The organism is Bordetella flabilis (assembly GCF_001676725.1).
GTDB lineage: Bacteria > Pseudomonadota > Gammaproteobacteria > Burkholderiales > Burkholderiaceae_B > Bordetella_C > Bordetella_C flabilis.
In genome coordinates this window covers 5124196-5578921 of sequence record NZ_CP016172.1, presented here as the reverse complement: position 1 = coordinate 5578921, position 454726 = coordinate 5124196, and the positions used below count along the sequence as shown (strand labels likewise).

The window sequence follows — 454726 nt, the reverse complement described above, 5'->3', positions numbered from 1 at the left end:
ATTTCAATGGGGTTCTCGTGGTTTCTCGCGTCACTTGGCGTCTATCTGCGTGACGTGTCCCAAATCATGGGGCTGGTGACCACCATACTGATGTTCATGTCGCCGATTTTCTATCCAAGCACCGCGTTGCCCGAGCGGTTCCGTTCAGTGTTTCTACTTAACCCCTTGACGCCGGCGGTGGAGCAGGCGCGAGAAGTTCTTATCTTCGGCAGATTGCCTGATTGGACGGTGCTTGGGGTGTATTTGATCGTAGGAATTGTAGTTATGTGTCTAGGTTTCGCGTGGTTCCAGAAGACGCGCAGGGGATTCGCTGATGTCGTTTGAAATAGCGATCAAAGTAGACAATTTGAGCAAGTGCTATCAAATCTACGATAAGCCGCGCGATAGGCTCATGCAGATGTTGGCTCGGGGTCGCAAGCGTTACTTTCGCGAATTCTGGGCACTCAGAGATGTGTCGTTCGAAATTCGTCGTGGGCAGACTGTTGGCATAATCGGGCGTAACGGCAGTGGCAAGTCGACCTTGCTACAGATGATTTGCGGCACCCTGGCCCAGAGCAGTGGCTCAATCGTCGTTAACGGCAGGGTTGCCGCTCTGCTCGAATTGGGGTCTGGATTCAATCCCGAATTCACGGGCTCCGAAAATGTCTATATGAACGCTGCTCTGCTCGGTCTGACCCGTGAGCAGATCGACGCGCGATATGACAGGATTGTAGAGTTTGCCGATATCGGGCAGTTTATCGATCAACCCGTCAAGACATACTCCAGTGGCATGATCGTCCGGTTGGCCTTCGCCGTCATTGCACACGTAGACGCCGATATTCTCGTAATCGACGAGGCCCTCGCAGTCGGAGATGCGTTCTTCGTGCAGAAATGCATGCGCTTCCTGCGGACTTTCATGGAGAAAGGCACAGTGCTATTCGTGAGCCACGATACCGGCGCAGTGTTGAACCTGTGCCAGCATGCCGTATGGTTAGGTGCCGGCGAAATGCGCGCGCAAGGGGAGCCCAAGGACGTGGCGGCTGCCTATCTCAAGGATCTGTACGAATCTCTTCAAGGCGGCGATGCCGCTGTGGATGACAGTTCAAGTCCGAAAGCCCCGTCAGGGCCGGCGGCCCGCCGTGACATGCGGGAGGATTTTATCAACGCCTCGCCTTACCGAAACGACATCGAACTGTTTGAGTTCCGACCAGAGTCGGACCAGTTTGGCAAACGCGGCGCGCTTATTGAGGGTGTACGGTTGCTGGATAGCGCAAGTCGGCCGCTTGCGTGGGCGGTGGGCGGCGAAGAGGTCATCCTCTCGATAAGCTGCAAGGCCATGCAGATGCTAGCAGGCGTCATCGTAGGCTTTCAAGTAAAGGACCGCCTCGGTCAAGTGGTTTTCGCTGACAACACCTACTTGACGTACGCGAAGGAGCCTCGCGTTTACGAAGCTGGGGAAGTCTTTGATGCGGCATTTCACTTTGCCATGCCATTGCTACCGACGGGAGACTACGTCATCGGCGCGGCCATCGCAGAGGGCACTCAGGCGGACCACGTGCAACATCATTGGCTGCACGATGCGTTGGCGTTTCGCGTGCACGCATCTCGCATATGTTTCGGTATATTCGGCGTTCCGATGAGTCGGATCAGTATCGAGAGCAGACAATGACGATTAAGTGCACGGTATGCGGCTCAACTGAGCTCGGCTATCAAGATGTTCTGTGGGATCGCTTGGTTCGAGACTGGCAGCTTGCGCCCGAAGAGGAGGCATACCTCAATCGCCAGCAGGGCCTGCACTGCATTGCGTGTGGGAACAACCTGCGTTCCATGGCATTAGCGGACGCTATAACGGATGCCTATGGCTACCAAGGCACGCTGGCAGCGTTTGTCCTGACGCCCGTCGCCAACCGGCTACGCGTGCTAGAGATCAACGAGGCCGGCAACCTCACGCCGATTTTGTCCCAGATGGAACAGCATCAGTTGGTCTCATATCCAGCCGTCGATATCCAGGACTTGCCCTTTTCGGAAGAAGCGTTTGACATCGTGCTTCACTCGGATACGCTGGAGCACGTACCCAACCCCATTGCGGGATTGGCCGAATGTCGCCGGGTTCTGGCGCCGGGTGGCCGCTGTATTTTCACCGTGCCGGTGGTGGTCGGACGGATGTCCCGGTCCCGTGAGGGGCTGAACCTCAGCTTTCACGGGTCCGAGCAGGAAAACCGCGAGGGCCTGGCGGTTCGCACCGAATTCGGCGCGGACGTCTGGGCGTACGTGCTGCGGGCCGGCTTTCGGTCGGTGAAAATTCACGCGCTGGAGTATCCCGCAGGTACAGCCCTCGAGGCAATTCGATAATCCAATGCTCGGAAAGGTTCAATGACAGAGAACAAGGCGCAAGAGTTGCAGTTCACCGGGGAGAGGTACCTGCCTGAGGTGCCCGGTCAACTCGAGCTCGAACATTTTCATCGCTACATCTTGGCGAGCAAGTTTGTAGTTGGCAAGCGGGTGCTAGACATCGCGAGCGGCGAAGGGTATGGCAGCAGCGTAATGGCCGATGTCGCGGGTAGCGTAGTCGGCGTCGATATTTCTCAGGAGGCGGTCGATCACGCGCGGACGCGCTACGTCAAGACAAACCTGCTATTTTGTCAGGGAGACGCGGCGGCGATCCCTGTGGACAGCGCCAGTGTAGATGTGGTTGTGAGTTTCGAGACCATCGAGCACCACGATCAGCACCAGGAAATGATGGCCGAGATTAGGCGCGTCCTGGTACCCGGCGGCCTGCTGATTATCTCCAGCCCCAACAAACTCAACTACACGGACATACCGAAGTACGAAAATCCCTTCCATGTTAAGGAGTTGTACAAAGAGGAGTTTCACGCGCTTCTCGCCACGAGTTTCCGCCATGTTGAGATGCTAGGGCAGCGCGTCGTTTACGGGTCACTGATTGTAGGTGAACGCTCCATCACCCATGGTTTCTCCAATTATCTAAAGCGGAAGTGCGTCGAGCATTCGCACGAGCTTAATGCACCGGTATATGACGTGGCGTTCGCTTCTGACGCGCCGCTGCCTCAAGTCGAGCTGACATTCTACGAGCAGATGCACGGGGAGCAGTTCGCTGCTGATTATCTAACGCATGAGTTGATGAAGCACCACTACACGGCCGTGGCCCTGGATAAGATGCGCCAGGATCTGGAGGCGCAGATTTCGGTCCTGCAGCCACGCGGTCAACGGTGTGAGGAAGAAATCGCGAGCCTCCGTGAGCAAGTAAAGCAGGGTCAGGCGCAAATCACTGCGCTGCACCAGCAGGCGAAGCAGCGCGAAGTACGCATCACCGGCATGACCGAGCTCGTCAACCGCCGTGAAGTGGAGATCCATGATCTAGAGCGCCAGATTTGGGACTGGAACCGCAACGTCGCCGAACTACTGAAGGTGCATGACGAAGCCAAGCGACAAGTCGAGCAGTTGGAAGGGGCACTGAATGCCCTCCAAACTTCGACGACGTGGCGAATGCTCGGTTGGTTGCGCTGGTTGACTCGACAGCGCCATCGCGCGCGCCAAGCCCTAGCCTTGCTCCCAGGCGCGATCCGCCGGGCCGGTGGTATCGCTCCGTTAGCAAGGATCGTGTTGCGGTCGTGGTCAAGGGGGGGGCTCTCGGAAGTGAGAGCGGCCGCCAGCCGCCATGCCGATTTGGAAGCATCCGGTGCTTCGACAACTGCTGCAGGTGAGACGCCAGCCGCCAGTGTCGCCCCGTCCGGGCCGGAAATTCTGTTCATTTCTCATGAAGCATCCCGAACTGGGGCACCCATTTTCCTCTTGGACCTGATCCGCATCGTCAAGCAGGCGATGGGAGTGCGTTGCACTATCGTCCTGTGTGCTGGCGGCGAGCTAGAAGCCGATTTCCGCGAACTCGGCGACGTGTATGTGTTGCCAGCCCGCCATTTCGTCGATCCGACGACTTTGGCTGCTTTGAAGCAACGCGACATTCGACTGATCTACGCCAATACAATTACCAATGGCGCGGTGCAACAGCAGCTTAAGACGTTAAGCAAGCCGACAATTTGCCATGTCCACGAACTAGCCTATTCAATCGAGCGGCATTTTGGACTGGAGAATCTCCAGCGCGTGGTCGATGCTACTGACCTGTTCTTGGCTGGTTCTGACGTTGTCCGCAGGTATCTCGTTGATCACGGTAACGTGTTGCCGGAGCGAGTCCAGATCGGCTATCCCTTTATTGATACGGCGAGTAACCGGGCGCGGGCAGCGCAATCTGTGCCACCACTCGAGTTGCCCGATGATGCGGTTGTAGTCGTAGCATGTGGCACGATCTGTTGGCGTAAGGGCACGGACCTGTTTCTACAGGTCGCTCAGCGGGTGCTTCATGCTTGCAAGCGGCCCGTCGAATTCGTGTGGATCGGCGGCCCGCTCAAGAGCAGCGAATATGCCAATTTGCGCTACGATGCCGAGCAGCTTGGTGTCAGTGAGCACTTGCATTTCCCCGGGGCGGTGCAAGATCACATACCGTACTTGGCGCAAGGAGATATCTTCGTACTTCCGTCGCGAGAGGATCCATTTCCACTGGTCGTGCTGGACGCCGCCTCACTAGGTTCACCGATTGTCTGCTTCGATCGGGCGGGCGGCGCACCCGAACTAGTGGAAAAAGATGCGGGCAATGTGGTCGAGTACATGGACGTGGACGCCATGGCCGCAGCCGTTTCCACACTGGTCGACGATGATGAGCTGCGGGCCAGGCTGGGAGAGCGGGCGAAACAGAAGGTCAACATCCGGCACGATAAAGGTGTCGTGGGAGTACAGACGATCGAAGTGATCAAGGCTTATATGGAGAAAGTGGCGGTGCATCATGAATGATAAAGTTCGGGTGCCACGTGTCAGCGTAATCGTACCGAATTACAATTACGAAAGATTTCTAGGTGAGCGATTGCGCACTATCCTCGCTCAGACCTATCAGGATTTCGAGCTAATTTTTCTAGATGACGCCTCCCCTGACGGCAGCGTGGAATACGTGCGACGTGAGTTCGGCAATCGCATCGATCGCATCGAAGTAAACGCCAGGAACTCCGGCAATCCTTTCGTGCAGTGGAATCGCGGCGTCAATATGGCCCGCGGTGAGCTCATCTGGATTGCCGAGGCGGACGACTACTGTGCACCTAATTTCTTAGAACGAATGATCGCTGCGATTGAACAATCGCGACGGATTGGCTTGGCGTATTGCATGACCGTGCCGGTGGACACCGAGAGTCGAATACTCAACCAAAACTTTCACCTCGCATACCTGGGGGATATTGGTCCGGAACATTGGCACCAAGACTTCGTCTCCAACGGCCAGGAGGAAATTCACCGCTATCTGTCACAGAAGAACACGATCACGAATGTGAGTGGAGTGTTATTTCGGCGCGAAGCATATTTGCAGTCTGGAGGCGCATTTGAGAAACTCAGAATGTGTGGGGATTGGTTGACCTACCTGCAGGTTTTGCAGAACTGGGACGTGGCGTTCGTGAGCGAACCCTTGAACTTCCACCGGCAGCATCCGAGCAAGCATACGCACAACTCTGTGCTGAACCTGTCCTACTTCCGTGAGTTTCTGTACGTCCAACGCTACGTCTCCGACGCCGCGTCATTGACACTAGCGGAACGTACGCGCGCATTCCGCCGTATCATTGGTGAATGGGACCGCCTGACGGTGGGACATAACGGACGTATCACATTACCTCGCACGTTCCGACTGGCATGGATGATTGCGGCCACGTACCATCGACCGCGCCAGTTGTTGGTCAATCTAAAGCATCTCATTAAGAATGCAAAAAAATCAGTGACTGCGAAATGGGCTCATTAAACATATGCCTTATCAGTCGGGAATATCCACCGGATACGGCATTTGGTGGCATCGCGACATTTTCTGTGGACACGGCGCAAATGCTGCGTCGTCACGGCCATCGTGTCACGGTGTTCAGCCAGAGCTTGGGCACCACTCACGTTGCAGACCACCTCGGTGTGCCCGTCTATAAAATTAAGGTGCCCCGGCCCTTCGAAACCTACAAGCGGTTACCGATATTTATTCCGTCATTTAATTTCATGCTGTACCGGCACATCAGCCGCCTGCATCGCGAGACGCCCTTCGATATCGTAGACGCGCCGGATCATTTGGCGGAGGGCCTCTTTTCGTCGCTGTTTTCAAAGGTGCCGCTGGTTACGCGGTTACATACGCCGTATGCTTTGATCGTGGCAATGGGTCTGAATAACTATCGGCGTGACATGGCGTTTCATGCGATCTATGGGATGGAAAAGGTTCAGCTACGCCGTTCGCAAGTTCTGTATGCGCCCTGCCGGGACCTGCTCAACCGTTGCGAGGCGCTGTTCGGCCTCAGAAATCTGCCGGTGCGGATTTTTGGTTATCCACTCGATTTGCAAATGTTCGCGCCGAAGCCCCCCACGGAGGCGCGGCGTCCGACACGAATTCTATTCCTGGGGCGTCTCGAGCAGCGCAAGGGGATCCAAACAATCGTGGAGGCCTTTCCCAAGCTTCTGGAGCGGTGCGGCGATGCTGAGTTGACGCTTGTCGGTCGTGATACACCGAATATCGACGGGTGGAGCTCTGCGAAAGAATATATGCTGGATGCGTTCCAACGCGCGGGCTGCGCACAACGAGTGCGCTTTGAGGATTACGTGCCGCTGGAGCAATTGCCAGAATTTTTCCACCGACACGATATAGTATGGGTGCCTTCAATGTATGACAATTTCCCCATCATCGCGTTGGAAGCAATGGCATGTGGAAAAGCCGTAGTTGTGTCGGATTCAGGTGGCCTCCCGGAAATGGTAACCCACGGTGAAACCGGTCTGGTGTTTCCGGCGGGCGATCCCGGCGCGCTGGCTAGCAGAACCATGGATCTGTTCGATTCGCCGGAGTTGTGGCGGCGGCTTGGCACGAACGCCCGTCGCTACGTGGAAGAGAATTGCTCAGAGGACGCGATTTATTCCAAAACCATGGACATGTATCACGAAGCGATGGTGCGTGCCGGCCGGCGCAGCGCCGTATAGGGGTTCGAGATGAAATACGTCATTTTCGGCGGAGGGGGCTTCATTGGCTCCACTGTTGCAGACCGCCTACTGGTGGACGGCCATAGCCTACGCATTTTCGAGCGGCCCCGCGTCGCGCCTTACCGTAAGTTCACGGGGGTTGAGCGTGTGGAGTGGCTCGGAGGCGATATGCAAAGCACGCACGATTTACGCGAGGCGATCGACGGCACTGACGCGGTTGTGCACCTTGTGTCGACAACTCTGCCGAAGGTCTCGAACGACGATCCGATTTACGATGTGACCACAAATGTGGTAGCCACTCTACAGATGCTGAACGTCATGTTGGAAACTGGCGTCAGGCGCATAGTTTTCATATCGTCTGGTGGCACAGTCTACGGTATTCCGCAGCAGATTCCCATAACCGAAAGCCATCCCACGGAGCCTGAGGTATCGTACGGGATTACCAAGTTGACCATCGAGAAATACCTTTATTTATATTCTCGACTGCATGGCATTCGCCCCACGATTCTACGAGTCGCGAATCCGTATGGTGAGCGGCAGCGTGTTGAAACTGCGCAGGGAGCTGTAGCCGCTTTCATTCGCCGTGCTCTGGCCGGTGACCCAATCGAAATTTGGGGTGATGGATCGGTGGTGCGCGACTATCTGCACGTCTCCGATGTGGCCGATGCATTCGCGGCGGCCCTGGCTTATCAGGGGGACAGGCTAGTTTTCAATGTAAGTTCAGGAATCGGAACCAGCTTGGTGCAGCTCGTGGGCAGCATCGAGACTGTTTTGGGCCGCCCCCTACGTGTAAACCATACTCCTGGCCGCGAATTTGATGTGCCGGTGAGCATTCTCTCCAATGCTCTTGCGCAATCCGAGTTAGGGTGGAAGCCCAGAGTGGCGCTAGAGGATGGTTTGCGCCGTACGATCCGATGGATCATGGCGTCATCGCGCGATCAAGATACATAGTCCTGTAGCGTACTCAGGGTGACCTGCCTCGCCGTTCGCCTAAAATCATGGCTAGCGAAACCACAGGCATACATGTCATGTGTGGGATGTGGTGGCATGGTGCGTGTGGGCTGCCATAGTTCTAAAAGCTCGCCACTTAGGCTCTAGAATAGCGAAGCCTAACTTTCTTACACTCCTGTCACTTGCAAATTCTTATCGTTCGTACCTCATCCCTCGGGGATCTTGTACATATGCTGCCGGCTATGTCGGATATCGCCCGCTATGTGCCCGATGCTCATATTGATTGGGTGGCGGAGGAGGCTTTTGCCGAAATTCCATCTTGGCATCCTGCTGTGGAAAACGTCATAACGGTGGCGCACCGGCGTTGGCGCAAAGCTTGGTGGTCGGGAGCGGTGAAAGCGGAGCGCCAGGCACTGCGCGAGGGCCTGCGCAACAAGCGTTACGACGTAGTTTTGGACATGCAGGCGTTGCTGAAATCGGCGTGGTTGGTGCGGCAGGCCAAAGGGATCCGCCATGGGCTGGACTGGAGATCTGCGCGCGAACCCTTGTCGTCGCTTTTCTACGATGTGCGCCACAGAGTCGAGTTCTGGCAGCCGGCGGTTGTACGCCAGCGTGCATTGGCAGCGTTGACGTTTGGGTATACGCCAATGGGACCTCCGAACTTTGGCCTACAACATTTTGCCCGCCAGGCGCAGGCAGCCCTGCAGAGGGGAGTGGCGAACGGGCTCGGTTCCCCTTATGCCGTGATCATGCCCAGCGCCAGCCGGCCCGATAAGCTTTGGCCCGAAGACGACTGGCGCGCTGTTTTCTCGCATTTGCGCGATGCGGGGTACAAGCTCCGGCTACTTGCCGGAAACGAAGAAGAGACGCAGCGGGCCGACAAATTGATCGCGGGCAGGGATGGTGCCGAAGTGGTTCCTCGCATGAGCCTTACCTCGATTGCCCAGGTATTGGCCGGAGCGCGTTTGATGGTGGGACTGGACAGCGGACTGACGCACTTGTCCGCCGCGCTCGGTCGTCCCACCGTAGGCATATATCGGGCGTCGACCCCGGTCCGTACCCCCCTAGTCGGGGATTCTTTTACGGCCAGTCTTGGCGACCGGGGTTCGCCGCCTTCGCGAGACGTTGTGCTGGCCGCTATCCAACAAGCCTTGGCTACATAGTGGTTTGCCGCGCGTTCGTTCGAGAAGCCCATGTCTAGAGTCGTGTATACCGCGCTTCTGCGGCTGTTTGCCCCAGTGATTTGGCTTTGGATGAGGGTGCGCGCGGGCAGGTACGTGGTTGACTGGCAGATCCTCCGAATGTCCCGGTTTGGGATATATCAAGCTGTGGCTTCAAAGTCGAGAACGGTCGGACCAGTATGGATTCATGCCGTCAGCCTTGGGGAAACGCGAGCCGCACAGCCGCTGATTCAAGCCTTGCTCGACGAGGGGCTACCCGTTTTACTGACCCATACGACTCCTACGGGCCGCGCGGAAGGGGGGCGTTTGTTTGGCACGGCGATGGCCAGCGGGCAATTGCGTCAAACTTGGTTGCCCTATGATTTTCCCGGTTCTGTGCGCCGCTTCCTTAAGCACTATGTACCCCGCTGCGGGATTTTGATTGAGCGTGAAGTCTGGCCCAACCTCATACATGAAGCGCATCGTGCGGGTGTGCCCATGGCGTTGGTCAGCGCCCGGCTATCTGACCAGGGGTTCCGCCGTTCCCGTTGGGCGAGGCGGGCGCTACACGGGGCATATGGGGCTCTGCACTTGGTGCTCGCCCAAACCGAGGCCGATGCCGACCGTTTGCGCCAGCTCGGCGCATTGGAACCGCATGTGATGGGAAACCTAAAGTTCGATATCGCCTTGCCTTCGAACCAGATGGACGCCGGGCGTCAATGGAAGCAATCCTTGGTGCGCCCCACCATTGCCGTTGCCAGCACGCGGGATGGTGAAGAGGAAATGTTCGCTACGGCCATCCTCAACGCCGACCAGAGTGTACCTGCTCGCGTGTTGCACATGCTAATACCCCGACACCCGCAACGTTTCGGCAATGTGGCGACCATTTTGCAGCAGCACGGTCTCACCTTCGTGAGGCGCTCGGCCGGAGCGGAAATGCTGTTGCCAGAAATGCCCGTGCTGCTGGGCGATACGCTGGGCGAGATGGCGTTTTACTATGCGGCTGCTGACGTCGCCATTATCGGCGGCGGATTCGCTCCTTTAGGGGGGCAGAATTTGATTGAAGCTTGTGCCGCAGGCACACCCGTGATCGTGGGGCCTCACATGCACAATTTTGTGCAGGCAACGCAAGATGCCATAGCGGCGGGGGCCGCAATTCAGGTGAAAGATGCGGCGCAGGCCCTGCACACGAGCTATGACCTACTGCGCGACGCTCATCGGCTCGGGACCATGCGAGAAGCAGCGTTGGCCTGGACTGCCGCCCATACGGGAGCGACCGCGCGGATTCTACAAGCCTTGAGGCCATTGCTAAGGCATAGCACAGAAAGGCCAGAAGTCCCAAGATGTAGGCTATAGCATAGTGCCTGCACGCACTGGCCCGGTGACTCCGGTCCAGCCAGCGGGGAAAGGCCGACAGCGCGGCGCCGTCATGGTCGTTCTCACACGGTGCCTGCATACGCTGGCCTCGTGGCACGCTTGTACATCCCGATATGGGAGCAGCGGCTATAGCTTGCGAAACTCAACAAGAACCCCCTCTGAGTATCCGACTTCGTGGTAGTGCGAATTGTCGTCCTGAGGCTTGGTTCTGAGCGGCCCTCCTTCTCGGCTAATTTCACCAAGCTTCCGATGGGGAAAATCCTTACCTAGCGTGTCCGTCAATGCGAGATCCACCCGGATCTTCGAAAGATCCGGGTCCGCATACCGCAGCGAGAAATCATGGAAGGCAACACCCGCTGGACGTGTCTTCATCGACAGCAGAGCCTTGATGTCGGCGACCACGCCATCGTAATAATGGTCGCCGTCAATCAACGCAAAGGATGGACGAATATCACGGCCTTCACCATTAACAAAAGTAGTAAAATCGCATAGGTGGAAGGATACGTTCGATGTGTCGCTAGTGGCCTCGATCGCCTCTCCCGCTATCTGCATATACCCGGGGTCGATATCGATGACGTGAACATGCTGACCTAATTGCTTGCCAAGCCAGGCAAACTGAGCGGTCAAGCCGCCCCGAAAGCAGCCTACCTCGATGAGGCAATCTCCCTGGGTCGCATACGCGCTAATGTAGTCCAAAAGATCGTCTTGAAACTTCTGCGTGGTATGGGAATGGTTTCCCATTTCATTCAATGTCTTGCGGACGGTATTTATCGATCCCATATGCGTACACTCTCCTGTAACGGATAAAGAGACGACTGCACGGACAGTATGCCCCCTATCGTTCTATTTGCAAAGAAAGCATGGGGTTGGACCGCGCCGAGCAGTGACGCCTCTCAGTGCGGCCACGGTGTAGTTGTATTACCTCCCGCCGTGCAGGGCGGGCGATGTGAGCGTCTATGCTGCGCCGAAATACACAAGGACTGCTGTACAGTATGCAAGCCAGCGCCTATCCATTCTTCCCGCTGATGTGGCTCCGACATGATGCCGATCTCCGGCATACCGACCGACAAAGCGCCAGTTTGGCGATGCGGCGGTGCTTATTAATATGCAAGCCTCGATCCTTCACTAATCTCCGCAGGAGCTCGGGCTATTACCGACCCTTTCTAGGAGGCGATACCGGACTAACGGGACTGCCTAGTGACCGGGCCGTAGGCGATCTCTTCATCTGAGCCGGAATCCAGACTCTAGACTCTGCTCTACATGTCCGCAAGCGCAGGCAAACTTATGCTGTTTCATTCAGTTCGGCCCTCGGCCGGTCTTACCTCCCCACCACCACCTTATCCGCATTCAACTGCTGCTGCACCCGCATGGGATCACGCCCTTCATCCTCCGGCGTCGGTCCCAGCCATCCCTGGCCGATCCCATAGACAACAACGTTCGCGAGCACGATCAGAACAAAAAGAATCCGCATTATGGCGAGTCCGGTTCCAGGCTGGCAGCCAGATACGCCAGCCCATTCAATACAGGATTTTCGATCACGGTGATCGCCGGCGGCAAGCGGCCCGAAACGGCGGCCGCGTCGGCCAGCAAACGCTCCGTCTCCAGAGCAACCTCATCCCACGCCCCCCCGGCAGCATAGACCCGCGGTGCCTCCCCAAACCGCCGTGCACCCGCCAGCCATTGCCGCACGACCGCGCCCGCCTGCGCCGCAGCAACGCCCGATGAAATCGCCTGGTGCGTATCCGTCGGGAAATCCTGCGGCGTGCCATGCGCCAGCGGCAGGTTGGCGGTGCCGGACGCCAGCGATTGCCGCATCAGCGCGGGCCCTGGCAGGATCAGCCCGCCTTCGAAGACTCCCTCGCCGCTGACGGTATCCAGCGTGGTGGCGGTGCCGAAGCAGGCCAGGAGAAAGGCCGATGCGCCAGGCGCTTGGGCGGCGGGCTGCAAGCCGGATCCGCCACTGTTGCCTGCGCCTGCTTTCGCGAGCCCGCCCTTTACCTGCGCCAGTACCCCCACCATCGACACCCAGCGGTCCGCGCCGAGCTGCTCGGGACGCGTATACCGCGACGTCAATCCATAGGCGTGGGCCTGCGCCACGACCCAGCGCACGGCGCACCCGTAGGTCGCCAGCACGTCCTCGATGGCCGAGCCGCGCGCGGGGCCGGCGACATTGGCCCCAAGCGCCGCCCGGGGCGGGGTGGGCAGGGCGGCGAGCCAGTCGCGCAATGCCTGGATGTCGTCGCTGGCGATGGCATGCGCCGTCATGCGGGGCGATGCTGCGCATAACGCCGGCCCGTCCAACGCGAAGCCGGTTTCCGCCCCCGCATCTTCCAGCAATCCCAGCTTCAGCCGCGTGTTGCCCGAATCGATCAGCAGGATGCTCATGTCGCGCGCACCGAGATTTCGCCGACGGAGACGGGGATATCGCCGGCGTCGGTGCGTATGAGCAGGCGGCCATGCGCGTCCGCTCCCGCGGCGATGCCGTGGTGCAGGACGGCCCCGCGATCCAGGACCCGGATGTGGCGTCCGGCCAAGGCGTCGAGCCGACGGAAGCGTTCGACGAAAGCTTCGAACCCGTTCCGCGCCACCTCGTCGAGTGCGGCCTGCCAGGCCAGCGCTACGGCGTGGACGATGTCGCTCATCGGCGCCAGGCAGCGCGTGGCGGTCCAGTCGGCGATGTCGCGGCCGAGCTCCGACGACAACCTGTCGGCGTCGCACAGGTTCATGCCCATGCCGATCACCACGGTATGGCTGGCGGGCCGGGCTGCGAGGTTGCGCGTGGTTTCGACCAGGATGCCCGCAAGCTTGGCATCGCCCCATTGGACGTCGTTGGGCCATTTGACGCGCAGCCCATCGCCGCCGAGGCCCGCGACCGCGCGCAGCGCCTCGCACGCGGCCAGGCCGGCCAGCGGCGACAGGACGGGCAGGCTGGCGGCGGCGAGCGGCGTGTCGAAGGCGCAGGAGAACATCAATGCGGCGCCCGGGCGGTTCTGCCAGGCGCGGCCGGCGCGGCCGCGGCCGGTCTGCTGGAGGTGGGCGCCCAGCAGCCACGGTTTGGCGCCGGCCTTGGCGCTATCGGCGCCATTGCTTCGCGCGCGCGCCCGCGCCAGCAAGTCGGCATTGGTTGAGCCGGTCTGCTCCACCCAGTCGACCTGGCCGAAAGGGTAGGGAAAGGCGCCGGCCAGCCGTTCGCGCAGCGCGGTGGCCATGGAATCCGGGGCGGGGAGCTGGGGCAAGTCTGGCATGAGGGGACAACGATCGCGGAATGCCCCACCGGCGGGTCAGCGCGGGACGGAAGGCGGATGTACGGATTGTAGGTCAGCCTCCTCGAACCCACGCGCGGGGGCCGCAGGACCGGCGCCGGGCTCCAATGCCCCGTCTTCCGGCCCAAGCCGCGTATCATTACCCTGTTCGCGCCTGGAGGGCCGGCGCCAGACCGGTCCCGTCTTATCGCCTATGGTTCATACCATCCCGAAACCGCCACCCGCCGCCGCGCCGCCCTTTCGGCTGGCCGGCGGCGTTTGCTATGTAGGCGGCGACTGGAGCGTGCATGCGCTGGCGCGCCCCGGCGAAGTGCAGGCCCGTTGCGCCGCGCTGGCGCAGGGGGCGGCGGACATGCGATGGGACCTGACCGGCATCGTGCGGCTGGATACGGTGGGCGCCAATCTGATCTGGCATGCCTGGGGGGACGCGCTGCCCCCGCGCGTGCGGCTGACGGCCGGATTGCAGGAGGTATTCGACGCCCTGGCCGCCCATCCGCACGAGACGGTGGCGCCGCCGCCTCCGCCGCCCGAGCGCTGGGGCCCGGTGGTGGCGGTGGGCAACGCCATCCTGGATGCCGCCCGGCATGGCCTGGCGCTGATGATCATGCTGGGCCAACTGGTGCTGGACCTGGGGAATCTGCTGCGGCGGCCCGGGCGCGGCCCCTGGAGGGAGATTTCCGCGCAGATCTACCGGGCCGGCGCGCAGGCCCTGGGGATCACCGCGCTGGTGGGGTTCCTGATCGGCGTGGTGCTGTCCTATCTGTCGTCGCAGCAGTTGCAGGCCTACGGCGCCGACCGGTTCATCGTACGGCTGCTGGGCGTTTCCGTGGTGCGCGAGCTGGGCCCGGTGCTGGCGGCGATCCTGGTCGCGGGACGTTCCGGGTCCGCTTTCACGGCGCAGATCGGCGTCATGCGCGTGACGCAGGAGCTGGATGCGATGCTGGTGATGGGGATCTCCCACAGCGAGCGCCTGATCATGCCGCGCGTGATCGCGCTGGCGGTGGCCATGCCTTTGCTGGTGGTGTGGACCGACGCGATGGCCCTGATCGGCGGCATGCTGGCGGCGCGCGCGCAACTGGGTGTGCCGCTGGGCTGGTTCCTCGATTCCTTGCCGAATGCGATCAGCCTGGCCAACTACGGCATCGGCCTGGCCAAGGGCGCGACCTTCGGCGTGGTGATCGCCCTGATCGCCTGCCACTTCGGCCTGACCATCGAGCCGAATACCGAAAGCCTGGGACGGCGCACGACGACGTCCGTGGTGACATCGATTACGGGGGTGATCCTGGTGGATGCGCTGTACGCCGTGCTGCTGAGTGGAGTGGCCCTATGAAGGACGACGTCAGCGCCCAGCAGCACCTGTTCGCCGGCAACGCCTTGACGGTGGCGCCGATCATTTCCGTGTCGGGCCTGAAGACCGCGTTTGGCGATCATGTCGTGCACGAAGACCTGAACCTGACCGTTTATCCCGGGGAAATCCTGTCCCTGGTGGGCGGATCGGGGTCGGGCAAGACGACGCTGCTGCGCCAGATCATGGGCCTGGAAACGCCGGCGGCCGGCTTCGTGCAGGTACTAGGCATGCCCCTGACGGAAATGTCGTCGTCCGAATGCCGCCAACTGGCGCGGCGCTGGGGCGTGCTCTTCCAGGCCGGCGCGCTGTTCTCGGCGCTGTCGGTGTTCGACAATGTCGCCTTGCCATTGCGCGAGTTGCGCACCATTCCGGAAACGCTGGTGCAGGATGTCGTGATGTGCCGCCTGGACATGGTGGGCATGAGCGCGGACGACGCGCACAAGCGGCCCGCGGACCTGTCGGGTGGAATGGTCAAGCGGGTGGCGCTGGCCCGGGCGCTGTCGCTGGATCCGGAGCTGTTGTTCCTGGATGAGCCCACCGCGGGCCTCGATCCGCAGCGTTCCGACGAGTTCGTGGACCTGGTGCGCAACCTGCACCGGCAGTTGCATTTCACGGTCGTCATGGTGACGCACGACCTGGATACGCTGCTGGCGCTGTCTTCGCGCGTGGCGGTGCTGGCCGATAAGCGCGTGATCGCTTGCGATACGGTGCCGGAGATCCTCAAGGTCGACCATCCCTTCATCCACACCTTCTTCCTGGGCGAGCGCGGACGGCGCGCGCTGGGCCAACTGGCGCCAGAGGAGCTGACTTATGGAAAGCCGTAGCCACGCCTTGCTGGCGGGCGCGTTCACGCTGCTGCTGCTGGCGGCCGTTATCCTGATCGCGGTCGTTATCAACCGTGATCGCGCCACCCTGACGCCTTATGAGATCGTGTCCACCACGGCGGTCAGCGGCTTGTCGGCGCAATCGACGGTGCGTTACCAGGGGGTGCCGGTGGGCAAGGTGCAGGCGCTCAGCTTCGACCCGCAGGTGCCTGGGCTGGTGCGCATCCGCATCGGCGTGGCGCCCACCACGCCGATCACGCAATCGACCTGGGCCGAACTGGGCGTGCAGGGCGTGACGGGCCTGGCCAATATCGATCTGCGCGACGACGGCAAGTCGCGGGTGCGGCTTGCCCGCCAGGGCGACACCCTGCCGGTCATCCCCTTGCGGCCGGGGCTGTTCGAGCGCTTCTCGCAGGGCGGCGGCGCCATCCTGGGCAACCTGGAGCAGATTTCGGCGCAGTTGGCCAAGCTGCTGGACGACGGCAATATGCAGGCGTTGGGCGCCGCGCTGCACAACGCGGCCGAAGTGTCGGCATCCCTGAAGGACGTAACGGCGCAGCTGCGGCCGGTGGCCGCGAAGATCGGCCCGCTGGTCGATAGCCTGAACGATACGTCGCGGCAGGCCCAGGGCGCGGCGCGCGATATCGGCGCATTGGCGCAGCAGGCCCGCATCGCGGTGGCGCGCCTGGACGCGCCGGACGGGCCGCTGGCGGTCGCCACGCGCAGCCTCAGGGATATTTCTTATGCGGCCGCGCGCCTGTCCAATGAAACCCTGCCGGCCATCACCAGCATGGCCAACCAGGTCAATGCCACCGCGCGCGGCGTGTCGTCGACGGTACGCCGTGTCGGGGACACGCCGCAATCCATCCTGTTTGGCGCGCCGCCGCCGCGGCCGGGACCCGGCGAGGCCGGCTTCGAAGGATTCGGGAGAGCACGATGAACAAACGTCCGGACGGATATGCCCGCGCGCGGCTTGCGCTGGCGCTTCTGCCCATGGTGGTCGGCCTGGCGGGATGCGGCATCAACCGCGGCACGGCGCAGACGCAGCTGTTCGACCTGGGGCCGGCGCCCGCGATGACGGCGGCCGCGGCGCCGGCGCGCGAACCGGTGTCGGTCAGCTTTTCGGCGGCGCAGATGCTGATGGACACGGGCGTCATCTGGCGCGTGGGGGACAGCGCCAGCCCCAACTCCTACGCCAGCTATCGTTGGGCGGCCCCGCCGCTGCAACTGGTGCAGCAGCGCGTGGTCGACCGGCTGGCCGCCGGCGGCCCGGTGGTCCTGGACGGCGTGGACCCCAGCGCGCCCGTGCTGCAGGTCTCGCTGACGCGCTTCGAGCAGGTGTATGCCCCGGACGGCCGCAGCAGCACCGGGCAGGTGGCCATGCAGGCGGTGCTGGTACGGAATCGCCACGTGGTGGATTCGGTACGGCTGGCGCGCAGCGCGCCGGCGCCGACGCAGGACGCCCAGGGCGGCGTGCTGGCGCTGCGCGACGCGACCGACGCGGCGGCGAACGACCTGGCCACATGGCTGGCGCGGCACGTGCCGGCGGCGGCCGCCGGGCGCGCGGCCGGTTTAACATTGCGCTCTTCGCCCTGACGAGTCCTGTCCATGTCCGCCCGTACCGAAACCATCGAGTTCAATGGCCTTGCCGGCCGGATCGACTGTGCGGTGGACTGGCCCGCCGACACGCCGCGTGGCTGGGCCTTGATCCTGCACCCGCACCCGCTGCACGAGGGCACGCGCGACAACAAGGTCGTCACGACCATGGCACGCGCCTGCGTGCAGGAGGGGCTGGTGGCCTTGCGCCCGGACTTCCGCGGCGTGCGCGCCTCCGAAGGCAGCTTCGACAAGGCGGTCGGCGAAACGGCCGACATGAAGGAACTGGTCGGGCAGTGGCTGCAGCGCCAGCCGGAGCTGGCCGGTTCGCCGTGGGTGCTGGCCGGGTTCTCTTTCGGTACCGCCGTCGCGGCGCAGCTGGAAGCCACGCTGGCTGAAGGCGATATGCCACGGCCCGCGGCGCTGATACTGGCCGGCGCGGCGGTGTGGCGTTTCAAGTTCCGCGAGCTGACGCTGCCCGACGATACCCTGATCGTGCATGGCGAGCAGGACGAGGTGGTGCCCTTGCAGGAGCTGCTGGACTGGGCACGCGAGCCCGCCGTACCGGTCGTGGTCATTCCGGGCGCGTCGCATTTCTTCCATGGCAAGCTGCTGTTGCTGAAGCAGCTGGTGCTCGCCAGGCTGGCGCGGGCCTTGGCCTGACGCCCGGGGCAGACGATGAAGGACGATATGGTCCCCACGTCTCCCGCGTTTTTCAATCCCTTCCCGAAGTACCTGCAGGTCCGGCACATGCTCGAGCGGCGCCTGTACGGCCAATGCGAGATCGGCGACAAGCTGCCGACCGAGCAGGCGCTGTGCGAGGAGTTCGGCGTGTCGCGCGAGACCGTGCGCGAAGCCTTGCGCGGCCTGGAAGAAGCCGGTGTGATCCGCCGTTATCGCGCCAAGGGCACCTTCTTCGTCAATCGGCCGCACCCGCCCGCGCCACCGCGGATGACCGACATGGTGGAGGATACCTGCACCAGCATCAGGTCCTACGCGGAAATACTGAGCGCCGGCCCTGCCCGGCCGCCGCACGAAGTGTTGGACGATCTTGGCGAGGCCTGCGATATCCATTTGATCGAACGCCTGTACCACCTGGACGACCGCCCGCTGGCCCTGCATCACTGCTATCTGCCGAGTGCCATCGCCGAAAACATCCTGCGCTTTGATCTGGCGGGGATCCGGCTGGTGGAGGCCATCGAGGTGCGGCTGGGCCTGCCCTGTACGGAGGAAAGGCAGTACATCGAAGCCATGGTCGCCGATACGCGGCTGGCCCGCCTGCTCGATATCCCGGTCGGGGCGCCGGTGCTGAAGATCGTGCGCACGTATCGGCTCGGGGAACAGGACGCGGATGAAAAAGCGGCATTGCGCGCCCTGTTCCATTCCTATTACCGCGCGGATCGCTATACCTATGCCGTGCAGTTCAAGTCGGGCCGGTGAGCGTAGCCGGGCCGGGGTGCGCGGCCGTCCAGGATTTCGAGATCGCGGCCGTACATGGCATACGTGCGGGCATCCGCTATTCCTCGCCTGATAACGCCGGGCGTGCATCACTGGATCTCAGGGCAGGGCGGGTATGCCGACGATGTCGGTGTCCGGTGCGGGCGGTGTGCGTAGTCCCGCCAGGAACTCTTCGAACGCGCTGACCGGCATCGGACGCTTGAGCAGGTAGCCCTGCATCTGGTCACAGGCGAGCGCGATGAGCGTATCCCGTTGCGTCGCGGTTTCGACGCCTTCGGCCACCACTTCCATATTGAGCGTATGCGCCATGGCGACGATGGCGGCCACGATGGCGCGGCCTTCATCGCCGTGCGTGTCCAGGCCATGCGTGAAGAACCTGTCGATCTTCAATTGCTGTACGCGGAACTGTTGCAGGTACGCCAGGCTGGAGTAGCCGGTGCCGAAGTCGTCGATGGCCACGCCAAAGCCTTGCTGGCGGAAGCTGCGGATCACGCGCGAGCTGAGCTCCGCGTCGCGCATGGCGACCGATTCGGTGATCTCGAACATGAGCCGGGCTGGCGTCACGCCTTCTTCGCGCGCGATCACCATCATCTGTTCGACCACGCCGGGATGCGCCAGTTGCTGCGGCGACAGGTTGATGGACACCTTCAATGCCGGAAAACCGCGCGCTTCCCAGCGTTTCATGTGCCGGCATACGGTGCGCGTGACCCAGAACCCGATATCGATGATCTGGCCGGAGCGTTCGGCCACGGGAATGAATTCTGCCGGTGTGACCGCGCCCAGCCTGGGATGATTCCAGCGCAGCAGCGCTTCCGCGCCCGTCAGCCGGCGTCCACCGTTGGAAAATTCCGCCTGGAAGTCCAGGCTCAGCTGCTCCTGCAGCAACGCTTCGTTCAGCCCTTGCTGGATCATCAGGGCCCGCTTGTAGCATTCCCCCATGTGCGGCTCGTAGAAGTGATAGCCGTTGCGGCCGCGTTCCTTTGCACCGTACATCGCGATGTCCGCGTGCTTCACCAGGGTCTCGACGTCGTTGCCGTCGTGGGGAAACATCGCGATGCCGATGCTCGCCGTCAACCGCAGCGTCGTATCGTGGAATATCAGATCGCCCTGCATGGCGTCGTTGATGGCCCTGGCGACGCGCACGGCGCCTTCGCGGCTGTGCGTCCCCTCGACCAGCACCACGAATTCGTCGCCGCCCAGGCGCGCCACGGTGTCCTCGCCGCGCACGCAGCCGCGCAGCCGCATTGCGAACGCTTGCAGCATGCCGTCGCCAATGCTGTGCCCGAGCGAATCGTTGACGTGCTTGAAGCCGTCCAGGTCCATGAACAGCACTGCAAGCTCGTTGCCGGTATGACGGGCGCGAGTGATCGCCATCTCGACGTCGCGCAGCAGCGCCGCCCGGTTCGGCAGTTCCGTCAGCACGTCGGTGTTCGCCAGCCGGGCCAGGGCCGAATTCACCTTGCGCAGCGAGCCGTTGAGCGAACGCCGCGAGGCGTCGAAGCGGCTCTCCAGCGCGGAGAGCCCCAGCGCGGCGCAGAGCAGCCCCAGGGTGGCCGCCGCGATGGCGACGGCCAGCCAGCCGCTGTGCACGCCGCCGACGTGCGTGTGCGGGGCCATGCCGTCGAAGCTCGCCGCCGCCATGCCGGCATAGTGGGTGCCCACGATGGCCAGCGACATCAGCAGGGCGCCGACCAGGCGCTTGCGGGCCAAGGGCAGCGCGCTGTGCGAAGCCTGGGCGCGCAGCCGGCGCGCCACCCACAGGGCTGCGGCTGAGGCCACGTAGGAGATGAACACGGAAACGAGCAGCATGTCCGTCCGGTAGCTGAGCGTGGACGCAAAGTCCGCGCTGGCCATCCCGAGGTAGTGCATGCCGCATAGCGCGGCCGCCATCACGGCGCTGCTGAGCAGTACGGTGCGTGTACCGCGCCGCCGGCGCGTCGCGGCCAGCAAGGCCGCATAGGACGCGACGATGGCCAGCACCAGCGTAAGCAGGGTAAGGCCGTAGCTGTATTCGGCATGGGCGGTAATGGAGAACGCCAGCATGCCGACGAAGTGCATGGCCCACACGCCGGCGCCCATGACACAGGCGCCGCCGATCAGCCATATCCGCCGCGCCGTGTGCGAGGATGCCAGCGTGACCCGACTGACGAGGTGCAGCGCGGTGTAGGAAGCCAGGACTGCGACGAGTAGGGACAGCAGGACGGTCCCGAGGTGGTAAGTGCCGCTCATTGGGTCGACTGCAGGGTGGGCTGCATGGCCCGGGGGCGGGCCGGCTCGTGGCTGGTGCTTCGGATAGTAACAATAATGTATTTCCACTCATACAAATGAAGCGGACTGCGCTGTCTCGCCCGCGCGACACTTTGATCGCCGGACCATGGGAGTCCGTCGTTGTTGGTAGCGTCTCGTGCGAAAAGTTGCATTACGTTGCATACTGGGGGGACCACGTGCCCGTTTTCGGGCGGAGCTTGCAACTCGGCTGCCTATAATTGACGGCTTCGCGTTCCTTCCCGATTCCCTTCCCGATTTGCCGATGACGAATTTGCGTTTGCCCCGCTTTATCTCCCTTGGTGTTGGCCGCCGCGTGTTGGCCGGTACGTTGATCGCAACGCTTACCGTGGGAGCACCGGCGGCGTGGGCGCAGACCGCGGCAAAACCCGCGGCGCCGGCCAAACCGGGCGCCGCCGCGCCGGCGACCACGCCGGCCAATGCGCCCGCGGCGACCGCCTCCGGCGCCTCGACATCGCAAATCTCGACGACCGACGCCAACGGGATTTCCCCGGTGGTGGCCGTGTCGTCCATTCCGGCGCCCACCATCGCCGCGCGCGCGTGGATCTCGGTGGACGTGAACAGCGGCCAGGTACTGGCCGCGTCCAACCCGGACCAGAAGGTCGAACCGGCTTCGCTGACCAAGATCATGACGGCCTACGTCGTCTTCGACGCGCTGGACGAAAAGCGCCTGACCTTGGACCAGCAGGTGACGGTGTCGGAGCATGCGTGGCGCACCGGCGGCTCGCGCATGTTCATCGAGCCGCGCAAGCCGGTCACCGTGGACGAGCTCCTGCAGGGCGTGATCGTGCAGTCGGGCAATGACGCGTCCGTCGCCCTGGCCGAAGCCGTGGGCGGCAGCGAAACCTCTTTCGCGGCCCTCATGAACGAGGAGGCCGCGCGCCTGGGCATGACGGGGTCGCACTTCATGAACGCGACGGGGCTGCCCGATCCGCAGCACACCACGACGGTGCGTGATCTCGCGACCATCGCGACGCACCTCATTACGGATCACCCGAACTACTTCCACTACTACAAGCAGCGCAGTTTCAGCTACAACAAGATCACGCAGCCCAACCGCAACCGCCTGCTGTGGGCCGATCCCTCCGTGGACGGCATGAAGACGGGCCATACCGACTCGGCCGGCTACTGCCTGGTGGCGACGGCCTTGCGGGGTGACCGCCGCGTGCTGACCGTGCTGGTCGGCACCGACAGCGAATCCACGCGTGCCGAGGAAAGCCTCAAGCTGCTGAACTGGAGCTTCCAGAACTTCGACACCGTGAAGCTGTTCGACACGGCGCAGCCCGGCCTGGACGCGCGCGTCTGGGAAGGCAAGACCGAAACGGCCAAGCTGGGTCCGCCCGCGCCGGTATGGATCTCCGTGCCGCGCGGCAAGGCGGGCGATGTCAAGCCGGTGGCCGAGCGCACCGATCCGCTGGTCGCTCCGCTGGAAAAAGGCCAGCGCGTCGGCACCCTGCGGCTCACGCTGGACGGCAAGACGCTGCGCGTCGAACCCCTGGTCGTCAAGGAGCCCGTCGAACGCGCCGGCTTCTTCGGCCGCATGGTCGACATCGTGAAACGCTGGATGCAATAGCGGTAGTGCGATGGCAGGCGACGGCGGCCCTTGCGTGGAACGGTCGTCGCCACCCACCTACACAGCAGGGCGGACCAATGTCCGCCCTTATTTACATGCATGAGGAGTGCACATGATTCCTGGCGTGCCCGGCGATAGCCTGGCGTATCTGAACGGCGAATTCCTGCGTCTGCAGGACGCGAAGATCTCGGTCCTGGACCGTGGTTTCGTCTTCGGCGATGGCATCTACGAGGTGGTGCCGGTCTACGAGGGCCGGCCGTTTCGCATGGACGAACACCTCTCCCGGCTGGAGCGCAGCATGGCTGCCATCCGCATCGCCGCGCCGTTCGACCGCGCCGGCTGGCTGGAGCTCGTGCAGGGGCTGATCGACCGTTCGCTCACTCCCTCCTGCGTGGTCTACCTGCAGGTCACGCGCGGCGTGGCCAAGCGCGACCACGGATTTCCCGCGGATCCCGGCGCGCCGACGGTTTTTGGCATGACCTCGCCTTTCGTGCGGCCCACCGCCGGGCAGCGCGAGACCGGCGTGGCGTTGATCTCCATCCCCGATGAACGCTGGCTGCATTGCGATATCAAGTCCGTGTCCCTGCTGGGCAATGTGCTGGCCAAGCAGCGCGCCGCCGACGCCGGCGTGGACGAGGTGGTGCAGTTCCGCGATGGCATGCTGACCGAAGGCGCGACCTGCAATATCTGGGTGGCGGCCGGCGGCAAGCTGCTGGCGCCCCCGAAGAATCATCTGGTGCTGGAAGGCATCCGCTATGGCCTGATGGCGGAACTGGCGGAGGAAGCCGGCATCCCGTTCGAGATGCGCCCCGTCTCGCGCGCCGAGGTCGAAGCCGCGGATGAGCTGATGGTGTCGTCGGCCACGCGCGAGGTGCTGCCGGTGCGTATGCTGGATGGCAAGCCGGTGGGCGCGGGCAGGCCCGGTCCCGTTTATTCGGCCTTGCGGCAGGGTTATGATGCCCGTATCGCCGCGCTACTTGGGAAAACGCCCGGCACCTCCATGTAGCAATCATGAACACGATCCCGCCCGAGCAATCCCTGATCGAGTATCCCAGTGACTTCCCCATCAAGGTGATGGGGCGGCAGCACCCGCAATTCGCCCAGACGCTGACCGAAGTGGTGTTGCAGTTCGATCCGGACTTCGACCCCGCCACGGTCGAGATGCGACCCAGCAAGGGCGGCAACTACATCGGGTTGACCTTCGTCGTGCGCGCCACGTCGCGTGAGCAATTGGACGCGCTGTATCGCGCGCTTCATGGGCACCCGATGGTCTCGGTCGTGCTCTAGCGTGAACAGGCCGTAACGCATCATGATCAAGTGGCTGGACCGGCCAGCCGACTACGCCTCGGTGTGGCAAGCCATGCAGGCCTACACCGACGCACGCACGCCCGCCACGCCGGACCAGATCTGGCTGTGCGAGCACGGCCCCGTCTACACCCTCGGGCAGGCGGGGCGGCCCGAGCATGTATTGAATGCGCGCGATATTCCCGTGGTGCGCACCGACCGGGGCGGCCAGGTGACGTATCACGGCCCCGGCCAGGTGGTCGCCTATGCGCTGGTCGACCTGCGGCGCGCCGGGATGTACGTGAAGGAGTATGTTGCTTTCCTGGAAGACGCGGTCATCGATACGCTGGCCGGCTACGGCATCGCCGGTTGCCGCAAGCCGGGCGCGCCGGGCGTGTACGTGGCGGCTCGCGACGGGCAACTGGCGAAGATCGCCGCGCTGGGCATCAAGATCCGTTCCGGCTGCGCATATCATGGCGTCGCGCTGAATGTCGACATGGACCTGTCGCCGTTCTCCGGCATCAACCCTTGCGGCTATGAGAACCTGCAGACCGTGGATATGTCCGGCTGCGGCGCACGCGTGGGCCTGGAAGAAGCGGGCGAGCAGCTGGCTGCGCGTATTGCCCGCATGGCGCGGCACGGCTGAAGTCCCGCGGGGCATCCCGCATATCGGGGCGGCAGGTTGCCATGTCCGCTCGTAGCGCGCTTGGAAATCCTGCTGCAGAACGTCCATAGCGCCGTGTCTCCTTGCCGTTGCTGTCCGCTGCCACGGCTGCATACGCCGGCGCGCACATCCAGCGCCGTGCTCAGGTTGGTTTGGAGTGATAATGCGAAGCATTGTCACTGCCGGCGGGGCCGTCCTCCCGGCTTATCGCATCCGCCACCATGTCCGTCCAGACCCGCATCGACATCGCCGCGACGACGCCGGCGCAACTGGCCGCCCTCATGGCGGGCCCCCCGGAAGGCTACGCGCCGTGGATCCAGGCCGCCGCCGAGCAGGGCCTTGCGGAAGCGCAGGCCATCCTGGGCCAGATGCTGCTGGACGGTGTCGGCGTGCCGCGCGATCCGGCTGCGGGGTTCGCGTGGTTCAAGCGCGCCGCGCAAGCGGACCACCTGATGTCCATCAACATGGTCGGCCGCTGCTACGAGAACGGCTGGGGCATCGGGCGCGACGAGGTCGTGGCGGCCTATTGGTTCCGGCTGGCGGCCGAGCGCGGCCTGGACTGGGGCATGTACAACCATGCCCATATGCTGCGTGACGGCCGGGGCGGCGTCGCCCAGGACCGGGCCGCCGCGCTCGCCTGGTACCGACGCGCCGCGGACATGGGCCATGCCAAGTCGATCGGGGTGGTGGGCCGTTTCCTGGAAGCCGGGGATGTCGTCCCGCAGGACCTGGACGGTGCCATGGACTGCTATCGCCGCAGCGCGGAAGGCGGTGATTTCCGCGGCATGTTCCACTATGGCCGCATGCTGCTGGCCGCCGGCCAGCATGAGGCGGCGATCCCATGGCTGCGGCGCGTGCCGGAAACCGCCACGCCGGCCTTCCTGGCCGAGGCGGCCGCGATGCTGCGGTCCGGGCCCGCGCCGGAGCTGGCTGCGCTGTACGCACCCTGACGCTCGGGTGCGCACCGGCGTAGGCCGGTGGCCACGTCGTGCCGCCCGCACTCCGCATCGCCCACGCGCATCCCGCATCCGCCATCACCGCGTCGTGGGCGTCCCGCCACTCCCAGGGGGCTTCCTTGAGCCCAGGGACTGCCGAGCCGTGCGGAGTATCATAGGGTTTTTCCCCAAGGCGGCGCCCTGGCGCGCCGCGCGTAGCCGACTCATGTCCACGCCTGCCGATCATTCTTCCGCCGTGCCCGCCGGGGCCGACGCTTCCCTTGCTCCCGCCCTGCCGCCCGTCCACGGAAGTGACGTCCAGGCGCCGGCCAAGCCGTATGACCCCACGGCGAAGCAGAAATCCCAGGCCAAGACGGCGCGCATCCCGATCAAGGTGGTCCAGGCCGAACGCCTGAAGAAGCCGGAATGGATACGTGTGCGTGCCGCCACGCCCGGGTCGCGCTTCCACGACATCAAGCGGATCCTGCGCGAGCACAACCTGCACACGGTGTGCGAGGAAGCCTCGTGCCCGAACATCGGCGAGTGCTTCGGCAAGGGCACCGCCACCTTCATGATCATGGGCGACAAGTGCACGCGCCGCTGTCCGTTCTGCGATGTCGGCCATGGCCGCCCCGATCCCCTGGATCCCGACGAGCCGCGCAACCTCGCGCGCACCATCGCCGCGCTGAAGCTTTCCTATGTGGTGATCACGTCGGTCGATCGCGATGACCTTCGCGACGGCGGGGCCGCGCATTTCGTGGACTGTATCCGCCAGGTGCGCGAGCTGTCGCCTTCGACCCGCATCGAAGTGCTGGTCCCGGACTTCCGGGGACGGCTGGATCGCGCGCTGGAAATCCTGAACGCCGGGCCGCCGGATGTCATGAACCACAACCTGGAAACCGTGCCGCGCCTGTACAAGCAGGCCCGCCCGGGTTCCGACTATGCCCACTCGCTGAGGCTGCTGCAGGAATTCAAGCGCCTGCACCCCGACGTGCCGACCAAATCCGGCCTGATGTTGGGACTAGGCGAGACCGACGAGGAAATCCTGCAGGTGATGCGCGACATGCGCGCGCACGACGTCGATATGCTGACCATCGGCCAGTACCTGCAGCCCTCGGAACACCACCTGCCGGTACTGCGCTACGTCCATCCCGATACCTTCGCGATGTTCGAACGCGAAGCCTATGAGATGGGCTTCACGCATGCGGCGGTCGGTGCGATGGTGCGCTCTTCCTATCATGCCGATGAACAGGCGCACGCAGCCGGCGTGAACTGAGCGAACCACCTGCCGCCATGGGGCCTGCATCGCCAGTCGGCCAGGCCCTGTTCATTGCGTCGCTTTCCTTTCTTGCCGGTATGACCGATGCGATCGGCCTGCTGTCGGCGGGCAGCTTCGTGTCCTTCATGAGCGGCAACACGACCAACCTGGGCGTGGCGCTGTCGGCGCTGGATGGTCGGCACGCGGCCTGGCTGGGGGCGGTACTGGCCCTGTTCGTGTTGGGCGGTGCCATCGGCGAGATCGTCCACCAGCGCGCCGCGCGGCCGCCCGATGGCGGCCGCCTCGTGCGACGGCCATACCAATGCGCCGTCCGCAAGCCGGCTACTTCTTCTCGGCTTTCTGCTCCGCGCCGACCTTCTGTTGCATGGCCTTGGCCATTTCCAGGTGGTGCTGCAGCGTGGGCAGCGTCTTGGCGGCGAAGGCCTTGATGTCCGGGTCCTTGGCATCCTTGGCCGCCTTCTCGAACATCTTCACGGTATCTTCGTGCGCGGACACGCCGATGCGGCTCGCATACATCTTGTCGAAGGTTTCGCCGCTCACGACGCTCAGGGCCTTGAGCTCGGTCCGCTGCATCAGCGAAGGTTCCGTCGGCGGCGTGTAACCCTTCTGCTTGGCGAGCGCGGTCAATTCCTCGTTGGCCTTGGTGTGATCCTGGATCATCTGCTCGGCGAACTGCTTGACGTCGGCACTGGTGGCCTTGGTCTGGGCCAGCTTGCTGCCCTCGATTTCAGCCCAGCCGCCCTGCGCGGCGTTTTCCACGAAATCCTTGTCATCGCCCTGCAGCGTGGTCTTTTGCGCGCTTTCTTTCTGCATGGCGGGACTGTTCGGCGCCGGCTGCGCCCAGGCACCGGCACACAAGGCCAGGGCGCCAGCTGCCAGCATCCCGCGGGTGATTAAGCGTAGGGTCATCGGAATCTCCTTGAAGTTGCGCCATATGGCTCAGCTTGACCGCAAGTTCCGGACCCGATTTCCCGCTACGGCGGGGGCGCGGCGGGATTGCGCCAGTACACGTCCTCGGTGCCCAGGGAACGGTTGGCGATGCGCGCCATGACGAAGAGCAGGTCGGAGAGCCGGTTCAGGTACTGCAACACCGGCGGATTGACAGGGTCGCTGCGTTGCAGCGCCACGACGGCGCGCTCGGCGCGGCGGCATACCGTGCGGGCCACATGCAGCAGGGCCGCTGGCCGCGATCCGCCGGGCAGGATGAATTCGCGCAAAGGCGGCAGCGTGGCGTTGTAGTGGCGGAGGCGGGCGTCGAGGCCGGCGACATGGGTTTCGCCGAGCTTGGCGTAGCCGGGAATGCAGAGCTCCGCGCCCATGTCGAACAGGTGATGCTGCACATTGCGCAGGTCGGCGGCCAGCTCCGCGTCCAGTTGCGGCTCGGCCAGCACCACGCCCAGCGAGCTGTTCAGCTCATCGACATCGCCCAGGGCGGTGATGCGTGCGCTGTCCTTGGCCACGCGGGTGCCGTCGCCGAGTCCGGTGCTGCCATCGTCGCCGGCACGCGTGGCAATGACCGAGAGGCGGTTAGCCATGCGATGCCAGCCCGTGGCGGGCGTTGTCCGCCGCCTTGCTCATCTTTTCCAATGCCGTCCCCGTCATGCGCACGATGCGCCATTCCGGCAGCACCTGCGCTCCCAGGCTTTCGTAGAAGTCGATAGCCGGCTGATTCCAGTCCAGCACCGTCCACTCGAAGCGGCCGCAGCCGCGTTCGACCGCAATGGCGGCCAGGCGTTGCAGCAGGGCCTTGCCTATGCCTTGGCCGCGCATGTCGGCACGCACGTAAACGTCCTCCAGATACAGGCCGCGCCGGCACAGGAACGTCGAGTAGTTGTGGAACCATACGGCGTAGGCCAGCAGCCCGGGCGCCTCCGCGCCGTCCGGGGCCGCGACGCGTTCCGCGACCAGGCACTCGGCCGCCGGTGTGCGGCCGAACAGCGATGCGCGCAGGCTGTCTTCGGTGGCCGCGAAAATGGCCGTGAGCTTTTCATACTCGGCCAGTTGGCGCATCAGGTCGAGAATGCCTGGCACATCTTCCGGCCGGGCGGCGCGGATGGCGTAGGAAGTAGAGGCGGACAAGATCGTTTTCCGTGGACGAGGTGGCGCTATGCTAGTTGCAGGCCGCACAGGCCGCAAGGAGCAGCGATGACAGGGGATATAGAGAAAGCCGCGCCGGGCCCGGGGTCGCGCGCGGGGGAGTCAGGACACCGCAGGCGCCGCGCCGTGGTGCGTGCTCTGCTGGCCGGCGGGATGGCCGTCCTCACTGCGGCGGTCGCGGCGCAGGCGCAGGCGACCGCCACGGGGGAAGTGCGCCGTGTCGACGCACAGGCGGGCACGGTCGCCTTGCGCCACGGCGAGATCAAGGCGCTGGGCTTGCCCGCGATGACCCTGGTCTATCACGCCGCGCCACCCTTGCTGCGCGACATCAAACCCGGCGAGAAGGTACGGTTCACCGCCACCCGGCAGGACGGCCGGTACGTGGTGACGGCGATCGACCGGTCGCTGTTGCCATAGCGCAGGGTTTCGCATTGCGACAACTGCCAGCCCAGCCCAGCCCAGCCCAGCCCAGCCCAGCGCAGCGCCAGCGGTTGGCGGTCAGGGCCGGGCGCCGACCCATCGGCCTGCAATGCAGCGCCGGAAGGCAGGACGACCGTGCCGGCCCCACACAGCGTGGACCCACAGCGCGAACCGCACCACGCGGACCCACAACGCGGGCTCCACAACGGAGCCTCGCAATGTGGCCGCGATAGGGCAGTCGACAACGCAGCCCACGCTCCGCGCTACAACACGTAGCGCGCCAGGTCCTGGCTGCCGGCCGTTTCCGCCAGCTTGTCGTCGACATAGGCGGCATCGATGCGCACGACTCCGCCGGAGCTGGCGGTCGCGTCGAAGGACAAGTCCTCCAGCAGCTTTTCCATGACCGTGTACAAGCGCCGCGCGCCGATGTTCTCGGTCTTCTCGTTGACGCTGAAGGCCAGTTCCGCCAGTCGCTGGATGCCGTCGTCCGTGAATTCGAGCACCACGTCTTCCGTGCCCATCAGCGCCGTGTACTGCTTGGTCAGCGAAGCGTCCGTATCCGACAGGATGCGCACGAAGTCGGCGGCCGAGAGCGAGTCGAGTTCGACGCGTATGGGGAAGCGCCCCTGCAGTTCCGGGATCAGGTCGGAGGGCTTGGCCAGGTGGAAGGCGCCCGACGCAATGAACAGGATATGGTCGGTGCGGACCATGCCATAGCGGGTGTTGACCGTCGTGCCCTCGACCAGCGGCAACAGGTCGCGCTGCACGCCCTGGCGCGAGACCTCGGCGCCCCCGGCTTCCTGGCGCGCGGCGATCTTGTCGATCTCGTCCAGGAAAACGATGCCGTTCTGCTCGACATTGGCCACCGCGGCGCTGCGCAGGTCGTCCTCGTTGATGCGCTTGCCGGCTTCTTCCTCGACCAGCAGCTTGAAGGCTTCCTTCACCTTGAGCTTGCGCGTCTTCTTCTTGTCGCGGTTCAGGCCGGCGAACATGCCGCGCAGTTGCTCGGTCATTTCCTCCATGCCGGGCGGCCCCATGATGTCCATCTGCGGCGCCGGTTGCGCGATCTCGACTTCGATCTCGAGGTCGTCGATCTTGCCTTCGCGCAGGCGCTTGCGGAAGGTCTGCCGGGCGCTGCTTTCGTCGTTGCGTTCCGGCTCGCCGCTGGCCGAGCGCGGCGGGGGCACCAGCGCGTCCAGGATGCGGTCCTCGGCGGCGTCCTCGGCCTGCGAGCGCACCCGGCGCATCTGCAGTTCGCGCGTCTGCTTGATCGAAAACTCGGTCAGGTCGCGGATGATGGTGTCGACGTCGCGGCCGACGTAGCCGACCTCGGTGAACTTGGTGGCCTCGATCTTGATGAACGGCGCGTTGACCAGCTTGGCCAGGCGGCGGGCGATTTCGGTCTTGCCCACGCCGGTCGGGCCGATCATGAGGATGTTCTTGGGATGGATCTCGTTGCGCAGGGGTTCCGGCACCTGCTGCCGGCGCCAGCGATTGCGCAGCGCCACGGCCACGGCGCGCTTCGCGCGGTTCTGGCCGACGATGTATTTGTCGAGTTCGGAGACGATCTCTCCGGGGGTCATGGTGGATGCGGACATGCTGGGTTCCTCGGACGCGCGGACGGTGCTGGCGATAGTTGGTGGAAGCAGGCCGCCCGGCGGCGGCCCGGCGCCTTACTCGGCCAGTGTCTCGATGAGGTGGTTCTGGTTGGTGTAGATGCACAGGTCGCCGGCGATCTCCAGCGACTTCTTCACGATGGCTTCCGGCGGCAGGTCGGTGTGGTCGAGCAGTGCGCGGGCGGCGGCTTGCGCATAGGCGCCGCCGGAGCCGATGGCGGCCAGCCCGTGTTCCGGTTCGAGTACGTCGCCGTTGCCGGTGAGGACCAGCGTGTGTTCGCTGTCGGCGACGATCAGCATGGCTTCCAGGCGGCGCAGCACGCGGTCGGTGCGCCAATCGCGGGTCAGTTCCACGGCGGCGCGCATGAGGTTGCCCTGGTGCTTTTCCAGCTTGGCTTCGAAGCGTTCCTGCAAGGTGAAGGCGTCGGCCGTCGCCCCGGCAAAGCCGGCCAGAATCTTGTCGTGGTACAGGCGGCGGATCTTGCGCGCCGATCCCTTGATGACGATGTTGCCGAGCGTGACCTGGCCATCGCCCCCCAGCGCCACGCGGTTGCCGCGCCGTACGCTGACGATGGTAGTGCCGTGATATTGGTCCATGATTCCTTTCCTGTGAAATCCTCAGATGGGGACGGTCCGACAGGGATTCAAGACGCGCGAATTCGCGGAAACGCGAAGTGCAAGGCGTCGTGCAGGGCGTGGGTCAGCGTACCAAGCCGTTTTGAAAAGAAAAAGGGCCGGACCCTTGCGGGGCCGGCCCTGCCTTGCATCGATGCGTTCAGTCGCCGTACAGCTTCTGGCGCATTTCGCGGCGTTCCTGGGCTTCCAGCGACAGGGTCGCCGTCGGCCGTGCCAGCAGGCGCGGAATGCCGATGGGTTCACCGGTTTCCTCGCACCAGCCGTACTCGCCGCTGTCGATGCGGGCGATGGACTGCTGCACCTTCTTCAGCAGCTTGCGCTCGCGGTCGCGCGTGCGCAGTTCCAGCGCGTGTTCTTCCTCGATCGTCGCGCGATCGGCCGGGTCGGGAACGAATTGCGTTTCGCGCAGGTGTTCCGTGGTCTCGCCGGCGTTGTTCAGGATGTCCTGCTCCAGCTGCTTCAGCCGCTCCTTGAAGAATGCCAGTTGGCGTTCGTTCATGTAGTCGGATTCGGGCATGGCCAGCAACTCTTGTTCGCTGGGCAGATCAACCGGCGTCTCGTTTGTCGACTTGCTTGATTTTTTCGTTGCTGCCTTGGTAGCCATGAAAGTACTCCACACTATGAATCGGATCTGGCGAAACGCGTCCTGGAAGTCAGGATGCGCCCGCCAGGCACTGCTCCAGTCCCCGGGTAAAAATCTCCTGGGGCAGCTTGCGGCCGATGAAGACCATTTTCGTCGACGGCTTTTCGCTGGCCGTCCACGGTTTGCCTGGTTCGGCGCCCATCATCATGTGCACGCCCTGAAAGAGCATGCGCCGGTTTACACCCTTCATATAGAGGATGCCCTTGTAACGCAGCAGATCGGGGCCGTAAACCTGCACCATGCCGCCCAGGAATTCTTCCAGTCGTGCGGGATCGAACGGCTTGTTGGAGCGGAACACGAACGCGCCGATTTCGTCGTTGTGGTGCGCATGGTGGTGATGATGGGCGTGGCCGCATCCCGGGCCGCATTCGCCTTCGTGATCGTGATCGTGATCATGGTCGTGGCCGTGATCATGATCGTGCGCCGCGTCCGGGTGCTCGGCGGCGAGGAATTCCGGATCGATATCCAGGATCGAGTTCAGGTTGAAGCCGCTGATATCGATAATGGACTTCAGGTCGACTTCGCCGAAGTTCACCGGCGTGATGGGCGCACGCGGATTGATACGTACGATGCGCGCGCGCAGGGCCTCGTAGTCCGCTTCGTTCACCAGGTCCCGCTTGGAGATCAGGATGCGGTCCGCGAAGCCGATCTGCTTCTGCGATTCTTCCTGAGCGTCCAGGGTAGCCATGCCGTGCTTTGCGTCGACCACCGTGACGACGGCGTCCAGCCGGTAGTACTCGGCGATGTCGTCGTCCATGAAGAAGGTCTGGCACACCGGCCCCGGATTGGCCATGCCCGTGGTTTCCAGGATGACGCGCTCGAACTTCAAGGCGCCGGACTGGCGCTTGGCCTTCAATTCGCTGAGCGTGCGCATGAGGTCGCCGCGCACGGTGCAGCACACGCACCCATTGCTCAGTTCGACGATCTCTTCCTCGCTGTCCTGGACCAGCAGATCGTTGTCGATGCTTTCAGGTCCAAACTCGTTTTCGATGACCGCCACGCGGCGGCCATGGTATTCCGTGAGGATACGTTTGAGCAGTGTGGTCTTGCCCGCACCGAGAAAGCCGGTGAGGATCGTGACGGGGACCATTTCGTCCAGACTGCGCAAGTTATTCATAATGGTTGCCGAATCAATGCCGCGGCAAGACGCCCTGGCAAAGGTGCCGAAGCGTTGCGCGTAGCGCGGTGGGCAAGGGGCTGCGCGGCGTTGGCCGCAGGGCAGCATTCCCGCCCGGACGCAGGATTACAGCACAGTCGGCGACAGCGGGCAAACCCCGTACCTACCCTGGTTTAAAGGGATGATTGCTGCCAAATGGGGGCAGATGCCGCTTTTTCAATGGTGCAAGCTGAAATGAGGCGCGCGGCGTCGGCGCCACCCGGCAAAAGGATGGTCGCCGGTCTAATGCGTATGGTCGGCGCGGCCATGCGCGGCATGGTCATGGCCGGTGTCCACCCGCTTCTGCTGGCACGCGGGACACAACGCGCGGATCTCGGTTTCGTGGGAGTTCAATGCGAAACCGGTACGCGCCACGCGTTCGGCGAGCTGGCGGCTCATGCCCGGGTCGTTGACTTCTGCCACCGCGCCGCAGCCGGTGCAGACCACCAGCAGGTCATGCGGCGCGCCGCCGGCGTCGTGGCAGGCGATCCAGGCATTGACGGCATCCAGCCGATGGACCAGTCCCTCGTCCATCAGGAATTCGAGCGCCCGGTATACCGTCGGCGGCGCGGCGCCAGGATGGATGGCGCGCATGGATTCCAGCAGATCGTAGGCTTTCACGCTGCGGCCGTGCCGCAGCAGCAGTTCCAGCACCTTGCGCCGGATAGGAGTAAGCCGGCTGCCGCGCTGGGCGCAGAGCGCTTCGGCGACGTCCAATTGGGCGCCGATGCTGTCGGGGCTGGGCGATCGTGTGGAAGTGGGCATAACGGTAAGGAGTCGGGACGTGCCATGGCGGCGCGCGCGGCTGTCGCCAGCAGACGTAGAGAATACCCGACGGCTGCGGCGGCCGTCGCAGAGCCATTCTCCCCGGCCGATTTTGTTATGATATAACAATACTATTACGCGTGCCGTATGCCAGCGGCCTGTGTGGCGGCATGCCGGACGAGCTTCCCACGACGGTGTTTCCCGCTGTATTACCGCTGTACCTCATGACTTCCGAGCCCACCTCAGCCAAGACGGCGCCCATGGCGGCCGCCCCCGCGTCGGCGCCAGCTCCGGCAAGCGCCGACGCGCGCTCCAGCCGCGCCGCCCTGCATCGCCGCCATGGACATGGATCCTGGTTGCTGGCGTCTGCGGCGCAACGCATGGGTGCGGCCGCGCTGGTCAGCGCAGCGCTGTGGGCAATGACCGCATGGGCCATGGGATGGTGGTGAATCGTCGGCGTGCGCCGACGCGCATCGCCTTGGACAAGGTCTCGTTCGGTTGGCACGGCCGCCGCGCCGTCAATGCCGTGAGCGGCGTCTTCGCGCCGGGTTCGATGACCGCCATCGTCGGCCCCAACGGCGCGGGCAAGTCCACCCTGATCAAGGGCGTGATGGGCGTGTTGCGGCCCATGTCCGGCACGGTATTGCTGGGAGACCGTGGCCGCGACGACCTGGCATGGCTGCCGCAGGCCACGGACCTCGACCGCAGTTTCCCGATCACGGTCTACGAACTGGTGGCCATGGGCGCCTGGCGCAGGATCGGCGCCTGGCGCCGCTTCGGCGCGTCGGAACGCGAACGCGTGCAGCAAGCGCTGGCCGCGGTCGGCATGGCCGGCGCCGGCGATCTTATCGCCGGCACGCTGTCCGGCGGCCAGTTGCAGCGCGCCCTGTTCGCCCGCCTGCTGCTGCAGGACGCCGGCGTGCTGCTGCTGGACGAACCTTTCACCGCCGTCGATGCCCACACCACCGAGGACCTGATGGGCCTGCTTGTCCAATGCCATGCGCAGGGTTGCACCGTGATCGCGGTACTGCACGACCTGGACCTGGTGCGCGCGCATTTTCCGCAGACGCTGCTGCTGTCCGGCGAAGTGGTCGCCTGGGGCGAAACGGGCACCGTGCTGACCGAGACCAATCTGCGCGCGGCGCGCGCCCTGCGTGACCGGGAACTGGTGTGAGGCCGCAATCGTGAGTACCGCCCTGATGGACTGGGCCATTTCGCCCTTCCTGGACTACGGTTTCATGCGGCGCGCCCTGGCCGGCGCTTGCGCGCTGTCCTTCGGCGCGGCGCCGCTGGGCGTCTTCCTGGTGCTGCGCCGCATGAGCCTGATGGGCGACGCGATGTCGCACGCCATCCTGCCCGGTGTCGCGGCCGGCTTCCTGCTGTCCGGACTGTCGCTTACCGCGATGCTGCTCGGCGGCATCATCACCGGCCTGGCGGTCGCGCTGCTCGCGGGCCTGGTGTCGCGGCTGACGCCGCTACGCGAGGATGCCAGCTTCGCCGCCTTCTACCTGATATCGCTGGGCCTCGGTGTGCTGCTGGTGTCTTTGCGCGGGTCAAACATGGACCTGCTGCATGTGTTGTTCGGTACGGTGCTGGGCCTGGACGACGACGCGCTACTGCTTGTGACGGCCTGCGCCACCATCACGCTGTTTTCCCTGGCGGCGTTGTATCGCCTGCTGGTGGCCGAGTGCCTGGATCCGGGCTTTCTGCGCGCCGTCGGCGGCGGCGGTTCGCTTGTACATATGGCTTTCCTGATGCTGGTGGTGTTCAACCTGGTGTCGGGTTTCCAGGTGCTGGGCACTTTGATGGTAGTCGGCATCATGATGCTGCCGGCCGCGTCCGCACGCTTCTGGGTCAGGACCGCCGCGGGCCAGATTCCCCTGGCGGCGCTGTTGGGCGCGGCGGCCTCGCTCGCGGGGCTGCTGGTCTCGTATCACTACAACGTGCCCGCGTCGCCCGCCATCATCCTGTGCGCGGGCGTCGCGTATCTGGTTTCGGTGGCGTGCGGCCCGCAGGGCGGCCTGCTGGGTTTTTCGCGGCGCGCGCGGCGGGCGTCGCATTGAGAAGGACTGGAGATACAGGTATGGCGATCGCAGCCGGCGGGCGGATGGGGCGCAAGGAGCCGAGTGGACAGGACCCGCATGACGGGGCCGGGCTGGGGAACGACCGGCCCAATACCAGCACCACGCACAACGGGCGCGGCGGAGAGGGCCGGCGCAAGGGGCGCCGTGGGCTGCTGCTGGCATGCCTGGCCGCTTGGATGCTGGGATCCGTGGGCGGGGCGCACGCGGCGGATGCACCGCCCGCGCCTTTGCATGTGGTGGCCAGCTTCTCGATCCTGGGCGATATGGTGCGGCAGATCGGCGGGCCCGACGTCAAGGTCGATACGCTGGTGGGACCGGACGGCGATGCGCACGAATACGAGCCCACGCCAGCCGATGCCCGCGCGCTGAGCGCGGCGCAGATGCTGGTGGTCAACGGCCTGAACTTCGAGACCTGGATGGCCAGGCTGCTGAAGACCGCGAATTTCAAGGGAGTCACCGTGGTGGCGTCCGAAGGCGTGCAGACGCGTCGTTTCGACGACGACGATATCGCCGGCCATGACCATGCGCACGGCCAGGACGCCGGCAAGGACGATCCCAAGGACAGTCATCACGACCACGGCGACGATCACGACCACGGCCACGATGGCCACAGGCACGGCGGCCCGGCGACAGGAAGTGCCGCCGTCGACATACGCGTGGATCCGCATGCGTGGCAAAGTCTGGCCAACGGCGCGCGGTACGCGCGCAATATCGGCGCCGCGCTGGCCAAGGCCGACCCGGCCCACGCCGAAGCCTACCAGCGTCGTACCGATGCCTATGTCGCCAGGATCGAGGCGCTGGACCAGCGCGTCAGGCAGGCGTTCGCGGCCTTGCCGGCGGAACGCCGCCGCGTCGTGACGTCGCACGACGCCTTCGGGTATTTCGGCCAGGCCTATGGCATCACTTTCATTTCCACCATGGGCATCTCGACCGAGGCCGAACCCTCCGCCCGCGATGTCGCCCGCATCGTCGACGAGGTCAAGCGCGAGAAAGTCCCCGCCGTGTTCCTGGAGAACGTCAGCAACCCCAGGCTGGGCCAGCAGATCGCGCGCGAAACCGGCGCGAAGCTGGGCGGCACGCTGTATTCCGATGCCCTGGCCAAGCCCGGCCTGTCGGCCTCGACCTACCTGGGCATGTTCGAATGGAATCTGGCGGAGTTCATGGCGGCCCTGAAGCCCTGAGCCTCCGGCGCCGGTTCTAACGCAGCAATCCGCGCCGGGCCAGGTTCGCGTAGAGCTTGCGCACGCCGTAGGTCCAGGGCGGGATTTCCGTGCACTTGTGCACGGTATTGACCAGCTTGCCGAGCGTGGGCGATGCAATGGTGACGCGGTCGCCCGCGCGATGGGTGAAGCCGCTGCCCGGCGTGCCGCGGTCCTGGATGGGCGAGAACATGGTGCCCAGGAACAGCACGAGGCCATCCGGATATTGATGGTGACGGCCGTAGGTCTGCGCGACCAGGTCCAGCGGATCGCGGCTGATTTCGCTCATATTGCTGATGCCGTTCAGCACGAAACCGTCATCCTGACCTTCGATCAGCAGCGCCACGCGGTCATTGCGCACGGTGTCGATGGTGTAGTCGCCATCGAACAGGCGGATGAACGGGCCGATGGCGCAGGATCCGTTGTTATCCTTGGCCTTGCCAAGCAACAGCGCGCTGCGCCCTTCGATATCGCGCAGGTTCACATCGTTGCCCAAGGTCGCGCCCACCGTTTCGCCCCGGCTGTTCACCGCCAGCACGATTTCCGGTTCCGGGTTGTTCCATTCGGAAGCGGGCAACAGGCCCACCTGCGCGCCGAAGCCGACCGCCGACATGGGTTGGGATTTGGAGAAGACCTCGGCGTCGGTACCGATGCCGACCTCCATGTATTGCGACCATGCGCCGCGGCTGATCAGCGTTTCCTTCAGGCGCAGCGCGCCTTCGGATCCCGGCCGGATGCTGCGCAGGTCCGTGCCCAGGGTCTCTTGCAGCGTGGCGCGCATCGTCTGCGCCGCCGCGGCGTCACCGCCCGTGCGTTCCTCGATCAGGCGTTCCAGCAGGCTGACCGCGAAGGTTACGCCGCAGGCCTTGATGGCCTGGACGTCGCAGGGCGCGAGCAGCGTCATCGCAACGGGGGTTCCGGCCGGGCCGGCCTCGGCGTTGAGGCTGGCTTGCAGCAAAGGTCCGACGGATCCCAGCAATTCGCCGGGCGCGGTGCGCGCGATAGCGGCCGGGTCCGGGTGGTCGAGCAGATCGGCCATGGTCGGAACGGTGGCCGTGATGTCGAAGACCTGGCCGTCGCGCACCGCCACGATGCTCGGGCCGTCGACCGGCGCCGGCCGCCACACGCGGCCGACCAGCGTCGCACGCGCCGCATCCTGCGGCAGATAGTCGGCGCCTGCGCCATCATCGTTCTGTTTCAAGGTATCGCTGCTCATGTTTGTCTCCGGGCATGATGTGGCGGCAGCTTAGCGGTGGGTCTCGATACTGTCCATGATGTTGCCATGGTGTCTAATAGGTTGGACTGGCGGCGCCGCGCGCTGGCGGCCCGGATGCCTCTGCGGATGGCGGCGGGGCGGAAGCATCGAGGCCGAACAAGCCTACGGACCAACAGACCGGCGAACCGGCGGGCTGGGGGCCAGCGGATCAACCCCACCACGGCATGGACAGGAAGAACATGGCACAGCGGGCGAGCAGGGCGAATGTGGCGGCGGTTGGCAGCGGCATGCCTTCGACGGACGCGGCTTATGACGTGCCGGCCCTGCGCCGCGCCGGCGACGTGCTGGACCTGCTCGCGACCCGGGCGGGGCCGGTACCGGCCGGCGACCTGATGCAGCTAACCGGCATTTCGAAGAGCACGCTGTATCTGCTGCTCGATACGCTGGAGCGCCGCAAATGGGTGGAGCGGCGCAGCGACGGCTACGTCGTCGGTGTGCGGCTGTTCGAGATCGGGGCCGCCTATCTGCGGCACGATCGCTTGCAGGAAGCCTTCAGGGCCGAGGCCGCCCCGTTCGTGGCACAGCACAACGAGGTCGCGCAACTGGCCATCCTGGAGGGCGCGCAGGTGGTCTACGTGGCGCGCGAGGACGCCATGCGCCCCGTGCGCCTGGTGTCGGACCTGGGCACGCGCCTGTCCGCGCACAGTTGCGCGCTGGGCAAGGCGCTGCTGGCCAGCCTGGACGATGCCGCCGTTACCGCGCTGCTGCCAGCGCTACTGCCCGCACAGACACCGCGCACGGTGACCCGCTTGCCGCAATTGCTCAAGCAACTGGCTGAAGTTCGTCGCAGCGGGCTGGCCCGGGATGTGGAGGAAGTCTCCGCCGGCCTGCATTGCTTCGCCGCCTATGTCGGCATGACGGCCCTGGGCCGGCGTGTCGCGGTCAGTACCTCGGTCCCGGTGGACCGTCTGACCCGTCAACGCGAACGAGAGCTGACAGTGGCAGTGGTGGAATTGGCGCAGAAGCTGGCCCGGCGCATCGTGCCGCGTCACTGACGCAAGAAGAAGGTGGCGTGCCGGTGCGTCGCGCGCGGCTCAGGACTTGCGCCCCGCGCGGGGATGCGCCTGGTCGTAGACCTTGGCCAGATGTTGGAAATCCAGCCGGGTGTAGACCTGGGTGGTGGAGATATTCGCGTGTCCCAGCATTTCCTGCACGGCACGCAGGTCCTGGGCGGATTGCAGCACATGGCTGGCGAAACTGTGGCGCAGCACGTGCGGATGGACGTGCACGGGCAGGCCGGCGGCGCGCGCCAGCCTGGCGAGCTGGGTTTGCACCACACGCGGCGAAATACGGTGGCCGCGCGCGCCCAGGAAGAGGGCGGCCGCGTCGGCCGGCGAAGCGCTCGGCCCCAGCAGGGTCGCGCGTACCGCCAGCCACGCCTGCAGCGCCTTCAGCGCGGCCGCGCCGACCGGAACGGTGCGCCGCTTGCCGCCCTTGCCCAGCACGACGACTTCGTGTTCGTCCAGGTTCAGCCAACTGTTGGAGGTATGGTCCGCACCGTGCTCGTAGCGGCAATCCAGGCTGGTCAGCTCGGACAGGCGCAGCCCGCTGGAATAGAGCAGTTCGGCCATGGCCTGGTCGCGCAGCGCCACGGCGTCGTGGCCGCCGCCGGCCGCTGGGCGGTCCAGCAGTGCCTGGGCCTGTTCCACCGATAAGGCCTTGGGCAGGCCCCGTGGCGCCTTGGGCGGCCGTACGCCGGCTACGGGGTTGCCGGGCAGGCCGGCCAGCGGCGCCCACCATTGGAAAAAACCGCGCCAGGCCGCGAGCGAGCGCGCGAGGCTGCGGGGACCCAGGTCGCGCGCATGCAGCCGGGCGACGAATTGCCGGATATGGCCGTTGGCCAGGCGTTCCAGCGGCGTGTCCGCCGCCAGTTCGACCAGGTAGCGCAGGTCGCGCCCATAGCCGGCCAGCGTGTGGGGCGAATAGCGGCGTTGCGCGGCCAGGTGCTGCAGCCACGCTTGCATGGGGGCGGGCAGCGGGGCATCCATGCGGATGGCCGCCTCAGTCCAGGCGGCGCAGCGCCGCCGAGGCGAGCTGGGCGACGGTGTCCAGGAAGGTCGTCGCCATGTCCGGGGCGAAGCGCTCGGGATCGTCGGAGCCCAGGACCAGCAGCCCTACGGTAGGCGCTTCGGCGCCGGGGCGCAGGGGAATCAAGGCCAGGGACTTGGGCTTGGCGCTCAGCCAACTGGCGGCCTCGAATTCTGTATCGGTGCCGCAGTACGGCGTCTTCAGGCTGTCGGCGAAGGTGCGCACGTCGTCGGAAACGGCGGCGCCGTAGCCGTCGGCGGGCAGCCTGGGCAGCCGCCACAGGCGCAGGCCGACCTCGTTCAGGTCGAATTCGCGAGCCAGCCCCAGCGCGATCTCGCCCGGGATGCGTTCGACGTCCGTTTCAGCCAGCAGCCGGGCGCACCATTGCGCCAGGCGCCTGCTGATGCCTTCGTTGGCGTTGGCGTTGTGCACCAGCTCGTTCAGCCGCCATTCCAGTTCGCGATTGCGTTCGCGCAGCGTCAGGATCTGCCGTTCGCCCAGCGAGATGGCGCCCGATCCGTGCGGGTGCGGCACGCGCATGTCGACGAAAACGTCGGCGTGCGCCGTGAAGAACTCGGGATTGTCCCGCAGGAAATCGGCAACCTGCTGCGGGCTGAGAGCGGTATCGGTCATGGGTGGGGTGCGGTCCGCTTAACGGTTCAAGGCCATGGAAAAGACCAGCGCGTCGATGTCGACCGAGCCGGTGTAGACGGAAGTCGCCGGGCCGGTCATGCGCAGCTTGCGGCCGTCCCAGTCCACGGTCAGCACGCCCCCGCGCGCATGCACGCGTACCGGCGTGTCCAGCAGGCCGCCCCGGATGCCGGCGGCCACCGCCGCGCACGCGCCCGTGCCGCAGGCCAGGGTTTCGCCCGCGCCGCGTTCGTAGACGCGCAGGCGGATCGTGTGGCGGTCGACGATCTGCATGAAGCCCGCGTTCACGCGGCGTGGAAAGCGCGGATGCGATTCGACCGCCGGCCCGACCAGTTGCACCGGCGCGCGGTCGACATCGTCCACCCGTTGCACCGCATGGGGATTGGAAATGGCGACGATGGATATTTCCACCTCGTCGGGCAGCGCGGCGGAGGTATCGCCTTCGCGCGGCAGTGGCAGCGTGTAGAGCGTGTCCTGGCCCTGCAGGCGCGTGGCCAGGCCGCGCGCGTCGAAGGGCAGGGCGTCGGGTTCGAAACGCGTGTTGCCCATATCGACGGTGACTTGTTCGTCCGCGCCTTCGTCCAGTTCCAGGATGCCCGTGGCGATCTGCGCGCGCAGCGGATTGCGCGTGGACAACCCGGTGTCGTGCACGAAGCGCACGAAGCAGCGCGCGCCGTTGCCGCAGTGTTCGACTTCGCTGCCGTCATTGTTGAAAATGCGGTAGCGGAAATCGGCGTCCGCCGATGTGGCGGGCTCGACCAGCAGGATCTGGTCGGCGCCGATGCCGAAATGGCGATCGCCCAAGGCGCGGGCGCGCTCGGGCGTCATGTCGATGGACTGCCGCACGCCGTCGAGGACGACGAAGTCGTTGCCGGCGCCATGCATTTTGGTGAAATTCCAGATCATCGCGCCATTATCGCCGAATACCGGCGCGCCATCTCAGTAGAACTTCTTTTCCCCGTTGGGCCGTGTCTTGAAGCGGCGGTGGACCCAGTAGTATTGGCTGGGGCAGCGGCGCACCCACTGTTCAAGTTCGCGGTTCAGCCGCGCGGTGGCTTCTTCCAGCGTGTCCTCGCCGGGGAAGTCCTTCAGCGCCGGCAGGACTTCGACGTGGTAGCGGCCGGTGTCGGGATCCCAGAATTCGATGACGGGAATGACGGGTGTGTGCCACCGGCGGGCGATCTGGGCGGTGGCCGGGATGGTGGCCGCGGCGACCCCGAAGAACGGGACGAAGACCGCGCCCTCGCGGCCGAAGTCCATATCCGGCAGGTAGTACACGGGGCGCGCCTCGCGCAGGTGGCGGATAAGCCCGCGCACCCCCTCGCGGCGGCTTACCAGCTGCACCTCGTTGAACCGCGTGCGGCCGGCCCGCACGATGGCGTCGATGTCGGGGTCTTTCTGCGGCGTGTACATGGTTGCGCCGGTGGGCGATTCCATCGTCAGGCGCGTGGCCGCGACGTCCAGGCCGATGAAATGCGGCGCCAGCAGGATCAACGGCTGCTTCTCGCGGCCCAGGCGCAGGAATTCTTCGTGGCCGGACACGGTCACCATGTCGCGGATCGCCTCCGGCGTGCCGTACCAAAGCACGCCGCGGTCGATCAGCGACTGGCACAGCGCGCGGAAATGCTGGCGCAGCCAGCGTTCGCGGGTGGCCTCGCTTTCTTCCGGAAAACACAGGCGCAGATTCACCCGCACGATGCGCTGGCGCCGGCGCGCGAACAACAGCGTGAGCCAGGTCAGGCCCGCGCCCAGGCGCAGGCGCGTGGCGGGCCGTACACGGCCGAACCAGGAGAACAAGGCCACCAGCGCGCGATGCTTGATGCGGCTCATGGGCGGGCGTCTCCTTGAGCGCCCGCGCCGCCGGCGCGGGTCGTGCCTGGGGCCGGCGGCGCGCCGCGCGGCGTCTTGTACCGGTTGTAGCTCCACAAATATTGTTCGGGGAAGCGGCGGATCAGCGTCTCCATGGCGGCATTGAACAGCGCAGCCTGCGCTTCGGGGTTCTCCGGCAGCGGTTCGGGCACGCGGACATAGTGGATACGCCAGCCGCGCCCGCCGGGCAGCCGTTCGCCGGCGGTGAGGATGACCGGTACGCCGGTTTGCAAGGCCAGCTTGCCCGGCAGGGTCACCGTATACGCCATGCGGCCGAAGAAGGGCGCCCACACCCCCTCGCCCTTGCCCGGCGCCTGGTCGGGCAGCATGCCGACGGATTCGCCGCGCCGCAGGGCCCGCACGAATTCGCGCACGCCCTGCGTCGTGGCCGGCACGGCGCGCATGGCCGATGTATTGCGGGCGGCGTCGAGCAGCGGCGCCAGGGCATGCTGGCGCGGCGGGCGGAACATTACCGTCATGGGCATTTGCCGGGCCAGGTAGCGGGCGGTGATTTCGAAGCAGCCCAGGTGCGGCGTCATGAACAGGACGCCGCGCTTCTCCGCGCGGGCCGCCGCCACGACATGGTCGTCATCGGACTGCACGCGCGCCAGGCAGCGGTCGCCCTGGAACCAGACCTTGGGCATTTCGAAGATCATGGCGCCGGCCTGGGCGGCCGCGGTACGCGAGAAACGTTCGTCGCCATACCCGGCCTGGGCCGCATTGGCGCGCAGCCGGCGGCGGTATTTGCCGGGCCAGAGATAAGCCAGCACCCCGAAGAAACGGCCCATTCCGTGCAGCACGGACAACGGCAGGCGGGCCAACAGGCGGAACAGGGCGACAAGCAGCATGCTCGGGAACGAGGATAAAGCCGCCATTTTCGCTTAAAATGGCCGCGGTCGCCGAGTTAACCGACAACTTGCGGGGCGACGCGCGGGGCAAGGGAAGGTTTTTCACTCCATGCCATCGTGCAAAATCCGCTAAAGCGTCGCGCCGTGGTCAATATCCTTGCCGATTGCGATCTTAGGTGCTACGCACCTTCGTCAATCCGGCCGTCGGGCGCAACGCGTTCCGCCGGCCTTGCAAGGAAAGCAAACCGTGGCAAACAACGATTTTCTCTTCACCTCCGAATCCGTATCGGAAGGTCATCCGGACAAGGTCGCCGACCAGATTTCCGACGCTGTCCTGGACGCCATCTTCACCCAGGACCCCAACGCCCGTGTCGCCGCCGAAACGCTGTGCAATACCGGCCTTGTGGTGCTGGCCGGCGAAATCACGACCACGGCCAATGTCGATTACATCCAGGTCGCGCGCGACACGATCCGCCGCATCGGCTACGACAATACCGAATACGGCATCGACTACAAGGGCTGCGCGGTGCTGGTCGCCTACGACAAGCAGTCGCCCGATATCGCCCAGGGCGTGGACCGCAGTTCCGATGACTACCTGAACCAGGGCGCCGGCGACCAGGGCCTGATGTTCGGCTATGCCTGCGACGAGACCCCGGACCTGATGCCCGCGCCGATCTGGTACGCGCACCGCCTGGTGCAGCGCCAGAGCGAACTGCGCAAGGACGGCCGCCTGCCCTGGCTGCGTCCCGATGCCAAATCCCAGGTCACGTTCCGCTATGTCGAGGGCCGCCCGGCCGAAGTCGACACCGTCGTGCTGTCGACCCAGCATGCGCCCGAGGTCTCGCAGGAGACCATCCGTGAAGCGGTCATCGAGGACATCATCAAGCCCAGCTTTCCGGCCGGCCTGATCACGCCCAAGACCCGCTTCCTGGTCAATCCGACGGGCCGGTTCGTCATCGGCGGCCCGCAGGGCGATTGCGGCCTGACCGGGCGCAAGATCATCGTCGACACCTATGGCGGCGCGTGCCCCCATGGCGGTGGCGCGTTCTCGGGCAAGGATCCGTCCAAGGTCGACCGTTCCGCGGCGTACGCGGCCCGCTATGTGGCCAAGAACATCGTGGCCGCCGGCCTGGCGCGCCAGTGCGAGGTGCAGGTCAGCTATGCCATCGGCGTGGCGGAACCCATCAACATTACGGTGTACACGGAAGGTACGGGTGTCGTCCCCGACGAGCAACTGGCCAAGCTGGTGCGCGAGCATTTCGACCTGCGCCCCAAGGGCATCGTCAACATGCTGGACCTGCTGCGTCCGATCTACTCCAAGACGGCCGCCTATGGCCACTTCGGCCGTTCCGAGCCGGAGTTCAGCTGGGAAGCGACCGACAAGGCCGCGGCCCTGAAGAAGGCGGTCTGAAGCCCGGGTCGTTGATTTGCCGCCCTCCGGTTGCGGCCGGAGGGCGGCAGCGGGTTCCCCCGGTTCCGCCGGGCTCCTGCGGTGTGCACCGCTCCCCGCAATCCTCTGCTTATTCGAATTCCCCGAATCGCGGATTCCCCGAATTCCGCCGGCGTACACCCAGGCCGCCGGTCGCTCTATGCGGAATCGGGCGGCACCGAGGTGCAGGCGGCCGAGGCCGTGCTGCGCCGGCGCCGACGCGCCACCGTCGCTGCGCACGAGGCGTTTGCGCCTGTTCATCTCATCCTTGGCCGACCTGTTAAGCTTCGCCCAACTTTGCGGCGGCGTACGTACGTCATGGTAGAGCTTGCGCCGGGCCGCAGCCGGATCCCATCGTCTCTTCTTGGAGCAATACGTGAGCGAATCGAGCAGCCTGTCGGCCGTCGTGCGAGATACCCAGCAGGCGATCCTGCAGGAATGGATTGCGCTGCAGCTGGAGGGGTCCAACAACAAAGGGTTGATCAAGGAATCCGAACTGCGCGCCCAATGCGCCAATTTCCTGGGCGTGCTGGCGGCAGCGGTGCAGGAAAGCACGGATGCCAGGCTGCAGGGCGCTGGCTGGGACGAGGTCCGCAGCTTCCTGGCCGCGCTTTCGCGCAGCCGCGCCATGCAGGGATTTTCGCCGGCCGATACGGCGCTCTTCGTTTTTTCGCTCAAGCAGCCGCTGCTGACCAGCCTGCGCAAGGAATTCGGCGATGACGGCACGCGGTTGGCGGACGAGTTCTGGCGTGCCACGTTGATCCTGGACAACCTGGGCCTGTACACGGTCGAAGCGTTCCAGAAGGGAAGGGAACAGGTCATCCAGCGCCAGCAGCAGGAGTTGCTGGAGCTCTCCACGCCCGTCGTGCAGATATGGGACGACATTCTTGCCCTGCCGCTGATCGGCACGCTGGACAGCGAGCGCACGCAGACGGTGATGGAAAGCCTGCTGGAAGGCATCGTCGAGCACGAGGCCACCATCGCCATCATCGACATCACCGGCGTGCCCACCGTGGATACGCTGGTGGCCCAGCATCTGCTCAAGACCGTCGCGGCCGCCCGGCTGATGGGCGCGGAATGCATCATCAGCGGCATCCGGCCCCAGATCGCGCAGACCATCGTCCACCTGGGCGTGGAGCTGGGCGACGTGGTAACCAAATCCACGCTGTCCGAGGCGCTGCGGCTGGCCCTGCAGAAGACCGGGCAGCAGCTTACGCGCGTGGCGAGGGACAGGACCTAGTCCATGGAACGTATCCCGATACTGAAGCTGCAGAACTACCTGCTGGTGACCATACAGGTCGAGCTGCATGACCAGTTGGCGATCACCCTGCAGGACGACCTGACCCAGACCTTGTCGCGCACGCACGCCCGTGGCGTGCTCATCGACATTTCCGCGCTTGAGATTGTGGACTCCTTCATCGGCCGCACCTTGGCGCACATCGCCTCCATGGCGCGTGTCATGGACGCGAATACGGTGATCGTGGGCATGCGGCCTGCGGTGGCCATTACGCTGATCGAACTCGGCATGTCCTTGACGGGCATCCGGACCGCGCTGAACGTCGACAAGGGCATGGAGTTGCTGCGCCGGGCCGACGGCTCCGACCCGGAAAGCTCGTGACGGTCGAGATCCGTCAAGCCGCATTCGAACTTCGCACGCAGGAGCAGCTCAGCCTGGCGCGCCGGACGGTGCAGGACTGGGCGACCGCGCTCGGTTTCGGCACGCTGGAACGCACCAAGCTGGTTACGGCCGCCAGCGAAATCGGGCGCAACACGCTGGTCCATGGAAAAGGCGGCCGGATGACGATAAGTGAAGTCGCGGACGACAACGGACGGCCCGGCCTGCGCCTGCTGTTCGAGGATGAGGGCCCGGGTATCGGCGATCTGGGCCAGGCCCTGACCGACGGCTTCTCCACCGCCAAGAGCCTGGGCCTGGGGCTGGGCGGGGCCAAGCGCCTGGTCAGCGAATTCGATGTGCAGTCTGAAGTCGGTAGGGGCACCAAGGTGTGCATGACCCAATGGAAACGCCGGTAAGCGTCACCGAATCGAGCCAGGTCGCGGAGGCCCGCCGGCATGCCGTCAGGGTGGCGCAAGCCAGCGATCTGTCGGAAACGCTGCAGGGCAAGGCCGCGCTGGTCGTGACCGAAGCCGCCACCAACCTGGTGAAATACGGTCGTGGCGGCTATGTGCTGGTACGTCCCTATGCCGAACCGCTGGCGCATGGCCTGGAGATCCTGGTACTGGACCAGGGGCCGGGCATCGCCCGCATCGAGGAAAGCCTGGACGACGGTTTTTCCACCGGTGGCACCCTGGGCTACGGCCTGGGCGCGATCGCGCGGCTTTCTTCCCAATTCGAAATCTACACGGCTGCAGGAGCGGGCACCGCCATCATGGCGCGCCTGGACGATGAGCGGCGCCCCGCGGAACCGGTGCGCCGCAAGCCGCCGCTGGCGGTGGGGGGCGTAACCACGCCCAAGTCCGGTCAGGAGGCGTGCGGTGACGCCTGGTCGTGCCGCTGGGCCGACGGCACGTTCTGGGTCGCGTCGGTGGACGGCCTCGGCCACGGGCCGCAAGCGGCCACGGCGGCGGCCGAGGCGGTCCGTGTTTTCCATGCCGTTGATGGCGGTGGCTCGCCCTATGATGTCCTGCGCGACGCCCACAAGGCGCTCAAGGCCACGCGCGGCGCCGTCATGGCGGTCGCCGCCATCCGTCCAGCCCTGGGCACCATGGATTTCGCCGGTGTCGGCAATATCTCCGCGGTGCTGATTCAGGAACATGAGCAACGCCGACTGTCGTCCATGGACGGCACCCTGGGCTATAGTGTGCGCGCCATCCGTGAGCAGTCCTATTCCTGGACGCCGTCATCCATGCTGGTGCTGGCCAGCGATGGCCTGTCCACACGCTGGAACCTGGGGGAGCAGGTCGCCTTGCGGGCGCGGCATCCCTCCCTCGTCGCCGCCGTGTTGCACCGGGATTACGCACGCGGCATGGATGATGCCTCTGTCGTCGTCATAAAAGGCCTGGCACCGTGATCCATCGCATTCTTTCGACGCGCATCGCGAGCGACCAGGGGCTGGTGGCCGTCCGCGATCGGACGCGCCAGGTGGGCGATGTATTCGGCCTGGATGACCTGCAGCGCACACGTTTGATCACCGCAGTGTCCGAACTCGCGCGCAATGCGGTCGACTACGCCGGGGGCGGCCGTATCGACTTTGCTTTCCTTTCTGCCCGCCCGGATGAGCCCCAGGCCATCATCGTGACCATCGCCGACAAGGGGCCCGGCATCGCGCACCTGCCGGCCATACTGGCCGGCACCCACCGCATCGACGGCAAGGCCATGCTGGGCATTTCGGGCGCACGGCGGCTGGTCGACGGCTTCCGGATCGCGTCCTCGCCAGAGGAGGGAACAAGCGTCACCCTGGAGATGCGGCTGGGGCCTTCGGTGCCGCTGATCGACGCCGAGGAACTCGCGCTGAGGGTCGAAAAGCTGGCGCAGCGCAAGCTGCAGACGCCGGTGGAGGAACTGGAGCAGCAGAATCGGGAAATGCTCCTGACGCTGGAACAACTTCAACTGCGCCAGGCCGAGCTCGAACGCGCCGATGAGCGCAAGGACGAGTTCCTGGCCATGCTCGCGCACGAACTGCGCAACCCGCTGTCGGCCATCGGGACCGCGCTGGAGCTGATGAAACGCAAGCGCGACGCCGGCGCGACGGATGTGCAGCGCCTGACAGGCCTGCTTTCGCGGCAGACCGAGCAACTGGCCCGCCTGGTGAACGATCTGCTCGATATGTCGCGCGTCACGCGCGGCAAGATCGAGCTGAACCGGGAACCCATCCTGCTCGCCGACCTGATAGACCAGGCGCTGGAAATGACCCAGGGCGCCATATCCGCCAAGGCCCATCGCGTCGATTACCAGCGACCGGCGGACGATGTGTGGATCAAGGCCGATCGCGTGCGCTTCCGCCAGATCCTGAGCAATCTGCTGCACAATGCCGTCCGCTATACGCCGGAGCGCGGCATGCTGCGTATCGTCACGCGCAGCGACGATGACTTCGTCCAGGTGGCGGTGCATGACAATGGCATCGGCATATCCGCCGATATGCTGCCGAGGGTGTTCGACCTGTTCGCGCAGGCCGATACCGGCCTCGGGCGCAATGACGCCGGCCTGGGTATAGGCCTGACCCTGGTTCAGCGGCTGGTTACCGCGCATGGCGGCACCGTTACCGCCGCCAGCGAGGGCCTTGGGCAAGGCAGCACGTTCACCGTGATGGTTCCGCGGCTGCCGCGGGACGTCGTGCCGGCGTCCACGCCGACGAGCGTCTATGAGCCCCGCCAGGGCGCCCTGCGCGTGCTGCTGATCGACGATAACGTCGACGCCGTTCACGGGCTCAGTCAGCTGCTGGCGGACGGCGGCCATACGGTGGCCACGGCCCTCACGGGCGAAGAGGGCATCGCGACCGCGACGGCCTTCCAGCCGCACGCGGTCATCATCGACATCGGCCTGCCCGATGTCGATGGCTTCGAGGTGGCGGTAACCCTGCGCAGCAACGCCGCGACCGCGAACAGCATGCTGATCGCCCTGTCGGGCTATACCGCCAGCACCATGGTGGAGCGGGGTGTCCAGGCCGGCTTCGACCACTACCTGACCAAGCCCGTGGACCTGGCGCGCCTGGAATCGTTGCTGGGCGACATCGCGCCCTAGCTGGGCGGGCGGCCGCGATCAGCGGTGCTATCCTGTCCGAATGTCAGATGCAGCCCGCGACCTTCCCCCACCGCCCGATACGGAGACCGACCGCGTCTTCACCGCCACCGATTCGCCGTGCGTGGCGGTGTGCTCCACGCTGTTCGACGAAGTGTGCCGCGGGTGCGGCCGCACCGCCGCCGAAGTGTCGAACTGGGTGTTCATGAGCGACGCGGAAAAGCAGGTTGTCTGGCACCGGATCCGCGCCCAGGGCTATCCGCGCCGCAAAGGCTGACCGCGTCCCGCTGTCGCGACCCTGTCATATGGCAAGGGCCAAATATGGGCTTTCCTGACCTGTTCGGAAAAGCCCATGCTCATCGCGCTTGTTACGGATGCCTGGCATCCGCAAGTCAATGGCGTCGTCCGTACCTGGACCACCATGCGCCAGATCCTATCCGGTTGGGGCCACGAATTGATCGTAATCAGCCCGGAAGGCAGCCGCACCGTGCCGGCGCCCTCGGAGCCGGATCTGCGCTTGTGCATCCAGCCCGCCCGGCAACTGCGGCGCCTGCTGGGCGATGTGGTTCCGGATGCGCTGCATATCGCCACGGAAGGGCCCTTGGGCCTGGCCGCGCGCCGTATGGCGCTGCGGCGCGGCTGGCGTTTCACCACGTCCTTCCACACCATGTTCCCCGACTACCTGCAGGCCCGGATGGGCATTCCGGCGTATCTGCCCTGGCGCTATATGCAGTGGTTTCACCGGCCCTCGCAGCGTGTGCTGGTGCCGACGCCGACGGTGCGCGATACGGTGGCGCGCCATGGCCTGAAGAACCTCCAGGTGTGGTCGCGCGGCGTCGATGCCACCCGTTTCGCCCCTGGCCCGCGCGACGCATTCGGGGACCTGCCGCGCCCGATCTTCCTGAGCGTGGGCCGCGTGGCGCGCGAAAAGAACCTGGATGCCTTCCTGTCGCTGGATCTGCCGGGCAGCAAGGTGGTGGTGGGGAGCGGTCCGGATGAGCAGCGCCTGCGCCGCAAGTTCCCCAACGCCTTGTACACCGGCATGCAGTCGGATTACGCACTGCCGAAGTACTACGCGTCGGCGGATGCCTTCGTGTTCCCCAGCCTTACGGATACCTTCGGGCTGGTCATGCTGGAAGCCATGGCCTGCGGCACCCCGGTGGCGGCGTTTCGCACGGACGCGCCGATGGCCGTCATCGAAGACGGGGCTACCGGCTTCCTGCGCGACGATCTGGGCCAGGCCTGCCTGGAGGCGTTGACGCTGGACCGCGACGTCGTGCGGCAGCACGCCCTGACGCGCACCTGGGACGCGATCGCCAGCGATCTGTTGAGTGCGCTGGTTCCGCTGACGGCGGCGACCCGGTACAATATCGCCCACGCCTGAGGAGCGTTGCGACGGGTCGCGCGATAGCGCCGCCCGCCAGGCTCAGGCCTCTGGTTCGGCTGCCGCGCAAGGCGCGGCGGCATGCAACGGCGCTCACCTTTGTCGCATACGCGGTAGAGGCGAGCGCGCCAATCAATTGGTGGAATTCCGGTCGACACAGCTTGGCCAGAATGTTGCGCACGTTTCGGACCGCGGTGTGGCGCCGTCCGTCTATACGTGGAGCCAACATGAACACCGTTTCCGATAAATCCGTCACCGACTACGTCGTCGCCGATATCGGCCTGGCCGGCTGGGGACGCCGCGAGATCGCCATCGCGGAAACCGAAATGCCCGGCCTGATGGCCACGCGCGAAGAATTTGCCGCCGCGCAGCCGCTCAAGGGCGCGCGCATCGCGGGCAGCCTGCACATGACCATCCAGACGGCCGTCCTGATCGAGACGCTCAAGGCCCTGGGCGCCGACGTGCGCTGGGCCTCGTGCAACATCTTCTCGACGCAGGACCACGCCGCGGCCGCCATCGCCGCCAGCGGCACGCCGGTCTTCGCCGTCAAGGGCGAAACGCTGGCCGAGTACTGGGACTACACCCACAAGATCTTCGAATGGCCCAATGGCCAGCACGCCAACATGATCCTCGACGACGGCGGCGATGCCACGCTGCTGCTGCACCTGGGCGCCAAGGCCGAGACCGACCCGTCCGTGCTGTCCAAGCCGGGCAGCGAGGAAGAACGCGTGCTGTTCGCCGCCATCAAGGCCACGCTGGCGCGCGACCCCAAGTGGTATTCGACCCGCCTGCCGCAGATCCAGGGCGTGACGGAAGAAACCACCACCGGCGTGCACCGCCTGTACCAGATGTCGCAGCGTGGCGAGCTGGCCTTTGCCGCCATCAACGTCAATGACTCGGTCACCAAGTCCAAGTTCGACAACCTGTACGGCTGCCGCGAATCGCTGGTCGACGGCATCAAGCGCGCCACGGACGTGATGGTCGCGGGCAAGATCGCGGTCGTCGCCGGCTATGGCGACGTGGGCAAGGGATGCGCGCAGGCCCTGCAGGCCCTGCGCGCCCAGGTTTGGGTTACCGAGATCGACCCGATCTGCGCCTTGCAGGCCGCGATGGAAGGCTACAAGGTCGTGACCATGGAGGAAGCGGCGGACAAGGCCGACATCTTCGTCACCGCCACGGGCAACTACAACGTCATCACGCGCGACCACATGGATCGCATGAAGGACCAGGCCATCGTCTGCAACATCGGCCACTTCGATAACGAAATCGATGTCGCGTCGCTGGAAAACTGCCAGTGGGAAGAGATCAAGCCCCAGGTCGATCACGTGATCTTCCCGGACGGCAAGCGCATCATCCTGCTGGCCAAGGGCCGCCTGGTGAACCTGGGCTGCGCCACCGGCCACCCGTCCTTCGTGATGTCGTCATCGTTCACCAACCAGACCATCGCGCAGATCGAGCTGTTCACGCGCAACGAGGCCTACGAGAAGGGCCAGGTCTACGTGTTGCCCAAGCAACTGGACGAGAAAGTCGCCCGCCTGCACCTGAAGAAGCTGGGCGCCAACCTGACCTCGCTGCGCGCGGACCAGGCGGCCTACATCGGCGTGTCGGTGGACGGACCGTACAAGAGCAATCACTACCGTTATTGATAGGCCTGACGCACAATAGAAGCCATGGCAATCCCCGCGCCGGCCCCGGCGTGGGGATGCGTTTTTCACAACCCTGACAGCCCGGGAGCTGCAACATGACCTTGATACTCGTCTGGATTCTGAATGCGGTGGCCTTGCTCGTGGTGGCGTACCTGTTGCCCGGCATCACCGTGGCGAGTTTCGGGTCGGCCTTGATCGCCGCCCTGGTGCTGGGCCTGTTGAACATGCTGGTCAAGCCGGTGCTCGTGCTGTTGACGCTGCCGATCACCATCGTCACGCTGGGCCTGTTCCTGCTTATCCTCAACGCCCTGTTGTTCTGGTTCACCGGCTCCATCCTGAAAGGCTTCCAGGTCAACGGGTTCTGGTGGGCGGTGATCGGCGCCATCCTGTTCAGCATTATCTCCGGCCTGCTGTCCACCCTGCTCGTGTCATGACCGAATCCAATACGCCGGCATACAGCCTGGAGTTTTTTCCCCCGCGCGATATCGCCGCGCAGGAGCGCCTGCTGCGTGCGGCCAAGCAGATGCTGGCGATGCACCCGCGTTATGTCAGCGTGACCTTCGGCGCCGGTGGCTCGACCCGCGAGGGCACGGCCGGCACGGTGCGCATGCTGCGCAACCTGGGTGTGGACGCCGCACCGCATTTGTCCTGCGTGGGCGCCACGCGGGAAGACCTGCGCGGAATCCTCGCCAGCTATCGCGAAGAAGGCGTGCGGCAACTGGTCGCGCTGCGCGGCGACCTGCCTTCGGGCATGGGCGGCGACGCGGGCGAACTGAAGTACGCCCGCGACCTGGTGTCGTTCATCCGGCAGGAGACCGGCGACTGCTTCCATATCGAAGTCGCGGCCTACCCGGAAATGCATCCGCAGGCGGAAAACCCCTCGGCCGACCTGGACCACTTCATCGAGAAAGTGCGGGCGGGCGCCGACAGCGCGATCACGCAGTATTTCTTCAACCCCGACGCCTATTTCGACTTCGTCGACCGCGTGCGCGCGAAGGGGGTGTCGGTGCCCATTGTGCCCGGCATCATGCCTATCACCAATCACACGCAACTGGCGCGGTTTTCGCAGATGTGCGGCGCCGAGATTCCGCGCTGGATCCGCCTGCGGCTGGCCGAACTGGGCGACGACAAGGCGTCCATCCGCGCGTTCGGCATCGATGTCGTGACGACCCTGTGCCGCAAGCTGCTGGACCAGGGCGCACCGGGCCTGCACTTCTACACGCTAAACAGCGCCGAGGCGCCGATGGCGATCTGGAAGAACCTGGTCGCATAGCCACGCGGGCGGCGGCATGCCGGTTTTGTAAAACTCCGGCGCGGCGCGGAATGCGCCGCGCCGCCCGGTTGTTATGAGACTTGCCCCTGCGGGAAACCTGTACGGGGGCTGGCGCGTGGGGCGCCAGCGTCTCGAACTTCTTCCGGTAGCAGATGAAAAAACGAACCAGGATACGCGCCGCGAGCGCCGTGCTCGCATTGATCGCGCTTGTCGCCATGGGCGCGGGTACGGCGTGGTTGATACTGAGGTCGAACAGCGACGCGCTGTGGCGCATCGTGAGCGAGAGCTGCGTGCCGGCGGCGCAAGCCGGGCTGGGCGACGGGCTGTGCGCGCGGGTGGACCTGCAAGACGGGTATGTCCTGTTGAAGGATCGCGTGGGGATTGCGCAGTACCTGCTGATTCCGACCGCGCGCATCACCGGCATCGAGAGCCCGGTGCTGTGGGAGGGCGACGGTCCGAACTACTGGCAGGAAGCATGGGCGTCACGGACTTTCGTCGACGCCACGCTGGGGGTGGCGCTGGGGCGGGAGGATATCGGCCTGGTCGTCAATTCGCGCTATGGGCGTACACAGGACCAGCTGCATATCCATATCGATTGCATGCGGCCGGATGTGGTGGCGGCGCTGCGGACCCAGCGCGCGGCGCTGGGTCCTTCATGGGCCGAGCTGCCTGAGCGGCTGGGCAGGCATCGCTACCGTGCGCGACTGGTCGACGACGAGACCATGGCTCACAACGATCCATTCCGGTTGCTGCAAGCCGATGTGGCGGCGCGCGATGCATCGATGGGGGCGCAGACGCTGCTGGTGACAGGCACGCAGCTGGACGATGGGCGGGCGGGGTTCATTTTGCTGTCGAACCAGGCCGGGCTCGGCGATCTGGGGTCGGCGGAATCGCTGCTCGATCATGAATGCGCGGTGGCGGGTCTCGGGGCGGTCGCGGACCGCTAGGGGTTTGTCTCTGACTGCTGGGATTGCTGGCGTGGGTTGATGTTCTTGTTCCGTCCGGCGGGGTGGTCGCCTGCCGTGTCCGGCACGGTCGACCGGTCCGGCGCGCAGGCGCCGGACACCACTTCGCACGCTCGTCCCGCGGCCGCTGCGCACTGGTGTTCTGGTGCAAACCCGTGCGGCACGCGTCCCTTCGCGCCAGCTCGTTCGGTCTCTACGTGCCGGCCCCGGCAGGCGACCACCCCGCCGGACTGCGGCATGTTTCTTCCACGGCCGCCGCCATCGTCGGGGTTCTTGCCGCTACGCTGGGCGGTGTGCGCAGATGGAAGATCTTCCCATGCCCGGAAATGCGCCGCCCCCTGTGGTCGGCGCATTTCCATACGCGTCTCGGTTTGCGGCGGGTGTCGTCGTGCGGCGATCGAATCCCGAGCCGCCCACGCAAGCTCCCCGCCGGGCGCCGCCCCTCGCTACGCCTGCTGCGGCGGCTCCGGCCCTTCCGCCAGGGCCTGTACGGGTGCGATATCCGTGGGCTCCGCGCTGCCGGGCAGCACGCGCACGGGCTGGTGCAGGCGACCGGGCGGCACCAGGGTGTCGGGCGAGCAGGGATTGGTCCACACCGGGTCGTCGATTTCCGCGAACACCTGGCGCAGGCGTTCGCCCCAGCTGGTGCGGATCATGCGGAAATAGGCGTTGTTTTCGTCGATGTTGGCGAAACGGGTGACGCGCAGGGAATTCGCCTCGTACACCAGCAAGTCCAGCGGCAGGCCCACGGAGATATTCGACCGCAAGGTCGAATCCATGGAGATCAGCGCGCATTTGGCGGCTTCGTCCAGCGACGTCGCGGGGTCCAGCACCCGGTCCAGTATGGGCTTGCCGTACTTCGCTTCGCCGATCTGGAAATACGGGCACTCCTCGTGCGCCTCGATGAAGTTGCCCGCGGAATAAACCTGGAACAGCCGGCAGCGCTCGCGGCCGATCTGGCCGCCGAAGATCAGCGTGACGTTGAATTCCACACCTTGCTCGTGCAGCGCTTCGGCGTCGCGCCGATGCACTTGCCGGATGGCGTCGCCCACCATCTGCGTGGCCGCGAACATATTGGTCGCGTTCCAGATCGAGCGCGGGTCGGTGCTGTCGTGCATGGACAGCATGTTCACCACTGACTGGCTGATCGCCAGGTTGCCGGAAGTCAGCAGCACCATGACGCGTTCGCCGGGGCGTTCGAACACGCTCAGTTTGCGGAACACGCCGATCTGGTCCACGCCCGCGTTCGTGCGTGAATCGGCCAGGAAAACCAGTCCCGCATGCAGGCGGGCCGCGACACAGTAAGTCATGGATAGACGAACGAAGGCAATCCGCGCATTGTAGTAAAGGCGCCGGAAAAGACCAGCGTGGCGTCGGGCCGGCGCAACGCCTCGTTTCCGGCGCCGGGGCCCGGATACCGCCTGCCCGGGGCCATGCCGCCCGCCCGCGCTATGCCGCTTGCACCTGCACGGTAACCGTCATGGTCTCGTCCCCGCCGCCGGTGCGCACCCCCCGCACGGGCGCGGCCGAATCATAGTCGCGCGCCACCGCCAGCCGGCAATGGCAGTCGGAGGCGAACTGCCGGTTGGTGATATCGACGCTGCACCACCCCAGGTCCGGCAGCCAGACGTCGGCCCAGGCGTGGCTGGCCGCATGATCGGCGGTGGTGTACAGGTAGCCGCTGACGTAGCGGGCGGGTACGCCCATCCCGCGCACGCAGGCCAGGAACAGGTGGGCGTGGTCCTGGCATACCCCGTGGCCCAGGGCCAGTACCTGGCCCGCGGCCGTCGTGACGTCGGTGGTGCCCGGCTCGTAGGCCACGCGCTCGCTGATCGCCTGCGCCAGGGCCAGCGCGTCGTCCGGCGTGTGCAAGCCGCGCGGCATGACGTGGCGGCAGAAGGCCGCGATGGCCTCGTCGGGCAGCGTGAGCGGCGTCGGCACGCAATAGGCGTGCACCGGCAGCCTGCTTTCCTCGCCGGCGATGATGCCATTGGGCGAATAGTCCACTTCCACCTGCCCGCTGACGCGCAGTTCGATCTCGTGGTGCGGACGGTTCAGCGTCAGCGTGTGCGTGACATTGCCGTAGGCATCCACCTGGCCGGCCAGCTCCCCGGGTGCTTCGATGTGCCAGCGCAACGCGCGCTGGTGGTCTTCCACGCGTGGGGTCAGGCGCAGCATCTGGATGCTGTAGCTCACCGGCGCCGTGTACCGGTAGTGGGTGACATGCTTGATGACGTGTTTCATGGGGATATTCCGTCGCGTCCTTGTGTCGCCCGTGGCCTATGCGGACAGCGGCAGGAGGAAGTCCTGGCTGATGCGATTGCCCAGGTCGTTGATGCGGTCCAGGAACTGTTCCAGGAAGCCGTGCAGTCCGCCGGTCATGATGTCCTCGACGTTGCCATAGCGCAGCTCCGCCCACAGCCTGCCGGCGCGGCGCTCCGTCTCGGCTGAGCGCCCGTTGGACACGTGTTCGAGGTTTTGCGACACGGCCCGTACCGAGCTGAGCAGCGAGCGCGGCATGTCGGGACGCAGGATCAGCAGTTCGGCGACGCGGTCCGGCGTGATGACGTCCCGGTAAACCTTGCGATAGACCTCCAGGCCCGACACCGAACCGAGGATGGCGGCCCAGCGGTAGAACTCGGTTTGCGGCGATATGCCGCCCGATATGTCGCCCGCTTCATCGCCACGCTCGGCTTCGTTCAGGTCGTCGTACTCATGGAATTTCACGTCCAGCATGCGCGCCGTGTTGTCGGCGCGCTCCAGATGCATGCCCAGGCGCATGAAATGCAGCGCCTCGTCTTCCAGCATGGTGCCCAGCGTGACGCCGCGCGCGACGTGCGAGCGGAACTTGACCCATTCGAAAAACTCGCTCGGATTGCGTTCCGGCAGCTCCAGGTGCAGGTGGCGCAGCAGCTCCAGCCAGGTGGTGTTGTACGTTTCCCAGACCTCGGTCGTCAGGCTGCCGCGAACGGCGCGGGCGTTCTCGCGCGCGGCGCGCAGGCAGGCGTAGATGGACGACGGGTTGTCCGCATCGCGCACCATGAAGCGCAGCACATCGCGCGAGGCGCCTTCCGGATAGCGCCGGTCGAACAAGGGTTGCAATTCCGATATGCGCATCACGGCGCGCCACGAACGCTCGCGCGTGGCGGCATCCTGGGGCAGCAGCGACATCTGCAGGTTCACATCCAGCATGCGGGCGGTGTTCTCGGCCCGCTCTACGTGACGGCACATCCAGAACAGGTTGTCCGCGGTACGACTGAGCATGGTCATTCCTCCAGCACCCAGGTGTCCTTCGTGCCGCCGCCCTGGCTGCTGTTGACGACCAGCGACCCTTCGGTCAGCGCCACGCGGCACAGGCCGCCGGGGACGGTGCGCATATCCTTGCCGCACACGACATAGGGCCGCAGGTCGACGTGGCGCGGCGCCACGCCCGTCTCGACATAAGTGGGCACGGTGGACAGGGCCAGCGTCGGTTGTGCGATATACGCAGCCGGACGCGCCCGCACCTGTTCCTTGAAGGCGTCCACCTGCGCGCGCGTGCAGGCCGGGCCCACCAGCATGCCGTAGCCGCCGGCGCCATGCACTTCCTTCACCACCAGTTCGTGCATATTGGCCAGCACATACGACAGTTCGTCCGGCCGCGCGCAGCGCCAGGTCGGCACGTTCTGCAGAATGGGCTCCTCGCCCAGGTAGAAGCGGATCATGTCGGGCACGTACAGGTACGTCGACTTGTCGTCCGCGACGCCGGTGCCGATGGCGTTCGCCAGCGTAATGCGGCCGGCGCGGTAGACCGACAGCAGTCCCGGCACGCCCAGCGCCGAATCGCCGCGGAACGACAACGGATCGAGGAAATCGTCGTCCACGCGCCGATAGATCACATCCACGCGCCGCGGCCCGCGCGTGGTCCGCATGAATACCGTGTTGTGGTCGACGAACAGATCCTGCCCTTCCACCAGCTCGACACCCATCTGCTGCGCCAGGAAGGCATGCTCGAAATAGGCCGAGTTGTACATGCCGGGCGTCAACACCACCACCGTTGGATCGTCGATGCTGCGCGGCGCGACTTCGCGCAGGTTGTCCAGCAGCAGGTCAGGGTAGTGCGCCACCGGCGCCACTTTCAGTCGACTGAAAGCGTCCGGCAGCAGGCGCATCGACATCTTGCGGTTTTCCAGCATGTAGGACACGCCGGAGGGCACGCGCAGATTGTCCTCCAGCACATAGAACTCCCCGGCGCCGGCGCGCACGACGTCGATGCCCGCGATATGGCAATAGATGTTCTCCGCCACGTCGATGTCCTGCATCTCCGGCCGGTATTGCGAGTTCAGGAAAACCTGTTCGGCCGGCACTATCCCGGCCCGCACGATGTCATGCCCGTGATAGATGTCATGCAGGAACATATTCAGCGCGCGCACGCGCTGCTTCAGGCCAGCGTCCAGCAGCCGCCATTCCTGTGCCGGAATCACGCGCGGAATCAGGTCGAAGGGGATCAGCCGTTCCGTGCCGGCCTTGTCGCCCACCACGGAAAACGTGATCCCCACGCGGCGGAAATTCAGGTCCGCCTCCAGCCGCCGCGCCGCCATGCCTTCTTCGGTCTGTTCGGCGAGCCACTGCTGGAGCGCTTGGTAATGCGGACGCACCCGCCCCGCGCTATCGTGCATTTCGTCGTAGGCGGCGATGCGGCCGGACGGTTGGTCCATCTTTGTGCTCCTCCGGTAGGGGCCGGTGCTTGCCGGGGCCCCACGGGCCTATGTCGCGCCCGCAATTCATCAAGAAGCAACAGCTATGCCAAGTATGGAACAGCTGGACGATGGAATCGCCCGGACGGTGCCCAGCCATGCACCGGGCTTGCGCCGCCGCGTCCGCGACCCACCATGGTGCGCACCATTCGATGCGCACCGCACCACGATTGTGCGCCGCCGCCGCGCGGCACGATAGACCGATCGAATATGCGCCCGGCCGGACGGTTTCCGTTTTTCTTTCGCCTTGAGCTAGGGCGCCTTGGGCACCCAGCCCTCCGGCGTCAGCACGGCGTCCAGCCTTACATCGTGCGGCGCGGGAATATGGGTACCGTCCAGCCGCCCGCAAGACCATGCGATGCCGATCGTCGTGACGGCGTGTCCGCCATTCTTCAGGGCTGCGAGCGTACGATCGTAATAGCCCCCGCCGTAGCCCACGCGGTCGGCCGTTTCCGTGTATCCCAAGGTCGGCACCAGGATGAGCCCGGGCGTCACCGCCTCTTCCGTCGCTGGCTCCTGGATGCCATACGCCCCCTCGCGCATCGGCGCCCCCGGCATCCACGGACGGAACTCGAGCGGTTGCTGCGGGCCGCGCACGGCCGGCAGCGCCACTGTAATGCCCGCTTCCGCCCACTGCCGCAGCAGGGGCCGCAGGTCCGGCTCCTCCGGCAGTGGCCAATACGCCGCGATCACCGACAGCACCGGCCGGCCCGCGCGCTGTTGTGCGTCACGCGCCATCCCGACCCACGTGAACAGGCGGCCACGCATGAGCAACCCCCCGCGTTGCCGCTGGTCCTCGTTCAACGCCGCCCGGGCCTGCCGCAATCGCGCGCGCAGCGGTACTGCGTTATCCTTCAGCGTATTTTTCGTTGTCATGTGGTCCAAGTCGTAAGGGGGAACTGATGCGTAGGGGGGAATCGGGACGTTATCAGAAATTGCCCGGCACGGACGGATCGCGCCTGCTGTGGCGTTGCGTGCCCGTGCTCGCCCTGTTGACGTCGGCCTGCGCACCCGTCGACGCGCAGCAGCGCGCGGCGCAGACACAGGATCCGCCGGCCGCCAGCGCCACGGTTTCGCAACCCGCCGGCGCGCCCGCCCCGGCCGCCGCCATCGCGGCTGATCCGCCGGAATTCCGCCCGCCGGACGAACCGGCCATCCCTGTCTCCCAGCCGCCGTCCATCGCCCGGCAAGCCGTGCTGAGCGCCCGCCAGGCCATGATGCGCAAGCAGTGGTCGGCCCTGGCGGTCACCGTCCCGCAGGCCCAGGACGACGTCCTGGGGATGTATCCCGAATACTGGCTGCTGCGCTACCAGGTCTGGAATTCCCCGCGCGCGCAGTGGCCCGTGGCGCAGATGCAGCGTTTCATCGAGCACAATAGCGACGCCTACCTGGCGGACAAGCTGCGTGCCGACTGGCTGCTCTCGGCCGCGCGGTCCGGCGATTCCGATACGGTCCTGCGGCTGGCGCCCGTCAAGAACGGCAATGCGCAGACCGACTGCGCGGTGCTCGAGGCGCGCCACCTGTCCGGCAGGAAGGTCACTGCCGCCGAAGCCAAGCGCGCCTTCGCACCGGGCGCCTGGTGCTGGTCGCTGTACGACCAGCTCGTCGCCGACCACGTGCTGGGCTGGAAGGATCTGCAGCCCGAATTGCGCGACGCCATCGAAGACAACAAGCTGACCGATGCGCGCAGGTATGCCGGCTATCTGTTCGCGCCCGCGCAACAGAAGGCCTTCGATAGCCTGATCCAGGACCCCATGAAATGGCTGGTCAGGCAGCCGCGTCCGCCCCGCACGCAGGCCGAAACCGAGTTGGCCACCATCGCCCTGGCACGCCTGGCGCGCAAGGACCTGGATGTGGGCGACGCCTATGTGCGGCGCGAATGGGCCGGCAGCCTGCCGCGGCAGGATATGGCCTGGGTCCGCGCGCAATTCGCGCTCGTTGCCGTCCTGAATCTGGACCCGCGCGCGCACGACTGGTACGTGGAAGCGGGCCACATCCGCCTGACGCAGTACAACGAGGAATGGAAAGTCCGCGCCGCGCTGCGGCAGGCGCGCATCGACTGGAAATGGGTGATCGCGTCCATCGACGCCATGTCCGCCGAGGCGCGCGAAGAGCCGGCCTGGATCTACTGGCGCGCGCGCGGGTTCGCCGCCTCCGGCCAGCACGAGCGGGCGCAGCACGAGTATGAGCGCATCGCCGGCAAGTTCAACTTCTACGGTCAGTTGGCGGCCGAGGAACTGGGACGCCCGATCACGCTGCCGCCGCGCGCCACGCCGGTGACCGCCCAGGAACTGGCGCGGGCGCGCGCCAACACGGGCCTGCAGCGCGCGATCGCCTTGTTCCGCCTGGGCTGGCGTGGCGACGCGGTGCCGGAATGGAATTTCGCGCTGCGCGGCATGGACGACCGCCAGTTGCTGGCCGCGGCCGAAATGGCGCGCCGGGAGAATATCTACGACCGGGTGGTGAACACCTCCGATCGCACCGAAAAGCAATTCGACTTCACCCAGCGCTATATCGCGCCCTTCGAGGGCCGCGTCACCGCCAAGGCGAACCAGATCGCCCTGGATCCCGCCTGGGTCTACGGCCTGATCCGCCAGGAATCCCGTTTCATCATGGACGCGCGTTCCTCGGTCGGCGCGTCGGGCCTGATGCAACTTATGCCCGCCACGGCCAAATGGGTCGCGGGCAAGATCGGGCTGTCCAACTTCACGCCGGCGCAGGTCAACGATTTCGATACCAATACCCTGCTGGGCACGTCCTATCTCAGCATGGTCCTGCAGGACCTGGGCGGATCGCAGGTGCTGGCCAGCGCGGGCTACAACGCCGGACCGCGCCGGCCCGTCCGCTGGCGCGCGGCCTTGACCCATCCCGTGGAAGGCGCCATCTTCGCCGAGACCATTCCTTTCACGGAAACACGGATCTACGTCAAGAACGTGATGGCCAACGCCACCTACTACGCCGCGCTGTTCTCCGGGCAGCCGCAATCCCTCAAGCAGCGGCTGGGCCGGATCTCGCCCGAGCCCGCGGAGCGCGTGGACTTGCCGTGAGCGATCCGGCCATACAGGGCTTGCGAGCCTATATCGTGGGCGGCGCCGTGCGCGACGAGCTGCTCGGCCTGCCCGCGGGCGACCGCGACTGGGTCGTCGTGGGCGCCACGCCGGAACTGATGTCCAGCCGCGGCTTTCTGCCCGTGGGCGGGGATTTCCCCGTGTTCCTGCATCCGCAGACGCGGGAGGAGTACGCGCTGGCGCGCACCGAGCGGAAATCGGGCCGGGGCTACAAGGGCTTTACCTTCCACACCGGCAGCGATGTCAGCCTGGAAGACGACCTGAAGCGGCGCGACCTGACCATCAACGCCATTGCCCGCGACACCGACGGTACGCTCATCGATCCCCTGGGCGGCGTGCGAGACCTGCGCGCGCGCGTGCTGCGCCACGCCGGCGAGGCCTTCGTGGAGGACCCCGTACGCATCCTGCGCCTGGCGCGCTTCGCCGCCCGTTTTGCGGACTTCACCGTCGCGCCGGAAACGCTGGCGCTGTGCCGCGCGATGGTGGCCGACGGCGAGGTCGACGCGCTGGTCCCCGAGCGCGTGTGGAAGGAGCTGTCGCGCGGCCTCATGGCCGACACGCCGTCGCGCATGCTGCAGGTGCTCGCGCAGGCCGACGCGTTGCCGCGCATTTTGCCGGGCCTGGTCGCGGATCCGGACATCGCCGTGGACCTGGATCGCGGCGCGCGCGCGGCCCTGTCCTTGCCTTGCCGCTATGCGCTGATGTGCCGCAAGACGCCGCAGCGCGACGAACTCTCCGCACGCCTGCGCGTGCCTGCCGACTGCGCCGACTATGCGCGCCTGCTGCCCTCGATGCTGGATGCCCTGGCGCGGCTGGATCGGGCATCCGGCGGTGCCGACCGGGCGGCTGAGCGGTTGGCGCTGATGGAGCGCTGCGACGCCATGCGCAAGCCCGAGCGTTTCATGGACTTGCTGGCCGCTGCCCGGGTACGGCGTGCGCTGGACCTGGCGTCGTGGCAGGCTGCGGTGCGGGCGGTACGCGGGATAGACGCCGGGGCCATTGCGCGGCAATGCCAGGGCAAGCCGGAGCGCATCAAGCAGGCACTGCGGGAGGCGCGGCTGGCGGTCCTGCAGGAAGGCGAGGCTTCTTTCGGTCGAGACAGCCGCTAGCGCGAACAGGCGCCTAGAGCATGCCGCGCCGGTCGCCGCGCGTGAAACCCAGCAGCGGCGTGTCCAGTTCGCGGCCCACCGCCAGCACCTTGAACAATTCCCCCATTTCGGCTTCCGACAACAGCTTCTGCACCGGCGCGGCGGTACGGGCGTACCGCGCCACGTCGGTCGGATCCAGCGTCCCCATGCGCGCCATCAAGCCGGCATTCATCAGGAAGCGCGCCTGCGACGTGTAACCCAGGACATCCAGGCCGCCTTCGAGCGCGGCGTCCGCCATGGCGGTGAAGTCGACATGCGCGGTGATGTCCTGCAAACCCGGCGCCAGGAAGGGATCGGCGTGCGCGTGATGCCGCAGGTGGCACATCAGCGTGCCGTGGGCGCGCTGCGGGTGGTAATACTCGTGCCGCGGAAAGCCGTAATCGATCAGCAGGGCCGCGCCGCGTCGCAACCATTGCCCCATGCCGCGCACCCAGGCCTCGGCTTGCAGATTTACCTCGGACACATAGCCGGGCAGGGGCGGCATGCGCGCGCCCATGGCGCGCGACAAGGGCGCGGACGCCGCTCTGTCGGCCCACGAAAAGCCCGCATTCGCGTCCGCCACCACGCCGCGTTCCAGCAGGGTGCCGTCGTCGTCCCAGCGGAACAACTGCACGGGCATGGCGTCCAGCACCTCGTTGGCCAGCACGCAGCCCTCGAAGGCCGCCGGCAGCGCGTCCAGCCACGTCACCCGCCCTTCCAGCGGTGCCAGGCGTTGGCGCTGCCGCTGGCGCAGGTCGGCCGACACTTCGACGATGTAATACCGTGCCTCCAGGCCCTCGTCGTCCAGGGCGGCCATGACCTGTTCGGCCAGCGCACCGGTTCCCGCGCCGAATTCCAGGATGTCGCGCGTGCTGGTCTGCCGCAGCACCTGGGCGGCCTGTGCCGCCAGCGTTTGGCCGAACAGCGGCGTCAGCTCCGGGGCGGTGACGAAGTCCCCCTCGGGCGCTTCGAGCGCCGCGCCGCTGCTTTCCGCCAGCTTGGCGCTGCCCGCGGCGTAGTAGCCCAGGCCCGGCGCGTACAGCGCCTCTGCCATCCATTGATCGAAGGACAGCCAGCCGCCGGCCTGCGCGATGGCGCCGCGCAGGTATGCGGCCATGCGCCCGGCGTGCTCGCGGGCCGCGCTATCGAGGGAGGGAAAAGGCTCAGGCATGAAGCGGACGGGTGGAAGGGCGGACCGATATTGTTTCAGGAAATCGGTCCGCATGCCGGTTGGCTCGGCGCTCGCGCGGAGCGCGCCGCCGCAGCGCCTACCTTTGGATCGAATGCTTCTTTATGGAAAACGTGGTCCCGAATGCACTGCGAGCCGGTTGAACCGGCTCGCTACCTCAAGAGGCGCCGGCGCTTGCGCCCGGCGTGTGCACGAACGCCTTAGTCGCGGCGGCCCTCGTAGGCGGGCTTGAAGCTCTTGCCCGCGCCACTCATGCGCTTGTCGAAAGCCGGCTTGCCGGCCGGACGGGCATGGCCTTCGGACGGGCGGGCCGACGTACGGTCGGTACGCGCGCCGCCTTCGCGAGCCGCTTTTTCGGCCCGGATCGCACCTTCTGTGCGGCCGGGACGGAAGCCGCCCTCGGGGCGGTGCGGACGGTCGCCGTGACGGAAACCGCCTTCCGGACGCGGTGCGCGGTCCGCCGGGCGGAAGCTGCCTTCGGTACGCGCCGGACGGTCGCCGGTGAACTCGCGCTGCTGGGCGGCAGCGCCGTCGCGCAAGCGGTCCTCGAACGGACGTGCGCCGAACGCGGGGCGCGCATCGCGGCTATACGGCCGCTTGGCGCCGTAGCCCGGCTTGCCACCGAATCCGGGCTTGGCGCCGTAGCCCGGCTTGCTGCCGCGCTCGAAAGCGGGACGCGCCGTGCGCTTGGGTTCCAGTCCGGCGATGACTTGCGGCGTCAGCGTCTGGCCGATGAAATGCTCGATGCGGCGCACCTTGTGGCGTTCCGCGTGCGTGGCCAGCGTGAAGGCCAGGCCGTCACGCCCCGCGCGGCCGGTGCGGCCGATGCGGTGCACGTAGTCCTCGGCCTGCATCGGCAGGTCGAAGTTCACAGCATGGCTGATGCCCTGCACGTCGATACCGCGCGCCGCCACGTCGGTGGCCACCAGCACGCGCAGTTGGCCGCGTTGCAGCAGGCCCAGGGTGCGGGTGCGCTGGCGCTGGTTCATGTCGCCATGCAGCGCCGCCGCCGAGAAGCCCTGGTCGGTCAGGCGGTCGGCCAGGTCGTCCGCGCCGCGCTTGGTCGACGTGAAGACGATGGCCTGGTCCAGCTTCGCGTCGCGCAGCACGTGGTCGAGCAGCTGCATCTTGTGCGCGGCGTCGTCGGCGTACAGCAGGCTTTGCGTGATGTTCGCGTGTTGCTGCTTCTGGCCGGCGATCTCGATGCGCTGCGGATCACGCATCATCTTGGCGGCCAGCTTGGCCACCGTGCCGTCCAAAGTGGCGGAAAACAGCAGCGTCTGGCGTTCGGCGGGCAGGCGCCCGACGATGGTCTCGATGTCTTCGATGAAGCCCATGTCCAGCATGCGGTCGGCTTCGTCTAGCACCAGCGTGTGCACGGTGTTCAGTTTGACGCGGCCCGATTGCAGGTGGTCGATGAGGCGGCCGGGCGTGGCGACGACCACGTCGACGCGGCGCGAAAGCGCCTTCAACTGCGCACCATAGGGCATGCCGCCGACGACGGTCGCCGTGCGCAGGTCACGCAGGTTCTTGCCGTACAGGCGCGTGGCGTCGTTGACCTGCAGGGCCAGTTCGCGCGTCGGCGTAAGCACCAGCACCTGCACGCCGGTACCCTTGTTGGCCGGCATCTGGGCGATGCGGTTCAGCGCGGGCAGCATGAAGGCGGCCGTCTTGCCGCTGCCGGTCTGGGACGAGACCATCAGGTCCTGTCCGGCCAGGGCTTGCGGAATGGCGGCGGCTTGTACGGAGGTGGGGGTGCTGAAACCCGCTTCTTGGATGGCGGACAACAGCGTGGGCGTAAGACCCAGGGATTCGAAAGACATGACTTGCCCTTGCCGCGAAAAACGGCACGTGTGCGAGGTCGGGCCAAAAATGGAAGGGGCCGGATCCAGGCGATGGTTGATGGAGCATCGACGCCGACCGGATCAACCATGCGCGTGTCGCATCCCCGAAGGCGGGATGCTGGCGAAAGGAAAGGGGTCAGGAAGCGATGAAGACCGACATGGGCCGGGGCTTTGTTTTACCCGGCTGCGGCTGCGACAACACCGTGACTTACTTGGAGGCCGCCAGGGAACTGGCGGCGGACTAGCAATGCGGAAAATGCCGATCTTTTTTGTGCAGCGCGCAAATCATAACCTGAATTCGCCCTGTTGCGCCAGCTTTTTATCGGGCAAACCCCAATCGACAACGTTTTGCCCATGCGCAAGCAGCCAGTCGTTGGCCTGTCGGAAATGGCCGCAGCCCAGGAAGGGCACGGGCGGCCGGGACGCGGACAGCGGCGAAGGATGGTTGGCCATCAGCACGAGCGTCGTGTCGTTGTCCGGCAACAGGGTGCGTTTCGATTGCGCGTGGGCGCCCCACAACATGAAGACCTTGGGCTGGGGCTGGCGCGCGGCCAGTCCGATCAAGGCGTCGGTGACGACTTCCCATCCGCGCCGCGCGTGCGACGCCGGCTGGCCGTCCTCCACCGTAAGAGACGTATTCAGCAGCAGCACGCCCTGGCGCACCCAGGGGGTCAGGTCATTGCCGGCGGGGACGCCGAGCTCGGGGTACTCGGCGGCGATCTCCTTGAAGATATTGCGCAGGCTGGGCGGACGCTTGCAGTCGTCCGGCACCGAGAATGCCAGGCCCTGGGCCTGGCCCGGGCCATGGTAAGGGTCCTGGCCCAGGATGACGACGCGTACGTCCTGGGGCGCCAGCATCTCGAGCGCGCGGAAGGGCGCGTGGGGATAGACCGTGACGCCGGCACCGACCCGCTGGTCGACGTGGGCGCAGATGTCGGCCAGCGCGCGCGCGCAGGAAGGTTCGCGCAGGGCCGCCGACCAGGCTGGCGGCAGGCGGTTCGCGAGTTCGGCAAGCGGGGTGGACAGGCAATTGTTCGCGGGAAGCGCAAGAGGCATGGTTGACGGCATGGTGAATGGGACAGGCCTGCGCAAGACGGGGCGCACTGGCGGAGGGGCGGATCGGTGGCGCACCGTTTCAATGGCACGCCGCTTCAGTAGCACATCCCTTCAATAGCACACCACTTCGACCGCGCCGCCGGGGCGTCGGCGGTCGGCGAAATATTGCATCATGTCGCACTGGCTGATGTTGTCCGCCAGCTTGCGCACCGCGAGCAGGTTGGTGTCGGTGTAGTTGCAGCCGATCCAGTAGCCTGCCTCGCCCGGCTGGAAGTGCCAGGACGACGCATAGCCGCGGGTGGAGCGCTTCTCGGTGTCCGGCGCCAGTGCCACCATGTTGGCCGGCTCGCCGGAAAAGAAGGTAATGGCCTGCAAGCGGTGGTCGGGCTCGCGCCGCGGATCCGGCATGACGGTCCAGCCGCTGGGGGTGTCGGTCGGCACCTGCCTGATCTGCAGGCTGCTGGGGCAGGGCGTGGTCACCGGGCGCGCGGCCAGGCAGGCCGGCGCGGCGAATGCCAGGCCGATGGCGGCGACCAGCCGCAGGGAATACATGGCCGATGGTCGAGTATGCATAGCGATTGCGCGGTCAGGAGTTCAATGGCGCGGCATGGCATTCATGGCGTCGAGCAACTGGTTGCGGTAGCGTTGCATCACGCCCTGGATGCGTGCCATGCGGGGCGCCCAGTCCGGCGGTTCCTGGCCCGGCGCGATGCGTGCCGGCGCCCATACCGCGTCGGGAAAATGCCGGTCGCCGCGCCAGCGGGGAATAACGTGCCAGTGCAGGTGGGGGACCATGTTGCCGAGCGAGGCAACGTTGATCTTGTCGGGGTGCAGGACTTCCCGTTGCACTTCCTCGATGCGCCAGACCGCCTCCATCATCAGTTCGCGGCCGTGGCGCGACAGGCTGGTCATTTCCGGCATATGGGAATTCCAGATCACACGGGTATAGCCCGGGTAATCGGGGTCTTCCACCTCGACCACGCGCAGGTGGGTGCCTTGCCAGAGCACGGCGCCGCCAGGCTGCTGGCAGAGCGGGCAATCGGGAAGCAGAGTCGTCATGGCGTTCGACAGCGGGATGCCGCCCGGCGCGGCGCTGAGATCATCGAGGACCATGATAGTAGGCCTATTTGGGGGTTCTTCGTAAGGGGCGATGGCCCAGGCGGGCGGCCGGGCCGGGGCCGCCGCGCGCCGGTGATATGCTTTTCCGGTTCCTTGGAGACCCTTCATGACGCAAGACGCAAGCGCCACCGGCGCGCCCCGGTTGACGTCGCTGTCGCACGGCGGCGGCTGCGGCTGCAAGATCGCCCCCGGCGTGCTGGCCGACCTGCTGGCGCGCTTCACGCCCGCGCAAGCCTTTCCCGGCCTGATGGTGGGCACCGAGACCGCGGACGACGCGGCGGTGTACCGGCTGAACGACGAACAGGCGCTGATCGCGACGACGGACTTCTTCATGCCCATCGTCGACGACCCCTACGATTTCGGCCGCATCGCGGCGACCAATGCGCTGTCGGATGTGTATGCGATGGGCGGGACACCGATCATGGCGCTGGCTATCGTCGGCATGCCGATCAATGTATTGCCGCGCGAAGTCATCGCGGAGATCCTGCGGGGCGGGCAGGATGTGTGCGCCCAGGCCGGCATTCCGGTGGCGGGCGGCCACACCATCGATTCCGTCGAACCTATCTACGGGCTGGCGGCCATGGGCCTGGTCCATCCGGACCGCGTCAAGCGCAACGCCGACGCGCGCGCGGGCGACGTCCTGATCCTGAGCAAGCCGCTGGGCGTGGGCATCCTGTCGGCCGCATTGAAGAAAGGCCAGCTGGATGCCGCCGGCTACGCGGCCATGATCGACAGCACGACGCGGCTGAATACCCCGGGGCCGGCGCTGGCGGCGCTGCCCGGCGTGCACGCCATCACTGACGTGACGGGCTTCGGCCTGCTGGGCCACGCCCTGGAAATGAGCCGCGGCGCGAAATTGCGCGCACGGCTGCGCTGGTCCGCGCTGCCCTGGCTGCCCCAGGTGCAGGCGCTGGCGCAGGCCGGCATGATCACAGGGGCTTCGGGCCGTAACTGGGCCTCTTATGGCGCAGCGGTGGCGCTGGGCGCGGCGGTGGATGAGGTCGCGCGGGCCATGCTGACCGATCCGCAGACCTCCGGCGGCCTGCTGGTGGCTTGCGATCGCGAGACGGCCGACGCCGCCTTGCAGGTTCTGGCCGTCCAGGGATTCACGCAGGCCGCCATCGTCGGCGAAATGTCGGCCGGGGAACCGGGCGTGGAAGTAGGCTGAGCGGGTCGAACGTCGGCCGGAAAGTCGTTGGAGCAGGCGGACCGGACCTGGCGAGCGTCGACCGGGCAGCCCGCGGTCGAAGCGGTCCGAGCCGGCCCGTGCAACGCGCGCGACGCCGGCAAACCAGAAGTCCGACTATGGGAGAAGACATGGCGCAAGTTCAGGGAAACCAAGCGCGGCAACCGGCGGCGCCGCACGGCGTGGGCGGTGATGCCGGCGGTCCGGCGATGGAGTTGTGGTTCGATTTCGCCAGCCCTTACAGCTTTCTGGCGATCGAGCGTATCGAGGCGATCGCCGCCGCGCAGGGCGTGACGGTGACCTACCGGCCTTTCTTGCTGGGGCCCATATTCCAGGCCCGCGGCTGGAGCGATTCGCCCTTTCGCCTGTTCCCCGACAAGGGCGAATACATGATGCGCGAGGTGGCGCGCCTGGCTGACAAGTACGGCATCCGCTATCGCCGGCCGACCGCATTCCCCCGCATGGGCGTGCTGCCCTCGCGCGTGGCGCTGATCGGCCTGGATGCGGACTGGGGCAAGGCGTTCTGCCTGGAAATGTTCCGCGCCAACTTCGTCGATGACCTGGAGATCCAGCAGGAGGAGGTCGTACGCGACCGCCTGCGCGCCCTGGGCGTGGAGCCCGAGCCGGTCCTCGCGCAAGCCAGGACCGATGCGGTCAAGCAGGCCTTGCGCGCGCAGGTCGAGCGGGCACAGTCCCTCGGCATATTCGGCGCTCCCATGATGTTCGCCGGTACCGAAATGTTCTGGGGCAACGACCGCGTCGAAGATGCCGTGCAATGGGCGGCGCGGGCGGCCGCCGATAGCCGCTAGCTGCCGGCACGGCGCCGCGCCGACGGCGCGGCCGCCGTTCGCGATGGCGCCGCGCGCGGCGGCCTGGGGCGACGTTCCAGCATCAGGGCGTGCAGGCGCTGGGCGGCAGGTGGCAGGGTCAAGCCGCGGCGCGTCACCAGGTAGATCCGGCGGACCAGTCCCGGTATCTTCAAGGGCCGGCTGACCAGGTTCGGCCTTTCGAATTCGTATAGCGTCAAGGCCGGCACCACCGTGATGCCGATTCCCGCCGCGATCATGCCGGTCACGGTGGCCAGTTGTTCGACCTCCATCACCGTCTTCATCGGGTAAGGATGGAAGGCGCGTTCCAGTTGCAAGCGCACGCTGTGCGAGCGCGCCAGATGGATGAAGGGGGCGGCCGACAGGTCGGGCAGCCCGACTTCGCGCTGCCGCGCCAGTGGATGATCGGCGCGGCACACCAGGTGGAAGCGGTCGTCGCACAGCAGGCGGGCGTCCAGGTCCTGCGCGGGCACGCCTGACGAGGCCAGCGCCAGGTCGGCCTTGCCGGCGCGCACGCGTTCCAGGCACGGAGCGGACAGGACATCGGCCAGCTCCAGTTCGATGCCCGGATGCCGCCCGCGGAATTCGGCGAAGACGCCGGGCAGCCATCCCGATGCAATGGAGGGCAGGGCGGCAATGGAAACACGTCCCTTGTCCAGCATGGCGTGCCCGCGGAAGTCGTCGATCATGCCGTCGAAGTCGTCCAGCACGCGGCGCGCGGATGCTTCCAGCAACCGGCCCTGCGGCGTCAACTCCACATTGCGGGTATCGCGATCGAACAGCCGGTGGCCCAGGGCATCCTCGATGGTGCGGATCAATGCGCTGAACGCGGACTGCGAAAGATGGCACTGGCGCGCGGCCCGGGTGAAGCTGCGCTGCTCCACAAGGCACAGGAAAGCGCGCAGGTTCCGCGTCGAGAGATTTATCTCTTTCATCGCTTAATCGATCCAAATTTTCGGCTTCTCCGATTCTAGTCGCCACGGTAAATTTCCGGCAGCCGCACAAGAACTCGTACCGGCGCGAAGGAGACAACCATGACCACGATCACCCGCCGCAGTGTCCTGCGCGCGATGGCGGCAAGCCCGCTGCTTGCCCTGGGCGTGCCGCGCCTGGCCCGCGCCGGCGCCGAGTTTTCATACAAGTACGCCCATAACCTGCCGATGACGCATCCGCTGCACAAGCGTGCGCAGGAAGCGGTGGACCGTATCCGCAGGGAATCGAACGGGCGGCTGGAGGTGACGATATTTCCCAACAACCAGCTGGGCGGGGACACCGACATGCTGTCGCAGGTACGCAGCGGCGGCATCGAACTGTTCACGCCGTCGGCCCTGGTCATCGCCACGGTGGTGCCGGTGGCGGCCATCAATGCGGTGGGCTTCGCGTTCTCCGACTACGGCCAGGTGTGGAAAGCCATGGACGGCCCGCTGGGTACGCATGTGCGGGAGAAGATCGCCAAGGCCAATCTGTACGCGTTCGAGAAGATGTGGGACAACGGTTTCCGCCAGATCACCACCAGCAGCAAACCCATCGACCAGGCGCTTGACCTGGACGGCACCAAGATCCGCGTGCCGGTGAGCCCGCTGTCGATCTCCATGTTCAAGGCCTTGTCGGCCGCGCCCGCCAGCCTGCAGTTCAGCGAAGTCTATTCAGCCTTGCAGACGCGTATCGTCGATGCGCAGGAAAACCCCTTGCCGATTATCCAGGCGGCCAAGCTGTACGAAGTGCAGAAGTATTGCTCGCTCACCAACCACATCTGGGACGGCTACTGGTTCATCGCCAACGGGCGCGCCTTCCGGCGCCTGCCGCCGGAACTGCAGCGACTGTTCGAAACCGCGTTCAACGATGCCGGCATGCTGCAGCGCGAGGACCTGAAGCAGATGAACCAGTCGATCCAGACCGACCTGGAATCCAAGGGCCTGAAGTTCAACCGCCCTGCCGCCGCGACGTTCCAGGCGCAATTGCGGCAGGCCGGCTTCTATGAGGAATGGCGCGGCAAGTTCGGCGACCAGGCCTGGGGCCTGCTCGAAGAAACCGTCGGCAAGCTGGCGTAGGCCAGCCGCGCTTCCTTCCGACTCGCCCGCCCCCACCGGCCCGCTCACCCTCAAGGCGCGGGCGGCCGGCCCAGACACCCAGCGACAGGATTCTTCCCATGCAAGCGGCCGGTTTCCTCTCCGCGCAAGCCCCGGCGACGCCCGCCAGTGCGGCGGCGCGCTTCTTCGGTGCCATGGAGCGCGGCCTGGGCCTGGCGGTGGATATCCCCGCCGCCCTGCTGGTGCTCGCGGAAATCGCCGTCCTGCTGGCGGGCGTGATCGCGCGCTACGTCTTCCATGCGCCGCTGGTGTGGGGGGACGAGCTGGCGTCCATTCTGTTCCTGTGGCTTTCCATGTTGGGCGCCGTCGTGGCGCTGCGGCGTGGCGAGCACATGCGCATGACGGCGCTGCTGTCGCGCGCCACCCCGGCCACGCGCGCGCTGCTGGACCTGGTCGCCATCGCCGCGTCCCTGTGTTTCATGCTGATGGTGCTGCCCCATGCCTGGGAGTACGCCGCCGAAGAAGCCATCGTCACCACGCCGGCGCTGGAGATCTCCAACGCCTGGCGCGCCGCGGCCTTGCCGACCGGCTTCGGGCTGATGATCCTGTTCGCCCTGCTGCGGCTGCTACGCGCGGGATCGTGGCGGCAGGTGGCGACGGCGCTGGCCGTGGTGGCCGCCATCGTGGGCTTGTTCATGCTGGCGCAGCCGCTGCTCGCCACGCTGGGCAAGGCGAACCTGGTGGTCTTCTTCGTCGGCGTGGTGGCCGCCAATGTGTTCCTGGGCGTGCCCATCGCGTTTTCGTTCGCGCTGGCGACCTTCGGCTACCTGGCGCTGACGACCCACACGCCCTTGATGGTCGTGGTGGGACGCATGGATGAGGGCATGTCGCACCTGATCCTGCTGGCCGTGCCGATGTTCATCCTGCTGGGTCTGCTGATCGAGATGACGGGCATGGCGCGCGCCATGATCGGCTTCCTCGCCAGCCTGCTTGGCCATGTCCGGGGCGGCCTGTCCTATGTATTGATCGGCGCGATGTACCTGGTGTCGGGGATTTCGGGATCCAAGGTCGCCGATATGGCGGCTGTCGCGCCGGCGCTGTTTCCGGAAATGAAGCAACGGGGCGCGCGCCCCGGCAACCTGGCGGCGCTGCTGTCCTGCACCGGGGCGCAGACGGAAACCATTCCCCCCAGCATCGTGCTGATCACCATCGGCTCCGTGACCGGCGTATCGATCGCGGCGCTTTTCACGGGCGGCATGCTGCCCGGCGTGGCGCTGGGGCTGGCATTGGCCGTCATCGTCTGGCGCCGCAGCCGTGGCGAAGACCTGTCCGGCGTACGGCGCGCCACGGGCCGCGAGATCGCGCGACTGCTGATGGTGGCCGTGCCGGCGCTGCTGCTGCCCTTCCTGATCCGCGCGGCCGTGGTGGAGGGCGTGGCCACCGCCACCGAGGTCTCGACCATCGGCATCGCGTATTCGGTGCTGGCCGGCCTGCTGGTGTATCGCCGTTTCGACTGGCGCCGCGTGCCGTCGATGCTGGTCGATACGGCCGCGCTGGCGGGCGCCATCATCTTCATCGTGGGGGCGGCCACCGCCATGGCCTGGGGCCTGACGCAATCCGGCTTTTCGCAGGACCTGGCCGAGTTCATGCGCCGCATGCCCGGCGGCACGACAGGGTTTTTGCTGGTGTCCATCGTGGCCTTCGTCATCCTGGGCAGCGTACTGGAGGGCATCCCGGCCATTGTCCTGTTCGGCCCCTTGCTGTTTCCCATCGCGCGCGCGGTCGGGGTGAACGAGGTGCACTACGCCATGGTGGTGATTCTCTCCATGGGCCTGGGCCTGTTCGCGCCGCCTTTCGGCGTGGGTTACTACGGCGCCTGCGCCATCGGCAAGGTCAGTCCGGACGAGGCCATGCCGCATATGTGGGCCTACCTGGGCGCGCTGGCCGTGGGCGTGCTCGTGGTGGCATTCGTTCCGTGGATCTCCACGGGCTTTCTCTGATCGAGGTGGATACATGAGTCGTTGGTTCGGCGAGGTGCGGCAGGCGGGATACGTCGTGCACGACATCCAGAAGGAGATGCGTCACTGGAGCGAGACGCTGGGCATCGGCCCGTGGTTTTACGCGGAGCGCGTCCCGGTCAGGAACTTCATGTACCGGGGACAGCCGTCGCCGATCGAGGTGTCGGTGGCGCTGGCCAATTCCGGTCCCTTGCAGATCGAGCTGATCCAGCAGCGCAATGACGCGCCCTCCATGTACAAGGCCTTCCTGGACGCGGGCCGGACGGGGTTGCAGCACCTGGCGTACTGGACCGAAACCTTCGACGACGACGTGCGGCGCCTGGCCGGGCAGGGGCTCAAGGTCGGCATGAGCGGCGAGGTGGGCGAGCGCGGCCGCTATGTCTATTACGAAACCGAAACCCACCCCGGCACGGTCATCGAGCTGTCGGAAATCGCCGGTCCCAAGGGACGCCTGTTCCGCCTGATCCGCGAAGCGTCGGTCGGCTGGGATGGCCGCGACCCGGTGCGTCCCTTCCCCGATCTTTCCACGCTTTAGGCGCAATGCCACTTTCCATCGAAGGACTCGCATCACCATGACCGACACCCCGCGGCGCGATTTCCGGGCAACCTATCTGATCGAGACCCCGCTGGCGCTAGATCAGGCCGCCGAGGTGCTGGCAGGCGAGCAGTCCAGCGGCACCTTCGTCCGCGTGGCCGGCGAGACCGACGACCTGCGCCGCCGCGCGCGGGCCGTGGTGCAATCCATCCGCCAGACCGGCGTGGCCGACACGCCCAGCCTGCCCAATGCCTTCCTGGAAAGACGGGGGATCCAGGGCCCCTACAAGCAGGCGCTCATTACCGTGTCGTTCCCGGTCGATAACGTCGGGCCCAACCTGCCGACGCTGGCGGCCACGGTCGGCGGCAATATCTACGACCTGGGCGAGATGACGGGCGTAAAGCTGCTGTCGCTGGACCTGCCCCCGGAGTACGTGCGCCTGTTCGACGCCCCGCGCCATGGGGTACGCGGAACGCGCGCATTGACCGGCCGGCCGGCTGGCCCGATCCTGGGCACCATCATCAAGCCGAACGTCGGCATGTCGCCGGAGCAGACCGCACAGACCGTGGCAGGCCTGTGCGAAGCCGGCGTGGACTTCATCAAGGACGACGAGGTCATGGCCAACCCGCCGCATTCCCCCTTGGCCAAACGGGTTGAGGCCGTCATGCGGGTCATCAACAATCATGCGGAACGCACCGGCCGCAAGGTGATGTACGCATTCAATATCTCGGACGACCTGGATGCCATGCGCGCGCACGCGGCTCGCGTGGAGGCGGCTGGCGGCACCTGCGTCATGGCCAGCCTGAACTGGTGCGGCTTCAGCGCGATCCAGGCCTTGCGCCGGTCCACGCCCCTTGCCCTGCATGGGCATCGCAACGGCATGGCCATGATGTCGCGCCATCCCGCGCTGGGCATCGCCTTTCCGGCCTACCAGGCCCTGTGGCGCCTGGCAGGGGTCGACCAGCTGCACGTCAATGGCCTGGCCGGGAAGTTCTATGAAAGCGATGACAGCGTCATCGAGTCCGCGCGCGCCTGCCTGGCCGCCATGGCCGGGGACGACGCGGTGATGCCGGTGTTTTCCTCCGGCCAGTGGGCGGGCACGGTGCCGCCCACTTTCGCGGGGCTGGGCAGCGACGACCTGATCTTCCTGTCTGGCGGCGGCATCCTTGGACACCCGGATGGCGCGGCGGCGGGCGTGCAAAGCATACGCGATGCGTGGGACGCCGCCACCGCCGGCGTGCCACTGTCCGAGTTTGCGCGCGCCCGGCCTGCCCTGGCCCAGGCGTTGGCATTCTACGGCTGACCGCGGTCGCCGGCGCGAGTGCTGCGGCACAGCGCTTTCACGGCGCAGGGACCGCGGGCGGGGCATGAACAGGCATTCACTTCGACATGGCCCCGCACACTGACGACAATGGCTGGGGCGCACAATGACGGGAATGAATGCGGGCATGCACGGCGGAATACGATTGGCCTACTACGGTGACGATTTCACCGGTTCAACCGATACCCTCGCCGCGGTGGTGGCCGCAGGCTGGCGCGCCGTCCTGTTCCTGGACGTCCCCGAGCCGCAGGACCTGGCCGCTTTCGGCCCGCTCGACTGCATCGGTGTGGCCGGCACGGCACGCGCCATGTCGCCCGCCGAAATGGATGCCGACCTGCCGCGCATCTTCCGTGGCCTGGCAGCGACGGGCGCGCAGGTGCTGCACTACAAGACATGTTCGACTTTCGACAGCGCGCCCCACATCGGCAGCATCGGCCATGCGATCGGCCTGGCGCGGCGGACGCTGGGCCCGCGTCCGGCGTTCATCGTCGGTGGCCAACCCAATCTGGGCCGCTATTGCGTGTTCGCCAATCTGTACGCCCGTGCCGGGCAGGGCGGGCCGCTGTATCGCATCGACCGCCATCCCACCATGCGCCAGCATCCCGTCACACCCATGGACGAAGCGGATTTGCGCGTCCATCTGGAACGCCAGGGCCTGGCCGGTGTGGCGTCCTTCGATGCCGAGATGCTGGAAGAGGACGGCGTGGCCCAGGCGCGGCGGCTGGCGGCCTTGTGCGCGGACGGCGCCGGCACGGTGTTGTTCGATGTGGTCCGCCCGGCCCATCTGGCGCGTATCGGCGCGCTGCTGTGGGGTTTCCAGCGCAGCGGTCGCCAGCCTTTGCTGGCCGTCGGTCCGACCGGCGCGACCCAGGCGCTGCTGGCCGCCGCGCAACTGCCGCCTGCACCCATGACGGATGGCGAGCCTCCTCGGTCGAGCGGTCCGGCAGAGGCACCGGCCGGTCCCCCGATATCCGGGCAGGGCATGTCCACGGCGCGCGCGCCGCGCGCCGTATCGCAGACCTTCGTCATCGCGGGCAGCCGTTCTCCGGTGACGGCGGCGCAGATCGGCGCGGCCGAACATGCGGGCTTCGCCTCGATTGCGCTTGATCCGATGGCCATGGCGGGCAACGACACCGTCTACGGCGATGCGCTGGCGCGTCGCATCGTGGGGCTGCTGCGCGAGGGCCGCAGCGTGGTCGCCCACAGCACGCTGGCCGACGACAGCGCCGCGCACCGGCCGGGTTTCACCCGCGCGCTGGCCACGTCCTGCGGCCGCCTGATGGCGGAAATCCTGGCCCGGCATCCCCTTGAGCGCGTCGGCCTGGCCGGCGGCGATACCTCCAGCCTGGCCGTCCAGTCCTGGGGCGCGCGTGCCTTGACGCTGGCTTTCGTCGCGAGCCCGGGCGTGGCGGTATGCCGGGTCCACGCGCCCGGCCACGCCGCGAACGGCGTGGAACTCATGCTCAAGGGCGGCCAGATGGGGCCGCCCGACCTGTTCGCCCGGCTGCTGAATAGCGCTTGACCGGAGCGGCCGCGCACGCGTGCCCGATGGCGCTTGTTCCCGACGGCGCGGGTACGGGATGGCGCGTGTGCCGATGACGTGGACGCTGAGGGGCCGCGCTTGCGCCGCGGGCCGCCCCCCGCCTAGCCGGGCAGGACGATAGAAACCGGTTCGTTCCGCGCGCAGGCATCCAGCGCGGCGCCGATACGCACGATGCCCTGGCGGATCTCCGCACCGTTCATGGTGGCGAAGGACAAACGCATCGCCTGCATGTCCGCCTGCCCCGGATCGGCATAGAAGGCCTTGCCCGGCACATAGACCACTTCATGCTCGATGGCGTAGGGCAGCAGCCGCGTGCTGTCGATATCGCCATTCAACCGCACCCAGCAGAACATGCCGCCCTGCGGCTTGCTGAACGACACGCGATCGCCCAGTTCCTCTGCCAGCGCGGCGGCCAGCGCTTCGCAGCGTGCCGCATAGGCATCACGGATGCGCGGGACATGCGAGTGATAGTGGCCGTCCTGCACGTATTGCGCCACGATCTCCTGCACCCAGGCCGACGAGGCCATGTCATCGGCGGCCTTGGCGCTGACGCAGCGGCGCCGGATCTCGGCGGGTGCGATCATCCAGCCGATGCGCAAGGCCGGCGCCATGGTCTTGGACATGCTGGAGATGTACACCACCCAGTTGCGTGCTTCCCCTTCGGCCAGGGCCGCGAGCGGCGGAACGGCTACGCCTTCGAAGCGCAGTTCGCCGTAGGGATCGTCCTCCACCAGCAGGAAACGGTGCCGGACGGCAAGTTCCAGCAGGCGCAGCCGGCGGGCACGGCTGAGCGTTGCGCCACAGGGATTCGAAAACGTCGCCACCACGCTCACCAGCTTGGGCTTGACCCGTTCCACCAGTTGCGCCAGCGCGTCGACGTCGACGCCGTCCGGGCCGGACCGCACGGGGTGGATGTCCGCGCCGGTATAGTGCAAGGCCTGGCGCGAGTTGGGGAAGCCCGGGCTCTCGATGATGGCGGCGTCACCCGGCTGCAGCATGACCCGGCCGAGCAGCGCCAGCGACTGCTGCGACCCGCCGGTCACCGCCAGTTCGGTGTCCGGATCGCAACGCACACCGCGTTCGGCGGATAGCCGTGCCAGTTGGGCCCGCAGCGCCGGCTGGCCCTCGATGTTGGAGTATTGCAGGCAGCTCGCGAGCCGCGTGGCGACCTTGCCCGACGCGGCGGTCAGACCGGCGACGTCGAACAGCTCCTGCGCGGGATAGCCGCCGGCCATGCTGATGGTGCCGGGGCGGTTGGCGTAGGGAGCAAGCGAGCGGATGGGGGAGGGGGCCGGAATCTGAAACGGTGCCGCGAACGCGTAGCCGGGCACGGAGAGGGACGACATGATGGACGCCTGATCCAGGAACGAAATGCCGCCGCGCAAGGCGGGCCGGGAATGCGCAGAGATTCTAAACTAGGCCGTTTCCTTATTTATCGAGTCTGACCATGTCCGCCCCCGATACCGTCGCCCAGCGCCTGGCCGACCTGCAGTCCCGCATCGCGGCCGCCTGCCGCCGCGCCGGCCGCGATCCCGCCGAGGTCGCCTTGCTGCCTGTCAGCAAGACCTTCGGCGTGGATCTGATCCGCGCCGTCGCCGGGCTGGGCTTGCGGCGTTTCGGCGAAAGCAAGATGCAGGAAGTACGCGACAAGGCCGGCCCGCTGGCCGACTGCGGCATCGAGTGGGTGGTGATCGGGCATTTGCAGACCAACAAGGCCAAGGACGCCGCGCGCCTGGCCGCGGAGGTGCAGTCCCTGGATCGGCTGGACCTGGCCGAGGCCCTGGATCGGCGCCTGCGGCAGGAAGGCCGCACGCTGGACGTGCTGGTGCAGGTCAAGACTTCCGACGAGCCCGGCAAGTACGGCCTGGATCCCGCCGCGCTGCCGGAATTCGTGCGCACGGTGGCGCGCGACTATCCCAGCCTGAGGGTGCGCGGCCTGATGACGCTGGCGGTCAACTCGGACGACGACGAAGCGGTGCGGGCCTGCTTCCGCACGCTGCGGCAGTGGCGCGACCGCCTGCGCGATGAAGCCATCCCCGGTATCGACCTGCCGCGTCTTTCCATGGGCATGAGCGGCGACTTCGAACTGGCCATCGAAGAAGGCGCCACCGAGGTACGTATCGGCAGCGCGCTGTTCGGCGCGCGCGATTACGGCACAGTGGCGGGCGTGGCGCCGGCGGCATAATGATGTGCCGGGCGTGGGCGGCGATTGCGGCCGACCTTCACGCCCCACCCCTAGGAAGGCATCCGCTTCGGACGACGGATGAATCGAGGAGACAGACAATGCATGCAAGCATACGGCGCGTGGCGGCCATCGCCGCGCTATGTGTCGCCCCCTTCGCGACGGCCCAGGACTGGCCGACCCAGCCCATACGGTGGATCGTGCCTTACCCGGCCGGCGGTGGATCGGACGTCGTGGCGCGCACGGTGGCCAGCACGTTGGAGAAGTCGCTGGGCCAGACCATCGTGGTGGAAAACCGCCCCGGCGCCGCGACCATCATCGGCGCCACGGCCGTGGCGCAGGCGACGCCCAACGGCGATATGGTGGGGACGGCCGACTCCGGCACCTTGGCGTACAACCCGTCGCTGTACGCCAAGCTTTCCTACGATCCGGACAAGTTCACCTACATAGGCGGCCTGGCCAAGCTGCCGCTGTTGCTCGCCGTCAACGTGAACTCGCCCTACAAAACGGTGGCGGACGTACTGGCGGCGGCCCGCGCCACGCCGGGCAAGCTCACGGCCGCGTCCGCCGGTTCCGGTTCGCCGCATCATCTGGCCCTGGAACTGTTCAAGCAGCGCACCGGCGTGGACCTGCTGCACGTGCCCTACAAGGGCGCCGCACCCGCCATCCAGGACCTGCTGGGGGGCCAGGTCGACATGATGTTCATCGATCTGGCGGCCGGCCTGCCGAACGTCAAGGCGGGCAAGCTGCGCGTCCTGGGCGCGGCCACGCCGCAACGGCTGCCGGTGCTGCCCGACGTGCCCACCATGGCCGAACAGGGCGTCGGCGACTTCACCGCCTATGCCTGGCAAGGGGTGGTGGGGCCGGCGGGGCTGCCGGACGCGGTGGTGAAGAAGTTCAGCGCCGACCTGCAGAAGACGCTGTCGCTGCCCGAGGTCGCCGGCAAGCTGCAGGACATGGGCGTGATACCCATGCCCATGTCGCCGGCCGAATTCAAGGCCTACGCGGAGCAGGAGCGGCGGATGTGGGCCGGGGTGATCCGCAAGGCGAATATCCGGCTGGAGTGAGCGGCGCGGCCGGCGCGGGGGGTGGGGCTGCTCCGGTCGCCTGGAACGGCCGGTTCGAGGGGGAGGCGCCGCATCAGGCGTCGAACCCGCCGCGGGCCGGGCGCCGGCCGATACAAGCTCAGTGGGCCATGTGGCCGCTCATGCCATGCGGCTTGTAGGTCAGCGGCTTGACCTTGAAGACCACCGGAACGTCGCCCGCCTGCCGGAAGGTGAGCGTGGCCGGGATTTCCGTGCCTTCCTTGAAGGCTTGCTTGAGCTTCACGAACATGACGTGATAACCGCCGGGGGCGAACTTCACTTCCCCGCCGGGCGGTATGGTCAGCGGCGCGTCCACCTTGCGCATCGTCGACATGCCGTTGGCGTCGCGGGTCTCGTGGATTTCCACGGTCTGCGCGACGTCCGACTTCACGGCGAGCAGCTCATCGGCGGCCTTGCCATGGTTCTCTATTTCCATATAGCCGCCGCCGTTGGGCTGGCCCGGCGCGGTGGCGCGCACCCACAGGTCTTCGATCTCGATGTCGCCTTTCTTGTAGTCGTCCGCCCAGGCGCTGCCGTGAACGGCCAGGACCAGGGCGGCGATCGCCAATCGGGGAAAAGTCATGCAAAGTCTCCAGTGAAATGCGCAGCCATGTCGCGCGGTCCACCGGTGCAGGGCACCGGCGCGGGCGGACTGCTGGGTGGGTAGTTTACCCAGGGGCGTTCCGCGGAGCCCAGGCGCCGTCGCCGCCGCCGGAATGCGCGCCGGGAAAGCCATACAGGCGCGCCGGGTTGTGAACCAGCACGCGATGCAGCGTGGCTTCATCGTCCAGCCAGCTCGCCAGGGCGTCCACCAGGGCGCCGTCTTCCGGCATGTCGTGGTAACGGATGGGATGCGGCCAGTTCGAGCCCCACAGCAGGCGGTCGCCATGCTCGCGCGCCAGTACGCGCACATAGGGCGCCAGGTCGGCATAGGGCGCGGCCTGGCGCGAACAGCGGTAGCCGGTAAGTTTCACCCAGGCCCGGCCCGTATCCAACGCGCGGCGCAGCGTATCGAAGGCGAGGCCATCCGGGCCCGCCGCCGGGTCGATCTGGCCGAGGTGGTCGATCACGACATCCACGGGCAGCGTCCGTATGCGCGGCAGGCAGGCGCGCAACGCTTCGGGTTCGACGAATAGCTGGATGTGCCAACCCAGGTCGCCCACGCGCCGCGCCGCGTCGTCCAGCCGGCTTTGGAAATCCTTGTCGCCGGTGATTGCATTGAAGCGGACGCCACGCACGCCCACGCCGTCCATGTCCTTCAGTGCTGCCGGGACCCGCGTGACGCCCCGCTGCTTGCCCGGGGAGCCGCCTGCATCGGTGCCCAGCACGGCGATGCCCCTGGCGCGCGTTGTGCCCATGGCCACCAAGGCGTCCAGCATGCAGCGATTGTCCGCGCCATAGACGCTGGGCTGCACGATTACCGCGCGCGTCATGCCCAGGGTCGCCGCCATGCCGAGATACGCGGCCAGCGGGGCGGCCGGCGGCGTATAGCTGCGTCCGTCCGCGAGGGGATAGCGGGCGTAGGGGCCGAACACATGGAAATGCGCGTCGCAGGCGCCGTGCGGTATCCGCACGAGGGGCGCACGGGTATCCGCGCGCGGGCCGGGGCAATCGGCGCCGGGGTCCATTGCGGCGGTGGTGCTGTTCAAGAGCCGGCCTCGCGGGCACGCGCGGCCAGGTGCGCGGCCAGCGCCAGCAGTTCCTGGTCGCGCCACGACTGGCGGGCTTCGATGCCGGTCAGCGGCAGTTCGGTTCGCCGCGCCAGGGCGACCCGTTCCACCAATGCCGGGCTCCATGGCCGCGGCATCATCTGCTGTTGCAGGGCTTCGTACAGCCCGCCATAGCGCGCGCAGAAATCGGCGATGCCGCCGGGGGCATTCAGATCCACCGTTTCGATCGGACCCATGAAGGCCCAGCGCAGGCCCAGTCCGTGCTTGATGACGTTATCCAGATCGCGCACCGACACGACCTCTTCGTCGATGAGGCGAAAGGCTTCCGCGAGCAGGGCGCCCTGCAGCCGGTTGAGGATAAAGCCATCCTTCTCGTGCGTCATGCGCGCGGGCTTGCGCCCCGCCGCGTGCATGATGTCCATCGTACGGTCGACGGCTTGCGCCGACGTCCACGGCGCGGGACAAACCTCGACCAGGGGCAGCAGGTAGGGAGGGTTGGGCGGATGGGCGACCAGGCAGCGCGCGCGGCCCGGCAGGTCCGCGGTGAAGGCGCTGGGCGGCATGCCGCTGGTGGAACTGGCGATGACGGCGTGCGCGGGCGCCAGCGCGTCCAGTTCACGAAACAGCGCGATGCGACGCTCCAGGTTCTCCGGCCCGTTCTCCTGCACATGGACCGCGCCCGCCACGCAAGCCCGCAGGTCGGGGTGGCAGGTAATGCGCGACATCACGATGTCCGGCGCCTCGGGCGCCAGCCCGCCGGCATGCAGCACGCGGAGCTTGTCCCGCACGAAGACCAAGGCCTGTGCCAAGGCCTGCGCGTCGGGATCCCACAGGGACACCGGATGTCCGGCGCTCGCGAAGACAATGGCCCAGCCGCGGCCTATCATGCCGGCGCCCACGATGGCGACCGGGGCGCGCGTGGGCACGGCCGTACCGATAGGGTCCGCCTGCGTGGCGGCGTTTACGTCCATGTCCGCCTGCGCCTTGGCCTGTTCGCCGCCAGCCTGCTTCATCGCGCCTCTCCTGACTACCGGTTGATGGAGCGTGTCGACCCACGCTATTGCAAGGGCTCGTGCGCCGTTTCCCGCAGCCGGCTCACGCCTATGACGGAGATGACGGCCGCCAGGATCATGAAGTACGAAATCGATATCGGCTGCCCCGTCGCGGCGATCAGCCACGAAGCGATGAAAGGCGCGAAACCGCCGAAGATGACCGACTGCAGGTTATAGGCGATGGTCAATCCGGTCAGCCGGCGCGCCGTGGGGAACATTTCCACCAGTGCCGCCGCCATGCCGCCCAGGAAGACCCCGCAGAGCGCCGCCAGCGCGGCCTGCGTCGCCACGATCACCGGCATGGCCGGGCCCGACAGCAGCAGCCCTATCGCCGGATAGGACAGCAGGGCGAACAGCACGCTGGTCGCCATCATGCAGCGCTTGCGGCCGATGGTGTCGGACAACCGTCCGGCCAGCACGCAGAAGGTGCCCATCATCAGCGTGGCGAACGCCGTGGACCATAGCGAAGCGCTGCTGGACATGCCCAGGTACTTCTGCGCGAACGTGGGGAAATAGCCGAGGATCAGGTACACGATCACGCTCTGCACAGCGGGAAACGCAAAGGCCGTGACGATGGCCCGGCCTATCGGCGCGCGTGGCCGGTGGCCGGCGCTCGCCGCCGCCGCTTTGGCGCGGGTGAAGACCGGCGTTTCGTGGACCTGGCGCCGCACATACCAGCCTATCGGCCCCACCACCGCGCCGATCAGGAACGGAATACGCCAACCCCAGTCGTGCATGACGTCGTTGCCCAGCGCGGTCGTCAACCCGCCGGTCACCCCGGCGCCCAGCAGCAGGCCCACGCACACCGCGCAGGGATGCAGGCTGCCGTACAGTCCACGCCGGTTGGCCGGGGCCCACTCCACCAGGAAGGACGCGGCGCCGCCCCATTCGCCGCCCGCCGAAATGCCTTGCAGCAGCCGCGCGACCACCAGCAGGATGGGTGCGGCCAGGCCGATGGTCTCGTAGGTGGGCAGGACGCCGATCAGGCCGGTGGAGGCGGCGATCATGCCGAAGGTCAGCATCAACGCCGGCTTGCGGCCGTAGCGGTCGCCGAACATGCCGATCAGGATGCCGCCGAAGGGGCGGGCGAAAAAGCCTACGCCGAACACGGCGAAGGTCGAGAGCAGCGCGGTGGTCTCGTTGCCCGTCTGGAAAAACTTCGCGCCCAGGATGGCGGCCAGGTAGGCATATACCGTGAAGTCGTACCACTCCAGGATATTGCCGATGGCACCGCTGACCACCGCCTTGGTCATGTCGCGGCGCGGCAGATCGGCCGCGGGCACCGGCATCGCCGGCGCCAGGGTTTCCGTATTCATCGTCTTGTCTCCTTGGGCGCATGCGCCCGATGGTCGCGCTTTGCGCGCTGTTATGGCTTCGGCTTCCAGCTGTCGTAACGCGCCTGGTTCTCCGCATTCGGCGGATACAGGCCGGGTAGCGCGGCGCCTTGCTCGACTTCGCGCATGATCCAGTTCTCCAGGCGTTCCTGCGCCGGCGCGGCGCTGATGACGTCTTCGAGGCAGGCGTCGGGAATCAGCACCGCGCCGTCATCGTCGGCGACGATCATGTCGCCCGGGAAGACCGCCACGCCGCCGCAGCCGATGGGTTCCTGCCAATTCACGAAGGTCAGGCTGGCCACCGCGGGTGGCGCGGCGGTGCCTTGCGCCCACACCGACAGGCCGCTGGCGCGCACGCCCGCGATGTCGCGCACGGCGCCGTCGGTGACCAGCGCCTTGATGCCGCGGCGCGCCATGCGGGCGCAAAGGATATCGCCGAAGATGCCGGCGTCCGTCGTTCCCATCGCGTCCACGACCACGATGCTGCCCGGCGTCATGGCCTCCACGGCCGCGCGTGTCGAGCGCGGCGACGACCACGAGGCCGGGGTGGCAAGGTCCTCGCGCGCCGGCACGAAGCGCAGGGTGAAGGCGCGTCCCACCTGGCGCGGCTGGTTCGCGTCCAGCGGGCGCGTTCCGCGCAGCCACACGTTGCGCAATCCCTTCTTGAGCAGGATTGTCGTGATGGTGGCCGTGGATACGGCCGCAAGGATGTCGATAATGCGGGCGTCGTCTGTCATGGGCGTGGCCATCCGGCATGAAGGCGCGGCCGAAGCCGCGGGGTGAACCAGGTGCCGCGGTCGAAACCGCGGGTCAACGTGCGCGGCGCGGGGCCGCGCCATCGTCTCTCGCGGCCGGCAGTTCAGGTGTCCGGCCCCTGCTGCCGCAGGAAATCGAAGTCGCAGCCCGCCTCCGCCTGCAAGGTGGCTTGCGCGTACAGCCTGTCGTAGCCGCGGGTCGGCAGGGCCGTGCGCGCCGGTAGGGCCGCGCGCCGGGCGGCCAGTTCGCTTTCGTCCACCAGCAGGTCGAGGCGCCGGTCACGTACCGACAGCCGTATGCGGTCGCCGTCGCGCACCTGCCCCAGCGGACCGCCTATCGCGGCCTCGGGCGAAACGTGCAGCACCACCGTGCCGAAGGCCGTGCCGCTCATGCGCGCATCCGAGATGCGGACCATGTCCTTGACGCCTGCGCGCGCCAGCTTGGCCGGCACGGGCAGGTAGCCGGCTTCGGGCATGCCGGACTGGCTGGTCGGTCCGGCGTTCTGCAGCACCAGGAAGTCGTCCGCCGTGACGTCCAGCGCGGGATCGTCGATGCGGGCCGCCAGGTCGTCGAGCGAGCGGAACACCACCGCCCGCCCTTCGCGCTCGAACAGGCGCGGATCGGCCGCCGACCGCTTGATGATGGCGCCCTTGGGCGCCAGCGAGCCGAACAGGGCGGCCAGGCCGCCTTGTGGCTGGTAGGGCTGCTCACGGCTGCGGATCACGGCGCGGTCGACCCAGGGGGCATTGGCGGCAAGCCGCTCTCCGAGCGTCTGGCCGGTGACCGTCATGCAGTCCAGGTGCAGCAAGGGCTTGAGCTCGCGCAGTACCGCGCCCACGCCGCCCGCGGCATACAGATCCGACATGTAGTGCTGGCCGGTGGGCTTCAGGTCCACCAGTACCGGTGTCGTATCGGACAGCGTGTTCAGGCGCTCCAGCGACACCGGGACACCCACGCGGCCGGCGATGGCGGTCAGATGGATCAGCGCATTGGTCGACCCGCCCAGCGCCAGCAGCACGCGCAGCGCGTTCTCCACCGATGCGGCGGTGATGACCTGGCTGGGCCGGATGGGCTGGCGCGCCAGCGCCACGGCCTGCCGGCCGGTGGCTTCGGCTGCCCTGAGCCGGTCCGCATGCACGGCGGGTATCGCCGCGGTGCCGGGCAGCGACATGCCCAGGGTTTCAGTGATGGCGGCCATGGTGCTCGCGGTGCCCATCACGCCACAGGTGCCGGCGGTCGTGGCCAGCTTGGTCTGTATTTCCTCGATCTGGTCCGTGCTGATTTCGTTGGCGCGGTATTTGCCCCAGAAGCGCCGGCAATCCGTGCAGGCGCCCAGGCGTTCGCCCTGGAACGGCATGGGCAGCATGGGCCCCGGTACCAATTGCACGGCAGGAAGGTCGGCGGACGCCGCGCCCATCAGCTGTGCCGGCACGGTCTTGTCGCAACCGCCCAGCAGCACGACCGCGTCCATGGGTTGCGCGCGGATCATCTCCTCCACGTCCATGGACATCAGATTGCGGAACTTCATGCTGGTGGGGCTGACGAACGCCTCGCCCAGCGAAATGGTGGGAAAGTCCAGCGGCAGGCCGCCCGCCGCCAGCACCCCGCGCTTGACCGCCTCCACCAGTTCCGGAAAGGTGCGATGGCAGGGATTGAAACCGCTGGCGGACTGTGCGATGCCGACGACCGGCCTGGCCATCATCTCGTTCGAATATCCCATGGCGGCCGTAAACGTGCGGCGCAGGTACAGCGAGAAATCGGTGTCGCCGTAGTTGGTCAGGCCCTTGGCCAGGCCGTGCTTGGGCGTGTTCGACAAAACAATCTCCTGGTGACGAGGAAGGCCGGTGTCGGGCGGCCGCCGGACCTATTGCACCTTGGCGCCGGAAGTCTTCACCGCCTGGCCCCAGCGCGCCAGTTCGCGGGCGAGGTGGTCGGCGAAGGCGCCTGGCGTGCCGCCGGCCGGGTCCGAGCCCTGCTGGGCCAGTTTGGCGCGCAGGTCGGGGTCGGCCAGCGCCTGGTTGGCGGCGGCGTTCAGCTTCTGCACGACGGTGTCCGGCGTTCCCTTGGGCGCCACGATGCCGTACCACGCCGTGACCACGAAGTCCGGATAGCCGGCTTCCACGGCGGTCGGCACGTCGGGCAGCACGGGAGACCGGTGCGCCGAAGTCACCGCCAGCGCGCGCAGCTTGCCGGCCAGCACCAGCGGCGATACGAGCGGGACGCCTTCCACCACCATCTGCAGTTGCCCGGCGACCAGGTCGCTGATGGCCGGCGTGCCGCCGCGGTAGGGCACGTGCAGCATGCTGACCCCCGTCTGCATCATCAGCAGTTCCATGGTCAGGTGGGCGATGCTGCCGGAACCGCCGGTGCCGAAGCTCAGCTTTCCAGGATCGCGCCGCGCCATGTCGATGAACTCCTTCAGCGTCCGCGCGGGCACGCTGGGATGTACGACCAGCGCCAGCGGGGCGGTGGATACCAATGCCACCGGCGCGAAGTCGCGCAGCGTGTCGTAGGCGGCGTTGGGATACAACGAAGGATTGATGGCCAGGGACCCGGTGTTTCCCATCAGGATGGTGTAGCCATCCGGAGCGGCCTTGGCGACGAATTCCGTGGCGATATTGCCTGCCGCGCCCGAGCGGTTTTCCACCACGATGGACTGGCCCAGCACCTTGGTCATGCCGGCCGCCAGCAGCCGGGCGGTGATGTCCACCCCGCCGCCGGGAGGGAACCCGACGATCATGCGTATGGGGCGATCCGGATAGCCCTGCGCCGTGGCGGCCGCGCCGCAGCACAGCGCGGTCGCGGCCAGGACGGCGCGCAGCAGGCGTCGCGCGAGTAGGGGGGCCATGATGTTGTCTCCTGGAGTGGGCACCGGCGCCCTGGTTCTATTTTGAGAAACCGGTTTCTCGGCACTATAAGGAGACTTGCTTCGGGCGTCAACAAAACGCGCTCGCTTCTACAATACCGGCTCCTCATATCCGGGAACCCGCATGGCCGAACACTCGCCGGGCGCGTCCGCATGAATGCCGCAAAGAAAGATTCCGCGCCCCGTCTTGGCGTTTCCCAGGACAAGGTCAGGCAGCCGCGGCCCAGCGGTAACGCGGTGACGGTGCGCGACGTCGCCAGGATGGCCGGCGTCTCCGTGGCCACGGTGTCGCGCGTCTTGAACGGCAACGAAAAAGTGGCTGAGGATCTGCGCGATCAAGTCCGCCGCGTGGCCGATCGCCTGGGATACACACCCCACGCCGCGGCCCGTGCGCTGGCGTCACAGCGTGCCACGGCCATCGGCGCCATCGTGCCGACGCTCGAGGACGCGACCTTCGCGGTCGGTGTCGCGACCCTGCAGCGCCGGGCGACCGAAGCTGGCTATACGCTGCTGCTGGCCAGTTCCAACTACGACCAGCAGGAAGAGCTGCGCCAGGTGCGCGCGCTGGCCGCGCACGGAATCGCCGGCCTGATGCTGGTGGGCGCACAGCACGCCGCCGAGACGTACCAGATACTGGATGCCAAGCGCATTCCTTATGTGAACACCTGGGTGCTCGACGAACGGCATCCCAGCGTGGGCTTCGACAACCGGGAAATTGGCCGCACCATCGCCAATTACCTGCTCGACCTGGGCCATACGGTCTTCGGCGTGATCGCCCAGCGATCGCCGGAAAGCGACCGTGCGGCGGGACGCCTGGCCGGTATCCGCGACGCCCTGGCCGCGCGCGGCCTGCCCGCTCCGCGCCAGCAGCTGATCCAGCGCTCGCACAAGATCATCGACGGACAGATCGCACTGCGCATGTTGATGACCGAAGGGCCGCGGCCCACCGCCGTGCTGTGCGGCACGGATATGCTGGCCTTCGGAGCCCTGGTCGAAGCGCGCAGCCTGGGCATCGAGGTGCCCCGCCAATTGTCCATCACCGGTATCAACGACGTGGACTTCGCCTCCCACCTGCACCCGCCGCTGACCACCGTCAGGTTGTCCGTGGAAGAAATCGGTGAACGCGCGGCGGACTTCCTGCTGGCCAGTGCGCAGGGCAAGCCGGCCGCCAGGCAGGCGCCCGTGCCGTTCAGCCTGATCGTGCGCGGCACCACCGCGCCACCAGCCGGCATGGCGGGCGCGAGTCCATCCAGACCCGGCCGGCGGGGGGAAAAGAAGGGGTCGTCACGCTGAACCGGCATGGAGCCGGATCGGCCATGTGGCCCGTGGCGGGCGCCGACCAAGCGCGCGTCCCTCACGACCGCGCTGTTGTCGTACGGTACGCCGATGCTGCTGGCCGGCGAGGCGGCCCGGCTCCGGACGGCCGGGAGGGTCAGGCACGGCCACGATCGCGGGCGCCGGCCGGCTCGGCCACTGCACGCCGGCGCACCAGTCCGCGCGCCGCCGCGAGCACGGCGTCGGTCAGGGCCGACATGGTGTCCGAGTTGACGCGCCAGTGTTGCCAGAAGAGCGGCGTGTCCTCGAAGGCCCGCGCACGCAGCAGGACCAGGCGGCCGGCCTCCAGGTCATCCTGCACGAGCGCCAGCGGGTTCATCGTCCAGCCCAGGCCCGCCAGGGAGGCACGTACGAAGGCGCGCGCCGAAGGCAGCCACCAGACCGGCGGCTGCCACGCCGCACCGCGCAGGATGCGGCGGGCAAAGCGGCCCTGCAGGGCGTCCTTCCGGTTGTAGACCAGCACGGGCGCGTGGGCCAGGGCCTGCGCGCTGACACCCTCCTTGAAATGCCTGCGATGGAATTCCGGGCTGCATGTCGCGGCGTAGCGCATGCTGCCCAAGGCATGGATGCGGCAGCCCTGTACGGGCTCGGCCAGCGTGGTCACGGCGCCCAGGACGGCTCCGCTGCGCAGCAGTTCCGCCGTGTGGTCCTGGTCCTCGGCGCGCAGGTCCAGCGTGGCCTGTGTGCGCGCGGCGAACTGCAGCGCGGCATCCATGAACCAGGTTTCCAGGCTGTCGTGGTTGACGGCGACCGGCAGCGTCGCCTGCGGGGCCTCCTCGGCCACGCCGAGCCGGTTCAGTGCGTCGTGTTCCAGCAGGGCCGCCTGTTCGGCCAGCTGCACCAGGACCTGGCCGTCGCGCGTCGCCGCGACCGGCGTGGTCCGTTGCACCAGCAGCCGTCCAACGCGGTCTTCCAGGGCCTTGATACGCTGGGACACCGCCGACGGCGTGACATGCAGGACGGCCGCTGCACGTTCGAAGCTGCCCTCGCGCACCACGGCGGCCAGGGCGCGCAACTGCGCATGGTCGAGGTTCATTGGTTCATTAGCGCCGCTAAATATGGATTAGGAACATTAGCTGTTCTTTATAGCCTCGGCAAGCCAGAATCGTCCTCATCATGGACACGGTTCCCTTCTCCCTCCTCGCGCCCTGGGCCTCCGGCCTGGCGACGGGCCTGGGCCTGTTCGCCGCGGTCGGAGCGCAAAGCGCCTTCATCCTGCGCCAGGGCCTGCAGCGCGTGCACATCGGCAGCGTCATGGTGGTCTGCGCCATCATCGATGCGATCTGCATATTCGGCAGCGTGCTGGCATGGCGTTCACTGGCCGGCCAGGTGTCGTGGGCGATGCCGGCATTGGCAGCTTGCGGTGCCGCTTTCCTGGGCGCCTATGCCGTGCGGGCCGCGTATCGCGCATGGTCGGCGGCCAGCGCACTGGCGCCCGCCGGCGGGGCCGCCACGCGGCGCGGCGCCATGCTGGCCGCGTTGGGCTTTACCGTCATCAATCCGCACTTCTGGCTGGACATCGTCCTGATCGGCTCACTGGCCCAGGCATTCGGCCACGACGCAGTGGCGTACGCGGCAGGCGTCACGACGGCCAGCGTCCTGTGGCTGCTGACCCTGGGCGGCGGCGCGCGCCTGCTCGGGCCGTTGTTCCGCGATCCGCGCGCCTGGCGTGTGCTCGATGGCGGCATTGCGCTGGTAATGGCCTTGCTGGCCTGGCGGCTACTGCTGCGCGCGCTGTGACGGCAGGCCAGGGAACGTGCCCGTGCCCCGCGGGATGCGAGCCGCCGGCGCGCGAAGCCGCGTTGCACCTCTGGTGTGGAATGACGCGCCGGCGTCGATGCGCGTGGGGTCCGAATAGCGGCGCTTTCGTGCCGGCCGCAAGGCTAGAATAATGGGTCCGCCATGTGGCCACGCCATATGCTCTGCCGCTGTTTACCCTTGCCGTCCTTGCCACTTTCGTCCCACCCTCCAGCCCATGATTGCCAGCGCGGCGCCACCAACGGCTCCGTCGCGTCGCGTTCGCCCTGGCCCCTTCCGGCCGTCCAGGTCAGCGTGATCATGCCCGTGCACAATTCCGCCTCCTTCCTTCCGGATACGCTGGCCGCGCTGCTCGCCGAACGCGACGTCGCGCTGGAGGTGATTGCCGTCAACGATGGTTCCAGCGACGACAGCCTGTCTATGCTCGAGGAACTCGCCCGCAACGACGCACGGCTCGTCGTCATCGACCAGCCCAACCAGGGGCCGTCGGTCGCACGCAATACCGGACTGCGGGTGGCGCGGGGCGAATGGATCGCCTTCGCCGATGCGGACGATTGGATATCGCCCGGTACCTTGCGCAATTGGCTGCGCCGCGCCACGACCCATCGGCTCGATGTGCTGATCGGCAATGGGTACCGGTTCACGGATCATCCCGGTCAGCCCACCAAGGGTCCCTTGCTGCGACGGCAACCCTGGGATGCCGTCATGTCCGGGCCGGACTGGATCGTGCGCTGTTCCGACCACGAGGAATGGCCGCATTACGTGTGGCTGCAATTCATCCGCCGCTCCCTGATCCAGCGGCATGGGCTGCGCTTCGCGCCGAAGCTGCTGCACGAGGACATTCTGTGGACCTTGCAGATCGCCTTGGCGGCCCGCCGCGTCGGCTTCGACCGGCATCCCGCGTACGGCTATCGCTCCAATCCGGCTTCCGTCGTCAATTCGCCATCGCAGGCGGCACTGGGCCGGCGCGCGCATAGCTACGTTGACATCATGAAAGCGCTCGTCGACGTTGCGCTGGCGACCAAGGGCAATGCCGCCTTGCACCGGGCCTTGCTGCGCCATGCGCATGTGGAGTTTCGCTACTTCGATAAACTACTGCGCGACCGGATCACGCAGCCGCGGTTGCGTCGCGAACTGGCGCATCGCCTGCACCAGGCCGGCCTGTGGCGGCATTTGTCGCGGGGCGCGCGGCGGGTGGGGCACTATCGGCGCCTTGCCCACTGCTACCTGGCCACCGCCTTGATGCGGCGCCAGCGGCCGATGAAATAACCGTCGCGGCAGTACAAGCCGCCGCTCACCGAACCGGGTCAGTCAACCGTGATGCCCACGCGCTGTATCACGGCCTGGTTGCGCGCCAGCTCCTGTGCCACAAAAGGCTGGATATCAGGCTGCGCCATGCGGATAGGCTGTATGCCCTGGTGCCGCATGGCACGCTGCATTTCCGGGTCGCCCAGCGCGGTTTCGATTTCCCCGCGCCGGGCGGCGATGTCCGCCGCGCTCAAGCCGCCGGGACCGGCGATCGCCAGCCATACTTCCGCGTCGTATTTGGGCAGCCCGCTTTCGTGCAAGGTCGGCACCTGCGGCGCCATGTCGCTGCGCTTGGGGGTGGTGACCGCCAGGCCTTTCAGTTTGCCCGCGGCGACCAGCGGCGCGACGGCCTGGGCCGCGACGAAGGCAATGTCTATGGAGCCTCCCAGCAAATCGTTGATGACTTGTGAGGACCCCTTGTAGGGAATGGGGTTGGTGGTCATGCCGGCCTGTTCCTTGAAGATCTCGCTGGCCATGTGGTAGGCCGTACCGGTCACGACCCCCTCGCCCAGGGGCTTGGGCAGCGACTTCGACAATTGCGCCAGTTCGGCCGGCGTATCGGCGCTGACGCGATTGTTGGCGACCAGCATGGCGGGCACGCTGCCTATCATGGCGATGGGCGTGAAGTCCGCGATGGGGTCATACGGCAAATGCTTGTACAGCCACGGGTTGATCGTGTGATTGGAGCTGATGACGCCCAGGGTCAGGCCATCCTTGGGGGCACGGGCGATCTGGCGCGTGCCTATCGTGGTGCCCGCGCCCGCGAAGTTTTCCACGACGACGGCGCGTCCGCTGGCTTTCCCCCAGGGCAGGGCCATGGCGCGCGCCAGGGCGTCGGAGGCGGATCCCGGTGGTGTAGGCACGATGAGCCGGATGGGACTGGACGAATCCGCCGCCTGGGCATTCACGGCGGCAAGCGCGACGACCATGCCCAAGGCGATCGAGCGCCTTACGTGTGCGAGTAGCATTGCTTTTACCCCTTGCCTGTCATGGAGCCGCCCATAGGCTCCGTCCGGCAATTGTTTGCCGGACCGGCTTTTCCGGACAAGGCATTGATATTGCGGACGACCGCAATGCGACTAATACGGTCAGGCGGGCGGGACGGCAGGCGGCGGCGCCTGCGCAATGGAGATTCCAGCGCTTTCGAATAGCGCATCGCGCTGCTGCATGAAGCGGCCTGCTTCGTCGCGCAGCCATTCCAGGATGGTGGGCGTCGCAGGGTGGCTCGGGCTGCCGATGAAGCGGTAGGCGCCGCGCAAGCGCACCCGGTGGCGAAAAGGAACGACCAGGCGTCCTTGCAGCAGATAGCCGAGTACCAGCGCGAGCCGTCCCATGGCGATGCCCTGTCCGCCCAGGGCGGCCTGCATGGCGAGCAGCGAGTGATTGAACTGGGTGCCCTGGCGCAGCGCGGGGGCGGGCAGGTCCGTGCCCACCGCGGCAAGCCAGTCCGCCCATTCCTCGGTCGGCTCGGTTCCTTCCCAGGGATCCGCGGCGTGCAGCAGATGGCTGCCCGCCAGGTCGGCGGGCTCGCGCAGCGCGGGATGCGCTTCGACGAAGGCGGGCGTGGCCACCGGGACCAGCCATTCATCGAACAGGATGACTGCGTGCGGATCCTGGCTCTCCGGGGGACCGAAGCGCACGGCTGCGGCAATGTTGTCGTGGGCCATGCGCGCGGGATCGACGCGATCGGACTCGCCAACGATGCGCAGCGCCAGGTGGGGATAGGCGCGATAGAAGGTGCCCAGGCGCAGCGTCAGCCAGAACATCGCGAACGAGGGGGAGCAGCTCACATTGACCGGCTCGCCCATGCGCGCGGCGTGCAGGCGGTGAACGGCGGTTTCCAGGCCTCTGAACGATTCCCGCGTGGCCGCGAATAGTTGATCGCCTTCCGGCGTAAGCGTCAGGCCCGATTGCGTGCGCAGCAGCAGGACATGGCCGAGCCTGTCCTCCAGCTTCTTCACCTGCTGGCTGACCGCGCCCTGGGATACGTGCAGCTCCTGGGCGGCCCTGGTGAAGCTGCCGCATCGCGCGGCGGCGTCGAAGCAGCGCAGCCATGCCAGTTCCGAGGGCGAAAGCGGAGGAGGGTTGGCGGGGCTCATTAGTTTCATTGAGGAATGCCGAACTATAAATGGATTGTGTGCGCGGCTGCGCGAGTCAAGAATCCGTCAACGGAGCCGATTGGGGAATCGAAATGCGCGTACTCGTAGCAGGATTCAAGCACGAAACCAATACCTTCGCCTTCAACCGCGCGGACTGGGCGGCTTTCGAGCGCGGCGAGATGTTTCCCAAGCCCACGCACGGCGCCGCCATGCTGGAGATGTTGTCCCGCGTGGACGTGTCGGCGACGGGATTCATGCGGCAGGCGCAAGCGCGCGGCTGGACGCTGGTGCCCAGCCTGTGGTGCGGCGCCGTGCCGTCCTCGTACATTACCGACGATGCATTCGAGCGGATATGCGCGACCATCCTCGCGGACGTGCGGCGCCTGGACTACGACGCGATCTACCTGGAACTGCATGGCGCGGCGCTGACCGAATCGTGCGACGACGCGGAAGGCGAACTGCTGGCACGCATCCGCCATGTGGTCGGCTCGTCGGTGCCCATCGTGGCAAGCCTGGACCTGCACGCGAACGTGACGCAAGCCATGCTGGCACTGGCCGACGGCATGGTCGCCTTCCGTACCTATCCGCACATCGATTACGTGAAGACGGGCGAGCGCGCCGCTGAACTGCTGGAACGCATCGTGGCCAAGGGCGGCAGGGAAGCTTCCACTGCCCGGCGCCTGCCATTCCTGATTTCCATCAATTCCCAAGGCACGGGTTCCCAGCCGGCGCAAGGCTGCTACGCCTTGCTGGAAGACATCGATGCGCGCTTCGGCACCGTATCCAGCTTCTGCATGGGATTCCCGGCTTCCGATTTCAAGGAATGCGGGCCGGTGCTGTGGTCCCATGGCGAACGCGCCGCAGAGGCCATGGAGACGCTGTATGGCCATGTGGCCGAGCCGACCCAATGGCGCCTGACCGCCCAGCGCGCTGGCCAGGCCGTGGCGGCCGCAATGGCGCGCGCCGCCGTCAGCACGCGCGCGGTGGTGATCGCCGATACGCAGGACAATCCCGGCATTGGCGGAACCAGTTCGACCACCGGCGTGCTGCGCGCCTTGATGGATGCCGGCGCCGGCCTTGCGTTTCCGGGTCGCGTCGCGTTGGGCGTTCTCTATGATCCGCGCGCAGCAACGCTGGCCCACACGGCTGGCATCGGGAGCGAGATCGAGTGCGCCCTTGGCGAATCCGTGCAGACCCCCGCCGGCCCGAGTGAACCTCCGGTCTGCGGGACGTACCGCGTCCTTGCGCTGTCGGACGGCGTTGCGACATTCAAAGGCCCCAAGATGACAGGCTTTCGCACCCAGCTCGGTCCCAGCGCCTGCCTGGAAATCGATGGGGTGCGTATCGTGGTGTCCAGCGGCAGGATAGGCGCGCAGGACCGCGAGCTGTTCCGCATGGTCGGCGTCGAACCCGAAGCGATGAAGGTCATCGTCGTGAAAAGCTCGCACCATTTCCGCGCCGATTTCGACGCGGTGGTGGAGAAGCCGGAGACCGATATCCTGTTCGCGCTGGCCCCCGGCCTGTTGCTGGTCGATCCGGCCGAGCTTCCGTGGAAGAAGCTTTCTCCCCATACCCGGCTGCGTCCGTGACCAATAGTATGGCCACGGCCCGGGCGGTGCGCGATGTCGACAGGCACGTTGCACCAGCACCTCGCGTGTCGAAGGACTTTTCAGAGAGCTGCGTGGGGCCGGCATATCGTTCCGCGAGCATTTCATTCAGCATCGATTCAGTATTCATTCAGCGTGCATTCAGCTCGCGTCGATTCAGTATTCAATCGGCTCGCGCGCACTCCCATCGCGGTGACGTCGATGCGGAACATCGATTGTCGACAAGCCCGACAGGCAATCTTCATCGTGGCGGCCGCAATGGCAATGCGATGTTTGATCCTGCGTCGATGCATTGAACTTACAGCAAGCTTGCAGCGCGCGGGCAATCCCTAATGCGCGCGGCATTGAGCCTGTCGCGCACTCTCACTATGATTGATCGCCGGAGCAGTGCGGGTCCTCGATACCCGCATGCGAACTCCGGTGGCGTGGCCCTACAGCGCCTTGCCACATACAAGAAGATCAAGGAGACACCATGGGTTCCGCTGAAGCGGAATACGACATCCCGCAAGACGCCTCGTGCGCCGCGGCTGCCGTATACGCAGGACGAACCGGTGTCGCGATCTACGCCATCCCCATCCTCGCCCCGCCCCTACACCCGTCGCCGCGTGCTTGCGCGGCGGCCGCCTCGCGCCGACCAGGACGCTGTGCCGTGCCCTGATCGCCCGCCGCACCGGTTTTTCCAACGCAGTGAACATACAACGGAGACAACGATGCAATATCGTTCAAAGCTGCTGGCAGGAGCCCTCGCATTCGCCCTCGCCGGCGCCGCCCATGCCGCCGATCCCATCAAGATCGGCGTGTCGGGTCCCTTTACCGGAGGATCCTCGTCCATGGGCGTCAGCATGCGCGACGGCGTGCGACTGGCGGCCGAAGAGATCAACAAGAACGGCGGCGTGCTGGGCCGCCAATTGGTGCTGATCGAACGCGACGACGAAGCCAAGAACGAACGCGGTGTGCAGATCGCGCAGGAGATGATCAACAAGGAGCAGGTGGCCGCCACGGTGGGATTCATCAACACCGGCGTGGCGCTCGCCTCGCAGCGTTTCTACCAGGACGCCAAGATCCCGGTCTTCAACAATGTCGCCACGGGCAGCGTGATCACGGAGCAGTTCAAGGCTCCGGAGTATCCCGACAACTATGTCTTTCGCAACTCCGCGAAGGACAACATCCAGGCGCCCATGATCGTCGAGGAAGCCGTGGTGCGCGACGGCTACAAGAAGGTGGCGATCCTGGCCGACTCCACCAACTATGGCCAGCTGGGCCGCGAGGATCTCGAAAAGGCGCTGGCCGCCAAGGGCATCAAGGCGGTCGCGGTGGAGAAGTTCAACATCAAGGACGTGGACATGACGGCGCAACTGCTGAAGTCCAAGGAGGCGGGCGCGGAGGCGATACTTACCTACGGTATCGGACCTGAGCTGGCGCAGATCGCCAACGGCATGGCCAAGCTGGGATGGAAGAAGCCCATCATCGGCAGCTGGACGCTATCGATGGCCAACTACATTGACAACGCCGGCCCCAACGGTAGCGGCGCCCGCATGCCGCAGACCTTTATCCAGGAGCCGAATACGCCCAAGCGCAAGGCCTTCATCGATGCCTACCTGGCCAAGTTCAAGCCCAAGAACAACCGCATCGATTCGCCGGTGTCCGCTGCCCAGGGCTATGACTCCATCTACCTGCTCGCCGCCGCGATGAAGCAGGCCAACTCCACCGACGGTCCCAAGGTGCGGGCCGCGCTGGAGAACCTGCAGGCGCCGGTGGAGGGCGTGGTCATGACCTACGACCATCCGTTCACCCACGACGACCACGATGCCATCACGCCCAATCTCGTGGTAATCGGGGAAGTGAAGGACGGTCGCGTGGTGTACGCGTACCCGGACGACGCCAAGGCCACCGCGCAACCGCGCAAGAAGGCGGCCGCGGCACAGGTGGCCGCCGCGCCCGCGACCAAGTAGCAAACAGGCGCGGGCCGAGGCGAGGCCAAGGCTGCCACGGCGGCCGAGGCGCGCATCGCCGGCCTGCGCGCCATCGTTGTCATCGTCGGATCCATCCCTCCCGTCGAACCGGGAGGGTGCCTCTACACGCGGAAGTCCCATGATTCTTCTACAGCTGGTCTATAGCGGCATCGCGCTGGGCATGATCTATGCCGTGATCGCGTTCGGCTACCAACTTACCTTCGCCACGTCGGGTACGCTGAATTTCGGCCAGGGCGAGGCCTTGATGCTGGGCGCGCTGGTTGGCCTGACCCTTGTGGGGCTGGGCGTCAACTACTGGGTCATGCTGCCCATCGTGTGCGCCTTCGGTTTCCTGCAGGGCGCGGTCGTCGAGCGCGTCGGTGTACGGCCGGCGATCAAGACGCGATCCGAGTTCGGCTGGATCATGGCGACGATCGCGCTCGGCATCATCTTCCGCAATGTTGCTGAAAACGTCTGGGGTCGGGACGATCTGCCTTTTCCGTCGCCGCTGCCTGTCTCGCCACTGCATATCGCCGGCGCCAACGTGCTGCCCATGGAGCTGCTGGTGGTGTTCGGTGCGCTGGCGATGATGATGCTGGTCGAACTGTTCAACCGCCGGTCCATCTACGGCAAGGCCTTTGTCGCCACGTCGAACGATCGCGATGCGGCGGGACTCATGGGCATCAATACCAATCTCGTCATTACGTTTTCGTACGCACTGTCCTCGCTGACGGCCGCTTTCGCCGGCGTACTGATCGCCCCACTGACGCTGACCGGCGCGACCATGGGCGCGGTCCTGGGCCTGAAGGCATTTGCCGTCGCCATCATCGGCGGCCTGTCCAGCGGCACGGGCGTTATCGTCGGCGGCCTGATCCTGGGCATCGCCGAGACCACGACCGGCTTCTACCTGTCCACCGGCTACAAGGACGTGCCGGGCCTGGTGTTGCTGTTGCTGGTTCTTGCCATCAAACCCGCCGGCCTGTTCGGCAAAAGCGCGATCAAGAAGGTCTGACGATGAAACCCATGACCCTGACCGCCTCTTTGCTGGGCATTGTCGTCCTGGTCGGACTGCCCCTGGCGGTGACGAACCCGTATTACCTGCACCTGGTCGAGACCATCATGATCTACGCCATCCTGCTGTTCGGGCTGGACATCGTGGTCGGCTACACCGGCCAGGTCTCCCTGGGCCATGCCGGACTGTTCGGTATCGGCTCCTATGTCGCCGGAGTGCTGTACTTCCACCTGCACATGCCCATCGTCGTGGTGTTGCCCGCCGCCATCCTCATCGCCGCCGGCTTCGGCGCGGTGCTGGCGCTACCCGCCTTGCGCGTGACCGGGCCCTACCTCGCCATGGTGACGCTGGCCTTCGGCACCATCATCCAGATCCTGATCAACGAGATGACTTTCCTGACCGAAGGGCCGCTCGGCATCCGCATACCCAAACCGTCCTTCAACGGCCATGTACTGAGCAAGCAGGAGTATTTCTGGCTGGTCGGCGCGCTGCTGGTGTTGTCCCTGATCGTGGCGCACCGCATCGTCAAGTCCCATATCGGCCGCACCTTCGAAGCCCTGCGCGACAGCCCTATCGCCGCGGATTGCATGGGGGTGTCGGTGTATCGCTACAAGGTGGTGGCGTTCGTCATCAGCGCCGGCTTCGCCGGCCTGGCGGGCGCGCTGTATTCCTATTCCGAGCAGTACATCTCGCCGAACACCTACAACTTCGAACTGACCATACTTTTCCTCCTGGCCATCATCATGGGCGGGCGCAAGACCCGCGTCGGTGCGTTGCTGGGCGCGGCCATCGTTGTGCTGTTGCCCAAGATGCTCGATGACATCGGCACGTTCCGCGGCATCGCCCTGGTGCTTGCGGTGCTGATGATCGTGGGCGCGGCGGTGGCCATTGCGCGCGGGCGCACCACGGCGGGCCGCGTGGCGATACCCGTGGCTGGCACGGTGCTGCTCGCGGCCTTCGCCTTCTGGCTGGATGCCTTGACGGACTGGCGCCTGACCATCTTCGGCGTGATGATCCTGTTCGTGGTGTACTACCTGCCCGATGGCATCGTGGGCTTCGTGCGCGGCCTGTTCTTTTCGACGCGCCGCGCGGCGCTGGCCGTCAGTGAGGATCTGGCTCATCGCATCGAAGCCGTGCCGCAAGCGGCGCCCGGCGCCGATTCCGAGGTGCTGCTGCACGCGCGCGATGTGGTGATGCAGTTCGGCGGCCTGAAGGCGCTGAACCAGGTCGAGCTGCGCGTGCGCCGCGGTACCATCCACGGCCTGATCGGGCCCAATGGATCGGGCAAGAGCACCATGATGAACGTGCTCACCGGCATTTATGTGCCGACCGCTGGCTCGGTCGAGTTCGCGGGCAAGTCCCTGGCCGGCCTGACGCCGTCGGAGATCGCTGCCGCCGGTATCGCCCGTACCTTCCAGAACGTGGCGCTGTTCGGCGAGATGACGGCGCTGGAGAACGTGCTGGTGGGCCTGCATCACAGTTTCCGCACCGGCCTGGCCAATATCGCGCTGCGCACGGCGCACTGGCGTCGCGAGGAAACCGGCGCCCGGGCGCGCGCGCTGGCGCTGCTGGATTTCGTGGGACTGGCCGCGCTGGCCGATGAAGAGGCACGCAATCTGCCCTACGGCAAGCAGCGCCTGCTGGAGATCGCCCGCGCGCTGGCGTTGGACCCGCAGCTGCTGCTGCTCGACGAACCCGCCGCCGGCCTGACGGCGCCGGATATCGCGGAACTGCTCGAGATCATTCGCAAGGTGCGGGACCATGGCATCACGCTGATCCTGATCGAGCACCACATGGACGTGGTGATGGGCGTGTGCGACACCGTGTCGGTGCTGGACTTCGGGCAGAAAATCTCGGAAGGGCAGCCCGCCGAGGTCCAGGCCGATGTGCGCGTGGTCGAGGCGTATCTCGGCGGCACGGTCGCAGCGTAAGGGGAGAGCGGCATGTTATCCATCAAGAATCTGCAGGCGGGCTACGGCAAGGTCAAGGTGCTGCACGGCATCAGCATGGAGGTCCCGCAAGCCAGGGTGGTGACCCTGATCGGTTCCAACGGGGCGGGCAAGACAACGACGATGCGGGCGCTTTCGGGCATGATCAAACCCAGCGCGGGCGAGATATCGCTGGCGGGACGGCGCATCGACGGGCTGGAGTCATTCCGCATCGCGCGGCTGGGCCTGGCGCATTCACCGGAAGGCCGCCGGGTATTCCCGACGCTGTCGGTCACGGACAATCTTTTGCTGGGGGCGTTTCCACGGCTGACGGGCAGCCGGCCGCGCGGCGATGTGCAGGCCGACCTGGAGCGTGCGATGGACCTGTTTCCCCGCCTGAAGGAACGGCGCCAGCAACTGGCCGGCACGCTGTCGGGCGGCGAGCAGCAGATGCTGGCCATGGCCCGCGCCGTCATGCTGAATCCGCAACTGGTGCTGCTGGACGAACCTTCGATGGGGCTGGCGCCCATCCTGGTGGAAGAAGTGTTCCGCATCATCGCGCGGCTGAAGGAGCAGGGCGTCACGATGCTGCTGGTCGAACAGTTCGCGGCGGCGGCGTTGAAGGTCGCCGACTATGCGTACGTACTGGAGAACGGGCGGATCTCGGTGCATGGAACGCCGGACAAGCTGAAGGACGATCCGGCTGTAGTTGCGGCTTATCTGGGGAGTGCGCATTGAGGGCTGGGGGAGTGAGGGGGTGGTTTGGGAACTGTCGGGAGTTATGTGGCGTGCGTTGGTGTTCGTGGGCCGTCCGGCGGGGTGGTCGCCTGCCCGGGCCGGCACGGTCGACCGGTCCGGCGCCCGGGCGCCGGACACCGCTACGCACGCTCGTCCCGCGGCCGCTGGGCGGTGGTGTTTTGGTTCAGACCCGTGCGGCACGCGTCCCTTCGCGCCAGCTCGCTCGGTCTCTACGTGCCGGCCCGGGCAGGCGACCACCCCCCCGTACTCCAGCGTCTTGAATTGACCGCCGCTGCGACCGACTGGGTTCTTGCCCTACGCTCACCAGCCTTGGGGGGTGGAAGAGATTAATGCGCCCGCCGAAGCGCGGCCCGCGGGGGCCGCGCTTCGGCATACATACTGCGGCCTGCGGCCAGTGCGAGCTGTGGCGGATGTTGGTCGTGCGGCGATTCGGGCGGCTCTAGGTGCCGGGTCGGGCAGGTGACTACCCGCTGGAAGCGCGGAGCCTTGGGGTTCGCACTTCGGCATACGGAGTGCGAGCTGCGGCGGAGGCTGGTCGTGCGGCGATTCGGGCGGGGCTACGTGCTCGATCGGCAGGTGACTACCCGTCGGAAGCGCGGAGCCCCGGGGTCCGCACTTCGGCATACGGAGTGCGCGCTGCGGCAGATGCTGATCATGCGACGATTCCGGCGCCTGGGCGCACCGGCAGACTGTCGAGCCCGCCAGAATTTGTGTGTGCAGCCCCTACGATCCCCGTACTGCTTCCGACCTTGCAAGTCCTGCATCCCCGTCGCGAACGCACGTCGCGTAAGCACATCGCGCCCCCCGCGGGCCGCGATGGGTGGGCAATGCCCGATCCTCCATCAGCCGAGCCGACATCGAAGCAGCACCCCACCCATCCATTCCCGACGCAATCCCCCGACAACGCCATCACCCGTCGCAAGCCCACACCGCGTAAGCCAAAGCACGGCCCGCAGGGGGCCGTGCTTTGGCGGGCACCGCAAACTCTTCCACCCCCACTGCTGGCGACCGAAGCTGCAAGAACACAACCCGTCACAGCGGCCGTCAATTCAAGACGCCAGAGTCCGGCGGGGTAGTCGCCTGCCCGGGCCGGCACGTAGAGACCGAGCGAGCTGGCGCGAAGGGACGCGTGCCGCACGGGTTTGCACAAAAACACCACCGCGCAGCGGCCGCGGGACGAGCGTGCGTAGCGGCGTCCGGCGCCCGGGCGCCGGACCGGTCGACCGTGCCGGACCGGGCAGGCGACTACCCCGCCGGACGCCTCAAGAACCTCACTCCCCAAGACACACCAACCCCTCCACCCCTAATACCGCTTCAACCCCTCCAGATCCAGCACCCGAACCCCCCGGTATTCCACCTTCAACAACCCCGCCCGCTCCAGCGTGCACAACGCCCGGTTCGCCCGTTGTCGCGACACCCGCGCCAGGTAGCCGACCTCCTCCTGGGTGATGCTTAGGCGCCGCCCCATGCCCGGATACAGCAAAGGGTTGAACAACTCCGCAAGACAGCGCGCCACCCGCGCGTCCGCGTCCAGCAGCCTGTCGTTTTCGGCCTTGCCGATGAACTGCGCCACGCGCTCGTTCAACTGGTGCAGCAGATAGCGGTTGAACGGAATACTGCTGTCCAGCAGCGACTCGAACGTCGCCGCCGGCAAGCGGGCGATGACCGAGTCGCGCAACGCCACCACGTCGTACTTGCGTGCCTCGTGTTTCAGCAGCGAGCCCTCGCCGAACCAGCCGCCCGCCGGCACGCCGGTCAACGAGGCCAGCTTGCCCTCGGCGTTGCCGACGGACACCTTCACCAGCCCGGCCAGCACGCCGATCCAGGCTTGCGCCATTTCGCCCCTGCGCTCGATGATTGTGCCGGCCGGCACCTGCTGCACCGTCAGGTCCTTTTCGACGCGGTCCTGCTCCGCCGGCGTGAGCAGGCGGAACCACGCCGCGGCCAGTTGCAGCGAGTCGGAGACATGCATCGGGATATACCCTTAATCGTCTGGAATTGTCGCGAATGCGACAGTTGCACCTGATGCAAGCTTATACCTTAACCGCACGCTACACCGCAGCCCGAAACCTACAACGACAGGTCCACGCCCTCTACATCGCAGCTCCGCGCCTCGTGCGCGGCATGCGTCCAGGGCCGTGGCACCGACAGGAGACAACGTGGCGCAATCCCAGCCCGCATCCCGGCCGGGGCCCGAGGCGGATACCTTTCCCGCCTTGCTGCTTCTGCATGCCCGCGTCCGTGGCGCGCGTCCCGCCATACGGGAAAAAGACCTCGGCATTTGGCAGACACTTACCTGGGCCCAGGTCGCCGCGCTCGCCGGCCACGTCGCGCATGGCCTGGCGGCGCTCGGTGTGCAGGCGGGACAGCATGTGGCGGTCATCGGCGAAAACCGGCCGCGGCTGTACATCGCCATGATGGCCGTCCAGGCGCTTGGCGCCATTCCCGTACCGCTTTACCAGGATGCCGTTGCCCAGGAGATGGCCTTCGTGCTGAGCGACGCCGAGGTCGAGGTGGTCGTCGTCGAGGACCAGGAACAGGTCGACAAGATGCTGGAAGTGCGCGAGCAGTGCCCGGCCTTGCGTCACGTCGTCTATGACGATCCGCGCGGCCTGCGGCATTACAGCGATCCCTTGCTGATGTCCTTCGATACGCTGCTGCAGAGCGGCGCCGAGCGCGCGCGCCTGGACCCGGAATTCTTCGAGCGCACCGCGCGCAGCGTGCGCCCCGAGCAGACCGCGGCCATGTTCTACACCTCCGGCACCACCGGCAGGCCCAAGGGAGTGGTGCTGACGCATGCGGCGCTGATCGACCGCGCGCGCGCCGTCCAGGCCATGGAAGGCTTGACCGACCACGAGGACGTGCTGGCCTACCTGCCGCCGGCCTGGATCGGACAGAACATGTTCTCGTATACGCAGTTGCTGGTCACCGGCTTCACCGTGAACCATCCGGAATCGCCCGCCACCGTGGCCATCGACATGCGCGATATCGGCCCGACGTATTATTTTGCGCCGCCGCGTATCCTGGAGGACCTTCTGACCCATGTGCTGATCCGCATGGAGGACGCGGGGCGCATCAAGCGCCGGATGTTCCAGGCCTGCATGGCGCTGGCGCGGCGCGTCGGCGTGCGCATCCTGGATGGACAGCCGGTCAGCCTGGTCGACCGCCTGCTGTATGGACTGGGCAACCTGCTGGTCTATGGACCGCTGCGCAATGCCCTGGGCATGAGCCGCGTGCGCGTCGCCTACACCGCCGGCGAGGCGATCGGTCCCGACCTGTTCGCGTTTTACCGCTCCATCGGCATCAACCTGAAGCAGTTGTACGGCTCCACGGAGACCTCCGTCTTCGTCTGCGTGCAACCCGACGGGCAGGTGCGCGCCGATACGGTCGGCCCCCCGGTGCAGGGCGTGCGCATCCGCGTCGCCGACAACGGCGAAATCCTGGTCCAGAGCCCCGGCCTGTTCAAGGAGTACTACCGCAACCCGGAAGCGACCCAGGCGGCGCGCGATGCCGAAGGCTGGTTCCATACCGGCGACGCGGGCTACCTCGACACGGATGGGCAGCTCAAGATCATCGATCGCGCCAAGGACGTCGGCAAGCTGGCCGATGGCAGCCTGTTCGCTCCCAAGTACATCGAGAACAAGCTGAAGTTCTTTCCCTATATCAAGGAAGCCGTTGCCTTCGGGGCAGGCCGGGACGCGGTATGCGTTTTCATCAACATCGACCTGGAGGCTGTCGGCAACTGGGCCGAACGCCGGGGCCTGCCTTATGCCGGCTATACCGATCTGGCCGGCAAGCAGGAGGTGCAGGACCTCATCGCCGGTTGCGTCGAGCAAGCCAATGCCGAGCTGGCGCGCGACGCGCGCCTGGCCGCGTCGCAGGTACGCCGCTTCCTGATCCTGCACAAGGAGCTGGATCCCGACGACGACGAGTTGACGCGCACGCGCAAGGTGCGCCGCGCCTACATCGCGCAGAAGTATGCGCTGCTGGTGGACGCGCTGTTCGAAGGGCGTGCATCGCAGTACATCGAGACCGAAGTCAAGTTCGAGGACGGGCGCACCGGTCGCATTGCGGCCGAGCTCGCGATACGCGACGTGCGCAGCTATCCGGCGCTGGCCGGCGAGGCAGCGTGATATGAGCCACGCCGCCGCCATGCCCGCTCATTCCCTGGCCGCCGAGGCCGCCACCTCGGGCGCCGCGTCCGTCGCCAGCGGCAATCGGGACCGCGCGCGCCGCATAGGCGGCGTGATCCTGGACATGCAGAACATCTCGCTGCGTTTCGGTGGCGTCAAGGCCCTGACCGACATCTCTTTCGACGTGCGCGAACACGAGGTGCGCGCCATCATCGGTCCCAACGGCGCGGGCAAGAGCTCGATGCTCAACGTGATCAACGGCGTGTATACGCCGCAGCAGGGCGCCATCGTCTTCCAGGGCCAGCGCTATACGCGCATGACGCCGCGCCGCGCCGCCGAAATGGGCGTCGCGCGCACCTTCCAGAACCTGGCGCTGTTCAAGGGCATGAGCGTGCTGGACAACATTATGACGGGCCGCAACCTGCGCATGAAGTGCGGCCTGCTGGCGCAGGCGCTGCGCATCGGCCCGGCCGCGCGCGAAGAGATCCGGCATCGCGAGTTCGTCGAGAACATCATCGATTTCCTGGAGATCCAGGCCTACCGGAAGGTTCCGGTCGGGCGCCTGCCCTATGGCCTGCAGAAGCGGGTGGACCTGGGTCGGGCGCTGGCCATGGAGCCGCGCATGTTGCTGCTCGACGAGCCCATGGCGGGCATGAACATCGAGGAAAAGCAGGACATGTGCCGCTTCATCCTGGACGTCAACGAGGAGTTCGGCACCACCATCGTGCTGATCGAGCACGACATGGGCGTGGTGATGGATATTTCCGATCGGGTGGTGGTGCTGGACTACGGCCGCAAGATCGGCGACGGGGAGCCGGAACAGGTGCGCGCCAACGAGGATGTGGTGCGCGCCTATCTGGGCGTCTCGCACTAGGGCCTAGGAGAACAGCGGTGGGATTTTTCCTGGAGACACTGTTTGGCGGGCTGATGAGCGGCATGTTGTACGCGCTGATCGGCCTGGGCTTCGTGCTGATCTTCAAGGCCTCGGGCGTATTCAATTTCGCGCAGGGCGCCATGGTTCTGGTGGCGGCGCTTTCGATGGCGCGGTTCTCGGAGTGGATACCCGGCTGGCTGGGCTTCGACAACGCGTTGCTGGCCAACGTGCTGGCCTTCATCGTCAGCGCCGCCCTGATGTACGGCCTGGCCGTCGCCGTGGAACGCCTGGTCCTGCGGCGCCTGGTGAACCAGGAAGCCACGACGCTGCTGATGGCGACGCTGGGCATCAGCTACTTCCTCGATGGCGCCGGCCAGATCGCCTTCGGCAGTTCGGTGTATTCCATCAATGTCGGCATGCCCAAGGAACCCGCATTCATCCTGGAGCGCTTCTTCGAAGGCGGCGTGCTGCTCAACCTGGAGGACCTGACCGCCGCGGTGGTTGCCGCGTTGCTCGTCGCGGTACTGGCCCTGTTCTTCCAGTACACCGGCACGGGACGCGCGTTGCGCGCCGTGGCCGACGATCACCAGGCGGCGCAGTCCATCGGCATTCCGCTCAACCGCATCTGGGTCGTGGTGTGGGCGGTCGCCGGGCTGGTCGCGCTGGTCGCCGGCGTGATCTGGGGCTCGAAGTTCGGCGTGCAGTTCACCTTGTCGACGGCGGCCCTGCGCGCCTTGCCCGTCGTGATCCTGGGCGGTCTCACCTCGATCCCCGGCGCCATCCTGGGCGGATTGATCATCGGCGTGGGGGAAAAGCTGTCCGAGGTCTATCTGGGATCCCTGGTCGGCGGCGGTATCGAGATCTGGTTCGCCTACGTGCTGGCCCTGGTCTTCCTGCTGTTCCGGCCCCAGGGCCTGTTCGGCGAAAAAATCATCGATCGCGTCTAGGGCAAAGGAAGCGACCATGTTCTATCGCGAAAACGGCCAGTTCAAGACCAGCTACCTGGCCGACCAGCAGATATTCCCCATCCGCCAGGACCGCGTCTTCGTCGCCCTGTTGCTGGCCGTGGCCTTCGTCGTGGTGCCGCTGCTGGCGGGGGACTATTTCCTGCGCGCCATCTTCATTCCCTTCCTGATCCTGTCGCTGGCCGCGGTGGGTTTGAATGTCCTGGTGGGTTATTGCGGACAGATCTCGCTGGGTACCGGCGCCTTCATGGCGGTGGGCGCCTATGCCGCGTGGAACTTCGGCGTGCGCACGCCCGAGATGCCGCTGCTGCTGCAGATCCTGCTGGGCGGCCTGTGTGCGACGGCGGTCGGGGTGGTGTTCGGCATTCCCAGCCTGCGCATCCGCGGACTTTATCTGGCCGTGGCGACGCTCGCGGCGCAGTTCTTCGTGGACTGGGCCTTCCTGCGCATTCCCTACTTCACCAACTACTCTTCGTCCGGCAGCGTGTCGGTGCCGCCGCTGGAGGTGTTCGGGATGCCGCTGCAGACTTCGACGCAGCGCTATCTTTTCGTGCTGAGCGTGGTCGCGGTCTTCACCTTGCTCGCCAAGAACCTGGTACGCGGGGCGATAGGGCGGGAATGGATGGCCATCCGCGACATGGACGTGGCCGCATCGGTCATCGGCATCCGCCCCATGTACGCCAAGCTGACCGCCTTCGCCGTCAGCTCTTTCATCGTGGGCGTGGCCGGCGCGTTGTGGGGATTCATCCACCTGGGCGCGTGGGAGCCGCTGGCATTCGACCTCGGGCGCTCCTTCCAACTGCTGTTCATGGTCATCATCGGCGGGCTCGGCTCCATCCTGGGCAGTTTCTTCGGCGCCGCCTTCATCGTGCTGCTGCCCGTGCTGCTGGCCAATATCCCGGGCATGCTGGGCTTGCCCCTGGCCGTGGACACCGCTTCGCACATCGAGCACATGGTGTTCGGCTCGCTGATCGTGTTTTTCCTGATCGCCGAGCCGCATGGCCTGGCCCGCCTGTGGAGCATCGGCAAGGAAAAGCTGCGCATATGGCCCTTTCCGCATTGAACGCGCTGTCCCAGATACGACCCCGCGCGCCGGCGTGCTGCACCGCCGTCCACGGATATCCGGCACCAGACCGGACCAACCCGGTGTCCCGCACACCATCCAGGAGGTAGATGATGAAGCGTTTGAATATGCGATTCGCGGCGGCCCTGACGGCCGCGGGGGCGCTGCTGGGCACCGCCAGCCTGCCGGCGTGGGCCGACGAACAATTCGTGCCGCTGCTGGTGTACCGCACCGGTTCATTCGCTCCGTTGGGCATTCCATGGGCGGACGGCAAGCTGGACTACCTGAAGCTGGTCAACGCGCGCGACGGCGGCGTGAACGGCGTGAAAATCACCTACGAAGAATGCGAGACGGCCTACGCCACGGACCGCGGGGTGGAATGCTATGAGCGCCTGAAGACGCACGGACCCACGGGCGCGTCGGGCTTCGATACCCAGTCCACGGGCATCACCTTCGCGGTCAGCGACAAGGCGCCGCTGGACAAGGTGCCGGTCGAGACCGTGGGCTACGGTTTGTCGCAGGCGGTCGACGGCTCGGTCTTCCAGTGGAACTTTCCCCTGCTGGGCACGTACTGGACGGCGGCAGACGTCATGATCCAGGACATCGCCAAGAAAGTGGGCGGCGCGGACAAGCTGAAGGGCAAGAGGATCGCCCTGGTCTACCACGATTCGCCGTATGGCAAGGAGCCGATTCCCCTGCTGCAGGCGCGCGCCAAGAAGAATGGCTTCGAACTGCTGCTCTACCCGGTCACCGCGCCCGGGGTGGAACAGAAGTCCACCTGGCTGCAGATCCGCCAGAACCGCCCCGACTACGTGCTGCTGTGGAGCGCGGGCATCATGACGCCCACGGCCATCCGCGAAGCGCAGGCCAGCGGCTACGCGCGCGACAAGATCTACGGGATCTGGTGGGCCGGCTCCGAAGGCGACGTCAAGGACCTGGGCGCCGTGGCCAAGGGCTACAACGCCATCACCATTCACAACAGCGGCGAACCGGGCAAGGTCTCGCAGGACCTGAAGAAGTTCGTCTACGACAAGGGCGAGGGCAGCGACAAGACCGGCAACTCGGTCGGCACGATCGCGCACATGCGCGGCATGATGATTTCCATGCTGCAGGTCGAGGCCATCCGCACCGCCCAGGAGAAATTCGGCAAGGGCAAGTCCATGACGCCGGAGCAGGTGCGCTGGGGCTTCGAAAACCTGGACCTCTCGCAGGCGCGGCTGGAGCAGCTGGGCTTCGGTGAAATCATGCGACCGGTCAAGACCTCGTGCGCCAACCACATGGGAGCGGACTGGGCGCGCATCGTGCAATGGGACGGCGCCAAGTTCAAGGTGGTTTCCGACTGGTACCAATCGGACAAGACCATCGTCGACCCGCTGGTCAAGGAGGCCGCCGCCAAGTACGCCAAGGAAAAGAACATCACTCCGGTCAAGTGCGAAGGCTAGCCGTCCATCATGAGCGCCATGCCGCATGTTCCAACGCCCGCGCCGTCCGGCATCCTGCTGGACGTCAACGGCATCGAGGTCATCTACAACCACGTCATCCTGGTGCTCAAGGGCGTATCCCTGCAGGTCCCCGAAGGGCGCATCGTCGCCCTGCTGGGCGCCAACGGGGCGGGCAAGACCACGACCCTGCGCGCCGTGTCCAATCTGCTGCAGGGCGAACGGGGCGAAGTGACCAAGGGCAGCATCCGCTATCGCGACGAGCGGGTAGACCGGCTGTCGCCCACCGACCTGGTGCGGCGCGGCGTGGTGCAGGTGATGGAAGGCCGCCACTGCTTCGCGCATTTGACCGTGGAGGAAAACCTGCTGACCGGCGCCTACACGCGCCGGCTCGGCCGCGCCGATACGGAAGCCGCGCTGGAACGCGTCTATCGGTACTTCCCGCGGCTCAAGCAGCGGCGCGGCAGCCAGGCGGGGTACACGTCGGGCGGGGAACAGCAGATGACGGCCATCGGCCGTGCCCTGATGGCCAGTCCCACCATGATCCTGCTCGACGAGCCGTCCATGGGCCTGGCCCCGCAGGTCGTCGATGAAATCTTCCAGATCGTGCAGGATCTGAACCGCAAGGAGGGGGTCAGCTTTCTGCTGGCCGAGCAGAATACCAATATCGCGCTGCGCTATGCCGACTACGGCTACATCCTGGAAAACGGCCGCGTGGTCATGGACGGCGACGCCGCGGCGCTGGCCAGCAACGAGGATGTGAAGGAGTTCTACCTGGGCCTGGCCAGCGGGACGCGCCGCAGCTTCCGCGATAGCAAGTTCTACCGTCGGCGCAAGCGCTGGCTGGCCTAGTGGAGAAACGCCGCCATGCTTGATGCTCCGTATTTCGACGCCCTGGAAACCCGCCCGCCCGAGGCGCGCGAAGCCGCCCTCATGGCGGCCCTGCCGCAGGCGATCGCGCACGCCATGGCGCGCGCGCCGGCCCTGGCCGCGCAGCTCGCCGGCGTCGATCCGGGCGGCGTCGCGTCGCGCCAGGCGCTGGCCACGCTGCCGGTATTGCGCAAGTCGGAACTGCTGCAGCGGCAGCAGGCGTGCCGGGAGGCCGGGCTGGCGGACGGCGCCGCCCGCGCGATGGGCGGATACTCGGCGCTGGGCTGGGGCCAGGCCTTGCGCGTCTTTGCCTCGCCCGGGCCGATCTACGAGCCCGAAAGCGCCCGGCCGGACTATTGGCGATTCGCGCGGGCGCTGTACGCCGCCGGCGTTCGCGCCGACGAGCTTGTCTACAACTGTTTTTCCTATCACTTCACGCCTGCAGGCTCGATGCTGGAGACCGCCGCGCATGCGATCGGCTGCACCGTATTCCCGGGCGGTACCGGCCAGACGGAACAGCAGGTGCGCGCCATGCAGGATCTGGCGCCCAGCGCCTATACCGGCACGCCCAGCTTCCTGAAGATCATCCTGGAGAAAGCCGACGAACTGGGTATCGCGCTGCCCACGCTGCGCCGCGCCCTGGTGTCGGGCGAAGCATTTCCGCCGAGCCTGCGCGATTGGCTGGCGGCGCGCGGGGTGGAAGGCTACCAGGCCTACGGCAGCGCGGATCTGGGCCTGATCGCCTACGAGACGCCCGCACGCGACGGGCTGGTGCTGGGCGAGGAGATCATCGTCGAAATCGTACGCCCGGGGACCGGCGATCCGGTCGAAGAGGGCGAAGTCGGCGAAGTCGTCGTGACCACCCTGAATCCGGACTATCCCTTGGTCCGTTTCGGTACCGGCGACCTGTCGGCGGTGATGCCGGGCCTGTCCAGCTGCGGCCGCACCAATACCCGCATCCGCGGCTGGCTGGGCCGCGCCGACCAGGCGACCAAGGTGCGCGGGCTCTTCGTGCATCCCACCCAGGTGGCGGCGGTGCTGCGCCGCCATCCGGAGGCGGTGCGGGCCCGCCTGGTGGTTGGCGGTTCCGTGGGCGAGGACACCATGATCCTGCATGTGGAAGTCACCAACTCGCCGCCCGGCCTGGCCGAAGCCATCGCGCAGTCCGTGCGGGACGTGGCCAAGCTGCGCGCCGACGTGCGGCTGTGTGGCCCGGGCGTGCTCCCCAACGACGGCAAGGTCATCGACGACACGCGCTCGTACGCCTGATGGGGGCATGCCGCCACGCGCAGACAGCATGACGCGCACACTCAAGGGACCGATCCTTGCGGCCATGCCCACGGCGCTGCGCTTCAGTTAAGCTTGCAGCCCGGCGGCGCGTATCGCCCGCACGCATCGATCTCGAGGAAGGAAACACCCATGCGCATCGGCTCCCCATCGCACCTGATCAAGGCATTCCTCGGCACCGCGCTCGTCGCGGCCGCCGCGCACACGGCCCATGCGGGCACCCTGGATATCGTGCGCCAGCGCGGCAGCGTCATGTGCGGCACGACCACCGGGTTTGCCGGATTTTCTGCGCCCGACAACAAGGGCGAATGGCGCGGACTGGATGTGGACCTGTGCCGCGCCGTCGCCGCGGCGGTGCTGGGCGACGCCCGCAAAGTGAAGATCGTGCCCCTGGACGCCCAGCAGCGCTTCACGGCGCTGCAATCCGGAGAAATCGATCTGCTGGCGCGCAATACCACCGTCACGCAGCAGCGCGATACCGCCCTGGGCATTATCCACGCCGGTATCAATTTCTACGACGGCCAGGGCTTCATGGTGCCCAAGTCGCTGAACGTAAAGAGCGCCAAGGAGTTGGACGGCGCCTCGGTCTGTCTGCAGGCCGGCACGTCGAACGAGAACACGCTGGCGGACTGGGCGCGCGCGAACAACGTCAAGTACAAGCCGGTGGTCATCGAGCAGTTCAATGAAGTCGTCAATGCCTTCGCCGCCGGCCGCTGCGATGTGTTCAGTACGGATGCGTCCGGCCTGGCCTCGATCCGCATTTCCAAGCTGCACAATCCGGACGACTACATGGTGCTGCCCGAAATCATCTCCAAGGAGCCGCTCGGCCCCTTTGTGCGCAAGGGCGACGATAACTGGCTGAACATCGTGTCGTGGTCCTTGTCCGCCATGGTGGAAGCGGAGGAATACGGCATCACATCGGCGAACGTCGACGAGCTCAAGGCCAATAGCCAGAATCCCGGTATCAAGCGCATCCTGGGCGTGACGGCCGGCGCCGGCCAGAACATGGGCTTGCAGGAAGACTGGGCCTACAACATCGTCAAGCAGGTAGGCAATTACGGCGAAAGCTTCGAACGCAATGTCGGGCAGGGCAGCCCGCTGAAATTGCAGCGCGGCCTGAACGCGCAGTGGAACAAGGGCGGCCTGATGTACGCCTTGCCCATACGCTGAGCGAAGATACCGCGTGCGGCCGCGGCATGCAGGCGTGCCGCGCCCTAGCCGCCCGCCGCGGGCGGCGCGCCGTGGCGATAGGTGGCCGCGATACGCATGAAGGCTTTTTCCAGCTCGCGGGTGCCGCCCTGGAAGACCTGGGCGCGGCCGGTCCGGCTGATGACGATCAGCCGCTTCGAGAACATCAAGGGTACGAAGCGCGCGCTGCGGATGTCCTGCCAGGCGATCTCGCGCCGCGTCAGCCAGCTCTGGCGCAGGCCCCCGGTGTCTATCGTGGTGATGGACGTTTGCATGAACCAGGCGATCACCGCCAGCCCGAGGAAGCACACCAGGACGACCGCCAGCATGGCCGGATGCATGTTGTCCGTCGACAGCTGGATCAGCGTGGTGACGATTTCCCAGCCCAGCGCGGCCAGGAGTATCCAGGCCAGGATTTTTACCCAGTCCGGCCAGGCCTGGCCGCTCAAGGGAAGTGGCCCGATTTCCTGAAGCAGGGCGGCCAGCTGCAGGCTGGAAGGCGGCGCGTCGGGGTGGTTCATGGCGGTGCGCGTCGACGGTTCGGGCGATGGGGGATGGGATGGACAGCGGCGGCGGCTAGGCCGCCCGCTTCGCGGCGACGGCGTTGCCGGCGCGGCTGGATGACTTGCGGTTCAGCTGCGCCGACATCCATTGCCCGATATCGACCACCGCATCGAAATCGATGCCGGTCTCGATGTCCAGGCCGCGCAACAGATACAGCACGTCCTCCGTCGCCACGTTGCCGGTGGCGCCCTTGGCGTACGGACAGCCGCCCAGGCCCGCTACAGAGGCGTGGAAGATCGAAATGCCGGTTTCCAGCGCGGCCAGGATGTTGGCCAATGACTGGCCGTAGGTATCGTGAAAGTGCCCCGATACCTTGGTGGGGTCGACCACCGCCGTCACCGCGCCCATGACATCGCGCACCCGCTTGGGGGTGCCCACGCCTATCGTATCCGCGACGTCGATCTCGTCGCAGCCCAGCGCCAGATAGCGTTGCGCCACGTCCACCACGGCGTGCACCGGCACGTCGCCCTGGTAGGGGCAGCCCAGCGCGCAACTGATCGACCCGCGCAGGCGCAGGCCCGCATCCTTGGCCGCCGCGGCCACGGGTTCGAAGCGCGCGATCGATTCGGCGATCGAGCAATTGATGTTCTTCTGCGAGAACGCCTCGCTGGCCGCGCCGAAGATGACGACTTCGTCGGCGCCCGCCGCGCGGGCCGCTTCGAAGCCCTTCAGGTTGGGCGTCAACACCGAATACACAAGGCCCGGCCGGCGCGCGATGCCGGCCATCAGTTCGGCGGCGTCCGCCATCTGGGGTACCCATTTGGGCGAGACGAAGGAGGTGGCCTCGATGTTGGGAAAGCCCGCGGCGGCGAGGCGGTTCACCAGTTCGATCTTGACGTCGGTCGGGACGAATTCCTTTTCGTTCTGCAGGCCGTCGCGCGGAGAGACTTCGACGATTTTGACGCGGGTGGGCAAAGACATAATGGATTCCTGGGGCGATACAGGGATATAGGCGGATATTAGTCCTTGCCGGGCTGCCGCGCTCCCGCCAAACGCTGGAAGCGGCCACCATCCACCCGTGCGACCACGCCGGCCAGTTCCAGTTCCAGCAGGCGGGCGTTCAGGGCGGGGCTGTCCAGGCCGGTGCGGGCCAGCAGTACGTCCGGATGGACCGGATCGTAGCCGAGGGCGGCCAGTACGGGATCGCCCGTCGGGTCCATCCTGGCGGGATCGGCGAGGTCTTCGGGACGATGGGCGTCGCGGCCGTCGGGTTCGCGCCGGTCCGCCTGCGCGCCGGGGTCATCGGCGCCATGGCTATCGGGCGTGCCGGGACGGCCCGCAAAGGCGTTGTCCGGGAGCACGCCCAGTTCGTCCGTAATATCGCGCGCCGTTTCGACCAGCTTGGCGCCCTGCCGTATCAAGGCATGGCAGCCGCGCGACAGCGGCGAATGTATGGAGCCGGGAATCGCGAAGACCTCGCGGCCGTTTTCCGCCGCGAGGCGGGCGGTGATGAGCGAGCCGCTCTGGCGCGCGGCTTCGACCACCAGGACGCCGCGGGACAGCCCGGCGACCAGCCGGTTGCGCCTGGGAAAATGGCCGGGGCGGGCAGGGGTACCCAGCGGCAGCTCCGAGACCAGGGCGCCATGGGCGGCGATGCGTTCGGCCAGCGCGCCGTGCCGGGGCGGATAGACCACGTCGATGCCCGTGCCCATGACGGCCACCGTACCGGCGCCGCGCGGGCCCGCATCCAGCGCTCCTTCGTGCGCGGCGGCATCGATGCCTTGCGCCAGTCCGCTGACCACGCGCCAGCCTTGTCCGGCAAGGTAGCGCGCAAAGGCGCGCGCGGTCTCCATGCCCCCGGCCGTGGCGCTGCGCGCCCCGACCACGGCCAGTGCCGCGCCCGTCAGGAAGGCCGGATCGCCGCGCACGTAGAGCAGCAGCGGCGGGTCCGCCGTATCGAGCAGCGCGGACGGATAAGCGGGGTCGGCCAGCGTGACGATATGCCGTCCGTCCAGGCTTGCCCATTCCAGGGTCCGGTCGATCGACTCCGCCATGTCGGGCGGCGCGGCGGCGCCCAGTTGCCGCGCCAGTTCCGGCGGTACGTGGCGGGCGAGCGCGCTGGCCCGCATGGCATAGATGGCGTCCGGCATGCCGGCGGCGCGCAACAGGGCGATGGCGCCGACCAGGCCCAGGCCGGGTTCCAGGGAAAGCCGTAGCCAGGCGGCCAACTCATCAGTGGGGAGGTGCAAAGGCATGGGCGGCAGTGTCGCATGCGCGGTGCGTCCACGGCCGCCGGAGGTGACCACCGCGCGACAGCGCAGCCCATCGCCCGGTTAGCGGAAAACTATTAGAAATCAGGCGCTTGATGAATTATCATGATGGCTGTCCCAATCTTGCACCGTTTCCTCCCGTGGCTGACGCACTGGCCGCGGGATACGTCGTTTTCCATGGCTTTGCTCAATATCCTTCGCTATCCCAACCCGCGTTTGCACATCAAGGCCAAACCGGTGGCGGAAGTGGACGACCGTATACGCCAATTGGTGCGCGACATGGCCGAAACCATGTATGACGCCCCCGGCGTCGGGCTGGCCGCCACCCAGGTCGACGTCCATGAGCGCGTCGTGGTCATCGACGTGTCCGAGGAAGGCAACCAGCTGCTGACGCTCATCAATCCGGAAATCACCTGGAAGAGCGAGGAAAGGCAGACCTACGAGGAAGGTTGCCTGTCCGTGCCCGAAATCTACGACGAGGTCGAACGCGCGGCCCGCATCCGCTTCAAGGCCCTGGACGCGCAGGGGCAGCCGTACGAGCGCGACGCCGAAGGCCTTTTGGCCGTCTGCGTCCAGCACGAGCTGGATCACCTGGACGGCAAGGTGTTCGTCGAATACCTGTCCCCGCTCAAGCAGAACCGCATCAAGACGAAGCTGCGCAAGGCCGAACGCGACGCCGTGCGGGCTTGACCATGCGGGTCGTCTTCGCTGGCACGCCCGAATTCGCCCGTACCGCGCTGCGCGCCATCCTGGCCGCCGGCCATACCGTGCCGCTGGTGCTCACGCAGCCGGACCGGCCCGCCGGGCGCGGGCTCAAGCTCACCCCCAGCCCGGTCAAGCAGACGGCGCTGGAAGCCGGCATCCCCGTGGCCCAACCCCGCAGCCTGCGGCTGGACGGACGTTATCCGGACGAAGCGGCGGACGCACGCCAGGCCCTGGCGGCGGCGGCGCCGGATGTCATGGTCGTGGCGGCCTACGGGCTGATCCTGCCGCAATGGGTGCTGGACCTGCCCGCGCACGGCTGCCTGAACATCCATGCCAGCCTGCTGCCGCGGTGGCGCGGCGCCGCCCCCATCCAGCGCGCCATCGAGGCCGGCGATCCCAAAACCGGCATCACCATCATGCAGATGGACGCGGGCCTGGACACCGGCGACATGTTGCTCGTGCGCGAGGTGCCCATCGGTGCGGCGCAGACGGCGGGCGAGTTGCATGACGTCCTGGCGGACACCGGCGCGGCGGCCATCGTGCAAGCCCTGCAGGCCCTGGGCTCGGCGGGCCTGAATGCCGTCCCCCAGCCCGAAGAAGGCGTCACCTACGCCGCCAAGCTGGACAAGGCCGAAGCCGCGCTGGACTTTTCGCTGAGCGCGGACGTGCTGGCGCGCCGCGTCAGGGCCTTCAATCCGGTTCCGGGCGCCACGCTGCGCCTGCCCGGCCTGGATGATCCCGTGAAAGTCTGGCGCGCCGAGGCGCTGCCGGGCGCCTCCGCCGCGCCCCCGGGGACCGTGCTGCGGGCCACGCCGGACGGTATAGACGTGGCCGCGGCCGAAGGTATCCTGCGCCTGCTGGAATTGCAGAAGGCGGGCGGCAAGCGCCAGCCCGCGGATATATTCGTGCGGAGTTGGCAGGCGCCCGCCTGAGGCCGCTCGCCGGGGTCAGTACAGGGTCTTGCCGACGCGCTCCGGCAATTCCCGGTCGTACGCTTCGCCGTCGAAGCGATCCCCGATCAGGTCGCGCAGGATGCGCCCCGTGCTGGGCAAGGCGCTGCGCGGCAACTGCGCGGCCGGATCCCAGAGCCGGGACCGCACCACCGCGCGGGAACACTGGAAGAACACCGTGTCCACGTGCACCACCAGTACCGACCGCGGTGGCTTGCCGTCCACCGCCAGCCGTTCCAGCAAGGCGGGGTCGATGCTGATATCGGCCCGGCCATTGACCCGCAGGGTTTCGCCGATGCCCGGCACCAGGAACAGCAGCGCCACGCGCGGGTCGGCGATGATATTGCGCAAGCTGTCGACGCGGTTGTTGCCCCGCCGGTCCGGTATAAGCAGCGTCTTGTCATCGTGGACCTCAACGAAGCCCGGCGCATCGCCACGCGGCGAAACATCCAGCCCGTCCGGCCCGCTGGTGGCCAGGGCGACGAAAGGCGCTGCCCGGATGAAGGCACAGTAATTGGCATGCAGCGAGGCGGTTTCCTTCAGCAAGGAGGCCTCGCCGGGTTCCCCGTAGCGCGCGGTCAATGCCTCCACGCTGGTTATACGGTGTGCGTCGTCGATCTTCATGGGGCGCCGGTTCACAGGTCTATGCGTACGCTGCGTTTTCCGATTCAACGCTCGGTGGTCGCGCACGCGGGCGCCGGTATCGTAGCGCACTCGCGTGACATGCAGCACCGCCGCACGCCACGCGCGGATGTCTGTTGACGCAGCCCAGGGCCGACGCGCTCATGTCGATAGGATTTTTCCAGGCTGTTTTCAGATCGCTATCCCGCCGGGAGGGGCGGGCGCCGATGGCGGCGTCCACACGCGCCTGGCTACCATCGGGCTGTCTATGGCCAGTGGCGGACGTGCCCGGACCTGCAAGCCCGGGTCAGCCCGGCTCCGCGGCACACCGCCATGGCTGCTTGGAAGGAGCGGTTCATGCCAACGATGACCTTGGACGCTGTCCCGGCGCCCACCTACGCGGCGCCTCCGATGTGCGCGCAATGCAATGCGGGGCATTTCAGCGCGCGGCCGGGGCCGGGCAAGCGCGTGCTCAAACTCTTCAAATCGGCGCGGCCGATAGCGGCCATCCGTAGCGGGCTGTCGCTGTTGCGCGCGCGGTGCACGGCCAAGTCCCGGATCAAGGCCATGCGCATGTGGTCCGAGCGCATGATCCATGACGCATCGCCCGGCCACGCCGCGCTGGGGGCCGCCGGCAACGGCGGCGATGGGGCCTACGCGGCGGCGCGCAGGCAAAGCCTGTTTGCGCTCGCCACCGCGGGGCTCTCCCGGGAGATCCGGCCGGATGTTTTCCACGCGCTGGTGCAGCGCTACTGCCGCAAGGCCGATACCACCCATTTATACGCCCTGCATGCCGCCCTGCGGCATGGTGGGGCGGGGTTGCATTGTCCGCATGAGGACCCGTGGGCCAGCGATGCGGTCGGGATGGCGAAACATGTGTTCTCCACGGCGGTTGCCGCGGAACTGCTCCAAAGGTCCGCGCGCTTCGCCAGCGGGCAAAGCGTCGCCGGCAGTGGCGCCGCCGTGGACGGCGAAGGTCCCACACGCCGGGTACGCGGCATCAGCAGGGGCAGCGACGACAGTAACGGCAGTGACGACAGCAACGGCTTCTGCGAAGGACGTTCCGGCAGCAGAAGCCTCGGCGGGAGGAGCTTCAGCGGCGGCAGCCTGCGCAGCTTCGACGGTTTGCGCGATGCCGACAGTTTCCGCAGCATCGAAAGTTTCGACACCTTCGCGAGCGTCGAAAGCTCGGACAGCTTTGCAAGTATCGCAAGCATCGAGAGCATCGGCAGCCTCGCCAGCCTGGCGACTGCCGCGAGTTCCGTGGCATCGACGGGCACGGACAGACCGGGGTCCGACGCGGGGGACGATGGCATGGATAACCTGCAGGCCGCGCTCGCCAAGGCGTTCGTCCGTTTCACGGTGGGGGTGCAGGGGGCGGGGGACGCCGGGACAGCGACGATATGGCTGCGAGCGGCGGTGGAGGGGCTTTCCGACGCGCAATTGCGCGCGCTCGGCGCGGTCCGTGCCTCTCTTGCCCATGCCCAGGACAGCGCGCGCGACCTGGCCTCGGAAAGCGGCGACATCATGCCGCCGAACCATCTTGACCGCTTCATCGACGAGCTTCATCTGCAGGTGACGGCGTGCGCGAAATCACGACTCGATGGAATGGCGCGGAATGTCCGTCACGGCGTCGCGGTCTGGCGCAACGAGGGGCTGTCCCCGCGCGGCGCGGCCCACTGGGCCAGGGAGCGCCTGAGCGAGGGCCTGCACGCCCGGCGGTATGAAACCATCGCCGCGGACTTCGCGCACGATCGGCTGCTGCCGGAATTGCTGGCCCGGTCGCTGGCCGCTCAGGCGTGGCCCGACGTGGAAGCCTTCGTGTTCGATCTCGATGCGGCGACGTTGGCACAGATCGAGACCGGCCTCGGGTATCTGGCGCGATCCGATGAAGGCCGGGCATTGCTGGCCCGGCATCCGGACTTCGAGCATGCCGTACATCAGGAATGCCGGCGACGGCCGCCGTCCCTGCCGGCGGTCCTCGATGTCAGGCGCCAGGCGCTACGGGCATCGGTGATGGCGGGCGATCGGTACGGTGCGGCCCAGGCCCTGCGCGACTTGGCGTTGCAGGCCAGGCAATCGCTGGGTGAGGGGTCGACCTTGCAGGACGTGCTGCCGCTGGAGGCCTTGCACGCCTTGCGTGAAACCGTGGGGCAGGCCGTGGCCACGCTGTTCCGTGACCCGTCCAATCCGTCGGGTCCCTTGGACGCCGTTTCGCTGTCCCGGTTGTCCAATGAAGAGATCGAAATGCTGCGCCATGCGGAAGACCTGGCCCCCCTCGATCTCGCCGTATCGTCCACGGCGCTTGGCACGGTCTGGAAGGAACGAAGCCAGCCGCACCGCCAGCTTGCCGTCGCGCATGCCAAGGCGCTTCTCGATGAACTCGCGCGGCCGGGCGACGATTCGCGCGATGCCATGCGCCGGCTCTACGACTGTGCCCAAGCCGCCTCGCGCGCATGGCACATGCAGGTCCAGATCCAGGCCGCCGGCCTGGACGATTGGGCAGACATCGCAGAGGCCATCATGGCCGACGCCATCCGGCAGATGGACGAAGAGGGCGGCGACAGACTGCGTGGCGAACTGGCCCATGCGGCGGGCCGCATGGACTGGAGCGCCGATGCCTTGTCGTCGATTGCATTGTCCGTCAACGAACAGTTCGAGGACGAAGACCTGGCTCCGGAACGGAATCCCGCCTACAGGACCGGTTCATTCATGCGCGCGGCGGCGTTCCTCGGGACTGCCCTCGCCATGCAGCTGGACGAACGTCGCGCACAAGGGCCGGCGCCCGCGTCGACTGCCGGCGTCGCGGCGGACCGCGGGCCCACGCCAGCATGGAAGGCGTCGTTCCCTCACGCGGTCGCCGAGCTGTTCGGCGTGGTGTGCGACAGCGATTGCCAGGAAGGCCGGATGGCCATGGATCCCGAACAGTACACGGTATTCGAGCAATGCCTTACCGAGCCGATACCGATCAAACGCATCGTTCCCGTGACGATTGATGTCGGGACCGACCCCGGCGCGGGGCAACGCGTCGTCGGCGTGGACACGCAGTTCATGCGCGATGCCATCCAGCGCACCAGTGCCTGGTTTTCGGTCAGCGGCGTGGACCATGGGGGCCACCCGGTCCCGTACAGTACGTCGGATTCAGCGCCGTCGGAGGATACCCATGTCGCCGGCATCAAGCGCGGTTTGCTGGCGCTCCATCGCCTCGCGGGTCCGGACACCGCACAGTTGTCGAACTACATGACGCAGATCCCGGGCGCGGGGTTCCTGGCAGCCCTGATGGTCTGCGCCCATCGATCGCCGATCAAGCTGGCCGACGGCCGTGTGGTGATGCCCGGGGGCGGCGGAGAAACGCATGTGGACATCACGCGGCACGCCGATGGGTCGTACCGGCTGGCCACCACCATCACGATCAGTGAAATGCGGACCTGCGCAGTATTCGACGGAGATGGCAGGGCGGAGGGGATGAAGCTGGACCCGGCGAAGAGCTACGCTTCCGTGTCGTATGAAACTCGCCTGCGCTTCTCGCCCAATGGCACGCAAACCATCGAGATGACCGCGCCCGTTACGCTGCAGTATCGCCTGGCGCAGGCGTCGTAGCGCGTCGGCGCGCGGCGCACGCGGGCCTTGGCGGGGACGCTGCGCAGGCCTCAGCCGAAGCGGCGCAACGCCTCCAGGCCCGGTATGGCGGGCATGTCGGCCAGCGCCGAGCGGTGCAGCCAGGGATACGGCAGTCGGGTCACCCAGCCGAACACCGCCGGCATCGTTTCAGCGGGCAGCGTCTCCATGGCTTCTATGGTGATGGTCAATTGCCTGACCCGGTGTGGCCGCGGCTGGAACAGCCAGTCGTAGCGGCCCCACCCCACCCGGACCTGGCCGCTGGCTTTTTCCGTCATGGCGACCATCCAGCCGCAGCTGAATTTGTCCAGCACGGCGCCTGACGCCGGGCGGTCCAGGTAGAAGGTGTAGACATTCTCATAGGTCTGGCCGAACTTGCGCACCAGCGTGTCGGCGATGGCCGCTTCCCCCGCGACCTCGCCGGGAAACGCGATGGCCTGCGTCTTCAACACCATGCGCAGGCTAGCGTCCTCCGCGAAGGCGCGCTTCATGTACCAGGGACGGTTCTCGTCCTTGGCATGGAAATAATCGCGCAGGAGTTGTTCGGTCGTGGTCGAGGCGTCCGCATCGGCTGACATGGTGTCTTCCCTTGATTTTCCTTGGTATGGCGTCGTGCGGGCCGGGGCGTCCGTTATTTGGCGGGTTCGATCCACTTCGATACGGTCGGGGGCGTGTATTGGGCGAAACGCTCCAGCAGCACGCCGGGGTCGCTTTCCACGGCCAGCATGGCGCGGTGCTGCGGTCGCATGAACGCTTCTTCCACCGTATGGTCCAGGAAGGCCGTCAAGCGGTCGAAGTAACCCGCGATATTCAGCAGCCCGCACGGCTTGGCATGAAAGCCCAGCTGCGCCCACGTCCAGGTTTCGAAGATTTCCTCCAGCGTGCCGACTCCCCCGGGCAGCGCGACGAAACCATCGGCTTTCTCGGCCATGAGGGTTTTGCGCTCGTGCATGGACGCCACGATGTGCTGCTCGGTCAGGTGCTTATGGGCCAGCTCTTTCCTCACCAGGGCCTCGGGTATCACGCCGATCGCCCGGCCGCCATGGGCAAGGACCGCATCCGCGAGGATGCCCATGATGCCCGCGCTGGAACCTCCATACACGAGTCCCAGTCCGCGCTGGGCCAACTCGCGGCCGAATGCGCGGGCGGCTTCGGCGTAGACCGGCTGCCGGCCGGCGTTCGAGCCGCAGTACACACAGATGTTTTCGAGTGTCATGAGTTGTTGGGAGCGCCCGCTCCACGTTACGAATTATTTGCCTGCCCGCCGGGCGAAGCTCGTTAGTGTACGCATATTTCCGAGGGCAGCCGGGGTGCCCGTCCTTCCGCTCGCGATACGTTTCGACACAGCCATCCGAGGGGCCGGGCATACACTGATTTTCGATCGAAACGCAGCGCCAAGGCGCCGTTTTGCCCTGTGCCAAGACAAGGAGAGCAGTGAAATGGATATACCCAACACATCCTCGAACGGCGGCAACTTCCAGGTCGACATCCAGGCCATCCGCAAGAAAGCGCGCCAAGGCATCGAAGACGGCGCGGTCACCGACACCTACCGTGCCGATCGCGAGACGGTACTGCGCCTGCTGAACGAAGCGCTCGCCACCGAAGTGGTCTGTGTGCTGCGCTATAAGCGCCATTTCTTCATGGCCCGCGGCATGAACGCCGAACCGGTCGCCGCCGAGTTTGCCGAGCATGCCACCCAGGAACAGGAACACGCGGATCGCCTAGCCGAGCGCATTGTGCAACTGGGCGGCGCACCGAACCTGAACCCGGAGGGCCTGACGCGGCGTAGCCATTCGGAATATGTCGAGGCCGGTTCGCTTGAAGACATGATCAAGGAAAACCTGGTCGCCGAGCGGATAGCCATCGATAGCTATCGCGCGATGGTCGACTACATCGGCGACAAGGATCCCACCACGCGCCGGCTGCTGGAAGAAATCCTGGCCGTCGAAGAGGAACACGCCGACGACCTGGCCGATTTCCTGGCCTGACCGGATGGCGTCCGGGGCGACGCGCCCGGCATGGCCGGGCCGTCGCCCTTTTTATTGTTCGACCACGTCCGCCCAGAGGTCATATTCATCGGCATCGGTCACCGTTACGCGGACCATGTCGCCCGGTTTCAGGGGGCGTTCGGACGCCACGTAAACGCTGCCGTCGATTTCCGGCGCATCGGCGCTGCTGCGGCCGATGGCGCCGTCCTCGTCCACTTCATCGATCAGCACATCGATTTCGCGGCCGACCCGCGCCTGCAGGCGCTCGGCCGAAATGGCCTGCTGGTGGACCATGAAGCGGTCCCAGCGTTCCTGCTTGACCTCATCGGGCACCGCGTCCGCCAGCGCGTTCGCCGGAGCGCCTTCCACGGGCGAATACTGGAAACAGCCGACGCGGTCCAGCTGTGCTTCGCTCATCCAGTCCAGCAGGTATTGGAAGTCTTCCTCGGTCTCGCCGGGGAAACCGACGATGAAGGTGGACCGCAGCGTCAGGTCGGGGCACTCCTGGCGCCAGCGCTTGATGCGCGCCAGGGTCTTGTCCTCGAAAGCCGGCCGCTTCATCGCCTTCAGGATACGCGGGCTGGCGTGCTGGAACGGGATGTCGAGATAAGGCAGGACCTTGCCCTCGGCCATGAGCGGGATCACTTCGTCCACATGCGGATAGGGATAGACGTAGTGCAGGCGCGTCCAGACGCCCAGCTCGGACAGCGCCGCACAGAGCTCCGTCATGCGCGTCTTGACCGGCCGCCCATTCCAGAAGCCGCTGCGGTATTTCAGGTCCACGCCATAGGCGCTGGTGTCCTGCGAGATGACCAGCAGTTCCTTGACGCCGGCCTTGACCAGCCGCTCCGCTTCATTCAGCACGTCGCCCACCGGCCGGCTGACCAGATCGCCGCGCATCGACGGAATGATGCAGAAGCTGCAACGATGATTGCAGCCTTCCGATATCTTCAGATAGGCATAGTGGCGGGGGGTCAGCTTGACGCCCTGCGGCGGGACCAGGTCCACATAGGGATTGTGGTCCGTACGCGGCGGGGCGGCCTCGTGCACCGCGCGCACGACCTGCTCGTACTGCTGCGGTCCCGTCACGGCGAGCACGCTGGGATGCACGCTGCGGATGGCGGACTCCTCCACCCCCATACAGCCCGTCACGATGACCTTGCCGTTCTCGGCCAGCGCCTCGCCGATCGCCTCCAGCGATTCCGCCTTGGCGCTGTCGATGAACCCACAGGTATTGACGAGCACGACATCCGCGTTGTCATACGATGGCGTGACCTCGTAGCCTTCCGTGCGCAGTTGGGTAAGGATACGTTCGGAATCGACGAGTGCCTTGGGACACCCTAAAGACACCATCGCTACGCTCGGGGTCCGGTTCGTTGCCATCTGGGAATCCAGTTCGTCTAGATAAAGCCGCTAGTTTATAGCGACTCGGGACAACGATGCCCGCGCAGGCCGTGGGCGCCAGCGCTGTCGCGTCCCGATATCCGAACGGTGGCTCGACCGGCACGGGATGAAGCAATCCCGGCGGTCTCGTCGCCGCGAAGGCGTTGTGCCGAACGGTAGAGCATCAAGCCCGGTAACGGCCCCGCCGGCGCCTAAGTGGCGGCGCTTCCATACACGATTATCTTGAGATTGCCATCGCCGTCTTGCACTTGTTGGCAGATCTCGGCATGGGAATCGCCGTTGATGTCGCCCGCCAGCCAGCTCAGCGCGTCCGCGAAGACGGCCATATCACCGCGCCAGATCTCTTCGATGTTGCCGCCGACCCACCCGTACACGGCCATGCCCAACATGCCGATGTCGTTTTTCCACAGCTGGCATATCTCCATTTTTTCGTCGCCATTGAAATCTCCAATATGCCAGGATAGAGCTCGTGGGCCTTCGGTCAGATCGAGATTGTGGGTGATGAAATCCATCTGCCCCTCCTCGGCTTTCCACCCAAAGACGGCGGCGCGCAGGGCGGTGCCGTCCTGATTCTCAAACATCTGGATCACCTCGGCCTTTTTGTCGCCGTCGATATCGCCTATCTGCCAGCTAACCGCGCTCGTGCTATCTGAATTGCCGATGACCCCGTGCTTGGAAGAGATGACTTCCATGTGGCCATTCTGGGCGTCACCGATCCAGCCGTAGACGATCATGGCCACGTGGGATTCGAACTCGTATACCTGTATGACCTCGTCCTGGCCATCGCCGTTGACATCGCCGATCAGCCAGGCCAGCGACGCATCGGCGCGTTCCACGCTGCTTACATTGAATGAGTTCCAGATCGCTTCCATTTCTCCGCCTTCGGAGTCTTCAGTCCAATCCCAGATGGTCATGCCCACGGAGCTGGCGTAATTCCATACCTGGCAGATACTGCGCTTGAAGCCTTTGGGGTGACAGATATTCCCCGACAGCCACGCCGTTGCCGGCGTACCGTGCCCGGTCTGTGAATGGTGGCCGATGGTCACGATTTGCCCGCCTTGCAGTCCGTAGACGATTATTCGGACGTCGTGCCCGGTACCATCGAAATCGATTACCTGACAGATCTCGTCGGCCCTGTCGCCATTGACATCCGTGATCAGCCAGGCGACCGCCGATGCGTCGTTCCCCGTGTCATCGGCATTGGGATTGACTGTCTTCATGCCCATCGCGCTGCCATCCCACTGGTAGGCAAGTATGCCCAGCCGGCCGAAGCCGTTGGGCCACGGTTGGCAGATAAGGTCTTGCCCGCGCTCCTTCAGGGCGCCGATCAACCACGTCTTTGCGTTCGCGCCTTCGTTTGGCGATTCCATTTGGGAAATCTTCTTCATGCCGGGCCACGTGCCATTCGCATGACCAGCGCTGGCAGCGGATAGCTCGCCATCGCTTTCGTTTTGACTATTTGCCATGACCGCTCCAGAAGGATGTCAGTGGATATATCGCCAGGACGCTCGCGTATGCATGTTAGATATGCATGGCGAAGTCCGGGAGTAATGCATATCGACAAATTGCGAGGCGCGGTCGAGCGGCTCGATTCAATCGCAGGCGTCGGCAGAAACAGGCCGTTGGGGGGCCTCGTCGCGGGCGATGCGCCACCCGCCGGCTTGCTGTGCTCAGTTGGCAGGGAAGGACGCCCCGCCTATTTCCACCGAGCTCAAGTAGCACCCGGTTCCGATATGCGCCTTGATGCCGGTGCGCAGGATATAGGCTCTTTGCAGCAGGTTGTTTATGTTGGGATCGCCGCTCGCGGCGGTGTAGTTGCTGCCGCAAGAAGGATCGGCGCTTCCGAACTCTCCCGTGAAGTTGTATCGATAGATATTGTTCGCATCATCCTTGTTCCAGTTGCCCTTGGTGGCCGTTACGCCCAGAACGCCTGTATTGACGATAGTGGGGTCACTGGACGATGTATTCCGGGGAGCCCCGGCGGCCGAGGTATTTTGATCGTTATGGGGCTTCAATCCGGAGCAGCCGGACAGGGCCAATCCCAGGCAGAGCAGGATAAATCGCTTCATCGCATCATCTCCTCGAGGAGCGGGGCCCGCGGCGTCCGGGTACGGCCCCACGGCGCATCCAGATCGAACACGGCGGCGCGTGCGCCGCTTTCGATCGGTCATTGGGGATCGATCTGTACCGTATCTATGGTGCAGTCGTTCGAGATGCCGAAGTCCACGGCCATCCCCGACATGAAAGCCGATTGGAGTAGCGTGTTGATATTCGCGTCTGCGCTTTTTGCGTCCCATGTGTTCGGGCACGCAGCCGCATTGGCGATGGTGCCGTCGAATTTATAGTAATAAACCCAATAACCCTTCGTGTTGTCATTGCCGTCCGAGTTGACCCAGTTGGTCTTGATGGCCGATATGGTGTTGGGTCCGTTATTGGTATCGGCCGCATGAGCGGCGGGGCTGTGCGCCAACAGTGCGAGAAAGCACGAAGCAATGACTGTTCTCATGGCGGGTCTCCGGGAGCAGGTGGGCCCATCTTAGGCGGAGCCCGGCAGGTCGCCGGATGATCGCGGGGTAATTCCTTGTGACCTCGAATGTCCGCTGGAGTGCTTCGGTCGGTATCGTCCTCGATCCAGGCCTTGAAGCATGCGCGGCGCGTTCCCAATAGGGGGGCGATGCTCCATCGCAGGTTCTGGCGCAGGCGTAATTTCGCGGCCCGGGGGCCGCAACGTGGTGGCGCCGCCAGGTCCGGGGGCGCACCGATGCGGGCTCTGTCACACCGTCGCGACGCGTGGGAACCGGACCGTCAGGTGAAAGCCTTCTTGCGCCGGCATTTCGACCAGTTCCGCGTTGTGCAGCCGCGCGATGCGGGCAACCAGCGCCAGGCCGATGCCGGTCCCTCGTTCTTCCTGCCCCGGTACACGAAAGAACCTGTCGTAAATGCGGCTTCGGTATGCCGCTGGGATGCCGGGCCCGTCGTCGGAAATGGCCAGTACCGGCGTCGTGCCCTGGAGGCCGCAGGAAACGGCGATGTGTCCGGCCACCGGGGTGTACCGGATGGCGTTATCCAACAGGTTGCCGAGCAGGATGCCGAGCGCGTCGATGTTGCCCAGTACCGGACAGGCCTGTGCGGTGACGGATATTTTCTGCGACTTGCGTGCGGCATCGCCTTCGAAGTCGCGCGCGACCAGATCGATAATGTCGGCCAGGTCGACGGCTTCCATGGCGCATACGTCGTCCGAATCCAGGCGCGCCTGGTCCAGCAGTTGTTCCACGATACGGGTCGCGCGGGCGGCGACACTCTGGAGTTTGGCGACTTCGGTACGCGTGGCCGGCACATCCGCCGCGGACGCGGCGCGCTGGGCCTGTGCCTGGATGGCGGCCAAGGGCGTGCGCAGTTCGTGGGCCGCATCCGCGATCAACTGGCGTTCGCGTTCCAGCGCCGCGTCCTGCCGCGCCAGCAGGTGATTGATGGCCAGCACGAATGGCCGGATCTCGCCAGGCAGATTGCGTTCCTGCAACGGTGAATTGTCGAAGGGCGGCCGGCCGGAGATGGTGGCCCGCGCCTGATCGAGCGGGCGCAGGCTGAGATGGATGGCCGTCCACATAATGACCGCCAACAGGAGGAATATGCCCGCGGCCGCGATGGCGCCCTCCCTGACCCACTGCCGGTACGTTGCGTCCAGGCCTCTCTGGCTACGGGCGGTTTGGACCTGTATGGTTCCCGTCGCGTCCGATATCGCATATACGCGCCATTCTTCGCCGCCGACGATGTTGTATCCATAGCCGGCAGTGAAATCGGGCTTCAAGGGGGCGTCGGGCGTGATGGGGGAGCGCAGGACCAGTTTTCCGGTCGGCATATGCCAGACCTGGAAAATGGTCTCCGTTACGGGGTCCTCCACGGTATCCGCCAGGCTGTACGCCGCGACCGAGCCGTCGGGCGACAGCGTTCTGGGAATGGATTCCACGGTCAGGCGCGCGATATCGCGCAGCCGTTCGTCCACATAGCCGGTTTCCGGCAGGTTCAATTCCCAGGCGCGCAGGGAATACCACGCTGCACCGAAGGCGATGATGCCGACCAGCATGCCGCACAGCAGCCGGACACGCAGGCTTTTCATGGGAGCGGCGAGATCGCGCCATCGTTTCATGGCTTTGCGTCGCCCACCTGATAGCCGAAGCCATGGACGGTTGCGATCAGGTCGTTGCCGAGCTTGCGTCGCAATTGGTGCACGTATACCGCAACCGTGTTGCTTTCTATGGTGCCATGCCGCCCATAGACCGCATCCTCCAATTGCTCGCGCGTGACGATGTGGCCCTGGCGTTCGAGCAGCGCGACCAGCGTGCGGTATTCGTGAATGCTGAGTTTCACCGGGTTTCCGGCCCGCATGACCAGCCGACGTGCCGGATCGACGTGTACATCACCGATTCGCATCAGCGGAACGACGCGGTGGCTGGCACGCCGTGTCACTGCGCGGACCCGCGCCAGCAGCTCCTCCGTGGGAAAGGGCTTCACCAGATAATCGTCGGCGCCGGCGTCCAGGCCCTTGATGCGATCGCTGAGCCGGTCGCGCGCGGACAGAATAAGCACCGGGGTGGCGTCGTAGCGTTCCCGTATGGATTTCAGGATCTCCAGGCCGGAACCGTGGGGCAGCTGCAGGTCCAGCAGTATTGCGTCGTAGCCGTGGTCCGTCAACGCGGCGCGCGATTGCGCGGCATCGGTCGACCAGTCGACCCGGTAACCCGCCTCTCGCAGACTGCCGCATAGGGCGTCCCCCAGCATGGGGTCGTCCTCGATTAGCAGTATGTGCAAGGTATGCCTCCGGTGGTGGAACCGCCGCAGATTATCGGCGCAAAATTAAAAAACTTTTAAAACGCCTTCTCGATAATGCCGCTCCTGAAAGGCCTCCGTCCGGTGGCCATGCGAGAAGGTGGATCGATGGAAAGCCAATCAAAAGGACTGCGCCACGGCGCTGTGTCAGTGGCACTGCAGCGGGTGCAGGCAGCGCGGATGGCGCTGTGGGCCGCGTCGTCGCTGCTGGCGGCCGGCGCCGTCAATGCGCAGAACAGCGTGGGGCTGGGCGTGGGCGTCGTGCCGGAGTACACGGGCGCGAAGGATTATCACGCGGTCCCGGTGCTGGAGCTGTCTTACCGGCGTGGCGCATTCTTCATCGACACCAGCGACGGCCTGCCCGCGCTGGGCCTGCAGCGCGATCTGGGCCAGGACTGGCAGGCGGGGGTTTTCGTGGGGATGCGCCTGGGGCGGGACGCCGACGACCACGATCGCCTGGAGGGATTGGACGATATCGACGCGCATGGGACCGTCGGCACCTTCCTGCGGTGGCGGCCGGGCCCCTGGCGTATCAGCACGACACTGACCCAGGCGCTGCATGCCGGCTACGGCACCCGCGTGCAGCTCAACGGTTCCTATGCAATCTGGGACGCCGGCCGCAACACCGTGCGCCTGGGCGCGGAGACCACCTGGGGCAGCCATGACGATATGTCCCGCTGGTTCGGCGTCACCACCGCGGAGGCCGCGCGCAGCGAGGCCGGCCTGGGCCGCTATTCGGCAGGGGCCGGCTTTCGCTCGGCCACGCTCTACGCCAACTGGCGCTATGCCATCGATCCCCGGTGGACCCTATCGACTTCCCTGGGCATACGCACCTTGCTCGGCGATGCCCGCGACAGCCCGATTGTGGAGCGTCGAACTGCGCCGTACGGGGCGGTGGGAATCAGTTATCGGTTTTGACGCGCCACGGCCCCCAGGCGACGGCCTGGCGGGTCGCCAACCAGGACATCGGCACGCCGCTACGCCGCCTCCCGCAAGGCGCCGCCGTTGCGGGCGATGTCAAGAAATGCGGTCAGCGCGCTGGAGACATAGCCGTCGCGGCGGCGAATGAACACGGTCTGTACCCTGGCTTGCTCGGGCGGCAGGCGGTGTATCGCCACCTTGCCTGCCTTGGCGGCGGCCGCAACGACGCCGCGCGGCAGCAGGGTGACGCCGACGCCGGCCGCGACGCAGCTGACGATAGTGTCGAGCGAGCCGAACTCCAGCGGCTTGGCGGCGATCATGCCCATCTCCGCCAGGATGGCTTCCAGCCGCAGGCGGTAGGAGCAACCCATCTGGAACACGATGGTTTTCACGTCGCCGACATTCGCGAGCGCGCGCAGGGAGCGAATGGAAGGGGAAGTGACCATGACCAGTTCTTCCGTGAACATCGTTTCCTGGACCAGGTCCGGATGGTTGATGGGGCCGGCGACAAAGGCGCCGTCCAATCCGCAGGCCACCACCTCGCGCGAAAGCCCGGCCGTCGTTCCAGCGCTGATGACCAGCCGCACCTGCGGATAGGTCTTGGCGAAAAGGCTTAGCAGGGGAGCAAGCCGCAGCGCCGTGGTGGTTTCGAGTCCACCGAGCTGCAGCTGCCCGTTGGGATCGCCATCGTCGCGCGCCGCCGCCTGCGCTTCGGCAAGCAGCCGCCGGATGCGGCCGGCGAACGGAAGCAGGCGCTCAGCCGCAGGGGTTGCCGTGACGCCCCGCGCATGGCGCTGGAACAACACCACGCCCAGGGATTCCTCCAAAGACCTTATGCGCGCGGTGACGTTGGATTGGACGGTGTGCAGCTCGACGGCGGCGCGGTTCATGCTGCCGTGCCGGGCGACGGCTTCCAGTGTCTTCAGATCTGCGATTTCCATGGCTGGTGTTCCGGCTGTTGCAGGGCGCGGTATCGCTTGGGGTAGCGGGATGGCGCGGTTTGGTCCGTACCGCGCGACGGCGTAGCGCCTGCAGGATATCTGCCAAACAGATAGCCGATATCTGGCAAATTCATTTCCTTAGATTAGAGCGGGCGCGTAATCTTTGTCCATCGAGATTTTCCTGTGGAAGCCCCATGGACGACGCCACCGCCCTGGATGATGTCAGTGCGCCGCGGACCCCGCCGGCGAATGCCATTTGGGCGACGCTGGCCGCCTTCTGCGCCAGCCTGGTGGGAATCGGGCTGGCGCGCTTCGCATATACCCCTTTGCTGCCCGCGATCGTGGGCGCGCACTGGTTCGAGGCCGCGGCGGCCGCCTACCTGGGCGCCGCCAACCTGGCCGGCTACCTGGTGGGGGCCCTGGCGGGAAGGCCGTTCGCGGCACGGGTGCCCGTGGCGACCGCACTGCGCGCGATGATGCTGCTGGCGACCGCGGCCTTCCTCGCCTGCGCTTTTCCGGTGTCGTTTGCGTGGTTCTTCGGCTGGCGTTTCCTGGCCGGTTTGGCGGGGGGCGCCTTGATGGTGCTTGCCGCGCCTGCGGTACTGCCTCATATACCGGCCCGGCGCCGTGGGCTGGCGGGCGGCCTGATCTTCATGGGCGTGGGCGTGGGTATCGCCGCCTCCGGCACGCTGGTGCCCTTGCTGCTGCAGGACGGCTTGCGCGATACCTGGCTGGCGCTCGCGGGGCTTTCCCTGGTCCTGACCGCCATTGCCTGGAAGGGCTGGCCGTCGCGGCCGGCGCCAACGGCTGCGGTGCCGGTCGCCCCGCATCCGGCGCGCGCCAATGACACGACGCTGCGCGCGCTCTACGTGGAGTACGCGCTGAACGCCGCGGGCTGGGTGCCGCACATGATCTTCCTTGTGGACTTCGTCGCGCGCGGCCTGGGCGAGGGCGTGGCCAGGGGCTCCCAATACTGGGTGCTGTTCGGCATCGGCGCCACCGGTGGTCCCATCCTGGTGGGCTATCTGGCGGACCGCATCGGCTTCAAGCGGGCCTTGCGCCTGGCTTTCGCCCTTCAAACCATAGGCGTGGCCATTCCTGCCTTCCATCCCGCTCCGGCATGGCTGGTGGTCTCCAGCGTGGTGGTGGGCGCATTTGTGACCGGCACCGTTCCGCTGGTGCTGGGCCGGGTGCACGAACTGCTCGCGCACCAGCCCGCCCGGCGCGATCCGGCCTGGCGGACCGCCACGGTGGCGTTCGCGCTGTTCCAGGCCATGGCCGCTTACGGCCTGTCGTACGTGTTCGCGCGCAGCGGCGCCGATTACAGGCTGTTGTTCCTCGCGGGGACCGGCGCCATGGTGTGCGCGTTTATGATCGACCTGCTGGCCGGCGCGCGTGAGCGTGTGCAGGCCGCGCGTATTACCGGCCCATAGGCGGGTGCCTGGGCGAGGGACGCTCTCGCCACGCGCGGGCGCGGGCATTCGTACCCGTGGGCCATGCGGCCAGCGTACGGGGCACCGCGGTCGCGCCGGGGAACCCGCGTGGCGCATCGCGGCCGGCGCGCCGACCGCTTCCACCGCACGGCCGGTACGGCCGATGTCGGGGCGGGTGACTCCAGGTACCATTGGGAGGTCCCGCGGCGGGTGCCTGCCGCGCCATCCGATACGCCTGTCCCCGCCCCGTCCGTATGCCCGAAACTTCCCCACCCCCCATCCCGGGCGCCGCGCCGCTGCGTGATCTGCTTGCGCAGAGCGCCGCGGTCACGCAGGCTGTGCTCACCGGGCGATCCATGACCGACGCGATCGCGCAGGTTCCGGCGCCTTTGCGGGCGGGAACACAGGCGTTGTCCTTCCATGCCATGCGCAGGTTGGGCGAGGCCCGCGTCCTGCGCCGCATCCTGGTGCCCCGCACGCCGCCCGAACCGCTCGCCGATGCCTTGCTGCTGGTCAGCCTGGCGCTGTTGCTGCCCGCGCCGGCGTCCGGCAGCGGCACGGCGGCGGGCATGCCGGCCTACGCGCCCTATACGGTGGTGGACCAGGCCGTGCAGGCAGCGGCGGACATGCCGCGCCTGGCCGGCTTGAAGGGCCTGGTCAACGGTGCGCTGCGCGCCTATCTGCGCGATGCCGACGGGCTGCAGGTCCAATTGGCGCGGCAGGTCGAGGCGCGCTGGAACCATCCGCAATGGTGGGTGGACAAGGTGCGGGCAGCCTATCCGGACGACTGGGAAGCCGTGCTCGCCGCCGCCAACATACCGGCGCCGCTGACTTTAAGAGTCAACCGACGGCGCGCCGCGCGGGAAGACGTGCTGGCTGCCTTTGCTGGCGTCGGGATTGCCGCCGAGGCGACCGGGCCGAGCGGCGTCGTTCTGGCGCAGCCTCGGCCGGTACAGCGCCTGCCCGGCTTCGAGGAGGGCTGGTGGTCCGTGCAGGACGCCGGGGCGCAGATGGCGGCTCCGCTGCTGGGCGTCGCGGATGGCATGCGTGTGCTCGATGCCTGTTCAGCGCCGGGAGGCAAGACCGCCCATTTGCTGGAAATGGCCGATGTCGACCTGCTGGCCCTGGACGCGGATTCGGCCCGCCTGCAGCGGGTGCGGGACAATCTCCAGCGGCTGCGCCTGGAATCTCCACGCGTAACGCTCCAGGTTGCGGATGCCGCCTATCTGGACGCCTGGTGGGACGGGCGGCCTTTCGATGCCGTCCTGGCGGACGTGCCCTGTACGGCGTCCGGCATCGTGCGCAGGCATCCCGACATCCGCTGGTTGCGCCGCGCCGACGATGTCCCGCGCACGGTCAAGCTGCAGGCCCGCATTGTCGATGCGTTGTGGCGCACCGTGGCACCGGGCGGGCGCCTGCTGTACGTGACCTGTTCCGTGTTCCCCGAGGAGGGCGAGCGCCAGGCGGCCGCTTTCGCCGCCCGCCATGACGATGCCCGGCGGCTGGAGGCGCCGGGCCAGCTGTTGCCTGTTGCGGCGGCCGCCACGGCGGCGGGAGAGCATGACGGCTTTTTCTATGCCTTGTTTGCCAAGGCCGGCTGAATCGCCAAGAATACCGGGGTTGGAGCGCTGATGTTTCGTATGTTCATGCTTACCCGCTTGTTTTCGTTCCTGTTCGTCGCCGCGCTCCTGTCTACCTGGGTGGGCGGCGCGTACGCGGCCGAACCTAAAGTCCTCAATATCGATCCGATGATCCGCAACGGCAAGGTGGAAATCGATGCCGATGTCCGCTTCGAGCTGAACGACCAGTTGCGCGAGGCGGCCGAGCGCGGCGTGCCGCTCTATTTCACGGCCGACCTGAAGATCACGCGGTCCCGCTGGTGGTGGCTGGACACCACGGTTGCCGACACCAGCATTACCTGGCGCATCGTCTATAACGCCTTGACGCGCCAGTGGCGCGCCGGAGTGGGCGAACTGACGCTGCCGGTCCAGTCGCTGGACTCCGCCATGGACATGGTGCGGCACATCCGCGGCTGGGCCGTGGCGGATGCGGGAGACCTGTCTACCGGCGTGCGCTACCAGGGCCAGTTGCGGCTGCGTCTGGACACCTCGATGCTGGCACGGCCGTTCCAGGTGAACGCGTTGAACAGCAGTTCCTGGTCTGTGGCCACGCCCTGGGCCGATTTCGACTTCGCCATCGCGGCGGGGAGCGGGCGATGAGGTTCCTCCTGCGGATGGCGCTGGTCGCCGGCGCCCTGGCCGGCGTGATGTTGCTGGGCCTGCTGGCCTGGTCGACGGGCAATGCTTCACGCTTCGCGCGCTATTACGACGCGCTGCTGGTGCTCAATGGCGTGGTCGCCCTGGCTTTGTTCGCCTGGGTCGTCGCGCTGACCGTCAAGCTGGTACGGCAGATACGGCGCAGGCAATTCGGTGCCCGCCTGACGGCACGCTTCGCGTTGGCCTTCACGCTGATCGGCGTGGTGCCGGGTGCCCTGATCTACACCTTGTCGGTGCAGTTCATGTCGCGCTCCATCGAGTCCTGGTTCAATGTGCGCGTCGATAGCGCCCTGGAAGCCGGCCTGAACCTGGGCCGCGCCGCGCTCGACTCCCTGCTCGCGGACCTGGATGCGCGCGCCCGTTCCATGGCGCCGGAACTGAACCGCACCGCCGACAGGGATATCGCCCTTGCCCTGACCCGCTTGCGCGAGGCGAATGGCGTGCAGGAAGCCATGGTTTTCACGGGCGGCGGCCGCATGATCGCCTTCTCCACCAACCAGTACGGCCAATTGCTGCCGGAGCTGCCACCCCCCACCGTGTTGAACCAGTTGCGGCTGTCGCGCGGGTATTCGGCGGCGGAAGCCGACGACCCGTTGGACCGGGGCGGCGGCGGGCTGCATCTGCGCGTGGTCATCCCGCTGGTCGCCCCGGCCCGCTTCGACAGCCTGACGGGGCCGTCCAGCGAACCGCGCTGGCTGCAGCTGATACAGCCCGTGCCGGACCAGATCGCCCACAACGCCAACCGCGTGCAACAGGGCTTCCGCGATTACCAGGAACTGGCGCTTTCGCGGCTGGGGCTGCGCAAGCTGTATGGCATTACCTTGACGCTGGCGCTGCTGGTGTCGGTGTTCACCGCCATCGCCGTGGCTTTGTCGCTGTCCAAGCGCCTGGTGCGGCCGCTGTTGCGGCTGGCGGCCGGTACGCAGGCGGTGGGCGTGGGCGATTACCGACCGCTTCCCGAACCTCCGGAACGCGACGAGGTGGGCCAGCTTACCCGTTCGTTCAATGCCATGACACGGCAGTTGGACGAGGCCCGGCGCATGGTGGAAAGCAACCGGCAGCAGTTGGAGCGTTCCAATGTCTATCTGGAGAGCGTCCTTTCCAATCTGTCTTCCGGCGTGCTGGTGTTCGACGAAGCCTTCCGTGTGACCACGGTCAACCAGGGGGCGCAGACCATTCTTCAGGCCGACCTGCGATCCGTCATCGGGCGTCCGCTGGAAACGGTGGAGGGCATGCTGCCTTTCGCGCAGGTCGTGCGCCAGGCCTTCGCCGCGCATGCCGCGGTCGGTTCCGAACGCCAGCATTGGCAGCAGCAGTTCGAGATCCAGCTGACCCAGGCCACGCAGGCTTTCGCCGCGCTGTCGCAGGCGGCGCAGCTGGATATGCCACCGGTCCAGGACGTGGCGCAGAATGCCGCGCAACCCGGTATGCCGCAAGTTCCGACGCCGGGCTCGCAGACGGTGACCTTGCTGGCGCGCGGAACGCATCTGCGCGTGGACGGCCGCGGCAACGGCTACCTGGTCGTCTTCGACGACATTACCGAATTGATGTCGGCGAACCGGGCGGTGGCGTGGAGCGAAGTGGCCCGGCGCCTGGCGCACGAAATCAAGAATCCGCTCACGCCCATCCAGCTGTCCGCGGAACGGCTGGCCATGAAGCTGGCCGACCGGCTCGAACCGAATGACCGGCGCATGCTGGAGCGCTCGACCAACACCATCGTGGACCAGGTGGCCTCGCTCAAGCACATGGTCGACGACTTCCGTGAATTCGCCCGTACGCCGCCCGCGGTGATGAAGCGCATCGACTTCAACGGCCTGGTGGGAGATGTGCTGACGCTATACGGGTGGGACCCTATCGAAGGCGTCACGCGCGGGCACCAGAACTCCCTCAATCTCGAGGTCAGCCTGGAACCGGGCCTTCCCGCCATCGAAGGCGATCCCACGCAGTTGCGGCAGGTCATACACAATCTGCTGGCCAACGCCCGCGATGCCATTGCCGACCAGCAGGACGGCAGGGTCCGTGTTTCGACACAGTTGACGCGGGCCCGCCAGGGCGATGGCAGCGAGCAATATGCCCTGCGATTCACGGTCACCGATACCGGTCCGGGCTTTTCGCCGCAGGTCATGCAAAGAGCCTTCGAGCCCTACGTGACCACCAAGGCCCATGGGACTGGGTTAGGATTGGCAATTGTCCGGAAGATCGTGGAAGAGCACGGCGGGCGTATCGATCTGGCGAACCGGCGTGAAGGCGGGGCCCGCGTTTCGATACTGTTGACCCGCCTGGCGGACGGCCTCGATACTCTGGACGCAACCGCACAACAACAGGATAATGCGGCTACGCAATAGGTGGACGGGTTTATGGCCAGAATTCTGGTGGTTGATGACGAAGTCGGCATACGCGAACTTCTGTCTGAGATCTTGTACGACGAAGGACACACGGTCGAACTGGCCGAAAACGCGGCGCAAGCCCGAGCCGCTCGTCTGCGGTCGCGTCCGGATCTGGTCTTGCTCGACATCTGGATGCCGGACACCGATGGCGTGAGCCTGCTGAAGGAATGGGGCTCGCAAGGCCTGCTCGACATGCCGGTCATCATGATGAGCGGGCACGCCACCATCGATACGGCCGTGGAGGCCACCCGCATCGGTGCCCTGGATTTCCTGGAAAAGCCGATCACCCTGCAGCGGTTGTTAAAAACTATTTCAGCGGCATTGTCGCGTGGCCGCGCCCCGCAGGCCGCTCCCACCGCTGCGTCGACCTCCGCCGTCCCGCTGGAAGACGAGCTCGATGCCCCTTCGCTGTCGGCCAATGCGGTGGAAGCGCCCGCGGCCAGCAACGGCCTGCTGGGCAGCATCTCGCTTGACCAGCCCTTGCGTGAGGCGCGCGACGCGTTCGAGCGTATCTATTTCGAATATCACCTGGTGCGCGAAAGCCATAGCATGACCCGGGTGTCCGAAAAGACCGGGCTCGAGCGCACGCACCTGTACCGCAAGCTCAAGCAACTGGGTATCGAGTCCGCGCGCAAGCGCAGCACATGAAGATCCTGATTCTCGGTGCGGGGCGGGTAGGTACCAGCGTGGCCGAGAACCTGGTCTCCGAGCACAACGACATCACCGTCATCGATACCGATGCACGCAATCTGCGCGACCTGCAGGAGCGCTACGACTTGCGCGGCGTGCATGGCGACGGTGCGCAAGTCTCCGTGTTGCGCGACGCCGGCGCCGAGGACACCGACCTGTTCATCGCCTGCGCCGCCTCGGATGCCGTGAATCTGGTTGCCTGCCGCATCGCACGCCTGATTTTCAACGTGCCGCGCCGAATCGCGCGCATACGCTCATCGGACGTGCTGGATCACCCTGAGCTGATGAGCGACGAAGGCTTCTGCATCGATGCCTTGATCAGCCCGGAACGCAGCGTCACGACCTACTTGCACAGCCTGATCGAGTTCCCCGAGGCCTTGCAGGTGGTGGAGTTCGCCGGAGGCCGCGTGAGCGTGGTGGCCGCCCGCGTCGGGCGCGGCAGCGCCATGTGCAACCGCACGCTGGAGACGCTGGCGGAACTCTGGCCCGACGTATCGGCCCGCATCATCGACATCGTGCGCGACGGCCGGCCCCTGCAGGCGGGCCGCGGCGCCGTGGTGCTGCCGGGCGACGAAGTGGTCGTCGTCGCCGACGCCCGCCATGCGCGGCGCGCCATACGGCAACTGCGCGAGGCGGAGAAGACCGCGCGCCGCATCATGATCGCGGGCGGCGGCAATATCGGCTTGCGGCTGGCGGGGCAACTGGCCGAAGAGGGCTACAGCGTGCGCATCGTCGAGCGCGATGCCGTGCGATGCAAGTACCTGGCCGAGAAGCTGCCGCACAGCGTGCTGATCCTGCATGGCAACGCCACCGACGAAGCCTTGCTGGAGCGCGAGAATATCGAGGATATGGACACCTGGTTGGCACTGACCAGTGACGACGAGGACAACATCATGTCCTCGCTGCTGGCCAAGCGGCTGGGGGCCCGCAAGGTGATTGCCCTGATCAATCGCCAGGCATACGGGGAATTGATGCAGGGCAGCCATATCGATGTCGCCGTCTCGCCGTCGCAGGCCACCATGGGGGAATTGCTGCGGCATGTACGGCGCGGCGACGTCGTCGCCGTGCATCGCCTGCGGCAGGGCGTGGCCGAAGCGCTGGAAGCCGTGGCCCACGGCGACCGCCACACGTCCAAGGTCGTGGGCCGGCAAGTGTGCGAGCTGCGCCTGCCCAAGGGCGCGACCATCGGCGCGCTGGTACGCGGCGACGAGATCATCATTCCCGCGCCCGATACCGTCATCCAGGCGGACGACCATGTCATCGTGTTCGTGCCGGGCCGGCAGCAGATGGCCCGGGTGGAAAAGCTGTTCCAGGTTTCCGCGTCCTTCTTCTGAGGCGACCGCACGCATGCGACACAACGGCTCCATGGCATCACCGGCGGTCGCCGCGCCCATTCCTGGTAGCCGGCAAGGCCGCTGCCCGGCCAAAGGAGCCGCCGCATGAGTCGGCTTGCTGGCATCCTGAACCTGCTTGGACTGACGATGGCGTTGTTTGCGACGACCATGGCCTTGCCGGTCGGCCTGGCGATCTATACGGGCGACGCGGCGCTGGCGGCCTTCGTGGACGCCATGCTGCTGTCATTCGCGGCCGGCGGCGTGCTGTGGCTGGTGACGCGCCGGCATCGGGCCGAGCTGCGGCCCCGCGACGGGTTTCTGCTGGTGTCGATGGTGTGGACGGTTCTGCCCTTGCTGGCGGCGATTCCGCTGTACATCTATTTCGACCGTGCCGGCACGCCGCTCTCCTTCACCGACGGGTATTTCGAGGCGATGTCCGGGCTGACCACCACGGGCGCGACCGTGCTGACCGGCCTGGACAAGCTGCCACCGTCGATCAACCTGTGGCGCGCGACGCTGGTATGGCTGGGGGGCATGGGCATCCTGGTGCTCGCCGTGGCGATTCTGCCGCTGCTGGGCGTCGGCGGACATCAGATCTTCCGGGCTGAAACGCCGGGGCCCATCAAGGACGAAAAACTGACGCCGCGCATCGCCAGCACCGCCAAGGCCCTATACGCCATCTATTTCGGCCTGTCCCTGCTGTGCCTGCTGGCCTACCGCCTGGCCGGCCTACCGTGGTTCGAGGCCTGGTGCCACATGGCCACCACCATGGGACTGGGGGGATTTTCCACCTGGGACGACGGCTTCGCTCACTTCGATTCGGTGGCGGTGGAAATCGTGGCGATCGTATTCATGCTGATCGCCGGCATCAATTTCGCCACGCATTTCAGCGTTGTGCAGACCCGCAGCCTGCGTCCCTACCGCACTTGTACGCAAACGATTCCCTATCTGGCGCTCACCATCGGCGCGGCCCTCGTCGTTTCCCTTTTCCTCTATGTCGATGGCGTTTACGGCACCGTGGCCGAGGCGCTGCGCTACGGCATCTTCAATACTGTCTCGGTGGTTACCACGACCGGCTATGCCAATGCCGATTACACGCAGTGGCCGATCTTCGCTCCGCTGGTGATGCTGCTGCTGTCGGGGGTGGCGACCTCGGCCGGTTCCACGGGGGGCGGTATCAAGATGATCCGGGCGATCCTGCTGCTCAAGCAGGCGCGCACCGAGCTGGTCGTCATGCTTCATCCCCAGGCCGTGAGCCCTGTGCGGCTGCAAGGCCGCGTCGTCGATGGCCGCGTCATGGCTTCGGTGCTGGCCTTCATGTTGATGTACGGCATGTCCATCGCTGTCCTCACCATTCTGATGCTGGTGTCCGGCCTGGACCCCGTTACGGCCTTCAGCGCTGTCGTGGCCAGCGTGAACAACACCGGCCCGGGGCTGGGCGCCATCGGTCCCATGGGAAGTTTCGCAGTGCTGAGCGATTTCCAGACGTGGTTGTGTACCTTTGGCATGCTGATTGGCAGGTTGGAACTTTTTACTGTGCTCATATTGTTTACGCCTGCCTTCTGGCGCAAATGAAGCGCTCCGGATTATCCCGCATAGGTGAGCACTTGCTTACGCCACATCCGCGACATAGCGGCACGTTACCCGCTGTTGCTCATTAATGTCACGATTTTCACGGTTTATGGCGGTATCGGGCGGCTAAACTGCGGGATCGCGTCAAGACGTGGCACGCCGGAACCGCAGTTTCCCGCGTCGCCCGACGCCTTCCCCGACCATAAGATACTAGGAGCAGGAGATGGAACAGATCCCGTTCGTCCCTTCCGCCCCCAACACGCTGGGCATTGAACTCGAACTGCAATTGATCGATCCGCGGACCTTCGACCTGACTGCTGCTTCGGACGAACTGCTGGCCCAGATGGCCGATCACCCGATCGCGGACCGCGTCAAGCCGGAAATCACCCGCTCGATGATCGAGCTGAATTCTTCCGTGCACGAACACCCCATGGGTCTGCTCGCCGAAATGCGCGAGATGCGCACCGCGCTGTGCGAGGCCGCCGATGCTGTCGGCGTCTCCGTGGCCGGCGGCGGCGCGCATCCCTTCATGCGGTGGCAGGAACGCTCCATATCGGATACGCCGCGCTTCCAGTACCTGGCGGAGATGTATGGCTACCTGGCGCGCCAGTTCACCGTCTTCGGCCAGCACATCCACCTGGGCGTCAAGAACGGCGACCAGGCCATCACCCTGACCCGCCAGTTGTCGGCCTATGTGCCGCACTTCATCGCCTTGTCGGCGTCCTCCCCGTACTACGAAGGCGTCGACACGCTGTTTTCCTGCTGCCGCCTGAACGCGGTCAACAGCTTCCCGCTGGCCGGCAACATGCCGCCGGACGTGACCGACTGGTATCGCTTCGAGGCACATGTGGCGCAGTTGCGCACGCTGGGCCTGGCCGAAAGCATCAAGGATCTGTACTGGGATATCCGGCCCAAACCCGACTTCGGCACCGTGGAAATCCGTGTCTGCGACACGCCCTTGACCGTGGAGCGCGCCTGCCAATTGGCCGGTTTCGCCCAGGCACTGGCTGTTTTGCTGGAACGCGAACCGCAGCCCGAAGGCGGGCTGTGGCTGGCGTATCGCAGCAACCATTTCCAGGCGTGCCGGTTCGGCCTGCAGGGCAGCTATGTGACGGCCGAAGGCCAACGCCTGCGGCTCATCGATCACCTGCGTGGCCTGTTCGGCCGGCTCATGCCGGTGGCCGAAGAGCTGGGCACGGCGGATATGCTGGCCGCGCTGCGCGACGACGCCCTGCGTGCCGGTAACGATTCGCGCTGGTTGCGCGCCCAGTTCCACCGCCTGCGCGACCTGCCTTCGGTGGTCGAGTCCATGACGGGCGCTTTCCGGGGCGAGATCGGCTCGGTGGGAATGGCTGCCCATGACCCGACGGCGGTGGTGCGCCGGCGCGTGCGCGCGACGTCCGAACCGCTGGGCGGCGTGGACGTACAGACCCTGGCCCAGCCTTCGGCGCCACGGCGCCTGCACTAGGCGCTCGCCTACGCGGGCGGGTGCATCGGTTTGGCGGGCCGTGCGGCCATTATTGCCGGCCGGCTGTGGAAGAAGCTGTCTACTGAAGGCCGCGGCGCCATCCCCGTGCCGTCTCGCGCCCGCATCCGTGCGGGCGTGTCGGCGGCCCCCTGGGCATCAGCCCTGGCCGGGTCCCGGGCGGTGGCGTCCGCCGATGGCGCTGACGGAAAGCCGGGTCTCGCCCGGTGCCGCCCGGCGCGCCGCTGCCCGCCAGGCATGGCCATAGGTGACCTCGATGGTCAACGCAATGGTGCCATCCGGGCGGCGCTGCGCTTCCAGCGCGTCGCACAGGCGCGCCCGCCATGCGGGCGTCGCCAAGGACGCCTTGCGCTGCGCGGCCGGGTTGCCGCCCAGCGCCCGTACATCCTCCAGCAGCCTTGCCGGATTCTGGTAAGTCAGGGTAAGGGTTTCCTGGTCCATGACCGGGTCGGCGAAGCCGTTTTCCACCAGCAGGTCGCCGAAGTCGTGCATATCGACGAAGGAGGGCGTGGCGGTACGCAGGCCGGCGTCCGCCAGCGCCTGGCGCAGCTCGCGCAGGGTGGCGGGCCCCAGGCAAGAAAACATGGCCAGTCCGTTCACTTTCAGGATCCGCCGCCATTCGGCCAGCGCGTCATGGGGCCGCGGGTGCCAGTGCAGCGCCACGTTGGACCACACCAGTTCCAGCGACTCAGGAGGAAGGCCGGTCTCGGCCATGTCGGCATGGATGAAGCGGGGCGCCGCCTGGGCGCCGCTTTCGCCATGGCGTGACAGCGCGGCCGTCATGCGGCCCAGCAGCCCCGTCCGCTTCGGCGGCGCGTGGTGCTGGCGGGCGATCTCAATGAGCGGGGCACAGGCGTCCAGGCCCAGGTATTCCGCCGCGGGATAGCGCTCGCGCAACAGGGGCAGGCTGGCGCCGGCGCCGCAGCCGGCGTCCAGCATGCGTGTGGGTTGCAGGCGGATGTAGCGCAGGCGTTCGAGCATGCGGCGGCCGATTTCTCCATACAGAAACTGGGCGGCCTCCAGGTCGCCGCGGCGCGCGAACTGGCGCGCCACATGGGCGCTGACGATGGGTAGTGCGGGAAGCGAGTCGGACATTTCGGTCGCGCTGCCCGCGGACGGGCGCGCAAATCAGGATGAAATACGTGCGGCCATTATTGCTCATTGCCGATCGAGGCCGGTCGACGCGGGTCCGCGCCGTATCTTGCCGGCCCCGTGCCGTACGCAGGACGCAGCGGGCAGGGCGCAGAGCGCGGGAACCAGGAGGCCGGACGCGGGGCGGAGCCGTTGCGCGGCACGGTCCGCTGTCTCGTCCGGTGGCGCGCCCGGCCCGGGTTCTTATCCAAGGAGATGTCATGACATATTGGCCTGGCCTGCGCCGCCTGCTGCAGCGCGCCGCGGGCGCCGGCTGCCCGATGTGCGACGGCTTCGCCCATGGGGCTGGGCTGTGCGAGGGCTGCGCCGCCGATGTCTGTGCGACCATGCATCCGACCCAGCCTCGTTGTGGACGCTGCGCCCTGCGCCTGCCGGTCGTGGACGCACCGTGTCCTGACTGCGCGCGCCGGCCGCTGGCCTTGGCCGGCGTCGTGGCGGGCTTCGATTACGAGTCCCCGGGGGACATGCTGATCGCCCGTTTCAAGGTCGCGCGCCAGTACGCCATGGCCGAGGTGCTGGCCGACCTGGTGATGCGGGCGTTGCAGGCCCCGGCAGGCGGCCCGCGCCGGCCAGGCCTGCCCTGCGGCGCGCTGCCGCCAGACACCATCCTGGTGCCCATTCCCGCATCCCGAACCTCGCTGCGCCGGCGCGGCTTCAATCCCGCTGCGGAACTGGCCCGCGCGCTGGCGCTGCGCACGGGGCTGCCGCTACGCCGCCGCTGGCTCGTATGCGCGCGCGAAGGGCCGAAGCAAAGCACGCTTAGGCGTGCGGAGCGCCTGCAGGGGGCGATCGGGCGCTATGCCTGCGCCGCGTCCCAGCCGGCACGGTGTATCGCGCTGGTCGATGACGTCATGACCACGGGCAGTACCCTGCATGCCGCCGCGCTGGCCCTTCAAGCGGCCGGCGTCCGCCACATCGTCGGACTGGTCGCCGCACGCGCGCCGGTCGACGATGGCGGCGCGCTGGCACAATATCGCCTGCCATAGCGTCAGGCCCGTCCATGTTCCACGTCATTCTCGTTTCGCCGGAGATTCCTCCGAATACCGGCAACGCCATCCGCCTGTGCGCGAACACCGGCGCACAACTGCATCTCGTCGAACCGTTGGGCTTCGTCCTGGACGACGCGCGGCTGCGGCGCGCGGGCCTGGATTATCACGAATGGCAGCCGGTGCGCGTCCATCCCGGCCTGCCGGAGGCGCTGGCGGCCACGGGCGCGCCCGCGGAACGCATATTCGCGCTGACCACGCGCACCGGGCATACGATCGCCAATGCCGCCTTCCAGGCCGGCGATGTTTTCGTGTTCGGTCGTGAAACGGCCGGGCTGTCCGAAGAGCAGCTTGGGCTGTTTCCGCCCGCGCAGCGGCTGCGCCTGCCCATGCGTGCCGGACAGCGCAGCCTGAACCTGTCCAATGCGGTAGCCGTCATGGTGTTCGAGGCCTGGCGCCAGTGCGGCTATGCCGGAGGCGCCTGAGGCGCACGCGGACACGGCATCGCGCCGGGCGGCATCCAGCGGCAGTCCGCCTCGACGATACGCCACCCGGCCCTGCCTGCGTCTCAATCCAGCGACAGGCCCAGCTTCTCGATCACGGTATCCCAGCGCGCTTTTTCGTCGCGCATCCGGGTGGTGAGCTCGTCCGGGGACGACGGAGCGGGCGTGAAGTACTGCACCGCCATCTGCGCGCGCACCTTGTCGCTGCTGATGATGCGGGCCAGTTCACTGTTGAGCCGTTCGATGATCATGCTGGGCGTGCCGGCGGGGACCAGGATGGCGTCCCAGGAAATGGCTTCGAAGCCCGGATAACCCTGCTCGGCCATGGTCGGGATGTCCGGCAACGTGTCGGCGCGTTTCAGGCTGGTCACGGCCAGGATGGTCGCCTTGCCGTTGCGGGCCTGCGGCATGGCGATCGCCGGAACCATGAACGAGGACTGGATATCCCCGGCGATGATGGCGCTGATGACCTGCGGAAAACCGGGATAGGGGATATGGGCGATGTCCAGGCCGGCCTGGCTTTTGAACATCTCCATGGCCAGTTGCGACGCGCTGCCGGGCCCGACCGAGCCGTAGTTCAGCGCGCCCGGGCGAGCCTTGGCCAGCCTGACGAAATCCGCCATGGTCTTGACGCCCAGGTCGCTGGGCACCACCAGCACATTGGGGCTGGTGGCCACCAGGGTTACCGGCGCGAGGTCGTTGAACGGGTCATAACCCAGGGTCTTGCGGTACAGCGTCGGTGCCGTGACCAGCGGGCCGTTGATGGTGAACAGCAGGGTATAGCCGTCGGGCTTGGCCTCGGTCGCCAGGCGCGTGCCGATGTTGCCGCCGGCGCCGGGCTTGTTCTGCACGATAATCGGCTGGCCCAGGGCCTTGGACAGCGGCTCGGCCACGATGCGGGCCAGCAGGTCGGGCGACGAACCGGCCGGGAAGGGGACGATCATGTCGATGGTACGGTCCGGCCATTCGGCCCGCGCCTGCGCGCCGGCCATCAAGCCAAGGGCCAGGCCTGCCATCGCCACGAACAGCCGCCGCGTGCGGATACCGCGGCGGCCGCGATTGAACTGGAACATCGTTTTCTCCTGATGATTGCTGTGGGCCCACCGGGGCCCTGATCGACCTAGTCCGGCACGCGCAGGTCGCCGCTTTCAGGGCGGGCGTCGCGCGCCAATAGGGTTGAAACGGCGGTCATGGGGGCGACGCCGTCGAACAGAACGGCGCATACGGCCGCTGTAATGGGAAGGTCCACATTCAGCGAGCTGGCTCGCGCCAGCGCGGCGCGCGCGGCCCGGACGCCCTCGGCCGTCATGCCGTCCGCGAGGATGTCGGCAAGCTTGCGCCCCGCGCCGATATCCAGGCCTACCCGGCGGTTGCGCGACAGTTCCCCGGTGGCTGTCAGGACCAGGTCCCCCAGGCCGGTCAGGCCTGCGAAGGTCTCCGGGCGCGCGCCCAGCGCCACGCCCAGCCGCGTCATCTCCGCCAGCCCCCGGGTAATCAGGGCGGCGCGCGCGTTGGTCCCCAGCATCAGGCCGTCGGAGACGCCGCAGGCAATCGCGATGATGTTCTTCATCGCTCCACCGACTTCCACGCCCACGATGTCGGCCCCGGCGTAGACCCGCACCGCGCCGCCGTGCAGCGCGGCGGTGGCCGCTTCGCACAGTCGCGTGTCCGCGCTCGCGACCGTCAGTCCCACAGGCAGTCCCTGCGCCACCTCGCGCGCGAAGCTGGGGCCGGACAGCACGCCCATGCTGACCGAAGGCACCCCGGCCAGAACGTCCCGCGCCACCTCGTGCGGTAACCGGCCGCGCGCCTCGTCGAAGCCTTTGCAGGTCCAGACGACGTGGTAGGCCGGGCACCCCAGCGCCGGCAGGCGCTCGGCCAGGGCCGTACAGAGGCTTTCCAGCCCCGCTACCGGCACGCCAAGTATCAGCAGCGGCGTGCCGCCCGCGCCGGCCGCGTGGGCCAGCGCGGCATCCAGGTCGGCGGTGATTTCCAGGGCGGCGGGTAAAGAAACGCCCGGCAAATACCGGGCGTTTTCATGCGACGTGGCCATGTCCGCCGCCTGCGCGGCCTGGCGTGCCCACAGCACGGTGGGACGTTTGCGCGCGGCCGTGGCCGCCAGGGCGGTGCCCCAGCTGCCGGCGCCCAGTACCGCAACGCGCGGCGCCACGAGCGCCGCGTCCGCGGCCAGCCCGGACGTCCGCGCTTCCCCGTTGTTACTGGCGCGTGGCATTGGGCGGCAGGATGATGCCCGAATCGTTTCCGCCTTGCGGCGCCTGCTGTTGCGACAGTTCGGCGATGCGCTGTTCGTACAAGGCCTGGAAATTCACTTCGGCGAGGTGCAGGGCCGGCAGCGATGTGCGCGTGATGGCGTCGGCGACGTTGGCGCGCAGGTACGGATAGACCATGGTGGGGCATACGATGCCCAGCAGCGGGTCCATCTGGTCCGCCGGGATGTTGGCCAGTTCGAAGATGCCGGCCTGCGTGCCTTCGACGAGGTACAGCACCTTGTCGCCGATGCGCGTGGTGACGGTCACCGTCACGGTGGATTCGAACAGCGTTTCAGTCAGGCGCTGGCCGCCCACATTGATGCTGACCTCGACCTGCGGCGCTTCCTGTTCCAGGAAAATGTGCGGCGCGTTGGGCATCTCCAGCGACAGGTCTTTCAGGTAGACGCGCTGAAGATTGAACGACGGAGCGTCGTTGCCCGCTTGCGGGTTGGTTTGATCGGCCATGAGGATTCCGGAAAGGTGAGGAAGATAACGCCTGGGTCAGGCAGGGTGCGCCGTCCCGGAAGGACGGCGCGGCAGGTCTAGGCGAGCATGGGAACGAGCTTGTCGGCGCGATCCAGGGCCGCCAGGTCGTCGAAGCCGCCCACGTGGGTATCGTCGATGAAAATCTGCGGCACGGTGCGGCGGCCGGTACGCTGGATCATCTCGTCGCGGCGCTGCGGTTCAACGTCGATGCGGATTTTCTCGATCTCGGTCACGCCGCGCTGTTTGAGCAGCATCTCGGCGCGCGAGCAGTAGGGGCAATATCCCGTGCTGTACATCAGGACTTTTTTCATCGTCTGGTTTCCTTGCGAAGAAACATCCGGGCGGGCACCGACGCGGGCTGCGTCGGATCAGGCCTTCTGGGTCACCGGCAGGCCCGCCTGGCTCCAGGCGCGCATGCCGCCGTCCAGGGCGACGACCTCGGTGAACCCCTGAGCCTTCAGCTTGCTGACGGCGCGGCTGGCGTCACGTCCCTGCTCGCACACCACCACCAGCGGCTTGTTCTTGGGCAGCCCCGCCGACTTTTTCTCGATTTCGGTGGCGGGCACGTTCCGTGCCTGGGCGATGTGCCCGGCCTGGTACTGTTCCGCTGGCCGCACGTCCACCAGGACGGCCTGCCTCTGGTTGATCATCTGTATGGCCTGGGTGGTGCCGATGGCTGATCCGCCGCCGCTCTTGCGCAGCGCGGGAATGGCCAGCATGATGCCGGATATGACCGCTACGGCGACGATGAAGATATTGTTCTGGCTAAGCAGAAAATGCAGAAAATCCACGGAACGTCCTGAAATTTGACGGTTATGGGTGGCTGCGCCACCCACTAAGGGCACCCGTCCGGCGCGGTCTGCCGCGAGGCTCCGGACGGGGCATAACCTTGCAATTATAAAATGACGGCATTCCGGCATCTTTCAACTCCGTTTCGACCGACCCCCACCATGCATAAACTCGTTCTGATGCGCCATGGCGAAAGCCAGTGGAATCTGGAAAACCGCTTCACCGGCTGGACCGATGTGGACCTGACCGAAACCGGCCGCGAGCAGGCCCGCCAGGCCGGCGAACTGCTCAAGCGCGAAGGCTATGCCTTCGACCTGGCCTTCACCTCCGTGCTCAAGCGCGCCATCCGCACCCTCTGGATCGCCCTGGATGCCATGGACGCCATGCATACGCCCATCGGCAACAGCTGGCGCCTGAACGAGCGCCACTACGGCGCCCTGCAAGGCCTGAACAAGGCGGAGACGGCCGCCAAGTTCGGCGACGAGCAGGTGCTGATCTGGCGCCGCGCCTATGCCATCGCACCCGATCCCCTGCCGCAGGACGATCCCCGCCATCCGCGCTTCGACAGCCGCTACGCCCGCATCCCCGCCGACCAGTTGCCGGCCACGGAATGCCTGAAGGACACCGTGGCCCGCGTCCTGCCGTTCTGGAACGAGTCCATCGCGCCGGCCATCCGCGCGGGCCGCCGCGTCCTGATCAGCGCCCACGGCAACAGCCTGCGCGCCCTCATCAAGCATTTGGACAACATGTCGGATGACGACATCGTGTCGCTCAATATCCCGACTGGCCAGCCCCTGGTGTACGAGCTGGATGACGACCTGCGGCCGCTGCGGCACTATTACCTGGGCGATCCCGCGGAAATCGAGGCGGCGATGGCCGCCGTGGCCGCGCAAGGCAAGGCGAAGAAGGCCTGATCGATGCGTCGTGCGGCGAGGGTGTTGGGGGCCGCGGCCCTGATGGCGTCGCTGTGCTCGGCCGCGGCGCACGCCGCCCCGGCCGACCTGGCCGAAAAGCAGACCGAGGCGCAGCGCCAGCAATCGGCGCTGCGCGACCGCATCCAGTCGCTGCAAAAGACCATCGAAGAGCGGGAAGCCGCGCGCAAGGAAGCCTCCGATGCCCTGCGCCAGTCCGAAACCGCCATTTCCCAGATCAACCGGCGTCTCGCGGAACTGGCCGATCAAAGCCGGCAGGCCGAAGCCGATCTGGCCGCCCTGGAGCGCCAGATGACCGCCCAGCAGGCCGTGCTGGCGCAGCGGCGCGACGAACTCGCGCGCCAGCTTCGTGCCCAGTACACCAGCGGCCTGTCCCCATGGACCGCCTTGCTGTCGGGGGATGACCCGCAGCAGCTGGGCCGCAACCTCGCCTATCTGGGCTATGTGTCGCAAGCCCGCGCCCAGGCGGTGCAGGCGCTGCGGCGCGATCTCGACGAGTTGGCACGCCTGCAGGGAAGGGCCGATGCGCGCCGCGAGGAAATCGCCACGGTCGTCAAGGAAACCGCCGACCAGAAGGCCGCGCTCGTTTCGCAGCAGAAGGAACGCGCCAGCGTGCTGGCCAAGCTCGAAGGCCAGATCAGCGCGCAGCGCGAGGAAGCCACCAAGCTGGGCCGCGACGACCAGCGCATGACGCGCTTGATCGACGACCTGCAGGCCGCGATCGAAAAGCAGGCGGAAGAGGCGCGCAAGGCCGAGGAAGCGCGGCGCAAGGCCGAAGAGGCACGTCGCAAGGCCGAAGAGGAAGCGGCCCGCAAGGCCGAGGCGGCGCGCCGTCTCGCATTGGAAGAAGCCCGGCGCAAGGCCGACGAGGCCCGTCAGCGCGCCGACGAGGCACGCAAGGCGGCTGAAGCGTCGCGCCGTGCGCAGGAAGCACGCGACGCCACGCAGGCGCGCGAACAGGTCGAAGCGGCGGCGCGGCGCGACGCCGCCGCCGCCGCGGTGGCGGCCCGCCAGGCCGCCGAAGCCGAAGCGGCTGCGCGCCGTGCGGCTGAACCGGCCGTACCCGTGGCGCGAGGCGATATCGACGGCTTAAAACCGGCTGAATCCGTCGCCAAGGCGCCGCCGCCGGCTGCGCGTCCGCAGCCCGGCGAGGGGCGCGGCTTGCGTCCGGGCCTGGCGATGCCCGTCAAGGGCGCGACCGTGCAAGGCCGTTTCGGCATCGGCCGCCCGGACGGCGGCGTTTGGCGGGGCATCGTCCTGCGCGTGCCGGAGGGCACGCCGGTGCATGCGGTCGCCGCCGGTACGGTGGTTTATGCCAATTGGCTGCGCGGCTTCGGCAACCTCATCATCGTCGACCATGGCCAGCAATATATGACCGTCTATGCCTATAACCAGGCGCTGCTAAAACAGGTCGGTGACAGGGTCGTGTCAGGCGACACGATCGCGACGGTGGGCGCCACGGGCGGCCAGGTGGAATCGGGCCTATACTTTGAAATTCGTCACGGCGGCGCACCGGTGGACCCAGCCCAATGGTTGGCCCAGTAAAGGCGTTTGGCTAAACCAATTCAGGAAGTGTGCATGAGCACTCGCAAGTTTCGTAGTTTCGGCCTGGTGTCGCTCGGCGTGGTGGCCGGGGTCCTGCTCAGCGTCGGCGTGACCGCGGTCGCGCAGCGTGGCGGCAGCCCGCTTCCGCTGGACGAGCTGCGCCAGTTCACCAATGTGTTCGGCGCCATCAAGAACAACTACGTCGAACCCGTCGACGACAAGACGCTTATCAACAACGCCATCTCCGGCATGGTGTCGGGACTCGATCCCCACTCCGCGTATCTGGATGCCGACGCCTACCGCGATATGCAAACCGCCACGCAGGGCGAGTTCGGCGGCCTCGGTATCGAGGTGGGCGCGGAAGACGGTTATGTGAAAGTGATCTCGCCCATCGAGGATACGCCGGCCGCGCGCGCCGGCGTCATGGCGGGCGACCTGATCACCAAGATCAACGACACGCCGACCAAGGGCATGGCGCTGAACGATGCCGTCAAGCTGATGCGGGGGGCGCCCAAGACGCCCATCACGCTGACCATCATGCGTGCGGATCACCCGCAGCCGATCGTGTTGAACATCGTGCGCGATGTCATCAAGGTGCGCAGCGTGCGCAGCAAAATGCTGGACGGCAACGTCGCTTATGTGCGCATCGCCCAGTTCCAGGAAAAGACCGGCGCCGACATGGCGCGCCAGCTTGCCGACCTGGGTGCCAAGCAGCCGCCGCGCGCGCTGATCCTGGACCTGCGCAACGATCCGGGCGGGTTGCTGACCAGCGCCATCGGCGTGGCCGCCGCCTTCCTGCCGCGTGACGCCCTGGTGGTGTCCACCGATGGCCGGACGCCCGACGCGCGCCACAAGTACCTGGCCTCGCCTTCGGAGTACGCACGCGGCGAAGGCAACTACCTGTCCGGCCTGCCTGGCTGGGTCAAGACGGTACCCATGGTCGTGCTGGTCAACGTCGGCTCGGCCTCCGCCTCCGAAATCGTGGCCGGCGCGCTGCAGGATCACAAACGCGCCAAGGTCATGGGCAATCGCACCTTCGGCAAGGGATCGGTGCAGGTGATCCTGCCGTTGAGCGAGGATACGGCGATCAAGCTGACGACGTCGCGCTACTTCACGCCGAACGGCCGCTCGATCCAGGCAACCGGTATCGAGCCCGACTATGTCGTGGCCGATACCGCGCAGGGTGACCTGTTCCGCCTGCCGCGCGAAGCGGATCTGCAACGCCATCTGGCGAACCAGCAGACGCCCAACAGCGAGGTGAAGTCCTCGGCGGATCCCGCCAACATCGAATTGCCCAAGACCTTCGAGTTCGGCGGCAAAGATGATTTCCAGCTCAAGCAGGCGGTCAACCTTCTGGATGGCAAGCCGATCCAGAAGGCGGCGCCCAGGACGGCGGCCAATGACAAGGATGCCCAGGCCAAGCCCGCGCCTGGGGCAGCTCCGCAGCGCATGACCATTACGCCGAACGGAGTGGAACCGGCCAAGGCCAAATGAACGACCAGCAGTTGCTGCGGTACGCGCGCCATATCCTGCTCGACGAGCTCGGTATCGAAGGCCAGGAGAAATTCCTGGCGGCGCGCGCGCTGATCATCGGCGCGGGAGGGCTGGGATCGCCGGCCGCGATGTACCTGGCGAGCGCGGGCGTGGGACACATCACGCTGGTCGACGACGACGTCGTCGAACTCAGCAACCTGCAACGCCAATTGCTGCACACCACCGAAAGCCTGGGCCAGCCCAAGGTCGAATCCGGGCGCCGCACGCTGCATGCGTTCAATCCCGAGATCGTTGTCGAGGCCATTGCCGATCGCCTGCGCGAAGACGCGCTGTATGCGGCCGTCGCCGCCGCCGATGTGGTGCTCGATTGCTCCGACAACTTCGCCACGCGCCACCAGATCAACCGTGCCTGCGTCCATCACCGCAAACCGCTGGTGTCCGGTGCCGCCATCCGTTTCGACGCGCAGGTCAGCGTGTTCGACCTGCGCGCCGGCGCGTCGCCCTGCTATCACTGCCTGTTCCCCGAGGCCGACGATGTCGAGGAAGCCAATTGCGCCACCATGGGCGTCTTCGCGCCGCTGGTCGGCATCGTAGGCAGCGTGCAGGCGGCCGAGGCATTGAAGCTGCTGTCCGGCATCGGCGAAACGCTGGCCGGGCGGCTGCTATGCCTGGACAGCCTCGCGATGCAATGGCGCAGTCTCAATGTGCCGCGCGATCCCGCCTGTGCCGTCTGTGCGGGACGCTGAGCCCGACGCCGGTTAGGCGCGCGGCGCCTGCGCATGCCAGGCCCGTCCAGCCCGGCGGGACAGCAGGAAGCAGGGCTGTCCGGCTGTGGACAGACCCTGGCGATCGATTCGTTGTTGGAGGGATGCCGCCATGAATACACGCGCAATTTCCGGCCGCCTGATCGAGGCGCTGGGTGACGATGTGGTGACCGTCGATACGGACGGCATCGCGCCGTGGCTGACCGACTGGCGCGGCATCTACAAGGGCCAGGCACAAGCCGTCGTGCGCCCGCGCAACGTGGAACAGGTCTCGCGATGCCTGGCGCTGTGCCAGGAGGCCGGCGTGCCGGTCGTGCCGCGTGGCGGCAATACGGGGCTATGCGGTGGCGCGACGCCCGACGCCTCGCCGTCCAACGTGGTGCTCAGCCTGGACCGCATGAATGCGGTGCGCACGCTCGATACCGTCGCCAATACGCTGGTCGCCGAAGCCGGCTGCATCCTGGGCAACCTGCGCCGCGCCGCGCACGATGCCGGGCGCTTGCTGCCGCTGAGCCTGGCAGCGGAGGACTCGTGCCAGATCGGCGGCAACCTCGCCACCAATGCCGGCGGCGTCAATGTCGTCCGGTACGGCATGACGCGCGAATTGGTGCTCGGTATCGAAGCGGTATTGCCTACGGGCGAGGTCTTCCATGGCCTGCGCGCCTTGCGCAAGGACAACACCGGATACGACCTCAAGCAGCTGTTGATCGGCTCGGAAGGCACGCTGGGTGTCATCACCGCCGCGTCGCTGCGCCTGCTGCCGCGGGCCGACGTACGTGCCGTCGTGCTGGCCCCGGTGGAGTCCGCCGATCAGGCCCTGCAACTGTTCGAACTGTTGTACGGACAGTGCGGCGCGCGCCTGCAGGCCTTCGAGTTCTTCACGGGCGCCTGCGTCGACCTTGTCCTGGCGCATGCCGAAGGAGTGCAGGAACCCTTCGCGCAACGCTATCCGGCCTATGTGCTGGTGGAGCTGGCGGACACGGCCGACGAGCACGCCCTGGCCGCCTTGCTGGAGGATGTCATGGGACGCGCGCTGGAACGCGACCTGTGCCTGGACGCAGCGGTGTCCGCATCGCTGGCGCAGTTGCAGGCGCTGTGGCGCCTGCGCGAGGAAATCTCCGAGGCGCAGCGCGCCGACGGGCCGCACCTGAAGCACGATATCTCCTTGCCCATCGAGCACATTCCTGCCTTCATGGCGTCGTGCGCGCAACGCCTGCACGCCGCGGGCGGCGATGTGCGGCCCTTTATCTTCGGCCACTTCGGCGATGGCAACCTCCACTACAACCTGTCGCGTCCGGCCGGCGCGCCGACGGACTGGGCCGCCCTCCACGGTGAACCGCTCACGGCGGAGATCATGGACGAAGTCATGCGCTATGGCGGCAGCATCAGCGCGGAGCATGGCATCGGCCAACTGAAGCGGGAATACTTTCATCGCTACAAGGATCCGCTTGAACTTCGGCTCATGCGCGACATCAAACGGTTATTGGACCCGGCAGGCATCATGAATCCAGGCAAGCTGCTGTAGCGGCGCGCCGTCACGTTGCTGTAGCGTCACGGCCCGCGCAATAAGGAGAAAAGATGCATCCCGCGCACAGCCCACACCCCGCCAGCGACACGGCGCCGTATTGCCTGCCGCCCCTTGCCGATATCGGACCGCCCGGCTTCGCGGTGCCCCCCGGCGCCTGCGACGCGCACGCGCATGTCGTGTCGGCCGATGCCGGCTACCCCATGGTGGACAGCCGCAGCTATACGCCGCCGCCCGCGCCCGAGGATAAGTACCTGGCCATGCTGGCCGCCAACGGCATGTCGCGCGGCGTCCTGGTGCAGATCAGCGTCTACGGTACCGACAACCGGGTCATGCTCGATAGCCTGCGCCGGCATCCCGATCGCTTGCGCGGCGTGGCGGTCGTCTCCGACGACATCTCCGACCGCGCACTGCAGGCCATGCACGATGCGGGTGTCCGGGGGGTGCGCTTCAACGTGCTGTTCGGCGGCGGCGTCAGCCTGGACATCATGGAGCGGTTGGCCGCGCGCATCGCCGGAATGGGCTGGCACATGCAGTTCCTGCTCGATGCCCGCGACCTGCCGGCCCTGCTGCCGCGCATGCGCAGGCTGCCGGTACCCGGCGTCATCGACCATATGGGACATATGCCGGTCAAGGAAGGCGTGTCGCACCCGGGGTTCCAGGCCCTGCTCGAACTGTTGCGGCATCACGGATGGTGGAGCAAGCTGTCCGGTGCCTATCGCATCAGCGACGACTTCCCCGATTATCGCGATGTGGTGCCGTGGGCGCGCGCCCTGGTCGATGCCGCCCCCGACCGGCTGGTATGGGGCAGCGACTGGCCGCATGTGGCCATCCCGCGCATGCCCGACACCGGCGTACTGCGTGACCAGTTCGCTCAGTGGGTGCCCGATGCCGCGATGCGCAAGCGAATCCTCGTGGACAATCCCGCGCGCCTGTACGATTTTCCCGCCACGCCGCCGCATGCATCGACGCGTGGCTGATGCCTGCCGCTCCATGCCCGATGCCAGATGCCGGATGCTGACACGTGACGCCGGTCCCGCATCTGCGTGGCCGCCGCACAACTCCGATGCCAAAGACCGCATGCACGGGTCCTGATGTCCCAATGGGCAGGGCCCCGGCGGCCCCTGCCTCGAATCTATAACAAGGAGATAAAAATGAGCTGGTATAGCGAATTGAACCAAACCGAGCGGCGCACCTTCGTGGCGGCGTTCGGCGGCTGGGCGATCGACGCGCTGGACTTCATGGTGTTCACCTTCGTCATCTCCACGCTGATCTCGCTGTGGGGCATCAGCAACACGCAAGCGGGCCTGCTGGGTACGGTGACGCTGTTGTTCTCGGCGGTGGGGGGCTGGTTGGCCGGGATGCTGGCGGATCGCTATGGGCGCGTTCGCGTACTCCAGGGAACCATCTTATGGTTCTCGGTATGTACCGTGGCGATCGGCTTCACGCAGGACTTCAATCAATTGTTCGCACTGCGCGCGCTACAGGGCCTGGGCTTCGGCGGCGAGTGGGCCGTGGGCGCCGTGCTGATGGGCGAGATCGTGCGCGCGGAGCATCGCGGCAAGGCCGTGGGCACCGTGCAGAGCGGTTGGGCCGTCGGCTGGGGCCTGGCGGCGCTGCTCTATACGCTTTCGTTTTCCGTGCTGCCCGAAAACGTGGCGTGGCGCGCGTTGTTCTGGGTGGGCGTGATTCCCGCGATGCTGGTGCTGTATATCCGCAAGCACGTACCCGAGCCTGAAGTCTTCGCGCGTGTACGCAAGGAGGCGGAAACAGGCCGTGCCAAGGTGTCGCTATGGGCCATCTTCGGCCCGTCGCTGCTGAAGACCACGGTGCTGTCGGCCTTGCTGTGCACCGGCGTGCAGGGCGGTTACTACGCCATTACGACATGGCTGCCGACCTTTCTGAAAACCGAGCGCCATCTGTCCGTGCTGAACACCGGTGGCTATCTCATGGTCATCATCGCCGGCTCTTTCTGCGGCTACATCGCGGGCGCCTATATGGCCGACCGCTACGGACGCCGTCCGAACTTTTTCATCTTCGCAATACTGTCCGGTGTGATCGCCTATCTGTACACGGAGCTCGCCCTGAGCGATACGCAAATGCTGATTCTGGGCTTTCCGCTGGGTTTCGCCGCGTCCGGCATATTCGGCGGCATGGGCGCATACCTGACGGAACTCTTTCCTTCCGCGGTGCGCGCTACCGGCCAGGGCTTCGCGTACAACTTCGGCCGCGGCATCGGTGCGCTGTTTCCCAGTCTGGTGGGGTATCTCAGCAAAACCGTAGGCCTGGCGGCGGCCATCGGCATGTTCGCGGCCGGCGCGTATGCCATCGTGCTGATCGCCGCCTTCCTGCTGCCCGAGACCAAGGGCCGCGCGTTGGAATAGCGCTTCAGGGATACGTGTGCGCGCCCCCGTGCGGCTGGCGATTCGTAGCCGCACGGCTGTGGCCGGGGCCTGGCGCCAGGGCCCCGGCGCCGCACCGGTCAAGGTTCGATGGGCGGCAGCTCGCCTTCGATCAATGCCAGCCCCGCGCGCAGCATCGCGGCATAGCGCGCCTTTTCCGCCGCCATGGTTTCCGGGGTCCAGCGATAGAAGCCTTCACCCGTCTTCATGCCCAGCTTGCCGGCCGCCACGCGTTCGGTAAGGATGGGGAAAGGGCCGTCCGCCTTCGATAGCGAAGGGTAGGTCGTCGTGGTCGCCGCGCAATGCACGTCCAGGCCCGCGTGATCCCGTTGCATCACCGGGCCGGCTGCCAGGAAGCGAAAGCCAAAGCCGAAACGTACAGCGGCATCCACGTCCTCGGCGCTGGCGACGCCTTCCTGGATCAGCGCGAAGGCCTCGCGGGTCAAGGCATGCTGCAGGCGGTTGCCGAGGAAACCGGGCACGTCCTTGCGCACCAGTACCGGCACCATGCCGCAGCGGCGCATGAAGGCGACCAGGGCTTCGCCCCGGGCGCTGTCGCTGTCCGGTCCCAGTACGACTTCCACCAGCGGGATCAAATGCGCCGGCATGAAGAAATGCAGGCCCAGCATGCGCTCGCGGCGTTCCAGCCCTTCGGCGATCTGGCTGATGGGAAAGCTGCTGCTGTTGCTGGCCAACAGGGCGTGGGCCGGCGCCAGCGCCACCAGCTCGGCGAACAAGGCGCGTTTCAACGGCAGGGATTCGGGGATGCACTCGATGACGAGGTTGACGTCCCGCCATGCGACCGCGTGCAGCGATGCGGCGACCCCGACCTTGTCGATGTTCTGCTCCAGGCCGCGCTCGGCCAGGTTCGCCCGCGCACGTTCCAGGATGCCGGCGTGTCGCGCGGCGTCCGTCTCGACGACTGTCACGCCGGCCTGGGCGCGGGCGAGGACCACCGCCACATCGGCGCCCATCGTGCCGCCTCCTACCACCACGGCGTGGCATTGCGACGGAGCGGGCAGGGAAGGAATGGCGGTTGTCATGGTGTCTCCCGGTATCTTGCCGTGTCGGCAGGCGCCATCAGCCCAAGGCCAGGCGCAATTGTTCGTCCAGGTGGGCCGTCGGCGCCACCCGCCACGCGCTCTGCGCATAACGCAGCCAGCGGCCCAGTACGAAATGGGTCAGCAGGCTCGCATGCGCGCTGACGTCCGCGTCAGGTGGCAAGGCGCCGTCCTGCACGGCCGTGCGCAGGGCCTGCCTGAACGACGCTTCGATACGGTCGTTGATATGGTTGATGCGTTCCTGCAAGCGGTTGTCCTCGGTGACCAGCGCATCGCCGGTCAGCACGCGCGTCATGCCCTTGTTGCGCTCCGAGAACGTCAGCAGCATGCCTATCATGTTGCGCGCCTGCGCGAGGCCATGCGGTTCGGTCGCGCCGATCTGGTTGATCAGGCTGAAGATGGTGTGCTCGATGAACTCGATCAAGCCTTCGAACATCTGTGCCTTGCTGGCGAAATGCCGGTATAGCGCCGCTTCGGAGACCTGCATACGGGCTGCCAGGGCCGCGGTGGTGATGCGCGCGGCGTGCGGCTGTTCCAGCATTTCTGCCAGGGTTTGCAGGATCTGCGTCTTCCTTTCGCCGGGTCTGCTTGCCATGGGTGGGGCCGCGCATGCGCGCGGTATAGAAGTTGAAAACCGGGGGCGCTATCGTCGCAAAGGGCGGCGGCGCAGCAGCAGATCGCTGACGCAGTTTACCCGCAAGTCGACATAGCCCGGCCGGTTGCGCCCGGCTTTGCTGAAGGGCGTGCCCGGATGGTAGATGTGCACCGTGCGCAAGCCGACGCGGCGCGCGCCGCGCAGGTTTTCCAGCGTATCCTCGACCAGTACCGCGCGGGCCGGCGCCACCCCTTCGCGCGCCAGCACGCGCCGCAGCAGGGCGGGGGAGGGCTTGGGCCGGTAGTTGCCGTGCCAGTTCATGTGCTCGATGGCCCACAGGCTGTCGAACTGCCGCAGCAGGCCCAGATGGCGCAGCACCGCGCGTGCATAGTGCAGCGGTGCATTGGTCAGCAGCACCTTGCGTCCCGGCAGGCTGCGCAGCTTGCCGGCAAGCCCGGTTTCGGCCTTGACCAGGGTGCGTACGTCGAAGTCGTGGCTCATGCGCAGGAAGGTCTCGGCGTCCACGCCATGGTGGCGGACCATGCCGATGACCGTCGCGCCGTAGCGCTTCCAGTACTTCGAGCGCAGCGCATTGGCGGTCTCCGCGTCCACACCCAGCGTTTCGGCCACCGCGCGCGTCATTCCCGCATCGATGCGCGGAAAGATGGCGTGCGAGGTGTTGTGCAGCGTGTTGTCCAGGTCGAACAGCCACAGCCTGCCCGATGCGCCCGTGGCGATGCGCCGCGAGCGGCGCAGCCGCGCCGCCGGCCGCAGCAGATGCCGATGGATGCGCATCAGCGTGACGTAATCATGGTGCCCACACCCTGGTCGGTCAGCAACTCCAGCAGCAGGCAATGCGGCACGCGGCCGTCGATGATGTGAACGGAATTCACGCCGCTGCGCGCCGCATCCAGCGAGGAAGAGATCTTCGGCAGCATGCCGCCGGAGATGGTGCCGTCCGCGAACAGTTCGTCGATGGCGCGTGCCGACAGGCTGCGCAGCAGCTTGCCGGTCTTGTCGAGCACGCCCGGCGTGTTGGTCATCATCAGCAGTTTTTCCGCGCCCAGCACTTCGGCCATCTTGCCGGCGACCACGTCGGCGTTGATGTTGTAGGCCGTGCCGTCCTGGCCGTAGCCGATCGGCGATATCACCGGGATGAACTGGTCGTCCTGCAGCGCCTTCACCACGGCCGGGTCCACCTGCGTGATGTCGCCGACAAAGCCGATGTCCAGCGGTTGCTGCGGGTCTTCCTTGTTGTCCATGAGCTTCTTGCGCGCACGGATAAGGCCGCCGTCCTTGCCCGTCAGGCCGACTGCCTTGCCGCCGGCCTCGTTGATCATCATGACGATGTCCTGCTGGACCTGGCCGCCCAGGACCCATTCGACCACCTCCATGGTTTCGGCATCGGTGACCCGCATGCCTTGCACGAAGGTCCCGGTCTTGCCCACGCGCCGCAAGGCGTCGTCGATCTGCGGACCGCCGCCATGCACCACTACCGGGTTCAGGCCGACCAGCTTGAGCAGCACGACATCATGCGCGAAGCTGCGCTGCAGACGCTCTTCGGTCATGGCGTTGCCGCCGTATTTCACGACGATGGTCTTGCCGTGAAAGCGCCGCAGATAGGGCAGGGCCTCGGACAGCACGCTGGCTTTTACAGAGGGGGGCAGGGCGGCGGAATCTTGAGGAGTATCGGTCATGGCGGCAAGGGAACGCGTCGATGCGGGAAGAGGATCGGCATGGGGCGGAGCCCGCTGAGCGGCAATTGTATTACCGCCAGGGGCATATGCCAGCAGGTCATAAGAAGATGGGGTACAAAAAGCCGTGGTTCATGTAGATTGGAGCCCCTTCATATTCAACGCCATACGGCGGAAATGCCCGCCAAGGAGGACAAAATGACTCATACATTGCGGCCCGTTGCGGCCGCCACGCAGCGTCCCGTCCGCCATGCCGCGTCCGTTGCCGGCATGCGCCGCGCGCTGCTGGCTTGCGTCGTCGGGCTGTCCGCGGCCTTTGCGCTGGGCTCGCCGGCCGTGGCTGCCGAAAAACTGACCGTGGCGGCCACGCAGGTCCCGCATGCCGAGATCCTGGAGTTCGTCAAACCGACCCTGGCCAAGGAAGGGGTGGACCTGGACATCAAGGTATTCAGCGACTATGTGCAACCCAATATGGCGACGGTCGACAAGCAGGTGGATGTGAACTTCTTCCAGCACCGGCCGTACCTCGATACTTTCAACCAGGATCGCAAGACCAACCTGGTGCCGGTGGCGGCCGTGCATGTCGAGCCCTTTGGCGCCTATTCGCGCAAGATCAAGGCCGTGAGCGAATTGAAAGAGGGCGCCACGGTGGCCATCCCCAACGATCCGACCAACGCCGGGCGTGCGCTGCTGCTGCTGCAGAAGCAAGGCTTGATCAAGCTGAAGAATCCCACCGACCTTCGCGCGACGACCCTGGACGTGACGGAGAACCCGAAGCGTCTTAAGTTCAGGGAACTGGAGGCCGCCATGCTGCCGCGCTCGCTGGACGACGTGGACCTGGCCCTGATCAACACGAATTACGCGCTGGAGGCCAAGCTGGTGCCCACCAAGGACGCGTTGTTCATCGAAGGCGCCGACTCGCCGTATGCCAACGTGCTGGTGGCGCGCCCGGACAACAAGGATGCGCCCGCGGTGCGCAAGCTGGTGCAGGCCTTGCACTCGCCGGCGGTCAAGCAATACATCCTGGAGAAGTACAAGGGCGCGGTCGTGCCCGCCTTCTGAGCTCAGCGCCGGCTGGCGACCGGTACGAGGCGGCGCAGGGATTCGAAGAACAGCGTCGATTGCAGGCGTTCCCCCTGGATCTGCATCGCCACATGCCGGGCCATGGTGTCCGGCACCGGTTCCAGCGTCTGGCCGGTGGACAGGGCCAGGACCTCGGTCTGGCAGGCCCGCTCCAGGAAGTACAGGTCGTCGTACGCGTAGTCCACGCGTTCCCCGCAGACCACGATCCCGTGATTGCCCAGGAACAGGATGTCCGCGCCATTCATGGCGCGGGCAATGCGCTCGCCCTCGGCGGTATCCAGCGCCAGGCCATCGTAGCGCGCGTCGATGGCGACGCGCCCGTGGAAGCGCATGGCGTTCTGCGACAGGCGTGTATCGAGCCCGCGCCGTGAAGTCACCGTGAGCGAGGTGGCATAGGGCATATGCGTATGCAGCACGCAGGTCTTGCGCGCGATGCGGTGGATCGCGCCATGGATGAACATGGCGGTGGCTTCGACGTCGTGGCGGCCCGCCAGCCTGGCCCCTTTGGCGTCGACCAGCACGATGTCATCGGCGTCGATTTCGCTCCAGTGCAGGCCGCGGGGATTGATCAGGAAACGGTCCGAACCATCCGGCAGCGCCACGCTGAAATGGTTGCACACGCCTTCCTCCAGGCCGTGATAGGCCGCGGCGCGCAGGGCGAGCGCCAGATCGGTGCGCAGCGCCAGCGTATCGGCGGTATGGACGGAACTATCGCGTTGGGAGACGGGCATGGGATGGGATCGGGGATGGGTTGGGCCGGAGTCACGATTTAACATCAATCGCGCGATCCTGGACAGGGTGATCCAGGCAAGCCGCCGGTCCCGCGCCGGCGCCGTATCGCCGGCTTCGCCGACCCGGCATCCCCGGCGTCATCCCTTGGCCGGGCCTTGCGGCGTACTGCCCATCAGGAAACGCAGCAGCCGGCGTTCATCCGCGTCCAGTCCTCGCGGCGCCGGCGGGGCAGCCGGCATCGGCGGCAGGGTGCCGGCCAGGTAGTCATCGATGACCTTCGGGTGGATATAGCACTGGCGGCAGACGGTCGGTGTATTGCCCAGGCGCCGCGATACGTTCTTGACGACCTCGACCACGATGCGCTTGGCCTCGGTCTCGGTGCGCCAGGGACGCTTGCGCAGCTCCGCCAGCGCCAGCACCGTTCCGGACCACGTCCGGTAGTGCTTGGCGGTGAAGTCGGCCTTGCCCGCTTCGCGCAGGTAGTCGTTGACACTGCCGGAATCGACGGTGCGGGGCTTGCCGTCTTCATCCAGATAAGTGAACAGCTCGTGCCCGGTGATCTCCATGCAGCGCTTCACCACCGCCGCGATGCGCCGGTCGCGCACCGTCACATCGTGCTCCACGCCGCTCTTGCCCTTGAACCGGAAGCGGATGCTGGTGCCCGCAACCGTCGCATGGCGACGGCGCAGGGTCGTCAGGCCGTACGATCCATTGGCCCGCGCGTAGGTCGAGCTGCCTATCCTGACCAAGGTGGTCTCCAGCAGGCGCACCACCACCGCGACGATCTTGTCATGGTTCATGCCCGGCTTGCGCAAGTCCTGTTCGACCTTGCGCCGGATACGTGGCAGGGCCAGCGCGAAAGCGGCCAGTTGCTCGTACTTGTTCGCGTCGCGCAGTTCGTGCCAGGCGGGGTGATAGCGGTATTGCTTGCGGCCGCGCGCATCGCGCCCGGTCGCCTGGATATGCCCTTTGGGGTCCGGACAGATCCATACGTCGGTGTAGGCGGGAGGGATGACCAGCGCGTTGATGCGCGCGATCTCCGCGTGGTCGCGGATGCGCTTGCCCTCCGGATCGAAGTATTCAAAGCGCTCGCCGTTGAGCCGGCGCGTGATGCCCGGCCGCCGGTCATCCACATAGACCAGCCCCGCTATCGCGCAACAGGCGTTTTCAGTGGGCGGATCATCCGCCGGGTCGGAATCGGGCGCGGCGGTCCGCGCTTCGGCCTGCGCTAGCAACATGGTGCGGTTCCCATCGAGGCCCGCACCCGAGCAACTGGCGTGCCCGCTATTCCCGATGCGTCAGCAGGCGCGCTGCAGCCGGCCGTTGCGGCCGGTGCATTCACTGCCCTGCGGGTGCGGCCATATTGGCTCGGTCACCCGCGGGCGCCCCTGGTGGACTCCGCGGCACCGTGCGATCCGGAGCCGCCATGCCCGCCGGAACCGTTATGCGCGCTCGAACCGCCATGCGCGCCGGAACCGTTATGCGGATTGGATCCGTTATGCGGGCTGGACCCGTTATGCGGCGCCGCGCTGTGCGAACGCTGCTGCGCCGGCCCATGGGCCTCCAGCAGGTTGAACGCGGTATTGACCAGCCCGATATGCGAAAACCCCTGCGGGAAGTTGCCCACCAGCCGTTTATGCACCGGGTCGTATTCCTCCGCCAGCAATCCCAGGTCGTTGCGCAGGGACAGCAGCCGGTCGAACAGGGCCGCAGCCTCGTCGATCCGGCCCTGCATGGCGTACGCGTCGGCCAGCCAGAAGCTGCACGCCAGGAAGACCCCTTCGCTTTCCTGCAGGCCGTCGTCCACCTGTTCGGGCACATAGCGCATGACCAAACCGTCGCGCATCAAGCCTTTCTCGATCGCGCTGATGGTGCCCGTCACCCGAGGATCGTCGATCGGCAGGAAACCCACCTGTGGAATCAACAGCAGGCTCGCATCCAGCGCCTTGCCGCCGTAGAACTGCACGAAGCTGTTCAGCTCGGCGTCGAAGCCGTTGTTGAGGATGTCTTCCCGGATTTCGTCGCGCACGTCGCGCCAGCGCTCTACCGGCCCTTGCAGGCCGAAGCGTTCCGCCGATTTGACGGCGCGGTCGAAACCTACCCAGCACATCAGGCGTGAATGGGTAAACGCCCGGCGCGGGCCCCGCACTTCCCATATGCCGTGGTCGTCGACCTTCCAGCCGCGCTCCAGCGGCGCCAGCAGGATGCGTTGCAGGCGCCAGGCCTGTTCCGAGGGGGCCAGTTCGGCCTCGCGCGCGGCATGCAGCGTCTCGATGAGCTCGCCGTAGATGTCCATCTGGATCTGCCCGGAAGCGGCGTTGCCCAGGCGTACCGGCTTGCTGTTCTCGTAACCCGGGAGCCAGGCGATTTCCATCTCCGGCAGGCTGCGTTCGCCCGCGATCCCGTACATGATCTGCAATTGGTCGGGATGGCCGGCGGAGGCCCGCATCAGCCATTGGCGCCAGGCTTCGGCTTCCTCGCGGTAGCCGGCGTTCAGCAACGCGTACAGCGTCAGCGCGGAATCGCGCAGCCAGCAGTAGCGGTAGTCCCAGTTGCGCGAGCCGCCCAGGTTTTCCGGCAGCGACATGGTCGGGGCGGCGACGATGCCGCCCGTCGGCCGGAACGTCAGGAGCTTGAGTGTGATGAGCGATCGCACGATCGCCTCATGCCATTCGGGGAAGCGCCGGTCGGTGCGGCAGCGCTTGGACCACTCCTTCCACCAGGCCACGGTGCGATCCAGGCTTTCGGTGCGGTCTGGCACGAAATGCGGGACTTTGTGCGAGGGATGGTACGACAGGGTAAAAGGCGTGCTTTGGCCGGCATGCACGGTGAAGCGCGAGACCGTCCGCAGGTTCTTGCCTTCCAGCGGCACCTGGGTATGCAGCTCCACCGCATCGGGCCCCGCGATGGCGCTGATGCCATAGTCCCTGCGGCGCACCCATGGCACGGCCTGCCCGTAATTGAACCGCAGGATAAGGTCCATATCCATGTCGACGTGCCCATGCTCGCCGCGCACGATGCGCACCACGTCGACACGCTCCTCGTCGTCGCTCAGGGGCATGAAGTCCAGCAGCGTGGCTACGCCCGTCGCAGTCTTGAAGCGTGTTTCCAGGACGGCGGTGCCAGGAATGTAGCGCCGGGTGGTTTCGAAGGGCTCGCGCGGCCTGATGTGCCAGCACCCATGCTCCTCCGTACCCAGCAGGGCGGCGAAGCACGCGGAGGAATTGAAGTGGGGCAGGCACAGCCAATCGATGGAGCCATCGCGCGAGACCAACGCCGCGGAAAGCATGTTGCCGATGAGGCCGTAATCTTCAAGTGGTTTCGACATGGGCGCGTATCGGGTTGCGGAAAGGGAAGCCTAGCATGGGGCTTGCGCCCGGGTACATCACCCGCGGCGGCCCGGCGCGTGCGCCATACGCTACTGCAACGCGAGGTAACACCCGTAGCCGTGCCATCGCTCATGTAACAGGCGCCCGGGCCCGGCTCTCGCCCAGTTACAACCTCTGTTTGTCGGAGGAGAACCCTTGGGTAGACTGCCCCGCAGTACCGTGGCACATGTCCGTTCATCGGCAGATGGGTATCGAATATGGAAGAAAACCAAACACGCGATCCACGCCGGCCCGCGCCGGTCGTCTCAACCGGGATACGGGGCCTGGACAATGTTCTGGGCGGTGGCCTTCCGGCCAGTCGCCTTTATCTCGTCGAAGGCGTACCGGGCAGCGGCAAGACTACCTTGGGCATGCAGTTCCTGCAGGAAGGAAGGCGGCAAGGCGAAAAAGGCCTGTATATCACCTTGTCCGAAACCCGCGAGGAGTTGCACGCCGTGGCCGAGACCCATGGCTGGGACCTGGAAGGCATCGAGATTTTCGAGCTCTTCAGCGAGGACGAATTTTCCCTGGGGGCCGAGCAATCCGTCTTCTATCCAGCCGAAGTGGAACTGGGCGAGGCGGTGCAACACGTCATCGAAACCATCGAAGCCCTGTCGCCTACCCGCGTCGTCTTCGACAGCCTGTCCGAGATGCGCCTTCTGGCTCAAAGCCCGCTGCGGTATCGGCGGCAAATCCTGGCGCTGAAGCAATATCTGTCGACACGCCTATGCACGGTGCTTTGCCTGGACGACAAGACCGCCGATCCCAACGATCTGCAGTTGCACAGCATCGCGCACGGCGTGATCAGCCTGGATCAACGGGCCCAGGATTTTGGTGTCGAACGCCGCCGCATCCGTATCGTCAAGCTGCGCGGCGTCAGGTTCCGGGGCGGATATCACGACTGCGTGCTGGAAACGGGCGGCCTGCGGGTGTTCCCCCGCCTGATCGCGGCGGAACACCAGGCCAGCTTCGATACCGCGCCGCAAAGCACCGGCGTTCCGCCGCTGGACGCCTTGCTGGGCGGAGGGATCACGCCAGGCACCAATATATTGTTCACCGGCCCATCCGGCGTCGGCAAGACCACGACGGCGGTGCGCGCCGTGCTGGCGGCCCTCGAGCGCGGACAGAAGGCCGTGTATTACCTGTTCGATGAAGGGGCGGGGACCATGCTGCGACGCAGCCGGCAACTCGGCATGGACCTGGCGCCCTACATCGAAAGCGGTGCGCTGCAGCTGTTTCAGATCGACCCGGCGGAGCTCTCCCCGGGCGAATTTTCCAGCCGTGTGCGCAAGGCGGTGGACGAGGACGGCGCGACGTTTTTCGTTATCGACAGCTTGAGCGCGTATGTCCTGTCCATGCCGGGGGAACGGTTCCTGCTGCTGCAGTTTCACGAGATGTTGAGTTATCTGAACCAAAAGGGTTGCACGACGGTGTTGGTGCTGGCCCAGCACGGGTTGATCGGCGAAGGCCGCGCGGACGTGGACCTGAGCTACCTGAGCGACGCGATCCTGCTCTTCCGCTTCTTCGAAGCGGAAGGAAGCATACACGGGGCGGTGCTGGCCCTGAAGAGCCGCACGACGCCCCACAAGCGGTCCATACACGAGTTCCGTATTACTGAAGACGGGTTGCAAGTGGGGGAAGCGTTGAGCGACTTCGAAGGGGTGTTGTCGGGTCTGCCGTCCTACACCGGCAAGTTGCCGGCCCTGCAGACGCCCGGATCCGTGCCGGAGGCGGAGTGAATGCCGCCAACCACGCGCTGATCCTCGCCCCGCATGGCCGGGATGCGCAGGTCATCCGCAATGTCCTGAACGCGGCTGGCGTTCCGGCTTCGACATGCGACGACCTGCCGGCGCTATTTTCGGGATTGGCGCAAGGCGCCGGCTGTGCCGTGGTAGCCGCGGAAGCGCTGACGCCCGCCGCGCTGGCGGACTTGGCCGCGTGGGCCGCTTGCCAGGAGGCGTGGTCGGACTTCCCCTTTATCGTCCTGTCACCGCCCCTGGATACTTCGGCGGATGCGGCCGCGCAGGATGCGTTGGGCGCCCTGGGCAACATCATGCTGCTGGAGCGGCCACTGCGGGCCGATACGCTGCGCCGCGCCGTCAGCGCGGCGCGGCGCGCGCGCGACCGGCAGTACCGCGCTCGCGCGCTGTTGCGCGGGCAGGCCGAGGCAGAGGAAGCCTTGCGCGTGCTGAACGAGACATTGGAAACGCGCATCGCCGAACGGACCCACGCACTCGCGCGCGCCAACGACCGCCTGATGAAGGAAATCCGTGAACGCGAGCGCACCCAAAGCGCGCTGGTCCAGTCGCAGAAGATGGAGGCGATCGGGCAGTTGACCGGCGGCCTGGCGCATGATTTCAACAACCTGCTCAATGTCATCATGGGCAGCGTGGACCTGATCCGGCGCACATCGCAGGACGATCGCGTACACCGCCTCGCCTCGAACGCCAGGCAGGCCGTGGAGCGCGGCGCCAAGCTGACCGCGCAACTGCTGGCTTTTTCGCGCAGCCAGAACCTGGATCTGCGGCCCACCAACGTGAACGAGTTGCTGGCGGGCATGCGGGAATTGCTGGGACTCTCCCTCGGCCCCACCGTGCGGGTGCTGACGGAGTTCGCCCCCGATGTGCCGGAAGCGACGGCGGATGCCAACCAACTGGAATTGGCGATCCTGAACCTCTGCATCAATGCCCGCGATGCCATGCCGTCCGGCGGCGTGGTGACGTTATTCACCGCCGCCAGGGAAAGCCGGGAAAGCGATCTGCCGGCGGGCCGCTATGTCGTGATCGGCGTGAAGGACACCGGCAGCGGCATACCCCCCGATGTATTGAGCAAGGTGTTCGACCCTTTCTTCACGACCAAGCCCGTGGGCAAGGGCACCGGGCTGGGCCTGAGCCAGGTCTACGGCATTGCCCGGCAGTCGGGCGGTACGGCGCGCATTGCCAGCGAAGAGGGCCGGGGTACCGTGGTGGAGATATGGTTGGTGCCCGCCGATCCCTCCGCGCAACGGACGCGCGAGGACGAGCCGCCCAGCGTGAGCCGCCGCACCGCGAGCGTGCTGGTCATCGATGACGACGCAGCGGTGCGCAACCTGATCGTGGAATGCCTGCTGATCCTGGGATACGAGGTCAGGCAGGCGGAGGACGGCGAGATCGGCCTGCGCCTGCTGGAGGAACGGCCGCCGGACCTGCTGATGGTGGACTTCATCATGCCCCGGCTCAACGGCGCGGAAGTGATCGAACGCGCGCGCAAGCTGGTACCGGGCCTGCCCGTCATCCTGGCCACCGGCTACGCCGACGCGCAGGTCGGCGGCACGGTACTCGAGCACGAGCGGGTCCTGCAGAAACCCTTCAACCTCGATCAACTGGCCGCGATGGTGGCGGAGGCGCTGCAGCGCTGATCCGCGGTGCCCTAGACCGTGGTTCCGCCGGCATCCGCGACGGCCCGTTTGATGGCCACATGCCGCTTCTGCATCTCCTGGCGCAAGGCACGGCGCTGGTCGGCGGCCTCGAAGCGCTGGCGTTCCTCTTCGTTGCGCGGTTCCAGCGGTGGAACCGGCGTGGGGTTGCCGAGTTCGTCCACGGCGACCATGGTGAAGTAGCAGCTGTTGGTATGGCGTACCAGCTTCTGGCGGATGTCCTCGGTGATGACCTTGATGCCGATTTCCATGGATGTGCGGCCAGTGTAGTTCACGGACGCCAGGAACGTCACCAGTTCGCCGACATGGATTGGTTCGCGAAACACCACCTGGTCCACCGACAACGTCACGACATACTGGCCCGCGTAGCGGCTGGCGCAGGCGTAGGCCACCTGGTCCAGGTACTTGAGGATGTGGCCGCCATGCACGTTGCCCGAGAAATTCGCCATGTCGGGCGTCATCAGGATGGTCATCGACAATTGGTGGCTGAAAGCGTCATCCATGGCGGGGCTCGATCAGTGAGAAAAAGGAATGTGCACGCACGGCGAGGCGACCGTGGCGCGGGGCGTGCGCGGGGCGCAGCGTGGAAATGCAGGAATGCACGCCGGACGCGGCAATGGGCGAACAATCCATGGGCGGATGTTAGCAATGCGCCGCGTATCCGAAACGGCCAAGAAAATGACCGTTTGGGGTGCTTTTGGCGCGTTGGGGCGGCGTGGGGCAGCTGGCGCCGGGGCAGCCGCCGGAGCGCGGCGCATGCCCGCAAGCCCGCCTGCGCCGCGGCAACGCGCACGGACCGCCAAAGCGCTATGCGATCAGGCGCGCCAGTTCGGCGCCGGGATCCGAGGCTCGCATGAAGGCTTCGCCGACCAGGAATGCATCCACCTTGCGTTCGCGCATCATGCGTATATCTTCCTCCCGCAGGATGCCGCTTTCGGTGACGACGCGCCGGCCCGGCGGCACCCGGGGCAACAGATCGAGGGTGGTCTGCAAGGTGGTCTCGAAGGTGCGCAGGTTGCGATTGTTGATGCCGATGAGCGGCGTACGCAATTGCAGGGCGACGTCCAGCTCGTCGGCATCATGGACTTCGACCAGCACGTCCATGCCCAGGTCCATCGCGCAGGCTTCGAGTTCCTTCAACTGCCCCGGGGAGAGGGCCGCCGCGATCAGCAGCACGCAGTCCGCCCCCAGGGCGCGCGAGAAGACCACCTGGTAGGGGTCGATGATGAAGTCCTTGCGCAGCACGGGCAAGGGGCACGCCGCCCGCGCCTGGCGCAGGTGATCGTGCGAACCCTGGAAGAACTGCACGTCGGTCAGTACCGACAGGCAGGCCGCGCCGTGCGCCGCGTACGACGCCGCGATTTCCGCGGGACTGAAGTTTTCCCGCAGCACGCCGCGCGAGGGGGATGCTTTTTTGATTTCCGCGATGACGCCGGGCTTGCCCGCCGCGATCTTGTCTTCGATCGCCTGGGCGAAACCGCGTACGTCCTGGCGGGCCTTGGCTTCGCGCAGGAGCTCGGCTTCGCTGCGCATCTGGCGCGCCGTGGTGACTTCCTCGGCCTTGACGGCGAGAATCTTCGCAAGAATGTCGTTCATCTCAAAACTTCCGGGTGTAAGCGCAAAATTGTTCCAACTTGCCGCGTGCGGCGCCGTTAGCAATCGTTTCAACCGCCAACTTCAAACCCGCGTCGATGGACGGAGCCACATTACCCGCATAGATGGCCAATCCGGCGTTCAGCGCGACGATATCGCGCGCCGGTCCCGGCTTGTTGTTCAGCGCTTCCAGGATGAGGTCGCGCGATTCTTCCCGATTGGACACCTTGATGCCGCGGTTGGACATCATGGATAGCCCGTAGTCCTCCGGGTGGATCTCGTATTCCAGCACTTCGCCGTCCTTCAGTTCGCCGATGAGCGTGGCGGCGCCGAGCGAGGCCTCGTCCATGCCGTCCTTGCCATGCACCACCAGTACGTGTTTCGAACCGAGCCGCTGCAGCACGCGCACCTGTATGCCGACCAGGTCGGGATGGAACACCCCCATCAACTGGTTGAGCGCGCCCGCGGGATTGGTGAGAGGCCCCAGTATGTTGAAAATGGTGCGCACCCCCATCTCCTTGCGGACGGCGGCCACATTTTTCATGGCGCCATGATGGGCAGGCGCGAACATGAAGCCGATGCCGGTGGTGGCGATGCAATCGGCCACATGCTCGGGGCTCAGTTGCACGTTGGCGCCCAGCGCTTCGAGCACATCCGCGCTGCCCGAGGACGACGAGGCGCTGCGGTTGCCGTGCTTGGCGATTTTCACCTCGGCGGCGGCGGCCACGAACATGGCTGCGGTGGAGATATTGAAGGTATGGCTGCCGTCGCCGCCGGTGCCGCACATATCGAGCAACTGCTCCGGGTACGATGTCCGCACCGGCGTGGCGAACTCGCGCATGACCTGGGCGGCCGCGGTGATTTCGCCGACGGTCTCCTTTTTCACGCGCAGGCCCATGAGCAACGCCGTGGCGATCTGCGGCGACATCTCGCCGCGCATGAGCATGCGCATCAGATGCAGCATCTCGTCATGGAAGATCTCGCGGTGCTCGATGCAGCGGGTCAGCGCTTCGGTCGGCGATATGGTCATGATGGGATCCCTCCGGTGTGGTCTCTTTATCGGATGTTGAGGAAGTTGCGCATCAAGGCATGCCCGTGCTCGCTCAGGACCGATTCGGGGTGGAACTGTACCCCGTAAATCGGCAGCGTTTTGTGACGCACTCCCATAATGTCTCCGTCTTCTGCGGTCGCCGTGGCCTCCAGGCAGTCCGGCAGCGTGGCCGGGTCGATGGTCAGGGAGTTGTAGCGGATAACGGTATAGGGACTGGGCAGTCCCGTAAAGATATCGCCGCCCCTGTGTTCGATGCGCACCGTCTTGCCATGCATGATGCGGGGTGCCCGCACGATATCGCCGCCGAAGGCCGCGCCGATGGCCTGGTGTCCCAGGCAGACGCCCAGGATAGGCACTTTGCCGCCGAACTCGCGTATGACCGGGACGGAAATGCCGGCCTCGGCCGGCGAGCACGGACCGGGCGATACGCAGATGCGGTCCGGCTTCATGGCGGCGATTTCCTCCAGCGTGATCTGGTCGTTGCGCGCGACACGCACGTCTTCGCCCAGTTCGCCGAAATACTGCACCAGGTTGTAGGTGAAGGAATCGTAGTTGTCGATCATCAAGAGACTCATGGCTCTTACCCTCGTTGCTTGGCTCGTTGGACGTCCGCGGCGCTGTGCCGGTGAGGCCGGGCGGACGGGCTTGCGTATGGGATGGCGGGCTGCCCTAGATGGGCTGGTCCAGGCCGTTCTGCACCTGTTCCGCGGCGCGCAATACCGCGCGCGCCTTGGCTTCGGTTTCGGCCCATTCGGCTTCGGGGTTGGAGTCGGCGACGATGCCGGCCGCGGCCTGGACATACAGCGTACCGTCCTTGATTACGCCGGTGCGGATGGCGATGGCCACGTCCATCTCGCCGCCGTAGCTCAGGTATCCCGCGGCCCCTCCATAGATGCCGCGGCGCACGGGTTCCAGTTCGTCGATGATTTCCATGGCGCGCACCTTGGGCGCGCCGGTCAGGGTGCCCGCGGGGAAGGCGGCGCGCAGCACGTCCATGCTGGTCATGTTGGGATCCAGGTCTCCGGCGACATTGGAAACCAGGTGCATGACGTGCGAATAGCGTTCGATGGCCATCGTGTCGGTCACCTTCACCGACCCGGTCTCCGCCACCCGGCCCACATCGTTGCGCGCCAGGTCTATCAACATGACGTGTTCGGCGATTTCCTTGGGGTCGGCACGCAGTTCCTCGGCGAGCGCGGCATCTTCTTCCGGCGTGCCGCCCCGCTTGCGCGTGCCGGCCAGCGGCCGGATGGTGATCCGCGACTTGGCCTCGCCGTTTTCGACCACGCGTTCCTGGCGCACCAGGATTTCCGGGGAGGAACCGACGACGTGGAAGTCGCCGAAATTCCAGAAGTACATGTAGGGAGAGGGGTTCAGCGAGCGCAGCGCGCGGTACAGCGACAGCGGTGAGTCGCGGAAGGGCTTGGCGATGACCTGCCCCACCTGGACCTGCATGAGGTCGCCCGCGGCAATATATTCCTTGGCGCGCAGCACCGCGGCAAGGTAGTCCGCTTTTTTGAAATCACGCCGCTCCTCGGTCTGCATGCTGGCGTGGCTGTACGGGATGTCGACGGGCTTGCGCAGTTTCTGGCGCAATTCGAGCAGGCGTTGCTGCGCGCGGGCATAGGCTTCCGGCCGGGCCGGATCCGCATAGACCATCAGGTAGATGCGTCCCGCGAGGTTATCGACGATGACCAGCTCGTCCACGTGCAGCAGCATGATGTCCGGCGTGCCCTGTTCCATGCCGGCGGGAAAGGGCTTGACCGCCGGTCCCAGGCGCGGTTCGATGTGGCGCACCGTGTCGTAGCCGAAGTAGCCGGCCAGGCCGCCGGCGAAGCGCGGCATGCCGGGGCGCAAGGCAACCTTGAAACGCGCCTGGTATTGCTCGATGAAAGCCAGCGGATCGCCGTGGTGCGTTTCCACCACCTTGCCGTCGTGCAGGACCTCCGTCACCGTGCCGCGCGCCTGGATCACCGTGCGCGCGGGCAGGCCGATGAAGGAATAACGGCCGAAACGCTCGCCGCCGACAACGGACTCCAGCAGGCAGCTCATGCGCCCGTTTTCCGGCCCGGAATGGGCCAGCTTCAGGTAGATGCCCAGGGGCGTGTCGAGGTCGGCATAGGTGTCCGCGATCAGCGGTATGCGGTTGTAGCCTTGGCTGGCCAGTGCCTTGAATTCGAGTTCTGTCATGTCGGTCTCGCTTTTCGGGATATTGCGGAGCCGGGCATGAAGCAAAAAGCCCGGCCAGTTGTCTGGTTCCGGGCTTGGGGATTTTTACTGCTCTTGGCGCCTGGTCGCGGATGCGCTGGACGCCGGGAAGTGCATTATCGCCACCCGGAAGACAAACGCCACCAGCGCCAGGTGGCGCCGAGCATTTGCGGAAGGATGGGGGCGATCATGATGTGAGGTATTCGGTGTTGACGTTATCGATACGTTGTTGATTGCCTGCTTATTGGCCCATGTCCTGCACGGTGCTGGCGGGAAGGACGCTGCCATCCCGGGCGATCCACTGCGCGGCCTCGACCAAGGTCGCTACTATACCATCGACTTCCAGCGTCCGTACATCGACGCCTTCGTTATATCCATAGGGCACGACCAGCACGCGGGTGCCGGCGTCCCGCCCGGCCTGCGCATCGTTGATCGAATCGCCTATCGTCACCGCGCGCGCGGGCGGTACGCCCAGCAGGGCGCAGGCGTGCAGCACCGGCTGCGGGTCCGGCTTCTTGCGGGCGCAGGTGTCCCCGCATACGGCAGCCTGGAAGAAGCCGGCCAGGCCGGTGCGCTGCAGCAGCGGCAAGGTGAATTCGGTTGGCTTGTTGGTGACCACGGCCAGTTTCAAGCCCATTTGGCGCATGGCCTTCAGGCCGTCCATGACACCGTCGAACACCACGGCCTTGTCGCCGTTCACCAGGTGGTAGTGGCGGTAGAAGGACTCGCGTCCGCGCTCGAAGAGATCGGGATCGAGTTCGCCATGTTCCTGCGATCCCGCCAGCGCGCGCTGAACCAGCCTGTCGACGCCCTTGCCGACGAAGGTGGCGATGACATCCTCCCTGAGCACGTCCATGCCCAGCTCCACCCGCATGCCATTGGCGGCCGTGGCCAGGTCCGGGACCGAGTCCAGCAGCGTGCCATCCAGGTCCAGGAGGGCGGCATAGAAAGAGGTCATGGCGGGATTCCGTGGGTAGCGGGCCGCCCCCGTGCGGCTCGGCGCATTCGACAGGGGGCGCAAGATGGGAGTGTCAGGCGGCCAGGGTGCCGGCCTTCGCGATCTCGTCGCGCATGGCGGCGATGACGGCGGCGTAGTCGGGCTTGCCGAAGATGGCCGAACCGGCCACGAAGGTATCGGCGCCCGCGGCCCGTATCTCCGCGATATTGTCCACCTTGACGCCGCCATCGACTTCCAGCGCGATATGCTGCCCGCCCAGCTGCATCCAGCGATCGATGCGCGCGCGGGCTTCGCGCAGCTTGGTCAGGGCCGAATGCAGGAAGCTCTGCCCGCCGAATCCCGGATTGACCGACATGATAAGCACGACGTCCAGCTTGTCCATCACGTAGTCCATGTGGTTCAAGGGCGTGGCCGGATTGAACACCAGGCCGGCCTTGCAGCCGTGGTCGCGGATCAGCGCCAGCGTGCGGTCGATGTGCCGGGTCGCCTCGGGATGGAAAGAGATGATATTGGCACCCGCCTTGGCGAACTGCGGAACCAGTTCGTCCACGGGTTCCACCATGAGGTGCACATCGATGGGAACGTCGACGTGCGGCCGGATGGCGGCGCATACCATCGGGCCAATGGTCAGGTTCGGCACGTAATGGTTGTCCATGACGTCGAAGTGGATCCAGTCGGCGCCCGCGGCGACCACGCTGCGGACCTCTTCCCCCAGGCGGGCGAAGTCGGCGGAAAGGATGCTGGGCGCGATGCGTGCGGCCGAAGGGGAAGGAGACATGGTGGGCGGCATTCAAGGGATAATGTGCCAATATTGTAGTTTGCCGGAACGCCCATATACCGCCGGCGCGGATTGCGTGGACAGCGTCGCGGCATCCCGCAGTCCGTCCGCCGCCGTTGACCCCGACTTTGAAAGGCCGAAAAGCCAGTGAAACCCTACGACCTCACCGTTGCCGTCGAACCGCGCTACATGCCCGAGCAGTCGGATCCCGCGGAGCAGCAGTACGTTTTCGCCTATACGGTGCGCATCACCAACACCGGGGAGCATCCCGCGCAGGTGATCAGCAGGCACTGGATCATCACCGACGGCAATCAGCGTGTGCAGGAGGTGCGCGGCCTGGGCGTGGTGGGCCAGCAGCCGCTGCTCGCGCCGGGTGAAACCTTCGAGTACACCAGCGGCTGTCCCCTACCCACCCCGGTGGGCACCATGCGCGGCAGCTATCACTGCGTGGGCGAAAACGGCATCCCGTTCGAAGTGCCCATCGCGGAATTCCTGCTCGCCATGCCGCGTACCTTGCACTGACGGCCTGTCCCATGCCGCGCCCCGCGGTGCCGATGTCCCTGTTTTTCCTTTCCTCGATGAAGCATCCATTGTTCCGCTTGTTGCCGCTCGTGTTGTCGGGCGTGGTGTTGGCCGGTTGCGCCACGGTCGAACGGGAAATTCCGCCCGACCAGGCTGGCGCCGCGCCCGGTGCGGGGCCGGCCACGGCCGCCGCCGAGGCGCCGCTCGTGGTCCCGCCGCTGGCCAGCCTGCCTGACACGCCCACCCGTCCCCTGGCGGGCCGCTTCCAGCGGGTCAACTACAGCGATATCCCGCGCTGGACCGATGACGACCTGGCGCAGGTCTGGTCGGCATTCCTGCGCAACTGCAAAGGCCTGATGCGGCCAACCTCGGGCAATCTGGCCTTGCCGGCGCGGGCGACGCCCCGCGCCTGGCAGCCTGTGTGCGCGGCGGCCATCGACCCCGCGCGGCGGCCCGTGGCCACTGACGCGGAGGGCGTGCGGCGCTTCCTGCAGACCTATCTGCAACCGTGGCGCCTGCTCGCGCCCGACGGCAAACCGGCTTCCAATATGGTCACCGGCTACTACGAGCCACTGGTGCGCGGCTCGCGGCAGCAGGGCGGCCTGAACCAGTGGCCGCTGTATATGCCGCCGAACGACCTGCTTACCATCGACCTGGGCGCCATCTATCCGGAGCTCGCCGGCAAGCGTGTGCGCGGCAAGCTGGAGGGCAAACGCGTCGTCCCCTACGACACACGGGCCGAACTGGAGAACCCGGCGCGCCGCCCGCCGGTGCTGGTCTACGTCGACGACCCCGTCGAAAACTTCTTCCTGCAGGTCCAGGGTTCCGGCCGGGTGCTCCTGACGGAGGGTCCTGATGCCGGCAAGACCATACGCGTGGCGTATGCCGACCACAATGGCCAGCCCTATGTCTCCATCGGGCGCTGGCTGATCGACAAGGGCGAGCTGACCGCCGACCAGGCCTCCATGCAGGGCATACGGGCCTGGGCGCAACGCAACCCGCAGCGGGTGCGCGAAATGCTGAACGCCAACCCGGCTGTCGTCTTCTTCAAGGAGGAAACCGTGACCGATGTCGAGGCGGGCCCGCGCGGCGCCTATGGGCTGCCCCTGACGGCGCGCCGTTCGATCGCCGTCGACGCCTCCTTCGTGCCGCTCGGGACGCCGGTCTTCCTGGATACCGCCTGGCCCGCTTCGGACCGTCCGTTCGACCGGCTGATGTTCGCGCAGGATACCGGGGCCGCCATCCGCGGCGCCGCGCGCGCCGACGTCTACTGGGGCTTCGGCGAGGCGGCCGGGCAGATGGCCGGCCGCATGAAGCAGCGCGGCCAGATGTGGGTGCTATGGCCCAAGCAGGCCGGGGAGCCGAGCGCGCGATGACACAGCAGATCATCGTCTGCGGCGCCGGCATCGTGGGGCTGGCGACGGCGCTGGCACTGGCGCGCAGGCGCCAGGCCGTGACCGTGCTGGCGCCTGCCGCCAGGGTGCCGCCCGCGCCTGCGGCGCACTACCACCCACGCGTTTATGCCTTGTCGCCTGCCAGCCAGCGCTTCCTGGCGTCCCTGGGCATCTGGGACGCGCTGCCGGCGTCCCGGCTCACCCCGGTCGACGCCATGGAGATCCACGGCGACGCGGACGGCAGCGTGACGCTGGACGCCTGGCAGGCGGCTCAGCCGCACCTGGCATGGATCGTCGAGGCCGCCGAAATAGAACGCGTGCTGGCGCAGGCCGTGCGCCTGTCCGGCATTCCCTGGGTAGAGGACCGCTGCGTCGGTTATCAGCGTGGCGTGATCCTGACCGAAAACGGCGCGCAACTCCGGGCCGAGCTCGCCATTGGCGCCGACGGCGCTGCGTCGCCGCTGCGCGCCGCAGCGGGCCTGGCCCAGCAGTCCGTTCCCTACGACGCAGTGGGACTGGTCACGCATCTGGACGCCGGCCTGGCCCACCATGGCCGTGCGCTGCAATGGTTTCGCGACGACGGCGTGCTGGCCTTGCTGCCCCTGCCCGATACCGCGCGCGGTCCTCAGGTTTCCATGGTCTGGTCGGCGCCCGCGGACCTCGCCAGGAGCCTGCTTGCGCTGCCGGCCGACGAGCAGGCCGAACGCGTGCAGACCTTCCTGTCCCTGGCGACACACGGCCGCCTGGGCGAGCTGCGCATGAATATCGGCCTGCATGGGTTTCCGCTGTTTCACGAGCATGCCCAGATGGTGGCCCAGGGCGTGGCGCTGGCCGGCGATGCCGCCCACCGGGTCCATCCCTTGGCCGGTCAGGGCCTGAACCTGGGCCTGGGCGACGCCGAAGCCCTGGCTACAATCGTCGCCCAGCGCGAACCTTACCGGGGCGCCGGCGATCTTCCGGTGCTGCGTCGCTATCAACGCGCCCGCGCGGAGCCGGTGCTGGCCATGCGACTGGTCACGGACGGCCTGCACCGCCTGTTTGCCAGCCGTTCGGCGCCGGCGGCGTGGCTGCGCAACGCCGGCATGCGCGGCGTGGACGCCTTGCCCTTGTTGAAACGCATATTGATCCAGCAGGCCTCCGGCGGGTGAACCGTCCGGAAGTATCGCAGTCCAAGCCTTACCCGCTTGGCGCCCCTGGCGTCCAGGGGCCCCGGCAAAGATCCAGGAGTCGTTCATGAACATCCGCGCATGGCTTTTCGCTGCCGGTGTCGTCTTCAGCGCCGCGATGGCGCCCGCGGTCCATGCCGCGGACAAGTCCGTGTCCAGCCAGTCTGCCGGCCAGCCGGCGCCGGGCCAGACCGTGACCAGCACCTCGGGCGCCGGCCCTTCAGCCAAGGTCACCAGCACCGCGGGCCCAAATCCCGGCGAGAAAGTGACCAGCACGGCCGGACCCAGTCCCGGTGAAACAGTCACCAGCACGGCCACCGGCCAGGGGCCGGGCAGCACCAGCCCGGACCAGGTCGCCGACCTGTTCAGGCAGCGGTTTCCTGACCTGGCCATCACCGCGGTGCGGCGCACGCCTTACGGGTTGTTCGAAGTGCAGGTCGGCATGGACCTGATCTACACCGACGACAAGGTGGGCTGGGTGATGGAAGGTCCGCTCATCGATGCCACCACGCGGCGCGACGTCACGCGCGCGCGGCAGGAACAGCTCGGCGCGGTCGCCTTCGATCAATTGCCCCTGAATCTCGCCGTCAAGCGCGTGACCGGCGACGGTTCGCGGGTCGTGGCCATCTTCGAAGACCCGAACTGCGGTTACTGCAAGCAGTTGCGCCACACCCTCGAGGACGTACCCAACCTGACGGTATATACCTTCATCTATCCCATCCTGGCGCCCGATTCCCGCGTCAAGGCCCGCGATATATGGTGCTCGAAGCAGCCCGGCGTGGCGTGGGACGACTGGATGGTACGCGGCAAGCTGCCGCCCACTGCCAATTGCGACGCGCCCATCGACCAGGTGCTGGCGCTGGGCCAGCGGCTGATGGTGCGCGGGACACCGACCCTGTTCTTCGCCGACGGGACACGGGTCAGCGGCGCCATGCCGCTGGATGAACTGCTCGCGCACCTGGACAAGAACAAGCAGAAGGGCAGCTGACCGGGCAAGCCGCCTCGTACTCCCATCCATTCCTTCAGGAGAAGGTATTGAAGATCGCCATTCTTGACGACTATCACGGCGTGGCCAACGACTACGCCGACTGGGCCACGCTGGGCCCGCAGGCGAGCGTGCACGTGTTTCGCGACTATTTGCCGGAGGGCCCGCAGCGCGTGGCCGCCCTGCAACCGTTCGATGTCATCGTGATGATGCGCGAACGCACGCCTTTTCCGGCGGAGCTCATCAATGCGCTGCCCGCGCTGCGGCTGCTGGTCACAACGGGATTGCGTAACAACGCCATCGACCTGCCCGCCTGCAAGGCGCGCGGCATTGTGGTGTGTGGCGCGCCCGGGGCGGCCGACGCCGTCAACGCCACCGCGGAATTGAGCTGGGCCCTGATCCTCGGACTGTTCAAGAACCTGTGCGTGGAAGACGCCAATATGCGCCGTGGCCAGTGGCAGACGGGCATGCCCTTGCCGCTCAAGGGCAAGCGGCTGGGCGTGGTGGGGCTGGGCAAGCTCGGGAGTGCCGTCGCGGCGGTAGGTCGCGCCTTCGACATGGATGTCGTCGCATGGAGTCCCAACCTGACGGCCGAGCGCGCCGAGCAGGGCGGGGCGCGCTACGTCGACAAGCAGGACCTGTTCGCCACGTCCGATGTGATAAGCGTGCATCTGATCCTGTCGGCATCCACGCGCAATGTGGTCGATGCAGCGAGCATCGCCACCATGAAACCCACGGCCTTTCTGGTGAACACGTCGCGCGCCGGCCTGGTCGACCAAGCCGCCCTGATGGATGCCCTGCGCAACAAGCGCATCGGCGGCGCGGGGCTGGATGTTTTCCCGGTGGAGCCGCTGCCCGCGGACGATCCGGTACGTCGCCTGGAAAATGTCGTGCTGACACCCCACCTGGGTTACGTCAGCGCCGACAACTTCAAGGCTTTCTATGCCAATGCGGTCGAGGCCATCCAGGCCTGGGCGGCCGGCACGCCGATACGCACGCTGTAAACCGGCGCGAGGCCGAAGCTACAAGGCCACTTGTGCTTCGGCCTCGATTTCCTGGGCGCTCGGGCGCACCGTCCGCTCGCGCAGCGACACCGCATGGTCCTCGCGGCTGCGCCACATGGCCCCATGGACTCGGCTCAATACGACCGGATCGTCCAGCAGCTTGATTTTCTGCGCTTCGCCCAGTGCGTCCAGGCCATACTCCATGGCGCGTTCCACCTGCCCCTGCCGCTGCGCCTCGTTCAGCCCATTGGGCCGGTGACGCCCCGTCGCGACAGCGCAGGCCAGCGCGTTCACGGCCGGGTCAATGACCGCATCCTCGAAGGCGGGGACGTGGGGGACGCTGCGGTTCTGCGCCGTATAGCGCCGCGTCGCCAGCAGTTCCGCGGGCGGCTGGGTTTCCTCCGGGATGCGGAACAGCCGGGCCAGGTAGGCACGCCGACCGAGGTCGACGCGGCTGGAGTACACCGACAGCGGAATGATCAGCAGCAGCGCGGCCAATATCGGCGTCATCCAGAAAAGGAAGACGGGATTCAGCCATGCGACCAGAGCGGCCCAGCATAATCCCAGCAGCGTCTGGGAGCCGTGCCGCCTGAAGGCATCGCCCCAGGTCGTCTCGTTGTTGTCGCGCGCGGGCGATATCCATTTCGCCGACAGCCCGAGAAAGGCGGCCACCACGAAACGTGTGTGGAATAGCATGCGCACCGGTGCCAGCAGCATGGAAAACAGCACTTCCTGCAGCATGCTGGACAGGGCACGCCGGCGTCCGCCAAACAGGCGCGCGCCACGGGCCCATACCAGCAGGACGCCCAGGACCTTCGGCAGGAACAGCAGTACGGCGGTCGTCGAGAACAGCGCGATGGCCTTGTCGGGATGCCATTGCGGCCAGATGGGGAACAACTGCCTGGGCTCGATGAAGTACTGCGGCTCGGTCAGCGTATGGACGGCCAGCAAAGCCGTAGACAGCAGGAGGAACAGGAACCAGAGCGGCGCCGACAGATAGGACATCACGCCGGTCAGGAAGACCGCGCGGTGCACCGGATGAAAGCCGCGGATGAAAAACAGGCGGAAGTTCATCAGGTTGCCATGGCACCATCGCTGGTCGCGCTGCAGCTCCTCCAGGAGGTTCGGGGGCAATTCCTCGTAGCTGCCCGGAAGATCGTAGGCGATCCACACGCCCCAGCCCGCTCGCCGCATCAGTGCGGCTTCCACGAAGTCATGCGACAGGATGGCGCCCGCGAAAGAGCCCTTGCCGGGCAAGGGCGCAAGCACGCAATGCCGCATGAAGGGCGCCAGCCGGATGATGGCGTTGTGCCCCCAGTAGTGCGATTCGCCCAGTTGCCAGTAGTGCATGCCGGCGGTGAACAGCGGCCCGTAGACGCGCGTGGCGAACTGCTGGATGCGGGCGTACAGGCTGTCCATGCCGCTGGCCTGGGGGGCGCTCTGGATAATGCCGGCGTCGGGGCTGGCTTCCATCAGTTGCACCAGACGCTTCAGGCATTCGCCGGTCATCACGCTGTCGGCGTCCAGCACCACCATATAGCGGTAATTGGCACCCCAGCGGCGGCAGAAGTCGTCGATATTGCCGCTTTTGCGCTTCACGCGGCGGCGGCGCCGGCGATAGAAAATGCGCCCGAAGCCTTTCACCGCCTTGCACAGGTCCACCCAGGCACGCTGCTCGGCGACGCAGATATCCGCCTGGTAGCTGTCGCTCAGGACGAAGATATCGAAGCGGTCCAGGACGTCGGTATCCGCCAGCGACTCGTAGGTCGCCCGCAGGCCGGCGAACACGCGCGCCACGTCCTCGTTGCAGATCGGCATGACGATCGCTGTCCGCGCCGAGGGATCGATGGGCGCGTCCGGGGTGCCGCGTGAGGAAATGCTGTAGCGGTCGCGGCCGATCAGCAATTGCAGGAACCCCATCATGGCCGTCCAGAACCCGGCCGATACCCAACAGAACAGCAGCGCGAAGAGAAACAGGATGCCGACTTCCAGGACCTGCTTGCCCTGGTAGGGCAGCACGCCCTTCATATAGTAGGTAGCCACCGCAGTCTGCGCCGCCACCATGATCAACAGCACCAGGCGGCGCCGGCTGCCCGCCAGGCGCCAGCGCGGATCCATGCGCGGTGCGGTGGCGTTGTAGTCTTCGGCGGTGCCCGGCGCCTCGCCGCGCAGCCGGCGCCAGCCCCGCACGAGCGGATTGGTGATCCAGGGCTCCGGCGACATGGGCGTACGGTTCAGCGGCGGGGCCGTGGGCAGGCAGACGCCCGAGTCCGGCGTCTGGCGCGCGCGCGCGACGATGTCCGGATGGTCGTCGTCGGCCGCGCGCAGGCGCGCCAGCCCGGATGCCAGCACGGGATCTTCGGCGGCTTCGTCACCGGACAACGAGCGGTGCATGGCATCCAGCGCGGGCCGGCCTTCCAGCGCCGCCTCGGCGGCGCTGTGGATGGCGGCTTGCTTGGCTTGCGGGGGGAGCGCCAGGCGATCGAGGTAATCCGCGACGGTCTCGGTGCCCGGGACGCTGTTATTTGGCTTCAGGTTCATTCGGAATGCGATAAGTCCAGGTCTCCGACAACGGCGCCTGGCCATTGGTCAGGAAAGCCCGCATTTCCACCGGCTTGGTGGGATCCTTGACATTGACTCGCAACGTCAGGCGGCGGCCACCCGTGACGGAGTTCGGCCGCACGCTGTTTTCGACGATCTGGCCGTTGCCGTCGACCCACGTATCCGCGGTAATGGTGGCATCCGGCGCGAGCGACTGCAGGGAGGGGCCGACAAAGTCGACGATAAAGGCGATGCTGCCGTCGGCCCGGCGAATCAGGTCGGGGCCTTTGACTTCCTCGCGCGATCGCCGGGTCTGCATGACCCACGCCAGCGGCGTGGTACGGAGCTTGTTGTCGTTCAAGGTCCAGGTCATGCGGTAATCCGCGTCCAGCGGTTCGCCGCGGGCCGGTTGTTTCTCCGGAACCCAGAACGCGACGATGTTGTCGTTCGTTTCATCTTTTGTGGGGATTTCGACCAGCTGGACACTGCCCTTGCCCCAATTCCCCTGCGGTTCGACCCACACGCTGGGGCGCTTTTCGTAGTGATCGTCCAGGTCCTCGTAGCGGCTGAAATCGCGTCCGCGCTGCAGCAGGCCAAAGCCCTTGGGGTTCTCCACGCTGAAGGCGCTGACGGCCAGGCGGCGCGGATTGACCAGCGGACGCCATAGCCATTCATCGCTGCCGGTATGGATCGCCAGGCCATCGGAATCGTGCATTTCCGGGCGGTAGTTGGGCACGGGAGAGGGCTGATTGGAGCCGTACAGGAACATGCTGGTCAGCGGCGCGATCCCCAGCCGGCCTACCTGGTCGCGCAGGAAAATGCGGGCCTTGACGTCGACCACGGTATTGTCGTCGGTGGGCTTGAGTACGAAGCGGTAGGCGCCGGTGGCACGCGGCGAATCGAGCAGCGCATAAATCGTCAGCGTGGAATCTTCGGGCGCCGGACGGGCGATCCAGTATTCCCGGAAACGCGGGAATTCCTCTCCGGAGGGTAGTGCGGTATCGATGGCCAGCCCGCGCGCCGATATACCGTAAGTCTGCCCCTTGCCGATCACGCGGAAATAACTGGCGCCCAGGAAGGAGGCCAGTTCATCGTCTTTCTTGTCCTTCTTGTTGACCGGATAAAGCACGCGGAAACCCGCGAACCCGAGGTTCTTCAGCGCGGCCGGATCCAGCTTCAAGTTGCCATAATCGAAGTCGTCCGGATTGAACTTGATCTCGTGCACGCCGGCGGCATCGATCTCGTTGATCCTGACCGGCGCATTGAAATGCATGCCCTGGTGATAAAAACTCAGCGTGAATTTGGTCCCGGCGTTGAGCCAATGCAGGTGGTCGTTCTTGAAGCGTACCTGCTGGTATCCCGCGAATTTCAGCTCCTGAAGGGAGTCCGGCAAATTCGGTTCAGGTGCCTTATAGCTCTGGTCCGCCAGTTCGCGGGCCTGCTTCATGACATCGAAAAAAGAGAAAGCGTGGGCGGATTGGCCAATGCCCATGCCGACGAACGCAAGCGTCGACACACAGAGGGCAGACAATACGCCGGCGAGCCGGCGGGAAGAATTCGCGAACACGTGAGCTTGCCTCTAACTCCGAAGGGTGGGGCGGAAATGCGATTGACAGCGCGATTTTTGCACAATGTCCTATTCGATAGGGCTGGGGTGCCGTTAAACGTGAAATAATTTTTTGCGGCGCACTAGGGCTTCCGGCCGAGGCGAGGCGCGTTGCCGGCGCCTCCGGCGCGCGTCATCTACATGAATCGGTAGAAAGGCGAAGACCTTGCCGGTCCTCGCGTCCGCCCGCGTCGTGGGGGGGCGGGATACCGGTACAGGGCGGGAACGCGCTCCAGCGTGCTGCCCTGTCCGGAACGGCCGGCGGCCCGCGCGGCTGCGGGACGGCTTTCAGCCGTCGAAGTCTCCCGTGCCGAGGGTCGTGACCCCGTCGGTGGGCGTATTGAAGGCGGCTAGCGCCACGGTCTGGATTTGCTCTCTACCGCGTTCGAAGGCTCGCAGCAGCGCGCTGCCGGAGTTGTCTTCGGCGCCAAAGCATTCACGCAGCACGTCGCCGGAAATCTCGAATTTCCGCGCCTCCCCACCGTGCGTCAGTGAAAAAAGAATGGCGTCGTCCTGCACCCGCGCGTCCGTCATGTTCGCAAACGTCCCCATGGTCGCTTCTCCATGCACGTTGAAATATGTACGTACCCGATACCCGCGAAAGCACGCGGCCGTCCCATATGGGGCGGCCGCGTGGAGTCCTCGGCCGGCGTAGGCCGGGCCGTCGCGGCGGGCTTATTTGCCCGCGCCGGTCTGCGGGACGGACTTGGAAGGTTCGGCGGTGTTGCCGGAACGGCTGCCCGACGAATGGGTGGAGCCGCTGCCGGAATGGCTTTTGTTCATGCTGCCATTCTTGTGCATGCCGTTCTTCTGGGTGGTAGTGCCCGTGCCGGTATTGGATTGGGGCGTCGTGGTGGCGTTGGGGGCCGGCGAAGCGGTGCCCGGCGGGACGTTGCGGTTGTTCGGCGGGGTGGCCGTGCTGTCGTTCGGCGTGGTGCTGGGCGTCGTGGGGGCCGTGGACTGCGCGCTGGCGATACCGGTGGCGCATAGTGCGGCGAGCGCGAGGGCGGGGGTCAAGCTGCGGAATTTCATGCGATTCTCCTTGCCGGTTGAACGAGCCCAGCAATACGCAAGCGCCGTGCCGTCCGGGGGAGCGGGGCTGCGGGCTCCCCTCCCCGGGTGCCCGCAGCGGCATTCATGGGGCCAAGACGGGTCGAACCCCGCCGGGCCTGGGCCCTTCGATGGCCGATGGGCCCAGGCAAGCGCATGGAATGGGAGCGAAGCCGGAAAGGTTGTGCGGGTAAACCCTCGGCTACTGCTCCGTCAGTCCCGCTTGCTTCATGAGCTGGCCATAGCGGCCGATCTCGTCGTCGATACGTTTCCGCATGGCCTGCGGCGTGCTGCCGACCGGCTCCGCACCTATGGGTTGGAGTTGCTTGCGCACCGCCGGGTCGGCCAGGCTTCGGGCGATCTCGTCGCTCAATTGTCCGATGATGGATGCCGGCGTGCCCGCGGGCGCCATCACGCCGAACCATGACGCGATGTCGAAGCCCGGCAGGCCGGACTCGGAAAGGGTTGGGACGTCCGGGAGCACGCTCGAACGGCTCGACGTGGCCACCGCCAGCGCCTTCAGCTTGCCGGCCTGGACATAGGGCAGGCAGGACGACACGGTATCGAACATCATGGTCACGCGCCCGCCCATTAGGTCGGTCAGGGCGGGTGCGCTCCCTTTATAGGGAATGTGCATGATGTCCGTGCCCGTCATGGTCTTGAACTGCTCGCCAATCAGGTTGTGCGCCGTGCCTGCGCCGTTGGACGCATACGTGAGCTTGCCGGGATTCGCCTTGGCATAGGCAACCAGTTCCTGCACGTTGGATACGGGCAGGTCCGGACGGACGACGAGCACGTTGGGAACGATGGCCACCACGGATACCGGAGCCAGGTCCTTACGCAAGTCGTACGGCAGCGTCTTGTAGTAGTTGGCGGCAATGGTGTGATGGACGGCGGCCATGAGCAGTGTGTAGCCGTCGGGGTGTGCTTTGGCCACGTAGTCCGCGCCGATGGTCGCGCCGGCCCCGGGGCGGTTCTCGATGATCACGGGCTGCCCCCACGCCATGGTCAGCCGCTGGCCTACGGTACGGGCCAGGAGGTCGGTCGTGCCGCCGGCCGGGAACGGGACGACCAGCCGGATCGGTTTGCTGGGATAGGATTGCGCCGCGGCGGCCGTGGCGGCCAGGGTCAGGGCCGCTGCCGCGGCGTACTCGCGCAGGCGGATAGTCATGGGGGTCTCCTCCAGGGTGTTGTCTTTGTTGTGGGATGGCGATATGGCGGCGCGTCAGCGTGCGGGTGCCAGGGCCTCGCATACGGCCTGCGTGACCTGGTCCGTCGTCGCCGTCCCGCCCAGGTCGGGCGTGAACACCCGCGCCGCCGTGGTGCGCTCGATGGCGTCCATCAGTTGCCGGGCCGCCGCGTGCTCGCCCAGGTGTTCGAGCATCATCGCCGCGGTCCAGAACGTGGCGATGGGATTGGCGATTCCTTTGCCCGTGATATCGAAGGCCGAGCCGTGGATGGGTTCGAACATCGACGGAAAGCTGCGATCCGGATTGAGGTTCGCGGTGGGTGCGATGCCCAGGCTGCCTGAAAGCGCCGCGGCAAGATCGGACAGGATGTCGGCGTGCAGGTTCGTGGCCACGACCACATCCAGCGTGGCGGGCTTGAGCACCATGCGGGTGGTCACCGCATCGACCAGTTCCCGGTCGGTGGTGACGTCTGGAAAGTCCTTGGCAACCTCATAGAAAATCTCGTCCCACATCACCATGCCGAAACGCTGTGCGTTGGACTTCGTGACCAGGGTCAGGTGGCGTCGTGGCCGGTTGCGAGCCAGGTTGAACGCGTAGCGATGGATACGCTCCACGCCAGCGCGCGTGAAAACCGCCGTCTCCGTGCCGACTTCGATGGGCAGGCCGCGGTGCGCGCGGCCGCCATTGCCGGCGTATTCGCCTTCCGAATTTTCGCGGATGATGACCCAGTCGATATCCTTGCCGCCGGCAAGAGGACTGTCCACCCCGGGCAACAGGCGGGCCGGCCGGACGTTGGCATACTGGTCGAACCCTTGCGCGATGGGCAGTCGCAGGCCCCAGAGCGAAACATGGTCCGGCACCTCGCGTGCGCCGACCGCACCGAAGAAGATGGCATCGAATTGCCGCAAGCGCGCCAGTCCGTCCTCCGGAATGTAGTGGCCGTGCTCCAGGTAATAGGCCGAACTCCATGGAAAGTGTTCGACCTGCAGACGGAAGCGGCCGTCCACGATGGCAAGCCGATCCAGGACACGCAGCCCCGCGGCGATGACTTCCGGCCCGATCCCATCGCCGGGTATGGCCGCGATTCGGTACTCACGCATGACGATTCCTCTTATATCGCCCCATGCCGCGACGATGCCGTGGCGGCGCCGCCTGCGCGGCCGGGCGCTTTCCTGGTGTGGCGCGACGCCTGCCGGCGTGCGGACGGCCTTGGCGGCCCCCGCCGCCATATTGCTTCGGCGCCAGGCACGCAAACGCGCGATAATTCAAACTGGTTTTTCCCTCAGGTTGACAATGGGCCATTCCAACGAGTTGCTGCTGCTGGTCGAGCTGGTCAAGGCCGGCAGCCTGACCGCCGCCGGACGCGAGATGGGGCTGACCACCGCGGCGATCAGCAAGCGTCTGCAGCAGATGGAAGCACGGCTGGGTGTGCGCTTGCTGAATCGGACGACGCGGCGCATCAGCCTGACGGCGGAGGGCGAGCTGTACCTGGAGCACGCGCGGCGCATCCTGGGGGAAATCGAGGAACTCGACGAACTGGTTTCCAGCAGCCGCACGCGTCCACAGGGTTTGTTGAAGGTCAATGCGCCGCTCGGGTTCGGGCGCACGTATATCGCGCCGGTCGTTGCGGCCTTTTCACAAAAGCATCCGGAAACGGCAGTGCAACTGCATCTGAGCGATACGCCGGTCAGCTTCCTGGAGGACGCGTTCGATGTCTGTGTGCGTTTTGGGGAAGTGCCCGACACGCGGCTGATTGCACGCAAGATCGCGCCGAACCGGCGCCTGGTCTGCGCGTCTCCCGGATACCTGAAGGCGCACGGGCGTCCCGAGATCCCGCGCGACCTGCTGCGTCACCAGTGCATCGTGTTGCGCCAGAACGAGTCGGCATATGGCATCTGGCGCTTCGCGAAGGGACGCGATATGCAGACCGTCAAGGTCAAGGGCAGCCTCAGCAGCAACGATGGCGAGGTGACCTTGACCTGGGCGCTGGCCGGGCTGGGTATCCTGCAGCGCGCCGAATGGGATCTGGCCCGCTACCTGCGCAGCGGGCGCCTGGAACTTGTCCTGGAAGATTACCGGCTGCCGCCCGCGGATATCTATGCCGTTTTTCCCACGCGGCACCATTTGTCCGCAAAGGTGCGGGTGTTCGTCGACTTCCTGGTGGCGTCCTTTCAGTCCAAGCTGCGCGCGGCCGCCGGCGGGAAGGGCGTCTGGTAGCGCCCATCCCGACCGGGATGGCGCCGCTTCAGGCAGCCGCCACCCGGGCCAGCACGTCGAGCTGGTGCTTGCGATAGCGCGACCACGGAGCCGAGGAAAAGCTGTTCGCCTGAATGGCGGCCGCGTGCCGCATGACGCCATTGCGCCCGTTCAGATTCCTGCGGATGCTGGCGCGCACGGACGGATCCAGGCGTGCCAGGGCGGCTTCATACAGGTCCAGTTCGCTCTGGCCGGCCGTCAGATGCAAGCGCGCATCCGCCAACGCATCCAGGGCGGGGAGCATCGCGTCCGGTCGCTTGAGGTGTCGCAGCGCCGGCGTGAGCAGCGCCAATGCGTTTGCGCAATGCCGTATACCCGGCTCCTGATCCAGAGCGCGCGCCAGGCCGGCATGGAAACGGCGCAGGGGATGCGTGCCGGACAAGCGGTTCAGCGGCGCACTGGACAGTGCTTCGGCCACGTGCTTGCGGAGGCTGGACAGCTGCGCGGGATCAAGCTTGTCCAGGTATGCGCCGATGTGGTCGCGCAGCATGTCGGTGGCGTTCGATTCGCCGCGTTTGGCGACCACGTTGCGAATTGCCTGGGTAAGCTCAGTGCTTTGCTCGCCGGTTAGACTGCCATTCTTGAGTATGTCGGACACGGTTGCCCGCACCTGCGTCCTCAGCGCATTGGTGGTGGTGGCGCGGCGCGCAAAGAAAGCCGACAGTCCGCGACGCAGCCTTGTCCACAGGCCCGGTTGCCGCCGGATACGCGGCGGAAACTCATTGCGGGCGTCGGAAGCCTGGTTCGCTTGCACAATTACCGACCCATCCGCCTGCGGCGGATGGTTGCCCGTGGCGCCCCTTAACGCCGCCCGCAGGTCCTGCAGATATTTGCGCATTTGATGCCGCAGGACGCCATCGGCCTGAAGCTGGCGCATCTGCACCTGCTCGTACATTGCGAAGTGGTGTGGCAGCTGGCCAAAGGCCGCGGCCTGGCGTTGGGACGTGCCGGGCCCGATGGACACATTCAGCATCCCGGCCAAATCCTGCCGTTGATCCGCAGGCAGGCGCCGGATGTACTCGATCAGGCGTTTCTGCCGCGGTTCGGCGGGGTCGCCGAGCGCTTCGTCGCCGCTCCACATATCCTGCAGCGCGGCATCGATTTCCGTCGCCGCGCCTCTGCCGGCGGCCGCAAGAAGGGCCGCGATTTGGGTATCCCAGGACTTCGCGGTGGCGTGTTCCCTGGCCAGCTCGCCAACGAAGTTCAGCAGGGCTTCCGCCACGTCCTGCTGCGCTTTCGCGGCCTGGGCCTTGGGCGCAGTACGGCGCTTGCCGGTACCCAATACCTGGGCAATCTGCCGGGCAAGGTCCTGGCGCGTCCCGTCGTTCCGGTCGGCAAGCCGGGCCAGCGCACAGAGCTCGTCCAGGGTATGGACGTGCAGTCGCGGCTTCAGCGTGTCGCGTATCAGGTTGTTCTGCAGCGCGGCGTACCCTTCCGCGGTCGCCTGCCGGCCAAGGGCCACCACGATCCTGGCGGTCTGCTTTATCGATGCGGGGTGTTTCTGTTGAACTTGCATGAGCGCGCGATGGAAGCTTCCGCAGCGGGTCTTGAGCGGGGGGCCGTGGCGTTTGGCGCGCACAGCCGTGCCGGACGAGTCCACGGGTGCGGCGGCGCTGAGCGCGCTGTCCAGCGCCGCCAGGGCAATGCCGACATCCAGCCGGTCAAGCGGTGATATCCAGGCGGTCGCGCCGATCGCGGCGGTTGCAGGCAAGGGCGGGAGCGGCGCGCGTCCAAGCCTGCGGGCGGACGCCGGCTCGTCGATAGCGCTGTACACGTGATCGCTGTCGGTCGAGGAGGGATCCGACGGGTATCCGCTGTCGGTGGAGGTTCTTCGTATGGACGCATAGAGCGGTTGGACAAGGTGGGCTGGCGTATCCACAGGACGGCCCCCGATGGCGTCGTTGACAGCGTCGTTGATCGCAATGCTGGCGGCAATGTTGCGGGTGTCGGGACCAGCGACCGTTGTGCCGACATTGGCATTGGCACCGCCATTCCGAGTGGCATTGCGATCGGCACTGCCCACGCGCATGCTCGATCGCGGTTTCGGGATGGGCTTGCGCCCTGTCCGGCCCGTGACCGCCGGGTCGGCGTTGGCATTGGCGTCGCCTGCGGTGGCGAGGTCGCGCTGGTGCGCCATGGACCCATGTGTTCGCATCGGGTAGGCGCCTGCGTCCACGCCGGACGAGCCATTGCCCATGGGCGCGTCATCATCGTCGTCGCCGAAAGGGTTGTACTCCGCAGGATAGTCGTCCCGGCTCGCGCCCACTGTGATGGAGCTGCCATGCCGGGCGTCCCGGGCGATGGCTGGACCGCGGGGCGCACGGTCGCGTTCCGCGGCGGATGGCGTGTTCGCCACGGGCGGGGAGTCGTCTTCGTCGTCGCCGAACGGGTTGTAGCCGGCAGGGTAGTCGCCTGGGCGCTGGCCGGGAGCCATGGAGGCTGCCGGCCCCCATCCGCGCGTGGAGGCCAGGTGTGCAGGCCGGTCGGCGCGGACTGCCCTGGTCGCGGATTCGGCCGGCCTGGCTGTCGACCTCAGAGCAGGCGTGGTGAAACCGGGCGCCAGCGGAGCGACGCGCTGTGGCCGCTTGGGGAGGTTCGAACTCCCTTGCCGGAAAGGGCTTGGATCACGATAGCCGCCGGCCGGTGTGCGGGTGTCGATGGCGGCAGGGAGCGGGGAAGCTGCGGTAGCGAGGCGTGGCATATGGCGTAAAGGACCCAGAGGAAGACAAGCGCGGGAGGGGCGCGCCGATCGGGGCTGTTCTCGACGGCGCAGGGGTGCGTGACCGCCCCTTATGGCTGCGTTCATCTGCCCGGGCTCGGACCGTGCTTATTTATGTCCCTGAATCATGTGACTTACATTACGGGTCGTATCACGGCTAATGCGGCTCGAGCCGACGCGCCACGAATTCACGCATGTCGGCGGGGCATCCAGGCCACGAACGGGATGCGACGCGCAGACTTCATCGGGCGTCGCCTTTACGGGGTATATTCAGCGCCGCCCACCGCAGGCATGCCGCCCGGCATGCCGTGTCGCGTGCGCATCCAGTGGTTATCGGAGATTCCATGGGACGAGCAGGTGAGGTGCAGCAACAGGCGGATGCCGGCCACGCCGGCCACAGCCACGGCCACGGCGGGCACGACCAGGGCGCGGGCAGCCATAGCGCGCACGACAAGGGCGCTCACGACCATGGCGGACCGGGCCACGGCGGCCACAGCCATGGCGCCACGTCTGGCGACTCGCGGCGGCTGATGTGGGCCCTGGTCATCATCGTCCTCTTCATGGTGGTGGAGATCGTGGGCGGGCTGATATCGGGTTCGCTGGCGCTCCTGGCCGATGCCGGCCATATGGTCAGCGACGCGGCGGCGCTGGGCTTCAGTTGGCTTGCCCTGCGCATCGGCCGCCGGGCTGCGACGTCGCGCATGTCGTATGGCTACCGGCGCCTGGAGATTCTCGCGGCGTTCGTCAACGGCCTGGCCTTGTTCGGCATCGCGATCTGGATCACCATCGAGGCCGTACAGCGTTTCTGGCAGCCAGTCGAGGTCATGGCGGGCACCATGCTCGGGGTCGCGGTCGCCGGGCTGCTCGCCAATATCGTCGCCTTCCTGATCCTGCATGGCGGCAGTCACGCCAACCTGAATATGCGCAGCGCCCTGCTGCACGTCCTGGGCGATCTGCTCGGCTCCGTCGCCGCCATCGTGGCAGCGGTCGTCATCCTGTGGAATGGCTGGACGCCGATCGATCCCATCCTGTCCATACTTGTCGCGGTCATCGTCCTGAAGAGCGCCTGGCACCTGGTGCGATCGTCGGCGCATATCCTGCTGGAGGGTACGCCTTCAGGCATGCACCTGGACGAAGTGCGCGCCGACCTGGAGCAGAACGTGGCCGGCATACAGCGGGTGCATCATCTGCACGCCTGGTCCATCACCGCCGATCGCCACATGTTGACCCTGCACGTGGTACGGGAGCCCGGTGCGGTGCCACGCGACATCATTGCCGCGGTGCGCCAGCGCGTGGCGGACCGGTTTGGCGTTTCGCATGTGACGGTGCAGGTCGAGGACGCCGAGGACTGCCGGGACGACGCCCATGGCAGCGGGAATTCGCCCGCGGATGGCCACGATTGTGCCGGTATGGCCGGCTGAGCCACGAAGCCGGGCGAGCCGGTATCGAGGTACATCGCTCGCGCCGATGGTTGCGGCAACTGCGCGCCGGTCATTTCTGGTCGGGCTGCCCGCCTTCCTGATGCGGCGTCGGGGGAGGCCGGTCATCGAACTCTTCCTGGATGCGGGGCGCCTGCGGACATTGCGCATCCAGCGATTGGCGATACCTGATACAGCCCCGCATGAATTGCGGCCAGTCCGGCACCTTGGGAAGATGCTCGACGTGCTCCGGGAGCGCCTTCCACAATTCGGGATGATGCCAGCACAAATCATGGCCGGAGGCATCGCGGTGAGCGCGTATGCCCGCCCGGAGTTTCTTTACTTCGGCCACAAGTTGCTCGCGCGACATTGATTCAAGGTCATGGTCCATGTCGTCCTCATTTGGTCATGGATGACGCGTTCACTTTACCGCTGGCCGTGCCCATCCATATCGAACGGTATACTCATGGCCGCTTCACATCGGGCGGTCTATTCATGAATCCAATACGTGTCGGTATCGCCGGTTTCGGTGCGATCGGTCAGTCCGTGGCCAAGTCTCTGGATGCGGACGCCGTGCCGGGGATCGAACTCGTCGCGATCGCGGTGCGCGATCCGCGGCGCCCCGTCGCCTTCGCATGGCAGGGGCAGGCGCCATCGTTCACCACGCTGGATGGCCTGGAGCCGCTGTGCGACGTGGTGGTGGAATGCGCCCCCGCCGCCGTCTTCGCGGACGCCGTACGGCCCATGCTGCTGGCCGGCAAGAAGGTTGTGGTGCTGAGTTCCGGCGCGCTCTTGTCCCATCCCGAACTGATCGATCTCGCGCGACAAAACCACGGCCAGATACTGGTTCCCTCCGGCGCTATCCTGGGGCTGGATGCCCTGACGGCGGCTGCGGAAGGGACCATACGGTCGGTCACCATGATTACCCGCAAGCCGGTACGTGGCCTGTTGGGCGCGCCCTACCTGACGACGCACAATATCGATATCTCCCGCATTACCGAACCCACCCTGGTATTTCGCGGCACGCCGCGCGAGGCGGCCATCGGTTTCCCGGCCAACCTGAACGTCGCGGTGAGCGTATCCCTGGCGGGGATCGGCCCGGACCGCACCACGCTCGAAATCTGGGCCGATCCGGCACTGGAGCGCAACACGCATCGGGTCGAGGTCGACTCCGATGCCGCGTCGTTTTCCATGGAAATCCAGAACATCCCGTCGGAGAATCCCAAGACCGGCCGCATCACGGCGCAAAGCGTGCTGGCCGTGCTGCGCAAGTTGAACGGGCCGCTGCGCGTGGGAACGTAGCGGGCGCATCCCTTTTTGGCGCGTCCCTTTTGGCGCATCCCTTTGGCGCGCCCTATTGCCCGGGCCACACGCCGGAGCTGCCGCGCCGATGGCTCCCCAGCACGTGGGTGTCCACGATACCTGTCGCCTCCATGAGGGCATGCATGGTCACCGGTCCGACAAAGGAAAATCCCCGGCTGCGCAGCGCCTTGCTCAACGCGATCGAGGCGGCCGATATGGTGGGAATTTCCGCGACGCTGCATGGCGCCGGCGTTGCGGCGGGTTGGAAGGACCAGATGAACCCGGCCAGGCCGCCTTCGGGCCGCAGCGCTATTGTCGCCGCAGCGTTGCGGATGGTCGCCACGATCTTGGCCCGGTTTCGTATGATCCCGCTGTCGGCCAGCAGCCGTTCGATATCGTCGTCGGCAAAGGCGGCCACCGTGTCCGGGTCGAAACCGCGGAAGGCGGCGCGGAAAGCCTCTCTTTTGCGCAGGATGGTGGCCCAGGACAAACCGGCCTGGAAGCATTCCAGCGCGAGCCGTTCGAACATGCCGCGCTCGTCGCGTACCGGCATGCCCCACTCCGTGTCGTAATAGGTTCGCAGCAGCGGATCGACGGCAGCCCAGGGCGGGCGTGCCAATCCATCATCACCGACGATCAGTCCGGCGGCTTCAAGCCGGCCAACCGCGGACGGAGTCACCGGCGTGGTCGAAGATGCGCGGGTTGGCGATGGCGCTGTCGCTGCTCCAGGCGACCGCGCCCCCGGCTTGCCTGCCGGCCGCACGCGCCCGGGCGCGGTATTCGATGCGGTCGTATCCCGGCGTTGCGTCACGATGCTGTTGCCTTTGCGATCATTGCGGGGTTCCTCAGGCTGCCAGCGCCTGGCGTGCGCTCTCCAGCGCCAGCAGGCGGGCCTTGACCGCGATGCCGCCGGCAAAGCCGGTCAGGTGGCCCGACGCCCCGATGACGCGATGGCACGGCGCGATGATGGAAATGGGGTTTCTACCGTTTGCCGCGCCCACGGCCCGTACCGCAGCAGGGCGGCCGATCTGTATCGCGATCTGGCGATAGCTGCGCGTTTCTCCATACGGAATATCCAGCAGCGCGCGCCAGACCTGGCGCTGGAAGTCGGTTCCGTTGAAATCAAGTTCGAGCTCGAACCGCTCCCTGGTACCGGAGAAGTACTCCTGCAACTGGCGTTGTGTCTCCAGCAGGACGGGGTGGGCGCGATCTTCTCGCATCGCACCCAGGAGTACGCGTTCCGGCTTGTCGTTCTGCCAAAGGATGGCGGCGAGCCTGCATTCGCGGGCGACGAGTTTCAATGTGCCCACCGGCGTGCCGGCGGTCATGTATGCATATGTCATGGACGTGCTCCCTGGCGTAGGTGCGGTTCCTGATCCGCGGTCATGCAAGGCAGTTTAGGAGTTTAGCGGGCGGCGGAAACTCTGGATCTTGCGGTGGACCGGTGGTGAACCTGCGGCGGCCGCCACGTATTCGCGCGTGCACCGACCTGCCGCGTCCGAGGGGATGCCGGGGCGGCGGGACCCGGGGCATCGCGACATATGCGCGATACCGCGCCAGTCCTGACACTGGCGTGCAGGGTCCATGCGGGGCATTATCGGAACACGCCCGACACATGAGGCACCTAATCGATCGCGGCCATGCCGGCCGCATGATAAGGAGCCTATATATGTCTGTCTCGTCCATCCCCTCATCCGCGGCGCCTCGTCCCCCGGAGGCCGGCGCCCCTATCGCGTTCCATAAAGGCGAGACTACGAACGGGCAGGTTGATGCGTTCGCCTCGTACCCTTCGGATAAGGTCGTGTCTGACGCTGCCGCGCGCGTGCCAGGCGATTCGGGCGTGGCCCCCATCGATTACAACTCCTACCGTTCGACGAAGGGTTTCAATAGTCGCGTTCGTTTCCTCGTCATGCACTACACTGCCTCGGACTTTGCCGGCTCGACCAAGGCGACCGGCCCATCGGTCAGTGCGCATTACCTGGTTCCCGATCCGGACGATGCGACCTACAAGGCTGCGGGGTTCGAGGGTGTGCGGGTGTTCAACCTGGTCGACGAGAATGACCGCGCCTGGCATGCCGGAGTGAGCGCCTGGCGGGGCCGGACGAACCTGAACGACACATCCCTGGGTATCGAGATCGTCAATCAGGCGAGCTATCAGGACGGCACGTTTACCTTCCCGCCCTTTCATCCGCAGCAAGCCAAGGCCGTCAAGGATCTGGCCTTGAACATCCTTCAGCGCTACCCCGACATCACGCCCACCAATGTGGTGGGACATGCCGATATAGCGCCTGGCCGCAAGAGCGATCCGGGTCCGATGTTCCCATGGCGTGATTTCCACCAGGCGGGTGTGGGCGCCTGGTATGAAGAGGACGTGAAAGCCAGGTTTGTCGCGCGATACACCGACACGCCCCTGGCGCAGGACGAGGCGCTAAGGCAGTTCCGGAAATACGGCTATGACACCAGCGCCGCGACAAATCCGGCCGGATTCAAGAACCTGGTACGCGCCTTCCAGCTCCACTTCCGGCCCCAGAACTATGACGGGGTGCTCGATGTGGAAACCGCGGCCATATTGTCGGCATTGGTGGAGAAGTACAGCTGAGGTACACGGTCCTGCAGTTTGAGAAAGCAACTCAGGATCGGGCCGAGGCTTGTTCAACAGTGGTGGCCGTGTTCACGCGCTCTGCGCTGGAGCGCGTGCTGTATCGCCTCAGCATCTCGGTGTACCGAGACCAGTTCTTGTTGAAGGGCTCGCTGCTTTTTGATCTGTTGTTCGACATGCCGCATCGCCCTGAAGATGATGCTGACCTGCTCGGCTTCACACCAGCGGAAGTTCCCCACTTGGTCTCGGCGGCTCGGGAGAGCAGCGCCATTGCGTGCGCTGCCCACGCCTTACCTGCATGTCGATCCGCAATGCGCCGTCATCGCGGAAAATCTGGAGGCCATCGTGCGATACGGCCTGCACTCCTGGCGGCGATGAAAAGCAGCCTCCGTCTGGGGCGGTAGGTGGTAGCCGGCCATAAAAAATCCCCGCCGTGGCGGGGATTCAGGATTCGTGGTGGCCTGGGGCGGAATCGAACCACCGACACAAGGATTTTCAATCCTCTGCTCTACCGACTGAGCTACCAGGCCAACCGAAGCCCGCAACTATACACAATTTTCCGGGGTCGTGCTGGCGGACCGTACCGGTCGGTAGCAAAGCGCTATAATCCCGAGGTCCCAGAAACCTGCCTCTATTCCTGAGCATGCGTTGCTGGCCCTGCATCAGGCCTACGCACGAGCGTAGATGATAGGCAAATGTCGGTAGACGTCCTCACCTTCGGACTGAATCACAGGTCGGCGCCCGTATCGGTGCGTGAACGCGTGGCCATGCCCGTCGACCTGTTGCGCCCCGCGCTGGCGGGGCTGCGGGCGGCCTTCGGCGGCGCGCTGCGGGAAGCCGCCATTCTGTCGACCTGTAATCGGACCGAGGTCTATTGCGCGGCCGAGCCGCATGTGGCGGAGCATCTGCCCGCCTGGCTGGCCGACGTCAACCACGTCCAGGCCATGGATCTGCAGCCCCACGTGTACCAGCATCTTCAGGAAGGTGCGGTGCGGCACGCCTTCCGGGTTGCCAGCGGCCTGGACTCCATGGTCCTGGGCGAGCCGCAGATCCTCGGCCAGATGAAGGACGCGGTGCGCGCGGCCGACGAAGCCGGATCGCTCGGTACGCTGCTGCATCAGTTGTTCCAGCGTACTTTTTCCGTCGCCAAGGAAGTCCGGTCGCAGACCGACATCGGCGCCCATTCGGTGTCCATGGCCGCCGCCGCGGTGCGCCTGGCCGAGCGGGTGTTCGGCAGCCTGGGCGAGGCCCGCACGCTGTTCATCGGCGCGGGGGAAATGATCGAACTCTGCGCCACTCACTTCGCGGCCCAGCAGCCGCGCGAGATGGTCGTGGCGAACCGGACGGTCGAACGTGCCGAGACGCTGGCGAACCGGTTTTCCGCCGGCACCATGCGGCTGGCCGATCTGACCGAGCGCCTGGCGGAATTCGATGTCATCGTTTCCTGTACGGCCAGTTCCCTGCCCATCCTTGGGTTGGGGATGGTAGAGCAGGCCACCAGGCTGCGCCGCCACCGTCCCATGGTCATGATCGACCTGGCGGTACCGCGCGATATCGAACCGCAGGTCGGGCGCCTGGACGACGTCTACCTGTATTCGGTCGACGACCTGGGCCGAATGGTCCAGAGCGGTACGGACGCCCGGCGCGCTGCGATGGTCCAGGCAGAGGCCATCATCGAAACGCGCGTCCAGAATTTCATGCAATGGATGGCGGCCCGCACGGTGGTTCCCGTCATACAGCATCTGCAGCAAGGCGCCGACGAGATCCGCGCGGCCGAACTGGAACGCGCTCGCCGCCTGCTGGCGCGCGGCGAATCGCCGGAGGCGGTGCTGGAGCAGCTCGCCCACGGCCTGACGCAGAAATACCTGCACGGTCCGCTGGCGGCACTCAACCGCAGCGAAGGCGCCGAACGCGAACAGTTGCTCGCCGTGGTCCCGCGCCTCTTTCCCAGCCGCGATACGCGGCGTTAGCGACACTGCCCTTGCATCGCCACGCCGCGAAACGCGCGGCCATGGCGCTCATCGCGCTCGCTTACTCCCCATTCCGTTGCCCTGACTCCCTATGAAATCATCCATGCGTGACCGGCTGGACCAATTGTCCCGGCGCCTGATCGAGGTCGATGCCATGCTGGCCGAACCTGAAGCGGCCACGGATATGGACCGCTTCCGCAAGCTGTCGCGCGAGCGGGCCGAACTCGAGCCGGTGGTGTCCGCATTCGCAGCCTATCGCGCCACGGAGGACGACCTGGCGACGGCGCAGGAGATGCTGTCCGATCCCGAGATGAAGGCCATGGCCGAAGACGAGATCAAGGCGGCGCGGGGCAAGCTGGAGGAACTGGACGCGGCGCTGCAGCGCCTGCTGCTGCCGCGCGATCCGGATGACGGCCGCAGCGTGTTCCTGGAAATCCGCGCCGGTACGGGCGGCGATGAAAGCGCGTTGTTCTCCGGGGACTTGCTGCGCATGTACAGCCGTTATGCGGAACGGCAGGGATGGAAGGTCGAGCTGATGTCCGAAAGCCCATCGGAACTGGGCGGGTACAAGGAAGTAATTGCCCGCATAGACGGCGACGGCGTCTATGGGCGGATGAAGTTCGAGTCCGGCGCCCATCGCGTGCAGCGCGTGCCGGCCACGGAGGCCCAGGGGCGCATCCATACATCGGCCTGCACGGTCGCGGTCATGCCGGAAGCCGACCAGATGAGCGACATCGTGATCAATCCCGCCGACCTGCGCATCGATACCTTCCGGGCGAGCGGCGCCGGAGGCCAGCACATCAACAAGACCGATTCCGCGGTGCGGATTACGCACCTTCCCACCGGACTGGTGGTCGAATGCCAGGATGATCGCTCCCAGCATCGCAACAAGGACAAGGCCATGCAGGTGCTGGCCGCGCGACTCAAGGACAAGGCGTTGCGGGAACGGCAGAGCAAGGAAGCCGCCGAACGCAAGAGCCTGGTTGGCACCGGCGACCGGTCGGAACGGATCCGGACCTACAACTTCCCGCAAGGCCGCCTGACGGACCATCGCATCAACCTGACCCTATACAAGCTGCAGCAGATCATGGAAGGCGACCTGGATGAATTGACCGGCGCGCTGATCGCCGAGCACCAGGCCGAGCAGCTGGCGGCGCTGGGCGAAGAGGGCTGAGTGGCCTGCGCCAAGGACATCCTGTTCGCGTCCGGCCTGCCACGGCTGGAAGCGCGCATGCTGCTGGAGCATGTGCTCGAGAAGCCGCGGGCGTGGATCCTGGCGCACGATACCGATCCCTTGCCGCCGGCGGCTGTGCGCGCGTTTACCGTGCTGGCGGCGCGGCGGGCGGCCGGCGAGCCGATGGCCTATCTGTTGGGCGAGCGCGAATTCATGGGCCACCTGTTCAAGGTCGGCCCCGACGTGTTGATCCCCCGGCCCGAAACGGAACTGCTGGTCGAGGCGGCATTGGAGTGGATGGCGGGCTTCGAGTCGTTGGCGGTGCTGGACCTGGGCACCGGCAGCGGCGCGATCGCGATATCCATCGCGCTGGCACGGCCGGACGCGGCGGTATTGGCCACGGACCGCAGCCTGAAGGCCTTGAAAGTGGCGGCCGAAAACGCCCTGCGTCTGGGGGTACAGCTGCATTTCGCGGGGGGCAACTGGTACGGCGCCCTGACGGCGGACCAGAAATTCGACGTCATCGTCTCCAACCCCCCTTATATCCGCCGGCAGGATCCCCATCTGGAGAAGGGCGACCTGCGCTTCGAACCGCGCGCGGCCTTGACCGACGAGGCGGACGGCCTGGAGGCCCTGCGCACCATCATTGCAGGCGCCCCGAGACACCTGAAGCCGGGGGGCGTGCTGTGGGTGGAGCATGGATGGGACCAGGCCGCGGCGGTACGCGGGCTGCTGACGGATGCCGGGTTGCGCGGGGTGGATAGCCGGCGCGACCTGGCCGGCATTGAACGGATCTCGGGCGGTTACCTGTAGATGTTGGCAGGTACCTATAATTGAAAGAACTCTTCTCTGTGTGAGTAAACCATGAGCGACGTTAAAGAATTCATCGGCGAGACCGTGACGCAGCACCCGGTGGTGCTGTTCATGAAGGGCACCGCGCAGTTTCCGCAGTGCGGCTTTTCCGGCAAGGCGATCCAGCTGCTGAAGAGCTGTGGCGTGAAGAAGCTGGTCACCGTGAATGTGCTGGAGGACGACGAGGTCCGCCAGGGCATCAAGGAATTCTCGAACTGGCCGACCATACCGCAGCTGTATGTCGGCGGCGAATTCGTCGGCGGCTCGGACATCATGAACGAGATGCACGAAAGCGGCGAGCTGAAGACGCTGCTGGACAAGGCCGGGGCGACTGCATGACGCAGGCCGTGCGCCGGCTGGTCGTCGGCGTGACGGGGGCGACCGGTGCGCTGTATGCCGTTCGCATGCTGCAGGCGCTGCGCAACGTGCCTGACGTCGAGTCGCACCTGATCGTGTCCGCGGCCGGCGTGCTGAATATCAAGCATGAGCTGCAGCTTGGCCGGCACGAGCTGCAGGCCATGGCCGACCACGTGTACAGCGTTCGCGATGTCGGCGCGACCCTCGCCAGCGGCGCTTTTGCGACGGCCGGCATGGTGGTCGTGCCCTGCTCCATGCGCACGCTGGCGGCGGTGGCGCATGGACTGTCGGACAACCTGATCACGCGCGCGGCCGACGTCACGCTGAAGGAGCGCAGGCGCCTGGTGCTGATGGTTCGTGAAACGCCCTACAACCTGGCGCACCTGCGAAATATGACGGCAGTCACGGAAATGGGCGGGGTGGTGTTTCCACCGCTGCCGGCGTTCTATTTCAGGCCGGCCTCGATCGAGGAGATGGTCGACCATACGGTCGCGCGGGTGCTGGGAATGTTCGACATCGATGTTCCCGGACCCCACTGGGAAGGCATCTATTAACCATCCTTCGGGCCGGGAAAAGTATCGAGGGCAAAAAATAGCCCCGAAACATCGAAGCGTTGGCGCAACTCCTGTAATCGCCGCCAGTTTTCGGCGGAGAAACAACGCGCAACTTGACCGGCCCTGTATTCCAGGTCGAATTCGTTGATATATGCGCCGGATGAAACCGGCTGCAGTTCATCGTAAAGCCGGTTCAGCCACCGGCGATTGAGGTTGTCGTCTTTCGCGTCGTCCCATTGGGCATAGGTCGACATGAAGAATGCGCCGCGTGCCGAGAATGCGGCGTCCGGATAGACCGGATCTCCACGCCAAACCAGAAGAACCGCCGTAGCCGGTGACGGCAAAGTATCAAGATGGCGTTTCAAAATTAGCGTCGCCTCTTGCGCTCGATCTGTCAGGATATTGTCCACGCGGTAGCGCTGGCATACCAGCATGTTGTCCGTCTGCCGATATAAGGACTGAAAGCTGGCAGGCTGATCTTCGTCCAGTACCTGTAGACTGATTTCGAGGCGGGATTGCAGGGACGTGCGCAATTGACGAGCAAGCGCAGGGGTTTCCGCGAAAGCTAGCATGCTGAGCAGCACCGTTCTATCGCATGTGGTGGCGTCCCCGCCGATTTTTGGCACGACCGCGACCATCACCTGTAAGTTGGTGGCGGGCTGCGCCAATTCGATTTGCGCGACCAGACTCTCCAACTTGTCGAGGCCGACAATGTACGTACTACTTAGAATCGCACCGGGAGCCGGCCAGCATTTCAGATAAAAGTGGGTCACCACGAAAAACAAGGCCGGTCCCGCGCCGCGGGCGGCCCAGAATAGGTCAGAATGGCTTGTTGCGCTGACATGCATCGATTGACCGTCAGCCGTGACCACATCAAGCGCCTCGATATTGAAGGCGCTCATGCCGCCCCATTGGCTACAGTTGATCCCGAGTCCGCCGCCTAAAAGAAACCCCCCAATTCCCACGCCCGCACCATGACCAGTGGGAAAAGCCAATCCATGCACCGCCAGGGCGTCGTGCAGCAATTCGCTTGTCACCCCTGGTTGTACCCTGGCACGCCGCTTTGGCACATCGATTTCGATGCCCTGCAGTCGAGAGAGGTCTAGCAGTATTGAATGCTCCTGCACGAAGGTGCCGGCATAGCTATGGCCGGTGCCTCGTACACTGATGCGCTGATTGTGGGTCTTCGCGAAAGCGATGGTTCGTACGACATCGCGCGACGACGCCGCGCGGACAATACATGCCGGTTTACGCCCAAAATTGCGCTGGTTCCAGGCAATCGAACGGTGCCACTCGCCGAAGGCCGGCTGATCGCTAAAGCGTGCTTCGCCATCGAGACTGCGAACGAATGCGTCTTGTAGTACCGAGACGGTCGAAGAACGATTCCGCGGTGCTTTCATGAGAGGTTCCAGCTCGTTATGGCGTAGAGCCGCACCGGGTGCAGTCCGAGCCTTGTCTTGATTTTTGCATTCAGTCTCCCACATTCCACCCGCCGTATGCCGCGTGCGAACGCATGGCGGTAGGCGGTGGCTACACCGAGCGTGTAGGGACTGAAGTCCGTCCGGTCGTAAACCATGCCTGCCGACCATATATGGAATGCGTGCGGTTCCTCAAAACAAATGAATCCGCTGACCAGGTCCTGCCCGACTTCCACAATACTCAACCTTACCAAGTCGCCGCAGGTACCGGCGAAGCGCGCGAGTGGCTTGGCTGGCCAATATTGAGGCGTGCCATTGCGTGCAGTGGTGACTTGGCACAGCTCTGATAACTGCTCAAGCTTGTCGCCGAAGGGAGGCGCCAGGATATGAGCCCGAGCATTGCTCCGCTCGAACTTGCGTAATTGCCGGGTCATTTCATGGCGCCCGTCGGCTGGTAGAGCCTGTACGAAGGCGTCGAAATCATCATGACGGGAGAGGTCGACACAATAACGGTCCACCATGTAGTTAACATTCAAATCATTCCGTTCGGCCTCACGCAGTACCGGTCCGTCCTGTACGTTAAGCAGGCCGAAATAGCTCGCACCTTCTTGCCGTGCAATGTCATTTAAGGCAGCAAAAACCCCCGCGTATACTTCCGAGTCGTGCGAGGCCGTGAGGATGGAGCTGTCGGCGCAATGCATGATATGGCTGAATACTCCGCGGCCGTTGCCTCCGACATTGGATATTTTTGCTGAAGTCGCGAGCAAGCCCAGCGGATCGACCACGCCGATATCTTGAAGATAAGCCGGCAAAAAGGCGACGATGCGTCCACCCTTGCGGATCGTGATATAGAACGACGCTCTCACGGGCAGGAGCGGGGATTGTTCGGCGGCCAGTAGGAAACGGCGGTCATAGAACAGCGGTGATCCGCATCGCTCGAAGAGTGACTGGTATTCACCATCGTCGATCTCGCCGAGCGAGCCCGTAATGTGTGTACAGATCGTCATTTTGTGCCCGCAGTGGATGCGACAAAGCCGAAAGGCGCTATTCGGCCCAGGTCATCACCACTTTTCCCGCCGAACCTGATTTCATGGCGACGAATCCTTGCTCAAACTCCCGTGCGGGGATCCGATGCGTAATGATGTCGCGTATGTTCAGGCCATGCTGCAGCATGGCGATGGACTTGCGCCACGTTTCGAACATTTCCCGCCCGTAAATGCCTTTCAGGGTCAAGCTCTTACTGACAATCGTGCTCCAGTCGATCTCGATTTTGCCGGGAGGCAGACCGAGGCATGCGATCCTGCCACCCGTCGCCATTGCGTCGATGAGCGTGGCCAGCCCTTCACTGCTACCGCTCATCTCGAAAGCAATGGAAAAGCCATGGCGAACCCCATGGTCAAGGGCTGCATCCGAAACCGTGGTGCGCCGGAGATCTACGGTCACCACATCGGGCACGATCTCAGCCAGTTTCAGGCGCGCCGGATTGATGTCCGCGATGAAAATCATGGCTGCGCCGGCGTGCCGAGCCACGGCGGCCGCCATAATGCCGATCGGGCCGGCGCCCATAATCACAATATCGTTACCGACCAGATCGAACGAGAGCGCTACGTGAACCGCGTTTCCAAGAGGATCGAGAATCGCCGCCAAGTCATCGTCGATGTCGTCTGGTAACGCTACGACGTTGAAGGCCGGAAGGGCGATGTATTCGGCAAAGGCACCGGGGTGGTTGACCCCAACGCTTTTCGTATTGGGGTCCAAATGGAAGCTTCCGGCGCGCGCTGCCGCGCAATCCCGGTCTATCAGGTGTCCTTCGCCGCTTACGCGTTGACCCACCCGAAAGCCTTTGACGTTCGCGCCGAGTTCCGCAATCTCTCCGGTATATTCATGGCCGATTACCATGGGTACGGGCACCATCCTGCGTGCCCATTCATCCCAGTTCCAGATGTGGATATCCGTACCGCAGATCCCGGTCTTGCGGATCCGGATAAGGACTTCGTCTTGGGCAATAGTTGGTATTGGTACATCATGGAGCCATAAACCGACCTTGCTTTCGGCCTTGACAAGAGCTTGCATAGCGTATCTCCTAAAAACCTTCCCCCTTGTTCAGGGAAAGCGCAGATCATTTGTTTTCGCTATCAGATCGAGTGCACTCCAGGATGACCGCATGAGGCCGGCGGAGATAAGCGTGCAGTAAAGGAGGGGCCTGATCCAGGTCCGCGTATTTGGCCGGACGCGGATTTTTTCTTTGTACAGGGGAGAATCCGGCGGCCTGCAATGCGGACTCCAACGATTGAAAGGACCAATAGAACGCTGTTACCGTCGCGCGAAAATCACTAAAGAACAGGTCGAGTCTGATCGGCGCACTTTCGTCATGGGCGGGCCGCTGCGTCAATGAAAAGCCATAAGCCGCGTAATATGCGGGATCAGGATCAAAGTCTGGATGTATTGGTAGCGTAATCAATCTTCCACCCGGTTTAAGTACCCGGGCCATACTGCAGCACATGTTCTCAAGCGACTTCTTGTCCGTTGCATACGGCATCACGTATACGCTTAGGACCAGGTCGAACTGGCAGTCCAATGTCCGATCCAGTTGCGACACATAGTCGATTCCCAGTGGTGTCTCACGTTCGCGCTCGCGTGCATGCCCCAACATTCCCTCTGCGACGTCAAACCCGACAACACGCGCAGCTCCGAGGCGCTTTAGGATGCGTGAATATGTTCCGTCTCCGCAGCCGAAATCCAGAACGTTCCTGCCTTCAACAGATCCTAGGGCTTCCAATACACTGGGCGTTTCTATCTCCTTGCGGAACGGCCATTTGGCCATATCCTCGTACAAACCCGGCAGTTCATCGAATTGGCTACTGCTGCTGCGCGTCATGGCGGCGTCCTTTCCAGCCGTTTGGCTAGACATCCAATGTTTAACGGCCTACCTTATTTGAAGCGCCACCTTGGGGGCTGGGTGAAAAAGGCCTCAATAGGATATTCGAACCAAATACCCGCTGCGCTTACCGCCTTCACTTCAAATTAAGTCATATGGCCCGATGGGTCGACTACGGAGCCAAGTTTGATTATCAGGGGGGTGGGCTGTCAACGGCGCGCGCGTCGTGCCCACGCAATTTGACGTAAGCAAGTGAGTCTGCGAAAGTGGATCGGCAATTACCAGATCCACTTGATGTTTTGATCGAATGCCTGTTGAAACGCGCTGTATTAAGGCCGTCTGCGCGTGAGGTCCCCATGAGCTGTACGGGCAGCTTATGGATTTTCCCCTTCGGGTGCGGGCATCGTTTGGGGGACTGTAATCTTCGGGATGTTTGCGCGGGCGGAAGTGCGGCGGATTTGATTAATTTGCCAATTTATCGCGCACCGCCCGGCCCTTCACTCGAAGCGGACAAAACTCAAAGAGTGGCCGTCGTTGGTGTTTTCGGAGTTCTGACTGCCGCATGCAACGCGGGATGTGTCCGGATACTCTTGATCGAACGCCCTGTCGCCGTCGGGATCGACCATGCCGCCGGGCCGCAAGCCCGCGAAGTCGAACAGTTGGCGGTCCATCAGGTGCGAAGGCACGACGTTCGCCAAGGCATTGAATACATTCCAGGCACGCCCCGGCTGCTTGCGCTCCCACTCCTGGATCATGCGTCCCACTTCCTTGCGCTTGAGGTTCTCCTGTGAGCCGCACAGGTTGCAGGGAATGATGGGGAACCCCTTGTCCTGCGCATAAGCCGCCAGGTCTGCCTCGGGCACATAGGCGAGCGGCCTGATCACCGTGTGCCGTCCGTCGTCCGAGACCAGTTTGGGCGGCATGGCCTTCAGCTTGCCGCCGTAGAACATGTTCAGGAAAAACGTGCCCAGGATGTCGTCGCGATGGTGCCCCAGGGCGATCTTGGTGGCGCCCAGTTCGCTGGCCACGCGGTACAGGATGCCCCGTCGCAGCCGCGAACAGAGCGAGCACATCGTCCTGCCCTCCGGGATGACGCGCGTCACTACCGAATAGGTGTCCTGCGTTTCGATATGGAAAGGAACGCCCAGCCCGCGCAGGTAATCGGGCAGCACATCCTGCGGAAAGCCCGGCTGCTTCTGGTCCAGGTTGACCGCGACGAGGTCGAAGGCAAACGGCGCGCGTTCGCGCAGGCGCATCAGGGTATCCAGCAAGCCGTAGGAGTCCTTGCCGCCCGACATGCAGACCATGACGCGGTCGCCCGCTTCGATCATGTTGTAGTCGGCGATGGCGCGCGTGGTTTCGCGGGCGAGGCGCTTGGCGAGCTTGTTGGCTTCCAGGCGGGCCTTGGGTTGCGGCGCAGATGGCGGGCGCCGCGCAGGGGATTCGATAGCGTTCATGGGCGAAGGCCGTCAGGGTCGGGGCGATCGGGCAGCGCGTTAGCGCGCGGTATAGATTTCCACGCCTACGGCGGCGCAGTCGGAAAATGCCATGGGCTTGCTGATGCGGATGCGTACCGCCCGGATATCCTTGAAATCCGCCATCAGGCGCTCGGCCACGCGTTCCGTCAGCGTCTCGATGAGGTTGACGTGGGCGTGGGTGCATTCGGCGACGATGGCCTCGCGCAGCGCACGATAATCCAGCACGCTGTGGATGTCATGGTCGTCGACGTTGCGCGTGATGTCGACGTCGATCTCGGCGTCCACATGCAGCGGCTGCGTGGCCCGACGCTCATGCTCCAGGATGCCGATGCGGGCGTCCAGGGCCAGGCGGGAAAAAATGATACGGCGTGTAGGCATGATGGCGGGTTCGTTGCGCCGCCCGGCCGCCCGAAGGCGAACAGCTGCCCCGGTGCGGAGCAGCCAACCGACGCAGTCGGTGCAGCGTGAGGTTCTTCAGTGTGTGCGCATTGTATGCCGGGGGACGCTGCCCCGCCGGGCGGGGCGTCCTGTCGACGGGCAGCCGGTGGTCCGCGGCCGGCTTCGCCGCGCGGCGCGGGCGCTATCGCTACAATCATCGCGAAACTCAGCCCAAACGCGACCGGGAACCTCGACGGAATGCGGGAAGACAGCGATGCCATCATTGTAGGCGGCGGCCCAGCCGGCGCCTCGTGCGCAATCTGGCTGGCGCGCCTGGGCCTGGCGCCCGTGCTCGTCGAGGCCGGCCCGCGCCTGGGCGGGCTGGAAAACGACAATCCTTTCCGCGACGACTGGATCGCCGTGCTGCCCGGCGTCACGGGTCAACAGGTGGCCGCCAATATCTCGCAGAGCGTGGCGGCGGCGCGCGTGCCGGCCTTGACCGGGCATCGCGCGCAGCATGTGGCGCGCAATGGCAAGGGCTTCGATCTATCGTTGACCACGCCGTATGGCACGCCGTCGCGCCTGCACGCGCGTTTCCTGGTGATCGCTACCGGCGTGCGGGCACGCAACCTTCCGGGGGCCGAACCGGGCAAGCGCTGGCCGGGCGTCCTGGTGGGACCCGGCGTGGCGGTTCATGAGCAGGACTACCGCGGCCGCTCCGTCGCCATCCTGGGCGGCGGCGACAATGGCTTCGAGAACTACGCCTATGTACAGGGACGCGGCGCGCGTGAAGTGCACCTGTATTCGCGCACGGTGCGCGCGCGGCCGCAATTGGTGGCGGCTGCCGCCACGCCCGACCTGCACGTGGGCGATTACGTCGTCGATCCCGTCGGCCGCAGCGTCAATGGCCGTCGCTATGACCTGATCCTGGTTTTCTATGGCTGGGAGGCGCAGGCCGGCTTCGCCGACAGCCTGCACCTGGCTCGCGATGCGCGCGGCTATATCGTGACCGATCCGGCCACCGCCCGCACCTGCGTGCCCGGCGTATATGCGATCGGCGAGGTGGCCAACCGCATGCACCCCTGCGTGGTGACGTCCATGGCCGACGGCGTTGTCGCCGCCAAGGCGATCCAGGCGGAGATCGAGCGCGGAAGCGTCTCGCGCAAGACCGACTAGGCGGGCCGCAGCGGCTGGCCGTGCGCGCGCGCGGCCTGCTCGCGCAGATATTCCGTGACGGCGGCGGTTTCGCCGCGGAACACGATGCGCTGGTTTTTCTCCTGCATATGCCGCGCGTATAGCGGGTCGTAGTATTCCTGCAGCAGCGCCTCGATCCACGCGCGATGGCTTTCGCAATCGCCGGCCTCCAGTTGGCGCGCCAGCGCGGCCTGCATCAGCGTCATCAACCTAGCGTAGCGTTCACCGCCCAGGCGCCGGGAGATCGCTGTCAGGCTGTCGCGCAGGCGTTGCGAGAAAAGCATGTCGCCGGCCGCGCCATGCGCGGCCACGAACTCCGCGCGCAGGTCGACGACGTATTCGCGCAGGATGCGCTCGATGCGCTGGGGCAGGGGAACCTCGAGCCACACCAGCGGGGCGGTCTGTATCGTACGCAGCAATTCCGGCGTAAGCGCGTTGCTGCCGATCAGGCGGCTTTCGTCTTCCAGCACCATGGCCTGGTACCCGCGTGCCTGCTTGCGCAGCACGTCGATGGCGACCCGATGCTCAAAGTCGATCTGGGCGGGCTGCGGCATGACGCGCTTGCCAAAGCCCGAGCCGCGATGATTGGCATGGGCTTCCAGGTCGATGGCGTTGTCCACCGCGTGCAGTACCTCGGTTTTGCCGCTGCCGGTCAGGCCGCCCAGCACCAGGTGGCCCGGCGTGACGGCACAGTCGCGCAGCACCTCGGCCAGGAAAGTCCGCATGGCCTTGTAGCCGCCGGGCACGCGCGGGTAGTCGATGCCGGCTTCCTCCTTCAGCCACCGCTGCGTGATTTGCGACCTGAGGCCGCCGCGGAAGCAATAAAGGCGGCCTTGCGGGTTCGCACGCGCGAACTCCGCCCATGCCTGGATGCGCCGTGCCTTGACGGGACCGGCGACCAGTTGAGTACCGAGCCGGATGGCGGCGTCCTGTCCCTGCTCCTTGTAGCGCAAGCCGACTTGCTCGCGCTCGGCGTCGTCCATCAGCGGGATATTGACCGCGTTGGGGAAAGCGCCGCGGCTGAACTCGACCGGCGCGCGTACGTCCAGCAAGGGCGTATCGGACAGGAAGATCGCGCGGTACGCCGAGGCGGCATCTGGTGGAATGGTGGAGGACATGGCGGCGGACGGGATACCGGTTCAGGCGGCGACGCTGAGCACGCAGTCCAACGCCGGCTGCGCGGCAAGCCGCACGCGAAAGGCGCGCAGCTCGTCGCGCCGGAATACGTGCACGGTGACGGTATCGCCGGGACGGTACTGCGACAGCAGGATCTCCACGCCGGCCGGGGCGTCGACGCGCAAGCCGTCGATGGCGACCAGCACGTCGCCTGCCGACAGTCCGCCCTTATGCGCCGCACCGCCTTCAGTCACGCTGGCCAGGGCCACGCTATCGCCCTGTTTGCGGGTGCGGGCGTCCAGCGACGGCAGGTTGGAGGTGGGCTTCCATTGCAGGCTGATGCGCTGTTCGGCGAGCAGTTCGGCCAGGGGCGGGTCGGCGCGGCCGTCGGCGTAGCGGGCGATGAAGCCCCGCACGTCGACGCCGGTCGCATCGCGCACCAGGGCGGGCAGCGCGTCTTCCGGGATGCCTTGCGGCGTTCCGCGATAGAAGTCATGGCCGTAGCGGCGCCATAGCAGGCGCATCACGTCGTCCAGGGAATGACGGCCGCCGCTCTTGCGGCGCAACGTCAGGTCCAGCGCCAGCGCGAGCAGCGCGCCCTTCGTGTAGTAGCTGACGATGGCGTTGGGCGAATTCTCGTCCTGCTTGTAATAGCGCGTCCATGCGTCGAAGGAGCTTTCGGTCACCGACTGTTTGGCGCGTCCCGGCGTACGGGCGACCGATGTAATGGTCTTGGCCAGCAGGCGCAGGTAGTCGGCCTGCGTGATCGTGCCGGACCGCAGCAGGAAAAGATCGTCGTAGTAGGAGGTGAAACCTTCGAATACCCAGAGCAGCCGGGTCAGCGCGGGGCCGGCAAGATCGTAGGGGGCGAAGGCCGCCGGCTTGATGCGCTTGACGTTCCAGGTATGGAAGTATTCGTGGCTGACCAGGCCGAGAAAGGTGCGGTAGCCTTCGCCCTGGCCGGTCTGTCCCTTGACGGGCAGGTCCTTGCGAGCGGCCATGAGCGCCGTGGAGGCACGGTGTTCCAGCCCGCCGTAGCCGTCGCCCGTGACCATGGTCATGAAGACGTAGCGGTCGCTGCTGTCCAGGAAGGGCGCGCGCCGCGTCTGGGGCTCGAAGAAGGCGATCTGCGTTTCGCAGATGCGCTGCACGTCGGCCGTGATACGGGCCAGGTCCAGGCGGGGCAGGACGCCGGTGAAGACCAGTTCATGCTCGGCGCCGTGCGCCGTGAAGCGCGCCACTTGCGGCGTGCCCATTTCAACGGGATGGTCGATCAGCGCGTCGTAGTCGGGCGCGCGATACAGGCCGAAGCCATGGCGGCGCGCCGCGCCCTTCATGCCGCGCGCCTCGGGCAGGCTGGTGTATACCTTCCAGCCTTCGATGCCGGGCGGCGGTTGCAGGTCGACCAGGCAGGGAAGGTGGGCCTGCCCCACGACGCACAGGTAGACGCTGGTGCCGTTGAAGAACGCATGCGTCTCGTCCAGATGCGCGCCCCGCACGGACAGGTCCCAGGCGTAGACCGTGTATTCAATGGTCAGCGGCCCATCCACCGGCGCCGCTTTCCAGGTATGGTTGTCAGTCTTCGCCACCGGCACCGCGCGGCCGCCGGCGTGGGCTTTCAAGGTTTCGATCTGGCGGGAAAAGTCGCGGATCAGATAGCTGCCTGGGATCCAGGCGGGCAGCGTCAGCGCTTGTCCGTCCGGATCGGGGGCATCGATCGTAAGCACGATGCGAAATCGATGACCCGCCGGGTCATGCGGTTGCAGGCGGTAAATTACGGGTTGCGGGTCCATTATTCCGGTGTTGCGTCGTCAATGGGCGCATTCTAATGGCTGGGGCCTCTTTATACAGTCCGAGCGGGCCCGGCCGGGCCGCCGCTGGAAACGGCCCATGAGCCACCCCTTTTCTTAACAGGAGACATCCATGAGCGAATCGTTGGTGCTGATCGAGACGCGCGGACGCGTCGGCTTGCTGACGCTGAACCGGCCTAAGGCCCTGAATGCCTTGAACGACGCCTTGATGGATGAACTCGGCCAGGCGCTGCTGGACTTCGAGAAGGACGACTCCATCGGCGCCATCGTCATTACGGGCAGCGAGAAGGCCTTTGCCGCCGGCGCGGACATCGGGGCGATGAAGGACTGGTCATACATGGACGTGTATGGCACGGACTACATCACTCGCAATTGGGAAACCTTGAAGCGCATCCGCAAGCCGGTCATCGCCGCCGTGGCGGGATATGCGCTGGGCGGCGGCTGCGAACTGGCGATGATGTGCGACATCCTGATCGCGGCCGATACGGCCAAGTTCGGCCAGCCGGAAATCAAGCTGGGCGTCATACCGGGGGCGGGCGGCACGCAGCGGCTGCCGCGTGCCGTGGGCAAGGCCAAGGCCATGGACCTGGTGCTGACGGCACGCATGATGAACGCCGACGAGGCCGACCGTGCCGGCCTCGTCTCCCGGGTGGTGCCCGCGGACAAGTTGCTGGACGAGGCCATCGAAGTCGCCACCGTGATCGCGGCGATGTCGCTGCCCGCCGTGATGATGGCCAAGGAATGCGTCAACCGCGCCTTCGAGTCCACGCTGAATGAGGGCATGCTGTTCGAACGGCGCCTGTTTCACTCGCTGTTCGGCACGCGCGACCAGAAGGAAGGGATGGCTGCCTTCGTGGAGAAACGCAAGGCGAACTTCCAGCACCGGTAGGGAAGGAGGCAGCGGCAACCTGCCTCGCCGCGGGGGGCCGCCGGTCCTGCCCATGCCCCATGCCCATGCCCATGCCCATGCCCATGCCCCGATGCCTCGATGTGGCGGATGCCGGCAAGGCCCTGCCGTCGCGGACGCATCCTGACACGGCGCGCGGGCTGGTCAAAATTTCCATCGTGTAACAAGGAGGGATGCCGGGCATAGGCGCAGGTTCGCGTTGCGTGGCGCCATTCGCCTGATGAATCCTCAAGGAGAGGCTCCATCACCCGGCCCGTTCGGCAGAGCAGGCGCGCCGGTTGCTGATGGGGCCCGCTCGGTAACAACAAAGGAGCCTCTCCCATGCGAACTGTTTCCCCATCCGGCAAATGGCGGCTTGCCGCCCTGGCCTGCATCCTCGGCTTCAGTGGCCTGGCGTCCGCCCAGGCGCCGCGTCCCACCATGCGTATGGTGTCGCAGACGCCGGCCCCCGTGACCGCCCCGGCTCCCGCGCTGAGCGCGCAGGAGCTGCATGACACCGCCGTCGATGCCTACATCTATGCCTATCCCATGGTGGTGATGGAGCTGACGCGCCGCAATGCCACCAGCGTCGCTTCGCCCCTGGACGGCAAGGCGCCCATGAACCAGTTCGGCCACAAGGCGGCCTTCCCGGACGCCCGTACCCCCGGTGCGCGCTGGCCGAACGCCGATACGCTGTATTCCGGCATGTGGTACGACGTCAGCAACGCGCCCTTGATCGTGCGTGTGCCGGATCCGGGCAATCGGTACTACGTGCTGTCCTTGATGGACATGTGGACGGACGTCTTTGCGTCGCGCGGGACGCGCACCAATGGCAACGGCCCGCAGGCGTTCGCCATCGTGGGGCCGTATTGGCGAGGGACGCTGCCGCCGGGCGTCGACGTGGTGCGCAGCCCGACTTCCACCGGCTGGGTGCTGGGCCATGTCGAGACCCGTGGCCCTTCCGACTACCCCAGCGTGAACCAGTTCCAGGCCAATCTCGCCGTATCGCCCTATGTCGAGCCGCGCCCCTTTACGCCGGGCGCGCGTCCGGCCCCCCTGGGCGCCATGCCGCCCGCGGTCCCGGCCGTGCCGCAGACCCAGGCCACCCAGGTACCGCCGGTGGAGCAGGTGGCCGCCATGGACGCGGCGACCTTCTGGGGCATATTCGCCGATGTGGTGCGCAATAACCCGCCGCATGCCAATGACTACCCCATGCTGGACCGCCTGCGCCGCATCGGCCTGGGCACCACCGCGCCCATGGCGTTCAACCAACTGGATCCCGCCGTCCAGCAGGCCTTGACGCAGGCCGGCCCGGAGGCCGGGCGCCGCATCGCGGATTACGTAACGCGCCTCGGTACCGGCATCAATGGCTGGAACACCGTGTCGGGCGGCATCGGCACCTACGGGACCAACTATCTGCGCCGGGCCGCGGTCGCCTATGCCGGCCTGGGCGCCGGCGTGCCGGAGGACGTGATGTATCCGGTGACCCTGATCGACGACGAGGGCGACCGGCTGACCGGCAACGAGGACTATGTGCTGCATTTCGACAAGGGGCAACTGCCGCCGGTCAACGCCTTCTGGTCGCTGAACCTGTACGGTCCGGGCCAGGGCTTCGTCGACAATCCGGCGAACCGCTATTCGATCCGCAGCACGGACAACCTGCGCTACAACGCCGACGGCTCGCTGGACATCTATATCCAGCACCGGGCCCCGGGCCGGGACAGGCAGAGCAACTGGCTGCCGACGCCCGCCGACGGGCCCTTCATGCTGAACATGCGCCTGTACTGGCCCAAGGAAACGGCGCTGGACCAGCAATGGGCGCCGCCTCCGGTGCGGGAGGACTGACGCCAGGAGCCCCGGTCGCCGGCGCGGCGCGGGGGCTTTGCGAACAAGCGGGGGCGGACCAGGTCCGGCCCCGTTTTTTTTGCGCCCGGTCTCAGCAGTCTGTCAGCCGGGCGGTTTGCCCGGTCCTTCGAATTCCAGCTATACTCCAATAGTTTGACGCTTGCGGGATTGAGATCGTGGTTGCGTCGTCCAGGCATCGGTCCGAGGGCTTTGAGGTTCAACACCTCGAGGCTGAAGGTTTCGGGAAGGATGGGCAGGCCGAACTGGTGCTCGGTGCGGAGGAAAGAGCCGCACTGAAGGCAAGAACAAGCCGGGGGCTGATTAGGGTCGTCGTGGCGCAAGGCGTCATGGCGGTACTGGCGACGGTGGTTGCCTGGGTAGTTGCGGGGGCGGCGGCTGGGCTGTCGGCGCTGGTGGGGGCGGGGGCGTATCTGGTGCCAAACACACTGTTTGCACTGCGGTTGCTGCTGGACGCACACCGGCCGGGTCAGGCCAATCCGTTCACTTTCTTCCTGGGCGAAGCTTTCAAGCTGGGCATGACGGTTCTGCTGTTGTGGCTGGCGGTTTACCTTGGGGGCGAGCACATCGTATGGCCCGCCATGCTGATCGGTCTGGTCTGCGTGCTCAAGGGGTATGTATTGCTCTTGGTGTCCGGCAAGTTGTCGTAGCGACGCTTCTAATCGTTCAAAAATGGCTGGCGTGACGCGCCAGCGACAGCAAACAGGGTAGGAAACAAATGGCTGCTGCCAGCGGCGTGTCGCCTCAGTCCGAATACATCCAGCACCATCTGGTGCACATGAACAACATCGGCGAAAAGCAATCCGCGATCGCCAATTTTTCGGTCATCAACTACGACTCCCTGTTCTGGTCCATCCTGATGGGGCTGATCGTCGTGTTCTTCCTGTGGCGCGCGGCCCGCAAGGCCACCGTCGGCGTCCCGGGCCGCTTCCAGATGTTCGTGGAATCGCTGGTCGACATGGTGGAAGAGCAGGCCAAGAGCATCGTGCCGAACGAAGTGTCGCGCCGCTTTGTGTCGCCGCTGGCCTTGACGGTATTCCTGTGGATCGTGCTGATGAACGCGCTGGATCTGCTGCCCGTCGACCTCCTGGCCACGATCTTCCGCCTTACCGGCCTGGGCGCGCACCATCACGACCTGCTGTACTACCACCGCATCCTGCCGACGGCCGACCTGAACATCCCCATGGGCATGTCGCTGGGCGTGTTGCTGCTGATGTTCTATTACGGCCTGAAGATCAAGCACCCCGGCGGCTTCCTCAAGGAACTGGTCACCGCGCCCTTCCACGCGCATGGCTTCATGGCGGTCCTGCTGCTGCCCTTCAACCTGCTCCTGAACCTCATCGAATATGCGGCCAAGTCCGTTTCGCTGGGCATGCGGTTGTTCGGCAACATGTTCGCCGGCGAATTGATTTTCATGCTGATTGCCTTGCTGGGCGGCGCCTGGACGGGTTTCAACGCCAGCAGCATCGGCCTGGGCATCGGCCAGCTGGTCGCGGGCTCCATCTGGGCGATCTTCCACATCCTGATCGTGCTGCTGCAGGGCTTCATCTTCATGATGCTGACCCTGGTCTACCTCGGACAGGCACACGAAGGGCATTGAACCGGTTTTCCGGCGTGGGCCCAGGCCCGCGCCGGTACGCAAGATTTTCTTGCATTGCGCTGTACCACTTCCAATCACCTGACTTCAGATTTCTCAACAAGGAGTTGTCATGACCAACGTAGCTTTCGTTGCTCTCGCTTGCGGTCTCATCATCGGTCTGGGCGCCATCGGCGCTTGCATCGGTATCGCACTGATGGGGGGCAAATACCTGGAAGCTTCGGCTCGTCAGCCTGAACTGATGAACGCCCTGCAAACCAAGATGTTCCTGCTGGCTGGCCTGATCGACGCGGCGTTCCTGATCGGCGTCGGTATCGCCATGCTGTTCGCGTTCGCCAACCCGTTCGTCGGCTGATGGCGCATGCCCGCCGCGTGTGGCGGGTCTGGACGCCGGCGGTGACTGCCATGGCCTTTACGGCCTTTGCGCAGGGCCGCCGGCAAGTATCGAGTGCTCCGTGGCAGCCTGATGTGGCTGCCGGAGTCGTAAGGTGTTAAAGGGAAACGACCGTGAATCTGAACGCGACGATCTTTTTCCAGATGCTCGTGTTCTTCGTTCTGGGCTGGTTCACGATGAAATTCGTGTGGCCGCCCTTGACGAAGGCGATGGATGAGCGCCGCCAGAAAATCGCCGACGGCCTGGCCGCGGCGGAAAAGGGCAAGGCCGACCTCGCCCAGGCACAGGCGCGCATCAGTCTGATCGAGGCTTCTGCGAAGTCTGAAAACCACGCCCGCATGGTCGAGGCGGAGAAGCAGGCCAACATGCTGATCGACGAAGCTCGCCGCGAAGCGGAAGCCGAGCGCGCGCGCATCGTCGCGCAGGCCAAGCAGGACGCCGAGCGGGAAGTGCAGCGCGTACGCGACCAGTTGCGCGATGAAGTCGCCGCCCTGGCCGTCGCAGGCGCCGAACAGATCCTCAAGCGCGAGGTCGACGCCCGCGCCCATGCCGAGCTGCTGACCCAGCTCAAGGCCCAGCTTTAACCCGGAAACGTCATGGCTGAACTATCGACAGTCGCCCGACCTTATGCCGAGGCCATGTTCGCCGCCGCGCGCGAGGACAAGGCCGGCCTGGACTTCTGGGCCGGGCTGATGAATCAAATGGCCCAGGCCGCCGCCAACCCGGACGTGCGTGCAGCCATGTCGGATCCCCGGCTCGGGGACGCCGATCGCGTGCAGGCCTTTACCGGCCTGCTGCAAGGCGAAGTGCCCCCGGCCGTCCGGAATTTCATCGCCCTGCTGGTCGAAAACGACCGCCTGCTTCTGCTGCCGGAAATCGCCGTACAGTTCGGGGCGCTCAAGAACCGCCACGAAGGTACGGCGCAGGCCGACATCACCAGCGCGTTCGAGATGACGCCGGAGCAGGTCAAGGATTTGCTGACTGCCCTGGAGTTGAAATTCGGCCTCAAGCTCAAGCCCCGCGTGACCGTCGATTCCTCCCTAATCGGAGGTGTTCGCGTGGCGGTGGGGGACCAGGTACTCGATACATCCGTGCGCGCCCAACTGGCGCGCATGCGCGATACGCTGGCGGCATAGGGCCAGGCCCGGCCGCCCCGCGATTAACAGGATTCCAGGAGTCTGAACATGCAACTCAATCCCTCCGAGATCAGCGAACTGCTCAAGAGCCGCATCGAGGGTCTGGGCGCTTCGACCGATATCCGTACCCAGGGCACGGTTGTTTCCGTGACCGACGGTATTACCCGCATCCACGGCCTGTCCGACGTGATGCAGGGCGAAATGCTCGAATTTCCCAATAACACCTTCGGCCTGGCGCTGAACCTCGAGCGCGACTCGGTGGGCGCCGTGATTCTGGGCGACTACACCGGCGTATCGGAAGGCGACCAGGTCAAGACCACCGGCCGTATTCTGGAAGTGCCGGTCGGTCCGGAGCTGAAGGGCCGCGTGGTCAACACGCTGGGCGAGCCGATCGACGGCCGCGGTCCGATCAACACCAAGGAAACCGACGTGATCGAAAAGGTCGCGCCGGGCGTGATCGCGCGCCGCTCCGTGTCCCAGCCGCTCCAGACCGGTATCAAGGCGATCGACTCCATGGTGCCGATCGGCCGTGGCCAGCGCGAGCTGATCATCGGCGACCGCCAGACCGGCAAGACCGCCGTCGCGGTCGACACCATCATCAGCCAGAAGGGCAAGGGCGTCACCTGCGTGTACGTCGCCATCGGCCAGAAGGCGTCCACGATCAACAACGTGGTGCGCAAGCTGGAAGAGCACGGCGCGATGGAATACACCATCGTCGTGGCCGCTGCCGCCTCCGACTCCGCCGCCATGCAATACCTGGCGCCGTATGCCGGCTGCACCATGGGCGAATACTTCCGCGACCGCGGCGAGGACGCGCTGATCGTCTATGACGACCTGACCAAGCAGGCCTGGGCTTACCGCCAGGTATCGCTGCTGCTGCGTCGCCCCCCGGGCCGCGAAGCCTATCCCGGCGACGTGTTCTACCTGCACTCGCGCCTGCTCGAGCGCGCCGCCCGCGTGAACGAAGACTACGTCGAAAGGTTCACCAACGGCGCCGTGAAGGGCAAGACCGGTTCGCTGACCGCGCTGCCCATCATCGAAACGCAGGCCGGCGACGTGTCCGCCTTCGTGCCGACCAACGTGATCTCGATCACCGACGGCCAGATCTTCCTGGAAACCGACCTGTTCAACGCAGGCGTGCGTCCCGCCATCAACGCCGGTATCTCGGTGTCGCGGGTCGGCGGCGCGGCGCAGACCAAGGTCATCAAGAAGCTGTCCGGCGGTATCCGTACCGACCTGGCGCAGTACCGGGAACTGGCGGCCTTCGCGCAGTTCGCTTCCGACCTGGACGACGCCACCCGCCGTCAGCTGGAACGCGGCAAGCGCGTGGTCGAACTGCTCAAGCAGCCGCAGTACCAGCCGTTGCAGGTGTGGGAGCTGGCGCTCAGCCTGTACACCGTGAACAACGGCTACCTGGACGATGTCGACGTGCCGCAGGTGCTGGGCTTCGAGAAGGCGCTGAAGGATCACATGAAGTCCAAGCATGCGGACCTGATCCAGCGCATCGAAGACACCAAGGAACTGTCCAAGGATGACGAGGCCGTGTTGGCCGCCGAACTCCAGGAGTTCAAGAAGCACGGTGCTTTTTAAGACATTTTGACTGTGATGAGGTCGGCGGGCGCCAGGCGCGCGCCTGGCCTGCAAGGCGGGCAGGGTGATTCACCCGCCGCCGACCGTCTCACCAGGAAAGCGCAATGCCCGGAATCAAGGAAATCCGTACCAAGATCAAGAGCGTGCAGAACACGCGCAAGATCACCAAGGCGATGGAGATGGTCGCCGCGTCCAAAATGCGCAAGGCGCAGGAACGGATGCGGACCGGCCGTCCCTATGCCACCAAGGTGCGCGACATCGCGTCGCACCTGATGCAGGCCAATCCGGAATACAGCCACCCCTACCTGGAAGAACGCGAACAGGTCAAGGCCGTGGGTGTGGTGCTGGTGACGACCGACAAGGGCTTGTGCGGCGGCCTGAACACCAATATCTCGCGCGTCGCCCTGGCCAAGCTGAAGGAATTCCAGCAGCGGGGCGTGCAGGTGCAGTTCACCGCGCTCGGCAACAAGGGCCTGGGCCTGCTCACCCGGATCAGCGCCACGCTGGTATCGCAGGAGACCGGGATGGGCGACCAGCCGCACCTGGATCGCCTGCTGGGCGCCATCAAGGTGCAGCTCGATGCCTTCCTGGACGGCCGCATCGACGAGCTCTACGTCGCCACCACGCGCTTCGTCAACACGATGAAGCAGGAGCCGGTGTTCCTGCGCCTGCTGCCCTTGCCCAGCGGCGACCTGGAAGACCCCTTTCGTGGCGGCGAGACGGCGGCTTCGGCCGGCCTGAAGAGCGACTACAGCTGGGACTATATCTACGAGCCGGATGCGCGGACCGTGATCGACGAGCTGCTGCAACGCTATGTCGAAGGCGTGCTGTACCAGGCGGTGGCCGAGAACATGGCCTCGGAGCAATCCGCCCGCATGGTGGCCATGAAGGCCGCCTCGGACAACGCCAAGAAGGTGATCGGCGACCTGCAACTGGTCTACAACAAGACGCGCCAGGCTGCGATCACCAAGGAAATTTCGGAAATCGTGGGGGGCGCCGCCGCCGTCTGACCGGGTCGACATCGTCGCCGGTTTCACGGATGCAGCATCCCGACAGGACATAGAGTTATCAAAGGAATCGACATGAGCAACGGAACCATCGTTCAGTGCATCGGCGCCGTGGTGGATATTCAGTTCCCCCGCGATCACATGCCCAAGATCTACGAAGCCCTTACGCTGGCCGAGGAAGGCAACTCCTTCGCCGAGCAGGGCCTGACCTTCGAAGTCCAGCAGCAACTGGGCGACGGCGTCGTGCGCACCATCGCGCTGGGCTCCAGCGACGGCCTGCGCCGCGGCATGAACGTCATCAAGACCGGCGCGCCGATCTCGGTGCCGGTCGGCACCGGTACGCTGGGCCGCATCATGGACGTGCTGGGTCGTCCCATCGACGAAGCCGGCCCCATCCAGCACGAGGAAAAGCGCGGCATTCACCAGAATGCCCCGGCCTTCGACGAATTGTCGCCGTCGGTGGAACTGCTCGAAACCGGCATCAAGGTGATCGACCTTGTGTGCCCCTTCGCCAAGGGCGGCAAGGTCGGCCTGTTCGGCGGCGCCGGCGTCGGCAAGACCGTGAACATGATGGAACTCATCAACAACATCGCCAAGCAGCACAGCGGTTTGTCGGTGTTTGCCGGCGTGGGCGAACGTACCCGCGAAGGCAACGACTTCTACCATGAAATGGAAGAGTCGAACGTTCTGGACAAGGTCGCCATGGTGTTCGGCCAGATGAACGAACCTCCGGGCAACCGTCTGCGCGTGGCGCTGACCGGCCTGACGATGGCCGAAAAGTTCCGTGACGAAGGCCGGGACATCCTGTTCTTCGTGGACAACATCTATCGCTACACGCTGGCCGGTACCGAAGTGTCGGCGCTGCTGGGCCGGATGCCGTCGGCGGTGGGCTACCAGCCCACCCTGGCCGAGGAAATGGGCAAGCTGCAGGAGCGCATCACCTCGACCAAGACCGGTTCGATCACCTCCATCCAGGCCGTGTACGTGCCCGCGGATGACTTGACCGACCCGTCCCCGGCCACTACCTTCCAGCATCTGGATTCCACGGTCGTGCTGTCGCGTGACATCGCCGCCCTGGGTATCTACCCGGCCGTCGAACCGCTCGACTCCACCAGCCGCCAGCTGGATCCCCAGGTCGTGGGCGAAGAGCACTACGCCGTGGCCCGTGGCGTGCAGCAGACGCTGCAGCGCTACAAGGAACTGCGCGACATCATCGCGATCCTGGGCATGGACGAACTGGCGCCGGAAGACAAGCTGGCCGTCGCCCGCGCCCGGAAGATCCAGCGTTTCCTCTCGCAGCCTTTCCACGTCGCCGAAGTGTTCACCGGCTCCCCCGGCAAGTATGTGCCGCTGGCCGAGACCATCCGCGGCTTCAAGATGATCGTGGACGGCGAGTGCGACGCGCTGCCCGAGCAGGCCTTCTACATGGTTGGCACCATCGACGAAGCCTTCGAGAAGGCCAAGAAACTGCAATAAGGATCCGATATGGCTACCCTGCACGTCGATGTGGTCAGCGCGGAAGCCTCGATCTTCTCCGGTGAGGCGAAGTTCGTGGTTCTGCCTGGCGAGGCGGGTGAGCTGGGCATCCTGCCCGGCCATACGCCGCTGATTTCGCGGGTCCGCCCCGGCACGCTGAAAATCGTCCGCGCGGACGACGGCGAAGAGAACGTGTTTGTCGCCGGCGGCATCCTGGAAGTCCAGCCCGGCAGCGTGACGGTACTGGCCGATACGGCCATCCGCGCCGCCGACCTGGACGAGGCGAAGGCCGAGGCCGCTCGCCAGAAAGCCCAGGAGGCGCTGCGCAACGCCAAGGACAAGGCGGATATCGCCGTGGTCGAAGCCGAGCTGGCCATGTTGGCCGCGCAGGCCCTGGCCGCGCGCCGCCTGCGTTCGGCGGGTCGCCGCAACTGAAGCGCTCGCCATGCGGGCGGCATCCATGGATGCCGCCGCGCGATGGCATCGGGCTGTCTCCGCGCCAGCAAGCATTGCAAAAAAGCCAGGCATTGCCTGGCTTTTTTGCGTCCATAGCGTGCCCCCGGAAAGGGCGTCCGCTCAGTCCTCGGTGGTCAATGCCGTTTCGTCCGTATCGACGACGAAAACGGCCAGCAGGCGAGCCGGTTCCGTGGTGCTGGCATTGGCGCTCACCGCGTGGTGGTCCCCAGGCAGCTCGGTGAAGTTCTCACCCGCGCGGTAGATCTTCTCCGGTCCGTCGTTGACCTTGCTGCGTATCGCGCCCTCGAGCACGGTCGCGTAGATGAACGCGGACTTGGCATGGGTATGCGCCGGCGTGAACGCCCCTGGCGCGTACTGCACCAGTACGCCCTTGATACTTTTGCCCGGGACGTTGGGCAGCGCGTGTTCGTAGACCAGGCTGACCTTGGACGCCTCGTCCCCGTGTGCGTACGCGGCGGAGGATGCGCCGGCCAGGGCGCACGTCGCGGCCAGGGTGGCCAGCATGCCCGCGAGTTTCATGGCTGGCCGGCGTGGACGGGCGGATACGAAATACGGTTTCATCACTTCAACCCCGCCTTGTCCAGTCCGAAGGCGGCATCGGCCGATCCGGGTTCCGGCCGGAACGACACGCTCAGCCGGTTCCAGCCGTTGATACCGACGATCTGCAGCGTCAGGACGGAGAGTTCTTCTTCGTTGAAGTGTGCACGGGCCTTTTCATAGGCTTCGTCGGGAACGCCGTGCGGCGGCAGGTTGGTGACCACCTCGGTCCACGCCAGGGCCGCCTTTTCGCGTTCACTGAACAGGGGCGATTCCCACCACACGGCGACGTGGTACAGGCGCAGTTCGCGTTCGCCGCGGATTTTCGCTTCCTTGGAATGCATGTCGACGCAGAAGGCGCATCCGTTCAACTGCGAGGCGCGCATATTGACCAGATCGCCCAGCTCACGGACGAGCGGGTGCTTCTTCAGTGCATTGCTGAATTCCATGTACTTCTGCGATAGATCGGCGGCGGCTTGGTAATAGTTAACTCGTTGGCTCATGGTGCGGTGCTCCGGTAGAGGGTCGGGCCCCGGGCCGGGCCGAGCGGGATACGTACGGCGATGGCGTCGGGGGCCGGTGTGCCCATTCATGATGGTCCCTTCTCGGGCCCATGAAAAGCACCAAGAATGCGCAATCGGAATGCACCATCGGGGCATCGAGACGCCCGTGCTGGCGGCCTCCCCGGCGCCGCGCCACGGCCTTGGGCCGTCAGGCGTCAGGCTCGTCGGATGCGATCCGCGCGGGACCCGTCAGGCTGTCCGGCGCAGGTCGGACCGCCGCCGGAATCCCGATTGGTGTGCCGCCCGCGTATGAATCGGATGACAGTGGGTACAATACTGAGACACATTCTTATTAACAATAACCGCTACCCTGCGCCGCCGGAGCCGACAGAATGGGAAAGCTGTCCCTCAAGACCTGGTTCGAGATACATAAATGGAGCAGTCTGGTTTGCACCGTCTTCCTGCTGCTGCTTTGCATCACCGGCCTTCCGCTGATCTTCACGCACGAGATCGACCACTGGCTGGACGACGCCGAGCCCTATGCCGTGGTGGAGCCCGGTACGCCGCGCGCCAGCCTGGACGCGATGGTCGCCACGACCAAGCGCCTGTATCCGAAGGACCAGATCGAGTGGTTGTATATCGATGACGAAGACCCGCAGGTCCTGATCGGGCTCAACCCGCAGCCGGGCGAGGACGACCTGGCGCACCGCCTGCGTTTCGATGCGCATACCGGCCAGATGCTCAAGCACTACCCGCCGGCGGACGAGGAGGGCCATAGCTTCATGGAGATCATGCTGCACCTGCATGTCGACATGTTTGCGGGCCTGCCGGGCGAACTGTTCCTGGGTTTCATGGGGCTGCTTTTCTGTGTGGCGATCGTATCCGGCGTGGTGCTGTACCCGCCGTACATGAAAAAGATCCCTTTCGGCACCGTCCGCGGCGAACGGTCCACGCGGATCAAATGGCTGGACCTGCATAACCTGCTGGGCGTGGTCACTCTGAGCTGGGCCTTCGTGGTCGGCTTCACGGGCGTTATCAACGAGCTGTCCACGCCGCTGTTCAAATACTGGCAAGGGACGGCCATGCAGGCCCTGCTGGCGCCGTATCAAGGCCACTCGACGCCACAGGGCGGCGAGCTGGCATCGCTGGATGCCGCGTACGACACGGTGGCTAAGGCCCAGCCCGGCATGTCCGTCAGCACGTTCAATTTCCCCGGCAATCCGTTCGGCAGCCCGTATCACTATGTCGTGTGGACGCGCGGCAACAGCACGCTGACGTCGCGCCTGTTCAGTCCTTCGCTGGTGGACGCGCGCACGGGCGCGCTGACCGCGCAGGTCGAAATGCCGTGGTACCTGCGCGCGCTGGAGGTTTCCCGGCCGCTGCACTTCGGCGATTACGCGGGGATGCCCCTGAAGATCATCTGGGCCGTGTTGGACTTGATCACCATCGTCGTGCTGGGCAGCGGGTTGTACCTGTGGATCGCGCGCCGCAAATCGGCCGCGGCGCGGCTGGCCGAGATCGAAGCGCGGCACAAATCCTGGGGCCAGGCAGCGAAAGCCTGATCCGCGGTGTCGCGTCGGTTACCCTGCACTGCGCCATGTCGGCGTAGCGCCTGATCCGGTCCGCGCTGCCGTCATCCGTGGCTTGATCCGTCCGTACTGTCTGTCCGTGCTCTCCCTTACGTAGGTTCCGCAGTGTGGACCTTGCGTATTGTGACGGGTCCGCGGCCTGTCTAGGCTTGCACCTTCGGAGACACGGAAGGAGCGATGGCGATGCGCGAGACGCTGGATTGCGGCGTACTGATGGTGCCGGCCCACGCCAGCTGGATGCAGGGGTGGGTGCAGCGGCATGGCGCCGCACTGAGCCACATACGGCTGCATGCGGTCCAGGTGGAAGAAGGCAGCGGCGGGGCGGCGTCGGGTGGTGACGCAACGGCCCATGCCGGCGCCCCGGTTGCCGCGCAGTTCCTGGCGCGCATGGCCATGTCCTTGCGCCGCTTCGATGCCTGCCTGCTGCCCGCCAGCGCGGCGACGCTGGCATGGACGCGCACGGCGCTGTCCTGCGCGGGCGATGGCTTGCATACGCCCTTGGTGGGCGTGGCGCGCGGACTGAAGGCGGCGGCGGTCGAAGACCTGCTGGCGCTGGGCATGCGGGACTTCGTGCGCGATCCCGTATGTCCCGAAGAACTGCGTGTCCGGCTGGACCGCGTGGCGGGCGGCAAACGGGTTGCCGGCGTGGGTGGACCATTGGCGGCGCCGGACAAGGCCGGCGGGCGGAGCGCGGGACTGCACGGGCTCCTGGCGGAGCCGCACGATGCATGGCCAGGCCCGCCCACGCCTGCCCAGTCCTTGTGCGAGCCCGGCTGGCACTACCCCGCGACGCGGCCGGACCGCGGCGAGTGCCGGCCGCGCCTGCCCCAGGATGCCATCGACCATGCCCTGCTTTCCATCCAGGCGGCACCGCGCATTCATCCCGACGAGCCGTTCCGGGTCGCGAAATCGCGCGTGGTCGACAGCTTCGAACGCGACTACCTGCGTACGGCTCTCTCGCGCCACTCCGGCAATGTTGCGCGTGCCGCGCGCGCTTCGGCCAAACATCGCCGTGCGTTCTGGGCGCTGATGCGCAAGCACGATATCGACGCGGCGCCCTACCGGCCTCGGCGGGATGCCGCAGAGGCCGGGTTACCGGGAGACGGCAGTGGCGCCAACGCATGAGCAAAGCCCTCGAGCCGCCGGCTGCACGGCCTGGCGGAGGCTGGCGGTATGACGGCCGGGTCGCGGCGGGCGGGTAAAATCGAAAGCTTGGTCTCTTCAAGGAAAGTCGTGTCCTCCGCCCCCTTGCAAAACGATGTGTTCCTGCGCGCCCTCTTGCGCGAGCCGGTGCCCTATACGCCCGTGTGGCTGATGCGGCAGGCGGGGCGCTACCTGCCCGAATACAACGCGACCCGGGAAAGGGCTGGCTCGTTCCTGAACCTGGCGCAGAATCCCGCCTACGCCGCCGAGGTGACCTTGCAGCCCCTGGCGCGCTATCCCCTCGATGCGGCGATCCTGTTTTCGGACATCCTGACCGTTCCGCATGCCATGGGGCTGGGACTGGACTTCCGCGCCGGGGAGGGGCCGCATTTTGCGCATCCGGTGCGCACCGAGACCGATGTGGCGCGCCTGGCGGCGCCCGACCTGGACCGCTTGCGCTACGTGTTCGATGCCGTGACCCTGATCCGCCGCGAGTTGCAGGGCCGCGTGCCCCTGATCGGCTTCGCCGGCAGCCCGTGGACCATCGCCTGTTACATGGTGGAAGGCAAGGGCAGCGACGACTACCGGCTCGTGAAGGGCATGCTGTATGGCCGTCCCGACCTGATGCACCGCATCCTGCAGGTAAACGCCGAGGCCACCACGCAATACCTGAATGCCCAGATCGATGCCGGCGCGCAGGCGGTGATGCTTTTCGACAGCTGGGGCGGGGTGCTGGCCGACCAGATGTTCCAGGAATATTCGCTGGCGTATACCCGTCAGGTGATCGCGGGACTGACCCGCGAGCGGGAGGGCCGCAAGGTACCCGTCATTGTCTTTACCAAGGGCGGGGGACTTTGGCTGGAAGACATCGCCGGCTGCGGGGCCGACGCGATGGGCCTGGACTGGACTGCCAGCCTGGGCAAGGCGCGCGCCAGGGTAGGAGACGCGGTTGCCCTGCAGGGCAACCTGGACCCCATGGCATTGTTCGCGCCGGCCCCAGCCATCCGGGCCGAAGTGCGACGGGTGCTCGACGACTTTGGCCCGGTCGGCAAGGGCGGCCATGTATTCAATCTGGGGCACGGTATCTCGCAGTTCACTCCGCCGGGCGCCGTAGCCGAACTGGTGGATGAAGTGCATGCCTACAGCCGTGCGCTCCATGAGGTTCCCGGTGCATGTAAGTGATTGCTTCGGCTCTAAGCCTCGTATCGGGCGCCTGCCCTGGCGGACTTGTGCACAGCAGCGAACCTGGCCCCGTTCTCGGCGGCGGGGCGGGCCGCGACGCCAGAGCCCACTTGTAAGTACCTGATTTCATGGAATAAAAAAATTTCGACGTTCCGCTTACCAGATGGCCGAAGTTATGGTAAAAGCGCGTCCCGCGAAAATCCGAACAATTTTCCCCAAAGTTATCCACAGCCCGTCACGATAATTTCCAAAGCGCGGCAGGACAGTTGCTTAGCGGGAACTTCGAGAATTCACTTTAAATTAGACGACCCTCAACTCATGCGTATGGTGGATGGAAATGGCTGATAAGGCGCTCGCGGCGCAACCCGCCAGCGGCGCGCCGCAGCCAGGCGCCGGGACGGCGTGCCACTGGGTGCGCGTGGCGCTGGACGTGCCATTGGCCGGACCGTTCGACTACCGCCACGTCGCCACGCTGGCCCCCGGCGTGCGCGTCATCGTCCCGTTCGGGCGGCGGCGCCTGGTCGGGGTCGTCACGGACACGCCCGACGCGCCGGCCATCGATCCCGTTCATATCAAGCCCATCGAGCGCGTACTGGACGACCTGCCGCCCCTGACCGCGGATTGGCTGCGCCTGGCACGGTTTGCCGCCGATTACTACCACCGTCCAGTAGGCGAAGTGATGCTGCCGGCTTTGCCGCCCCCCTTGCGCAAGCCGTCCGCGTACGAGGGCAAGCGTTCCGGTGCCGGCCCGGTGGCCCGCATGGATGCCCGCCGCCGCAAGGCCGGCGACACGGGCCCGAGCGCCGGTGCGCCGCCGGTCGAGGCACCGACCCTGAATCCGGAACAGGCCGCCGCCGTCGTCGCCATCAATGCCTTGCAGGGCTTCAAGCCGGTGCTGCTGCACGGCGTCACCGGCAGCGGCAAGACCGAGGTCTATCTGCACGCCGCGCAGCAGGTATTGGCAAGCGGGCGCCAGGTGCTGCTGATGGTCCCGGAGATTAACCTGACGCCGCAGCTCGAAGCCGTGCTGCGCGCGCGCCTCGATGCGGTGGCTGGCCCCGGTTCCCTGGCGGTGCTGCATAGCGGCCTTGCCGATGGGGAGCGCCTGGAGGCCTGGACGCGCGCCCAGCGCGGGCAGGCGCGGGTGCTGCTGGGTACGCGCATGTCCATCTTCGCGCCGCTGGCGGAACTGGGCCTGATCGTGGTGGACGAGGAGCATGACGCGTCCTATAAGCAGCAGGACGGTTTGCGCTATTCGGCGCGGGATCTTGCCATCTGGCGCGCGCGAGACCTGGATATCCCCGTACTGCTCGGCTCGGCCACGCCGTCGCTGGAGACCTGGCAGCAGGCACAGCGCGGCCGGTACCTGCGCCTGACGCTGTCCGGCCGCGCCAAATCCAGCCGCCTGCCGGCGGTGCGCCTGGTGGACACACGCCGGCTGGCGATGAAGCAGGGCATGTCGCCGCAATTCATCGACGCCATCGGCCAACGGCTGGAACGCAAAGAGCAATCGCTGGTCTTCCTGAACCGCCGTGGCTATGCGCCGGTGTTGCATTGCGCCTCCTGCGCCTGGGTCAGCAACTGCCCGCGCTGCACCGCCTTCACGGTGCTGCACCGGGGCCCCGGACCAGGTGGCCATGTGCTGCAATGCCATCACTGCGGCTACCAGGCCCGCGTGCCGCGCGCTTGCCCGGAGTGCGGCGACCAGGACCTGCAACCCATGGGGCGCGGTACGCAGCGCGTGGAAGAGCATCTGGCCGCGCTTTTCCCCGAGGCCCGCATCCTGCGCATCGACGCCGACAGCACCCGCCGCAAGGGCAGCGCCCAGGCCTTGTTCGCCAGCGTGCATGCGGGCGAGGTGGACATCCTGGTCGGTACCCAAATGGTTGCCAAGGGGCACGACTTCGCGCGGCTGGGGCTGGTTTGCGTGCTGAACGCCGATGCCATGCTCTTCGCGCACGACTTCCGCGCGCCGGAAAGGTTGTTCGCCCAGCTGATGCAGGTGGCAGGCCGCGCCGGACGCCATGCCGAAGGCGGCGAGGTACTGATACAGACCAACTATCCCGAGCAGCCGGTGTACCAGGCGCTGCTGCGCCATGACTATGCCGGCTTCGCGCGCCACGGCCTGGCCGAGCGTGAAAGCACCGGCCTGCCTCCGTTCGCGCACCAGGCGCTGTTGACCGCGGAGGCCCGGGAGATCGCCCAGGCGCTGGCTTTTCTGCAGGACGCGCGCGATCTGCCCGAAGGCGACGCGGCGCATTGTTTTCCGATGGCGCACGCCGTTACGCGTTACGATCCGGTGCCATTGCGCGTGGTGCGCGTGGCCAATATGGAGCGCGCGCAACTGTTGGTGGAAAGTGCCAGCCGCCCCGCGCTGCAGGCCTTCCTGGCCGCGTGGTCATCGGTGCTTCCCGACCTGCCCACCGCGGGACGCGTACGCTGGCAACTCGAAGTGGACCCCCTGGAAATCTGATGCGCCTTCATGTCTGATACTGTTCCCGCCGGACTGAACCCCGCGCAACGCGAAGCCGTCCTGTATCTGGGCGGCCCCTGCCTGGTGCTGGCCGGTGCCGGTAGCGGCAAGACGCGGGTCATTACGCAGAAAATCGCCTACCTGTTGCGCGAATGCGGCTACATGGGCCGCAATATCGTGGCGCTGACCTTCACCAACAAGGCGGCCCGCGAGATGGACGAACGGGTCAAGACGCTGGTGGACCGCAAGCTCGCCAAGGGCCTGACCATCAGCACCTTCCACGCGCTGGGGGTGCGGTTCCTGCGCGAAGAAGCGCGCCATGCGGGGCTCAAGCCGCAGTTTTCCATTCTGGACGCGGACGATGCGATGGGCATCGTGCAGGAGCTGCTCGCCACCACGGACCGCGGCTGGCTGCGCGCCGTGCAGACCACGATCTCGCTGTGGAAGAACGCGCTGATGGAGCCGGACGCCGCGGCCGCCGCGGCGACGACCAAGGCCGAAGTCGAAGCCGCGCGCGTGTATCGCAGCTATGCCGCCACCCTGGCCGCCTACCAGGCGGTGGACTTCGACGACCTGATCCGCATCCCCGCCATGCTGCTGGCCGAAAACGAGGAGGTCCGCACGCGTTGGCAAAACCGCGTGCGTTACCTGCTGGTGGACGAGTACCAGGACACCAATGTGTGCCAGTACCGGCTGGTGCAATTGCTGACCGGAGACCGCGCCATGTTCACGGCCGTGGGCGACGACGACCAGGCCATCTATGCCTGGCGCGGCGCGACCATCGAGAACCTGGCCAAGCTGACGACCGACTATCCCACGCTCAAGCTGATCAAGCTGGAGCAGAACTATCGGTCGGTACAGCGCATCCTGGCTGCCGCCAACCAGGTGATCGAGAAGAATCCCAAGCTGTTCGAAAAGAAGCTGTGGTCCGACCTCGGCGTGGGCGAGCCCATCGTGGTGACGCCCATGGACAGCGAAGAAGCGGAAGCGGAAGCGATCGCGATGCGCATCTCCGCATCCCGCTTCGAGCGCCGCGGCCACTGGAAAGACTATGCGATCCTGTACCGCAGCAACCACCAGGCCAGGATACTGGAACAGGCGCTGCGCAACCTGAAGATTCCGTACACCATTTCCGGGGGCCAGAGCTTTTTCGACAAGGCCGAGGTGCGGGACGTGCTGGCGTATTTGCGCCTGATCGCCAATGACGAGGACGACCCGGCGTTCATCCGCGCGGCGACCACGCCGAAGCGGGGCATCGGGCAGGCAACCTTGCAGACGCTGGGCCAGTATGCGGCCGGGCGCCAGGTGCCGCTGTTGGCGGCCGCGCTGGAGCAGGGCCTGGAAGGCCTGCTGCAAGGCCGGCAACTGGAATCCCTGCGTGTGTTCGCGCAGTTCATCCAGCGCATGCAGTGGCGTGCCGGCCGCGGCACGGTCGACGGCAAGCCGGCGTCAGCGGAACCGGCGGGCGTGCTGCTGGACGACCTGCTCGGCGCGATCCAGTACGAGCGATACCTCTATGACACCCTGGACGAAAAGCCCGCGCAGACGCGCTGGCAGAATGTGCTTGAACTGACGGGATGGCTCAAGCGCAAGGCCGAGGAAGACGGCATGACGTTGTTCGAATTGGTGCAGCACGTCGCGCTGGTGACCATGCTGGAACGCGACGAGGACGAGGCGCCCGATGCGGTGAAGCTGTCCACGCTGCACGCGTCCAAGGGGCTGGAGTATCCGCACGTGTACATGGCGGGTGTCGAGGAAGGGCTGTTGCCGCACCTGGGGAAGGACGACGAGGAAGGCGACCCGGCGCGGGCGGCGGAATCCCTGGCCACGCGCATCGAGGAAGAGCGCCGGCTGATGTATGTGGGCATCACCCGCGCCCAGCGCAGCCTGAACCTGAGCTGGTGCAAGAAGCGGCGGCGGGCACGCGAGGATCTGGTGCGGGAGCCGTCGCGATTCATCGAGGAAATGGGCTTGGGGGATGCGCGCTTTCCGGAAGACGAGGCGACGCGGGCCTTGAGTCCGAAGGAGCGGCTGGGGATGCTGAAGGCGCTGCTCGCCAAGGGGAATTGACGTGCCGCGGACGTTGGCTGCCGGGCCCGGATGTTGATTGATGGCTGGCTTGTTCGGCGGGCGATTGCTCGGCTGTCGTGGCTGGTTGCCATGGCGGGCCATCGTGGTTGGTCATCGTGGTTGGTTTGCTTGGACCGTCCGGCGGGGTAGCCGCCTGCCGGCGCCGTCCCGGTCGGGCGCTGCGGCGCGCGGGCGCCGCAGACCACTTCGCTCGCTTCGTCCGGCGGCCGTTCTCTGCCGGTTTTCTTGTTGATGGGTTGCCGGCACGCCTGCCTTCAGCGTTCGCTCGTTCGCCCTTCACGGGCCGTCCCCGGCAGGCGACTACCCCGCCGGACTGCGGCATCTTGAACCAACGGCCGCTGCCGCCGTCCGGGTTCTTGCCGCTACGCTGCGCAGTCTGTGCTGATGGAAGATGTGCGCGCGCCCGCCGACGTGAGGCTCGCGGGAGCCGCACGTCGGCATACATGTTCGGGCCTGCGGCGGGCGCCGGCTAGGGACAACACCCTGGCGTGCCTCCGGCATCCCTGGTAAGGTGCGGTGCGCGCGTTTGTATCCAGCTGCATACCAGATTCATCCACCTGCATCGTTCCCGTGTCTGCCGACGTCTCCGCTACCGTGTCCGCCCCCGATGGCACCGGGCAGGAACCGATCATCGTTTTCGATGGCGTCGATGTCGACCTGGGCGGGCAGCGTATCTACGACAAATTGGGCTTCCGGGTGGCGCGCGGCGAGTTCGTGTGCATCCTCGGGCCATCCGGTTGCGGTAAATCCACCTCGCTGCGTGTGATGGGCGGGCTGCTGCCGGTCGCCGCCGGCGAGGTGAGCGTAGCCGGTTTGCCGCCCAGCCAGGCCTGGTCGGAAATCGCCTTCGTATTTCAATCGCCGCGCCTGGTGTCATGGCGCAACGCGCTGGACAACATCCTGCTGGCCTCCGAGCTGCGTTTCGGCAAAGGCGGCAAGGAGGAGCAGGCGCGCCGCCGCGAACGCGCCCTCGCCCTGCTGGACATGGTCGGCCTGGCGCAGGACGCCGGCAAGTATCCCTCCGCGCTTTCCGGGGGCGAACGCCAGCGCGTCGCGATCGCGCGTGCCCTGGCGGTGGACCCGCAGATCATCTTCATGGACGAGCCTTTTTCCGCGCTCGACCCCAATACCCGCCAGCGCATGCGCGCCGAGATCGAGGAGATCTGGCGGCGCACCGGCAAGACCGTGGTCTTCGTCACGCACGATATCGACGAAGCCCTGCAACTGGCGGATCGCATCATCCTGTTTTCCGGCAAACCCACCACGGTGCTGGAGACCATGACCATCGACACGCCGCGGCCGCGGCGGCTGGACGACGACGCGCTGGCAAGCCGCCGGCATCGCCTGGCCCGCTTGTTCCGCGACATGGAGTCCGCGGACGTGTCCACGGACCCTAACGGAGGCTAGCCATGCATCGTCGCAGTATCCTGAAACTCGCCGCGCTTCCGGCGCTTTTCGGCGTGGGCGCGCCGGTGCTGGCGCAACAGCGGCAGTCCATCAGCTATGCCTACCTGCTGGATCCGGCCTATGACGTCGTCACCTGGGCCATGCGCAATGGCAAGGTGCCGTCGTCCTCCATCGACGTGCAGGCTCGTGCGCTGGCCATTCCGCAACTGATCCAGGCTACTTCCGCCAAGCAGTACGACGTCATCATGGCGGCGGTGGTGAGCCTGCCCGCGGCAGTGCAGCGCGGCTTGTCCGTCAGTGTGCTGGCGGCCTCCCTGCGCGCCGCGCCGGCCGGCGAGGGCGCGGGCGTCTGGGTGCCGCGCGACAGCCCCATCAAGATGCCTCAGGAGTTGAAGGGCAAGACGCTGGGTTCCTACGGCTTGCGCTCCACCGGCTACACCCAGATCCGTATCGCGCTGACCCGCAAGTACGGCTTGAACATGGCGTTGGAAGGCGGCGATGTCAGCCAGGTTGAAATCCAGGCGCCCAACCTGCCGGGCGCGCTGTCCTCGGGCAAGATCGATGCCGCCACGCTCATACACAGCCAGTCCTATCGGGCGCTGAAGTCAGGCGACTTCCGCCTGATTGCCGAGACCGCGCGCGACAACAACGAAATCTTCAAGACGCGTTTCGTCAGTGCCGTCAACATCGCCTACCCCGAGCGCCTGGCCAGGCAGCCGGACGCCTACGTCGAATTCTGCCGTGTATTCCGCGAGTCCCTGCGCTACGCCATGGCGAACAAGGCCGAGGTCTTTGGCGCGGTATCCCGCGAAAGCGGCCTCGAGCCGGACTTCTTCGAATGGTGGTTCAGCAAGAATTCCGAAGTCCCCGGCTACTTCAGCGAGGCCCACGCGCAGGCCATTACCACCTTCTATGAACAGGCCCGCGACCTCGGCGTGCTGAAGTCGTATCCCGACATACGCACCCTGGTCTGGGACAAGGCGCCGCGCGCCTGAGGCGGTCCGGTGCCCTCGACACTCAGTGCCCGTGTGCCTGCCTCGCCCGCGCGGCCCGCGGCGCGGCATCGCTGGGCGGCCCATGCCTTCACCCTGGCTTTCCTCGCGGCCTGGGAGGCGGCGTCCTGGGTCTTGCCGCCATTCCTCCTGCCGGGTCCCGGCGAAGTGGCCGTGGGCCTGTACCGCTTCCTGGCCGATCCGCAGCGGCTTTGGCACCTGGCCGTCTCGGTCGGCCATGTACTGGGCGCCATCGGCCTCTCCTTCGTGGTCGGCGCATTGCTGGCACTGCTGCCGTATTACTTCCCGGTGTGGCGCTTCGCCATCCAGCATCGGCTCGCGCCTTTCCTCAACGCCTTTCCCGGCGTGGGATGGACCTTGCTGGCCGTGATGTGGTTCGGCATCAATTCGGGGGCCGTGATTTTTGCCATCAGCGCGGTGCTGACGCCGTTCGCGCTGGTGAACCTGTGGGCCGGACTGCGCAATCTCGACGGCGAATTGCTGGAGATGTCCCGCAGCTTCACGCGCAGCCGCGCGCGCCAGTTCCGCCATGTCATCGTGCCGCTGCTCTATCCCTTCGTGTTCGCGACCCTGCGCATCATGTTCGGCGTAGCCTGGAAGGTCACGCTGACCGCCGAGCTCTTCGGCGGCAATGCGGGCCTGGGCTATGTCATCAACATGGCGCGCCAGGACTTCGATACGACCACGATCTTCGTGGCCATCGTGCTGATCGTCATCTTCGTGTACGGGATGGACCGGCTGGTGTTCTCGCCCCTGCAAAGCCGCTTGTCACGCCAATATGCGCAATAGAGCCATTTCCGCCGACGGGGACGCGACCGGCTGGAGAGCCCGGCTGCTGGGCGAGGGGCTGGTCGTGCTGTTTTTCGCGGGCTGGTGGCTGATGGCGCGCGGCCTGCCGGAATTCGTCCTGCCCGGGCCGGTGGCCGTCGCCCGCCGGCTGCTGGACCTGTTCATCAACCCGGACTTCCTGGGCCATACCGCCATTTCCACCTTGCGCGTGGTGGTGTCGGTGCTGGTGGCCGGCATCCTCGGAACCGCGCTGGCCTTTCTCGCCCACGGCGCGCCCGCCTGGGAAGTCATCGTGCAGGAACGCATCAAGCCGGTGCTCAATTCCTTCCCGTCCATAGGCTGGGCCATCCTGGCCGCGGTCTGGTTCGACGCGGGGAATTTCAGCGTCATTTTTGTCGAAGTGGCGATATTGATACCTTTCTGCCTGGTCAACGTCTCCGAAGGGCTGCGCGCCATGGACCGGGAGCTCGTGGAGATGGGGCGCAGTTTCACCCGCCATCGGGCGCGGGTATGGTGGCGCGTCACCTTGCCTTTGCTGGTGCCGTACCTGTTGTCCGCGATACGCATCGCCTATGGTATCGGCTGGAAAATCGCGCTGGTGTCGGAACTGGTCGGCGCGCCCAGCGGACTGGGGTATCTGATGCTGCGGGCGCAGACCACGGCTGACAGCGTGACATTCCTGGCCACATGCTTTGCGATCGTACTGATTTTCGTCGCGGGAGAACGCCTGGTCATCGCGCCGCTGGAGCGGCGCTTCGCCACGCGCTGACCGTCGTGTCCATGCGTTTCGCCATAACCCGCCATCCGGCGCCTTCGCTGAAAAGCCCGTATCCCGGGCACCGCGCGAGCCGGGACAGGAGAGCTCCATGAATGATGCAAGCCAGACCATGCCGGAAGTCGCCACCCGTGCCGGGGTATTGCGCGGCCGTTCGGCGAACGGCATCGCGGTATTTCGCGGCGTGCCCTATGCCGCGCCGCCCGTCGATGCGCTGCGATTCCAGCCGCCGCAGCCGCCCCTGGCCTGGGACGGCGTGCGGGATGCCCTGGAAGACGGGCCCATCGCCCCGCAGGGCCGCTCGCGCCTGGCGCATGTCATGGGCGATTTCGAACGTCCGCAAGACGAGGACTGCCTGACCCTGACGCTGTGGACGCCCGGTACGGACATGCGCGGGCGGCCGGTCATGGTGTGGCTGCATGGCGGCGCCTACAGCAGCGGCGCTGGTTCCTTGCCCTGGTACGCGGGCGACCGCTTCGCCGCCCATGGCGATGTGGTCTTCGTATCCGTGAATTACCGGCTGGGGGCGCTCGGCTTCCTGTACCTGCCCGGCGTCAGCGAAGGCAACCTCGGCCTGCTGGACCAGCTGCAGGCCTTGCGATGGATCCACGACAATATCGCGGCTTTCGGCGGCGACCCCGGCAACATCACCGTAGTGGGACAATCCGCCGGCGGCGGCTCCATCGCCGCCATGATGACCATGCCCGCCGCCAAAGGCCTGTTTCGCCGCGCCATCCTGCAAAGTCCCGGAATGGGGCGGCCGTCGCGCAGTGCGTCGGAGGCCGCTGAACTCGGCGCCCGTTATGCCCGCTTCGCCGGCGTCGAGCCGGGCGACGAGGCGGCGCTCAAGCGCTTGCCGGTCCCGCGGCTGCTCGCGGCGCAAGGGGAACTGGCGCGCAGCCTGCAAGGCTTCGCCACCCTGTCGTTGCCGTTCTCGCCCGTGCGCGACGGACGCTGCATCGAAGGCAATATCGTCGAACGGCTGCAAGCCGGCAGCGGCGCGCATGTCGATGTGATGGTAGGCACCACCCGCGAGGAAATGGCCGCTTTCCATTGCGTGGACAAGGCGGTGATCGAAGCTGGCGAGGCCGCTGTCAAGCAGGTCTTCGAGCGCCTCTGCGGCCCGGACTATCCGCGCTATTACGATGAATTCCGCCGCATGCGCGCCGTGCCGGACGCGCCGGCGGTGCTGGGCGACCTGACCTCCGACCAGGTATTCCGCATGGGCAGCCTGCGCCTGGCCGAAGGGCAGGCCACGGCGGGACGGCCGGCCTATGTCTACCAGTTCGATTGGCAATCGCCCGCCGGCTTCAAGGCCTGCCATTGCCTGGATATTCCGTTCGTCTTCAACAATCGCGAGAACTGGCGCGATTCGCCCATGCTGCAGGGAGCCGACGAGGCGGAATTCCAGGGCATCTCGCACGCCATGCACAATGCGTGGATTGCCTTCGCCCGCCATGGCGATCCGAACCATCCCGGGCTGCCGCGCTGGGCGCCGTACGAGACCACCTACCGCACCACCATGCGCTTCGATACGGTGATCGGGCCGGTTAACGATCTGGCCGGGCTGTCCTACCGTCTGCCCTGGCCTGGGCTCTGAGCGCATTGCGCGGCGGGGCGTAGTGTTCCGCCCGCATCGCGCCGGGTTCGTGCGAGCGGCCGGTTTCGTGCCCGCCGGGCGTCCGCCGGCGCTTTATTCCAGGTCCTTCAGCAGCAGATACCAGAACTGCGCCCGCGCCCCCAGGGTACTGACCAGTATGTGTTCGTGCAGGGTATGGGCGCCGTCGCCGTCCGCCCCCAGCCCGTCCAGCGTGGGAACGCCCATGGCGGAAGTGAAGTTGGCGTCGCTGCCGCCCCCGGTCATGGGCGCGTCATCCAGCGTGAAACCGGCCGCGGCGGCGAACAGCCGCGCCTTGCCCAGCAGTTGCGCCGTCGCTTCGGTCTTCACCATGGGCGGCCGGTTCAACTCGACATCGATGTCCAGCGCCATGTCGGGCCCCACGGGTTGGAGCCCGCGCATGCGGGCCAGCGTGGCCTCGGCGGCAGGCATGTCCGGCACGCGGAAGTCCACCACGCAGCGGCACAGCGAGGGCACCGTATTGGTTGCGGTGCCGCCCTCGATGGTGCCCACGCTGACGGTGACGCCGCGCCCGTAATCCGTCATGCCTTCCAGGGCCAGCACCTGGTGCGCCATTTCGCGGATGGCGCTGCGGCCTTTCTCGTGCGCGACGCCGGCGTGCGCGGAATGCCCCTTCACGCTCAGGCGCAGCATGCCGGTCCCCTTGCGGGCGGTGACGCACTTGCCGCCGTTGGCGCGTGCCGGCTCGCACACCAGTCCATAGCGTGCGTTGCGTGCATAGGCTTCGATGGCGGCGCGCGAGGCATGGCTGCCGGTCTCCTCGTCGGGAACCATGACGAAGTCCACGGGCAGCCGTGTGGCGTCCGGCGCGGCCAGGCGCCCCAGCGCGGTCAGCGCCAGGTAGATGCCCGCCTTCATGTCGTAGCAGCCGGGGCCGTACAGCTTGTCGCCCTCGATGCGGTACGGCGTTTCCAGCAGGGTGCCGACGGGATGCACGGTGTCCAGGTGCGCCAGGATCAGGATGCCGGGACGCGTATCGCCCGCGGCGCGATTGCTGACCACCAGCAATGGCCCGGTGTGCTCGCCCAGCGGCCGCAATTCCGTGCGCAGGCCGGCCGCCTCGGCCACGGCCTGGACCAGCCGCGCCATCGCCGCCACGCCGGCCGGCGAGTGGGTGGGGGATTCGCATTCGATCCAGGGGCGCAGGGCGGCCGCGATATCGGCCGATCCTGGCAGGGCGGTTCGGGAAGGGAGGGCGGACATGTGGATTCCTTTGATCGGACAGGTCTATATCGGTGGACTATCGCGGGCTTGTGAAGGCGATCCCGGGCGGGGCCGTGACGCGCCTTCGCATCACGCCACGGTCTTGCCCGCCAGGCGCGCCATTTCGGCATCGTCCGGCATGCGGCCTTCGAACCACAGGCTGGCGCAGACGGCGGACATGGCCTTGCCGTCATGGCCGATACCCGGCACCGATCGCAGCACCCAGTTGAAGGGTACGCCCAGGCGTTCGGCTTGCTGCCTGCCGGCTTCGAAATAATGGTGCGCGCGCGCGTAGCGATGCGGGCCCTGGCGCTGCGCCGCCGGTTCGGAGGGCAGATTGGGGTCGTTGGTGGCGATGTCCTGGTCGCCGGCCAGGATGGTCATGGGATAGCCCAGCAGGCGCACCAGGTGATCCTGCGTCAGGCCCACGCCGTCCAGGCCTTCGGGATAAGGATGGTCGAAGGTGGGCAGCGTGTACCAGCCGGGATTGCCTATGGTGACCGCCTTGAAGGGCGCATGGGACTGGCTGCTCATGAGCCGGTGCACGAACTGCCCGCCCGCCGAGTGGCCGAACAGATGGGCCTGCTCGCACTGCGTGATGCCCGCCGCGCGCAGGTCGTTGATCACCCGCTCCACCAGCACATAGGTCCAGCCTTGCACCGGCCGCACGTTGCCGCTGGCCGTGAAGACCCGGCCATTGTTGTAGCTTTCGGTGCCGGGCCAGATCTCGTTGGAAAAGGTCGGCGCCACGATCAGGACATTGTGCTTGTCGGCCGCCGGGATCCAGAAATCGCGGTAGTCGTCGCCATTGCGCAGCACGCCATGCTGCACGAACACCACGGGCCGCTCCGGTGTGTAGCCGTAAGGGCGGTAGGTGTGCAGCGTAATCGGACGGTCGCTGTTGCGGTCCTCGTCCAGATAAGGAATGGCATTGCGGCCCGGATGGTTGAGGTCCAGGTCCAGGCGTTCGGTATTGCTGGGCGTCATGGCGTTTTCCTTGCGGGCGGCGGAGTCAGCCGGCCTGGTCGTTGAGATGGCAGGCCGACCAATGCGCGGGGGCGATTTCGGCCAGGGGCGGCGCCTGTTCGCGGCAGCGTGGCATGGCATGCGGACAGCGCGGATGGAAGGTGCAGCCGGAGGGCGGCGCCAGCGGCGAAGGGATTTCGCCCTGTATGGGCGTAAAACGGCGCCCGCGCCGGCTGATGTCCGGCACCTCGGCCAGCAATGCCTGCGTATAGGGATGGTTGGCGCGGGCGAAGATTTCGCCGGCCGGCGCGGTTTCCACGATGCGGCCCAGATACATGATGGCGACGCGATCCGAGATATGCCGCACGACGCCCAGGTCATGGCTGATGAACAGGTAGGTAAATCCCTTGCGTTCGCGCAGGTCCATGAACAGGTTGATGACCTGGGCCTGGATGGACACGTCCAGCGCGGCGACGGGTTCGTCGCACACGAGGAACGAGGGTTGCACCATCAGTGCGCGGGCGATGCCGATACGCTGCCGCTGGCCGCCGGAGATCTGGTGCGGGAAGCGGTCACGGTACTCGGGGCCCAGTCCCACTTCGGCCAGCGCGGCGTCGACGCGCCCCGGGATTTCGGCGGTCGGCGCGAGCTTGTGCACCTTCAGTGCTTCGCCCAGGATCTGGCGCACGCGGTGCCGCGGGTTCAGCGATGCCTGCGGGTCCTGGAAGACCATCTGTACGCCAAGGACATAGTCCAGCCGTTCGCGTCCGCGCAAGCCCTTGACCGGCTCGCCGTTGAAGCGCATTTCGCCTTCCGTGGGTCCGTGCAGGCCCGCCACGACGCGGCCCAGCGTGGATTTGCCGCAACCCGATTCGCCCACCAGGCCGACGACTTCGCCGGCGGCGATCGACAGGTTCACGCCGTTGACCGCATGGACCACCACGCGATCCATGCGCCGCCCGCTCAGCGCCAGCAGGCGCTGCGCCAGGTCGGGCCGCTGTTCGAAGCGCTTGTGGACGTCGCGCAATTCAATGACGGGCGCGTTCATGCCTGGCCTCCGCGCTGCCCGACAGGCGCATAGCAATGGAAAGTGCGGCCGCCTTCGCGCGTGGCGGCCGGAAATTGTTCCGTGCAGCGCGTGACCGCGTTGGGGCAGCGTGGACGGAAAGGACAGCCCCAGGGGCGCGCGGCCAGGCTGGGCGCCATGCCGTCGATCTGCCGCAGGCGCGCGCCGGGCTGCGCCGCGCCGGGCATGGAACGCAACAGCCCCTGCGTATAGGGATGGCGCGGCGCGTCCAGGACCTCGGCCACGGGGCCGGTCTCGACGATGCGGCCGGCGTACATCACGGCGATGCGATCGGCCAGTTCGGCCACCACGCCCAGGTCGTGGGTAATCCAGATCAAGGCCGTGTCGCGGGTGCGGCAGATTTCCTGCATGCGGTAAAGGATCTGGCCCTGGATCGTCACGTCCAGCGCCGTGGTGGGTTCGTCGGCGATGATCAGGTCGGGGTTGTTCAGCAGTGCGATGGCGATGGCCACGCGCTGGCGCATGCCGCCGGAGAATTCGTGCGGATAGCTGCGCAGGCGGGCCTGCGGCGAGGCGATGCCCACCATGCCGAGCGCTTCGGCGCAGCGGGCCATGGCTTCGGCCTCGCTGACGTCCTGGTGAGTGAGGATGGTTTCGGCCATCTGTTCGCCGATGCGCAGGACCGGGTTCAGCGTCATCAGCGGGTCCTGGAAGATCATGGCGATGCGATTGCCGCGCAGGCGGCGCATGGCCTCCTCGTCGAGTTTGCGCAGGTCGCTGCCTTTGAAGCGGACTTCGCCGGCCACGACCTCGCCGGGCGGGTCGATCAGCCCCATCAGCGAAAAACCCGTTACGGATTTGCCCGACCCGGATTCGCCGACGAGCCCCAGGATCTCGCCGCGGCGCAGGGTCAGGTCCACGCCGTCGACGGCCGGCCAGGCGCCGGCGGCGGTATGGAAAGCGGTGCGCAGTCCGCGTACATCCAGCAGAAGATCACTCATCGTCGGGGATCCAGGCTTTCCCGAAGGCGATCGCCCAGGATGTTGATGGTCAGAATCAGGAATAACAAGGCCAGTCCCGGAAACAGGCTGATCCAGTAATCGCCGGACAGCAGGTACTGGAAGCCGTTGGCGATGAGCAGGCCCAGCGAGGGCTCGGTGATGGGCACGCCCACGCCCAGGAACGACAGCGTGGCTTCCAGGGCGATGGCGCTGGCGATCTGCACGGTGGCGAACACCATGACGGGACCCAGGCAATTGGGCAGCAGGTGGAACAGCATGATGCGCCATGCCGGAAAGCCGAGATTCATCGCTGCCTCGACGTATTCCTTGCGGCGCTCCTGCAGGGCCCGGCTGCGCATGATGCGCGCGTAGTGGGCCCATTGCACCAGCACCAGCGCCAGTATCACTTTGTCCACGCCGCGCCCCAGCACGGCCAGCAATACCAGCGCGACAAGGATGGACGGAAAGCCCAGTACGAAGTCCACCAGGCGCATCAGCATCGCGTCCACGCGGCCTCCGGAGTAGGCGGCGATCAAGCCGACGGCGCTGCCGATGGCGGTCGCCAGCGCCACGGCGCACAGGCCCACCAGCAGGCTGATGCGCAAGCCATAGAGCATCGCGCTGAGCATGTCGCGGCCCTGGTCGTCGGTCCCCAGCCAGTACATGTGGCCGTCCATCGACGCGGAGCGCGGCGGCAGGCGGCCGTCCAGCAGGTTCAGGTTCGCCAGGTCATAGGGATTCTGCGGCGCGAAATACGGCGCGATCAGGATGACCAGGGCCAGCACGACCAGGACGGCCAGCGTGCCGCGAGCGGTGGGACGCGCGCGCAGCCTGCCCAGGATGGCGGCGCGCCGCGGCGTTTCGGAGAGCGCGGGCACCGTGCGGGTACGGCCGGAGGAAGCGGGTTGTGACATGGATGCGGATAAGGTTAATGCGCCGGTGCGACCAGCTGCACGCGCGGATCGAGTACGGCGTACAGGATGTCCACGAGCAAATTGATGAGCACGAACAGCAGCGTGACGAACATGACATACGCCACCACCACGGGGCGGTCCAGGTGGTAAACGCTATCGATGAGCAGCTTGCCCATGCCGGGCCATGCGAAGACGGTTTCCGTGATGGTCGAATACGCGATCAGGGAGCCGAACTCCATGCCGACGACCGTCACGACCGGGATAAGGATGTTGCGCAGGATGTGCCGGTTGACGATACGGCGGGGCCGTATGCCCTTGGCGCGGGCGAACTTCACGTATTCCTGGTTCTGCGCCTCGGCGACCCCGGATGCCGTCAGCCGCAGCACCAGCGCCACGTTGGCCAGGGCCAGGTTCAGGGCCGGCATCGCCATGTGCGCCAGGCCGTCGCGGGTCAGAAAGGAAAGCGGTACGCCGAATACCGTCACGGTCTCTCCGCGCCCCGAGGCAGGCAGCCAGCCCAGCCATACCGCGAACAGCAGGATCAGCATCATGCCCTGCCAGAATGCCGGCAGGGAAAAGCCCAGCACCGAAGTCGCCAGGATGCCGCGGCCCAGGGGCCGCTCGCGGTGCAGGCCGGCGACCAGGCCCAGCGGGATACCGAACACACAGGTCAGCAGGATCGCGGTGACGACAAGTTCGACGGTGGCCGGCAGCCGCTGCAGGATCAGCGAAATGGCGGGCACGCCCTGCACGAAGGAATTGCCCAGGTCTCCGTGCAGCGCGCGCCAGACGAAGTTGGCATATTGCTGCCATATCGGCAGGTCCAGCCCCAGACGGGCGATCATCTGCTGGCGATCGGCCAGGCTGGCTTCGGGGCTGACGAGGAGTTCGATGGGGTCGCCGACGGCATAGACGGCGAAGAAAACGACGACGGAGACGGCAAGGAGCACGAACAGGCTCTGAATGAGCCTGCGCAGGATGAACAAGGCCACGCGGCAATTCCCCGTTGATACTTTTCGATGCGGCGCAAGATTGGGTGGCGCTGCTTGTGGCCGCTACTTTACTGCACGCAGGGTCGCGGCGGGCAGTACGCCGCTGGCCTCGCGTTTCATGTGTCAGAGGCGGTTCGGCATGGGCTGGGCCAGGCGCACGACCGTGACGCCGGCGCGCACGTTGGTGAGCGACGGCATGATCAACACACAGTCGTCATAGGGCGTATACACCGGCTCGCCTTCCGACCAGCCAATCAAGGTGCCCGCTTTCGGCAGCTTTTCCAGGCCCTTCCAGGGCTCGGCGAAGCGGAAGTCGGCGCTCTTGGCCGCAATGGCATGGGTGACCCGCAACGCTTCCTGGCTGGGCGCCGTCGGCATGAACCAGGTTCCCGGCAGGTCGGTCGATTCGACGATGCCAGAGGCGACCAGGAAACGCGCCATCTGGTCCAGGGCCACGTCGCGCGCGGACAGGGCGCCATGGAAGCCGCATTCGATCAGCAGCGAGCGGGTGCCGTTGTCCGTGCCTTCGCCGAAGCGTCCGTAGTCGCGCATGCGCACGCCGGCGGCATGGCCGGCGTCGGCGATCACTTTCGCCGGGTTGCCCAAGGTCATGGCAAGGTCGATATTCCGCTGCTGCACTCCGGCCAGTTGCAAGGGAACCACGGAGTTGCTCATGGAATGGATGTCCAGCAACCAGTCGGCTTTTTTCAGCCAGGGCAGGATCAGCGCGGCGCGCCGCCGTTCCTGCGTGCTGTCGTCGCCCAGCCTGTCGTCGCTCCAGATCCGGTTCATGTCCTCGTCGACGAAACGCGATTTCGCATAGTCCTGGAGGTCGAAGCGGTCGAAGGCGGCCAGGTTGCAAAAGGCCAGTATCAAGGCGCCGCAGCGTGGCCGTACCCCGTGGCCCAGCGCGGCTTTCAAGGCCCAGGCGCCGCAAAGTTCATTGCCGTGGATAAGCGCAGAGACCATGACGGTGCGCCCGGGCGTGCCGGAATCGAAATGCCAGATCCCCTCGGTGCCCGTATTGCCCGCGCGCTCGACATTCAAGTCGGGGCACGGCAACTCGAAGGGGCGCAGGGGCAGCTCGTCGGAGAGAAGCATCGACGCTCCTGAAGTGCGGTTCAGATTTGGCAGCATGCGGAAGGTCAGCGGCCCTCCGCGGCGTCGGTCCTGGGGCGAGGACGGGTGGTCGGGTGGTGGAGTCAGTGATGCCATGGTCGGAAAAAAAAGTGGCGCGAGGCACAAGCCTGCAACTGGAACGAAGCGAAGATCGCGGGTGGGCGCAAATACATTCATGCCTCGTTCGGGGCGGCTCATGCAGGACGGGCGTCATAGGCTAGCCAGTGTCCGCGCAGCGGTCGCGAGACCTGTCTTACACCTTGCAAGCCTGCTTTTTGTACGGATTCTAGGGGCGTCGGGCGGTCAGGACTATTAGAATATTTCTTCTTTGTTTTGCCGAAAAGGCAAACATGTCGCCTTTCCGTCGGAGCGCGCCTTCCCATGCACGGAATAGCATTGAAGTATTTCGCCGAAGTGGCGGCCAGCGGCAGCCTGAGCGCGGCATCGGAGCGGCTGTTCGTGGCGGTGTCCGCCATCAGCCGGCAGATCGCCAAGCTGGAAGCCGAAGTCGGCACGCCGCTGTTCAAGCGCATGGCGCGCGGCATGGTCCTCAGCGAGGCCGGAGAGCTGCTGCTGGCGCATGCGCGGCGCGCGCTCCTGGAGTCGGAGGCGGTGCTGCAGGACATCGCCGCCTTGAAAGGGGGACCGAGCGGCAATATCCGCGTGGTCGCGACCGAAGGGCCGGCGCATCATTTCCTGCCTGAGCTGATGTCCGCCTTCCGCAGCCGGCATCCCCACGCCCGCTTCAGCCTGCACGTGTGCAGCCAGCTCGATGCGGTGCGCCGCGTGGCGGAGGGCGATGCGGACCTGTCCATTACCTACGCGGCCGAACAGCGCAAGGGTACGGTGACGCGGCATACGCTGCCCGCGCCGGTCCATGCGGTGATGTGGCACCGCCATCCGCTGGCCCGCCACGCCCGCGTCACGCCGGTGCAATTGCTGCCTTATCCCCTGGCGGCCACGGAGCCGGCATCGGCCACGCGCAAGCTGGTGGAGCGTTGCTGGCGGCAGGAAGGCATGCATTTCGAGCCGGTATTCGTCAGCAATCGTTCCTCCGCGCTGATGTCCTTTGTCCGCAACTCCGATCGCGTCATGCTGGGCTGCTATCTGCCCGCGCCTGCCGCCCTGCGGCGCGTCGGCCTGGTGGCCCGTCCGGTGGACCACCCCGAAATGGCCACACGGCGCCTCGCGGTACAGACCATGGAGGGACGCCTGCTGCCCGGCATGGTGGAGGACTTCCTGTCGCATGTTGCGACGGCGCTGCAAGGCGCGGCCAGTGCGGTCCCGGGCCCGGCGCCGCGCACGGCCCGTCCCACAGGCGGGGCGCGCTCGGCGAGCCCGGCCCGCTCGCCCGGGTCGCCTCGTCCGCCGCGTGCGCCACGCAAGCGGGCCGCATTGGCTTAATGAGCCCGCACGGTTATAGTTTGCAGCCTCACTCAAACCGCGGGCGCCATCATGCAAACCGACTACGCAGAACTTGTCAGGCGCACCATACGCAGCGTGCCCGATTGGCCCAGGCCTGGGGTGGTTTTCCGCGACATTACGCCGGTGCTGCAGGATCCACGTACCTTCCGGGTGCTGATCGACCTCTTCGTCTATCGCTACATGCGCCAGCGCCTGGACCTGGTGGCCGGCGTGGACGCGCGTGGCTTCATCATCGGCAGCGTGCTGGCCTATGAACTGAACCTGGGCTTCGTGCCGGTGCGCAAGCAGGGCAAGCTTCCCTATCGCACCGTGGCGGAGTCGTATTCCATGGAATACGCCAATGCGTCGGTGGAAATGCACGCCGATGCGGTGCGGCCGGGACAGCGCGTGCTGCTGGTCGACGATCTGATCGCGACGGGCGGCACCATGATCGCGGCGGTCAAGCTGCTGCAGCGCCTGGGCGCCAATGTGGTAGAGGCGGCCACCATCATCGACCTGCCGGAGCTCGGGGGGGCCGCGGCCGTCGCGCAAACGGGCACGCCGCTGTATTCGGTCTGCCAGTTCGGCAGCGAAACGCCGTAGCGGGCAAGACGGGGCAACGGGCAGGCGGGATGAGCGTCAAGACGGCCCTGCGGGTCATAGAGATCATCGAGGTGTACGCGCGCGAAAAGCGGCCGCTTGCCCTTTCCGAACTGGCCCGCCTGCTGGCGGTGCCGGTATCCAGCTGCCTCGCGCTGATCCGCACGCTGGCCGAGCTGGGGTACCTGTACGAGGTCGGCCGGCGCAACGGCTACTACCCCACCAGCCGCCTGCTGGCGATGGCCCAGCAGATCGCCCACAACGATCCGGTGCGCGACCGGGTGTACCCCAGCCTCCTGGAGTTGCGCGAGGCCACGCGGGAAACCGTGGTGTTCGCCAAGCTCACGCCGGACGACCGCGTGGTCTACCTGGAAGTGCTGGATTCGCCGCACACCATACGCTACGCGCCCGTCGCGGGTGAATTCCGTGTGCTGCACGCGAATTCGCTGGGCAAGGCGCTGCTTTCCACGCTGCCCGCGGCCAAGCGGCATGAGCTGCTGCACCGCGCGCCGCTGATCCGGTTCAATGACAGGACCATGGTCGATCCGGATGTGGTCGAAGCCGACATCGTGGCGTCGCGCCAGCGCGGCTGGTTTCGCAACCTGGGCGAATCGCTGGCCGAAGTGGGCGCCATCGCATGGCCGCTGGTGCTGGCCGGCGAACCCTACGCGATTTCGGTTGGCGCGCCGGTGTACCGCATCGAGCCCAACCAGGAGGCCTATGCGCGGATCCTGCGCGCGGCCTGCGCCGCCCTGGAGCAGCACGCGATCTGACACCGTGCCGGCTCAATACGATTTGGGCAGTCCCAGTACTTTCTCGGCGATGAAGCACAGGATCAATTGCGGGCTCACGGGGGCGATGCGCGGAATATAACTTTCGCGCAGCAGGCGCTCCACATGGTATTCCTTGGCGTAGCCCATCCCGCCCAGCGTCATGACGGCTGTCTGGCAGGCATTGTGGCCGGCTTCCGCGGCCAGGTATTTCGCGGAGTTCGCGTAAGGGCCGCAAGGCAGTCCGGCGTCATACATGGCGGCCGCCTTGAATACCATGAGGTCGGCGGCTTCGAGTTGCATCCATGCCTGCGCCAGCGGGTGCTGCACCCCCTGGTTCTGCCCGATGGGCCGCCCGAATACCTGGCGCTCGTTGGCATAGCGCACCGCGTGGGCCAGCGCCGCGCGGCCGATGCCCACGGCTTCCGCCGCGATCAGGATGCGCTCGGGGTTCAGTCCGTGCAGGATATATTCGAAGCCCCGGCCTTCCTCGCCGATGCGGTCGGCGGCGGGGATGCGCAGGCCGTCGATGAACAGCATGTTCGAGTCGACGGCCTTGCGGCCCATCTTCTCGATCTCGCGCACTTCCACGCGCTCGCGGTCCAGGTCTGTATAGAACAGGGAAAGGCCCTGGGTCGGCTTCGCCACGTCGGCCAGCGGCGTGGTGCGCGCCAGCAATAGCATCTTGTGGGCCACCTGTGCCGTGGAGATCCAGATCTTGCGCCCATGCACCACATAGTCGTCGCCCTCGCGCACGGCGCGGGTGGTCAGGCGCGTGGTGTCCAGGCCGGCGTCCGGTTCGGTGACGGCGAAACAGGCCTTGTGGTGGCCGGCGATCAGGTCGGGCAGCCAGCGGGCGCGCTGCGCCTCGTCACCGAAGACCACCACCGGATTCAGGCCGAATATGTTCATGTGCACGGCCGAGGCGCCCGCGAAGCCGGCGCCCGATGCCGCGATGGTCTGCATCATCAATGCGGCTTCGGTCATGCCCAGGCCGGCGCCGCCGTACTCGGGCGGCATGGCGATACCCAGCCAGCCGTCGCGCGCCAGGTCGGCATGCAGGCCATGCGGAAAGCCGCCCTCGCGGTCGCGCTCCAGCCAGTATTCGTCGGGATAGCGGGCGCAGATCTGCTCCACCGCGTCACGGATCGCGATCTGTTCAGGAGTGAATGAAAAATCCATCAGAGTCTTCCGTCGTGGGTGGCCTGCGCCGCGAGCAGCGCCTGTATGGCCGATTCCGCGAAGCCGGCTTCGCGCAGTATTTCAAGACTGTGTTCGCCCAGGTGCGGCGCGTGGCGCCGCAAGGCGGTGGGCGTACCGTCGAAGCGGCCCAGCGGCGCGGGCGTGCGCAGCCGGCCTTCCGTCGGGTGATCCACCTGGCGCACGAACCCCGTGGCCTGAAGGTGCGGGTCCGCCACCAGATCCTCGATGCCGTACAGGCGCGAAGCGGGAATATCGGCTGCCGCGAACAGCGTCAGCCATTGCGCCGTATCGCGGGTGAGCATGACTTGCGCGACATAGGCATAGACCTCGCCGATATGCGCGGCGCGGGCCGTATGGGTGGCGAAACGCGGGTCCTGCGTCATTGCAGGTTGCCCGATGGCTTCGAAGAAGTTGCGCCAGTGCTTATCGTTGTAGATCAGCAGGCACACATGGCCATCGCGCGTCGCATACGGCTTGCGGTGCGGCGCGAGCAGCCGCGCGTAGCCGGTTTCGCCCAGTGGCGGATCGAAGGTCCAGCCGCCCAGGTGGTCGCCCAGCACCATGTGCGCCATGCCTTCGAACATGGGGATCTCCAGGCTCTGCCCGCGCCCCGTCTGGCGCGCGTGGAGCACCGCGGACACCAGCGCGACGGCCATGTGCAGGCCGACTGCGCGGTCGGCCAGCGTCAGCGGCGCGTAGCGCGGTTCGCCTTCGCTCTGGCGGCCGAACAGGTCGGCGATGCCGGTCTGCCCCTGGATCAGGTCGTCGTAGGCGGGCCGGCCCGCATACGGGCCGTTCTCGGCATAACCATAGGCGCCCGCATAGACGAGCCGGGGTTGCCGGGCCGCGAAGGCGGCATAGTCCAGGCCCAGCCTGGCCATGGCCTGCGGCCGGATGTTGTACAGCACCGCGTCGCAGTCCTCGGCCAGGCGCAGGCAGGCGTCGCGCGCCGCGGGCTGCTTCAGGTCCAGCACGATCGAGCGCTTGTTGCGGTTCAGGTGCAGGTACAGGTGGCCCATGCCGGGGTTGCGCATGGGGCCGACCGCGCGCATGTTGTCGCCCGCGGGCGATTCCACCTTGATGACGTCCGCGCCCAGGTCGGCCAGCACCTGGGTGGCGTAGGGGCCCATCACCACTGCGGTCAGGTCCAGGATGCGTATGCCGGACAGCGGTCCCGCCCCGGCGGTGGCGGGCGGCTGTCCCGCTTCGTCGGGGCTCATTGCTGTTCGATCCCCGCGTCCTTGATGAGCTTGCCCCACAGGGTCAGCTGCTGCTGCACAAAGGCCGCGAAATCCTCGGGCGTGCCGCTGAAGGCATCGAAGCCCAGCACCGCGAGCTGCTTGCGCACCTGCGGTTCGGCGACGATGCGGTTGATGGCCGCGTTCAGCGTCTTGACGACGTCCGGCGGCATGCCGGCCGGGCCGAAGTAGCCGTTCCACGAATTGATGTCGAAGTCGGGAATGCCGGCATCCTCCATGGAAGGGATGTCCGGCACGACGCTGCTGCGCGCCGCGGTGGACACCGCCAGCGCGCGCATCTTGCCGGACTGCACGAAGGGCAGGCCGGAGGCGACGTCGGTGAACATCATGTCCACCTGTCCGCCCACGACGTCGGTGATGGCTTGCGGCGTGCCCTTGTACGGGATGTGCACCATCTCGATACCGGCGCGGCGCGCGAAGGTCGCACCGGCGACGATGCCGGTGCTGTTGCCGCTGGCGTATGTCAGTTTGCCGGGATGCGCCTTGGCATAGGCCACCAGTTCCTGCACCGACTTGGCGGGCACGCGGGGATTGACGACCAGGATGAAGGGCAGGTTGCCGCCGCGCGCGATGGGGGTGAAGTCCTTGACCGGGTCATAAGGCAGGTTCTTCATGAGGTAGGGCGCTGCCGATTGGGGGGTATTCGTGCTTACGAACAGCGTGTAGCCGTCCGGCTTGGCGCGCGCCACGTATGAAGCGGCGATGGTGGCGTTCCCGCCGGGCTTGTTCTCGACAATGACCTGGCCGTTCAGGATGCGTCCCAGCTCGGCGGCGAAGATGCGGCCCACGGCATCCGTGCCCGAACCGGCCGGGAATGGCACGATCAGCGTGATGGGCCGGTCGGGATATGCCGCGGAGGCGGCGGTAGGGGCGAGCAGGCAGGCCATGGCCAATGCGGCGGCTGCCATGGCGGCCACGGCGGCCCGTATGCCGCGAAGGGCCTGGACGGCGGCCAGCGGCCGACGGTGCGGGTTCGAACGAATCATGTGCAATCTCCTTTGTGCCGGCGTCACCGTATGACGCGGTCCGGCGATTCTTCGTAGGGCGGGCTGTAGATCACCAGCAGGCGTGCCGGCTCCTCGCTGGTCACCGTGAAGACATGCGGGATATCGGGCGGGAAATAGCAGCAGTCCCCGGCCTGCATGTCGGCCACTTCGTCGCCCACCTGGGCCCGCGCGGTGCCGGACAGGAGATAGCAGACCTGTTCGATTCCCGGGTGGGCGTGCGGCAGAGCACCCTGGCCCTGCGTGATGGTGCCCAGCACGACTTCCATGTGGCGGGCGCCCACGTTGTCCCGTCCGATCAGCCGCCGGTTGGTCGTGCCCAGATGGTTGGCGGGGTGGTACCCCGGCACGTCCGCTTCGCGAACCAGCCACTGGGGCCTGTTATGCGCCATGCTTGTCTCCTTTTTCTCATATGTGAAAACATTTTCAACATACGGAAGACGTGCGTCAAGCGTCCTGGCGGATATTTGGATGGGGAATTGGGGATGAGCGCCCCCGTGGTGCCTCGCCGACGCGGGCAGGCACACGCACGGGCGCCTGTCGCGTTCCGGATAGGGGAAGGGCTGGGCGGCCAAGGGCGGTGGCGGCAGGAACCGGCGCGGCCGGCCCGGGCAGAAACGGCGCGGCCACTCATCCACCCACGCATGCCGCCCACCGACACAGCGCCCTCCGGCGCGGGATCGCGCCAGGCGGCGATCGGTCAGTTGGCCAGTTGGACCAGGCCCTGGCGAGGTTGCTCGTTCAGGCGCGGCTGGATGAAATCCAGGAAAGCCCGTGTCTTGGCCGGGATGGTCCGCGACGGCAGCAGGGCGAACAGCGGCATGGGCGTCAGGCTCCAGTCGTGCAAAACCCGCACCAGCCCCGCCCGGGCGATGGCCGTTTCCATGGCGTCGAACACCGGCAGGGGCACAATCCCCATGCCGTTGCTGGCCAGGCGGGCCAGCATGCCCATGTTGTTGGCGATCAGCCGGCCGAAGACCTGCACCCGCACCACGCGTTCGCCGGAGTGCAGCATCCAGTACGAGGAATTGCCTTCGCCGCTGGGAAAACGCAGGCAATCGTGGTGGCTGAGATCGCTGGGGATGCGCGGCGCGCCGTGGCGCGCCAGGTAGTCCTGCGACGCATACAGCTGGTGCGACATCAGCATGATCTGCCGCGAGATCAGGCTGGAGTCGGGCTGCTGGCCGAAACGCAGCACCAGGTCGAAGGGATTGCTGATCGCGTCCACCGGCCGGCCGCTCAGGTCGAATTCACACTGGATATCGGGATACTGTTCGGTGAACTCTCGCATTACCACGGGCAGCACCAGCTGCGCCAGGCTGGCGATCATGGAAATGCGCAGCCGCCCCTTGGGCTGCGCCGCCATGTCGTGCAACTGTTCGTGCGCGACGCTGGCTTCCTCGATGATGTGCCGGCAACGTTCGAAATACAGCGCGCCGGCCTCGGTCAGTTCGATGCGCCGCGTCGTGCGCGTGAGGAGTTGCATGCCGATGCGGCGCTCCAGGTCGCTGACGCGCCGCGACAGCGTGGCCGCGGGCATGCCGAGCGCCTCGGCGGCATGGCTGAAGTTCTTGCGCTTGGCGACTTCGACGAACAACGCAATGTCATTGAGCTGGATGTCCATCTGGCGTGTCTGCTGGGCCTGCCACGGTCGGAGACCACGGCCTGTTTATGGACCCTGGAGGATAAAGTCCCCGCGGGATAAAGCGCTGCAGGGATGAATTTCTCGCAGGATAAAGCGCTGCAAAGATAACCTCCCAGAATAAAGTGGCCGGATAAAGGCGGGCCTACAGGATAAGCTTGTATGCCGGATTTTCCGTCTCGTTCCAGCACGGGTACGCCAGTTCGGCGATGAATGCCTTGAACTGCTTCTTGTCGGCGGGCGGCACCTGGATGCCGACCAGGATGCGGCCGTAGTCCGCGCCCTGGTTGCGGTAGTGGAACAGGCTGATGTTCCAGTTCGGGTTCATGGCGCTGAGGAATCGCATCAGCGCGCCCGGACGCTCGGGAAATTCGAACCGGTAGATCAGCTCGTCGTGCGCCAGCGCCGAACGTCCGCCGACCATGTGGCGCAAGTGCGTCTTGGCCATTTCGTCGTGCGTCAGGTCCAGCGTATCGAAGCCATGACGGCGGAAGTTGGCGGCCAGTTTTTCCGGTTCGGACGGCGACGACACCTGTATGCCGACAAAGACGTGGGCGCGCACGGCGTCGGAGATGCGGTAGTTGAACTCGGTCACGCTGCGGTCGCCCACCAGTTCGCAGAATTTGCGGAAGCTGCCGCGCTGTTCCGGCATGGATACGACAAACACGGCTTCGCGCATCTCGCCCACCTCGGCGCGTTCGGCCACGAAGCGCAGGCGGTCGAAATTCATGTTTGCGCCGCAGGCGATCGCCGCCACGGTCTTGTGCTTCCACTTGTGCTGCGCCAGGTACTGCTTGGCGCCCGCCACGGCCATCGCCCCGGCCGGTTCCAGCACGCTGCGCGTGTCCTGGAAGACGTCCTTGATCGCCGCGCAGATGGCATCGGTATCGACGACCACGAAGTCGTCGACATACTGGCGCACCAGCTTGAACGTCTCCGCGCCCACCTGCTTGACCGCCGTGCCGTCGGAGAAAAGGCCGACATCGCCCAGCACGACCCGGCGCCCGGCGCGCACGCTGCGCAGCATGGCGTCGGAATCTTCCGTCTGCACCCCGATGATTTTCACTTCGGGCCGCAACTGCTTGATATAGGTGGCCACCCCCGCGATCAGCCCGCCGCCGCCGATGGCGACGAAGACGGCGTCCAGGCTGCCGGGATGCTGGCGCAGGATCTCCATGCCCACCGTGCCCTGGCCGGCGATGACGTCCGGGTCATCGAAAGGATGGACAAAGGTCAGCTTCTGCTCCTGCTCCAGCGTCTTGGCATGCGTATAGGCGTCGGAGAAACTTTCCCCGGCCAGGACTACCTCGCCTCCCAGGCGGCGCACGGCGTCCACCTTGACGTCGGGCGTGGTGGTCGGCATGACGATGACTGCCCGGCAGCCGAGCTTGCGTGCCGACAGCGCCACCCCTTGCGCATGGTTGCCGGCGGACGCGGCGATGACCCCGCGCGCCAGCGCAGACGGCGCCATATTGGCCATCTTGTTGTAGGCGCCACGCAGCTTGAAACTGAAGACCGGCTGGGTATCTTCCCGCTTGAGCAGCACCGTGTTCGAAATTCGCTGGGACAGCAGCGTGGCCGGTTCCAGCGGCGACTCGACGGCGACGTCGTAGACTTTCGAAGTCAGGATGCGTTTCAGATAGTCGGTTGACATGGACTGCTTGGCGGGTTGACGAAAGCGTCGGGCAGATTAACACAGCGATCCGGCGCGGTTCCGGGCGTATGGCCGGCGTACGCGGACGCTGGCAAAGTACCCGCAGGCGGGCCGCCAGCAGGCGTCTCGCGGCGGCGGCGCGTCCCCGTTGCCGGCTACACTGCCGGCCATGGAAGCCGCCTTGATGTCCTCGGTGAACTGGCTTTTGGGAATGCTGGCGCTTCCCAACGTCGGCCTGAGCGCAATCTTCATCATCAGCCTGGTTTCGGCCACCCTGCTGCCGCTCGGTTCCGAGCCGGCGGTGTTCGGCTATGTGAAGCTGGCGCCGGACATGTTCTGGCCCGCCGTCATCGTGGCCACCGCCGGCAATACGGTTGGCGGCGCCATCAGCTATGCCATGGGCTGGGGCGCCTGGCGCGCCGCCGAGCGCTGGAAGGCAAAGCACCCGCACCGGGCGCACGAGGCCCGCACCCATGCCGACCACGGGCGCTGGCACCGCCACGCCCACGACTGGCTGCACCGCGTGGGCCCTCCGGCCCTGCTGCTTTCCTGGCTGCCGGCCGTCGGGGATCCCTTGTGCGCCGTGGCTGGATGGCTACGCCTGTCGTTCTGGCCTTGCATGGTCTACATGGCTATCGGTAAATTCCTGCGCTATCTCGTGATGACCGGCGGCCTGATCTGGATGTTTCCCCACGCGTAATTCCCGCAAGGCCGGTCCGGCCAGGCTTGGCAGGCATCCCCTTCGCGTGAACGGCCGCGGCACAGGCGGCAGCCGGCGCCAATAGCGCCTGCCGCGTCGGCTGCCGCCGGACCGCCGCCGCGACCCGCCCGAGCGGGCGGCCCGCGCTCAGCGGGATGTCAGCCAGAAGCGGCGGTTGGGCTGCCCTGGGGGCATCCCAGGGGCACGCCCGGCCGATGGCATAAAATAGTTTTTTAAGGGCAACCCCTCAGCTTCCATGAACGCCCCCCTCGCCAGCCAGATCCTAGACGCGGCGACTGCGCCGACACCGGGCGCCCGCCTGCGTGAAATTCCCTACAACTACACGTCGTTTTCCGACCGCGAGATCGTCGGCCGGCTGCTGGGCGAGGACGCCTGGCAGCTCCTGGCCGACCTGCGCGCCGAGCGCCGCACGGGCCGGTCCGCGCGCATGTTGTACGAGGTGCTGGGCGATATCTGGGTAGTGCGGCGCAACCCCTACCTGCAGGATGACCTGCTCGACAACCCCAAGCGTCGCCGGATGCTGATCGAGGCCTTGCATCACAGGCTGTCGGAGATCGACAAGCGGCGCGAACCGGGCCGCATCGAGTTCCAGCAGGGGCGGGACCTCTACCGGGACGAGAAAGTCCTGCAATTGATCGAGCGTGCCCGCGCCGCGATCGCCGGCTTCGAAGCCGAGTTCGACCAGACGGCGCAATTGCGCAAGCAGGCGCAAAAGGTGCTGGGCCGGGTCACCGCCCGCGACAATATCAAGTTCGACGGCCTGTCGCGTGTCTCGCACGTTACCGACGCCACCGACTGGCGCGTCGAATATCCCTTCGTGGTGCTGACCCCGGACAGCGAGGACGAAATCGCCGCGCTGGTGCGCGGTTGCTTCGAGCTGGGCCTGACCATCATCCCGCGCGGCGGCGGCACCGGCTATACCGGCGGCGCCATTCCGCTGACCTGGAAGTCCGCCGTCATCAATACGGAGAAATTCGAGACGCTCGGCAAGGTGGAGCTGACGACCCTGCCGGGCGTCGAGGCGCAGGTGGCCACGGTCTTCACCGGCGCCGGCGTGGTCACCAAGCGCGTCGCCGACGCGGCCGCGCAGGCCGGCTATGTGTTCGCCGTGGATCCCACGTCGGCCGAGGCCTCCTGTGTGGGCGGCAATATCGCCATGAACGCCGGCGGCAAGAAAGCCGTGCTGTGGGGCACCGCGCTGGACAACCTGGCCTGGTGGCGCATGGTGGACCCCGAAGGCAACTGGCTGGAGGTGACCCGGCTCGAGCACAACATGGGCAAAATCCACGACGTGGACGTGGCCAGGTTCGAACTCAAGTGGTTCGACGGCCGCGGCAAGCCCGGTGCGACCCTGTTGCGCAGCGAGGTCCTGGAGATAGCAGGGCGTGTCTTCCGCAAGGAAGGGCTGGGCAAGGACGTGACGGACAAATTCCTGTCCGGCCTGCCCGGCGTGCAGAAGGAAGGTTGCGACGGCCTGATCACGTCGGCGCGCTGGGTGCTGCATCGTATGCCGGCGCATACGCGCACGGTCTGCATGGAGTTCTTTGGCCAGGCCCGCGACGCCATTCCGTCGATCGTCGAGGTCAAGCACTACCTGGATACCGAGGGCAAGCAGCGCGGCGCCATCCTGGCGGGACTGGAACACCTGGACGAGCGCTATCTGCGCGCGGTCGGCTATGCCACCAAGAGCAAGCGCGGCGTGCTGCCCAAGATGGTGCTGATCGGCGACATCGTGGGCGACGACGAGGACGCGGTGGCCCTGGCCGCCAGTGAAGTGGTGCGCCTGGCGAATACCCGTCACGGCGAAGGCTTCGTCGCGGTCAGCGCCGAGGCGCGCAAGAAGTTCTGGGCGGACCGTTCCCGCACGGCGGCCATCGCGCGGCACACCAACGCCTTCAAGATCAACGAAGACGTGGTGATTCCGCTGGACCGCATGGGCGAATACACCGATCACATCGAGCGCATCAATATCGAACTGTCCACGCGCAACAAGCTGCGGCTGCTGGACGAACTGGAAGCCTTCCTCGCGCAGCCCTTGCCGGTGGGCAAGGCCGAGGATGCCGAGGATGCGGAGATCACGCGCGCCGAGATCCTGGCCGAACGCACCCGGCAAGCGCGCGAACTGGTGGCGGCCACGCGGGAACGCTGGCACTGGCTGCTGACCCAGCTCGACATGCCGCTGACCCGGGCGCTGCCGGACCTGGCCAACCTGGGACTGGGCCCCATGCAGTCCGTGCTGGCCGACCGCATCGCGGCCCAGCCGCAGGCGCGGGTCTTCGACGTGGTGCAGGACCGCACCCTGCGGGTCTCCTGGAAAACGGAAGTCCTGGCGCAGTTGCAGCGCATCTTCTCCGGTGCGGCGTGCAAGAAGGTCCTGGACGAAATGTGCGCGATCCACGCCCGGGTCTTGAAGAGCCGGGTCTTCGTGGCCTTGCACATGCACGCCGGCGACGGCAATGTGCACACCAACATCCCCGTCAACTCCGACGATTACGGCATGCTGGGCGAGGCCAACGAGGCGGTGGCGCGCATCATGCGCATCGCCCGCGACCTGGACGGCGTGATCTCCGGCGAGCACGGCATCGGCCTGACGAAGTACGAGTTCCTGACGCAGGAGGAGCTGCAGCCCTTCCAGGACTACAAGCGCCGCGTCGACCCGCATGACCGCTTCAATGCCGGCAAGCTGATGCCCGGCGCCGACCTGACGCGTGCCTGGACGCCCAGCTTCAACCTGATGGGCCACGAGTCGCTGATCATGCAGCAGAGCGACATCGGCGCCATTTCGTCGTCCATCAAGGATTGCCTGCGCTGCGGCAAGTGCAAGCCGGTGTGCGCCACGCACGTGCCGCGTGCCAATCTGCTGTACTCGCCACGCAACAAGATCCTGGCGACGTCCTTGCTGGTCGAGGCTTTCCTGTACGAAGAGCAGACACGGCGCGGCATCAGCCTGAAGCACTGGGAAGAATTCGAGGATGTGGCGGACCACTGCACCGTCTGCCACAAGTGCTACAACCCCTGTCCCGTCGATATCGATTTTGGCGATGTGTCGATGAACATGCGTGCGCTGCTGCGCCGCATGGGCCGCAAGTCCTTCAATCCCGGCACCTCGGCCGCGATGTTCTTCCTGAACGCCAAGGACCCGGCCACCATCAATGCGACCCGAAAGGCCATGGTGGGACTGGGCTACAAGGCGCAGCGCGCCGCCAATGAGCTGTTGTCGGGGCTGGTGCGCAAGCAGACGCGGAAGCCGCCGTCCACCGTGGGCAAGCCGCCGCTGCGCGAGCAGGTCGTGCATTTCGTGAACAAGAAGATGCCCGGCGGCCTGCCCAAGCAGACGGCCCGCAAGCTGCTCGATATCGAGGACGCGAACTACGTTCCCATCATCCGCGATCCGCAGAAGACCTCGGCCGATACCGAGGCGGTCTTCTACTTCCCGGGTTGCGGATCCGAGCGCCTGTTCTCGCAGGTCGGCCTGGCCACCCAGGCGATGCTCTGGCATGCCGGCGTGCAGACCGTGCTGCCGCCCGGCTACCTGTGCTGCGGCTATCCGCAGCGCGGCAACGGCATGAACGACAAGGCCGAACAGATCATCACCGACAACCGCGTGCTGTTCCATCGCGTGGCGAACACGCTGAACTACCTGGACATCAAGACCGTGGTAGTCAGTTGCGGTACCTGCTACGACCAGTTGGCGGGCTATGAATTCGAGAAGATATTCCCTGGCTGCCGCCTGGTCGACATCCATGAATACCTGCTGGAAAAAGGCATCAAGCTGGATGGCGTGGAAGGGGTGCGCTACATGTACCACGATCCCTGCCATACTCCGATGAAGCTGCAGGACCCGATGAAGACCGTGAAGTCGCTGGTGGGCGATGCGACCATCAAGAGCGATCGCTGCTGCGGCGAATCGGGCACCCTGGCGGTGAGCCGGCCGGACGTGTCGACGCAGGTGCGCTTCCGCAAGGAAGAAGAACTGCGCAAGGGCGGCGATGCCGTGCGCGCCGACGGCTTCGACGGCGACGTCAAGGTATTGACCTCCTGCCCCTCCTGCCTGCAGGGACTGTCGCGCTACCAGGGCGATACGGGTATGGAAGCCGACTATATCGTCGTGGAGATGGCGCGGCACATCCTGGGCGAGGATTGGATGCGCGGCTACGTCAAGCAGGCGAACGCCGGCGGTATCGAGCGGGTGCTGGTCTAGGCCAGCCTGGGCCGGAAGGCCGGGCTCCCGCCTCGCCTGCGGGCGCCAGCCTGACGTCCCGTGCCCTTGTTCCCTTGTCTCCGAACCGCGGGGCTGGATCGATGGCGCCCCTGCCCGTGCCCGGCCGTGGTGTATCGATTTCTATCTGGTTGTATCATCGTACCAGTGGGCGGAAACGCTCCACGGGATATCCATCCCGGCACCGAGGAGACCCATGGAAATCAATGCGCTGGCGACGATCCCGTACGTGCTGTACGAGCAGATCCGTCAAATGATCATCGACGGCACCTTGGCCCCGGGGCAGCCCTTGCGGGAGCAGGAACTGGAGCGCCGTTTCGGCACCAGTCGCAGCTCCATCCGCGAAGCCTTGCGTCTCCTGGAACTCAATGGGTTGGCCACGCATGCCCAACGCCGTGGCTTCCGGGTCGTGCTGTACACCGAACGCGAAATCCGCCAGCTTTACCTGCTGCGCGCCGAGCTGGAGGCCTACGCCATCATGGAACTGGCCGAGCAGCAGGACCTGGCGCCCTTGCTGAAGCGCGAACGCCATCTGCAGGATCGCCTGGCGCGTTGCGACCCCGACCGGGCTGTCATCGATTATCTGAAGCTGGTGCGCAATTCATTCGTGGAAATCGTTGCCTTCGTCTGTAATAAGCCCTTGAGCGATGCCGTGAACCGGCTGAACGAGCGCTGCGAGCCGTTGCGCTACAACCTGCTCCGGCGTGGCTATTCGGACGTGCGCGCGTCCGCATCCTACGTGGACCGGGTCATCGACGCGCTGCACCGGCGCGACTTCGCGGTGGCTGCGGCGTTGCGGCGCGAATGCGCGCACTGGATCCTGCCGATGGTGTTGCGGGCCTATGCCGAAGCGGTCTATCCGCCCGCCGGCGACCTTCCTGCCTGATCGCCGGCGTGCGCCGGACGCCTAGGCCTGGCCGGTCGTCCGGACGGCGATGCCGGCTTTTTCCAGCGCCGCCCGTATGCCGTTGGCGAAGTCCAGCGCGCCCGGCTGGTCACCGTGGATGCATAGCGTATCGGCCTGGACCGGCACGTCCTTGCCGTTGACCGAGCGCACCTTCCCTTCGGTCACCATGCGCAGCACCTGCGCGACGGCGGTGTCCACGTCTTCGATCATCGCGCCGGGATGGCTGCGCGGCGTCAGCGAGCCGTCGTCCTGGTAGGATCGGTCGCCAAAGACCTCTTGCGCCACGGGCAACCCGACTTCCGCCGCCGCGCGGACATGCTCGCTGCCGGCCAGGCCGTACATGACGAGGCTGGCGTCGACATCCCGTATGGCGCGGCAGATCGCTTCGGACAGCTTCCGGTCCTTGGCGGCCATGTTGTACAGCGCGCCGTGCGCCTTGACGTGATGCAGGCGGGCGCCCTGCGATGCGGCCACGCCGGCCAGGGCGCCGAGCTGGTAGACGACGATGTCATAGGCTTCCTGCGGGCTGACCTGCATGACGCGGCGCCCGAAACCGGCCAGATCCGGCAGGCTGGGGTGCGCGCCCAGCGCCACGCCGCGCGCCAGGGCGGCCGCCACGGTGCGGCGCATGGTGCCGGGATCGCCGCCATGGAAGCCACAGGCGATATTGGCCGACGACACGTACTGCAGTACGCCTTCGTCGTTGCCCATGCGCCAGGCGCCGTAGCTTTCGCCCATGTCGCAGTTCAAGTCGATCGATAAGGCCATGGCATTGCTCCGTCTGTTCGGTTGTGGATGAGGCGCTACGGCGCCGCGTCGGCTATTACGCTGCGCGCGTATTGCTCGCGCAGCGGCGCCAGGGCCGCCGCCAGGCGCGCGAAGGCGGTTTCCCGTTCGCCGTCCAGGCGCTGCGCATCGTCGATGGTAATCATTTCGAAGCGTATGGTGCTGCCCGGCGCGGTCTGTGCCAGCATCGACAGATCGATCGTTGCGACCTGGGCGATCTTGGGATAGCCGCCGGTGGTCTGCCGGTCCGCCATCAATACGATGGGGGCGCCGTCGGCCGGCACCTGTACCGTGCCGAAGCAGGTGGCCTCCGACAGCATCTGCCGGGGCGACTGCATGGCCAGCTCCGGTCCAGCCAATCGGTAGCCCATGCGCTCGGACTGCGGCGTCACCCGATATGCCTGGCTGGTGAATGCGTTGCGCGATGCCCGCGTGAAATCGGCCCACTGGCGCCCCGGCAGGGCTCGCACGGTGGTTCGCAGCTGGGGTATCAGCGGCGCCGGCAGGTATAGCCGCGTGTCCCACAGCGCCTGTTCCAGGGCATCCAGCGCCGCGGGGTCCAAGGCGGCGCGCAGCCCGATGACGTCGCCCTTGGCCAGGGCACGGCCGTGATATCCGCCAAAGCCGCTGCGCAGGTAGGTGCTTTCGCTGCCCATCACCCGTGGCAGCGCATAGCCGCCATGCACGGCCAGGTAGGCGCGCAGGCCCGGTACGCCGGCGGGGGCGCCCGGCGAAGTGCCGGCCCCCGGCCCGCCGTCGGCCGGCGCGGCGGGGCCGAAGCCCAGTACATCGCCGGGCCGGGCCAGCAAGGGCCGGTTGACGGGTATGGGCGCGCCGTTCAGCACGGCGCCCAGCGTGGCCCCGGCGAGCGCGAAACAGGCCGGTGCGTCGAAGCGCAGCAGCGGGCCTTGCAGCGTCATTTCGAGCGTCGCGGTGCGTGCCGGGTCATTGCCCACCAGCAGGCTGGCCAGCCGGTGCGCGCGGGCGTCCATCGCGCCGGCCACTGGAATGCCCTGGTGCTGGTAGCCCACGCGCCCCAGGTCCTGGAAGGAAGAAAGCAGGCCGGGCTTCAATGCCGTAATGCTCATGGCGGTCCCGCCTTGGCGTCGCCGTCCTGCTCCTGGGCGCGCATGCGGGCAAAAGTGGCGGCATCGATGGGAACGAAGCGGACCCTGTCCCCGGGCTGCAGCAGGGCTGCCGGCTCGCGCGCGGGGTCGAACAGGCGCAGCGGCGTGGCACCGATGATGTTCCAGCCGCCCGGCAGCCGGCTGGGATAGATCACGGTCTGGCGATTGGCGATGGCGACCGAACCCATGGGCACGGCCGTCCGCGGCGAAGCGCGGCGCGGCAGGTTCAGCCGCGCATCGTGCACGCCGATGTAGGGATGGCCGGGCGCGAAGCCCAGCGTGTACACCATGCTGCCCGGCTGCGTGTGCAGGGCGATGACTTCGTCCGTGGACAGGCCGGCGGCGCGGGCGACCTCCTGCAGGTCGGGGCCATGTTCACCGCCGTAGCACACCGGGATGTCGATATCGCGCGCGTCCGCGTCGGCGCTGGGGATCCCGCGCGCCAGCAGCGCTTCTATGCGCCCGGCCAGCTCGGCGAAACGCGGGCCGCGCCCGTCCGGCCCGGGTGCGTAGTGCACCGCCACGGCGACGAAGGAGGGCACGACGTCGGTCACGCCCGGCAGGGCGGCGTCGCGCAAGGCGCGCGCGACGCCCAGGCAGGTGCGCCCGATGCCGGCGTCGATGGCGTCGCCGAACACCAGCACCAGGCAGCGATCGCCCTGGGGATGTATGCGCCAGGCGGGCGCGGGATGCCCGGCCAGGTCCACGCCAGCCCGCCTACTTGGCGAAGAGGGAATCCATGTTCTTGAAGGCCTTGAATTCCAGCGCGTTGCCGGACGGATCCAGGAAGAACATGGTCGCTTGTTCGCCGACCTCGCCCTTGAAGCGCACGTACGGCTCGATAACGAACTTGGTGCCTGCCTTGGTCAATTTGTCGGCCATGGATTCCCATTGCTCCATGGACAGCACGGCGCCGAAGTGCCGCACCGGCACATCATGGTCGTCCACGGCGCTGGTCTGCTTGTGCCCGCATTCGTCGGGTGCCAGATGGGCGACGATCTGGTGTCCGTAGAAGTTGAAATCCACCCATTCCGGGGCGCTGCGCCCCTCCGGACAGCCCAGCAAATCGCCGTAGAAGGCGCGCGCTTCGGCGATGTCGCGCACGGGAAAGGCCAGGTGGAAGGGGGGCATGGCGGGTTGGGCGCTCATTCGGTACTCCAGGATTGCGATCAATAGGACAGGCGGCCGGCGGAAGGACCTCGGTGGCGCATGGCGCCCGGGACCGTCGACGCGCGCACCAACGAACCGTGCAGGCGCCCCGCCAAGAGAACAGAACAGCTGCGTAGTTTAGAGATTGTTTTTTTGATAGGAAAACGATATTTTTTGGTACTTAGGATAAAAAATTTCGATGCTCGCCGAATTCCATACTTTCGTCGCGGTGGCCCGCGAGGGCAGTTTCACCGGCGCCGGCCGGCGCCTGGGCCTGACGCAGTCGGCCGTCAGCGCGCAGATCCGCCGCCTGGAGGAATTCGTCGGGGTGGCGCTGTTCGACCGCACCGCGCGGTCGGCCGTGCTGAACACCGCGGGCCGGGAGATCCTGGCGCAAACCGAGGATGTACTCGCCCTGGTGGACCGCATGGTCACGCAGGCCGGTGCCGGCCATGTCACGGGCTCCTTGCGCGTGGCGGCGATCGCCTCGGTGCAACAGGACCTGCTGGTCCGGGCATTGCGCGCTTTCCGCGCCGAGTTTCCCGACGTCAGCGTGCGCATCGTGCCGGGTGTCTCGCTGGCCCTGCTCGGCCAGGTGGACGCCGCCGAGGTCGACCTCGCGGTTCTGATCCGGCCGCCTTTCAACCTGCCGCCCGAGTTGTCCTGGCAGCCGTTGCTGGCCGAACCCATGGTCCTGGCCGTGCCGGCCGCGATGGCCGACATGTCCTGGCGCGATGCGCTGGCCACGCAGCCCTTTATCCGATACGAGCGCGCTTCATTCGGCGGCCGCCTGGTCCACGCCTTCCTGCGCCGGCACCGCATCGCCGTGCACGAGGCCGTGGAGCTGGACGAAATCGACGCCATCGCCAATCTGGTCCGTGCCGGCCTGGGCGTGGCACTGATGCCGCATGCCCGGCATATGGATACGGCAGGACTGCGCCTGGTCCCGCTGGGCGCGGCGGGCTTCGAACGCGAGATCGGCGTGGTCATCCGGCGGTCGGCGGACCCGGCCGGGGTGGCGGCGCGCATGGCTGCGTGCCTGCAGGCCGCCATGGCGCCCGAAGAAGGCGCCGCGGCCGTTCCCTAGATCCGTTGGCAGCGGATCGTCACGGGATGGCTGCACAGCGTGGTCATGATCTGCTCGTTTACGACGCCATCGACGTCCGTAATGACATAGCCGATCTCGCCTTGCGTCTGCAGGTTCTGGGCCAGTATGTTCAAGCCATGCTGGGCGAGTAGGTTGTCCAGCGTGCCCAGCGCGCCCGGCACGTTCTTGTGGATATGCAGGATGCGCGCGGTGCCGGCGGGCTCGGTGAACGGCAGCTCGGGGAAGTTGACCGCGCCCTTGGTGGTGCCGGTCTGCAGGTAGCGCACCAGTTTTTCCGCGACCTCGCGGCCGATGTTTTCCTGGGATTCCTGGGTGCTGCCGCCGATGTGCGGCGTCAGGATCACATTGCGCATGCCGATCAGCGGGCTTGCCAGCGGTTCGTCCACGCTTTTCGGTTCCGTCGGAAACACGTCCAGGGCGGCGCCGGCCAGATGCCTGGACGACAGGGCGCCGTGCAGGGCGTCGATATCCACCACGGTGCCCCGCGACGCGTTGATCAGAATGGCGCCCTGCTTCATCTGCGCCAGCGTCTGGGCGTTGATGATGTTGGCAGTGCTGCGTCCGCCCGGTACATGCAGCGTGACCACATCGCTCTGGGCGAGAAGTTCCGCCAGGGTATTGACCGCGTGCGCATTGCCCAGGGGCAACTTGGCTTCCACATCGTGATAGATAACGCGCATGCCGACGCTTTCGGCCAGCGTGCCGACTTGCGATCCGATGTTGCCGTAACCGATCACGCCCAGGGTCTTGCCCCGCGCTTCAAAGGCTCCGGAAGCCGTCTTGTCCCAGTGTCCGTGATGTACGCGCTCGTTCTTTTCCGGGATGCGGCGCAGCAGCAGGATGGCCTCGGCCAGCACCAGTTCCGCCACGGAGCGGGTGTTCGAGAAGGGCGCGTTGAAAACCGGCACGCCGTGGCGCATGGCGCTGTCCACATCGACCTGGTTAGTCCCGATGCAGAAGCAGCCCACCACCCGCAAGCGCCGGAATTGCTCGAATACGCCGGCGTCCAGGTGAGTGCGAGACCGGATGCCGACCACTTCGGCGTCTTCCAGCGCCGCGCGCAATTCCGCGGGCGGGAGGGAAGAGGCGTAGGTCTGGATGTCCGTGTAGCCGGCGTCGCGGAACACGGCGACGCCGCTGGGATGGATATTCTCGAACAGGACGATCTGCGCCATGCTGCTTGCTCCCTATGCAAAATGAAACCGCCACGGCGGCGGGCCGGCGGGGCAGTGGGGCGCGTAACGGCGCCCGGAGACAACCCTGCCGGACCTGGCGACGGGCGCAACCATCATGCCAGGGCAGGGCGGTCCCGCGCGGGGTAGCCCCACCCCCAGGAGGGCGAATCGGCCGCGCTGCGGCGGCGACGAGGCCACGGGCGGTCCCATGGGCATGACCATGGGCATCAGCGGGACGATGACGATGGCCTGGCCGCGCGGCTGCGAGGCCGGCCCCTTCAGGCGGCTTCGTTCTCCACGACGCGCTCGGCGGGGAAGGTCAGCGAGAACGTGCTGCCCTTGCCGACTTCGCTGGCGATGCTCAGTTCGGCGTCATGGCGCATGGCGATGTGCTTGGTGATGGCCAGGCCCAGGCCGGTCCCGCCGACGGCGCGCGAGCGGCCGCGGTCCACGCGATAGAAGCGTTCGGTCAGCCGCGGGATGTGCCGGGCCGCGATGCCGATGCCGGTGTCCTGCACGCTGTAGCGCGCGCTGCCGCCGGGCAGCCGCTCCCAGCGCACGGTGATGGTGCCTTCGTCCGGGGTGTAGCGCACGGCGTTGGTCAGCAGGTTGGAAATGGCCGAGGACAGCTCGCTCTCCGCGCCCAGGACGTCCAGCGATTCGTCGAGGTGCCAGACCAGCATGTGGCGTCCAGCGGACAGCGCTTCGGCCTGCTGCCGCGCGGTCTGCAGCAGCGCGGCCATGCGGACGCGGTGCGGCTCCGCATTGGGCGAGGACTCCAGGGTCGACAAGGTCAGCAGGTCCGCGACGATGGCCTGCATGCGCTGCGCCTGTTCATGCATCATCGTCAGGTACTGGCCCCGCTGGTCCGCCGACAGCGCGTCTTCCGGCATTTCCCGCAGGGTTTCCAGGAAGCCGGCCAGCACGGTCAGCGGCGTGCGCAATTCATGCGAGACATTGGCCACGAAATCGCGCCGGGTGGTTTCCAGCTTCTCGATCTGCGTCACGTCACGGGTGATCAGCAGGCGCTGGTCGCGCGCGTAGGCCGTCAGTTGCATCATCAGCAGACGTTCCTGGCTGCCCACGGCCATCCTGACCAGGATGGGCTCCGGCCAATCGGCCTGGCGGCTGTATTCGATGAACTCCGGCGCCCGCACCAGATTCAGCAGGTTGCTGCCGCGATCGGCCGGCAGGCGCAGCCCCAGATGCTGGCGTGCCACGCGGTTGCACCAGTCGATCTGCAGGTCCTCGTTGAGAGTGACGGCGCCGTCCGGCAGGGCCTGTGCGGCGGCCAGCATGCCCTGCATCGCGTCGCGGCTTTCCGCCAGTTGGCGGGCCTGGGCCCGCACATGCCGGTACAGCGGCGCCAGGACATCGTCCCAGGGCCCGACAGCGGCCGGAGGCGCGGCTTCGGGATTGTTCGCCCACTGCGCCACCCGCTGCATGCGGGCGCTGCGCGCCAGCAAGGTGGTGGCCAGCGCGACGCACATCAGCAGCCAGCCGGCCGGGTCGCCGATGAGCCATTGGGCAAGGACGGCCAGGACCGCCCACACCACGATCAGGAGAACCGCACGCAACCAGATCATTGCGCGCCGGGTTTGCCCAAGGGGAGCTGGGCGGTGAAGCGGTATCCGCTGCCGCGCACGGTTTCCACGTGCGCGTCGTGCCCGGTCGGCTCCAGCGCCTTGCGCAGACGCCGGATATGGACGTCCACCGTGCGTTCCTCCACGAAGACATGGTCGCCCCAGACCTGGTCCAGCAACTGGGAGCGGGAGAACACGCGTTCGGGGTGGGTCATGAAGAAGTGCAGCAGGCGGAACTCGGTGGGACCGATCTGCAGCGGGTGCCCGCCGCCGTTGAGCCGGTGCGTCACGGGATCGAGCCGCAGGCCGCCCACATCGATGACATCGTCGGTCAGCTGGGGCGCGCGGCGGCGCAACACGGCCTTGATCCGCGCCATCAATTCCTTCGGCGAAAACGGCTTGGTGATGTAGTCGTCGGCGCCGGCCTCCAGCCCATCCACCTTGTCCTGTTCGGAGCCCTTGGCCGTCAGCATGATGACCGGCACGGTGCGCGTGCGTTCCTCGGTGCGCAGCTTGCGCGCCAGCGACAGCCCGGAGGTGCCGGGCAGCATCCAGTCCAGCAGGATCAGGTCCGGCAGCTCGGCGCGGATCAGCGTCTGGGCCTGATCGGCGTCGAAGGCGCGCAGCACCTTGTGGCCGGCGAACGACAGGTTCACGGCGATCAGTTCCTGGATGGCGGGTTCATCTTCGACGACGAGTATGGTGCTGGACATGTTGGCTGCTGCGTAAGGTGGCGTGCGGATGGGGAGGGCGCGAACATTGCGATAGTATGGCCGTAATATTTCAGGTATGTGACTCCCGGGCGGTCCGCGGGCACGATCGGCTACCATAGCCCGTTGATCCGGGAAATCCACCATGCAGAACCCTTCCGTACCGCCCGCGGACACATCGTCGTCGTCCGGCACCACCCACTTCGGCTTCAAGACGGTCGCCGAGGCCGAAAAAGCCGCCAAGGTCGCTGAAGTCTTCCATTCCGTCGCATCGCGCTACGACGTCATGAACGACCTCATGTCGGGTGGCATGCACCGCATATGGAAGGCTTTCACCATCGGCCGGGCGGCCGTGCGTCCGGGCATGAAGGTGCTGGACATCGCCGGCGGCACGGGGGACCTCGCGCGCGCCTTCGCGCGCCGCGCCGGGCCCGAAGGACAGGTGTGGCTGACCGACATCAATGATTCCATGCTGCGCGTGGGACGCGACCGGCTGGCGGACGACGGGCTGCTGCTGCCGGTGGCGGTCTGCGATGCCGAGCGCCTGCCTTTTCCCACGGGCTACTTCGACCGCGTCACCGTGGCCTTCGGCCTGCGCAATATGACGCACAAGGACCGTGCGCTGGCGGAAATGAGCCGGGTGCTCAAGCCGGGCGGCAAGCTGCTGGTGCTGGAATTCTCCCGTGTGGCCAAGCCGCTTGCGCCCGTGTACGACTGGTACTCCTTCAATGTGCTGCCGTGGCTGGGCCGCAAGGTCGCCAGGGACGAGGCCAGTTACCGCTATCTTGCGGAGTCCATCCGCATGCATCCCGACCAGGAAACCCTGGCGGGCATGCTGCGCGACGCCGGACTGGAGCGTGTGCAGTATTTCAACCTGACGGCCGGTGTCGTCGCCCTGCACGAAGGCGTACGGCTGGCCTGAAACCCCAGGCCTGAAATCGCGGCCCGATCCCGGTCTGCCCCGCACCGCTGCCTCCCGCTGGGTCCCTGCCACGCGCGCCGTGGCAGCACGTGCTTGTGCGCCGCGGCGGCGCCAGGGACGGGGCGGCTTGTGACCTTCGACAAAGTCGGATATTCTGTAGTCATTCAGGTTTCTGTAAGATAAAACGGAAGCCAGGTGAATGAGGGGATCGGCACAATGTGCGCGGTCCCACCGCGCTGCAACCAGCCCTTGGGGGCGGGACGGCGCGGTAGACGTACTACAGGAGCACACCATGTCAGGCTGTTCTTATCGTCGGTTCGTGGCTGCGGCGCTGGTCGCCGTTGCCGGTATCGCCATGATCGCCACCTCGTTCGACGCTGAAGCGCGCCGGGCTGGCGGAGGCGGCAGTTTCGGGCGCCAATCTTCCAACGTGACCACGCAGCGGCAGGCGACGCAGCCGCCCGCGGCCACCAACCAGGCGGGTTCCGCGGCCGCGCCGGCCGCCGGCGCCGCCACCGCGGGTGCCGCCACCGCTGGCGCGCGTAGCGGCGCCTCGCGTTGGCTGGGGCCCATCGCCGGCATCGCCGCCGGCCTGGGTATTGCCGCGCTGCTGTCGCACCTGGGCCTGTCGGCCGCCTTCGCCGAAATGCTGGGCAGCCTGCTGCTGATCGCGCTGGTCGTCTTCGCGGTCCTGTTCATCGTCCGCCGCCTGCGCGGTGGCGCGCCCCGTCCGGCCATGCAAGGCGCCTATGGCGCGGCCGGCCAGCGCGATGCGACTTCGGCGCCTGCCTGGCGCGAGGCGCTGCCGGCCTCCGGTACGTCCGTGGGCGCTGCGGCCCCCGCGTCGACCACGGCCGCGGCGACTGCGGGCACGGATAGCAATTGGTTTATTCCGGGCGATTTCGATACGCAGCGCTTCCTGCAACAGTCCAAAGAGCAATTCGTCCGCATCCAGGGTATCTGGGACAAGGGTGATACCGAAGGCCTGCGCGAGTACCTCACCGATGACCTGGTATCCGAGCTCAAGCCCCAGCTGGAAGAGCGGCGCGGCGCTCCCAGCCGTACCGAAGTGGTGCTGCTGAACGCGGAAATGCTGGGCATCGAGACTGTGTCGGACGGCCATCTGGCCAGCGTCCGGTTCTCCGGCATGCTGCGCGAAGAGCAAGGCGCCGAAGCCTTCCGCTTCGAGGAGGTCTGGAATCTCTTCAAGCCTGCGCAAGGCGGCTGGCTGCTGGCCGGGATCCAGCAGATTCCCGTGCAAGCCGCCGGCTGATCGCCGGGCTACGTTGACTTCTTCCGCGGTTTGCCTTGCTCGGGCAACCGCCCTCACGCCGGCTCTTGTGGGCCGGCTTTTTTTATGCCGACGCGGGGCGGCCGCCGGACAAGGCCGGTACCGCAGACCCGGTAAACTTGCGGTCTGACCCAGACCCGGCGCCGTGGCGCCCCTGCCGTACATATGTTGCCCATACCCGCTCTGCCCGATCCCACGCGTCTGCCCGTGCGCGCGCTGAACGCCCTGTTGAGGCGCGAGGACTGGGCGCGCGCGCGCCTGGCGCGGCATGGCGGCAAGACCGTGCGCCTGGCCGCCGGCGCGTTCAAGCTGAGCCTGACCATCGACAGCGAGGGCTACACCGACATCGCCGACCGCGCCATCGTGCCGGACGTGACATTGACGGTCGACCCGGCGCGGTTCAGCGTCGTGCGGCTGCTGCGAGGCCCGGGCGACGGCGCTCTGCAGTCGGATCCGGCGGCCACGGCGCGGGCGCGCGCCGACGCCATCGCCGATATGACGCATATTTCCGGCGATGCCGGCCTGGCCCAGGTCGTCGCCGAACTGGCGGCCCAGTTGCGCTGGGATGCCGAGGACGACATGGCGCGCCTGATCGGCGATATCCCCGCGATGCGCCTGGCGGGCGGCGCGCGCGCCCTGTCGGCCGGGCTGCGCAATGCTGCGTCGCGGCTGGGAAGCAATCTGGCGGAATACCTGTCGCAGGAGCAGCCGGTGCTTACGGCGCGGCCTTCGATGGAGGCCTGGCACGAGGGCGTGGCGCAGGCGCAGGCGTCCATCGAGGCCCTGCATGCCCGCGCGACGGCCCTGCAGGCCCGTGTCGGGCGCCTGGGAGCGGGTCGCGGCGCGGCCTCCTATCGCGGCAAGGGCGGCACCTGAGCGATGCTGACGACCTTTCTCCGTTTCGTCCGCATCGTTGTCGTGGCCCTGCGTTATGGGCTGGACGAACTGGTGCTGTCCAGCCTGAATCATCCGCTGGCCACGTTCGTGCTGCGTGTCATCCGCTTGGGGACCCGTCCACGCGCGCCGCGCGGGGTGCGGTTGCGGCGTGCACTGGAATCCCTGGGGCCGATCTTCGTCAAGTTCGGCCAGGTGCTTTCCACGCGGCGCGACCTGATTCCGGCCGATATCGCGGCGGAACTGGCGCTGCTGCAGGACCGCGTGCCGCCGTTCCCCTCGGAGCAGGCGGCGCAGTGCATCGAGGCCGCCCTCGGCGCGCCGCCCGCCGTGCTGTTCAAGCATTTCGAGGTCGATCCGGTAGCCTCCGCATCGATCGCGCAGGTCCACTTCGCCGTCCTGCACGACGGCCGCGAGGTCGCGGTGAAGGTCTTGCGCCCTGGCATGCTGGGCATCATCGAGAAAGACCTGACCTTGTTGCGGATGGTCGCCTCGATCATCGAACGGCTGGGGCCCGACGGTCGCCGCCTGAAACCCCGCGAGGTGGTGGCCGAGTTCGACAAGTACTTGCATGACGAGCTGGACCTGGTGCGCGAAGCCTCCAATTGCAGCCAGCTGCGGCGCAACTTCGGCGCCGATACCGGCCGCGCCGGCATATTGATCGTGCCCGAGGTGATCTGGGAATTCACCGCCAACACGGTGTTCACCATGGAACGCATGTACGGCATCCCGGTCGGGCAGATCGAGCGGCTGCGCGCGGCCAACATCGACATCCAGAAGCTGGCGCGCACCGGCGTGGAGATTTTCTTCACCCAGGTCTTCAGCGACGGTTTCTTCCACGCCGATATGCACCCGGGCAATATCTATGTGTCCGACCGGCCCGAGACGCTTGGGCACTATATCGCCCTGGATTTCGGCATCGTCGGTTCCTTGTCGGAGTTCGACAAGAACTATCTGGCGCAGAACTTCCTGGCCTTTTTCCGCCGCGACTACCGGCGCGTGGCGCAACTGCATATCGAGTCGGGCTGGGTGCCCGCGGGTACGCGCGAAGAAGAACTGGAAGGCGCCGTGCGGGCCGTCTGCGAACCGTATTTCGACCGCCCGCTTTCCGAGATCTCGCTGGGCCAGGTCCTGCTGCGGCTATTCCAGACCTCGCGCCGCTTCAACGTCGAGATCCAGCCGCAACTGGTCCTGCTGCAGAAGACGCTGCTGAATGTCGAAGGGCTGGGCCGCGAACTCGACCCCAACCTCGATCTCTGGAAGACCGCCAAGCCGTATCTGGAACGCTGGATGCGCGAACGCATGGGCTGGGCGGGATTCAGGACGCAGTTGGAGAAGGAAGCGGCGCAATGGTCGCAACTGTTGCCGGCGCTGCCTCGCCTGCTGCACGAAAACCTGAACCGCGCCAACGTGGAACCCGCCACGCTTGTCGAACTGGCGCGTCTGCGCAAGGCCGTGGAACACGGCAACCGCCTGCGGTCGGTGGCGACGGCGGTGCTGGCCATCGGCGTTGCGCTGATCGTCTGGTTCTCCACGCGATGATGCCGCCGCGCCACACGCCGTATTCGTCCGCGCCGGGCAGCGGCGAACCGCGCCGTCGCCGTCATGGTTCTGCCATCTATTTGTCATCAAGGCTTCGCATGCAACGGCGATAACTAAGCCAGGCGTAAGAATCCGCCGCCGTTGCCTTTCACCACAGCGATCGCATTCCGGATTTCAGAAGCGATGCGCGCCCGTGCCGCCATGTAACCCCATGGCCGACTGTGCGGGACACCTTACTTTTGGGCCAACACCATGCTTTATCCGCAACTATTCAAATCCATGGAAGCCGTGCGCTGGAATATGTCGACCGATATTCCGTGGGATGACTTCGATGGCGCCAAGCTGTCCGATGAGCAGGCGCGGACCATCAAGATGAACGCCATCACCGAATGGGCAGCCCTGCCCGCGACGGAAATGTTCCTGCGCGACAACCACGGCGACAGCGATTTCTCCGCCTTCATGTCGGTGTGGTTCTTCGAGGAGCAGAAGCATTCGCTGGTGCTCATCGAGTACCTGCGCCGCTTCCGCCCGGACCTGATGCCCACCGAGGAAGAGCTGCACAAGGTGCGCTTCGAGTTCGATCCCGCGCCGGCGCTGGAAACCCTCATGCTGCATTTCTGCGGTGAAGTCCGCCTGAACCACTGGTACCGCTGCGCCGCGGACTGGCATACCGAGCCGGTCATCCGCGCCATCTACAAGACCATCTCGCAGGACGAGGCGCGCCATGCCGGCGCTTACCTGCAGTACATGCGCCGCGCCCTGTTCGAGCGCGGCGAAGCCATACAGGCGCAGGCCAAGCTCGCCTTCTCCAAGATCGGGATGCTGATGGCCTCGGCGGGCCGCACCGCCCAGGCCCTGCATCCCACCAACCTGCACGTCAACAAGGCGCTGTTCCCCAATGACACCATCCAATGCCGCCTGCCGGAACCAGGCTGGCTGGAACGCTGGCTGGACACGCAGATCCGCTTCGACGGCATGTGGGAGAAGAAAGTGGGCGACCGCATCCTGCATATCCTGTCCCGGCTGCTGGACCGCAGCTTCGACTCCGTCAAGGACCTGAACCGCTACCGCAAGGAGGCGCTGGCCGCCATGGGCGGCGCCGCCATCGAAGAGGCCCACGGCACCATGGCCAATGCGGTGCAGCGGCCCAACGCGCCGGCGCTCTCGTAGAATGCCGGCATGACCGCCCGTTTCGAATCCAAGATCCTTACGCCCCGGCAGTGCCTGGACGCCGTCGCCGGCGGCCGGCTGCCGCGTCCGCTGGTATTCACCAACGGGGTGTTCGACATCCTGCATCGCGGACATGTGACCTACCTGGACGAAAGCGCGCAACTGGGCGCCGCGCTGGTCGTCGCCGTCAATACGGATGCGTCGGCCCGTCGCCTGGGCAAGGGTCCGGATCGGCCGCTCAATAGCCAGGAAGACCGTGCGGCGCTGCTGGCCGCGCTGGCATGCGTGGACGCCGTCACGACCTTCGACGAGGACACGCCGGAAGCGCTGATCGCGCTGTTGCGCCCCGACGTGATCGTGAAAGGCGGCGACTACGACATGGAAAAACTGCCGGAAACCGCCCTGGTGAAGAGCTGGGGAGGCCGCGCCGTGGCGGTGCCCTTCGCGTTCTCGCGCTCGACCACCGCACTGGTGCGCAAGATCCGGCAGGGCGGTTGACGCGCCGCGCGGCGGCGGGTGGCGTCCGGCCTGGCGCGCCTGGGTCGCGGCCGGTGGGGCGGCACCCGGCCGCCCACGCCGTCGAGGCAAACGCCTAGAACTTGAACTGCGACACGGTCGCGCCGCGCAGCGGCTTGATGACCGTTTCGAACAGGTTGACGGTCTCGAAACTGGCCGCCGTGGTCCGCGTGATGCGACAGGCCGTCATGATGGGCGCCGTGCCGACCACCACGACCAGCCGTCCGCCGATGCGCAACTGGTATTTCAGGCCGTCGGGAACGACCGGCACCGAACCGGTAAGCAGAATGGCGTCGTATTCGGTGGTGCCCCAGCCATTGCGCCCGTCGCCGGTTTCCACCTTGACGTTGCCGACGTTGTTCATCTGCAGGTTCTGCTGGGCGAAGGCGGCCAGGCGGCTGTCGATCTCCACCGTCGTGACCTGCTGCGCCAGGGCGCCCAGCAGGGCGGCCTGGTAGCCCGAACCGGTGCCGATCTCCAGCACGGCGTCGCTGGGCGCCAGCAGCAGCTCCTGCGTCAGGCGGGCTTCCACCTTGGGCGCCAGCATGGTTTCCCGGGTGTCCACCGCATTGATTTCCAGCGGGATTTCCAGGTCCGAGAACGCCAGCGACCGCAGCGCCGGCGGCACGAATTGCTCGCGGCGCACCTTGAAGAGGGCGGCCAGCACCTTTTCGTCCAGCACCTCCCAGGGGCGGATCTGCTGTTCCACCATGTTGAAGCGGGCTTTTTCGACGTCGGGCAAAGTGGAGGCGTTCATGACAGCAGCAAAGAAGAGTTCAGGGGGCAACGCGGGATTGTACCGCCGCGCCGCCCGCCTACCACCACGCGTGGAAATGGTGGACCGGACCGTGGCCCTTGCCGACCTCCAGGCGGTCGGCGTGGCGGATGGCTTCGGTGAGATAGGCCTTGGCGCGCCGCGCGGCTTCGGGGACGTCGCCGGTCTGGGGTATCAGCGCGGCCAGGGCGGCCGATAGGGTGCAGCCGGTGCCGTGCGTGTTGCGCGTGTCGATGCGGCCGCCCGGCAGTTCGATCATGCGGTCGCCGTCGTGCAGCAGGTCTATGGTCTCGTCGCCCGGCAGGTGCCCGCCCTTGAGCATGACCCAGCGCTGCCCGCTGTGCGCCAGCTTGTTGCGCAGCCGTTCGGCCACGCGGCGCATTTCCTTCAGCGTCTCCACCGGGCGCTCTTCCAGCAGCACGCCGGCTTCGGGCAGGTTGGGGGTCAGCACCGTGGCCTGGGGCAGCAGCGCTTCGCGCAGCACGCCGACGGCGTCGCGGTCCAGCAGCAGGTCGCCGCTCTTCGCCACCATGACGGGGTCCAGCACCACATGCGGCGCCTGCCAGCGTGCGAGCTTTTCGGCCACCACCTGGATCACGGGCTGCTGGCCCAGCATGCCGATCTTGACCGCGTCGATGCGCAGGTCGGCGAACAGGGCGTCGATCTGCTGCCCGACGAAAGACGGCGGCACCGGTGCGACGCTCATCACGCCCTGGGTGTTCTGCGCCGTCAGCGCGGCGATCACCGCGCAACCGTAGGCGCCCAGGGCGCTCATGGCTTTCACATCGGCCAATACGCCGGCACCCCCGGAGGGGTCGACGCCGGCGATGGAGAGCGCGTTGGGGATCATCGCACCACGCCTTCCACCGGCGATGACGGCGAGGCGCTGTAGAGCTTGCGGGGCATGCGGCCGGCCAGGAAGGCTTCGCGGCCGGCCTCCACGGCTTTTTTCATGGCGCTGGCCATCAGGACGGGATTTTTGGCGCCGGCGATGGCGGTGTTCATCAGTACGCCGTCGCAGCCCAGCTCCATCGCGATCGCGGCATCCGACGCCGTGCCCACGCCGGCGTCGACGAGCACCGGCACGCGCGCCTGGTCGATGATGAGGCGCAGGTTCCAGGGATTCAGGATGCCCATGCCCGAGCCGATCAGCGAGGCCAGCGGCATGACGGCCACCGCGCCCAGGTCTTCCAGCATGCGCGCCTGGATCGGATCGTCGGTGCAGTAGACCATGACCTTGAAGCCCTCTTTGACCAGCGTCTCCGTGGCCTTGAGGGTCTCCGGCATGTTGGGAAACAGCGTGTGCGGGTCGCCCAGCACTTCGAGCTTGACCAGATCGTGGCCGTCCAGCAGCTCGCGCGCCAGCCGCAAGGTACGCACGGCTTCCTCGGCGTTGTAGCAGCCGGCGGTATTGGGCAGATAGGTGAAGCGCGACGTCGGCACGAAGTCCAGCAGGCTGGGCTCGTTGGCGTTCTGGCCCAGGTTCACGCGGCGGATGGCGACCGTGACGATTTCGCAGCCGCTGGCGTCCAGCGCCTGGCGCGTCTGTTCGAAGTCCTGGTACTTGCCGGTACCGACCAGCAGGCGCGACCGGAAAGTGCGGCCGGCGACGGTGAGGGTGTCTTGGGATGGCATGGCGAAAGCAGCGGAAGGTGACCGCGCGCCCGGATGGCGCGGGACGAATCCCGTCATCATAAAGCAGCGCGGCGCGCAGGGCGGCTCAGCGGGTCCGATCCAGCGCCTCGCACAGCGCTTCCGTGGCGGCGATCAGCCGCGGCCCGGGGCGATACAGGGCGTCGGCATCGATGCCGAAGACGTGGCCCGCGAGCGCCGCCGGCAGCGCGTACCCGCGCCAGGTCGAGAGGGTTGCTTGCAGGCTCTGCGCGCTGCCGCTGCCGGCCACGATGGCGTCGGGACGCGCGGCCAGCACGGCCTCGGCCGATACCTGGGGCGCGGTGACGGCGGCGTCGGCGAAAACATTGACACCACCGCACAGTCGCAGCGCGTCGCTGACGATGCTGCGGCCGTTCAACGTATACAGCGGCTCGCGCCCGGCCTGGATGAACACCCGCACCGGCTTGCGGCCGGCGTAGCGCCGCGCCAGCGCATCGATGCGGGCGCGCAGGGCCGCAGCCGCGGGCGCGGCGACGTCACTCGTGCCGAACAGCACGCCCATTTTTTCCAGGGCGGCGGGAATGTCGCGCAGCGTCTGCGGATCGCTGTAGAACACCGGCACATCCAGGTTGCGCAACACGGGCAGCAGCGGTGCCGCGCCGCCGGGCAACCAGGCGATGACCAGGTCGGGCTTGAGCGCCACGACGCGTTCGGCATCGGGTTCCAGCGCGTCGCCTATGGACGGCAGGGTGCGCGCCTGGGACGGGTAATCGCTGCCGCGTGCCACGCCGGCCAGCCGGTCGCCGGCGCCGGCCGCGTAGACCAGTTCGGTGGCGTGCGGAGCCAAGGAGATGGCACGCGCGGCGGGATGGGGCAGGCGCACCGTGCGGCCCTGGTCGTCCTGTACGGAAAGGAGGGTGGGGGCCGTGCCGGCGGCGGCTGCCGCGCGCGCGGTCGCGGCCGTGAAACCCAAGGCGGCCGCGGCGGCGAACACCATCGCCGTGGCCGTGGCCTTCGCCACCGTCACCGCGACGGCGGTCAGCGCCGTGTTCGCTGCCGGGATCGCCTTGCGCCAAGTCCGCATGCCGTGCCGCCAGTCCGTTCGCTTCACATGCGCCAGGTCAGGTTCACGAAGGCGTTCGAGCCCGGCGTGTTGTAGCCCTGTACCAGGGTGTACTGCTTGTCCAGCACGTTGTTCCAGCGCAGTTGCACCTGCAGGTTGCGCGTCAGGTCATAGGAAGCCAGCAGGTTGAGCAGCCCGTAGCCGCCCAGCCGGTCGCCGGTCAACGCATCGACGCGATCCCCGCTGACGTACCATTCGGCGCCGAGCAGCAAGTCGCCCAGCCGATGGTCGCCGGACAGCCGCAGCACCTTCTTCGCCCGCTGCGGCAGCCGCTTGTCCTCGTCCGTGTTGCGCGGGTCGCTCAGGTCCAGGCTGGCGCGCAGGCGGGTGTTGCCGAACTTCTTCATGCCCGTAAAGGTAACCCCTTCCAGCAGGGCATGGGACACGTTGTAGGGTTGGAAGGCGCTGAAGGGGTCCGCCGGGTCCACCGCCTGGTTGACGATCAGGTTCTTGACCTTGTTGCGGTAGTACGTGATGCCGAACTCGCTGTCGTCGTCCAGGTAGCGCAGGCTGGCCTCGACATTGCGCGACGTTTCCGGCCGCAGATCGGGATTGCCGACGAAAAAGCCGTCGTTGGGCCAATACAGTTCATTGAAGTCCGGCGCGCGGAAGCCCGTGCTGGCGCCCACCGTGGCGCGGATCCTGCGCGTGATGTCGTAGCCGTAGCTCAACCCGCCGGTGGTGTGGTTACCGAACTGGGAATTGTCGTCGTTGCGCAGGCTGGCTTGCAGGTGGTGCGCGCCGAAATCCGCCAGGTAGACGCCGGTGAAGGAATTCACGTGCCGGCGGGTCTGGGTGAAGTTCCCGAACGACACCGGGAAGTCGTTGAAGTTCGGAATGTCCCCGTCCACGCGCTGTTCCAGGTGCTCATAGGCCAGGGTCACTTTCTGCCCGGTCGCCAGTTGCAGGTCGTTCTGCCACAGCAACTGGTCCTGGCGGGTGCGGAAGGTGGTCTTGCCATCCGGGCTGGAGCCGAACAGTTCATCGCCCGGGGCGTTTTCCGAACGGTTCTTGTCCAGCGTGCTGCCGACGCGCAGCGTGCTCTGCCACACATCCGTCAGGCGGTTGGTGCTGGTCAGCGAGAATCCCTGTACGTCCTGGATCGAGCGGTCGTTGAACGCAGGCATGCCATTGTCATAGCCGCCGTTCAGGTGGGTCTCGTAGAACTGCGCGCTCAGCGTCTGCCCGGGCTTCCACTCGTAGCCCAGCGAGGCCGCGACATTGCGTTCGTAGTAGCTGTCATGATCCGGGTTGTGCAGGAAGCTCTTGTCGTTGGTCGCGTCGAAGCCATGGCTTTGCTGGTAGCTGCTCGACAGGCTGTAGGTCCAGCCCTGCGCGGCGCCCGACAGGCCGGCGCTATAGCTGCTGGTGCCGTAGGTGCCGCCCCCGATGGAGGTGTAGGCCGACAGCGGCTTGTCGGCGTCGCGTCGCGTGATGATATTGATGACGCCGCCCAGGGCGTCCGCCCCATACAGGCTGCTGGCCGCGCCGCGCACGATTTCGATGTGGTCGATGCTGCCGGCCGGAATGGCGTTCAGGGCCGCCAGGCCATTGGTGGCGTTGTTGATGCGCTGTCCGTCCACCAGCACCAGGGTCTGGTTGCTGTTGGCGCCCCGCATGAACAGGCTGGTGACGGTCTGCGGCCCGCCGTTGTTGGCGTACTCGATGCCGTGCGTGCGGGACAGGACTTCCGCCAGGCTGCTTTGCCCGGCGCTCTCCAGTGTCTCGCGGTCGATGACGCTGACGTCGCCCAGCACATCGCGCGCGACCTGCGGCGTGCGGCTGGCCGTGACGACCACGGTGTCGAGCTGGGAAACGGGCGTTGCGCCGGTACTGGCCGGGTTTTGTTGGGCGCCGGCCCATATCGGAGCCAGGCAGGCGAGCAGCCCGGCGCATTGCCGGGTGAAAGGGGGCTTCATAACGAGACCTCGTCGGGACGCGCGACCCCGCACGTCGTTCACGGAAACCGGAAGCCGGCATGCGATGGCTCTGCGGCCTTGTCGCGGTGCGCGTCTTCCCCGGGCGAACCGGCCGGTATCGGGCTGTCATGCTGTCCGGCCGGATGGCCGGCAGCATGAGGACCGTTGCGGGGGCAGCACAGGCCGAGGAGCCGGCAGCCGCTACGCGGGCCGCCGCCTGGATCCTTTCCTGTTTCCCGTTTACCTTTCACCGCGCGGATGCGCTGAAAGCACCGATTCGAGGGGGCGGAATGTATCACGGGCCTTTTTGCCTGTGTGCTTTGTTACCATTCAGGATTGCCCAGGCGCTTCGCCCCGCCGCCACTGATGCAGGATCGCCCCGTGTCGTCTTACCCCGCCTTGCCCTATCCCTTGTCTTCGTACACCCATGGTGCCGACTTCGTCCGTGCCCTGGAGCGCCGCATCCTGATCCTGGACGGGGCGATGGGTACGATGATCCAGCGCTACAAGCTGTCCGAAGCAGATTTCCGCGGCGAACGCTTCGTCGAGCATGGCAAGGACCTGAAGGGCGACAACGAGCTGCTGTCGCTGACCCGTCCGCAGGTCATCGCCGAGATCCACCGGCAGTACCTGGAGGCGGGCGCGGACGTCATCGAAACCAACACCTTCGGCGCGACGTCCATTGCGCAGGGCGACTACGAACTGCCGGAGCTGGCCTATGAGCTGAACCTTGCCTCGGCGCGGCTCGCGCGCGAGGCCTGTGATGCGTACAGCACGCCCGAACGGCCGCGTTTCGTCGCCGGGGCGCTGGGGCCGCAACCGAAGACCGCGTCGATCTCCCCGGATGTCAACGATCCGGGCGCGCGCAATGTCACGTTCGACGAACTGCGCGATGCCTATGTCGAGCAGTTGAACGGCCTGCTCGACGGCGGCATCGACCTGGTCCTGATCGAAACGATCTTCGATACGCTGAACGCCAAGGCGGCCATCTTCGCGGTCGAGCAGGTCTTCGAGCAGCGTTCGGTGCGGCTGCCCGTCATGATCTCCGGCACGGTGACCGACGCCTCCGGACGCATCCTGTCGGGCCAGACGGTCGAGGCCTTCTGGAATTCGGTGCGCCATGCGCGTCCCGTCACCATCGGCCTGAACTGCGCGCTGGGCGCGGCGCTGATGCGCCCCTATGTTGCGGAGCTTTCCAAGATCTGCGACACCTATGTGTGCGTGTATCCGAACGCCGGCCTGCCCAATCCCATGAGCGACACGGGCTTCGACGAAACGCCCGACGATACCTCGTCCCTGCTGGAGGAGTTCGCGCGCGCAGGCCTGGTCAACATGGCGGGCGGCTGCTGTGGCACGACGCCGGACCATATCCGCGCCATCGCCGCCAAAGTGGCCACGCTGTCCCCCCGCGTGGTGCCGGAGGTACCGGTCAAGACGCGCCTGTCCGGCCTGGAGCCGCTGAACATCGACGAGGAAACGCTATTCGTCAACGTGGGCGAGCGCACCAACGTGACGGGCAGCAAGATGTTCGCGCGCCTGATTCGCGAGGAAAAGTACGACGAGGCGCTGACCGTCGCGCGCCAGCAGGTGGAGAACGGCGCGCAGATCATCGACATCAACATGGACGAGGCCATGCTGGATTCGGTGGCCTGCATGACGCGTTTCCTGAACCTGATCGCGTCCGAACCCGACATCGCGCGCGTGCCGGTGATGATCGACAGTTCCAAATGGGAAGTCATCGAGGCCGGCCTCAAATGCGTGCAAGGCAAGCCCGTGGTCAACTCCATCTCCATGAAGGAGGGGGTGGAGGCTTTCCTGCATCATGCGCGCCTGTGCCGCCGCTACGGCGCGGCCATGGTGGTCATGGCCTTCGACGAACAGGGCCAGGCCGATTCGCTGGAGCGCCGCAAGGAAATCTGCGCGCGCGCCTACGACCTGCTGGTCAAGCAGGAAGGCTTCAGCCCCGAGGACATCATCTTCGATCCCAATGTGTTCGCGATCGCCACCGGCATCGAGGAACACAACCGCTACGCGGTGGACTTCATCGAAGGTACGGCGTGGATCCGCAAGAACCTTCCCCACGCGCGCATTTCCGGCGGCATCTCGAATGTCAGTTTCTCGTTCCGCGGCAACGAGCCCATGCGCGAAGCCATCCATACGGTCTTCCTGTACTACGCCATTCGCGAAGGACTGACGATGGGCATCGTCAATGCCGGCCAGTTGGGCGTCTACGCCGACCTTGAGCCGCGCCTGCGCGACCTGGTCGAGGACGTGGTGCTGGACCGAGCGGAACCCGTGGGCAAGACCGATGCCGATGACGAGCGCACGCCGACCGAACGCCTGGTGCAGTTCGCCGAAACGGTAAAGGGCTCGGGCGCGCGCAGGGAAGAGGACCTGGCCTGGCGCGCGTGGCCGGTGGAACAGCGGCTGGCGCATGCGCTGGTGCACGGCATCACCACCTTTATCGTCGAGGACACGGAGACCGTGCGCCAGCAGATCGCCGATCGCGGCGGCCGGCCGATCGAGGTAATCGAAGGCCCCCTGATGGACGGCATGAACATCGTGGGCGACCTGTTCGGCGAGGGCAAGATGTTCCTGCCGCAGGTAGTGAAGTCCGCCCGCGTGATGAAGCAGGCGGTGGCCCACCTTGTGCCCTATATCGAAGAGGAAAAGCGGCAGATCGCCGCCGCGGGCGGCGATGTTCGCGCCAAGGGCAAGATGGTCATCGCCACGGTCAAGGGCGACGTCCATGACATCGGCAAGAACATTGTGTCGGTGGTGCTCCAGTGCAATAACTTCGAAGTCGTCAACATGGGCGTGATGGTGCCCTGCGCCCAGATCCTGGAGAAGGCGAAGGAAGAAAAGGCCGACATCGTCGGCCTGTCCGGGCTGATTACGCCCAGCCTGGAAGAAATGGCCTACGTCGCCTCGGAAATGCAGCGCGACCCGTATTTCCGCGACCGCAAGGTCCCGCTGATGATAGGTGGGGCCACCACCAGCCGCGTGCATACGGCCGTGAAGATCGCGCCCAACTATGAGGGGCCGGTGGTCTACACCCCGGACGCCAGCCGCGCGGTGGGCGTGGCCACCAACCTGGTGTCCGACCAGGCCGACGCCTTCGTCGCCGACATCAAGCAGGAGTACGAAGATGTGCGGCGGCGCCATGCGAACCGCAAGGCCGCGCCGCTCGTGTCCCTGGCCGACGCGCGTGCCGCGCGGCCGGCCATCGACTGGTCATCCTATGTGCCCCCGCGTCCCAAGTACATCGGCCGGCGCACATTCAAGCACTACGACCTTGCCGAGATCGCCACCTACATCGATTGGACGCCGTTCTTCCAGACCTGGAGCCTGTTCGGCCAGTTCCCGGCCATCCTGGACGACAAGGTGGTGGGCGAGCAGGCGCGCAAGGTGTACGCCGATGCCCAGGCCATGCTCAAGCGCATCGTCGAGGGCCGGTGGCTGTCTGCCAACGGCGTGGTGGCCTTTTATCCGGCCAACCGCGTCAATGAAGAAGACATCGAAGTCTACGCCGACGAAACCCGGGAGCGCGTGCTGTTCACATGGCGCAACCTGCGCCAGCAGGGGGCCAAGCGCGAGGGCGTCAGCAACAAGTGCCTGGCCGACTACATCGCCCCCAGGGACAGCGGCGTGGTGGACTATATCGGCGTGTTCGCCGTCACCGCCGGACTCGGTATCGAGAAGAAGGAAGCCGAGTTCCAGGCGGCCCACGACGACTATTCCAGCATCATGCTAAAGGCCCTGGCGGACCGCCTGGCGGAAGCCTATGCCGAATGCCTGCATGCCCGCGTGCGGCGCGACCTGTGGGGCTATGCGGCCGACGAAACCTTGGACAACCAGGCCCTGATCGCCGAGAAATATGCCGGCATACGCCCCGCGCCCGGCTATCCGGCCTGCCCCGAACATGTGGTCAAGCAGGATATGTTCCAGACACTCGACGCGGCCGAGGTGGGCATCGAGCTGACGGAAAGCTATGCCATGTTCCCGGCGTCGAGCGTGTGCGGCTTCTACATCAGCCATCCCGATTCGCAGTACTTCAACGTGGGCACCATCGGCGAGGACCAGTTGAAGGACTACATCGCACGCAGCGGCCGCAGCGAGCAGGACGTGCGCCGCACGCTGGGGCCCGTGCTGGGCTAGGGGGCCGGAAAGCACGCGGCGGCGGGCTGCCTGTCTGTCACTACCCAGCCTTGGCACCCGCCGCTTGTCCCATCCAGCCGCCTTGTGCGCCCGGCTCCCCGTTCAGCCGGCCCGACGGGCGGGCCGGGCGCTCCCGCGTTGCGCCAGGTAGATGCCCGCCAGGATCATCGCCAGTCCGACCGCATGGTAGGGGCGCGGCGCTTCGGCCAGCAGCAGCACCGATAGCAGCACGGTGAAGATCGGCGTCAGGTTCATGAAGAAGATGGGCAATTGCGGATTGGTGCGGGAAACCGCCGTCTGCCAGCAGAAGAACGCCACCAGCGACGGGAACACGCCGATATAGGCGACGATGGCCAGGGTTTGCGCGTTGAACGCGATGGGAGCGTAGTTCCCCCAGGCATGTTCGGCCAGTAGCAGCGGCAGGCTCCAGAGCAGGCCCGCGGCGATCTGGACGCAGAGCAGCACGTCGGCCGGCAGCCGCGAAGGGCGGCGCTTCAGCAGCCAGGTGTACAGGCTCCACGCACAGGTCCCGGCCAGCATGAAGAGATCGCCAGGCACGAAATGGACTGCGCCCAGGCTGCCCGGGCTGCCGCGCAGCATGACCCACGCGACGCCCGCCACGGACAGCGCCGCGCCGATGGCGCTGCGGGCGTTGATCGGCGCCTGGAACAGCAGGCGGCCCAACAGAAGAATGAAGACGGGCGCCGAGGCGCCGATCAAGGACGTGTTGATCGGATCCGAGGTGGTCAGGGCCAGGTACTGCAGGGCGTTATAGCAGGCGATGCCCCACAGGCCGCCGACGGCGATCGTCCGCCATTCCGACCGGATGGCGTCACGGTGGCGCAGCACGCGGCGGGCGATGAAGGGCGCGAGCACCAGCAGCGCCATGGTCCAGCGCAGTACGTTCAAGGTCACGGGCGGGATGGAGCCGGCGGCCATCTTGCCCACGATGGCGTTGCTGCCCCAGAGCAGGGGCGGCAGCAGCAGCGCGATGAAAAGCCGTGTATTCATGGCGCGTTGGCCAGGACCAGATCCGCAAAGGCCTTGCCCTTGCCTATGATGTGGTCGCGCATCGCCCGCGCGGCGCCTTCGCCGTCGCCCGCGCACACCGCGCGGACGATGGGCTCGTGCTCGGCGCAGGACGTCATCAGCCGGCCCGGCTGGTCGAATACGTGGCGCCTGAAATTGGCCAGCCGGCGCCGAGCGTCCTCGATCTCGTCGCGCACGATGGCGTTGCCGCTGCCCTGGATGATGAGCTCGTGCAGGCGGGCATTGGCGGCCTCGTATTGCGGCTGGTCGCCCGCCTGCGCCAGCGCGGCGGCTTCCTGGTGCAGGGCCGCGAGCTGCTCGCGCTGGGCGGCGCTCATGCGCTGCGCCGCCAGCCGTGCGGCCACGCCCTCCAGTTCGCCCAAATATTCCAGCAGCGCGATGAGTTCGGCCGGCCCTGGCTTGTAGACGAAGGTTCCCGCCCGCGGAACGATGGTCACCAGCTTTCGCGCGGCCAGCATGAGCAGCGCCTCCCGCACGGGGGTCCGCGATACCTCGAACCGCGCGGCCAGGGCGTTCTCGTCGAGCGGCACGCCGGGCGCCAGCACGCCCGCCGCGATGTCCTGCTCGATCAGCCCCCGGATGCGTTCGGGCGTGTTGACCGCGGGTTGGGCCTTTTGCTCCATGTTGATAATTTTAGACTTGGTCTTCATAATTACGAAAGCAGTACAAATTATTATTACAACTGACCGAGGAGACTCAATGAAACGACCGTTCCTGGCGGCCTTACTGGCCATCGCCCTGCTTGGCAACGCCAGCCATGCCGCCTATCCGGACCGCCCGATCCGGGTCGTGGTGCCAGTGCCTCCCGGCGGCATTATCGACCAGGTCGTCCGGATAATTACGCCGCCGATGGCCGAAACGCTGAAACAGTCCATCATTGTCGAGAACCGGCCCGGGGCCAGCGGCAATATCGCGGCTTCCTATGTGGCGCGCTCGGCCGCCGATGGCTACACCGTCCTGGCCGGCTATTCGATGTTCCATGTCGGCAACCCGGTCATGTTCAAGAAGCTGGATTGGGATCCCCGCAAGGACTTCGCGCCGATCGCGATGCTGGTGTCCTCGCCTCACGTCATCGCCGTCAATCCCAAGCTGCCCGTCCATACGCTGAAGGAACTGGTGGACTATGCCCGCGCCCATCCCAATGAGCTCAACTACGCGACGTCGGGCAATGGATCGGTCCCGCATATCGGCATGGAGCTTTTCAAGCAGAAGCTGAATATCCAGATCACCCACGTGCCCTACAAGGGCGCGGGTCCCGCGGTGCAGGACGTGCTGGCCGGCAATGTGCAGATGACCGTGGCCACGCCGCCTTCGCTGGCCGGTTTCGTCACCAGCGGCCGCCTGCGTCCGCTGGCCGTCGCCGCCCAGTCGCGCATCCCCATGCTGCCCGATGTGCCGACCACGGCCGAAGCGGGCTTCCCCGGCTTCGAGCTGGAAGCCTGGGTCGCCCTGTTCGCGCCCGCCGGCACCCCGCCGGACGCCGTCTCCGCGCTGACCGAGGCCGCGCAGAAGGCGCTGCAAACGTCCAAGGTGAAGGAGGCGCTGGCCGCGGCCGGCGTCCAGGCGTGGTATCTGGCGCCGGCCCAGCTGGATGCCCAGGTCGCCAAGGACATCGATTACTGGCAGCCGGTCATACGCAAGGCCGGCATCACGGTGGAATAGCGGACCCGGTGGGGTTCCGCCCAAGGAGCAATGCATGAATATCGATACCAAGGACGCCAATGTCGTACGGGCGTCCAAGCTGGACTGCGCCGCGCTGAGCGATGCGCTGGACCGCCTGTCCATCGTGGGGCAGTGCTACAAGATCCGCCCCTGCGACCCGTCGTTCCGGCTGACCGGGCGGGCCTACACGGTGCTGTACGAACCTACCACCATCGAAACCGGGAATGTCGGCGAATATATGGACGACGTTCCGCCGGGACGCGTCGTTGTCATCGACAACCGTGGCCGGGATGACATGGGGACGTGGGGCAATATCCTTACGGAGCTGGCCTTCCACCGCGGCGCGGCCGGCACGGTCATCGACGGCAACAACCGTGACGTCGCGCTGTGCCGCGAGCTCGGCTATCCGATCTTCAGCCATGACACCTGGATGCGCACCGGCAAGGGCCGCATCCAGCTCAAGGCCCTGGAGGTACCGGTGATCATCGGCGGCGTGGTGGTGCATCCGGGCGACATCGTGCGCGGCGATGCCGACGGGGTCGTGGTCCTGCCGAAGGTGCGCGAGAACGAACTGCTGGATGTGGCCGAGCATATCGCGCGGCAGGAGCGCGAACTGCGCGACGCGATCCGCGGGGGCATGCGCATGGACGAGGCGCGCCGCAAGTACCGCTATCACGACCTGCAGAGCCCCGGCTACGACGCAGCAAAGCCGGCCTGAGCCGGAAACGCGGCAGCCGGAGGGAAGGGCGCCGACCCGCCAGGCGCCCGCCGCTTCCCAGCTTCCTGATGCATCGCGCCCGCGCCACGCAAGGGACGTGGGTCCGAGGCACCGGCCTGTTGGAGTCGATCGTCGGAGCGGGCGCGTCCGGCCGAACCGGATACGGCCATGCGCGCGTGCAGGTAAGATGGGCGTGTTCCTTTATCCGCGTACTGAACCGCGCATATCCTGGTATGACCGCCGATTCTGCTGCGTCCGCCTCCACCGACGGCGCGACTTTGCGCCGTCGCGCCTTGGGCGATTTCGTGCGCAATGCGCGCGCCCGCATCTCGCCCCAGATGGCTGGGCTGCCCGCCGGCCTGCGCCGCCGCACCCCGGGCCTGCGCCGCGAAGAGGTGGCGCAACTGTGCGGGATCAGCGTCACCTGGTACACCTGGATCGAGCAGGGACGCGAGGTCTCGGTATCGCCCTCGGTATGGGCGCGCATTGCCGGCGTCCTGCAACTGGGTCGCGCCGAACGGGCTTACCTCTTCGAGCTGGCCGAGTGCGCCGATCCGCATCACCCCCGCGACGCCCCGGTAGGCGTATCCGGCCTGCTGTCCAATTGCGTGGACGCCATCGGAGCGCCGGCGTATGTGCTGGATCGGGCCTGGAACATCATGGCGCGCAACAGCGCCATGCAGGAATTGTTCGACGACTGGCCGGCCGTGGATCCTGCGCCCAACCTGCTGCGCTATATCTTCCTGGATCCCGCCGCGCGCACGCTGGTCGTCGACTGGGAGCAGCGCGCGCGCCGCGTGGTGGCGGAATTCCGCGCCGACGCCGGCGCCCATCTGGATGAGCCGGACGTGCGGCTGCTGGTGGATACCTTGCTGCGCGACAGCCCGGCCTTCGCATACTGGTGGACCCGCCATGCCGTCGTCGAGCGAGAAGGCGGCCTGCGCGAATTCCATCACCCCAGCAAGGGGCTGTTGCGGTTCGAGCAGGTGACTTTCCGCCTGGCCACGCATGCCGACCTGAAACTGATCATGCTGCTGCCGGCCGCCGGATGAGCGGGCCATGCGGCGGGGCGGTCCTTTGCCAGCGGTCCGGCGCGCTTGAGGTGCGAAACCCGCGACCCACGGGCCGGTCGCGGGTTTCGCGAAAGGGGCGACCTGCTGCTCGTCGAGCCTTCCTATACGTCGATTCCGCGGTCGCGCAGCGCGCCCCATATGTCGACCATGGATTCCAGCGGCTCATCCGATGCGGGCGGATTGGGCAGGGCGAACATGGCTTCTTGCAGTTTTTCGACGCGCTGTGCCTGGCTCGGGCCGGCGAAGCGCGCGCGTGCGCCCTCCAGCAGCAGGGTTCTGCCCAAGGGGCCATAGTCGTACGCGGCCGCGGCAAAGGGCAGCAACGTGCTGGTGAAATGCCGCTCCGGCGGCTCCGGCTGGTCGTCCGGGCGTATCTTGAAGTTGGGCAGGTTCAAGCTGCGCTCGGCGATGCTACCCAGCATCTGAGAAGGATCATGGCCCGCTATGGCGCCGTCGATCACCGTGCTCAATAAATCGACGTCTTTCTTGCGGTGATGTCGCGCGCCGGTAAGCATGTCGGCCACCGCCGACCGTAGGGCGACCTTGTCGGGGTCGGCTGCGTGGCTCGCGTACCGGTAAAGCGCGTCCAGCGATTCCGCCAGTCGCGGCACAGGTTGCCATGTGGGCGGCCCGTCCGGCCGCGTGGCCGCCGTGAGCGGTGCCAAGAGCTCGGCAATGGCGTCGTTGGCCCGCGAAGCGTGCGGCGCAATCGCGTCGCCGGCGCTGCGGCGAACCCGTGCCGGCATGTGGCCCAAGTCAGGAGGAGCGGCACGGTACAGCGAAGCCGTGCGCATGGCGTCGGATCGCTCGTCGGATCTGTCCGGCATGGCGCCCCCTGCACCGGTTGGCGTGTCGCGCGGCGTGGGCCGACCGTGGTCGGATGCCGGCTGCGCGTGGGGGCCGGCGTCCTGCACCTGGAGCGTTGCAGGCGCTGAAGTGACGTCGATGCCTGAAATGGAGCGGACGCTGTACATGGAATCTCCTGGGTTATGACCGTCGGTACGGAAACACGTAGTTCCGCCGGCCGTTCCCAGGTTCCAAGGGCTCAGCACAAGCCGCGCTTCAATCCTCGTAAGGCACCAGCGCGCCGTCGCGCCATGTGTACAGCAGCGCGGACAGGCCATAGGGCGACCGCGCCATGACCAGCGCCGCGATTTCGCGCAGCCTGCGCTGCCCTTCACGGTCCGCGCCGCCGCATACCAGCAATTCCTCGCGCGCCGGCAGGGCTACGACGGGGTCGCCCTCGATCTGTACGCGGTCGCGCCAGTCGTTCGTCAGGAACACCATGCTGGCGTCGTAGTTGCCGTCCAGGCGCACGCCGTAGCAGCCATCCCCGCCCTCGATGGTGATCTGCGGCAGCATTCGGCGCAGGTTTTCCAGCGCGAGCGGCCGCAGGTCCGAACGCTGCACGCCCATATCGGCCAAGTGGTCCGGCGCGACGTAGCTCATGGCGTCGGGACGGTCTTCCACGTAGACGGTGAGCAGCTCGTTGGTCAGCGGCTCCGACAGGAAGCGGTCTTGATCCTGTACGCCTGCCGCCTGCAGTTGCTTCGTGCTGGCGGCCAGCCACATACGCGTTTTGACCACGGGCAGGATGGCGGCGCGCCGCGTCGCGGCGTCCGGCTTGGCCCCCGCGGGAGCGGCATCCAGGTGTGCCGCGATGATGGCGTCCATGTCGGCGGGCGCCTTGACGTACGCAGCGTAGGCATTGCCCAGCGACTGCACGGCCCGGGCGCCGTCCGGCAGGGTCCAGCGGACCTGCACGGTGTCGCCATTCACTTCGGGATCGATGCCGATGCCGCCATCGGGGAACAGCGCGTGGGCGGCCCGGGCATACGCCTGGGCGAACCCGCTGGCATCCAGCACGCGCGGCGCGCGCGCGGGCAGCAGGTTTTTCAGGAAGCTCATATCGTCGTCCGTCGTGCCGCCGCCGCGGCCCGCTTCAGCGTGTCGATGAAAAGAACCGGCCCCGGCGGGGGCCGGCGCAACAGCGTCAGGTCTGGTGGTAGATTTCCGCGCCCTTGCGCACGAACTCCACCGCCTTCTCCTGCATGCCTTTCTGCAGGGCCTCCTGCTCGGCCACGCCCTGGCTGGCGGCGTATTCGCGCACGTCCTGCGTGATCTTCATGCTGCAGAAGTGCGGTCCGCACATCGAGCAGAAGTGGGCAACCTTCATGGAGTCCTTGGGCAGGGTTTCGTCGTGGAATTCCTTGGCCGTGTCGGGATCCAGGCCCAGGTTGAACTGGTCTTCCCAACGGAACTCGAAGCGCGCCTTGGACAGCGCGTTGTCGCGGATGGCCGCACCCGGGTGGCCCTTGGCCAGGTCCGCCGCATGGGCCGCGATCTTGTACGTGATGATCCCGTCCTTCACGTCCTTCTTGTTCGGCAGGCCCAGGTGTTCCTTGGGCGTGACGTAACACAACATGGCCGTGCCGTACCAGCCGATCAGCGCGGCGCCGATACCGGAAGTGATGTGGTCGTAGCCTGGCGCGATGTCGGTGGTCAGGGGCCCAAGGGTGTAGAACGGGGCCTCGTGACAGTGCTCCAGCTGCAGGTCCATGTTCTCCTTGATCATCTGCATGGGCACGTGGCCCGGGCCTTCGATCATGACCTGTACATCATGCTTCCACGCGACCTGGGTCAGTTCGCCCAGCGTCTTCAGCTCGGCGAACTGCGCTTCGTCGTTGGCGTCGTAGGCCGAGCCGGGACGCAGGCCATCGCCCAGCGAGAAGCTGACGTCGTAGGCCTTCATGATTTCGCAGATTTCCTCGAAACGCTCGTAGAGGAAGCTTTCGCGGTGGTGCGCCAGGCACCACTTGGCCATGATGGACCCGCCGCGCGACACGATGCCCGTCATGCGGTCCGCGGTCATGGGAATGAAGGGCAGGCGCACGCCGGCGTGGATAGTGAAGTAATCCACGCCCTGCTCGGCCTGCTCGATCAGCGTGTCACGGAAAATTTCCCAGGTCAGGTCCTCGGCCTTGCCGTCCACCTTCTCCAGGGCCTGGTAGATGGGCACCGTGCCGATGGGCACCGGCGAATTGCGCACGATCCACTCGCGGGTCTCGTGGATATGCTTACCCGTGGACAAATCCATGACCGTGTCGCCGCCCCACCGGATGGCCCAGGTCATCTTCTCTACTTCTTCACCGATGCCCGAGCTGACCGCCGAGTTGCCGATGTTGGCGTTGATCTTGACCAGGAAGTTGCGCCCGATGGCCATGGGCTCGAGCTCGGGGTGGTTGATGTTGGCCGGGATGATGGCGCGGCCGCGCGCCACCTCGTCACGCACGAATTCCGGCGTGATGGTGGCTGGAATGGCGGCGCCGAAGGACTGGCCGGGATGCTGCCGCAGCATGCGCTTGACCAGCTTTTCGCCTTCCGGGCCGCTGGCGCGCAGCGCGTCCAGGTAGTGCTCGCGACGCAGGTTCTCGCGGATGGCGACGAATTCCATTTCCGGCGTGACGATGCCGCGGCGCGCGTAATGCATCTGCGTGACGTTCGCGCCCGCCCGGGCGCGGCGCGGCGGGCGCTGCAGGTCGAAACGCATGGCGGTCAGCTTGGGGTCTTCCAGGCGTTCGCGACCGTAGGCGCTGGACGGCCCGGCCAGCAGTTCGGTATCCGCGCGCTCTTCGATCCACGGGCGGCGCAGTTCGGCCAGGCCGCGGCGGATGTCGATCTTGACGTCGGGGTCCGTATAGGGACCGCTCGTGTCATAGACAGTCAGGGGCGGGTTGGTTTCGCCGCCGAACATGGTCGGCGTGGCTTGCTGTTCGATCTCGCGGAAGGGGACGCGAATGTCGGCACGCGAGCCCTGCTGATAGACTTTGCGGGACTTGGGCAGGGGCGCCACCGCGGCGGCGTCCACTTCGGCCGTCGCGGCCAGGAACTTGGGATTGGCGTTCATGAAAGCTCCAAAGATGATGTATTGGAGCCGAATCGGGTTGGATTCCGGCGCGTACGCCGGAACGCTCCCAGCATCGGCATTATCCGTACTGGTACGAAGGGACTCTCTCAACCCCCGGGCGCGTGGCCATGGAGTACCCCTGCGTGCATCCGACAGTATAGAAGACGAGGCGGCGGCATTACATCTGGAAGCAGTCTCCTGTGGGATGGGCCTTGCGTCCCCTGTACACTTTTTTGTTACTGCCGGCCCGCAAGCCGGTATCACGGCCTTCAATCAACAATAGGAAACTGTCATGCACATACAACTCCGTACCCTGGCGCCCGCGATGTTGATGGCCACGGTGCTTCTGGCCGGGTGCCAGACGCCGGGCAACAAGACGGCCGGCGGTACCACGGCCCCGGACCAGGCGGCCACCACGCCTGCCACGCCTTCCACGTCGACGCCATCCACCCAGACGCCCGCGAGCGCGTCGGTGGGCTTCTATATTGCGCAGACCCAGTCCGCGCCCGACCTGATGGAAGTGAAGCTGGCCGACGCCTCCGTGTATGTGCAACGGCAACCCGTGCTGACCCGCGCGGACTTGACTGAAGCCGCCGCCCTGGTGGACCGGCAGGGCAAGAATTTCGTCGGCTTGCGGTTTACCCCCGAGGGCGCACGCAAGCTTGCCGATGTAAGCACGCAGAATGTCGGCAAGCTGCTGGTGCTGGTGGTCAACGGCCAGCTCGTGGCCGCCCCGCGGATCGCCGAGCCGCTGAACCGCGGCGTGCTGGCATTCGGCGTCGATACGGCGCAAACGGCCAACGAGATCGCGGCGCGCGTGCGAGGCGATGCGCCCGCCGCGGCCGGTGGCGCCGCGCCGTCATCGGCCCCGGCGTCGGCACCCGCAACGGCGCCTTCCAATACGCGCGGTTCCTCTTCGCCCGCGCGTTGAGATTCCTGCCGCGGCCGCGCTTCATCGCTGGCCGCGGCAGTAGTGTGGATCCCGCCATGGCTTGCCTGCGGGGCCGCGTCCTTGTGATGATGCGGTGAACCGTTCCCTATCGCGCCCGGCGCATCAGTCGCCGCGGCGCGGTTTGCTTTTTGGCCGGGCGGCGGCGTAGTTGGCGTGGCAGGCGTCGACGAAGGCGCCGACCATGGTCTCCAGATGCCGCTTGTCGCGGGCGGTCAGGCCGTCGTAGCGGTTGCGGGGAATATTCGCGAAAGGCCATTCGCCGCCCTTGCGCGCTTCACTGAACCCGCCCTGATTGATGTCTTCCATCACGGCGTACCGGCTGCTTGCCGGCGTGTTGCCGTATCCGTCCGCGGCGCGTTCCATCGGCCCCTTGCCGGTGTCCAGCCACTGTGCTTCCACACCCAGTGTCGCGGCCAGCTTGAAGAGGCCGCGGCTCGACTGCCGTTCGCCGCTTTCGTAGCTGGCGACCGCGCTTTGCGAAAGGCCTGCGAGCCGCGCCAGCTCGGCCTGGGTGTAGCCGCGTAGTACGCGTACTCGCCTCAATCGGTCTGAAAATGTCTTCACGGGCCGATTGAAGCTTGCGCGTCAACCACGTTGGTGTTTATATAAATCACGTTCGTGGTTTTGTCGTATACGGGAGGATTCAAATGATCGACGATCGGAACGTCATCGTGCTGCAGGATGCGCGGGCGCTCCGGGACAGTCTTGTCCAGGAATTGGCCAGCCACGATTTCGCGGTGCGCAGTTGCGGCAGCCTGCAAGGTTTCCAGCAGCTTCAGGCCATGCATCCGGCACCTTTGGTCGTGCTGGTGGGGGACCCGGACAGCCTGGCTCGCAATGCATCGCACATACGCAAGATCGCACAGGGTGTTGCCATCGTCGCGCTGGGACCCGGCAGCGAAACGGGCTGGCGCAAACGCATCATGGGTGCCGGCGCCGACGCCTGCCACGTGGTTTCCATCGATGTTCCGGAGCTGGTGGCAGTGCTGTGGTCATGGGGGCGGCAAGCCACGTCGGCCATGGAATTGCATGGCGCCGGCGTTGCCGGGGCCGGGGCCGGGGCCTCCGCCTCCACAGGCGGATGGCCCTGGCGTACGCGCTCCGCACCCGCATGGCGGCTCAGCGCCAATGGGCGCGTGCTGGCCACCCCACAGGGGCGCACCTTGCCCCTTACCGGTTCGGAAAGCGGGTTTCTTACTCGCATGGCGGCCAGCGAAGGTCAGTTGCTGCGTCGGGAAGACCCGGCCCTGGACTGTCCCACGGGCCCCGCTCGTCCCGGCAATGCGCAGGATCCGCGCAGCGTCGATGTCCTCGTCTCGCGGCTGCGCCGCAAGGCGCGGCATGCGGGCATCGAATTGCCACTGCTCGCCGTGCGCGGCTGTGGCTATCTGTTCGTGGAATCGCTCGACACGCACACCGCGACTGTTCTGCCATGTCGCTCATTGCCATCGTAAAGAGTCGTCGGCTTCCGGCCCCACGGTGCTGGCGCTTCAACGCTTGTACGCGTTCCCAACGTGCACAGCCTCAAGCTTTAACGTCCCAACGTCTCACATCCCGACGCCCTGCGCTCACGGCCCTGCGGGCTGGCAGTTGAAGCCACCCCGATACCGACATAGGGCTGCACGAGCGGCATCATAGAGCGTCCGAGGCGAAACACCGCACCTTGCTCGGCATGATCGGCCACGCCGATCGTGACATTCGTAAATTCCCGTTTCCCATCAGCGCTCCGGCGGCGCCCGGGTGCGGCGCTATCTCGGCGCACCGGATACGCGCGCCCGAGCGGCGCCGGCACGCGCCTACGCCGCCCTTGGAAACGAAAATCCCTGCCCGGTGGCGACAGGGCAGGGATGCGGGCTTGCATAGGTGCCGCGTTTCTTGCTTGCTCGCTGGCACAATCACGAAGTTCCGGCCGGGCGCGCTTACCGCAGCCCCGCCGGCGTTTTACTTGGCGGCGTTGACCATATATTCGACGGCTGCGCGGATATCGGCTTCCGACGCATTGGCCGCGCCACCCTTGGGCGGCATCGCACCCTTGCCGGTAATGGCCGTCTTGACCATCGCGTCCATGCCGGTCTCGATGTACTTGGCCCACGCGGCCTTGTCACCGAACTTCGGCGCGCCGGCCACGCCGGTGCCGTGGCAAGCGAAGCACGTTGTCTTGTAGAGCTTTTCGCCGTTGGGATTGACGGTGGCCTGCTGCGCGGGCGCGGCGGCCTGGGCGGGCGGCGCGGGCGTGGGGGCAGGGGCCGCCGTGCCGGTGGACGGCGGAGTTGCCGGAGCGGCCGCGGGCTGCGCCTTGGCCTGGGCTTGCGCGGGAGCAGCCGCCTGTCCCTGGTTGGCCGCAGGCTGTTCCGGCGCCGCCGGTTCCTTGAGCGATCCGCCGGATTTGTTCGCCATGAACACGACCGCACGGGCGACTTCATAGTCGCTCAGGGACGGGTTGCCGCCCTTCGGAGGCATGGCGCCCTTGCCGTGCAGCGCGATCTGCATCATGGCATCGAAACCTTCCTTGATGCGCGGCGCCCAGGCGGCGTTGTCGCCTACTTTGGGGGCCCCTGCCACACCGGCCGTGTGGCACGAACTACAGACGGAACTGAAAACCTGTTCGCCGGTCTTAAAGACTTTCGGGGCGTTCGCATCCACCAGTTCGAAGGCGGCCACGGGGGCAATCCGCTTGTCGATGGCTTCCGGGGTCAGGGCATTGGACCCGGCGCCGGCCCGGCCATAAGAGGCCACCATGTTGACCAGCATCAGGATGATGATGATCGGGACCAGGAAGGCCAGAATCACCGTGACGATCAACTGCTTCGGGGTCTTGATGAGTGAGGCGTGTTCTTCTACGTGTTCCTGCTCTTTGCTCATAACCTAATCCTGCTGTCGGGTACCGGGGCGCCTGGGGCGGATAAGTAGCGCAAGCCGAAGAGGGCTGTCGCCCGTGGCCTGCGTGGGTGCAAACGCTGGATTATATAACGCGGGGTCCATGGCCTGCCCCAAGGCAGGGCATGCATGCGTTCGGCCGCGCTTCGTCGCGGTGCAGCATCGCGTCTATCGCGGTGTGTGCATGGGCTGCGCGGTGCTGCGGCTGGCCGCGTACCGGTGGACGCGACGCCAAGCGCCGAGGCGTTACGCTCGGCGTTCCCCTTCGGTCGGCGACCCTGCCGGAGGCATGAGCGGTGACGTGCGATCAGGCGGCAATCGGGAGCGGGTAGATCGGACAAGGCGCTCATCGCCCGCCCGTGTAGCTGAGCTGGGCTGGCATGCCGTAATGTTGCTCCGACGGGGTCGCGGCAGAGCGCCCGGAGCGGCGCCAAGCATGGAATCGTGATTTCGGTACAATACTGCCTCTTCGCGCCCGTAGTTCAATGGATAGAATGAGAGTTTCCGAAGCTCTTGATACAGGTTCGATTCCTGTCGGGCGCGCCAAGAATCACTGGGTCAGGCGTGGCGTGTGGCCATCGCGTGACCGGCAACGGATAGCTCTATCTCCTTGAACAGCAGCTCCGTCAGCTAGGCGGGTGGCCGCGAGTGGCGGCACCTGATTCTTCGCACCCCACCGTTACCAGCCATCGCCCCGAAGGCCTGCGCGTGCCACGTGCGCGCCAGGTACGAGCCAAGCGCGAGTGTTTTAGCGGCATGGAGTCTCGCTTCGCTCCCTCACTTTTACACGTCCGCTTGTGCTCGATGCTTGTGGCGCCGCGCCGCTTCCGTTGCCCCATCCGGTGGCGACGCTGCACGACGAGCGCGATATCGCGCCAATCTCTTCGCCGCATGCGCTCTCAGCGCAGGTCGGATCGCGCAACGTTCCTTCAAGCATGCACCTTTGCAGCTATCGCGTGAGGGCGAGAGGGTCCGTTAATCGGGCCTTCTCATGCGCTTGCGCGGAACAGGTGCGCAGCCATCGTTACCGACCGCACTTCACGGTTTTTGCCATGCCATTGGTGATGCCGACAACACGAGAGCGGAGACGAGATGCATCTGTTTAAGCGAGACCTCACAGCCCTTATTCTGGCTAGTGCCACCTTGTCCTGGGGCGCGATGGCGTCTGACCAGGAAGCGGTATACCCGCAGCGGCCGGTTACGCTGGTGATTGGTTTCCCAGCTGGCGGTAATGCCGATGCGCTGGCCCGCCTTCTGGCTCGCTACATGGGGCCGCCACTCGGACAGAAAGTGATTGTCCAGTACAAGCCAGGTGCCGGCGGCAATATCGGCGCCGAATATGTCGCCCGCACGACGCCGGACGGCTACACGATCTTTCTTGGCGCACGCCCACACACCATACACAAAACGATGTATGGGCATATGAAGTATGACTTCTCACGCGACCTGGTTCCCGTCGGTTTGGTAGCGACGGTACCGTTCATCATGGTGACCGGCACGCATACCCCGATTGCTACCGTGCAAGATGTTGTCAGAATAGCCCGAACGTATCCTGGCGTTCTGAGGTGTGCGTCTTCCGGGGTGGGGACGACCTCTCATCTGCTTTGCGAGCTGCTACAGCAGGAACTGGATATAGACATCGAGCATGTGCCGTACAACGGTGGTGCGCAGCCGTTGATAGACGTGATGGGCGGTCGTATAGACATATACATTTCGACCGTTGCGGAAGCGCAGCCGCACATACAGGCCGGCAAACTCAGGCCGGTAGTCGCAATGTCTTCCGTGCGGATATCGGCAATGCCGTCTGTGCCTACGCTGGACGAGGCCGGCGTGTCGGAACTGTCAGGGCTTGAGCTTGGAGGCTGGAGCGGCCTGCTCGTGCCGGCCGGCACGCCACCTCATGTGATCGCAAAACTCAATCAATCAATCAACGCGGCCTTGCTGGACCCTAATCTGCACGATGCTATGGCGCAACTGTCCTTTGCTACTCCACGGCAACCCAATACGCCGATGGCGTTCAAGGCGCTGATCGTCGAAGAGACCGAACGTTGGAATGGCGTTCTGCGGATGCGCAATATCAAGCCGCTGCACTGACCGCTGGTGGTGCCGACGTCCATCACGGGATGGCGCATTGGGCCCCGGCGGGCGTACTACCTTGAACGAGCATCGCCCTACGGCTTGGATCGACCCACGTTGGTCTTCCCGCCGTCCAACCCGAGTGTCCAAAGGACGCAGGATAAGGATTCTACGGATCGCACGGATACAGTCTCATCTCGGATCGAAACACATCGCCTTCCTGGCCAAGGCGTCTGTCTTTGCTCCTATCGGCTGACGCCAAGAGGATCCTAGCCCGCAGTTTCATGCTCGCGCGGAACAGGTTCCCAACCACGGTTACCGACCGCACTTCACGGCGGTTGCCATGCCCTTGGTGACACCGATAACACGAGAGCGAGACGAATGAACCTGTTTAAGCGAGACCTCACGGCCCTTGTCCTGGCCGGTACTACGTTGTCTTGGGGCGCGATGGCGGCTGATCAGGAGGCGGTCTACCCACAACGCCCGGTTACTCTGGTGATTGGTTTTCCAGCTGGCGGTAGTGCCGATGCCCTCGCCCGCCTTCTTGCTCGCCACATGGGGGAAGCATTAGGGCAGAGAATGATTGTCCAGCACAAACCCGGTGCAAGCGGCAACATCGGCGCCGAATATGTCGCGCGCGCAGCGCCGGACGGCTACACGATCCTTCTAGGGGCAAGGCCACATACCATCCACAAAACGATGTATGGGCACATGAAGTATGACTTTTCACGGGATCTGGTTCCTGTGGGTCTGGTCGCCACGGTACCATTTGTCATGGTGACGGGTACGCATACGCCGATCGCGACAATCCAGGATGTTGCGAGAATTGCGAGAACTTATCCAGGCGTTCTGAGGTGCGCGTCTGCTGGGATGGGTACAACGCCGCACCTGCTTTGCGAATTGCTACAACAGGAAATGGGTATCGAAATTGAGCATGTGCCGTACAACGGCGGGGGACAGGCGTTGATGGACGTAATGGGTGGTCGAATAGACATATATATAGGCACCGTTGCCGCGGCGTTACCCCACATCCAGGCGAATAGACTAAGGCCGATCGTCGCAATGTCTCCAGCACGGATCCAGACAATCCCTTCTGTGCCGACGCTCGATGAAGCTGGCGTGTCGGAATTGTCTGGCCTGGACCTTGGCGATTGGGGCGGCCTGTTGGCGCCGGCCGGAACGCCACCTCATGTGATCGCAAAACTTAATCGTTCAATCAACGCTGCCTTGATGGACCCACAGTTGCACGATGCAATGGCGCAACTTTCCTTCGCTACGCCGCGGCAACCCAACACGCCGATGGCATTCAAGGCGCTGATCGTCGAAGAGACCGAACGGTGGAATGGCGTTCTGCGAATGCGCAATATCAAGCCGCTTCACTGAACCGCCGGCCATGCCGACGCCCATCACCGGATGGCGCGGTCGGCTCCCGTCGGCGCAATATCTCAAACCAGCTTTGCCCTATGGCTTGACTCGGTTCACTCCTATCTTCCTGCGGGACTCGGTGGGGCCGCGAAGGAGCGCCAGCAACACGTTTCCGCCCGTGCCCGCAGGTTGACACGTCGGCGGGACTCGATGTTCAGCGCGCCATCCAAAAGGCGCTGTCCGGCCCGCATACCGGCGCGCCATTGCAAAAGCTAGGCTGTCCTTGCACCCTCGCTGAGGGTAAGCTGCACGCATTCCGGACTCGGACCGAAGCGGGAGAACCACATGCCACATTCAAGACGATGGCTGGAACATGCCGCCGCGCTGCGCCTGGGCAGTATGACGACCTTGCTCTTCGTCCTGGTGCTGAGCGTGTTCGTTGCGCCGGTCGCGGTGCCGCCGGACTCCGGCGCGGGCCAGATCGTCGAAGACATTCTTATCTCCCTGATCCTGGTCAGCGGGGCGATCGCCGTGTCCGACCGGCGCTTGGCGTTCATCCCGCTGACTCTGGTGGCCGTGGTGGTAATCGCCGTGCGTTGGGCGGGCTGGTTTTTGCCCTCCGGGTCGGCGGAACTGCGCGCCGTCGCCTTGCTCTTCGCGCTGTTGATGCTGGCCCTGGTGATCAGCGCGAAGGTGTTCGGCAAGGGCGCCAAGGTGCGCGATCGCTTGTGGGGCGCGATCGCGCTCTACATGCTGCTCGGCATTATCTGGGCCGCAGCCTATGAAATCGTCGGCCTGCGCGATTCCGGCGCCTATACCGGCCTGGACGGGCACGGACACAGCAGCCGTGCATATCCGTGGGTGTGGATCTACTTCAGTTTCTCCACCCTGACCACCGTGGGGTATGGCGACATCACGCCAGTGGCGCGGGTAGCCCGATCGCTGTCCAACCTCGAAGCATTGATCGGCCAGCTTTATCCGGCCATCGTCCTGGCGCGGCTGGTTTCCTTGCCGGCGGAAGATACGAAATCGGACGAGGAATAGGGTGCGATCCGCTCGGGTCAAGACCGCGATCGCACCGATGTATCGGTGCGGGGCCGGGATGGCCGGACGTCGCCGCGGGCAGGGCCTATGGGTACACAGGCCGTGGCGGCGGCTGTCCTTCCTGCAGTAGCGCTCGCGCTGACGAAGGCTAACGCATAGCCTGCAACAGTTCTACCAGTTCGGCGGCGGGCATCACGTCCGCATACTTGCTGGCCATGTCGAACAGGTTCACCGCGTGGGATACCTGCGAGCGATCGTAGACGGCATCCTGTGGCACCACCACCTTGTAGTTCAGCGCGCAGGCATCGACGACCGTGGCCCGGACGCAGCCGCTGGTCGTGCAGCCCGTCACCACCACCGTGTCCACACCCAGCCCGACCAGGTAGCTCGCCAGCGCGGTGCCATGGAACGCGCTGGCCTGGTGCTTGGGTATCTGGATGTCGCCTTCCTGCGGCCGCACTTCCTGGACGAAATCGTAGTCAGGCGCGGATACGTCCATGACTCCGGGGACCTTGGCTTCGAACTGGCCACGATCATGCGAGCGCTTGGGCGCCACGTGCGGGTAGAGGACGGGGGCGCCGATTCTGCGGAACGCCGCCAGCAGATGCGCGATATGGGGCACCGCCCGCCAACCGTATTCGCCGCAGCTTGTCGACATGGTCTCGATGGCTTTCTCGATAGGCATGGGCTCGTAGCCCATCGACCGGTATTGCACATCGATGACCAGCAGGACGGGCCGCCGGCCGATTCCGGTCGGTGTTCCCCAACCCGCCTTGCGGTAGATCTCCAGTTCGCTGTCAGGGATGATCCCATCCCAGGGACGCGCGCGTTTTCCAAGAACCTCGGTCATGATGTCAGATCTCCACGGACGTCGCGTCGTACTGCAGCAGCCAGTCGTAGCGTTCGCGGACGGCTTCGGTGGACCATTGCTCGTTGATGTAGGGCCATGCGGTTTCGCTATTGCCAAGCTCGGGGCTATGGAAGATGCCGAACATGTTCAGGGATTCGGCCTTGGTGCGATTCGCGCGTTCCACGCGGGCGCGGTCGTAGCGCTTCAGCGCCTGGGGAATGTCGCCGGGGTCTTGCTCCAGGCAGCGCGCCAGGACGTAGGCGTCTTCCATCGTCAGGTTCACGCCCATGCCCAGATACGGCGTCATGGAATGGCAGGCGTCGCCAACCAGGGTGACCTGTCCCTGGGACCAGGTTTCGAGCGGATCCCGCACGAACAGGCCCCACCGGAACAGATTCTCCGATCCAACAAACAAATCGATGATGTCCTGATGCCAGCCTTCGAAGTCCTTCAGCGCGTCGGCCAGATCGCCTTTCTCCGACCAGGATTCGGTGTGCCATGTGTCGCTGTCGACCTGCGCGGAGAAGCTGACGAAGAACTCGCCATTGCGCTGGACGGGGTAGGTCGTGACGTGCGCGGTCGGCCCTACCCAGGTGGAGGCCAAGGGTTCGCGGTGCTGGGGCTTCAGCTTGGTCATGGGCGCCAGGCCGCGCCAGGCGAGGGCGCCGGTATAGCGCGCCGGCGCAGGGCCGAACATGGACTGGCGGACGCGGGAGTGCGCGCCGTCGCAGCCGACGACCACGTCGCCTTCGATATGGCGGCCGTCATCGAGCAGCAAACGCGCGCGGCCATCGACCGTTTCGGCGCCCACCGAGCGGACGCCGAAATGCACGGCGTCGGGCTTGAGCGCAACAACGGCTTCGTACAGCACGCGCTGCAGTTCTGCGCGCAGCACCTGGATCAGCGTATGGTCGGCCTTCGATGCCGTGTCGCCGCGGTTGTAGACCGATTTCCCTTCGCCGGTTTTCCAGTAGCGGATCAGGCGATCCTGCGGAGGCAGGTTGATCGCTTCGAGCTTTTCCTTCAGGTCCAGCGCCGCCATGACCCGGGCGCCATTGGCCGAGATCCACAAGCCCGCGCCCACTTCGCGCAGCTCCGGCGATTGTTCGTAGATGTCGACGTCAAAACCTTTCTTCAGCAGCGCGAGCGCAAGCGTCAAGCCTCCCATCCCGGCACCCGCGATGATCACGTGCGTTCGAGGTCGGTTGTTCTTGGAGTCGGACATGGGTTCTCCTATTGGTAATTGGATGGGTTATGGATGAGGTCCATGACGGCCTCAAGAATCTTTACGTAGCCGGTGCATCTGCAGATATTGCCGCGCAGATAGTGGCGCACGGTCTCCTCCGATGGCTTGTCGTGGCGCGCCAGCATCGCCTTGACCGCCAGGATCATGCCGGGCGTGCAGAAGCCGCACTGCAGGGCGCCATGTGCAATGAAAGCGCGCTGGACGGGGTCCAGGCGTTTGCCGTCGGCCAGCCCTTCGATGGTGGTGACTTCGCGCTCATGCGCGTCCGCGCACAGCGTCGTGCAGCTGGAGGTCGGATTGCCGTCCACCAGCACCGTGCAGGCGCCGCAGACCTGCACGTCGCAGGAACGCTTGGTGCCCTTGAGCTGCAGCCGATCGCGCAGCACGTCGATCAACATTTCGCAAGGCTCGACTTCAACGGAGGTAGCCGTGCCGTTGACCTTGAGATCCACGCGCATCATGGGAAATTCGGATTCGCTATGGTTCATGGCAGGCACGCCTTGATGGCCCGTTCGGCAAGAACGGAAACCAGATGTCGTTTGTAATCGGCGCCCCCGTGCAGATCGTCATGGGCGTCGATGGCTACCGCGTCAGCCGCGACCGCATCCCGCAGACGCGTCCATATTTCTTCGGCAGGAAGTTCCGCAGCCAGGTCCTCGGCGGCCTCTTCGGCACGGGCCAGGCGGACAGGGCTGGCGGATATCGCGCCCGCCCACAGGCTGAGCCGTTGCGCGTTATCGGTCGACCAGACGGCCGCGACTCCGACGGCTGGCCGCTCGGTATGGCCGAAGGACCGATAGGCCGATCGCGTGCCGGTCGATTGCGGCGCGACTTCTATGGAAGCCAGGACCTCGTCGTCCTCGCGAGCGGTCGCGAACTCGCCCAGATGGAAATCCCGGGACGGCACCTCCCTCTGACCCCCTGGGCCGAGCAGGACCACCCAGGCGTCCAAAGCGCACAGCATGGTCGGCGCGTCGGCGTGCGGTTCGGCGAAGCACAGTACGCCGCCCAGCGTGCCCGCGATCCGAACGCGGATGTTGGCCACATGCTCGCTGAGCTCGGCATATCCCGGCAGCGAGTCGCGGATGATCGGGTCGTTCGCAATGGTGTCGTGCGATGTCAGCGACCCTATCGATATCGTGCCGTCGTCTCTCAGGCGGACACCCTTGAGCGCGGCGATCTGCTTCAGGTCGATGACATGCTCGTAGCGCAGCACGTGGGCTTTGAGGGCGACAAGAAGCTCGGTGCCGCCGGCATGGAATGTCGCGGCATCGCCATGCGCGGCTTTCAGCCTGATTGCTTCGTCCAGGTCCTTCGGCCGATGCAGGAAGAATTTCTTGGGCCGCATCAGCTACCCCGCTTGCCCAGGCTGGCGGCCACGCCCAGCAAGGGAGCGGCGAGCCACCACCACGGCGACTCCCCGAAGGCGACGGCGCCATGCGCGACGCCGATGGCCACAGCGACGTTGATGCCCAGGCGCGGCCAGAGGAAGACCAGTTCGGTTACGCCGCTCCTGGGGCTGCCCGCGGCCGGCGCCGTATGAGGAGGCGGCAATCGTTCCGCGGAGGGGCGCTGTGGGGGTATTCCGGCGTGACCACGCATGTCGGCGGCATCCCCGGTGGATCCCGGCGCCACGCCGCGCGGCGGGATGGGTTGCGCTTCCGATGGTGAGGCCGATGCTGTTCCCAGGGCTGTGCTTGGGGTGCCAGCCGGGGTCGTGGACGCACTACCCACCGTCGCGGACTGACTGCCGTCCAGATGCGCCAGCTCCGAGCGCAGGCGCGCCTCGAATTCTGCGAACAATTGCTCCGACCGCTTGCGCACGATCGGATAGCCCAGGGACGCCAGGCGCCCGGCCACCTGCATACTGGCGCTGACGTCCAGCTTGCACAGCACGTCATCGCCATCGCGTTGCTCATCGAGATTGACCACCATCCGGACATCGATGGTGGTGCCGGTCGCCTTATCGGTACCTATCGCCTTGAGCGACACCTGCCGTTCGATCTCGTAGGAATCGATGTCGATGCGGGTAGGCACTTCAAGCTTGAACGGACCGATCTTCTGCCTCATGACGGCGGAAAAGGTTTTGAGCTTCTCCACCTCCACGACGTTCTCGCAGCCGGGGATAAGGGTGGCCACCCGCTTTACGTCGAAAAAGATGGCCCACAGTTGCGAGGCGGTCGCGGGCAATAGCGCATCAATTCTGAAGTCCATGGCGTCGGTGTTATTTGTTGGTCAGGTTCTTGTCTCTCAACGCGCGCCAGACGCGTTCCGGGGTCAGCGGCAGCTCTTTCAGCCGGATGCCCCATCTCTGGAACAGGGCATTGGCCACGGCGGGCGCCACAGGCAGGATCGCTCCTTCGCCGCCCCCGCGTGCGCCGAACGGGCCGGGCCCGTCGCCGCTTTCTATCAAGGTAGTGCCGACGTGGTCGGGAACTTCCTCCATCGTCGGAACCTTGTAATCAAACAAAGTCCCGTTCACGACCTGGCCGTCCTCGTAGAGGTATTCCTCCGACAGCGTGTGCCCCAGGCCCATCACCATGGCCCCTTCGTCCTGGCCTTCGGCGGCCTTGGGGTTGATCACATGGCCAAGATCGGCGGCGCCTGCTGCGCGCAGGATGCGGATGGCGCCGGTGCCTTCGTCGACCGCGATCTCGAACGCGCCAGCGCCGGTTTCCCAGAACAGGGGCTGGAGCTTGAAAGCGCCGTCCCTGGTGTTCGGGTTGACGCGGCCCACGCCCAGGAACTCGCCGGCGGCCATGCCGTTGAAGCGCCGCAGCAGCTCCATGAAGGCGATCGAGCCATCCGGCCCTTCGACGGCCCCCTCCACCAGCTTGTAGTCATCCGGCGATCCGCCCAGCACCTGCGCGGCGGTCTCGCGGACCTGGCGCAGAATGTCTTCGCAGGCCAGTTGCACGGCCAGACCGATGATGACGGTCGAGCGGCTGGCGCCGGTGCCCCAATCGTAGGGGGCCTGCAAAGTGTCCGGCTGCGCGACGGCGATCATCCTGAGCGGCTGGTCGAGCATCCTGGAGGCGATGATGCGCAGAACGCCGCGGCTGCCTTGCCCGATCTCGACCGTATTTGCCGAGACGTTGACCGAGCCGTCTGCGCGCAGGCGGACGATGGCGCCACCGATGGGCATGATCCCTGGGTCCGTCGCGCCGACGGCCACGCCCAGTCCCCGGCGCCCTTCGTATTTGGGCTGCGGCAGGTTTTTCAGCGTATCGAGGGCCGCGCGCAGCGAGCGTCGCATATCGACGTCGATGGGCCGCAGGTCATGTTTCAGCGTCTGGCCTTTCTCCGCCAGGTTCAGCATGCGGAACTCGATGGGGTCCTGGCCCATGGCATCGGCGATGATGTCCATCTGCGACTCGGTGGCCCATACGGCCTGCGGACCGCCGATCGAGCGGAAGGCCGCGCCGGGCACGGTATTCGTGTAGACGCCTATGGCTTCGAGTCGAAGATTGGGTATGTGATAAGGCCCGATCGCGCGGATCGCAGCCTTGACCGCGATGGCCGGCCCGGTATCCGCGTAGGCGCCGCCGTTCACCACCGCGCGCACCGCCTTGGCGACTATCCTGCCGCTTTGGTCGACGGCGGTCTTCAGCGTTACTTCGGCGTCCAGGCGACGGCATGTGAGCATGGACTCGGCGATCGTCAGGCAGACGCGGACAGGCGCGCGCGCTTTCCACGACAGCGCCGCGACCAGCGGGTCGATCTTCACCGACGCCTTGCCGCCAAAGCCGCCGCCGACATAAGGGGAGTGCACGCGTACGCAGGCCAGGGGCACGCCCAGTACTTCCGAACACACGCGCTGGATGGCGGTGGGCGTTTGGCCGCCGCTCCATAGCTCCAGGGAGTTCGGCTTCCAGTGCGCGACGCAGACGTGCGGTTCCATCGCGTAGTGGAAAACCATCGGAAAGGTGAAGGTGTCCTCGAAAATCTTTACATCGCTCTGGAAGACCTTATCGACGTCGCCGCTTTCATAGGACCACCGCTGAAACTGATTGGTCCCCGGCACCGGCGTGCAATGACCCTTGAAGTAATAGTCCTTGAGGACATCCATCTCTTCGTGGACCAGCGCCGCGCCTTCCCCCAGTGCCTCCTGGACGGTCGTCGAATGCGGCAGCGTCTCGTAGGCCACGACGATGGCGTCGACGGCCGCCTCCGCGGTGGCTTCGTCGATCGCCGCCACCGCGGCGACGGGGTCGCCCACATAACGCACCTTGTCCAGCGCGATCACAGGACGATCGCGCAGCGACAATCCCCAGCGGATCTCGGTACCGGGCAGATCCTTCAGGTCATCGCCCGTCAGGATGGCCACGACGCCCGGGATGGCGAGCGCCGCGCTCACGTCCAGCCTCGCGATGCGTGCATGCGGCACCGTGCTGCGCAGGATCTTTCCGTGCAGCATGTTCGGTACCGCCACGTCGCTGGCGTAGGTCGCCGCGCCGGTGACCTTTTCCAGATAGTCTGCGCGCGGCTCGGTACTGAGTGAGAACTGGGGCTTGGGATGCATGGAAGGGTCCCCGTTTAGTCTTCGAGCGAGATCTTCGAGCGCGTGATGACGTCCTTCCACAGAGCGGTTTCTTCCGCTTGCCGCTTCACGAGGGCCTGGGGCGTGCTGGAGGCGGGCTCGACGCCGACAGCGCCCAGCCGTTCCTTCACTTCCTTCGACGCCATTGTCTTCGCGATTTGCGGGACCAGCTTGTCGATGACGTTCTGGGGGACGCCTTTGGGCGCGTACAGGGCGAACCAGGTGACGGCTTCGAAGCCCGGCAGCACGGTTTCGCCCAGGGTCGGAACGTCGGGCAGGGCTTCCGATCGCTTCGTTGTCGTGACGGCCAGGGCTTTCAGCTTCCCCGACTTGATGTACGACAATACCGCGGGTCCTTGCTCGATCGCCATGACGACGCGTTCGGCGATCAGGTCCACGACCATCGGCGAACTGCCCTTGTACTGCACCGGGAAAACATCGATGCCTGCACGTTGTTTGAAGAGCTCCATGAATACGTGCTGCGAGGTGCCGGTACCCGCCGATCCGTAACCGTACTTCCCGGGATTCTTTTTAAGGAAATCGAGCAGTTCCTGGATCGTATTGACCGGCAGCGTGGACGGCACGACGACGTACGAAGGGTTGAAGCCCAGGATGGAGACCGGCTCGATCTTCTGATAGACGCCGTCCATCCGCTTGCTCAACAGCGGCAGCACCGAGAACATCGACGAGGCGCCGATAAGCATGGTGTAGCCGTCGGCCGGCATCCGCGACACGTAGTCCGCGCCGATGATCCCCGATGCGCCCGCGCGGTTGTCCACCACCACGGACTGGCCCAGCTCGCCCAGGCCGGCGGCGACGGAGCGCGCGTACAGGTCGGTGGCGCCGCCTGGCGGGTAGGGCGCCACGATGGTGATCGGCTTGCTTGGATACGTATCGGCTTGGGCCGTGCTCATCAGGCAAATGCCGCATGCCAGGCCGGCCAGGAGCTTTTTCCATCCTGAGTGGTTCATCGTTGATTTCCCCTTGGAAGTTGTCCGGACGCGTCGCCGGCGCAATGCCGCCTGTGCGTCCGTTCTGACTAGAAGAACTGTATTCTGCAGAACGGTACGCTACAATGTCAACTAGGACATGCACTAGATCAGGCGAAAAATGTCGGAAGAACCGGAAAGCGACACAAAGGCGGGTGGCGTCGCGGCGGTGGAACGAGCGATCGCGATACTCAACGCCTTCCGCGCGGGAGACAGTTCGCTATCGCTGAACGAGCTCGCGCGGCGAACCAAGATGTACAAAAGCACCATCCTGCGTTTGCTGACGACCTTGGTTCAGGAACACTGCATCGTGCGGCTGGACGACGGCAGCTATCAGCTGGGGTCGATGCTCTTGCATTGGGGCGGGCTTTATCAGTCGGCCCTGCGTCTGGACGACCATGTGCCGCCTATCCTGCGCCGCCTGGTGCAGGAGACCGAAGAAGGCGCTTCTTTTTTCACACGCGAAGGCGATCACCGCGTTTGTCTTTTCCGGGTGGATTCGCCCCGGTCGATACGTGACCATATCCGGACGGGAGACCTGGTGCCGCTCGATAAGGGCGCCGCCGGACGGGTGCTTACCGCGTTCGATCCCACGATGACTCCGCCGTCGAGGACGCCGGAGCAGCCTTACATCATTACGGTGGGCGAACGGGAACCGGATATCGCCGCGATTGCCGCGCCTGTGTTCGGCCCGCAGAAGAATTTGCGCGGAGCCTTGGCCCTGTCCGGGCCGGCCGCACGGTTTTCGGTGGAGTTGCTGCCTTCGATGTCCGCGCGCCTGTTGGCGGCCGCGGCCGATCTTACGCGTCGGCTGGGCGGCGATGCTTCGATATTCGAGAGCTGGCACGCCAAGAGCAGGCCAGCGGCGTTGGGGGAAGCAGCGGGCTAGGGCGATATCGCCCCCCGTTGCGCGGCGCGCGGTTCAAGCATGACGATCGACGCGCATTTCGGGATGGACGACATCGCCATCCTTCAGGATCTGCGTATCGTCCAGCCAAAGGCTGCATAGGCGCATCGGCAGGTCCAGGTGGCATGCCGTGTCGTTATCCCCGCCGACTTCCAGGTTCGGCCCCAGCGAGAAAAGCACATTGCCATAGAAGGCCAGCGCGTTCATGACGTGCTCCGACGGCAATTGCCGCGTTACCGCGAACTGGTACCAGCGTGCTTTCTCGTTCAGTCCCCAGCCTATGTGCGAGACCGCATAGGCCCGATCGTCATCGAAGCTTTTGATGTAGCTGTCGATGAGATGCGCGTCCACGCCGGCGCCGGATATGTCGACCACATTCCCGTCCTTGATCTTCAAGGTGACCGGCGTTTCCACGTATTTTTTGAAGGCGCAAAGGATATCGCCCGGCTGCAGGACGACAGTGCCGTTTACGCCGCCATCGTTGCCCTGCGTAAAGGAAAATCCCGACGGAAAGTGGTCCCACCGGCCGGCTTCATGGGTGTAGCCGTATTCGGAGATCACCGGATACTGGCCCAACTGGTAAGTGACGTCGGTGCCGGCGGCGGAGGTGAACCGCAGCTGCTTCGCTTGTTCCATGATGCCCTTGGCATATTCGACGCGCCGCCGCAAATCTTCCGTGGGGAACATCTGCTTCAGGACATGAAAGGGCTCCATCACACGAAGGATGCGCACGCCGGCAGCCTGGATTTCCGCCTGTTCGCGCGAAAACAGCAGCCCGACCATATCGATCACCATGTCGGCTGACTTCAGTGTGCGCATGGCAAGTTCATTGCCGACCAGCGGATGGCGGCCTTGCACGCCCACGGCATTTCGCTGCTCCCGGCGTACGTTCAGATTGAAGGTCTTCGCGCCCAGGCTCTGGGCCGCCGCCATGAAGGCATAGGCGTTCTCCTGCCATTCATCCTCGGCGGTCAATACGACAACCGTCTCGCCGGCCTTGACGCCACATAGCGCCATCTCTTTCGTGAACAGCTCCAGCACTTCCGCATCGAGTTTCAATCGCGATCCCCTTCTATGGTCGGACGATGTCGGGCATGCGTCGCCCGGCGGCTCAGGGTGTCAGGTGGGCGCTCTGCCCAGGTTCTTGATATGCGCGGACAGAATGCCGCCCAATGCCTGCTTGAATGCTTCGAAGTTCTCAGCTTGCATCTGGTGGCCGACGCCGGGCAATCGGGTCGCGTGCAGGTCGCTGCGCAACTGCTTCATTTCGGCGATGTCGTCGTCGGAGACGACACCGCCGTTGCCGGCGCAAAGCAGGAAGAGTGGTTCCTTGATTTGCGCGAGATCGGCGAAGATGTCCTGGCCGTCGAAATCGTCGTAGGCCACGTGTACCGCGCGTTCGTCGCACGTGGACAGCCATTCCGCACGCAACTGCCGCAGGTCTTCCGGCCATGGGGCGACGCTGCTGCGTTGTATTGCTTGCAGGCCGTCGCCCCTGTGTGCTGCGCGCAGCAGGTCCAGGGTCCTTGCCTTGGGGACAGGATAGGCTCGCCGCCCAGGGCCGCTGGTGGGCGGGTCCACCAGCAGCAGCCCGCCGAACACCCCCGGCGCCGACGCCGCCGCACGCAACGCGATCCGTCCGCCCATGGAGTGGCCCAGCACGATGGGTCGATCGATGTTCAACGCCTCGATGAACGCAGTCACATCCTGGGCGCATGCGTCGACGCCGTAGTCGAGATGCGGCCCGGCCTCGCTGAGTCCGCGGCCTCGGACATCGAGCACGTAGCAGTCATGGCCAGGAGCCAGCCAATCGCCGACGTGGCGCCAGAGGATGGCGGGACTGACAATGCCCGGGACGATCAGCACGGCAGGGCCGGCACCCCCAAAGTGCAGGTAGTGCTGGCGGATGCCGTTCGCGCGTATGTGTGCGCCTGTTCCCTGAATCACGCTTTGTCCTTTGCGGGTCTTGCCTGCGGGTGAGCGGTTCTACTGCGGAAGCCATGACTTCACGCGCGCCGCTGTCGTTTTGTTGGGCAGAACTGCATTCTATCAAACAGAAACCATGCGTCAATTGAAGACTATGCAGCATCATGGGTCGATCCCTCGCGGGACCTGCGCAGGACCCCGGCCCGGCTCCGCTGCGGCGCGGTGGAGGACCAGCGCCTGCGTGACGATGCCGTAAGTTGGCGATATCCCGTCATCGTTGAGGCGCGGCAGGTTCCCTTTCAGCGGCAGTCAGCAGATATGGGGATTTTCCCTTGGTCGGGCCGCGGTTTTGCCCCTTCAAGGTAGAACGACTGGCATAAGCCCGGAGCAGACCCACCAATCCGCAAGCTGCTGTAAGTGCCTGCCAGCGTGGTGTTTTTCTCGGGCGGAAGAGGTAATGCATGGTGCAGTGGACCCCTTCTTATTCCCTCGGGGAATGAAACCCGAAGCCTTAAATTCCCTTTTTGCGTGTTGGCGTTTTCTGCATGATGGCCGCTTCTGGAGCCCTTACCATGCAGAACTCTTCATCCTTCACCCTCAATGCGGCACCGCCGGTGCTACCGGCGGAACTGGCAGCTGCGTTGCACTCGATCGTCACCCCGCATCTCAGCGACAACCTCCATCGCCAGCACGGCGTGGTGGGCCTGCGCCGCTACAACCGACGTGGCAAGCTGGTTGGCTCGGCGCTCACGGTCAAGACGCGGCCGGGCGATAACCTGTTCATCTATAAAGCCATGACGCTGCTGCAGCCAGGCCACGTGCTGGTGGTCGATGCCGGCGGCGACGTGGGCAATGCCTGCGTGGGCGAAATCATGAAGCGCTATCTGCAGCAGCGCGGTTGCGCGGGCCTGATCGTCGATGGCGCAGTCCGCGACGTCGCGGCATTCGAAAACGACGATTTCCCTTGTTATGCGCGAGGCCATGTGCACCGCGGTCCGTACAAGGATGGTCCCGGCGAGGTCAACGTGCCGGTCAGCATCGGCGGGCAGGTGATCCAGCCGGGCGATGTCATCGTGGCCGATGAAGATGGCATCGTGTCCTTCCCGGTCGGTCAGGCACACGCCTTGGTCGAGAAGGCGCGGGCCCACGCCGCCAAGGAAGAAAGGATTATGGCCGAGATCGCGGCGGGCGCAGAGCGACAGAGCTGGCTGCATCCCGTGCTCGAAGCGAAGAATCTGCTGTAAGCCTGCGAATATGAGCACCACTTCCCATTCCACGTCGCCCAACCTCCTGGCGAAGCGCATGGCCGCCATCAAGCCTTCACCGAGCATGGCGGCGAAGTTCAAGGTCGACACGTTGCGGCGTGAAGGGCGGACGATTATCGACTTCACCATCGGTGAGCCGGACGTAAGTACGCCGGCGCACATCGCCCGGGCCGGTGTCGCCGCGATCGAAAGCGGATCGGTGAAGTACACCGCGTCCTCCGGGATCCCCGAGCTTCTGGCGGCGGTTCAGCAGAAATACCGGCGTGAAAACCGCCTTTCCTTCGAATTGGATCAACTCGTGGCCGGTACGGGCGCCAAGCAGCTGATCTTCTCGGCGCTGCAGGCAACGCTCGATCCAGGCGATGAAGTCATCATTCCTACGCCGTACTGGGTTTCTTATCCCGACATGGTGCTGCTCAATGACGGCGAGCCGATTATTCTGCCCACCACCGAGGCACGGGGTTTCAAGATCAGCCCGGACGCGCTCGAGGCGGCGATCACGCCGCGCACCAAGTGGCTGCTGCTGAACGCTCCCAATAATCCATCGGGGTCCGTATACAGCGAAACCGAGCTGGCCGCGCTGTTGGCCGTGCTGGAGCGCCATCCGCACGTGCTCTTGATGGTGGACGAAATCTACGAGCACTTTTGCTACGGTACACCGTACGTTTCCGTGCTGAACGTGAATCCGGCCCTGGCGCCGCGCGTACTGCTGGTCAATGGCGTTTCAAAGGCCTATGCGATGACAGGCTGGCGGCTCGGCTATGCGGCCGGTCCCGTCTGGCTCGTCAAGGCGATGTCCACGCTGATCTCGCAATCCACGTCCTGCGCCAGCCAGATCTCGCAAGTGGCGGCCGCCACCGCGCTTTCGGCCGACCAGCAGTGCGTGGCCGACATCATCGCCCTGTACAGGGAACGCCGTGACCTGATTGCCGGCCTGCTCGACGGGATTCCCTTCATGTCCTGCCCCCGGCCCGCCGGCGCCTTTTACGTGTTCCCCAATATCCAGGGTTTTATCGGCAAGCGCACGCCCGGGGGCAAGACCATCGGGAATGACCTGGATTTCGTGCATTACCTGCTGGACGCCGCGGGCGTCGCCGTGCTGGACGGCACCGCCTACGGCAATCCCGGCCACATCCGCCTGAGTTTCGCCACCGATGTGGACACCATACGTCGCGGTTGCGAAGAAATCTCGCTGGCATGCGGCCAACTCAACTAACGTTCACGGAGAGAACCATGAGCCTCAAGACAATTCTGAAGTGCGTGCCGTTGCTGGCGGCATTGAGCGCGAGCGGCGTGGCGCACGCCGACGCGCTGGCTGACGTCAAGGCGCGTGGCACGCTGGTGTGCGGCACGCTGGGCACTTCCGAGCCGTTCAGTTTCCAGGACCCGAAGACTCGCCAGGTCGTGGGCTACGAAGTGGATCTATGCAGGAAGGTCGCCGAGCATCTGGGCGTCAAGCTGGAGATCAAGATGATCGCCGTCGCCGCCCGCATTCCGGAATTGGCCGGCGGCCGCGTGGACGTGGTGGCCGCCAACCTGGGATGGACACCGGAGCGAGCGCAGCAAATCGACTACAGCTACCAGCACTACGTCAGTCCGCAGAAGATCCTGATCCGGCGTGACGATGCGGCAACGCTGGCCACGCCGGCCGATCTGGCCGACAAGCGCGTCAGCGCGGTATCGGGATCGTCGTCCGAAGCGGGTGCGAAGAAACTGATCCCCGGCGTGACGACGGTGACCTTCAAGGATCCGCCCACCGCTTTCATGGCCCTGCAGCAAAAGAAGGTCTCCGGCTTCGTCGGCTCGGAACTGATGTTGCTGAAGTTCAAGCAGGATGCCGAGAGCTCGCCGGTGAAGCTCGACATTATCGAGAAACCGCTGTTCGTGGAGCCCTGGGGGATCGGCTTGCGCAAGGGCGAAGATGGGCTGCGTAAGGAAGTGAACCAGGTACTGTCCCAACTGGAGACGTCCGGTGAGCTGCAGGTGATATACGACCGCTGGTTCGGCCCGGATACCAAGTTCCCGAGCAAGCGCGTGTTCAAGGTTGAAGAAATAAAGGATTGACCCCCGTGAGGGGGCGGGTAGCCCGTTATGAAATACACATTCGATTTTGGTGCGTTATTCGGTAACGGCTACCCGAGCCTGATACTGGCTGGGTTGTTCACGACCCTGCAAATGACTTTGCTGGCGTGGCTGCTGGCCTTCGCCCTGGGCAGTGTGCTGGCCGTGCTGCGCATGCTGAACATCCGGCCGTTGAATTACCTGATCGTCGTTTATGTGGCGTTCCATCGCAATGTGCCGATGCTGGTGCATATCCTGCTGTGGTACTTCGGGGTCGCCGCCATCATGCCGGCGGCGGTGAACGACGCCATCAACGCCATCGGGGGCGAGTTCTTCTACGCCACCATCGCGATCGGGTTGGTGACGGCGGCATATGTCAGCGAGGACCTGCGTAGCGCCATACGGGCGATTCCGCGCGGCCAGATGGAAGCATCGCGCAGCCTGGGCCTGAGCTACCTGCAGGCCATGCGCAAGGTCATTCTTCCCCAGGCGTTCAAGATCGCCATTCCACCGCTCACCAACCAGACGCTGTTGCTGTTCAAGAACACCAGTCTCGCCATGGCGATCGGGCTGATAGAACTGACCGGAGCCGGGCGCGAGATCGAATCCGCCACCTTCAAGACCTTCGAGGTCTACTCGGTGGTCACCGTCCTGTATCTGGCGATTTCGCTGCTGTTGATGGGTGCCGGCGCCTATCTCTCCCAACGGTCCACGTACGTGGCCAAGACTCGCTAAGTCGCCATGCTGGAAATCCTCTCCGATAACTGGCTGTTGCTGCTGGTGGGGCAATGGCCCAACGGCGCCTTGGGCGGGCTGGCGGCCACCATCCTGCTGGCGCTGGTCAGCCTGCTGTTCGCGTTCCCCGTCGGGCTGCTGCTTGCGCTGGGCCGCATCAGTTCGCACAGGATCTGCTATTGGCCTGCCACCGCCATCGTCTACGTGGCCCGCGGGCTGCCGCTCATCATGTTCATCTTCTGGGCGTACTTCTTCCTGCCCCTGGTGATCGGCGCTTCCATCAACGGTGTGGTCACCATGGCCGCGGCGCTGATCATTTACGAAGGCGCATACCTGTCCGAGATCATCCGCAGCGGCATTCAGGCGCTGCCCAAGGGCCAGATGGAGGCCGGACGCTCGCTGGGACTCAGCCATATGCAGACGATGCGCAAGATCGTGTTGCCGCAAGCCTTGTACAACACGATACCGAGCATACTGAGCCAGTTCATCTCCACCGTCAAAGAGACTTCACTGGGCTTCGTCATCAGCGTCCACGAACTTACTTTTGCCGCGGCCCAGGTCAACAACATGCTGCTGACCAAACCGTTCCAGGTCTTCACGCTTCTGGCGCTGACCTACTTCACGCTGAACCTGATCCTGACGGGCGTCGTCAAGCTCGTCGAAAACCGCATGCGCGGCACGCGCATCGTGGTGGCCTAGGTATTCCCATGATCGAATTCAAGAACGTCAGTAAATGGTACGGCGACTATCTCGCCCTCGATAATGTCAACGCCATGGTGCAGCAGGGCGAGGTACTGGTCGTATGTGGGCCCTCCGGATCTGGCAAGTCGACGCTGATCCGCACGATCAACCGCCTGGAGCCCATCCAGAAAGGCGCCATCCTGATCGACGGAGTGGACGTCCATCAATGCGGATCGATCGACCGTATGCGCAGCCATATCGGCTTCGTGTTTCAGCAGTTCAACCTGTTTCCACACATGAACGTGCGCGAGAACCTTATCATGGCGCCGCTGCTGCTGAAACGCATGGGCAAAGGCGAGGCGCGCGACCATGCCCATGCGCTGCTCGACCGCGTCGGGCTGGCGCACAAGGCCGAGGCCTACCCCGGCGAATTGTCAGGCGGGCAGCAGCAACGCGTGGCGATTGCGCGGGCGCTAGCCATGAAGCCGCGCATCATGCTGTTCGACGAGCCCACCAGCGCCCTCGACCCGGAGATGGTCAACGAGGTGCTGCAGGTGATGAAGTCCCTGGCCGCCGATGGCATGACTATGGTCTGCGTTACGCACGAAATGAACTTCGCGCGCGACGTGGCTGATACGGTGTGGTTCATGGATGCCGGCGCCATTGTCGAGCGGGCGCCGCCTGGGGAATTCTTCGCCCGGCCGGGCACGGACCGGGCACGCAAGTTCCTATCGGACATCAGGCATTGAGGCCGCCGTAAGGCCGTGAAAAATCGCAGACGTCCCGTGCAATGCGCGCGATCTCGCGATAGAACATGGTGTTCGACTGTTTGGCATACATGGCGCAGTAGAGCGAACTGGGCATGGGCTTGGTGGCGCGCGCCAGTATCAGTTTGCGGCTCTTGATCAAGTCGGAGAAAAAAGCCGTGGGAATGCATGCGACCCCGAAACCGGCTACGGTCATCCCCACCATGGCCTGCAGGCTGTTGATGGTGAACAGGTTGGACTGCGGCGTGTAGGGCGCCAGCCATTCGTCGTAAATGGCATTCAGGGCCGAATCCGGGTCCTGCCGCACGATGTTCATGCGCGAGATATCTTCGGGCGAATAGACCCGCGACGGCGAGACGACTGCCGGGCTTCCCGCCCATGCGAAATCCACCTGCGCGATGGGCTCGGCTTCCAGGTGCGGGTGGCGCACCTCCCAATGCACGATCGCCATGTCCAACTGCCCGTTCGACAGGCTCTTCTGCAACTGCCAGGCCATATCGATCTTCGGCTGAACAACCAGTTCGGGAAACGCGTTGCGCAAGGTCTGCATCAGCTGCGGCAACCATGTCATGGCGGTTATTTCGGTGATTCCCAGCCGCAGCGAGCCCGAGAAAGGCTTGAAGCCCTTGATCTTCAGCAGCATCTGGTCGCGCCGGCCCAGCAGGTCGGCGGCCATCTCCAGCAGCTCTTCCCCGGTGCGCGTCAGGGTGGCTTTCTGTCCGCTGCGGTTGAAGATCTGGACGTCGAAGCCCGTTTCCAGCTCCTGGATGCGTTTGGTGATGGCCGATTGCGTCGTGTTCAAGCGCTCGGCGGCATTGGCGAAGCCGTTGAGATGGACGACCCAGTAAAGGGCTTCGATCTGCTTGAAAGTGAGCATGTCGGTTTCGAAATGATGTGCCTGCGGGTAGGGGATCGATCAATCGACGCGCGCGTCGGGACGGGTGTCTGTGCCGGCCTGTTTTTGAAGCGGTTCGATGGCGGCCGGGTGGCGGCGTGGAGGGTGGCTTGCCCGGCGACGCGATGGTATGGAGAAGCCGTAATGCAAGCCTTGCCATCATGTGAGCCACGCCACACCGGCGGCGTCCCTCGTTGCACGCCGGGCGAACCGGAAAACGAGAAATTCGTCCGGCTATGCACCGTCATGAAGGCCGAGGATATTTCCGCTGGAATGTTACCTTGTTTGCGCGGCAGGCGAGGCGATAGATGGCCATGATTCAAACGACAAAGCGATGGATGACCGAACGGGCCTGCCATGGAAAGCGATTGCATCGACGCATCCTTCGTACATGCCTTGCACGCCGCATGGAACGAATTGCCTGTCCTGCGCACGTAACGCCCTCACTGGCGCGAGTCAGGACAATCATGGGTAACACATATGAGTATCAGCACTACGGCAGCACACGGCTCCTGTCTTTCCCCAATCCAGGCAAGTCCGGCTGCCCTCCAGGACGAGGGAAAATGCCGCCTTCGCAAGGTGAGCGATCTGCGCGCCCTGTTGGACGCCACCGCGTCCGAGCCTTTGCTTATCGATGAAGAACTGGAGGTCGAGACCCCATCGCTCGAAGAGGCCTTCGCCTCATATCCCTATCCGGTCGAGGGCAAATCGGAATCTTCCTGGCCTGCCAGTCCGAAAACGGACCGCTAGCGCCTGAGCGCAGGCAGTTGGGCACCGCGACGCACGCGCCGGGGTGCCCAAGGCAGGCAAGGGAGCATCCCGTCGCGATGCGCCACGTCGAAGCGGCCATGCCCGCGCAAATGCCGCAGCGCTATCCCGCCAGGCGCGCTTCCATTTCTGCCGCTTCGCGCACGATCCAATCTTCGAACGCCTGCACGCGTTCGGGTTTCGGTCGATCGCTGCGATAGGCCAGGACATACGCGCCGGGCGTGGCGACGCGCAGGGCTAACGGCGCCACGAGCCGGCCGGCCAGCAGGTCGTCGCTGACGAAAGCCAGCTGCGCGATCATCACGCCCAGTTGGTCGATGGCCGCCTGGTACGCCAATGCGGCGTTTTCGAACTTCAGGCCGCTATTGCCATCCACATCGTGAACCCCCGCCGCCGAGAGCCAGGTCGGCCAGTCGTGCGGGCGGTTCAGGGAGCAAAGCAGCACGTGCTCCGCCAGGTCTTCCGGTGTGCTCAGCCGCGGCGCCTTGTCCAGCAGCCCCGGCGCGCAGACGGGCAGCAGCGTCTCGCCGAACAGGCGCCGGTAGCCCGGTCCGGCGGGCGGCTGAGTTTCCGAATGAATGCTGATGTCCACGTCCTCGCGGTCGAAGTCCGCGCGTTGATGGGAGGTGGTGATCTGCACGTCGATGTCGCGCCGCGCGGCATGGAAGCGGGCCAGGCGCGGCACCAGCCATTTGATCGCGAAGGTGGGCGGCAGCTTGATGCGCAGGCGGTGGTCGTCGGGCTGTTGCTGCAGCTGCCGTGTCGCCTGTTCGATCTGGTCCAGGGCCGCGCGCACCGTGCGGAAGTATGCCTGCCCGGGCCCGGTCAGTTCGATTCCGTGGCGCCCGCGCAGGAAGAGCTGGGCCTTGGTCCAGTCTTCCAGGGCGGCGACGTGGCGGCTGATCGCGCCCTGCGTGACGCAAAGCTCCTGCGCGGCCCGGGTGAAGCTGGCGTTGCGGGCCGACGCTTCGAAGGCGCGCAGCGCGTTCAGCGGAGGGAGGCGGCGAGACATGGGAGACCGGGCATTGGGTAGTGAGCAGGGCAGGCCAAGGTGGGTAGAGCATGAGTATTAATCATAGCTGACATGCCTTAATTTGGCTTGCGGCCTTGCGGGATAAAGCCAAGAATTGCGCCGTATCCTCTATAAAAATCCGGAGACAATCATGATCAAAGCGCATGCCTGGCTCGCGGCCGTGGTGCTGGCCGCCTGTAGTGTCGCGGGCACGACGCCCGCCCTCGCCGAATATCCCGACCATCCGATCAAAATGGTGGTGCCCTGGCCCCCCGGAGGCGGCGTGGACACGATGGGGCGCCTGATCGCGCAGGGTCTCTCCCAGCGCCTGGGGCAGCCGGTCGTCGTCGACAATCGCGCAGGCGCGGGCGGCAACATCGGCACCGAAGTGGCGTCGCGCCTGCCTGCCGACGGCTACAACCTGCTGATGGGCTCCATCAGCCCCAATGCCGTCAACAAGTACCTGTACTCGCACCTGGGCTTCGACCCGGTGAAGGACTTCGCGCCGATCGCCTACGTGTCTTCCGTGCCGAACATCCTGGTGGTGCCGGCGGCCTCGCCCTTCAAGACCATGCAGGAGCTGGTTGCGTACGCCAAGGCCAACCCTGGCAAGCTGAACTATGGTTCCGGCGGGGTCGGGTCGTCGCAGCACCTGGCCGCGGTGCAGTTCGCGGCCGCAACCAAGATCAATATCGTCCATGTCCCGTACAAGGGCACGTCTCCGGCGGAAGCGGATCTCATGGCCGGGCATATCTCGCTGATGCTCGACACCACGACCTGCCTGCCGATGATCAAGAGCGGCAAGCTGCGTGCGCTGGCGGTGGCCTCGCGCCAGCGCAATCCGGCCTTGCCGGACGTGCCGACCCTGGACGAGCTGGGCGTGCCGAATGTGTACGCCTCTTCCTGGTACGGCCTGATGGCGCCGGCCGGCACGCCGCAGCCCATCATCGACAAGCTGAACCAGGCCACCAACGAAGTGCTGAAGAGCGACGACATGCGCGCCCGCATGCTGGAGTACGGCGCCGAGATCGGCGGCGGTACGCCCGCGGAGTTCGCCTCGTTCATCGACTCCGAAATGAAGCGCTACAAGGACATCGTCGAGCTTTCGGGCGCCAAGCTCGATTGACCGGCCGCTCCGCCATTTCAACCGCATTCAACCGATCCCAGCCTATGTCATCCGCCTCCGCGCCCCGCACGCTGTTCGACAAGATCTGGTCGCGGCACCAGGTCCTTCAACGTGACGATGGGGCCAGCCTGTTGTATGTCGATCGCCATCTGGTCCAGGATGGCTCCGCGCCGGCCTTCGCCATGCTGCGCCAACGGGGACTGAGCGTCCACAGCCCGCAGCGCAGTTTCGCCACGCCGGACCACTATGTCCCGACCGACACGCGTGACTTGTCCACGATCGCCGATCCGGAAAAGCGCGCCATGGCGGATGCCCTGCGGCAGGATGCCAAGGAAGCGGGCATGCAGTTCTTCGGCCTGGACGACGCGCGCCAGGGCATCATCCACGTGGTCGGGCCGGAACAGGGGCTGAGCCTGCCCGGCATGCTGATCGTATGCGGCGACAGCCATACCGCCACGCATGGCGCGATGGGCGCGTTCGCCTTCGGCATCGGCGCCTCGGAAGTCGCCCACGTGCTGGCCACGCAATCGGTCTGGCAGCGCAAGCCACCGACGATGCGTGTGACGGTAACCGGCCGGCTGCAGGCCGGCGTGACGGCAAAGGACATCATCCTGGGCGTCATCGCGCAGATCGGCGCGGCAGGCGCAACCGGCCATGTCATCGAGTACGCCGGCCCCGCCATCACGGCGCTGTCCATGGAAGGCCGCATGACGGTGTGCAATATGTCGATCGAAGCGGGCGCGCGCGCCGGCATGATCGCGCCGGACGAGACGACCTTCGCCTGGCTGCATGGCCGTCCGTACGCGCCCTCGGGCGCGGCCTGGGACGAGGCCCTGGCGCAATGGCGCACCCTGCGCACGGATGACGGTGCGACGTTCGACCGCGAGGTCACGCTGGACGCCGGCGCCCTGCAGCCCATGGTCACGTGGGGCAACAGCCCGGAAGACGCCTTGCCGGTGTCCGGGCGCGTGCCCGACCCCGCGAGTGCGTCCGATGCGGCGCGCCAGGCTTCCATGGCGCGGACGCTGGAATACATGGGACTGCGTCCCGGCATGGCCCTGACGGACATCGCCGTCGACCGGGTCTTTATCGGGTCGTGTACCAACGGCCGCATTGAAGACCTGCGCCAGGCCGCCGAGGTCGCGCGCGGCCGGCGGGTCGCTGCCGGTGTGCAGGCCTGGGTCGTACCGGGTTCCCAGCAGGTCAAGCTGCAGGCGGAGCAGGAGGGCCTGGATCGGGTGTTCCGCGAGGCGGGCTTCGAATGGCGCTATGCAGGCTGTTCGATGTGCCTGGCGACCAACGGCGACCAGGTGGCGCCGGGCCAGCGCTGCGCGTCGACCTCCAACCGGAATTTCGTCGGCCGGCAGGGCCCTGGCTCGCGCACCCATTTGATGAGTCCCGTGATGGCCGCTGCCGCCGCGGTCAGCGGGCACCTTGCCGACCCGCGGCCTTTGCTGGACCGGAGCTGACCATGGAAGCCTTTCAACGACTTGATGCCGTCGCCTTGCCGGTGGCGCGCGCGAATGTGGACACCGACCAGATCGTGCCCGCGCGCTATCTGCAAAAGCCGCGCACCGATGACTTCGGCGCGTACCTGTTCCGCGACCTGCGCTACGCCAAGGACGGGACGGAGAATGCGGATTTCATCCTGAACCAGCCGCCTTACCGGCCCGCGCGCATTGTGGTGGCGCAACGCAATTTCGGTTGCGGCTCGTCGCGCGAGCATGCGGTCTGGGCGCTGTACGACTATGGCGTGCGCGCCGTGATCGCGCCCAGCTTCGGGGATATCTTTTTCTCCAACGCGCTGAAGAACGGCCTGTTGCCGATCGTCCTGCCCGACGCGGTCGTGGCCGGGATATTGCAGGCGCTGCAGGCGCGGCCGGGCGCCCGCATCGTGGTGGACCTAGCCGGGCAGAGCGTCACGGCGCCCGACGGCGCCACCCATGGCTTCGAGGTCGATGCCTTCTCCAAGCAGTGCCTGCTGCAAGGCATGGACGAACTCGACTACACCCTCACGCTTACCGACCGCATCGCCGCCTTCGAGCGGCAGCACGATGCGGTGGCGGGCTGACCCGCCCTTACTCTTGAAGGAACAGATATGAAAATCGCAGTCATGCCCGGTGACGGCATCGGCAAGGAAGTGACCGCACAGGCGGTAAAAGTGCTGCATGCCGTGCTGGGATCCAGCGCCAATGTGGAACTGGTGGAAGCCGCCATCGGCGGCGCGGGCATCGACGCGGCGGGCGATCCGCTGCCGGCCGCGACGTCCGAGATCGCGCGCAAGGCGGAGGCCATCCTGTTCGGCGCCGCCGGCATGCCGGGCGACGAAGCCATCCCCTTCGCGATGCGGCCCGGCGCCAGCCTGCTGCGGCTGCGCAGGGAGCTGGAACTCTTCGCGAATTTCCGTCCGGCCTTCCTGTTCCCGGAGTTGATCGGTGCATCCACCCTGAAGCCCGAGGTGGTGGAAGGGCTGGACCTGATGATCCTGCGCGAACTGACTGGCGATGCCTATTTCGGCGAGCCGCGTGGTATCCGCGTCACTGAAAAGGGCGAGCGAGAAGGCTACAACACGATGCGCTACAGCGAGTCCGAAGTCGAGCGCATCGCGCATGTCGCCTTCAAGACCGCGCGGCTGCGGCGCCGCAAGGTATGCTCGGTCGATAAGGCGAATGTGCTGGAAGTCGGCCAGTTGTGGCGCGAGGTCGTTACCCGCGTGGGCGAGCAATATCCCGATGTGGAGCTGACCCACCTGTTCGTCGACGCGGCGGCGATGATGCTGATGCGCCATCCCAAGCAGTTCGACGTCATGGTCACGGGCAACATCTTCGGCGACATCCTGTCGGACGCAGCGGCGATGCTGACCGGTTCGATCGGCATGCTGCCCTCGGCGTCGCTGAGCTATGGGCAGAAGGGCCTCTACGAGCCGGTCCACGGTACCGCGCCGGACATTGCCGGCAAGAACCTGGCGAACCCCATCGCGTCCATCCTTTCGATGGCGATGATGCTGCGCTATACGTTCAACCAGACAGAAAACGCCGATCGCGTCGAACAGGCCGTGCGCACGGTGCTGGCGGACGGATACCGCACGCCGGACATCCAGCAGCCGGGCTGCCAGCGCGTCGGCACGGAGGAGATGGGCGATGCGGTCGCCACGGCGGTGAAGAAGGGCCGCTGAGCGCGCGCGGACGCTTGCAGGCGCACGCCGGTCCCGTGGGCTGCGTGCGGCTTGCCGCGTGCCGCGACAGGCGTAACGCTACAGAAACCCGATCCAGCGCCCCGCCACGATCGCGCTCAGCCAGAACAGCAGCGAAAGGGCGGCGTGTACCCGTATGGAACCGGGGATGTCCGGTCCCGCCAGGGCGCGCCGCCAACCCGGCCCCGCATGCAGCCACAGCGCGTTGGCGATGCCGAGCCCCACGATGGCGAGCTTGGCGAGGAAGGCCGGATTGCGGACATATTCATCCGGTTTCACCGAGAACAGCAGCAGGCCGGTCACCGCCGCCACCAGTAGCGCGATGGCCGCCATGCGCGACAGGTAGGGGCCGAATTCGCTCAAGGGCAGGGTGCCCCGCGCGCGCAGCAGGCGCAGGTCCAGCGCCATGATGGAGCCGATCAGCACGCCCAGCGCAGCGATATGCGCGGCGTTGGCCAGCAGGTAGCCGATGCTCGAATCGCGCAGGAAAACCGCGAAGGGCAATGCGGCGACCCACTGCAGCACGGCATCGAGATTCACCGGCGTATCCGGTCCGGATAGATGTCGTAGGTCTTGCCGTCGACCGACACCTGTACCGCCTTCATGCGTTTCTCCGCGTGATCGCGCGCCCGATTGCCGGTGGCCACGATGGACTGCCCGGCCTTGGCCGATGTCTCGTTGAAACCCGATTCCCGGGTCTGCGAGGGATTGCCGAGCTCCACGCGCCAAAGGCCGTCGTTCTGCGTCTGCACCTCCAGATAGGGATGCGGCGGCGCGACGACCACCTGCTTGACGACGCCGGTGAGGCGCATCTGGTCTTCATCGGCCCAGGACCAGCCATGATGGGCGGCGGCCGTCGCCGCCAGCAGTGTGCTCATCGCAAAGCCGGCGGCGACGCGTGCGATAGGGAATAGGGGCATGATCGTCCTCTCCAGGTCAACCGTACAAAAGCGCGGGCAGCCACAGGCCGATGCCGGGAAAGACATACAGCAGGAAGATGGCGACTATCTGGATCCCCATGAAGGGGAGCATGCCCACGAAGATACTGTTCAGGGTCACATGCGGCGGCGCCACGCCCTTCAGGTAGAAGGCCGCCATGGCGACCGGCGGCGACAGGAAGGCAGTCTGCAGGTTCAGCGCCACCAGCAGCCCGAAGAACAGCGGGTCGATCTCGAACGTTTGCAGCAGCGGCACGAAGATCGGCATGAAGATCACGATGATCTCGGTCCACTCCAGCGGCCAGCCGAGCAGGAAGATAATGACTTGCGCGAGCAGCAGGAATTCCAGCTTGCTCAGGCCCAGCGACAACACCCATGCCTCCACCAGGGCCTGCCCGCCCAGCAGTGCGAAGGCGGCCGAGAAAATCGACGAGCCGACGAACAGCCAGCACACCATGGCAGTGGTCTTGGTCGTCAGGTAGACGGATTCCTTCAACATGGGCATGTTCAGCCGTCGATAGGCCAGCGCCAGCAAGGCGCCGCCCAGCGCGCCCATGGCGGCGGCCTCGCTGGGCGTGGCCAGGCCGAAGGTGATCGAGCCCAGCACCGCGGCGATCATGATGGCCAGCGGAAAGAAGGACTCCAACAGCATGCGGAAAATCTGCAGCCGCGGCCAGTTGAGCAACAGGTAGAACAACACGACCATCGCGGCCAGGATGGCGAAGGCGATCCAATAGCCGTTGGGTGCCGGCAGGCGGCTGGCGGGATCGCTGGCCTCGGCCGCGGTCGGCGTCGCCTGTGGCGCCCCGGCGCTTGCCGGTCGGGCGGTCCCCGGGTCCGCCGACGCTGCGCGCGCAACCTCCGTGCCGGTTTGCGCCGTGCTCGCCGGCGCGTCGGGCGATGCGTGCACCGGTGGTTCGGCGAGCGCGCCGGTCGCGGGCGGTTCGCCCAGCGTACCGGTGGCGGGCGGTTCAGCCAGGGCGCCCGCCATGGGAGGCTCGGCCAGGCCGCCGGCGATGGGTTCCATCAAGCCGCCATCGCCGGGCGGCTCGGTACTTCCGCCCAGCCGCAACTCCGCGGGAATGTCGTAGGTGGCCGCCGGGGTGGTCACGACCTGGTGCAGTGCGCCCATGACCAGGGCAAACATGGCCAGCGGCGCGAAGGCGATGGCCAGGTGCGTCCAGACGAAAGGCCGCGATGCCGCGGCCACGCCGCGGCGCGGCTGGAACAGGGCTGCCAGCAGACCCACCACGGCGTTGCCGGGATGGACGCGGACGACCCGCGCGGCGTCTTCGGGCAGGGGAATATGGCGGTCGCTGGCGGACAGGCGCGGCGCCAGGTCCGGCCTGAAGGCGGAAAGGCCCACCACGTAAAGGACATAAAGCCCGGTCAGCATGATGCCGGGCAGGAGCGCGCCGGCGTATAGCTGCACGACCGACACGCCCGTGGTGGCGCCGTAGACGATCAGCATCACCGAAGGCGGTATCAGAATGCCCAGGCAACCCCCGGCCGTGATGGAACCTGCCGTCAGTCCGGTGCTGTAGCCGGCTTTCAGCATGGCAGGCATGGCCAGCAGGCCCATCAGCGTCACTACCGCGCCAACGATCCCGGTTGCAGTGGCGAATATTGCGCACGTCAGCAGCGTGGCCACCGCCAGGGCCCCAGGTAGCCGCGCCAGCGCCAGATGCATCGACCGGAACAGCTTTTCGATGAGGTTGGCGCGCTCCACCAGGTAGCCCATGAAGACGAACAGCGGGATGGAGATCAGCGATTCGTTGGTCATGGTGGCGTAGGTTCGCTGCACCATCAGGTCCAGCGTCTGGCGCACGGCATGCAGGCTGAAGCCGTCGCCGTGCATCGAATAGGCCAGGAAGGTGAACAGTACGCCCATGCCCATGAGCGTGAAGGCCGTGGGAAAACCCAGCATGATCGCCACGACGATCAACGCCAGCATGAGCAGGCCGATGTGCCCTGAATTGAGGTTGCCCCATGGTGTCAGGAAGACAATCATGCCCACCACGATGGCGATGCAGGAAAGGCCGAACCACAACGCCTTGTTGATCCTCATGGGCGGTGTCCCTGGTCGACCGCGTAGCGGTCCAGTTCGGCGATGTCCTCGTCCTTGACGTGGACCATCTCCTTGAGTTTTTCCACATCCACCTCCTCGACATCCTCGGCGCGGCGCGGCCACGCTCCCAGCCGCAGGCACAGCGCGCAGCGCAGGATCTCGGCGATCCCCTGCAGCAGCAGGAACGCGCCGGCGATGGGAATGAAGACCTTGAACGGATAGATAGGCGGCCCATCGGCCATCAGCGATGAATGCTCGCGGATGGCGATCGACTCGCCGGCGTAATACCAGCCCGCCCACACCATGGCGGTGACGCCCGGCAGGAAGAACACCACGTACAGCAGCAGGTCCAGTCCGGCCTGCACGCGCGGCGGCAGGAAGCCGTACAGAATGTCCCCGCGCACGTGGCCATTCTTGGCCAGCGTATAGGCCCCGGCCATCATGAACATGATGCCGTAGTACATCATCTGCAGGTCGAAGGCCCACGCGCTGGGGCGGTTGAACAAATAGCGCGCGAGCACTTCCCAGACGATGTGCAAGGTCAGGGCCACGATGAGCCAGGCGAACGCCTTTCCCACGGCGGTCGACAGCCGGTCGACGAAACGGATGAACCCCATCATGGGAAAGCCGCCTCCTGGCGCGTGCGGCGTTCGCGTATCACGCTTTGGCTGCCGGCGCGGTGAAGTAGTGGTTGTAGGCCATGCGGAAATTCACCTGCGTGTCGCCCTGCCATTTGCCGGCGCGCTGGGCGAACGCCTTTTGCGAATCCAGCACCTTCTTGAAGAGCGGGTTCTCCGCGGATCGGCGCGCGATCATCTCGTCCCAGATCTTCAGCTGCTGCTGCAATATCGCGTCCGGGGTCTTGTAGAACTTGACCTTCTTCTCGTTCTGCAGCGTGATGTAGTCTTCCGAGTAGCGGTTCAACGCCTTCCACGACATATCGGCGCTGGATGCCTGGGCGGCATAGCGCAGCAGGTGCTTGAGGTGATCCGGCAGGGTGTTGTATTTGTCCTTGTTGAAGAGGATCTCGAACTGTTCGGCGCTCTGGTGAAAGCTTTGCAGCATGCAGATCTTCGACACGTCAGGGAAACCGAGCGCCAGGTCGGACGAGGCATTGTTGAATTCCGCGCCGTCCAGCAGCCCGCGGTCCAGCGCCGGGACGATTTCCCCGCCGGGCAGCGCGTTGACCGCGGCGCCCATGGCCGTATACATATCGATCGCCAGGCCGACGGTACGGAATTTCAGTCCTTTGACGTCGTCGGCGCGCGTGATGGGTTTCTTGAACCAGCCAAAGGGTTGCGTCGGCATGGGCCCGTACATCAGGGAGACCACGTTCGCACCCATGGCCTTTTGAATTTCTTCCAGCAGTTCCTTGCCGCCGCCGTATTCGTGCCAGGCCAGCAGCATGTTCGCGTCCATACCGAAGGACGGGCCCGAACCCCATAGCGCGACCGCCGTATTCTTGCCGTACCAATAGGCGACCACGCCATGACCGCCGTCCAGCGTGCCCGCGGATACGGCATCGAGCAGGTCGAAAGCCTTGACCACCGCGCCCGCGGGCAGGATTTCGATCTTCAACTGGCCGCCGGCCATATCGTTGACCTTGCGCGCGTAGTCCTGTGCGAACTCGTGGAAGATGTCCTTGCTGGGCCAGGTGCTCTGGAACCGCAAGGTAATGGGGGATTGCGCGGGAACGACGGCGGGAAAACCCAGCGCCGCGGTGCCGGCGACCGCGGTGGCACCCGAGAGGAATTTGCGTCGTGAACCTGTTTGGCGTTGCATGGCATTGTCTCCTGTGGGCTGCTGGTGAACCATCATCGTTATGGAACCGCCCCGACTTCTCTATGCCGCTTTGCGTTCAGCGCTTGGTTTTGCCGCCTTGTCCGCGTGCGCGGGCTGCCCGTTGCCGGGCTGCCTGCATCCCCAGTTCCGCATTACACGCCCGCGCCGCCGCGTTGACAATTGGCTGAACGTCAGGACTAACCCGCAGGGCGAGTCATCCGGATGGGGGGAGGGACGGTGGGGGAGCGGGTGTGGCCGCTAATGGATGGCGGCCGCGGCCGCGCTGTGCGGGGTGTAGCGCAGGTCCTGGACGGCGAAGCCCTTGTCGCGGGCGATGGCCTTGGCTTTTTCCAGATCAGCGGGGGGAAGTGTCGGGGTGCGCGCCAGGATCCAGAGCGACTTGCGGCTGGGCGAGCCCACCACGGACCAGCTGTAGTCGGGCGCCAGCCCGATGATCCAATAGTCGCCGCTGAAGGGTGGCAGGATGGTGACTTCCAGCTTCGCATTGCCGCTTCCGGCCACGGGTTCGGCCAGTCCGCGTACTTCCTGGACGTCGCCGTCCTTGGTGCGGCAGGCGTTCACCACATCGATGGCCTTGTCGGTCCTGGCACGGTACAGCGCGACGGTATCGCTGACGCAATGGCGCTGGAAAAAGCGCGGCAGGCGCGCGATCTCATACCACTTGCCCAGGTAGTTTTGCAGATTCACCGCGGGAACGGCCGTGAGCTCGGCACCTTGTCCCGCGAAGGCGGGGGCCGAGGCCAGGACGAGGGCCAGGCATAAGGACGACGCACAGGGGCGAACAGGCATGAGGCCTCCCGCGGTATGGACCAGGACAGGCCGGGCGGCATCGCGCGACCTGTCCACGCATCATACTTGCGGGACCTGGGTGCCAGGCGCCTTCAGGGCCTGGTGATACCGTAAAACATATGTGTCAAAGTCCATCGTGTCGCTCGCCTCAATGGCCTTCTGTTCGTCCAGCGAGGCGCGCGCCATCGCGGCGTAGGCGGCGGTTTTTTCCGCTGGGAGCGGGCTGGACAGCAAGGCCTGCGCGTGGCGGCGGCTTTGGTCGAGCGTGTAATCCAGGAAACCTGCGCCGCTTTCCCGCATGGCCGCCAGCAAGCGCGCGGAGGGCGTCGCGCCGGGGTCCTCCAGCTTGCCGGCCTGCGCCGCGACCGCGGCGCGATAGGCCTGGCCGCCATACGCGGCATCCAGGACTTCGGCGTAGGGCAGTATGCGATCAAGCAGCTCCTTGCCCCATCCCGGCAAGCCGGCGGACTTGCCGTCCCGGCCCAGTTCGATGCCGGGGCGGCGGCCTTCGTTGACCACCAGGTTGAAGTTGCCCGCGCTCGTGGTACAGAATCCGCCGTCCTCGAAATACGGGCTGTCGCTGGCGGCGCAGAACAACAGGAAGGCATCGACGAAACGGCAGGTGTCCGCCGCGATGCCCACCGGTTCGAACGGGTCGATGTCCAGGCAGCGGACCTCCACATACTGCACGCCACGTTCGGCCAGTGCGGTGATGGGCCGCTCGCAGCGCCCCGTGGCGCGCTTGGGCCGGATGCTGGAGTAGTACTCGTTCTCTATCTGCAGGACGTTGGTATTCAACTGGATCCACTCGCCGTCGCGATGCGTGCCCAGGGCCTCGTAGGCGGGCCACGGCTGCGTGACCGCGCCATGCAGCCGCTGCAGGAAAGTGGCCAGGTCGTTGTAGCAGAGCTTGAGCTGCGACTGAGCCTTGTTCTGGTAACCCAGGTCGCCCATGCGCAGGCTGGTGGCATACGGCAGGTAAAGCGTGTCCTGGTCCAGCGACTGCAGGGGATGGGCACGGCCGCGCAGGAAGTCCCGCGACAGCGCGGGCGCCGAACCAAACAAATACATCAACAGCCACGAATAGCGGGTGAAATTGCGGATCAGCCCGATATACCCCGCGGACCGGCGGTCCTGCTCGGTATCGCCGGGCAGGTCCAGCAGTTCCCAGACGCGATCGTCCAGTGAAAAGTTGTAGTGGACGCCCGCGATGCACTGCATGGTCTTGCCGTACCGGTAGGCCAGGCCGCGCCGGTAGACATGCTTGAGCATGCCGGTGTTGGACGTGCCGTACCAGGCGATGGGGATTTCGGCTTCTTCCGGCAGGCAGGCCGGCATGGACTGGTTCCAGATCAGTTCGCCGTCCAGTTGCGAGCAGACGAGACGGTGTATGTCCCGCAGCTCGTCCACCAGGGCGGCGACGTTGTCGTGCGTGCCGGTGATCAGTTCGAGCAACGCTTCCGAATAGTCCGTGGTGATGCGGGGGTGCGTCAGCGCGGAGCCGAGCGCCACAGGGTGGGGCGTGCGGGCGAGATGCCCGCGCGCATCGACCCGCAGGCCTTCTTTTTCGATGCCGCGCAGGGTACGGGCGAGCAATTCCCGGTTGGCGTCCAGGCGGGCAAGGCGTCGAGCGGCAATATCTGTCACGGCGGGCTTCTTGATGTCCAGGTTGATGTCGGCTGATTTTACGAGCAGCGCGGGCCAGGCCCCACAGTAACCTCCGCCGGACGGGGGAAATCGCGGTCGGCGCCGCCGGGGTATCGGCGACAATGGCGTATCGGATGTTATACGCCACTGGGCCACGGGACGCGCGGGCAATGAGCAAACTGATCGAACGGATACGCGACGCCGGCGGGGGCACGCCACGGATATCGGCCGCGCTGCCCGTTTTGCTGGCGTTGTGCGTGGCCCTGGCGACGGCGTGCACGCCCACCTATAACTGGCGCGAGATTGCCGTTGCCGACGGCGCGGTGCGTGCCAATTTCCCGGCGCGCGTCCAGACCGACACGCGGGAAATCGTGCTGGCGGGTCGCTCCCTGCGTTTTTCCCTGACTTCGGCCCGCGTGGGCGATGGCGTGTTCGCCGTCGGCCATGCGCCCTTGCCGCCCGAGCTGGCCGGCGATGTGGCGGGGCAGCGCAAGCTCGCCGACGGCATGCTGGCCGCCTTGCACCAGAACCTGGGCGCCGCGCCGCCGGCGGTCCCGCAGCCCTATGGCGCCGACATCGAGGTGCGGGGACAGGCCGGTGGGCATCCGGTATGGGCCCTGGCCCGCATATGGGTGCGGGACAACGTACTGGTGGAAGCCGTGGCGACGGGGTCCGAACAGGGCCTGCCGGCGGCGCCGGCGCGCGAATTCGTCCAGTCGGTGCGCCTGGGCGGCGGTTGAGCCGCGATTTCAGCCGCTGGAACGGCCGTTGCGGCAGGCCGCCAGCAGGCCGCAGGTCAGGGCCATGGCGACCGCCGCGCGGCGGTTGCGAGCGTGCAGCTTCCTGCATGCGTTCTGGACGTGGAAGTTTACGGTCCGCTCGCTGACACCCAGAATCAAGGCCGTTTCCCGGCTGGTCTTGCCGGCCGCCGCCCATTGCAGGCAGGCGGCCTCGCGTTCTGACAACTTCTTTTCTGGCATGGGGGTGTATCGCGCAGCCCGAGGTGATCGCGTTGAGGCGGAATCCTGCCGATCTTGCAGGCGGGGCTACGCCGCCGCAAGCCATGATGCGCCCAGGGGTTATTGACGCGATTCCGGCGTGGCGGGCCGGTCGGGCCGCATGGGCTTGTGCCGGTGCTAGAATCTGCCGGTTCATTCGTTTGGCGCCGATTTGCCTGATCCGCTTGCGGGCGCCTGATAAATCCAGCTAAAGAGGTCTGCATGACTGCAACCATCGAGCAATCGGCCCGTGTGGCCGTATCTGAATCCGGCGCCGCCTGTTCACTTCCGTCCGCCAACGCGGCGGGCGTTCCCCAGGGCGCCGGCCCCCGGTCTGTCGGCGTCGTCAAGCCCATCTACCTGCGGTTCGATGAACCCCTGGCCCTGGCCAGCGGCCAGTCCCTGGCGCGCTACGAGCTTGCCGTCGAAACCTATGGCGAGCTGAATGCCGAGCGCAGCAATGCGGTCCTGATCTGCCATGCGTTGAATGCGTCGCATCACGTGGCCGGCGTGTCGGCCGAGGACCCGGGCGACATCGGCTGGTGGGACAACATGGTCGGGCCCGGCAAGCCGCTGGATACCGAGCGGTTTTTCGTCATCGGCGTCAACAACCTGGGATCCTGCTTCGGGTCCACCGGCCCGGCCAGTATCAATCCGGAAACCGGCAAGCCCTGGGGCGCCGCCTTCCCGATGCTGACGGTGGAAGACTGGGTGCACGCCCAGGCCCGCGTCGCGGATCATTTCGGCATCGACCGGTTCGCGGCCGTCATGGGCGGATCGCTCGGCGGCATGCAGGCGCTCAGCTGGGCGACATCCTGCCCCGAACGCGTGGCGCACTGCGTGGTGATCGCCAGCACGCCGCGCCTGTCGGCGCAGAACATCGGGTTCAACGAAGTGGCGCGGCGGGCCATCATCACGGACCCGGATTTCCACGGCGGGGACTACTACGCGCACGACACCGTGCCGCGCCGCGGCCTGTCGGTGGCGCGCATGATCGGCCATATCACCTACTTGTCGCAGGACGACATGGCGGAGAAATTCGGGCGCACCCAGCGCGCGCCGGGCGTGAACGGCGAATACCGGTATGGCTATGACGTCGAGTTCGAAGTGGAGTCGTACCTGCGTTACCAGGGCGAAAAGTTCTCCCGCTATTTCGACGCCAATACCTATCTGCTGATTACCCGCGCGCTGGATTATTTCGACCCCGCGCGCACCCATGGCGGCGACTTGGCGCGCGCGCTGGATGCCGCCAAGGCCGGCTTCCTGCTGGTGTCCTTCAGCACGGACTGGCGCTTTCCGCCGGACCGTTCGCGCGAGATCGTGCGCGCCCTGCTGAAGAACGGTCGTCCGGTCACCTACGCGGAGATCGATGCGCCGCACGGCCATGATGCCTTTTTGCTGGACGACGCCCGCTACCATGCCGTGGTGCGCGCCTATTACGATCGCATCGCGCATGAACTCGGTCTGCCGCCGCGCGCGGTCGAGGGGGCGGAATGAACCAGGCCAGGACGATAAACGTCGCCGATACCGCGCAGCCGGCGCCCGGCCGGCCGATGCTGCGTCCCGACCTGGCGCGCATCGCCAGCTGGATCGCACCGAGCTCGCGGGTGCTGGACCTGGGTTGCGGCGACGGCGAACTGCTGGCCTGGTTGCGCGACGAGCGCCAGGTACGAGGCGCCGGCGTGGAAATCGACGACCATTACGTCATTGCCTGCGTGCGGCGCGGGGTGGACGTGATCCAGCAGAACCTGGAGGACGGCCTGGCGCTGTTCGACGCGGGGCAGTTCGACACGGTGGTGTTGTCGCAGACCTTGCAGTCCATGCATCGCACCGAGCACATCCTGCACGAGATGGCGCGTGTGGCCCGGTACGGCGTCGTGTCCTTTCCCAATTTCGGTTACTGGCCGCACGGCTTTGCCATCCTGCGCGGCCGCATGCCGGTGACGGGGCAGATGCCCTACGAGTGGTACAACACGCCCAACATCCATCTGTGCACGCTGCGCGATTTCGAGGCCCTGGCCGCCAAGCTGGGGCTGCGTATCCTGCAGCGGGCCACCTTCAACGACGATCGCGAGGTGCGCGTGCTGCCCAGTTGGCGCAGTACCCTGGCGGTCTATCGTTTCGCCGCCGGCTGACGCCGGCCGCGCCGTTCCACGGAGGCCGGTATTTCGTTTGCAGCAAACCTCTATACCCGTCGCCGCGTCGCGCCGCTGCTGCTGCTCGGGTTCGCCAGCGGTTTGCCCCTGGCGCTGACTGCAGGGACATTGCAGGCCTGGGCGACCGTGTCCGGCGTTTCCTTGCAGGACATCGGTTTCCTGACCCTGGTCGGCACGGCCTATACGCTCAAGTTCCTGTGGGCGCCGCTGGTCGACCGCTATGTGCCGCCCATATTGGGGCGCCGCCGTGGCTGGATGCTGCTGACGCAAGTGGCGCTGGCGGCGGCCATTGCGGCCATGGGGCTGTTCAACCCGGGCAATGCCCTGCTGCCGCTGGCCCTGCTGGCGGTCTTCGTGGCGTTCCTGTCCGCGACGCAGGATATCGTCTTCGACGCCTACAGCACCGACGTGCTGCACAAGGAGGAACGGGGCGCCGGCGCCGCCATGAAGGTGTTGGGATACCGGATCGCGATGCTGGTTTCCGGCGGCCTGGCGCTGGTCCTGGCCGACACCTGGCTGGGGTGGGGCAAGATGTATGTCCTCATGGGAGGCCTGATGGCCGTGGGGATGCTGGCCACGCTATGGGCGCCGGAACCGGAGCGGCCCGCTCCGCCGCCGCGCACCCTGACGGCCGCCGTGGTGGAGCCGCTGCGCGAATTCTTCACCCGGCCCGGCGCGCTGGGCCTGCTGGTGTTGATCGTCCTGTACAAGCTGGGCGATGCCTTCGCCGGCGCCCTCTCGACCACGTTCCTGCTGCGCGGCGGGGGTTTCACGGTGACGGAGGTGGGGACCGTCAACAAGGTCCTGGGCCTGGCCGCGACCATCGTCGGCGCGCTGGCCGGTGGCGGCATGATGGCGCGCCTGGGGCTGTATCGATCGCTGATGATGTTCGGCGTATTGCAGGCGGTATCCAACCTTGGCTACTGGCTGGTGGCCGTCAAGCCGGGCAGCCTGGCGCTGATGGCCAGCGCCGTCGGCCTGGAGAACCTGTGCGGCGGCCTGGGCACCGCGGCCTTCGTGGCGCTGGTGATGGCGCTGTGCCGCCAGGAGTTTTCGGCGACGCAGTTCGCGCTGCTGTCAGCGCTGTCGGCCGTGGGCAGGACCTATCTGGCCGGTCCGTTGACGCCCGTGCTCGTCGAGCGTATGGGCTGGCCGATCTTCTTCATGGTCACGGTATTGATCGCATTGCCGGGCCTGGTCCTGCTGCATCTGCGGCGCCGCGAGATCGAGGCGCTGGACCGGATGTAAATCCATGCGGCGGGTGATAATGGTCCGACGGCATTCCGGAGACCATGATGGCCACGCAATCGCTAGCCGCCGCACCCATTCTTCTTGCCACCGATCTGAGCGCCCAAGGCGACCGCGCGCTGGACCGCGCCGTGGTGATGGCCCGGACGCTCGGTGCCCCGCTGATCGCCCTGCATGTCCTGGAGCCTGGCGGGCCGGGCGCCGTGCCTGGCGCGCCATCATGGCACCGCCTGAGCGATGCCCACCGCGAGTGGGCCCGATATCGCCTGGGGCTGGACCTGGACCGTGCCGGGCTGGCTACCGAGATCCGGATCGAAAGCGGGGATGCCGCGGAACAAATCTTGCGGATGGCGCAGTCCGCTGGGTGCGGATTGGTCGTCACGGGCGCCGGCCGCAACGAATCGCTCGGAAGATTGCTGTTGGGTTCCACGGTCAGGAGACTGGTGCGGCAACTCGCCGTGCCGGTGCTCGTAGTGAAGAACCGGCCCCATGGCGCTTATACGGAAGGCATCGTGGCGACCGACTTTTCGCCTGAATCCGGCCAGGCCTTGCGTGCCGCGGCAGCCCTGCTGCCCGGCACACCGCTGACGCTGTTCCACGCTTGCGAAACCGCATTGGGAATGCCGGGCGATGCCGGCCAGGTCTCGCCGGCGCTGCAGCAGGACCTGCAAGGTGAAGTGGCTCGGTTTCTGGACAACATGAAGGAATTGCCGCCCGGCGTGCCAGCGCGCAGGACGATCCAGTATGGCGAACCGGAGACCTTGTTGTCCGAGCATGTGTTTCAAACACGCTGCGATCTGGTGGTGGCTGGCGCGCAGCGGATGAAGGGGATCATGGGCGCCATGGTCGGCAGTGTCGCCGAGCGCCTGCTTGAAGCCCTGCCCAGCGATGTGATGCTGGTGCGGGGGCCGGCCGCCTCTTGACGACCACAATATGCGCGGACCACCGCGTGCGGGGAGCCAACCAGGGAGACGGACATGCATACCTTTTCGGGGCCCATTCTGCTTGCCACAGACCTGAGCGCGCGGGGCGATCGGGCATTGGATCGTGCCGCATTGCTGGCGCGCCAGTTCGGCACGCCGCTGATCGCCTTGCACGTGATCGAACCCCACTCCAGGAAGCTGCTGACGCCCCAGCCGTCCGACGATGAGCGCGAAGCCCAGGCGCAGCGCCGCCTGGCGCGCGATCTCGAAGGCATGGATATGGACGTCAAGCTGGTCGTAAAACGCGGCGACCCGGTCAAGCTGCTGCGCGAAGCCGCGGATGAGTACGGTTGCGCGCTGATCGTGACGGGCGTGGCGCGTGACGAGACGCTGGGACGGATCCTGCTGGGCACCACGGTGGAGAAACTGGTGCGCGAAGCGACGCAGCCGGTGCTGGTGGTCAAGCGCCGGGCGCCCCGGGCCTATCGGAACGCCGTGGTGGCCAGCGATTTCTCGGAAGGCTCGCGGCAGGCGCTGCGGGTCGCGTTGAAGATGCTGCCCGTATCGGGACTGACGCTGTTCCATGCGTTCGACCTGCCGTCGAATCCCAAGGATGAGCTGACGGCGCGCGGCTTCCAGCGCACCGCGGAGGAGGCGGCCACGGAATTCCTGGAGGCCACGCCCGAACTGCATGGCAGCGAAAAGCCGAAGATACACGTGGCCGCCGGTATACCGGAGCGCGTCCTGACCACCTACGTGGAGCAGACCAACTGCGAGCTTCTGGTGAGCGGCACGCATGGCGCCACGGGCCTGGCGCGTACCGCGATCGGCAGCGTGGCGGATTCCCTGATCGAGAAAGCGCCTTGCGATGTACTGGTGGTGCGCCATGCCTGACGGCGTTGCCGCGTGCTGGCGGCGTGCCGGGCTTTAACGGCGTGCCGCCTGCGGGGCGGTGCGCTGCGCCGGGCCGGCGTGCCTCGGCCGCGACGCCGGACCCGGGCCGGTTGTATGCCTCCGCGCAGCCCGGGCGCCGGGGGCGCTACACCGCGGTGTCGTAGTCGATCGTCAGCGGTGCGTGGTCGCTGAAGCGTTCGGCCTTGTAGATCGACGCCGCCGTCGCCAAGGCGGCGATCTCCGGCGTGGCGATCTGGTAATCGATGCGCCATCCGACGTTCTTGGCCCAGGCCTGTCCGCGGTTGCTCCACCACGTATAAGCCTCGCCGGTGGCTTCGGGATGCAGGCGGCGATAGACATCGGTCCAGCCCAGGTCGTTGAAGACCTTGGTCAGCCAGGCGCGCTCCTCCGGCAGGAAGCCGCTGTTCTTCATATTGCCTTTCCAGTTCTTCAGGTCGATCTCGTTGTGCGCGATGTTCCAGTCGCCGCACAGCACGACCTGCCGCCCGCACTTCACCAGATGGGCAAGATGGCTGAAGAAATGCTCCATGAAGGCGAATTTGGCGGTCTGCCGGTGCTCGCCGCTGGATCCGGACGGCAGGTAGACCGAAATGATGGAATGGGTGTCGTAGACCAGTTCGAGGTAGCGCCCTTCGGCGTCGATTTCCGGTACGCCCAGGCCTTCGATAACCTGCAAGGGCTGCTTGCGCGCATAGACGCCCACGCCGCTATAGCCTTTTTTCTCCGCGTAATGGAAGTATCCATACAGCCCAGGCGGGTTCAGCATTTCCAGCGTCATGTCGGCGGCCTGGGCCTTCAGTTCCTGCAGGCAGACGAAATCGGCGTTCTGTTGCGCGAGCCAGGGGAAGAAACCCTTGTTGGCGGCGGAGCGGATACCGTTCAGGTTGGCGGAGATGATGCGCAGCATGGCGGCGGGAATCCAAGGTTCGGGACGGGCGCTAGGGTACCCGAAAAGGCGCGCGGCGGCAGGGCTGGGGGGCGGAGCAGGCATAATTGCGGTTTGTCCAGAACCGCGCCCATTTTCCGGTAACCGTATGACCGCCAGCTCCGTATCATCCGTCGACTTCGTCCGTTTCGCGCTCGAACAGGGCGTGCTGCGCTTCGGCAGCTTCAAGGTCAAGTCCGGCCGCCTCAGCCCTTACTTTTTCAATGCGGGGCTGTTCAATGATGGCGCGTCCGTGGGGCGGCTGGCGCGGTTCTACGCCGGCGCGCTGCTGGATTCCGGCCTGCGCTTCGATATGCTGTTCGGGCCGGCCTACAAGGGCATCCCCTTGGCGACCGCGACCGCGGTGGCCCTGGCCGCCGACCCGCGCACGGACGGCCGGGCGGTGCCCTTCGCCTACAACCGCAAGGAAGCCAAGGACCACGGCGAGGGCGGCACCCTGGTGGGCGCGCCGCTGGCCGGCAAGGTGGTCATCATCGATGACGTCATCACGGCCGGCACCTCGGTGCGCGAATCGGTGGACATCATCCGCGCGGCGGGCGCCGAACCGGCGGCCGTACTGATCGCGCTCGACCGCATGGAGCGCGCCGGCCCGGACGACGCGCTTTCGGAGCATTCGGCCGTGCAGGACGTCAGCCGCACCTATGGCATACCGGTCATCAGCATTGCCTCGCTGACGGACATCCTGGCCTTGCTGCAAGACGCGCCCGCGTTCGCCGAACACGGGCAGGCCGTGCTGGAATACCGCAACCGGTACGGCGTGCGCGGCTGAAGCGGGAATCTGGCGCGGCGCGCCATGCCCATGTCGGCCACCGGCAGGGGCATGGCATGTCCCCTGTCCCGCCACGACCCTATCCCAGTTTCTGCTTCAGCAGGTCGTTGACCTGCTGCGGGTTCGCCTTGCCCTTGGCGGCCTTCATGATCTGGCCGACCAGGGAGTTGAATGCCTTCTGCTTGCCCGCCCGGTATTCCTCGACCACGGCCGGATGGGCAGCCAGCACTTCGTCGATCATGGCGCCGATGGCGCCGCTGTCGCTGATCTGCTTCAGGCCGCGTGCTTCGATGATGGCGTCCGGCTGGCCTTGCTGTTCGCCCGCCCACATGCCGGCGAAGACGTCCCGCGCGATCTTGTTGGAAATCGTGCCGTCCAGGATGCGCGCGATGAGCGCCGCCAGCGCCAGCGCCCCGACGGGGGACTGGCCGATGTCCAGCTCGTCGCGGTTCAGCGCCGCGGCCAGTTCGCCCATGACCCAGTTGGCCGCCTGCTTGGCCTGGCCGTCCGGTAGCGCCTTGGCCACCGCCTCGAAATAATCCGCCATGCCGCGGCTCGTGGTCAGCTGGGCGGCGTCGTAGGCCGACAGGCCGTACTGGGTTTCGAAGCGCGCCCGCTTGTCGGCCGGCAATTCCGGCATCGTGGCGCGTACTTCTTCTATCCATGCCGGCGAAATCACCAGCGGCGGCAGGTCGGGATCGGGGAAGTAGCGGTAGTCGTGCGCGTCTTCCTTGCTGCGCATGCTGCGCGTTTCGTCGCGGTCGGCGTCGTACAGCCGGGTTTCCTGCACCACCGTGCCGCCGTCCTCGATCAGTTCGATCTGGCGCCGCGCCTCGTAAACGATGGCGCGTTCCAGGAAGCGGAACGAGTTGACGTTCTTGATTTCCGTGCGGGTGCCGAATTCCTTCTGGCCCACCGGCCGCACCGACACGTTGGCATCGCAGCGGAACGAGCCTTCCTGCATGTTGCCGTCGCAGATGCCCAGCCATACCACCAGGCTGTGCAGGGCGCGTGCATAGGCCACGGCTTCCGCGGCGGAGCGCATCTCCGGCTCGCTGACGATTTCGAGCAGCGGCGTGCCGGCGCGGTTCAGGTCTATGCCGCTGGCCGGCGCGCCGTTGGCAAGCTGGAAGTCGTCGTGCAGCGACTTGCCGGCATCCTCTTCCAGGTGCGCGCGGGTCAGCCGCACGGTCTTGGCGGTTTCCCCGACAAAGAAGGAAATCGTGCCGCCCACCACCACCGGCAGCTCGTACTGGCTGATCTGGTAGCCCTTGGGCAAGTCCGGGTAGAAGTAGTTCTTGCGCGCGAACACCGAGCGGGGCGCGACCTGTCCGCCCACCGCCAGCCCGAAGCGGATGGCGCGTTCGGCGGCGCCGCGGTTCATCACCGGCAGGCTGCCGGGCAATGCCAGGTCGACCACGTTGGCCTGGGTGTTGGGCGCCGACCCGAAGCGGGTGCTGCTGTTCGAGAAGATCTTGGATTCGGTGGAAAGCTGGGTATGCGTTTCCAGCCCGATGACAATTTCCCAGTCCATGTCAGGCATCCTGGCTTGCCGGCGCGCGTAGGTGCCAGTCGGTCACGTGTTGGTAGCGGTCGGCGATGGCCAGCAGGCGGCCTTCGTCGAAATAGTTGCCGATAATTTGCAGGCCGACGGGCCGGCGGCTGTGCGCGCCGCTGCCGAAGCCGCAGGGCACCGACATGGCGGGCAGGCCCGCCAGGCTGACGCCCAATGTGTAGATATCCGCCAGCCAGTCCGCCGTGGGGTCGTCGCGGTTTTCGCCGATGTCCTTGGCCACCGTCGGGGCCACCGGCCCCATGATGACGTCGCATTGTTCCAGCGCCCGCTGGAAGTCCTGCGCGATAAGCCGGCGCAGCCGCTGCGCCTGCAGATAATACGCATCGTAGTAGCCATGCGACAGCACATAGGTGCCGATCAGTATCCGCCGCTTGACCTCCTCGCCGAAGCCTTCGGCGCGCGAGCGGCTGATCATCTCGGTCAGGTCGGCGTAGTCGGCGGTGCGGTGGCCGTAGCGCACGCCGTCGTAGCGCGCCAGGTTGCTGGAGGCTTCCGCGGGCGCGATGACGTAGTACGCCGGGATGGCCAGTTCCGTGCGCGGCAAGGAGATCTCGACCCGGCGCGCGCCCAGCGCTTCGAACTGAGCCAGCGCCGCCTGCACCGCCGCGCGTACGTCGTCGGCCAGGCCATCACCCAGGTATTCGGCGGGAACGCCGATGCGCAGGCCGGCCAGCGGCTGGGCGCCGCCGGCTTCGTAGCGCGCTTGCGCGCCATCGAAGTCACGCTGCACGCGGCCGGGCGCGTTGGCGACCGGGCCGCAGTTCTGCACGCTGGTCGCATCGCGCGGATCGAAACCGGCCATGGCGTCGAGCAACGCCAGCGCATCGCGGCTGCTGCGCGCCAATGGGCCGGCCTGGTCCAGGCTGGAGCCGAACGCCACGATGCCGAAGCGCGAGACCGTTCCGTAGGTCGGCTTGATGCCCGTGACGCCGCACAGGGACGCCGGCTGGCGGACCGAGCCGCCCGTGTCGGTTCCCGTGGCGGCTGCCACCAGGCGCGCCGCGACGGCGGCCGCCGAGCCGCCCGAGGAGCCGCCGGGCACGGCGGCGCGGTCCCAGGGGTTGCGCACCGGTCCGAACGCCGAATTCTCGTTGCCGGAGCCCATGGCGAATTCGTCGCAATTCAGCTTGCCGATGGACACCGCGCCCGCCTCCTGCAGGCGCTCCACCACGGTGGCGTCGAAGGGGCTGACGTACTGCCCCAGCATCCGGCTGCCCGCCGTGGTGCGCCAGCCGCGCGTCACGAAGGCGTCCTTGTGGGCGATGGGCACGCCCGTGAGCGGGCCCGCCGTACCGGCGGCCAGCGCCGCGTCGGCCGCGCGGGCCTGCTGCAGGGTCAGGTCGGCATCGATGTGCAGGAAGGCGTTCAGGTCGGCGGCGTCCTGGGCGGCGTCCAGGGCGCTGCGGGCCAGTTCGACGGCGCTGACCGCGCGCCGGTCCAGCGCCTGCCGCAGCGCCGCGATATCGGCGAATTCGGTATGCAAAGCGTGCTTGGCCATGACTACTCCAACACCTTGGGGACCAGGAACAGCCCATCCCGGGCGTCCGGTGCATTGCGCATCAGGGCCTCGCGTTCGGCTTCCGACCCGGACTCGGTCGCCCGGTCTTCGCGCAGGCGCAGGGCCACGTCCTCGTGCGCCGACAGCGGATGCGCGAGCGGCTCGACGCCTTCGGTATCCACGGCCTGGAGGCGCTCGATAATATGCAGCATCCCATTCAATTCCTGGCGGGCGCGGGCGCGCCTTTCCGGGGTGAGTTCGATTCTGGCCAGCCGGGCAATGCGGGCCACGTCTTCTTCGTTTAGCGCCATGGGAATGTAAAAAATGTGGATGCGTGGGGACGGCCGTTACATGACAGGCCGCGAGCCGTTACAAAGCTTGGAATAGCCGGGATTTGCGGCCTATTTCCCTTGAAATTATAAGTTATCATTCACGGTTTAATCGCTGCACCCGCAGGCGCGCCGTTCTGGCCGACGCCCGGTAGCAGTACGTCCCCAAATTCCTGATCTAGCTGAGCCTATATCCATGTTCGGATTCCTGCGTAGTTATTTTTCCAGCGATATGGCGATCGATCTCGGCACGGCCAATACGCTGATCTACGTCCGCGGCAAAGGCATCGTGCTGGATGAACCCTCCGTCGTCGCTATCCGCCACGAGGGCGGCCCGAATGGCAAGAAGATCATTCAGGCCGTCGGCCATGAGGCCAAACAGATGCTCGGGCGCGTGCCCGGCAACATCGAAGCCATACGTCCCATGAAGGACGGCGTCATCGCCGACTTCACCGTGACCGAGCAGATGCTCAAGCAGTTCATCCGCATGGTCCACCCCCGCAATATGCTGGCGCCCAGCCCGCGCATCATCGTTTGCGTTCCTTGCGGCTCCACCCAGGTGGAACGGCGCGCCATCCGTGAGTCGGCGCTGGGCGCGGGCGCCTCGCATGTTTACCTGATCGAAGAACCCATGGCTGCCGCCATCGGCGCCGGCCTGGCCGTGTCCGATGCCAGCGGCTCCATGGTGGTGGACATCGGCGGCGGCACCACAGAAGTCGCCGTCATCTCGCTGGGCGGCATGGTGTACAAGGGCTCCGTCCGTGTGGGCGGCGACAAGTTCGACGAGGCCATCGTCAATTACATCCGCCGCAACTACGGCATGCTGATCGGCGAACCGACGGCGGAACTCATCAAGAAGCAGATCGGCTCCGCTTTCCCGGGCTCGGAAGTCCGCGAGATCGAAGTCAAGGGCCGTAATCTGGCCGAAGGCGTACCGCGCAGCTTCACGGTGTCGTCCAACGAAATCCTGGAATCGCTGACCGATCCCTTGAACCAGATCGTGTCCGCGGTGAAGATCGCGCTGGAACAGACGCCGCCGGAGCTGGGCGCGGACATCACGGACAAGGGTATCGCCCTGACCGGCGGTGGCGCGCTGCTGCGCGACCTGGACCGGCTGCTGCAGGAAGAAACCGGCCTGCCGGTGGTGGTCGCGGACGACCCGTTGACGTGCGTGGTGCGGGGTTGTGGCGAGGCACTCGAGCATCTGGAAAAGCTGGGCGCCATTTTCATCAACGACTGATCTTCGCGCCTGGCCGCGGCCGCCCGCGCAAGGCGGCTACGGTGGCGGCCTGGCACCGGGCCACACGCCCGTGAGTATCCATGCCCCAACTAAACGCCACCACACCGCGGCTCTTCCGACGTGGCTTGCCCGCCGAGGCAAAGCTTGCGGTCCTGGTCGTTCTGTCGCTCGCCCTGCTGCTGGGCGATTCCCAATGGCACGTCCTGGAGCCGGTGCGCCGCGCCGTCTCGGTGGTGCTGTATCCCTTCCAGCGCGCCGTCCTGCTGCCGCGGGATCTGGTGCAGCAGGTAAACGAGTGGCTGAACGCAGCCAACCTAGTCCGTACCGAAAACGAAGCCCTGCAGCGCCAGCGCATCGAACTGGCGCAGGTCGCGACGCATGGCGCGCAACTGGCTGCCGAGAACGCGCAACTGCGCCGGCTGCTGGGCGTGACCGACACGCTGTCGCAGCATGCGGTGGTGGTCGAAGTGCTCTACGAGCCGCCGAACGCTTTCAACCAGCGCCTGGTCTTCAACAAAGGCAGCCGCCAGGGCCTGGCGCCGGGCATGCCGGTCATCGACGAAGGCGGCGTGGTGGGGCAGATCGTGCGCGTGACCCCCATGACGGCGGAGGCCGCCCTGGTCACCGACGAGCAGGTTTCCATTCCTGTGCAGATACTGCGCAACGGGCTGCGCCTGATCGCGTTCGGCGGCAACCAGCCCGGCAAGATCGAGGTGCGTTACCTGGCCGCCAATGCGGATATCAAAGAGGGCGATACTATTGTCACCAGCGGCGTCGGAGGCCTGTTCCCGGCCGGACTGCCGGTGGCGAAGGTGCAGAAAGTCGAGCGCGACACCGCCTCCGGTTTCGCGCGCGCGGTGGGCGAGCCCTTGGCCCACCCGGAACGGTATCGCCACTTCCTCGTCCTGCAGGTCGACGTCAAGCGTGCCGAATCAAATCGCCAGGAGGTCGAGTCCAGTGAGCCGGACAAATCGGAATGAACCGCACACCTCGGTGCTGCGGCCGCGCAGGTCGGTAGAGCCTGAGCGGGTCGCACGGCCGGCGCACACGGTAATGGTGTGGGGTTCGCTGCTGCTCGTCTGGCTGGCGTCCCTGCTGCCCTGGCGGCTATGGCAGCCATCGCCGGACATCCTGATACTGGTCATCGCCTTCTGGTGCGTGCATGAACCGCGCCGTGTCGGCCTGCTGACGGCATTCGTGTTCGGACTGCTGATGGATGTGCACGACGCCGGCGTGCTGGGCGGCAATGCGCTGTCCTATACGCTGGTCGCCTATGGCGCCGTGGTCCTGCATCGGCGGCTGCAGCGTTTCGACCTGTGGAGCCAGGCCATGCACATGCTGCCGATCTTCCTCGCGGCGCGCATGGTGACGGTGCTGGTTCGCGCCTGGATCGCCGGCAGATGGCCGGGCTGGGATTGGGCGGTCGGGACGGCGATCACCGCCGCCATGTGGCCGCTGGTGGGGTGGGTGCTGCACCTGCCGCAGCGCGGCGCCGACGACGTCGAATCCGCGTCGGTCTGATCGCCTTTTCCTTGCCCTATGTTCGAGTTCAAAAAAACCGGCGCGCAGCAGAAACAGCGCTTCAGGCTGCGGGCCTGGGTGGGCGGCATTGCCGCCTTGCTGTGCTTCGCCCTGTTGATCGGCCGCTTCTGGATGCTGCAGGTCGATCGCTATGAAGGCCTTTCGGAACGAGCCGACCGCAATCGCATCACCGTGGTGCCGATTCCGCCGCGCCGCGGCGAGATCCTGGATCGCAACGGGGTGGTGCTGGCGCGCAACTACCGCACCTATACGCTGGAGCTGGTGCCCGCGCAGGTGGGCAATATCGATGCGCTGTTCAAGGCATTGACCCCGGTGGTGTACCTGAGTCCGGCCGACCAGCGCCGGCTCAAGCGCCGCATCGGGGAATCCAGCCGGTATGCCACCTTGACGCTGCGCGACAACCTGAACGAAACCGAGGCCGCGTGGTTCGCGGCGCACGCCTTCCAGTTTCCGGGCGTGGAGCTGCGCGCGCGCTGGGTGCGGGAGTATCCGGAAGGCAAGGCCGCGGCCCATGTGGTGGGCTATATCGGGCGCATCGCCGACGGCGATATCGAGGAACTGGAAGCAGCGGGGCAGATCGGCAACTACCGCGGCACGGACATCATCGGCAAGAAGGGCATCGAGAAAAGCTGGGAAACGCAGCTGCACGGCCGTACCGGGCTGGAAGAAGTGGAAGTCACCGCCGGCGGGCGCCCCGTGCGCACCCTGCGGCGCATCGACCCCGTGCCCGGTTCGGATATCAGCCTGTCCATCGACCTGGGGCTGCAGAAGGTGGCGGAAGAAGCCTTCGGCGACCAGCGCGGCGCGCTGGTGGCGCTCGATCCGGATACCGGCGAGGTACTGGCCTTCGTTTCGCAGCCCTCGTTCGATCCGAACCTGTTCGTCGACGGCATCGACGTGGACAATTGGCGCATGCTGAACGAATCGCCGGATCATCCGCTGATCAACCGGCCCATCTACGGTACGTATCCCATCGGCTCCACCTACAAGCCCTTCGTCGCGATGGCGGCGCTGGAGCTCGGCAAGCGGCGCGCGACCGATCGCATTCCCGACCCGGGTTATTTCGAGTTCGGCGGGCAGAAATTCCGCAATGCCGCCGGCGCGGTCTTCGGCCCGACCGATATGCACAAGGCCCTGGTGGTGTCGTCGGATACCTACTTTTTCTCGTTGGGCCCGGAAATCGGAGTCGACGCCCTGCATGACTTCACCAAGCAATTCGGGTTCGGGCAGATCACCGGCATCGACCTGGACGGCGAAAAGCGCGGCGTGCTGCCATCGACGGCCTGGAAGCGCAGCGCCTACAAGGACCGCGAGAAGCAGCGCTGGTATGCCGGCGAGTCGGTGTCCGTGGCGGTGGGGCAGGGCTATAACGCCTTCACCATATTGCAGCTGGCGCAGGCCACGGCCACGCTTTCCAACAACGGCCTGTATCGCAAGCCCCACCTGGTCCATGCCGTCGAGGACCCGCGCACCGGCCAGTTCGTCGATACCCCAAACCGGCCGACCCACCAGATACCGCTGCACCAGGCCAATATCGATGTGGTGAAGAACGCCATGGCCGATGTCGTGCGCGTCGGCACCGCGCGCCAGGCTTTCCGCGGCGCGGCGTACCAGGCCGCCGGCAAGACCGGCACGGCGCAGGTGTACAGCCTGCGGGGCGCCCGCTACCACGCCAGCTCCGTGGACGAGCGCCTGCGCGACCACGCCCTGTTCATGGGCTTCGCGCCCGTGGAGCATCCCCGTATCGCGGTGGCCCTGATCGTCGAGAATGCCGGCTGGGGCGCCAGCGCCGCGGCGCCGATCGCGCGCAAGGTTTTCGATTACTGGATGGTGCACGACCAGTCCAATGAGCCACGGCGCCAGCCCGATATCGCCGGCAATGGGTCGCCCGCCGTCGCGGCGAACGACGCAGGCGGCACGGCGGCGCAGGCGCAGCCGGCCGCCGCGGGTGGCGCTGCAGCGGGGACGGCCGCCGTCAAGGCGCGCCCCGCCGGCGCCGGGGAAAGGCCCGCTGCGGCGGTCAAACGGCCGTCGTCGGCCACCGTCGCGGGGCAGGCGCCGGGCGCGGGCAGGCCACCGGCTTCGGTTCCCGCCACCGTCGCGCCGGCCGAGCCCGGACGACGCCGGCCTGTCGTCGCTACGGACACGCAGCCGGTAATGCGCGGCAACGGCCAGCCCGGGTTGGCGACCACCGTAATGCCAGCGGCGGGAAGCACCCGATGAAGCGCCTTGCCCTGATCCTGCTGCGTGTCTTCACGGCCTTCGACTGGCCGCTGCTGTTCATCCTGCTCCTGCTGACGGCGCTCGGCCTGACCGTGATGCATTCGGCGGTCGGCAGCACCGACTGGCGTTTCGCCGACCAGTCGCGCAACTTCGTGATCGCCTTCTTCGCCATGTGGGCGGTCGCGCTGATTCCGCCCAACACGCTGATGAAGTTCGCTCCGCCCGCCTATGTGCTCGGCGTGGGGCTGCTGCTGGCCGTCGAGCTTTTCGGCGAAACCAGCAAGGGCGCGACACGTTGGCTGAACCTGGGCGTGACGCGGATCCAGCCCTCGGAGATGATGAAAATCGCCATCCCGCTGATGCTGGCGTGGTATTTCCAGCGGCACGAGGGGCAGGTCCGCATCCGCGACTTCCTGTTCGCCGGGCTGCTATTGGCGGTGCCCTTCCTGTTGATCGTGCGCCAGCCGGACCTCGGTACCGCGCTGCTGGTGTTCGGCGCCGGCTTCTGCGTGATCTATTTCGCCGGCCTGTCCTTCAAGCTGCTGGTGCCGGTGGCCGTGGCGGGCATCATCGGGGTGACCACGCTAGTCGGGTACGAGGAGCAACTGTGCCAGCCTGACGTCGACTGGGTCGTCCTTCACGATTACCAGAAACATCGGGTCTGCACCCTGCTCGATCCCAGCTCGGATCCGCTGGGCAAGGGCTTCCATACCATCCAGTCCATGATCGCGGTCGGCTCCGGCGGGCTGTACGGCAAGGGCTATATGAAGGGGACACAGACCCATCTGGACTTCATTCCCGAACGTACCACCGACTTCATCTTCGCCGTCTACGCGGAGGAGTTCGGCCTGTATGGCGGGGTGCTGATCCTGGTGCTCTACGGGTTGCTCATCGCGCGCGGGCTGGCCATCGCTACGCGCGCGTCCTCGCAGTTCGGGCGCCTGCTGGCCGGGTCGCTGACCATGATGTTCTTCATTTACGTGTTCGTGAATATCGGCATGGTGACCGGCATCCTGCCGGTGGTGGGCGTGCCGCTGCCCTTCATGAGCTATGGCGGCACGGCGCTGCTCACCGTGGGTATCGCCTGCGGCATGTTGATGAGCATCAACCGCAATCGCGGCATCAAGGCATAGGCGGCGCTGCTGGTCCCCTGCGCGGGCAGGCATACGGCGTATCGGCCGGCGCCACGATGACTGACGCCGCCGGGCGGGCCACCCACCTCACCGGGACATCACGCTTTCCGGCAATCCCGCGGCGAACAAGCCGTCCAGCAGCTTGCGCACGGGCGCGGGCAGCGCAGCGCGTGCCGCCGCGCCGGCATCGACCCACTGCGTCGGCTGTACCCGCGACGGCGGATCCCCCGATACGGTGACATACCAGGGGCGCACATGCAGGCGGAAGTGCGTGAAGGTGTGGGAAAACGCCGCCAGCGCGTATACGGTGCCCGGCTCCGCGCCCAGCGCCCGGCAGGCATCGGCCGGCGCGATCGCCACGTCGAATTCCGGCAGGCTCCACAGGCCGCCCCAGATGCCGGGGGAGGGCCGCTGTTCCAGAAGGATGCGTCCCTCCCGTTGCAGGACCAGCATGCCGGTCGTGCGCTCGGGCGACGCCTTGCGCGCCTTCGGCGTCGGCAGCTCGGCCTGCCGGCCCTCGCGCCGCGCGGTACAGGTCTCCGCCACGGGGCAGGCCTCGCAGCGCGGTTTGGCGCGCACGCATACCGTGGCGCCCAGATCCATCAAGCCCTGCGTGTAGCCGGCCATGTCCACATCCCGGCCGGCGCCGTCGCGCAGTTGCGCCTCGGCCACGTCCCACAGCCGCGTTTCGACCTCGCGTCGCGCGGGATCGCCCGCAATGCCGAAATGGCGCGCGAAGACCCGCTTGACGTTGCCGTCCATGATGGGCGACCGCTCGCCGTAGGCGAATGCCGCGATTGCCGCCGCCGTGGAGCGGCCTATCCCGGGCAGGGTCGCGATAGCCGCCGCATCCGGCGGGAAGCGGCCATCCCAGTCGCGCACGATTTCCTGGGCGCAGCGATGCAGGTTGCGCGCGCGGGCGTAGTACCCCAGGCCGGCCCAATAGGGCATGACTTCTTCCTGCGCGGCCCGGGCCAGGGCCTGCAGGTCCGGGAACCGGTCCAGAAAGCGCTGGTAATAGGGGATGACTGTGCTGACCTGCGTCTGCTGCAGCATGATTTCCGACAGCCAGATCCGGTAGGGATCCCGGGTTTTCTGCCAGGGCAGGTCGTGCCGCCCGTGGCGCCCCTGCCACGCGGCGATTCGTAGTGCGAATTCCATAGGGCGATTATGGCACTGCGCTTGCTCCGCGGCCCCCGTGGAACGCGCGTATCCCCGTCGTCCGGACCGCAGGCGCGGCAGGGCGGGGCGGTGCCGCCCGCGTCCGGTGGTGTCGAGCCAGGGATGTCACCTCTTGCGGCACCGCGAGGCCGGCGGTAAAACCCCATTACAGGCAGCACGCAAAAAGCCTGCTCAACTGCTCATGCCGGCCGGCTTCGTTCCACAAGAACCGATCGCCAAGCCGGAATGGACAATCCATGACAAACGGAGACAGCATGAATGCCCCCCTAACGCCGGCACAGCACGCCGCGCTCGATTCGGTCCAGCTCGACGACAAATATTCCCTGGAGACCGGCCGCGCCTGGATGAGCGGAATCCACGCACTGGTGCGCCTGCCCATGATGCAGCGCATGCGGGATGTGCGGGCCGGCCTGAATACAGCGGGCTTTATTTCGGGTTATCGCGGGTCCCCCCTGGGCGGCGTGGACCTGAACATGTGGAAGGCGGCCAAGTACCTGAAGGCCCACCACGTGGTCTTCCAGCCCGGCGTCAACGAAGACCTGGCCGCTACGGCGGTATGGGGCTCCCAGCAGGTGAACCTGTTCCCGGGCGCGCGCTATGACGGCGTATTCGGCATGTGGTACGGCAAGGGGCCGGGCGTGGACCGCTGCGGCGACGTCTTCAAGCATGCCAACGCCGCCGGCACGTCGCGCCATGGCGGAGTCCTGGTGGTGGCCGGCGACGACCACCCCGCCAAGTCCTCGACGCTGCCGCACCAGAGCGATCACCTGCTCAAGGCCTGCCTGATCCCTGTGCTGTTTCCTTCGACGGTACAGGAAGTACTGGATTTCGGCCTGCACGGCTGGGCAATGAGCCGCTATGCGGGTGTCTGGGTCGGCATGAAGTGCATTACGGACATCGTGGAGGTCTCGGCTTCGGTGGAGATCGACCCCCACCGCGTCAGCATCGCGCTGCCGCATGACTTCGTCATGCCGCCGGATGGGCTGAACATCCGGCTGCCCGACACGCCGCTGGAGCAGGAGGCCCGCCTGCTGGACTACAAGCTGTACGCGGCGCTCGCCTATGCCCGCGCCAACGGCCTGAACCGGGAGCTGTGGCAGGTGCCCGCGGAATCCGCGCGCTTCGGCATCATGACCTCCGGCAAGGCGTACCTGGACACGCGGCAGGCCCTGGCCGACCTGGGCCTGGACGAGGCCACTTGCCAGCGTATCGGCGTGCGCCTGTTCAAGGTGGGCATGGTATGGCCGCTGGAGGCCACCGGCATGCAGCGCTTCGCCGAAGGCCTGGATGAAATACTGGTGGTCGAGGAAAAGCGCCAGGTCCTGGAATACCAGTTGAAGGAAGAGCTGTTCGCCTGGGTGGGTAGCGGCAAGAAAATCCCCCGGGTCGTGGGCAAGTTCGACGACAAGGACGGCGGCGAATGGGCGGTGCCCCAGGGCAACTGGCTATTGCCGGCGCACTACGAGTTCTCGCCCGCCATCGTGGCCAAGGCCATCGGCGCCCGCCTGCTGAAATTCGAGCTGCCCGCCGATGTGCGTGCCGGCATCGAGGCGCGGCTGGCCTTCATCGAGGCGCGCGAACGCGCGCTGGCGCGTCCCCGCGTGGTCGCCGAACGCAAGCCCTGGTTCTGTTCCGGGTGCCCGCACAACACGTCGACGCGAGTGCCGGAAGGTTCGCGCGGCATGGCCGGCATCGGCTGCCACTACATGGCGCGCTGGATGGACCGCAGCACGGACATCTACACGCATATGGGCGGCGAGGGCGTACCGTGGCTGGGCCAGACGCCATTCACCGAAGAAAAGCATGTGTTCGCCAACCTGGGCGACGGCACCTACTATCATTCCGGCCTGCTGGCGATACGCGCTGCCGTCGCCGCCAAGGCGCCGATTACCTACAAGATCCTCTTCAACGACGCGGTCGCGATGACCGGCGGCCAGCCGGTCGACGGGCCCATCAGCGTACCGATCATCACGCGCCAGATGGCGGCGGAAGGCGTCGGCAAGATCGTGGTGGTGACCGACGAGCCGGAGAAGTACCAGGGCGTCAAGGATCTGGCCGCCGGCGTGCCGGTCCATCATCGCGACGAACTGGATCGCATCATGCGCGAGTTGCGCGAATACCCCGGCGTGTCGGTCCTGGTCTACGACCAGACCTGCGCCACCGAAAAGCGCCGGCGCCGCAAGCACAACGCCTATCCCGATCCCGCCCGGCGCGTGGTCATCAACGACCGCGTATGCGAGGGCTGCGGCGATTGTTCCGACAAGTCCAACTGCCTGTCCGTCGAGCCGCTGGAAACCGAGTTTGGCCGCAAGCGCACCATCAACCAGTCCAGCTGCAACAAGGACTTCTCCTGCCTGAAAGGCTTCTGCCCCAGCTTCGTGACGGTCGAGGGCGGCAAGCTGCGCAAGCCCAAGGGCGTGGACGCCCAGGGCGAGATCGATGCCGGCCTGCCGGAGCCGACGCCCGTCGGGCTGGCCCGGCCGTATGGCGTGTTCATTGCGGGCGTGGGTGGAACGGGCGTGGTCACCATCGGCCAACTGCTCGGCATGGCCGCGCACCTGGAAGGCAAGGGCTGCTCGGTGCTCGATATGGCCGGCCTGGCGCAGAAGGGCGGCGCCGTGCATTCCCACGTCGTGCTGGCGCAGTCGCCGGGGCATCTGCTGAATACGCGCGTCGCCATGGGCGAAGCCGACCTGGTCCTGGCGGGGGACCTGGTCGTGGCGACCGGTCCGGACGCGCTGGCGCGCATGAACCCCGAGCGCACCCGGCTGCTGCTCAATAGCGACGTCTCGCCCACCGCCGCGTTTATCTCCAACCCGGACTGGCGGCTGCCGCGCGACAGCCTGCGGCGCGACCTGAGTACGGCCTGCCTGCCGGGCCAGGCGCATGCCGTGGACGCCGCCGAACTGGCCGTGGGCCTGCTGGGCGACACCATCTACGCCAATCCGCTGATGATGGGCTATGCCTATCAGCAAGGCTGGCTGCCGCTGGGCGGCGACGCGTTGCGACGGGCCATCGAGTTGAACGGCCAGCAGGTGCCGAACAACCTGGCGGCCTTCGCCTGGGGCCGGCGCGCGGCGCATGACCTGGCGTCGGTGCAGAAATTGATCGGAGTCGCCCCGGATGCGGGTGAACCGTCGCAACGCAGCGCGGAAATCATAGAGATCCGCCGCGGGGCGTCGCAGCCGGGCAGCTCGGCGGGTCTCTCTGCTGCCGTTCCGCCGGACCTGGCCGACTTTGTCGGCGTGCGCGAACGCTTCCTTACCGACTACCAGAACAAGGCCTATGCGCGCCGGTATGTCGATTTCGTGGAGCAGGTGGCGGCCGCCGAACAAAAGGCCACCGGCACGCATCGCCTGGCCCAGGCCGTGGCGCGCAATTACTTCAAGCTGATGGCGTACAAGGACGAATACGAAGTCGCCCGCCTGTACACGGACGGGGCCTTCCTGAAGCAGATATCCCAGCAGTTCGAAGGCGACTGGAAACTCAATTTCCATCTGGCTCCGCCGACGTTCTCCAAGCGGGACGATAAGGGGCATCTGGTGAAGCGGTCCTTCGGGCCTTGGATGTTGAAGGCCTTCGCGGTGCTCAGCAAGGCGCGCTTTCTGCGGGGTACGGCTTTCGATCCGTTCGGGCGTACCGCTGAACGGCGGATGGAGCGGGCGCTGATTCAGGAGTACCGGGAGACTATCGGCGGGCTGTTGCCGCGATTGGGGCGGGGCAACCTGGATATTGCGGTGGCGCTTGCCGAAGTGCCTGCGGAGATCCGGGGGTATGGGCACATCAAGGATGCTGCCGTGGAGAAGGCGGCGGTGCGGCGGCGGGAGTTGTTGCAGCGGTTTGAGGCGAGTTCGCCGGAGGGGGTGGAGGTGGGTGGGGCCAGGGCGGCCTAAGGCAGCATTGCCCTTGGCGGCTGTTGCAGGGCTTTGAAGCCTGCAGGGCCGGGAAGGTTTGGAAGGCCCCGCTTGCGGGGCCTTTCCACTGTCGAAGGCCCCCTTATCCAGAGTCCGACTTTCTCAGATCAATGACATAACAAAACCGCGTCATCCGACTTGGGGCCGGCGTGTTATTCGAGCCTCGAATTTTGCTGGCAAAAGTTCATTGAACCTGAAGTCTGCGAAAGCAGGCGCCGGTCGCTAAGGTTCCTACCGAACGTTGGCAGTTTCCCCTACGGCTGCAGTCAGTTCCACTGGGCAATCCTTGTTTCAGGGAATGGCCGCTTCCGGCCAGAAGCGGTCCTTGAACGCGTCCTCGCAAACGACCGCTTAGGCACGAAGCGTGTATTCGCAGCGGCAGTCAGCGTCGCCGGCGGGCCAACGATAGACCTTCAGGAACAACAGGTATCGGGCATCTTCGATGGCTGCCGAACCAAAGGAACGTTCGACGCTGCAATGCATCCGCTGGACTCGATTTCTGTCACACCTGGCATTCCGTAGCAAATTGGGGGCCCTGTACGCGCTGAAACTTGTTACTGAACGTGGCACAATGACAAAAAACTGAACGGGGCGAGGCATGGTTCGCGTTTGTGAAGTCGATCTTGCGCAGCTCGGCGTACGGCTGCCCCTCCATGGCGTCGGCATGGTCGTCGCCCAGCCCTACGTCGAATTCACGGCGCACGAACCTTTCACGTGGCTCCCAGCCCAGCGCGCGCGGGCACTTGAGTGCGTAGACGCGACACTCGCGGTGGCTCGAGACAGAGCGCATCGCGCCGACAAGACGCATTTCACTGTATTTCCTGAACTATCGATACCCGGTTTCGAGGGCGTGGCACGCATCAACGCGGCCATGCAGCAGGAAGATTGGCCGGTCGGAACAATCGTAATCGGTGGAATTGAAGGACTCACGCGAGACCAGTATGCAGAGCTGCTGGCGCAACCCGATACGAACCACGATGCAGAGGTAAACGGACCTGAATCGGTCCCCGTTGGCCAGTGGATCAACACTAGCATCACCTGGGTCAAGGCCCAGGATGGCAAAGTTCACCGCTGGGTTCAGCCGAAGCTGGCTCCGTCCTGGGAAGAACTCCAGCGCTCCTACCAGGCGATGTATCGAGGACGCTCCATATACGTATTCAAAGGCGTCTTTGCCGACACCCATCTGCCGTTTCGCTTCGCGACGCTAATTTGCTTCGACTGGATTGGCACGTCCGAAGGGCGACGGGTTTGGGCTTGGCTGCTGCAGGGCATAAACGACACCGCAGCAGCAATACACGCGACCTACCCTCTGACGTGGGTGTTCGTGGCCCAGTGCAATCCGGAACCGTCCCACACATCGTTCATGGCGCAGGTGACGAACTTCTACGACGGGGCGACTTACCTCAATGTGTCCCGTGACGACACCTGCCTTGTGATGGCGAATGTTGCTGGAGCGAGGGTGCCTGGCACGGCATCAGAGTACGGCCGCTCTGCGGTCATCAACACCTCGAAGTTTTCAAAGCCTGGCTGCATGCCTACTTATGGCAACGGCGGTGAAAGTTATCGTGCCGGCTGCACGCTAGAGAATCTTCGCGATGCGGTCTTCCGTGAGCGTGGTGCATGCGTGCACTCGTTCTTTGTGGTCAATTCGCGCTCGCTTGCGCAAGGCTCTGCGGGACGGGATATCGCAATTCGTGAAGCGACAGTTCATTCGCTCGGACCACTTTCTGACCCCAGGGCGCCTGGCGGGCCAGTTGAGGCTGTGGTGAAGTGGATGAACGACCGCTTGGATGAAGCCGGCATGTCGCTCGCCGTGCGTCACGCCCGAGCCACGCTGGCCGGCATCTGTGCGACCGCCCACAACCAGATTGTTTCGTTACTTCGACCTATGCCGGCACCGGAACTTACGGATTTGATCCTGTCGTCCGCTGCTGACATGGCGTCTCTCAGTCCAGATACATGGACCGGCAAAGAGTCCTCCGCGGTTGAACACGTGCTCCATACATTCTCAATATTTGGAGCCGCAGAGTACCTGTGCCAGTTTCATGGCCAGGGTTCACAAGCTACCTTAACCAAGGGTGACCATACCTTCCAGGCGATAGCTGTGCGCGGAGAGACTCACGAGGCTTGCGCTCAACACGTCAAGGAGCGGGCCGCACAGCGCCGTGGGACACTCGTCGTGGTCTCTCGAGACGCCGATAATCTTGCCTGGAACGCAAGACTAGGGAGCTTCCTAGACGCGGGCAAACCGCTGTCCGAGGATTACAACTTCACCGACCCCGGCAGCGCCGTTGTCCAAGTTGGCTATCGGACCTTCATTGACGCATACCTGGCCGCCGACGAGCGCGCAGGCCTAGAGAAGGCACTCCATGACGCTATCAGCTGAACTCAATGACTTGCCAGCCGCCTTAAAAGTCGCACTCGGCGATGCAATTAGCGACGTGAATCTGAGCGAGGTGACTCTCCTCGAGAACTCCCCTCCTCTCGTATTAATGCAGCGTGGACACGCGCTGGAAGCATTTGCCTTCGGCGGTGAGGCTGACTACGCGCCGCAGTACTCGGCGTTCAAAAAGCATTTCATGGCTCAGGGTGCGTCCTGGGCGACCAAGGACGTGTCCTTCATCTACTGCCTACCGAACGGGCTGTCGGCGACCGAGGAATTCTGCTCAAAAGTCGAGGTCGACGTTTACTTCTGCCGTAAGTTCGTCGTCCAGTTGCAGCAAGACATCGCCAGCAGCCTGACGCGTCTTCCCTTTCTTCCGCTGGAGCGCATTAGGGGTGCATCCATTCGCCCACCCTCAGCACAGGCGTTGCTACGCAGCCGGAGTATGAGCGCGGAGTTGGCCAGTCGTCTGGTTGTGCCCGGAACGGGTGCGCAGACTCTTTTTCAGGCGTGCCTGGAGGAGAAGTACGGAGAACCGTCCGGCTTGACTACCAGTTCGATTGACCCGGCTCAGCCAGTCCAGGAGGAGCGGCGGATCCGGTCCGTTCTCCGGTCAATATCAATCCAGAACTTCCGCGCGTATCGAGCTGCGAAGGAATTTCCCCTTGGCTCCGCGGTCACGGTCCTTTACGGGCCCAATGGGTTCGGCAAAACCTCATTTTTTGATGCAGTCGACTTCGTCGTGACCGGCGGCGTCCATAGGTTCCCGAAAGGCGCGCCAGCACTCACGAAAGCCGCGAAACATCTGGACTGCGACAACGAGCCGACGACCGTTTCGCTGACTTTTGAGCGCGACGGAAAAACGCACACGATTGTTCGGGACCTTGCTGAGCCCAACAAGGCGACGCTTGACGGCCAACCCAGTGAGCGAAAGGACATTCTGGCGTTACTGACGGGCGGCGAGCTCTCGACCAGTGACCGTGTCGAAAACCTGGTTGCTCTCTTCCGCGCCACCCATCTTTTCAGTCAAGACCGACAAGCGTTGACGGAAGAGATTGCGGAGTCCTGCCAGCTGCCAGGAGACCTCGTGTCGCGGATGCTTGCGTTCGACGACTACGTTGTAGGATTGAACAAGTCGAAGGAAGTGCTGGACCTCGCGAAGAGGCAAGTGGATGACGCCGAAGCGCGACTTCAGGAGATTCGTGAAAAAGCTGCCGTCGATCAGGCCGAACTGAACAGGCTCCAAGGTCTTCAGACTGCGGGGGGGTCTTCCGAGACGCTTGATGCTCGCGCCCAAGCGCTCGAGAAGGACATTGAGAACGCAGGGTTCAGCCTGGCCGAAATGGGATCCGCGCGAGATATGCGCAGCCTTCGTGCGTTTCTTGAAGGCAAGCGCGCTGAGGCTGTGTCTACCAAACTCGCATTGGAAAAGTCTCTCGAATCTTTAACCGAACTGCGAAGTGCACAGGATGCGCTGAGGGGGCAGGCAGCACCGCTTTCAGACTACGCCGAAGCCTTGGTGAAAATTGAGGCTGCCTTCCGGGAACAACAGACAGAGCTGCGGGAGTCAGAAATCGGCCTTGCGCGGCTGCGGGCTATAGAGGCCGACGAAAAAGCGACCCGTGACGCCGCTGCATGGGTTGTGGAAAACCAACCTCAGTTTTCGCAACTGTCGCTCGGGTTGGCTGGTCTGAAGGAGAAGTGGGAGGAAGCGACTGCTGTACGCCAGGCGCATCGCAGTTTTCAGTCTGACGCCGCGGCGGCGGTAGCCGCTGCCAGCAAATCACTGTATCAAGCCGAGGCTCAACATCGCTCGACTGTCGAGCATGTCGACAGAGTTCAGGCGGTGCGGGAAAAAGTCGAACGTGGACAGTCCCTTGCGACGCTGACGACAGAAGTCGAGGAAACCGAAGCACGCCTATCTCAGCTAGCCCTTGAACTCAGGGAGAGGTTGGTCACGGGGCGTCAAGCCGTCGCTGACCAGGACCTCGTCGTGGAGGCAGTGCAGCGCGAACTCGCGTCTACAAGGCGGAACGCCTCAGAAATCCAGGAACAGGTGGCGGCGCTTCGGTCGCATGTGTCCGACGGAACTTGCCTTTTGTGCGGTCATGACCATGGCTCGCTGGAAGCCCTGTTGAATGCCATTGACCAGCGCCTTGGCCAGAACGAAGCGCTTCTTCAAATCTCAGAGCAATCGACGCACGAGTCTGAAAGGCTTGAGGAACTCAAGGAGTCGCAACGGCGCATAGAGGAGGAGATGCAGCGGGTTGACCGCGAGAAGGCGCAAGTGGCCGGCGAGCGCACGGCTCTCCTACGCGAACGGTTGGCCTTCAACGCGGCGCTGGCGACCATTGGACTGCAGTTTTCAGACGAGTTGCCGCTCCGGCTTGACGAGATTTTGACCCAAGCGAAGGGGGCCCAGGAGCAGGCAAGTACCCAGCTAGAGGTCGCCAAGCACGCGAAGCAGGACGCAGAAAACACCGAGCGGGCACGCGCGGACGCTGAGCATTCGGCCGCAATATTGGTTGATACTCTTTCAAAACACCTGGCAACGAGTCAGGAGAATTTGCGTGCATTGCTCAGCGACCCGCGCCGTGGAGCCTTCGACTTCGCCGTTGGTCTTCCACTACTCGAGCAGGCGCTCACTGACGCAAATCGACGTCAGGCCGATGCAACAGCGGCCGTGCTGGCGGCGAGCAACTACGTAGATGGTCGTCGCGCGGAGCTCGCAGCATCCAACGCTCGGATGCTGGCCGCCAAAACTGCGCATCAAAATTCTGCACGTCACCTCAGCGCACTCGAGGCCAGGGTTCAGGCGCTGACCGCGGCTCTAGTTGCGGCCGGATTTTCGGCTAAAACAACCAGGGACGAAATTCTGACCGCGATTGGGGCGACCGTGGCGCGACAGGGCTCAGCGGAAGGGCTTTCGATCCGAGTGGCCGAATTGGAAATTGCTCTTGACGCCGCGGCTACCTCTGCGGCGTTTGCCAGCATCAACAATCGGCTGCTGGAGTACAAGCGGGTAGCAGATGAGAATGCAGCGACGATTGCGAAGGTTAAGCCGTGGGTCAAGTACTTCGAGAGCGTTAATAAGCTTCTCGGCACCCAGCAAGCGGCAGCCACACAGCATTTCACCCAAGAGTACGGTCCTCGAACTGCAGTCATCCAGCGGAGGCTTCGACCGGTATACGGATTCGGCGATATCGAGGTGGCAAGCAAGGGCACGTCCATTGCGGTGCAGGTCAAGAGAAACGACGAGACACTTCGACCGACGGACTATTTCAGCCAGTCGCAGGTCCAAACACTGGTGCTGGGGCTGTTCTTGACCGCCTGTAGTTCGCAGACCTGGTCAGGCTTCTCCTCGGTCATGATGGATGACCCAGTGACCCACTTCGACGACCTCAATACCTATGCGCTTCTGGACCTAATCTCTGGCCTTCAGAACTCGCCGGAGGGGCCCAAACAATTTGTGATTTCCACCTGCGACGAGAAGTTGCTCCAATTGGCTCGTCAGAAGTTTCGCCATCTTGGCGACGCGGCGAAGTTCTATAGTTTCTCAGCAATTGGTGCGAACGGCCCGAAGGTCGCAGAGATTCCCGCCTGAACTTGCAAAGAAAACAACCGCGCAAAGGGCGGTGTACAGATGCCGCGCAAGCGCGCACTTCGAGGAATATTCAACGGCGATCAATGATCAATTACTGTCAATCTTCTCGACAGTGGCTGCCAATCTCGGCATTTGGATCGCCGGCTTGGCGCACCGTCGGCGTCGGCGGGCCTGCGCAAAAGGCCACTCCTCTCTAAAAAGCGGTCATCCTCTTTGGTCCCTTGAACTTCCGCTTTGGGCCGAGGCTGTGTGAGAACGCTTTTCGTCCCGACAGCCATAGCGCAACCGTCTGGACCGCACCGACTTAGGCGGTATTCAGTTCAATTTTCCGAAGCGAGGCTCGCTCTGGACCGTTTGGGCGGCCCGGATAGGGCCTGAGGTGTGTCCTTGGTCACATAAAGGCTCAGCCCCCCATCGACAGCATCGCTTTCATCGTTTGCTGGAAGCCCAGGATGCGCATGACCCGCCTGAGGTTATAGGCCAGTACATTCAAGCTCATTTCCGTGCTCACATTGCCCAAGCGACGAGTTAGGAAGTGCGTATAGCCCATCCAATGCTTGAACGTGCCGAACACATGTTCCACCGTGCGCCGCCGCACCTTCATCGCTTCTGGCATTCGGTCTAGACGGCGCTGCGCCGCCTCAAGCACGGCCTCATGTTCCCATCGACTGATGCGTCGATACGCGCTAGGTGTGCATCGCTCCTTCATAGCGCATTGTGGGCAGGCACTACTCCAGTAGCGTCGCAATTGAAGACCATTCTCCTCCCGCGTAAACCGGTGGATGGCGCGCTGGCCCGCAGGGCACTGGTACTCATCGTCCTTCGCGATGTATATGAAGTCCGAGCGGTCGAAGCGGCCTTCGGCCTTGGCATTGGAAGTGGTCGGCCTGGGCAAGATCGCATCAATACCGGTCTCTGCACATGCCTTGATCTGAGGCGCGCTGTAGTAGCCGCGATCGGCAATCGCACGCAGTCGCTTCTTTCCCATCGCCTCCCGCGCGGCTTGTGTCATCGATGCCAATGAGTCCCTGTCATGTCCTCGGTTCGTCACTTCGTGCGCGACGATCAGATGGTGCTTGGCTTCGACAACCATCTGCACGTTGTAGCCGACCATCCCCGAGCCCCGGCCACTGGTAGCCATCGAGCGGGCATCCGGGTCGGTCACCGACAGTTGACCGTCTGGATTATCTTTGAGCCTTTCCTTGACGTCATCCAGCGCGCGCATTTGCTTGCGCAGGCGCTCGATCTTGTCGTTGAGCCGATTGGTCCTGGCCTCGATCTCGACAGGTTGCGTTCGGTCCGCAGTGTCGAGCGCCGCCAGATAGCGGTGGATGCTCTCCTCAATCTGCTGCTGACGTTTGTCTATCTTGGCGGCTGTGAAGTTCTTGTCGCGCGTATTGACTGCCTTGAACTTGCTTCCATCAACGGCAACCAGGGCTTGGCTGAATAGCTTGAGATCTCGGCATACGGCAACGAACCGCCGGCAAACGTTGCGAATGCCCGAGCCGTTGTCACGGCGAAAATCCGCGATGGTCTTGAAGTCTGGCGCCAGTCGGCCGACCAGCCACATCAGTTCGACATTGCGTTGGCACTCTCGCTCGAGTCGACGACTGGACTGGATCCGATTTAAGTAGCCGTAGATGTAGATCTTCAGCAGCACGGCCGGGTGATACGACGGGCGGCCGGTAGCTGCTGGCGCCGCCCTCTCAAATCCCAGCAATTCCAGGTTGAGCTCGTCGACAAATGCGTCGATTATGCGCACCGGGTTGTCGTCGGCGATGAAGTCATCCAGGCATTCCGGGATCAACGCTACCTGTTGCCGGTCCTGACCTTCGATGAATCGGGGCATGTCGACTCCCGGGATCGAGATACCAAACTCTATCTACACCACCGTAGCGGCGTCAAAGAGTTTTCACACAGCGTCGGTCGGAAGGCGCCCGCCGCCCGTCGGAGGGCGGCGATCGGCCACAAGCCGACTGTCGGACAAATTAAATGAATCGCCCCGGGAATCGCGAGGCAGTACGGTTGAAGTGAAACGGCCTTATCGCTGCCGACTGAGGGCTCGATGCCGACCTCGGCCAAGCGTTCGCTGTGCCGGATGCTTACGTATTGCGATCCTCTATCGGAGTGATGCGTCAGAGACCGCTTAGTACAATAGGCCACGGCTCACCGGCCGCCCCGAGCCAACGATCGGGAGGACATCATGGCCAGGCGGATCTTCTTCCTGTTATCCCTGCTTCTGGGCATAAATGCCCATGCCGATGAGGGGGCCTGGACGGCGCTGTCGCGGCCGGGGGCGGTGGTACTCATGCGGCATGCGGAAGCGCCCGGCACCGGCGATCCTTCCAGCTTCCGACTCGACGATTGCCGCACGCAGCGCAACTTGAGCGCCGCTGGACGCAGGCAGGCGGCCCTTGTCGGCCGCGCACTGAAGGCCCGCGGTGTCGAGGGCGAGATATACAGCAGCGCATGGTGCCGCACCATGGAAACGGCCAGACTGCTGAACATGGGATCGGTCCGTCCGCTGGCTGCCTTGAACTCCCTGATCCGTACCCCTGCCGACAGCGATGCCCAGACGGCCGCGCTGCGGCGCTTCATCGATACATACCAGGGCCCGACGCTTATCCTAGTTACCCATCAGGTCAACATTACGGCGCTGACCGGGCTGCCGGTGGCGTCCGGTGAAATCATTGTCCTGCGCCCCAGTGCCGGCGGCCATCAGGTAGCCGGACGGCTGGACCTCGGCAAGGAAGGCGTATCCATGGAAGACAAATGGCAGTATCAGGTTCGAATGGGCGTCACGCAAGAGCTGGCCGAGGCCTACCGCGATGGCCGTGACACGCCGCAGCTTGCCAGGTTGCGCGATGCATTGCGCGCCCACCATGCGACGGTCACGTCGCAGTACGACGCCTTCGCCGGCTATGTGAAGCAGGCGGAAGAGGAAGGCACGCAGGACTATCCACTGTACCAATGGACGTTGGACACGATCCGCAATCCAGCCAAACAGGCGAAGTACGAGCGCGTCTTCACGGTTTATGTGAATGATCGGGACGTCTACGACGAACACGCGGCCGATGCCGTGGTAGCAGAGCTGTCCGCTCTGGGAACGAACGCGGGTATCGAAAGCATCAGCAAGCTCGATACCAATCCGGCCAACAGCCCGCAGCCGCCACGCGATACACAGCAATCCGGCAATAACTAATCGTCAACCACGATCCACGAATGATCTACAAGGGCGATTTCCCGAGCCAGGGCAACTGTCCAGCCGCGCCGTTGGCTGGTCGGCGCACGAACGGCGCGTTGGCTGAATTCGCGGCCCGCGCGCTGTGGGCAGCCACGACAACCGAGAGGACGAATGGCGTTCGTGCTTGTTGGAGCACAGCCATGTTGTCGCGTAGTCCTGCGCGTCTGCGACCGTATTTTCCGATCGCCTCTCGGAAACCTTAGGAGCAGAGCTGCATCCTATCGAGTCCATCGACTCGACGCGAGACGACCATCGTGGACAAAGGCCCTATACCCCGTAGCGAATCATCCGCGCGCGGGTGCTGCGGCCCGTTTACCTTAAGGTCGCCGCCGCCCGCCGTGCCGGCATCGCGAACCTCTCCACCGTCGGCTTGGCAACCGTCTTTTCCTTCAACGTCTCCGCAACCGCCACTTCGCGCTTGGCAATGATTTCCACCGCGCGCACCTTGGAGGTCATCTTGCGCATCATGACGCGGCCGTCGCGCGGGAAAAAGCTGATCCGGCGCGCGTAGACGTCGCCAAGGTCGCGCGCCGCCACCGGTATGTTTTCCATCTTCAGGTAGTTCAGCACGAACTGGGCGTTGCGCTCGCCGATATTCATCTGGTGCATGGCGGCCAGTACCGCGCCGCCGCCGAAGACCTTGGCCTGCAAGCGCTCGCGGGAGGCGCCCGCCTTCAGCACTTCGTTAATCAGCACTTCCATGGCGAAGGCGCCGTACCGCATGGTCGCGGAGGCCGGCGACTGGCTGTCGCCTTCCGGCAGCATGAAGTGGTTCATGCCGCCCACGCCGGTCTGCGGATCGCGGATACAGGCGGCCACGCAGGATCCGAGCACCGTCGTGATCATCACGTCGTCGCCCGTCACGTAGTATTCATTGGGCAGTACTTTGACGGCCTGATAGTTGAAGGTGCTATCAAAGTAGTGGCGCGTCGCGCGGGCGTCACGGGCAGACATGGTCGGTGGTCGCAGCCATAGGTAGAGCAAGCGGAGAGGCGATATTACTAAAGTTTTCCGAAAACTATTATTTCTTTCGGAGTAATTTTCGGCTTTCCTTCGCGCTTGCACCGCCATGGTGCGGCGCGTCCGAATTGGCCGGGCTGGGTCGCCGCCGCTGCCGACGACGCAGCCCCAAGGACACCGCGCATCCACTATTCCATGGATTGGCGGCCCTGATTCGGCCGATTAAGCGGCCTAAAAGCGCGTACTGCGGGTGACTGACCAGCGCGCGGACAAGGCGGCCAGGATGGCGGCCGCCACCACGGCCGCGACCAGCCACGGCGTCTCGGGCAAGTGAAGAGCAAAGTCGGCGCCATAGCTGCGCGCCAGCGCCAGCAAAGCCTCGTTCAGCGGCGTCAGGGCGAAGGCCGCGATGACAATACCCAGCAACGCCGCCACCGCCCCGGAGAGGGCGCCCAGGTAAAGAAATGGACGGCGCACGAAGGATTCCGTCGCGCCCACCAGCCGCGCCACCGCGATTTCCTCGCGCTGGGTCAGCGCCTGCATCCGCACGGTATTGAAGACCGTCGCCAACACAACCACCGCGACGCAGGCAGCCAGGAATCCCAGGCCGATCCGGCCGAAGCGCAGCAGGGCTTCCATGCGCTGGACCCAATCGCTGTCCAGCTGCACCTGCTCGACCTGGTCGAAACCGCGCCAGGCCTGCGCCAGGCGGGCCGCACGGCCGGCAAGGTCTTCGCCATCACGCAAGGTGGCCACGACGGCGTCCGGCAGGGGATTGCCGGGCAGGACGGCCAGGGCTTCGGCCCAGGTGGGGTTGCGCCGCAGCACCGCCAGGGCCTGCTCGCGTCCCACGGTACGGACGTCGCGGACCTGGTCGCCGTATTCCTTGCCGATACGATCCGCCACGGCCGCCGCGGCGCCGGCCGGCGCATCCACTTTCATGAATACCGTCAGTTCCGGGGTCACGGAAAGCTGGCGCGCCAGCGGCTGGACCGACACCAGGATGGCGGCGCCCAGCATGGGCAGGGCCAGCGCCAGGGCCATCACCAGCAGGTTGGCCAGCGAGGAAAATGGTTGGGCGAGCATGCGCCGCAAGGTAATGCCCAGCGCATAGCGGTGTTGCCGCAGCCATGCGTTCATGGGTTTGCCTCCTGGGAAAGATCGGCGAAGCGTCCCGGCTCGATGCGTAGCACGCGCTGGGCGTAGTGGGACATCAATTCCTGGTCGTGCGAAGCGATCAGCGTCGTGACGCCGACGCGGTTGAAATCGCGGAATACGTTCATGATGCGCAGCGCGCTGTCGTGGTCCAGGTTGGCCGTCGGTTCGTCGGCGATAAGGATGGCGGGGCGGTTGACGATGGCGCGGGCGATGGCCAGGCGCTGCTGCTCGCCGCCGGACAGTTCGATGGGGTTGAGCGTTTCCTTGCCGGACAGCCCGACCTTCTCCAGGGCGGCACGGGCCCGGGCCGCCGCCGCCTGCGGCGATTGGCCGGTCACCGCCAGCGGCAGGACGACGTTGTCGATGGCGTTGCGGTCATACAGCAGGTGCGTGTCCTGCAGGATCACGCCCACCGCGCGGCGCAGATAGGGCCGGGCGCGGGAGGGCAGCTTGTCCAGGCGCTGGCCGTTCACCTGGATCGATCCGCGGCTGGGGGGCTCCAGCCCGCCGATCAGCTTGAGCAGGGTCGATTTGCCGGCCCCGGAGGGCCCGGACACGAAAACGAATTCGCCCGCGCTAATCCGGAAGTTGATATCGGCCAGAATGTTTCGGCCGCGCCCGTACGATTTAAAGACGTGCTGGAATTCGATCATGGCGGCTATACGGATGAAGCCGCAATAGTACCGTGCGGCAGGCGCACGGGGCGCCCGCTGGTCGTGCCGTCGGGTGCTCTTCAAGGTGAACGTCTGGCCGCAGGCCCTTGCGGCTCCGTATTTCCCGGGTTCTGCGCCTTGGTTTCGCGCTTTCTGAGGCCGTCGGTCCAGCCTCTTTCCGGCTCGTCCTGTGGCATGATATGTCCCCACATTGACCCTGGGCCCGGCAGGGATTTCCCCCATGTCCCTGGTTTTTCACGGGGGCTACCATCCGCCGAGGTTACAAGCGGCCGCCGCGATACCGGCCACCGTCTACGGATCATCCACGCACGGAGAGAACCATGAAAACCTTGAAAATCGCCGCCCTCGGCGCCGCGCTGCTGGCCTTGTCCGGCGTCGCCCACGCCGGCGCCACCTTCGACAACGTCAAGAAAAAGGGCTTTGTGCAGTGCGGCGTGTCCACTGGCGTGCCGGGTTTTTCGATCGCCGACAGCAAAGGCGAATGGAAGGGCCTGGACATCGACATGTGCCGCGCCATCGCCGCCACGATGTTCAACGACTCCACCAAGTTCAAGGTCACCCCGCTGAACACGCAACAGCGCTTCACGGCGCTGCAGTCGGGCGAAATCGACGTACTGACGCGCAACACCACGCAGACCCTGACCCGCGACACCACCCTTGGCCTGCTCGGTACCGGCGTCAATTACTACGACAGCCAGGGCGTCATGGTGTCCAAGGACCTTGGCCTGAAGAGCGCCAAGGAATTGAACGGCGCCACGGTCTGTGTGCAGCCCGGCACCACCACCGAACTGAATCTGGCCGACTGGTTCCGCAGCAACAAAATCGAGTTCAAGCCCGTCGTCATCGAGAAGTACGACGAGATCGTGCGCGCCTTCTCCGCCGGCCGTTGCGACGCCTTCACCACAGACAAGTCGCAGTTGGCCTCCACCCGCACCACCCTGGAAAATCCCGACAAGTACGTGATCCTGCCGGAGGATTTCTCCAAGGAACCCTTGGGGCCGATGGTGCGCCAGGACGACGTGCAGTGGTTCAACGTCGTGCGCTGGACGCTCAATGTGATGCTGGAGGCCGAGGAATACGGCGTCACTTCGCAGAACGTCGATGAGATGCTCAAGAGCAGCAATCCCAACGTCCAGCGCATCCTCGGCGTGACGCCGGGCATGGGTAAGAACCTGGGCGTCGACGACAAGTGGGCCTACAACATCATCAAGAGTGTCGGCAATTACGGGGAAAGCTTCGAGCGCAACCTCGGCGGCGGCAGCGCCATGAAGCTGCCGCGCGGCCTGAACGCCCAATGGAAGCAGGGCGGATTGATGTACGGCTGGCCGATCCGTTGATTGCCCGTGGATAAGGCGAACGAGGTGCCCGCCACGGCACCTCGCGCCGGCGTGCCGCCTGGTGTAAGGTGGCCCGCGCCTTGCCATGGCCCGCGTGGCTGCTTCCGTATCGATACGCAATGACTCCTGCTTCCAAAGCCCCGCCGCCGAAGGCCCCGGTCCGCAAGCTGTCCTGGAACGATCCCGGCGTGCGGGCCATCGTGTACCAGGCCCTGGCCCTGGCCGCGGTCGCATGGGCGGCGTGGTTTCTCGTCTCCAATACCCTGCACAACCTGTCGGCCCGCCATATCTCCACGGGTTTCGGCTTCCTCGATCGCGAGGCGGGCTTCGCCATCGGCGAAACGCCCATCGCCTATACCGCGGCCGACACCTACGGCCGCGCCATCCTCGTGGGACTGGTCAACACGCTGCGCGTCGCCGTCATCGGCATCGTGCTGGCGACGCTGCTGGGTACGCTCATCGGCATCGCGCGCCTGTCCCGCAACTGGCTGGTGGCCAGGCTGGCGTCGATCTATGTCGAGGTCATGCGCAATGTTCCGCTGCTGCTGCAGTTGTTCTTCTGGTACGCCGTCATCACGGAGAACATGCCTGGCCCCAGGCAGGCGCACCAACCCCTGCCTGGCGTATTCATCTCCAACCGCGGCCTGAAGCTGCCCACGCTGCAGGGCGACGCCCTGGACTGGATGCTGGGCGGCCTGGGCCTGGCCATCGTCGTCATCCTGGCCCTGGCGCATTGGGCCAACAAGCGGCGCGAGGCCACCGGCCGCATCTTTCCGCTCACCCGCTGGGCGATTGGGCTGATCGTCGCGCTGCCCTTGCTGGGCTGGCTGGTCAGCGGCGGGGCCTTGACCGTGGATGTGCCGGTACTGCGCGGTTTCAACTTCGCAGGCGGCATGACCCTGTCGCCGGAACTGGCCGCGCTGCTGGCCGGCCTGGTCACCTACACGGCGGCTTTCGTCGCGGAAGTGGTCCGCTCCGGCATCCAGGCCGTGGACCACGGCCAATGGGAAGCGGCCGGCTCCCTCGGCCTGAAACGCACGCTGGTGCTGCGCCTGGTCGTGTTGCCGCAGGCCCTGCGCGTCATCATCCCGCCGATGACCAGCCAGTACTTGAACCTGACCAAGAACAGCTCCCTCGCGGTGGCCATCGGCTACCCGGACATCGTTTCCGTCGTCAACACCACGCTGAACCAGACGGGCCAGGCCATCGAAGGCATCCTGATCATCATGGGGGCCTACCTGACGGTAAGCCTGACGATCTCGGTACTGATGAACTGGTACAACAAGCGCATCGCGCTGGTGGAGCGCTGATATGACCACCGCGCCTCTTCCGGCCGACGGCCTGCCGGCCCCCATCACCCATGCCGGGCCTATCGCATGGCTGCGCACCCGGCTATTCGCCTCGCCGTTGCACATCCTGCTGACGATCCTGATCGCCTGGCTGTTGCTGTTTTCGATTCCGGCGCTGGTGGAATGGCTGCTTATCAAGGCCAACTTCTCCGCCACCACCGCACAGGAATGCCGCGCGTCGGGCGGCGCCTGCTGGGCCTTCATCCGCGAAAAGCACAGGCTGATCCTCTTCGGCACCTATCCCTACGACGAACAATGGCGTCCGCTGATCGCCACCATCGTGCTGCTGGCAGTCATCATCTGCAGCGGCATACGCCGCTTCTGGACGCCGTGGCTGCTGCTGTTATGGGCGGTCGGCCTGGGCGCGGTCGCGGTGCTGATGTGGGGCGGCGTCTTCGGCCTGACCTATGTCGAAAACGGCCGCTGGGGCGGACTGCCGCTGACCTTGATCCTGGCGACCTTCGGCATCGCCTTCGCCTTTCCCATCGGCGTGCTGCTGGCGTTGGGACGGCGTTCGCGGTTGCCGGCGATCAAGGCGCTATGCGTGGTGTACATCGAACTGATTCGCGGCGTCCCGCTGATCAGCCTGCTGTTCATGTCCTCGGTGATGCTGCCGCTGTTCCTGCCGGAAGGCTATTCCATCGACAAACTGCTGCGGGCGCAGATCGCCATCATCATGTTCGCGGCCGCCTATATCGCCGAAACCGTGCGGGGCGGCCTGCAGGCCATTCCCAAGGGACAGTACGAAGGCGCGGCGTCGCTCGGGCTGAGTTATTGGCAGCAGATGCGCAAGATCGTCCTGCCACAGGCCCTGCGCATCGTCATCCCGCCCCTGGTCGGCATCTTCATTTCCCTGTTCAAGGACACCTCGCTGGTGGTCATCATCGGCATCTTCGACCTGACGCTGGCGGCCAAGGCCGCGCTGTCGGACGCCGCCTGGCGGGGTTTCGGGGTCGAGGCCTACCTGTTCATCTCATTCATTTACTTCGTCTTCTGCTTCTCGATGTCCAGATACAGCCAGGCGCTGGAGCGCCGGCTGGCACAGGGCTATCAGCGATAAGGCGGCACCCGCGCCGCGCGGCGCGGGCGACATACAAGGGAGTGCATGCATGGCTGACGCCATCATCCGTATGCAGGACGTGAACAAGTGGTACGGCCAGTTCCATGTCCTGCGCAACATCAACATGGACGTCGCGCCGGGTGAACGCATCGTGATCTGCGGGCCGTCGGGGTCGGGAAAATCGACGTTGATCCGCTGCATCAACCGGCTGGAGGAACATCAGCAGGGGCAGATCATTGTCGACGGCATCGAACTGACCAATGACCTGAAGCATGTCGAGACCATCCGGCGCGAGGTGGGGATGGTGTTCCAGCACTTCAACCTTTTTCCGCATCTGACGGTGCTGGAGAATCTGACGCTGGGGCCGATGTGGGTGCTGAAGAAACCGCGGGCTGAGGCGGAGGCGATTGCCTTGAAGTATCTGGAGCGGGTGCGGATTCCGGAGCAGGCGACGAAGTTTCCCGGGCAGTTGTCGGGGGGGCAGCAGCAGCGGGTGGCTATCGCGCGGTCGCTGTGCATGAATCCGAAGATTATGTTGTTCGATGAGCCGACTTCAGCGCTGGATCCGGAGATGGTGAAGGAAGTGCTGGATGTGATGGTGACGCTGGCGGAGGAGAGCGGGGTGACGATGCTGGTCGTTACCCATGAGATGGGGTTTGCGAGGAAGGTGGCTGATCGGGTGATTTTTATGGATCGGGGCGAGATTATTGAGGAGAACGCGCCGGAGGAGTTTTTTGATCGGCCGCAGAATGAAAGGACTAAGTTGTTTTTGAGTCAGATATTGCATTGATTGGTGTCAGGGCCCGCACCGCTCGCGCGTCGGAAGACGTTCAAGAGGGAGTTTTGGTCGTCCGATCTAGATCGTTCCTTCGCGCAGATTGCTCACTCTGCGATTGCGTCGACGGAGCTGCAGCATGCGCCTGCCGTTTAGCGGTGTCGGTAGGTGGAGAGAGGTGACTTATGACTCCCATCAGCGTTCTCGTAGCTTGACTACGCTTCCAGTTTTCGTACGAGGCCGCTGCGCCATGGGGAACCATCTAAGTTGCCCACATGTGGTTCTTGTCCTGGGCCACATGATATAGAGGCTGCGCGGGCGGACCTCATTGAGATCACACCTTACATCAATGGTTACGAAGCCCTGCGGTCACGGCAAAACATTCCGCTGACGTCGGACCTCTGACCTGATGGCTTACGATAACAGCGGGAATGCTCTGCAGTGCTACGGCTATCAACGTCGAGATCCAAGCCGGTCCGCGACATAAGGGAGTGTGCGGGGGATAGGGGTTCCTCATACAAACCTTTTTATAGATAAACCCCAAACACCTTGATACACTCTCGAACACACTGTTCAGCCGAGCGCGATCCCGATGCGTCCTCAACTCCTCAAGGTCCTGCTCGTAACACCCGGTTCGCGATAGCGACCGGCCACGCGAACGTGCCCATGGGAGGGCAACTAACAATAATCTGAACGATAAATCGTTCCCAACTCCGGACCAAGGCAAATCGGGACTCTGGGTATACCGAGACAGTTTCGTGGGAAAGGCATTGAAGAAAGATGTTTACCTTGATGGCACTTGCATTGGAGAAACCCTAGGCAGAGTTTTCTTCTACACGCAGGTTGAGGGCGACTGCACTTACAAATTTTCCACGGAGTCCGGATTCTCGCTAATGACCGAGTCCTGGACATCAATGTGGGTAAGAACTATTTTGTGCGGCAATTCATAAAGATTGGAGTATTTGTCGGCGGGGCCGGCCTGGAGTTCGTATCAGAAGATGAAGGTAAAGGGGTCATCTTGAAGCCAGAAGTGAAACTCTGCAATGTCCGGCAGTGTGACCATCCGGCAATCAAGTCAGCGACAAGAGCAGGTGCTTAGAAATAACTGTTGAGGGCGGGCCCTTCGGCGCTTCGCCTTCTCTGGCCGCCTATCCTTGATTAGTTTGGAAACGATGTGGGGTCCGCTCGAAGAGGAACCGCGAGCATGAAAGCATTTGCGGAAGAGCAAATGGTCGGAGTGCTCAAGGACCCGAAGCCTGGCGCTGAACCGGCAGACTCGTGCCCAAAGCCGCTGGTATCCGAGGCGCCGCACTACAGCTGGACGGCGAAATTGGGCGGCATGACAATGTCGAAGCTCGGTCGCTCCACCGCCCGACGCCGAGCGGTGGAGCGAGAACAGGCGACCTATGATGCCTGGGGCCGTCTGAAGGCCCCAAGCGACAGCCGACCCAAACGGCCGCCATCGACCCATTGCTGGCATTCGAACATCACTTGTCAGCGTCTACTTTCCGACTACGGGTGGCCATAGTACCGAGCTGCAGTGAAGCATGCAGCAAGCCAGCTTCTTATGGCTACCCGAAGGGGCGCTTTCAAAAAACAACGCGAGCTAGCCACTGTATGAGCCACGACCGCAAGAAAGTTCACGAGCAGTTGCCGATAAACTGTGAGCCAGCGCGATGAGATCTATTATGTTCGACGCCCCGCGGAAGGACGAATTCACCCAAGGGTCTGTATTCTCTTGTTCCTATGCGGAAGACTACCCCGAAACGTCCGCCTACGGTCTTGTCATCACGGCGCGTTGCGATGCGGTCCAAGACAAAGCTCCTATCTTCAGCTATATCCCCGTAGTGCCACTGGAAGACTGGATTCTCTGCGACGGGGCAAACATCGCGATGGACCGCATCCATGCCGATTGCCTAAACACCTTGCGAAACCATCTGAAGGACGCATCATTGTCTGACTCGCTGCTCGAAACTAAGACTGTCCACGAGATTTACGAGTCGCACTTCAAACCGAAGGAGAATGACAGGGCATGGAGTACTCGCTGCATTAAGATTCGGGGAAGCATTGATACTTACGTTCGGAACTTGCAGCTGCGGGCGCCCAGCAGCTCAAGGGAGGAGCGCAGACTCCACCTGGTGGCAAATGCTTCTAAAATTGATGCTGTTGTGAAGGAGTTGTCGGGCAATCGGCTCAACGGTTTCTACCTTTTGCGTGATATGCCATTGCTGAGTGGGACAACGGCGAATTGCGTCGCTCTACTACGGGAGATTCATCACATTCCGACGAAGCTCGCGCGCGATATAGTCGGCGGTCTAACCCGCGAAGAATGGGATGCACGCAGCGAGTCCTCCCTACGCTGTCCTCGGTTTATCGCGTCCGACGACTTGGCGGCACCCATTGCGAAGTTGAAGTCGCCTTGGATCGAACATGTGATGCAGAACTTCACCATGCTGTTCGCGAGAATAGGTGTGAACGACAACGACTTCGCCGAGATAAAGGAATCGCTTTCAATAATAGGTCTGGGGTAAGTAGATGAAATTCGCCTATTTTGATGAAGGTGCTTGTGCTGAACTGATTTCAGAACGGGTCTTCCAGTCGTCCGAATTTGAACGAGGCAGACTCCTTATATCGGTGATTCGCGGCACCACTCCGAAAGCTCAGTTGACTTTTCGTTGCGTCGTTCTTTCCACCTCCGAAGGTGTTTACGTGCTGACGCCAGGAAAAGAAATCCAAAACTACATCGTCATTGACTTGGAGGGAACCAGCGAGCTCCTGCGACTCGACGACAGTGGGTTGATTCTTACGCTGCAGAAGACGCTGCGTTTTGCTACCAAGTACTGGGCCGGTCTAAAACCAAGCGCCAATGAGCGAGTATTGTCTAACAATAAGGCAGCGATCTTTCCATATCCAATCGGGAAGCAAACAGCGTTAAGAGTATCAATTGACCGCAATCCTGATGAAAAGCGGAGGAGCAAACGAGAGACCCAGAAAGCGCTCCTAGCCTATAGGTTCTCCGACAATGAAGGAGGAGGTCTCACCGAGACTCCTCAACTGACCAACTTTAGAAAGGCTTGGGAGGGGCGCGGTGACGCCTATACATTGGCTGCACAGCAATTGGCGGAAGCCACTGGTCCGCGGAACGGGTCAAGTTCTTTGGCGGTGACCGAACTTCGCGAACTAACTTCCCCCCACACAGTTGAAGCGGGTGTGGAAGGTTGGTCCAAGATCCTGACCAATTCACAACTGGCATTTGTCAACTCGGAGTTGACGGTGCCCCACCGAATTGAGGGTCCAGCTGGGACAGGTAAAACACTCTGTCTAGTGTTAAAGGCGTTAAAGACGCTCCAGGATGCGGCGTTGGCGGGCGAGCCACATCGCACATTGTTCGTCTCACATAGCGAGCCAACCCGTCGTGCGATTGTGAATCTCATCGCAATAAATGGGGGAGATGGGTTTATCGAAACGGAAATCGAGCTTCTCGCTAAGCCGCAGTCCATCAAAGTAACCACTCTTCAAGAACTCTGTGCGAACCTGCTGAAGCGCGAAATCTCTGAGTCGGAATTGGTAGACCGAGACGCCTACGAGTCGAAACTAGTCCAGCGGCTATATGCAATTGAAGGTGTGGAACGTGCGCTGCGTGACGAGTACGAATCACATTCGCCGTTTCTTTCGGAATCATTTAAGAAATTTCTTAGAGAAACGGAACGTTGGGCAATCGCTGAGATGCTCCAGCACGAGATCAGTGTTCAGATAAAGGGGCGCGCTGACCAAGATCTGGGTAAGTACAAGAAGTTAGATCATCTGAAAATTGGCCTTCCCGTGGAGAATGACGGCGACAAGACGTTTGCCTTCCTGATGTATCAGAAGTACCAGAGCGAGTTGGAGGCATCCGCGCAGTTTGACACTGACGACGTGGTGCTCAGCGCGACGTCACAGCTCAACACTCCGATTTGGCGTAGGCGACGCGCGCGAGAAGGGTTCAACTCAATCTTCATTGACGAGACCCATCTGTTCAACGTGAATGAACTGTCTGTCTTTCACCGATTGACGCAGAGTGAATTGAGTCAGCCAATTGCTTACTCGGTAGACCGTTCTCAGGCACTTGGGGATCGCGGTTGGACGGACTTGGCCTTTGAGACCGCCTTCGATCCGTCTGGCACACTCGGTCAGTCTGACCCCACGCGCATTCGTTCAGTGTTCCGTTGTTCACCGGAAATTGTTGACCTTGCTTTCTCCGTCACTTCGAGTGGCGCAACGCTTTTCACCAACTTCCATAATCCTCTGACCGCCTCTGTGAGTGCGTTCACAGCAGAGGAAGAACGGAAATCGAGAAAACCAGCGTACCTAGAGTTCCCGTCGGACGAGGTCATGCTTGAAGCGGCATTTACGCGTGCAGACACACTTGCTCGGGAAATGGGAGTACTCAAGGCCGATGTCGCCATCATTGTGTTTGGCGACGACCTATTTGCCCGCGCCCAGGAGTTTGCTAGAGGCAGTAAGAAGCCCGTTGAAGTAGTCAAATGTCGTGGAGACCTGGAGGCCGTGAACCGAGCCAAGACTTCAGGACGCTTTGTGCTGTCAGCTCCTGAGTTCATCGGCGGTCTGGAGTTTGCCGGGGTGGTCCTGGTAGGCGTCGACAGCGGACGTGTGCCGCCGACCGGCTCGGGGGCGGAATTCGAACCGAGCCAAAACTTCCTGAACTACGCAGCCCACCAACGTCTTTACGTAGCAATCACCCGCGCGCGGTTTCGGGTCGAGATTCTGGGGAGTAAGGCGCGAGGCTTGAGTGACATTCTGCGAAGTGGAGCTGCCGCAGGACTACTGGCGCTCAATGGGCACGAAGATTGATAAGTCAACCCGAAACTTACCGATCAATCAAGTAGTTACAGTCTTTAGCGTGAATCTTCAGGGCACTTGGGTTCGTGCAGCTGAGGATGAAGGAGCCATCAATCCAGTTCTGCCAATGGCCGCCTCAGACCGTAAGCGGGCCATCGCAGGCTTATGGTGAAGTCCATTGCATCAACCTGTCTGGCGAACTTTCGACTAATAGAATTATTCCTCGTTTCACTCAATACCGAGACGCCGCTGACTTACTGATGCGACGCTTGGCATGCTCGATATCAGCATACCGCGTCATCGCGCTGTGTACGCACGACCGGTATGGCGTCACGCAATGCGACGCTATCAGTGCAGCGCAAAGCTGCGGTATGCTACGCCCACCTTACAAAACGTATCAGAGGAGATCACGGATTATGGCCGCCACTACGTTTGCGCGCATTCTTCGCACTCTGGCTGGGGCCGCCGTGGTCCTGGCCGCTGTCCTTCCGGGAGTCGGCCACGCCGACGACTACCCGTCCAAACCTCTACGCTTCATCGTCCCGTATCCGCCCGGCGGTCCGCTCGACACCATGGCCCGCATGCTGGCCGAGAAAGTCCGCGGCAGCCTGGGCCAACCCGTCATCGTGGAAAACCGCGCCGGCGCGGGGGGCAACATTGGGGCGGACCTGGCCGCCAAGGCGCAACCGGATGGCTATACCCTGGTAATGGGCGCAGTAGCCACGCATGCCATCAACCCCTGGCTGTTCGCCAACCTGCCGTATGACCCGATCAAGGATTTCGCGCCGGTGACCCTGGTCGCTTCCGTGCCGAACGTGCTGGTCGTCAATGTCGACTTCGCCAAGAAGAACCACATCAACACCCTGGCCGACCTGATCGCCTATGCCAAGGCCAATCCCGGCAAGTTGAACTATGGCTCGGGCGGCAATGGCAGTGCGGGCCACCTGGCCGGCGAACTGCTGAAGGCGCGTGCCGATATCAAGGTCGAGCACATTCCCTACCAGGGCGCGTCCCCCGCGCAACTGGCACTGCTGTCCGGACAGTCGGATTTCATGTTCGATAACCTGGCCGCATCCGCACCGCTGATCAAGGACGGCAAGGTCAAGGCGCTGGCCGTGACGACCAAGGAGCGATCTTCGCTGCTGCCCGATGTGCCGACCGTCGAACAGTCCGGCGTGAAGGATTTCGACCTGGGCACGTGGTTCGGGGTGTTCACGACGGGTGGTACGCCGCAGGCGATCGTCGCCAAGCTGAACAAGGCCTATAGCGATGCCCTGATGCAGCCGGATGTGCGTCAGCGCCTGTTGACGATGGGTTCGGATGCCAAGCCCATGACGTCGGCCCAGTTTGCCGATTTCGTGCGCGCCGAGAAGGAAAAGTACAAGGAAATCGTCAAAGTGTCGGGTGCGAGCCTGAATTGAGCCGTGCGCGGCCGCTGGGCCGCGTGAATGGCAAAAGCCGCACCATGCCGCCAAGGCGCATGGCGCGGCTTTTTCACTTAACGGCACTCCAGCCGCAGGCGTGCCGGACCTCACTGCGGAAGAATGCGGCGAGTTTGCCGACACACTGGCGGGTCCACGCAAAAGGGCATCGCAGCGCACTCCCGGACCGCCAATCGCAGGGGTATTCCAGGCGTTGATTCAAGGCCTGGCTTAACTGGGTGTCCACATCCAATGGGGACCACGATGCGTATCGCATTGTTATTGGCGGCCCTGTGCTTCACGGCTATCGCGCATTCGGCGAATTATCCCTGCTCGGGAAGCAAGGGCGGCGTGGACCATTGCGTGGGCGAACAGTTTCTTTGCCGGGACGGGTCGATCAGCGCATCGAAACGTGTTTGTTCCGCTCCGGATGCCGCTGCATCGCCAGCTACGCCCAAATCCCTTGCGCCTGGTGCGAACGGTTCGTGCAGTTGCCGTGCCGGTCAATACTGCACCGGCGCACGAGGCGGTACCTTCTGCTACTCCGACAGCGGAAAGAAGTCCTATCTCCGGAAGTGAACGATCCAGCGTCCAATAGAGCAGGCTGCTATCACAGAGCGCATCCCAGCGGCGCCTTCGCTGCCCCCTCAGCCGCTGATAAACTCGGCAGCGCGGCACGATGCCAACGCAACATGCGAATCCGGCAACGCCCCGCACATTCACACGCCGCGTGACATCCACCCTCCATCCCAAAGACTAGGCTGACCCTCAAGATGGACACCACCTGGCTAGAGGACTTCATCGCAGTGATTCGCGAGGGAGGTTTCTCCCGCGCCGCGGACCAGCGCGCCATCAGCCAACCCGCGTTCAGCAGAAGAATCCGCTGCCTGGAGGACTGGGTAGGGACACCTTTATTCGACCGTGCAGCGCGGACCATACAGCTCACGCCCGCAGGTGAGCGCCTGAAACCCTTCGCGGAAGAGATTCTGCGGCAATTGGAAACGGGACGCCGGGATGCGATGAGCGCCGCGCAGGTCTCGACGGAGACGCTGCTGTTTGCCTCGACCCATGCGCTGTCGCTGACGTTCTTTCCCCCGTGGCTGCGTACCTTGGAGCAGGAAGCGCCGCTGATGTCGACGATCCAGTTGACGGCGGACAGCATGCAAGGTTGTGAACGGTTGATGGTCGATGGACTGGCGCAGTTCCTGCTTTGCCATCATCACCCGGCCGCTTCCAGCCGGCTTTCACCTGACCGGTTCAAATCCGTTTTGCTGGGCGAGGACGTGCTGGTCCCGGTGTGCGCGCCGGCGCTGGCAAGCGACAGGGCGCTTCAGGCAGGACCCTTCCTGGCTTATTCGGAGTCTTCCGGAATGGGGCGGATATTGCGGGCCGCTTGGGAAGCTTGCAATCGACCGCCGCTCCCGGAACCCGCGTTCTCGTCCCATTTGGCGACGGTGCTGGTGATGATGGCGCGGGACGCGCGGGGTGTTGCTTGGTCTCCGCTGAGCCTGGTCGCGGATGACCTGCAGTCGGGGCGGCTTGTGAAGCTGGGTGGGCCGGCGGATGAAGTGCGGATAGAGATCCATCTTTTCCGGCCCCGCACCCGGCAGGTTGGCGCGGCCGAGCGTTTCTGGCAACGAGTAATGGATGGAACGCGGCAGAACTAGAGCCGGGATCGGCACCACGACCAGCATCAGGACCAGCATCAGGACCAGCGCAAGGATCAGGACCAGGACCGGCACCAGGATCAGAGCCAGGACGGGCACCAGGACCGGCGCCAGGACCGGCACCAGCACCAGCGCCAGGGGCCAGCGCCACGACAAGCACCGGCACAAGAACCAGAACCAGCCCCGGGCCCAATACCAAGCCCAGCACCAGCCCCAGGCTCAAGCTACGAGAAACTGATCCAGTTCCTCCAGGACAGCGGCCGGATTCTCTTCCTGCAGCGTATGTCCGCAATCCAGCGCGCGGCCACGAACGTCATGTGCTTTCTCGCGCCACGTTTCCAGCACGTCATACAGCGCGCCCACGGTCCCCCGCCCGCCCCACAAAGCAAGAACAGGCGCGGCGATCCGCTTATCCTTGTCGCTCTCGTCGTGCTCCAGATCTATCGTCGCCGCCGCTCGATAATCCTCGCAGATGGCATGGCGCGTTTTCGGATCGCGATAGCAGCGCAGATATTCCTCGAAAGCCGCCTGCTCCGTGGCGTTGGGCAGTTTGTTCTGCCCGTCTATATGCTTGCGCAGGAAGAATTCCGGATCGGCGTCGATAAGACGTTCAGGCAAGGGGAAAGGCTGGATCAGGAAGAACCACCAGAAGTACCGGGTGGCGAACTCCTTGTTGGTTTTCGCATACATGGTCGCCGTAGGCGCGATATCGAATAGCGCGACGCGGGAGACGGCATCCGGATAGTCCAAGGCCATGCGATGCGCGACGCGGCCGCCTCGGTCGTGTCCTACCACCGCGTATCGGTCATGGCCCAAGGCCTTCATCAATTCGACCAGGTCGCCCGCCATGGCGCGCTTGGAGTAATTCACATGCTGCTCGCCGCCTTCAGGCTTGCCGCTGTCGCCATAGCCGCGCAAGTCGGGCGCGACGACGGTGAAGCGCTTGGCCAGTTCGGGGGCGATTTTGCGCCAGGTGACGTGGGTTTGCGGATGGCCGTGGATCAGCAGAAGGGCAGGCCCGGAGCCGGCGATGGCGAAGCGGATCTTCACATCCGACGAGGTGGCGAAGTCCAGCAGCGAGAAGCCGCCAAGGAAACGGGACTCTCCTACAGCGGAGAAACGTTCATCGCGATCAGGGCCTAGCGTAACCATGGATTCGCCTCGAAATGGTTGTTCTGGAATGCATGAATCTCGTCGCGCAATTCCAGGGTCTGGTCGATGGCATCCAGCCCCTGCATCAGCGCCTTCTTTCGCACAGGGTCGATGTCGAAGTCGACATCAAGACCCGGCTCCGTGATGCGCTGGTTGGCCAGATCCACCGTAAGGATATTCTCCCCAGCGCGTTGGGCAAGCTGCATGATGCGGGCAACATCGCCCTGCGGCAGCGTTATCGCAAGCAGCCCATTCCGCGCGCAGTTATCGAAGAATATCCCGGCGAATGACGTTCCGATCAACGCCCGGACTCCATACTGCAGCAAGCCCCATACGGCATGCTCGCGGCTTGAGCCGCAGCCGAAATTATCGCCGACCACCAGGAAGCTGGCGTTGCCCCAACCCTGTCGATTCAGGATGAAGTCCGGCCGCTCCTTGCCTGCATCATCGAATCGAAGGTCATGGAACAGGCCCACGTCCAAGCCGCTGCGGTCGATGCCCTTCAGGAACTGCTTGGGCATGATGACATCGGTATCGATATTGGCGGCGGGAAGGGCGGCGGCGACGCCTGTGACGGACGAGAACGGTGTCATGTCAGTGGTCTCCCAGGTAGTCGCGCGGGTCCGCCAGATGGCCAGCCACTGCGGCGACCGCGACCATGGCGGGGCTCATCAGGTGCGTACGTCCTCCCGTCCCTTGCCGGCCCTCGAAGTTGCGGTTCGTGCTGGAGGCGCATCGTTCTCCGCTGGCCAGGATGTCGTCGTTCATGGCCAGGCACATGGAGCAGCCGGATTGCCGCCACTCGAAGCCGGCCGCGATGAAGACCCGGTCCAGGCCTTCTTCTTCGGCCTGCCGGCGTACCGCGCTGGAGCCCGGCACCACCATGGCGGAAACGCCCGGCGCGACCTTGCGGTCCTTCAGCACCCGCGCGGCATCGCGCAGGTCTTCAATCCTCGCGTTGGTACAGGAGCCGATGAATGCCCTTTGGATGGGAATCGAATCGACGGCTTGGCCGGCGCGCAGTCCCATGTACTGCAAGGCTCTTTCCATATCGCGCCGGCGGGCGGCATCAGGCTCGCTGGAGGGATCCGGGATCCGACCGCCCACGCGTACCGCCTGGTCCGGACTCGTGCCCCAGGTCACCATGGGCGCGATATCCATGGCCGATAGCGCGACTTCCGCATCGAAGACGGCATCGTCGTCGCTGCGCAGGGTTTCCCAGGCCGCCACCGCGGCGTCCCATAGTTGTCCTGTCGGCGCGCGCGGCCGTCCTTGCAGATAAGACAGCACTTTGTCGTCGGGCGCCACGAGCGCTCCGCGCGCGCCGCATTCGACAGCCATATTGCAGACAGTCATGCGGGCCTCCACGCTCAGCGCCCGGATGGCCGATCCCTGGAACTCGATCGCGTAGCCGGTGGCGCCCGAGGCGCCGATCTTTTCGATCAGCGCCATGATGATGTCCTTGGACCGGACGCCCGGACCCAGCGCGCCGTCCACGGTTACGCGCATGGTTTTCAGCCGCTTGTAGACCAGGGTCTGGGTGGCAAGGTAATGCTCGATGTCCGAGGTGCCGATGCCGAAGCCCAGGGCGCCGAAGGCGCCATATGTGGTCGTATGGCTGTCGCCGGCGGCGATGACCATGCCGGGCAACACAAGGCCGATCTCCGGCATGACGACGTGCTCGATGCCTTGCAGCGGATGCAGTACGTCGAACAGTTCGATGCCGAAATCCCGGCAGTTTTCCGCGAAGTAGGCCGCCTGGCGCGCAGCGCCGGGATCGGGCATGGCGGCCGTTCTACGTGCGGCCGTGGGATTGACGTGATCGACGGTGCCCAGGGCCGCCTCGGGCCGCCACACCGGGCGATGCGCCTGCCTGAGTCCCGTGAACGCCTGGGGAGAGGTGTACTCGTTGAGGACAGTGCGATCCACATAAAGCAATACTTGCCGGCCGTCTTCATCGAGCGGTCGTATCGCGTGACTGTCTATGAGCTTGTCATATAGCGTCTTCGCCATGGTGCGTCATCACCTGCCATGAGGGTATACCTGGCAAGTCTATAGACGCGGGCTTTCAGGCTCCAATGCAAATATCGGATGGAATCATCCAATAATCCTAAGTGCGGCGAGCGGCCGCAAAAGTGCGCGGGGCCGGGCGCGTATCCGTCACCCGGCCCCGCGGCCATGAACCCGAAGTGCGCTTACTTGATGAAGTCCGGCTGCGCCGACGGCGCGGCCCGCTGGAAGGCCGGCTGTACGGCGCAATGCTCATACACCGCCATGGCGCGCGGATACGGCGTCATGTCGCAGCCCATGCGCTCCGCGTTGGCGACTTGGGGAACCAGGCAGCAGTCCGCCAGCGTCGGCGCTTCGCCAAAGCAATACGATCCGTGGCCATGGCGTTGCAGCAGGGCCTCTACGGCCGTCATGCCCTCCGTGACCCAATGCTGGTACCAGGCATTTTTCTGTTCGGCCGATACGCCCAGCACATCCTGTAGATAGCGCAGGATGCGCAGGTTGTTGACCGGATGGATATCGCAGGCGATGGCATTGGAGAGCTCCAGCACGCGCGCCCGCGCGGTCGGATCGAGCGGGATCAGGCGCGGTTCGGGGTGCGTGGCGTCGAGGTGATCGATGATCGCCATCGACTGCCCCAGCGCAAGGTCGCCGTCGCGCAGCAGCGGCACATTGCCGGAGGGATTCATGGCCATGTAGTCCGGCGTCCGATGTTCCAGCGTGCGGATGTTGATGGGCCGGTATTCGAAGTCCAGGCCCTTCAGGGCCAGGGCGATCCGTACCCGATAGGACGTGGAGCTGTTGAAGAAGCTATAGAGTTGCATGAATCCTGTTCCGCTCGATGATGAATGGCGCGGTTGCCTTATTCCGCCTTGATGCCCGCGCGCGTGACGATGTCGCTCCAGCGCTTGGCGTCCTTGGCGATCAATTCGCCGAACTCCGCCGGGGTGGAGGTCGCAGGCACCATGCCCTGGGCTTCGAAGGCCGTGGCGGTGGCGGGCGATTTCAGGGCCTCGGCGATCTGGCGGTTCATGCTGTCGACGATGGCGGCGGGGGTGCCCTTGGGGGCCAGCACGCCGTACCACATGTCGACGTCGGCGCCTTCCAGGCCGGACTCCGTCAGCGTCGGCACGTCGGGCAGTTGCGCCAGGCGCTTGGGGCTGCCGGTGGCGATGACCTTGAGCTTGCCGGCCTTGATCTGCGGCAGGGCCACGTGCACGGGCAGGAACATGTAGTCGAGCCGGCCGGCCAGCATGTCGGTCACCGCGCCGGCCGTGCCCTTGTACGGCACATGCAGCATGGTGGCCTTGCTGCGGTCCAGCAGCAGCGCCATGGCCAGATGGTGCGGCGTGCCCACGCCGGGGGTGCCGTAGGTGAGCTTGTCCGGGGCCTTGCGGGCGGCGTCTTCAAGCTGCTGCACCGTGTTCACGGAATTGGACGGGTGCGTCACCAGCAGCAGCGTGCCCCAGGAGGTCAGGCTGACCGGCACGAAGTCCTTGATGGGGTCGTAGTGCAGCTTGTCGCGGTACAGCGGCTGGTTCATGACGAAGGTGTTCACCGTCACCAGGAAGGTATAGCCGTCGGGCGCGGCACGCGCGGCTTTCTCCGTGCCGATGTTGCCGCTGGCGCCCGCGAGGTTCTCCACGATGACGGACTGGCCCAGGGTCTTGGGCAGCGTGGCGGCCAGTTGGCGCGCCACCAGGTCGATGCCCGTGGCGGGCGTGAAGGGCACGATCAGCGTAATGGGCCGTTCGGGCCAGGCTGCCTGGCTGGCGGCGGCCGTCAGGGACAGGGCCAGCGCCGCCAGGGTGCGGTACAGGGTCTTCATATTGTTCTCCTTGCGGGCGCGTTCTTTCCGCGCGCCCTGGGTGGGACTGCGATCAAAGGAATGAGGGGCGCGATTTCAGTGTTTCGGGATCGAAGCCGGCCACCTGTTTGTAGCGATCGGAGATGGCCTGCAGTTCTTCGCGGCTGATGACGTCCTCGATGCGTTCGAAGCGCTGGTCGCCCGAACGCTCGTAGGCTTCGCGCAGGATGGCGTCGGGCGGGTTGCTGCGATTGGTCAGCACGACGCGCGTGGTCGCGGCCACGCGCACCTTGTCGTAGTCCTGCAGCGCGCTTGGCGTCAGGCCTTGCCGCTTGAGCTGCCCGGCCAGGTAGCGGGCGTCGATGATGGCCTGGCCGGCGCCGTTCGAACCGCGCGGCACCATGGGGTGGGCGGCGTCGCCCAGCAGCGTCATGCGGCCCTGGGTCCAGGTCGGCAGGGGATCCTGGTCGACCATGGGGTACTCCAGCACCGAGTCGGCGTTCTGGATCAGCGCCGCCACGTCCAGCCAGTCGAAATGCCAGTCGGCGAAGGCGGGGAAGAAATCTTCCAAGCGCCCCTGGCGGGTCCAGTCGCGTACCGCCGGTTCGGCGGACTCGATCTCCGCGACCCAGTTTACCAGTTGGTTGCCTTCCGCATCGACGTTGTCGCGGATGGGGTAGATCACCATCTTGCCGATCGACAGCCAGCCCGCGCGCACCATGCTGCCGCCGCTCAGGAAAGGCTTGCAGCGCGTGACGCCCCGCCACATGTTGACGCCCGAATAGCGCGGCGCGCCTTCGTTCGGATACAGCTGCTTGCGCAGCGCGGAATGGATGCCGTCGCAGCCCACGACGATGGCGCCGCGCACCGGCGGCCGGGCCTTGCCGGCGGCATCGGTCATGTGCACCGTGACGCCGTCGGCGTCCTGCTCGACGCGGACGGCGCGATGGTCGACCAGTACTGCGTCGGCGCCCAGGCGCTCGCGCACGGCGGCCAGCAGCGTCATCTGCAGGTCGCCGCGATGGATGGAGTATTGCGGCCAGGCATAGCCGGCGGCCTTGCCGGCCGGTTCGCTGTAGATGAACTGGCCGTGCCGCGTGAAGAAGATCGACTCCTTGGTATGGACGCCGACCTTATCGAGCATCGGCAGCAGGCCCAGTTCATCGAGCTCGCGCGCGGCGTGCGGCAGCAGGTTGATGCCCACGCCCAGCGGCTTGATCTCCGGCACGGATTCATAGATGCGGCAGGCGATGCCGGCCTGATGCAGGCTCAGGGCCAGCACCAGGCCGCCCACGCCCGCGCCCACGATGATCACGTCGGTGTCTTTCATGGCTTATATCACCCGCGCTTGCAAGGTTCCCAGTCCATCGACCCCGCCTTCCATGAGGTCGCCCTTCACCACCGGTCCCACGCCTTCGGGCGTGCCGGTGTAGATCAGATCGCCCGGTTCCAGGCGGAAGTAGCGCGACAGGTAGCTGACGGTCTCGGCCACCGACCAGATCAGCTTGGAGGTGTCGCTGCGCTGCTTGTCCTGCCCGTTGACCTTCAGCCAGATGCCGGCCTTCTCGAAGTGGCCGGTGGCGTCGGCGCGATGCAGCGGCCCGATGGGCGCGCTGTCGTCGAAGGCCTTGCCCAGTTCCCAGGGGCGGCCGGCCTCGCGCATTTTCATTTGCAGGTCGCGGCGCGTCATGTCCAGGCCCACGGCATAGCCCCACACGTGTTCCAGCGCGCGCTCGACGGTGATGTTGGCGCCCGCCTTGCCGATCGCGGCCACCAGTTCGATTTCGTAGTGGTAGTTCGAGGTTTCGGAGGGGTAGGGCAGGTCCAGCGTTTCACCCTGCGCAACCGGCATGACGGCATCGGCCGGCTTGCAGAAGAAGAACGGCGGCTCGCGATCCGGATCGAAGCCCATTTCGCGGGCGTGCGCGGCGTAGTTGCGGCCCACGCAGTAGACGCGGCGGACGGGAAAGCGGTCGGCGGAGCCGACGACGGGCACGGCGACGGTGGCCGGCGGGGTGAAGACGTAAGACATGAGCAGAAAACCCTAAATGGCAAGGCAGAGAAATTTCAGCGCGCGTACCGGCGCCCGGGCATCCGTGCACGGCGGCGGCACGGATGGACGACTGGAACAGGCAAGAACGGCCAGCACAACGTGCAGCGAAAACGGGAAATGAAAACGGGCAATGAGAACGGGCGGCGGAAATGCCCGCCAGGCACGCGCGGCAGGGACGGCCCGCGCGCCGGCGTCGCTCAGTCCGCGCGTTCTTCGCGCAACAACCCCAGCGCCGCCTGGACCGGCCGATCGGAATAGCTGAACAGGGTGGCGTCTTCCATCGCCGCCAATTGCACCGGCTGCCACGAAGGCGCCACGAAGACGTCGCGCGGCCCGAAGTGGAACTCCTGGTCGCCGACGCGCGCGGTGCCGCGTCCTTCCACCACCGAATACACCGTGGAGTCGGTGCTGCGGTAGGTCTTGCCCTGGAAGCCCGCCGGCAGGAACTGCATGAAGGTCGCCATCGTCGGCATGGGGTAGCCCCCGGTGGCCGGGTTGACGTAGCGCAGCTTTACGCCGTCCCAGGCGTCCAGCTCGCCGTAGCGGTACAGCTGGTCCAGGGCCTCGCGGCTGCGTTCGTAGGGATAGTTGAAGATGGGCGAATTGCCGTTGGCCGGCACATGGCGCACCGGCGCCATGTTGTGCCCGAAGCGCGCGAAGCTGTCGCCTTCGGTGCGCGTGACCGGCTGGGTGGACGCGGGGTAGTTTTCGGCGAAGCCCGCATCCAGCATGCGCAGCAGCGGGATGTCCAGGCCGTCGAGCCATACCACCGGCTCGCCGCCTTCCGATGCCTCGATATTGCCGTGGTCGTGGTACGTCCAGGACGGCGTGATGATGAAGTCGCCCGGATGCATGGTGGTGCGTTCGCCATTGACGGCGGTATAGGCGCCCTTGCCCTCGACGATGAAGCGTAGCGCCGATTGCGTATGGCGGTGGCTGGGCGCGATTTCGCCCGGCAGGATCAATTGCAGGCCGGCGTAGAGGGTCTGCGTGATGCTGGCCTGGCCCGGCAGGCCGGGGTTTTCCAGGATCAGCACGCGGCGCACGGCTTCCTCGGCGGAAATCAGCGAGCCGGCTTCCATGACGTCGGCGCGCACGTCGGCATAGCGCCACATGGCGGGGACGCAGCGCGGTTGCGGCGAGCGGGGCACCAGGTTGTGCAGCGATTCCCAGAGCGGCGCCATGTTCTTGCGCGCAATGCGCTCGTAGTAGGCGGCGCGTTCGGCGCTGGTCGAAGTGGCTTCTGCCATAGCGTGTCTCCTCACATTTCCCCGTATTATCGAAGCCGCGATATGCCTCAGGAAATGAATTTATCTTATTATCCATACGGAAATATGTATGGCTGGCGTGCCGGCCAACCTGCATCCGGGGCGCCGGCGTGGTCGCAGGGAGATCCATCGGTAACGGCCCCGCGCCGCCAGGTGCATCTGCCGGTCCCCATGTTGCCGGTCCCGGCAGGCATCCGCCCACCCCGCCGCCCCTCGCGACAACCCCGGAGCAATATGGACTGGACCTACCGCCTGCGCCTGCGGAACCTGAAGATGCTGCTCAGTCTGGCCCAGACGCGCAACATCAGCCATTCGGCCGCCATGCTCAATACGACTCAGCCCGGCTTGTCGAAGTGGCTTAAGGACCTGGAGGATGACATCGGTTTGCCGCTCTTCGAGCGGCACGCGCGCGGCCTGCGCCCCACGCCCTACGGCGATGCGCTGATCGCGCATGCGCAGCGCATCGACGCCCAGCTCGAACGCGCCAGCGGCGACATGGCCGCGCTGCGGCAGGGCGGCGGCGGCCGCGTGGTGATCGGCGCATCGGGCGCCTCGGCCTCCGATACCGTGCCCTTGGCCGTCATGCGCCTGCTGGAACGCATGCCGCAGGCGCGCATCAAGCTCGTCGAATCCACCATGGACCGCCTGCTGGCGCAGCTGGCCCAGGGCGAGCTCGATGTCGTCGTGGGGCGCTCGGCGCCGGAGCACCATGATCCGGCGATCCTGTCGGAGTCGCTGTACCTGGAACCCGTGCATATGGTGGCGCGGCCGCGCCACCCGGTGTTCGCTCTGCCTCGCATCGCCTGGGAAGACCTGATGGCCTATCGCTGGATTGTCTGGCCCAGGGGAACGCCCATCCGCAACGCGCTGGATACCGCGCTGAGCGCGGCGGGCAAGGCCTTGCCGGCGGATCATGTGGAATCCAACTCGGTTACGATCAACCTCACCCTGATCAGCAACAGCGACCTGATCGGCGTCGCGTCGCATCGTGCGGCGCTGCGGTTCTCGCAGATGAACGCCATGCGCATCCTGCCGATCCGGCTGTCGGGATTCGGCGCGGTGACGATGTACTGGCGGCAGGAAGCTTTCCAGCCCGCCGCGGTGGAGACGACGCTGGAATGCCTGCGCGCCGTGGTGGACGAACATCGAAGCTGAATCGCGGTGAGTATTCCGGTGAATCGCACAGACATTCGATTGAATCGGCGCAGAACTTTGCATTGGATCGCACTGAACATCCCATCGAATCGCGCTGAACATTCCAAGGAGCAAACATGCCCATGGCTTCGTGGCTGGCCTTCGTGGCCGCTTCCGTTGTGCTGCTGGTGATTCCGGGGCCGACCATCCTGTCGGTCATCAGTTATTCCATGGCGCATGGCCGGCGCGCGCGCTGGCCGCTGGTGGCTGCCGTGGCATTGGGCGATTGCACCGCCTTGTTCGTGTCGCTGCTGGGACTCGGCGCCCTGCTTGCGTCGTCGGCCTTCTGGTTCACCGTGGTGAAGTGGGTGGGCGGCGGATATTTGCTGTACCTGGGCATCAGGCTGCTGTGCGCCGGCGCTGCTGGCGGTCCCGTGCAGGCCAGCGCCGCGCCCGCGTCGCGCTGGAAGCTGTTCGCCAATGTGTGGCTGGTTACGGCGCTGAACCCCAAGGGCATCGTCTTCTTCGTCGCCTTCCTGCCGCAGTTCGTGCAGCCCGGCGCCGCCGCCACGGGCCAGCTCTGGCTGCTCGGCGTGACCTTCGTCGTGCTGGCTGCGCTGAACGCCACGCTGTATGCCGTCTTCGCCGGGGCAGCCAGCCGTTGGCTGGCATCGCCGCGCGCGCGGCGTGGTTTTCACCTGATGGGCGGCTCGTTGCTGTCCTCGGCAGGCATCTGGGCGTTGCTCGCGCGCCGGCCCTGACCGGCAGCGGCCGGCGCGCGATGGCTCGCACCACGCCGGCCGCCTGCATGGGGGTCGCATGTATGCCCGTCGCCGCCAGCAAACGCGGCGGTATCATTTCGGCCACCCCATCGACATGGAGCCCGCCGTGGCAGACGACAAGTGGTCATCCCGCCAGTACCTGATGTTCGAGCGCGAGCGCACGCGGCCCGTGCGTGACCTGCTGGCGGCCGTGCCGGCCGAGACGGCGCGCCGCGTCGTGGACCTGGGTTGCGGACCGGGCAATTCCACCGAAGTCCTGGCGGCGCGGTTTCCGGGCGCGGAGGTCAGCGGCCTGGATAGTTCCGCGGACATGATCGCGGCCGCCCGCAAACGGCTGCCGCAGGTCCACTTCGAAATCGCCGACCTGCGCGACTGGCCGGCGCCCGGCCCCTACGATGTCATCCTGTCGAACGCCGTATTCCAGTGGGTGCCCGGTCACGGAACGCTGTTTCCGGCGCTGGCCGGCAAGCTGGCCGAAGGCGGCAGCCTGGCCATCCAGATGCCGGACACGCTGCAGGAACCGTCGCATCGCCTGATGCGCGAACTGGCGGCGCAGGCGCCGTGGGCCGACAAGCTGGCCGCCGTTTCCGGCGCCCGCGACGGCTTGCGGTCCGCCCAGTGGTACTACGAACTGCTGCGCCCGCACTGCGCTCGCGTCGATATCTGGCGCACCACGTATTACCACGTGCTCCCAGGCGGCCCGCCGGCCATCGTCGAATGGTTCAAGGGCAGCGCCTTGCGCCCTTTCCTGGACGCGCTGGACAGCGACGAACAGCAGGCCTATCTGGCGCGCTACACCGAGCTGGTCGCCCAGGTCCACCCGCCCGTGTCGGATGGATCGGTGCTGCTGCCTTTCCCGCGGTTGTTCATCGTGGCCACGCGTTAGTGCCCATAGCGCTATAGCATTGCCGGATCCAAGCCGACTTTATCAAGCCCGCGCTTCCCCCTGCACGGGATGGACCGACTCCGGCCAGACCAGGGAACGGTGTACCTGCGCGCCGGCCATGGCGCCGCTACCCACGGCCAGGGACACCGAATGCGGCGCCCGGGCGGCATCGCCGCAGGCGAATATTCCCGGCACCGAGGTCTTGCTCTCGGCATCGGTGCGCACCTGCATGCCCATCGGCGTTTCCTCCAGCACGCAGCCGATTGCCTCGGCCAGGGAGCCGGAAGGAGCGGTGCGCGTCGCCGTGAAAAGCCCGGCAAAGCGCAGCACCCGCCCATCGGCCAGCGCCACGTCGGCATGGCCTTCGATGCGGTCGATCGGCGTTTCGTCGACCGTCACGCCCCGGCGCTGCAGCGCGGACCTGGCGTCGCCTCCAAGCGCGATGGCCTCATTGACGAACAGGGTCACGTCGCCCCAATCGGTAAGCAATTCGGCCTGATGCACGGACATGGGGCTGGCGCCGATGATGCCGATGCGGCCTTGGCCGAGCTCGTAGCCATGGCAATACGGACAATGAAAAACCGCTTTGCCCCAGCGCTCCGCGAGTCCGGCGACAGGCGGAAGCTGGTCGGTGACGCCCATGGCCAGCAGAATGCGGCGACCCTGGTGCGACCGGCCATCGGCCGTTGTGACGGTGAAGCCGTCCAATTGCCCTGACACGTCCGCGGCGCGGGCGTCCAGCCACGACAGCGTGGGATAGTTTTCCAGCTGCCGGCGCGCGGTCGCCGCGATCACGCCGGGATCGACGCCATCCTGGCCCAGGAATCCGTGCGCATGGCTGGCCTGGCGGTTGCGCCGCTCGCCGGCGTCGATCACCAGCACGGACCTGCGCGCGCGCACCAGTTGCAGCGTCGCCGCCATTCCTGCATAGCTGCCGCCGATCACGATGACGTCGTACTGCATGCTCAACTCCTCTTGCGTCGTGCCGCCTTGTGCCGGCGCGCGAAGTCCGCGGCCAGGTCGGCAAGGGTGATTTCGGAGAACCGCTGCAACAGCAGCGCCTCGGCCTCGGCGAAGGTGTCTTCCAGCGCCGCGTTCACCGATTGCTCCACCAGGCATTCCGGAGTTTCGTGGCGGTTGCCGATGGCGAACATGGCGGGCTCGCCCAGGGCCTCGTGCAACTGGCGCAGCGTGATGGTGCCCAGGTCTGCCTGTATGCGCCATCCACCGGCATGACCGCGATCGGAGGCCACGATGCCTGCTTCGCGCAGATACCCCATGGTGCGCCGGACGACGACCGGGTTGGTTCCCAGGCATTGGGCCAGGGTGTCGGAGGTGACCGGCCCCTCCTGTTCTGCCATGTGCAATAGCGCATGCAGGACGGACGATAGGCGGCTGTCGCGTTTCATGTAACTTATGATGTTCTATATGGGCTACGGCGTCAAGCCCGTGCACGACCTGCCATTGGCTTGCCGACGGGGCCTGGCCGGTTGCCACGCGCCCGCGCGACGAGCAAAAGCGGCGGGCCCCGTTCACGACGCTATCGTGAACGGGGCCCGCTTTTTTAATTACTTACGCAGCGCTAAGCGCGCGGGTCGATCAGTTGGCCTTGATGTTGGCGTTGTCCACGACGGTCTTCCAGCGCACCAGTTCCTCGCGCGTGTACTTGCCCAGGGCTTCGGGGCCCATGTATTCGGCTTCCGCGCCCTGTTCCGCGGCCTTCTTGCGGAATTCCTCGGTGCGCATGATCTTCTCGATCTCGCCGGACAGCTTGTCCACGACCGCCTTCGGCGTATTGGCCGGCGCATACATCGCGAACCAGGACGACACGACCAGGTCGGGATAGCCGGCTTCCGCGGCCGTGGGTACATCCGGCAACGAGGGCAGGCGGGTCTTGCCGGTGACGGCCAGGGCGCGCAGCTTGCCGGCGGCGATCTGTCCCAGCAGCGGCGGCGGGGTGGTGATGGTCATGTCGACCGCGCCGCCCAGCAGGTCGTTCAGCGCCGGGCCGGTGCCCTTGTAGGGGATATGGGTGATCTTGGTCCCCGCCATCTGGTTCAACAGTTCGGTGGCCACCTGTTGCAGAGAGCCGTTGCCGGACGAGGCGTAGTTCAGCTCGCCCGGATGCGCCTTGGCATAGGCGACCAGCTCTTTCAGCGTCTTGACCGGCAGCGAGGGGCGCACCACCACGACCTGCGGAGCGGACAACACGTTGGCGACCGGCGAGAAGTCCTTGATCGGGTCCCAGGGCAGGTTCGGGGTGATCAGCGGCGTGATGACCTGGTAGCCGGAGTACTGCAGCAGCAGCGTGTAGCCGTCCGGGGCGGCACGGGTAAGGGCCTGCGCGGCAATGCTGCCCGAGGCGCCGGGCTTGTTCTCCACGACGACCGTCTGGTTCAGCGCGCGCGCCAGGGGCTGGGCGATCAGGCGCGCGGCGATGTCTGTCGTGCCACCGGGCGCGGCCGACACGATGAGCGTAATGGGTTTGTCGGGGTACTCCGCCTGGCTGGCCACGGGCGCGAGCGCCAGCGCGCCCAGACCCGCTGCAGCCAGCAGGCGGCGCAGGGGCGAGAAGTATCGGGTTTGGTTCATGTCGTCTCCTGTTTTGTTTTGGAAAGGGTAGGGAAATCGTTGCAAGCGCAGTGCGGCCTGGCGCTATTCGATGATGCCGGCCGCGCGCAGCGCGGCGCAGTGGTCCTCGTCCAGTCCCGCTTCGCGCAGCACCGTGTTCGTATGCTCGCCCAGGGTCGGCGCGCGATCGTGCACCGTGCCAGGGTTGGCGGACAGCACGGGAAACACGGCCGGCATTTCCACGGCGATGCCGCTGGCGGCCTGCACCGTGGTGATGGCGCCCCGCGCGCGGTAGTGGGGATCGCCCGCGATGTCGGCCACGTTGTAGATGCGCCCGGCCGGCACGCCGGCTTCGCGCATGGCGGCCAGCACCTGGTCGATGGTGCGCTCCTGCGTCCAGGCACCGATGGCGGCGTCCAGTTCGGCGACGCGCGCGGCGCGGCCGTCGTTGCGCGCCAGGCCCGGATCGGTGGCCAGGTCCTGGCGGCCGATGCGCGTCATCAGGCGCGTGTAGATGCCGTCGCCGTTGCCGGCGATCAGCACGAAGCCGTCCTGGCAGGGATAGGCGTTGGAAGGAGCGATGCCGGGCAGCGCGGCGCCGGCGGGTTCGCGTACCGCACCGAATACGGAGTACTCCGGCAGCAGGCTTTCGGTCAGGTTGAAAATGCTTTCGTACAGCGCCGCGTCGATCAGTTGGCCTGTGCCGCCGCGTGCGTCGCGTTCATACAGGGCCAGCAGCACGCCCAGGGCGCCATGCAGGCCGGCAATGGTGTCGCCCAGCGACAGGCCGGCACGCACGGGCGCGCGGCCCGGTTCGCCGTTCAGGTAGCGCAGGCCCGCCATGGCTTCGCCGATGGCGGCGAAGCCCGGTTCGCCGGCCTTCGGTCCCGTCTGTCCATAACCGGAAATGCGCAGCATGATCAGGCGCGGGTTCAGCGCGTGCAGCGCTTCCCAGGACAGGCCCCACTTTTCCATGGTGCCCGGCCGGAAGTTCTCGATCAGCACATCGGCTTGCGACGCCAGCAGGCGCGCGATGTCCTGGCCTTCGGGCCGGCGCAGGTCGACGCAGACGGATTGCTTGTTGCGCGACTGCGCTTCCCACCAGACCGATGTGCCTTCGTGCAGCAGCCGCCACTTGCGCAGCGGATCGCCGACGCCGGGGGGTTCGATCTTGATGACCTGCGCGCCGAAGTCGGCCAGCGTCTTGGCGGCGAACGGCCCGGCGATCAATTGCCCCAGTTCGAGCACGCGGATGCCCGCCAGTATTTGTCGTGTCATGTCTCCCCTCGGCTGCTGCTGCACCACGGGGCACAGTGTGCCGCAGCCGCTGCGGGCGCGGAATGCCCGATTCGCCAAGGGGGGCTTCCACGAACGCGAAAGCCCCCTGGCGGGGTTTCCACGAATGTGAAAGCCTCCACCGGGAGGCTTCAACGAACGTGAAAGCCCGGCGCCGATGGAGCCTTATTGCGCCGCGCGCAATTGGGCCAGCAGCATGCGCGGCGCCAATGCCAGCGTTTCCGCGTCGCGCACGGCCAGCAGCAGCCAGCGGCGCGTCCAGTCGTCGATCAGCGGGACCAGCCGCAGTTGCATGGACCGCGCGTGCGGTTCCGCGGCGATGCGCGGCAGCACGCCGATGCCCCGGGTGGCCACCACCATGCGGCAGATGGCGTCGAAGCTGCGCACCTGGATGCGCAGCTTCATCGGCATGTCCAGCTTGGTACAGGCGTCGGCGAGCAGGATGGCCAGCGATGTGCTGGGCGGCAGGCTGACGTAGTCGTACTCCAGCGTTTCGGCGAAGGCGACATTGGCGCGCCCCGCCAGCGGGTGGCTGTCGGGCACGACCAGCATCAGTTCGTCGCGCTTGTAGGGAAAGGTCTGCAAGCCGGCATCGTGGGTGTGTTCGCCGAAGATGCCGATGTCGGCGCGGTTCTCCGCCACGGCGGCGATGACCTCGGTGCTGTTCTGTTCTTCCAGATCGATGCGCACGGCCGGATGGTCGGTCATGAAACGCGACAGGTCGTCCGGCAGGAATTGCGTGATGGACGAGGTGTTGGCGGCGATGCGCACCTGGCCGCGTACGCCCTGCGCGTAGTCGGAGAGCGTGCCGGCCATCTGGTCGACTTCCTGCAGGATGCGGGTGGCGTGCGCCAGGCAGGCGCGGCCCGCATCGGTCAGGTCCACCCCCGCCGCCTTGCGAAAGAGCAGGGGCGTGCCGAGCGCGGCTTCAAGATCGGAGATGCGTTTGCTGGCCGCCCCGACGGCCAGGCGCGCCTGCCGCGCCCCGGCCGAAATACTGCCCAGCCGGGCGACGGAGGCGAACAGCGCTAGCGTGACGAGGTCGATGCGGGCCAGGTTCATGGCCACGATTGTAGGGGTAGACCCGGCGCGGCAATGCTGCACCGCGGGCCCCCGCTGGGCTAGCCGCCGGCGCCCGCGGCCCAGCCCTTGCACAAGGCCACGGCCTGTCCCCAGCGGCGCAGCCGTGCCTCGCGCCGGTCGGCCGACCAGGCCGGCTCGAAGCGCCGCTCCGCCTGCCATTGCGCGGCGAAGGCGTCCATGTCGTCCCAGAAGCCGACCGCCAGCCCCGCCAGGCCCGCCGCGCCGCGCGCGGTGGATTCCGATACACGCGGGCGCACCACCGGCACGCCGAGGAGATCGGCCTGCATCTGCATGAGCAGATCGTTGCGCGCCGCCCCGCCGTCCACCCGCAGCTCGGACAGCTCGATGCCGCAATCGGCCTTCATGGCGATCAGCAGTTCCGCGCTCTGCAGGGCGATCGATTCCAGCGTGGCGCGGGCCACGTGGGCGCGGCTGGTGCCGCGCGTCAGTCCCACCATCGTGCCGCGCGCGTAGGGATCCCAATGGGGCGCGCCCAGCCCGGCGAAGGCCGGCACCAGGAACACGTCTTCGGTGCCGGCCACGCTGCCCGCCAGCGCTTCCACATCTTCGGACCGCTGGATGATGCCGAGCCCGTCCCGCAGCCATTGCACGGCCGCCCCGGCCATGAAGACCCCGCCTTCCAGCATGAAGGTCGGCGTCCACGCGGGCTGCGCGCCGGCGAACACCTGGGCGTCGGCGCCGTCGTCCACGGGGCGAGGCAGGCCCCAGCCCACCGTGGACAGCAGGCGGTTGCGCGACGTGACGGGCTTGTCGCCCACGTTCATCAGCATGAAGCAGCCGGTGCCGTAGGTATTCTTGGCCATGCCGGGCTTGAAGCATGCCTGCCCGAAGGTGGCGGCCTGCTGGTCCCCGGCGACCCCGGCGATGCGAATGGCGCCCCCGAACCACTGCGGCTGGGTCTGCGCCACCACCGCGCTGCTGGGCGCGATCGACGGCAGCACGCTGCGCGGGATGTTCAGGCATTCCAGCAGTTCGTCGCTCCAGTCCTGCTTGTGGATGTCGAACAGCAGCGTGCGCGATGCATTGCTGGGGTCCGTGCTGTGCACCTTGCCGCCGGTCAGTTGCCAGATGAGCCAGGTATCGATGGTGCCGAAGGCGACTTCCCCGCGTTCGGCCGCCGCCCGGGCACCCGGTACGTTGTCCAGCAGCCAGGCCAGCTTGGTGCCGGCGAAATAGGCGTCCAGTACCAGGCCGGTGCGGGCCTGGAGGAATTCCCCGCGGCCTTCCTGGCGCAGGCGGTCGCAGGTTTCAGCGGTGCGGCGATCCTGCCAGACAATGGCATGGGCCAGGGGCCGGCCGGTGGCGCGGTCCCAGATCAGCGTGGTTTCGCGCTGGTTGGTGATGCCGATCGCCGCGATATCGGCGGCCGTCGCGCCGGCATTGCGCAAGGCTTCGCGCGCGACCTCCAGCTGGCTGCGCCAGATCTCGCCGGCATCGTGTTCCACCCAGCCGGGATGCGGATAGAACTGACGGAATTCGCGCTGACCCATCCCGCACGCCTTGCCGGCGCGGTCGAAGACGATAGCGCGGGAACTGGTCGTGCCCTGGTCCAGGGCCAGGATGTATTCATTCTTCATCGTCGCTGCGCACCTTGCGTCCGTTCAACTGGTTGCCCGCCGCCGGGTCGAGCCGGCGGAATGAAAAGAAGGATGCCGCGCACAGCAGCCCCACCACCACGAAGCCGCTGACGATATCGCCCACCACCAGGCGGTCCGCCCCGCGCAGCGCCATGCTGACATTCAGGGTGACCGCGGCCACGCCGACGCCCAGGCTGACGCCCAGTTGCTGCGCCATCGCGGCGAAGCTGCTGGCGCGGCTCATCTGCGCGGGGCCGATATCGGCATAGGTCAATGCATTGACCCCGGTGAATTGCAGGGACCGGAAGAAGCCGCCGATCAGCAAGGTCAATATGATCAGCCAGACCGGCGTCGTGGGACGGAACAGTGCGCAGACGGCGATGAAGGCGCCGGTGAGCAGGGCATTGACCATCAGCACCCGCCGAAAGCCGAAGTGACGCACGATGGGGGTGGCGACGAATTTCATCAGCATGGCGCCCGCCGCGCTGGCGAAGGTGATCATGCCGGCGGAAAACGGCGACAGGCCGAAGCCGACCTGCAGCAGCATGGCCAGCAGGAAGGGCGTCGCGCCCACCGAAAAGCGGCACAGGTTCCCGGCCAGGGTCGAGATCGCGAAGGTGGGGGTGCGCATCAGCGACAGGTCGATGATCGGGTGCGGCACCTTGCGCGAATGCCGCACGTACCAGAAGCCGCAGACCAGCCCGACGGCGATCAGGGCCATGAGTTGGGCATTGGACATGACGTCGCGTCCCAGCGCCTCGAAGCCGCTCACCAGGGTCGCCAGGCAGATGCCGCTGAGCAGGAAGCCCAGCCAGTCCAGCGGCGGGACGCCTTTTTCGCGGATCTCGCGGATGTAGCGCAGGATGAGCGCCACGCCCAGTATCCCCATGGGGACATTGATCAGGAAGATCCAGTGCCAGGACGCGTAGGTCACCAGGAAGCCGCCCAGCGGCGGCCCGATGACCGGGCCCAGCAGCGCCGGAATGGACAGGAAGGACATCGCCTTGAGCAGATCTTCCTTGGGCACCGTGCGCAGCAGGATAATGCGGCCCACGGGCACCATCATGGCCCCCGCGATGCCCTGCGCGATGCGCGACAGTACCAGCTGCGCCAGGTCCTGCGACAGCGCGCAGGCCACCGAGCTGGCAGTGAAGAGCACGATGGCCGCGATGAAGACGCGCCGGGCGCCGAAGCGATCGGCGGCCCAGCCGCTGACCGGGACGAACACCGCCGCGGCCAGCAGGTAGGACGTGATGGCCACGTTCAGCCGCACCGGCGTGGAGCCCAGCGACGCCGCCATCGCCGGCAGCGCGGTGGCGACCACGGTGGCGTCGAGCATCTGCATGAACAGCGCACACCCCACGATGAAGGGGATCATCTTGGCCGCGCGCAAGGCGGCGGGATCGGCGAGTGGGGGTGCGGAGGCCAGTGTCTTGGTGGACATGTCGGGGGAGGGGCGGGGGCGGCGGCTTGCCGGGCCATTGTAACGCCGCGCCTCCCGCGGCCTGAAGTAAACTGGTGGCAACGCAACTCATCCAGCATCGGTTCCATGGCCCAGAACTACGAGTCGGAAATCACCCGTTTCCTCAAGGACTACAAGAAGACGCACCCGGACGTGGAAAAGCGGCAGCGCGAAGGACGCGGACTGCTGTGGGACAAGCCCCAGGATCCGGAGCTGCTCGAACAGTTCCGCGCGGCCCGCGTGCCGCAGAGGCCCTACGTGTACCAATCCGAGTGAGCCGGCACCCATCGTCCATGCCGCAGAACGCCTCCGTATCGGGCAAGGACCTGGCGGCGCTCGTGGAGCCGCCGGTGGATAGCACGCCGGACGTGGTCGACAGCGTGGCCTTCGCTCGCCTGTACGGCGAGCCGCTGTTCCAGCTTCCCACGGACCTGTATATCCCGCCCGATGCGCTGGAGATCTTCCTGGAGGCCTTCGAAGGGCCGCTGGACCTGCTGCTTTACCTGATACGCAAGCAGAACTTCAATGTGCTGGACATCCCCATGGCGGATGTCACGCGGCAATACCTGTCGTATGTGGACCAGATCCGCGTGCACAACCTGGAGCTGGCGGCCGAGTACCTGCTGATGGCCGCCATGCTGATCGAGATCAAGTCGCGCATGCTGCTGCCGGTCAAGAAAAGCGATACCGGCGAAGAGGTCGAGGATCCACGTGCCGAACTGGTGCGCCGCCTGCTGGAATACGAGCAGATGAAGCTGGCCGCGCAAAAGCTGGACGCGCTGCCCCAGATGGGCCGCGATTTCCAGCGGGCGCAGGCGGTGGCCGACCTCAGCGTCGAGCGCGCGATGCCGGATGTCAGCGCGGAAGACCTGCGCCAGGCCTGGGCCGACATCATGAAGCGGGCCAAGCTCAATGCCCACCACCACATCACGCGCGAGCAGCTTTCCGTGCGCGACCACATGACGCACATCCTGCGCCGGCTCGGCGACGTGCGCTACATGGAGTTCACCGAGATGTTCATGGAGCGCCTGGACGAAGGCGCCCCGGCCGCCGTGGTGGTCGTCCATTTCATTGCCATGCTCGAACTGGCGCGCGAATCCCTGCTGGAGATCACGCAGGCGGAACCGTACGCGCCCATCTACGTGCGCCTGGCCTATACCAGCGTGGCGGCGGCGGCCTGACGTCGGCGCGGCGCCCACGCGGCGCTCACTCCCGGAGACACCCCTTGAAAGTCGTACATAGCATCCAGGAACTGCGCGATCACTTGCGTGGGCAGAACCGGGTTTCCTTCGTGCCCACGATGGGCAATCTGCATGAAGGCCACCTGGCGCTGATGAAGCTGGCGCGCCAGCATGGCGATCCGGTGGTCGCCAGTATCTTCGTCAACCGTTTGCAGTTCGGGCCGTCCGAAGACTTCGACCGCTACCCGAGAACCCTGGCGCAGGACATCGAAAAGCTCGAACGCGACCGCGACGTCTACGTGCTGTTCGCGCCGGACGAGCGCGAGATGTACCCCGAACCGCAGAACTACCGCGTGCGTCCGCCGGACGACCTGGGCGACATCCTGGAAGGCGAATTCCGCCCCGGCTTTTTCACCGGCGTGTGCACCGTCGTGCTGAAGCTGTTTTCCTGCGTGCAGCCGCGCGTCGCGGTATTTGGCAAAAAGGATTACCAGCAATTGATGATCGTGCGCGCGATGTGCCGGCAGTTCCAGCTTCCGGTGGAGATCGTGGCGCACGAGACCGTGCGCGCAGCGGACGGCTTGGCGCTGTCTTCGCGCAACCGCTTCCTGAGCGACGCGGAACGCGCCGAGGCGCCGCGCCTGTACGCCGAGCTGCAGGCGCTGCAGCAACAACTGGGAGCCGGCCACCGCGATCCCGTCGCGCTGGAAGCCCAGGCCACCGCGGCCCTGGCCGCGCGCGGCTGGCAGGTGGACTACATTGCCGTGCGGCGGCGCCGCGACCTCAAGGCGCCCGACGACGCGGACATCGCCGGCGGCGAACCGCTGGTGGCCCTGGCGGCGGCCAAGCTGGGAACGACCCGGCTCATCGACAATCTGGAGCTGTAGGCAGGGGCGGGGGCCAGCATCTGTACTGCTCCCTGTGCCAAATCCATCACCCTGTCAGAACTGACAGCTTACGGTGCCATGGGTGCCATGCAAGACTACTCGCCGATCCATCACAAGCGAGACCAGCATGGGCTATCTGCAAGAGCGCGGGCCGGTCGGGACGGCCCCGCTGACACCGCGCGAACGTGACGTCGCCACTTATCTCGTCGCGGGAAAATCGAACAAGTACATCGCCATCGAGCTGAATATTTCTTCGCGTACGGCCGAGGCGCATCGCGCCCGCATTTTTCGCAAGATGGGCGTGCGCAATGCGATGGAGTTGGCGTGCCGCATGTGTCCGCATGCGCGTTGCAACGACTGACGTCGCTGCCGACGCGCCCGGGCGCGCCGGGGCCTCAGGGGCAACGGGGCGGCGTCTGCTTGGCCAGTTCGGTGATCGGATCCAGGTCCGGCTGGCGCGTCAGGGTGTAGTTCAGGTTCGGGGTGACGCCGGCGATGGCGCGCAGACGCAGCACATTGTTGGCGGAGACGATGAACTCGGCGCGGTTGTTGCCGTCGGCGCCGGTCAGGAACACGCGCGGCGGCTTTTCGTCGGTGACCTCCCAGCAGCCTTGCTCGGCGACCGGCTTTTCCTGGTGCGGCGAATTGTCCAGGTATGCGGAGCGGCCGCGCCAGCGTCCATTGGGCGCGAGCGTCAGCGTGATGCGCTGGGCGTCGCACTGCATGCCGGTCGCGAAACAGGGCAGGGTGCCGACATAGGTCTGCGGCTGCGGCACGAGACCGCGTTCCTGCGTGCGCGCCGATGCCGGCGCCGGGGCATCCCCGCCGCCATCGGCCGATGCCACCGCCGGCGGCGGGACGGGTTGGCCGTCTTCGGCGGTATTCCCTTCCTGCATGGCGCGGGCGCGCTGGGCTTCCAGCTGCTGTTGCTGCGTGGGCGTCGGCGCCTTGAGGTCGATCTGCAATTGCGAGGGCGCGCGCACCACTTGGCGGTATCCCGCGCCCGTGCCCATGTACTGGGCGTCGGTCACCGTGCTGGCGACCGGCGGATCATAGTAGCCGGCCTGTCTTTGCTCCGCGCAGGCCGCCAGGAGGGCCGTGGCGAGCACGGCCAGCGTCAATGCCGCACGGCGCGGAATATGCGCGGACGGCGCGCGCGGAGCGGGGTCTTCGGAGGCGGGAGCGAGGGCGGGCATGGCGATGTACCAAGTTAAACAGATCTGCACAATTCTACGCATGATTGCTCTGCCGCGGCGCAGCGGCGCGAGCGTTGAATCGTGAAATGGCACGGCATTGAACAATTTGCGACATGCCGGAATAATGCCGGGCGGCCGTCCCGGCGCGGGCCGTCGGGCGCGGCATGGCGGCCGCGGCGACGCGTGCGCAGGGCGGCGAGATGACCGCGTTCGCGCATTCCCCGGCTGGCCGGCAATAGCCCGCGCCGGTATTTCATAGGACATCCGTGGCTATCGATCCGCAATCGGCCATCTGGCTTGCCGCGGTGCTGGGCCTAGTGGTTGGCACCTGCCTTGCCGCGCTGCTGCGCCGCCTGCCCCGCATACAGGGCGATGATTGGGACAGGGCCTGGCCGCGGCCGTGGCGGGTCGACAGTGCTTGTCACAGTTGTGGCGCGGCCCTGCGCGGATGGCCGCGGCTGCCGGTGCTGGGATGGTTGTTCGGCCCGGGCCGCTGCGGCGCCTGCCGGGCCCCCGTCGCCGCGCGCGGCGTCCTGGTCGCCTTGCTGACCGCCGTGCTGTTTGCCTTGTGCGCGTGGCGTTTCGGGCCGGGATACGCCGCCCTCTGCGCCATGGTGCTGGTGGCCGCGCTGGTGGCCCTGGCATGGATCGATGCGCAAACCGGGCTGCTGCCCGACGTCGTGACGCTGCCGCTGATGTGGGCAGGGCTGCTGGTCAACACCATGCAGGTTTTTGCGACGCCGGTCGACGCCATCCTGGGCGCGGCCGCCGGCTATCTATTCCTGTGGGCGATCTACCAGGGGTTCCGGCTGGCCACCGGGCGCGAAGGCATGGGCTACGGCGACTTCAAGCTGCTCGCGGCCCTGGGCGCATGGCTGGGCCTGCCCGCGCTGCCGGCAGTCCTGATCGCCGCGTCCATGGCCGGGGTCATCGTCGGGATGGCGTTGATCCTGATGCGCAGGATCAAGCGCAACCAGCCGCAACCGTTCGGGCCATATCTCGCATTGGCTGGTATCGTTGGCCTCCTGGCGACCGGACTGCATATCGGGTGAGTCGATCGCGACGCGGTCGCGGCAAGACGGCGAGACGACAAGACGGAACACAAGAAGGGACATGGCTCAGCAGCAGATCGCACCTCCACGCTTGAAGATCGGCCTCACCGGCGGCATCGGCTCCGGCAAGAGCCATGTGGCGGCGCTCCTGGCGTCCTGGGGCGCGACGGTGATCGATACGGACGAGGTCTCGCGTGCCCTGACGGCACCGGGCGGAGCCGCGATGTCCCGGATACTGGCTGCCTTCGGACCGCAGGCGATGCGCGCGGACGGCGGCATGGACCGCGACTGGATACGCGAGCAGGCTTTTGCCGATTCCGCCGTCCGGGCACGCCTGGAAAGCATCCTGCACCCTTTGATTTTTCGCGAGACGCTGGCCGCGGGACTGCAGGCCGCGGGATGCTACGTCGTGTTCGTCGTGCCCTTGCTGGTGGAGTCCGGGCGCTGGAAGGACCACGTCGATCGGGTGTGCGTGGTCGATTGCGACCCGGATACGCAGGTGCGCCGCGTGCAGCGCCGCAGCGGGCTGACGATCGACACCATAGAGCGTATTATGGCGGCACAGGCCGAGCGGGGCACCCGGCTGGCCGCGGCGGACGACGTCATCCTGAATGACGGCGATACGTCGATGGATACGCTGCATGCGCGGACGAAGGCAATGCACGACCAATGGTGCGCCCTGGCGCCGGTATCGGGCCGCGCCGCATGATGCGCGCGGCATCCCATGACAACTCCGGTCTTCGCGACCGGTTCTACGACGGGCCTGTATCGAGCGTGATCCTTTACGAATATCCCTTCAACGAGCGCATCCGGGCGTATCTGCGCCTGGAATACCTCTTCGACCGGTTGTTCTATTTCGCACGCCCTGGCGATCCCAAGAATCACCAGATTGCCGTCGCCACGATTTTCGATATCCTCGATGCCATCGAACGCACGGACGTCAAGAGCGCCGTGCTGCAGGATATCGAGCGGCAGCGGCTGCAATTGGTGCCCCTGCGCAATCACCCCGGCGTGGCGCAGGACGCCTTGGAAGCCATGCTGCGCGACATGGAAAAGACCAGTAACGCCCTGTCCACGCAGGGCAAGACCGGGCAGCCCTTGCGGGAAAACGAATGGCTGGTCAGCCTGCGCGGCCGCCTGGCCGTGCCGGGCGGCGCCACCCAGATCGAAATGCCTTCGTACTACGCCTGGCAGCGTAAGCCGGAGGAAGTACGCTGTGCCGACCTGCAAGCGTGGATCGCGCCCCTGCTGCCCTTGCACGAGGGCCTGACCATCGGCCTGCGCCTGCTGCGCGAATCCGGCCGCCGCGCCGAAGCCGTGGCGGAACAGGGCGCCTACCAGCAGATGCTGGGCGGCAAGGTGCATCAGCTGCTGCGCGTCTGGATCGATGGCGAGACCGGGGTATTCCCCGAGATCAGCGCCAATAAGTACATGATCTGGATACGATTCTCCACGCAGGATGGCGAATTGAAGCCGCAGCAGGTGTCGCGCGACGTCCGTTTCGAGATGTCCCTGGCCTGACCCTGCCCTTCCGTGGCCGGATTCCTGTTGCGGGCGATTTCAATCCGGGCAGGCCAGCTATAAAACCGCCCCCGGTGTAGTGGACAATAGCGGGTCTCCGCAGCGTCCCCTATGGCCTCATGTCCCAACGTCCTTCCGTATCCCCGCCCCCCCGGACACGCCGGCGCGTCCTGGCCTGGCTCGTGGTCATCCTTGTCGTCGCGGGTATCGCCTGGCTGGTATTGCGCCACAAGACCGGCGGCGAACAGAACGGCCAGGCGCGCGTCGGCGCGGCCGGCCATCGCCCCGCCGGCGCGGCGGGTGCGGGTGGCGCCCGGCCCGCCGGTCGCCAGGGCGCCATGGCCGGCATGGTCGAGCCCGCCGTCCCGGTGCGGGTCTATGCGGCGTCGACGCAGGACGTGGATATTTCCCTGCCCGCGCTGGGCACGGTGACCGCGTACAACACGGTGACGGTGCGCAGCCGGGTGGACGGCGAGCTGGTCCAGGTGAATTTCAAGGAAGGGCAACGCGTCAAGGCCGGCGACGTCCTGGCGCAGATCGACCCGCGTCCGTTCAATGTGCAGTTGCAGCAGGCGCTGGGCCAGCAGCAGCAGAACCTTGCCCAGCTGGAGAATGCGCGGCGCGACCTGGCCCGCTACCAGGCCCTGTACAAGCAGGATTCCATTGCCCGGCAGCAGGTCGACACGCAAGCCGCCCTGGTGCGCCAGTTCGAGGGCACGATCAAGACCGACCAGGCCAACGTGGACAACGCGCGGCTGCAACTGACTTTCGCGCGGATTACCGCGCCTATCGACGGCCGGCTCGGCCTGCGCCAGGTCGACCCGGGCAACCTCGTGTCCTCCGGCGACACCACCGGCCTGGTGGTCATCACGCAGACGCAGCCCATCGCGGTGATCTTTACCCTGCCGGAGACGCAGTTGCCGGACGTGCGCGACCAGCTGCGCGCCGGCAAAACGCTGCGGGTGGATGCCTACGACCGCGCCAACGTCAAGCGGCTGGCGACCGGGGTGCTCGAAACGCTGGACAACCAGATCGATGTCACCACGGGCACGGTCAAGCTCAAGGCGCGCTTCGACAATGCCGACGACGCCCTGTTTCCCAACCAGTTCGTCAATGTCCGCCTGCTGGTCGAGACGCGTAAAGCACAGACCGTCATCCCCAGCGGTGCGGTGCAGCGCGGCTCGCAAGGGCCGTTCGTGTTCGTGGCGCAGCCCGACAATACCGTGGTGGTGCGGCCCTTGAAGCTGGGGCCGGTCAGCGGCGAACTGGTGGTCGTTACCGACGGCCTGCAACCGGGTGAGCGGGTAGTCACCGAAGGCACGGACCGGCTGCGTGCCGGCGCCCGGGTCGAGGTGGTCACCGATGCCAGCACCATTTCGCCGACGCCCGGCGCATCGCTCGGCGCGTCGCCGGCGACTTCGCCGACCGCGCCCGCCCGGACGACGCCGTGAGTCCATCGCGCATCTTCATCCTGCGCCCGGTCGCCACCACCCTGTCGATGGTGGCGATCCTGATCGCCGGCCTGATCGCCTACCGGCTGCTGCCGGTCTCGGCGCTGCCGGAAGTCGACTATCCCACCATCCAGGTGGTGACGCTGTATCCGGGCGCCAGCCCGGACGTGATGACGTCGCTGGTGACCTCGCCGCTGGAGCGGCAGTTCGGCCAGATGCCCGGCCTGAACCAGATGTCGTCCACCAGTTCAGGCGGCGCATCGGTGATTACGCTGCAGTTCAGCCTGGATATCTCGCTGGACGTCGCCGAGCAGGAAGTCCAGGCGGCCATCAATGCCGCGTCCAACCTGCTGCCGAACGACCTGCCGCTGCCGCCGACCTACAACAAGGTCAACCCGGCGGACGCCCCGGTCCTGACGCTGGGCATCACGTCCCCGACCATGCCGCTGCCGCAGGTGCGCGACCTGATCGATACGCGGATGGCGCAGAAGCTGTCGCAGATCCCGGGCGTGGGGCTGGTCAGCATTGCCGGCGGGCAGCGGCCCGCGGTACGGGTGCAGGTCAATCCGCAGGCCCTGGCGGCCAACGGACTGGCGATGTCGGACCTGCGCACCGCCGTGGTCGCCGCCAACGTGAACCAGCCCAAGGGCAACCTCGACGGCCCGCAGCGCTCGACCACCATCAACGCCAATGACCAGTTGAAGTCGCCCACCGACTACAACGACCTGATCATCGCCTACCGCAATAACGCGCCGCTGCGTCTGTCGGATGTGGCCAAGGCCGTGCAGGGCGCCGAGGACGTGCGGCAGGCGGCGTGGGCGGGCGACAAGCCGGCCATCCTGCTGAACGTGCAGCGCCAGCCGGGCGCCAACGTTATCGACGTGGTGGACCGTATCAACGCGCTGTTGCCGCAGTTGCGCGCGTCGCTGCCCGCCACGCTGGACGTGACGGTGGTGGCCGACCGCACGCAGACCATCCGCGACTCCATCCACGATGTGCGCTTCGAGCTGCTGCTGTCCATCGCGCTGGTCGTGATGGTGACCTTCGTATTCCTGCGCAGCGTCACCGCGACCTTGATTCCCAGCGTGGTGGTGCCCCTGTCGCTCATCGGCACCTTCGGCGTGATGTACCTGGCCGGCTTCAGCGTGAACAACCTGACGCTGATGGCGCTGACCATCGCGACCGGCTTCGTCGTGGATGACGCCATCGTCATGATCGAAAACATCGCGCGCCACCTGGAAGAGGGCGAGACGCCCTTGCAGGCGGCGCTGAAGGGTGCGGGACAGATCGGTTTCACGCTGATTTCGCTGACATTTTCGCTGATCGCCGTGCTGATCCCGCTGCTCTTCATGACCGAAGTGGTGGGCCGGCTGTTCCGCGAGTTCGCCATCACGCTGGCGGTGTCCATCCTGATCTCGCTGCTGGTGTCGCTGACGCTCACGCCCATGATGTCGGCCCGGCTGCTGCGTCCGGAGTCGGAGGCGCGCCATGGCCGCTTCCATCGCGCCACCGGGGCGCTGATCGATCGCACCATCGCCGGCTACGACCGCATGCTGACCAAGGTGCTGAATCACCAGACGCTTACCCTGCTGGTGGCCGTCGGCACCTTCGCGCTGACGGCCCTGCTGTACATGGCCGTGCCCAAGGGCTTTTTCCCGCCGCAGGACACCGGGCTGATCCAGGCCATCACCCAGGCGCCGCAATCGATATCCTTCCAGGCCATGGCGCAGCGCCAGCAAGAGGCCGCGCGCATCATCCTGGCCGATCCGGATGTACGCACCGTGTCGTCGTTCATCGGCGTGGACGGCAGCAATGCCACGCTGAGCGCCGGCCGTATCCAGATCGCGCTCAAGCCGCAGTCCGAGCGCAGCGGCTCGCTGTCCGTGGTGCTGGCGCGCCTGCGCGAGTCGCTGGCCGGCATGCAGGGCATGACGGTCTATATGCAGCCGGTCCAGGACCTGACCATCGAGGACCGCGTCAGCCGCACCCAGTACCAGATGACGCTGTCCAATCCGGACCTGAAGCTGCTCAGCGCCTGGACGCCGCGCGTAGTCGAGCGGCTGAGCCAGTTGCCGCAACTGGCCGACGTGACGGATGACCTGCAGGACGAAGGGCTGGAAACCTATGTCGATATCGACCGGGATGCGGCCTCGCGGCTGGGCATTACCGCGGCCGTGATCGACGAGGCGCTGTACAACGCCTTCGGCCAGCGGCTTATTTCCACCATCTTCACGCAGTCGGCGCAGTACCGCGTGGTGCTGGAGGTGGAGCCGCAGTTCAGCCGCGGCCCGGACGCGCTGGCGCAGATCTATGTGCCCACCTCCACGGGATCGCAGGTGCCGCTGTCCAGCGTGGCGCGCATCAGCGAATCGCGGACGGTGCTGGCCGTGAACCGGCTGGACCAGTTCCCCATGGTCACCGTGTCCTTCAACCTGGCGCCTGGCGCGTCCTTGTCGGATGCCGTGCAGGCGATCCAGGCGGCCGAGCGCGACCTGGCCTTGCCGGCCGGCATCGAAACGCGGTTCCAGGGCGCCGCCCAGGCGTTCCAGAACTCGCTGACCAGCACGCTGTGGCTGATCCTGGCCGCCATCGTGACCATGTACATTGTGCTGGGCGTCCTGTACGAAAGCTTCATCCATCCGGTGACCATCCTGTCGACCCTGCCGTCGGCGGGGGTGGGCGCGCTGCTGGCCCTGCTGCTGACGCGCACCGAACTGGACATGATCGGCATCATCGGCATCATCCTGCTGATCGGCATCGTCAAGAAGAACGCCATCATGATGATCGACTTCGCGCTGGAGGCCGAGCGCAAGCGCGGCCTGGCGCCGCGCGAGGCAATCCATGAAGCGGCCCTGCTGCGGTTCCGTCCCATACTCATGACCACGCTGGCGGCCTTGTTCGGCGCGGTGCCGCTGATGCTGTCCACCGGCACCGGCGCGGAACTGCGCCAGCCCCTGGGCCTGGTGATGGTGGGCGGGCTGCTGGTCAGCCAGGTGCTGACGCTGTTCACCACGCCGGTCATCTACCTGATGTTCGACCGCCTGTCGCGCCGCTGGGCCTCGCACAGGCAGGCGCGGCGCGCCGCCGGCGAAGGAACGGCGCGATGATCCTGTCCGCGCCCTTCATCGTCCGGCCGGTGGCGACGACGCTGCTGTCCCTCGCGGTGGTGCTGGCGGGGGCGCTGGCTTTCGTGCTGTTGCCGGTGGCGCCCCTGCCGCAGGTGGATATCCCGACCATTTCGGTATCGGCCAGCCTGCCCGGCGCCAGTCCGGAAACCATGGCGTCCAGCGTGGCCACGCCGCTGGAGCGCGCGCTGGGCTCGATCGCCGGCGTCACTGAAATGACGTCCAGCAGTACGCAGGGCACTACCCGCATCACGCTGCAGTTCGACCTGGACCGCGATATCGACGGCGCCGCGCGCGATGTGCAGGCCGCCATCAACGCATCGCGCACCCTGTTGCCCAGCGGCCTGAAAAGCAACCCTACGTACCGCAAGGCGAATCCGGCCGCCGCGCCGATCATGATCCTGGCCATGACGTCGGACACGCGCACGCAGGGCGAGCTGTACGACCTGGCCTCCACCATCGTGGCGCAGAAGTTGTCGCAGGTCAGCGGCGTGGGCGACGTGACCGTGGGCGGAAGCTCGCTGCCGGCGGTGCGGGTGGACGTGCTGCCCGGCGCGCTGACCAGCCGCGGCGTGTCGCTGGACGATGTCCGCACCACGCTGGCCAACGCCAATGCCAACCGGCCCAAGGGCTTCGTGGAGAACGGCGACTACCAGTGGACCATCATGGCCAGCGACCAGCTCAGCAAGGCGGCCGATTACCGTCCGCTGATCGTCGCATGGCGCAATGGCGCTCCCGTGCGGCTGTCCGATGTGGCCACCGTGGAAGACTCCGTGGAGGATCTCTACCAGACCGGCTTCTTCAACAACCAGAAAGCCATCCTGCTGATCGTGCGGCGCGAGGCCGCCGCCAACATCATCAAGGTGGTGGACGAGTTGCGCGAACGCCTGCCCGAGCTGCAGGCCCAGATGCCGGGCGACGTGCGGCTGGAGGTCGCGCAGGACCGTACGCCCAGCATCCGATCGTCCCTGCACGAGGCCGAGATGACCCTGGTGATCGCCGTCGGCCTGGTGATGATGGTGGTGCTGGTTTTCCTGCGGCGCTGGCGCGCGGCGCTGATCCCCAGCGTGGCGGTGCCCGTGTCGCTGGTGGGTACCTTCTGCATCATGTACCTGTGCGGCTACACCCTCAACACGATCTCGCTGATGGCGCTGATCGTGGCGACCGGCTTCGTGGTCGACGATGCCATCGTGGTGCTGGAAAACATCACGCGCTATATCGAAAAAGGCATGTCGCCGCTGCGTGCCTCGCTGCGCGGCGCCCGCGAAATGGGCTTCACGGTGCTGTCCATGAGCCTGTCGCTGGTGGCGGTATTCATTCCCATCCTGCTGATGGGCGGCGTGGTCGGGCGCTTCTTCCGCGAATTCGCCGTTACGCTGTCGGCCGCGGTGCTGGTGTCGCTGGTGACTTCGCTGACGCTGACGCCCATGATGTGCGCGCGGCTGCTGCGCGCCGATGCGGGGAACGAGCGGCCACCGGGACGGCTGGCGCGCTGGTCCGAGCAAGGCTTCGCCGCGCTGAGCGCCGGCTACGCCCGCACCCTGACATGGAGCCTGAACCATGGCCCCCTGGTCATCGTGGTGCTGCTGCTGACCGTGACCCTGAACGTCTACCTGTACATCGCCGTGCCCAAGGGCTTCTTCCCGAACCAGGATACCGGGCAGCTGCTGGGCTTCTTCCGCGTGGACCAGGGCACCTCGTTCCAGGCCACCGTGCCCAAGCTCGAATACATGCGCAAGGTGGTGCTGTCCGATCCCGCGGTGCAGACCGTGACCGGCTACGCCGGCGGGCGCGGGGGCAGCAACAGCAGCTTCATGCTGCTCCAGCTCAAGCCCCTGTCCGAACGCGGCGTGTCGGCCGAGCAGGTCATCGAGCGGCTGCGCGGGCGGCTGCAAAGCATACCGGGCGCACGCATGTTCCTGGTGGCCCAGCAGGATATCCGCATTGGCGGCCGCCAGAGCAGCACGGGTTCGTACGACTACGCGCTGATGGCCAGCGACCTGTCCACGCTGCGCACCTGGATGCCGCGCGTGCAGCAGGCCCTGGCGCGGCTGCCCGAACTGGCCGACGTGGACACGGACGTCGAGGACAAGGGCCAGCAGGTGAACCTGGTGATCGACCGCGAGGCGGCGACGCGTCTGGGCGTCAGCATGTCGGATATCTCGGCCGTGCTGAACAACTCCTTCAGCCAGCGCCAGGTGTCGGTGATGTACGGGCCGCTGAACCAGTACCACGTCGTGCTGGGGGTCAGGCAAAGCTTTGCGCAGAACGCGCAGTCGCTGGACAAGGTGGACGTGGTCACGAGCAGCGGCGCGCGCGTGCCCCTGGCGTCATTCGCCTCTTTCGAGGTGGGCAGCGCGCCGCTCAGCGTGCAGCACCAGGGCCTGTTCGTGGCCGACACCGTGTCCTTCAGCCTGGCGCCCGGCGTGTCGCTGGGCCAGGCCAGCGAGGCCATCGATGCCGCCATCGCGCGCATCGGCTTGCCGACGGACCAGATCCAGGCCAGCTTCCAGGGCACGGCTGCCGCCGCGCAGCAGACGCAGTCGCAGCAGCCGCTGCTGATCCTCGCCGCGCTGGTCACCATGTATATCGTGCTGGGCATCCTGTACGAGAGCTTCGTCCATCCCTTCACGATCCTGTCGACACTGCCCTCGGCCGGGATCGGCGCGCTGCTGGCGCTGATGCTGGTGGGCAGCGAATTCACCGTCATCGCGCTGATCGGCGTCTTCCTGCTGATCGGCATCGTCAAGAAGAACGCCATCATGATGGTGGATTTCGCGCTGGCGGCCGAACGAACACAGGGACTGCCGCCGCGCGAGGCGATTTTCCAGGCCTGTATCACGCGCTTCCGGCCGATCATGATGACCACGCTGGCCGCCATCTTCGGCGCGCTGCCGCTGGTGGTGTCCACCGGCACCGGCGCGGAGATCCGCCAGCCGCTGGGCATCACCATCGTCGGCGGACTTGTCGTCAGCCAGGTGCTTACGCTGTACACCACGCCGGTGGTGTATCTCTACCTGGATCGTCTACGCCATTGGGCGCGGCGTCGCCGTGCGGCACGCACCGTCGCCCCCTCCACGGATTATTCATGAGCCGCTCGTCCGCTTATCGCATACCCACCGCCGCGCCGCGGTTGCTTACGGTCCTGGCCCTGTGTGCGGCCCTGGGCGCCTGCGCGGTGGGGCCGGATTACGTGCGCCCCACGGTGGACACCGGCCTTGCGTACAAGGAAGGCCAGGAGGACACGCCGGGCTGGAAGCCCGCCCAACCCGGCGACCAGGCCGATCGCGGCGCCTGGTGGCAGGTTTACCAGGACCCGGTCCTGGATGACCTGATGCGCAGGCTCGATGCGGCCAACCTGGATATCGCGCAGGCCGAGGCCAACTATCGCCAGGCGCAGGCGCTGGTGCGCGGGGCGCGCGCGGCCTTCTTTCCCACCGTCGGCGTGGGCGCCGGCGTGACGCGGTCCGGCGGCGGCGTGGGCACGGGATCGAGCTCCGCCGGCGGAAGCAATGTCGGCAACAGCTACTCCCTGACCGGCACGGTGAGTTGGGAAGCGGACCTCTGGGGATCGGTACGGCGCTCGGTGGAGGCCAGCCGCGCCGGCGCCCAGGCCAGTGCGGCGGACCTGGGGGCCGCGCGCTTGAGCGCGCAGAGTACGCTGGCCCAGGATTACTTCCAACTGCGCGTCCTGGATGAACAGCAGCGCCTGCTGCAGGAAACGGTGGACACCAACGCGCGCTCGTTGCAGATGACCGTCAATCGCTACGAAGCGGGCGTGGCCGGCAAAAGCGATGTGGCGGTGGCGCGGACCCAGCTGGAGAATACGCGGGCGCAATTGATCGACCTGGAGTGGCAGCGCGGCCAGTTCGAGCATGCCATCGCCGTGCTGCTGGGCGAGGCGCCTTCGAAGTTCGCGCTGGCACCCACGCCTTTCACGCAGCGGGTGCCCTCCATTCCCGTGGGCCTGCCTTCGCAATTGCTCGAACGCCGGCCGGATGTGGCAGGCGCGGAACGGCGCACGGCGCAGGCCAACGCCCAGATCGGCGTCGCCCAGGCGGCATGGTTTCCGGACCTGACGCTGAGCGCCGACGGCGGTTTCCGCAGCGGGCAGTTCGCGCAGTGGCTGACGGCGCCGGCGCGCTTCTGGTCGATCGGCCCTGCGCTGGCGCAGACCCTGTTCGATGCCGGCCTGCGGGCCTCCCAGGTCGAGTCGGCCCGCGCGGCCTATGACGCGCAGGCCGCGGCCTATCGCCAGATCGTGCTGGGGGCATTGCGCGAAGTCGAGGACACCATGATCCAGCTGCGCGTGCTGGACCGCGAGCAGGCGGTGCAGCGGCGTGCCCTGGAGGCCGCGCGCGAGTCGCTGGAGCTCAGCCGCAACCAGTACAAGCAGGGCCTGATCGATTACCTCGATGTGGCGGTGCTGGAGAACACCGCGTTGAACGCCGAGCGCAGCGCGATTTCGCTGGTCGGCAACCGCCTCATCGCCAGCGTGCAGTTGATCGCCGCCCTGGGCGGCGGCTGGAACGGCGACGTCGATACACCCGAGATGCCGCAGGGCGCTTCGGCTGCGGCGCCCGGCCCGGCGCCCGCCAGTACCGGCGCGGCAACCGTGCCGGCGCCAGCGCCGGCCAGCACAGCCACCACTGTCGCGCCAGCCGCGGCGCCCGGTACAGGCGGAGCGGCCGGGGTATTGCCCGCGGGCGACGCGCCTACGACCCGAACACGCCCCTGATCGCCGCGATGCCGTGCGCGCCGTGCTGCTGCGCGGCTGCGACGGTGTGCAGGCCCTGGCCGCCGATGGCATAGGCCGGCAGCCCGGCGTCGCGGTTGATCTCCGTGAAGGCCTGCCAGCCCAGCGCCGGCTGGCCGGGATGGCTGGCCGTCTCCGCCACCGGCCCGACCACGGCGAAATCCGCGTCCAGCCGCCGGGCCTGCGCCATCTGGGCGGGGTCATGCGCCGAGACGCCGACCCAATGGCCTTCGGAAGGCAGCGGCCGCTGCGCCAGCGCGGCGGCGTCGGCGGCGCGCAGGTGCACGCCATCGGCTTCGCGCCACCAGGGTTCCGGGTGGACGCTATTCACCAGCACGCGCGCGCCGGCGCTCCTGCAGTGTTGCAGGACTTGCGCCAGGGCTTGGTGCAGGCTGTGCGCGTCCGGCCCATCCGGCCAGCCCGGTTCGCGCAGTTGCACCAGGCGCAGGCCGCGGTCGAGCGCCGTGCGCAGCCGCGCCAGGAAGCCGGGCAGCCCGGCCGGCGTGCCGATATTGGAAATGCCATACACCCCCGGCAACCGCAGCCAGCGCAAGGGCGGGAGGGTGGCGGGCAGCAGTTCGCCCACCGTCTGGGCGTGCGCAGGCTCCACCCATTCCAGGCGCTGGTTTTCCAGGCCACGCGGTTCGCCCTTCCAGCCGGTGACCCGGCAGAACGCCAGCCGCACCGTGGTATGCGGATAGGCATGCACATAGGTGACCCAGCGCGTCGCCTCGGTGACCTGGATGCCGAGCTCTTCGTCGAGTTCGCGCGCCAGCGCTTGCAGCACGGTTTCGCCGGGTTCCAGTTTGCCGCCCGGCAGTTCCCACCAGCCGGCCCAGGGCTTGCCCTCGGGCCGCTGGCCCAGCAGCAGCTTGCCGTCGGACCGCAGGATCAGCCCGGCGGCGACATCCACGATCTGGTCAGACATGGCGCGCCGCCCAGTCGCGGGCAAACTGGTACGCCACGCGCCCGGAGCGCGAGCCGCGTTCAATGGTCCACTGCAAGGCCTCGGTACGCGAGGGCGCGATGTGTTCTTCCGGGCAGCCCAGCTCGCGCAGCCAGTGGTACACGATGTCCAGGTAGTCGTCCTGGCGGAAGGGGTAGAACGACAGCCACAGCCCGAAGCGCTCGGACAGCGAAATCTTTTCCTCGACGGTCTCGCCAGGATGGATTTCCCCGTCGGGCTGGTGCTTGGCCTGCAGGTTTTCGCTCATGTACTCCGGCATCAGGTGTCGGCGATTGGACGTCGCGTAAATCAGCACGTTGTCGCCGGACGCCGCGACCGAGCCGTCCAGCACCGATTTCAGCGCCTTGTAGCCGGCTTCGCCTTCCTCGAACGAGAGGTCGTCGCAGAACACGATGAAGCGCTCGGGCCGCGCGCCGACCAGCTCGACGATATCGGCCAGGTCGCCCAGGTCGGATTTATCGACTTCGATCAGCCGCAGGCCACGGTCCGCATAGGTGGCGAGCATGGCCTTGACCAGGGAACTCTTGCCCGTGCCGCGCGCGCCGGTCATCAGCACGTTGTTGGCCGGCTTCTTTTCCAGGAACTGTTGGGTATTGCGGTCGATCACCGCTTTCTGCCGTTCGATGTGCTGGAGGTCGTCCAGGTCGATGCGCGCGACGTGGCGCACGGCGTCCAGCCAGCCGCGCGATCCGCGCTTGCGCCAGCGAAAGGCGCGGGCGCTCCAGTCGATATCGGGCGGGGCGGGCGGCAGGTAGGCTTCGAGTTGCGCCAGCACACGTTCGGCGCGAACCAGGAGAGTCGCGAAATCGGCGGAAACAGTCACTTCAATATCCCTATTGGCACAACACGATCAGGGCCGGTAGTCGGGCCCCGGTGATTCGCGACCAGCAGTTCACGACCGGTAGTCGGCGTTGATGCTGACGTATTCGTGCGAGAAGTCGCAGGTGTACACGGTGTCGCTGACCTGGCCGCGCCCCAGCGCGATGCGCACCAGGATCTCGGCCTGCTTCATGACGCGCTGGCCGTCTTCCTCGCGATAGTCCGGGTTGCGGCCACCCTCGGTGGCCACCAGCACGTCGTCCAGCCACAGGCGCAGCCGGCTGACGTCCAGGTCGTCGATGCCGGCGTAGCCGATGGCCGCGAGGATGCGGCCCAGGTTGGGGTCGGAGGCGTAGAAGGCGGTCTTGACCAGGGGCGAGTGCGCCACCGCGTACGCCACCTTCAGGGCTTCCTCGGTGCTGCCGGCTTCTTCCACGCGGATGGTCATGAACTTGGTGGCGCCCTCGGCATCGCGGACGATCTTCTGCGCCAGCTCGGCCGCGGCGGCGCTCAGGGACTGCGCCAGCTCCGCATAGTGGGGGTCGCTTTCGCTGTCCACGCGCAGGCCGGACTTGCCAGTGGCGATGACGATGAAGGAGTCGTTGGTCGAGGTATCGCCGTCCACCGTGATGCGGTTGAAGGAAACGTCGGCGATCTGGCGCGTCAGTTTCTCCAGCAGAGGGCGGGCGATGGCGGCGTCGGTGGCCAGGAAGCCGAGCATGGTCGCCATGTTCGGGCGGATCATGCCGGCGCCTTTGCTGATGCCGGTGATCGTGACGACATGGCTGCCGATGGTCTTGCGGATCGAGGCGATCTTGGGCAGCGTGTCCGTCGTCATGATGCCGTGCGCGGCGTTCATCCAGTTGCCGGGCGCCAGCGCGGCGATGGCCTTGGGCAGGCCGGCCACCAGGCGGTCCACCGGCAGCGGCTCCAGGATGACGCCCGTGGAGAACGGCAGGATCTGGGTCGCTTCGACCTCGAGCAGGCCGGCGAGCGCGGCGCAGGTGGCCTGGGCCCTTTGCATGCCGTCGGCGCCGGTGCCCGCATTGGCATTGCCCGTGTTGACAACGAGCGCCGCAATGGCGCTGCCTGCCGCCAGATGGCTTTCGCACAGCTGAACGGGCGCAGCCCGGAAGCGGTTGCGCGTGAACACCCCGGCCACGGTTGCGCCGGGCGCCAGGCGAAATACCGTCAGGTCCCGTCGCCCGGCCTTGCGGATGCCGGCCTCGGCAACGCCGATGTCGACGCCCGGTACGGGGAAAATTTCGGATTCGGAGGGGATTTTGAGGTTGACGGCCATGAGCGGTGTCTCGGGTGACGGCCCGCTGTGCGGACCGGCGGTGGGCAGGAAGGACGTGGGTTCGACTGGAAACGGCGGCTGCCGAAGGACGCTTATTATCCCAGCCTTTTTCGGCCGGCGCGTCCGCAAGGGGTCACGGCGTGACGCCGATGGAGGCGAAATCGAGCACGCCGGCGGCGCGGTTGCTCATTACCGCGCGCACCGTGCCGTCCCGCGCCTGCAGGACGGACTGTCCGGCCTGGACGCTGTCGCCATCGTTGCGGTCCGCGCTGCGCCCGCGCGAGGGACTGAACACCAGGTCGCCCGGTTGCACGCCCGGCAGCGCCGCGCCCGCCGTGGCCACCCGCGTGCCGTTGGGATAGGTCATCGGCCCCAGCACATATTCCTTGCCCAGGCTGCCTTCGAACCAGACCAGCTTGCGGTTGCGGTCCAGGCGCAGTTCCGCCTTGAGCAAGGGCATGCCCGCCACCATGGCAGCCTCGCTGCCGTCGGTACGCAGCAGCCAGCCATCGACGTGCCGGAAGTCGCTGGCGGGCCGGGCGCCCTGGCGCAGCGTGACCCAGGTGCCCGCGGGCAGCGGCTGGCCGTCCAGCGTATTGCCGGCGGCCAGGTGGCAACTGCTGAAGCGCAGGCTATCGTTGTCGGCCTTGAGCTCCACCCTGTGTCCCCGTCCGCAGCGCCAGCCTTCCACGGTTTCGTCCTGCGCCAGGGTGGCCGATGCGCCGGTGGCGCGGTAGTCCTGGTCCCCCGCCTTGGCGAGGTAGCGCTGCAGGCCTGTCACGGGAATGCCGGCGACGGTCACCGGCGCCGGGAAGGTCGCGGATTCGAAAGTGTCCGGACGTTGGGGAACGTGCAGCAGCAGGCGGGTGCCGGCCGGCATGGAGATGCCCTCCAGCGTGCGGGCCTGGTCCAGGACGAGGGTATGGGCGGCGTCGCGCCGGGCGGCCCGCTGGTCATCCAGCCAGCGGGTGGCCTGGCGGGCGGGGAAGATCCCGCCGATTACGGCCAGGGCCAGCATGGCGGCGATGCGTCGGCGCGGATGGACCCTCAGGCGCAGCCGCGCCGCCCTGTTCGTGCACAGGATGGCGATCCAGGTCAGCAGCGTGGCCAGGCAGATCAGCGATACCGCGAGTATCGGATAGAAGTTCCCACCGGGCAGCGCGACCGGGATCATCGGGGTTCGGGTCGTTGAGGAGAAAAATCAGCGCGCCTGGGCGCGGCTGGCCACGACCTGCAGTTTAAGCTCTCCGAGCGCCTGGAAGAGCGCGTTGCGGCTGCTTTCGGGCAGGCCGGAAAACAAATCCTTGACCCAGGCCTCATGCGCGCGCGCCATGCGGGCGAACGTCTTGCGTCCCAGCGGGGTCAGGCGGATCAGGGAGCTGCGGCGGTCTGACGCCACCTTGGTCCGGACCACCAGGCCTTCCTTTTCGAGCTGGTCGGTAATGCCGGTGATATTGCCGTTGGTCACCATCATGTGGCGCGACAGCTCGCCCATCTTCATGCCCTTGGGCGCCCGCTGCAATTGCGCCATCAGGTCGAAGCGCGGCAGGGTGGTATCGAATTCCGCACGCAGCCGCCCGCGTATCTCGCCTTCCACCAGATTGGCGCAGGTGAGCAGGCGCAGCCACAGGCGCAGCGCATGATGGTCGTCGGGCGCGGCGCGCGATTCCAGGTCGGGCGTTTCGGTCATGGGCGTCGCCCATCCACGGCCGCTGCGGACGGCGCCCGGCCGGCCAGGCCCATCTGCGCCAGGATGGCGCGCGTGATGGGGGCCTGCGTGTCGTTCAGCCGCAGCACGATGTCGAAATGGTTGGTGCCGGGCATCGGCACGTACTGCGCATCGCCGCCCCGCGCGCGCAGCGCGGTCAGGTAATCGTCGGTCTGCCGCTTGAATTCGTCCGTCTCCGTGGCGCCGTAGCTGGCCACCACGGGACACGGCGAGGCGGGCAGATGCAGCATGGGGCTGTTGCGGGCGGCGGCTTCGGGCGTCAGCCGCATCCATTCGTTGATGTGGGTATGGATCAGCGGGGTCAGGTCGAACAGACCGGAGAGCGGCGCAGCGCCGCGGATGACGTCCGCGGGCACGCCATAGCGTTCCTGCCAGCCGTCGTTCACCAGCATGCCGGCCAGTTGGCCGCCGGCGGAACTGCCGCCCACGTGGATGCGTGCCGGGTCGCCGCCATGCAAGGCGATATGGCGATGCACCCAGGCGACCGCGCGCCGGACCTGGTCGACGATATGGTCCAGGGTAACTGCCGGCGCCAGCGAATAATTCACCGCCACGACGACCGCGCCGGCCTCGGTGAACGCCGGCGCCATGACGCTGGAGTCGTCCTTGGACAAGAGTCGCCAGTAGCCGCCATGTATGAAGACGAATACCGGCGCGTCGCCACGGGTCGAGGGGAAAATGTCCAGGGTCTCGTCGGCGTGGCCGCCATAGCGCACGTCCAGGACGCAGGGCAGGGTGGCGCGCGCATGCCGGCTTTGCTCCGCATACTGGTGCATGATCGCCGCGAAATCCGGCGCCGTGGCGCGGGCGTTGTACTGGATGTCCAGCGCGGCGCGATCGTAGTCGCGGTAGAGTAGGGCCATGGCGGGCGGCTCGTGAGCGGGTGTATTGGTAAAAACCCTAGACTTGTTCTGCGCAATACTTTAAACCTAAACTATGTCGCACGCCAGCGCGGTCGGGGGATCATAAGCGACCGGCGCCCACGGAACCGCATCACACATCACAATCCAAGAATCGGCCGGCGCCGTGCGCGCCAGGGGAGCATCGCATGCGTTTCATTCCGTCTCTACTCGCGGCTGTCGCGCTGCTGCCCGGCCTGGCCGGCGCGGACCCGATCAAGGTCGGCATCGCCAACGATATCTCGGGTCCGTTCTCCGCATTGGGCGCCGAAGCGCGCGACGGCTTCAACCTGGCCATCAAGCAGCTGGGCAACAAGCTGGGCGGCCAGCCGGCGGAATTCCTGCAGACCGATATGGGCGGCAATCCCGACCAGGCGCGTCAGCTCGTGACGCGCTATATCCAGCGCGAAAAGATCGACTTCTTTACCGGGCCCATCGGTTCGAACGTCGCCATCGCCGTGGGGCCCGCCCTGTTCGCCGCCAAGGTGCCCTACCTGTCGAACAATCCGGGTCCCAGCCAGTATGCCGGCGAACACTGCAATCCCTACTGGTTCGGCACGGCCTACCAGAACGATGCCTTCCATGAAGTCGCCGGCAAGATGGCGGCCGACCGCGGCTACAAGAAGATGTTGATCATCGCCCCGGACTATCCGGCGGGTCGCGATGCCTTGACCGGCTTCAAGCGCGGCTACAAGGCGCCGGTGGCCGAGGAGCTCTATACCAAGCTGGGCCAGCTGGACTATGCCGCCGAACTGGCGCAGATACGCGCCGCCAAACCGGACGCCGTGTACATCTTCCTTCCCGGCGGCATGGGCATCAATTTCATCAAGCAATTCGTGGGCGCCGGCCTGAAATCCGGCATTGCGCTGGTCGGGCCCGGCTTTTCCGCGGACGAGGACGTGATCCAGGCCGTTGGAGCCGATATGGTCGGCATGTACAACACGGCGCAGTGGGCGCACGACCTGGATGTGCCGGCGAACAAGGATTTCGTCGCGGCCTTCCGCAAGGAATACAACGGCCGCTATCCCTCGCTGTACGCGGCCCAGGCCTACGACGTCATCATGGCCATCGACGCGGCGGTCAAGCAAAGCGGCGGCAAGGCAAGCGATCGCCAGGCCATCATCGACGCGCTGGCCAAGGCCGACTTCCCGTCTGTTCGCGGGAAATTCAGCTACGGCGTCAACCACTATCCGATCCAGGCCTACTACGTACGCGTGGTCGACAAGGACGGCAGCGGCCGCGTGACGAACAAACTGGTGGGCAAGGCGGTGGACAACTACCAGGACGTTTACGCCGCCCAGTGCAAACGCTGAAGCACCCATGGGATACACCCTCGTCCTGGAGCAACTGCTCAACGGACTGCAATTCGGCCTGATGCTGTTCCTGATCGCCGCCGGCCTGACGCTGGTGTTCGGCATCATGGACATCCTCAATCTGGCGCATGGGTCGCTGTACATGGCGGGGGCCTATGTCGCCGCCGACACGATGCAGCGCACCGGGTCCTTCGTCGCCGCGGTATGCGTGGCCGCGCTGGCCACCGGCGTGATCGGCGCGATCCTGGAGATCGTGTTGATTCGTCGCCTGGCGCTGCGTGACCACCTGGCCCAGGTGCTGGGCACCTACGCCGTGATCCTGATCGCCGGGGACCTGGTCAAGATGGTCTGGGGACCGGCGCCTGTCATGCTCGCCACCCCCGCGGCGCTCAGCGGACCGGTGCGCCTGTTGCCGGACCTGATGTATTCCTCGTATCGGCTCATGATCATCGCCGTCGGCCTGCTGGTGGCGCTGGGCCTGTATGCCTTCGTCACGCGGACCCGCGCCGGCGTGCTGGTGCGTGCCGGTGCCTCGAATCGCCAGATGGCGACCCTGATGGGCGTGCGCGTGCCGGTCCTGTTTCTCGGGGTGTTTTGCCTGGGCGCGATGCTGGCCGCGGTCGCCGGCGCGCTGATGGGTCCGTTGACGGCGGTGCAGGTCGGCATGGGGGAGGAGATCCTGATCCTGGTGCTGGTCTGCATCGTCATCGGCGGCATCGGCTCGATCCGCGGCGCCTTCGTGGGCGCGCTGCTGGTGGGCATGGTCGATACCGCGGGACGGGCTTTCCTGCCGTCGCTGCTGCGCCAGGTATTCTCGCCCGCGGTGGCCGGCAGCGTGGGGCCGACGCTGGCGGCGATCTCGATCTATGTGCTGATGGCCGTGGTGCTGATATTCCGCCCCGCCGGCCTGTTTCCGGCGCGCGGCTGACCATGCGGCGACCGGTGCTGTGGGCGTGGGCAGGGCTGGCGGCGCTGGCCGTTTTCCCCATCGTGGCGCCCGCGCTGGGGCTGGATTTCTATGTGTCCTTCGTGCGGCGCGTATTGATCTTCGCCCTGGCGGCGGCCGGCCTGAACCTGGTGCTGGGCTACGGCGGCATGGTGGCGCTGGGCCACGCCGCCTTCTTCGGGGCCGGCGCCTATGCGGCCGCCATCCTTGCCGCCGCCGGCGTGCACTCCGCGCTGCTGGTGTGGCCGGCGGCCGCGCTGCTGGCCGCCGTCCTGGCCTGGGTCACCGGCGCCGTGTCGCTGCGCACCCGCGGCGTGTACTTCATCATGATTACCCTGGCCTTCGCGCAGATGCTGTACTACGTCTTCATCTCGCTGCGCCAGTATGGCGGCGAGGACGGCCTGAACCTGAGCGGCCCGGCCACCCTGCCCGGCGTGGACCTTGGCACGGACCTGTCTTTCTACTATGTGGTGCTGGTCCTGTTCGCCGTCCTGACGGCGGTGCTGAACCGGCTGGTCGAATCGCGTTTCGGCATGGCCTTGCAGGGCGTGCGCGAAAACGAGGCGCGCATGGTGGCGCTCGGCTATCCGGTGTACCGGCTCAAGCTCACCGCGTTCGTGATCGGGGCCGCCGTGGCGGGCCTGGCCGGCGCGCTGCTCGCCAACAACAACCTGTTCGTGTCGCCCAATCTGCTGCATTGGACGCAGTCCGCCAACCTGCTCATCATGGTGCTGGTGGGTGGCATGGGCCTGCGCTATGGCGGCCTGGCCGGGGCCGCGGTGATGCTGACGCTCGAAGAGGCGCTGCGCCTGTGGACCGAATACTGGCATCTTCCGCTGGGCCTGGTGCTGCTGGCGGTGGTGTTCGGTGCGCCGCGCGGCCTCGCCGGTTTGTTGGGGCCGCTTTTCTCCGACGGCGGCACGGCGCGCGCCGCGCCGGCGGCGGACCAGGGGCCGGCCGCCGCGCGCCGCGAGGGCGGGCAACCATGAACGACCCCCGCACGCCGGCCCTGCAGGCCACCGCACTGGTGCGGCGCTTCGGCGCGCTGCTCGCCACCGATCATGTTTCCCTCACGCTCATGCCCGGCGAGATTCATGCCGTCATCGGCCCGAATGGAGCGGGCAAGTCGACGCTGATCCACCTGCTCTCCGGAACCTTGCCGGCCGATGGCGGCTCGCTCGCGTTGAACGGCAACGACATCACCGCCTTGCCCGCGCACCGGCGGGTCGCCGCCGGGTTGTCGCGCTCCTACCAGGTCACCAACGTCTTCCGGCGCCTTTCCGTGCTGGACAATCTGTTGCTGGCGGTGCAGGCCTTGGATGGCAGCAGCATGCGCTTCTGGCGGCCGCGCATGGCCGAAGGCCCGCTCTACGACGCCGCCCATGCGCTGGCGCGCGAATGCGGCCTGGACGACGCGCAGTTGGGGCGCGTGGCCGGCACCTTGCCGCATGGCGAGCAGCGCAAGCTGGAATTCGCCCTGGCCTTGGCCGCGCGTCCCAGCGTGCTGCTGCTGGACGAACCCATGGCGGGCATGGGGCCGGACGAAACGCTGCGCCTGGCCGACCTGATCGAGTCGATGCGCGGGCGTGCGGCCATGCTGCTGGTCGAGCACGACATGGAGGCGGTATTCCGGCTCGCGGACCGTATCTCCGTGTTGGTGTACGGCCGCATCATCGCCACAGGGGCGCCGGAACAGATCCGCAACGATCCGGCGGTGCGGCAGGCTTATCTCGGGGACGAGGCGGGCGACAGCCCCCTCGCGGCGGCATGATGCTGGAACTGGAAGGCGTGCATAGCGGCTATGGCCCCAGCCAGGTGCTGTTCGGGGTCGATCTGTCGGTGGGCGCCGGCGAAGTCGTCACCCTGCTGGGCCGCAACGGCATGGGCAAGACCACCTTGCTGCGCACCTTGTATGGCCAGTTGCCGCTGAAGGCCGGCCGCATCCGCTTCCAGGGCAAGGATATCTCGGGGTGGTCCACCGACCGCATCGCCCGCGCGGGCATCGCCATCGTGCCGGAGGGCCGGCAGTGTTTCCCGAACCTGACGGTGCGCGAGCACTTGACGGCTTTCGTGCGGCGCGGCTCGGACGGCGCCACGGAGCCGTGGACGCCGGACCGTGTCTACGGGCTTTTCCCGCGGCTCGCCGAGCGGGCGGGAAATATGGGCAACCAACTGTCCGGCGGCGAGCAGCAGATGCTGGCCATCGGCCGTGCGCTCGTTACAAATCCCCGCCTGCTGATCCTGGACGAGGCCACCGAGGGCCTGGCGCCCAAGGTGCGCGAGGAAATCTGGTCCTGCCTGGGCCGCCTGCGTGCCGCCGGGCAGACCATATTGGTGATCGACAAGTACGTGGAGCGCCTGCTGGCGCTGGCCGACCGCCACCTCATCCTGGAGCGCGGTCGCGTGGTCTGGTGCGGCGATTCCGCCATGCTGGGCGGCGACCGCGGCCTGTGGACGCGTTATCTCGGCGTGTGAGCCGGGGAACCCCGCGGCGCCCCCGCCACCCGAATCCGGGTGGAACGGCCATTTCTGGCGCGTTTTCGCCGCTAATGCCGCCATGCCGACCCTCTACACTGGTGCTCCACCGTGGTTGAATGCCGGTGGACCGCGGGCCGATTCGGACACAGGCGCGGGCATGGGTAAGCGTCGGGAAGGGTCGGGCCGGCGGATGCGGGATTACGGGCCCGGGGCAGGGGAAGGTTGATGGCGAAGTTAGGTCTGCGGGCGAAATCGCTGCTCGCACTGGTGCTGGCGTGCTTGCTGGCGCTCATCCCCACCGCATTGCTCGGCTGGCATGCCATGGAGCAGGTGCGCGAGCATTTCGGCCGGGCCTACGCGGACAACTTCGCGCTGCTCAGCCGCCAGCGCATCCTGGCGCCCGTGCTGCGGGAACTGGCGCTGTCCCAGCGCCTGGCCAATTCCGAGCTGGCGCGCGAATGGATGCAGGACGAAGAGGATCCGGTCAAGCGCGACCGCTTTTTCCGCGAAGCCGAAGGCTATCGCGAGGCCTTGCGTTCCCATGCCTACTTCCTGATCAACGCCGCCAGCGGCAATTACTATTTCAACGAGGCCGGCAAGCCGTTCTCCGAAGCGCCCCGCTATACGCTCAACCGCAAGGACCGCGACGACAGCTGGTTCTTCAACAGCCTGCGCTCCGACGCGGAATACAACATCAACGTCAATCCGGACGGCAAGCTGAAGGTCACGCGCGTCTGGTTCAACGTCATCACGCGCGTCAACGGCGTCCCCCTGGCCATCGGCGGCGCCAGCCTGGACCTGAGCGACTTCCTGAGCGAGTTCGTCGGCAGCGGGGAACGCGGCGTCACGCCGATCATCATCGACGAACAAGGGAATATCCAGGCGCACCCGGATCCCGCGCTGATCGACTACAACTCCGGGGCGGCCGCCGCCAATGCCGCCGGGCGGATCTTCACCCTGATCGGCGACGACCGCGACGGGCCGGGGTTGCAGGCGGCGCTGCAACTGGCCCGGCTGAACCCGGACACGGTGCAGTCGCTATGGGTGCGCCTGCAAGGCAAGCGCCAGCTGCTGGCCATCTCCTATGTGCCCGAGCTGTGCTGGTATGTGCTGGCGGCGGTGGACCTGCACGCCGCCCGCATCGTCGACACGACGCGGTTGTGGCCCGCCGCCATCGCGGTGGTGCTCCTGATCGGCGGGCTGCTGGTTGTCTTCGGATACGCCGTCAACCGCCTCGTCCTGCGTCCCATCCGCAATCTTCAGCAGTCGGCGCGGGCCATCGCGGACGGCCGTTACGACGTGCGCCTGCCTACCGGCGGCGCCGACGAGATCGCCGACCTCAGCCGGACATTCGGGGCGATGGCGGAAAAAGTCCGGACGCATACCGAGGAGCTGGAATCCAAGGTCCGGGAGCGGACGCGCGCCCTGGAAGCGGCCAACCAGGCCATGGCCAGCGCCAACAAGAAGATCGGCGATTCCATCGACTATGCCAGCCTGATCCAGCAGGCGATCCTGCCGCGCCGCCAGATGACCCAGTCGCTGGGCGCACGGCATTTCGTTATGTGGAAGCCGCGCGATGTGGTGGGCGGCGACTTCTACGTCTTTCGCCCCGAGGGCGAGAACTGCCTGCTCGGCGTGATGGACTGCGCCGGCCATGGCGTGCCGGGCGCGCTCATGACGATGCTGGTGCGCGCCGCCGTGGATGTCGCCATCGCGGAGGCGGGCGCTTCCGACCCGGCGCGCATCCTGGCACGCACCGATGCCGCCATACGCGGGATGCTGGCCGATATGCAACTGCCCAACGCCCTGGCGACCAACACCGATTGCGGTCTCGTGTACATTGATCGGGCTGCGGGCCGCCTGCTGTTCGCGGGCGCCAGGATTTCGCTGTACGAGAGCGACGGCGCCGATTGCCGCGAGCACCGCGGCGGGCGGCGGGCGCTGGGCGACAAACGGCAGGGCGAGTATGTCAACCAGGAACTGCCGCTGACGCCGGGCCGGACGTTCTACCTCACGACCGACGGATTCCTGGACCAGGCAGGCGGCGAGCATGGCTTCGGCTTCGGCAGCACCCGCTTTATCGAGATGTTGAAGGAGGTGGCGAGCCTGCCCCTGCCGGCGCAGCGCGAGGCGCTGGACGATGCGCTGACGCAGTACCGGGGGGATCTGCCGCAGCGCGACGACATCACCATACTGTCCTTCCGGTTTGATTGATCAATTTCCTGGACCGACCACCCATGAACGCATCCGACCTTTACGCGCTGCGAGAGCGATTCAACCAGGACCGCACGCTGCTTTGCTTCAATGGTCCGATATCGCGCAGCCTGATCGAAGAGATCGGCAACGCGCTCAAGAACTACCTGGAGACCCAGCAGGCCCGTCCGGCCGAGGCGCTGGACGTATTCTCGGCCTATGTCGAGATGACGCAGAACATCCGCCAGTACGCCCTGCAACAGGGCTATGGCGATGCCGATGCCGCGGCTACCGTGGTCATCGCGCGCGACGCCGAGGGTCGCTATACGGTAACGGTGGGCAATCGCGTGGAGCTCGCTGACGGCGAGCGGCTGGTGGCGCGGGTGCGGGAACTGGCGGCCATGGACAAGGCGGAACTGAAGGCGGCCTACAAGGCCCAGTTGCGCCAGCCGCGCGACCCGGCCGCGACCACCGGGGCCGGTCTGGGCCTGATCGACCTGGCGCGCCGCGCCACCGCCGGCATCGAGGCCTCGCTCAGCCCCCATGGCGACGGGCGGGGCTTCTTCAGCCTGAGCGTCGTCATCTGACCGCATCGATTTCAGAAGAACACCCGATATGAACGACCTGAATATTCCGGCGACCCAGTCGACCCCGTCCATCGTCAGCGACGGCGCGCAGGGCCTTCTTCATTTGAGCGGCGACTCCTACCCCGAGAACTCCTTCGAACTCTTCGGCCCGGTCATCCAGTGGGTCGACGACTATTTATCGTCCACCGAACGTGGGCTTGCCCTCACGCTGGAGCTGCAATACCTGAACACCAGCAGCGTCAAGGCCGTCATGGACATCTTCGATCTGCTGGAAGCCGCGCATGCCCAGGGACGGGAAGTCGCGGTGACGTGGTATTACGACAGCCGCAACGAGCGCGTCGGCGAGCTCGCCGAGGAATTCAAGGAAGACTGCACGTTTCCGTTTTCGGTGATCGGCCGCTGATGAAAAAGCGCTACCAGAACCTGGAATCGCGCATCCAGTCGCTGCTGGACGATCCCGAGTATGTGGATCATCCGCTGCGCGCCGCGCTGCAGGACCTCTGGAACCACACCAACGACCAGTTGGAACGCATCGAACGCATATCGTATCTTTCCGACGCGTTCCAGATGATGGCGCGCCAGCGCGAGCTCGGGCTGGTGGATCGCTACGACCGCGAGCTGCGCCGCCTCTCCAAGCTCGTCCGCATTTCCGATGGCTACCAGGGGATGATGCGCGACCTGAACGTGTCGCTGAAGGAATCGTCCATCCGCGATCCGCTGACCAATCTGTTGAACCGGCGCGCCATCATGGAGCGCATGAAGGAACTGGCGGCCGCGTCCCAGCCCGCGCAGCCGGCATTCGTGGTGGCGATGCTGGACGTGGACCATTTCAAGCGCATCAACGACCGCTACGGGCACGACGCCGGCGACCGGGCCCTGACCCGCATCGCCGAAATCATGCGGCGCAGCGTGCGCGACAGCGACGACCTGGCGCGCTGGGGCGGCGAAGAATTCCTGGTGCTGCTGCCGGAAGTCAGCCTGAGCGAAGGCGAGGCCGTGATCGACCGCCTGCTGGCCAGCGTGCGCGGCAGCGGGATCGAGGTGGAGGGCGAGGAATTGCTGCTCACCGTCAGCGTCGGCATGGCCCTGCACCGCAGCGGCGAAAACATCTCCACCACCCTGAGCCGCGCCGACCGCGCCCTCTACCTGGCCAAGCAGGCCGGGCGCGACCGCGTCGCGCTGGAGCGGCGGCCCGCCTGATTCTCCGCGCCGCTTTTCCCCGAGAAAACCCCGTCTTGCGAGGCTGCTACTTCGGGTATATATTTCAAGCCTAAACTATATAGGCTTGAAGCTAGCGGTGGTTCCTCCGCACCTGCGCGGCAGCTGCCGGCAGGTGCGGGATGCGCGCGCTGGCTTGAAATCGGCGCGGGTTCCGGCGCATGCTGGCCAGAACGAGCAGGCAACCAGCGGCCGGTTCCGGCGGTATCAGGGCTTGAAACCCCGGCCGGTCCCGGCCGCATCGAAGGCGAGCGACGCAATGAGGATAGTGTGCCTGGGCGGCGGTCCGGCGGGCCTGTACTTCGGCCTGCTGATGAAGCTGCGGGATCCCGCCAACCGCGTCACGGTGGTGGAGCGCAACCGGCCGTACGACACCTTCGGCTGGGGCGTGGTGTTCTCGGACGCCACCATGGAGAACCTGCGCCGCGCCGACCCTGTTTCGGCCCGGCTGATAGGCGAAGCCTTCAACCATTGGGACGATATCGACATCCATTTCAAGGGCCGGACGCTGCGCAGCGGTGGCCACGGCTTCATCGGTATCGGGCGCAAGAAATTGCTGAACATCCTGCAGGCGCGCTGCGAGGAGGTCGGCGTGGAGCTGGTCTTCGACACCGTGGTGGAAGACGACCAGTCGCTGGCGCGCCAGTATGACGCCGACCTGCTCATCGCGGCCGACGGCATCAACAGTCGGGTGCGCAGCGCTTACGCCGAAACCTTCGAGCCGGATATCGACCTGCGCCGCAACCGCTTCGTGTGGCTGGGTACCGAGAAAGCCTTCGACGCCTTTACGTTCGCCTTCGTGCAGACGCCGCACGGCTGGTTCCAGGCCCACGCCTACCGTTTCGAGCCGGGCCTGTCGACCTTCATCGTGGAAACGCCGGAACCCACCTGGCGCGCCGCCGGGCTGGACCGCATGAGCCAGGAGGAAGGCATCCGCTATTGCGAGTCGCTGTTCGCGCCCTGGCTGGACGGCAAGCCGCTGATGAGCAATGCGCGCCACCTGCGCGGGTCCGCCATATGGATCCGGTTTCCGCGGGTCATCTGCAAGCACTGGGTGCGCTGGAACGCCCTGGACACCCCGCGCGGGCGCCGCGACGTGCCAGTGGTACTGATGGGCGACGCCGCGCACAGCGCGCATTTTTCCATCGGCTCGGGCACCAAGCTGGCGCTGGAGGATGCCATCGAACTCGCCGACAGCCTGCGCGATGTTACGGCCGGGCAAGCGCTGCGCCCGGCCCTGCAGCGCTACGAGGATGTGCGGGCCGTGGAAGTGCTGAAGATCCAGAACGCCGCGCGCAATTCCACCGAGTGGTTCGAGCATGTCGATCGCTACGCCGCACTCGATCCAGAACAGTTCGCGTACTCGCTATTGACCCGGTCGCAGCGCATTTCCCATGAGAACCTGCGCCTGCGCGATCCGCGCTGGCTGCAGGACTATGAAGCCTGGCTGGCCACGCGCGCCGGCGTGCACCCGGCGCAGGATCGCCGGCCGCCGCCGCCCATGCTTACGCCTTACACGGCGCGAGGCGTCACGCTGAAGAACCGTATCGTTGTGTCGCCGATGGCCATGTATGCCTGCAAGGACGGCGTGCCTGGCGATTTCCACCTGGTGCACCTGGGCGGCAAGGCGCTGGGCGGGGCCGGCCTGGTCATGGTGGAGATGACCTGCCCGTCGCCCGATGCGCGCATCACGCCGGGCTGCCCGGGACTGTGGAACGACGAGCAGGCGCAGGCCTTCGCGCGCATCGTCGACTTCGTCCACGGCCACAGCGACGCGCGCATCGGCATCCAGCTCGGACACGCCGGCCGCAAGGGGTCCACGCAGCTCGGCTGGCAGCAGATGGACCATCCACTGCCGGACGGCAACTGGCCGCTGCTGTCGGCTTCCGCGCTGCCTTACCTGCCCGGCATATCGCAGACGCCGCGCGCCATGACTCGCGCCGATATGGACCGGGTCCGCGACGAGTTCGTGGCGGCGACCCGCCGCGCCGCGGCGGCCGGTTTCGACTGGCTGGAGCTGCACTGCGCCCACGGCTACCTGCTGTCCAGCTTCATCTCGCCACTGACCAATCGGCGCGACGACGGCTATGGCGGCGACCTCGAAGGACGGTTGCGCTATCCGCTGGAAATCTTCGCCGCCATGCGGGACGCCTGGCCCGCGGATCGGCCCATGTCGGTGCGCATCTCCGCGCACGACTGGGTTGAAGGCGGCATCACGGCCGACGACGCCGTGGCGATCGCGCGCCGCTTCAAGGCCGCCGGGGCGGACATGATCGATTGCTCATCGGGCCAGGTCAGTCCCGACCAGCAGCCGGTGTACGGGCGCATGTACCAGACGCCCTTCGCCGACCGCGTGCGCAACGAAGCCGGCATCCCGACCATCGCCGTGGGCGCGATCTTCGAGGCCGACCACGTCAACGGCATCATCGCCTCGGGTCGCGCCGACCTGTGCGCGCTGGCGCGTCCGCACCTGGCCGACCCCGCCTGGACGCTGCGCGAGGTCGCGCGCATCGGCTATACGGATGTGGCGTGGCCGGTGAACTACCTCGCCGGGAAACGGCAGTTGGAAACCAACTTCGCGCGCGCCGCAGCCACGCCGCCGCCAGCAAGCTCCCGGAGCGACACATGAGCAAGGCCAGCCATTCCCAATCGACGCATGAGGCGACGGCCGGTGCCCGTGCGTCGGCGCCGCTGGCCGGCCGTCACGCGCTGGTTACCGGCGGCGGCCGCGGCATCGGCTACGCCATCGCGGGACGCCTGTTGCGCGAGGGTGCGTCCGTCACGCTGCTGGGCCGCGACGCGGCGGTGCTGGATGCCGCCGTGGCCGCCCTGGCGCCACAGGGCACGGTCGGAAGGCAAGCGGCCGATGTCGCCGATCCCGCATCCCTGCAGCGTGCATTCGCGGACGCGGCGCGGTCCTTCGGGACCGTGCACATCCTGGTGAACAACGCGGGACAGGCCCGCAGCGAACGCTTCGACCGTACCGACGCCGCCCTGTGGGACACCATGCTGGCCGTCAACCTGAGCGGACCTTTCCATTGCATCCAGGCCGCGTTGCCGGGCATGTTGGAGGCCGGATGGGGGCGCATCGTCAATGTGGCGAGCACCGCCGGGTTGGCGGGCTACGCCTACGTCAGCGCCTATTGCGCCGCCAAGCATGGCCTGGTCGGCCTGACGCGCTCGCTGGCGCTGGAGATGGCCGGCAAGGGTATTACCGTGAACGCGGTATGTCCCGGGTACACCGATACCGATATCGTCCAGGATGCCGTGCGCAACATCGTTGCCAAGACCGGCATGGATGCGGACCAGGCGCGGGCGCGCCTGGCGCAGCGCAATCCGCAGGGCCGCCTGGTCCAGCCCGAAGAAGTCGCGCATGCGGTGGCCTGGCTGTGCCAGCCGTCCGCGGGCGCCATCAATGGCCAGGCCATTCCCGTGGATGGCGGCGAAATCATGGTGGGTTAGAGGAGGCAGGGCATGAGCGATACCTCGCACAACGGCGGCGCCGCGCAGCCGGGCATGGCGCACCACAAGCGCCCCATGGCCGGCACGCGGCCCGCCACCTTCGGGTGGGAGACGCGCGACGGCGGCAAGGTCGGCATCGTTACGCTGAACCGCCCGGAGCGCAAGAACCCGCTGACCTTCGATTCCTACGCGGAACTGCGCGACTTCTTCCGTGCCCTGGTCTATGCGACCGACGTGAAGGTGGTCGTGCTCACGGGAGCCGGAGGCAACTTCTGTTCCGGTGGCGACGTGCACGAGATCATCGGCCCGCTGACGCGCATGCGCATGCCCGAGCTGCTGGACTTCACCCGCATGACCGGCGATCTCGTCAAGGCGATGCGGGCGTGCCCGCAGCCCATCGTGGCGGCCGTGGACGGCGTATGCGCCGGCGCGGGGGCCATGATGGCGCTGGCTGCGGACCTGCGCCTGGGTACGCCGCGCGCCCGCACGGCCTTCCTCTTCACCCGCGTAGGCCTGGCGGGCGCCGATATGGGGGCCTGCACGCTGCTGCCGCGCATGATAGGGCAGGGCCGTGCGTCGGAGCTGCTGTACACCGGGCGCGCCATGAGCGCCCAGGAAGGCCTGTCATGGGGTTTCTTCAATGGCCTGCACGATCCCGACGGCCTGATGCAGGCCGCGCAGGAACTCGCGGGGCAACTGGCCGCCGGACCGACCTTCGCGCATGGGATGACGAAAAAGCTTTTGCACCAGGAATGGAACATGGGCGTGGACGAGGCCATCGAGGCGGAGGCGCAAGCCCAGGCGATCTGCATGCAGACACGGGACTTCCGGCGTGCCTACGAGGCCTTCGTCGACAAGCGCACGCCGCAGTTCGAGGGCGATTGACGTGAACGGAGCGAACGTGAGCGGAGCCGACGCGACCATGCGCGATGCGAGCTGGCTGGACTGGCCTTTTTTCGATGCGGAACATCGCGCCCTCGCCGGCGCGCTGGAACCCTGGTGCGTGGAGTCCTTGCGCGATATCGACCACGGCGACACCGACGCGGCCTGCCGCGCCCTGGTGCGGCGGCTGGGCGAGGCGGGGTGGCTGCGCTATTGCGTGCCGGCCGGGCCGGACGGCGCCTGGGGCGGGGCGCTGCCCGCGGTCGACTCGCGCGCACTGTGCATACTGCGCGAGACCCTGGCGCGCCACGATGGACTCGCGGATTTCGCCTTCGCGATGCAGGGGCTCGGCAGCGGCGCCATTGCGCTGGCCGGTTCGGATGCGCAGCGCGCGCGTTACCTGCCGCGGGTGGCGCAAGGCCAGGCGATCGCGGCTTTCGCCCTGTCCGAAGCCGACGCCGGCTCGGACGTGGCCGCCATGGCATGCGAGGCCAGGCGCGACGGCGACCACTACGTCCTGAATGGCGGCAAGACCTGGATCTCCAACGGCGGTATCGCCGATTTCTACTGCGTGTTCGCGCGCACCGGCGAAGCGCCCGGCGCCCGGGGCATCAGCGCCTTCGTTGTCGACGCCGCGACCCCTGGCCTGCGTATCGCCGAGCGCATCGAGGTCATCGCGCCCCATCCCCTTGCGACGCTGGCATTCGAGGATTGCAGGATTCCGGCAAGCCAGCGCCTGGGCGACGCAGGGCAGGGCTTCAAGCTGGCCATGATGACCCTGGACATCTTCCGTGCGTCGGTGGCGGCGGCGGCCCTGGGCTTCGCGCGCCGCGCGCTGGACGAGGCGCTGGCGCGCGCGACGTCGCGCCGCATGTTCGGCCAGACGCTGGCCGACTTGCAGCTTACGCAGGCGGCACTGGGAGAGATGGCCACGGCCATCGATGCCTCGGCGCTGCTGACCTACCGCGCCGCCTGGCAGCGCGATGTCCAGGGCCGTCCCACCACCCGCGAAGCCGCCATGGCCAAGATGATGGCCACGGAGTCGGCGCAGTCAGTGATCGACCGCGCGCTGCAGATGTTCGGCGGCGCCGGCGTGGTGCGCGATATGCCGGTCGAAAGGCTGTACCGGGAAATCCGTGCCCTGCGCATCTACGAAGGGGCCACCGAAGTGCAGAAGCTCATCATCGCCCGCGCGTTGTTGAAGGGCAACTGAGCCGGAGCCGGACTCCGGCATAAGGGGGAACGTCATGCAAGCTACGCTGGATACGGCGGCGCGGACCACGGGCCACGTCGACACCTTCGCCCGCGATCATCTTCCGCCACTCGAGGAATGGCCCGAGCTGCTGCTCGACGGTCCCGATACCGCCTATCCGGCGCGCTTGAATTGCGCGGTCGAGCTGGTGGACGCAGTGGTCGCACGCGGCCATGGCGCGCGCGTCGCGCTGCGCTGGCCGACGCCGGACGGCGGCCAGGGCGCCATGACCTACCAGGAACTGGCCGACCTGACCGACCGTATCGCGCGGGTGCTGGTCGAGGACCTGGGGCTGGTGCCGGGCAACCGCGTGTTGCTGCGCGGTCCCAACAATCCCATGATGGCGGCGTCATGGCTCGGCGCGATAAAGGCGGGCATGGTGACGGTGCCCACGATGCCGCTGCTGCGCGCCAAGGAGCTCAAGCAAATCATCGACAAGGCGCGCGTCGGCGTGGTGCTATGCGATGTCCGGTTGAAGGACGAGGCGGCGCTGTGCATGCAGCCGGGCCGGGAATACCACTGCGACAACCTGGAACGCATCGTCTACTTCAACGACTGCGGCAGCGACAGCCTGGATACGCTGGCCCGCGCCAAGCCCGCCGGGTTCACGGCCTGCGGCACGGCGGCGGACGATGTGTGCCTGATCGCGTTCACCAGCGGCACGACCGGCAAGCCCAAGGGCTGCATGCATTTCCATCGCGATGTGCTCGCGATGTGCGATCTGTTCCCGCGCCATGTGATCCGTCCGGGCGCGGACGACGTTTTCTGCGGCACGCCACCACTGGCGTTCACCTTCGGATTGGGGGGCCTGCTGTGCTTCCCGCTGCGTATCGGCGCGTGCGCCGTGCTCGCCGAGAAGCTGACGCCCGATGGCTTGCTGCAACTCATCCAGGATTTCGGCGCCACGATCGTATTCACCGCGCCGACGTTCTATCGGCAGATGGCTGCTATCGCGGGCCGCTACGCCCTGCACACGCTGCGCAAGAGCGTGTCGGCCGGCGAGGCCCTGCCGGATGCCACGCGCCAGTTATGGAAGCAGGCAACCGGCATCGAAATGATCGACGGCATCGGCGGTACGGAAATGATCCATGTCTTCGTGTCGAGCCCGGAAACCGAGGTCAGGCGCGGCGCCATCGGCAAGGTGGTGCCTGGCTATGTGGCCCAGGTCGTGGACGAGCAGATGCGGCCGGTGCCGGTGGGCCAGCCGGGCCGTCTCGCCGTCAAGGGGCCGACTGGCTGCCGTTACCTGGCCGACCCGCGCCAGCGCGAATTCGTGCGTGAAGGCTGGAACCTGCCCGGCGATACCTTTGTGCAGGACGCCGACGGCTATTTCTTCTACCAGGCGCGCAACGACGACATGATCGTGTCCGCCGGCTACAACATCGCCGGCCCCGAAGTCGAGGACGCGCTGCTGCGGCATCCCGCCGTGGCCGAGTGCGGCGTGGTCGGCGCACCCGATGAGGATCGTGGGCAGGTGGTCAAGGCCTACGTGGTGCTCAAGCCGGATCACGCCGCCGACGCAGCGCTCGCCAGCGCGCTGCAGGACTTCGTCAAGGCCGCCATCGCGCCGTACAAATATCCCCGCATCATCGAATTCGTCACCGCGTTGCCGCGCACGGAGACCGGCAAGCTGCAGCGCTTTGTCCTGCGCCAGCGCGCCGCGCAAGGCTCGACGCCCCAATGAGCTCACAACAGGATGGACCTATGCAGATTCTGCAACCGCCCGATTGGCTGCCGCCGCGCGGGTATTCGAACGGCGTGCTGGCCGAACTCCGTGCCGGAAGCCGCCTGGTTTTCATCGGAGGCCAGATAGGCTGGAACGGCGACCAGCAATTCGAAAGCGACGATTTCGCCGATCAGACGCGACAGGCGCTTGCCAACGTGGTCGCGGTGCTGGCGCAGGGCGGGGGCAGGCCGGAGCACATCACGCGCCTGACGTGGTATGTGACGGATCGCGACGAGTACGTCGCTGCCTATCGCGCCATAGGTAGTCATTACCGCGAGATCATCGGCCGCCACTTCCCGGCGATGACGGCGGTGCAGGTCGCGGCGCTGGTGGAGCCCCGGGCGAAGGTGGAGATCGAGGCGACGGCGGTGATCCCCGCGTAGCGGCAATCGCCGTACAACGCGCCGGGCGAAAATCGATCGCTTGTAATTAGTGTTATATGCCCGTATTATCTGCGCCATCGTCTACATGGGACCGGAATCGCATCATGACCACGGCTTCCGCGAGCATCGTCGCAGGGGTATGCAACAACACCGCGCTGCGCAAGGCCGCCCGGCGCGTCACGCGTTTCTATGACGCGTGCATGGCCGAAACCGGGATCCGCAGCACGCAGTACGCCATCCTGAGCCTGCTGGCCAGTCGCGGCGCGGTAACCATGGCGGCCCTGGCGGAAGCCCTGTCCATGGACAGAGCCACCTTGGGCCACAACCTGCGTCCGCTGGAGCGTGATGGGTTGATCCTTATTCGCGTTGGACAACGGGATCGCCGCGAACGCGAGGTCACGCTGTCCCCGCGTGGCCTGGAGCAGGAAGCACGATGCAGGGCGGCGTGGAATTCCGCGCAGGCCCGCTTCGAAGATGCCTTCGGTAAAACGGAGGCGCTGGCCATGCGCCGCATGATGGCGCAGGTCACTGCCCTGGAGCTGCCGGGCGCCTGAGACCGCGCCTGCTTGCCACGCCCTCCACCCCTGATCACCGCGCGAGCATTGCAATCCGGCTGGGAAGAACCGTCCCGTCCTTCCCTCCCGCCATCAATAGGGGCATATAAGGCTATCTCCATGAATCCTTCACATTCGCTCCCGCGCTGGGTCGCAACCCTGGCTATTTTCCTGGCGGCCTCGACAGCGCATGCTGCCACTGGCGGCGTCACCACGGCTGATGCGCAGCAGATCAAGGATTTGTTCTTCAGGCAGGCCGCGGCGGAGAGCGCGCACGATATCAACGCGCTGGCCGGCATTCTGGCGCAGGCGGCGCCTGGGGAGCCCGACCCCGTGTCTTTCGTGGCACGTGCGTACCGGTTCTGGGGTCGGCCCGCGGTGATGGAACATTTCCGCAAGACGTTTACCGGTACGTGGCACATGGAGCCGCTGTCCGACCAGGTTCGGGTTATTCCGCTGAACGCGCAGACCGCGCAGATCTACGCGCCCACACGCATCACGCTCGGGCCCGCGGGCGCACCCGCCACGACGGCGACTTTCCTTATCAACGAATTCGCCATTCGCACCCCGCAGGGATGGCGCATTTCCGCCATCGTTCCCGTACCCGCCCAATAAGGATCGCACCATGATGAAGATCACCGCCCGCGCCGCGACGCTAGCCGGCCTGTTCGCGCTTGCCGCCCTAGGAACGGCGCACACCTCCGCCGACGCGAAGCCCGTCGCCCATTTCAGCGATCAAGACCGCCGGCAGGTAGAGGATGTATTTCTCCAGCAGGCCCAGGCAGCCACGGCGCACGATATCCGGGCGTTCGGCGCCGTCCTTGCCGACGCCGCGCCGGGGCTGCCGGATCCTGTCGTGTTCGTGGCGCGTGCCTACCAGTTCTGGGGTAAGCCGGCGCTGGTCGATCACTTCAGGGAAACGTTCAAGGGCGTATGGAAGTTCGAGCCCGATCGTGCGCACATCACCATCGTCCCGCTGACCACGGATGTCGCGCAGATCTACGCCCCGACGCAGATCACGCTAGGAAAGTCCGCCGCTACGGCAAAGACAGTGCCGTTCCTCGTCTACGAGACCGCGGTCCGCACGCCGTCGGGGTGGCGCGTCGCCTCCATCGTGCCGGTGCCGGCGAACTAGATGGAGCGGGGGCTGGCCCCGGGCGGAGCCGCCTTCGCGGCCATCCCCTGGGGCCAACCGCGCCAGTCGACAAACGAATCGAGATTCATGATGCGCATCGTATCCATGCTTGCTGTCCTGCTGGCCTTGCTCCAGGCTCCGGCCTTGGCCGTCCCCGTGGCGTCGGTCGTTACGACGGGCCTGCGGTTTCCTGAAGGCACCGTGTTCGTTGGCAATACTCTGTACTTCGTGGACTACGCCGCATCCGCGGTATACCGCCTGGATGACGATTTGCCCGTACGCATCTGGCAACAGGGCGGTTGCGGGGCCAACGGATTGCTCGAGTATCACGGTGGGCTGTTGGTGGCCTGTTACGACGATGGCACCTTGCGGCAGATCACGCTCGATGGCGAAGCAGTGGGCACCGTCGATTCCACGGCGGCCGGCGAACACTTCGACCGGCCGAACGACCTGGCGGCAGACGGCAAAGGCGGCGCTTATTTCACGGCATCCGGCGGCGACGAAGGCACACCGGGCAAGGTCTTTCATATGCCGCGCTCGGCGACGCATCCGTTGGAGGTCGCCAGCGGCCTGCAGAACGCGAACGGCATCGCGCTCTCGCCCGATGGCAAAACGCTATACCTGGGGGAAAGCGCGAAGGATCGCATCCTGCAATACAGGGTGGCACCGGATGGCAGCCTGAGCCAGCGCCAGGTCTTTATCGACCTGGATGCCGCCGGCCTGGCCGCCGCGCCGCGGCATACGCCCGACGGCATCCGCACCGACAAGGCGGGAAGCGTCTTCGTCAGCTTGTACAACGGCGGCGGCTTTGCGATCCTGGACCCGCATGCCACGCTCGTCAGCGAGGTGGCGCTCCCGGGTCGCCATCATTCGAATCTCGCCCTGTCGCCGGACGGGCGCGAAGTCTACGGGACCCTGGTCGACGACGATCCGCTGCAGGGACCGGCGGGCGGGCTTTATCGCGTCGCGAATCCGTTGCTGCCATGACCTCCATGGCATGCCGCGGCAATCGGATGCCGATGCCGCGGCGAGGCTCGGCCGCCTTCAGCCTTTCATGGATGCAAAGACCTGTTCCGCCGCATCCAGCGTATAGCCGATGACCGAATCGTCATGCGCCGCGGATACGAAGCCGGCTTCAAAGGCCGACGGCGCGAAATGCACCCCGTGCCCCAGCATCGCGTGGAAAAAGCGCTTGAACGCCTCTACGTCGCATGCCGAAACCTGCGCCAACGAGGTCGGCACCTGCTCGCTGAAGTAGATGCCGAACATTCCTCCGATCGCGTCGGCCGAGAACGCCACGCCGGCCGCGCGGGCGCGCTCCTGCAGCCCATCCGCGAGCTTGCGCGTCTGCGCCGCCAGCGATTCATAGAATCCGGGCGCAGCAATCAAGCGCAGCGTCTCCAGCCCGGCCGCCACGGCCACCGGGTTCCCGGAAAGCGTGCCGGCCTGATACACGGCTCCCAACGGGGCCACATGACGCATGACCTCGTTGCTGCCGCCGAAGGCGCCCACCGGCATGCCGCCGCCGATCACCTTCGCCAATGTCGTCAGGTCCGGCTTGATGCCGGTCAGCCCTTGCACGCCCTGCGGTCCGACGCGAAAACCCGTCATCACTTCGTCGAAGATGAGCAGCGCCCCATGCCGGGTGCATAAGGTGCGCAGGCCTTCCAGGAAGCCGGCCGCCGGCTTGACCAGGTTCATATTGCCCGCCACCGGCTCGACGATGACGCAGGCGATATCGTGGCCGTATTGCCCGAACGCCGTCTCGACCGCGGCAAGGTCGTTGTAGTCCAGCACCAGCGTATGTTCGACGAACTCCGGCGGCACGCCGGCGGAAGTCGGATTGCCGAAGGTCAACAGGCCGGAGCCCGCCTTTACCAGCAGGCTGTCCGCATGGCCGTGGTAGCAGCCTTCGAACTTGATGATTTTGTTGCGCGCGGTCGCGCCGCGCGCCAGCCGTATCGCCGTCATGGTGGCTTCCGTGCCGGAGCTCACCAGCCGCACCTGCTCCATCGACGGCAGGCGATCGATCAGCGTCTCGGCCAGCGTGATTTCCGCTTCGGTCGGCGCCCCGAACGACAGTCCATTGCAGGCGGCCTGCTGCACCGCTCGCACGACATCCGGATGCGCGTGCCCCAGGATCGCCGGTCCCCAGGAGCCGACATAGTCCACATAGCGCGTCCCCTCGGCGTCCCAGATGTACGGCCCCGCCCCGCGGGTGATGAAGCGCGGCGTACCGCCCACCGAACGGAATGCCCGGACAGGGGAATTGACGCCGCCGGGAATGCTGCGGCTGGCTCTTTCGAAAAGTTCGGCGTTGCTGGGCATGGCAGACGTGCTCTGGCAAGGGTTGGCGCCAGCCGCGGCGGCGGCCGACGAAAAGGGATTCGTCAACCGGCCGCCGTCGGGCGTGGCGGCAGGAAAGGGCGTGCGCATTCGGCGGCCGCCGCTGCGATATCGGGCGCCTCGAATAGTCCCGTGATGACAGCGATCGCGTCGGCGCCCGCCTGTGCGACCAGGCTGGCATTGGCCGGCGTAATGCCGCCGATGGCCACCACGGCCGGCCGTGGCGCGTGCTGCGCGTGCGCCAGCGCGCTGGCCTCGCCGAATAATGACAGCGGGGCGCGCACCGCTTGCGGTTTTGTCGGCGAGGGATAGACCGCGCCGAAGGCGATGTAGTCCGCGCCCGCGTCGAGCATCGCGCGCGCCCGGCCGATATCGTCGTAGCAGGAGGCGCCGATGACCAGGTCGGGCGCTTGCGCCCGCACAGCATGCACGGTGGCGTCGTCGCGCCCCAGGTGGACGCCATCGGCGCCGACTTGCAGCGCCAGCTCCCAGTCGTCATTCACCAGGAACACCACGCCCAATTCCCGGCAGGCTTGCGCCAGCTGCGTGGCCTGTTCGTGGCGCACGGCGGCTGGCACGTCCTTGCGGCGCAATTGCAGCGACCGCATGCCACCGGCCGCCGCCTGCCGCACCGCGCGCAGCAAGCGGTCCGTGTCGTCCCATTCCGGCGTGACCCCATACAGGCCGCGCGGGAAACGCAGCGCGGTCATCGCGCGAATGTCCGGTTGACCACGCGGCGCCCCATGCCGGGCAGGAAGCTGGCGGCGATGCGGGCATCGGCATGGGCCTGCGCCTGTTCGACTGCCTGCGGCACGGCCATGCCGTGCGCCAGGAAGGCGGCCAGTGCGGCGGCCAGCGTACCGCCCGTGTCACCGTTACGGTCCGGGGGGGCCTGCCAGGGCCAGTTGGACGTGGTCCCTTCCGGCCCGATCAATACATTCGCGTGGTGTCCGGGACGCAGTGGGCTGCCCAGTACCAGCACCCATTTCGCGCCGGCGCCCAGCAGCGCGTGGGCGGGCGACGGCGCGTCGCCGATGTCCACGGTGCCCTCGGCCAGCCACTGCGCCAGCCGGGCATGTTCGATCACCACGACATCGGCCTGCGGCAGCACCAATTCGAGCGTGGCGGCCAGCAGGTCGTCGGCTTCGTCCTGCTCGGCCGCGTCTTCCGGAAGCGGTCCGCGCTGCCCCAGGTGCAGGACCAGCGGCACATGGCTGTAGTCCGCCGCCACCTGCGCCACGGCGCTGGCAGCCTCGGCGGTGTAAAGTCCACCCACCTTGATGGCCTGCACGGGCATGTCTTCAAGCAGGCAACGGGCCTGGTCGTCCAGCAATTCGGGGGAAATGGCCTGAACTTCCTCCATGGCGGCCGTGTCCTGTACGGTGAGCGCCGTCACGGCGGCCAGGCCGTGGCAGCCCAGGCCGGCGCAGGTGACGGCGTCGGCGGGCAGGCCATCCGCCCCGGTGGGGTCGACAGGGCCGAAAATGAGTACGAGCGGAGGGGTTGGTGAGGTCACTTGAACAACGTAGGGGCGGGCCCGATTTTTGCGTAGCCGGCGGGCCCTGTTGGGTTTCGGTAAGATCGACCCCATTCTAATGGATCGCGTCCGCTTGGGCGGCCTTCTGCCGCCAGCGAAGCCGTAACTTTGATTTTAGGGAAACTATGCGCACTTGGATGTGTCTTATCTGTGGTTGGGTTTATGACGAAGAAGCCGGTTTGCCCGACGAAGGTATCGCCCCCGGAACGCGCTGGGAGGACGTGCCGCCAAACTGGGTATGTCCCGAATGCGGGGCGCGCAAGGAAGATTTCGAGCTGATGGAGATCTGAAGCAATGGATCCCCGCAACCTGACGTGATGCGGGATTCGCGCGAAATCCCGCCCGCGTGATACGGCGCAAACTGTCCAAGGGGGACATCATGAGCGACGACAACAACAAGCCGGATGATGAAGACTCCCCGGCCGTCGATTTTTCGAACCAGTTCCTGGTCGCCATGCCCAACATGGTTGAAGGCAGTCTGGCTGGCGCGGTCATCTATATTTGCGAACACACGGCCAAGGGCGCGTTGGGGCTGGTCATCAACCGTCCCACCGATCTCACCCTCGGCACCCTGTTCGAACGCATAGACTTGAACCTGGAAATCGCTCCGGTCAAGGAAACACCGGTGTTTTTCGGTGGTCCCGTACAAACCGACAGGGGATTCGTATTGCATACGCCTCCTGGCGACTACACATCCAGCATCAAGCTGGGCGGTCTGGCGCTCACCACCTCGCGCGATGTTCTGCAGGCCGTGGCCGACGGCAATGGACCCGAGCGCATGCTCGTCACCCTGGGCTACGCCGGCTGGGGGGCCGGACAGCTCGAAAGCGAAATGGCGCGCAATGCGTGGCTGAGCGTTTCGGCCGATCCCGACATCATTTTCGACGTACCTCCGGACGAACGCTATCCCGCCGCGCTCAAGCAACTCGGTATCGATCCGATCATGCTGGCCGGCGACGCGGGCCATGCCTGAAGAAACCTTGCTGGCCTTCGATTACGGCACCAAGAAAATCGGCATCGCCATAGGCAATACCTTGACGCGGCAGGCCCGGCCGATGGAAATCATCCATAGCGAGGTGCGCGATGTGCGCTTCGCGCGCATCGCGGCCCTGCTGGCTGAATGGCAGCCGCAGCGCCTGGTCGTCGGGCTTGCGCTGGATGCGGAGGGCGGCGAACAGGAATCGACGGCGCGCTGCCGCCGTTTCGCCAACCAGCTGCATGGCCGTTTCGGCCTGCCCGTCGTGCTGGTGGATGAGCGCGGTTCCAGCCTGCAAGCGCAGGCGCTGCTCGGCACGCATGCGGCGGACGACGCCATGGCGGCCGCCGTGATCCTGCAACGCTACCTGGATGCATTGCCCGGCGCCGATTGAACGGTTGTCGCCACGCCGTGGTATGGTGGCGGCCGCAACACGGCCCCTGCGAAGACCCCCCGCAACATACCCATGACAGAACGTGGATCCCGGCTCTCACCATCGGAAACTCCCCACGCGGCGACCGCCGCGGCAAGTGGCGAGGGCGGCCTGTTCCAGCAGCTTCGCCGTTTCGCGCGCTTTCTCCCGCGTGCCCTCGTCGTGGTGTTCCTGGTCATCCTGGGTTTGCTGCTGGTAGGCACGGCCTATCCCTTTATCGGCGTGGCCGGCCGCGCGCGGCTGAACCGGACATGGTCGCGATGCCTGCTGGCGGCGTGCGGCGTGCGCGTGACGGTGCGCGGCCAGCCCGCGATGCAGGGCGCGGTGCTGCTGGTCGCCAACCACGTGTCCTGGATCGATATCTTCGTCATCAATGCCGTGCGGCCCACCGCCTTCATCGCCAAGAGCGAGATCCGCCGTTGGCCCGTGGTGGGCTGGCTGGTGGCCGGCGCGGGTACGCTGTTCATCCAGCGGGGCCAGCGCCACGCGATCCATGCCGTGGGCGAGGCGATGCAGGGCCGTTTCGATCGTGGCGAAGCGGTGGGCCTGTTCCCTGAAGGCACGACGACCGAAGGGTTCACCCTGCTGCCGTTCCATGCGAGTCTGTTCGAGCCGGCACGACAGGCCGGCGTGGTCATCCAGCCGCTGGCTTTGCGCTTCCTGCGGGATGGCCGGCGCGATTCCTACGCATCCTTCGTCGGCGAGGAAACGCTGGTCGGAAACCTGTGGCGCATCCTGGGATCCGGCGGCCTGGCGGTGGATACGGTGTATCTACCCCCGCTCGAACTGACGGCGCAAGCCGGCACGCCGCACACCCGCGTGGAACTGGCCGCCCTGGCCCGCGCCGCCATCCAGGCCCAGCTGGACTGACCTGCCGGCCTGCCGGCGCGCACTGCCGCCCCCCCCCCCCCCCCCCCCCCCCCCCCGCCCGAACCCACCGCCCCCCGACGCCGCGTAAGCGAATGCGTGGCCCGCAGGGGGCCACGTATTCGCGGGCCCTGCCAGATCTTCCAACCGCCCCCCCCGTCCAGCGTAGCGGCGAGAACCCAACTCTCCACCGCTGCCGTGGACACAAGACGCTGGAGTCCGGCGAGGTGGGCGACTGCCGGGGACGGCACGTAGAGACCGAACGAGCTGGCGCGAAGGGATGCGTGCCGCACAGGTATAAAGAAGAACACCACCGCGCAGCGGCCGCAGGACGAGCGTGCGAAGTGGCGTCCGGCGCCCGGGCGCCGGACCGGTCGACCGTGCCGGCCCCGGCAGTCGCCCACCTCGCCGGACGGCCCAAATGAACACGCACCCAAACCGAGCAACCGCAACCGCAACCGCAACCGCAACCGAAGCGGCGCAGCGGTCGAGCCTCCCATGTGCGGGCCGAAGCGGTTGCCCGCGTCCACCACCCCCTATGCGGAATGCGGGTCCAGCCCCTTGCCGCAACTCACCTGCACCAGCTTGCGGTCCTGCAGGCGCAGCGCGGTCAATGTGCCGCCCCATACGCAGCCGGTATCCAGGCAGATCACATCCTTGCGCAGCAGCAGGCCCAGCGTCGACCAGTGGCCGAATACGACCGTGACGTCGCGCGTGGCGCGGTTGGGCACGTCGTACCACGGGATCAATCCGGGCGGCCAGGCTCCCGGCGCGACCTTGGTGGCGAATTCCATATGGCCCGATGGCGTGCACAGCCGCATGCGGGTCAGCGCGTTGATGATCACGCGCATGCGTTTGCCGCCGTGTATGCGATCGTCCCAGGCAACCGGTTCGTTGCCGTACATCTTCTGCAGTGCGCGGCGCCAGTTCGGGCCGCGCAGTGCATCCTGGACCTCGCCCGCCAAGGCCAGGGTCTTGGCCACATCCCATTTCGCCAACGTGCCCGCGTGCACCAGCAGATGGCCGTCCTCGAAATGGGCCAGGGGCCGGTGGCGCAGCCAGTCGATCAATTCCTCGGCATCCGGCGCGTCCAGGACTTCCTGGATCGTGTCCGACTTGCCTGGCCGGCGCACACCCGCCGCGGCGGCCAGCAGGTGCAGATCGTGGTTGCCCAGTACGGCCACCGCGCGGTCTTCCAGCGCGATCACGCGGCGCAGCGTGGCCAGCGATTTCGGGCCACGATTGACCAGATCGCCAGCGAACCAGAAACGCGATTCCGGCACCCCGACGAGGTCGGGGTGCGCCAGCAAGCGTTCCAGCGGCTCGCAGCACCCCTGCAGGTCGCCGATCATCCAGATACTGGCCGTCATACCGGGGACCGCCGCCATGGCCAGCGTTGGATCAGCATGCGCGAAACGGCATGGCGGTATTCCATCAAGCTGAGCGCGCCCAGCGCGATGAGCAGGGCGATCAGGTTGGGCACGATGGCGGTCACCCAGGGCGGCCAGCGGCTCAGCATGCCGACGTTCAGCGCGAGCTGGTTGACCATGAAGAAGGCCACGCCAACCAGGATTCCGATGAAGACCTTCGCCCCGACGCCGCCGCGGCGCGTCTGCATGAAGGCCACGGGCGCCGCGATGGTCATCATGATCAGCAGCGTGAACGGGTACACCGCCTTGCGCCAGACCGCGACGATCTGGCGGTCTGCCTGCAGATTGTTATGTTTCAGGTAATCGATGTAGTCCAGCAGGGTGGTCAGCGACATGCGTTCCGGCGTCAGCACCCGTGCCAGCAGGCGGCCGGGGGTAAGCGTGGTGGTCAGTTCGCGGCGGGGCAGCTTCACCACCTCGGTAACGGCGCCCTTGGGCGGCTGCGCGTTGTCCAGGGACTCGGTGGCTTCGGCGAGGATGCGGTTCTCCACCACATTGTCCATGATCAGTTTGCCGTCGGCGAAGCGGCCGCGTTCGGCCTTGGACAGCGCCGTGAGCTCCAGGTCCTTGCGGAATTCATACAGCGTGATGCCTTCGACCTCGCCGTCGGCCTTGAGCGTCATGATGTTGATGGTGCGCGTGCCGCCGTCGCGGGTGGGCTCCTTGAACCAGTATCCGCTGTTCAGCCGGTTGCCGCCGGCGCTGCCCCGGAACATCAGGTTCGCTTCGCTGCTCTTGATTTCAGCCGCGGGCGTCACCCACTCGGATAGAATCGTAGCGCCGATCATCAACGGGATCGTGACGACCCAGAGCATGCCCAGCAGGCGCAAGCCGCTGACGCCGGATACGCGCAGGATGACGAGCTCGTTGCGTTGCGCAAGGCCCGCCAGCGCCAGGATGGCCCCGATCAGCAGGCCGATGGGCAGCAGGTCGTACAGCCGCGTGGGCAGGGCCAGCGCCTGCAGGTAGAACAGTGCCAGCAGCGTGAACTTGTCGCCGACATTGTCCAGGTCGTCCACCAGGGCGAAGAACGTGAACAGGCCGAGCAGGGCCAGCAGCACCACGGTGCACGAGCGATAGATTTCACGGGCCAGATAGCGGCGAGCGGTGCGCATGGGTACGGCGTCGGACAGCAGCGGAGTTAGCGGAACGGAAAGCGTGGAAACAGGGGAATGGCGCAAGTGCCGCGCCGCGCGCATGCCCCTTGAGCCGGCCCGCGCCGCGAATCGGCGTAACGGGGTAGCTTAACAAAAATATGATGGCCCCTATGGAATGTCGACCTGCCTCATGCGGGCCTGCAGGATGCCGGTGCGCCGGTTCAGGTATGCGGTCGACCGATGCTTGTCGTAATAGCGCGGGTTGGGCAGCATGGCCGCCAGCCGCGCCGCCTGCGCGGTGCCAAGCCGCGCCGCCGTGGTGCCGTAGTAATGTTCGGCCGCCGCCTGCGCCCCGAATACGCCCACGCCCCATTCGGCGATATTCAGGTAGAGCTCCAGGATGCGCTGCTTGGTCATCACCCATTCGATCATATAGGCCAGGATCAGTTCCTGCCCTTTGCGCAGGTAGGTGCGCGAACCGGACAGGAACAGGTTCTTGGCGACCTGCTGCGTAATGGTCGACCCGCCGCGCATCCGGCTGCGTCCCTGCTCGGCCTGCTCCTGGTTGTATTCCCAGGCCTTGCGGATGGCATCCCATTCAACGCCGTCATGGTCGGTGAAGTTTGAATCTTCCGATGCAATGACCGCGCGCTTGAGCGTATTGCTGATGCGGTCGTAGTCCACCCACTCGAAGCGCAGCTCCGCTTTCGGGTTCTGTACGCGCAGGCGCACCATTTCCTCGCGCATGACGGCGCTGCTGCCGGGATTGCGGTGCGCGTACCAGACGACCATGCAGAAGAGCCATAGCTGGTACAGGATCACGACGCACAAAAGCAGCATGATCCCGGCCGAGACGACCCGGAACCAGGATATCCTGCCCGTCGAACCGCGGCGCGTCGCCATCGGGCGCTCTACCGGACCGCGGCCGCCTGCGCCAGTTCCTGGCGCAGCGTCGCGAGTACCGGCGCAGTATCGGGGCGCACCCCGTGCCAGATGAGAAAGCTTTCCGCCGCCTGGCCCACCAGCATGCCAAGGCCGTCGGCGGCGAGCGCGGCGCCGTCGGCGTCGGCCTGGCGCATGAACGGCGTGGGCTGCGCCCCGTACATCATGTCGTAGGCCAGGGCGCCCGGTGCATACAGCCCGGCGGGCAGAGCCGGCGCGGCATCGCCCAGGCTGCTGGCCGTGGCGTTGATCACCACATCCCAGGGCCCGCCCAGCAGGGCGTCATCCAATGCGCCGGCGCTGACTGTCGGCGTCGTGGCGCCGGTCGCGCGCAGCCATTCGGCCGCCAGCGTGTGGGCGCGCGGCGCTGTCCGGTTGACGATATGGATACGCGCCGCGCCCGCTTCGGCCAGCGGTTGCAGCACGCCGCGGGCGGCGCCCCCCGCACCCACCAGCAGCACCCTGGCGCCGGCCAGCTCGGCACCCAGGCGGCGCAGGTCGGCCACCAGGCCGACGCCATCCGTATTGCAGCCATGCAAGGCGCCGTCCAGCATCCATAGCGTGTTCACGGCGCCGGCCAGCCGCGCGCGTTCGCTGAGGTGGGCCGCGGCCAAGGTCCACGCTTCCTGCTTGAAGGGCACGGTCACGTTCAGGCCCCGCCCGCCACCCGCGAAAAAGCCGCGCGCGGTGGCCTCGAAGCCGTCCTCCGGCGCGGGCAGCAGCCCGTATTCCAGGGCGACGCCGGTCTGTTCACCGAACAGCGCATGGATGCGGGGCGAGCGGCTATGCGACACGGGATGGCCGATGACGGCATAGCGTCCCGGCGACGATGCGCCGGCGGACCGCGGGCGCGGACCCGGATGTCCGGCGGGATGGGCCTCGATCATGGCGCTTGCGTCTCCAGCGTGTCGTTGACGAAGTTCCAGGTGCGGGTGATGGCCAGCACATCGGTATCGCGGGCGATATCCGGCGGGAAGGGCGCGAAGGGCGCGGATAGCTGCACGATGCGGCGTGCCGCCTGGTTCAGCACCGCCTGCGGCGCGGGGCTGTCGATCTGCACGTCCGCCACGCTGCCGTCGGAGCGTACATAGACCGTCATGCGCAGCGATCCGTAGACCTTGCCGCGAGCTTCCTCGGGATAGTGCTGCGTGCCCACGGCCTCCACCCGGCTGCGCCAGGCGTCAAGGTACTGCGCGTAGCGCGAGGCTTCGGCCGACGGCGCCACGAAGGTGCGCCGCGGGCGCTTGTTATAGGCCTGGACGCGCGCCGACAGGGCCGCCACCTGGGCGTTCTGCAGCACGCTGTCCTGGTCCTGCTCGTCCTGTCCCGGCGTGCTGGCGTCGGGAACCGGACTGCCGGATTGGCGCGGGGGAGAGACCTGGGCGCTGGCCTGCAATTGCGACAGCAGTTGCTGTTGCGCCTCTTCGAGCGCCGCCTGGCGTTTGCGCATGGCTTCCAGGACCACGGCATTCGGCGCGTCGCCGGACTGAGGCAGCGGCGATTGCGCCATGCCTTTCTCGGCATCCCCGCCGCCTTCGATCTGCGCCTGGGCCCGCGCCTCGGCCTGCGCCGGCGCGGTCTCCGTGCGGGCATTCACCAGGATGACTTCCAGCGATTGCGGCGCTGGCCGCGGCGTGGGCGGGGACGCGAAGCGCACGGCCAGCACGGCGGCATGGACGATCAGCGAGATCGCCAGGGCCACCCAGAGGTGGTGCTGCGCCGGCGCGCCCACCCAATGGGCGGTGCGGGTCAGGGAAGAAGGGGGCGGGATGGATTGCACGACGGCATTTTAGTCGCCTTGCGGCCCCGTGTGCCCGCCCCTGCGGGCGCCGCTATGCCTGGCGCGGAAAAATCCACATATGGGACGCGGGCAGCGCCAGGCGGTATGCGCCCGGCCCGCGGCTTTCGCTGCCGTAGGCGCGCAGGGCCATCGCGGTGACCGACTCGTCGCCCGGGGGGCGGAAGACATATTCCCACCGGTCCCCCAGGTACATGCTGGTCATGAGCTGCATGTCCACATGGTTGGATTCGCCCTGGTCCTGGCTGTCGCCGGCCAGGCGCACCTGTTCGACCCGGATGACGCCGACGGCGTCCTGGCCGGCCTGCAGGCCCGCACCGGCCTTGCCCCAAAGCGACCAGCCCTCGCCTTGCAGCCGCGCCTGGCCATCGCGGATCTCGGCGACGCGGCCGTGGAGCCGGTTGTTGCTGCCCATGAACTCGGCGCAGAACAGCGTCGCCGGAGCGCCGTACATGTCCTGCGGGGTGCCTTGCTGCTCGATACGGCCGTTGTTCAGCAGCAGGATGCGGTCGGAGATGGCCAGCGCCTCGCTCTGGTCGTGCGTCACCATCAGGGCGGACAGTCCCAGCCGCACGATCAGTTCGCGCAGGAAGGCGCGCGCCTCTTCCCGCAGCTTGGCGTCCAGGTTGGACAGCGGTTCGTCCAGCAGGATGACCGGCGGGTTGTAGACCAGGGCGCGACCGATGGCCACGCGCTGCTGCTGGCCGCCGGACAACTGGTGCGGATGGCGCTGCCCGAGCTGGCCCAGGCCCAGCTGGTCCAGCACTTCCTGCACGCGCAGGCGCGTTTCGGCGGCGGGCGTGCGGCGCAATTGCAGCGGGTACGCGACGTTGTCGAAGACGGTCTTGTGCGGCCACAGTGCATAGGACTGGAAGACCAGGCCCAGATTGCGCTCCTCGGCGGGGACTTCGCGGCGCGCCGAGCTGTCGTAGACCATGCGTTCGCCGATGGCGATCTGGCCGCGCTTGGGCGCCTCCAGGCCCGCGACCGCGCGCAGCAGCGTGGTTTTGCCGCTGCCCGAGGGGCCCAGCAGGGACACCACTTCGCCCTGTTTCAGGGCCATCGATACGCCTTTCAGGACCGGGGTGTCGCCGTAGTCCAGATGCAGGTCGCTGACCGATAGTTCAATCATGAAGTTTCACTCCGAATCGCAGGGCGATGCCCAGGCCAATCACGACCAGCACGATATTGATGAAGGAGAGCGCGGCCACGATGTCGATCGCACCGGCGGCCCACAGCGACACCAGCATGGATCCGATGGTCTCCGTGCCGGGCGACAGCAGGTACACGCCGGTGGAATATTCGCGCTCGAAGATCAGGAACATCAGCAGCCAGGAGCCGATCAGCCCGTAGCGGGCCAGCGGCACGGTCACATGCCGGGTGACCTGTCCGCGCCGGGCCCCGGCGCTGCGCGCGGCTTCTTCCAGTTCGGGTCCCACCTGCAGCAGGGTGGAGGAAATCAGCCGCAACCCATAGGCCATCCATACCACGGTGTAGGCCAGCCAGACGCTGAAGATGGTGCTGCGCACGCCACGCAGCCATTCGACGAGGTTGTCGCGCAGCCAGTCGGTGTAGGGCAGGAAAGACAGCAGTCCGCCTTCGTCCAGGGCGTTGTCCAGCCACATCGGCACGAACAGGAAGACCCACAGGAACGCCAGGCCGGCGAGCAGCCCCGGCACCGCCCGCGGCACCAGCACGCTGTAGTCCAGGAAGCGCGTCACATGGTCCGGCTTGCGGTGCATCGCCAGGCCGACGAAGGTATAGCAGGTCACCGCCAAGGCGCCCCCGAATACGCCGATGGCCACGGAGTTGACGATGGCGCGCATCAGGTTGGACTGGCCCAATACCGAGCGGAAGGCGTCCAGCGACAGGACGTCGAGCAGGGAAACGCCCATGCCCCAGTTGGACACGAAGGCGCGCAGCACCACGCCCACCAGCGGCACGACGATGGTCACCAGCAGCCACAGCCAGACGACCGCGCTGGCGGCCAGGCGCCATTTGCCCAGGGGCAGCGGCCGCGCCCGCGTCGCCTTGCCCTTGACCGTCACGAAGCGGTTGGCCGTGCGCATCATGCGCCGCTGCAGCGCTACCAGCGGGATGGTCATGCAGATCAGGACCACGGCGACGGCCGCCATCAGGTGATACGACGGGATGCCGAGCTTGTTCGTCAGCTTGTACAGGTAGGTCGCCAGGACCAGGTTGCCTTCGGGATCGCCCAGCACCAGCACCAGGCCGAAGACTTCCAGCCCAAGGAAGAACAGCAGCACCGACGCATAGAGCAGCGCCGGCCGGACCATCGGCAGGCTGACCGACATCATCACGCGCAGCGGCGAGGCGCCGGCCACGCGCGCGGCCTCTTCCACATCCGAACCCATGCTGCGCAGCGCCGACGAGATGTACAGGTAGGCATGCGGCACGTGGGTCAGGCCGGCGATGATGACGATGCTCGTCATCGAATAGACGTTCCAGGGCACGAAGCCCAGCAAGTCCTTGGCCCACATCGAAAAGAATCCCACGGGACCGGCGGCCACGACATAGCCGAATCCCAGGACCATGGGCGAGACGAAGACCGGCACCAGGATCAGCGGCTGGATCCAGTTGCGGCCGGGCAGGTCCGTGCGCACCAGCAGGAAGGCCAGCATGCCGCCCAGCGGCACGGCGATGATGAACAGCCCGAAGGCCAGGATGAGTCCGCTGACCAGCGCCTTGTAGAAATCGGGATCGTCGAAGATGAAGCGGAAGGCATCGAGTCCGATTTCCTTCGACGGCATGAAGAAGGGGGCGGACAGAAAACTCTGGTAGACGATCAGCGACAAAGGCACATAGATGGCCAGGGCCGTGATCAGCACCACCACGCCGCGCGGCAGCGACTGCCATCTGGAGCGCAATGTCTGCATGGGGAAATCCTGTCGATGAATATGGCCGGTGTGCCGCGGACGGGCGGGAGCAAGGCGGCCCGCGGATGGCGTGCCGCCTTGCCTGGCCGGCCTGCCGGATAAGCCGGCCGGCCCGCCCGTTTGCTGCCCGGTGGTGCGCCTGCCGGCTACTTGCCGGCGGCCTTGCGCCAGTCGTTGATGAATTCGAGGCGCTTCTTCTGCTGCAGATAGTCGAGCAGCGTCTCGTTCACGGGGATAGGCTTGAGCGCCTTGCCCAGCTTCTTGGTCAGGCCGTCGACATCGTTGTCGCCCGGCACATCGTCACGGATCGACGCCATGTCGGCCTGGTTGGCGATGATGTCCTGGCCTTTTTGCGAAAGCAGGTAGTCCAGCCACAGCTTGGCCGCGTTGCGGTGCTTGGACTTCTTGCTGATGAAAGCGACGCGGGACAGCACCAGCGTGTAGTCGGTCGGATAGACGACGCCGATGGACTTGTCGTTGCGCGCGCGCG

The 454726-nt window shown here is 66.0% G+C and carries 411 protein-coding genes, 2 tRNA genes, 2 pseudogenes and 3 riboswitches (2 of these 418 running past the window's edge); of the genes and pseudogenes, 226 read left to right on the top strand and 189 right to left on the bottom strand.

Annotated features, from left to right (window positions below; all coding sequences use genetic code 11):
• From BAU07_RS24870 to BAU07_RS24830, 9 genes are all read left to right on the top strand, one after another.
• Window positions 1-324, top strand: the 3' end of a protein-coding gene (locus tag BAU07_RS24870) for an ABC transporter permease (protein ID WP_066663833.1). 495 nt of this gene lie to the left of the window's left edge; 324 of the gene's 819 nt are visible here — the last part of the coding sequence; its start codon lies off the left edge, out of view; its stop codon occupies window positions 322-324.
• Window positions 314-1648 carry an ABC transporter ATP-binding protein gene (locus BAU07_RS24865; protein ID WP_066663830.1) on the top strand — a complete coding sequence of 445 codons (1335 nt, stop codon included), beginning with the start codon at window positions 314-316 and terminating at the stop codon, window positions 1646-1648. The genes BAU07_RS24870 and BAU07_RS24865 overlap by 11 nt, the downstream gene beginning before the upstream one ends.
• The gene (locus BAU07_RS24860; RefSeq protein ID WP_066663827.1) at window positions 1645-2331 is read left to right on the top strand and encodes a class I SAM-dependent methyltransferase; all 687 of its coding nucleotides are present in this window, start codon (window positions 1645-1647) and stop codon (window positions 2329-2331) included. Before BAU07_RS24865 ends, BAU07_RS24860 begins: the two co-directional genes overlap by 4 nt.
• A gap of 21 nt (window positions 2332-2352) precedes the next feature.
• Complete coding sequence (locus BAU07_RS24855; protein WP_066663824.1) at window positions 2353-4842, top strand: glycosyltransferase; 2490 nt, start codon at window positions 2353-2355, stop codon at window positions 4840-4842.
• The gene (locus tag BAU07_RS24850; protein ID WP_084025977.1) at window positions 4835-5827 is read left to right on the top strand and encodes a glycosyltransferase family 2 protein; all 993 of its coding nucleotides are present in this window, start codon (window positions 4835-4837) and stop codon (window positions 5825-5827) included. Before BAU07_RS24855 ends, BAU07_RS24850 begins: the two co-directional genes overlap by 8 nt.
• 80 nt (window positions 5828-5907) lie before the next feature.
• On the top strand, window positions 5908-7029 hold the full coding sequence (locus BAU07_RS24845; protein WP_198168846.1) for a glycosyltransferase family 4 protein: 1122 nt from the start codon (window positions 5908-5910) through the stop codon (window positions 7027-7029).
• A gap of 9 nt (window positions 7030-7038) precedes the next feature.
• Window positions 7039-7980 carry an NAD-dependent epimerase/dehydratase family protein gene (locus tag BAU07_RS24840; protein ID WP_066663817.1) on the top strand — a complete coding sequence of 314 codons (942 nt, stop codon included), beginning with the start codon at window positions 7039-7041 and terminating at the stop codon, window positions 7978-7980.
• 230 nt (window positions 7981-8210) lie between these two features.
• Window positions 8211-9143: a lipopolysaccharide heptosyltransferase I gene (gene waaC, locus BAU07_RS24835; RefSeq protein ID WP_066663815.1), complete on the top strand. Its 933-nt coding sequence runs from the start codon at window positions 8211-8213 to the stop codon at window positions 9141-9143.
• 30 nt (window positions 9144-9173) lie between these two features.
• Window positions 9174-10496, top strand: coding sequence for a 3-deoxy-D-manno-octulosonic acid transferase (locus tag BAU07_RS24830; RefSeq protein ID WP_066663813.1), 1323 nt, complete (start codon window positions 9174-9176; stop codon window positions 10494-10496).
• Window positions 10497-10643: 147 nt separating this feature from the next.
• On the opposite strand, the gene BAU07_RS24825 is transcribed toward BAU07_RS24830, so the two are convergent.
• The 4 genes from BAU07_RS24825 to BAU07_RS24815 form a co-directional block, all read right to left on the bottom strand.
• Window positions 10644-11297 carry a class I SAM-dependent methyltransferase gene (locus tag BAU07_RS24825; RefSeq protein WP_066663810.1) on the bottom strand — a complete coding sequence of 218 codons (654 nt, stop codon included), beginning with the start codon at window positions 11295-11297 and terminating at the stop codon, window positions 10644-10646.
• Window positions 11298-11835: 538 nt separating this feature from the next.
• Window positions 11836-11988 (bottom strand): hypothetical protein, encoded by a 153-nt coding sequence (locus BAU07_RS27425; protein WP_198168845.1) that lies wholly within the window; start codon window positions 11986-11988, stop codon window positions 11836-11838.
• On the bottom strand, window positions 11988-12902 hold the full coding sequence (locus BAU07_RS24820; RefSeq protein ID WP_066663808.1) for a type III pantothenate kinase: 915 nt from the start codon (window positions 12900-12902) through the stop codon (window positions 11988-11990). The genes BAU07_RS27425 and BAU07_RS24820 overlap by 1 nt, the downstream gene beginning before the upstream one ends.
• A complete protein-coding gene (locus BAU07_RS24815; RefSeq protein ID WP_232338202.1) occupies window positions 12899-13726 on the bottom strand; it encodes a biotin--[acetyl-CoA-carboxylase] ligase in 828 nt (275 codons plus the stop codon). The genes BAU07_RS24820 and BAU07_RS24815 overlap by 4 nt, the downstream gene beginning before the upstream one ends.
• Before the next feature lie 247 nt (window positions 13727-13973).
• On the opposite strand from BAU07_RS24815, the gene BAU07_RS24810 reads away from it, so the two are divergent.
• Genes BAU07_RS24810 through BAU07_RS24785 form a run of 6 tightly spaced genes read left to right on the top strand, consistent with a single transcriptional unit; the run spans window position 13974 to window position 18988 of the window.
• Complete coding sequence (locus tag BAU07_RS24810; protein ID WP_066663804.1) at window positions 13974-15110, top strand: MlaE family ABC transporter permease; 1137 nt, start codon at window positions 13974-13976, stop codon at window positions 15108-15110.
• Entirely contained in the window at window positions 15107-15952 is an 846-nt protein-coding gene (locus tag BAU07_RS24805; RefSeq protein ID WP_066663801.1) for an ABC transporter ATP-binding protein, read from the top strand. Before BAU07_RS24810 ends, BAU07_RS24805 begins: the two co-directional genes overlap by 4 nt.
• Window positions 15939-16892 carry an MlaD family protein gene (locus BAU07_RS24800; RefSeq protein WP_066663799.1) on the top strand — a complete coding sequence of 318 codons (954 nt, stop codon included), beginning with the start codon at window positions 15939-15941 and terminating at the stop codon, window positions 16890-16892. Before BAU07_RS24805 ends, BAU07_RS24800 begins: the two co-directional genes overlap by 14 nt.
• Before the next feature lie 53 nt (window positions 16893-16945).
• Window positions 16946-17548: an ABC-type transport auxiliary lipoprotein family protein gene (locus BAU07_RS24795; protein WP_415830258.1), complete on the top strand. Its 603-nt coding sequence runs from the start codon at window positions 16946-16948 to the stop codon at window positions 17546-17548.
• A 12-nt stretch (window positions 17549-17560) separates the two neighbouring features.
• The gene (locus tag BAU07_RS24790) at window positions 17561-18211 is read left to right on the top strand and encodes an alpha/beta hydrolase (protein ID WP_066663795.1); all 651 of its coding nucleotides are present in this window, start codon (window positions 17561-17563) and stop codon (window positions 18209-18211) included.
• A gap of 15 nt (window positions 18212-18226) precedes the next feature.
• On the top strand, window positions 18227-18988 hold the full coding sequence (locus tag BAU07_RS24785) for a GntR family transcriptional regulator (protein ID WP_066663792.1): 762 nt from the start codon (window positions 18227-18229) through the stop codon (window positions 18986-18988).
• 117 nt (window positions 18989-19105) lie between these two features.
• Here the strand turns inward: BAU07_RS24785 and BAU07_RS24780 are convergent, their stop codons facing one another.
• Window positions 19106-21235, bottom strand: a complete 2130-nt coding sequence (locus BAU07_RS24780; protein ID WP_066663789.1) for a putative bifunctional diguanylate cyclase/phosphodiesterase — start codon at window positions 21233-21235, stop codon at window positions 19106-19108.
• A 301-nt stretch (window positions 21236-21536) separates the two neighbouring features.
• On the opposite strand from BAU07_RS24780, the gene BAU07_RS24775 reads away from it, so the two are divergent.
• The 7 genes from BAU07_RS24775 (at window position 21537) to BAU07_RS27860 (ending at window position 27455) form a co-directional block, all read left to right on the top strand.
• Complete coding sequence (locus tag BAU07_RS24775; RefSeq protein WP_066663786.1) at window positions 21537-22865, top strand: D-alanyl-D-alanine carboxypeptidase family protein; 1329 nt, start codon at window positions 21537-21539, stop codon at window positions 22863-22865.
• Between the two features lie 112 nt (window positions 22866-22977).
• A complete protein-coding gene (locus BAU07_RS24770) occupies window positions 22978-23871 on the top strand; it encodes a D-amino acid aminotransferase (RefSeq protein WP_066663785.1) in 894 nt (297 codons plus the stop codon).
• A 5-nt stretch (window positions 23872-23876) separates the two neighbouring features.
• The gene (locus BAU07_RS24765; RefSeq protein WP_066663784.1) at window positions 23877-24152 is read left to right on the top strand and encodes a YbeD family protein; all 276 of its coding nucleotides are present in this window, start codon (window positions 23877-23879) and stop codon (window positions 24150-24152) included.
• A gap of 22 nt (window positions 24153-24174) precedes the next feature.
• Complete coding sequence (gene lipB, locus BAU07_RS24760; RefSeq protein WP_066663783.1) at window positions 24175-24795, top strand: lipoyl(octanoyl) transferase LipB; 621 nt, start codon at window positions 24175-24177, stop codon at window positions 24793-24795.
• A 239-nt stretch (window positions 24796-25034) separates the two neighbouring features.
• Window positions 25035-25763 carry a tetratricopeptide repeat protein gene (locus tag BAU07_RS24755; protein WP_066663782.1) on the top strand — a complete coding sequence of 243 codons (729 nt, stop codon included), beginning with the start codon at window positions 25035-25037 and terminating at the stop codon, window positions 25761-25763.
• 211 nt (window positions 25764-25974) lie between these two features.
• Window positions 25975-27024, top strand: coding sequence for a lipoyl synthase (gene lipA, locus BAU07_RS24750; RefSeq protein ID WP_232338201.1), 1050 nt, complete (start codon window positions 25975-25977; stop codon window positions 27022-27024).
• A 17-nt stretch (window positions 27025-27041) separates the two neighbouring features.
• Window positions 27042-27455 carry a DUF1275 family protein gene (locus tag BAU07_RS27860; RefSeq protein WP_084025975.1) on the top strand — a complete coding sequence of 138 codons (414 nt, stop codon included), beginning with the start codon at window positions 27042-27044 and terminating at the stop codon, window positions 27453-27455.
• Here BAU07_RS27860 and BAU07_RS24745 read toward each other — a convergent pair.
• From BAU07_RS24745 to BAU07_RS24735, 3 genes are all read right to left on the bottom strand, one after another.
• On the bottom strand, window positions 27349-27936 hold the full coding sequence (locus BAU07_RS24745) for a DUF4142 domain-containing protein (RefSeq protein ID WP_066663781.1): 588 nt from the start codon (window positions 27934-27936) through the stop codon (window positions 27349-27351). The two genes, BAU07_RS27860 and BAU07_RS24745, sit on opposite strands and share 107 nt — an antisense overlap.
• A 65-nt stretch (window positions 27937-28001) precedes the next feature.
• Window positions 28002-28562 (bottom strand): cob(I)yrinic acid a,c-diamide adenosyltransferase, encoded by a 561-nt coding sequence (locus tag BAU07_RS24740; protein WP_066663779.1) that lies wholly within the window; start codon window positions 28560-28562, stop codon window positions 28002-28004.
• The gene (locus tag BAU07_RS24735; RefSeq protein ID WP_084026114.1) at window positions 28555-29037 is read right to left on the bottom strand and encodes a GNAT family N-acetyltransferase; all 483 of its coding nucleotides are present in this window, start codon (window positions 29035-29037) and stop codon (window positions 28555-28557) included. Before BAU07_RS24735 ends, BAU07_RS24740 begins: the two co-directional genes overlap by 8 nt.
• Before the next feature lie 240 nt (window positions 29038-29277).
• Here BAU07_RS24735 and BAU07_RS24730 point away from each other — a divergent pair, with 240 nt between their 5' ends.
• Entirely contained in the window at window positions 29278-29541 is a 264-nt protein-coding gene (locus tag BAU07_RS24730; protein WP_066665712.1) for a copper-binding protein, read from the top strand.
• Between the two features lie 266 nt (window positions 29542-29807).
• On the opposite strand, the gene hslU is transcribed toward BAU07_RS24730, so the two are convergent.
• From hslU to BAU07_RS24705, 5 genes are all read right to left on the bottom strand, one after another.
• Window positions 29808-31142 carry an ATP-dependent protease ATPase subunit HslU gene (gene hslU, locus BAU07_RS24725; protein ID WP_066663774.1) on the bottom strand — a complete coding sequence of 445 codons (1335 nt, stop codon included), beginning with the start codon at window positions 31140-31142 and terminating at the stop codon, window positions 29808-29810.
• A 75-nt stretch (window positions 31143-31217) separates the two neighbouring features.
• Window positions 31218-31757 carry an ATP-dependent protease subunit HslV gene (gene hslV / locus BAU07_RS24720; RefSeq protein WP_066663767.1) on the bottom strand — a complete coding sequence of 180 codons (540 nt, stop codon included), beginning with the start codon at window positions 31755-31757 and terminating at the stop codon, window positions 31218-31220.
• Window positions 31758-31935: 178 nt separating this feature from the next.
• Window positions 31936-32400: an RNA polymerase-binding protein DksA gene (gene dksA, locus BAU07_RS24715; RefSeq protein ID WP_066663764.1), complete on the bottom strand. Its 465-nt coding sequence runs from the start codon at window positions 32398-32400 to the stop codon at window positions 31936-31938.
• Window positions 32401-32449: 49 nt separating this feature from the next.
• A complete protein-coding gene (locus tag BAU07_RS24710) occupies window positions 32450-33556 on the bottom strand; it encodes a CobW family GTP-binding protein (protein ID WP_066663761.1) in 1107 nt (368 codons plus the stop codon).
• A gap of 282 nt (window positions 33557-33838) precedes the next feature.
• Window positions 33839-34360, bottom strand: a complete 522-nt coding sequence (locus tag BAU07_RS24705) for a Fur family transcriptional regulator (RefSeq protein WP_066663755.1) — start codon at window positions 34358-34360, stop codon at window positions 33839-33841.
• A gap of 224 nt (window positions 34361-34584) precedes the next feature.
• On the opposite strand from BAU07_RS24705, the gene BAU07_RS24700 reads away from it, so the two are divergent.
• From BAU07_RS24700 to BAU07_RS24685, 4 genes are all read left to right on the top strand, one after another.
• A complete protein-coding gene (locus BAU07_RS24700; protein ID WP_157122431.1) occupies window positions 34585-34809 on the top strand; it encodes a hypothetical protein in 225 nt (74 codons plus the stop codon).
• Window positions 34800-35534 (top strand): metal ABC transporter ATP-binding protein, encoded by a 735-nt coding sequence (locus BAU07_RS24695; RefSeq protein ID WP_157122429.1) that lies wholly within the window; start codon window positions 34800-34802, stop codon window positions 35532-35534. Before BAU07_RS24700 ends, BAU07_RS24695 begins: the two co-directional genes overlap by 10 nt.
• Before the next feature lie 25 nt (window positions 35535-35559).
• Window positions 35560-36423 (top strand): metal ABC transporter permease, encoded by an 864-nt coding sequence (locus tag BAU07_RS24690; RefSeq protein ID WP_066663746.1) that lies wholly within the window; start codon window positions 35560-35562, stop codon window positions 36421-36423.
• A gap of 197 nt (window positions 36424-36620) precedes the next feature.
• Complete coding sequence (locus tag BAU07_RS24685; RefSeq protein WP_084026113.1) at window positions 36621-37625, top strand: metal ABC transporter substrate-binding protein; 1005 nt, start codon at window positions 36621-36623, stop codon at window positions 37623-37625.
• Window positions 37626-37641: 16 nt separating this feature from the next.
• On the opposite strand, the gene BAU07_RS24680 is transcribed toward BAU07_RS24685, so the two are convergent.
• A complete protein-coding gene (locus BAU07_RS24680; RefSeq protein ID WP_066663743.1) occupies window positions 37642-38859 on the bottom strand; it encodes a fumarylacetoacetate hydrolase family protein in 1218 nt (405 codons plus the stop codon).
• Between the two features lie 287 nt (window positions 38860-39146).
• Here BAU07_RS24680 and BAU07_RS24675 point away from each other — a divergent pair, with 287 nt between their 5' ends.
• Entirely contained in the window at window positions 39147-39914 is a 768-nt protein-coding gene (locus BAU07_RS24675; protein WP_066665710.1) for an IclR family transcriptional regulator, read from the top strand.
• Between the two features lie 39 nt (window positions 39915-39953).
• Here BAU07_RS24675 and xerC read toward each other — a convergent pair whose 3' ends face one another.
• Genes xerC through BAU07_RS24650 form a run of 5 tightly spaced genes read right to left on the bottom strand, consistent with a single transcriptional unit; the run spans window position 39954 to window position 44312 of the window.
• Window positions 39954-40907, bottom strand: a complete 954-nt coding sequence (gene xerC / locus BAU07_RS24670; protein ID WP_066663741.1) for a tyrosine recombinase XerC — start codon at window positions 40905-40907, stop codon at window positions 39954-39956.
• Window positions 40908-40920: 13 nt separating this feature from the next.
• Window positions 40921-41580: a DUF484 family protein gene (locus BAU07_RS24665; RefSeq protein ID WP_066663739.1), complete on the bottom strand. Its 660-nt coding sequence runs from the start codon at window positions 41578-41580 to the stop codon at window positions 40921-40923.
• Between the two features lie 18 nt (window positions 41581-41598).
• Entirely contained in the window at window positions 41599-42504 is a 906-nt protein-coding gene (dapF, locus tag BAU07_RS24660; RefSeq protein WP_066663736.1) for a diaminopimelate epimerase, read from the bottom strand.
• Between the two features lie 33 nt (window positions 42505-42537).
• Window positions 42538-43428, bottom strand: coding sequence for a lysophospholipid acyltransferase family protein (locus BAU07_RS24655; protein WP_066663734.1), 891 nt, complete (start codon window positions 43426-43428; stop codon window positions 42538-42540).
• On the bottom strand, window positions 43425-44312 hold the full coding sequence (locus BAU07_RS24650; RefSeq protein WP_066665709.1) for a lysophospholipid acyltransferase family protein: 888 nt from the start codon (window positions 44310-44312) through the stop codon (window positions 43425-43427). The genes BAU07_RS24655 and BAU07_RS24650 overlap by 4 nt, the downstream gene beginning before the upstream one ends.
• Window positions 44313-44562: 250 nt before the next feature.
• Here BAU07_RS24650 and metK point away from each other — a divergent pair, with 250 nt between their 5' ends.
• The 12 genes from metK (at window position 44563) to BAU07_RS24590 (ending at window position 55690) form a co-directional block, all read left to right on the top strand.
• On the top strand, window positions 44563-45726 hold the full coding sequence (gene metK, locus BAU07_RS24645) for a methionine adenosyltransferase (protein WP_066663732.1): 1164 nt from the start codon (window positions 44563-44565) through the stop codon (window positions 45724-45726).
• A gap of 394 nt (window positions 45727-46120) precedes the next feature.
• The gene (locus BAU07_RS24640; protein ID WP_066663729.1) at window positions 46121-46984 is read left to right on the top strand and encodes an STAS domain-containing protein; all 864 of its coding nucleotides are present in this window, start codon (window positions 46121-46123) and stop codon (window positions 46982-46984) included.
• 3 nt (window positions 46985-46987) lie between these two features.
• Window positions 46988-47362 (top strand): STAS domain-containing protein, encoded by a 375-nt coding sequence (locus BAU07_RS24635; RefSeq protein WP_066663727.1) that lies wholly within the window; start codon window positions 46988-46990, stop codon window positions 47360-47362.
• Entirely contained in the window at window positions 47359-47775 is a 417-nt protein-coding gene (locus tag BAU07_RS24630; RefSeq protein WP_066663725.1) for an anti-sigma regulatory factor, read from the top strand. The genes BAU07_RS24635 and BAU07_RS24630 overlap by 4 nt, the downstream gene beginning before the upstream one ends.
• On the top strand, window positions 47760-48773 hold the full coding sequence (locus BAU07_RS24625) for an ATP-binding protein (protein WP_084025974.1): 1014 nt from the start codon (window positions 47760-47762) through the stop codon (window positions 48771-48773). The genes BAU07_RS24630 and BAU07_RS24625 overlap by 16 nt, the downstream gene beginning before the upstream one ends.
• On the top strand, window positions 48770-50443 hold the full coding sequence (locus BAU07_RS24620) for an ATP-binding response regulator (protein WP_066663718.1): 1674 nt from the start codon (window positions 48770-48772) through the stop codon (window positions 50441-50443). Before BAU07_RS24625 ends, BAU07_RS24620 begins: the two co-directional genes overlap by 4 nt.
• Window positions 50444-50483: 40 nt before the next feature.
• Window positions 50484-50717 (top strand): DUF1289 domain-containing protein, encoded by a 234-nt coding sequence (locus BAU07_RS24615; protein WP_066663715.1) that lies wholly within the window; start codon window positions 50484-50486, stop codon window positions 50715-50717.
• A gap of 75 nt (window positions 50718-50792) precedes the next feature.
• Entirely contained in the window at window positions 50793-51824 is a 1032-nt protein-coding gene (locus BAU07_RS24610) for a glycosyltransferase family 4 protein (protein WP_066663713.1), read from the top strand.
• Window positions 51817-51926: riboswitch (S-adenosyl-L-homocysteine riboswitch) on the top strand. It overlaps the preceding gene by 8 nt.
• 125 nt (window positions 51927-52051) lie before the next feature.
• Window positions 52052-53470 (top strand): adenosylhomocysteinase, encoded by a 1419-nt coding sequence (gene ahcY, locus BAU07_RS24605; protein WP_066663709.1) that lies wholly within the window; start codon window positions 52052-52054, stop codon window positions 53468-53470.
• A gap of 95 nt (window positions 53471-53565) precedes the next feature.
• Window positions 53566-53904, top strand: a complete 339-nt coding sequence (locus BAU07_RS24600; RefSeq protein WP_066663706.1) for a phage holin family protein — start codon at window positions 53566-53568, stop codon at window positions 53902-53904.
• A complete protein-coding gene (gene metF, locus BAU07_RS24595; protein ID WP_066663704.1) occupies window positions 53901-54743 on the top strand; it encodes a methylenetetrahydrofolate reductase [NAD(P)H] in 843 nt (280 codons plus the stop codon). The genes BAU07_RS24600 and metF overlap by 4 nt, the downstream gene beginning before the upstream one ends.
• Before the next feature lie 152 nt (window positions 54744-54895).
• Window positions 54896-55690: a CDP-diacylglycerol diphosphatase gene (locus BAU07_RS24590; protein WP_084025973.1), complete on the top strand. Its 795-nt coding sequence runs from the start codon at window positions 54896-54898 to the stop codon at window positions 55688-55690.
• Window positions 55691-56154: 464 nt separating this feature from the next.
• Here the strand turns inward: BAU07_RS24590 and BAU07_RS24585 are convergent, their stop codons facing one another.
• The 5 genes from BAU07_RS24585 to BAU07_RS24565 all read right to left on the bottom strand — a co-directional run bounded on the left by BAU07_RS24585 (window position 56155) and on the right by BAU07_RS24565 (window position 61320).
• Window positions 56155-57018: a proteasome-type protease gene (locus tag BAU07_RS24585; RefSeq protein WP_066663701.1), complete on the bottom strand. Its 864-nt coding sequence runs from the start codon at window positions 57016-57018 to the stop codon at window positions 56155-56157.
• A gap of 139 nt (window positions 57019-57157) precedes the next feature.
• A complete protein-coding gene (locus tag BAU07_RS24580) occupies window positions 57158-57952 on the bottom strand; it encodes a transglutaminase family protein (protein WP_066663698.1) in 795 nt (264 codons plus the stop codon).
• Window positions 57953-57988: 36 nt separating this feature from the next.
• The gene (locus BAU07_RS24575; RefSeq protein ID WP_066663695.1) at window positions 57989-58972 is read right to left on the bottom strand and encodes an alpha-E domain-containing protein; all 984 of its coding nucleotides are present in this window, start codon (window positions 58970-58972) and stop codon (window positions 57989-57991) included.
• Window positions 58973-58974: 2 nt separating this feature from the next.
• On the bottom strand, window positions 58975-60405 hold the full coding sequence (locus tag BAU07_RS24570) for a circularly permuted type 2 ATP-grasp protein (RefSeq protein WP_066663692.1): 1431 nt from the start codon (window positions 60403-60405) through the stop codon (window positions 58975-58977).
• 291 nt (window positions 60406-60696) lie between these two features.
• Window positions 60697-61320, bottom strand: a complete 624-nt coding sequence (locus BAU07_RS24565) for a 5-formyltetrahydrofolate cyclo-ligase (RefSeq protein ID WP_066663691.1) — start codon at window positions 61318-61320, stop codon at window positions 60697-60699.
• 23 nt (window positions 61321-61343) lie between these two features.
• Between BAU07_RS24565 and BAU07_RS24560 the strand changes: the two genes are divergently transcribed.
• Entirely contained in the window at window positions 61344-63491 is a 2148-nt protein-coding gene (locus BAU07_RS24560; protein WP_066665707.1) for a lytic transglycosylase domain-containing protein, read from the top strand.
• On the top strand, window positions 63488-64621 hold the full coding sequence (locus tag BAU07_RS24555; RefSeq protein WP_066663689.1) for a tRNA nucleotidyltransferase/poly(A) polymerase-related protein: 1134 nt from the start codon (window positions 63488-63490) through the stop codon (window positions 64619-64621). Before BAU07_RS24560 ends, BAU07_RS24555 begins: the two co-directional genes overlap by 4 nt.
• A gap of 13 nt (window positions 64622-64634) precedes the next feature.
• Here the strand turns inward: BAU07_RS24555 and BAU07_RS24550 are convergent, their stop codons facing one another.
• From BAU07_RS24550 to BAU07_RS24530, 5 genes are all read right to left on the bottom strand, one after another.
• Entirely contained in the window at window positions 64635-65810 is a 1176-nt protein-coding gene (locus BAU07_RS24550) for a class I SAM-dependent methyltransferase (RefSeq protein ID WP_066665706.1), read from the bottom strand.
• A gap of 218 nt (window positions 65811-66028) precedes the next feature.
• Window positions 66029-67651 carry a DEAD/DEAH box helicase gene (locus BAU07_RS24545; RefSeq protein ID WP_066663688.1) on the bottom strand — a complete coding sequence of 541 codons (1623 nt, stop codon included), beginning with the start codon at window positions 67649-67651 and terminating at the stop codon, window positions 66029-66031.
• A gap of 306 nt (window positions 67652-67957) precedes the next feature.
• Window positions 67958-68728: a uracil-DNA glycosylase gene (locus tag BAU07_RS24540; protein WP_066663680.1), complete on the bottom strand. Its 771-nt coding sequence runs from the start codon at window positions 68726-68728 to the stop codon at window positions 67958-67960.
• Window positions 68729-68839: 111 nt separating this feature from the next.
• Window positions 68840-69301, bottom strand: a complete 462-nt coding sequence (locus BAU07_RS24535) for an STY0301 family protein (protein ID WP_157122427.1) — start codon at window positions 69299-69301, stop codon at window positions 68840-68842.
• A gap of 21 nt (window positions 69302-69322) precedes the next feature.
• Window positions 69323-69787 (bottom strand): HIT family protein, encoded by a 465-nt coding sequence (locus BAU07_RS24530; protein ID WP_066665705.1) that lies wholly within the window; start codon window positions 69785-69787, stop codon window positions 69323-69325.
• A 166-nt stretch (window positions 69788-69953) separates the two neighbouring features.
• Here BAU07_RS24530 and selD point away from each other — a divergent pair, with 166 nt between their 5' ends.
• On the top strand, window positions 69954-71015 hold the full coding sequence (gene selD, locus BAU07_RS24525) for a selenide, water dikinase SelD (protein WP_066663675.1): 1062 nt from the start codon (window positions 69954-69956) through the stop codon (window positions 71013-71015).
• A gap of 227 nt (window positions 71016-71242) precedes the next feature.
• Window positions 71243-71842, top strand: a complete 600-nt coding sequence (locus BAU07_RS24520; protein ID WP_066665704.1) for a 2-hydroxychromene-2-carboxylate isomerase — start codon at window positions 71243-71245, stop codon at window positions 71840-71842.
• On the opposite strand, the gene BAU07_RS24515 is transcribed toward BAU07_RS24520, so the two are convergent.
• Complete coding sequence (locus tag BAU07_RS24515; protein WP_066663672.1) at window positions 71839-72795, bottom strand: LysR family transcriptional regulator; 957 nt, start codon at window positions 72793-72795, stop codon at window positions 71839-71841. The two genes, BAU07_RS24520 and BAU07_RS24515, sit on opposite strands and share 4 nt — an antisense overlap.
• Window positions 72796-72894: 99 nt before the next feature.
• On the opposite strand from BAU07_RS24515, the gene BAU07_RS24510 reads away from it, so the two are divergent.
• The 5 genes from BAU07_RS24510 (at window position 72895) to BAU07_RS24490 (ending at window position 79286) form a co-directional block, all read left to right on the top strand.
• Window positions 72895-73911 (top strand): TRAP transporter substrate-binding protein, encoded by a 1017-nt coding sequence (locus BAU07_RS24510; protein WP_066663669.1) that lies wholly within the window; start codon window positions 72895-72897, stop codon window positions 73909-73911.
• A 98-nt stretch (window positions 73912-74009) separates the two neighbouring features.
• Complete coding sequence (locus BAU07_RS24505; RefSeq protein ID WP_066663663.1) at window positions 74010-75890, top strand: TRAP transporter large permease; 1881 nt, start codon at window positions 74010-74012, stop codon at window positions 75888-75890.
• Between the two features lie 13 nt (window positions 75891-75903).
• Window positions 75904-76443: a VOC family protein gene (locus BAU07_RS24500; RefSeq protein ID WP_066663661.1), complete on the top strand. Its 540-nt coding sequence runs from the start codon at window positions 75904-75906 to the stop codon at window positions 76441-76443.
• 37 nt (window positions 76444-76480) lie between these two features.
• A complete protein-coding gene (locus BAU07_RS24495; RefSeq protein WP_066663658.1) occupies window positions 76481-77746 on the top strand; it encodes a ribulose-bisphosphate carboxylase large subunit family protein in 1266 nt (421 codons plus the stop codon).
• A 124-nt stretch (window positions 77747-77870) separates the two neighbouring features.
• A complete protein-coding gene (locus BAU07_RS24490) occupies window positions 77871-79286 on the top strand; it encodes a four-carbon acid sugar kinase family protein (RefSeq protein WP_232338199.1) in 1416 nt (471 codons plus the stop codon).
• A gap of 122 nt (window positions 79287-79408) precedes the next feature.
• Here BAU07_RS24490 and BAU07_RS24485 read toward each other — a convergent pair whose 3' ends face one another.
• Complete coding sequence (locus tag BAU07_RS24485) at window positions 79409-80653, bottom strand: aminotransferase-like domain-containing protein (protein WP_066665703.1); 1245 nt, start codon at window positions 80651-80653, stop codon at window positions 79409-79411.
• Window positions 80654-80754: 101 nt separating this feature from the next.
• On the opposite strand from BAU07_RS24485, the gene BAU07_RS24480 reads away from it, so the two are divergent.
• Complete coding sequence (locus BAU07_RS24480) at window positions 80755-81492, top strand: YggS family pyridoxal phosphate-dependent enzyme (RefSeq protein WP_066663653.1); 738 nt, start codon at window positions 80755-80757, stop codon at window positions 81490-81492.
• A 98-nt stretch (window positions 81493-81590) separates the two neighbouring features.
• Entirely contained in the window at window positions 81591-82556 is a 966-nt protein-coding gene (locus tag BAU07_RS24475) for a Bug family tripartite tricarboxylate transporter substrate binding protein (RefSeq protein ID WP_066663647.1), read from the top strand.
• A gap of 118 nt (window positions 82557-82674) precedes the next feature.
• Here the strand turns inward: BAU07_RS24475 and BAU07_RS24470 are convergent, their stop codons facing one another.
• From BAU07_RS24470 to BAU07_RS24440, 7 genes are all read right to left on the bottom strand, one after another.
• Window positions 82675-83157, bottom strand: coding sequence for a copper chaperone PCu(A)C (locus BAU07_RS24470; RefSeq protein ID WP_066663644.1), 483 nt, complete (start codon window positions 83155-83157; stop codon window positions 82675-82677).
• Window positions 83158-83242: 85 nt separating this feature from the next.
• Complete coding sequence (locus tag BAU07_RS24465) at window positions 83243-84223, bottom strand: amidohydrolase family protein (RefSeq protein WP_157122425.1); 981 nt, start codon at window positions 84221-84223, stop codon at window positions 83243-83245.
• A complete protein-coding gene (locus BAU07_RS24460; RefSeq protein WP_232338198.1) occupies window positions 84220-85257 on the bottom strand; it encodes a 3-hydroxyacyl-CoA dehydrogenase in 1038 nt (345 codons plus the stop codon). The genes BAU07_RS24465 and BAU07_RS24460 overlap by 4 nt, the downstream gene beginning before the upstream one ends.
• Window positions 85258-85301: 44 nt before the next feature.
• Window positions 85302-86612, bottom strand: a complete 1311-nt coding sequence (locus tag BAU07_RS24455) for an MFS transporter (protein WP_066663641.1) — start codon at window positions 86610-86612, stop codon at window positions 85302-85304.
• A 50-nt stretch (window positions 86613-86662) separates the two neighbouring features.
• Window positions 86663-87367 carry a ribonuclease activity regulator RraA gene (locus BAU07_RS24450; protein WP_066665701.1) on the bottom strand — a complete coding sequence of 235 codons (705 nt, stop codon included), beginning with the start codon at window positions 87365-87367 and terminating at the stop codon, window positions 86663-86665.
• A gap of 122 nt (window positions 87368-87489) precedes the next feature.
• Window positions 87490-89202: a dihydroxy-acid dehydratase gene (locus BAU07_RS24445; RefSeq protein ID WP_066663640.1), complete on the bottom strand. Its 1713-nt coding sequence runs from the start codon at window positions 89200-89202 to the stop codon at window positions 87490-87492.
• A gap of 48 nt (window positions 89203-89250) precedes the next feature.
• The gene (locus tag BAU07_RS24440) at window positions 89251-90234 is read right to left on the bottom strand and encodes a Bug family tripartite tricarboxylate transporter substrate binding protein (protein WP_066663639.1); all 984 of its coding nucleotides are present in this window, start codon (window positions 90232-90234) and stop codon (window positions 89251-89253) included.
• 171 nt (window positions 90235-90405) lie between these two features.
• Between BAU07_RS24440 and BAU07_RS24435 the strand changes: the two genes are divergently transcribed.
• A complete protein-coding gene (locus BAU07_RS24435; RefSeq protein ID WP_084025968.1) occupies window positions 90406-91545 on the top strand; it encodes a LacI family DNA-binding transcriptional regulator in 1140 nt (379 codons plus the stop codon).
• A 139-nt stretch (window positions 91546-91684) separates the two neighbouring features.
• Here BAU07_RS24435 and BAU07_RS24430 read toward each other — a convergent pair whose 3' ends face one another.
• Complete coding sequence (locus BAU07_RS24430) at window positions 91685-92623, bottom strand: LysR family transcriptional regulator ArgP (RefSeq protein WP_066663637.1); 939 nt, start codon at window positions 92621-92623, stop codon at window positions 91685-91687.
• An 80-nt stretch (window positions 92624-92703) separates the two neighbouring features.
• On the opposite strand from BAU07_RS24430, the gene BAU07_RS24425 reads away from it, so the two are divergent.
• Together BAU07_RS24425 and BAU07_RS24420 are read left to right on the top strand one after the other, a co-directional pair.
• Window positions 92704-93327 carry a LysE/ArgO family amino acid transporter gene (locus BAU07_RS24425; protein WP_066663635.1) on the top strand — a complete coding sequence of 208 codons (624 nt, stop codon included), beginning with the start codon at window positions 92704-92706 and terminating at the stop codon, window positions 93325-93327.
• A gap of 318 nt (window positions 93328-93645) precedes the next feature.
• Window positions 93646-94614: a glycosyltransferase gene (locus tag BAU07_RS24420; protein WP_066663633.1), complete on the top strand. Its 969-nt coding sequence runs from the start codon at window positions 93646-93648 to the stop codon at window positions 94612-94614.
• Window positions 94615-94652: 38 nt separating this feature from the next.
• On the opposite strand, the gene BAU07_RS24415 is transcribed toward BAU07_RS24420, so the two are convergent.
• Window positions 94653-95621, bottom strand: a complete 969-nt coding sequence (locus tag BAU07_RS24415; RefSeq protein WP_084025966.1) for a tripartite tricarboxylate transporter substrate-binding protein — start codon at window positions 95619-95621, stop codon at window positions 94653-94655.
• Window positions 95622-95741: 120 nt separating this feature from the next.
• On the bottom strand, window positions 95742-96761 hold the full coding sequence (locus BAU07_RS24410) for a LysR family transcriptional regulator (RefSeq protein ID WP_232338197.1): 1020 nt from the start codon (window positions 96759-96761) through the stop codon (window positions 95742-95744).
• 83 nt (window positions 96762-96844) lie between these two features.
• Between BAU07_RS24410 and BAU07_RS24405 the strand changes: the two genes are divergently transcribed.
• From BAU07_RS24405 to BAU07_RS24385, 5 genes are all read left to right on the top strand, one after another.
• Window positions 96845-98341, top strand: a complete 1497-nt coding sequence (locus BAU07_RS24405; protein ID WP_066665699.1) for a M81 family metallopeptidase — start codon at window positions 96845-96847, stop codon at window positions 98339-98341.
• Between the two features lie 728 nt (window positions 98342-99069).
• Window positions 99070-100311, top strand: coding sequence for an ABC transporter substrate-binding protein (locus BAU07_RS24400; protein ID WP_066663628.1), 1242 nt, complete (start codon window positions 99070-99072; stop codon window positions 100309-100311).
• Window positions 100312-100450: 139 nt separating this feature from the next.
• Window positions 100451-101323 (top strand): branched-chain amino acid ABC transporter permease, encoded by an 873-nt coding sequence (locus tag BAU07_RS24395; protein ID WP_066663626.1) that lies wholly within the window; start codon window positions 100451-100453, stop codon window positions 101321-101323.
• Between the two features lie 2 nt (window positions 101324-101325).
• Window positions 101326-103254, top strand: coding sequence for a branched-chain amino acid ABC transporter ATP-binding protein/permease (locus tag BAU07_RS24390; RefSeq protein WP_066663623.1), 1929 nt, complete (start codon window positions 101326-101328; stop codon window positions 103252-103254).
• A gap of 12 nt (window positions 103255-103266) precedes the next feature.
• Window positions 103267-103989, top strand: a complete 723-nt coding sequence (locus tag BAU07_RS24385; RefSeq protein ID WP_066663621.1) for an ABC transporter ATP-binding protein — start codon at window positions 103267-103269, stop codon at window positions 103987-103989.
• 1324 nt (window positions 103990-105313) lie between these two features.
• Here the strand turns inward: BAU07_RS24385 and BAU07_RS24380 are convergent.
• Entirely contained in the window at window positions 105314-105982 is a 669-nt protein-coding gene (locus BAU07_RS24380) for a Crp/Fnr family transcriptional regulator (RefSeq protein ID WP_066663619.1), read from the bottom strand.
• A 187-nt stretch (window positions 105983-106169) separates the two neighbouring features.
• Between BAU07_RS24380 and BAU07_RS24375 the strand changes: the two genes are divergently transcribed.
• From BAU07_RS24375 to BAU07_RS24340, 8 genes are all read left to right on the top strand, one after another.
• On the top strand, window positions 106170-108143 hold the full coding sequence (locus BAU07_RS24375) for an AMP-dependent synthetase/ligase (RefSeq protein WP_066663616.1): 1974 nt from the start codon (window positions 106170-106172) through the stop codon (window positions 108141-108143).
• A gap of 124 nt (window positions 108144-108267) precedes the next feature.
• A complete protein-coding gene (locus tag BAU07_RS24370; RefSeq protein ID WP_066665698.1) occupies window positions 108268-109017 on the top strand; it encodes an ABC transporter ATP-binding protein in 750 nt (249 codons plus the stop codon).
• Window positions 109018-109034: 17 nt separating this feature from the next.
• Entirely contained in the window at window positions 109035-109964 is a 930-nt protein-coding gene (locus BAU07_RS24365; RefSeq protein ID WP_066663610.1) for a branched-chain amino acid ABC transporter permease, read from the top strand.
• A gap of 16 nt (window positions 109965-109980) precedes the next feature.
• A complete protein-coding gene (locus BAU07_RS24360; protein ID WP_066663607.1) occupies window positions 109981-111045 on the top strand; it encodes a branched-chain amino acid ABC transporter permease in 1065 nt (354 codons plus the stop codon).
• 113 nt (window positions 111046-111158) lie between these two features.
• Window positions 111159-112487: an ABC transporter substrate-binding protein gene (locus BAU07_RS24355; RefSeq protein ID WP_066663606.1), complete on the top strand. Its 1329-nt coding sequence runs from the start codon at window positions 111159-111161 to the stop codon at window positions 112485-112487.
• Between the two features lie 18 nt (window positions 112488-112505).
• Window positions 112506-113336 carry an ABC transporter ATP-binding protein gene (locus BAU07_RS24350; RefSeq protein ID WP_157122560.1) on the top strand — a complete coding sequence of 277 codons (831 nt, stop codon included), beginning with the start codon at window positions 112506-112508 and terminating at the stop codon, window positions 113334-113336.
• Between the two features lie 15 nt (window positions 113337-113351).
• Entirely contained in the window at window positions 113352-114623 is a 1272-nt protein-coding gene (locus tag BAU07_RS24345) for a phenylacetate--CoA ligase family protein (RefSeq protein ID WP_066663604.1), read from the top strand.
• Between the two features lie 150 nt (window positions 114624-114773).
• Window positions 114774-115811, top strand: coding sequence for an amino acid ABC transporter substrate-binding protein (locus BAU07_RS24340; RefSeq protein ID WP_084025964.1), 1038 nt, complete (start codon window positions 114774-114776; stop codon window positions 115809-115811).
• 44 nt (window positions 115812-115855) lie between these two features.
• Here BAU07_RS24340 and BAU07_RS24335 read toward each other — a convergent pair whose 3' ends face one another.
• The 3 genes from BAU07_RS24335 to dprA are packed head-to-tail and all read right to left on the bottom strand — an operon-like array spanning window position 115856 to window position 118588.
• Window positions 115856-116350 carry a hypothetical protein gene (locus tag BAU07_RS24335; RefSeq protein WP_066663602.1) on the bottom strand — a complete coding sequence of 165 codons (495 nt, stop codon included), beginning with the start codon at window positions 116348-116350 and terminating at the stop codon, window positions 115856-115858.
• Window positions 116351-116405: 55 nt separating this feature from the next.
• A complete protein-coding gene (locus BAU07_RS24330; RefSeq protein ID WP_066663601.1) occupies window positions 116406-117314 on the bottom strand; it encodes a hydroxymethylglutaryl-CoA lyase in 909 nt (302 codons plus the stop codon).
• A 38-nt stretch (window positions 117315-117352) separates the two neighbouring features.
• Window positions 117353-118588, bottom strand: a complete 1236-nt coding sequence (gene dprA, locus BAU07_RS24325) for a DNA-processing protein DprA (protein WP_066663598.1) — start codon at window positions 118586-118588, stop codon at window positions 117353-117355.
• 192 nt (window positions 118589-118780) lie between these two features.
• On the opposite strand from dprA, the gene def reads away from it, so the two are divergent.
• Complete coding sequence (gene def / locus BAU07_RS24320) at window positions 118781-119293, top strand: peptide deformylase (protein ID WP_066665696.1); 513 nt, start codon at window positions 118781-118783, stop codon at window positions 119291-119293.
• 2 nt (window positions 119294-119295) lie between these two features.
• Window positions 119296-120240: a methionyl-tRNA formyltransferase gene (gene fmt / locus BAU07_RS24315; RefSeq protein ID WP_066663595.1), complete on the top strand. Its 945-nt coding sequence runs from the start codon at window positions 119296-119298 to the stop codon at window positions 120238-120240.
• A 15-nt stretch (window positions 120241-120255) separates the two neighbouring features.
• Here fmt and BAU07_RS24310 read toward each other — a convergent pair whose 3' ends face one another.
• On the bottom strand, window positions 120256-120882 hold the full coding sequence (locus tag BAU07_RS24310; RefSeq protein ID WP_066663591.1) for a pyridoxamine 5'-phosphate oxidase family protein: 627 nt from the start codon (window positions 120880-120882) through the stop codon (window positions 120256-120258).
• Window positions 120883-121236: 354 nt separating this feature from the next.
• Here BAU07_RS24310 and BAU07_RS24305 point away from each other — a divergent pair, with 354 nt between their 5' ends.
• Entirely contained in the window at window positions 121237-124479 is a 3243-nt protein-coding gene (locus tag BAU07_RS24305) for a hypothetical protein (RefSeq protein WP_157122423.1), read from the top strand.
• A gap of 50 nt (window positions 124480-124529) precedes the next feature.
• Here BAU07_RS24305 and BAU07_RS24300 read toward each other — a convergent pair whose 3' ends face one another.
• Both BAU07_RS24300 and BAU07_RS24295 read right to left on the bottom strand, forming a co-directional pair.
• Window positions 124530-125075 carry a hypothetical protein gene (locus BAU07_RS24300; RefSeq protein ID WP_066663586.1) on the bottom strand — a complete coding sequence of 182 codons (546 nt, stop codon included), beginning with the start codon at window positions 125073-125075 and terminating at the stop codon, window positions 124530-124532.
• A 53-nt stretch (window positions 125076-125128) separates the two neighbouring features.
• On the bottom strand, window positions 125129-125713 hold the full coding sequence (locus BAU07_RS24295; RefSeq protein WP_066663583.1) for an LOG family protein: 585 nt from the start codon (window positions 125711-125713) through the stop codon (window positions 125129-125131).
• Between the two features lie 223 nt (window positions 125714-125936).
• Between BAU07_RS24295 and BAU07_RS24290 the strand changes: the two genes are divergently transcribed.
• Window positions 125937-126485, top strand: coding sequence for a ferritin-like domain-containing protein (locus BAU07_RS24290; RefSeq protein WP_066663580.1), 549 nt, complete (start codon window positions 125937-125939; stop codon window positions 126483-126485).
• 51 nt (window positions 126486-126536) lie between these two features.
• On the opposite strand, the gene rimO is transcribed toward BAU07_RS24290, so the two are convergent.
• From rimO to BAU07_RS24260, 6 genes are all read right to left on the bottom strand, one after another.
• On the bottom strand, window positions 126537-127868 hold the full coding sequence (gene rimO, locus BAU07_RS24285; RefSeq protein ID WP_066663577.1) for a 30S ribosomal protein S12 methylthiotransferase RimO: 1332 nt from the start codon (window positions 127866-127868) through the stop codon (window positions 126537-126539).
• Between the two features lie 212 nt (window positions 127869-128080).
• On the bottom strand, window positions 128081-129355 hold the full coding sequence (locus BAU07_RS24280) for a hypothetical protein (RefSeq protein ID WP_157122421.1): 1275 nt from the start codon (window positions 129353-129355) through the stop codon (window positions 128081-128083).
• 204 nt (window positions 129356-129559) lie between these two features.
• Window positions 129560-129958: a hypothetical protein gene (locus BAU07_RS24275; protein ID WP_066663566.1), complete on the bottom strand. Its 399-nt coding sequence runs from the start codon at window positions 129956-129958 to the stop codon at window positions 129560-129562.
• Window positions 129959-130056: 98 nt separating this feature from the next.
• Window positions 130057-130395: a hypothetical protein gene (locus BAU07_RS24270; protein WP_157122419.1), complete on the bottom strand. Its 339-nt coding sequence runs from the start codon at window positions 130393-130395 to the stop codon at window positions 130057-130059.
• 267 nt (window positions 130396-130662) lie between these two features.
• The gene (locus BAU07_RS24265) at window positions 130663-132036 is read right to left on the bottom strand and encodes an ATP-binding protein (protein ID WP_084025963.1); all 1374 of its coding nucleotides are present in this window, start codon (window positions 132034-132036) and stop codon (window positions 130663-130665) included.
• Window positions 132033-132698, bottom strand: a complete 666-nt coding sequence (locus tag BAU07_RS24260) for a response regulator transcription factor (RefSeq protein ID WP_084025962.1) — start codon at window positions 132696-132698, stop codon at window positions 132033-132035. The genes BAU07_RS24265 and BAU07_RS24260 overlap by 4 nt, the downstream gene beginning before the upstream one ends.
• Window positions 132699-132824: 126 nt before the next feature.
• Between BAU07_RS24260 and BAU07_RS24255 the strand changes: the two genes are divergently transcribed.
• Window positions 132825-133634, top strand: a complete 810-nt coding sequence (locus tag BAU07_RS24255; RefSeq protein ID WP_232338196.1) for a MipA/OmpV family protein — start codon at window positions 132825-132827, stop codon at window positions 133632-133634.
• A gap of 59 nt (window positions 133635-133693) precedes the next feature.
• On the opposite strand, the gene BAU07_RS24250 is transcribed toward BAU07_RS24255, so the two are convergent.
• Entirely contained in the window at window positions 133694-134578 is an 885-nt protein-coding gene (locus BAU07_RS24250) for a LysR substrate-binding domain-containing protein (protein WP_066663544.1), read from the bottom strand.
• A 194-nt stretch (window positions 134579-134772) separates the two neighbouring features.
• Between BAU07_RS24250 and BAU07_RS24245 the strand changes: the two genes are divergently transcribed.
• The 8 genes from BAU07_RS24245 (at window position 134773) to BAU07_RS24210 (ending at window position 145738) form a co-directional block, all read left to right on the top strand.
• Window positions 134773-136011 (top strand): YbfB/YjiJ family MFS transporter, encoded by a 1239-nt coding sequence (locus tag BAU07_RS24245; protein ID WP_066663541.1) that lies wholly within the window; start codon window positions 134773-134775, stop codon window positions 136009-136011.
• 254 nt (window positions 136012-136265) lie between these two features.
• Window positions 136266-137612, top strand: a complete 1347-nt coding sequence (gene rsmB / locus BAU07_RS24240) for a 16S rRNA (cytosine(967)-C(5))-methyltransferase RsmB (RefSeq protein ID WP_066663538.1) — start codon at window positions 136266-136268, stop codon at window positions 137610-137612.
• 39 nt (window positions 137613-137651) lie between these two features.
• Window positions 137652-138230 carry a DUF4390 domain-containing protein gene (locus tag BAU07_RS24235; protein ID WP_157122559.1) on the top strand — a complete coding sequence of 193 codons (579 nt, stop codon included), beginning with the start codon at window positions 137652-137654 and terminating at the stop codon, window positions 138228-138230.
• The gene (locus BAU07_RS24230) at window positions 138227-140632 is read left to right on the top strand and encodes a sensor histidine kinase (RefSeq protein WP_066663529.1); all 2406 of its coding nucleotides are present in this window, start codon (window positions 138227-138229) and stop codon (window positions 140630-140632) included. Before BAU07_RS24235 ends, BAU07_RS24230 begins: the two co-directional genes overlap by 4 nt.
• Window positions 140633-140644: 12 nt before the next feature.
• A complete protein-coding gene (locus BAU07_RS24225; protein ID WP_066663526.1) occupies window positions 140645-141322 on the top strand; it encodes a response regulator in 678 nt (225 codons plus the stop codon).
• Complete coding sequence (gene trkA, locus BAU07_RS24220) at window positions 141319-142698, top strand: Trk system potassium transporter TrkA (RefSeq protein WP_066663525.1); 1380 nt, start codon at window positions 141319-141321, stop codon at window positions 142696-142698. The genes BAU07_RS24225 and trkA overlap by 4 nt, the downstream gene beginning before the upstream one ends.
• Before the next feature lie 105 nt (window positions 142699-142803).
• Window positions 142804-144273 (top strand): TrkH family potassium uptake protein, encoded by a 1470-nt coding sequence (locus tag BAU07_RS24215; protein WP_066663523.1) that lies wholly within the window; start codon window positions 142804-142806, stop codon window positions 144271-144273.
• A 220-nt stretch (window positions 144274-144493) separates the two neighbouring features.
• Complete coding sequence (locus tag BAU07_RS24210) at window positions 144494-145738, top strand: YbdK family carboxylate-amine ligase (RefSeq protein ID WP_066663522.1); 1245 nt, start codon at window positions 144494-144496, stop codon at window positions 145736-145738.
• 156 nt (window positions 145739-145894) lie between these two features.
• Here the strand turns inward: BAU07_RS24210 and BAU07_RS24205 are convergent, their stop codons facing one another.
• Entirely contained in the window at window positions 145895-146851 is a 957-nt protein-coding gene (locus BAU07_RS24205; protein ID WP_066663519.1) for a methyltransferase domain-containing protein, read from the bottom strand.
• Between the two features lie 257 nt (window positions 146852-147108).
• Between BAU07_RS24205 and BAU07_RS24200 the strand changes: the two genes are divergently transcribed.
• Together BAU07_RS24200 and BAU07_RS24195 are read left to right on the top strand one after the other, a co-directional pair.
• Window positions 147109-147894, top strand: a complete 786-nt coding sequence (locus tag BAU07_RS24200) for a ComF family protein (protein ID WP_232338195.1) — start codon at window positions 147109-147111, stop codon at window positions 147892-147894.
• 14 nt (window positions 147895-147908) lie between these two features.
• A complete protein-coding gene (locus BAU07_RS24195) occupies window positions 147909-148379 on the top strand; it encodes a tRNA (cytidine(34)-2'-O)-methyltransferase (protein WP_066663515.1) in 471 nt (156 codons plus the stop codon).
• Between the two features lie 83 nt (window positions 148380-148462).
• Here the strand turns inward: BAU07_RS24195 and BAU07_RS24190 are convergent, their stop codons facing one another.
• From BAU07_RS24190 to BAU07_RS24170, 5 genes are all read right to left on the bottom strand, one after another.
• Window positions 148463-149389 carry a Bug family tripartite tricarboxylate transporter substrate binding protein gene (locus BAU07_RS24190; protein WP_415830446.1) on the bottom strand — a complete coding sequence of 309 codons (927 nt, stop codon included), beginning with the start codon at window positions 149387-149389 and terminating at the stop codon, window positions 148463-148465.
• Between the two features lie 128 nt (window positions 149390-149517).
• Entirely contained in the window at window positions 149518-150630 is a 1113-nt protein-coding gene (locus BAU07_RS24185; RefSeq protein WP_084025960.1) for an NAD(P)H-dependent glycerol-3-phosphate dehydrogenase, read from the bottom strand.
• The gene (secB, locus tag BAU07_RS24180; RefSeq protein ID WP_066663512.1) at window positions 150614-151132 is read right to left on the bottom strand and encodes a protein-export chaperone SecB; all 519 of its coding nucleotides are present in this window, start codon (window positions 151130-151132) and stop codon (window positions 150614-150616) included. Before secB ends, BAU07_RS24185 begins: the two co-directional genes overlap by 17 nt.
• Before the next feature lie 77 nt (window positions 151133-151209).
• A complete protein-coding gene (grxC, locus tag BAU07_RS24175; protein WP_066663509.1) occupies window positions 151210-151464 on the bottom strand; it encodes a glutaredoxin 3 in 255 nt (84 codons plus the stop codon).
• A 57-nt stretch (window positions 151465-151521) separates the two neighbouring features.
• On the bottom strand, window positions 151522-151944 hold the full coding sequence (locus BAU07_RS24170) for a rhodanese-like domain-containing protein (RefSeq protein WP_066663505.1): 423 nt from the start codon (window positions 151942-151944) through the stop codon (window positions 151522-151524).
• A 159-nt stretch (window positions 151945-152103) separates the two neighbouring features.
• Here BAU07_RS24170 and gpmA point away from each other — a divergent pair, with 159 nt between their 5' ends.
• From gpmA to BAU07_RS24135, 7 genes are all read left to right on the top strand, one after another.
• Window positions 152104-152856 (top strand): 2,3-diphosphoglycerate-dependent phosphoglycerate mutase, encoded by a 753-nt coding sequence (gpmA, locus tag BAU07_RS24165; protein ID WP_066663501.1) that lies wholly within the window; start codon window positions 152104-152106, stop codon window positions 152854-152856.
• Between the two features lie 3 nt (window positions 152857-152859).
• Window positions 152860-154419: a murein hydrolase activator EnvC family protein gene (locus tag BAU07_RS24160; protein ID WP_066663498.1), complete on the top strand. Its 1560-nt coding sequence runs from the start codon at window positions 152860-152862 to the stop codon at window positions 154417-154419.
• Between the two features lie 33 nt (window positions 154420-154452).
• Window positions 154453-155913 (top strand): S41 family peptidase, encoded by a 1461-nt coding sequence (locus BAU07_RS24155; RefSeq protein WP_066663495.1) that lies wholly within the window; start codon window positions 154453-154455, stop codon window positions 155911-155913.
• Window positions 155910-156659 carry a HesA/MoeB/ThiF family protein gene (locus tag BAU07_RS24150; RefSeq protein WP_066663492.1) on the top strand — a complete coding sequence of 250 codons (750 nt, stop codon included), beginning with the start codon at window positions 155910-155912 and terminating at the stop codon, window positions 156657-156659. The genes BAU07_RS24155 and BAU07_RS24150 overlap by 4 nt, the downstream gene beginning before the upstream one ends.
• A gap of 130 nt (window positions 156660-156789) precedes the next feature.
• Window positions 156790-158202, top strand: a complete 1413-nt coding sequence (locus tag BAU07_RS24145) for an FAD-binding oxidoreductase (RefSeq protein WP_066663490.1) — start codon at window positions 156790-156792, stop codon at window positions 158200-158202.
• Between the two features lie 53 nt (window positions 158203-158255).
• Entirely contained in the window at window positions 158256-159182 is a 927-nt protein-coding gene (locus BAU07_RS24140) for an amidohydrolase family protein (protein ID WP_066663488.1), read from the top strand.
• Window positions 159183-159356: 174 nt separating this feature from the next.
• Window positions 159357-160586 carry an MFS transporter gene (locus BAU07_RS24135; RefSeq protein WP_066663485.1) on the top strand — a complete coding sequence of 410 codons (1230 nt, stop codon included), beginning with the start codon at window positions 159357-159359 and terminating at the stop codon, window positions 160584-160586.
• Between the two features lie 98 nt (window positions 160587-160684).
• On the opposite strand, the gene BAU07_RS24130 is transcribed toward BAU07_RS24135, so the two are convergent.
• From BAU07_RS24130 to argB, 4 genes are read right to left on the bottom strand one after another with little or no spacing between them, the layout of a single operon-like run.
• A complete protein-coding gene (locus tag BAU07_RS24130; RefSeq protein ID WP_066663482.1) occupies window positions 160685-161647 on the bottom strand; it encodes a 3-hydroxyacyl-CoA dehydrogenase NAD-binding domain-containing protein in 963 nt (320 codons plus the stop codon).
• Between the two features lie 37 nt (window positions 161648-161684).
• Window positions 161685-162260, bottom strand: a complete 576-nt coding sequence (gene slmA, locus BAU07_RS24125; RefSeq protein WP_066663481.1) for a nucleoid occlusion factor SlmA — start codon at window positions 162258-162260, stop codon at window positions 161685-161687.
• Between the two features lie 48 nt (window positions 162261-162308).
• On the bottom strand, window positions 162309-163055 hold the full coding sequence (locus BAU07_RS24120; RefSeq protein ID WP_066663477.1) for a pyrimidine 5'-nucleotidase: 747 nt from the start codon (window positions 163053-163055) through the stop codon (window positions 162309-162311).
• Window positions 163055-163957, bottom strand: coding sequence for an acetylglutamate kinase (argB, locus tag BAU07_RS24115; protein WP_066663475.1), 903 nt, complete (start codon window positions 163955-163957; stop codon window positions 163055-163057). Before argB ends, BAU07_RS24120 begins: the two co-directional genes overlap by 1 nt.
• A gap of 267 nt (window positions 163958-164224) precedes the next feature.
• Between argB and BAU07_RS24110 the strand changes: the two genes are divergently transcribed.
• Window positions 164225-165016 (top strand): MetQ/NlpA family ABC transporter substrate-binding protein, encoded by a 792-nt coding sequence (locus tag BAU07_RS24110; RefSeq protein ID WP_066665691.1) that lies wholly within the window; start codon window positions 164225-164227, stop codon window positions 165014-165016.
• Window positions 165017-165018: 2 nt separating this feature from the next.
• Here the strand turns inward: BAU07_RS24110 and BAU07_RS24105 are convergent, their stop codons facing one another.
• The 3 genes from BAU07_RS24105 to BAU07_RS24095 form a co-directional block, all read right to left on the bottom strand.
• On the bottom strand, window positions 165019-165768 hold the full coding sequence (locus BAU07_RS24105; RefSeq protein ID WP_066663473.1) for an aldolase: 750 nt from the start codon (window positions 165766-165768) through the stop codon (window positions 165019-165021).
• Between the two features lie 138 nt (window positions 165769-165906).
• Entirely contained in the window at window positions 165907-167007 is a 1101-nt protein-coding gene (locus BAU07_RS24100; protein WP_084025958.1) for a DNA topoisomerase IB, read from the bottom strand.
• A gap of 134 nt (window positions 167008-167141) precedes the next feature.
• On the bottom strand, window positions 167142-169097 hold the full coding sequence (locus BAU07_RS24095) for a glycoside hydrolase family 15 protein (protein WP_084025957.1): 1956 nt from the start codon (window positions 169095-169097) through the stop codon (window positions 167142-167144).
• A 258-nt stretch (window positions 169098-169355) separates the two neighbouring features.
• Between BAU07_RS24095 and BAU07_RS24090 the strand changes: the two genes are divergently transcribed.
• Both BAU07_RS24090 and BAU07_RS24085 read left to right on the top strand, forming a co-directional pair.
• Window positions 169356-170876: an ATPase domain-containing protein gene (locus BAU07_RS24090; RefSeq protein ID WP_066663471.1), complete on the top strand. Its 1521-nt coding sequence runs from the start codon at window positions 169356-169358 to the stop codon at window positions 170874-170876.
• Complete coding sequence (locus tag BAU07_RS24085; protein ID WP_232338194.1) at window positions 170873-172534, top strand: ATP-binding protein; 1662 nt, start codon at window positions 170873-170875, stop codon at window positions 172532-172534. The genes BAU07_RS24090 and BAU07_RS24085 overlap by 4 nt, the downstream gene beginning before the upstream one ends.
• A gap of 11 nt (window positions 172535-172545) precedes the next feature.
• On the opposite strand, the gene BAU07_RS24080 is transcribed toward BAU07_RS24085, so the two are convergent.
• The 7 genes from BAU07_RS24080 to rpe all read right to left on the bottom strand — a co-directional run bounded on the left by BAU07_RS24080 (window position 172546) and on the right by rpe (window position 179140).
• A complete protein-coding gene (locus tag BAU07_RS24080) occupies window positions 172546-173055 on the bottom strand; it encodes an acyl-CoA thioesterase (RefSeq protein ID WP_066663469.1) in 510 nt (169 codons plus the stop codon).
• 304 nt (window positions 173056-173359) lie between these two features.
• On the bottom strand, window positions 173360-174148 hold the full coding sequence (gene trpC, locus BAU07_RS24075) for an indole-3-glycerol phosphate synthase TrpC (protein ID WP_066663467.1): 789 nt from the start codon (window positions 174146-174148) through the stop codon (window positions 173360-173362).
• Window position 174149: 1 nt separating this feature from the next.
• Window positions 174150-175175 (bottom strand): anthranilate phosphoribosyltransferase, encoded by a 1026-nt coding sequence (gene trpD / locus BAU07_RS24070; protein WP_066663465.1) that lies wholly within the window; start codon window positions 175173-175175, stop codon window positions 174150-174152.
• Between the two features lie 26 nt (window positions 175176-175201).
• The gene (locus tag BAU07_RS24065; protein WP_084025956.1) at window positions 175202-175771 is read right to left on the bottom strand and encodes an anthranilate synthase component II; all 570 of its coding nucleotides are present in this window, start codon (window positions 175769-175771) and stop codon (window positions 175202-175204) included.
• A 94-nt stretch (window positions 175772-175865) separates the two neighbouring features.
• Window positions 175866-177386: an anthranilate synthase component I gene (trpE, locus tag BAU07_RS24060; protein ID WP_066663458.1), complete on the bottom strand. Its 1521-nt coding sequence runs from the start codon at window positions 177384-177386 to the stop codon at window positions 175866-175868.
• A 259-nt stretch (window positions 177387-177645) separates the two neighbouring features.
• On the bottom strand, window positions 177646-178362 hold the full coding sequence (locus BAU07_RS24055; protein ID WP_066663455.1) for a phosphoglycolate phosphatase: 717 nt from the start codon (window positions 178360-178362) through the stop codon (window positions 177646-177648).
• 73 nt (window positions 178363-178435) lie between these two features.
• Complete coding sequence (gene rpe, locus BAU07_RS24050) at window positions 178436-179140, bottom strand: ribulose-phosphate 3-epimerase (protein ID WP_415830444.1); 705 nt, start codon at window positions 179138-179140, stop codon at window positions 178436-178438.
• A gap of 147 nt (window positions 179141-179287) precedes the next feature.
• On the opposite strand from rpe, the gene apaG reads away from it, so the two are divergent.
• The 5 genes from apaG (at window position 179288) to BAU07_RS24025 (ending at window position 184211) form a co-directional block, all read left to right on the top strand.
• Window positions 179288-179662, top strand: coding sequence for a Co2+/Mg2+ efflux protein ApaG (gene apaG / locus BAU07_RS24045; RefSeq protein ID WP_066663449.1), 375 nt, complete (start codon window positions 179288-179290; stop codon window positions 179660-179662).
• A 68-nt stretch (window positions 179663-179730) separates the two neighbouring features.
• Window positions 179731-181038, top strand: coding sequence for a murein transglycosylase A (mltA, locus tag BAU07_RS24040; protein ID WP_066665688.1), 1308 nt, complete (start codon window positions 179731-179733; stop codon window positions 181036-181038).
• Window positions 181035-182204, top strand: coding sequence for a UbiH/UbiF family hydroxylase (locus BAU07_RS24035; RefSeq protein WP_066663446.1), 1170 nt, complete (start codon window positions 181035-181037; stop codon window positions 182202-182204). The genes mltA and BAU07_RS24035 overlap by 4 nt, the downstream gene beginning before the upstream one ends.
• A gap of 85 nt (window positions 182205-182289) precedes the next feature.
• Window positions 182290-183210 (top strand): DsbC family protein, encoded by a 921-nt coding sequence (locus tag BAU07_RS24030; RefSeq protein ID WP_066663444.1) that lies wholly within the window; start codon window positions 182290-182292, stop codon window positions 183208-183210.
• Window positions 183211-183257: 47 nt separating this feature from the next.
• Complete coding sequence (locus tag BAU07_RS24025; RefSeq protein WP_066663441.1) at window positions 183258-184211, top strand: D-2-hydroxyacid dehydrogenase family protein; 954 nt, start codon at window positions 183258-183260, stop codon at window positions 184209-184211.
• 18 nt (window positions 184212-184229) lie between these two features.
• On the opposite strand, the gene mdoH is transcribed toward BAU07_RS24025, so the two are convergent.
• The 6 genes from mdoH to BAU07_RS23995 form a co-directional block, all read right to left on the bottom strand.
• Window positions 184230-186752, bottom strand: coding sequence for a glucans biosynthesis glucosyltransferase MdoH (mdoH, locus tag BAU07_RS24020; protein ID WP_066663438.1), 2523 nt, complete (start codon window positions 186750-186752; stop codon window positions 184230-184232).
• Complete coding sequence (locus BAU07_RS24015; protein ID WP_066665687.1) at window positions 186733-188244, bottom strand: glucan biosynthesis protein G; 1512 nt, start codon at window positions 188242-188244, stop codon at window positions 186733-186735. The genes mdoH and BAU07_RS24015 overlap by 20 nt, the downstream gene beginning before the upstream one ends.
• A 402-nt stretch (window positions 188245-188646) precedes the next feature.
• The gene (locus BAU07_RS24010) at window positions 188647-188910 is read right to left on the bottom strand and encodes a DUF1488 family protein (RefSeq protein WP_066663436.1); all 264 of its coding nucleotides are present in this window, start codon (window positions 188908-188910) and stop codon (window positions 188647-188649) included.
• A 123-nt stretch (window positions 188911-189033) separates the two neighbouring features.
• A complete protein-coding gene (locus BAU07_RS24005; RefSeq protein WP_066663434.1) occupies window positions 189034-189390 on the bottom strand; it encodes a hypothetical protein in 357 nt (118 codons plus the stop codon).
• 220 nt (window positions 189391-189610) lie between these two features.
• On the bottom strand, window positions 189611-190579 hold the full coding sequence (locus tag BAU07_RS24000) for a tripartite tricarboxylate transporter substrate binding protein (protein WP_066663432.1): 969 nt from the start codon (window positions 190577-190579) through the stop codon (window positions 189611-189613).
• Window positions 190580-190633: 54 nt separating this feature from the next.
• The gene (locus BAU07_RS23995; RefSeq protein WP_066665686.1) at window positions 190634-191698 is read right to left on the bottom strand and encodes a tartrate dehydrogenase; all 1065 of its coding nucleotides are present in this window, start codon (window positions 191696-191698) and stop codon (window positions 190634-190636) included.
• 193 nt (window positions 191699-191891) lie between these two features.
• Between BAU07_RS23995 and BAU07_RS23990 the strand changes: the two genes are divergently transcribed.
• Window positions 191892-192815 (top strand): LysR substrate-binding domain-containing protein, encoded by a 924-nt coding sequence (locus BAU07_RS23990; protein WP_066663429.1) that lies wholly within the window; start codon window positions 191892-191894, stop codon window positions 192813-192815.
• 28 nt (window positions 192816-192843) lie between these two features.
• Here the strand turns inward: BAU07_RS23990 and BAU07_RS23985 are convergent, their stop codons facing one another.
• Window positions 192844-195288 carry a hypothetical protein gene (locus tag BAU07_RS23985; protein WP_066663426.1) on the bottom strand — a complete coding sequence of 815 codons (2445 nt, stop codon included), beginning with the start codon at window positions 195286-195288 and terminating at the stop codon, window positions 192844-192846.
• 629 nt (window positions 195289-195917) lie between these two features.
• On the opposite strand from BAU07_RS23985, the gene BAU07_RS23975 reads away from it, so the two are divergent.
• Window positions 195918-196994, top strand: a complete 1077-nt coding sequence (locus BAU07_RS23975) for a cation diffusion facilitator family transporter (RefSeq protein ID WP_084025955.1) — start codon at window positions 195918-195920, stop codon at window positions 196992-196994.
• A 70-nt stretch (window positions 196995-197064) separates the two neighbouring features.
• On the opposite strand, the gene BAU07_RS23970 is transcribed toward BAU07_RS23975, so the two are convergent.
• Window positions 197065-197382 carry a hypothetical protein gene (locus BAU07_RS23970; RefSeq protein WP_066663420.1) on the bottom strand — a complete coding sequence of 106 codons (318 nt, stop codon included), beginning with the start codon at window positions 197380-197382 and terminating at the stop codon, window positions 197065-197067.
• Between the two features lie 104 nt (window positions 197383-197486).
• Between BAU07_RS23970 and BAU07_RS23965 the strand changes: the two genes are divergently transcribed.
• On the top strand, window positions 197487-198293 hold the full coding sequence (locus tag BAU07_RS23965) for an aspartate dehydrogenase (RefSeq protein WP_066665684.1): 807 nt from the start codon (window positions 197487-197489) through the stop codon (window positions 198291-198293).
• 52 nt (window positions 198294-198345) lie between these two features.
• Here BAU07_RS23965 and BAU07_RS23960 read toward each other — a convergent pair whose 3' ends face one another.
• Entirely contained in the window at window positions 198346-198912 is a 567-nt protein-coding gene (locus tag BAU07_RS23960; RefSeq protein ID WP_232338193.1) for a DNA-3-methyladenine glycosylase I, read from the bottom strand.
• A gap of 229 nt (window positions 198913-199141) precedes the next feature.
• Window positions 199142-199636: pseudogene (locus BAU07_RS23955) on the bottom strand (methylated-DNA--[protein]-cysteine S-methyltransferase); the annotation flags it as partial.
• 458 nt (window positions 199637-200094) lie between these two features.
• On the opposite strand from BAU07_RS23955, the gene BAU07_RS23950 reads away from it, so the two are divergent.
• On the top strand, window positions 200095-200892 hold the full coding sequence (locus BAU07_RS23950; protein ID WP_269465833.1) for an N-acetylmuramoyl-L-alanine amidase: 798 nt from the start codon (window positions 200095-200097) through the stop codon (window positions 200890-200892).
• Window positions 200893-201346: 454 nt separating this feature from the next.
• Here the strand turns inward: BAU07_RS23950 and BAU07_RS23945 are convergent.
• Window positions 201347-201422: transfer RNA gene (locus BAU07_RS23945), tRNA-Phe, on the bottom strand.
• Window positions 201423-201587: 165 nt separating this feature from the next.
• On the opposite strand from BAU07_RS23945, the gene hemA reads away from it, so the two are divergent.
• From hemA to BAU07_RS23920, 5 genes are all read left to right on the top strand, one after another.
• Window positions 201588-202862 (top strand): glutamyl-tRNA reductase, encoded by a 1275-nt coding sequence (gene hemA / locus BAU07_RS23940; protein WP_066663412.1) that lies wholly within the window; start codon window positions 201588-201590, stop codon window positions 202860-202862.
• Window positions 202863-202953: 91 nt separating this feature from the next.
• Window positions 202954-204036, top strand: a complete 1083-nt coding sequence (gene prfA, locus BAU07_RS23935) for a peptide chain release factor 1 (RefSeq protein ID WP_066663409.1) — start codon at window positions 202954-202956, stop codon at window positions 204034-204036.
• A gap of 57 nt (window positions 204037-204093) precedes the next feature.
• A complete protein-coding gene (gene prmC, locus BAU07_RS23930) occupies window positions 204094-204849 on the top strand; it encodes a peptide chain release factor N(5)-glutamine methyltransferase (RefSeq protein ID WP_066665682.1) in 756 nt (251 codons plus the stop codon).
• Window positions 204850-204900: 51 nt separating this feature from the next.
• Window positions 204901-205227, top strand: a complete 327-nt coding sequence (gene grxD, locus BAU07_RS23925) for a Grx4 family monothiol glutaredoxin (RefSeq protein ID WP_066663406.1) — start codon at window positions 204901-204903, stop codon at window positions 205225-205227.
• Between the two features lie 8 nt (window positions 205228-205235).
• Window positions 205236-205799 (top strand): UbiX family flavin prenyltransferase, encoded by a 564-nt coding sequence (locus BAU07_RS23920; protein WP_066665681.1) that lies wholly within the window; start codon window positions 205236-205238, stop codon window positions 205797-205799.
• Here the strand turns inward: BAU07_RS23920 and BAU07_RS27420 are convergent.
• The 6 genes from BAU07_RS27420 to folB all read right to left on the bottom strand — a co-directional run bounded on the left by BAU07_RS27420 (window position 205796) and on the right by folB (window position 211951).
• The gene (locus tag BAU07_RS27420) at window positions 205796-207199 is read right to left on the bottom strand and encodes an FAD-binding oxidoreductase (protein WP_198168843.1); all 1404 of its coding nucleotides are present in this window, start codon (window positions 207197-207199) and stop codon (window positions 205796-205798) included. The genes BAU07_RS23920 and BAU07_RS27420 overlap by 4 nt on opposite strands.
• Entirely contained in the window at window positions 207196-208224 is a 1029-nt protein-coding gene (locus BAU07_RS27415) for a GNAT family N-acetyltransferase (protein ID WP_198168842.1), read from the bottom strand. The genes BAU07_RS27420 and BAU07_RS27415 overlap by 4 nt, the downstream gene beginning before the upstream one ends.
• 37 nt (window positions 208225-208261) lie before the next feature.
• A complete protein-coding gene (gene tdh / locus BAU07_RS23910) occupies window positions 208262-209290 on the bottom strand; it encodes an L-threonine 3-dehydrogenase (RefSeq protein WP_066663403.1) in 1029 nt (342 codons plus the stop codon).
• 46 nt (window positions 209291-209336) lie between these two features.
• On the bottom strand, window positions 209337-210095 hold the full coding sequence (locus BAU07_RS26970; RefSeq protein WP_084025953.1) for a class I SAM-dependent methyltransferase: 759 nt from the start codon (window positions 210093-210095) through the stop codon (window positions 209337-209339).
• Between the two features lie 497 nt (window positions 210096-210592).
• The gene (gene ttcA, locus BAU07_RS23905) at window positions 210593-211552 is read right to left on the bottom strand and encodes a tRNA 2-thiocytidine(32) synthetase TtcA (RefSeq protein WP_066663393.1); all 960 of its coding nucleotides are present in this window, start codon (window positions 211550-211552) and stop codon (window positions 210593-210595) included.
• A 39-nt stretch (window positions 211553-211591) separates the two neighbouring features.
• A complete protein-coding gene (folB, locus tag BAU07_RS23900) occupies window positions 211592-211951 on the bottom strand; it encodes a dihydroneopterin aldolase (RefSeq protein WP_066663390.1) in 360 nt (119 codons plus the stop codon).
• 258 nt (window positions 211952-212209) lie between these two features.
• Here folB and BAU07_RS23895 point away from each other — a divergent pair, with 258 nt between their 5' ends.
• Entirely contained in the window at window positions 212210-213127 is a 918-nt protein-coding gene (locus BAU07_RS23895; RefSeq protein ID WP_066663387.1) for an NAD(P)/FAD-dependent oxidoreductase, read from the top strand.
• Here the strand turns inward: BAU07_RS23895 and mnmH are convergent.
• Window positions 213124-214263, bottom strand: a complete 1140-nt coding sequence (mnmH, locus tag BAU07_RS23890; protein ID WP_066663384.1) for a tRNA 2-selenouridine(34) synthase MnmH — start codon at window positions 214261-214263, stop codon at window positions 213124-213126. The genes BAU07_RS23895 and mnmH overlap by 4 nt on opposite strands.
• Window positions 214264-214284: 21 nt before the next feature.
• Window positions 214285-216054: a M61 family metallopeptidase gene (locus tag BAU07_RS23885; protein WP_066663382.1), complete on the bottom strand. Its 1770-nt coding sequence runs from the start codon at window positions 216052-216054 to the stop codon at window positions 214285-214287.
• 130 nt (window positions 216055-216184) lie between these two features.
• On the opposite strand from BAU07_RS23885, the gene BAU07_RS23880 reads away from it, so the two are divergent.
• The 11 genes from BAU07_RS23880 to BAU07_RS23830 all read left to right on the top strand — a co-directional run bounded on the left by BAU07_RS23880 (window position 216185) and on the right by BAU07_RS23830 (window position 226456).
• Window positions 216185-216961, top strand: coding sequence for an enoyl-CoA hydratase (locus BAU07_RS23880; protein ID WP_066663379.1), 777 nt, complete (start codon window positions 216185-216187; stop codon window positions 216959-216961).
• 339 nt (window positions 216962-217300) lie between these two features.
• Window positions 217301-218803, top strand: a complete 1503-nt coding sequence (locus BAU07_RS23875) for a DUF1254 domain-containing protein (RefSeq protein WP_066663377.1) — start codon at window positions 217301-217303, stop codon at window positions 218801-218803.
• Window positions 218804-219135: 332 nt separating this feature from the next.
• Window positions 219136-219471: an ATP synthase subunit I gene (locus BAU07_RS23870; RefSeq protein WP_232338192.1), complete on the top strand. Its 336-nt coding sequence runs from the start codon at window positions 219136-219138 to the stop codon at window positions 219469-219471.
• A 68-nt stretch (window positions 219472-219539) separates the two neighbouring features.
• Window positions 219540-220421, top strand: coding sequence for a F0F1 ATP synthase subunit A (gene atpB, locus BAU07_RS23865; protein ID WP_066663375.1), 882 nt, complete (start codon window positions 219540-219542; stop codon window positions 220419-220421).
• 109 nt (window positions 220422-220530) lie between these two features.
• The gene (gene atpE / locus BAU07_RS23860; RefSeq protein WP_003815363.1) at window positions 220531-220773 is read left to right on the top strand and encodes a F0F1 ATP synthase subunit C; all 243 of its coding nucleotides are present in this window, start codon (window positions 220531-220533) and stop codon (window positions 220771-220773) included.
• 152 nt (window positions 220774-220925) lie between these two features.
• On the top strand, window positions 220926-221396 hold the full coding sequence (locus tag BAU07_RS23855) for a F0F1 ATP synthase subunit B (protein ID WP_066663373.1): 471 nt from the start codon (window positions 220926-220928) through the stop codon (window positions 221394-221396).
• Between the two features lie 12 nt (window positions 221397-221408).
• Window positions 221409-221948: a F0F1 ATP synthase subunit delta gene (locus BAU07_RS23850; RefSeq protein WP_066663370.1), complete on the top strand. Its 540-nt coding sequence runs from the start codon at window positions 221409-221411 to the stop codon at window positions 221946-221948.
• Window positions 221949-221996: 48 nt separating this feature from the next.
• Complete coding sequence (gene atpA / locus BAU07_RS23845) at window positions 221997-223538, top strand: F0F1 ATP synthase subunit alpha (RefSeq protein ID WP_066663367.1); 1542 nt, start codon at window positions 221997-221999, stop codon at window positions 223536-223538.
• A gap of 104 nt (window positions 223539-223642) precedes the next feature.
• Window positions 223643-224548 carry a F0F1 ATP synthase subunit gamma gene (gene atpG / locus BAU07_RS23840; protein ID WP_066663363.1) on the top strand — a complete coding sequence of 302 codons (906 nt, stop codon included), beginning with the start codon at window positions 223643-223645 and terminating at the stop codon, window positions 224546-224548.
• 72 nt (window positions 224549-224620) lie between these two features.
• Window positions 224621-226021, top strand: a complete 1401-nt coding sequence (gene atpD / locus BAU07_RS23835) for a F0F1 ATP synthase subunit beta (protein ID WP_066663361.1) — start codon at window positions 224621-224623, stop codon at window positions 226019-226021.
• Between the two features lie 9 nt (window positions 226022-226030).
• Window positions 226031-226456 (top strand): F0F1 ATP synthase subunit epsilon, encoded by a 426-nt coding sequence (locus BAU07_RS23830; protein WP_066663358.1) that lies wholly within the window; start codon window positions 226031-226033, stop codon window positions 226454-226456.
• A gap of 141 nt (window positions 226457-226597) precedes the next feature.
• Here BAU07_RS23830 and BAU07_RS23825 read toward each other — a convergent pair whose 3' ends face one another.
• Together BAU07_RS23825 and BAU07_RS23820 are read right to left on the bottom strand one after the other, a co-directional pair.
• Window positions 226598-227017, bottom strand: a complete 420-nt coding sequence (locus tag BAU07_RS23825) for a cupin domain-containing protein (protein ID WP_198168841.1) — start codon at window positions 227015-227017, stop codon at window positions 226598-226600.
• A 41-nt stretch (window positions 227018-227058) separates the two neighbouring features.
• Window positions 227059-227538, bottom strand: coding sequence for a carboxymuconolactone decarboxylase family protein (locus tag BAU07_RS23820; RefSeq protein WP_066663352.1), 480 nt, complete (start codon window positions 227536-227538; stop codon window positions 227059-227061).
• A 392-nt stretch (window positions 227539-227930) separates the two neighbouring features.
• Here BAU07_RS23820 and BAU07_RS23815 point away from each other — a divergent pair, with 392 nt between their 5' ends.
• The 10 genes from BAU07_RS23815 (at window position 227931) to BAU07_RS23770 (ending at window position 241600) form a co-directional block, all read left to right on the top strand.
• Window positions 227931-229100, top strand: a complete 1170-nt coding sequence (locus BAU07_RS23815; protein WP_066663349.1) for a PepSY-associated TM helix domain-containing protein — start codon at window positions 227931-227933, stop codon at window positions 229098-229100.
• A 210-nt stretch (window positions 229101-229310) separates the two neighbouring features.
• Complete coding sequence (locus BAU07_RS23810; protein ID WP_232338191.1) at window positions 229311-230252, top strand: helix-turn-helix domain-containing protein; 942 nt, start codon at window positions 229311-229313, stop codon at window positions 230250-230252.
• A gap of 108 nt (window positions 230253-230360) precedes the next feature.
• Complete coding sequence (hemE, locus tag BAU07_RS23805) at window positions 230361-231452, top strand: uroporphyrinogen decarboxylase (RefSeq protein WP_066663343.1); 1092 nt, start codon at window positions 230361-230363, stop codon at window positions 231450-231452.
• Window positions 231453-231789: 337 nt separating this feature from the next.
• A complete protein-coding gene (locus tag BAU07_RS23800; protein ID WP_084026109.1) occupies window positions 231790-233925 on the top strand; it encodes a primosomal protein N' in 2136 nt (711 codons plus the stop codon).
• Window positions 233926-233934: 9 nt separating this feature from the next.
• Window positions 233935-235995: a UvrD-helicase domain-containing protein gene (locus BAU07_RS23795; RefSeq protein WP_066663340.1), complete on the top strand. Its 2061-nt coding sequence runs from the start codon at window positions 233935-233937 to the stop codon at window positions 235993-235995.
• A 591-nt stretch (window positions 235996-236586) separates the two neighbouring features.
• Window positions 236587-237423: an ABC transporter ATP-binding protein gene (locus BAU07_RS23790; RefSeq protein WP_198168840.1), complete on the top strand. Its 837-nt coding sequence runs from the start codon at window positions 236587-236589 to the stop codon at window positions 237421-237423.
• A gap of 2 nt (window positions 237424-237425) precedes the next feature.
• Window positions 237426-238418 carry an ABC transporter substrate-binding protein gene (locus tag BAU07_RS23785; RefSeq protein WP_066663338.1) on the top strand — a complete coding sequence of 331 codons (993 nt, stop codon included), beginning with the start codon at window positions 237426-237428 and terminating at the stop codon, window positions 238416-238418.
• Window positions 238419-238451: 33 nt separating this feature from the next.
• Window positions 238452-239225: an ABC transporter permease gene (locus BAU07_RS23780; protein ID WP_066663335.1), complete on the top strand. Its 774-nt coding sequence runs from the start codon at window positions 238452-238454 to the stop codon at window positions 239223-239225.
• Entirely contained in the window at window positions 239215-239994 is a 780-nt protein-coding gene (locus tag BAU07_RS23775) for an ABC transporter permease (RefSeq protein ID WP_066663332.1), read from the top strand. The genes BAU07_RS23780 and BAU07_RS23775 overlap by 11 nt, the downstream gene beginning before the upstream one ends.
• Before the next feature lie 97 nt (window positions 239995-240091).
• Entirely contained in the window at window positions 240092-241600 is a 1509-nt protein-coding gene (locus tag BAU07_RS23770) for a carboxylesterase/lipase family protein (protein ID WP_066663330.1), read from the top strand.
• 93 nt (window positions 241601-241693) lie between these two features.
• On the opposite strand, the gene BAU07_RS23765 is transcribed toward BAU07_RS23770, so the two are convergent.
• From BAU07_RS23765 to BAU07_RS23735, 7 genes are all read right to left on the bottom strand, one after another.
• A complete protein-coding gene (locus tag BAU07_RS23765; protein ID WP_415830361.1) occupies window positions 241694-242728 on the bottom strand; it encodes a M20 family metallopeptidase in 1035 nt (344 codons plus the stop codon).
• Window positions 242729-242932: 204 nt separating this feature from the next.
• Window positions 242933-243829, bottom strand: a complete 897-nt coding sequence (locus BAU07_RS23760; RefSeq protein ID WP_066663326.1) for an alpha/beta fold hydrolase — start codon at window positions 243827-243829, stop codon at window positions 242933-242935.
• Between the two features lie 25 nt (window positions 243830-243854).
• On the bottom strand, window positions 243855-244856 hold the full coding sequence (locus tag BAU07_RS23755) for an ABC transporter ATP-binding protein (RefSeq protein WP_066663323.1): 1002 nt from the start codon (window positions 244854-244856) through the stop codon (window positions 243855-243857).
• Window positions 244853-245836, bottom strand: coding sequence for an ABC transporter ATP-binding protein (locus BAU07_RS23750; RefSeq protein ID WP_066663320.1), 984 nt, complete (start codon window positions 245834-245836; stop codon window positions 244853-244855). Before BAU07_RS23750 ends, BAU07_RS23755 begins: the two co-directional genes overlap by 4 nt.
• Entirely contained in the window at window positions 245833-246750 is a 918-nt protein-coding gene (locus BAU07_RS23745; RefSeq protein WP_066663318.1) for an ABC transporter permease, read from the bottom strand. Before BAU07_RS23745 ends, BAU07_RS23750 begins: the two co-directional genes overlap by 4 nt.
• Window positions 246751-246764: 14 nt before the next feature.
• Window positions 246765-247742: an ABC transporter permease gene (locus tag BAU07_RS23740; protein WP_066663316.1), complete on the bottom strand. Its 978-nt coding sequence runs from the start codon at window positions 247740-247742 to the stop codon at window positions 246765-246767.
• Between the two features lie 123 nt (window positions 247743-247865).
• Complete coding sequence (locus BAU07_RS23735; RefSeq protein WP_066663315.1) at window positions 247866-248843, bottom strand: M14 family metallopeptidase; 978 nt, start codon at window positions 248841-248843, stop codon at window positions 247866-247868.
• 399 nt (window positions 248844-249242) lie between these two features.
• On the opposite strand from BAU07_RS23735, the gene BAU07_RS23730 reads away from it, so the two are divergent.
• The 3 genes from BAU07_RS23730 to BAU07_RS23720 are packed head-to-tail and all read left to right on the top strand — an operon-like array spanning window position 249243 to window position 251638.
• A complete protein-coding gene (locus BAU07_RS23730) occupies window positions 249243-250265 on the top strand; it encodes a LysR family transcriptional regulator (RefSeq protein WP_084025950.1) in 1023 nt (340 codons plus the stop codon).
• 51 nt (window positions 250266-250316) lie between these two features.
• Window positions 250317-250868 (top strand): adenine phosphoribosyltransferase, encoded by a 552-nt coding sequence (locus tag BAU07_RS23725; RefSeq protein ID WP_066663312.1) that lies wholly within the window; start codon window positions 250317-250319, stop codon window positions 250866-250868.
• 29 nt (window positions 250869-250897) lie between these two features.
• On the top strand, window positions 250898-251638 hold the full coding sequence (locus BAU07_RS23720) for an IclR family transcriptional regulator (RefSeq protein WP_066663311.1): 741 nt from the start codon (window positions 250898-250900) through the stop codon (window positions 251636-251638).
• Window positions 251639-251650: 12 nt separating this feature from the next.
• Here BAU07_RS23720 and BAU07_RS23715 read toward each other — a convergent pair whose 3' ends face one another.
• From BAU07_RS23715 to ilvA, 6 genes are all read right to left on the bottom strand, one after another.
• Window positions 251651-252817: an acyl-CoA dehydrogenase family protein gene (locus BAU07_RS23715; RefSeq protein ID WP_066663308.1), complete on the bottom strand. Its 1167-nt coding sequence runs from the start codon at window positions 252815-252817 to the stop codon at window positions 251651-251653.
• Complete coding sequence (locus BAU07_RS23710) at window positions 252817-254058, bottom strand: CaiB/BaiF CoA transferase family protein (RefSeq protein ID WP_066663305.1); 1242 nt, start codon at window positions 254056-254058, stop codon at window positions 252817-252819. Before BAU07_RS23710 ends, BAU07_RS23715 begins: the two co-directional genes overlap by 1 nt.
• Window positions 254055-255005, bottom strand: a complete 951-nt coding sequence (locus BAU07_RS23705; RefSeq protein WP_066665677.1) for a Bug family tripartite tricarboxylate transporter substrate binding protein — start codon at window positions 255003-255005, stop codon at window positions 254055-254057. Before BAU07_RS23705 ends, BAU07_RS23710 begins: the two co-directional genes overlap by 4 nt.
• Before the next feature lie 101 nt (window positions 255006-255106).
• Complete coding sequence (locus BAU07_RS23700; RefSeq protein ID WP_066663302.1) at window positions 255107-255493, bottom strand: cupin domain-containing protein; 387 nt, start codon at window positions 255491-255493, stop codon at window positions 255107-255109.
• A gap of 308 nt (window positions 255494-255801) precedes the next feature.
• Window positions 255802-256725, bottom strand: coding sequence for a LysR family transcriptional regulator (locus tag BAU07_RS23695; RefSeq protein ID WP_066663299.1), 924 nt, complete (start codon window positions 256723-256725; stop codon window positions 255802-255804).
• Between the two features lie 163 nt (window positions 256726-256888).
• Window positions 256889-258397 carry a threonine ammonia-lyase, biosynthetic gene (gene ilvA, locus BAU07_RS23690; RefSeq protein WP_066663292.1) on the bottom strand — a complete coding sequence of 503 codons (1509 nt, stop codon included), beginning with the start codon at window positions 258395-258397 and terminating at the stop codon, window positions 256889-256891.
• A gap of 169 nt (window positions 258398-258566) precedes the next feature.
• Between ilvA and BAU07_RS23685 the strand changes: the two genes are divergently transcribed.
• The 3 genes from BAU07_RS23685 (at window position 258567) to BAU07_RS23675 (ending at window position 264223) form a co-directional block, all read left to right on the top strand.
• Window positions 258567-259097 carry a YqaA family protein gene (locus BAU07_RS23685; RefSeq protein WP_066663289.1) on the top strand — a complete coding sequence of 177 codons (531 nt, stop codon included), beginning with the start codon at window positions 258567-258569 and terminating at the stop codon, window positions 259095-259097.
• A 256-nt stretch (window positions 259098-259353) separates the two neighbouring features.
• Entirely contained in the window at window positions 259354-263319 is a 3966-nt protein-coding gene (locus tag BAU07_RS23680; protein WP_066663286.1) for a DUF3683 domain-containing protein, read from the top strand.
• A gap of 214 nt (window positions 263320-263533) precedes the next feature.
• The gene (locus BAU07_RS23675; RefSeq protein WP_084025949.1) at window positions 263534-264223 is read left to right on the top strand and encodes a GntR family transcriptional regulator; all 690 of its coding nucleotides are present in this window, start codon (window positions 263534-263536) and stop codon (window positions 264221-264223) included.
• Window positions 264224-264244: 21 nt separating this feature from the next.
• Here BAU07_RS23675 and BAU07_RS23670 read toward each other — a convergent pair whose 3' ends face one another.
• From BAU07_RS23670 to BAU07_RS23655, 4 genes are read right to left on the bottom strand one after another with little or no spacing between them, the layout of a single operon-like run.
• Window positions 264245-265012: a LamB/YcsF family protein gene (locus BAU07_RS23670; RefSeq protein ID WP_066663280.1), complete on the bottom strand. Its 768-nt coding sequence runs from the start codon at window positions 265010-265012 to the stop codon at window positions 264245-264247.
• A gap of 35 nt (window positions 265013-265047) precedes the next feature.
• Window positions 265048-266118: a 5-oxoprolinase subunit C family protein gene (locus BAU07_RS23665; RefSeq protein WP_066663277.1), complete on the bottom strand. Its 1071-nt coding sequence runs from the start codon at window positions 266116-266118 to the stop codon at window positions 265048-265050.
• The gene (pxpB, locus tag BAU07_RS23660; RefSeq protein ID WP_066663274.1) at window positions 266115-266864 is read right to left on the bottom strand and encodes a 5-oxoprolinase subunit PxpB; all 750 of its coding nucleotides are present in this window, start codon (window positions 266862-266864) and stop codon (window positions 266115-266117) included. The genes BAU07_RS23665 and pxpB overlap by 4 nt, the downstream gene beginning before the upstream one ends.
• A gap of 10 nt (window positions 266865-266874) precedes the next feature.
• On the bottom strand, window positions 266875-267306 hold the full coding sequence (locus tag BAU07_RS23655) for a VOC family protein (protein ID WP_066663272.1): 432 nt from the start codon (window positions 267304-267306) through the stop codon (window positions 266875-266877).
• 199 nt (window positions 267307-267505) lie between these two features.
• Between BAU07_RS23655 and BAU07_RS23650 the strand changes: the two genes are divergently transcribed.
• Entirely contained in the window at window positions 267506-268393 is an 888-nt protein-coding gene (locus BAU07_RS23650) for a LysR family transcriptional regulator (protein WP_066663269.1), read from the top strand.
• On the opposite strand, the gene serA is transcribed toward BAU07_RS23650, so the two are convergent.
• From serA to phoB, 3 genes are all read right to left on the bottom strand, one after another.
• Window positions 268390-269589, bottom strand: a complete 1200-nt coding sequence (serA, locus tag BAU07_RS23645; RefSeq protein ID WP_066663265.1) for a phosphoglycerate dehydrogenase — start codon at window positions 269587-269589, stop codon at window positions 268390-268392. The genes BAU07_RS23650 and serA overlap by 4 nt on opposite strands.
• A 278-nt stretch (window positions 269590-269867) precedes the next feature.
• The gene (phoR, locus tag BAU07_RS23640; RefSeq protein ID WP_066663262.1) at window positions 269868-271175 is read right to left on the bottom strand and encodes a phosphate regulon sensor histidine kinase PhoR; all 1308 of its coding nucleotides are present in this window, start codon (window positions 271173-271175) and stop codon (window positions 269868-269870) included.
• The gene (phoB, locus tag BAU07_RS23635) at window positions 271172-271885 is read right to left on the bottom strand and encodes a phosphate regulon transcriptional regulator PhoB (protein WP_066663260.1); all 714 of its coding nucleotides are present in this window, start codon (window positions 271883-271885) and stop codon (window positions 271172-271174) included. The genes phoR and phoB overlap by 4 nt, the downstream gene beginning before the upstream one ends.
• Before the next feature lie 142 nt (window positions 271886-272027).
• Between phoB and ubiE the strand changes: the two genes are divergently transcribed.
• The 6 genes from ubiE to rfaE2 all read left to right on the top strand — a co-directional run bounded on the left by ubiE (window position 272028) and on the right by rfaE2 (window position 278199).
• Window positions 272028-272804, top strand: coding sequence for a bifunctional demethylmenaquinone methyltransferase/2-methoxy-6-polyprenyl-1,4-benzoquinol methylase UbiE (gene ubiE, locus BAU07_RS23630; RefSeq protein WP_066663258.1), 777 nt, complete (start codon window positions 272028-272030; stop codon window positions 272802-272804).
• A 292-nt stretch (window positions 272805-273096) separates the two neighbouring features.
• Window positions 273097-274077: a Tim44 domain-containing protein gene (locus tag BAU07_RS23625; RefSeq protein ID WP_066663256.1), complete on the top strand. Its 981-nt coding sequence runs from the start codon at window positions 273097-273099 to the stop codon at window positions 274075-274077.
• A gap of 183 nt (window positions 274078-274260) precedes the next feature.
• Entirely contained in the window at window positions 274261-274971 is a 711-nt protein-coding gene (locus tag BAU07_RS23620; RefSeq protein WP_066663254.1) for a ubiquinone biosynthesis accessory factor UbiJ, read from the top strand.
• 3 nt (window positions 274972-274974) lie between these two features.
• Window positions 274975-276531, top strand: a complete 1557-nt coding sequence (gene ubiB, locus BAU07_RS23615; RefSeq protein ID WP_157122415.1) for a ubiquinone biosynthesis regulatory protein kinase UbiB — start codon at window positions 274975-274977, stop codon at window positions 276529-276531.
• Between the two features lie 252 nt (window positions 276532-276783).
• Window positions 276784-277701 (top strand): ferritin, encoded by a 918-nt coding sequence (locus BAU07_RS23610; RefSeq protein WP_066663251.1) that lies wholly within the window; start codon window positions 276784-276786, stop codon window positions 277699-277701.
• 9 nt (window positions 277702-277710) lie between these two features.
• Window positions 277711-278199: a D-glycero-beta-D-manno-heptose 1-phosphate adenylyltransferase gene (gene rfaE2, locus BAU07_RS23605; protein ID WP_066663248.1), complete on the top strand. Its 489-nt coding sequence runs from the start codon at window positions 277711-277713 to the stop codon at window positions 278197-278199.
• Window positions 278200-278293: 94 nt separating this feature from the next.
• Here rfaE2 and BAU07_RS23600 read toward each other — a convergent pair whose 3' ends face one another.
• The 5 genes from BAU07_RS23600 to BAU07_RS23580 form a co-directional block, all read right to left on the bottom strand.
• Window positions 278294-278974 carry a protein-L-isoaspartate O-methyltransferase family protein gene (locus BAU07_RS23600; RefSeq protein ID WP_066663245.1) on the bottom strand — a complete coding sequence of 227 codons (681 nt, stop codon included), beginning with the start codon at window positions 278972-278974 and terminating at the stop codon, window positions 278294-278296.
• A gap of 58 nt (window positions 278975-279032) precedes the next feature.
• Window positions 279033-279842 (bottom strand): bifunctional hydroxymethylpyrimidine kinase/phosphomethylpyrimidine kinase, encoded by an 810-nt coding sequence (gene thiD / locus BAU07_RS23595; protein ID WP_066663241.1) that lies wholly within the window; start codon window positions 279840-279842, stop codon window positions 279033-279035.
• Window positions 279839-280627 carry a thiazole synthase gene (locus BAU07_RS23590; protein WP_066665675.1) on the bottom strand — a complete coding sequence of 263 codons (789 nt, stop codon included), beginning with the start codon at window positions 280625-280627 and terminating at the stop codon, window positions 279839-279841. Before BAU07_RS23590 ends, thiD (BAU07_RS23595) begins: the two co-directional genes overlap by 4 nt.
• Before the next feature lie 85 nt (window positions 280628-280712).
• Window positions 280713-281603 carry a cobalamin-binding protein gene (locus BAU07_RS23585; protein WP_066665674.1) on the bottom strand — a complete coding sequence of 297 codons (891 nt, stop codon included), beginning with the start codon at window positions 281601-281603 and terminating at the stop codon, window positions 280713-280715.
• Between the two features lie 110 nt (window positions 281604-281713).
• Window positions 281714-283648, bottom strand: a complete 1935-nt coding sequence (locus tag BAU07_RS23580) for a TonB-dependent receptor domain-containing protein (RefSeq protein WP_066663238.1) — start codon at window positions 283646-283648, stop codon at window positions 281714-281716.
• Between the two features lie 93 nt (window positions 283649-283741).
• A riboswitch (cobalamin riboswitch) is annotated at window positions 283742-283940 on the bottom strand.
• 74 nt (window positions 283941-284014) lie between these two features.
• Between BAU07_RS23580 and metH the strand changes: the two genes are divergently transcribed.
• Entirely contained in the window at window positions 284015-287806 is a 3792-nt protein-coding gene (metH, locus tag BAU07_RS23575; RefSeq protein ID WP_066663236.1) for a methionine synthase, read from the top strand.
• A gap of 102 nt (window positions 287807-287908) precedes the next feature.
• Here the strand turns inward: metH and BAU07_RS23570 are convergent, their stop codons facing one another.
• Together BAU07_RS23570 and BAU07_RS23565 are read right to left on the bottom strand one after the other, a co-directional pair.
• Window positions 287909-288817 (bottom strand): DMT family transporter, encoded by a 909-nt coding sequence (locus tag BAU07_RS23570; protein ID WP_066663234.1) that lies wholly within the window; start codon window positions 288815-288817, stop codon window positions 287909-287911.
• Entirely contained in the window at window positions 288814-289506 is a 693-nt protein-coding gene (locus BAU07_RS23565; RefSeq protein WP_232338189.1) for a GntR family transcriptional regulator, read from the bottom strand. The genes BAU07_RS23570 and BAU07_RS23565 overlap by 4 nt, the downstream gene beginning before the upstream one ends.
• 49 nt (window positions 289507-289555) lie before the next feature.
• Between BAU07_RS23565 and BAU07_RS23560 the strand changes: the two genes are divergently transcribed.
• From BAU07_RS23560 to BAU07_RS23550, 3 genes are all read left to right on the top strand, one after another.
• Window positions 289556-290518, top strand: coding sequence for a Bug family tripartite tricarboxylate transporter substrate binding protein (locus BAU07_RS23560; RefSeq protein WP_066663228.1), 963 nt, complete (start codon window positions 289556-289558; stop codon window positions 290516-290518).
• A gap of 34 nt (window positions 290519-290552) precedes the next feature.
• Window positions 290553-291236 (top strand): RraA family protein, encoded by a 684-nt coding sequence (locus BAU07_RS23555; RefSeq protein ID WP_066663226.1) that lies wholly within the window; start codon window positions 290553-290555, stop codon window positions 291234-291236.
• Window positions 291237-291469: 233 nt separating this feature from the next.
• Window positions 291470-292288 carry a helix-turn-helix transcriptional regulator gene (locus tag BAU07_RS23550; protein ID WP_066663224.1) on the top strand — a complete coding sequence of 273 codons (819 nt, stop codon included), beginning with the start codon at window positions 291470-291472 and terminating at the stop codon, window positions 292286-292288.
• Window positions 292289-292410: 122 nt separating this feature from the next.
• On the opposite strand, the gene BAU07_RS23545 is transcribed toward BAU07_RS23550, so the two are convergent.
• From BAU07_RS23545 to thiC, 3 genes are all read right to left on the bottom strand, one after another.
• Window positions 292411-293283, bottom strand: coding sequence for a hypothetical protein (locus BAU07_RS23545; RefSeq protein WP_066663223.1), 873 nt, complete (start codon window positions 293281-293283; stop codon window positions 292411-292413).
• Window positions 293284-293371: 88 nt separating this feature from the next.
• Entirely contained in the window at window positions 293372-294217 is an 846-nt protein-coding gene (locus BAU07_RS23540; protein WP_066663220.1) for a DUF1444 domain-containing protein, read from the bottom strand.
• An 85-nt stretch (window positions 294218-294302) separates the two neighbouring features.
• Window positions 294303-296216 carry a phosphomethylpyrimidine synthase ThiC gene (thiC, locus tag BAU07_RS23535; protein ID WP_066665673.1) on the bottom strand — a complete coding sequence of 638 codons (1914 nt, stop codon included), beginning with the start codon at window positions 296214-296216 and terminating at the stop codon, window positions 294303-294305.
• A 292-nt stretch (window positions 296217-296508) separates the two neighbouring features.
• Between thiC and BAU07_RS23530 the strand changes: the two genes are divergently transcribed.
• A complete protein-coding gene (locus tag BAU07_RS23530; protein WP_066663219.1) occupies window positions 296509-297147 on the top strand; it encodes a SecDF P1 head subdomain-containing protein in 639 nt (212 codons plus the stop codon).
• Between the two features lie 123 nt (window positions 297148-297270).
• Here BAU07_RS23530 and BAU07_RS23525 read toward each other — a convergent pair whose 3' ends face one another.
• Window positions 297271-297732: a helix-turn-helix domain-containing protein gene (locus tag BAU07_RS23525; protein WP_066663214.1), complete on the bottom strand. Its 462-nt coding sequence runs from the start codon at window positions 297730-297732 to the stop codon at window positions 297271-297273.
• Between the two features lie 83 nt (window positions 297733-297815).
• On the opposite strand from BAU07_RS23525, the gene BAU07_RS23520 reads away from it, so the two are divergent.
• Window positions 297816-298622, top strand: coding sequence for a hypothetical protein (locus tag BAU07_RS23520; RefSeq protein ID WP_066663212.1), 807 nt, complete (start codon window positions 297816-297818; stop codon window positions 298620-298622).
• Window positions 298623-299109: 487 nt separating this feature from the next.
• On the opposite strand, the gene BAU07_RS23515 is transcribed toward BAU07_RS23520, so the two are convergent.
• Entirely contained in the window at window positions 299110-300030 is a 921-nt protein-coding gene (locus BAU07_RS23515; RefSeq protein WP_066663210.1) for a c-type cytochrome, read from the bottom strand.
• A gap of 486 nt (window positions 300031-300516) precedes the next feature.
• On the opposite strand from BAU07_RS23515, the gene BAU07_RS23510 reads away from it, so the two are divergent.
• The 4 genes from BAU07_RS23510 (at window position 300517) to BAU07_RS23495 (ending at window position 304530) form a co-directional block, all read left to right on the top strand.
• Window positions 300517-300591, top strand: a tRNA-Arg gene (locus BAU07_RS23510).
• Between the two features lie 546 nt (window positions 300592-301137).
• Window positions 301138-302139, top strand: a complete 1002-nt coding sequence (locus tag BAU07_RS23505) for a Bug family tripartite tricarboxylate transporter substrate binding protein (protein WP_066663208.1) — start codon at window positions 301138-301140, stop codon at window positions 302137-302139.
• A gap of 363 nt (window positions 302140-302502) precedes the next feature.
• A complete protein-coding gene (locus BAU07_RS23500; RefSeq protein WP_066663205.1) occupies window positions 302503-303504 on the top strand; it encodes a Bug family tripartite tricarboxylate transporter substrate binding protein in 1002 nt (333 codons plus the stop codon).
• 327 nt (window positions 303505-303831) lie between these two features.
• Window positions 303832-304530: a potassium channel family protein gene (locus tag BAU07_RS23495; protein ID WP_066663202.1), complete on the top strand. Its 699-nt coding sequence runs from the start codon at window positions 303832-303834 to the stop codon at window positions 304528-304530.
• Between the two features lie 148 nt (window positions 304531-304678).
• On the opposite strand, the gene BAU07_RS23490 is transcribed toward BAU07_RS23495, so the two are convergent.
• Genes BAU07_RS23490 through BAU07_RS23460 form a run of 7 tightly spaced genes read right to left on the bottom strand, consistent with a single transcriptional unit; the run spans window position 304679 to window position 312137 of the window.
• Complete coding sequence (locus BAU07_RS23490) at window positions 304679-305380, bottom strand: isochorismatase family protein (RefSeq protein ID WP_066663199.1); 702 nt, start codon at window positions 305378-305380, stop codon at window positions 304679-304681.
• Between the two features lie 4 nt (window positions 305381-305384).
• The gene (locus BAU07_RS23485) at window positions 305385-306605 is read right to left on the bottom strand and encodes an FAD-dependent oxidoreductase (RefSeq protein WP_066663196.1); all 1221 of its coding nucleotides are present in this window, start codon (window positions 306603-306605) and stop codon (window positions 305385-305387) included.
• 8 nt (window positions 306606-306613) lie between these two features.
• Entirely contained in the window at window positions 306614-307114 is a 501-nt protein-coding gene (locus tag BAU07_RS23480; protein WP_066663193.1) for a (2Fe-2S)-binding protein, read from the bottom strand.
• On the bottom strand, window positions 307111-307974 hold the full coding sequence (locus BAU07_RS23475; RefSeq protein WP_066663190.1) for an FAD binding domain-containing protein: 864 nt from the start codon (window positions 307972-307974) through the stop codon (window positions 307111-307113). Before BAU07_RS23475 ends, BAU07_RS23480 begins: the two co-directional genes overlap by 4 nt.
• Complete coding sequence (locus BAU07_RS23470; RefSeq protein WP_066663187.1) at window positions 307974-308840, bottom strand: CoxG family protein; 867 nt, start codon at window positions 308838-308840, stop codon at window positions 307974-307976. Before BAU07_RS23470 ends, BAU07_RS23475 begins: the two co-directional genes overlap by 1 nt.
• Window positions 308841-308850: 10 nt before the next feature.
• The gene (locus tag BAU07_RS23465) at window positions 308851-311148 is read right to left on the bottom strand and encodes a xanthine dehydrogenase family protein molybdopterin-binding subunit (protein WP_084025948.1); all 2298 of its coding nucleotides are present in this window, start codon (window positions 311146-311148) and stop codon (window positions 308851-308853) included.
• Window positions 311149-311162: 14 nt separating this feature from the next.
• Complete coding sequence (locus BAU07_RS23460; RefSeq protein WP_066663184.1) at window positions 311163-312137, bottom strand: Bug family tripartite tricarboxylate transporter substrate binding protein; 975 nt, start codon at window positions 312135-312137, stop codon at window positions 311163-311165.
• A gap of 139 nt (window positions 312138-312276) precedes the next feature.
• Here BAU07_RS23460 and BAU07_RS23455 point away from each other — a divergent pair, with 139 nt between their 5' ends.
• Window positions 312277-313044, top strand: coding sequence for an IclR family transcriptional regulator (locus BAU07_RS23455; RefSeq protein ID WP_066663181.1), 768 nt, complete (start codon window positions 312277-312279; stop codon window positions 313042-313044).
• A 33-nt stretch (window positions 313045-313077) separates the two neighbouring features.
• Here the strand turns inward: BAU07_RS23455 and BAU07_RS23450 are convergent, their stop codons facing one another.
• Window positions 313078-314121 carry a 2,5-dihydroxypyridine 5,6-dioxygenase NicX family protein gene (locus BAU07_RS23450; protein WP_198168839.1) on the bottom strand — a complete coding sequence of 348 codons (1044 nt, stop codon included), beginning with the start codon at window positions 314119-314121 and terminating at the stop codon, window positions 313078-313080.
• Window positions 314122-314181: 60 nt separating this feature from the next.
• Entirely contained in the window at window positions 314182-315009 is an 828-nt protein-coding gene (locus BAU07_RS23445; protein WP_066663178.1) for an alpha/beta fold hydrolase, read from the bottom strand.
• Between the two features lie 551 nt (window positions 315010-315560).
• Here BAU07_RS23445 and BAU07_RS23440 point away from each other — a divergent pair.
• From BAU07_RS23440 to BAU07_RS23415, 6 genes are read left to right on the top strand one after another with little or no spacing between them, the layout of a single operon-like run.
• The gene (locus tag BAU07_RS23440; RefSeq protein ID WP_066663175.1) at window positions 315561-316232 is read left to right on the top strand and encodes an RraA family protein; all 672 of its coding nucleotides are present in this window, start codon (window positions 315561-315563) and stop codon (window positions 316230-316232) included.
• A gap of 10 nt (window positions 316233-316242) precedes the next feature.
• Complete coding sequence (locus BAU07_RS23435; protein ID WP_066663167.1) at window positions 316243-317469, top strand: aminotransferase class I/II-fold pyridoxal phosphate-dependent enzyme; 1227 nt, start codon at window positions 316243-316245, stop codon at window positions 317467-317469.
• 17 nt (window positions 317470-317486) lie between these two features.
• Window positions 317487-318317: an ABC transporter substrate-binding protein gene (locus BAU07_RS23430; RefSeq protein WP_066663164.1), complete on the top strand. Its 831-nt coding sequence runs from the start codon at window positions 317487-317489 to the stop codon at window positions 318315-318317.
• Window positions 318318-318344: 27 nt separating this feature from the next.
• Window positions 318345-319049 carry an amino acid ABC transporter permease gene (locus BAU07_RS23425; RefSeq protein WP_066663161.1) on the top strand — a complete coding sequence of 235 codons (705 nt, stop codon included), beginning with the start codon at window positions 318345-318347 and terminating at the stop codon, window positions 319047-319049.
• Window positions 319050-319055: 6 nt separating this feature from the next.
• Complete coding sequence (locus tag BAU07_RS23420) at window positions 319056-319748, top strand: amino acid ABC transporter permease (protein WP_066663158.1); 693 nt, start codon at window positions 319056-319058, stop codon at window positions 319746-319748.
• Window positions 319749-319756: 8 nt separating this feature from the next.
• Window positions 319757-320479 carry an amino acid ABC transporter ATP-binding protein gene (locus BAU07_RS23415; protein WP_066663145.1) on the top strand — a complete coding sequence of 241 codons (723 nt, stop codon included), beginning with the start codon at window positions 319757-319759 and terminating at the stop codon, window positions 320477-320479.
• On the opposite strand, the gene BAU07_RS23410 is transcribed toward BAU07_RS23415, so the two are convergent.
• A complete protein-coding gene (locus tag BAU07_RS23410; RefSeq protein ID WP_066663139.1) occupies window positions 320469-321374 on the bottom strand; it encodes a LysR family transcriptional regulator in 906 nt (301 codons plus the stop codon). The genes BAU07_RS23415 and BAU07_RS23410 overlap by 11 nt on opposite strands.
• Before the next feature lie 498 nt (window positions 321375-321872).
• Here BAU07_RS23410 and BAU07_RS27280 point away from each other — a divergent pair, with 498 nt between their 5' ends.
• Complete coding sequence (locus BAU07_RS27280) at window positions 321873-322142, top strand: hypothetical protein (protein ID WP_157122411.1); 270 nt, start codon at window positions 321873-321875, stop codon at window positions 322140-322142.
• Window positions 322143-322263: 121 nt separating this feature from the next.
• On the opposite strand, the gene gcvA is transcribed toward BAU07_RS27280, so the two are convergent.
• Window positions 322264-323172: a transcriptional regulator GcvA gene (gene gcvA / locus BAU07_RS23405; RefSeq protein ID WP_066663136.1), complete on the bottom strand. Its 909-nt coding sequence runs from the start codon at window positions 323170-323172 to the stop codon at window positions 322264-322266.
• 151 nt (window positions 323173-323323) lie between these two features.
• On the opposite strand from gcvA, the gene BAU07_RS23400 reads away from it, so the two are divergent.
• Genes BAU07_RS23400 through leuB form a run of 4 tightly spaced genes read left to right on the top strand, consistent with a single transcriptional unit; the run spans window position 323324 to window position 327473 of the window.
• Window positions 323324-324298 carry a Bug family tripartite tricarboxylate transporter substrate binding protein gene (locus BAU07_RS23400; protein WP_066663134.1) on the top strand — a complete coding sequence of 325 codons (975 nt, stop codon included), beginning with the start codon at window positions 323324-323326 and terminating at the stop codon, window positions 324296-324298.
• 44 nt (window positions 324299-324342) lie between these two features.
• Window positions 324343-325767: a 3-isopropylmalate dehydratase large subunit gene (gene leuC, locus BAU07_RS23395; RefSeq protein ID WP_066663131.1), complete on the top strand. Its 1425-nt coding sequence runs from the start codon at window positions 324343-324345 to the stop codon at window positions 325765-325767.
• A 2-nt stretch (window positions 325768-325769) separates the two neighbouring features.
• Window positions 325770-326369 carry a 3-isopropylmalate dehydratase small subunit gene (gene leuD, locus BAU07_RS23390; protein WP_066663129.1) on the top strand — a complete coding sequence of 200 codons (600 nt, stop codon included), beginning with the start codon at window positions 325770-325772 and terminating at the stop codon, window positions 326367-326369.
• Window positions 326370-326396: 27 nt separating this feature from the next.
• On the top strand, window positions 326397-327473 hold the full coding sequence (gene leuB / locus BAU07_RS23385) for a 3-isopropylmalate dehydrogenase (RefSeq protein ID WP_066663126.1): 1077 nt from the start codon (window positions 326397-326399) through the stop codon (window positions 327471-327473).
• 78 nt (window positions 327474-327551) lie between these two features.
• Here leuB and BAU07_RS23380 read toward each other — a convergent pair whose 3' ends face one another.
• The 7 genes from BAU07_RS23380 to gshA form a co-directional block, all read right to left on the bottom strand.
• On the bottom strand, window positions 327552-328031 hold the full coding sequence (locus BAU07_RS23380) for a DUF6644 family protein (protein WP_066663125.1): 480 nt from the start codon (window positions 328029-328031) through the stop codon (window positions 327552-327554).
• Window positions 328028-328411 (bottom strand): DUF6152 family protein, encoded by a 384-nt coding sequence (locus BAU07_RS23375; RefSeq protein WP_066663123.1) that lies wholly within the window; start codon window positions 328409-328411, stop codon window positions 328028-328030. The genes BAU07_RS23380 and BAU07_RS23375 overlap by 4 nt, the downstream gene beginning before the upstream one ends.
• A 16-nt stretch (window positions 328412-328427) precedes the next feature.
• Window positions 328428-330497 (bottom strand): TRAP transporter large permease, encoded by a 2070-nt coding sequence (locus tag BAU07_RS23370; RefSeq protein WP_066663120.1) that lies wholly within the window; start codon window positions 330495-330497, stop codon window positions 328428-328430.
• Window positions 330494-331117 carry a TRAP transporter small permease subunit gene (locus BAU07_RS23365; protein WP_066663117.1) on the bottom strand — a complete coding sequence of 208 codons (624 nt, stop codon included), beginning with the start codon at window positions 331115-331117 and terminating at the stop codon, window positions 330494-330496. The genes BAU07_RS23370 and BAU07_RS23365 overlap by 4 nt, the downstream gene beginning before the upstream one ends.
• Before the next feature lie 37 nt (window positions 331118-331154).
• Window positions 331155-332279, bottom strand: a complete 1125-nt coding sequence (locus BAU07_RS23360; RefSeq protein ID WP_066663114.1) for a TRAP transporter substrate-binding protein — start codon at window positions 332277-332279, stop codon at window positions 331155-331157.
• A 258-nt stretch (window positions 332280-332537) separates the two neighbouring features.
• The gene (locus BAU07_RS23355) at window positions 332538-333089 is read right to left on the bottom strand and encodes a lipocalin family protein (RefSeq protein ID WP_066663111.1); all 552 of its coding nucleotides are present in this window, start codon (window positions 333087-333089) and stop codon (window positions 332538-332540) included.
• Between the two features lie 60 nt (window positions 333090-333149).
• The gene (gshA, locus tag BAU07_RS23350; protein ID WP_066663108.1) at window positions 333150-334736 is read right to left on the bottom strand and encodes a glutamate--cysteine ligase; all 1587 of its coding nucleotides are present in this window, start codon (window positions 334734-334736) and stop codon (window positions 333150-333152) included.
• A gap of 170 nt (window positions 334737-334906) precedes the next feature.
• Between gshA and BAU07_RS23345 the strand changes: the two genes are divergently transcribed.
• Entirely contained in the window at window positions 334907-335476 is a 570-nt protein-coding gene (locus BAU07_RS23345) for a hypothetical protein (protein WP_232338188.1), read from the top strand.
• 9 nt (window positions 335477-335485) lie between these two features.
• Here BAU07_RS23345 and BAU07_RS23340 read toward each other — a convergent pair whose 3' ends face one another.
• The gene (locus BAU07_RS23340; RefSeq protein WP_066663104.1) at window positions 335486-335716 is read right to left on the bottom strand and encodes a helix-turn-helix domain-containing protein; all 231 of its coding nucleotides are present in this window, start codon (window positions 335714-335716) and stop codon (window positions 335486-335488) included.
• Window positions 335717-335888: 172 nt separating this feature from the next.
• A riboswitch (SAM riboswitch) is annotated at window positions 335889-335967 on the top strand.
• On the opposite strand from BAU07_RS23340, the gene metX reads away from it, so the two are divergent.
• The 5 genes from metX to BAU07_RS23315 all read left to right on the top strand — a co-directional run bounded on the left by metX (window position 335957) and on the right by BAU07_RS23315 (window position 340955).
• Window positions 335957-337231: a homoserine O-succinyltransferase MetX gene (gene metX, locus BAU07_RS23335; protein WP_066663102.1), complete on the top strand. Its 1275-nt coding sequence runs from the start codon at window positions 335957-335959 to the stop codon at window positions 337229-337231. Its footprint overlaps the riboswitch before it by 11 nt.
• A gap of 56 nt (window positions 337232-337287) precedes the next feature.
• Entirely contained in the window at window positions 337288-337869 is a 582-nt protein-coding gene (gene metW, locus BAU07_RS23330; RefSeq protein WP_066665669.1) for a methionine biosynthesis protein MetW, read from the top strand.
• Between the two features lie 30 nt (window positions 337870-337899).
• A complete protein-coding gene (locus BAU07_RS23325; RefSeq protein WP_066663099.1) occupies window positions 337900-339138 on the top strand; it encodes a muropeptide transporter in 1239 nt (412 codons plus the stop codon).
• 44 nt (window positions 339139-339182) lie between these two features.
• Entirely contained in the window at window positions 339183-340061 is an 879-nt protein-coding gene (locus BAU07_RS23320) for a universal stress protein (protein WP_084025947.1), read from the top strand.
• A 54-nt stretch (window positions 340062-340115) separates the two neighbouring features.
• Window positions 340116-340955, top strand: coding sequence for a universal stress protein (locus tag BAU07_RS23315; protein WP_066663096.1), 840 nt, complete (start codon window positions 340116-340118; stop codon window positions 340953-340955).
• A gap of 145 nt (window positions 340956-341100) precedes the next feature.
• Here the strand turns inward: BAU07_RS23315 and BAU07_RS23310 are convergent, their stop codons facing one another.
• A complete protein-coding gene (locus BAU07_RS23310; RefSeq protein ID WP_066663093.1) occupies window positions 341101-341883 on the bottom strand; it encodes an exodeoxyribonuclease III in 783 nt (260 codons plus the stop codon).
• A gap of 127 nt (window positions 341884-342010) precedes the next feature.
• Here BAU07_RS23310 and pyrE point away from each other — a divergent pair, with 127 nt between their 5' ends.
• Window positions 342011-342691, top strand: coding sequence for an orotate phosphoribosyltransferase (pyrE, locus tag BAU07_RS23305; protein WP_066663091.1), 681 nt, complete (start codon window positions 342011-342013; stop codon window positions 342689-342691).
• Between the two features lie 79 nt (window positions 342692-342770).
• Here pyrE and gatB read toward each other — a convergent pair whose 3' ends face one another.
• The 3 genes from gatB to gatC are packed head-to-tail and all read right to left on the bottom strand — an operon-like array spanning window position 342771 to window position 346076.
• Complete coding sequence (gatB, locus tag BAU07_RS23300; RefSeq protein ID WP_066663089.1) at window positions 342771-344225, bottom strand: Asp-tRNA(Asn)/Glu-tRNA(Gln) amidotransferase subunit GatB; 1455 nt, start codon at window positions 344223-344225, stop codon at window positions 342771-342773.
• A 1-nt stretch (window position 344226) separates the two neighbouring features.
• Window positions 344227-345765 (bottom strand): Asp-tRNA(Asn)/Glu-tRNA(Gln) amidotransferase subunit GatA, encoded by a 1539-nt coding sequence (gene gatA / locus BAU07_RS23295; protein ID WP_066663087.1) that lies wholly within the window; start codon window positions 345763-345765, stop codon window positions 344227-344229.
• Window positions 345766-345767: 2 nt separating this feature from the next.
• Window positions 345768-346076: an Asp-tRNA(Asn)/Glu-tRNA(Gln) amidotransferase subunit GatC gene (gene gatC / locus BAU07_RS23290; RefSeq protein ID WP_066663085.1), complete on the bottom strand. Its 309-nt coding sequence runs from the start codon at window positions 346074-346076 to the stop codon at window positions 345768-345770.
• Between the two features lie 214 nt (window positions 346077-346290).
• On the opposite strand from gatC, the gene BAU07_RS23285 reads away from it, so the two are divergent.
• The 5 genes from BAU07_RS23285 to rodA all read left to right on the top strand — a co-directional run bounded on the left by BAU07_RS23285 (window position 346291) and on the right by rodA (window position 352232).
• On the top strand, window positions 346291-347334 hold the full coding sequence (locus BAU07_RS23285) for a rod shape-determining protein (RefSeq protein WP_057653883.1): 1044 nt from the start codon (window positions 346291-346293) through the stop codon (window positions 347332-347334).
• Window positions 347335-347414: 80 nt separating this feature from the next.
• On the top strand, window positions 347415-348314 hold the full coding sequence (mreC, locus tag BAU07_RS23280; RefSeq protein ID WP_066663082.1) for a rod shape-determining protein MreC: 900 nt from the start codon (window positions 347415-347417) through the stop codon (window positions 348312-348314).
• A 73-nt stretch (window positions 348315-348387) separates the two neighbouring features.
• Window positions 348388-348855, top strand: coding sequence for a rod shape-determining protein MreD (mreD, locus tag BAU07_RS23275; protein WP_084025946.1), 468 nt, complete (start codon window positions 348388-348390; stop codon window positions 348853-348855).
• Window positions 348856-348873: 18 nt separating this feature from the next.
• On the top strand, window positions 348874-351099 hold the full coding sequence (gene mrdA / locus BAU07_RS23270) for a penicillin-binding protein 2 (protein ID WP_084025945.1): 2226 nt from the start codon (window positions 348874-348876) through the stop codon (window positions 351097-351099).
• Window positions 351096-352232 carry a rod shape-determining protein RodA gene (rodA, locus tag BAU07_RS23265; protein WP_066663077.1) on the top strand — a complete coding sequence of 379 codons (1137 nt, stop codon included), beginning with the start codon at window positions 351096-351098 and terminating at the stop codon, window positions 352230-352232. The genes mrdA and rodA overlap by 4 nt, the downstream gene beginning before the upstream one ends.
• Before the next feature lie 87 nt (window positions 352233-352319).
• Here rodA and mutY read toward each other — a convergent pair whose 3' ends face one another.
• A complete protein-coding gene (mutY, locus tag BAU07_RS23260) occupies window positions 352320-353393 on the bottom strand; it encodes an A/G-specific adenine glycosylase (protein WP_066663074.1) in 1074 nt (357 codons plus the stop codon).
• 275 nt (window positions 353394-353668) lie between these two features.
• Between mutY and BAU07_RS23255 the strand changes: the two genes are divergently transcribed.
• The 3 genes from BAU07_RS23255 (at window position 353669) to BAU07_RS23245 (ending at window position 363315) form a co-directional block, all read left to right on the top strand.
• Window positions 353669-357307 carry an indolepyruvate ferredoxin oxidoreductase family protein gene (locus BAU07_RS23255; RefSeq protein WP_066663071.1) on the top strand — a complete coding sequence of 1213 codons (3639 nt, stop codon included), beginning with the start codon at window positions 353669-353671 and terminating at the stop codon, window positions 357305-357307.
• Window positions 357308-357926: 619 nt separating this feature from the next.
• Window positions 357927-359714, top strand: a complete 1788-nt coding sequence (locus BAU07_RS23250) for a hypothetical protein (RefSeq protein WP_066663068.1) — start codon at window positions 357927-357929, stop codon at window positions 359712-359714.
• The gene (locus tag BAU07_RS23245) at window positions 359698-363315 is read left to right on the top strand and encodes an AAA family ATPase (protein ID WP_066663064.1); all 3618 of its coding nucleotides are present in this window, start codon (window positions 359698-359700) and stop codon (window positions 363313-363315) included. Before BAU07_RS23250 ends, BAU07_RS23245 begins: the two co-directional genes overlap by 17 nt.
• 403 nt (window positions 363316-363718) lie before the next feature.
• Here BAU07_RS23245 and BAU07_RS23240 read toward each other — a convergent pair whose 3' ends face one another.
• Window positions 363719-365164, bottom strand: a complete 1446-nt coding sequence (locus tag BAU07_RS23240) for an IS1182 family transposase (protein WP_066663061.1) — start codon at window positions 365162-365164, stop codon at window positions 363719-363721.
• A gap of 354 nt (window positions 365165-365518) precedes the next feature.
• Here BAU07_RS23240 and BAU07_RS27750 point away from each other — a divergent pair, with 354 nt between their 5' ends.
• A complete protein-coding gene (locus BAU07_RS27750; RefSeq protein WP_066663058.1) occupies window positions 365519-366517 on the top strand; it encodes a histidine phosphatase family protein in 999 nt (332 codons plus the stop codon).
• A gap of 354 nt (window positions 366518-366871) precedes the next feature.
• Here BAU07_RS27750 and cheD read toward each other — a convergent pair whose 3' ends face one another.
• From cheD to BAU07_RS23220, 3 genes are all read right to left on the bottom strand, one after another.
• On the bottom strand, window positions 366872-367513 hold the full coding sequence (gene cheD, locus BAU07_RS23230; protein ID WP_066663055.1) for a chemoreceptor glutamine deamidase CheD: 642 nt from the start codon (window positions 367511-367513) through the stop codon (window positions 366872-366874).
• A gap of 237 nt (window positions 367514-367750) precedes the next feature.
• A complete protein-coding gene (locus BAU07_RS23225) occupies window positions 367751-368659 on the bottom strand; it encodes a cell division protein FtsX (protein WP_066663052.1) in 909 nt (302 codons plus the stop codon).
• Window positions 368656-369330, bottom strand: coding sequence for a cell division ATP-binding protein FtsE (locus BAU07_RS23220; RefSeq protein ID WP_066663050.1), 675 nt, complete (start codon window positions 369328-369330; stop codon window positions 368656-368658). Before BAU07_RS23220 ends, BAU07_RS23225 begins: the two co-directional genes overlap by 4 nt.
• Window positions 369331-369671: 341 nt before the next feature.
• Here BAU07_RS23220 and BAU07_RS23215 point away from each other — a divergent pair, with 341 nt between their 5' ends.
• The 9 genes from BAU07_RS23215 (at window position 369672) to BAU07_RS23180 (ending at window position 381799) form a co-directional block, all read left to right on the top strand.
• Complete coding sequence (locus BAU07_RS23215; RefSeq protein WP_066663048.1) at window positions 369672-370688, top strand: amino acid ABC transporter substrate-binding protein; 1017 nt, start codon at window positions 369672-369674, stop codon at window positions 370686-370688.
• Window positions 370689-370807: 119 nt separating this feature from the next.
• The gene (locus tag BAU07_RS23210; RefSeq protein WP_066663046.1) at window positions 370808-371998 is read left to right on the top strand and encodes an amino acid ABC transporter permease; all 1191 of its coding nucleotides are present in this window, start codon (window positions 370808-370810) and stop codon (window positions 371996-371998) included.
• A gap of 1 nt (window position 371999) precedes the next feature.
• Entirely contained in the window at window positions 372000-373097 is a 1098-nt protein-coding gene (locus tag BAU07_RS23205) for an amino acid ABC transporter permease (RefSeq protein WP_066663043.1), read from the top strand.
• A gap of 49 nt (window positions 373098-373146) precedes the next feature.
• Complete coding sequence (locus BAU07_RS23200; RefSeq protein ID WP_066663040.1) at window positions 373147-373887, top strand: amino acid ABC transporter ATP-binding protein; 741 nt, start codon at window positions 373147-373149, stop codon at window positions 373885-373887.
• Window positions 373888-374630: 743 nt separating this feature from the next.
• On the top strand, window positions 374631-374822 hold the full coding sequence (locus BAU07_RS27615; protein WP_232338187.1) for a DUF2846 domain-containing protein: 192 nt from the start codon (window positions 374631-374633) through the stop codon (window positions 374820-374822).
• A gap of 738 nt (window positions 374823-375560) precedes the next feature.
• A complete protein-coding gene (locus BAU07_RS23195) occupies window positions 375561-376403 on the top strand; it encodes a hypothetical protein (RefSeq protein WP_066663037.1) in 843 nt (280 codons plus the stop codon).
• A gap of 4 nt (window positions 376404-376407) precedes the next feature.
• Complete coding sequence (locus tag BAU07_RS23190) at window positions 376408-378723, top strand: UvrD-helicase domain-containing protein (protein ID WP_084025943.1); 2316 nt, start codon at window positions 376408-376410, stop codon at window positions 378721-378723.
• Window positions 378724-379127: 404 nt separating this feature from the next.
• On the top strand, window positions 379128-380132 hold the full coding sequence (locus BAU07_RS23185) for a Bug family tripartite tricarboxylate transporter substrate binding protein (protein ID WP_084025942.1): 1005 nt from the start codon (window positions 379128-379130) through the stop codon (window positions 380130-380132).
• Between the two features lie 773 nt (window positions 380133-380905).
• A complete protein-coding gene (locus BAU07_RS23180) occupies window positions 380906-381799 on the top strand; it encodes a LysR family transcriptional regulator (protein WP_066663024.1) in 894 nt (297 codons plus the stop codon).
• Between the two features lie 219 nt (window positions 381800-382018).
• Here BAU07_RS23180 and BAU07_RS23170 read toward each other — a convergent pair whose 3' ends face one another.
• From BAU07_RS23170 to gtdA, 8 genes are all read right to left on the bottom strand, one after another.
• Complete coding sequence (locus BAU07_RS23170) at window positions 382019-382951, bottom strand: alpha/beta fold hydrolase (RefSeq protein WP_066663007.1); 933 nt, start codon at window positions 382949-382951, stop codon at window positions 382019-382021.
• Window positions 382939-383544: a 3-isopropylmalate dehydratase small subunit gene (gene leuD / locus BAU07_RS23165; RefSeq protein WP_066663005.1), complete on the bottom strand. Its 606-nt coding sequence runs from the start codon at window positions 383542-383544 to the stop codon at window positions 382939-382941. The genes BAU07_RS23170 and leuD (BAU07_RS23165) overlap by 13 nt, the downstream gene beginning before the upstream one ends.
• A gap of 1 nt (window position 383545) precedes the next feature.
• A complete protein-coding gene (gene leuC / locus BAU07_RS23160; protein WP_066663002.1) occupies window positions 383546-384964 on the bottom strand; it encodes a 3-isopropylmalate dehydratase large subunit in 1419 nt (472 codons plus the stop codon).
• Between the two features lie 182 nt (window positions 384965-385146).
• Complete coding sequence (gene maiA, locus BAU07_RS23155) at window positions 385147-385785, bottom strand: maleylacetoacetate isomerase (RefSeq protein WP_066663000.1); 639 nt, start codon at window positions 385783-385785, stop codon at window positions 385147-385149.
• 38 nt (window positions 385786-385823) lie between these two features.
• Window positions 385824-386789 carry a tripartite tricarboxylate transporter substrate binding protein gene (locus BAU07_RS23150; protein ID WP_066662998.1) on the bottom strand — a complete coding sequence of 322 codons (966 nt, stop codon included), beginning with the start codon at window positions 386787-386789 and terminating at the stop codon, window positions 385824-385826.
• 52 nt (window positions 386790-386841) lie between these two features.
• Window positions 386842-388098, bottom strand: coding sequence for a flavin-dependent oxidoreductase (locus BAU07_RS23145; RefSeq protein WP_066662996.1), 1257 nt, complete (start codon window positions 388096-388098; stop codon window positions 386842-386844).
• Window positions 388099-388101: 3 nt separating this feature from the next.
• Window positions 388102-388800, bottom strand: coding sequence for a fumarylacetoacetate hydrolase family protein (locus BAU07_RS23140; RefSeq protein WP_066662994.1), 699 nt, complete (start codon window positions 388798-388800; stop codon window positions 388102-388104).
• A gap of 218 nt (window positions 388801-389018) precedes the next feature.
• The gene (gene gtdA, locus BAU07_RS23135) at window positions 389019-390071 is read right to left on the bottom strand and encodes a gentisate 1,2-dioxygenase (protein ID WP_066662992.1); all 1053 of its coding nucleotides are present in this window, start codon (window positions 390069-390071) and stop codon (window positions 389019-389021) included.
• Window positions 390072-390323: 252 nt separating this feature from the next.
• On the opposite strand from gtdA, the gene BAU07_RS23130 reads away from it, so the two are divergent.
• The 3 genes from BAU07_RS23130 (at window position 390324) to tam (ending at window position 392891) form a co-directional block, all read left to right on the top strand.
• Window positions 390324-391244 (top strand): LysR family transcriptional regulator, encoded by a 921-nt coding sequence (locus BAU07_RS23130; RefSeq protein ID WP_066662989.1) that lies wholly within the window; start codon window positions 390324-390326, stop codon window positions 391242-391244.
• Between the two features lie 116 nt (window positions 391245-391360).
• A complete protein-coding gene (locus tag BAU07_RS23125; protein WP_066662986.1) occupies window positions 391361-391984 on the top strand; it encodes a LysE family translocator in 624 nt (207 codons plus the stop codon).
• A 163-nt stretch (window positions 391985-392147) separates the two neighbouring features.
• On the top strand, window positions 392148-392891 hold the full coding sequence (gene tam, locus BAU07_RS23120) for a trans-aconitate 2-methyltransferase (RefSeq protein WP_232338372.1): 744 nt from the start codon (window positions 392148-392150) through the stop codon (window positions 392889-392891).
• 42 nt (window positions 392892-392933) lie between these two features.
• Here the strand turns inward: tam and BAU07_RS23115 are convergent, their stop codons facing one another.
• The 7 genes from BAU07_RS23115 to BAU07_RS23085 all read right to left on the bottom strand — a co-directional run bounded on the left by BAU07_RS23115 (window position 392934) and on the right by BAU07_RS23085 (window position 400817).
• Window positions 392934-393854, bottom strand: coding sequence for an NAD(P)/FAD-dependent oxidoreductase (locus BAU07_RS23115; RefSeq protein ID WP_066662983.1), 921 nt, complete (start codon window positions 393852-393854; stop codon window positions 392934-392936).
• Window positions 393855-393856: 2 nt separating this feature from the next.
• Entirely contained in the window at window positions 393857-394300 is a 444-nt protein-coding gene (locus tag BAU07_RS23110; RefSeq protein WP_066662981.1) for an Rrf2 family transcriptional regulator, read from the bottom strand.
• A 190-nt stretch (window positions 394301-394490) separates the two neighbouring features.
• Complete coding sequence (locus tag BAU07_RS23105) at window positions 394491-395483, bottom strand: Bug family tripartite tricarboxylate transporter substrate binding protein (protein ID WP_066662979.1); 993 nt, start codon at window positions 395481-395483, stop codon at window positions 394491-394493.
• Window positions 395484-395546: 63 nt separating this feature from the next.
• Complete coding sequence (locus tag BAU07_RS23100) at window positions 395547-396740, bottom strand: CaiB/BaiF CoA transferase family protein (RefSeq protein WP_066662976.1); 1194 nt, start codon at window positions 396738-396740, stop codon at window positions 395547-395549.
• A 183-nt stretch (window positions 396741-396923) separates the two neighbouring features.
• Window positions 396924-397820 carry a LysR family transcriptional regulator gene (locus BAU07_RS23095; RefSeq protein ID WP_066662974.1) on the bottom strand — a complete coding sequence of 299 codons (897 nt, stop codon included), beginning with the start codon at window positions 397818-397820 and terminating at the stop codon, window positions 396924-396926.
• Between the two features lie 59 nt (window positions 397821-397879).
• Window positions 397880-399439, bottom strand: a complete 1560-nt coding sequence (gene glpK / locus BAU07_RS23090) for a glycerol kinase GlpK (RefSeq protein ID WP_066662972.1) — start codon at window positions 399437-399439, stop codon at window positions 397880-397882.
• Window positions 399429-400817 (bottom strand): DHA2 family efflux MFS transporter permease subunit, encoded by a 1389-nt coding sequence (locus BAU07_RS23085; protein ID WP_198168946.1) that lies wholly within the window; start codon window positions 400815-400817, stop codon window positions 399429-399431. Before BAU07_RS23085 ends, glpK begins: the two co-directional genes overlap by 11 nt.
• A gap of 171 nt (window positions 400818-400988) precedes the next feature.
• Here BAU07_RS23085 and BAU07_RS23080 point away from each other — a divergent pair, with 171 nt between their 5' ends.
• The 4 genes from BAU07_RS23080 (at window position 400989) to BAU07_RS23065 (ending at window position 403330) form a co-directional block, all read left to right on the top strand.
• Window positions 400989-401177, top strand: coding sequence for a DUF3460 family protein (locus BAU07_RS23080; protein WP_066662968.1), 189 nt, complete (start codon window positions 400989-400991; stop codon window positions 401175-401177).
• 17 nt (window positions 401178-401194) lie between these two features.
• Window positions 401195-402082: a segregation and condensation protein A gene (locus BAU07_RS23075; protein ID WP_066662965.1), complete on the top strand. Its 888-nt coding sequence runs from the start codon at window positions 401195-401197 to the stop codon at window positions 402080-402082.
• Between the two features lie 44 nt (window positions 402083-402126).
• The gene (gene panC / locus BAU07_RS23070; protein WP_066662953.1) at window positions 402127-402969 is read left to right on the top strand and encodes a pantoate--beta-alanine ligase; all 843 of its coding nucleotides are present in this window, start codon (window positions 402127-402129) and stop codon (window positions 402967-402969) included.
• A gap of 127 nt (window positions 402970-403096) precedes the next feature.
• Window positions 403097-403330 carry a response regulator transcription factor gene (locus BAU07_RS23065; protein WP_084025940.1) on the top strand — a complete coding sequence of 78 codons (234 nt, stop codon included), beginning with the start codon at window positions 403097-403099 and terminating at the stop codon, window positions 403328-403330.
• 34 nt (window positions 403331-403364) lie between these two features.
• On the opposite strand, the gene BAU07_RS23060 is transcribed toward BAU07_RS23065, so the two are convergent.
• A complete protein-coding gene (locus BAU07_RS23060; RefSeq protein ID WP_084025939.1) occupies window positions 403365-404165 on the bottom strand; it encodes a copper resistance protein NlpE N-terminal domain-containing protein in 801 nt (266 codons plus the stop codon).
• Between the two features lie 266 nt (window positions 404166-404431).
• Between BAU07_RS23060 and BAU07_RS23055 the strand changes: the two genes are divergently transcribed.
• The 7 genes from BAU07_RS23055 to BAU07_RS23025 all read left to right on the top strand — a co-directional run bounded on the left by BAU07_RS23055 (window position 404432) and on the right by BAU07_RS23025 (window position 416052).
• A complete protein-coding gene (locus tag BAU07_RS23055) occupies window positions 404432-405217 on the top strand; it encodes a prepilin peptidase (protein ID WP_066662951.1) in 786 nt (261 codons plus the stop codon).
• A gap of 61 nt (window positions 405218-405278) precedes the next feature.
• On the top strand, window positions 405279-405926 hold the full coding sequence (gene coaE / locus BAU07_RS23050; RefSeq protein WP_066662948.1) for a dephospho-CoA kinase: 648 nt from the start codon (window positions 405279-405281) through the stop codon (window positions 405924-405926).
• A 65-nt stretch (window positions 405927-405991) separates the two neighbouring features.
• Complete coding sequence (zapD, locus tag BAU07_RS23045) at window positions 405992-406738, top strand: cell division protein ZapD (protein WP_066665664.1); 747 nt, start codon at window positions 405992-405994, stop codon at window positions 406736-406738.
• Window positions 406739-406857: 119 nt separating this feature from the next.
• On the top strand, window positions 406858-408189 hold the full coding sequence (locus BAU07_RS23040; protein ID WP_066662945.1) for an MdtA/MuxA family multidrug efflux RND transporter periplasmic adaptor subunit: 1332 nt from the start codon (window positions 406858-406860) through the stop codon (window positions 408187-408189).
• A complete protein-coding gene (locus BAU07_RS23035) occupies window positions 408186-411296 on the top strand; it encodes an MdtB/MuxB family multidrug efflux RND transporter permease subunit (RefSeq protein WP_066662943.1) in 3111 nt (1036 codons plus the stop codon). The genes BAU07_RS23040 and BAU07_RS23035 overlap by 4 nt, the downstream gene beginning before the upstream one ends.
• Complete coding sequence (locus BAU07_RS23030; RefSeq protein WP_066662941.1) at window positions 411293-414406, top strand: multidrug efflux RND transporter permease subunit; 3114 nt, start codon at window positions 411293-411295, stop codon at window positions 414404-414406. The genes BAU07_RS23035 and BAU07_RS23030 overlap by 4 nt, the downstream gene beginning before the upstream one ends.
• Window positions 414403-416052: an efflux transporter outer membrane subunit gene (locus BAU07_RS23025; protein WP_084025938.1), complete on the top strand. Its 1650-nt coding sequence runs from the start codon at window positions 414403-414405 to the stop codon at window positions 416050-416052. Before BAU07_RS23030 ends, BAU07_RS23025 begins: the two co-directional genes overlap by 4 nt.
• Here the strand turns inward: BAU07_RS23025 and BAU07_RS23020 are convergent.
• The 6 genes from BAU07_RS23020 to BAU07_RS22995 form a co-directional block, all read right to left on the bottom strand.
• On the bottom strand, window positions 416030-416998 hold the full coding sequence (locus tag BAU07_RS23020; RefSeq protein ID WP_066662939.1) for a Nudix family hydrolase: 969 nt from the start codon (window positions 416996-416998) through the stop codon (window positions 416030-416032). The two genes, BAU07_RS23025 and BAU07_RS23020, sit on opposite strands and share 23 nt — an antisense overlap.
• Window positions 416991-417860, bottom strand: a complete 870-nt coding sequence (locus tag BAU07_RS23015; protein WP_066662931.1) for an ATP-binding protein — start codon at window positions 417858-417860, stop codon at window positions 416991-416993. The genes BAU07_RS23020 and BAU07_RS23015 overlap by 8 nt, the downstream gene beginning before the upstream one ends.
• Before the next feature lie 69 nt (window positions 417861-417929).
• Window positions 417930-419156 carry a bifunctional glutamate N-acetyltransferase/amino-acid acetyltransferase ArgJ gene (gene argJ / locus BAU07_RS23010; protein ID WP_066662925.1) on the bottom strand — a complete coding sequence of 409 codons (1227 nt, stop codon included), beginning with the start codon at window positions 419154-419156 and terminating at the stop codon, window positions 417930-417932.
• Between the two features lie 133 nt (window positions 419157-419289).
• A complete protein-coding gene (locus BAU07_RS23005) occupies window positions 419290-420330 on the bottom strand; it encodes a hypothetical protein (RefSeq protein ID WP_066662923.1) in 1041 nt (346 codons plus the stop codon).
• Between the two features lie 27 nt (window positions 420331-420357).
• The gene (locus tag BAU07_RS23000; protein WP_066662921.1) at window positions 420358-420846 is read right to left on the bottom strand and encodes a MarR family winged helix-turn-helix transcriptional regulator; all 489 of its coding nucleotides are present in this window, start codon (window positions 420844-420846) and stop codon (window positions 420358-420360) included.
• Window positions 420843-421748, bottom strand: a complete 906-nt coding sequence (locus tag BAU07_RS22995) for an alpha/beta hydrolase (RefSeq protein WP_066662919.1) — start codon at window positions 421746-421748, stop codon at window positions 420843-420845. The genes BAU07_RS23000 and BAU07_RS22995 overlap by 4 nt, the downstream gene beginning before the upstream one ends.
• 185 nt (window positions 421749-421933) lie before the next feature.
• Between BAU07_RS22995 and BAU07_RS22990 the strand changes: the two genes are divergently transcribed.
• From BAU07_RS22990 to BAU07_RS22900, 20 genes and pseudogenes are all read left to right on the top strand, one after another.
• Window positions 421934-423097: an ABC transporter substrate-binding protein gene (locus tag BAU07_RS22990; RefSeq protein WP_066662915.1), complete on the top strand. Its 1164-nt coding sequence runs from the start codon at window positions 421934-421936 to the stop codon at window positions 423095-423097.
• 7 nt (window positions 423098-423104) lie between these two features.
• Window positions 423105-424025 (top strand): branched-chain amino acid ABC transporter permease, encoded by a 921-nt coding sequence (locus BAU07_RS22985; RefSeq protein WP_066662912.1) that lies wholly within the window; start codon window positions 423105-423107, stop codon window positions 424023-424025.
• A gap of 2 nt (window positions 424026-424027) precedes the next feature.
• On the top strand, window positions 424028-425032 hold the full coding sequence (locus BAU07_RS22980) for a branched-chain amino acid ABC transporter permease (protein WP_066662910.1): 1005 nt from the start codon (window positions 424028-424030) through the stop codon (window positions 425030-425032).
• A gap of 44 nt (window positions 425033-425076) precedes the next feature.
• Window positions 425077-425511, top strand: a pseudogene (locus BAU07_RS27855) (ATP-binding cassette domain-containing protein); the annotation flags it as partial.
• Between the two features lie 54 nt (window positions 425512-425565).
• Window positions 425566-425814 (top strand): ABC transporter ATP-binding protein C-terminal domain-containing protein, encoded by a 249-nt coding sequence (locus BAU07_RS27850; protein ID WP_415830448.1) that lies wholly within the window; start codon window positions 425566-425568, stop codon window positions 425812-425814.
• The gene (locus tag BAU07_RS22970) at window positions 425814-426518 is read left to right on the top strand and encodes an ABC transporter ATP-binding protein (RefSeq protein ID WP_066665663.1); all 705 of its coding nucleotides are present in this window, start codon (window positions 425814-425816) and stop codon (window positions 426516-426518) included. Before BAU07_RS27850 ends, BAU07_RS22970 begins: the two co-directional genes overlap by 1 nt.
• 228 nt (window positions 426519-426746) lie before the next feature.
• On the top strand, window positions 426747-428735 hold the full coding sequence (gene siaA / locus BAU07_RS22965; RefSeq protein ID WP_066662906.1) for a biofilm regulation protein phosphatase SiaA: 1989 nt from the start codon (window positions 426747-426749) through the stop codon (window positions 428733-428735).
• Window positions 428736-428758: 23 nt separating this feature from the next.
• Complete coding sequence (gene siaB, locus BAU07_RS22960) at window positions 428759-429301, top strand: biofilm regulation protein kinase SiaB (RefSeq protein ID WP_066662904.1); 543 nt, start codon at window positions 428759-428761, stop codon at window positions 429299-429301.
• Between the two features lie 28 nt (window positions 429302-429329).
• Window positions 429330-429704, top strand: a complete 375-nt coding sequence (gene siaC / locus BAU07_RS22955; RefSeq protein WP_066662902.1) for a biofilm regulation phosphoprotein SiaC — start codon at window positions 429330-429332, stop codon at window positions 429702-429704.
• Window positions 429704-430501 carry a biofilm regulation diguanylate cyclase SiaD gene (gene siaD, locus BAU07_RS22950; RefSeq protein WP_066662900.1) on the top strand — a complete coding sequence of 266 codons (798 nt, stop codon included), beginning with the start codon at window positions 429704-429706 and terminating at the stop codon, window positions 430499-430501. Before siaC ends, siaD begins: the two co-directional genes overlap by 1 nt.
• 277 nt (window positions 430502-430778) lie before the next feature.
• The gene (locus BAU07_RS22945) at window positions 430779-433148 is read left to right on the top strand and encodes a bifunctional salicylyl-CoA 5-hydroxylase/oxidoreductase (RefSeq protein WP_066662898.1); all 2370 of its coding nucleotides are present in this window, start codon (window positions 430779-430781) and stop codon (window positions 433146-433148) included.
• Entirely contained in the window at window positions 433145-433981 is an 837-nt protein-coding gene (locus BAU07_RS22940; RefSeq protein ID WP_066662895.1) for an SDR family NAD(P)-dependent oxidoreductase, read from the top strand. Before BAU07_RS22945 ends, BAU07_RS22940 begins: the two co-directional genes overlap by 4 nt.
• A gap of 12 nt (window positions 433982-433993) precedes the next feature.
• Window positions 433994-434866: an enoyl-CoA hydratase family protein gene (locus tag BAU07_RS22935; protein ID WP_066662893.1), complete on the top strand. Its 873-nt coding sequence runs from the start codon at window positions 433994-433996 to the stop codon at window positions 434864-434866.
• Between the two features lie 37 nt (window positions 434867-434903).
• Window positions 434904-436076: an acyl-CoA dehydrogenase family protein gene (locus BAU07_RS22930; protein ID WP_066665662.1), complete on the top strand. Its 1173-nt coding sequence runs from the start codon at window positions 434904-434906 to the stop codon at window positions 436074-436076.
• Between the two features lie 34 nt (window positions 436077-436110).
• Window positions 436111-437799, top strand: coding sequence for an AMP-binding protein (locus BAU07_RS22925; protein ID WP_066662891.1), 1689 nt, complete (start codon window positions 436111-436113; stop codon window positions 437797-437799).
• Between the two features lie 20 nt (window positions 437800-437819).
• Window positions 437820-438224, top strand: a complete 405-nt coding sequence (locus BAU07_RS22920; protein ID WP_066662887.1) for a RidA family protein — start codon at window positions 437820-437822, stop codon at window positions 438222-438224.
• Between the two features lie 104 nt (window positions 438225-438328).
• Complete coding sequence (locus tag BAU07_RS22915; RefSeq protein ID WP_066662886.1) at window positions 438329-438778, top strand: MarR family winged helix-turn-helix transcriptional regulator; 450 nt, start codon at window positions 438329-438331, stop codon at window positions 438776-438778.
• 120 nt (window positions 438779-438898) lie between these two features.
• Window positions 438899-439393 (top strand): Cif family virulence factor, encoded by a 495-nt coding sequence (locus BAU07_RS22910; RefSeq protein WP_066662883.1) that lies wholly within the window; start codon window positions 438899-438901, stop codon window positions 439391-439393.
• A 10-nt stretch (window positions 439394-439403) separates the two neighbouring features.
• A complete protein-coding gene (locus tag BAU07_RS22905) occupies window positions 439404-439913 on the top strand; it encodes a nuclear transport factor 2 family protein (protein WP_232338186.1) in 510 nt (169 codons plus the stop codon).
• An 87-nt stretch (window positions 439914-440000) separates the two neighbouring features.
• Window positions 440001-440900, top strand: a complete 900-nt coding sequence (locus BAU07_RS22900) for an SMP-30/gluconolactonase/LRE family protein (protein WP_198168837.1) — start codon at window positions 440001-440003, stop codon at window positions 440898-440900.
• 57 nt (window positions 440901-440957) lie between these two features.
• On the opposite strand, the gene hemL is transcribed toward BAU07_RS22900, so the two are convergent.
• The 3 genes from hemL to thiD (BAU07_RS22885) all read right to left on the bottom strand — a co-directional run bounded on the left by hemL (window position 440958) and on the right by thiD (BAU07_RS22885) (window position 443775).
• Window positions 440958-442241: a glutamate-1-semialdehyde 2,1-aminomutase gene (gene hemL / locus BAU07_RS22895; RefSeq protein ID WP_066665660.1), complete on the bottom strand. Its 1284-nt coding sequence runs from the start codon at window positions 442239-442241 to the stop codon at window positions 440958-440960.
• 62 nt (window positions 442242-442303) lie between these two features.
• Window positions 442304-442969, bottom strand: coding sequence for a thiamine phosphate synthase (gene thiE, locus BAU07_RS22890; RefSeq protein WP_066662878.1), 666 nt, complete (start codon window positions 442967-442969; stop codon window positions 442304-442306).
• Window positions 442966-443775 (bottom strand): bifunctional hydroxymethylpyrimidine kinase/phosphomethylpyrimidine kinase, encoded by an 810-nt coding sequence (thiD, locus tag BAU07_RS22885; RefSeq protein ID WP_066662874.1) that lies wholly within the window; start codon window positions 443773-443775, stop codon window positions 442966-442968. Before thiD (BAU07_RS22885) ends, thiE begins: the two co-directional genes overlap by 4 nt.
• A gap of 146 nt (window positions 443776-443921) precedes the next feature.
• Here thiD (BAU07_RS22885) and BAU07_RS22880 point away from each other — a divergent pair, with 146 nt between their 5' ends.
• From BAU07_RS22880 to BAU07_RS22865, 4 genes are all read left to right on the top strand, one after another.
• Window positions 443922-444086, top strand: a complete 165-nt coding sequence (locus tag BAU07_RS22880) for a rubredoxin (protein ID WP_003814980.1) — start codon at window positions 443922-443924, stop codon at window positions 444084-444086.
• Between the two features lie 89 nt (window positions 444087-444175).
• On the top strand, window positions 444176-444769 hold the full coding sequence (locus tag BAU07_RS22875) for a YqgE/AlgH family protein (protein WP_066665659.1): 594 nt from the start codon (window positions 444176-444178) through the stop codon (window positions 444767-444769).
• On the top strand, window positions 444762-445166 hold the full coding sequence (gene ruvX / locus BAU07_RS22870) for a Holliday junction resolvase RuvX (RefSeq protein WP_066662872.1): 405 nt from the start codon (window positions 444762-444764) through the stop codon (window positions 445164-445166). The genes BAU07_RS22875 and ruvX overlap by 8 nt, the downstream gene beginning before the upstream one ends.
• A gap of 72 nt (window positions 445167-445238) precedes the next feature.
• The gene (locus BAU07_RS22865) at window positions 445239-446075 is read left to right on the top strand and encodes a lysophospholipid acyltransferase family protein (RefSeq protein WP_084025935.1); all 837 of its coding nucleotides are present in this window, start codon (window positions 445239-445241) and stop codon (window positions 446073-446075) included.
• Window positions 446076-446608: 533 nt separating this feature from the next.
• Here the strand turns inward: BAU07_RS22865 and BAU07_RS22860 are convergent.
• The 8 genes from BAU07_RS22860 to BAU07_RS22825 form a co-directional block, all read right to left on the bottom strand.
• Window positions 446609-447442, bottom strand: a complete 834-nt coding sequence (locus tag BAU07_RS22860; RefSeq protein ID WP_066665657.1) for a symmetrical bis(5'-nucleosyl)-tetraphosphatase — start codon at window positions 447440-447442, stop codon at window positions 446609-446611.
• Window positions 447439-448617 (bottom strand): LPS export ABC transporter permease LptG, encoded by a 1179-nt coding sequence (gene lptG, locus BAU07_RS22855; protein WP_066665656.1) that lies wholly within the window; start codon window positions 448615-448617, stop codon window positions 447439-447441. The genes BAU07_RS22860 and lptG overlap by 4 nt, the downstream gene beginning before the upstream one ends.
• Before the next feature lie 150 nt (window positions 448618-448767).
• A complete protein-coding gene (mtgA, locus tag BAU07_RS22850; RefSeq protein WP_066662870.1) occupies window positions 448768-449502 on the bottom strand; it encodes a monofunctional biosynthetic peptidoglycan transglycosylase in 735 nt (244 codons plus the stop codon).
• A gap of 8 nt (window positions 449503-449510) precedes the next feature.
• Complete coding sequence (aroE, locus tag BAU07_RS22845; RefSeq protein ID WP_066662868.1) at window positions 449511-450428, bottom strand: shikimate dehydrogenase; 918 nt, start codon at window positions 450426-450428, stop codon at window positions 449511-449513.
• A complete protein-coding gene (locus BAU07_RS22840; protein ID WP_066665655.1) occupies window positions 450425-451312 on the bottom strand; it encodes a TonB family protein in 888 nt (295 codons plus the stop codon). The genes aroE and BAU07_RS22840 overlap by 4 nt, the downstream gene beginning before the upstream one ends.
• A 61-nt stretch (window positions 451313-451373) precedes the next feature.
• Window positions 451374-452471 (bottom strand): ABC transporter ATP-binding protein, encoded by a 1098-nt coding sequence (locus tag BAU07_RS22835; protein WP_066662866.1) that lies wholly within the window; start codon window positions 452469-452471, stop codon window positions 451374-451376.
• On the bottom strand, window positions 452464-454236 hold the full coding sequence (locus BAU07_RS22830; protein ID WP_066662864.1) for an ABC transporter permease: 1773 nt from the start codon (window positions 454234-454236) through the stop codon (window positions 452464-452466). The genes BAU07_RS22835 and BAU07_RS22830 overlap by 8 nt, the downstream gene beginning before the upstream one ends.
• 146 nt (window positions 454237-454382) lie before the next feature.
• On the bottom strand, window positions 454383-454726 hold the 3' portion of the coding sequence (locus tag BAU07_RS22825; protein WP_066662863.1) for an ABC transporter substrate-binding protein. 751 nt of this gene lie beyond the right edge of the window; only the last 344 of its 1095 coding nucleotides appear in the window; its start codon lies beyond the right edge, outside the window; its stop codon occupies window positions 454383-454385.

What these genes read in the sequence shown, in the direction of transcription:
- BAU07_RS23150 (WP_066662998.1), bottom strand. Translation starts at nt 386,789, where the DNA reads ATGAAGACCCTGTACCGCACCCTGGCGGCGCTGGCCCTGTCCCTGACG.
- BAU07_RS24500 (WP_066663661.1), top strand. Translation starts at nt 75,904, where the DNA reads ATGAGTCGTTGGTTCGGCGAGGTGCGGCAGGCGGGATACGTCGTGCAC.
- BAU07_RS23190 (WP_084025943.1), top strand. Translation starts at nt 376,408, where the DNA reads ATGAAATTCGCCTATTTTGATGAAGGTGCTTGTGCTGAACTGATTTCA.
- BAU07_RS23555 (WP_066663226.1), top strand. Translation starts at nt 290,553, where the DNA reads ATGAATATCGATACCAAGGACGCCAATGTCGTACGGGCGTCCAAGCTG.
- BAU07_RS24830 (WP_066663813.1), top strand. Translation starts at nt 9,174, where the DNA reads ATGTCTAGAGTCGTGTATACCGCGCTTCTGCGGCTGTTTGCCCCAGTG.
- metW (WP_066665669.1), top strand. Translation starts at nt 337,288, where the DNA reads ATGCTGCGTCCCGACCTGGCGCGCATCGCCAGCTGGATCGCACCGAGC.
- BAU07_RS23730 (WP_084025950.1), top strand. Translation starts at nt 249,243, where the DNA reads ATGCACGGAATAGCATTGAAGTATTTCGCCGAAGTGGCGGCCAGCGGC.
- BAU07_RS24270 (WP_157122419.1), bottom strand. Translation starts at nt 130,395, where the DNA reads ATGAGAACAGTCATTGCTTCGTGCTTTCTCGCACTGTTGGCGCACAGC.
- BAU07_RS23570 (WP_066663234.1), bottom strand. Translation starts at nt 288,817, where the DNA reads ATGAATACACGGCTTTTCATCGCGCTGCTGCTGCCGCCCCTGCTCTGG.
- BAU07_RS23095 (WP_066662974.1), bottom strand. Translation starts at nt 397,820, where the DNA reads ATGAACCTGGCCCGCATCGACCTCGTCACGCTAGCGCTGTTCGCCTCC.
- BAU07_RS23620 (WP_066663254.1), top strand. Translation starts at nt 274,261, where the DNA reads ATGTTGCCCATACCCGCTCTGCCCGATCCCACGCGTCTGCCCGTGCGC.
- leuC (WP_066663002.1), bottom strand. Translation starts at nt 384,964, where the DNA reads ATGGCGAAGACGCTATATGACAAGCTCATAGACAGTCACGCGATACGA.
- BAU07_RS24015 (WP_066665687.1), bottom strand. Translation starts at nt 188,244, where the DNA reads ATGGGCATTGGCCAATCCGCCCACGCTTTCTCTTTTTTCGATGTCATG.
- BAU07_RS22910 (WP_066662883.1), top strand. Translation starts at nt 438,899, where the DNA reads ATGAATCCTTCACATTCGCTCCCGCGCTGGGTCGCAACCCTGGCTATT.
- argB (WP_066663475.1), bottom strand. Translation starts at nt 163,957, where the DNA reads ATGACCGATACTCCTCAAGATTCCGCCGCCCTGCCCCCCTCTGTAAAA.
- BAU07_RS24675 (WP_066665710.1), top strand. Translation starts at nt 39,147, where the DNA reads ATGCCTTCGACGGACGCGGCTTATGACGTGCCGGCCCTGCGCCGCGCC.
- BAU07_RS24200 (WP_232338195.1), top strand. Translation starts at nt 147,109, where the DNA reads ATGACATATTGGCCTGGCCTGCGCCGCCTGCTGCAGCGCGCCGCGGGC.
- BAU07_RS24095 (WP_084025957.1), bottom strand. Translation starts at nt 169,097, where the DNA reads ATGTCGAAACCACTTGAAGATTACGGCCTCATCGGCAACATGCTTTCC.
- gatC (WP_066663085.1), bottom strand. Translation starts at nt 346,076, where the DNA reads ATGGCGCTAAACGAAGAAGACGTGGCCCGCATTGCCCGGCTGGCCAGA.
- siaC (WP_066662902.1), top strand. Translation starts at nt 429,330, where the DNA reads ATGAACGACCTGAATATTCCGGCGACCCAGTCGACCCCGTCCATCGTC.
- trpE (WP_066663458.1), bottom strand. Translation starts at nt 177,386, where the DNA reads ATGACAGAACTCGAATTCAAGGCACTGGCCAGCCAAGGCTACAACCGC.
- BAU07_RS23285 (WP_057653883.1), top strand. Translation starts at nt 346,291, where the DNA reads ATGTTCGGATTCCTGCGTAGTTATTTTTCCAGCGATATGGCGATCGAT.
- BAU07_RS24575 (WP_066663695.1), bottom strand. Translation starts at nt 58,972, where the DNA reads ATGCTCAGTCGTACCGCGGACAACCTGTTCTGGATGTGCCGTCACGTA.
- BAU07_RS24840 (WP_066663817.1), top strand. Translation starts at nt 7,039, where the DNA reads ATGAAATACGTCATTTTCGGCGGAGGGGGCTTCATTGGCTCCACTGTT.
- siaD (WP_066662900.1), top strand. Translation starts at nt 429,704, where the DNA reads ATGAAAAAGCGCTACCAGAACCTGGAATCGCGCATCCAGTCGCTGCTG.
- BAU07_RS23000 (WP_066662921.1), bottom strand. Translation starts at nt 420,846, where the DNA reads ATGACCGAAACGCCCGACCTGGAATCGCGCGCCGCGCCCGACGACCAT.
- BAU07_RS23455 (WP_066663181.1), top strand. Translation starts at nt 312,277, where the DNA reads ATGTCGGAAGAACCGGAAAGCGACACAAAGGCGGGTGGCGTCGCGGCG.
- BAU07_RS23465 (WP_084025948.1), bottom strand. Translation starts at nt 311,148, where the DNA reads ATGCATCCCAAGCCCCAGTTCTCACTCAGTACCGAGCCGCGCGCAGAC.
- BAU07_RS23110 (WP_066662981.1), bottom strand. Translation starts at nt 394,300, where the DNA reads ATGAAACGCGACAGCCGCCTATCGTCCGTCCTGCATGCGCTATTGCAC.
- BAU07_RS27420 (WP_198168843.1), bottom strand. Translation starts at nt 207,199, where the DNA reads ATGAAAGCACCGCGGAATCGTTCTTCGACCGTCTCGGTACTACAAGAC.
- BAU07_RS24140 (WP_066663488.1), top strand. Translation starts at nt 158,256, where the DNA reads ATGCATCCCGCGCACAGCCCACACCCCGCCAGCGACACGGCGCCGTAT.
- BAU07_RS24390 (WP_066663623.1), top strand. Translation starts at nt 101,326, where the DNA reads ATGAAACCCATGACCCTGACCGCCTCTTTGCTGGGCATTGTCGTCCTG.
- mrdA (WP_084025945.1), top strand. Translation starts at nt 348,874, where the DNA reads ATGTTCGAGTTCAAAAAAACCGGCGCGCAGCAGAAACAGCGCTTCAGG.
- phoR (WP_066663262.1), bottom strand. Translation starts at nt 271,175, where the DNA reads ATGATCTGGTTGCGTGCGGTTCTCCTGATCGTGGTGTGGGCGGTCCTG.
- BAU07_RS23080 (WP_066662968.1), top strand. Translation starts at nt 400,989, where the DNA reads ATGGCCCAGAACTACGAGTCGGAAATCACCCGTTTCCTCAAGGACTAC.
- BAU07_RS23410 (WP_066663139.1), bottom strand. Translation starts at nt 321,374, where the DNA reads ATGCTCACTTTCAAGCAGATCGAAGCCCTTTACTGGGTCGTCCATCTC.
- BAU07_RS23345 (WP_232338188.1), top strand. Translation starts at nt 334,907, where the DNA reads ATGAGCAAACTGATCGAACGGATACGCGACGCCGGCGGGGGCACGCCA.
- slmA (WP_066663481.1), bottom strand. Translation starts at nt 162,260, where the DNA reads ATGGCAAGCAGACCCGGCGAAAGGAAGACGCAGATCCTGCAAACCCTG.
- BAU07_RS24610 (WP_066663713.1), top strand. Translation starts at nt 50,793, where the DNA reads ATGCTCATCGCGCTTGTTACGGATGCCTGGCATCCGCAAGTCAATGGC.
- rsmB (WP_066663538.1), top strand. Translation starts at nt 136,266, where the DNA reads ATGCCCGAAACTTCCCCACCCCCCATCCCGGGCGCCGCGCCGCTGCGT.
- BAU07_RS23495 (WP_066663202.1), top strand. Translation starts at nt 303,832, where the DNA reads ATGCCACATTCAAGACGATGGCTGGAACATGCCGCCGCGCTGCGCCTG.
- BAU07_RS24210 (WP_066663522.1), top strand. Translation starts at nt 144,494, where the DNA reads ATGGAACAGATCCCGTTCGTCCCTTCCGCCCCCAACACGCTGGGCATT.
- xerC (WP_066663741.1), bottom strand. Translation starts at nt 40,907, where the DNA reads ATGGATGCCCCGCTGCCCGCCCCCATGCAAGCGTGGCTGCAGCACCTG.
- BAU07_RS23975 (WP_084025955.1), top strand. Translation starts at nt 195,918, where the DNA reads ATGGGACGAGCAGGTGAGGTGCAGCAACAGGCGGATGCCGGCCACGCC.
- BAU07_RS22920 (WP_066662887.1), top strand. Translation starts at nt 437,820, where the DNA reads ATGCAGATTCTGCAACCGCCCGATTGGCTGCCGCCGCGCGGGTATTCG.
- leuC (WP_066663131.1), top strand. Translation starts at nt 324,343, where the DNA reads ATGTCATCCGCCTCCGCGCCCCGCACGCTGTTCGACAAGATCTGGTCG.
- BAU07_RS23515 (WP_066663210.1), bottom strand. Translation starts at nt 300,030, where the DNA reads ATGAGCAAAGAGCAGGAACACGTAGAAGAACACGCCTCACTCATCAAG.
- BAU07_RS23100 (WP_066662976.1), bottom strand. Translation starts at nt 396,740, where the DNA reads ATGACACGACAAATACTGGCGGGCATCCGCGTGCTCGAACTGGGGCAA.
- ilvA (WP_066663292.1), bottom strand. Translation starts at nt 258,397, where the DNA reads ATGTCAACCGACTATCTGAAACGCATCCTGACTTCGAAAGTCTACGAC.
- BAU07_RS24845 (WP_198168846.1), top strand. Translation starts at nt 5,908, where the DNA reads ATGCTGCGTCGTCACGGCCATCGTGTCACGGTGTTCAGCCAGAGCTTG.
- dksA (WP_066663764.1), bottom strand. Translation starts at nt 32,400, where the DNA reads ATGGCTACCAAGGCAGCAACGAAAAAATCAAGCAAGTCGACAAACGAG.
- BAU07_RS27750 (WP_066663058.1), top strand. Translation starts at nt 365,519, where the DNA reads ATGGCCAGGCGGATCTTCTTCCTGTTATCCCTGCTTCTGGGCATAAAT.
- BAU07_RS24250 (WP_066663544.1), bottom strand. Translation starts at nt 134,578, where the DNA reads ATGGAAATCGCAGATCTGAAGACACTGGAAGCCGTCGCCCGGCACGGC.
- BAU07_RS23880 (WP_066663379.1), top strand. Translation starts at nt 216,185, where the DNA reads ATGAGCGAATCGTTGGTGCTGATCGAGACGCGCGGACGCGTCGGCTTG.
- BAU07_RS23485 (WP_066663196.1), bottom strand. Translation starts at nt 306,605, where the DNA reads ATGTCCGACTCCAAGAACAACCGACCTCGAACGCACGTGATCATCGCG.
- BAU07_RS24460 (WP_232338198.1), bottom strand. Translation starts at nt 85,257, where the DNA reads ATGAAGCAGGCTGGCGGCGAACAGGCCAAGGCGCAGGCGGACATGGAC.
- phoB (WP_066663260.1), bottom strand. Translation starts at nt 271,885, where the DNA reads ATGTCCAGCACCATACTCGTCGTCGAAGATGAACCCGCCATCCAGGAA.
- prmC (WP_066665682.1), top strand. Translation starts at nt 204,094, where the DNA reads ATGCTGCTGGAGCATGTGCTCGAGAAGCCGCGGGCGTGGATCCTGGCG.
- BAU07_RS22945 (WP_066662898.1), top strand. Translation starts at nt 430,779, where the DNA reads ATGAGGATAGTGTGCCTGGGCGGCGGTCCGGCGGGCCTGTACTTCGGC.
- BAU07_RS24145 (WP_066663490.1), top strand. Translation starts at nt 156,790, where the DNA reads ATGAATACACGCGCAATTTCCGGCCGCCTGATCGAGGCGCTGGGTGAC.
- BAU07_RS24655 (WP_066663734.1), bottom strand. Translation starts at nt 43,428, where the DNA reads ATGAGCCGCATCAAGCATCGCGCGCTGGTGGCCTTGTTCTCCTGGTTC.
- BAU07_RS23700 (WP_066663302.1), bottom strand. Translation starts at nt 255,493, where the DNA reads ATGGCGCATAACAGGCCCCAGTGGCTGGTTCGCGAAGCGGACGTGCCG.
- trkA (WP_066663525.1), top strand. Translation starts at nt 141,319, where the DNA reads ATGAAGATCCTGATTCTCGGTGCGGGGCGGGTAGGTACCAGCGTGGCC.
- mnmH (WP_066663384.1), bottom strand. Translation starts at nt 214,263, where the DNA reads ATGTCCTCCACCATTCCACCAGATGCCGCCTCGGCGTACCGCGCGATC.
- BAU07_RS24405 (WP_066665699.1), top strand. Translation starts at nt 96,845, where the DNA reads ATGCGCGTACTCGTAGCAGGATTCAAGCACGAAACCAATACCTTCGCC.
- thiE (WP_066662878.1), bottom strand. Translation starts at nt 442,969, where the DNA reads ATGACCGCGCTGCGTTTCCCGCGCGGCCTGTATGGGGTCACGCCGGAA.
- BAU07_RS23760 (WP_066663326.1), bottom strand. Translation starts at nt 243,829, where the DNA reads ATGACGCCCAGCAATACCGAACGCCTGGACCTGGACCTCAACCATCCG.
- BAU07_RS27425 (WP_198168845.1), bottom strand. Translation starts at nt 11,988, where the DNA reads ATGCGGATTCTTTTTGTTCTGATCGTGCTCGCGAACGTTGTTGTCTAT.
- BAU07_RS24765 (WP_066663784.1), top strand. Translation starts at nt 23,877, where the DNA reads ATGAACACGATCCCGCCCGAGCAATCCCTGATCGAGTATCCCAGTGAC.
- BAU07_RS24730 (WP_066665712.1), top strand. Translation starts at nt 29,278, where the DNA reads ATGGCCGTCCTCACTGCGGCGGTCGCGGCGCAGGCGCAGGCGACCGCC.
- BAU07_RS24710 (WP_066663761.1), bottom strand. Translation starts at nt 33,556, where the DNA reads ATGAATAACTTGCGCAGTCTGGACGAAATGGTCCCCGTCACGATCCTC.
- hslV (WP_066663767.1), bottom strand. Translation starts at nt 31,757, where the DNA reads ATGGACCAATATCACGGCACTACCATCGTCAGCGTACGGCGCGGCAAC.
- BAU07_RS27860 (WP_084025975.1), top strand. Translation starts at nt 27,042, where the DNA reads ATGGGGCCTGCATCGCCAGTCGGCCAGGCCCTGTTCATTGCGTCGCTT.
- ruvX (WP_066662872.1), top strand. Translation starts at nt 444,762, where the DNA reads ATGCCTGAAGAAACCTTGCTGGCCTTCGATTACGGCACCAAGAAAATC.
- aroE (WP_066662868.1), bottom strand. Translation starts at nt 450,428, where the DNA reads ATGATCGAGGCCCATCCCGCCGGACATCCGGGTCCGCGCCCGCGGTCC.
- BAU07_RS24775 (WP_066663786.1), top strand. Translation starts at nt 21,537, where the DNA reads ATGACGAATTTGCGTTTGCCCCGCTTTATCTCCCTTGGTGTTGGCCGC.
- BAU07_RS24855 (WP_066663824.1), top strand. Translation starts at nt 2,353, where the DNA reads ATGACAGAGAACAAGGCGCAAGAGTTGCAGTTCACCGGGGAGAGGTAC.
- BAU07_RS24105 (WP_066663473.1), bottom strand. Translation starts at nt 165,768, where the DNA reads ATGCCCGTCTCCCAACGCGATAGTTCCGTCCATACCGCCGATACGCTG.
- BAU07_RS24410 (WP_232338197.1), bottom strand. Translation starts at nt 96,761, where the DNA reads ATGAAACTAATGAGCCCCGCCAACCCTCCTCCGCTTTCGCCCTCGGAA.
- BAU07_RS24700 (WP_157122431.1), top strand. Translation starts at nt 34,585, where the DNA reads ATGACTTCCGAGCCCACCTCAGCCAAGACGGCGCCCATGGCGGCCGCC.
- BAU07_RS23170 (WP_066663007.1), bottom strand. Translation starts at nt 382,951, where the DNA reads ATGGTTACGCTAGGCCCTGATCGCGATGAACGTTTCTCCGCTGTAGGA.
- serA (WP_066663265.1), bottom strand. Translation starts at nt 269,589, where the DNA reads ATGGCGCAGATCGTCCTGTTCGAGAATATCCATCCCAGCGGCGTCGCC.
- BAU07_RS23185 (WP_084025942.1), top strand. Translation starts at nt 379,128, where the DNA reads ATGGCCGCCACTACGTTTGCGCGCATTCTTCGCACTCTGGCTGGGGCC.
- BAU07_RS24080 (WP_066663469.1), bottom strand. Translation starts at nt 173,055, where the DNA reads ATGGATGACGCTTTCAGCCACCAATTGTCGATGACCATCCTGATGACG.
- BAU07_RS23245 (WP_066663064.1), top strand. Translation starts at nt 359,698, where the DNA reads ATGACGCTATCAGCTGAACTCAATGACTTGCCAGCCGCCTTAAAAGTC.
- BAU07_RS22860 (WP_066665657.1), bottom strand. Translation starts at nt 447,442, where the DNA reads ATGACGGCCAGTATCTGGATGATCGGCGACCTGCAGGGGTGCTGCGAG.
- secB (WP_066663512.1), bottom strand. Translation starts at nt 151,132, where the DNA reads ATGGCCGATCAAACCAACCCGCAAGCGGGCAACGACGCTCCGTCGTTC.
- BAU07_RS24195 (WP_066663515.1), top strand. Translation starts at nt 147,909, where the DNA reads ATGTTCCACGTCATTCTCGTTTCGCCGGAGATTCCTCCGAATACCGGC.
- BAU07_RS24385 (WP_066663621.1), top strand. Translation starts at nt 103,267, where the DNA reads ATGTTATCCATCAAGAATCTGCAGGCGGGCTACGGCAAGGTCAAGGTG.
- BAU07_RS22995 (WP_066662919.1), bottom strand. Translation starts at nt 421,748, where the DNA reads ATGGCCCTACTCTACCGCGACTACGATCGCGCCGCGCTGGACATCCAG.
- BAU07_RS24450 (WP_066665701.1), bottom strand. Translation starts at nt 87,367, where the DNA reads ATGACAGACGACGCCCGCATTATCGACATCCTTGCGGCCGTATCCACG.
- BAU07_RS22835 (WP_066662866.1), bottom strand. Translation starts at nt 452,471, where the DNA reads ATGATTGAACTATCGGTCAGCGACCTGCATCTGGACTACGGCGACACC.
- BAU07_RS23225 (WP_066663052.1), bottom strand. Translation starts at nt 368,659, where the DNA reads ATGAACGCATGGCTGCGGCAACACCGCTATGCGCTGGGCATTACCTTG.
- BAU07_RS23550 (WP_066663224.1), top strand. Translation starts at nt 291,470, where the DNA reads ATGACCGCCGATTCTGCTGCGTCCGCCTCCACCGACGGCGCGACTTTG.
- BAU07_RS24505 (WP_066663663.1), top strand. Translation starts at nt 74,010, where the DNA reads ATGCAAGCGGCCGGTTTCCTCTCCGCGCAAGCCCCGGCGACGCCCGCC.
- BAU07_RS23250 (WP_066663068.1), top strand. Translation starts at nt 357,927, where the DNA reads ATGGTTCGCGTTTGTGAAGTCGATCTTGCGCAGCTCGGCGTACGGCTG.
- BAU07_RS22940 (WP_066662895.1), top strand. Translation starts at nt 433,145, where the DNA reads ATGAGCAAGGCCAGCCATTCCCAATCGACGCATGAGGCGACGGCCGGT.
- BAU07_RS23125 (WP_066662986.1), top strand. Translation starts at nt 391,361, where the DNA reads ATGCCCATGGCTTCGTGGCTGGCCTTCGTGGCCGCTTCCGTTGTGCTG.
- BAU07_RS23105 (WP_066662979.1), bottom strand. Translation starts at nt 395,483, where the DNA reads ATGAACCAAACCCGATACTTCTCGCCCCTGCGCCGCCTGCTGGCTGCA.
- BAU07_RS23240 (WP_066663061.1), bottom strand. Translation starts at nt 365,164, where the DNA reads ATGCCCCGATTCATCGAAGGTCAGGACCGGCAACAGGTAGCGTTGATC.
- BAU07_RS23800 (WP_084026109.1), top strand. Translation starts at nt 231,790, where the DNA reads ATGGCTGATAAGGCGCTCGCGGCGCAACCCGCCAGCGGCGCGCCGCAG.
- BAU07_RS24825 (WP_066663810.1), bottom strand. Translation starts at nt 11,297, where the DNA reads ATGGGATCGATAAATACCGTCCGCAAGACATTGAATGAAATGGGAAAC.
- folB (WP_066663390.1), bottom strand. Translation starts at nt 211,951, where the DNA reads ATGCCTACACGCCGTATCATTTTTTCCCGCCTGGCCCTGGACGCCCGC.
- BAU07_RS24480 (WP_066663653.1), top strand. Translation starts at nt 80,755, where the DNA reads ATGTCCGCCCCCGATACCGTCGCCCAGCGCCTGGCCGACCTGCAGTCC.
- BAU07_RS24310 (WP_066663591.1), bottom strand. Translation starts at nt 120,882, where the DNA reads ATGAAGATCGACGACGCACACCGTATAACCAGCGTGGAGGCATTGACC.
- ttcA (WP_066663393.1), bottom strand. Translation starts at nt 211,552, where the DNA reads ATGAACGCTATCGAATCCCCTGCGCGGCGCCCGCCATCTGCGCCGCAA.
- BAU07_RS23215 (WP_066663048.1), top strand. Translation starts at nt 369,672, where the DNA reads ATGAAAACCTTGAAAATCGCCGCCCTCGGCGCCGCGCTGCTGGCCTTG.
- BAU07_RS24355 (WP_066663606.1), top strand. Translation starts at nt 111,159, where the DNA reads ATGAAGCGTTTGAATATGCGATTCGCGGCGGCCCTGACGGCCGCGGGG.
- BAU07_RS24370 (WP_066665698.1), top strand. Translation starts at nt 108,268, where the DNA reads ATGCAGAACATCTCGCTGCGTTTCGGTGGCGTCAAGGCCCTGACCGAC.
- BAU07_RS23025 (WP_084025938.1), top strand. Translation starts at nt 414,403, where the DNA reads ATGAGCCGCTCGTCCGCTTATCGCATACCCACCGCCGCGCCGCGGTTG.
- atpD (WP_066663361.1), top strand. Translation starts at nt 224,621, where the DNA reads ATGAGCAACGGAACCATCGTTCAGTGCATCGGCGCCGTGGTGGATATT.
- BAU07_RS24420 (WP_066663633.1), top strand. Translation starts at nt 93,646, where the DNA reads ATGCCCGTGCACAATTCCGCCTCCTTCCTTCCGGATACGCTGGCCGCG.
- dprA (WP_066663598.1), bottom strand. Translation starts at nt 118,588, where the DNA reads ATGCCTTTGCACCTCCCCACTGATGAGTTGGCCGCCTGGCTACGGCTT.
- BAU07_RS23005 (WP_066662923.1), bottom strand. Translation starts at nt 420,330, where the DNA reads ATGATCCCGGTCGCGCTGCCCGGTGGGAACTTCTATCCGATACTCGCG.
- BAU07_RS24495 (WP_066663658.1), top strand. Translation starts at nt 76,481, where the DNA reads ATGACCGACACCCCGCGGCGCGATTTCCGGGCAACCTATCTGATCGAG.
- hemA (WP_066663412.1), top strand. Translation starts at nt 201,588, where the DNA reads ATGTCGGTAGACGTCCTCACCTTCGGACTGAATCACAGGTCGGCGCCC.
- BAU07_RS23815 (WP_066663349.1), top strand. Translation starts at nt 227,931, where the DNA reads ATGGGAAAGCTGTCCCTCAAGACCTGGTTCGAGATACATAAATGGAGC.
- BAU07_RS23785 (WP_066663338.1), top strand. Translation starts at nt 237,426, where the DNA reads ATGCATCGTCGCAGTATCCTGAAACTCGCCGCGCTTCCGGCGCTTTTC.
- BAU07_RS23775 (WP_066663332.1), top strand. Translation starts at nt 239,215, where the DNA reads ATGCGCAATAGAGCCATTTCCGCCGACGGGGACGCGACCGGCTGGAGA.
- BAU07_RS23830 (WP_066663358.1), top strand. Translation starts at nt 226,031, where the DNA reads ATGGCTACCCTGCACGTCGATGTGGTCAGCGCGGAAGCCTCGATCTTC.
- gcvA (WP_066663136.1), bottom strand. Translation starts at nt 323,172, where the DNA reads ATGTCTCGCCGCCTCCCTCCGCTGAACGCGCTGCGCGCCTTCGAAGCG.
- BAU07_RS24215 (WP_066663523.1), top strand. Translation starts at nt 142,804, where the DNA reads ATGAGTCGGCTTGCTGGCATCCTGAACCTGCTTGGACTGACGATGGCG.
- leuD (WP_066663129.1), top strand. Translation starts at nt 325,770, where the DNA reads ATGGAAGCCTTTCAACGACTTGATGCCGTCGCCTTGCCGGTGGCGCGC.
- BAU07_RS22915 (WP_066662886.1), top strand. Translation starts at nt 438,329, where the DNA reads ATGACCACGGCTTCCGCGAGCATCGTCGCAGGGGTATGCAACAACACC.
- BAU07_RS24685 (WP_084026113.1), top strand. Translation starts at nt 36,621, where the DNA reads ATGCTGGGATCCGTGGGCGGGGCGCACGCGGCGGATGCACCGCCCGCG.
- argJ (WP_066662925.1), bottom strand. Translation starts at nt 419,156, where the DNA reads ATGGCCGTCAACCTCAAAATCCCCTCCGAATCCGAAATTTTCCCCGTA.
- BAU07_RS23115 (WP_066662983.1), bottom strand. Translation starts at nt 393,854, where the DNA reads ATGCAGTACGACGTCATCGTGATCGGCGGCAGCTATGCAGGAATGGCG.
- BAU07_RS24540 (WP_066663680.1), bottom strand. Translation starts at nt 68,728, where the DNA reads ATGCCTCTTGCGCTTCCCGCGAACAATTGCCTGTCCACCCCGCTTGCC.
- lipB (WP_066663783.1), top strand. Translation starts at nt 24,175, where the DNA reads ATGATCAAGTGGCTGGACCGGCCAGCCGACTACGCCTCGGTGTGGCAA.
- BAU07_RS24330 (WP_066663601.1), bottom strand. Translation starts at nt 117,314, where the DNA reads ATGTCTTTGCCCACCCGCGTCAAAATCGTCGAAGTCTCTCCGCGCGAC.
- BAU07_RS23770 (WP_066663330.1), top strand. Translation starts at nt 240,092, where the DNA reads ATGAATGATGCAAGCCAGACCATGCCGGAAGTCGCCACCCGTGCCGGG.
- thiD (WP_066663241.1), bottom strand. Translation starts at nt 279,842, where the DNA reads ATGATCCCCAACGCGCTCTCCATCGCCGGCGTCGACCCCTCCGGGGGT.
- BAU07_RS24455 (WP_066663641.1), bottom strand. Translation starts at nt 86,612, where the DNA reads ATGAATACGGAAACCCTGGCGCCGGCGATGCCGGTGCCCGCGGCCGAT.
- BAU07_RS24245 (WP_066663541.1), top strand. Translation starts at nt 134,773, where the DNA reads ATGGACGACGCCACCGCCCTGGATGATGTCAGTGCGCCGCGGACCCCG.
- BAU07_RS23875 (WP_066663377.1), top strand. Translation starts at nt 217,301, where the DNA reads ATGCGAACTGTTTCCCCATCCGGCAAATGGCGGCTTGCCGCCCTGGCC.
- glpK (WP_066662972.1), bottom strand. Translation starts at nt 399,439, where the DNA reads ATGAAGAATGAATACATCCTGGCCCTGGACCAGGGCACGACCAGTTCC.
- BAU07_RS23965 (WP_066665684.1), top strand. Translation starts at nt 197,487, where the DNA reads ATGAATCCAATACGTGTCGGTATCGCCGGTTTCGGTGCGATCGGTCAG.
- pyrE (WP_066663091.1), top strand. Translation starts at nt 342,011, where the DNA reads ATGACCGCCAGCTCCGTATCATCCGTCGACTTCGTCCGTTTCGCGCTC.
- BAU07_RS23490 (WP_066663199.1), bottom strand. Translation starts at nt 305,380, where the DNA reads ATGACCGAGGTTCTTGGAAAACGCGCGCGTCCCTGGGATGGGATCATC.
- BAU07_RS24120 (WP_066663477.1), bottom strand. Translation starts at nt 163,055, where the DNA reads ATGCGCATCCATCGGCATCTGCTGCGGCCGGCGGCGCGGCTGCGCCGC.
- BAU07_RS23765 (WP_415830361.1), bottom strand. Translation starts at nt 242,728, where the DNA reads ATGGCGCGGCTGGTCCAGGCCGTGGCCGAGGCGGCCGGCCTGCGCACG.
- BAU07_RS24805 (WP_066663801.1), top strand. Translation starts at nt 15,107, where the DNA reads ATGAAGGACGACGTCAGCGCCCAGCAGCACCTGTTCGCCGGCAACGCC.
- BAU07_RS23585 (WP_066665674.1), bottom strand. Translation starts at nt 281,603, where the DNA reads ATGGTGTTCGCCGCCGCGGCCGCCTTGGGTTTCACGGCCGCGACCGCG.
- BAU07_RS24100 (WP_084025958.1), bottom strand. Translation starts at nt 167,007, where the DNA reads ATGTTGCTAGCGCAGGCCGAAGCGCGGACCGCCGCGCCCGATTCCGAC.
- BAU07_RS23675 (WP_084025949.1), top strand. Translation starts at nt 263,534, where the DNA reads ATGGAAATCAATGCGCTGGCGACGATCCCGTACGTGCTGTACGAGCAG.
- BAU07_RS23195 (WP_066663037.1), top strand. Translation starts at nt 375,561, where the DNA reads ATGTTCGACGCCCCGCGGAAGGACGAATTCACCCAAGGGTCTGTATTC.
- BAU07_RS24110 (WP_066665691.1), top strand. Translation starts at nt 164,225, where the DNA reads ATGCGCCGCGCGCTGCTGGCTTGCGTCGTCGGGCTGTCCGCGGCCTTT.
- atpE (WP_003815363.1), top strand. Translation starts at nt 220,531, where the DNA reads ATGACCAACGTAGCTTTCGTTGCTCTCGCTTGCGGTCTCATCATCGGT.
- trpC (WP_066663467.1), bottom strand. Translation starts at nt 174,148, where the DNA reads ATGAACGACATTCTTGCGAAGATTCTCGCCGTCAAGGCCGAGGAAGTC.
- atpB (WP_066663375.1), top strand. Translation starts at nt 219,540, where the DNA reads ATGGCTGCTGCCAGCGGCGTGTCGCCTCAGTCCGAATACATCCAGCAC.
- BAU07_RS23820 (WP_066663352.1), bottom strand. Translation starts at nt 227,538, where the DNA reads ATGAGCCAACGAGTTAACTATTACCAAGCCGCCGCCGATCTATCGCAG.
- BAU07_RS23720 (WP_066663311.1), top strand. Translation starts at nt 250,898, where the DNA reads ATGAGCGTCAAGACGGCCCTGCGGGTCATAGAGATCATCGAGGTGTAC.
- BAU07_RS24780 (WP_066663789.1), bottom strand. Translation starts at nt 21,235, where the DNA reads ATGAGCGGCACTTACCACCTCGGGACCGTCCTGCTGTCCCTACTCGTC.
- BAU07_RS23695 (WP_066663299.1), bottom strand. Translation starts at nt 256,725, where the DNA reads ATGGACATCCAGCTCAATGACATTGCGTTGTTCGTCGAAGTCGCCAAG.
- BAU07_RS24340 (WP_084025964.1), top strand. Translation starts at nt 114,774, where the DNA reads ATGCGCATCGGCTCCCCATCGCACCTGATCAAGGCATTCCTCGGCACC.
- rpe (WP_415830444.1), bottom strand. Translation starts at nt 179,140, where the DNA reads ATGTCTCCTTCCCCTTCGGCCGCACGCATCGCGCCCAGCATCCTTTCC.
- BAU07_RS24400 (WP_066663628.1), top strand. Translation starts at nt 99,070, where the DNA reads ATGCAATATCGTTCAAAGCTGCTGGCAGGAGCCCTCGCATTCGCCCTC.
- BAU07_RS24435 (WP_084025968.1), top strand. Translation starts at nt 90,406, where the DNA reads ATGAATGCCGCAAAGAAAGATTCCGCGCCCCGTCTTGGCGTTTCCCAG.
- BAU07_RS23180 (WP_066663024.1), top strand. Translation starts at nt 380,906, where the DNA reads ATGGACACCACCTGGCTAGAGGACTTCATCGCAGTGATTCGCGAGGGA.
- BAU07_RS23255 (WP_066663071.1), top strand. Translation starts at nt 353,669, where the DNA reads ATGAATGCCCCCCTAACGCCGGCACAGCACGCCGCGCTCGATTCGGTC.
- lptG (WP_066665656.1), bottom strand. Translation starts at nt 448,617, where the DNA reads ATGCGCACCGCTCGCCGCTATCTGGCCCGTGAAATCTATCGCTCGTGC.
- BAU07_RS24185 (WP_084025960.1), bottom strand. Translation starts at nt 150,630, where the DNA reads ATGCCACGCGCCAGTAACAACGGGGAAGCGCGGACGTCCGGGCTGGCC.
- mtgA (WP_066662870.1), bottom strand. Translation starts at nt 449,502, where the DNA reads ATGGCGACGCGCCGCGGTTCGACGGGCAGGATATCCTGGTTCCGGGTC.
- BAU07_RS27415 (WP_198168842.1), bottom strand. Translation starts at nt 208,224, where the DNA reads ATGACGATCTGTACACACATTACGGGCTCGCTCGGCGAGATCGACGAT.
- BAU07_RS24470 (WP_066663644.1), bottom strand. Translation starts at nt 83,157, where the DNA reads ATGACTTTTCCCCGATTGGCGATCGCCGCCCTGGTCCTGGCCGTTCAC.
- BAU07_RS24615 (WP_066663715.1), top strand. Translation starts at nt 50,484, where the DNA reads ATGTCAGATGCAGCCCGCGACCTTCCCCCACCGCCCGATACGGAGACC.
- BAU07_RS24510 (WP_066663669.1), top strand. Translation starts at nt 72,895, where the DNA reads ATGACCACGATCACCCGCCGCAGTGTCCTGCGCGCGATGGCGGCAAGC.
- fmt (WP_066663595.1), top strand. Translation starts at nt 119,296, where the DNA reads ATGCGGGTCGTCTTCGCTGGCACGCCCGAATTCGCCCGTACCGCGCTG.
- BAU07_RS24740 (WP_066663779.1), bottom strand. Translation starts at nt 28,562, where the DNA reads ATGGCTAACCGCCTCTCGGTCATTGCCACGCGTGCCGGCGACGATGGC.
- BAU07_RS23475 (WP_066663190.1), bottom strand. Translation starts at nt 307,974, where the DNA reads ATGCGGCCCAAGAAATTCTTCCTGCATCGGCCGAAGGACCTGGACGAA.
- rfaE2 (WP_066663248.1), top strand. Translation starts at nt 277,711, where the DNA reads ATGACCGCCCGTTTCGAATCCAAGATCCTTACGCCCCGGCAGTGCCTG.
- BAU07_RS23130 (WP_066662989.1), top strand. Translation starts at nt 390,324, where the DNA reads ATGGACTGGACCTACCGCCTGCGCCTGCGGAACCTGAAGATGCTGCTC.
- atpA (WP_066663367.1), top strand. Translation starts at nt 221,997, where the DNA reads ATGCAACTCAATCCCTCCGAGATCAGCGAACTGCTCAAGAGCCGCATC.
- BAU07_RS24005 (WP_066663434.1), bottom strand. Translation starts at nt 189,390, where the DNA reads ATGAAATTCCGCAGCTTGACCCCCGCCCTCGCGCTCGCCGCACTATGC.
- BAU07_RS24860 (WP_066663827.1), top strand. Translation starts at nt 1,645, where the DNA reads ATGACGATTAAGTGCACGGTATGCGGCTCAACTGAGCTCGGCTATCAA.
- BAU07_RS22985 (WP_066662912.1), top strand. Translation starts at nt 423,105, where the DNA reads ATGGGATACACCCTCGTCCTGGAGCAACTGCTCAACGGACTGCAATTC.
- BAU07_RS23140 (WP_066662994.1), bottom strand. Translation starts at nt 388,800, where the DNA reads ATGTCTTACGTCTTCACCCCGCCGGCCACCGTCGCCGTGCCCGTCGTC.
- tam (WP_232338372.1), top strand. Translation starts at nt 392,148, where the DNA reads ATGTTCGAGCGCGAGCGCACGCGGCCCGTGCGTGACCTGCTGGCGGCC.
- BAU07_RS22900 (WP_198168837.1), top strand. Translation starts at nt 440,001, where the DNA reads ATGATGCGCATCGTATCCATGCTTGCTGTCCTGCTGGCCTTGCTCCAG.
- BAU07_RS24625 (WP_084025974.1), top strand. Translation starts at nt 47,760, where the DNA reads ATGGAAACGCCGGTAAGCGTCACCGAATCGAGCCAGGTCGCGGAGGCC.
- BAU07_RS23650 (WP_066663269.1), top strand. Translation starts at nt 267,506, where the DNA reads ATGCTCGCCGAATTCCATACTTTCGTCGCGGTGGCCCGCGAGGGCAGT.
- dapF (WP_066663736.1), bottom strand. Translation starts at nt 42,504, where the DNA reads ATGATCTGGAATTTCACCAAAATGCATGGCGCCGGCAACGACTTCGTC.
- BAU07_RS23145 (WP_066662996.1), bottom strand. Translation starts at nt 388,098, where the DNA reads ATGAAAGACACCGACGTGATCATCGTGGGCGCGGGCGTGGGCGGCCTG.
- BAU07_RS23995 (WP_066665686.1), bottom strand. Translation starts at nt 191,698, where the DNA reads ATGCGTGAGTACCGAATCGCGGCCATACCCGGCGATGGGATCGGGCCG.
- BAU07_RS23315 (WP_066663096.1), top strand. Translation starts at nt 340,116, where the DNA reads ATGCATACCTTTTCGGGGCCCATTCTGCTTGCCACAGACCTGAGCGCG.
- BAU07_RS23850 (WP_066663370.1), top strand. Translation starts at nt 221,409, where the DNA reads ATGGCTGAACTATCGACAGTCGCCCGACCTTATGCCGAGGCCATGTTC.
- def (WP_066665696.1), top strand. Translation starts at nt 118,781, where the DNA reads ATGGCTTTGCTCAATATCCTTCGCTATCCCAACCCGCGTTTGCACATC.
- BAU07_RS23060 (WP_084025939.1), bottom strand. Translation starts at nt 404,165, where the DNA reads ATGCCCGCCCTCGCTCCCGCCTCCGAAGACCCCGCTCCGCGCGCGCCG.
- tdh (WP_066663403.1), bottom strand. Translation starts at nt 209,290, where the DNA reads ATGCAAGCTCTTGTCAAGGCCGAAAGCAAGGTCGGTTTATGGCTCCAT.
- rimO (WP_066663577.1), bottom strand. Translation starts at nt 127,868, where the DNA reads ATGGCAACGAACCGGACCCCGAGCGTAGCGATGGTGTCTTTAGGGTGT.
- BAU07_RS23505 (WP_066663208.1), top strand. Translation starts at nt 301,138, where the DNA reads ATGCATCTGTTTAAGCGAGACCTCACAGCCCTTATTCTGGCTAGTGCC.
- BAU07_RS24485 (WP_066665703.1), bottom strand. Translation starts at nt 80,653, where the DNA reads ATGTCGTCCCTCTCCGTGCCCGGCTACGCGTTCGCGGCACCGTTTCAG.
- BAU07_RS23680 (WP_066663286.1), top strand. Translation starts at nt 259,354, where the DNA reads ATGAACGCCCCCCTCGCCAGCCAGATCCTAGACGCGGCGACTGCGCCG.
- BAU07_RS22830 (WP_066662864.1), bottom strand. Translation starts at nt 454,236, where the DNA reads ATGCAGACATTGCGCTCCAGATGGCAGTCGCTGCCGCGCGGCGTGGTG.
- BAU07_RS27280 (WP_157122411.1), top strand. Translation starts at nt 321,873, where the DNA reads ATGAGTATCAGCACTACGGCAGCACACGGCTCCTGTCTTTCCCCAATC.
- BAU07_RS23210 (WP_066663046.1), top strand. Translation starts at nt 370,808, where the DNA reads ATGACTCCTGCTTCCAAAGCCCCGCCGCCGAAGGCCCCGGTCCGCAAG.
- BAU07_RS24430 (WP_066663637.1), bottom strand. Translation starts at nt 92,623, where the DNA reads ATGAACCTCGACCATGCGCAGTTGCGCGCCCTGGCCGCCGTGGTGCGC.
- ubiB (WP_157122415.1), top strand. Translation starts at nt 274,975, where the DNA reads ATGCTGACGACCTTTCTCCGTTTCGTCCGCATCGTTGTCGTGGCCCTG.
- BAU07_RS22905 (WP_232338186.1), top strand. Translation starts at nt 439,404, where the DNA reads ATGATGAAGATCACCGCCCGCGCCGCGACGCTAGCCGGCCTGTTCGCG.
- BAU07_RS24810 (WP_066663804.1), top strand. Translation starts at nt 13,974, where the DNA reads ATGGTTCATACCATCCCGAAACCGCCACCCGCCGCCGCGCCGCCCTTT.
- BAU07_RS23360 (WP_066663114.1), bottom strand. Translation starts at nt 332,279, where the DNA reads ATGCAACGCCAAACAGGTTCACGACGCAAATTCCTCTCGGGTGCCACC.
- BAU07_RS24550 (WP_066665706.1), bottom strand. Translation starts at nt 65,810, where the DNA reads ATGCCTGAGCCTTTTCCCTCCCTCGATAGCGCGGCCCGCGAGCACGCC.
- BAU07_RS23375 (WP_066663123.1), bottom strand. Translation starts at nt 328,411, where the DNA reads ATGCCCCTATTCCCTATCGCACGCGTCGCCGCCGGCTTTGCGATGAGC.
- BAU07_RS24535 (WP_157122427.1), bottom strand. Translation starts at nt 69,301, where the DNA reads ATGCATACTCGACCATCGGCCATGTATTCCCTGCGGCTGGTCGCCGCC.
- BAU07_RS24275 (WP_066663566.1), bottom strand. Translation starts at nt 129,958, where the DNA reads ATGAAGCGATTTATCCTGCTCTGCCTGGGATTGGCCCTGTCCGGCTGC.
- BAU07_RS24295 (WP_066663583.1), bottom strand. Translation starts at nt 125,713, where the DNA reads ATGACACTCGAAAACATCTGTGTGTACTGCGGCTCGAACGCCGGCCGG.
- waaC (WP_066663815.1), top strand. Translation starts at nt 8,211, where the DNA reads ATGCTGCCGGCTATGTCGGATATCGCCCGCTATGTGCCCGATGCTCAT.
- hemL (WP_066665660.1), bottom strand. Translation starts at nt 442,241, where the DNA reads ATGCCCAGCAACGCCGAACTTTTCGAAAGAGCCAGCCGCAGCATTCCC.
- BAU07_RS24190 (WP_415830446.1), bottom strand. Translation starts at nt 149,389, where the DNA reads ATGGCCGGCGCGCAGGCGCGGGCCGAATGGCCGGACCGTACCATCGAC.
- gatA (WP_066663087.1), bottom strand. Translation starts at nt 345,765, where the DNA reads ATGGCCAAGCACGCTTTGCATACCGAATTCGCCGATATCGCGGCGCTG.
- BAU07_RS24530 (WP_066665705.1), bottom strand. Translation starts at nt 69,787, where the DNA reads ATGACGACTCTGCTTCCCGATTGCCCGCTCTGCCAGCAGCCTGGCGGC.
- BAU07_RS23685 (WP_066663289.1), top strand. Translation starts at nt 258,567, where the DNA reads ATGGAAGCCGCCTTGATGTCCTCGGTGAACTGGCTTTTGGGAATGCTG.
- BAU07_RS23355 (WP_066663111.1), bottom strand. Translation starts at nt 333,089, where the DNA reads ATGCCTGTTCGCCCCTGTGCGTCGTCCTTATGCCTGGCCCTCGTCCTG.
- BAU07_RS24790 (WP_066663795.1), top strand. Translation starts at nt 17,561, where the DNA reads ATGTCCGCCCGTACCGAAACCATCGAGTTCAATGGCCTTGCCGGCCGG.
- BAU07_RS23600 (WP_066663245.1), bottom strand. Translation starts at nt 278,974, where the DNA reads ATGAACGCCTCCACTTTGCCCGACGTCGAAAAAGCCCGCTTCAACATG.
- BAU07_RS24135 (WP_066663485.1), top strand. Translation starts at nt 159,357, where the DNA reads ATGAGCTGGTATAGCGAATTGAACCAAACCGAGCGGCGCACCTTCGTG.
- BAU07_RS23415 (WP_066663145.1), top strand. Translation starts at nt 319,757, where the DNA reads ATGATCGAATTCAAGAACGTCAGTAAATGGTACGGCGACTATCTCGCC.
- mdoH (WP_066663438.1), bottom strand. Translation starts at nt 186,752, where the DNA reads ATGAACCTGAAGCCAAATAACAGCGTCCCGGGCACCGAGACCGTCGCG.
- BAU07_RS23670 (WP_066663280.1), bottom strand. Translation starts at nt 265,012, where the DNA reads ATGGCCTTATCGATCGACTTGAACTGCGACATGGGCGAAAGCTACGGC.
- BAU07_RS23745 (WP_066663318.1), bottom strand. Translation starts at nt 246,750, where the DNA reads ATGTCACAACCCGCTTCCTCCGGCCGTACCCGCACGGTGCCCGCGCTC.
- BAU07_RS23365 (WP_066663117.1), bottom strand. Translation starts at nt 331,117, where the DNA reads ATGATGGGGTTCATCCGTTTCGTCGACCGGCTGTCGACCGCCGTGGGA.
- BAU07_RS24280 (WP_157122421.1), bottom strand. Translation starts at nt 129,355, where the DNA reads ATGGCAAATAGTCAAAACGAAAGCGATGGCGAGCTATCCGCTGCCAGC.
- BAU07_RS24255 (WP_232338196.1), top strand. Translation starts at nt 132,825, where the DNA reads ATGGAAAGCCAATCAAAAGGACTGCGCCACGGCGCTGTGTCAGTGGCA.
- BAU07_RS23705 (WP_066665677.1), bottom strand. Translation starts at nt 255,005, where the DNA reads ATGGCAGCCGCCGCATTGGCCATGGCCTGCCTGCTCGCCCCTACCGCC.
- BAU07_RS23440 (WP_066663175.1), top strand. Translation starts at nt 315,561, where the DNA reads ATGCAGAACTCTTCATCCTTCACCCTCAATGCGGCACCGCCGGTGCTA.
- mutY (WP_066663074.1), bottom strand. Translation starts at nt 353,393, where the DNA reads ATGGAATTCGCACTACGAATCGCCGCGTGGCAGGGGCGCCACGGGCGG.
- prfA (WP_066663409.1), top strand. Translation starts at nt 202,954, where the DNA reads ATGAAATCATCCATGCGTGACCGGCTGGACCAATTGTCCCGGCGCCTG.
- BAU07_RS24800 (WP_066663799.1), top strand. Translation starts at nt 15,939, where the DNA reads ATGGAAAGCCGTAGCCACGCCTTGCTGGCGGGCGCGTTCACGCTGCTG.
- BAU07_RS22990 (WP_066662915.1), top strand. Translation starts at nt 421,934, where the DNA reads ATGCGTTTCATTCCGTCTCTACTCGCGGCTGTCGCGCTGCTGCCCGGC.
- BAU07_RS23885 (WP_066663382.1), bottom strand. Translation starts at nt 216,054, where the DNA reads ATGGACCCGCAACCCGTAATTTACCGCCTGCAACCGCATGACCCGGCG.
- BAU07_RS23755 (WP_066663323.1), bottom strand. Translation starts at nt 244,856, where the DNA reads ATGAACGCGCCCGTCATTGAATTGCGCGACGTCCACAAGCGCTTCGAA.
- BAU07_RS24360 (WP_066663607.1), top strand. Translation starts at nt 109,981, where the DNA reads ATGTTCTATCGCGAAAACGGCCAGTTCAAGACCAGCTACCTGGCCGAC.
- BAU07_RS24150 (WP_066663492.1), top strand. Translation starts at nt 155,910, where the DNA reads ATGAACGACCAGCAGTTGCTGCGGTACGCGCGCCATATCCTGCTCGAC.
- BAU07_RS23220 (WP_066663050.1), bottom strand. Translation starts at nt 369,330, where the DNA reads ATGATCGAATTCCAGCACGTCTTTAAATCGTACGGGCGCGGCCGAAAC.
- BAU07_RS23400 (WP_066663134.1), top strand. Translation starts at nt 323,324, where the DNA reads ATGATCAAAGCGCATGCCTGGCTCGCGGCCGTGGTGCTGGCCGCCTGT.
- BAU07_RS23715 (WP_066663308.1), bottom strand. Translation starts at nt 252,817, where the DNA reads ATGGATTTTTCATTCACTCCTGAACAGATCGCGATCCGTGACGCGGTG.
- BAU07_RS23590 (WP_066665675.1), bottom strand. Translation starts at nt 280,627, where the DNA reads ATGCCATCCCAAGACACCCTCACCGTCGCCGGCCGCACTTTCCGGTCG.
- BAU07_RS23565 (WP_232338189.1), bottom strand. Translation starts at nt 289,506, where the DNA reads ATGAAGACCAAGTCTAAAATTATCAACATGGAGCAAAAGGCCCAACCC.
- selD (WP_066663675.1), top strand. Translation starts at nt 69,954, where the DNA reads ATGACGCAAGACGCAAGCGCCACCGGCGCGCCCCGGTTGACGTCGCTG.
- BAU07_RS23085 (WP_198168946.1), bottom strand. Translation starts at nt 400,817, where the DNA reads ATGATCCCCTTCATCGTGGGGTGTGCGCTGTTCATGCAGATGCTCGAC.
- BAU07_RS24305 (WP_157122423.1), top strand. Translation starts at nt 121,237, where the DNA reads ATGCCAACGATGACCTTGGACGCTGTCCCGGCGCCCACCTACGCGGCG.
- maiA (WP_066663000.1), bottom strand. Translation starts at nt 385,785, where the DNA reads ATGCAACTCTATAGCTTCTTCAACAGCTCCACGTCCTATCGGGTACGG.
- BAU07_RS24000 (WP_066663432.1), bottom strand. Translation starts at nt 190,579, where the DNA reads ATGACTATCCGCCTGCGCGAGTACGCCGCGGCAGCGGCCCTGACCCTG.
- hslU (WP_066663774.1), bottom strand. Translation starts at nt 31,142, where the DNA reads ATGTCCGCATCCACCATGACCCCCGGAGAGATCGTCTCCGAACTCGAC.
- gtdA (WP_066662992.1), bottom strand. Translation starts at nt 390,071, where the DNA reads ATGGCAGAAGCCACTTCGACCAGCGCCGAACGCGCCGCCTACTACGAG.
- BAU07_RS24055 (WP_066663455.1), bottom strand. Translation starts at nt 178,362, where the DNA reads ATGACCTCTTTCTATGCCGCCCTCCTGGACCTGGATGGCACGCTGCTG.
- trpD (WP_066663465.1), bottom strand. Translation starts at nt 175,175, where the DNA reads ATGACCATATCGCCGACCGAAGCGCTGACCCGCTGCATCGAGCACCGC.
- metX (WP_066663102.1), top strand. Translation starts at nt 335,957, where the DNA reads ATGACTGCAACCATCGAGCAATCGGCCCGTGTGGCCGTATCTGAATCC.
- BAU07_RS24515 (WP_066663672.1), bottom strand. Translation starts at nt 72,795, where the DNA reads ATGAAAGAGATAAATCTCTCGACGCGGAACCTGCGCGCTTTCCTGTGC.
- BAU07_RS23310 (WP_066663093.1), bottom strand. Translation starts at nt 341,883, where the DNA reads ATGCTGCGCATCATCTCCGCCAACCTGAACGGTATCCGCTCCGCCGCC.
- BAU07_RS24380 (WP_066663619.1), bottom strand. Translation starts at nt 105,982, where the DNA reads ATGCATGTCTCCGACTCGCTGCAACTGGCCGCGGCGTGGTTCCGCCTG.
- BAU07_RS24755 (WP_066663782.1), top strand. Translation starts at nt 25,035, where the DNA reads ATGTCCGTCCAGACCCGCATCGACATCGCCGCGACGACGCCGGCGCAA.
- gpmA (WP_066663501.1), top strand. Translation starts at nt 152,104, where the DNA reads ATGCATAAACTCGTTCTGATGCGCCATGGCGAAAGCCAGTGGAATCTG.
- siaA (WP_066662906.1), top strand. Translation starts at nt 426,747, where the DNA reads ATGGCGAAGTTAGGTCTGCGGGCGAAATCGCTGCTCGCACTGGTGCTG.
- mreC (WP_066663082.1), top strand. Translation starts at nt 347,415, where the DNA reads ATGCCCCAACTAAACGCCACCACACCGCGGCTCTTCCGACGTGGCTTG.
- BAU07_RS22930 (WP_066665662.1), top strand. Translation starts at nt 434,904, where the DNA reads ATGCGCGATGCGAGCTGGCTGGACTGGCCTTTTTTCGATGCGGAACAT.
- BAU07_RS22970 (WP_066665663.1), top strand. Translation starts at nt 425,814, where the DNA reads ATGCTGGAACTGGAAGGCGTGCATAGCGGCTATGGCCCCAGCCAGGTG.
- BAU07_RS23020 (WP_066662939.1), bottom strand. Translation starts at nt 416,998, where the DNA reads ATGTCTGACCAGATCGTGGATGTCGCCGCCGGGCTGATCCTGCGGTCC.
- BAU07_RS23625 (WP_066663256.1), top strand. Translation starts at nt 273,097, where the DNA reads ATGTCAGGCTGTTCTTATCGTCGGTTCGTGGCTGCGGCGCTGGTCGCC.
- BAU07_RS24235 (WP_157122559.1), top strand. Translation starts at nt 137,652, where the DNA reads ATGTTCATGCTTACCCGCTTGTTTTCGTTCCTGTTCGTCGCCGCGCTC.
- BAU07_RS23340 (WP_066663104.1), bottom strand. Translation starts at nt 335,716, where the DNA reads ATGCCAGAAAAGAAGTTGTCAGAACGCGAGGCCGCCTGCCTGCAATGG.
- mreD (WP_084025946.1), top strand. Translation starts at nt 348,388, where the DNA reads ATGGTGTGGGGTTCGCTGCTGCTCGTCTGGCTGGCGTCCCTGCTGCCC.
- BAU07_RS23320 (WP_084025947.1), top strand. Translation starts at nt 339,183, where the DNA reads ATGATGGCCACGCAATCGCTAGCCGCCGCACCCATTCTTCTTGCCACC.
- BAU07_RS22935 (WP_066662893.1), top strand. Translation starts at nt 433,994, where the DNA reads ATGAGCGATACCTCGCACAACGGCGGCGCCGCGCAGCCGGGCATGGCG.
- BAU07_RS24090 (WP_066663471.1), top strand. Translation starts at nt 169,356, where the DNA reads ATGGAAGAAAACCAAACACGCGATCCACGCCGGCCCGCGCCGGTCGTC.
- metF (WP_066663704.1), top strand. Translation starts at nt 53,901, where the DNA reads ATGACCGAATCCAATACGCCGGCATACAGCCTGGAGTTTTTTCCCCCG.
- BAU07_RS24865 (WP_066663830.1), top strand. Translation starts at nt 314, where the DNA reads ATGTCGTTTGAAATAGCGATCAAAGTAGACAATTTGAGCAAGTGCTAT.
- BAU07_RS23430 (WP_066663164.1), top strand. Translation starts at nt 317,487, where the DNA reads ATGAGCCTCAAGACAATTCTGAAGTGCGTGCCGTTGCTGGCGGCATTG.
- BAU07_RS24770 (WP_066663785.1), top strand. Translation starts at nt 22,978, where the DNA reads ATGATTCCTGGCGTGCCCGGCGATAGCCTGGCGTATCTGAACGGCGAA.
- BAU07_RS23750 (WP_066663320.1), bottom strand. Translation starts at nt 245,836, where the DNA reads ATGAGTGATCTTCTGCTGGATGTACGCGGACTGCGCACCGCTTTCCAT.
- BAU07_RS24585 (WP_066663701.1), bottom strand. Translation starts at nt 57,018, where the DNA reads ATGACTTACTGTGTCGCGGCCCGCCTGCATGCGGGACTGGTTTTCCTG.
- coaE (WP_066662948.1), top strand. Translation starts at nt 405,279, where the DNA reads ATGGCTCAGCAGCAGATCGCACCTCCACGCTTGAAGATCGGCCTCACC.
- leuB (WP_066663126.1), top strand. Translation starts at nt 326,397, where the DNA reads ATGAAAATCGCAGTCATGCCCGGTGACGGCATCGGCAAGGAAGTGACC.
- BAU07_RS24350 (WP_157122560.1), top strand. Translation starts at nt 112,506, where the DNA reads ATGCCGCATGTTCCAACGCCCGCGCCGTCCGGCATCCTGCTGGACGTC.
- BAU07_RS24395 (WP_066663626.1), top strand. Translation starts at nt 100,451, where the DNA reads ATGATTCTTCTACAGCTGGTCTATAGCGGCATCGCGCTGGGCATGATC.
- BAU07_RS24490 (WP_232338199.1), top strand. Translation starts at nt 77,871, where the DNA reads ATGACGGGAATGAATGCGGGCATGCACGGCGGAATACGATTGGCCTAC.
- BAU07_RS23030 (WP_066662941.1), top strand. Translation starts at nt 411,293, where the DNA reads ATGATCCTGTCCGCGCCCTTCATCGTCCGGCCGGTGGCGACGACGCTG.
- BAU07_RS24335 (WP_066663602.1), bottom strand. Translation starts at nt 116,350, where the DNA reads ATGAACCACCCCGACGCGCCGCCTTCCAGCCTGCAGCTGGCCGCCCTG.
- BAU07_RS23610 (WP_066663251.1), top strand. Translation starts at nt 276,784, where the DNA reads ATGCTTTATCCGCAACTATTCAAATCCATGGAAGCCGTGCGCTGGAAT.
- BAU07_RS24820 (WP_066663808.1), bottom strand. Translation starts at nt 12,902, where the DNA reads ATGAGCATCCTGCTGATCGATTCGGGCAACACGCGGCTGAAGCTGGGA.
- BAU07_RS23460 (WP_066663184.1), bottom strand. Translation starts at nt 312,137, where the DNA reads ATGAACCACTCAGGATGGAAAAAGCTCCTGGCCGGCCTGGCATGCGGC.
- BAU07_RS23825 (WP_198168841.1), bottom strand. Translation starts at nt 227,017, where the DNA reads ATGAAACTCGCGGGCATGCTGGCCACCCTGGCCGCGACGTGCGCCCTG.
- thiC (WP_066665673.1), bottom strand. Translation starts at nt 296,216, where the DNA reads ATGAACGCCAATCCCAAGTTCCTGGCCGCGACGGCCGAAGTGGACGCC.
- rodA (WP_066663077.1), top strand. Translation starts at nt 351,096, where the DNA reads ATGAAGCGCCTTGCCCTGATCCTGCTGCGTGTCTTCACGGCCTTCGAC.
- BAU07_RS24695 (WP_157122429.1), top strand. Translation starts at nt 34,800, where the DNA reads ATGGTGGTGAATCGTCGGCGTGCGCCGACGCGCATCGCCTTGGACAAG.
- BAU07_RS23655 (WP_066663272.1), bottom strand. Translation starts at nt 267,306, where the DNA reads ATGAGCGCCCAACCCGCCATGCCCCCCTTCCACCTGGCCTTTCCCGTG.
- BAU07_RS23540 (WP_066663220.1), bottom strand. Translation starts at nt 294,217, where the DNA reads ATGAGCTTCCTGAAAAACCTGCTGCCCGCGCGCGCGCCGCGCGTGCTG.
- BAU07_RS24850 (WP_084025977.1), top strand. Translation starts at nt 4,835, where the DNA reads ATGAATGATAAAGTTCGGGTGCCACGTGTCAGCGTAATCGTACCGAAT.
- BAU07_RS23200 (WP_066663040.1), top strand. Translation starts at nt 373,147, where the DNA reads ATGGCTGACGCCATCATCCGTATGCAGGACGTGAACAAGTGGTACGGC.
- BAU07_RS24565 (WP_066663691.1), bottom strand. Translation starts at nt 61,320, where the DNA reads ATGACAACGAAAAATACGCTGAAGGATAACGCAGTACCGCTGCGCGCG.
- gatB (WP_066663089.1), bottom strand. Translation starts at nt 344,225, where the DNA reads ATGGACTGGGAAATTGTCATCGGGCTGGAAACGCATACCCAGCTTTCC.
- BAU07_RS22875 (WP_066665659.1), top strand. Translation starts at nt 444,176, where the DNA reads ATGAGCGACGACAACAACAAGCCGGATGATGAAGACTCCCCGGCCGTC.
- BAU07_RS23545 (WP_066663223.1), bottom strand. Translation starts at nt 293,283, where the DNA reads ATGTACAGCGTCCGCTCCATTTCAGGCATCGACGTCACTTCAGCGCCT.
- BAU07_RS23065 (WP_084025940.1), top strand. Translation starts at nt 403,097, where the DNA reads ATGGGCTATCTGCAAGAGCGCGGGCCGGTCGGGACGGCCCCGCTGACA.
- BAU07_RS23075 (WP_066662965.1), top strand. Translation starts at nt 401,195, where the DNA reads ATGCCGCAGAACGCCTCCGTATCGGGCAAGGACCTGGCGGCGCTCGTG.
- BAU07_RS24225 (WP_066663526.1), top strand. Translation starts at nt 140,645, where the DNA reads ATGGCCAGAATTCTGGTGGTTGATGACGAAGTCGGCATACGCGAACTT.
- BAU07_RS24705 (WP_066663755.1), bottom strand. Translation starts at nt 34,360, where the DNA reads ATGCCCACTTCCACACGATCGCCCAGCCCCGACAGCATCGGCGCCCAA.
- BAU07_RS23435 (WP_066663167.1), top strand. Translation starts at nt 316,243, where the DNA reads ATGAGCACCACTTCCCATTCCACGTCGCCCAACCTCCTGGCGAAGCGC.
- BAU07_RS23735 (WP_066663315.1), bottom strand. Translation starts at nt 248,843, where the DNA reads ATGCTTCTCTCCGACGAGCTGCCCCTGCGCCCCTTCGAGTTGCCGTGC.
- BAU07_RS23425 (WP_066663161.1), top strand. Translation starts at nt 318,345, where the DNA reads ATGAAATACACATTCGATTTTGGTGCGTTATTCGGTAACGGCTACCCG.
- BAU07_RS24475 (WP_066663647.1), top strand. Translation starts at nt 81,591, where the DNA reads ATGCATGCAAGCATACGGCGCGTGGCGGCCATCGCCGCGCTATGTGTC.
- BAU07_RS24345 (WP_066663604.1), top strand. Translation starts at nt 113,352, where the DNA reads ATGCTTGATGCTCCGTATTTCGACGCCCTGGAAACCCGCCCGCCCGAG.
- BAU07_RS26970 (WP_084025953.1), bottom strand. Translation starts at nt 210,095, where the DNA reads ATGACGCGCAGCAGCAGTAGCCAATTCGATGAACTGCCGGGTTTGTAC.
- BAU07_RS24230 (WP_066663529.1), top strand. Translation starts at nt 138,227, where the DNA reads ATGAGGTTCCTCCTGCGGATGGCGCTGGTCGCCGGCGCCCTGGCCGGC.
- BAU07_RS24265 (WP_084025963.1), bottom strand. Translation starts at nt 132,036, where the DNA reads ATGAAACGATGGCGCGATCTCGCCGCTCCCATGAAAAGCCTGCGTGTC.
- BAU07_RS24785 (WP_066663792.1), top strand. Translation starts at nt 18,227, where the DNA reads ATGAAGGACGATATGGTCCCCACGTCTCCCGCGTTTTTCAATCCCTTC.
- BAU07_RS22980 (WP_066662910.1), top strand. Translation starts at nt 424,028, where the DNA reads ATGCGGCGACCGGTGCTGTGGGCGTGGGCAGGGCTGGCGGCGCTGGCC.
- BAU07_RS24665 (WP_066663739.1), bottom strand. Translation starts at nt 41,580, where the DNA reads ATGACCGATACCGCTCTCAGCCCGCAGCAGGTTGCCGATTTCCTGCGG.
- BAU07_RS23480 (WP_066663193.1), bottom strand. Translation starts at nt 307,114, where the DNA reads ATGAACCATAGCGAATCCGAATTTCCCATGATGCGCGTGGATCTCAAG.
- BAU07_RS23895 (WP_066663387.1), top strand. Translation starts at nt 212,210, where the DNA reads ATGCGGGAAGACAGCGATGCCATCATTGTAGGCGGCGGCCCAGCCGGC.
- grxC (WP_066663509.1), bottom strand. Translation starts at nt 151,464, where the DNA reads ATGAAAAAAGTCCTGATGTACAGCACGGGATATTGCCCCTACTGCTCG.
- BAU07_RS23580 (WP_066663238.1), bottom strand. Translation starts at nt 283,648, where the DNA reads ATGAAGCCCCCTTTCACCCGGCAATGCGCCGGGCTGCTCGCCTGCCTG.
- cheD (WP_066663055.1), bottom strand. Translation starts at nt 367,513, where the DNA reads ATGTCTGCCCGTGACGCCCGCGCGACGCGCCACTACTTTGATAGCACC.
- BAU07_RS24425 (WP_066663635.1), top strand. Translation starts at nt 92,704, where the DNA reads ATGGACACGGTTCCCTTCTCCCTCCTCGCGCCCTGGGCCTCCGGCCTG.
- BAU07_RS24035 (WP_066663446.1), top strand. Translation starts at nt 181,035, where the DNA reads ATGACACAGCAGATCATCGTCTGCGGCGCCGGCATCGTGGGGCTGGCG.
- BAU07_RS23040 (WP_066662945.1), top strand. Translation starts at nt 406,858, where the DNA reads ATGTCCCAACGTCCTTCCGTATCCCCGCCCCCCCGGACACGCCGGCGC.
- BAU07_RS24590 (WP_084025973.1), top strand. Translation starts at nt 54,896, where the DNA reads ATGAAAAAACGAACCAGGATACGCGCCGCGAGCGCCGTGCTCGCATTG.
- BAU07_RS24570 (WP_066663692.1), bottom strand. Translation starts at nt 60,405, where the DNA reads ATGGACCAACCGTCCGGCCGCATCGCCGCCTACGACGAAATGCACGAT.
- BAU07_RS24680 (WP_066663743.1), bottom strand. Translation starts at nt 38,859, where the DNA reads ATGAGCAGCGATACCTTGAAACAGAACGATGATGGCGCAGGCGCCGAC.
- leuD (WP_066663005.1), bottom strand. Translation starts at nt 383,544, where the DNA reads ATGACACCGTTCTCGTCCGTCACAGGCGTCGCCGCCGCCCTTCCCGCC.
- BAU07_RS23500 (WP_066663205.1), top strand. Translation starts at nt 302,503, where the DNA reads ATGAACCTGTTTAAGCGAGACCTCACGGCCCTTGTCCTGGCCGGTACT.
- BAU07_RS23725 (WP_066663312.1), top strand. Translation starts at nt 250,317, where the DNA reads ATGCAAACCGACTACGCAGAACTTGTCAGGCGCACCATACGCAGCGTG.
- BAU07_RS24160 (WP_066663498.1), top strand. Translation starts at nt 152,860, where the DNA reads ATGCGTCGTGCGGCGAGGGTGTTGGGGGCCGCGGCCCTGATGGCGTCG.
- BAU07_RS23985 (WP_066663426.1), bottom strand. Translation starts at nt 195,288, where the DNA reads ATGGCTCCCGGCCAGCGCCCAGGCGACTACCCTGCCGGCTACAACCCG.
- BAU07_RS24010 (WP_066663436.1), bottom strand. Translation starts at nt 188,910, where the DNA reads ATGGGGACGTTTGCGAACATGACGGACGCGCGGGTGCAGGACGACGCC.
- atpG (WP_066663363.1), top strand. Translation starts at nt 223,643, where the DNA reads ATGCCCGGAATCAAGGAAATCCGTACCAAGATCAAGAGCGTGCAGAAC.
- BAU07_RS24155 (WP_066663495.1), top strand. Translation starts at nt 154,453, where the DNA reads ATGAGCACTCGCAAGTTTCGTAGTTTCGGCCTGGTGTCGCTCGGCGTG.
- BAU07_RS23970 (WP_066663420.1), bottom strand. Translation starts at nt 197,382, where the DNA reads ATGGACCATGACCTTGAATCAATGTCGCGCGAGCAACTTGTGGCCGAA.
- BAU07_RS23370 (WP_066663120.1), bottom strand. Translation starts at nt 330,497, where the DNA reads ATGAGGATCAACAAGGCGTTGTGGTTCGGCCTTTCCTGCATCGCCATC.
- BAU07_RS24030 (WP_066663444.1), top strand. Translation starts at nt 182,290, where the DNA reads ATGAACATCCGCGCATGGCTTTTCGCTGCCGGTGTCGTCTTCAGCGCC.
- metH (WP_066663236.1), top strand. Translation starts at nt 284,015, where the DNA reads ATGCAGGATCGCCCCGTGTCGTCTTACCCCGCCTTGCCCTATCCCTTG.
- ubiE (WP_066663258.1), top strand. Translation starts at nt 272,028, where the DNA reads ATGCAGAACCCTTCCGTACCGCCCGCGGACACATCGTCGTCGTCCGGC.
- BAU07_RS23530 (WP_066663219.1), top strand. Translation starts at nt 296,509, where the DNA reads ATGCACATACAACTCCGTACCCTGGCGCCCGCGATGTTGATGGCCACG.
- BAU07_RS24545 (WP_066663688.1), bottom strand. Translation starts at nt 67,651, where the DNA reads ATGTCTTTCGAATCCCTGGGTCTTACGCCCACGCTGTTGTCCGCCATC.
- BAU07_RS24415 (WP_084025966.1), bottom strand. Translation starts at nt 95,621, where the DNA reads ATGCTACTCGCACACGTAAGGCGCTCGATCGCCTTGGGCATGGTCGTC.
- BAU07_RS23665 (WP_066663277.1), bottom strand. Translation starts at nt 266,118, where the DNA reads ATGAGCATTACGGCATTGAAGCCCGGCCTGCTTTCTTCCTTCCAGGAC.
- BAU07_RS22880 (WP_003814980.1), top strand. Translation starts at nt 443,922, where the DNA reads ATGCGCACTTGGATGTGTCTTATCTGTGGTTGGGTTTATGACGAAGAA.
- BAU07_RS24440 (WP_066663639.1), bottom strand. Translation starts at nt 90,234, where the DNA reads ATGGCCCCCCTACTCGCGCGACGCCTGCTGCGCGCCGTCCTGGCCGCG.
- BAU07_RS24600 (WP_066663706.1), top strand. Translation starts at nt 53,566, where the DNA reads ATGACCTTGATACTCGTCTGGATTCTGAATGCGGTGGCCTTGCTCGTG.
- BAU07_RS23520 (WP_066663212.1), top strand. Translation starts at nt 297,816, where the DNA reads ATGATCGACGATCGGAACGTCATCGTGCTGCAGGATGCGCGGGCGCTC.
- BAU07_RS23810 (WP_232338191.1), top strand. Translation starts at nt 229,311, where the DNA reads ATGCGCGAGACGCTGGATTGCGGCGTACTGATGGTGCCGGCCCACGCC.
- BAU07_RS24745 (WP_066663781.1), bottom strand. Translation starts at nt 27,936, where the DNA reads ATGACCCTACGCTTAATCACCCGCGGGATGCTGGCAGCTGGCGCCCTG.
- BAU07_RS22865 (WP_084025935.1), top strand. Translation starts at nt 445,239, where the DNA reads ATGACAGAACGTGGATCCCGGCTCTCACCATCGGAAACTCCCCACGCG.
- BAU07_RS24635 (WP_066663727.1), top strand. Translation starts at nt 46,988, where the DNA reads ATGGAACGTATCCCGATACTGAAGCTGCAGAACTACCTGCTGGTGACC.
- BAU07_RS23205 (WP_066663043.1), top strand. Translation starts at nt 372,000, where the DNA reads ATGACCACCGCGCCTCTTCCGGCCGACGGCCTGCCGGCCCCCATCACC.
- grxD (WP_066663406.1), top strand. Translation starts at nt 204,901, where the DNA reads ATGAGCGACGTTAAAGAATTCATCGGCGAGACCGTGACGCAGCACCCG.
- BAU07_RS24795 (WP_415830258.1), top strand. Translation starts at nt 16,946, where the DNA reads ATGGTGGTCGGCCTGGCGGGATGCGGCATCAACCGCGGCACGGCGCAG.
- lipA (WP_232338201.1), top strand. Translation starts at nt 25,975, where the DNA reads ATGTCCACGCCTGCCGATCATTCTTCCGCCGTGCCCGCCGGGGCCGAC.
- BAU07_RS23470 (WP_066663187.1), bottom strand. Translation starts at nt 308,840, where the DNA reads ATGGACTTCAGAATTGATGCGCTATTGCCCGCGACCGCCTCGCAACTG.
- BAU07_RS24520 (WP_066665704.1), top strand. Translation starts at nt 71,243, where the DNA reads ATGGAGTTGTGGTTCGATTTCGCCAGCCCTTACAGCTTTCTGGCGATC.
- BAU07_RS24290 (WP_066663580.1), top strand. Translation starts at nt 125,937, where the DNA reads ATGGATATACCCAACACATCCTCGAACGGCGGCAACTTCCAGGTCGAC.
- BAU07_RS24205 (WP_066663519.1), bottom strand. Translation starts at nt 146,851, where the DNA reads ATGTCCGACTCGCTTCCCGCACTACCCATCGTCAGCGCCCATGTGGCG.
- BAU07_RS27850 (WP_415830448.1), top strand. Translation starts at nt 425,566, where the DNA reads ATGGCGGGCATGGGGCCGGACGAAACGCTGCGCCTGGCCGACCTGATC.
- BAU07_RS24735 (WP_084026114.1), bottom strand. Translation starts at nt 29,037, where the DNA reads ATGCGCCAACTGGCCGAGTATGAAAAGCTCACGGCCATTTTCGCGGCC.
- ahcY (WP_066663709.1), top strand. Translation starts at nt 52,052, where the DNA reads ATGAACACCGTTTCCGATAAATCCGTCACCGACTACGTCGTCGCCGAT.
- BAU07_RS24580 (WP_066663698.1), bottom strand. Translation starts at nt 57,952, where the DNA reads ATGAAACACGTCATCAAGCATGTCACCCACTACCGGTACACGGCGCCG.
- BAU07_RS23420 (WP_066663158.1), top strand. Translation starts at nt 319,056, where the DNA reads ATGCTGGAAATCCTCTCCGATAACTGGCTGTTGCTGCTGGTGGGGCAA.
- BAU07_RS24690 (WP_066663746.1), top strand. Translation starts at nt 35,560, where the DNA reads ATGGACTGGGCCATTTCGCCCTTCCTGGACTACGGTTTCATGCGGCGC.
- BAU07_RS24815 (WP_232338202.1), bottom strand. Translation starts at nt 13,726, where the DNA reads ATGGCCACCGCGCTGCGCGAACGGCTGGCCGGCGCCTTTCCCTACCCT.
- BAU07_RS22925 (WP_066662891.1), top strand. Translation starts at nt 436,111, where the DNA reads ATGCAAGCTACGCTGGATACGGCGGCGCGGACCACGGGCCACGTCGAC.
- BAU07_RS23560 (WP_066663228.1), top strand. Translation starts at nt 289,556, where the DNA reads ATGAAACGACCGTTCCTGGCGGCCTTACTGGCCATCGCCCTGCTTGGC.
- BAU07_RS24130 (WP_066663482.1), bottom strand. Translation starts at nt 161,647, where the DNA reads ATGACAACCGCCATTCCTTCCCTGCCCGCTCCGTCGCAATGCCACGCC.
- BAU07_RS23710 (WP_066663305.1), bottom strand. Translation starts at nt 254,058, where the DNA reads ATGAGCCCCGACGAAGCGGGACAGCCGCCCGCCACCGCCGGGGCGGGA.
- BAU07_RS24065 (WP_084025956.1), bottom strand. Translation starts at nt 175,771, where the DNA reads ATGAGTCTCTTGATGATCGACAACTACGATTCCTTCACCTACAACCTG.
- BAU07_RS23990 (WP_066663429.1), top strand. Translation starts at nt 191,892, where the DNA reads ATGGGCCATTCCAACGAGTTGCTGCTGCTGGTCGAGCTGGTCAAGGCC.
- BAU07_RS23795 (WP_066663340.1), top strand. Translation starts at nt 233,935, where the DNA reads ATGTCTGATACTGTTCCCGCCGGACTGAACCCCGCGCAACGCGAAGCC.
- siaB (WP_066662904.1), top strand. Translation starts at nt 428,759, where the DNA reads ATGAACGCATCCGACCTTTACGCGCTGCGAGAGCGATTCAACCAGGAC.
- BAU07_RS24300 (WP_066663586.1), bottom strand. Translation starts at nt 125,075, where the DNA reads ATGTCAGCCGATGCGGACGCCTCGACCACGACCGAACAACTCCTGCGC.